This is a genomic window from Nocardia sp. NPDC059228 (assembly GCF_042754245.1).
GTDB lineage: Bacteria > Actinomycetota > Actinomycetes > Mycobacteriales > Mycobacteriaceae > Nocardia.
In genome coordinates this window covers 342,187-803,559 of record NZ_JBHZAL010000001.1, presented here as the reverse complement: position 1 = coordinate 803,559, position 461,373 = coordinate 342,187, and the positions used below count along the sequence as shown (strand labels likewise).

Here is a 461,373-nt window from a genome sequence, read left to right as displayed (position 1 = left end):
AGCCGCCCTCCCACTTGAGCGCGGAGGCGACCATGTCGTCGATCAGGCGGTGCTCGTAGGTGAGACCGGCCGCGTCGAACTCGTCCTTGAACTCGGTCTCGTACACCTCCTGGAAGGTGTCCTTGAACATGCCGTCGTAGGCCTTGAGGATGGTGTTCTTGGTCGACATGTACACCGGGTAGTTCTGCTGCAGGCCGTAGTTCAGCGAGGCCCGCGCGAAGTCCCGGATCGAGTCCTTGAAGTTGTACATGCCCATGATCACGCCGCCGTCTTCCGGCATGCGGACGACCTCGTGCTGGATCGGCTCGGAGCCGTCCTCGGGCGTGAAGGTCAGGGTGACGGTGCCCGCCTGGTGCACCTTGAAATCGGTGGCGCGGTACTGGTCACCGAAGGCGTGGCGGCCGATGATGATCGGCTTGGTCCAGCCCGGAACCAGACGCGGCACATTGGAGATGATGATCGGCGCGCGGAAGATGGTGCCGCCGAGGATGTTGCGGATGGTGCCGTTCGGCGACCGCCACATCTTCTTCAGACCGAACTCCGTGACGCGGGCCTCATCGGGGGTGATCGTCGCGCACTTCACACCCACGCCGTGCTTCTTGATGGCGTTGGCGGCGTCGATGGTCACCTGATCATCGGTCTTGTCGCGATACTCGATGCCGAGGTCGTAATACTCGAGGTTCACATCGAGATACGGGTTGATCAGTTTGTCCTTGATGAACTGCCAGATGATCCGGGTCATCTCGTCGCCATCGAGTTCGACGACGGTCCCTTCAACCTTGATCTTGGACATGGATCTTCGTGTCCTCCTAGGAAGGTGGTGCTCCCATTGCACGGCCGGTGAGCACCGCTTGTAGCGGACCCCAGCTGTTCAACAGACAACGTATACGCATGGCGCTCGGCACGGGACCTGTGGTGCCAAGTCCACGTACGCTGTGGCGTCAAGCAAGACAAGCGTACTGCTGCTATCGATCTCACCGCTCGGGTGGCCCCCGCTGTGCGGGATTCAGTGCGGTTACCGATAAGTAGCTTTTCGCGTGACTTTACGCACTTTCCAGGATGCGAAAACCCGCGGCCCGCGGCAACCCCCAAACCCGCGGACCGCGGGATATATGTTGCCGCGACCCGCGGGTGAATAGCCGGTAGTCAGACTCCCACGTGCACGTGCTCGGAACCTTCGAGCAGATTCTCCGGCTTGTCCCGGACCATGAACGCGATGATCGGAATGGTCACCAGGAAGAATCCCGCGCCGATCAGGAACGCGATGTCGTAGGAATGAATCGCGGCCCGGGCCATCACGTGGTCGACGCCCGGATTGTTCTTCGCGAACCGCTCGGCCACCTGCACCGCGATCGTCGACAGCAGCGCGGTGCCGATCGCACCGCCCACCTGCTGCGCGGCATTGAGCAGCGCACTCGCGACACCGGAGTCACGCTCCTCGACCTGATGCAGCGCCGTGGTCTGCATGGCCACGAACAGCCCGCCCATGCCGAGCGCGATAAGAATCACTGCCGGCAGCACGCCCCCGGCGTAGCTGTCCCCGAAGCTCAGCCGCGACAGGTACAGCAGCCCGGCCATGCCCAGCACCGAACCGGTGATCATGAGCGGCCGCGGCCCGATCCGCGGCAGCAGCCCGCTCGCGACGCCCGCGGAGACGACGATGCCGATCGGGAAGGGCAGGAACGCCACCCCCGCCTTCAGCGCCGACCAGCCCAGCGTGATCTGGAAGTAGTAGCTCATGTTGATGAACATGGCGAACATGGCGATCGGCAGCAGCAGCGCCACCAGGAACGAGCCGCCCCGGTTGATCTCCCCCGGAATACGCAGCGGCAGTAGCGGATTCGACGATCGCCGCTCGATGGCGACGAAGGCGGCCAGCAACGCGACGCCCGCGATCAGCAGGGCCAGGGTGGTGCTCGCGGTCCAGCCGTCGGAGGCCGCGCGGCTGAAGCCGTAGACCACCGAGACCAGGCCGAGCGTGGCGGTCACCGCGCCGGGCAGGTCGTAGCCGCCGGTGCGCGGCGCGGGCACGTCCCGGACCACGAAGGCGAGCGCGCCCAGGAAGGCGATCAGCGCGATCGGGGTGTTGACCAGCAGGCACCAGCGCCAGTTGGCGTATTCGGTGAGCGCGCCGCCCACGATCAGGCCGATGGCCGCGCCACCCGCGGACACACCCGCGAAGACGCCGAACGCGCGAGCGCGCTCCTTGGCCTCGGTGAAGGTGACCGACACCAGTGACAGCGCGGCCGGCGCGAGCAGGGCGGCGAACGCGCCCTGCAGCCCGCGCCCGGCGAAGAGTTCCGCGCCGTTCTGCGCGAGCCCGGCCAGCGCCGACGCCCCGGCGAAGCCGACCAGGCCGATCAGGAACATGCGGCGGCGGCCCAGGTAGTCGGCGAGGCGGCCGCCGAGCAGCAGCAGGCCGCCGAAAATCAGCGTGTAGGCGGTGAGCACCCACTGTCGGTCGCCGTCGCTGATGCCCAGGTCACGCTGGGCGAACGGCATGGAGATGGTGACGATGGTGGCGTCCAGCACCACCATCAGCTGGGCCATGGCGAGTACGCCCAGGGCCCACCAGCGCGCGGCTCCGCGCCGGTCCGAGCTTTGTGATCGGTCTTCGAGTGTTGTGGTCGCGGCGGTCATGTCGTCTCCTCACGGACGGTCCGGGACACCCTCGACCATCTTGACCCCTGCGGCCAATTGGCGTCAAGAGAAATTTGTCGCACTGCGACAGTTGGCATAGTGGGACACTAGAAACGATCGAACCCTTACCATGGAGGTATGTCGGAGTTGTCAACTCACCTCGGTGTGATCGCACGTCACCGGCCGGGCCTGCGTGAGCGGAAGAAGGAACAGACCCGGGCGCGGATCATCGACGTCGCCCTGCGGCTGTGCGACGACCAGGGCTTCGACGCCACCACCGTGGAACAGATCGCCGACGAGGCCGACGTCTCGCCGCGCACCGTGAACCGGTATTTCGACAGCAAGGAAGACATCGTCATCGCGCCCATCGCCGACTGGGCGCGGGCACACGCGGACGCGCTGCGCGAGCAGCCGAGCACCGGCAACGAACTGAAAGCGCTGCTGGACAGCTTCCTGTCCATCGTGGACCGTGTCGTCGACCACGACGAACCGCTGCCCTTCCGCTGGTTCCAGCAGATGCAGCGCATCATCCGGTCCACCGCCGCGGTGCGGGCGTGCAGCATGGCTGCCACCGAGAACAAGACCGAGCAGACCGCGCAGGTGCTGGCCGACCGCCTCGGCACCACCGTCGCGGATCTGCGAGTTCGATTGCTGCTCGGCACCTTCCACGCCATCATGCGGGCCGGCACCGAATCGGACTTCGATTCCGGGTTCGCCGACGAGCGTCTGATCGAATCACCGCGCCGCATGGCGGAGGCCGTGGTCGGCGCCTATCACGAATTCGTGCGCACCTGCGCGGGGCCCGCTGTGGCCAGCCCCACTTCCGAAACAGCGGCGTCCGCCCGCTAGAATCGCGCAACAGGTCAAGAGCATCAGCGTTAAGGCCCCGGCTTGCTGATCGGCAACCCTCCAGCTGCGGCGGGGTGCTACGGGTGCAGACCGGGCGTTCGAAGGCCGAACGCAAGCGCAACTAGGAGGTCTACCGAAATGTGTTGTTGTCGAAGCCCATTCGCCTCTCGATAACGTCAAACTTCCGCCATTCGGCGACCTTGTTTTTGGAGCAGAACACATGAGTGACTCGACCGCGCCCGCGGCCGTCTCGGCTGACGGCGCCCTGGATCCGGCCGGCTGGTCCTTCGAGACCAAGCAGATTCACGCCGGACAGGCTCCCGATCCGGCCACCGGAGCCCGCGCCCTGCCCATCTACCAGACCACCTCCTACGCCTTCCGCGACACCGATCACGCCGCCGCGCTGTTCGGGCTCGCCGAGCCGGGCAATATCTACACCCGCATCATGAACCCCACCCAGGACGCGGTGGAGCAGCGCATCGCCGCGCTCGAGGGCGGTGTGGCCGCGCTGCTGCTGGCCTCCGGTCAGGCCGCGGAAACCTACGCGATCCTGAATCTGGCGCAGGCCGGCGACCACATCGTGGCCAGCCCGCACCTGTACGGCGGCACCTACAACCTGCTGCACTATTCGCTGCCCAAGCTGGGCATCGAGGTGAGCTTCGTCGAGGATCCGGACGATCTCGAGCAGTGGCGCGCGGCCGTGCGGCCCAACACCAAGGCGTTCTACGGGGAAACGGTCGCCAATCCGAGCAGCTCGGTGCTCGACATCCCGGGCATCGCCGAGGTCGCGCACGCGGCGGGCGTGCCGCTGATCGTGGACAACACCGTCGCCACGCCGTACCTGATCCAGCCGCTGCGGCTGGGCGCGGACATCGTCGTGCACTCGGCCACCAAGTACCTGGGCGGCCACGGCTCCGCGGTCGCGGGCGTGATCGTGGACGGCGGCAGCTTCGACTGGACCGTGCGGGACGCGGCGGGCGAGTCCCGCTTCCCGGGTTTCACCACCCCGGATCCCAGCTACCACGGCGCCGTGTTCGCCGATCTCGGCGCGCCGGCCTACGCGCTCAAGGCGCGGGTGCAGCTGCTGCGCGATCTGGGCGCGGCGGTGTCGCCGTTCAACGCCTTCCTCATCGCGCAGGGCATCGAGACGCTGAGCCTGCGCGTCGAGCGGCACGTGGCCAACGCCCAGGCGGTGGCCGAGTTCCTGGCCGGGCAGCCCGGCGTCGAGAAGGTCTACTACGCGGGGCTGCCCAGCTCCCCGTGGTTCGAGCGGGGCAAACAGCTGGCGCCCAAGGGCGTCGGCGCCATCGTCTCCTTCGAGCTGGCCGGCGGCGTGGACGCCGGCAAGAAGTTCGTGGAGGCGCTGGTGCTGCACAGCCATGTCGCTAACATCGGGGACGTCCGCTCGCTCGTCATCCACCCGGCCTCCACCACGCATTCCCAGCTGACGCCCGCCGAGCAGCTGGCTTCCGGCGTCACCCCTGGTCTGGTCCGGTTGGCCGTGGGTATCGAGGGGATCGGCGACATCCTGGCGGATCTGCGCGCCGGACTGACGGCGGCGGCAAGTTGACCGTGAATATCGAATCGAGCACGTCCCGGCACGCGGCGGAGCTGCTGCTGCCGCCGCCCGACGGGACGCTCGGCAGCATTGCCATCGGGGATATCGAGCTCGAGACCGGAGCCGTCATTCCCGATGTCACGCTGGCTGTGCAGCGGTGGGGCGAACTATCGGCGAACGCGGACAACGTGGTGCTCGTGGAGCACGCGCTGACCGGTGATTCGCACGTGGTGGGCCCCGCCGACGTGCACCACGGCCAGGCCGGCTGGTGGGACGGCATCGTGGGTCCCGGCGCGCCGGTGGACACCCGCGAGTGGTGCGTCATCGCCACCAATGTGCTCGGCGGCTGCAAGGGCAGCACCGGGCCGTCCTCGCTGGCCGCGGACGGAAAGCCCTGGGGCGCAAGGTTTCCCGAGATCTCCATCCGCGATCAGGTGACCGCCGAGATCACGCTGTTCGACCTGCTCGGCATCGACCGCCTGGCCGCCGTGGTGGGCGGCTCCATGGGCGGCATGCGGGTGCTGGAGTGGATGATCGCCCGTCCCGAGCGGGTCGGGGCGGCCCTGGTACTGGCGGTCGGCCCGCGCGGCACCGCCGACCAGATCGGCACCCAGACCACCCAGATCGCCGCCATCACGGCCGATCCGGACTGGCAGGGCGGCAACTACCACGGCACCGGGCGCGCCCCGATGACCGGCATGGGCATCGCCCGGCGCATCGCGCACCTGACCTACCGCACCGAGTTCGAGCTCGACCACCGCTTCGAGAACCATGCCCAGGGTGATGAGGACCCGTGGGCGGGTGGGCGTTACGCGGTGCAGAGCTATCTCGAGTACCAGGCCGACAAGCTGATCTCGCGGTTCGACCCGGCCACCTATGTGCTGCTCACCGAGGCCATGAATCGCCACGATGTGGGCCGTGGCCGCGGCGGTATCGCGGCGGCGCTGGCGTCCACGCCGGTGCCGTGCGTGGTCGGCGGGGTGGACTCGGATCGGCTGTTCCCGCTGCGGACCCTGCAGGAGCTGGCCGATCTGCTGCCGGGTTCCAAGGGGCTGGAGATCATCCGGTCCCGGGACGGCCACGACGGGTTCCTGACCGAGACCGAGGCGGTCGGCAAACTCATGCTCGAGACGATGGATCTGGCCCGCGCCCAGCGCGAGTCGGACCGCTGAAACAACGCTGCCCGTCCGCTGTATCTCCGCTGCCTCACCGGAGGCGCGTTACCCCGCGTATCGTGTCAGTTTCGCGCGAATTGCCGTGACGCGCTTCCGGTTTCACATACATGACACCTCCGTAACCGACGGCCCGGAATGCGTGTGCGCAAGGCTCGGCACACGTAATGTATTCAGGCATGACCGCCGCATTCGATGACATGGATCTCCGCGATCTCGTCGATCTGCTCTCCGAGGACGAGCAGCGTGAACTTCGCCCGGCCATACTCCGTGTCCTGCACAGACTCCCGGACCAGGAAGTGTTGCGCCGTGAGCTCGGCCGCCGCATAACCTCGGTCTAGCAATCCCCCAGCGCCGCGGGTTCGCGGCCACCCTCCGATCGAACATTCAGTGCCGCGACTCCGGTCGCGGCCCCGACCTCGGCGCGGTCTAGGTGACGCCGAGGCTGCTGATGGTCGCGGCCAGCGTGATGATCGCGCCGCCCAGCACCGTCAGCCAGGCGACGTCGAAACCCTTGCTGCGCACCGCGAGCAGACCGGCCCGGTCGGTCGGCAGAATCAGCCGCAGTGCCGCCGCCAGCAGCGTCCCGCCGCCGAAGAAGAAGGTGCCGCGCCGCCAGCGGTCCCAGGCCAGGAAGACCACGGCCACCACCAGCACCACCGCTACCAGCAGTATGGGCAGATTGCCCCGGACGAACTCCCCCGCGCGACTGCTACGGCTCTCGGGTGCGGCATGGGCTGGAGTCACCGGACGAGCTTATCCGGCCCTCTGCGATGCTGGAGCCCGTGTTCCATCTCGTGTTCTTCGAACCTCGCATCCCCCCGAATACCGGCAATGCCATTCGGCTGGCGGCCGGTACCGGCTGCGAACTGCACCTGATCGAACCGCTCGGCTTCGACCTATCCGAGCCGAAGCTACGCCGGGCCGGGTTGGACTACCACGACCTGGCCGTTGTCACCGTGCACAAGAGTCTCGCCGCCGCGTGGGATGCCATTCGGCCCGAACGGGTCTTCGCCTTCACCGCGACGGCCACCACCCACAGCACCGATGTCGCCTATCGCTCGGGCGATGTGCTGCTCTTCGGGCCCGAGCCGACCGGGTTGCCCGAGGAGGTGCTCGCCGATCCCCGCGTCACCGAGCAGCTGCGCATCCCGATGCTACCGGGCCGGCGCTCGATGAATCTGTCCAATGCCGCGGCCGTCGCCGTGTACGAGGCCTGGCGGCAGCTGGGTTTTCCGGGCGCGGTCTGAGTCTCCGGGATCAGTCGTCGATTTCGAAGCGCTTGAAGCGGGAGGTCGCGCCGCCGGTCAGGCGGACCGCGGATTTGGGGACGCCGTAGTGGGCGGCCAGCAGCTCGATGGCTGCCTTGTTGGCCTTGCCCTCCACCGCCGGGGCGCGCACGTACAGCTGCAGCGCGCCGTCGTCGAGGATCTCGACCAGGGGCCCCTTCTTGCTACCGGGTTTGATGGTCGCCCGGACCACTGTCGACACGCCGCACTCCCTTCCCGCGCCCGACCCCATTGTCGCGGACGGGGTCCGGGTTAACAGGTGGGGCCTGCGATACCACGCACAGGCTCGAGGTCAGCGATCGAGGCGGGGACGTCGTAGTGTCGCAGGCGATGCCGCGGCGGCAGGAAGGTCGCCCGGGAAGGAAAGTTCAGATGGTCAAGCGTTTGCTGTTGCTGCTGTCGGCGGTGGCGGGGGTGATCCTGCTGGCGACGGGTACGGCCGCGGCCGGGCCGGTCACCGTTCACGACGATTCCAAGGTGCTCGATGTCACCAAGGTGACGAATGCCGCGCTGCAGCTGACGGATCCGGTGCAGATCTTCACCACCGAGAAGTACTCCGACGATCGGGCCAAGTTCGACACGGAGACCCAGACCCACGTCAAGAATCCGACCGACGTGGTGCTGGCCATCAATACCAAGACCAAGTGGCTGACCATCCGCACCGGCGCGAATTCCCACATCCGCGACACCACGCCCGCGGGGACCGCCTTCGGAAACGCGCTCGGCAGCGGCGATTACACGGGTGCGACCATCGCGGCGCTGGGCGCTTTGAAGACGGCCGCCGATCAGGCCGCGCCCACCAATGTCAAGGCCGGCAACCCGGCCCCCGCGCACCAGCCCGCCGCCAAGCCCGAGAGCAAGAGCAGCGGCTGGGGCTGGCTGGGCCTGCTGTGCCCGATCCTGGTCATCGGCGGCATCATCGCGGCGGTCGTCGCGTTCGTCCGCCGTCGCCGTGGCACCCCGCAGCCCCCGCCCGCCCCGTTCGGCGGCGGTGGTTTCGGCGGCGGCTACGCCCAGGGTGGCCCGGGCTACGGCGCCCCGCCCACGCCGCCCTACGGCGGTGGCCGTCCCGGCATGAGCCCCGGCGCTGCGGCCGGTCTCGGCGCGGTCGGCGGCGCCCTGGGCGGCGGCCTGCTCGGCTACGAACTCGGCCGGATGGAAGGCGAACACGAGCGCGACCGCGGCCCGGAATACGGCCCGCCCCCGGAGTCCGGCGGCTACGGCGGTTACGACCCCGGCCCCCAGGAGTGGGGCGGAGGCGGCGGCGACTACGACTTCGGCGGCGGTAGCGATTTCGGCGGCGGCGACTCCGGTGGCGGCGGTGACTTCGGTGGCGGCGGCGATTCCGGCGGCGACTTCTAGCCGTTCGCCGATCCAGGCGAAAACCCTTGGCGCGCCCTGCATCTCACCCGAAGTGCGGGGCGAGCCGTTCGATGCGACAACGAAATATGGTGCCGGCGGCCGCGTTCAGCGGAAGTCGCGGGAACGGCCCTCGATGCGCAGGTCCATGCGCTGCAGATGGTCGGCGACGATGGTGACCGCGCCCTCGGCGTTCTGCACCCGCCCGCGGATGAGCAGGGCGGGCGCGGTGGTGGCCAGGCGGCGGTAGCGGGCCCACAGGCCGACCGCGCAGACCACGTTCACCATGCCGGTCTCGTCCTCCAGATTGAGGAAGGTGACCCCGCCAGCGGTGGCCGGACGCTGCCGGTGGGTGACCGCGCCGCCGACGAGAACCCGGGTGCCGTCGCGAATGTCGAGCAGTTGCGCGGCGGGGATGACGCCGAGCGCGTCGAGGCGCTCGCGCAGGAATTCGGTCGGATAGCTGCCGGGCGAGACGCCGGTGGCCCACACGTCGGCGGCGGCCAGCTCCAGTGCGCTCATCCCGGGCAGGGCGGGTGCGGCGGTGGCCGCGCCGGTGCCGGGCAGCCGGTCGGGCCGTTCCCCGGCGGCCGCGCCCGCCGCCCACAGCGCCTCGCGGCGGGTGCCGCCGAGACTGGTCAGCGCGCCCGCGGTGGCCAGCGCTTCGGCCTGTGGCACGCTCAGCTCCACGCGCCCGGTGAGGTCGAGAAACGTGGTGTAGGGCCCGATTTCGCGGGCGGCCACGATCTGTTCGGCCAGCTCGGTGCCGATGTGCCGGACCGCGGCCAGCCCCAGCCGGATCTCCAGGCCCCGCGCCTCCAGGGTCGCCTCGGCCAGGCTGTGGTTGATGTCGGGCCCGTGCACCACCACCCCGTGCCGTCGCGCGTCGGCGACCAGCGACTGCGGCGAGTAGAACCCCATCGGCTGGGCGCGCAGCAGTCCGGCGCAGAAGGCGGCCGGGTGATGGAGCTTGAACCACGCCGAGTAGAACACCAGTGAGGCGAAACTCTGCGAATGGCTTTCCGGGAAACCGAAATTCGCGAAGGCGTACACCTTCTCGTAGATGCGGTCGGCCACCTCGCCGGTGATGCCGTGCAGGTCCTTCATGCCCTGATAGAAGCGGGCCCGCAGCCGTTCCATCTTCTCCGGTGACCGTTTGGATCCCATGGCGCGGCGCAGCTGATCGGCCTCGGCGGCGGTGAATCCGGCGACGTCCACGGCCATCTGCATGAGCTGCTCCTGGAACAGCGGCACGCCGAGGGTGCGTTCCAGCGCGTTCTCCAGTGCCGGATGGTCGTAATCGGGCTTCTCCCTGCCATTGCGGCGCCGGATGTAGGGGTGCACCGACCCGCCCTGGATCGGTCCCGGCCGGATGAGCGCCACCTCCACCACCAGGTCGTAGAAATTCCGCGGCTTCAGGCGCGGCAGGGTCGCCATCTGCGCGCGGGACTCCACCTGGAAGACGCCGACGGAGTCGGCGCGGCACAGCATGTCGTAGACGGCTTCCTCGCCCAGGTCCAGCCGATGCAGTTCGACGGTGTGCCCCTTGTGCTCGGCCACCAGGTCGATCATGTAGTGCAGCGCCGACAGCATGCCCAGCCCGAGCAGGTCGAACTTGACCAGTCCCGCCGACGCGCAGTCGTCTTTATCCCACTGCAGCACACTGCGATCGGCCATGCGCGCCCATTCGGTCGGGCACACATCGGCGATGGGCCGGTCGCAGATCACCATGCCGCCGGAGTGGATGCCCAAATGCCTTGGCAGCCCCTCCAATTCACCGGCCAGCGCGAGCACGTCGCCGGGGATGTCGGTGTGCTGCTCTTCCGCCACGCCCGTCCAGCGGCTCACCTGTTTGCTCCAGGCGTCCTGCTGTCCGGTCGAAAAGCCCAGGGCGCGTGCGGCATCCCGCACCGCGGAGCGCCCGCGATAGGTGATCACATTGGCCACCTGCGCCGCGTACTCGCGCCCGTATTTGGCGTAGACGTGCTGGATGGCCTCCTCGCGCCGATCCGATTCGATGTCCACGTCGATGTCGGGCGGCCCGTCCCGCTCCGGCGACAGGAACCGTTCGAACAGCAGCTTGTTGGCGACCGGGTCCACATTGGTGATGCCGATGGCGTAGCAGACCGCCGAATTGGCCGCGGAACCCCGGCCCTGGCAGAGGATGTCGTTGTCGCGGCAGAAGCTGACGATGTCGTGCACGACCAGGAAGTAGCCCGGGAAGTGCAGGGTGGCGATCACGTCCAGTTCGTGTTCCAGCTGCCGGTAGGCGTCCGGGTTCCCGGCCCGGGGTCCGTAGCGGCGGGCCGCGCCGCGGAGGGTGAGCTCGCGCAGCCACGAGTTCTCGTCGTGGCCGTCGGGCACGTCGAAGGGCGGCAGTTGGGGCGCGATCAGCCGCAGGTCGAACGCGCAGTCCCGGCCCAGCGCAACGGCATTCGCCACCGCCTCGGGGCAGGCGGCGAACAGCCGCGCCATCTCGTCGCCGGAGCGCAGGTGCGCGCCGCCGGTGGGGGCCAGCCAGCCGGCCATGTCATCGAGGCTGGAGCGGGCCCGGATGGCGGCCAGCGCCATGGCTCGGCGCCGGTGCGGCGGGGCCGCGAAATGCGCCCCGGTGGTGGCGAGTACGGGCAGCCCGACCCGGTCGGCGAGGGCGATGAGCCGGGCATTGCGCTCATCGTCCTCGGGGATGCCGTGGTGGGTGAGCTCCACGCTCACGTGCTCGCGCCCGAACCGGTCGATCAGATCGCGCAGCGCCGCCTCGGCTGCCGCGTCGCCCTGCTGAAGCGCCTGTCGCACAGTCCCTTTGCGGCAGCCGGTGAGAATGTGCCAGTGCCCGCCCGCCGCGGCGGTGAGCCGTTCCAGGTCGTAGCGCAGGATGCCCTTCTCCCCCGCCGCCATGTGCGCGGCGGCCATCTCCCGCGACAGCCGCCGGTACCCTTCCTGCCCGCGCGCCAGCACCAGCAGGTGCGGTCCGGCCGGGTCGGGTGTGCCGGTACGCGGTTCGGAATTCAGTGCGTCCGACTCGGATTCGCGGCCGCGCCGCCGCCCGCGGGGCGCCAGGTGCGCACCGGCGCGGGCCGCGGTTCCGATGGACAGCTCGGCGCCGAAGATGGTCGGCATCCGCCATTCCCGCGCCGCCTCCGCGAACCGCACCACGCCGTAGAACCCGTCGTGGTCGGTCAGCGCGAGGGCCTCCAGGCCCAGTCGCACGGCCTCCTCCACGAGTTCTTCGGGCTGGCTGGCGCCGTCGAGGAAGCTGTAGGCCGAGTGCGTGTGCAGCTCGGCGTACGGCACCGCCGATCGCGCGACCCGCCCGAGTTCCCCGGCCTCGTACTTCTCCCGCTTCCGTGACCAGGCCGGGCTGTCGCCGCCGTCGCCGTCGACCGACTTGCGCGCGGGATCGGGCCGTCCGGACAGCACCCGTTCCATCTCCGCCCACGAAGGCGGGCCGTTGTGCCAGCCCATGACGCACCTCCTTCCGCAATCCGACCGGTCTCGAGTATCGAACATACATTCGAAACCGATTGGTCTCTACAGCGGCACGCGCCAAATCCCCGGAGGCCGATTCAGGGGTGGGCAACCACACCGTGGCGCGGTAACTTACTTTGGAGTAAGTTCGAGGCAATTTCACCTGCAAGGGAGCAGAAATGATGGCATCGCGAAGCGATTCGGTCAGGGGTGGCGGCGGGGCGACGGGCAGGCCCGACAGCTCGGCCGACAACGGCACCGGTTACCTGGCCCGGCGGCGCGCCCGCCGCGATCTGGCCGGCAAGCACGTCGTCATCACCGGCGCATCCTCCGGCATCGGCCGCTCGGCCGCGCTCGCCGTCGCCGAGAAGGGCGCGGTCGTCATCCTGCTGGCCCGCCGCGCCGACGAGCTGTCCACCGTGGTGGACGAGATCACCGCCGCGGGCGGCGCCGCGTTCGGCTACCCGTGCGATGTCACCGATCAGGACTCGGTCGACCGGACCCTGCAGGCCGTGCTCGACACCCACGGGCACGTCGACATGCTGGTCAACAATGCCGGCCGCTCCATCCGCCGCGCCGTGCACCGCTCCACCGACCGCATGCACGACTTCGAGCGCACCATGGCCGTCAACTACTTCGGCGCGGTGCGCATGACCCTGGGCCTGCTGCCCGGCATGCGGGAGCGCCACGACGGTCACATCGTGAACATCTCCAGCGCCGGCGTCCAGGTCGCCACCCCGCGCTTCGCCGCCTACCTGGCCAGCAAGGCCGCCCTGGACAAGTTCGCCGAGGTGACCGCGGCCGAAATGCGTTCCAGCAATATCACTTTCACCACCATCCACATGCCGCTGGTCCGCACCCCCATGATCGCCCCGAGCGGCGATCAGGGCGCCGGCACCCAGTCCCCGGAGTGGGCGGCGGCGCTCATCGTGCGGGCCCTCACCGAGCGCCCCCGCCGCATCGACGTGCCGCTCGGCACCCTGGCCGAGTACGGCTCCATGTTCGCGCCCGGCATCAAGGAGCGGGTCCTGCACCGCTACTACCGCGCCATCCCCGACTCCCCCGCCGCCAAGGGCGAGGCGGTGCCCGAACCGGAGACGGCCGACGTGGACATCGTTGTCCCGCAACGCCGCCGCACCGTCCCGCCCGCGGTCCGCGTCACCGGAACCGCCCTGCGCCGCGCGGCCCGGCTGGTCCCGGGCACCTACTGGTGAGCACCCGCTGACCCGGGAACCGCCCTGCGACACCCGGCGCTCCACGCCGCGGCACACCGAAGCCTGTGCGCCCCAAGGGTTGCCGAGAGGATCGGACCTGGCAGGATCTCGGCATGACCGAGGTCTGGCAGCCGGATCCCTGTTCTCGCGACCCGAGCTCTGGGCCGCGAGCTTTCTCGACGAGTACGCCTCCGATGTGCCCGGCGGGGACCGCGCCGACCGCGAGGAGGAGTACGACGACTTCGAGGCGGAGTACGACCTCGGCGACGGGTACGTATTCCGGGTCGCATCCGGCTTCTACGGTTCCTCGCTGACCCTGCGCCATCCCGGCGCCACCGGCCCGGTCGAGCTGGGCTGGGACGATCTCGCGCACTGGCATCCGCACGCCCTGCGCTGGTCCGAGGTCGACCTGATCTGCCGGGCCACCGCACTGTCCGACCCCGACGCGGCCTACCCCGGCCCGCACCTGGCCCTGCTCGGCCGTTTCGCCCCGCTGTGCACCGACGCCGACGCCGCGATCGCCGTCCCGCTGCTGCGTGAGGTATTCGCCGCCCTGCCGGGCCTGGACCCCTATCAGCGGCGCGCCTATGCCGCGCACGGCGATATCCGGGCATTCGGCGTGGATTGGCTGCAGGACGACGAAACCGGTTGGTGGTACCTCGATTACGTCGAGCAGCCGGACAATCCCTATCGCGATGATCCGGACTACCCCGCCGGCGACCTGTACTCGATGCGCGACCCGGACGATCCCGAATTCCCCTTCGCCGCACTGGCAACCGCTGTCGACCGGGCACGCGCCCGCTGCGCGGCCGTCCGCGACCAGCCCTGGTCCAGACACCCCGAGGTGGAGGCGGCCGCCCGGACCTTCGCCGCCGATCCGACAGCGGCGCATCGGACAGCCCTGACCACCGCGCTGCACACCGTGGGTTGCACCGACCGGTCCGTCCTGTCGGCGCTGTCCCCCGGCGCGGGTGAACTCCGCGCCCTGGTCATGACCGAACTCCTCCTCGGCGTCGACCCGCACACCCTGCCGCGAACCCGCTCCGGCCACACAGCCCCACCGCCTCGCCGCTACCACGCCCACGCCTACCTGCCCGTTTCCTCCTCCGAAGCCCCTCGAAACGGCCCGGCATCACAGCTGAAGCCTCTTCTCAACGCCGCCCTCCGGGCCGCCGGACTGGGAACCACCAAGCACGGACCCGCCCGCGTGGGCCGCAGGGACGGCAGCTGGGTCGACGATCTCCCCCTGACAGTGATCGACGATTGGCGCGCGGCGATCGAAGTAATACGCGATGTCCTGCTCACTGCCGAAGCTCCGGCAGGCAGCAGCATCGAAATAACCCGCCACGGCGAAACCGTGGTGATCACCCTCGACTGACTCCCCGCGCTGACGCTCGGGCAGCGTGACGGATACGGCGCTTGATCACACGCCTCTTGACGCGTCCTGGGATTCGAGTTCTACTGTGCATTGATCGAACAAATTTTCGATTATGTTAGGTAGCTGGCTCGGTGCTGGCTTGCGTTGCCGAGGTTGGGTCCCGTCGACTGGGAGGTGGTCACTGGATGGGTGCGGCTGCGGAGGCCAGGCGGGCGCAGTTGGCCGAGTTGCGGCGGCGGATGGCCGCCGTGCCCGCGCGCGGGGCCGAGGTGGCGGCCCATGTGCCCGTGTCCGAGGAGCCGCGGCGGGAGTCCTTGCCGGTGCCGGGCGCGCTCGAAAACCTTTTACCCGATGGCGGATTGGCCAAGGGGTCGGTGGTCGTCTACAACGGCGCGGGGTCGCTGATCTCGGGGCTGCTGGCCGCGGTGACGAGCTCCGGGGGGCATGCCGCGGTGGTCGGGCTGCCGCGGCTGGGCTTGCTGGCCGCCGCGGAGATGGGGGCCCGGCTCGACCGGCTGGCGGTGGTCTCCGATCCCGGACCGGACCCGCTCGAAGTTGCCTCCGTATTGCTGGATGGCCTGGACCTGGTGGTTCTCGGGCTGAACGGTCTCGCCGTCCCCATGTCCCGCGCCCGCATCCTCGCCGCCCGCGCCCGCAGCAAGAACTCCACCCTGATGGTGACCAACGGCTCCTGGTCCGGTTCCGCCCTGCACATCGACACCCGGGTCGCCGGATACAGCGGCCTGGGCCGCGGCTGCGGCCGCCTGCGCACCGTCCGCCTCGACGTCTCCGTCCGCGGCCGCTCCGCCCAACCCCGCTCCGGCCACCTGGCCCTCAGCCCCGCCGACGGTCGCGTCGAATGGGTCGCCACCCCCGACCCCGCCCGGCCCGCCGCCGCTCCCGAACCACTGCGCCCGGCGCGTCATGTCGCGTCCTGACCGATCGCCGACCGCCGCCCCGACCGCCGCCGGCCAGGCGATAGCGCCTGCGGCGCAGCGGGTTTCCCGCGCCTTCCGGGTGCCCCCATGTGTGGGCGGGCGTCGTGTCGCGAGCTGACCGCCGCGATTGTCGTCCGGCTGCCTACCGCTGCGGTAGCGCCGCGAGAGCAGGCCGGTCGTGAAGGCGCGGCGGGTGCTCGTGGTGTGGTGCCCGGACTGGCCCGCGGTGGCTGCGGCCGCCGAGGCGGGCACGGAGGCCACTCGCGCGGTGGCGGTGTTCGCGGCCAATCGGGTGGTGGCCTGTACGGCGGTGGCACGGGCGGAAGGGATCCGCCGGGGTCTGCGAAAGCGGGAGGCTCAGGGCCGCTGCCCGGATCTACTGGTGGCACAGGACGATCCGGATCGCGACGCCCGTCTGTTCGAATCCGTGGTGGCGGCCGTGGACGCGACCGTGCCGGGCGTGGAGGTGCTGCGCCCGGGCATGCTGGCGCTCTCCGCGCGCGGCGCGGCGCGGTTCTTCGGCTCCGAGGAGGCCGCCGCCGAGCGCCTGGTGGACGCTGTGGCGGCGGTCGGCGTGGAATGCCAGATCGGCATTGCCGACGAGCTGTCCACCGCGGTCTTCGCCGCCCGCCGCGCCACCCTGGTCCCGCCCGGCCGGGGCGCGGAATTCCTTGCGCCCATGCCGGTTTCGGAGCTGGCGGTGGAACCGGTGCTGGCCGCGCCGCAGCGCGTCGAACTGGTGGACCTGCTGCACCGGCTGGGCCTGCGCCGCATCGGCGACTTCGCGGCCCTCACCCCCGCCGAGGTGGCGTCGCGGTTCGGCGCGGACGCGATCATCGCGCACCGCTGCGCCCGCGCGGTCCCGGAGCGCCCGCCCGCCGCTCGCCTGCCCGCCGCCGACCTGACCGTGGAGCACCGCTGCGATCCCCCGATCGAACGCGTCGACATGGCCGCCTTCGCGGGCCGCCTGCTCGCCACCGAGCTGCACACCAAGCTCTCCGCCGCCGCAGTGGCCTGCACCCGCCTGGTCATCCACGCCGAAACCGAAGCGGGCGAGGAGTTCTCCCGCATCTGGCGCTGCGCCGAACCGCTCACCCCGGACAGCACCGCCGACCGCATCCGCTGGCAGCTCGACGGCTGGCTCACCCGCCGTGCCCTCGATCACGGCCGGACCCGCGCCGCGGCTCCCGGTTCACCGGAGGCGCACGACGACTGGGATGCCGGCCCGAACGCGGCCGTCACCCTCCTGCGCCTGGAACCCGTCGAGGTGGTGTCGGCCGGCGCCCTGCAGCTCGGCCTGTGGGGTGGGGTCGGCGAGGACGAGGAGCGGGCGCGCCGCGCGCTGATCCGGGTGCAGAGTCTGCTGGGCGGTGACGCGGTGCGCATGGGTGTGCTCAGCGGCGGCCGCGGCCCGGGGGAGCGCATCACCATGGTCACCCTCGGTGACGAGCCGGTGCCCGCGACCGATCCGGCCCAGCCCTGGCCCGGCCGGCTTCCCGAGCCCGCTCCGGCGCTGGTGCTCACCCATCATCCGGAGGTGCGCCTGGAGGCTGCCGACGGTTCCCCGATCTGGGTCACCGAGCGCGGCCTGTTCACCGCTGATCCTGCCCACCTGCACTGGGGCAGCAGCTCCTGGCGGCTGACCGGCTGGGCCGGACCCTGGCCGGTCGACGATCGCTGGTGGACACACCGTTTCGAGCACGGCTTCGCCGCCCGCGCCCAGGTGCAGCTGGACGCCGAGGACGCCACCCGCCTGCGCGCGCTGCTCCTGCTCGGCTACAACAGCGCCTGGCATGTGGAGGGGCTCTACGAGTAGACGCCGCTCAAATGCCCTGCGGCGGTGCTGCTCAAATGCCCAGCGGCGGTGCTGCTCAAATGCGCTGCGGCGGTGCTGCTCAAATGCCCAGCGGCAGGCGCAGATCCATCATGGTGGGCCAGAGTTCGGGCCACGGATGCACGGGTTCACGGCAGACCGCGATGGCGATATCGCTGTTCACGCCGGGGAATCCGTTCGGAATGTTCAGGTGCGCGCGGACTGTCACCTCGCCGAACTGCCGCCGCAGGGTGGGTTCGGCGCTGTCGAGGCCGACGTAGAGGATGGCGTCGGTGTCCGACGGCGGCGGGCCGAAGTAGCCGAAGCCGCGGTTGGGGCTGTAGACGGGCGGCAGGTCGTAGTCGCGCCCGAAGTTCTGGATCGCGGCCGCCTGCCAATAGTTCTGGGCGATGATCGCTTTCGGGCGTTCCGCCTCCGGGAGCTGCCGGTAGGCGTCGGCGACCTTCGCGGTCAGATCGGACCATCCCGAGGAGCCGAAAATGCTGGTCCGCATGGCGAAGTCGGCCTGGTTCCGGATGGCGCCGTGCACGCGGGAGGGCGGCTGCGGCAGGGTGGCCACGAGCGCGGCGATGATGGCCAGCGACAGCACCACGATCGGCGGCGCGACGACCCGCAGCAATCGGCCGCCGCGATCGTTCACCGAGTAGGGCAGCGAGGCCGCGCCGATGCCGAACAGCACGGGCAGGAATCCCGCTGTGTAGTAAGGCCGTCCGTGCCCGACGAGGACGACGAGCACCAGCAGCGCCGAGGCGACGAGCATGAAAAGGTAGGGCCGCAGCCAGCGTTGCCGGGCCAGGCACCAGAAGGCCCAGCCGGCGAGCAGCCCGCCCAGCAAACCGGTCAGTCCGATCATCTGCGGCATGCACGCGAGCGGCCCGCCGCCGGCCGCGTCCTGCTCGGCGCCGATCACCTTGCTCATGGCCAGCGCCGGCCAGCCGTGCGTGTGCTGCCACCACAGACCGGGCACCGCGGAGACCGCGAAGATCGCCGCGCCCTGCCACAGCGCGGGCCGCCACAGCAGCTGCCGCGGTCCCGCGACGAGCACGCCCGCGCCCAGGCACAGCAGGATCGTGGGGATGAACCATTTGACCTGCAGATCGATGGCGGCGACGAGGCCGAGCGCGATGAGCAGACGGTCGTCGCGGGTGCGGATCCAACGGATCAGCAACCAGATGACGGCGGCCTGCAGGGTGGCGTCGAAGGAGAAGGTGCTCAGCTGGACGGCCTGGGTCGCGGCGAGTGGCGAGACCCCGTAGGCGGCGGCCGCGAGCAGTTGCGCGGTGCGCGAGCCGCCCAGTTCGTAGGCGACCGCGGCACTGATCACCACTGCGGCCGCGGTCATCAGGACCGCCGGCAATCGCAACACGGGCGCCGAGCCGGGCGCCACGGCGTCGGCCAGGTGGGCCATCAGCGGTATGAGCACGCCTTGGTCGGCGTAGGTGATGCTGCGGTGCGCGCCCGCGGCGACGAAATACAGTTCGTCGCCGAAGAAGTCGTAGCGCAGCGTGGGGACGGCGAGAAAGGCCCCGCTGAGTGCGGCTAGTAGAAGGACCCACGCCGTAGCGAAGGTGGGCCGCGGCGGGCTCGGTTCCTGGAGATCCTGGAGATCGACCGCGGGGGCGGCAGCATTGAGAACCATATTTCCCCGGCAGAAAAGCTATTGGTGAATCGGGCAATGACGCTACCGTCACGGTTGACCGATTATCGACAATGTGAAAGTGATCTATTTCACACGCTGTAGCAAGCGGATATCACGCCAGGATGTGCAGGGTTTCGCCATCATTCGCCATCGGAATGAATAGGCAACCGAATCGGTAATTCGATATGGCGCTGCGCACAAACTGGGGCGCCACCCGGACCCCGATCCGTACTCTGGACCATCGTGGAGTCAGCGGTCACCCGGGTCGAGTTCGAAGACGTCCGGATCGCCTACCGGGATTCCGGCGCGACGGGCGGGCATCTCTACAGCGACACACCCGTGGTGCTGGTGCACGGCATGGGCGGGGACGGGCACACCTGGGATCGATTCGCCGCCCAGCTGGTACGGCGCGGACGCCGGGTGATCATTCCCGACCTGCGCGGGCACGGACGCAGCGGCCACACCGCCTCCTACCGATTCCCGGAGTTCGGGGCCGACCTGCTGCGGCTGTGCGATCGGCTCGGACTGGAAACGGCGGATCTGGTCGGGCACTCGCTCGGCGGATACGCCATCTCGTGGCTGGCGATGGAACGCCCGGAACTGGTGCGGCGCTTGGTGATCGAGGAACAGCCGCTGCCGCTGCGCTCCGGCGACGAGCAGATCCGGTTCACGCGCAGGCTGCCGTCGATCCCGGAACTGTGGCACGCCACCACCAGCATCATCCGGCATCCGCGCGCGGTGCTGGCCTTCGATCGCTCCATGACCGGGGTGGCGCTCGAACAGTTCCGCAAGCCGTATCCGGAGTGGTGGGAGGGGTTGTCCGACATCACCGCGCCCACGCTGTTCCTGCGCGGCGGGCCCGGCGGCATGGTGGACCCGGACAAGCTCGAGCAGGTGCGCGTGAGCCTGCCCGATTGCACGATTCGCGCCTTCGGGTGCGGGCACAGCATCCACCGCGACCGCTACCACGAGTTCGAGGCCGAAGTGCTCCCCTTTCTGGGGCACTGAGCTGGCGGAATCTACAGTTGAACGGTGTCCGCATCCGAGCGTCCCACGCTGTGGTTTCCCGACGAGCAGTCGTTCCGGGACTGGCTGTCGGCCAATCACGCAGCGGTGGACGGCATTTGGCTGAAGTTCGCGAAGAAGGGCTCCGGGTACGCCTCGCTGGACTATGACGGCGCGCTGCGGCAGGCCCTGTGCTTCGGCTGGATCGACGGGCAGTCCAAGAAGCTCGACGAGGACTTCTTCATCATGGGTTTCACGCCGCGCCGCCCGCGCAGCCAGTGGTCGCAGCGCGATGTCGGCCTGGTGGACGAACTGATCGCGACCGGGCTCATGCATCCGGCCGGGCAGGCCGAAGTGGACCGGGCCAAGGCGGACGGCCGCTGGCACAATGCCGTCGGCGGAGATCTGCCGGAGGACTTCCTGGCCGCGCTGGCCCGGCATCCGGAGGCGGCGGCCTTCTTCGAAACGCTGCCCGCGCAGTCGCGCATCGCGGTCGGCTACCACCTGGGCAGCGCGGCGCGGCCGGAGGCGCGAGCGCGGCGGCTGGCACAGGTGATCCGGAAGCTGATCGACGGGAAGCCATTGTGACGGGGTTCGAGGGATTGTCGTGTTCGGCTGCGGCGCTGGAGGTTCCGCTACCCGGAAGCGCGACCCACATCACCGGCTGGCTGTGCGTCGAGCAGCCCGGGGCGTGGGGCCGCGATGTGATCGGCGACGAGGTGCTCGGGCCCGACATCACGCCCGAACTGGCGGCGCGCACCAAGGCGGCGCACGTCCGGCCGACCCTGATCCGGCGGCCCGGGCGCCAGGAATTCACGGGTGTGCGAACGGTTCTGCTCGCCAGTTCGCGGCCGGAGGGATCCTGGTGCGAGCGCCTCGAGATCAGTGACCTGCGTGAGCTGCTGGATCTGGACCTGCACCTGCTCAACGGCCCGGCCCCGGGAATCGGTGCGGCCGTGACGAATCCGCTGGTCCTGGTCTGCGCGCACGGCAAACGCGATCAGTGCTGCGCGTTGCTGGGCCGCCCCATCGCCGCGAGCCTGTCGGCCGCCCATCCCGACCGGGTGTGGGAGTGCTCGCACACCGGCGGCCACCGCTTCGCCCCCGCCGTCATCGTCCTCCCCACCGGACTCACTTACGGCCGCCTGGACGAGGATTCGGCCCACGCCATGCTCGCCGCCGCCGACAAGGGCGAGGTCTCGCTCACCGGGTTGCGCGGCCGCAGCTGCTACACCCCGGTCGAGCAGGTCGCGGAAGTCGCTGTCCGCCAGCGCATCGCGGACGCCTCCTACACCCTGACCACCCCGCTCCTCGACGACAGCGGGCTGACGACCACCGTCCCCGGGGACGCCGATCCGACCGCGGGCATCGACGACCTCACCGTCGAACCGGCCCCGCACGACATCGAATACGCCACCGACCCGGCCACTTTCGCGGGCGCGGCCCGGGTCACCCATCGCGATGGGCGCAGCTGGCTGGTCACCACCCGCACCCTCGCCTACTCGCCTCGCCAGGCCAGCTGCGGCGCCGCCCCGAAACCCGCCACCGCAGTGGAGGTCGACCATATAAGGCAATCCGCGTGACGGCCGGCACGCGAATTGCAGGTTCGGAATTCGAGTTCACTCGGTAGCGTGCGACGTGTTCACGAATACGGCGAGCCATCGAGTCCGAAGCCACAAAAAGAAACCCCCGAAAAATAGGGGCGGGCCTCTTCACTGCACATTGTGATAAGAGGCGAGTCCGCGCGAACCTCTGCCGCGGCGGCGGTGACTGTCGCCGTTTGGTCAGTTTCGTCCGGTAAGCCAGAAGCCCCGCAAGATTCTCTCCAGGCCGGGCGCGCGGGTGCCGAGAAGCGAAACGCGCTGTGTCCGTATGGGTCTGGAAGAAATACCCAGGTCTGCACCCGGATGCCCAGCAAACCCCGGGTTTCGAAGCAGGCCAGTCAGGATGGTTTTCCGCTACCCTGCACCCGTGACCGAACGCGCCCGTCCCATTGTCGGCCCCGACTATCTGGTGGCCGGCCGCTACCGCCTGCAGTCGAAGCTGGGTGGTGGTGGCATGGGTGCCGTGTGGCTGGCGACCGATCGGCTGCTGCACCGCGATGTCGCTATCAAGCAGGTCCTCACGACGCAGGGGCTCAACGAGGAGGAGGCGCAGGAGGTCCGCAGCCGGATCATGCACGAGGGGCGGGTGGCGGCCAAGCTGTCGCACGAGCATGCCATCGCCGTGTACGACGTGGTGCTGGAGGCCGGTGAGCCCTGGCTGGTAATGGAGTATCTGCCCTCGCGCAGTGTGGCCAAAGCCCTTGCGCTGGTGGATCAGCTGTCCCCGATCGAGGTGGCGCAGATCGGCGCGCAGGTGGCGGACGCGCTGGCGACCGCGCACGCCGCCGGCATCGTGCACCGCGACATCAAGCCGGGCAATATCCTGGTCGCCGATCGCGGCGACGAGGTCGGCAAGGTCAAGCTCAGCGACTTCGGCATCTCCAGCGGCGCCAACGACGCCGCCGAGGAGATCGGTGACGTCATCACCGGCACCCCGGCCTACCTGCCGCCGGAGGTCGCGCGCGGCGCCCGCCCCACCACCGCCAGCGACGTATTCTCGCTCGGCGCAACGCTGTACACCGCCATCGAGGGGCGGCCGCCCTACGGCTTCGACGAGGACAGCGATGTCATCGTGGAACGCGCCGCCATGGCCCAGATCACTCCGCCCGCCCGCAGCGGCCCGCTCACCGAGGTGCTGCTGCACATGATGGAGCCGGCCCCGCAGCGCCGCCCCACCATGACCGAGGCGCGCAACGAAATCCTCACCGCCGCCTTCGGTCCCGGCACCGCGCCCTACATCCTGGGCGCGCCGGTCCGCACCGAGGACGGAACGATCCCGGCCTGGGCGGCCCGCAATTCCGCCGCCGGGCTGCGCAGCCCGCACTCCAGCCCGCTCCCCCGCCCGCAGCGGCAGGCGGCCGCGGCGCCGGCCGCCCCGCAACCCAAGTCGAAGGGTTTCGACCTGAGCGCCCTGGGCCCGAACGCGGGCCCGCTCGCCGTGGCGATCGGCCTGCTCATCGGCCTGCTGATCATCGTCGTGGTTCTGGTTGTGCTGTAGCGACTCTCGAAGTCTCGTCAGTCGATGCGGCGCCGGTGCGCCCAGCGGGTGAGGGCGTTCCGGTTCGACTGCTGGGTCTTGCGCAGCACGTTCGACGCGTGCGTCTCGACCGTCTTCACCGAGATGAACAGGGTCTCGGCGATCTCGCGGTAGGTGTAGCCGCGTGCCAGCAGGCGCAGCACCTCGAGTTCGCGCGGGGTCAGTGAGTCCAGTTCCGGGTCCAGCGGGGGCTCGGGCACCGGCGACTTGCCGGTGAACGAGTCCAGCACGAAGCCGGCCAGCCGCGGTGAGAACACCGCGTCGCCACCGGAGACCCGGCGGATCCCGTCGGCCAGTTCCGGCCCCGAGATGGTCTTGGTGACGTACCCGCGCGCGCCCGCCCGGATCACCGCGATCACGTCCTCGGCCGCATCGGAGACGCTGAGCGCCAGGCACACCGGTCCGGGGTCGATGCCCTGCAGCACCGCGACCCCGCCCCCGTCGGGCATGTGCACGTCCAGCAGCACCACGTCCGGCGCGGTCGTCTTGATCCCGGCGATGGCCTCGGCCACCCCGCCCGCCTCGCCGACGACCTCCATATCGGATTCGCGGCTCAGTTCCGCCCGCACCCCGGACCGGAACACCGCATGATCGTCGACCAGAAAGACCCGGACGCTCACCTAAGACTCCTCACCTGACGCCGAACCGAACCCTGAACCCCATCGGTACCACACTCCGCAGCTCACAGCTGGGTGACGTCTTCCGGGGTGTCGGTCTGCACCACCAACCGCTCGTCGCCACCGTCCTTGCGCGGCATGAAGATTCGCACCTCGGTGCCGTTGCCGGGCGCGGACTTGATCTCCACGTGCCCGCCGCGGCGTTCGATGCGGGCGTGGATGGATTTGGCCACGCCCTGCCGGTCCTTCGACACCGCGTCCGGGTCGAAGCCCTTGCCGCGGTCGCGCACGAAGACGCTCACCTGATGCGGCTCCACCTCGGCGTACAGGTCGATGGTCGGCACCCCGGCGTGCTTGGCGGCATTGACCAGCGCCTCCCGGGTGGCCCCCAGCAGCGCGGTGAAATGTTCCTTGGGCAGCCCGATTCCGCTGTCGTCGAGGTCCATGGACACGTCGCCCACGGTGACCGGGGTGACCTTCACTCCGTGCTGGTCCTCCACCTCGCCGGCGATGGTGCGCAGCGCGGCGGCCACGCTGGACTGCGCGGGCCCGGTGTCCTCGAACAGCCACTTGCGCAGCTCGCGTTCCTGACTGCGGGCCAGCCGCACCACTTCCTGCGGATCGCCGGCCTGCCGCTGGATCAGGGCCAGCGTCTGCAGTACGGAATCGTGCAGGTGCGAGGCGATCTCCTCGCGTTCGTCGTTGCGGATCCGCGCCGAGCGCTCGGCATTCAGCGCGCGCATCATGCGCAGCCACAGCGGCACGGTCAGCAGCCCGGCCCCGACCAGGGTCACCGCCACCGCCAGCAGCGCCGACCCCAGCGAACTGAGGTTGATCCGCCCCAGCACCACCACGCCCAGCCCGACCACGATGAGGGTGGCCCCGCCGACAATGCGCGCCCAGGTGACCACCGACGGTTTGGCGGGTAGCCCGATGACGGATCTCGGCCCGTCCGCGTCGAATTCGCGCCACACCAGCGCCGCGCCGACCGCCACCACGATGATCGGCCCCACCACATGCGCGGCCGTCCCGTTGAACACCCACGCGGTGGCGACCGCCAAAGCCATACCGAGCAGCGCCAATCCGATGGCCTGCCGCCGCTCCGACCCGGTCGGCGGAGCCGCGTCACCCCCGGCGGGCGTGAAGATCCACAGCATCCCGTAGGCCACGATCCCGGCCCCGGCCAGCGCGGACAGCAGCACGAAACCGATCCGCACCTTGAACACGTCGATCCCGAGATGATCGGCGAGCCCGCCCGCGACCCCGCCCACAATGCGCCCGCCGGTACGCCGCACCAGCTTGGGCTGGGTCACGGGAGTGACCGCCCCGCGGGCAGGGTCGTACAGAGGCGCGGCCGGATACATGGCTTCGATACTGGCACGGCCCGCTGACACCCGACATCAGGAAACACCCCGATTCGATCCCTGAGTGCGACGACAGGCCGCCGATAGCCCGCAGATCTTCTATGAGGCGTTCCAGCAGACCGACAACACCGTTGGTAAGGGTGTCATCTCGCGGCGGTGCGCCATGCGAAGCACGTAGCCGGCCAGTGTTTCATCAGGCAGGGGACCGTCCCGGCCGCTGGTGGGTTTGCCTGATTGCGGGGAGGATTCGGTACCGAGATGAGTGGCACAGGATCTTTCGGTACGCCCGGCATGGTGAATCGCCGGCGTGAGCGCGAAGTGTTGAAGGGACTGGTGGCGGCGGTTCGGGCCGGTGCGGGCAGAGTGCTGGTCGTCCGTGGCGAGCCCGGAATCGGCAAGACATTGCTGCTCGAACACGTGGCCGAATTGGCCGTGGGGTTCCGTGCGGTGCGAGTGACCGGTATGCAATCGGAAATGGAGCTGCCCTTCGCCGGCCTACATCAGCTCTGCGCACCGATGCTGGGCCGGCTCGATGCGTTGACCGCACCACAGCAGCACGCGCTGAGGGTTGCTTTCGGTCTTGCGGACGGGCCGGCCCCGGATCGTTCGTCGGTTGGCTTGGCCGTACTCGGCCTGCTGGCCGAGGTTTCTGGAGAATCGCCGCTGCTGTGCTTGATCGACGATCACCAGTGGCTCGATCAGGAATCCGCGCAGACGCTGGGTTTCGTAGCTCGTCGGCTCGCTGCCGACCCCGTCGGCATGGTGTTCGCGACCCGGGATCCGGGATCCGACCTGGCCGGACTGACCGAGCTGCCGGTGACCGGTCTGCACGATGAAGACGCCCGAAATCTGTTGGACTCGGTGCTGACCGGGCCGCTTGATCAGCGAGTCCGGGAGCAGATCGTGGCAGAAACCGGTGGCAATCCGCTAGCTCTGGTCGAACTGCCCCGAGGTCTGACTCCGGCTCGACTGGCGGGCGGATTCGGCCTGCCCGGCGTCATGTCGGTTCCGGAGCGGATCGAAGCCGGCTTCCGAGAGCAACTCGAGGCGCTACCCGCGCGAAGCCGTCAGCTGCTGCTGCTGGCTGCCGCAGATCCCTCTGGGGATGTGAGTCTGGTCCGGCGAGCGGCGGAGCGCTCGCGTATCCCTTTCGAAGACGCCGCGACCGCGGCGGCGGGGCTCGCGGAGTTCGAGGGTCGGGTGCGGTTTCGTCATCCGCTGCTGCGCTCGGCGGCGTACCGGTCGATCTCGCCCGAAGAACGGCAGGCCGCCCATCTGGCACTGGCCGAGGTCACCGATCCCGTCGCCGATTCCGACCGGCGGGCCTGGCATCGCGCCCACGGTGCAGCGGGGCCGAACGAGGACATCGCAGCCGATCTCGAGCGATCGGCTGAACGTGCCCGCGCCCGAGGTGGGCAGGCCGCCGCCACAGCCTTCCTTCAGCGAGCGGTGCTCATGAGCGTCGACCCGGTGCGACGCGTGGAACGCATTCTGGCGGCGGCGGATTCGGCCCTGCAGGCAGGCGCCTTCGGAACGGCCACGGATCTGATGGCGATGGCCGACATGACAGTGCACGACGACCAGCAGGCGGCGCGAATCGAGCTGTTGCGCGCGCACATTCGATTCGCCTCCGGCCTCGGCGGCGACGCGCCATCGCTGCTGCTCGCCGCCGCCAGGCGTCTGGAACCTCTCGATCGTGATCTGGCCCGTGACACTTACCTGACCGCGTGGATGGCGGCGATCTTCGCCGGCAGATATGCAACGGGGGCCGGGATTGTGGAAATATCCACCGCCGCACAGGAATTGCCGCCGCAAATGGCCGGGTCCGACCTTCCCGGCTCGATCCTGTCCGCTCTGACCGAGTGGGTTACCGCTGGTCCGGCGGCCGCGGCACCAGCACTGCGGCGGATCGTGGATACCTTCTCCGGCACGGAGATCGACACCGCTGAACGCCTCAGATGGGGCTGGTTCGCGCAGGCCACGGCCAGCGCCCTCTGGGACGTCGGCACGTGGCGTACCCTGCTCACCCGCCAGGTTCGACTCGCCCGGGAAGTGGGTGCTCTGGATCAGCTGCCTGTCACCCTGGGAGCGTTGGGAGTCGCGACCGCGTGGGCCGGGGACTTCCAGGCCGCGACCGCGCTGGTGACCGAATCCGACACCATCAGCGAGGCAACCGGCACCCAGGTCGCGCCCTTCTCCGCGGTGGTTCTGGCCGCCATGCGCGGCAACGAGGACGACGCGTCGCGACTGATCGAAACCACTGCGACCACCGCTCGCGTGCAGCGGCAGGGCGTGGCCGAAGCCTGCGCCAATTGGGCGGGTTCGATTCTGAACAATGGCCTTTGCCGCTATGACAGGGCGCTGACGATGGCCACCGAAGCCGCCCTGGATGCGCCGGGTCTGTACATCTCGCTATGGGCTCTACCGGAACTGATCGAGGCGGCCACTCGCACCGGAGATCCGAAGGCCGCCCGCGATGCCTTCGATCGGCTCACGCAGAGCACCCAGGCAGCTCGGACCGATCTCGGCCTGGGTATCGAGGCGCGGTCGCGCGCTTTGCTCAGCGCCGGTCCCGAAGCCGAGAAGCTCTACCGGGAAGCGATAGACCGCCTCGGCCGCACCGGCATGCGCGCCGACTTCGCCCGTGCCCGACTGCTGTTCGGCGAGTGGCTGCGCCGGGAGAACCGCCGCCAGGACGCGCGCACCGAGCTGCGCGCCGCTCATGACCTGCTGTCCGCAATCGGTATGACAGCTTTCGCTGAACGTGCCGGTCGTGAACTTCTCGCCTGTGGTGAGCGCGCCCGCAAACGTACGGTCGAATCCGGCGGCACGCTCACCGATCAGGAAGCCCTCATTGCTCGCCTGGCGGCTGACGGGCGGACCAACCCCGATATCGCCGAGCACATGTTCATCAGCGCCCGCACTGTCGAATGGCATCTGCGAAAAGTGTTCGCCAAGCTCGGTATCGGCTCGCGACGCGAACTGAAGGCGGCCCTGGCCGCGATCGACCCGGGGCTGGAGTGAGGCCTCCGCCACCCACTCAGGCGTGATCGGGGCAGTGTCCAGGGGAACTGCCAGGGGGAAACACAGGTGCGAGCCCGGCCGGGTGGAGCAGATTCTGGACCGAGGCAGCAATCCGCACGAGAGGAGCAACGGCGATGGGTACTCGATCCAACCGGTCCGAGACCTTCAACCAGCAGCCGGGTCGGCGCGAAGACGAGCAGGGAGTGGGAGCGTGAAGGACTACGACGTCATCATCCTCGGCGGCGGCTCGCCCGGCGAGCACTGCGCGGGCGAACTGGCCGACGGCGGATTGCGGATCGCCGTGGTCGAACGCGATCTGGTCGGCGGCGAGTGCTCGTATTGGGCTTGTATCCCGTCCAAAACGTTGTTGCGTCCCGGCGAAGCTGTCCAGCAGGCGCGGGAAGCCCAGGCGCGCGCGGAGATCGACGTAGCGGCTTCGCTGGCCTGGCGAGATTTCATGGTGTCGAACTACTCCGACACCAGCGCCGAAGGCTGGCTGTCGAGCAAGGGCATCGACCTGATCCGCGGCGCGGGGCGGCTTGCCGGACACGGTGTCGTCGAGGTCGCGGGTATGCGCTACACCGCCGATCACATTGTCATCGCGACCGGTTCGGAACCGAACTTGCCATCCCTTCCCGGGCTGGCCGAATTGCCAGACGTGTGGACCAACCGCGAGGCGACGAGCCTGACCGCCATTCCGCGTCGGCTGCTTGTTCTCGGTGGCGGGCCTGTCGGCGTGGAAATGGCGCAGGCCATCCGCAGACTGGGCGCGGAGGTCGTGCTGGTCGGTGGTAGCACCCACCTGTTGCCGCGCGAACCCGCACCGCTCGGCGAGGGTCTCGCCGAGGTGCTGAACCGCGATGGCATCGAGGTCGTGCTCGGCGTGCGCGCCACCGCGGTGCGTCGCGACGGCGCGGACTTCGTGCTGAGCCTCGGAGACGGCACCGAACGGCGCGGCGATCGGCTACTGGTGGCCACCGGCCGCAAACCCCGCGTCGACGGAATCGGGCTGGAGACAGTCGGTATCACGGCCGAGGCGACCGGCATTCCCGTCGACTGCAGTCTGCGCGCCGCGGACGGCGTGTGGGCCATCGGTGATGTCAACGGCGTGCGTCTGCTCACCCATGTGGGCAAGTACCAGGGCGAGGTCGTTGCGTCCAATATTCTGGGCGAACCCCGCGAAGCCGACTACCGGGCCATTCCGAACGTCGTATACACCGATCCGCAGGCAGCGTCGGTCGGCGTGGTCCAGGACAGGTTCAGTGCGACGGTCCGGCTGGCCGACGTGGCCAAGACCGCCACCTTCACCCGGTCCTACGCCGAGACTTCCTGGTTTCTGACGCTGCTGAGCGACGGCGAACGTCTGACCGGCGCCTACGCACTCGCGCCCGAGGCCGGCGAATGGCTGCAACAGGCCACCCTGGCCATCCGAGCGCAGGTCCCGCTCCGCGTCCTGCGTGATGTGGTGCAGCCCTTCCCGACCTTCTCGGAAGCGTACGTGGCAGGGCTGAAGGAATTGCGTACCAAAATCACCGAAGCCCGGGTGCCGAGCCTGATCAATCGACACCCCCAGCGATAACTCAGGCATCGCTGGGAACCGATTGCCAGGTCATACGGCCGACGACGGCCGGAACCCCGAGCGGTTGTGATCGTTCGCGAGATCGTGCGACCATCGAATCCCTTCCGGCGGAGAATGGTTCGAGGTCGATGGTTGCTCCGGAGCTAGGTCGCTCGACGAGCCTGGTCGGTCGCGCCGCCGAGCTCGAGACGTGCAGTGACCTGCTCGAAGCCGTGAGCACCGGGGAAAGCCGGGCACTGGTGCTCAACGGTGATCCCGGGGTGGGCAAATCGGCATTGCTCGACCAGCTCACGAGCCAGGCGACCGATTGCCAGGTATTTCGCGTCGTCGGTGTGCAGTCGGAAATGGAACTGGTCTTCGCGGGCCTGCATCAGCTCTGCGCGCCCATGCTCGACCGGGTGAACGCGCTGCCCGATCCGCAGCGCGACGCGCTCCGGGCCGCGTTCGGGCTCTGCGAAGGGCCCGCACCGAAGCCGTTCCTGATCGGACTGGCGGTGCTCGGACTGCTGGCGGAGACGTCCGCGGAACGACCGGTGCTGTGTGTGGTGGACGATTTCCAGTGGCTGGACCGGGCATCGGCCCAGACGCTGGGCTTCGTCGCCCGCAGGCTCGCCGCCGAATCGGTCGGGCTGGTCTTCGGCACCCGCGGCCTCACCGCCGAGCTGGCAGGTATTCCGGAGTTGCCGCTGCGCCCGCTGTCGTACGAATTCGCCCGGGCGCTACTGGATTCCGCGCTGACCGGGGCCATGGATGTCCGAGTGCGGGACCAGATCGTGACCGAGACCGGCGGCAACCCGCTCGCGCTGCTGGAGTGGGTGCGCAGCGCCACCCCGCACGGGCTGGCCGGCGGGTTCGGCCTGCTGACGGTGTCGGCGCTGTCGAATCGCATCGAGGACGGGTTCCGCCTGCAGCTGGCGGCGATGCCGGCACACACGCAGCGGTTGCTGCGGCTGGCGGCCGCCGATCCGTCGGGGGATGCCGCGCTGGTGTGGCGGGCCGCCACGACGCTCGGCATCCCATTCCATGCCGCGACACCCGCGGTGGAGTCGGGGCTCGCTGAGTTCGGTGCCCGGGTGTGGTTTCGGCATCCGCTGTTGAGGTCGGCGATCTATCGGTCCGCGTCGATCCCGGAGCGGCACGACATCCATGTGGCTCTGGCCGAAGCGACCGATCCGAAGCGGGATCCCGATCGCCGGGCATGGCATCGCGCTCAGGCCGCGACCGCACCCGATGAGGACGTCGCGGCAGAACTCGAGCGGTCGGCCGCTCGCGCGCAGGCCCGCGGCGGACCCGCCGCGGCCGCAGCGTTCCTGGAACGGGCCGGGCTGCTCTCGGCGGACGCGAGCAGGCGTGGCGAGCGGTTGCTGTCGGCCGGACAGGCCAATCTGCTTGCCGGCAACTACGCCGCAGCGCTGAGACTGCTGGCGAATGTCGAAGCCGGGCCGTTGAATCCGTTGCAGCGGGCCACCGCCGATCTTCTGCACGGCCAGGTGGCGTTCGCGTCGGGGATGGGCAGTGCCGCTCCGTCCCTGCTGCTGCGGGCGGCGACACGGCTGCAGCGATTCGATATCGACCAGGCTCGCGAGATCTACCTGACGGCGTGGATAGCCGCGTTCTTCGCCGGCAACCCGGTGTCCGGGGGTGGTCTGCCCGAGGTGTCGCACGCCGCTCGGGACCTGCTACCTCGCTCCGACCGGCCAGGCAAGCCCGAGCTGGTTCTGGACGCCCTGTCGTCGATGGTGGTGGAGGGTCTCGCGGCTGCCGCGCCGGCCATGCGGGTGGCGGTGGAGCTCTTCGCTCACACCGGCAATTCGGAGGACGAGGTGCTGCGATGGAGTTGGTTCGCCCATCCGGTGGCCATCGCGCTATGGGATCACGACGCGTGGCGGGCGATCCTCGAACGCTACGTCGAAAGTATCCGGGCGGCAGGGGCTCTGGACATGATGCCCATCGTGCTCTCGAGCCTCGCCACGGTCAAGGCTTGGTCGGGTGACTTCGCGGCGACGACGGCTTTGATGGCCGAATCGGACGCGATCTGCCAGGCCACCGGGTCTCCCGCGGCCGCACTCCCTTCGATTCTGCTCGCCTGCTTCCGCGGTGATCGATCCGTCGCCGAACCGCTCGTACAACCGGTGATCGACGATGCCCGAGCCACCGGCAACGGCTGCACGCTGATTTGGGCGCAATGGGTGATTGCGGTGCTGTACAACGGTCTCGGCCAGTACCGGCAAACGATGGACGTGACACAGTCGGCCACGGAGAGCACAGGGCATTACGTCCTGGCGCACTGGCCGTTGCCCGAGGTTGTCGAGGCCGCCTGCCGAACCGGTGACACTGATCGCGCGAACACGGCGCTGGCGCTGCTCGAGGAATCCGTGCGTCCCGGCAGCACGGAAGCCGGGCTGGGCTTGCTGGCGCGGTCCCGGGCGCTGGTGAGCGGTGGCGAGGCCGCGGACGCGCTGTACCGCGAAGCGATCGACCGGCTCGGCCGGACCTGCCTGCGCCCCGAACTCGCTCGCGCGCACCTGCTCTACGGGGAATGGCTGCGCCGGGCCGGTCGCCGCGTTGACGCACGGGCCAAGCTGCGAACCGCCTACGAGATGCTCGCCGCGATGGATATGGGCGCCTTTGCCGAGCGCGCCCGCCGTGAATTGCTGGCCACCGGTGAACGGGTCCGCCGACTCGGCACCGAGCAGACCGACCCGCTCACCGCGCAGGAGACACTGATCGCGCAGCTGGCCCGTGACGGCCGGACCAACCCCGAGATCGGTGCGCAGCTGTTCATCAGCGCGCGCACGGTCGAATGGCATCTGCACAAGGTCTTCGCGAAACTCGGGATCGCCTCCCGCCGTGAGCTGGCCGATGCCCTTCCTGTGGCCGACTGAGGGCGAAATCGACTCCAATGCAACTGCATTCGGATGAGTGCGAAGCTTCGCTCTCCTCAGCGGCGTCGATCGACCCCGGCGAGAAGTTCGGTCACACGGCTGTGTCAGTTCAGCCGTTCGATGATCATGGGGCAACCCGACCGGTCGCATCGCGGATCCTCGGGAGATCGGCAAGGCTGCCGTGTTCCTGTCCAGCGACGCGTCGAGCTTCATCACCGGTGTCGAGTTGTTCGTCGACGGCGGGATGGCCCAGGTGTGATCCACTCCGGCCACAGGGCGGAGCTCTGGGCGCGGAAGCCTCAGGTGGTCGTGAGCAGGCCGCCGTCGATCACGAAGTCCGAGCCGGTGATGTTCGCGGCGCGTGGGCTGGCGAGAAAGACGGCGAGGTCGGCGATTTCGTCAGGGCGGGTGAATCGTCCGGTGACCGATGCAGCCGCAGCGGACTGGGCGACGGCATCAGCCTCGTCGCCGGTGGCGTCGGCGATCGCCTGGGCGACACCGGCGTCGCCCAGCCAGAGGTCCGTGGCGACGGGTCCGGGGCTGATGGTGTTGACCCGGATGCCGTTGGGGCCGAGTTGTTTCGAGAGCGACTTCGCGGTGTTGGTGAGGGCGGCTTTCGCGGCGCTGTAGTCGATCACCGCGGGATCGGCGAGCGTGGAATTGACCGAACTGATCATGACGATGCTGCCTTGGCCCGCGCCGAGCATGGCGGGCAGTACGGCGCGGGTGGTGCGGATCGCGGCGAGCAGATCGAGTGTGAGCGTGTCCAGCCAGTCGTCATCGGTGACGTCGAGGAAGCCGGTCAGCCTCGGAGTGACCCTGCCGACGTTGTTGACCAGAATGCTTGTGTCGCCGAACTTCTCGGCGGCGGCGGCCAAGTCGATGGCGCCCTGGGGTGTGGACAGGTCGACCTCGATGGGGTGCACCCGGCCGCCGTCGGCAATCGCATGCAACTCGTCGCCGGTGTGGCGGGCACCGGCCACCACGATCGCGCCTTCCTCGACGAGGGCCCGGGTGATGGCCAAACCGATACCTCGACTCGCGCCGGTGACTACCGCGAGCGCGTCGGTGAGCCCGAGATCCATGGGGATCCTCCTCAGTCCGGTGGGTTGTTCACAGGCCCTGGTCGGCCAGCCAGGCGAGCACGGCGTCGGCGACATCTTTCCAGCCGCTGTCCACGGTGAGGGAATGGCCGCGGCCCTCGAATTGGCGCAACTCGGTGACCGCGGTGGAGTCGCGGTACTGCTTCAGTGTGGACCGAGTGACCACATCGGGCACCGTGTGGTCCTCGAGACCCGAGATGAGCAGCAGTGGCCCCCGGTCCGCGTTGCCGGTGTTCACCTTTGCCTGCGAATGCAGTACGAAGTTGGCGGCGGCGGCTTGGAACAGCGGGCGGGCCGGTGAGGGAATGGTCCAGCGCTCGAACAATTCGTCGGATTCCTGCTCGGACACCGCATTCCCGAATCCGAACCGGAATTCCTTGCTGGTCAGGGAGACCGCCTTGTGCAGGTTGGCCGGGTTGCCCAATGCCGGCAGGCCCGCGCGCAGCTGCGCGAGGGGCAACGGCAGCACTCCCTTGATCTGGGCTGGATCGATCGCCACTCCGGCGATGCCCCGTCCCTCGCCCAGGAGCTTCTCGGTGATCAGGCCGCCGAAGGAATGGCCGACAATGATCGGCGCGGCGGGCAGGGAGTCGATGATCTCGGCGAAATGCGCTGTGGCATCGTCGATTCCGACGTTGGCGACCGCCTCCGGATGCTCGCGCGCGGAGGCGACCGTATCGGGCTCGCCCGGCCAGCCGGGCGCGATCGGGGCGTATCCGGCAGCGCGGAAGTGTTCGACCCAAGGGCTCCAACTGGTGGCGTGCAGCCACAAGCCGTGAATGAAGACCACCGGGGTAACAGACTGCGGCATCTCGATCCCTCTCTGCGCGAACCTTCGAATCGGCGGTACCGGCGGTTCGGCCGCGCATCGGCCGGCGCTCACGGCCTCTACCGAGTCCAACACCGCGCCGGGGCGGATGTCCAAGTCATATCGGACCCGGATCGATAACCGAAACGGCATACTTGCGGGCGAGCATGCTTGCGAGGCAGTGGGGACCGATGAGTGAGGGCGGATTGTGGACCTGGACCTGCGCCGATTGCGGTACTTCGTCACCGTCGCCGATGAGCTGCACTTCGGACGTGCCGCGGCGAAGCTCTATATCAGCCAACCGGCCCTGTCGAAGCAGATTCGCAAACTCGAGGATCAGCTCGGCGGCCGATTACTGGAACGGGACAGCCGCCATGTGACGCTGACCGCGCACGGACACCGAGTGCTCTCCGACGCTCGGGAGATGATCGCCCTGGCCACACGCATCGGCGAACAGCCCATCGAGCCCGGAACGGTGCGCATCGCCCACATCTTCGAGCTGCAGACCAGCCGAATCGTCGCGGACGCGTTCGCTGCGGCCTACCCCGGCGTCCAGCTCGTCGAGCGCTCCCTGGACAGCCTGCGGCAGTTGGACGCGCTGCTGGACAAACGGCTCGATGTCGCGATACTGCGTGTCACGGCCGCGATGGTCGCGCGGAATCCGACCGGCTGGCAATTTCATCGCTTGCGTCTCGAGCCGATGTTGCTGGTCGGCCGCCCGGGCGATCCGCCGAAGGCCTCGGTATCCCTGTTCGAACGCCCCGTGGAGGTCTTCGCCGACACACCCGCATCCGGGCTGTACAACGCGCACGGCGACTATCTCACGACCTTCGAACGCGCCACCGGGATGTCGATGCGATGGTTGGGCAACCCCGGCACCTTCGGACACTGCTCGGCCGCCGTGCACCGTGCCACCGACGCGGGCTATATTCTCGAATTCGAAAGCTACGCAGCACGATACGCAGAGTCCGGAATACCGATTCACCATCCCGCGGAGCTGCAGCCGTACTACCCCTGGTGCATCGCCTGGCGAGACGAACCACACAGCGCAGCCGTGGCGAACTTCCTGCGAATCGCTGAACACACCGCCCGGCAGCACCACTGGCACCTACCACCCCACCATCCGGCGAAACCCTGGGTGCCTCCCGACGACCCTACGGACTCGTCCCAAGCCGTGGCCGCGACCACCGCGCCGCGGCCGCGGCCGTGAGGGTCAGCTGACCTTCACATTGTCGAGGTCGATCGAGACCAGCACCGGATCTTCGATGCGGTGCCCGGTCACGTCACGGCCGTAGACGACACGCTTGGTGGGCAAGACGATGCCCTCGACCGTCAGAAAGTCGGTCGAGTAATGGGCGGCAGGCGAATTCGCCGAGATCTCGACGGAGTAGTCGCGTCTGCGGATCAGGCCGTCGGCGTCGATGTAGAGCACCTGGTTCGGGCTGTGGGTGGCGATGGTGTCCGGGTACCGCACACCCAGTCGCCGCCAGGTCTCGCCCTGCTCGTGCCAGGCCCCCAGCTGTTCGGTGTACACGCCGGGCAGGGTGAGCGAATAGGGCTCGGACAGGTAGGTCCACATCGCGTAGCCCGAGAAATAGGCCAATTGCAAGGTCGACCAAGGGGTTTCCAATACGTGCCCGGCGAACGAGTTGCGCGGCGTGATCAGTTCCTCGACTGTCCGGGGCGCGGGGTCGTCCGTTTCGATCGCGACGCGGTCAGTGCTGAACGACATTCGAATGTCGGGCGTGGACGCCGGCCGGAGCCAGGTGCGCTGTTCGTGCAGCCTGATCTCGACGGTCGAATCGTTGATGATTCCATCGACGCCCTTCAGCGCCCACAACACCCCACCGACGCGCTGATGCACCGAGATGGCGTCGATCCGCCGCCAGCGCTCGACACCGCCGTACGCGCCGATCACATCGTCGAGTAGATCCATGACCATCGCTCCTTGTCTCGCCCCGCGGGAACGTCCCGCGGCATAAACCACGGTCCGCCAATCCGGTCGTGCTTCGCGCCCGTGATCACCCCTGGCCCGTGACCCGTGCGGTTCGAGCCAGGGATCGTCGATTCACGGCGTACGAGCCCGGTCGGGCCGTATCTGCCGGTGAACCTGCCTCGATAGGCCGCGCCGTCCCCGGCCGGCGTACAGGGATCGTGCTTGCCGTTCAGGCGTTTTCCGCGGCCGGAGACAGGTGTGGGTGGAGCGGCCGTGCGCTCGGCGGTCGTGCGCGACGGCCCGGAATCCGTCCGCCGCAACGAGATTCGCCTGGGTGTCCCGCACGTCACCTTCCGAGCAGGAGGAGTTGGTTCCACATCCTCCGGATACACGAACGCCCCGCACGAGAACTCGGGCGGGGCGAACATGGTGGGGCGGTTATCGACCCGCGGAGTTGGCGGCATCGATGATGAGGTCCGTGACCGCTTTGGCCTGGGAGAACATGGGGACGTGCGAGCTGTCGACTTCCACGGTCGTGCTGTGGGCGCGATCGGCCTCGAAACGCTCGAGGTCGGCACTGAGCGCCAGGTCCTGGCGGGCGATGAGCGACCAGGACGGAATGGTGTGCCACGCGGCGGCGGTCGGAACCGAGGAGAACGCCGCGGCGTCGGTCGGTCGCTGCTGGGCGGCGATCACGCGGGTGAGGTCGGCCGGGACGTCGGCGGCGAACACGTCGCGGAACTTGTCGGGGTTGACCGTCAGCTGGGTGCCCGTGCTGCCGTCGGCGTTGGTGTAGTTCGTCGGCACCAGCGCGGGACCGAGCTGCGACGTCGTGGCCCGCGCCACCAGCGCGCTGATCTGCTCGCCGGTGTCCGGGATCAACGCGGCGATATACACCAGTGCTTTCACCTTGGGATTACCCTCGGCGGCCTGCGAGATGACGGCTCCTCCGTAGGAGTGCCCGACGAGCACGATCGGCCCCTCGATGGGGGCGATGGTGGAGCTCAGCCGCGCGGCGTCCTGCGCCAGGCCCTCGAGCGGATCGGCGGCGGCGATGACCGTGTACCCGGCCCGCTGCAGCGATTCGGTGACCTTCTGCCAGCTCGAGCCGTCGGCGAAAGCACCGTGCACCAGCACGATGGTCGGCTTGACGGGCTTCGGCTTGCCGGGACCGTCAGGGGAGTCGAGGCGTCCGCCGGCGGGCAGGACGACGGACGGACCGGCGGCCTCCGAGACAGGCCCGGAAGCCCAGATCGGTGTCGCCGTGAAGGCGGCGACCAGCACGGCCATGAAGCCGACGGCATAGCGGGGGTTGCTGAACATTGTGGTTCTCCAGTTCGAAGCCGATGTCCCAGCCCGGTGTGGCGGTGACTCGATCAGCGTCACGCCGCCGGGTACCGGCTCGCGCCCGGGAGAATCCCTGGTGCCGACCCCGGCCCAGCACTCGACCAGTGGTGCCAGGGTGCCGGGCAGGACCGTCGCTCGAGGCTGGCGCCGCCATCGGATCCGGCGCCCGGCCCGGTCTATCGGGCGCGCTGAGCAAGGGCGCTCGCGAGTTCGCGGCGGGAACCGATGTCGAGCTTCGTGAATACCTTGCGTAGATGCCACTCCACTGTGCGTGCGCTGAGGAACAATTGGGCGCCGATCTCCGGGTTGGTGCGGCCGTCGCGGGCGAGCCGGGCGATGAGCGCCTCCTGATCGGTGAGCGCGTCCGCCTGATCGACCTGGCGGCGGCGAACGCGTTTGCCGGTGGCCAGCAGTTCGCGACGAGCGCGCTCGGCGAACGCTCCGGTTCCGATGTCGGCGAACATGTCGTGGGCCGTGCGCAGATGCTCACGGGCATCGTCACGCAACCCTTCTCGATGCAGCCATTCGCCGTAGAGCAGATGCGCGCGCGCCAGTTCCGGGCGAAGCTCGGTGCGGGCCAGTCGTTCGATCGCCTCGCGGTAGAACTGCGCGGCCGCCGCACCGGTGGACGTCAACGCCCGGCAACGGGCCACGAGCCCGAGCCCCTCCTCGGTGCCACCCGGCAATGCGACCTGTACCAGCTGGTTCACCGCCGACGTGGCGAGCCCGGTTCGGCCGGTTCGCATCGCCGCCTCCACCAGTTCGGGCAGCGCCCAGTTGGCGACGAAGAGGTCCGGAGAGCTCTCCCGGGCGCGCACGGCCTCGGTGACGGCCTCGTCGTGATTGCCGAGTCCGTTGTGCAGCACCGCCATTGCCCACCCGCAGTAGGTGATGGCCAGGCCTTGCCCCGTAGCCTTCGCCACCTCGAGCATCGAGCGGACCAGGCCTTCGGCGCCGGCCCGGTCGCCACGCAGGCAAGCGAGGATGATCGGGGCGAAGGACCACGCACTGGCCCCGGTCGCCTGGCACACGGCTTCGGACTCGGCGATGATCGCGGCCGTCGCGGCGAAGTCTCCGGTCCACGCGGTGACCGTGCCGAGGGTCGACAATACGACCGGCAGCAGGTCGGCGGCCGCCGCGCAGCGGATGACCTCCGCGTTACGCTCCAGGATCCGCCGCCAGGCAGCGTGATCCCAGAGCGCGACGGCGGCCGCGTGCGCGAGCCAGCTCCACCGCAGCACGTCCTCGGGCGATTCGGTGGTGCCGTCGAAGGCATCGACCACTTCGCGCAGCACGGGCGCCGCGTGGGCCGCACCCGCGGTGATCGCCAGCGACAGCGCATGCAGGATCTGCTCGGGCCTGCCGGGACTGGCCGACCGTGGCAAACGCTGTGCGGCGCGGGATATTTCGGCCAGATTGCCGTCGAAGGCGAGTCCACCCGCGAAGACCGCCGCGATCCAGGCGGACAGAAACGTCTCGCGCGCCTGGCCCAGATCCAAGGCCGACAATCGGATCGCCGCGCGCAACAGTCGCCCCGGCGCGTCGTTGCCCGAGCCCGAGGCAAAGGCGATCTGCCCGCGCAACAGGTCCGCGCGCGCACGCTGGGACGGATCCAGCGGATCTACTTCCATGGTCGCCAGCAATCCGAGAGCCGAATCATATGATCCCGCTTGCAGATTCGCCTGCGCGGCCGCGAGCAGTCGTTCGACGCGATGCCGGGGATCCGCGGACAGCAGCCCGGCCCGTTCCAGGAAGGCCGCTGCGGCAGCGGGGCCGCCGCGCGCCTGGGCACGGGCGGCGGACCTCTCCAGATCCGCAGCGGCGGCGTCGTCTGGGCCCACGGTCGCACGGGCCCGGTGCCAGGCCCTGCGATCGGGATCGAGGGTCGGATCGGTTGCCTCGGACAACGCCCGGTGGATGTCACGACGATCGGAGTCGCTGGCCGACCGGTAGGCGACTGACCGCAGCAGCGGATGCCGGAACCAGACCCTCGTGCTGAATTCCGCGACCCCCGCTTCCACCGCGGGGGTCGCCGCCGACAGCCCGATACCCAGCGCCGACGCCGCCTTCCACACCAGCGCGGCATCGCCCGACGGGTCGGCGGCGGCCAGCTGGAGCAGTCGGCACGTGTCGTCGGGCATCGCGGCGAGTTGCCGGCGAAATCCGTCCTCGATTCGGCTGGACAACGTGACCGCGTCGGGCAGCCCGAAACCGCCGGCGAGGCGATGCCAGGTTGTTCCGCGTGCCCACTCCAGCATGGCCAACGGGTTGCCGCGGGTCTCGGCCACGATCTGGTCCCGTACCCGCGCATCCATCGATCCCGACATCGCGGACTCGAGCAGCGAGTGCGCGTCCCGGTCCGACAACCCGGTCACGGCGAGTTCGGGGATACCGGCCAATTCCTCTGCGGCGACTCGGGTTCCGAAGACCACCCCGACGCGCTCCGCGGCCAGCCGTCTCGCCACGAATCCGAGCACCTGGGCCGAGGCCCGGTCCACCCAGTGATGGTCGTCGACGACGCACAGCAGTGGCTGATCCTCGGCGGCCTCCGACAGCAAACCGAGGACCGCCAGCCCCACCATGAACGGCTTCGGCGCCGGCCCCTCACTCAGCCCGAATGCGGTACGCAGCGCATCTCCCTGGGGCGCGGGCAGTTTGCCCACCCGATCGAGCAGCGGGCCGCACAGCTGATGCAAAGCCGCGAAGACCAGTTCCATCTCCGACTGCATGCCGATCACGCGCAACACCCGCAGACCGGTTGCCCGGCTGGTGAGATTGTCCAGCAGTGCCGACTTACCTATGCCCGCGTCACCCCTGAGTACAAGGACCTGGCTCTCCCCGGCGCGCACGGCGTCGAGCAATCGAGTGAATGCCTCGCGCTCGCCGTCGCGACCGACGAGACCGCCGGCGCGGCCCGGCCGCATGGAACTCATTGCGAGAACTCCCCTTCGAACTGTGCGGTCCCCCTGTTGGACCACGTCACAGCCTGTCCGAGGAGCCCCGGTATTCGCGCCCGTGTTGCCCCCGGTGAACACCCGGGTTCTCGCAATGCCGCGATGATCCCGCGGCGGGCATGTGCGTCGGGATCAGGTGGCGCGCGCGACCTCGCGGTCCGGGAGCGCGTCACGCAACTCGCGCCGAGAGCTGATCCCGAGCTTGCCGAAGACCTTGCGCAAGTGCCATTCCACGGTGCGGGCACTGATGTACAGCTCGCTGCCGATTTCCTGGTTGGTGCGGCCGTCGCGCGCCATGCGGGCGATCTGGCCTTCCTGCGGAGTCAGGTCGTTGAGTGTGTCGGAGGTACGTTTGCGGACCTTCTCCCCGGTGGCGAGCAGTTCGTGCCGGGTGCGTTCGGCGAATCCGTCGGCCCCCATCGCGGCGAATTCCTCGAAGGCCGCCTTCAGGTGGATGCGTGCGTGGCTACGCCGGCGTTCCCGGCGCAACCACTCGCCGAACAGCAGTCGCGACCGTGCGAGCTCGAACCGCAGGCGCGTGCGGCCGAGATGCTCGACCGCCTCGGTGTAGGAACGTTCAGCCGCGTCGCCGACACTGATCAGGGCTCGCGAGCGCGCCAGAAGCCCTGCCGCCCAGTCTGATTCGGGAACCGCCGCATAGGCGGTCAACCTGTCCAGCGCACTCATGGCGGCTTCGGTGGCCCCGCTACGAACGGCAGCCTCCACCAGATCCGGCAGCGCCTGCGCTGTGAAGGGGCCGAGGTTACCTTCGGCCGCCCGGACCGCGGCGTCGAACGCCAGGTCGTAGTGGCCGAGGCCGAGGTGGAGCAGGGCGGTCGCGCGATCGGCGATCTGCAGACCGAGCCCTTCGCCGCGAGCCGTCGCCTCCGCTGCGACGGTCGCGATCAGCGGTGCAGCCTGGGCGGCGTTTCCCTGGTAGGCCAGCAGGAACAGGTCGCCGTACGACGCTCTCTGCGTTCCGGTCACCTCTTTGACCCGTTGCTCCTCGAGACCGAGGTCGCGCGCGTGCTCGACGTCTCCGCGCCACAGCACGACCACGCGATGGGCGTTGAGCGCGTTGGCCAGCGGCGCCAGCGCTCCGGCTTCGCGCGCCAGCGCCACGTGCCGGGTGCTGGCCGCATCCCATGCCTCGAAGTCCCACAGTGACAGCGCCGCGTTCGCCACCAGCACGCCGCGACGCAGGAAGACGTCCAGGGGGACGTTGGTGTCGAGGAAGGACGTCACCGCCTGCCGGAGCGCGGGTGCCGCGGCGGCCGTTCCGTCCGTGACCAGGGTGGCCAGTCCCGAGCCCAGCGAGTCGATCGGGCTCGCAGAACTCGACGACGGCGCCGAGCAGGCGGCTCGCGAGACCAGCATCAGGTCACCGTCCGGATGCGCCAGGCTCCCTGCGACGAGTGCGGCGCCCCAGGCGTCCAGGTACGTGTCGCGGGCCAAGCTCGGGTCGAGGGACTCGAGCCGGCGAGCCGCCCGTACCAGCGCGACCGGAGCGTCGCTGCCCGATCTCGCCGCGCGTCCGGTGAGCCCGCGCACGAGGTCCGCGCGGGCGCGTTGCAGGTCGTCGACCGCATGTGCCTCGGCTTCGGCGACAAGTCCGAGGGCCGTGTCGTAGCGGCCCGCGTCGAGGTGTGCCTGGGCGGCCTCCAGCGTGCGTTCGGTGCGTTGTCGCGCATCGGCTGTGAGCGCCGCGGCCCGCTGCAGGAACGAGGCAGCCGCGGCGACTCCGCCTCGCGCCCTGGCACATTCGGCGGCGTCGTACAGCGCGGCCGCGACGTCCTCGTCGGGTCCGGTGGTCGCGGCGGCGAGGTGCCAGACCCGGCGTTCGGGCTCGGCCTCGGCATCTAGCGCATCTGCCAGCGCGGCGTTAACCGCGCGACGTTGCTCCGGCGTGCCGGCGCTGTAGGCGGCGCTGCGTATCAGCGGGTGGCTGAACCGCACTTGTTCCCCGACCTCGAAAAGCTGCGCCTCCTCCGCGGGCGCTGCGGCAGCCGGCCCCAGGCCCAGCGACTGGGCGGCTCGCCACAGCACGGTGGCGTCTCCGGTGGGTTCCGCGGCAGCGAGCAGCAGCAGCCAGCGGGTCGGGTCGGGCAGCTCCCGAATGCGCCGCACGTAGTGGTCGTGGAGGTTGCCGGCCCAGATCGCAGGGAATGCGAATCCGCCCATCAGCTCGGCCTTCCCGCGCTGTGCCAGTTCCAGCAGTGCTAGCGGGTTCCCGTGTGTCTCGGCGACGATCCGGTCGCGGACCCTGCGGTCGAGCTGTCCAGGGAGGATCGCCGTCAGAAGTGCGACCGCCTCGTCATGGTCGAGGCCGGACACGGCGAGTGCTGGGATGCCCGCAAGCAGTTGCTCGCCTGCGGGCTCGCGGACCGCGAACACCATGAGCACCGACTCCGCTGCCAGCCGCCTGGCCACGAAGCCGAGGACCTGGACCGATGCGTCGTCGAGCCATTGGGCGTCGTCGAGCAGACACACGACCGGCTGGTTGGTCGCCGCTTCCGAGAGCAGTCCGAGGACCGCCAGTCCGACGACGAACTTGTCGGGCGCATCTCCCGCCACATATCCGAAAACCACTCGGAGAGCGTGGGACTGGGGATCGGGCAGTGCGGGAATCAGGTCGAGCATCGGCAAGCAGAGTTGGTGCAGGGCCGCGAACGGCAGCTCGAGCTCCGACTCGACGCCGGTCACCTGGACGACGCGGCAACCGGTCGCCTGATCGGAGAGGTACTCGAGCAGTGTCGTCTTGCCGATTCCGGCTTCGCCTCGCAGCACCAGCGCCCCGCTCTCACCGGCGCGAGCACGGCGCAGAGCGTCGTCGAGGCGGTGGCGTTCCTCCATGCGACCGCGAAAGGCGGTGGTCCGTGGGGCCATTCCGCCACATTAGCCACCACCGCCGCGTTCGACCGCGCGCTTCTATTCGGCCGGTCCGGCGAGGAACTCGTCGACCAGCGTCGCGAACTGGCGGGGGTACTGGAAGAGGAACCCGTGGGCCGCGTCGCTGAAGATGCGCAACCGCGCGTTCGGCAGGTGGTCGACGAGCAGCTGCGAGTTCACGGTGCGGATCATCAGATCGTTGTCGCCGGTGGCCACGAGCGTCGGCTGGGTGATTCCGGCGAGGCGGGCCAGGCGGCTCGGGTCCGGGATTCCCCACTCGACGATCGCGTCGTACTGGGCTCGCGCGACTTCGGGTCCGGTCTGCCGGTCGGCGTTCTCGGTGCGGCTGAAAATGCGCTGCACATAATCGATTCCGAGTGCGCGGCTGGTCTCGGTGACCCCGAAGAAGATGTGCAGCAGATCCTCGAGGCCGTTGTCCGCCTGGTTCGCGGTGCGCTCGATGTCGAAGGTCCAGCCGTGCATCTGGCGACCGCCCCGGGGCCCGGTGCCGGCCAGTACGAGCCGGCGTACGACACGCGGGCGCAGGAGTGCGATCTCCTGGGCGACCATGCCGCCGAGCGAGAACCCGAGCAGGTCGACTTCGCCGAGGTCGAGTGCGTCCAGGAACGCGATCGCGTCGCGCGCCATCTCGGTCACCGTCACCGGGACCGTGCCGGTGGACAGGCCGACCCCGGTGTTGTCGAGCAGGACGACCTCGCGGTGCTCGGCGAGGCCGTCCACCAGGATCGGGTCCCAGTTGTCGAGGTTGCCCCGGAAGTGCTGCAGGAACACCAGCGGCGGCCGGTCGGCCGCGGCGGTGCCGAAACGGCGGTAGGCGTAGGTGACGCCGTTCGCGGCGTCGATGGTCTGGATCCGGGCGGTCATCTGCGACTGCCCGGCGATCTGGGTGGTGGTCATCTGCCTCTTCCTCTGCTTCAGGCCCGGGCTGCGGGGACGATGAGGACCTTGCCGTTGCGCTCGGTCTGCTGGGCGTGCTGGATTGCCTTGGCGAACTCGTCGAGCGGGTAGGTCGCGGTGACCTCCGCGCCGATCACTCCTTCGGCCACCAAGCCGGCGAGCTCGGCGTACATCCGCTGGACCTTCTCGCGCGGCGCATTCTGCAGCCAGCCGACGATGTAGACCGACCGCAACGCGATTCCCCGGTAGATCAGATCCCCGAGCGGGATCGCGGGTGTCCGGCCCGTCGCCGACGCGAACGCCACGACAGTTCCCCCGTCCGCCACCGCCGTCACCAATCGCGCCACCTGGTCCGGGTCACCGGTGCCCTCGAAGAGCACCCGAAGGCGTGCTCCCGCGAGCGCCTCGTCCATCCGGACGGCGAGATCCTCGCCGTCGACCAGAACGATGTCGGCCCCCAGCGCCTTCACCTCGTCGACGACCGCGTCACGGCGGACGACTGCCAGGGTGTTGAGACCGGCCCGCTTCGCCAGCGGGATGAGGTAGTGGGCGACGGCCGAGTTGGCCAAGTCCAGACCAACCCAGTCGCCGGGCCGCAGATCGACGTACTCGTGCAGCAGCACGTGGGCCGTGGCCGGGTTGACGGCGAGCATCGCGAGTTGCTGCGGGTCCACGTCTTCGGGGACCGGCACCACGTTTGTTGCCGGCACGACCGTCTTGGTGGCCCACGTGCCGAACCGGAATGTCGGGATCATGATCACGCGCCGCCCGATCAGGGCCGGGTCCACGCCCGGCCCGGCCTCGACGACACGGCCCACGCCTTCCGCGCCCATCGCCGCGGGCACGTCGGGGTAGACCCCGAACCAGCCCATGGCGAACAGCGCGTCGGCTCCGTTGACGGGCGCGGCTTCGACCTCGACCACGACCTCGCCGGCACCTGCCGTGACGTTCTCCTCCGACACGAGGGCGATGTTGTTCTCGAGATCCGTGCCCACCGCGGTCACGATCACCTTGTCGACGTCGGTCATGACCGCACTTCCTTGCGAGCCTCGATCGCGGACACCGAGTTGCGGAACGCCTTGGTCAGCACGCTCCTGCCGACGGTGGCGAGCACCGCTGCGAGGAACCACCCGCGAAGGTTCTTGCCCTCGCGCACCACGACGTAGTCGATATCGGTGGTGCCGTTGGCACGCTGAGTCAGGTCGTAAGTGTGTCCGGAGGCGCGGCCCCACGCGTTGGACGCGGTGGTGGTCAGCACCACGTGCTGCGGATTGCTCCAGTCGTACCAGAGCCGCTCCCAGACTCCGCCGGATCCTTCGGTGACGTCCGCGTGATGATCGTCCCGGGCGTGTACCTCGAGGTACGCGCCATCGCTGTTGCCGAACAGCTTCGAACGATCCGGACCGAAGTCGGTGAGGGCCGCCACGAATTCCTCGGGCGTCACGCGCGTGTTCGCGTGCATGCGGATGGTGGTCATCGCTTTCTTCTCCTCGCTGGATATCTCGGGTGATGGTTTGTGGTCTGCTACTCGGGCAGCTGCTCGCCGTGGTGCTCGGCGACCATGTAGGCCGCGTACCACTCGGGCCAGGCGGTGTCGTACTCGCCGCCGTTGCGGGCCTCGTGCTCGCCGTGGGCGGCAGCCGCGCGCTTCAGTGCCTCGACCAGGTCGCTGGTGGTGGCGTACGACGTCTCGGTGGCCTCGACGCGGCCCCGGATGCGGGTGGTGACCTCTTGAAGCAGGAAGGCATTGCCGTCCGGGTCCGTAAAGGTCGCGAACGACCCGTAACTCGCCCGTTCGTCCGCCGCTCCCGCCACGCGGCCGTCCCCCGACATGGGCTGGAACTGCGCTCCAGGCGCACCGGGGTGGAAGACCTCGCTGATCTCCGCGCCCTGGGCCGCCAGCGCGTCGCGTGCCTGTTGAACGTCGGAGACCACCAGGTACAGGCCTTGCGCCGTGCCGGGCTCCGCAGTCGTGATGTTGGTGCCGAACTGGATCGACGTCGGCGAGCCCGGTGGGGTGAACTGCACGACCCGGAAGCCATTGTCGAATTCGAAGTCGGCGTCCAGGCGCCAGCCCAGACCGTCGTAGAACTTCTTCGACCGGTCCACGTCGACGACCGGGATGACTACCGCCTCGAGCTTCAGTGCGGGAACCCCTGTGGTGTTCATTGCCCTGCACTCCTTGTTCTGTTGCCAGCGGTTGCTTACAAGTCCAAGAGTGCGATCGGACCGGCTTCGTCGAACCAGTGCCGAACCCTGGTCGACACCCGGGCACAGCCCCTTGGTTCCGGACTAGAGCCGGTCGCGTAGGTACAGGGTCTGCACCATGGCGCCCAGCAGTCGAAGAGGTTTCATCTTCGACTGCTGGGGGCTGGGAGTTGCCGATCGAGGGGTATGGCGTCGGCGGCGTCCGGGACGGTGGCGATGGGAGAGCCGCTCACCACGGCCCCGGCCGGTGGTAGGCAAGGCGATCGAGTCCCGAAGTCCCGCAGGGGTTCTGAACCTCTGTACCGTCGCAGACTCTGGTTTGTCCGCTTGTCCGCCCCTGCCCCGCCCACTGACGCAGCGGAATTTCTCCCCGGCCCGCTCGGTTGGCAGCAGCAGATCTGGAACAGGACAGGGGTTATGAACGCATTCAACGAATCCGTGATCGAGGAGTTTCGGGCCAACGGCGGGAAGGTCGGCGGGACGTTCGAGGGGCGCACCAACATGGTGCTGATCACCACGACCGGGGCGAAATCCGGCCGGGCGATCACCAATCCGCTCGTCTACGTCCCCGACGGTGAGCGCATCGTTCTCATCGCGTCGAACGGCGGCGGGGACAAGCATCCCGCCTGGTACCACAACCTGCGTGCCAATCCCCTGCTCACGGTCGAGGTCGGCGACGAAACGTACACGGGCAAGGCGGAATTCGTCACCGGGCCGGAGGCGGACGAGCTCTATGACCGCATGGTCGAGCTCATGCCGGTGTTCGCGGAATACCGGGTCAAGACGACCCGCAAGATTCCCGTGATCGCCGTGTACCGCGAAACCGCGTGAAATCCCAGACCGCCGTTCCCACCCGAATTCCGCCGGTGTGATCCATGCCACTGCCTGTCACATACTGCCGACGCGGCCGGTCGAGAGAGTGAACCCGAACAACGGCAGGAAAGAGAAGGCAATGGCTCTGCAGGTCACCACCATCATGCTGGCAGTGGACGACATGGAACGTTCCAAGAAGTTCTACGTCGCGCTCGGCGCGAAGCTCGGCCAGGATTTCCCGAACTTCGCCTCGTTCGAACTCGACGGCGGCTCCGCCCTCGGCGTCTACCCGGTGGCCCACGCCGCCGGCGACGCCGGAGTCTCCCCGGAGGGCACCGGCTTCCGCGGCGTCTCCTTCCACCACATCGTCGACACCACCGAAGAAGTCGACGCCGTGATCGACAGCGCCATCTCCTCCGGCGGCGCAATCGTCAAGCCCGCCAGTGCCGCCCAATGGGGTGGCTACTTCGGCTACATCGCCGACCCCGACGGCCACCTCTGGAAGATCGCCACCTCCGCATGACCGCGAACTCGACGGTCAACGGCCCGAAGTTGAACGGGCCGTTGACCTTTCGAATGCCGGTCAGCTCCTCGGACAGCCGAACCCGCCGCCGCGCAAGCCGCGAGTGAACACATCCCATTCGCCAGGCGCGAATACCAGCGCCGGGCCATCGGCGTTCTTCGAATCACGAACGCGGACCTTCCCCCCATCCAGGAACGCGACCTCGACACACTCCCCGCCGGCCTGGCGGTAGCTGCGACTCACCTGAATGCAGCCGCAGTACTCAGACGGTGCCGCCGTTGACGCGGATGTTCTGGGCGGTTACCCAGCCGCCCGCGTCGGAGGCGAGAAACGCGACCACGGCGGCGATTTCGTCGGGCCGGCCGAGCCTGCCGAAGGCGCTCAACGCTTCCAGGCCGGCGAGGAACTGTTCGCTCTTGCCGATCCGGTAGGTCTCGGTCTCCGTGGCGCCGGGGCTGACGGTATTGATGCTGATGCCGCGTTTGCCGAAATCCTTCGACAGGATGTGGGTGAACTGTTCGACCGCGCCCTTGGTGGCGTCGTAGACCGCGTAGCCGGGCAACATCAATCCGGTCGTCGAACTCGAGATCGTGATGATGCGTCCGCCGTCGGCCAGGTGATCCCAGGCCAGCTGCAGACCGTGGAACACGCCCTTGACGTTCACCGCGAAACTGCGATCGAACTCTTCGGAGGTGACCTGGTCGAACGGCTTGGTGATGGCCACCGCCGCATTGTTCACCAGGATGTCCCAGCGACCGAACGCGGAGAGCAACTGCTCCACCATCGCCCGGTACTCGTCCGGATTCGTCACATCCGCCGCGATCTCGATCGCGCTGCCGCCGGCCGATTCGATCCCGGCGACAGCGGCTTTGGCGAGATCGGGGGTGTGCGGGTGATTGATCACCACCTGCGCGCCCGCGGCCGCCAGGGCGCGGGCGATGGCCGTGCCGATACCGGTGGCCGCCCCGGTCACCAGGGCCGTTCTGCCGGCCAGTGATTCAGACATGCGGTGTCCCTTGCCTTCTATTCGAACCAGTAGTCGAGCCAGATCTCGGCGTTCTCACCGAGGTTGGCCTTGAAGCCGCCGGTGCCCCGCAAGCCGGCCAGCTTGCCGGTGCCCGACTCGGGTACCACGAACCACTCGCCGCTGACGACGTTGTCGGCGACGCTGCCCTGGTCCTGCAGCAGGAAGGTGCCTGCCCGGCCGGCGATGGTGCCGGTGACCCGTTCGATGCCGACGAAGCTGGCGGTGCCGTCCGCATTGGCGGACTGCAGGAACTCCACCACGCCCTCACCGGAGATGTCGCCGCTGAAGCTCTCCTCGACGTGGATCCTGGTCAGCACCGGGCCCTCGGCCGGCTCCTCGTAGGCCGCCGGCTCGTACTTGTGGACGGTGATCCGGCCGGTGGCGTGGGTGGTTTCGGGATTGCTCATCAATTTCTCCTTCATTTCTCGGAATACGGATCAGCGGTATCCGTACTTCTGCCAGTTCGACAGCACGCGCTGCTGAATCTCTGCGGGCCAACCGTTTTCGAAGCTGCCCTTCACCGGGCGCTTGCCCTCCGGGTAGAGGTCGGCGAGCAGGCAGTTGTAGACCACCTTGCCCGCCATGAAGGTGTGCTTCTCCTCGTCGTCGAGGTACACCGGCAGGTCGTCGCTGAGCTTGTGCGGGAAATGGAATTCACCGCGCTCCACGTCGGGGTGCGACCGGGTCGCGAACGCCCACACCACCTCGTCGAGGCTGGTGATGTCGACATCGTCCTCGACCAGCAGGATCTTGGGCGCGTTGACCGATGCCTTACCGGTGAACGCCACATCGGCGACCCGCTGTACCAATTCGGCCGAGGAGATCCCGAGAGTCCGGTGCCAGTCCCGGCGCACCGACAGGGTCAGCCAGTGCATGGCGGCCTCGGGGGTGTGCCAGGCCGAGGAGATCGGCAACAGGGCCTGACGCAGTTGGTAGAGCAGTTCCGCGCCGTGCATGGTGGCGGTGCAGGTGTGGTCTTCCTCGACCGGCGGGCCCGCGGCGACCACCGGCAGGATGGCACCGTCGCGATAGGTGATCGCGGTGACATCGAAACGCGCCTTCGGAGAGGCGACAGTGGCGTTGTAGCCCGGGAATTCGTTGAACGGGCCCTCCATGACGGTTTCGTCGATCGACACGAAGCCTTCGATCACGATCTCCGCGGTCGCGGGCACCAGCAGGTCGACCGTCTCGGCCGGCACCACCTCGATGCCCTCACCGAAATAGCCGCCGATGAAGTCGCACTCGGATACGCCCTCCGGCAACGGCATTCCGCCGACGAACGGCAGTCCCGGCTCCACGCCCAGCGCCAGCACGATCGGCATCGGCTTGCCGATCTCGGCCCACTTCGAGCGGACGATGCCCAGATGCTGCACCGGAGCGATCAGACAGGCCAGGCTCTTGCGGTCGTGGATCATCATGCGGTTGACCGACCAGTTCGTCCACGACCCGTCCGGGGTGCGGGCGATATTGATGCCCCAGGTCTCGATGTAGCGACCGCCGTCGTTGCCGTGAATGCGCGGCGTCGGGAAGATCGTCAGGTCGACATCGTCACCGAGCAGGATGTTCTGCTTGCACGCAGCGCCCTCCCTGGGCACCTCCACCGGCGGAATACCCGGCTTGCTACGGGCCTCGACCAGCGCCTCCATCAGCTCCTGGCCCTTCGCCTCGGCGGGTAGCCCGAGCGCCATCGTGATGCGCGCCAACTGATGTTCGGCGCTGCTGAACGCACCGGGGGCGCCCAGCACCCGGAACCCGGTATCGCCGTACCCGGTGACGTTGGTGAAAAGCGGTGCGGGAGCGCGCAGATCGTAGGAGCGCCGGGTGACCGCACCGATTTCCAGATCCCAGTCGACCTCGTGATCGATGGTCTGCAGCTCGCCGATCCGCTCCAGCTCGGAGAGAAATTCGCGCAGGCTCTTCAGATGTTTCACGATGATCCCTTCGAGGAGGTGTCACTCGCCCCAGCGGGGCATATCCGGTAGATCGATGCCGAACAGATCCAGCGCCCGGCCGACGGTGTGGTCGACCAGTTCGTCGATGCTGTCCGGGCGCAGATAGAACGCGGGCACCGGCGGCATCACGATGCCGCCGGATTCGGTGACCGCGGTCATCGCGCGCAGATGGCCCAGTGTCAGTGGGGTTTCGCGCACCATCAGCACCAGTCGGCGCCGTTCCTTGAGTGTCACGTCCGCAGCGCGGGTGAGCAGGTTGTCACCGTTGCTGTAGGCGATGGCCGACAGCGTGCGAATCGAGCACGGCGCCACCAGCATCCCCGCTGTCCGGAACGAGCCCGATGCGATGGCCGCCCCGATGTCGGCGGGACGGTAGACCACGTCGGCCATGGCCGCGAGATCCTTTGCGCTGAACTCGGTTTCGTAGGCCCGGGTCTGCTGCCCGGCGGGTGTCACCACCAGATGGGTCTGCACCCCGGCCTTGCGCGCAAGTTCCAAGGCCCGGATGCCGTAGGCGATTCCGGTCGCTCCGCTGATTCCCACCACCAGCCGACGCGGTGTCCCGGTCGTTGTCTCTGACACCGCCTCAGCGTTGCCGACCAGGGGCGACTCGCAGAAGGACCGTTCATGTCAGGCAGGGAACCGAATGCGTCATCCTCGACCGGCCGCCGCGGGGAAGGCGATCCACCACCGATTTCGCCGAGAGCGTGACCCGGGCGTCGGATTCCGGTCAGCGCTTACGATGACCATGTGTTCGATTCGGTGCCCGCCTATAGCGCAGTATTGGCCCGATGCGTACTGAACACGGCGGGCGAAGGAGTCGACACACGCGTGCTGCTGCGTGACGCCGGCCTGCCGCAGTCGGTGCTGACCGCCGAGCACGGCATGGTGTCCAGCGGCGCCTACCTGCGGCTGTGGGAGAACGCCGAATTCCGCCAGGATGCACCGGAAGTCGGATTGCGGATCGCCACGACGTACCGGATCGGCCGATTCGGCATCTTCGACTACCTGTTCAGCACGGCCGCCACCGTCGCCGAAGGGCTCGCCGCGGTGCGGCGCAGCAGCGCGCTGATGGCCACCACCAATCACCACTACCGGTCGGCTCCGGACTCGAGCGACAGCGAGCACACCATGGTGCTGGAGATGATCGACGGCGAGGGGCGCGGCGCCGATCTGACCATCCAGGCCGCCTACGCCAGCACGCTGGCTCGCATCCGGCACGCCAGCGGGGTGTCGATCACGCCGGCCCGAATCACCTTGCGACAGAAGCCACCTCGGTCCATGGGACCTTTCGTCGACGCCTTCGGTACTGCGGCCATCGACTTCGGCGCCCCCTTCGACAGCGTGACGCTGCGGACCTGCGACCTGGCGTTGCCGCTGCGCACCGCCGATCCGGTACTCGCGGAAATCGTGCGTGGGCACGCGGAGTCGCTGTCGGCCCCCCTGCTCGACGAGCTCTCCTGGCCGGAGCAGGTGCAGCGGGCGCTGCGGGAGATGCTCGGCGGGGACGACGTCTCACTGAACGCCGTCGCGCGATGCCTGACCGTGAGCCCGCGAACCCTGCAACGCCATCTGGCCGAATCCGGCACAACCTGGCGACGCGAACTGGACCTCGCCCGGCAGACGGTGGCCCGGCAGGCCGCCGAGACCACCACCAAGTCGGCGCTGGCCCACCGTCTCGGGTATTCCGATGCGCGCGCACTGCGCCGCGCGGCTCGCCGCTGGGACTCGGGCGCGGAGGAGCAGCAGGCGAGCTGACAACCGGACTTCCCATCGCCGATCCCCACAGCCGACTCCCAGGAAACCCGCAGTGATCATGGAGATTCGCCGCTGATCATCGACAACGGCCCGCGCAGCGTGCCGCAGATTTGGGCAGGATCGCGGGGAGAACAATGCAGGGCGCACGGGTATTGACGGCTGTCGCGGCAGCCGCCGGATACGCAATGATCACAGCACACGCGAGCGCGGCCTACGCGCCGCACGAGAAAACCTATTCGACGACAAGCGGATTCGCGTTCACCGTCGGACAGCGGGGCCTGGACGCCAGGCCGATCGCACCCTTGAACGGCATGCCGACCAATCGAGAAGTGTTCCTGGACAGTACTTCCTACGGGACCGTGCCCGCCGGAGCCACCGGACATCTGAAGACCGGGTACTACGTCGCCTGCCAGGCGGACATCGACGCCAAGCTGCACATCGACCCGGAACTCGACCTCAACCCCGCTGTCACCGCCACTGCCGGGCTCGACACCTCGCTCGGCCCGCACGCCGGCGTTGACCTCAGCGTCGGACCCACGGTCACCGGCGGCGTCGGCGTCGACATCTCCATCGCCCCGGGCAAGATCGCCGACGTGGTCGCCGGGGAGAAGGACCTGCCGGGCAACGGCGGCACCGGGACACTGCTGATCCAGGACTTCCACCTCATGGTCGGCGACTGCGGCGGACCACTCACCATCCGGCCCTACACGCTCATCAGCGCCGACTCCGGACCCGACGGCGGCAGCGGCGCGGTGTACGGCGACCCCATCACCCTGTAGGGCCCGGGACCGCGCCCATCGCCGCCGGTAGGGCACGGCTCCGGGCCGAAGTTCAGGTACCCATTCAGGGTGATCCCCGATGCGCCCGAACAACGCCGAACAGCACGATGGAAGCCATGACGAGAACGAGCGACTGGTCCAAGAGCGCCGGGCGTACCGGCTTCTCCGATCAGCTTCACGATCTGTGGCAGACCCGGCCGATGCGCTTCCCGAAGGACGGACCGCTCGCGGGCGTGGCCGTCGGCTTCGGCCGCCGCTACCACGTGGACCCCGTCCTGGTGCGGGTGGCGTTCGTGGTGTCGGCGCTGTTCGGCGGCGCGGGCATCGTGCTCTACCTGCTCGGCTGGCTGCTGCTCCCGCAGGCGGGCGACCAGTCCTCGCCGGCGGAATCGCTGTTCGGCCGCGGCCAGTCCTCGCAGAACTCGTCCCGGACCATCGTGCTCATGGTGGCGTTGGGGATCGCCGTGAGCACGATGGGACCCGTCGGCGTCGGGCTCGGCGGGTCCGGCGTCATCAGCTTCGCGCTCATGCTGGCCGGCTGGTGGCTGCTCTACCAGCGCCAAACCCAGCCGCCCGCCACCTATTTCGACCAGACGGCCGCCGACAGCCTTCTCAATACCGGCTACCCCGGCACCACCAACCCGTACTGGACCGGCTACCCGGGCGCCAACGCCGTCACCTTCCAGACCTACGGCCCGTACACCACCCTGCCGGACCACTACGAGCCCGACCCGAACCAGCCACCCGTACCGGAATCCGCTGCCGCCCAGCCCATGTCGCAACCCGGCACGGAGCAGCAGCCCGCCCCGGGCGGCGATGCCGGCACAGCGGTGCTCCGCGCCAACCCGCCCGAGGCCGACACCGCCGTCCTGCACCCGGAATCGCCTGCCCCGCAAACTTTTCCGGACGTCGAGGTAACCGAGGTGCTCGATACGCGCTACGCCCCGGCATCCTCCGTGGCCGACACCGTGGTGATGCAGAAGTCCGGATCTCCCTCGGGCCCGGGCACTTCCGGAGAGCCGACCGACGCCGCCCGGACCGGGACCCCGGATCAGGGTGCGGCCGCCGGGAGCCGGGCGGCGGATTCCGGGCAGCCCGGCAGCGCAGCTCCGGCGGCACCGGTCGACATGAGCAAGCCCGGAGCCCCTGCCCCGTCTGCCCCGAACAGCCCCGCCGCACCGGCCGACGACGGGAATACCGGCGGAAGCGAGACGCCCGCCCGCCCCGAGATCGGCGAACCCCGTGTGCTGCACCAGATTCCGTCGGCCACCGATCGCCCCCGGGCCGGATTCGGGCCCGCGCCGATCTCCCCCGACTTCGGGCCCACCCCGCCCGGCTGGGATCCACTCGGCGTGGCCCCGCTGGCCTGGGAGCTCCCCGAGCCGGGCATGCCGCTGCAGCAGACCGCCGTGCAGGCACCGCCGCGCCGCCCGCGCTCCCGGCTGACCGCGGTCACCATCGGCCTCGCGATCCTGGCCGCCGCCGCAGCGGGTTCCGTGGCCGCCTCGGGCGTGGACTGGATGACTCCGGCCCGGATCGGGTCCGCGGCCCTCGCGGTGATCGCGCTCGGTCTGATCATCGGCGCGTTCCTGCGCCGCGGCCACGGCCTCATGGTGCTCCTCGCCCCGCTGGCCGGATTCGTCATCCTGGCCTCGCTGGTGGGTCCCATCGAATTCGATCAGGGCGCGATGGGCGACCACCGGTGGGCCGCCGCAACGGCTTCCGAGCTCCTGCCCGAGTACCACGTCAGCATGGGTTCGGGCACCCTCGACCTGAGCAGGCTGCAGCTGACCGAGGACCGCGACGTCGCGGTGAAGGTACGCATGGGCGATGCCCGCGTGGTGCTGCCACCCAACCTGCGCGTCAATACGACATGCACCGTCCGCATGGGCGATTCGAATTGCCTGAGCGGAATGTCCGGCCCGGCGACGGGTCCCGTCCTGAACCTGACCGTCGATGTGCAGATGGGAAATGCGGAGGTGAACCGTGGCTGAGAACCAGAACAAGAACCGTCGTCCCTCGTTCGGACTCCTGCTGGCCGGCCTGCTGGGCCTGGGCGTGAGCGTGTGGGCCTTCGTCGGCCCCCACTTCTGGCCCGTCTCCGGCGGACTGTCCCTGGGCTGGATCGTGGTGATCGCGGCCATTGTCGTCGGCATCGTCCTGGTTCTCACCCCGAGGAAGAACCGGGACTAGCGAGCCGGCCGCGCTGCCCCTTCCCCTCGCCGGGGTAGCGCACGTTCCTTCGAGGAACTGCCCTTCCGAGAAGGCCGAAGGCCCCGCACCCTTCCGGGTGCGGGGCCTTCGCGTGTCAGTGGGAGACACTCACTCCCATTCGATGGTCCCCGGCGGCTTGCTCGTCACGTCGAGCACCACGCGGTTGACCTCCGCCACCTCATTGGTGATGCGGGTGGAGATGCGCTCCAGCACCTCGTAGGGCAGGCGGGTCCAGTCGGCCGTCATGGCATCCTCGCTGGAGACCGGGCGCAGCACGATCGGGTGGCCGTAGGTGCGGCCGTCGCCCTGGACGCCGACGCTGCGGACATCGGCCAGCAATACCACCGGGCACTGCCAGATCGACTTGTCCAGACCGGCGGCCGTCAGCTCCTCGCGCGCAATGGCATCCGCCTGACGCAGCAGCTCCAGCCGGTCGTGGGTCACCTCGCCGATGATGCGGATGGCCAGACCCGGACCCGGGAACGGCTGGCGCGCAACGATTTCCTCCGGCAGGCCCAGCTCGCGGCCGACCGCGCGCACCTCGTCCTTGAACAGCAGCCGCAGTGGCTCGACGAGCGCGAACTCCAGATCGTCCGGCAGACCGCCGACATTGTGGTGGCTCTTGATGTTCGCGGTGCCCGCACCGCCGCCGGACTCCACGACGTCCGGGTACAGCGTGCCCTGCACCAGGAACTCGACCTTGGTCTCGCCCTGCTCGCCGACCACCTCGGAGACCGCGTCCTCGAACGACCGGATGAACTCCCGGCCGATGATCTTGCGCTTCTCCTCCGGATCGGTGATGCCCTTCAGCTCACCCAGGAACTTCTCCACCGCGTCGACAGTGACCAGCTTGGCCCCGGTCGCGGCGACGAAATCACGCTGCACCTGTTCACGCTCACCCGCGCGCAGCAGACCGTGATCGACGAACACACAGGTGAGGCGATCACCGATGGCCCGCTGCACCAGCGCCGCCGCCACCGCGGAGTCCACGCCGCCGGACAGCCCGCAGATGGCGTGCCCGTCCCCGACCTGCTCGCGCACCTGGGCGATCAGCGCGTCGGCGATATTGGCGGGCGTCCACGCGCCCGGAATCTCGGCGATCTCGTGCAGGAACCGGCTCAGCACCTGCTGACCGTGCGGCGAGTGCAGCACCTCCGGGTGGTACTGCACACCCGCCAGCTTGCGCGCCCGATCCTCGAACGCGGCGACCGGTGCGCCCGCGGAGGTCGCGGTCACCTCGAACCCGGCGGGGGCATCGGTGACGGCATCGCCGTGGCTCATCCACACCGGCTGCCGAGTCGGCAGGCCGCCGTGCAGGATGCCGCCGTCCACGCTCAGCTCGGTGCGGCCGTACTCGCGAGTCCCGGTGTGCGCCACCGTCCCGCCGAGCGCCTGCGCCATGGCCTGGAATCCGTAGCAGATACCGAAGACCGGCAACTCCAGATCGAACAGCCGCGCGTCCAGCTGCGGCGCGCCCTCGGCGTACACGCTGCTCGGCCCGCCGGAGAGAATCACCGCGAGAGGGTTCTTCTCCGCGATCTCCTCCACGGTGATCGTGTGCGGAACCACCTCGGAATACACACTCGCTTCGCGCACCCGGCGCGCGATCAACTGCGCGTACTGCGCGCCGAAGTCGACGACAAGGACTGGTCGCTGGGTTTCTGCCACGGCCACAGTCTAGTGAGCGACACACACCACATTGACCACGCCTCCCCGGCCTTCGCTCTCGGCTGGGTATACCTGCGGATAGGTAGGTGACAACTGATCTTGTGGGATGCGGGTAGCTCAGCGGGTACGTCCAAATTCGGTTCGGCACCCAACCGCCGGCACGGGTGCGTGGCAGTCAACGGCACCGAGCCGCCCGCCGCGCGGGGAGGCGGAGCGGCAGTCCCGGGGAGGCGGGATGGACCTCCACCCCGGGCCGAGGTGCGCCGCGGCAGCGGCGGCCCGCCCGGCCCGGAAGTGGTGGCATCGGGACGGTATTCGCGTCGGGTGGGTCACCGATAGGGACTTCCGGCCCATTCCTGACGAATCTCGGCCAGTCGCGCCGGGACACGGCCGACCCGTGCTCACCGAGCGTCGCGGTGAGCAGGAAAGCTCGCCGGATTGTCACCGGTGCTGGCTATCCTCTACCTCGTGCCATTCGCCCGTGCGATCGATGCCGAGATCCACTACGAAGACAGCGGGGGCGGAGGCCCGGTGGTGCTGTTGGGGCACGAATTCCTCATGGACCGAACGATGTTCGCGTCGCAACAGGCGGCGCTGACACCCGAGTTCCGGATCGTGACCTGGGATGCGCGCGGGCACGGCCGCACTCGCGATGAGGGGCTGCCGTTCACGTACTGGACCTCCGCCCGGGACGCGCTGACCGTACTGGACCAACTCGGCGCGGAACGCGCGGTGGTGGGCGGGATCTCGCAGGGCGGCTTCATCGCCCTGCGCACCGCACTGCTGGCCCCCGGCCGCGTCGCCGCCCTCGTCCTGCTCTCCAGCGAGGCGCACGAACCCACCCCGGCCGAACTCATCAACGCCCGTAGGTTCCTCGACAAATGGTATGAGGACGGGCCCCGCCCGGCCCTCGCCGAATACCTCGCCCGCTGGCTCATCGGCGACGACGACTGGTACCGCGCCGTCTGGGTGAAACGCTGGCTCGCCCGCGACCCCACCGCCACCGAGGTGGCCGCCGGCGCCCTGCTGGGCAGGGACTCGGTCCTGGACCGACTATCCGAAATCACCTGCCCCACTTTGGTCATCCACCCCACCCGCTCCGGCGTCCCCCGCTCCCACGCCCGCGAACTCGCCGACCGCCTCCCCAATGCCCACTACCTCGAAATCGAAGGCGCCCGGCAGACGGTGAACATGACCCACCCCGTGGCCGTCAACACCGCGGTCCGCGAATTCCTCCGCGGCATACCCGCCGCTCCGCGCCTTCAGCGTGCGGCTTGGGAGTCGTAGAGACGATTGTGGACGTACCCGACGAGAGACCCGGATCGGTACGAAATCAGTTGTCACCTTTGCGAACGAAACGGCCGATCCAGGACTTCGACAGCGGCCGAAGTCAACCGGCGGCACGGACGTCGGATACAGTTCGCGCCCTTGCACATTCGGGTGAATACACAAGGGCGCGAGGCTGTGCTCCGTGGTCAGGCGCGGACGTTCAAACCGACCTTTTGGAATTCCTTGAGGTCGCTGTAGCCGGTCTTCGCCATCGAACGACGCAGGCCGCCAACCAGATTCAGCGAACCGAACGGGTCGTTGGAGGGGCCGTAGAGGACCTGGTCCAGCGGGACGCGCTCCTCGTCGACGGCGTACGGCAGCACCGCGCCGCGCGGCACCGACGGGTGCGCGGCGGCCGACGGCCAGTACCAGCCGTTGCCGGGGGTCTCCCGGGCCATGGCCAGCGGCACGCCCAGCATGACCGCGTCCGCACCGCAGGCGATCGCCTTGGCGATGTGGCCCGAGGTCAGCGTCTCGCCGTCGGCGATGACGTGCACGTAGCGCCCGCCGGTCTCGTCCAGGTAGTCGCGACGCGCGGCCGCGGCGTCGGCGATGGCGGTGGCCATCGGCACCCCGATGCCGAGCACCTCACCCGTGGTGGTGGCGCCCTGCATGGAGCCGTAACCGACGATGACGCCCGCCGCACCGGTGCGCATCAGGTGCAGCGCGGTGCGGTGATCGGACACACCGCCCGCCACCACCGGCACATCCAGCTCGGCGATGAAGGTCTTCATGTTCAACGGCTCACCGTCGCCCACGTGCTCGGCCGAGATGATGGTGCCGTGCACCACCAGCAGGTCGATGCCCGCCTGCACCAGCGACGGGGTCAGCGCCCGCGCGTTCTGCGGGCTCACCCGCACCGCGGTGGTGACACCGGCCGCGCGCACCTGCGCGACCGCGGCCGCCAGCAGATCGGGCTGCATCGGGGCGGCGTGCAGCTCCTGCAGCAGCGCCACCGCGGCCTCGGTGCCCTCCTTCTCGCCGACCTCGGTGAGCTGCTGGATCTTGGCGGCCACATCGGCGTGCCGGGCCCACAGGCCCTCACCATTGATAACGCCCAGACCGCCGGCCTTACCCAGCTCGATGGCGAACTCCGGCGACACCAGCGCGTCGGTGGGATGCGCCAGGAACGGGATCTCGAAGCGGTAGGCGTCCAGCTGCCAGGACAGCGATACCTGCTTGGACGAGCGGGTCCGACGGGACGGAACGATGTCGATATCGTCCAGTTCGTAGGTGCGCCGGGCGGTCCGGCCCATGCCGATCTCGACCATATCGCGCATCGTCAGTCCTCCTGTGTCTAATTTGCCCTCCGCTTCGCTCCGGGCGGGTTCGCGGCGCTGGAGGTCTCGTTCTTCCCTCCCTCCGCTCCTCCGCTGCGCTCGCCCGCTCCGCTCAGTCCAGAACGAGACGCGCCGCGAACCTTGTGGGCGTTGGTATTTGCCGGTTCGGTCCGGCTACGAACGGGTGGTGTAGTTGGGAGCCTCGACGGTCATGGTGATGTCGTGCGGGTGCGACTCCTTCAGGCCCGCCGCCGTGATCTGCACGAACTGCGCCGCCTGCAGATCGGTGATGCTCTGCGAACCGGTGTAGCCCATGGCCGCGCGCAGACCACCCACCAGCTGGTGGATGACCTGATCCAGCGGGCCGCGGAACGGAACCCGGCCCTCGATGCCCTCGGGCACCAGCTTCTTCTCCGAGAGCACGTCGTCCTGGAAGTAGCGGTCCTTGGAGTACGACTTGGCCTCGCCGCGACCCTGCATGGCGCCCAGCGAACCCATACCGCGATAGCTCTTGAACTGCTTGCCGCCCACCAGGATCAGATCACCGGGCGACTCGGCCGTACCGGCCAGCAGCGAACCGAGCATGACGGTCGAGGCGCCGGCCGCGATGGCCTTGGCGATGTCGCCGGAGTACTGCACACCACCGTCGGCGATGACCGGCACACCGTGCGGCTTGCACGCCGCCACGGCCTCCAGGATCGCGGTGATCTGCGGCGCGCCGACACCGGCGACCACGCGGGTGGTGCAGATGGAGCCGGGGCCCACACCCACCTTCACGGCGTCCACGCCCGCCTCGACCAGCGCCAGGGCGCCCGCGCGGGTGGCGACATTGCCGCCGACGATCTGTACTCGGTCGCCGACCTCGGCCTTGACCTTGGAGACCATCTGCAGCACGCCCGACTGGTGACCGTGCGCGGTGTCCACCACCAGCACGTCCACGCCGACCTCGGCCAGCGTCATGGCCCGGACCCAGGCGTCCTCGCCGACGCCGACCGCGGCGCCGACCAGCAGGCGGCCGTCACGGTCCTTGGTGGCGTTCGGGTACTGCTCGGTCTTGACGAAGTCCTTCACGGTGATCAGGCCGCGCAGCTTGCCGCTGCCGTCCACGATCGGCAGCTTCTCGATCTTGTGGCGGCGCAGCAGGCCCAGCGCGGCCTCGGCGGTGACGCCCTCCTGGGCGGTGATCAGCGGCGCCTTGGTCATCACCTCGGCGACCTTGCGGTCCTGATCGACCTCGAACCGCATATCGCGGTTGGTGATGATGCCGACCAGCATGCCGCGCTCGTCCACCACCGGCAGACCGGAGATGCGGAAGCGGGCGCACATGGCGTCGACCTCGGCCAGCGTGTCATCGGGGCGACAGGTCACCGGATCGGTCACCATGCCCGCCTCGGACCGCTTCACCGTCTCGGCCTGCGCGGCCTGCGCCTCCACCGACAGATTGCGGTGCAGCACGCCCATACCGCCCGCGCGCGCCATGGCGATGGCCATGCGCGCCTCGGTGACGGTGTCCATGGCCGAACTCACCAGCGGGGTGCGCAGCGAGATCTCACGCGTCAGCTTGCTCGAGGTGTCGACCGAGCTCGGAATAAGATCCGAGGCCGCGGGCAACAACAGCACGTCATCGAAGGTGAGACCGAGCATGGCGATCTTGTTGGGATCGTCGCCGCCCGTATGGGGGCGGCCAGTGTTTCGTTCGCCCGTCACGGGACTGCTCATTCGGATCGACCCCTCCTGGACCTCGGCATCATCCACCGGACCGGGCACCGGTGGACGCATGGATGAATGGCAATGCCGGCGTTTGCTACCCGGCCTTTGGTCAACCATGGTATCGGCTCGACAATTCCACGCCGCACCCCGCCCGACCCCGCGTCAGTGGGCCTGACAGCGCCGTATCGACGGCCACAACCGCTGCGGTTTGTCGGCCGTGCCATTACTGTGTCGGCAGCCACGACATCACTACACCTGCCCAGGACAACCACTGTGCCTGCCCAGGACAACACCGCGCGCCACACCGAGAGCGCACTGTGCGCCGCACCACCAGCGAAGTGAGGGCAAATCCCCTTCAGCGCTGGCGCACATGGGGTGGTTCTGCGTACCGTGGGACTGTGCGTGACCATCTACCACCTGGCTTGCCGCCGGATCCGTTCGCCGGAGACCCCTCCGACCCGTCGGCCGCGCTCGATGCCATCGAGCCGGGGGAGCCGCTGGATCCTCACGAGCGCCTAGCGGTCGAAGAGGATCTCGCCGACCTCGCGGTCTACGAGGCGCTGCTGGCCCACCGCGGCATCCGCGGTCTCGTGGTCAGCTGTGAGGACTGCCGGCAGGATCACTACCACGACTGGGACATGTTGCGCGCCAACCTCCTCCAGCTACTGGTGGACGGCACGGTGCGACCGCACGAGCCCGCCTACGACCCGACGCCCGAGGCCTACGTCACCTGGGACTACTGCCGCGGTTACGCGGACGCTTCCATGAACGAGGCACTGCACGGCGACGGATTCGACGGGTTCGACGTCTGATTCATCGAAAAGGGCCTGCATCCCAAGGATGCAGGCCCTTTTCGCATGTCCTGCGAAGGCCGTTCCGCCCCGCTGACGTGAAAACCCGATCGGCGCACGACGATCGGGTGAAGCGGGTGTCCTAGTGCGTCCCCGGCAACGGAGCCGGCGGCAGCAGGCCGCCGCCGGTCGGCAGGACGATCGTGGACGGGACGGGCGCGACGGGCGAGGGCTTTTCGACCGGCGGCGGCTGCAGGCCGCCACCCGTCGTACCGCCACCCGTCGTACCGCCACCGGTATTGCCTCCGCTCGGAACCACGGCCGACGTCGGGTTCCCGCCACCACCGGTCGGCGGCACCACCGGCGATTCGGATTCCTGCGGCAGGGACGGCAGGGTGGTCACCGGCGGAACGGTCGGCACCGTCGAAACTCCGCCTCCGGTGCCCGGATTCGGGCTCGGCGCGGTTTCGATCGGCCGCGAATCGACGGTCGACGACGGGCCGCCATCGGTCTTGGTCGGCGGATTCACCGGCGGCACCGGCTGATTCGGCGTGGTCGTCACGACCGGGGCCTTGGTGGTGCTGCCGGTCGGGGCGATCGACGCCAGCGAGCTGGCCACCTCGGGCGCCTTCTGCTGCAGCACCGCGTACAGCTGCTGCCAGCGGTCGGTCAGGTTGTCCTTCTTGCCGGAGTCGTTGACCTGGGAGGCATTGTCGGCGGCACGCTCCATCAGCGGCTTGGCCTCGTCGGCCTTGCCCTGCGCGATGAGCTGCTGCGCCTGTACCAGATCACTGTCCGCCCGCGAGACAACCGTCGATTGGGCCTGTTCGCTGAACACGACCTCCTTGACCCGCCAGAGCGGATCGCCAGGACTCGCGTTGTAGGAGAACGCCGTCAGGCCTCCGATGACGAGTGCCACGGCCGCCGCCGTACCCAGGATGGGCCGGACGAGCCTCAGTCGCCCGCGATTCGACGCGCCGATTCTGGCCTGCCGTGCGCCGATCTCCTGGTTGACCGCGGCGACAATGGCATCCAGGTCCGGTCCGGCCGGCAACGGCTCGGCCACGATCTCCGCGCGCCAGTCCGCCAGCAAAGCGGCGAGCTGATACTCCTCCGAAGTACCCGTCTGCACGGGGCCGTCGCCGGAGATGGCGTCGATCAGTGCATCGTCGCGTCGCACCGCGGCAATGTCCACCGGCCCGGTATCACCGGACGCCTCGGCGTAGGGACCGCTGTTCTGCGATCCAGGTCGCGCCTTCCAGTCGCCCCGACCGCGCTCGCCATCCCTAGCCATACATTTCACCTGCCCTCGCCACTTGAGACTTGAGTTTCGCGAGTGCCCGGTGCTGGGCGACTCGTATAGCACCCGCCGTACTGCCCACGGCGACTGCAGTTTCTTCAGCCGACAGACCCATGACCAGGCGAAGGATCAGGATTTCTCGATGCTTTTCCGGCAAGGTCGCCAGCAGAGCGTTCATCTGCCGGCTCGTTTCGGATTCGAGAGCTCGCTGCTCCGGTCCCTGGTCGGTGGATATGACATCCGGTACTTCGGCCATGGCGTCCGCCTTGTTACGGGCGGAATTTCTGTGGGCGTCTGCGACCTTGTGCGAGGCGATGCCGTAGACGAAAGCCATGAACGGCCGACCCTGATCCTGGTACCTGGGGAGGGCGGTCATGACGGCCAGACAAACCTCCTGCGCGACGTCGTCAGCGGAGAGCTGGCCACGTTCGGCCGATCCGATGCGCGCACGGCAATACCGCACCACGAGGGGGCGGATGCTCACCAGTACCTGGGAAAGGGCCGCCCGGTCGCCCTGCGCTGCGGCAGCGACGACTGCGGGATCCAACTCCTCACCCGTGTTGTTCATCGTCAGAGCTGTTCCTGGCGTTTTCGAGAGTGGCACGGCGGCGGGAGAGCCGGTGCTTCCGCCGATGGGGGCGGAACGGTCCAACAATAGCGGCTGGCGCATTCATGCCAGCCGTTACGGGGTCCTTCTCCGGGACGACTCAGGGAAGTCCCGGGGGCTACTCAGGGATGACCGAGAAGACCGCTGGCCGAACGCAATCGCCCGCCGCGAGCGTCCAGCAACCGCGCGCACTCGGCGGCCACGATCGCGCCGTCACCTCCGGGTTCGACGCCGGAGCGCAGCATGGCGCAGGCCCAGCGCAACGGCAGCAGCTCATGTTCGGCGCAGTCCCGATCGACTTCGGTTGCGAGAGCCCGGGATCGGTCGAGGTCGCCCGCGGCGGCGCTGGCGGCGGCCAGAAGTAGCCGGGATTTCACTCGATGCCGCAGCGAGGGCGAGTTTTCCGCGAGGGCGAGGGCGGCCTCGGCGTGGGCCAGGGCGGGATCGGCCGGAGCCGGGCGACCGCCCGCCGCGAGCTCGGCCGCGGGGGCGGAGATCAAACCGGAGCCGGGGGCCGACAGCGCTGTCTCGGCAGCCACCCAGTGCAGTCGGACACGCGGGCGCCACACACTCGCGGCATCGGCCAGATGAACGTCGAGGTATTTGCGGCAACGATCCAGCAGCCGGGCGGCAAGCGCCGGGCGGAGGGTGCCGAGAGCATCGGCGGCGAGTCCGGTCAACGCATCGCAAACCGCTTCGGCGCGCCTGATTTCCGCCGGGGTCGCGGCCAGCGCGGCCACGGGAGCAAGATCGCCGGCGACGGCGGGCAGGGCGAGGGCGGCCGCGCGGCCGTCGGCGACGGCGGCGTCGCCGTGCCAGCCGAGCTGGCGCAGCAAAGAGGCCTCGGTGCTGTGGGTGAGCGACAGCAGTGCGAGGTCGGTGCTGGCGCGGCGGGCGCGGCCGAGCTCGGCGCGCGCGGCGGCGTAGTGTCCGATTCCACTGAGCGAGACTGCTCGCAACCAGGATTCGGCGGCATCGGCGGCCGCGGGCAACCCGGTGGCAGCACGTTCCGGCGTGGCGCCGAAAGCGGCGTCGGCGAGTTCGGAGTTCACTTCGAGCACAGGCACAGCCGCACTGTAACCAGTGCCGGGGCAAGTGAGGGCAGCCGACATACCACAAGCCCCCAGCTATCGATCAGCATTCACGAGCGCCTTTGTGTTTCCACTCCGTAAATCTGTTCTCGCTATCGCCCAGCACGCCCGTAAGGAATTCGTATAGCGTTTCGCGCTATTAACCTGACGGCCGCGAATCGGCCATCTCTACCCTACTCAGCGCGAGATGTCCAATGGCTGAGATCACTCTGATCGAGACTCTTGCATAGATCGAGTGACAGGTACCGACCCCCGAAAAGCTGCTGCTACCAGGCATTTCGACCAGTCGGATGGGCTATCACAGCTTGGTCACGGTACTGGGCAACCGATCAGTATCACCACAGGCAGCCGGTTTTGTAAATAGCGAGGATGTTAATTCTCTAATGTGCACGTATTCGGCTCGAGTCGAATGAAGCTATTGACTCGAATTCGTTGTCCGACCTAACGTACGTCATCGCCGTCGTTGGCGTCGTGTCGAATTCGGAGCCGACGAAGTGCGATCGCCGGGCCACGGCGATGCGGCCACCTGTTTGCCACCAGCACCGCTCGACAATGCCGACGAGCTCGCACCATGAGGAGTTCACCATGCCTATGCCGACCCACCTCCCAGGTCCGAACGCCGATGTCTGGGATTGGCAGATGCGCGGATCCTGCCGCGGCCAGGACTCCGCGGTGTTCTTCCACCCGGACGGCGAACGCGGCCGCGCCCGGGCCCAGCGCGAGCTACGCGCCAAGGAGATCTGCAAGTCCTGCCCGGTGCTGCTGCAGTGCCGGTCGCACGCGCTGAAGGTCAGCGAGCCCTACGGCATCTGGGGCGGCATGTCCGAGACCGAGCGTGAGCTACACGCCCGCCGCAACCGCCGGCGCATCGTCGCCTGACCTACCCGTTCTGCGCTCCAGGCAAACTCGCGTGACTGGTGTTCACCAGCGGTATCGCTGAGGACGGCGACCGGGTGGGCTCGAGATTCCTCCCATCCGACAGCGATGGCGTGCCGAATGTCTAGCAAACACCCGGCACCGCTCGAGAGGGTCGGCGACGACCGGCGTCACGTCATGTCTCGAATGTCATGTATGCGACGTTTCGGTGCAATGGAAAGCCACTCTGCCACAGTCTCTTTGCCGATACCCCCACGCGAGAGGAGGTTATAGCGGCACGCTACCCTCGTGGCCGATGACACAGAACGGAGCGTTGTGACAGCGCGGCCGCCTGCCGCAGAGGGCAACTCGTTCCAGAGCTCGAGGGACGGAGGGGCGGAAACGCCCAGCGTGGACTCTGCGGTGACGGCGCGCGCAGCCGAAAGTCTGGAACTAGCCGCACTCCTCGAGCGTTGCGGGCAGTCGGATCAGCAGGCGTTCGCCGAGCTGTACGACCGCACCAGCGCGAGAGTGTTCGGCCTGGTTCTACGCGTGCTACATGATCCGGGCTATGCGGAGGAGACCACGCAGGAGGTCTATCTCCAGATCTGGCGCACGGCAGCCAACTTCGACCCGTCCAAGGGTTCCGCCGTCACCTGGTTGATGACGCTGGCCCATCGGCGCGCGGTCGACCGGGTTCGGGCCGAGCAGGCGCACGCCCTGCGCGAGGTCGCGTACGGCACCAGCACCCTCGGCAACGAATTCGACGAAGTCACCGAGGAGGTCGGGCGCCGGCTGGAACAGCAGGCGGTGCTCGCCGGCCTGGCGACGTTGACGGAGACGCAGCGGGAAGCCATCTCCCTCGCGTACTTCGGCGGACGCACGTACGCCGAGGTCGCAGCCCATCTGGGCGTGGGGTTACCGACCGTTAAGTCCCGTATACGGGATGGATTGACACGACTCAAGAAAAGTTTGGGAGTGACGTGAGATGAAAGAAAGCCAGATCGATCTCGCGCACACTGTCGCGCTCGGATCGATCGGCGACGAAGATCAGCGCGCAGTGGCGGACCTTTTGGATACCGACGACGCTGTACTGCGCGCCGCCTTCACCCAGGAAGTGCAGCAGACCCGAGAAGCCATCATGCTGGCCGCGTCCGCGGTGGCCGTACCGCCACCGCCCGCGCTCCGCGACCGCCTTCTCGCCGCGATAGCCACAGACCAGGCACCGCCGAACACGATCCACCGTTCCCACCCCGGTCTCCACCACGGAAACGGCCGCTCCCCCAGTCCGATCCACGACTGAGAGCTCATTTCCCGAAGTAAGAGGTCCAGAACCCGTCACGCCCGCGAGGCCCCTGTGCATGCCGCCGATTCAGGTCGCCTGACCGGTTTCGGCTGCATGCTTTGCCGGTAAAGACCGATTCGTATGCGACTCCTCAGCATCTCCATTCGCTCCTACCGCCGTGGCCTCGCGGGACTGGCCGCTCTCACTCTCGTCGTCGGGGGTCTCTACGCCTTCACCGACTCCCATTCGGGCGATCTCCGGGACCCATCTCCCGCCATACCGCTCCCGCCCGTCTCCGGGCCACTGGGCCCGAATTGGCTGACGCCGTCACCGACCGACTCCTACCCCGGGCCTACGCTGACGAACTCCCCGGCGCGCTGACTCCCGCGCGGATCCGAAAACCGGTGCGGGCCCGCATACCCGGACCGATACCTCGCGTCGGTCGGATTCCGTTCGCGCATTGGAACTTTCATGGAACGAGGCCGGCAGTGCCTCGGCGGACAGGGCGTGGCGGCCCGAAAATGACAGTGGCGCAAAGCAGTCCGGGCCTCACGGCAACCCGGCCATCACCATGGCAGTGGGCGCGGCCATGGCGAGTGCGGGCGTCACCATGGCGATGCGGGGCGTGGCGCAGTCGCGCCGACGGCCGGATCGCGCCGGAGGAAGTCGGATGGCGCGGTTGGGGTTCGGAGACGGCGAGGCCCCCGGACAGCGGGCTGTCCGGGGGCCTGAGCTGACGTCAGCGGGGCTGGGTCAGTGGGCGTGACCGTGGTGCGCGTCGGCAGGCTCGTCGACCGGCTTGTCGACGATCGCGGACTCCGTGGTGAGCACCATGCGGGCCACCGAGGTGGCGTTCTCCACCGCGGAACGGGTCACCTTCACCGGGTCGATGACGCCCTCGGCGACCAGGTCGCCGTAGGTGAGGGTGGCGGCGTTGAAGCCGTGCTTGCCGTCGGACACCTTGGACACGACGACCGCGCCGTCGACGCCGGCATTGCTGGCGATCCAGAACAGCGGCGACAGCAGGGCCTGACGCACGACCTCGACGCCGACCGCCTCGTCGCCGGAGAGCGAGTCGCGCAGGGCGTTCAGCGTGGACGCGGCCTGCACCAGGGCGGTGCCACCGCCGGGAACGATGCCCTCGGCGACCGCGGCCTTGGCGGACGCGACGGCGTCCTCGACGCGGTACTTGCGCTCCTTGAGCTCGGTCTCGGTGGCCGCGCCGACCTTGATGACGGCGACGCCGCCGGCCAGCTTGGCCAGGCGCTCTTCCAGCTTCTCGCGGTCCCAGTCGGAGTCGGTGTTCTCGATCTCCTTGCGCAGCTGGGCAACTCGCCCGTCGATGTCGGACTGCGCGCCGGCGCCCTCGACGATGGTGGTCTCGTCCTTGGTGACCACGACGCGGCGGGCCTTGCCCAGCACGTCCAGGCCGGCCTCACGCAGGGTGATGCCCAGGTCCGGGTTGACCACGGTGCCGCCGGTGACGATGGCCAGGTCGTCCAGGAACGCCTTGCGGCGGTCACCGAAGAACGGGGCCTTCACGGCGACGACCTTGAGGGTCTTGCGAATCGCGTTGACCACCAGGGTGGACAGCGCCTCGCCGTCGACGTCCTCGGCGATGATGACGACCGGCTTGCCCGACTCCGCGATCTTCTCCAGCAGCGGAAGCAGGTCCGGCAGGGAGCTGATCTTCTCGCGGTTCAGCAGGATCCAGACGTCCTCGTAGACCGCCTGCATGGTCTCCGGGTCGGTGACGAAGTACGGGGACAGGTAGCCCTTGTCGAACTGCACGCCCTCGGTGATGGCGACCTCGGTCTGCAGACCCGAGGACTCCTCGATGGTGACGACGCCGTCCTTGCCGACCTTGGTCAGCGCCTCGGCGACCAGCGCGCCGATCTCCTCGTCCCGCGAGGACACGGTGGCGACCTGCGCGATGGACTTCTCGCCGTTGACCGGGGTCGCGGCGGCGTGCAGGGCCGCGGCGACCGCCTCGGCGGCCTTGTTCATGCCCTTGCCCAGGGTCATCGGGTTGGCGCCGGCGGCAATGTTCTTCAGGCCGCCCTTGATGAGGGCCTGCGCCAGCACGGTGGCGGTGGTGGTGCCGTCGCCGGCGACATCGTTGGTCTTGGTGGCGACGCTCTTGACCAGCTGCGCGCCCAGGTTCTCGAACGGGTCCTCGAGGTCGATGTCGCGAGCGATGGTCACGCCGTCGTTGGTGACGGTCGGGCCGCCGAACGCCTTGGCCAGCACCACGTGCCGGCCGCGCGGGCCCAGGGTGACCTTGACGGCGTCGGCGAGCTTGTCGACGCCGCGCTCCATCGCCCGACGAGCCTTCTCGTCGAACTCGATCTGCTTTGCCATGTACCTACTCCTGAAATGAGTTGGGTCGGAACGCACTCCGCCCCGGGCCGGTTGCTGTATTGGCAGCTGCGACTCCGGGGCGGTGTCTCTCCATGGGGTTTCAGGGGAAGCCCCTGAGAGCCCCGAGAGTTGGAGCGTTCTTACTTGGTGACGACGGCCAGCAGGTCGCGAGCCGACAGGATCAGGTACTCCGCACCGTTGTACTTGATCTCGGTGCCGCCGTACTTGCTGTAGATGACGACGTCGCCTTCCTTGACGTCCAGCGGAATCCGCTTCTCGCCGTCCTCGTCCCAGCGACCCGGGCCCACGGCGATGACGGTGCCCTCCTGGGGCTTCTCCTTCGCCGTGTCGGGGATGACCAGGCCGGAGGCGGTCGTCGTCTCGGCCTCGTTGGCCTGGACGAGGATCTTGTCCTCGAGCGGCTTGATGTTCACGCTCGCCACGTTGAGCCCTCCACTTTCAGGGGATTCGTCGCGTCCGGGGCTGTTCCCCGGACTCACGGTTTCGGTCATGTGTGTGACCCTGCGCAATCAGCCCCGTCGTCGCGGGTGCCGGGACCTCTGCTCAGTAGTCATCAGCTGGCACCTCAGCACTAACCCAGTGCCAACTAGCACTCTATACACGGGAGTGCCAGCGCTCAAGGCCGGGCACTGCTACTCGACACCCGGTGTTATCTGTAACGCCGCTGGACAGCATGGCAACACCGCTGGACAACGCGACTCGCCGACACGACGGCCCGGGAATCTGAGGGCTTCCAAAGAAATCCGAAAATCTGTAACGTTCGGATAACGGATTGTGACACCATTGACGTCGGCCACGCGACGAGACCGACTCGGTCCCGCCACGTGCACCGTCGAGAGTTTCACAACTGCTTCACCCCGCTAACCGCGCGGCGACCCTGCGCGCGGGCTCGAGAAGAGAGCAAGACCGCAAGTGATCAGTGGCAGGTCCGGATGCCCTATCGGACAAGGGCCCGCCGCGATCCGAAGCTCGGAGACGTCCGCTACCCGTAGGACGCGTCCGGAGTCCGTTCGAGATGGTCGTCTCCACCCGGACCATCCGCTCGAAGGGAGGTGAACATGCGAACATCCCTCGGCATCTCCGCCGGAAGCGAGGTGGTGTGCTCGGCGACGGTCGCCACCGCGCCCAACGGCGCCCAGAACTTCGACTACCGCGTCGTGACAGCCGATACCGCCCACTCCGACGTCGGTGATCTGGTGGCCTCCTCGATCGAGTTGATGACCATCCAGATCCCGCGCGACAGCGTGCATCCGGTCGGTGCCCATCCGATCGCCCGCGGCAACGGCCACCGCGAGCCCTACTCGGCCCCGCCCAGTGACATCGCGGTCGCCTACCGGGACCGGGAGCAGGCCCAGATCATCCGCTCGGCGATCGGCCGGCAGCGGCACAGCGTACAGCTCATCCCGGAGAGCACCGCGGCCCTGGCCTATCTGCGGCACACCGGCCTGCTGGACCGCTGGAACACGGTGGCAATCATCGACATCGGGGCCACCGGCACCACGGTCACCGTGGCCGACCACGCCGACGACAGCGTGCTGCGCACCGAGCGCACCACCGCCATCAGCGGCAACGCCATCGACGAGCTGATCCTGCAGCATCTGCTGGACTGTCACCTGTCCCGCCGCGGCATCCGCCCCAACCGGGGCATCCTGCTCAACCGCAGCCGCGCCGCCAAGGAGCACCTATCGGTGGTTCCGGCGGTCACCATCGACCATGTGGCCGGGCAGCCGCTCAAACTGACCCGGGTGGACTTCGAGGAGATCGTCGCCGACCTGCTACGCGAGCTGGCGGTGTTCTCCCGTGCCGTCTTCGCGCGCGCCCCGAAGTTCCCGGAGGCGGTCGCCGTGATCGGCGGCGGCGCCAATGTGCCGATCATGGTGGTGGGGCTGGAGCGCGAGCTCGACGTGCCGGTCGTCACCGTGCCGGAGCCGGAGGCCGCGATCGCGAAAGGCGCGGCGCTGGTGGCGGATTCGACCACACCGAGCAGCACCTTCCCGGTGATCGGCCTGGGCTCGGACGCGCCGATCGGCACCTTCACCAAGCTCGCGGGCACGCTGGCGGGCGCGATCGTGGTGGTCGGACTGATCGTCGGGTACGGGGTCAAGGAATTCGTGGTGCCCGAGCCGCAGAACACCCACTACTCGCCGTCCACAACCGGCCCGCAGCAGCCGGTCCCGCAGACCACGCCGACGGGTCCTTCGGGCGGCTCCACCAGCACCACGACCACCCAGCGCCGCACCACGGCCGCGGCTCCGACGCCCCTCACCGGTTCGGCCGGCGGCGCGCCCGTCGCGCCCAGTAGCACCGCCCAGCCGCCGCTGCGCCCGGATCCCGACCTACCCCAGATCCCGTTCCCCGCGGATCTCCCCCGCCTGTTCGGGCCGCTGCTCGGCACCTCGCTGCCGCCGACCGAGTCCCCCCGCCTCGCCGAGACTTCAGCGGCCGGCTGAGAGCCGTCGACGGTCGCGTACCCGTGCCGGCGGTTGGGTGCCGAACCGAGTTCGGACGTACCCGATGAGTTACCCCGAACGTCACGAAATCGGTTGTCGCCTCGGCATTCGCCGAACCGCCCACGAGCCTTTACAGGCAGCGTTCACAGGTGGCTGGTGGAGACCGGAAGGCCGGGGTCGGTGGCGACACTGAGTTCGGAAGGCTCTGCGCCGCCGGCGATCACGTGGGCGCCGAGGGTGGCGATCATGACGCCGTTGTCGGTGCACAGGCGCGGCTTGGGGACGCGCAGGGTGATACCCGCTGCGGTGCAGCGCTCTTCGGCCATCGAGCGGATGCGGGAGTTGGCGGTCGCGCCGCCGCCCAGCACCAGGGTGTCGACGCCGGTGTCCTGGACCGCGCGCACCGCCTTCATGGTGAGCACATCCGCCACGGCCTCCTGGAAGGACGCCGCGATATCCGGGATGGGCAGCTCGCGGCCCTCCCGTTGCGCCGCTTCGACATAGCGCGCGACGGCGGTCTTCAATCCGGAGAAGGAGAAGTCGTAACGCGGGTCGCGAGGGCCGGTCATGCCGCGCGGGAAGGCGATGGCGCTCGGATCGCCCTCGGTGGCAATGGAATCCAGCACCGGCCCGCCCGGGTAGCCGAGACCGAGCAGGCGGGCCACCTTGTCGAAGGCCTCGCCCGCGGCGTCGTCGACCGTGCTGCCCAATTCGGTGATGGGGTGGGCGAGATCGGCGACCTGCAGCAGGTGGGTGTGCCCGCCGGACACCAGCAGCGCGACCGCCGGGGGCATGGGACCGTGTTCGAGGGTGTCCACGGCCACGTGCCCGCCCAGGTGGTTGAGCGCGTAGAACGGGATATCCCAGGCCGCCGCATAGGCTTTCGCCGCCGCCACGCCCACCAGCAGCGCGCCCGCGAGACCGGGGCCGATGGTGACGGCGAGGGCGTCGGGCTTGCTGATGCCTGCCGTGGCCAGCGCGCGGCGCATGGCGGGCACGATGGCCTCGAGGTGTGCGCGGGAGGCGATCTCGGGCACCACGCCGCCGAAGCGGGCGTGCTGGTCCACACTGGAGGCGACCTCGTCGGCGAGCAGTTCGCAGCTGCCGCCGGGCAGTCGGCGCACAATGCCGACTCCCGTTTCGTCGCAGGAGCTTTCGATACCCATGACGATCATGACGAGACCTCGGCGTCGGTGGTGAATCCGTCCTGCGGGAAGCCGGCCATGGCGGGTCGCCGCATGGTGTACGCGTCGGCCCCGCTGGGCTGGTAGTAGTTCTTGCGCAATCCGATGATGTGAAAGCCGTGCTTCTCGTAGAGCGTGATGGCGGGCGCGTTGTCGGTGCGGACCTCGAGGAACACCGGCCCGCCGCGGCGCCCGGCCTCCAGCAGCAGCGCCTCCAGCAGCAGGGTGCCGATGCCGCGCCGGTGCTCGGCGGGATCGACGCCGATGGTGTGGACCTCGGCCTCGGGATGTTCGGCGGTGCCGAGCAGTGCGATACCCGCGTAGCCGATCATGCGGCCGTCGGTGTCACGCGCGGTGATGTAGCGGTTGTGCGGTCCGGCCAGCTCGGACAGGAACGAAACCTCGTGCCAGGGATCGTCCTCCGGGAACAGCACCTGCTCGAGTTCGGCACAGCGGGTGACGTCGGCAGGCCGCATCGGTTCGATGCGGATGGTCATCGGCCCACCTGCGCGTAACTCTTCTCGACGGCATCGGGGCGGCGCAGGTACAGCGGCACCAGCGGCGCGGGCACGACGCCGGCCAGGATCTCGGCGGCGGCGCAGCGCACCAGGCCCGCCGGGGACGGCGTCTCGACCGGCAGCACCGGCAGATCGAAATAGTCGACGTGCGAAGCGGATCCGGCGATCACGGTGGCGGCGGCCTGATCCAGATCGGCGGGCTTGCTCACCTCGGGTCCCTCGGACCGCGTCAGGATGCGGCCCCCGGCCGCGGTGCGATAGCGCGCCCAGTACACCTCGCGGCGGCGGGCGTCGGTGACGACCAGCAGCTCGATCGGGTCGGCGCTCTCACGCAGATAGCTCTCGGTGTCGGCGGCGATGGCGTCCAGGCTGCACACCCCGTACACCGGCACGCCCAGTGCGTCACCGAAGGCGGCCGCGGTGGCCATGCCGACGCGCAGTCCGGTGAACGGCCCGGGCCCGACACCGGCCACGACAGCGGCGATATCGGCACGGGAGCGGCCGGATTCGGCGAGGCAGGCCAGGATCTGCGGGGTCAGCACCTCGTTGTGCGCGCGAGCGTCCACGGTCACCTTGGCGGTGATCGTGGTGATCTGCGGTGCGTTCGACCCGGGTTGCGCCGGTTCCAGTTCCACCAGTCCCGCTGTGACGGCGGGGGTCGCGGTGTCGACAGCCAATATCAGCATGATTGTCTTTACGATACCGGGTGGTACAGCCCACTCGGCGTGGTGTCTGCCTGCGGGAACTTACCGGCGCATCCGGGACTTTTCCGGTCCGGTTTCAATTCGCGGCGACCCACTCCCATTCCGCGGTGCGAACATCGGACTCGGGTTCGCGGCGCAGCTGCACGCGCAGATGCCGATCGGACAGGTGTTCGGCGACGCCCAGCCCCCATTCGACCACCACCACGGCGTGGTCGAGATCGGTGTCCAGGTCGAGGGCGTCGAGTTCGTCGAGGTCGCCGCCGAGCCGGTAGGCGTCCACGTGCACGAGCGCCACCGCACCCGGGTGGGTTCCGGCGCGGTGCTGGCGGGCGATGATGAAAGTCGGTGAGCTGACCCGTCCTTCGACACCCAGTCCGGCGGCGATGCCGCGGGTGAGCGCGGTCTTGCCCGCGCCCAGCGGGCCATCGAGGATCACCAGATCCCCGGCATGCAATTGTTCGGCTAGCTCGCGGCCCAGCGCCTCGGTGTCCTCGACGGTGGCGAGCATGCGGCGATCGGTCACCGGTCACCGCCGACGTGGCTACGGACCACGCGGCCGCGGGGATAGCAGACGATCTCGTAGTTGATGGTGCCGAGCGTGTCGGCCCACTCCTGGGCGTGCGGGTGACCAGGCTCACCACCGAACAGCACCGCGGTGTCACCCGCCCGGACCCCGGCTTCGTTCTCACCCAGGTCCACCACGATCTGATCCATGCAGACCCGGCCGATCTGCGGGTAGCGGACGCCGCCCAGCGCCACCGAGAATCGGCCGCCCAGCAGGCGCGGCACGCCGTCGGCGTAGCCGGCCGGAACGAGGGCGACCGTGGTGTCGCGGTCGGCGGTCCACTCGTGGCCGTAGGACACGCCCTCCCCCGCCGAAACCCGCTTCACCCGGAGCACCCGGGCGCGGAAGGTCATGGCCGGACGCAGGTCGAAATCGGACAGCTCCGGGATCGGTGACAGGCCGTACACGGCGATGCCGGGGCGCACCATGTCGAACGCGAGGTCCGGACGGGTCAGTGCGGCAGCGGAATTCGCCAGGTGCACCAGTTCCGGCTGCAGGCCGTGCTCCTTGGCGGTGGCGATGAACTCCAGGAACCGTTCGCGCTGCCTGTCATTGACCGGATGCTGCGGTTCGTCGGCGAGTGCGAGGTGGGAGAAGACGGCGCGGAAGCGCACCGTCCCCTCGGCCACCAGCCGCCCGAGCAGGTCGAGCACCTCGGGGAATTCGGCGGTGGGGATGCCGTTGCGGTTGAGCCCGGTGTCCACCTTGAGACTCACGGTGGCGGTCCGGCCGAGCTGCCGCGCCGCCTGCCCCACGCCCTCGAGCTGCGTGAACGAGGAGACGCCGATTTCGATATCGGCGGCGATGGCGCTCGCGTAGTCGGTGTCGGAGGTGTTGAGCCAGCACAGGATCGGCGCGGTGATCCCCGCGGCTCGCAGCTCCACCGCCTCGCCGACCGTGGTGGTGCCGAGTTCCCGTGCGCCCGCCGCCAGGGCCGCCCGCGCCACCTCGGCCGCACCGTGGTTGTACCCGTCCGCCTTGACCACGACCATGACCGCGGCGTCACCGGCGTGCTCGGCCAGGATTCGCACATTGTGGGCAATGGCATCCAGGTCGACGACGATCTCCACCTGTGGGTCTGGCTTCTTCACGCCCTCGATACTGCCACGCTCCGCTCCCCCGCCTCCCCGAGCCTTCAGCGGGCGGCTGAGAGCCGTTGACTGTCGTGCACCCGTGCCGGCGGTTTGGTGCCGAACCGATTTTGGACGTACCCGGCGAGTTACCCCGCCCTCACGAAACCAGTTGTCACCTGCGCGGCGGCGATCGCCGCTGACGCGGCGGACAACGACCCCTCGCTTGCCGGGAGCAGCGGCAGCCGGACGGCCGGGGCGGGGATGCGGCCCTGGGCGGCCAGAACCGCCTTCACGACAACGGGATTGGGTTCGGTGAACAGGGCGGCGGCCAGCGGAGCCAGGCGGTTGCCCAGTTCGCGGCCGGATTCCAGTTCGCCCCGGCGCCAGGCGGCGATCAGGTCGGCGTAGGCGGCGGGGGCGACATTGGCGCAGGCGAGAATCGCGCCCGACGCGCCCAGGGCCAGGAGCGGGGCGGCATACAGATCGTCGCCCGCGAGCACCGAGGTGTGGCCGGGCACCCGGGACATGAAGGCGATCGTGGTGTCGTCGATGCCGCCGGCGGCGTATTTGAAACCCGCGACATTCGGCAGTTCGGCCAGGCGGAGCAGGGTGTCGGCGCTGAGGGGCACGGCCGTGCGGTACGGGATGTGGTAGATCAGCAGCGGCACGGGGCTGGCGGCGGCGAGGGCCCGGAAATGTTCCACCACACCGGCTTCCGACGGACGCAGGTAGTAGGGGACGACCGCGAGGGCGGCGGTGGCGCGCGGGTCGAGGGCGGTGAGGGCGCGGGCTGAGTCGAGGGTCGTGTTGGAGCCCGCGCCGACGATGAGGGCGGCGGCGCGCTCGCGGCAGACGCTCGCGCAGATATCGATGACCCGGACCTGCTCGGCCGCGGTCAGGGTGGCGGGTTCGCCGGTGGTGCCGAGCGCGACCAGGCCCGCCGCGCCCGCGTCGAGGACCTCGTGGGCAAGCGCTTCCAGGGCGTTGGCGGCCAGGTCGCCGTCGGCGGTGAAGGGCGTGACCAGGGGCACATACAGGCCGGTGAATGTCATGCGACCAGCGTGATCGATGCCGGGCTTCAGGTCCATTTCACGATTCTTCACCCGAGCATAAGATCAGCTGATGCTGGATGTCCGTCGTCTGCGCCTGCTCCGCGAGCTCGCGCACCGCAAGACCATCGCCGCGGTCGCCGAGGCCCTGACCTACACGCCGTCGGCGGTGTCCCAGCAGCTCACCGCGCTGGAACGGGAGGCCGGGGTGCCGCTGCTGGAACGCACCGGACGCAGCGTCACCCTCACGCCGGCCGCGCTGCGGCTGGTCGAGCACGCCGAGACCATCCTGTCCGTGCTGGAAGAGGCCACCGCCGAACTCGCCTCCGCCCGGAACGAACTCACGGGCACCCTGCGCATCGGCGCGTTCCCGACCGCTGTGCACGCCATCCTCTCCCCAGCGCTGGTATCGCTGAGCCGCGACCATCCGCGGCTGGAACTGCTTGTCACCGAACTGGATCCGGCGGCCGCCCCCGCTGCTCTGCGGGCCGAGACCCTGGATATCGCGCTGCTGCAGGAGTACGACTACGTTCCCCTCGCACCCGAACCCGGCCTCGACACCGAGCCGTTGTTCGAGGAAACCATCCACCTGGCCGCCCGCGGACCCGGACCGCTTGCCGCACAGTCCGATTCGCCGTGGATCGCGGGCACACCAGGCACCCTCTGCCACGAGATGACGGTCCGCGCCTGTCTCGCCGCGGGATTCACCCCGCGCATCCGCCACCACGCCGACGACTTCGGCACCGTGCTGGCGCTCGTCGCCGCGGGGCAGGGCGTAGCACTCGTCCCCGACCTGGGCGCCCGCTCCACACCCCGGGGCGTCACCCTCACCGCGCTACCGGCCCGCCGCCGCACCCACCTCGCCTACCGCCGCGGCACCGGCGCCCATCCGATCGTCACGGCCGCGCGGACCGCCCTGCGCGCCGCCGCTACCGGTACCGCTGCGTGAAGTCGCCGGGATGGAACAGCGCGTAGCCGACGAAGGTCTCGCGCCAAGACACCGAATTCCGGGAATCACCGGAGCCGGAGGATCAGGCGGCGAGCTCCCGGAGGGTGCCGATGGCCTCGCGGACGTGGGAGAGCAACGGGGAGGCGGAGATCGGGGCTCCCGCGGATGTGGTGGCGTGGGCGGCGAGATTCGCGGCCAGGGAGTGGGCGCGGGCCGCGGCCGCGGCGGCCCAGGACGGGTGGAGGCCGCGGGCCAGGAGCGCGCCGACGATGCCGGACAGGACGTCACCGGAACCGGCGGTGGCGGCCCACGAGCCGCCCGCCTCATTGACGAAGACCGGGAAGCGCGGGCCCGCGATCAGGGTGGCGCGGCCCTTCAAAAGCACTGTCACCTGCCAGGATTCGGCGAGTTTGCGCACTGCGGCGACACGGTCGGGGCCGGGTTCGGCACCGGTCAGGCGGGCGAATTCGCCAGCGTGCGGCGTGAGGACGGTCGGGGCGGTGCGGCCGGTGACCAGACCGGGTTCGGCGGCGAGCAGGGTGAGGCCGTCTGCGTCCACCACCACGGGCAGGTCGGTGGCCAGGATCTCGGCCAGCCGGTCGCGGGCGGCGGCGTCGGTGCCCGCGCCCGGGCCGAAGACCCAGGACTGGACCCGGCCGGTCGCGGAAATGGTCTCGGCGGCAATCACTTCCGGAAAATGAGCGAGGACCTGTTCCGCGCCGGTGCCCGCGTAGCGCACCATGCCCGAGGTGGCGGCGACCGCGCCACCCGTGCACAGCACGGCTGCGCCCGGATAGGTGCCGCTGCCCGCGCAGACGCCGGTGACGCCCTGGCTGTACTTGTCGTCCGAGGGGCCCGGAACCGGCCAGCCCGCGCCGACCGCCCGCGGTTCCAGCGCGATGAGATTCGCCTCGGGCAGTCGTAATCCGATGGGCACCAGCTCGATTCGGCCGCAGTGCGGTGCGGCGAGCGCGTGCACCGGCTTGCGGGCGCCGAAGGTGACGGTGACGTCCGCGCGGACGGCCGGACCGGTCACGGCTCCGGTATCGGGATCGACGCCGGAGGGGAGGTCGGCGGCGATGATCGGACAGCGCACGCCCGCAACCAGTTCGGCCGCCACCGGGCGCAGCGGGCCACGACCGGAGATGCCGACGATGCCGTCCACCACCAGATCCGGTGCACCCAGCAGCTGCCCGACCCGATAGGGCACGGAGGTGTCGGGGTAGACGTGTTGCAGCAGCCCGTGCCGGGGCGGATCCGTTTCCCGCAGTTCCTCGGCGATGGCGGTGACGGCGAGAATCCGACCGCCCGCCCGGCGCAAGGCAGTCAGGCCCGCCGCGTGGGCACGCTCCGGTACCAGCAGGACCGCCCGTACCGCGACCCCGCGCCGCCGCAGGAACGAGCCCGCCCACAGCGCGTCGCCGCCATTGTCGCCCGACCCGACCAGCAGGGTCACGGCGCGACCGGCGACGCCCCCGGTGCGTTCGCGCAGTTCCCGCGCCACCACGTCGGCGAGGCCGAAGGCGGCCCGCCGCATGGGCATTCCCTCGGGCACCCTGGTGAACAGCTCGGCCTCCGCGGCCCGGACCTCGTCGGCCGTGTAGTACCCGCGCACCGCCGGTGCGGTCATGCTCGCCTCCCGGATGTGATTGCCTGCGCTTCAGGAGACTACGCCTGGCGGATCGCGGCGCAGGTCAGCGCGGTGCCCGCGAATGGCGCGCTAACGCCGGGTACTAACCTGGCTGGCATGTCGATCCGTCGCCAGTCGTCTTCGCGTGTCCTGCTTCTCGTCGCCGTCGTGGCCGGAGCGCTGGTGGCCGGGGGCTGCTCGTCGGAAGGCTCGAAGACCGCGGCCACCTCGACCACGGCCGCTCCGGCCGCCTCCGCGACGGCCACCACCACCGGTCCGGCGGTGGCCGCCGCGGTGACCGTCGAGGTGAAGGACATGAAGTTCTCCCCGGCCGACATCACCGTCAAGGCCGGGGACACCGTGACCTGGAAGTTCGACGACCGCGCCCCGCACGCCGTGCAGGGCATCGGCGACGTCGCGCTGGGCATCAACAGCCCGATCATCCACAAGGGCGAGTGGAGCCACACCTTCACCACGCCCGGCACCTACCGCTACCTGTGCCCGCTGCACCCGGACATGAAGGGCACGGTCACCGTCCAGTAGCCGCGCGGCTATTCGACGGTGACGGACTTGGCCAGGTTGCGCGGCTTGTCGACGTCGTAGCCGCGGGCCTGCGCCACCTCGGCGGCGAAGATCTGCAGCGGAACCGTGGACAGCAGCGGCTGGTACAGCGTTGGGGCCGACGGGATTTCGATCAGGTGGTCGGCGAACGGGCGCACCGTGTCGTCGCCCTCCTCGGCGATGACGATGGTGCGCGCACCGCGCGCCTGGATCTCCCGGATATTGCTGAGCAGCTTGGAGTGCAGCACCGCGCGGCCCTTCGGGGAGGGCATGACCACGAAGACCGGCAGCCCGTCCTCGATGAGGGCGATCGGACCGTGCTTCAGCTCGCCCGCCGCGAAACCCTCGGCGTGCATGTAGGCCAGTTCCTTGAGCTTCAGCGCGCCCTCCAGGGCGACCGGGTAGCCGACATGGCGGCCCAGGAACAGCACGGTCGGGACGTGCGCGAACTGGCGGGCGATCTCCCGCACCCGGTCGGCCGACTCCAGCACCTGGGCAACGAGTTTCGGCATGGACTCCAGTTCGGCGAACTCGCGCGCCACCTCGTCCGGATACTTGGTGCCCCGCGCCTGCGCCAACGCCAGGCCGACCAGATAATTGGCGGTGATCTGGGCCAGGAACGCCTTGGTCGAGGCCACGCCGATCTCCGGGCCGGTGCGGGTGTAGAGCACGGCATCGGACTCGCGCGGGATCTGCGCGCCATTGGTATTGCAGATGGCCAGGACTCGCGCCTTCTGCTCCTTGGCGTGACGCACGGCCTCCAGCGTGTCGGCGGTCTCGCCGGACTGCGAGATGGCGACCACCAGGGTGGAGCGGTCCAGAACCGGGTCGCGGTAACGGAATTCGCTGGCCAGCTCGACCTCCACGGGCAGCCGGGTCCAGTGCTCGATGGCGTACTTGGCCAGCAGGCCCGCGTGATACGAACTGCCGCAGGCGACCACGAAGACCTTGTCGAACTCGCGCAGCTCCTGATCGGCCAGCCGCTGCTCGTCCAGAATGATCCGCCCGCCCGCGTAGTGGCCGATCAGGGTGTCGGCGACGCCGGCGGGCTGCTCCTGGATCTCCTTGAGCATGAAGTAGTCGTGGCCGCCCTTCTCGGCGGCGGCCAGATCCCAGTCGATGGTGAACGGACGGAACCGGACACCGTCGGTCGCACCGGTGAAGTCGGTGACCCGGTAGCCGTCGGCGGTGATGACCACGGCCTGGTCCTGGCCGAGTTCGACTGCCTCCCGGGTGTGTTCGATGAAGGCGGTCACATCCGACGCGATGAACATCTCGCCCTGGCCGACACCCACCACCAGCGGGGTCGAGCGGCGGGCGGCCACAATGGTGCCCGGGTGGTCGGCGTGCGAGAAGACCAGGGTGAACGCGCCCTCCAGGCGGCGCACCACCGCGAGCGCGGAGGCGACGAAATCACCGGCGGTGTCCCCGGCCGCGTAGGCGCGGGCCACCAGGTGCACCGCCACCTCGGTGTCGGTGTCGCTGCCCAGCTCGATGCCCGCCGTCTCCAGCTCGCGGCGCAGCGGGGCGAAGTTCTCGATGATCCCGTTGTGCACCACCGCGACCCGGCCCGTGCCATCGCGATGCGGGTGGGCATTGCGATCGGTCGGCGCGCCGTGCGTGGCCCAGCGGGTGTGACCCATGCCGGTCGATCCGGCGAATCGGTCCCGGCCGGTCTCGGCGAGCTCCGCCTCCAGATTGGCCAGGCGCCCGGCCTTGCGCTCCACCGCGAGGCCGCCCGCGCCGTTCAGGATCGCCACTCCCGCGGAGTCGTAACCTCGATATTCCATGCGGCGCAACGCATCGACCACCACGCCGAGCGCATCCCGGTACCCCACATACCCCACGATTCCGCACATGGCCCCCTAGCCTAGCTGTATCCGATTTGTCCTCCGCTTCGCTCCGGGCGGGTTCGCTTGAAGCATCTCGGGCCATTACCGACTAAGTTCATCTCCGTGTCGGCGTCTGTGAAATCGCTTCTGAGCACTCTGACCCTGCGTGGCCCGCACGAGGTGCTGCGCGGGAATCTCGGCATCGCCGGGCTGCCCGGCGTGGTGTACACGCCCGGGAAGGGACTCAACCTGCCCGCGGTGGCGTTCGGGCACGGGTGGCTGACCGGGGTCGGCAACTACCGCCGGCTGCTGGAGCACCTGGCCTCCTGGGGGTATGTCGCCGCGGCGCCCGACACCGAGCGCGGACCCATCCCCTCGCACCTGAACCTCGCGACGGATCTGCTGACCACTCTCGACATCTGCGCCGGGGTGCGGCTGGGCGCGGGCAATGTCAGCGTGGATCCGAAGCGGCTGACTCTGGCCGGGCACGGCATGGGTGCGGGCGCGGCCGTCATCGCCGCCTCCCAGCGCGACGTCGCCGCCGTCGCGGCCCTGTACCCGTCCCCCACCGCGCCCTCCGCCGAGGCCCTCGCCCCCAAGATCGACGCTCCGGCCCTGATCCTGGCCGGCGCCACCGATATCGACTCGGTCAGCTCCGACGCCATCCCGCTGGCCGCCGCCTGGGGCGAGGGCGCGATCCTGCGCTCGCTCGACAAGGCCGGCCACAACGGCATGATCGAGGGCCGCCGCGCCCTGGCCGCCCTCGGCGCCGGCAAACACGAACCCAGAACCGAACGCCTCACCCGAGCCCTCCTGGTCGGCTACCTCAACTACACCGTCCTCGGCGACAAGAAGTACAAGCCCTTCGCCGACCCCGAGGCCACCCTCCCCCACACGCAGCTCGTGGACCCCAACGCCATCGAGGAAGAGCCCGAGCAGCCCCAGAAACTCCCGGTCCTCCAACTCATCCAGGCCCTCCGCAAGTAACCAGGGGCGGCCGACGCACGCTCGGCTCGGGCGATTCTGCGCGCGGCACAGCCGGTTCCCTCACCGAGGCGCTCGACGCCTGCCTCGGCACTCTCCGCCGGTCCGTCCGGACTCCCAGCGCGGGAACCGGATTCACGAGCGACGATCGACCGGCTCCCCGCTTACGGCAGCGCAGGATGCGGGACTGGTGCTTGCGCGGAGCCCCGGACAGTACCGGCAGAACGACGATTACGGCGCGAGAGGTTCGGTGGTCTCGGGTATTTCGAGACCTCCCTCCGGGATCTCCAGCGGCGTGTGCGGCGCCGTTGACCAGGGCGTGGCGTCGGCGAATGGCGTGTCGGATCCGGGTTGACCCGCAACTGTCGGCGACGCGGGGTTTTCGAGCGGGTGCGCGGGCACGGTTGGCTGGTCGATCGGCGCGGGCGGGGTCGGCGGCACGCAACCGCCTGCAGTCTGGTCCGGAGTGGGATCGGGGGTGGGCGGCTGGGTGCAGGCCGCCGGCGCACCGTCCCCGGCGGCGGGTGGGGGCGGAACCTCTGGCGGCGCAGACTGGTTCGGGGTGGGGTCCGGGCAGGGATTCGGTGGAGCGGTCGGCGCGTCGGGAACTGTGCAGGTGCGGGGTACGCAGTCCGGGCCGGGCGTTGCGCCGCCATCTGTGGTGGGTGATGCGTCCGCCGGGGTGGGTGGGGTCGGGTCCGGGTGGGCATCACTGGCGGGTGCGGTGGGGGTGTGGGCCGGGTCGTCGGTCGTGAGGACGGGACTGCCGTTCTGATCGAAAGACAGTGTGTAGGTGTCGGTTTGGCCAGACCCGTCGGTTACGGCGAGGGTCAGGTCGCCTGCGGGGGTACGTTCGAGGACGAAATGCTTTCCGGACAGGTCGAATTCGAGTCGGCCAGACGGGAGAGCCGGAGTATCCGAGTGATCCGGTTCGGGCTCGGGATCGGTTGCGGCCTCGGGTTCACCGGGCGATGGCGACGTCTGGCCCGTGAGCGAGTCGAGCTTCTCGATGGCGGCGGAAATGCCCTGCTGGAGGCCCTTTTCGAGTTGTATGAGAGTGTCTTTCAGAGTCCGGCCGAACTGGTCGGACCGCTGCTCGGCCAGGTCAGGGGCTGCTGCGGTTCCAGTGTCCGCCGAGCCCGCGGAACCCTCGGGCTCCACACCACTGAGGTCCGCAGCGCCGGCCGGTTGCGTCTCGGCGGCCGGTGCGGTGGAACCCGCTCGGCCTGTCAGGGATTCCGGCGGGACGGCAGACGGCTGGGCTCGATCAGGAGACTGCGGCTGGGCCGGGTCGGGCGCCGTTGCCCCACCCGATGACGGCGGGCATCCAGGCGGGACGACCGGCTGTGACGGCTGGGCGTGCGATGTTGGCGGCGTTGTCGCCGGGTAGGACTGCGGCGCTGGAAGAGGCCGGGTCGTGGGAATACTCGGGGCCGGGTTCTCCTCGGGCTGGGGCAGCAGGGCTTGGGCCGGTTGCGGGTAGGGATGGTCGATGACCTGGGCCAGGGCCGTGACGATGGTGCGGTAGTGGGATTCGAAGGTCTCGTTGGTGGCGGCGCAGGCGGCGGTGAAGGCCGCGAGTTTGTGATCGACGTCGGCACGGAACGTGCCGATGAGCCAGGGGTCGGTGGTGTCGAGGGCTTCGATGTCGTCCGGAGTTTTGCCGTCGATGGCGAGGCGGCCTTCGCCGTCCGGAGTGGGTTCGAGCAGGGTGAGGGTGTGTTCGGCCTTGGTGAGGACCGAGTCACGGAGGGCGACCAGGGCGGCGGCGATGGCGGTGGAGGCGGTGCGGATGGTGTCGAGATCGTCGCGGGCCTGGCGCAGTTGGGAGTTCACGATGGTGAGCGCCTCGGTGCCGGTGGCGCCGGTCCAAGCGGTGGGCAAGGCTTGCGCGATCGCCTGGTGCGACGACCAGCGCGACTCGGCATCCGTGAGCGCTCTGTCCAGTTCCGTTCGGGCGGCGTCGAGTTCGATGAGATCGGCACCTCGCTGCTCGTCGTAGCGGGCATAGAGGTCGGCGAGGCCGAGCCCTACCGGCGCACCGAATGCCTTGGTGTACAAGGGCAGAAAGTGTTCCCAGTACTGAAGGCCGGGCGCACCGTAGTCGAGAATCTGGTCGACGCTCTTGCCGGTCGGGTCGAAGCTCATCGGCCCACCCGCGTGAGTGCGGTGGCGTGTTCACGGTCCAGGCGCGCGTATTCGGTTGCGGCGCGGTCGAATACCTCGGCGGTCGCGGAGGCGGCCGCACCCCAGTAGCGCAGGCAGGCGGCCGCGCGCTCGAAGCCCTGGTGCACGGCAGTGCCCTGCGCGGAATAGTTCCGCCCGGCTTCGTCCCTGCCGATGCCGAAGGCATGTTCGCCGACCGTACGGGCATGCCGCCCCAGGGCCGCCGCATTGTCGCGCAAGGTGGTGGCCCCGTCGCGCAGGGCCGCAATGCGCACGCCGAAATCGCCGGATTCACTCATTGCTCCCCCTCGAATCCCGATGCCGTGAAAACCCCCGCCGCCCCGGCTATGTGCCGCCGAGGTGTCCTACGTCCATGCGCACCCACTCGGTGGTGCCGTCCGGATTGTGGTGGAACTCCCAGGCCGAGTAATCCCCGCCGCTGTCCACCACGGTCACATGATCGGCGTAGCCGTCGTGATCCAGATCCGTCCACACCTGCATGGCGTGATCGGTGCTGGTGGTCACGGTATCCAGCAGGCCGTCACCGTCGAGATCCTGCGTGGGGTGCGATAACTCGACCGCGCCGAGCCCGCCGAGCTCCGTGTGCGCGTCGAGATCCGGCAGCTCCAATCCGGGCAGATCACCCGATGTGACCATGATGTGCACTCCTCCGCTGTGACGTGGCTCTCATCCTGTCACTTTGCCGAGGCACCCGCATCACCCTCGATCACGGATGTGGACAACTCGCGGCCTGTGCACAACTCACTGCTTCGGGATCACGATCCACAGCGCGATGTAGATGAGGAACTGCGGCCCGGGCAGCAGGCAGGACGCCACGAACAGGGCGCGAACGAGGTTGGCGTTCCAGCCGAAGTACTGGGCGAGGCCGCCGCACACGCCGCCGATCCATTTGTCGTTGGCGGAGCGGGTCAGTCGCTTGGGGGCCGGAGTCGGAAACTGTGTCGTCATGTCTCCCACTGTGCCCAGTTCGATCTCGGCGCACATCGGTCGCACGCCCCAATACGACCCTGAACTTTCCGAGGGCCGGAGTCAGGGTGCCACCCCGAACACGGCAGAATCGCGCTGGTGAGCACCACTCTGCATGCGCGCGGCCTGGCCGCCGGACACGGTGAGCGGATTCTGTTCTCCGACCTGGACCTGATCCTCGCCCCGGGCGACGTGATCGGGCTGGTCGGCGTGAACGGCGCCGGGAAGTCCACCCTGCTGCGCATGCTCGCCGACGGTCGCGCCCACGAGGGCGAGATCGTGCTGAGCCCGCCCGACGCCACCGTCGGCTACCTGGCCCAGGAACCCGAGCGCCTGGCCGGCGAGACCGTGCTCGAATTCCTGCGCCGCCGTACCGGTGTGGACGCCGCCCAGCAGCTCATGGACGCCGCCGCCGAACGCCTCGCCGACGGCGGCGACGACGAGTATTCCCCCGCCCTGGAGCGCTGGCTCGCCCTCGGCGGCGCGGACCTGGAACAGCGCGCCGAGGAAGTGGCCGCCGATCTCGGCCTGGCCGAGAGCCTCCCGCACGGCCTCGACACCCCCATGACCGTGCTCTCCGGCGGTCAGGCCGCGCGCGCCGGGCTGGCCTCGGTCCTGTTGTCGCGCTTCGACATCCTGCTGCTCGACGAGCCGACCAATGATCTGGATCTCGACGGCCTGGCCCGGCTCGAGCAGTTCGTGACCGGCGTCCGCGAGCCCCTCATGGTGATCAGCCACGACCGGGAGTTCCTGGCGCGCACCGTGAATCGCATCGTGGAACTGGATCTGGCGCAGCAGCAGGTCGGCGTCTACGACGGCAGTTACGAGTCCTACCTGGAGGAGCGGGCGATCGCGCGCCGGCACGCGCGCGAGGCCTACGACGAGTACGCCGACACCAGGTCCGGTCTGGAAGCGCGCGCCAACATGCAGCGCAACTGGATGGAACACGGCGTCCGCAATGCCCGCCGCAAGTCGAAGGCGGACTCCGACAAGATGGGTCGCAAGGCCCGTGCGGAATCCACCGAGAAGCAGGCCGCCAAGGTCAAGCAAACCCTCAAACGCATCGAACGCCTGGACACGGTGGAGGAACCGCGCAAGGAGTGGGAGCTGCGCATGTCCATCGCCGCCGCCCCGCGCAGCGGCTCGGTGGTGGCGACCGTGTCGGGCGCCACCGTGAGCCGCGGCGACTTCACCCTCGGACCGGTGACGGTGCAGGTGGATTGGGGCGACCGCATCGTGCTGACGGGCGCCAACGGTTCCGGCAAGTCCACGCTGCTGTCCCTGCTGCTCGGAAAGACGAAGCCGGACAGCGGATCCGCCGCCCTCGGCTCGGGCGTCGCGATCGGCGAGGTCGATCAGGCGCGCGGCCTGTTCCGCGGAACCGCCACCCTGGCCGACACTTTCAGCGCCCAGGTGCCCGACTGGAACGAGTCCGACGTCCGCACCCTGCTCGCCAAGTTCGGCCTGCGCGGCCCACATGTGCTGCGCTCCAACGACACTCTCTCCCCCGGCGAGCGCACTCGCGCCGCACTGGCCCTGCTGCAGGCCCGCGGCGTGAACCTGCTCGTCCTGGACGAGCCCACCAACCATCTGGACCTGCCCGCCATCGAGCAGCTGGAGCAGGCCGTCGAATCCTTCGAGGGCACAGTGCTCCTGGTCACCCACGACCGTCGCATGCTCGACAATGTCCGGGCCACCCGCCGCTGGCACATGGACGGCGGGCAGCTCACCGAAACGCACTGACCCGTGCTCCCGGCATGCGATTCGGCATGCCGGGGGCGACAGGGGCTACTCAGACGGCCGCGACCAGCTTGGCGAGATTGTCGGCCAGGTCATGGGCCCGGGTGGGGTCGGTCGCCTCCACCATGACGCGGACCAGCTGTTCGGTTCCACTGGGGCGCAACAGGATTCGGCCGGTATCGCCCAGCAGGCGCTCGGCTTCGGCGACGGCTTCCAGCACCGACGGCGCGGCCGCGACCGCCGCCTTGTCGGTGACCGGGACGTTCACCAGCACCTGCGGGACGGTCTGCACGATGCTCGCCAATTCCGCCAGGCCGCAGCCGGTTTCGGCCATACGGGCCATCAGCTTCAGGCCCGTCAGGACGCCGTCGCCGGTGGTGCCGAACCGAGGGAAGACCACGTGGCCGGACTGCTCGCCGCCCAGCGTGTAGCCGCCCGCGCGCAGATCCTCGAGGACGTAGCGGTCGCCGACGGCGGTGGTGCGCATGGTGATTCCGGCCTCGCGCATGGCGATGTGCAGGCCGAGATTGCTCATGACGGTGGCGACCAGGGTGTTCTGCACCAGGTCACCGGAGTCCCGCATGGCCAGGGCGAGGATGGCCATGATGGCGTCGCCGTCGACGACCGCGCCGGTCGCGTCCACGGCCAGGCAGCGGTCGGCGTCGCCGTCGTGCGCGAGGCCGAGGTCCGCGCCGTGCTCGCGCACGGCGCGCTGGACCTGCTCCAGATGCGTGGAGCCACATCCGTCATTGATGTTCAGGCCGTCGGGTTCGGCATTGATGGCGATGACCGTGGCGCCCGCCTCGCGGTAGGCGGTGGGCCCGACCTCGGAGGCCGCGCCGTTCGCGCAGTCCACCACGACGGTGAGCCCGCGCAGATCGCGGCCGGTGGCCTGGACCAGGTGCTCGACGTAGCGCTCGTGGGTACCTTCCAGGCTGAAGCGGTCGTGTACGTCGTAGACGTGCCCACCGAGTCCGGGACGGCCGAGCACCCGTCCGATCGCCGCCCCGGTGGGACGAGTGAAGGCGCCCTCGGCGACGAGCGCCTCGATGCGGTCCTCGATGGCGTCGTCCAGCTTGTGGCCACCCGCGGCGAAGATCTTGATGCCGTTGTCCGGCATGGGGTTGTGCGAGGCGGAGATCATGACGCCCAGGCAGGCGTCGTACAGGCCGGTCAGGTAGGCGACGGCGGGTGTCGGGAGCACGCCCACCGACAGCACGTCCACACCGGCGGCGGTGAGGCCCGCGGTGACGGCGGCCTCCAGCATTTCGCCGCTGGCGCGCGGGTCGCGGCCGACGACGGCCAGCGCGCGCTTCTTCCCCCGACTCAGAACCTGGGCGGCGGCGGCCGAAACCTGCAGCGCCAGTTCCGGACTCAAAGACTCATTGGCGAGCCCGCGCACGCCATCGGTGCCGAACAAACGTCCCATTACCTCAACACCCCTGCTGGTTCGGTCGATACAGCACGAGAGCAGGCTTCCGGCCCTCTCCCGGACTCTCGCATTCCGCCGCGTTCCGCGGCGGAGTGCGTCCAGGAAATAAGGGGCAACAGTTGTGAAAACCGTTGCGGGGAGCCTGCTCTCGTACAGGTTGCCGTGTAGACCGTACCGTGCCCGGCCCCGGAAGGACCGGGCACGGTAGAGCCCGACGGCGCAATATCAGCGCTTCGAGTACTGAGGCGCCTTGCGGGCCTTCTTGAGGCCGTACTTCTTGCGCTCGGTGGCACGCGGGTCACGGGTCAGGAAGCCGGCCCGCTTGAGGGCGGGACGGTCCTCCGGGGTGACCTCGATGAGGGCACGCGCGATGGCGAGGCGCAGGGCGCCGGCCTGACCGGACGGGCCGCCGCCGACCAGGCGGGCGTGCACGTCGAAGGTCTCGGTGCGCTCGACGGTGACCAGCGGGGACTTCACCAGCTGCTGGTGCACCTTGTTCGGGAAGTAATCCTCGATGGTGCGGCCGTTCAGCACGAAGTTGCCGGAACCCGGCACCAGGCGCACGCGGACCACGGCCTCCTTGCGGCGGCCGACGGTCTGCACCGGGCGATCGATGACAACCGGGGCGGAGAAGGTCTCGGCGTACTCGGCCTCGGCCTCGTAACCGTCACCCTCCTCGACGACCTCCACGGCGGTGTCCTCGACGACGTAGTCGTCGTTGAATTCCTCAGGAGCGGTCACTGGGCCACCTGCTTGATCTCGAAGGGGATGGGCTGCTGGGCGGCGTGCGGGTGGTTCGGGCCCGCGTAGACCTTCAGCTTGCGAATGATCTGGTTGCCCAGCTTGTTCTTCGGGATCATGCCCTTGACGGCGCGCTCGACCAGACGGTCGGGGCGGGTGTCCAGGATCTGGCCCACGGTACGACCCTTCAGACCACCGGGGTGGCCGGAGTGGGTGTAGAGGACCTTGTCCTCACGCTTGTTGCCGGAGACGGCGACCTTGTCCGCGTTGATGATGATGACGAAGTCGCCACCATCCACGTTCGGGGCGTAGGTCGGCTTGGTCTTGCCGCGCAGCAGGTTGGCAGCCTGCACGGAAAGACGGCCGAGCACTACGTCAGTGGCGTCGATGACGTACCACTTGCGGGTCACGTCACCGCCCTTGGGGCTGTACGTAGGCACAGTGCATCCCTGTCTGTCGTAGGTTTTGCCAGCCAAGCGTGAGGTCGAGCTGATTCCCGGCGGCCGGTGGAGACCCGGGGCTCGTCGGACAACCGGTTACCCGGCCGTACCGCACGCCAACGAGCCACCTTACCAGCGGGGGTGGCCGTCTCCCGAATCGGTCCTGGCGGGCAGGGAACACCCGATCGAAGAGTGATTCATCTCACAGTCTAAGCGGAATGAGCTCCTCCGGTACGGGCATTGTATGGAGAACGGGAACCATCGCGACGGTTGGTCCAGCCGTCCTGCCAATGGAGGCCGCCATGGCGATCAGCACCCAGCCGACCTATTCGCGCGCAGCAGCGACGCCCCACCCGCATGCGGCCGCCATGCGCCGGATCCTGCTGACCGTCGTGACCGGCAGTCTGGTCTTCCTGATCCCCTGGATCGCGTACCTCTCGGTCAGCCTGCCCGCCGAACGGCAGGTGAGCCAGTGGGACATCGCGTGGGTGGGCTTCGATTTCGCGCTGGTCGGCGCGATCGGCATGACCGCCTGGCACGCCTGGCGGCGCCGGCAGGTCTTCATTCCGTGGGCGATGATCACCGGGACCCTGCTGATCTGCGACGCCTGGTTCGACATCGTGCTCGACTGGAACAGCCCGGATCTGTGGTTCGCCCTGCTCTCCGCCGGCATCGGCGAGCTGCCGCTGGCCGCGCTGCTGTTCTACGCGGCCCGGCGGCTGCTGCGACTCACCATCGAACGCGCCTGGGCGCTGACCGGTCACACCGGACCCGCGCCCCGGGTGTCCAGGGTCGAGCTGCTGACCGCCACCAACTGGCTGCGGCTCGACGATCTCGCGGCGAACGGATCAGATGTGCAGGGGCGGGCCCGGATCGGCGCCGCGCGCGGGTCCGGGAATGGTGTAGCGCAGCGTGTCGATGCCGAAGCGTAGACAGTCCTGATCCCTGGGATCACCGACGGTGGCGATGCCCGCATGCGGGAGGCCGGACACGAACGGGGTCACAGCGCAGGATTCGTTGACCGGGCTCACGGTCCCGCCACCGACCCGAATCACGGTGTCGGCGGGCGTGGTTGACGCGACCGGGTCGGACCGCTGGTCGGAGTGTGCGCCCAGCAGCGACAGCGCCGCCGCGCCGACAATGATCGGAGCGCCGAAGGGCTTGCGCATCTTGTTCCACAGCTTGCCCTTGCGCTGCTTGCGGTCGCTCTCGGAGCCGGATTCCGAATCCGGCTGCCCAGCCGCATCTTCCGGCGTTTGCGGATTCGCCCCAGGCGCCCCCGTCGACATCGACCCACCGTACATCCCGCCGGACTGACCAGGAGCATTTCCACCGGATCCAGCAAAACCCCCGCGACCCGAACCGGACGTATCCCCCTCGGGCACATAGGGACCGACCGGGTAGCCGCCGGTGTTGTACCCACCCTGCTGCCCATAGCCGCCCGAGCCGTATCCGCCCTGACCGTACTGCCCGGCGGCGCCCTGCTGCGGGGCGTACTGGCCACCCGCATTCGGCTGCGCGCCGCCCGGACCGTAGCCGCCCCGGGCGGCCGCATCGGAGCTCGGAGCATTCGCCGAACCGTAGCCCGCAGCAGCCGGATAGCCGGAAGTCCCGGCGCCCGGTCCGGATTGACCGGAACCGTAGGAACCACCGGGTCCGTACTGGCCGGCGGGCTGGCCGTAGCCCGGCTGCCCGGCCGCCTGGCCGTAGCCGCCTGCCGGCCCGTAACCGCCGGAGCCGTACGGTCCGGCGGGCGCACCGCCCGAACCCTGTTGCGCGCCTCCGGCACCCGTGCCCTGTGGCGCACCTGCACCCGAGCCCGGCCCGGCATCGGCGGCGGGTGTGCCCGGCTGACCGAATCCCTGCTGGCCCGCCCCGGCGCCGCCCTGGCCCATGACCGTGGTCAGCTGATCATCGGCCGGCGACCCGGGCGGCCGCATGAACCGGCCACCCACGCCCTCCAGCCCGGGCGGCAGCGTGCCGCGGCCGCCGGCCACCGGCTGCGGCCCGGTGCTCGGATTCTCGGTGCCACGGGGAACCCCTTGGCCCGCATCGCCACTCGGCGACTGCCCCGCCGCCTGCGCGGTGAGCCGCGCGACCTCCTCGGCCGTCATTCGCTGGGTCAGGCCGCCCGGTCCGGTCGGCGTGCCCGCGCCACCGCTCTGAGATGCGGCCTCCTGCGCGGTGATTCGCCTGGTGAGACCTGCTGCCGCGGGATCGGCGACGGCCTGTGGGCCGGTCCCGGCTGCCTGCTTCGCCTGGGCGGCGGCGGTGATGGCCGTGGCCTCCTCGGCGGTGAGGCGGACGGTCGCACCCGCCGGGTCGGCACCCGGGTGATCCGGCGCGGCGGCGGGATCGACCGTGGGCTGCGGGCCGGTGCCGCGCGCGGAATCCGGTCGCTGCGCACCGGATTCGGGTGTGGGCGGTGAATCCATGTGCCGGGGAATCAATTCCGGCTGGTGAGCCAGCGGCTCGGGCTGACGCTGCAGTGGCTGCCCGGCGGCCGGGCCGCCGGTGACATGACGCGGACCCTGCTCGATCGGGCGCGCATCGGCGCCGGCCGGCTGCGGCGCGGCGGCCGCGGGCCGCTCGTAGGCCGGGTCGCCCTCGCTGTCGGCGACCAGCAGATGGGTCGCGCCCAGGACCAGGGCGTGCATCGGGTGGTCGGCGACCTGGAAGCGGTGGCCGAGATGGTTCTGAAAGGCCAGGCGCAGTGCGTCGTTGAAGCACACATTGCCGGTGAGCAGCACGGTCGAGGTGTCGGCATTGATGGCGCGGGCCGCGGCCATCACCTCGATGACCACATTGTCGGCGGCGTGGGCCTCGTGCAGCGCCTCGGCGGTGATGGCGACGCTGACCGACTCGGTGGGCTGATCGTCATTGCCGTGGACGGCGACGACCAGGCATTCACGACCGTCGGAGTAGACGCCGACCGCGCCGACCGCCGGACCGCGACCGGGCGCGCGCACCAGACCGAGGGCGCGGACATAGCCGGAGAGCGCGACCGATTCGGGCAGCGGCTCGGCGGGCACGCCGAGTTGCTCTACGAGGCGCACGAATTCGTCGACCTTGGGGTCGGGCCATTCATCGGGGAAGGGCAGCGCGAGCACATCCGGCGCACCGCCCAGGTGCTCGACGATGGACGCGAGCGGATTGTGCAGGCGGGCCCGGAAGACCAGCTCGGCCGGCCAGGTCGCCCCGGCCACCACGATCTGCGGGTGCCCGATGATGTCGCGCACATCGGAGATGGCGATGCCGACATCGGGACGCCGGTCCACGCCGGCGGTGTGCAGCCGGCCGGACGAATCCGCCAGCAGGTATGCGGGTGGTGTGTATGTGCTTTCGACCTGGACCGGGCGAATGGGCGAACCGCCGCCACCGGCGGCCACCGACACCACGTCCCAGCCGAGATGCACTGCACCAACTCGAGCCGTCACAGTCATCAGTCTGCCTGCTCGCTTCGCAGTGCGCGCGACCGAATCCACACTTCGCACCCCCGCCTGCGCGAATGGCCGATCACGCAGCCGACTTCTTCAAGCGCAGGCGCGACCAGGTGAACAGGGCGAGCAGCACGGCGATCACGGCGAGCACGGAGACATCCAGTGCCCACGCGCCGACGGTGTGCTTCCAGAAGTGGTCCTGCTGCGCCGCCGCCGAGGCCGACAGATTGGGCAGATCGACCGTGGACGCTCCCGCGGAGTAGCCCCAGCGCGAGGGGAACAGCCAGGAAAGCTGGTCCAGCACAACGCGGCCCGTCACCGGGATCATGCCGCCCGCCATCACCAGCTGCGCCATGATGATCACCACCAGCAGCGGCATCACCTGCTCGTTGGACTTGGCCAGCGCGGACAGCGCCAGACCCAGCACCACACAGGTCACCGCGGTGAGGGCTACATCGAGATACAGCTCGGCCGGGCCGTAGGGAATCACCGCGCCCTTGCTCGGCGGCTTCTTCACCGCCAGCACGATGCCGATCATCACAGCCGACTGCAGCAGTGCCGCAAGGCTGAAGACCACGACCTTCGACATCAGGTATGCGCCGGAACGCAATCCGACCGCACGCTCCCGGTAGTAGATGGCCCGCTCGCCGACCAGGTCACGCACCGTGAGCGTGGCGCCCATGAAGCAGGCGCCGAGGATGAGCACCACCAGCAGCTGCTGGGCCTCGCCATTGTTGGCGCGCACGAAACTGCCGTCGGGCGCCTGCACGAAGCCGACGGACTCGAATCCGCTCTTGCCCTGCACGACCAGCGACAGGCCGCCCAGCACGAACGGCAGGATCGCGAGGAACGCCAGATAGCCGCGGTCGGCGAAGATGAGCCGCAGCTGCCGCCGCGACAGCGTGGAGAACTGTTTGAGCGGACTGGATTTCGGCGCCTTCGCCCGTTCCACCGGTTTGACCGGCGCGGGCGGCTCCGCGAACGCTTGGCGGGAGCGGAAATTCGCGAAGGCCCCGTCCGGATCGGTGGCGACGCGGCCGAAGATCTCGGCCCAGTCGCTGGTGCCCATGACGTGGCCGACGCTGCCCGGGTGCCCGCAGAAGGCGGTCTTGCCGCCCGGTGCGAGCAGCAGCACCTGATCGCACATGTCCAGGCAGGCCACCGAGTGGGTGACCACGATGACGGTGCGCCCGGCATCGGCCAGTTCCCGCAGCATGGTCATGACCTGGCGGTCCAGCGCGGGGTCCAGGCCCGAGGTGGGCTCGTCCAGGATCAGCAGCGAGGGACCGGTGAGCAGCTCCATGGCCACCGAGGCGCGTTTGCGCTGACCGCCGGAGAGCCGGTCCACGCGGGTGTCGGCGTGCTGGGTGAGCGAAAGTTCCTTCAGCACATCGGCGATCACCTGCTGGCGGTCGGCCTTGCTGGTGTCCGGGGGCAGGCGCAGCTGGGCGGCGAAGTTGAGCGCCTGCTTGACCGTCAGCTGCCGGTGCAGCACGTCGTCCTGCGGCACCATGCCGATACGAGAGCGCAGCGCCTCGTACTCGGCGTGCAGGTTGCGGCCCTCGAAGGTGACCACGCCCGCGGACGGATGCGTCGTTCCCGCAATGAGTTTCGACAGGGTCGACTTGCCCGCGCCGGAGGGGCCGATCAGCGCGGTCAGGGAGCCGCGCCCGGCCTGCATGTTCACGTCGATGAGCAGCTGCTTGTTGCCCTCGACGGTGAACGAGACGCCGTGCACGTGCAGGCCCTGCTCGGCGACCGGCCGCTGGCGATGGACCAGCGTGCCCTCCTGCACGACGAAGTCGACGTTACCGATGGTGACGATGTCGCGTTCACGCAGCAGCGCCCGCTGCTCGCGGCGGCCGTTGACGAAGGTGCCGTTGGCCGAGCCCAGGTCCTCGATGGCCAGGCCCTGCCGGTCCGGCACCAGGCGGGCGTGCCGGCGCGAGGCCATCGGGTCGTTGACCACGATCTGGTTGTCGCTGGTGCGGCCGATGTTGAGGCCGTCGCGCGGAATCCGGTCGGCGCGCGCGATGGCCGCGGTGGAGGCGCGGGCGCGGATCGGCGGCAGCAAGGAGGTGTCCGCCTTGGTGGTCATATTGATGTTGTCAGCGGCGGCCGGGGGCGGCGTATTCACCGGCGGGCGCGGCACATTCGGCGTCGCCGAGGTGCCGGGAGGCGGAGTCTGCCGCTGCTGCAGGGGATTCGGCTGCTGGTGCGGTACCGGGTGCGGCAGTTGATGCTGCGGCCCGGACGCGGGCCGGTTCACCGGCGGCCGCTGCGCGAGATTCGGGTTGGCCTGGGCCGGGTTGGGCCAGGCCTGCTGCGGATTGGGCCGCTGCTGCACCGGCGGGCGCTGTGCGAAGGGCTGTACCGGCGGCTGCTGGGCCTGCTGCGGCTGACCCGCCTGCGGCATCGGCCGCGACGGCGGCCGGTTCGGCGGCGGCATCATGCCCGGACGCTGCTGTTGCGGCGGCGTACCACCGCCGCGGCTGGTCTGCGGCAGCAGGTGCAGCAGCGGCCCGGTGATGGCATCGCCGAGCCGCACCTGGGTGGGCCGGTTGATGACCAGTGGCGTGGTCAGGCGGCGGGCGTCCACGAAGACGCCGTTGGTGCTGCCATTGTCGCTGAGCATCCACGACCCGGCCTCGTAGCTGAGGGTCGCGTGCACCCGGGACACCAGCGGGCTGTCGACGAACAGCATCACCTCCGGCGCCCTGCCCATGGTGATCTGCTGGGTCGCGTCGAAGACCCGTTCGGTTCCTTCATGACGCACGGTGATCTGCTGCGCCCCCGGTGAAGACATGGCTGGATAATAAGCGAAGCCCCCGGAGTCCGGCGTTGCGCTCATCGGCCGCAGGCCCGATAACGGGACAGAGATCGAATCAGCCTGCGAGGGAGTGCACGTGGCGAGACGCCAGGGGGAGGCGGTGCGCACGCGCCGGTCCGGGGGGATTCGCCGCGTGGTCGTGGTGGCGGGGGTACTGGTGCTGGCGGTCGCGCTCTTGTCCGGATGTACACGAACTGTTCACGGTCGCGCGGTTTCCATCTACGACGACCCGTTCAAGGTGGCCGGTCTGCCCACCACCAGCGGCCCCAGCGGTCCGCGCGCGGGCGCCCCGGATTCGACGCTGACCGCGCAGGATTCCGACGGCGGCCAGGTCGACCACCTGGTTCTCAACGCGCTCGACGATATCCAGACCTATTGGCAGGGCGAGTTCCCGCTGGAGTTCGGCGGCGTCTTCAGCCCGATCGGCAAGTTCATCTCGTGGAGCGCCAAGACGCCGCGCTCGCAGGCCGGGCAGTTCTGCGGGGAGTCCAGCTACCGGCTCGTCAATGCCGCCTACTGCCGCCTGGACGGATCCGTCGGCTGGGATCGCGGGGTGCTGCTGCCCGCGGTGGCCGACGAGTTCGGGAAGATGTCGGTGGTGATGGTGCTGGCCCACGAGTACGGGCACGCCATCCAGGAGATGGCCAAGCTCGTCGGCCGCCGCACCCCGACCATCGTCAAGGAGCAGCAGGCGGACTGCTTCGCGGGGGCGTTCATCCGGAATGTGGCCGAGGGGAAGGCCAAGCACTTCACCATCAACACCTCCGACGGGTTGAACGCGGTGCTGGCCGCCACCGTCGCCTTCCGCGACGCGGACCCGGACGATCCGCAGAACGTGCACGGTTCGGCGTTCGAGCGGGTGACCGCGGTGCAGATCGGTTTCACCGACGGGCCCAAGGGCTGCAAGGCCATCGACCAGAACGAGATCGACCGCCGCCGCGGCGATCTGCCGCAGACCCTCGGCAACGACTCCGGCCACGGCCAGTCCGATGTGAACAAGGCCAACCTCCAGGAGCTGGCCAAGGCCATGGCCGCCATCATGCCGATCCGGGACGAGCCCGGGTACAGCTACGACTCGGCCAAACTGAACTGCCGCAACGGCGCCGACACCGTCCCGGTCACCTACTGCCCCGCCACGAACCTGATCGGCACCGACGTGCCCGCGCTGCACGATCGCGGCGTCTCCAACGCCGACGATCAGGACGCCCTGCCCGCCGATGTGACCGGCGATTTCACCGCCTACATCGTCTTCATCTCGCGCTACACCCTGGCCGTGCAGCATGCCGCGGGACTGCCGCTGAAGGGGGCGAAGACCGGCCTGCGCGCGGCCTGCCTGTCGGGCGTGATCTCCGGAAAGCTGGCCGGCCCCAACCGAAGCAAGTCCCAGGGCGACATCTCGCTGTCGGCGGGCGATCTCGACGAGGCGGTCTCCGGCCTGCTCTCCGACGGCCTGGCCGCCAGCGACACCGACGGCAGGACCGTCCCCAGCGGCTTCTCCCGAGTCGACGCCTTCCGCGCCGGTGTCCTCGGCACCCAGGACACCTGCTACTCGCGCTACACATAGCCGCCTCGCAGTTCCGCCTCTCCGCGCCTTCAGCGGACGGCCGGGTGCCGTGAACAGTCGTGCACCCGTGCCGGCGGTTGAGAGCCGAACCGATTCTGGGCGTACCCGGTGAGTTACCCGGACGATGCGAAATCAGTTGTCCGCTGGGATACGAAGAAGCAAGAACGATTACCCGAAGGGCGGGGGCGCAACCGGCTCGAGGCGGAGGACCCGGTTGCCGAGCATGATTTCGGTGCCGGCGGCCAGGGTGAAGGGCTGATTCGGTTGCAGCCGAATCCAATCCCGGTAGCCCTGCGGGCGGACCCGGGTGCCGTTGGTGGAGCCGTGGTCGACGATGGTGATGTCCCAGTTCACCAGGCGGATCTCGGCGTGGACGCGGGACATGCCGCCGGAGTTGTCGTCGATGCGCAAGGGCAGCAGGCCCGCTCGCACCGGATCGGAGTGCTCGGGGTCGCGCCCGACGACGGCGTCGGCGGCCACCATGTAGGTCATGCCGTCGTCGAGTACCAGCATGCCCAGCGGCGGCCGGATCACCTCGGCGGGCTGCTGGGTCTGATCCACGGGCATGCCGCACACGGTGCAGAAAGCCGCCCGCGGATCGCTGGGATGCGCACGTGCGCACTTGAATCCGAGCACCTTCACGGTGAGCGCGGTGGCCTTGGCGGTGGCCTCCAGGCGGCGCTGCAGGTCCGGGTCGGGTTTGGGCGCGGGGTTGGTGCCGTTCGCCTCCCGGGCACCGCCCATCTCGGTCGGCGCGCGGTGCAGGTCGATGCCCTCGGTATCCGGATCATCCTGGGCGGGTCCGGGCTCCGGGTCCAGGCTCGCCGGAATGCGATTGGAGGTGCGGGTCGGAATCAGGTTGGGGTCCAGGGGAATCGCTTCCGGCTGCGGATCCCGCTCCGCGTCGAACGCCGCGGTCGGCGGCGGCGGTTCCACGGCCCGCTGCCGCGCCCCGGCCGGGCGCCCGGGCCGTCGCGACACCACCGGCTCGCCCTCGAACCACACCACCGCGCCCGCCGCCGGCGCGAGTCCCTCGATGAGCGAACCGATTCCGCGCCCGGGTAGCTCCGGCGGCCGGTTCCCGTCGATGAACAGGGCGGCGGCCCGCGCGGGCCGTTCGGCCACCCGGTCCACGGTGAAGGCGGCATCACTACCGCGGTAGTACTCGACCGCGGACCCGGCCAGCAGCGCCGTCACCGATCCGTGCAGGAAGATCGCGAGGCCACCGGTGTCGGCGGCGGTCAGGATGCCGAATTCGATGGGCGCGCCGGGCGAAATGCGCTCGGCCTCCTTCATCAGCCAGCGGGTGGCCTGCCGCGCGACCAACCGGCCCGGCCCGTCCGGGGCCTGATCCGTCGCGTCCGCGACCAACTCGCCCAGCGCCCGCGCCGCCACCACGGCCCGCGATCCGGGCGTGAGGGCCCCCGGCTCCCGATGCGCCACCAGGATGACCGCACCCGCCACCCGGCTCACCACATGGCTGCCCGCGACCACCTCGACCTGCCGATCCATCAAGGGAACCGACCCCCGAGGAGCACACGGCAGGGATTGTTCAACACAGCACCCAGGTTACGTCCCGACCCCGGACCACAGAGCCGCCCCATCCCTCGGTCCATTCGACTGAGGAGTTTTCGTATGCCAAAGTGGCCACTGATCTCGTACCGATTGGGGTAACTCCCCGGGTACGTCCAAAATCGGTTCGGCACCGGGCCGCCGGCACGGGTGCAGTACGGCCCACGGCTCTCAGCCGCCCGCTGAAGTCTCGGGGAGGCGGCGTTGTGATGAGTCCAGGCACCATCGTCGGCGGGTATCGGATCGTCCGCGTGCTCGGGTCCGGCGGCATGGGCACGGTTTACCTGGCCAAACATCCAGAACTACCGCGCATGGACGCGCTCAAGGTGCTCTCCTCCGATCTGACCACCAACGAGGAGTTCCGCGGCCGCTTCGAACGCGAGGCGAATGTGGTTGCGGGCATGGACCACCCGAATATCGTCTCGGTCCACAACCGCGGCGAGGAGAACGGCCGGCTGTGGATCGCCATGCAGTATGTCGAGGGCACCGACGCCTCGGCCGAGCTCAAGCGTGATCCGGCCGCGGTGCCACCGCTGCGCGCGCTGTCCATCGTCACCCAGATCGGCCGCGGCCTGGACTACGCGCACCGCCGCGGCCTGCTGCACCGGGATGTGAAGCCCGCCAACTTCCTGCTCTCCAGCGTCGACGGCGAGGACGAGCGCGCCCTGCTCGCCGACTTCGGCGTCGCCAAGTCCACCGAGGACACCACCGAGCTCACCCAGACCGGCAGCTTCGTGGCCACCATCGCCTACGCGCCGCCGGAACAGCTGTCGGGCCGGCCGCTCGACCACCGCGCCGACATCTACAGCCTCGGCTGCTCCTTCTTCAAGCTGCTGACCGGCCGAAACCCTTATCCCGCAACGCAACCGGCGCTGGTCATGATGGGCCACCTGCACGAGCCGCCGCCGCGCGCGACCGACGTCGACCCGCACTTGCCCGCGACGCTGGACGAGATCTTCGCGCGGGTCATGGCGAAGAACCCGGCCGAGCGTTTCAACTCCTGCCGCGAGTTCACCGACGCCGCCGCGGCCGCACTGGTACCCGGCTACAACCCGGCGTCGACCACCACCTCGCCGACCTATCCGATCCAGGTCGCACCGCCGAGCATGCTGCGATCCGGCGGCGAAACCACAGGCGGCATACCGCTTTCCGCGTCCGAGCCGACCGAGACGGGGCCGGCGCCGCGCAACCGCAGCCGGCTCTACATCGGGATCGGCGCGGCGGTGGTGGCGGTCGCGCTGGCCGTGGGCATCGCGATCGTGGCCTCCGGCGGCGAGACCAACTCCGCCACCACGGCTTCCAGCGCCGGACCCGCCGCAACCACCACGGTGGATCCCAATCTGAGCCCGGTGGACAAGGCGCGCAAGGACAATCCCGCCTTCGCGGGCAAGACCGTCACCATGGTCGACGTGACCGGTGCGCAGTTCAACACCAAATACAGCATCTACCTGGCCGGCACCCCGCAGGCGAAGTTCCTGGAGAGCCTCGGCTTCGTCTACAACAACGAGTACCAGCCCAAGGGCGACGAATCCTCTCCCCGCCCCTCCGATGGCTACGGGTCGCTGACCGTGCCCGACGATTCCTACATCATCGCGGTGCGCAGCGACGAAAAGGCCGGTGGCGGTGGGCTACTCGGCCTGCCGAGCGAGATCACCAGCTCGCGTGCCATCGTCGTCCCGCTCGACGATCCGGCCGCGGTGGCCGCGCTGCGCGGCTGGACCCCGGATTCCACGCAGACCCTGGTCAGCAAGCTGGTTCCGGTGCTGCACAACAGAATCAAGTAACGGTCACGACCGATAACTCGTACCGATTGTTGCTGATGGAGGGGGAAACATGCGCACGGTGAGACGGGCGGCCGTGGCCGTCGCCCTGGTGGTATCAGCGGTGATGACAGCCGCCTGCGGCTCGGATACCGAAGCCGCCCCGGCGGCGCCCGCCGAACCGGTGATCGACCTGAGCAAGCTCGACACCGGCAATCTGCCCACCCAGCCCAAGCACTACGACAAGGCGACCAACCCCGACCTGGCGCGCGTCGTACAGGCCGAGCGGCTGGCCAACTACATTCCCCTGCCGTCCGAGGTGAATCCACAGGTCAAGTTCCCGGCAGCCGCAGTGAACGGCGCCATCCGCCCGTTCATCGATTTCGGTTCGGGCGCTATGGCACTGCGCACCAACGCCAAAGCCGATGCGCTGAGGGCGGCGGCCCCCGGGTTCGTTTCGGGCTTCGTCACCACCGGCAACTCCGATGGACAGAGTGCCCTGGCCTACGAGTACTCGAACGTCGTGCTGCTGTTCACCGATGACGCCGCGGCGAGCGCCGCCGCTCGAGCCCTCGGCCAGGCCGACTTCGATGCCGTCCCGGGCAGCCAGCGCTTGCGAATCGATAAGTATCCGGACGCGTTCGTCTATCTCGACACCCGGTACAACTTCAATGCCACCGTCCGATCCTGGTATGCCACAGGCAGATTCGTCCTCTTCACCTATGTCTGGGACGACGTGATGGCCGAGACCGGGGTGAGCGATCCGGCCAAGCTCACCGCCCGGGCGCAGCTCGGCCTCGACGCCATCCCGCCCGCCCTCGCCAAGTTCCCGGTCATTCCCCAGGACCAGCTGACCGAACAGCCCGTCGATATGGACGGAGTCCTCGGGCGCACGCTGCCGACCGTGCACGACGATCAATCCGAGCGCGGCATTCCCGGCGTCTACGACCGGCACGGCGGACTGCAACTGTTCCCCGGCGACGACAACGCGGCACTGTTCGACAAGGCGGGTGTCGACCGGGTGGCGTTCAACGGCGGCACCGTCTTCCGCGCCCGCGACGCCGCGGGCGCCGACGCGATCGTCGCCGCGCGCAGCGAGACCTCGCGCACCTTCCGGCCGGCCGAATCTCCGGCGAACCTGCCGAACGCCCAGTGCCGCAAGTACGCCGGTCCCGAGAAGTTCGCGATCTCCCACTACTGCTACGTCAGGCACGGTCGCTTCGCCGCCGAGGTTTCGGCGAACCAGCTCCTCGATGCCCAGCAGCGCATCTCGGCGCAGTACGCCCTGCTGGTCAACGCGGAACACTGAGGGGGAACGGAAAACCATGCTCTCACACAAACTTCGAGTGACCGCCCTGCTCACGCTGACCGTCGCCGCGGTGGCGGGGTGCGGCCCGACCATTCAGGGCAGCGCCCGCCCCGGGGAAATCGACGTCCGCACACTGGATGTCGGCACGTACTCCACCGATCCACTGGAGTTGCGCTACCAGTACTCCCCCGACATGGCCAAGGGTTTCGAACTGGCCGAGCAGCGACTGGCCGACCACATGGTCGATGCCGCGGATGTCGATCCGGAATTCAAGTACAGCACCGGCGTTCAGCCCTTCAAGGATTCGGACGGCGCCACCGTCGTACTGGCCAAGGTCACCGCGCCCATCCTCGACGCCGCCAAGTTGATGTTCGGTGTCGCGGTGGGGCACAGCGTGAAACAGCCGGACAAGTACGGCAAGACCCCCGACGACAGCGCGTTCACCACGGTGACGGTGATGCAATTCCCCGATGCCGCGGCGGCATCGAAGGCCGCCGCGGATTTGGAGAATGCCGATTTCGGGGTGGCGGCCGAGGTGAATCAGCAGGTGTCGCTCTCGAAATACCCTGATGCCCACAGCCATTGGCGTCCCGGCGTGGCCAGCATCGGGTCGACCCTGGCGCACGGCAGCTATGTCGTGGACACCTATCTCGGGGTGCAGGACCCGGACCTGTCGAAACTGACGGCCCTCGCCGAAAAGGTCTACGACGCGCAACTGCCACTGCTGGATTCGCTGCCGCCCCTGGACCGCGAGGGCGTCCTGCGGCTGCCCTTCGACGCCGATGGAATGCTGCGACGGACCCTCGCCACACAGGTCTATTTCGCGCCCGACTTCGCCAACCAGGCGGTCGCCGAACCGCGTGGATTCCTGAATCGGGTGAGCGACCAGGACTTCTGGGGGCGGCTGGTCGCCGACAGCGGCATGGATCGATTCACCACCTCCGGTGCGTCCTACGACGGCGTCAGCATGCTCTTCCGCGCGCGGGACGCGCAGGCCGCCGAGCGTCTGTCCGGGGCCATTCTCGCGCACGGCTATTCCACCGTCACGGACGCGCCCGCCGGGGTGCCGAACGCGAAGTGCGGAGAGACCAGCGACCAGAACCGGAACAGCGGCGCCAAGCGCTTTCGGTGCATGGTCAGCTACCGCCGCTACACGGGTGCGGTCGAGTCGAATCAGCTCGCCGACGCCCACCAGCGGGCGGCCGCCCAGTACGCCTTGCTGGCGAACAGCACCTGGTAGTCGGTTCGGTGGCGAGCTGAGGCCGGGTGGAACCGGCGGGTCATGACCTACGTCCAATAGCACTGAGAGGTCGTCCGCCCGCGAATCGAGAGGAGACACCGTGGCCGGTGCATTCGAAGCCAGCAATGAGCTCATCCAGGCCAAGGCCCAGGAGTTCCAGCAGACCCACGACATGCTGATGCATGCCATCGCCGATCTGAAACGCGATGAGGACGGCATGGTCGCCGGTGCGAACTGGAGGGGCGGCGCGGCCAACGCCTTCAATGCGTTCATGCAGCGGTACTACTTCCAGGCCGACAAGCTCAACGACAAGCTGGCACACACCGCCGAGACCCTGATCAAGGTCGGCTCCAACTACGAAGAGCACGACAAGGATTACGAATCCAGGGTCAACGCGCAGATCTCGAGCCTGGACCTCCCGGCTGTCTAGCCGATTCGATCTCCCCCCCGCTATTCGGACCAGTGGCAAAGGAATTCACCATGGCAGCAGTAGACGGCCGGATCATCTCCGCCCATTTCGAGGGCGTCGCCGACGGCGCGAACTCGATCATCCGCCGCGCGGAGGTCATCCGCGACCAACTCGAGGCCTTCCACCGCAGCGTGGAGGAGTTCGTCCAGAACAACTGGAAGGGTGACGCCAACGACGCGTTCGCCGACCTCCAGCGCACGTGGAACCAGCACGTCCTCCAGCTCAACACCACCCTCAACGGCGCGGCCACCCTGGTCCGCACCGGCAACGCCGAACTCCAGGCCAAGGACACCGCCCTGGCCGGCCTGTTCTGACCCGCCTTTGGTTTCCGGGTTGTGGGCGGGGCAGTCGGCCCGCGCGGCGGGCTGACTGCCGGGTTCCACCGTGTGCCATCCGAACGCATTGCCACTCTCCGCGAGAATGCGTGTGGATCCGGCGGCGAACCCCGCTCCCTCCAAGCGGAAGCGAATCGGTCGATGACCCCCGCTATCAACAGTGCGGCGTTTTCCGGACTGTCGCAGCCGACGTTTATCACGTTGTGCGGACCATAGCGATGGAACCACCTCGTGTTCAACGAGTAATCAATTCAAGTTATCGAACGACGACGTCCGCGGTCGAGGGGCCACCGGTGGTGTCCCGGGCAGCTCGCTGTCACAAATCGGCCGCGGGCAGCCAGGCGGTTTGGATCAGGTCCTCGCTTGCGCGGGTGCCGTAGGTGCCGCGGCCCGGGGGCATGAGGGCTGGCCGGGTGTTGCCGAAGAGGGTGCCCTCGTCGCGGCTGCAGCTCATGGTCAGGGATGCGGAGTTGAGTTCCTTGAGGCGGTTGAGGGTGGCCTCGTACATGGCACGGCCGGCGCCGCCGGAGCGGCGGGCCAGGATCAGGTGGAAGCCGAGGTCGCGGGCGTGGGCCAGGTGGTCGACCAGGGCGTGCAGCGGGTTGCCGCCGGCAGTGGCGACCAGGTCGTAGTCGTCGACGACGACGTAGAGTTCCGGGCCGCGCCACCAGGACCGGTCCTTGAGCTGCTGCGGAGTCACCTCGGGGCCGGGCATGCGCTGGGTGACGTACGCGGCCAGGTCGGCCATGTTGCGGGTGAACTGCGGGGCGGTGGTGCCGTAGCCGGCGAGATAGCCCTGTGGCACGGTGCCGAGCATGGTCCGGCGGTAGTCGCCCATGATGATGCGCGCCTGATCGGTGGTATTGGACGCGCAGATGGACTGCACCAGCGCCCGGAGCAGGGTGGTCTTGCCGCACTCGGAGTCGCCGATGACGACGAAATGCTGACTCGTCGCCAGATCCAGATACACCGGGGCCAGCCCGGATTCATTGATGCCGAGCGGAAAGCGCAGGCACGGCTGGTTGTTGTCCACCTCGGCGGGCCAATCCCCCGCCAGCCGCAGCAGTTCCGCGCGCGGCAGCCGGTCGGGCAGCATGCGCACCGCCGGTGCCCGGCGTCCCGGGGTGAACCGGACGATGCCCGAAACAGCGTGCGCTACACCGGTTCCCAGCGTCGCCGGATCCGGGTCGTTGTCCACGCGCGGCAGCGCGGTCAGCATGTGCAGCCCGTCGGCGGTCATGCCGCGGCCCGGGCGGCCCATGGGCACCAGCGCCGCGAACTTGCGCCCCAGGTCGGAGTCCATGGGGTCGCCGAGCCGCAGTTCGACGCGGGTGCCGACCTGATCCTTGAGCGCGGGCCGCGCCTCGGCCCAGCGGTTCAGCGACATCACCACGTGCACGCCGTACGAAAGTCCCTGCACCGCAAGGTTCATGACGGTCTGATCCAGCAGTTCGAACTCCTGCCGGAACGCGCCGTACCCGTCGATCACCAGGAACACGTCGCCGAACGGATCCTCGTGCACGCCCGCGGCGGTGGGACCGGCTCCCTGGTCGGCTGCGCGATCATCAGTCCCCGGGTCGGCGCGCAACCGCCGGAACTCGGCCATGGACTCCACGCCGAGCCGCCGGAAGGTGGCCTCGCGGCGGCGCACGATGCCCACCATCTCGGCCACCGTGCGCCGCACTCGGTCCTCCTCCATGCGGCTGGCGACCGCACCCACGTGCGGCAGCCCCTCCAGGCCGATCATGGTGCCGCCACCGAAGTCCAGCAGGTAGAACTGCACCTGTTCGGCGGTGTGTGTCAAGGACATCGCCATGACCAGTGCGCGCAGCGCGGTCGACTTCCCCGATTGCGGGCCGCCGACGATCGCCGCATTGCCACGCGAGCCGGACAGGTCCACCACCATGGGGTCGCGGCGCTGATCGTAGGGCCGGTCGACGATGCCGATCGGAGCGCGCAGGGCCGCAATGGGATTCCAGTCCCCGGTGAGGATCGAGCGCGGCAGCAGCTGATCCAGCGTGGATGCCGCGCCGAGCGGCGGCAGCCAGATCTGGTGGGCCGGACGACCGTGCCCGCGTACCCGCGACACCAGCATCTGCAGGTTGGAGATCTGATCCGCGTCGGCGGGGGCGGTCATCGGTTCCGGCAGGTCGGGCAGCGGAATCCGGTCGGCGGCACGGAAGTCCACGCGGCCCGCGGTGAACGGGCGTGCGGTCACATCGACGTCGCCGGACCGGGTGGCCACCGCGGCATCGCGTCGTGATCCGCCGCCGGCACAGGGTCCGGAGACATAGGCGGACCGGAACCGCTGAATCTCCCCGGAATCGGATTTCAGGTAGCCGCCGCCGGGATTATTGGGCAGGTTGTAGGCATCCGGCACGCCCAGCACCTGCCGGGATTCATTGGCGGAGAACGTCTTCAGACCGATGCGGTAGGACAGATGACTTTCCAGCCCCTTGAGCCGCCCTTCCTCCAGCCGCTGTGAAGCCAGCAGCAGATGCACATGCAGCGAGCGGCCCAGCCGGCCGATCATGGTGAACAGTTCCGCGAAATCCGGATGCTGCGAGAGCAATTCGGAGAACTCGTCGAGCACCACGAACAGCGCGGGCAGGGGATCCAGATCCGCGCCCGCCGCCCGCGCCTTCTCGTACTCGGAGACATTGGCGAAATTGCCCGCCGCGCGCAGCAGTTCCTGGCGGCGGTTCATCTCGCCGGCCAGCGCGTCGCGCATCCGGTCGACCAGATCGGCCTCCTCCTCCAGATTGGTGATGATGGCCGCGACATGCGCCACCCCCTCCAGCCCGAGGAAGGTCGCGCCGCCCTTGAAGTCCACCAGCACGAAGTTCAGCTGATCCGGCGAGTGCGTGGCGATGAGCGAAAGTACCAGCGTCCGCAGGAATTCCGACTTACCCGACCCGGTCGCGCCGATACACAGCCCGTGCGGCCCCATGCCGCCCTCGGCCGCCTCCTTGATATCGAGCACCACCGGCAGCCCATCGGCCCCGACACCGAAGGGCACCCGCAGCCGCTCCCGGCCGTAGCGCGGCTTCCACGCCGTCTCGGGGGTGAAGGCGCCGATATCGCCCAGGCCGAGCAGCTGCGACCAGCTCGAGATGACCTCGCCCTCCTCAGCGGTGGCCCCGGCGGTGCGCGCGACGGCGGCCCGATACGGCGCGAGCCGGCGCGCGGCCTGCTCGGCCTCGCGGGCGGTTATGCGGTCGACGACGGCGAAGCGCTCCATCGTTCCGGAGACCCCGCGTCCGGCGCACTCGCCGTTCTCGACCACCATTTGAATGCCCCGGGAGCCGGCCAGCCGCGGCGCGTACCCGCACAGGTCGATGACCGTCACGCCCTCGAAACCGTGCTCCCGCAGGGGATCTTCCTCGGCTTCGAGTAGTCCGCCGTCCACCACCAGCACGATCTGGGTCAGGTTCGGATCGGGCGGCTGATTGCGGGAGTACCGAACCCGGTTGTGCAGCAGGGGATTCAGATCGGCGTGCGCCTCACGGATGGAGCCGTATACCATGCGCCCGCTGCCGACGCCGTCCTCGGATTCGGGGTGCTGGGTGTGGGGCAGCCACTTCGTCCATTCCCATTCGCGGACGGCGTCCGGTCCGCAGACCACGGCGATCAGTACCTGGTCGGGGCCCTGGAACATGGCCAGCTGCAACAGCATGGCTCGCGACATGTCGCGAGCCTGGGCAGGGTCGCCGGTGAGCTGGACGGCGGCGAAGCCCTTGACGGCGAGAGCGGTGGGCAGATCGGGCACGGTGGAGTGGGTGCGCACGAAGCGCCGCAGCGCGACCGCGGCGATGGGTTCGAGCTCCTCGACGGGCCCAGTTTCCGGGGCGACCAGTCTCGTAGCAAGCCTTTGGCTACCGATGCCGATGCGGGCGTGACAGAAATCCCTGTCCCCCGGCCGCCGCTCCCACATCCGCGTGGTCCCCGCCAGCATCCAGATCAGCCCGGGCTCCGGATGACTCCACTCCACGGCCGCTCGCTGCTGCGCGGCCGTCTCCTCCACATCCCGGCGGACCTGGTCCAGATAGCGCAGATAGTCCTTGCGATCCTCGTCGGCCTCGGCCGCCTTCTGTCCCTTGCCGCCCTGCCCCGCATACATCCCGACCATGGAGAACACCATCATCATCGGGAACATCAGGCTCATCGGATTGGTGGCCAGACCACTCCCGGAGGTGATCATGAGCGCGACCATTCCGAGCATGCCCACGCCCATCACCACCGGCATGAGCTTGGTGAAGAGATTGGCCGGAACCGTCCGCGGAATCTCCGGCGGCGGTTGCAGGGTCACCTCGCCGCCGGGTGAGCGGGGCATCACCCGGCGCGGCCGGCGCTGGAACCGTACGGTGCTCATCGCGGAAAGTCCCCCACGAATTCGAATTGAATTGCGGCTCAGTGTACGAACGGCAACCATCATGCCGTACAGTGCGGGCGTGGCGCAGTCGCGGACCGATCACCTCGAGGCACTTCGCGGCACGGTCCGCGCGCCCGATCTGGCGCGAGTCACCATTCTGGCCAAGCACACTCAGGCCGACATGGCCATTCCCGTCGATGTGCCGGTGGCACTGGTCATCCCGAGCGTGGTCGACATGGTCGATCAGCACAATCGCGTCAATGACTTCGACCACGACGGCGAACCGTTCGAAGCGCACGAGTGGGTGCTGGCCCGTGTCGGGCAGCCGCCCTTCTCCAACTCCCTGAGCCTGGCCGAGCAGGGCGTGCGCGACGGGGAACTGCTCATGCTGGAGAGCGCCGAACACATCGCGCCCACACCGCTTTTCGACGACATCATGGACAACGTCGCCATCGCCGACGCCGACCACGTCCGCGGCTGGACGCCGCGCACGGCCCGGCTGACCGGTTCGGCGCTGGCGGTGGCCATCATGCTGACCGGCTGTCTGGCCCTGCTGACCGCGCCCGCCGCCTTTCCCGGCTGGGTGAGCGCGATCGTGGCCACCGTCGTCACTCTGCTGCTGGTCACCGCGAGCACGGTGCTCAGCCACATGTACCGCGACCGCGCGAGCGCACTGGTGCTGGGCGGCTGCGCACTGCCCACCGCCTTCAGCGCGGGCCTGCTGTTCGTGCCCAGCCACTACGGCTGGGCCAACATGTTATTGGGCGCGGTCCTGGCCGGGGCCACCGCGATGCTGGCCTGGCGGGTGAGCGGCGTGGGGCCGGGTCTGTTCATCGGTGCGACCACGTTGGCGTTCTTCGCCATCCCCGCGACGCTGGTGGGCCTGCTGACGAATCTGCCGGTGCATGCCATCGGCGCCGGAGCGGCGGCGCTGGGCCTGGCCGGATTATCCCTGGCCCCAAGGCTTTCCATGCTGCTGGCCAGATTGCCGCTGCCACCCGTCCCCGCACCCGGCACACCGATCGACCCCACCGAGGACGACCCCGACGACCATCGCGCCATGCCCACGATGGAGGTCTTGCGCGCGAAATCCGAACGGGCGCGCGACTATCTGGCCGGATTGGTCGCGGCGACCACCGCGGTGGTGGTGGCCGGGGCGGTCGCCGCCGTGAATCCGAGCGCCGGCACCCCGTACTGGCCGGGCCTGGCCCTCGCGCTGGTGTGCGCCGTGGTGCTGATGTTCCGCAGCCGCACCTATGCGGGCGCGGAACAAGCCGTGGTCCTGATCGCGGGCGGCGCCACCATCGTCCTGCTGGTGCTCCTCGGCGCGGCCCTCACCCAGCGACAGCCACTCACGATTTTCGGTGTGGCACTGGTGCTTTTCACGGCGGCGCTGGTCCTGGGCATCATCGTGCCCCACCTGCAGGCGCCCCCGCCCGCGCGGCGGGCGGTGGAACTGCTCGAGTACGGCTTCGTGGCAGCCGTGGTTCCGCTGGCGTTCTGGGTGACCGATCTCTACGCCCTCGTACGCGGACTGTGATCGTCGACGGCCATGCCGGATAAAACACTGAGCGCCAATGGTTCCCGCGATCACGCGGCGTCTCCCGGCCTGCGGGGATTGCGGGTCGCGGCAGCCGCAGCGGTCCTGGCGCTCGGTACGGCAGCCGGAACGGGTGCCGCGTTCGCGGACCGGCCGCCGCCCATCGACGGGGGCCTGCTGCCTCCCGCCGGTCCGGCCGGGCCGCCGACCGAGACCGAACACCCTGCGAACTCGCCGTGCTCCAGCACCCAGGCGGGCGGTGGCGGGTCGACCATTCCGCCCACCCAGCGCACCCTCGAACTCCCCGAAGCGTGGCAATTCTCGCGGGGCGCAGGGCAATTGGTGGCAGTCATCGATACCGGGGTGTCCCCGCACCCGCGGCTGCCCGGCCTGATTCCCGGCGGCGACTATGTGGCCGCGGGTGGCGACGGCACCGAGGACTGCGACGCTCACGGCACCATCGTCGCGGGCCTGATCGCCGCTTCCGAGGTCGGCGGCCAGGGCTTCGCCGGGGTCGCGCCCGAGGCGCGGATCATGACCATCCGCCAGACCAGCGCGCTGTACCAAACCAAGGGCGCGGGCCGGGAGAAGGGCCCCGACGATATGCCCGACGGCTACGGCAAGATCTACGCGCTCGCCGCGGCGGTGCGCCGGGCCGCCGACGCGGGCGCGCGGGTCATCAATATCTCCCTGGTCGCCTGCCCGACCACCGAGCCCGCCAGCGCGGAAATGGGCGCGCTTGGCGCGGCGGTGCAGTACGCGGCCGTCGAGAAGGACGTGGTCATCGTGGCTTCGGCGGGCAATACCGATACCTGCAAAGCGAGCAATCCGGGCCTGGATCCCCTGCACCCTGCCGACGATCCGTGGGATCACGTCACGTCGTATGTGGTGCCGGCCTGGTGGGACGCCTATGTGCTGTCGGTCGGCTCGGTGGACGCCTTCGGTCAGCCGTCGAAGTTCACCGTCCCCGGGCCGTGGGTGGGGGTGGCCGCGCCGGGCGAGAACATCGTCTCGCTGGATCCCCGCGACACCGGGCTCACCACGGCCAAGGTGACCAATCAGGGCCAGGTCGTCCCCTACAGCGGAACGAGTTTCGCCGCACCGCAGGTCTCGGGCGTGGCCGCGCTGGTGCGGGCCCGCTACCCGGATATGCGCGCCGCCGAGGTCATCGAGCGCATCGAGGCCACCGCACACGCGCCGGGCGAGGGCTGGAATCCGGCCATCGGTTACGGCACGGTCGATCCCGTGGCCGCGCTCACCGCCCAGGTGCGAAACATCGTGCCGCCCAAGCGTCCCGCCGGTCCGCGGAATCGGCAGCTCGCCCTGCCCACGCCGCCGCCCGCGCCCGACCGCACACCGCGCAATGTCGCCCTGATCGGCACCGGCGTCGTCGCGCTGCTGCTGGTGCTCGGCTTTCTGGCCTCGTTCCCGCTGCGCCGCCGGTTCGGCGTGCGCGATACCGACGCCTGACTCGGTGAGACCGCTGCCTGAGCTCAGTTCCCGTTCGGCGCTGGCGTTTTCACCGGTTCCCTGGCGGGATTCGGATCGGCCGCGACCCCGTCGTGGGCGACCATGGCCGCTTCCCGGCTGAGAGTCGGTCCGGGCGCGAGCAAGCCGAGAATCTGCCACGGCACCGGTTCCGGCCGCACCCGCTCCGGGTCCATGCCCAGTGCCGCGGCGGAATCCAGATTCTGGATCCCGAACCGTACTCCATAGTCGGACACGAAGAACTGGCTGTCGTGGCGCTGGCTGTCCGGCTCGATGCCGGTGGACTGCACGTACGCCCCCGAGCCGGGATTCATATAGAAGCTGTCCACATTCGGGCCGCTGCCGTCGGCCTGCGCCAGCGGAACCAGCCTGGCGCGGTCGGGAATCGGTACCGCGTGCCCGGTGAGCACCGCCAGCTCGGCATGCTTGCCGCCATCGGACGTATCGGCAGAACCAACCGGTTTCCACGAGAGGCAGTCGACGGGCTGGTCCTTGCCGTCCACCAGGACCGGGGCCCGGTCCGGATACTTCGACACCTGCAGCGCAGAGGAGACCGGCGCGCCGGTGCGGTCGGCCTGCGCGATGTAGTCGTCGGCGGCGCTGGCGCGGTGGGCATTCCGGATGATGTCGGCGGTCAGCACCGAGACCGGCTGCAGGCCGTCGGGCAGCACCACGTAGTACTTGCCGTCGGTCCGCACCTGCACCACATCGCCGATCCGATGGTCACCGAGCGGGTAATCCGGTACGGCGCCGGCATTCTCGATGCGCGGCGGAATCAGCGGCGGCACTTCGGGAATCGCATTCAGCAGGCCGTCGCTGATCGGGCGCGGGGTCCGGCCCCGCAGATCGAGGGCATCGACCACGGCCCGATCGTGCAGATCGATCCGGGCCCGCCGATCGTCGTAGATCAGGTAGGTGTGGTCCCGGCCCTGCACCAGCAGCGCCGTGCCGGACGCCATGGGAGATGCCTTGTCCGCCCGGCCCGTATCGCCGGCCAGCACCGAGGTGGTGAGAGAGCGGCTGCCGTCATTGGACAGCATGTCGCACACCATCCAGCTGCGACCGTCGCCGCCGGTGAAGTTCAAGGAGGTCGGCGCTCCCGGTATGCCGATCAGCTGCCCGCGCGGCTTCTCGTCCAGCTCGGACTCCCGCACGGTCGCGGGCTTGACCGCGTCGCCGGCGGCCAGCCGCGCCGAGGCCAGGTTCAGCGCCGGATGCACCACATTGCCGAGCACCACGTAGACCGCGCCGGAGTCCTTGCCGATGAGGATCTTGTTGGACCCGATCCGGTCCTGCGGCCGCAGCAGAGCCAACACTCCGCAACCTGCCAGCGCGACACACGCGAGGACGAGTCCGGCAGCGTACGCCCGCGACTGTGAACGCATGGGATCGTGCAGCATTCGCACATCCCGGCGAACCAGGGCGTGCTCCATGCGACGGACCAGGAAGCGATAGCCGCTCACCTGCCATCGGGTCGTGGGTTTCGAAGGCATTCCAGTCCCCCGCAAGTCGTTGCGTTCGCCGAACACAGTACCTTGACAAGGACATTCATTCGCACTCGGCCGCCGCGCGAGCGCACTCGGGCAGCGCGCGCGGCCGATATCGGGGAGCCGGGGACCGACGATGACGATCGAATCCGGGGAGACGGCGACGCGGCCTTTGCTCGGCCGGATCTCCCTCGCGAACCTGATCTGGGCCCAGGTTGCCGGACTGGTCGTTCTGGTCCTCGGCATACCGTGCGGGCTGGCATGGTGGGGCGCACTCACTCTCGGCATAGTGGTCGGTCTGGTTCTTCTGTTACCCCTTGGCAAACGAACCGTTTCCGACTGGATAGCCACCGGCGGCCGCTTCCGCACCCGGCGCGACCACCCGCCCGCCGACCTCATCGATTTCCGCGCCCCCGACGGGCGCTCGCTCGGGATCTACCGGGACGGCAGCCGCGTGGTGGCGGTCGTCGAGGTGCTCGCACCCAAGGGCGGACTGACCCGGCTCGGGCGCCGCACCGTGCAGTCCACCCACCTGCTGCCACTGCCGGAACTCGCGAAAAGCCTGAGCCGGCACGACATTCTGCTGTCCGGCATCGACATCGTCTCGCACGGCTTCCGCAGCCGCTCCGGCACACCCGCGGGCGCGATCTACGACACCCTGCTCGGCCCGCTGCCCGCCACCGCGCACCGCACGGTATGGCTGGCCATCGCCTTCGACCCGATCACCTGCCCCGACGCCGCAACCCGGCGCGGCGGCGGGCTGACCGGCGCGTGCCGGGCGGTCACCATCGCCACCCAGCGCATCATGCGCACCCTCGAGGACGCCGCCTGCTCGGCCCGGCTGCTCACCGCACCCGAGATCCGGCAGGCCGCCCTGCAGGTCACCGCGGGCGTCGACCCGGGCGCGCTGACCCAGCGCTGGCGCTACGCCGAACTCGGCAACGGCGTGAACATCGGTGCGGCCGTGGATCCCCGGCAGTTGGCCTCCGATCTGCTCGCCCAGCTGTGGGTGCCCGCCTCACGCGGCACCACGGTGGCCGTGCGGCTGCGGCCGGGCCGCAGCGCCGACACGGTGCGCATCGGCGCGGCCTGGCGGCTCACCGCCCGGGAGCTGCCCGCGGAACCGGTGCAGCAGCACATGATCTCCATGAACGGCCGCCACCGGGAAGGGCTGCTCGCGCATCTCCCCTTCGCCGTACCGGGCCTGGACGACACCGTGCCGACCGAGATCCGCGATATCGCCGGCATCGGGGCCCTGCAGCTGCCCTCCGCCGGATGCGGCCAGCTGCTCGGCTCCGACGACGACGGCAATGGCGTCGCCATTCGACTTGTCGGGCAGGGTATTTCGAGCGTCCATCTGGCCGGGGAGCTCTATCTCGCCCAGCAGATCGTCTTCCGCGCCCTGGCCGTCGGCGAACGCATCCTCATCCGCACCGACCGGCCCGAGGCCTGGCAGCAGCTGGTCACCACCATCGGCAATCCCGAACGCCTCACCGTCGCCGTCGAAACCCACCAATCCGACGCCGATTTCACCGCGACCCTGGTGGACGGCGTCCTGGCCCCCGCGCCCCACGCCGGCGTCACCACCATCTACCTGACCGGAGACCCGCTCGGCTGGCCCGGCACCAGACCCGACCTGTCCATCCGCCAGCCCGCCGCCGCAGGCAACCGGATCGTCCTGCGCACCGGAACCACCGAGGTGCCCCTGACCCTCGTCTCCATCCCCCGCGAGTCCACCTACATCGGACAGCCCCGCGCCGCCGTCGCGCTCGCGCGCTAGCTGCCCGGATACGGATCCGCGGCGCGGGCGGTGCGCAACGCCGCCGCCCACCAGGCGAGCTGGCGCAGCATGCGATCGGCGGCGTCGATGGCCGCGCCGTCCCGAGTCTCGCCCTCGGCATCGAACTTGCGTTTGGCCTCATGGAAACTCACGGTCTCGCGGATGGAGACCATATGGATCTCGGCGACCACCTGCCGCAGCTGCTCGACCGCGCGCAACCCGCCCGACAGGCCGCCATAGCTGACGAACCCGATGGGCTTGCCGCGCCATTCGCGCTTGACGCTGTCGAAGGCGGTCTTCAGCGAGGCCGGGTAGCCGTGGTTGTACTCGGAGGTGACGGCCACGAACGCGTCCGCGGCCCCGATCCGTTGCCGGAACGCCTGCACCTCCGGGGAATCCGTGAGGTTCAGCGGCAGCGGGGTGCCGAGGAGGTCGATGACGCCCACCTCGAAATCCGTGTCGGCGCGGGCGCGGCGCAGGAACCAGTCCGCGACCACCGGCGCGAACCGCTGGGGACGCACACTGGCGATGATGACCTCGAGCCGCAGCGGGGTGTCCATGCCGGGAGCCTATCGGCTGGGCGGTCAGCGCCGTCCGATCCCGCGCGCGGCATAGTCGGCCAGCCCCTTGGCGGGCTGGGTACGCGCGGTGAAATCCAGCGCGAGCCGGGCTCTTTCGGGATGCGCGACGATATGGCGGATATCGGTGACGCGGCACTGCCCCGTCACCACCGGGGTCGGCCCGTCCACCGCCTTGGCCATGGCCGAGGCCACCTCCCACAGCGTGAGCGGCCGCCCCGAGGCGATATTCAACGGCACGAAACCGGGCAGCCGGCGTTCCACGGCCGCGACGGTGGCCACCGCCGCGTCCCGCACGTGCACGAAATCCCGCACCTGACCGCCGTCTTCGAACACCTGCGGCGGGCGGCCCGCCATCAGTTCGGCCCGAAAACGCGCCACCACACCGGATTCCGCCGAGCGCACCCTGCGGCCGTCCGCCACCGGCTCGCCGTAGAGCTGGTGATACCGCAGCACCGCGGCATCCCCGCCGGTATTGGCGACCCACGCCAGCGCATAGTGCTCCTGTGCGACTTTGCTTGCCGCATAGGCGCTCCGGGGCCGCAGTGGTGCGTCCTCCCCCATCGGCTCCCAGGTCAGCACCTCCCCCGACCGCGGCGCGCGATGATCGAACAATCCCCGATCCAGGTCACCGCGCCGCCGCAGCCCCGGATAGAACGGTCCGCTGCGCACGCCCCGATACCGGCCCTCGCCGTACACGGCCACCGAGGACCCGAGCACCAGCCGCGGCACCCCCGCCCGCTCCATGGCGGCCAGCAGGACGGCCGTGCCGACGTCATTGTGCGCGCCGTAGAGCGCGGCCCAGCGCATGCCCTCCGCGCCCGGCCGCGCCGCGCCGGCCCGGTCCGCGCCGAGCGGGGCGCGCACGCACGGACCGGCGCCGTGGGCGGCATCGTCGCGACCACGCTGTCCGGCCACCGAGCCGCGGTGCAGATGCGGAACGTCCTGCGGGGCAGAGAGATTCGAGGAGTCGGCGGGCACCAGCTCGATCGCGCCCCGCTGCTGCGGCAGCGGCACGGCCGCCGCCAGGTGGCAGACCACGTCGATATCGGCGAGCAGGGGCTCGAGCGCGTCCTGATCACGCACATCGAGGCGGGAAACATCCTCGGGGCCAGCAGCATTCGCACCGTGCACGCTCTCGAGCAACGCATCGATCGCGACAACCTCGTGACCGGCCGCCAGCAGTGCGCGGTGCACATGGGAGCCCAAGTAACCGGCCGCGCCGGTCAGCAACACGCGCACGGGGTCGGGACTGCCCGCATTCATGGTTCCAGCCTATTCGACCGGCCTCCGACGCTCAGGTCCGCTGGACAACGTCGCGACCACATTCTCATTCAGGTCTCTTCGAATCAGACGCAACAACTGATTTCGCGCCGATCAGGGTAACTCGCCGGGGACGCCCAGAATCGGTTTCGCATCCAACCGACGGCACGGGTTGCCAACGGCGGACGGCTCTCAGCCGTCCGCCGAAGGCGCGGGGAGGCGGGGGAGCTCAGGGCAGTTCGAAGGGGAGCTGGACGCCAGTGCCTGTGAGCACGCGGCACTTGTCGCAGGTGTCGTCGCCCTGGACGGCGGCGACGGCTCGGCGCACCAGCGCCTTGAAGGGGACCAGGTTGCGCTCGAACTCGGCGAAGACGGCCGCGGCGCTGACGCCCTCACCGGTCTCCAGGCCGGCGTCCAGGTCGGTCACGAGAGCGATTGCGGCGTAGCACATTTCGAGCTCGCGGGCGAGCACGGCCTCCGGGTGCCCGGTCATATTGACCAGCGCCCAGCCCTGTCCGGCGTACCAGCGGCTCTCGGCGCGGGTGGAGAAGCGCGGGCCCTCCACCACGACCATGGTGCCGTGATCGTGCGCGGGCAGCTCGTCGCCCAGGGCGCCGATCGCCGACGAACGCAGCTCTTCGCAGTACGGATCCGCGAAGGCCACGTGCACCCCGCCGGTGTCGTAGAAGGTCTGGGCGCGACCGGAGGTGCGGTCCACCAGCTGGTCCGGCACGGACACGGTGCCCGGGCCCCAGTCGGCACGCAGGCTGCCGACCGCGCACGGACCGAAGATGCGGCGCACGCCCAGCGAACGCAGGGCCCACATATTGGCCCGGTAGGGCACGGTGTGCGGCGAGAACTCGTGTTTGCGGCCGTGCCGCGGCAGGAACGCCACCGCCCGCCCCTCCACCTGACCGATGGTGATGGGCGCGCTGGGCGCGCCGTAGGGGGTCTCGACCTCGACCGTGGTCGCATCATCGCCGAAGAAGTCGTAGAACCCGCTGCCTCCGATGATGGCGAGCGTTGCCCGTGGATCCTCACTCATGCCCACGATTCTCGCGCATGCGCGCACGAGTGGTGGGACCAGGGCGAACCATGTACCCTAGGGGGGTATTAATGCCCGGGAGTGAGGACAGCGCAGGTGACCAACGACAAGACCGCGACCACAGACCCGGCTGCACCCGCCGAAGCCGCCGAGTCCTGCCACGACCACGCCACCCACGGCTACATCACCGCCAAGGACGACTACCTCAAGCGCCTGCGCCGCATCGAGGGTCAGGCCCGCGGCCTGCAGCGCATGGTCGACGAGGAGAAGTACTGCATCGACATCCTCACCCAGGTCTCGGCCATGACCAAGGCCCTGCAGGCCGTCGCCATGGGCCTGCTCGAGGATCACATCAGCCACTGCGTGGTCGACGCGGCCATCGCCGGCGGCCCCGAGGCCGAGGCCAAGATCAAGGAGGCCACCGACGCCATCGCCCGCCTGGTACGGAGCTAGCCCTCAGCAGGCGGCGATGCCGCCGGGATACGTACCCAACGACACGGGCAGCGCCCAGCGGTCCGGGCCGGACTGCCAGCCGGAGGCGACCCGACGGGACCCGCGGCGGACCGGGACGGAGTCGCGCTGCTGGGTGTCGCCGCTGCCGGCGTCCAGGTCCAGATCGGCGTAGAGAATGCCCTCCTCGCCGTCCCTCAGCGGGGTCACCACTTCGCTGCCGTCCGCGGCGTAGATGCGAGCGCGGCCGGTGGGGCCGCTGATCCGAGGGGCGCCGCCCATACCGTCGAACACCGGCTCCCCCACCACCGCGGTGGGCGCGAGCACGAAGGCGCCGACCTCCAGCGCGTACATCCGGCTGACCGTGATGCTCGAATCAGGTCCTGCCGGATCGGCGTACGGACTGCCGGGCCAGGCGGCCACATGGATCTGTTCCTCGTCGGCGCGTAGCGCACGGGTGAGCAGCGGCCGCTGGTTCTCCTGCCCGGACAGCGCGCCGTACTTGCCGATCGGAGTGTGGTGCACCGCAGGCAGATTCGGAGTTCCGGAGGCGAATATCTTGCGCTCCACGCTGTTCAACCCGGCCTTGCGGCGTACGGACAGCAACTTGCCGGAATCGTCGATCACGGCCTGCGACATATAGATTCGCCGATCCTGCCGTTCACCGAATCCGAGGACGACGTGAATGCCGTGCGCGGCGGCGGCCCCGGTGATCGCGCGCATTTCCACGCCGTCCCGAGTCATCGAATTCTCGCGGCACCGAGTCGAGTACTCGACATTCCACTGATTGGTATCGATCCAGCGCCACCAGGGATATCCCGGGAGAAACGCCTCCGGGAATGCGATCAGCCGGGCGCCCCGCGTCGCTGCTGCTCGGATCAGCTCGACGACCTGCTCCACGCCGTCGGACAGCCGTAGCCAGCTGGGTTCGGCCTGGACGGCGGCGACTCGCACCGTAATCCTCATCGCTGTTCCCTCATGGAACGTGATGCTTGCCAAGAGTTTCCGGTCAGACAATGGCGACGAGTGCCGAATCACCGACTGATCATGCCAGGGTACGAAAAGCCCCCGGAGTCGTTCCCATTTCCAAACGGAAGCTTCGATAGAAACTACGCTCGGTGAGGAATCCCGACGCTTTCGCAACGGCCGAAAGCGGCAACTGTGGCGCATTTCGTAGTAGGTCGCAAGCACGTTCGATTCGCATGCGGCGCAGCACCGTTCCCGGTCCACCCTCGAACTCGCCGAACACCCGGTAGAGAGTACGGCGCGACATGCGGCAGCCCTCGGCGATTCGATCGACTCCGAGATCCGGATCCGCACAGTTGCTGCGCATGAAGGCCAGCACCCGCTGCCGATTCAGGGCGTCCGCGGACTGGTCGTGCGGGGTGCGCCCGGCCGCCGCGAGCACCGCCGCCGCCAGCAGATCCATCCCCGGTTCGGCCAGCAGTGCCGCCCCGGCCGGATCGGTGCGCTGCAATCCCGCGACACCCCGGAAGAATTGCGCCACGATTCCCGGCGCGGTTCCACTGGAAAACACGGTGGCCGTGGGGACTTCGGGATCGGTAACGCCGTAGTGATCGCGCAGCCGGCTCAGCGGGACCTGCACCACGACCTGTTCCCACTCCTGCTGCAGGTCCCACCGATAGGGGCGAGTGGTGTCGTAGAACACGATCGAACCGGGACGGACATCGGCTACACGGCCGTCCTGTTGCAAGCGCGCGTGACCCGAAAGCGGAATACTCGCGATCAGATACTCGTCATTCGCCTGCGCTATCAGCCGATCGGTGCGGCGGATGAACTGAGCGGAGGATCCAGCGACGGTCAGATCGAGGTCGCCATATCGAGCGTGTTCGATATAGCCAACAAAACGATCGGTCGGTTTTGGTGAAACCGCCAAGGGCACATAGGCATCGCTCACGTGCGCTTCCCAGCGCTCGAATGCCTCCGCCGCCGACTGCTCCGGTCCGGACCGCACCTCGATCCGATCGACCGCTTCTGACCGTTCCACTCCCCATCCCTCGATGACAATGGTCGGCCGATGTACGGCCGAATACTCGGGAGAGTGTGTCAGATCAGGGGAATTCGAGCCAATACCCCGGAGCGGTACGCAGTGATACCACTAGGCCGCGGACTCGAAACTCAGGTCCAGTTCCAGATCGGCGTACAGCAAACCCTCTTCGTGCCCGGCCAGCGGCGCCGCCAGTTCCTCACCGCCCGGCGCGAAGATGCGCGCATGCCCGCCCGGCCCGGGTACCAGCTGCTTGGCCGGCTCCGATCCCCGGCGGCTCTCGCCGCCCGCCACATCCATCACCGCACACGCCGCGATCACGTTCAACTGCCCGACCACCGCGTACCAGAGCGTGGCCGCATTGTTCACGCGCACACCCCAATCCACGTCTCGCGCCACGATGAACCCCGGCCAGGACACCACGTGGATCTGCGCGCCGGTGCGCTCCAGCTCCCGCCGCGCCGGCAGATGCAACTGCTCGGAGCCGCCCTGCACCGCGATGCGGCCGATGCCGGTGCGGAAGACCTGCGACTCGCCCGGCTCGCCACTGCGGAAGATCTTGTGCTCCAGCGGCGTCAGCGCGGGCTTGCGACGGATTCCGAGCAGTACCCCGCGATCATCGATGAGGCACTGCGACATGTAGAGCGCACTGGCACTGCGCTCGCTGAAGCCGAGCAGCACGTGAATGCGATGCCGCCGCGCGGCGTCGGCGATACGCCGGAACTCGGTGCGGCCCACCGTCATCGAATGCGTGCGATATCGCGCGAAGAACCCCTGTCCCCAGCTCACCGATTCCAGCCACAACCACCACGGATATCCGGGCAGGAAGGTCTCCGGGAAGGCCACCAGCTGCGCGCCGCCCGCGGCCGCGTCCTCGATCAACTCGATGGTCTGCTGGACACCGGCGCGCAGATCCAGCCATCGTGGCTCGGCTTGGACGGCTGCGACTCGCACCTTGGTCGGCACGTCGGCTCCTTCGACGGGTATCGGATGATGTGCAATCACCCTTCGCCGAACGTGAACCGGTCACAGCGACATCCTGTGCCGGGCTACCGACCGCGCGTGCCTGCGTCCAGTTGTGACCGAAATTGACCGGGCGTCACCCCGGTTTCCTGGCGAAATGCGCGGTAGAAATGGCGATCGGTGGAGAATCCGGAAGCCGCGGCAATCGCCGAGAGCGGCCGGGTCGGGTCGGCCCGCAGCAGCCGCCGGGCATGCTCGACCCGCATGCGGCGCACCAGTGCGGCGGGGCCGCCGATGTCCTCGCACACCCGGTAGAGCGTGCGGCGTGATACCAGGCAGGCGTGCGCGACCTCATCGACGGTCAGATCCGGATCGGTGTAGCGCTGGCGCAGCACCGACAGCACCTGCTGGCGCGTGTAGAGCGAATCGGCCGGCGCCGGCGAGTTCTGCCCGTTGGCCAGCAGCACCGCCGAGGAGAGCATGGCCGTGATCTGCGATTCGAGGGCATGCGCGGCCCGGTCGGTTTCCTTGACCGTCAGGGCCGCCATGCCGCGGAAGAAGTCGACCACCACGCCCATCGCGCCGGTGGCGGGTAGCGCCTTGGCGATCGGTAGCTCGTCGCGCACCAGCCCGGCATGATCGAGCACCGCGCTCATGGGCGCGCGCACGATCGTGGACACCGCGTTCTCGGTGGTGCGGCTCTCGATCGGACGGGCGCTGTCGTAGAAGGCGATGGTCCCCGCGCCGCCCTCGGTGATCCGGCCGTTCTGCTCGGTCCAGTTCGCGCCCTCCACAACAATGTTCACCAGCAGGAAGTCCCCGGCGGCCTGATCGAGCTGGCGCTTGTTACGCACCACCCGCTGCGCGCTGGAGGTCATCATGGTGAGACTGGAGTGATCGAACTGGGTGAAGCGCAGCTTGCCGTGCCACTGACCCTTGCCGAGCGGCTCGCAGATCGACGGCAGCACCGCGTCGGCCACGATGGCCTCCCACTGCTCGAATGCCTGCCGCGCGGAAACCTCTGAGGTCGTACGGACTTCGGCGCTGGCAGTGGACGCAATACCCACACCGTGCATCATTCCACTACCGGACGCCGGGAAACTGCGAATGAAGCCGACCGATGCGACAAAACGGACAAGTCGTCCGGATTATCCTGGTAATCAAGCCGATCCGGATAGGCCGCCTGCCCGGTCGCCGGCGGCTCGAAGGCGGCGACCGGGCGGCGCCTCACCAGTATTCCCATCCGCCGCGCCGCTGTGACTGCCCGGGCGTGCCAGATCACTGCCAATTGACGTCAGCCCCGACACACCTCCTGATCAGGCATGACTCGACCGGAATTCGCCAGGGGTCATCCCCATCTCGCGTTTGAAGGCCCGATAGAACTGCCGCTCGGACACGAAGCCCGATGCCCGGCCCACGGACAGCAACGGCCGAGTCGGATCGGTGCGGATCAGGGCCAGGGCCCGCTCGATCCGCATGCGCCGGAGCATGGCCGCCACACCGTCCTCGCCGTGCTCGAACAACCGGTAGAGGGTGCGGCGTGACACCGCGCAGGCGCCGGCCACCTGATCGATGGTGAGTTCCGGGTCGGCGTAATGGCCTTGGATGAACGCCAGCGCCCGCTGTTTGGCCAGCGTCTGCGCGGGTTCGTCGCGCGGCAGCTCGCCCGCCGCCAGCTGCACCACCGAAGCGAGCAGTCCCGTACCGTGTTTGGCCAGCACCGCCGCCTGGTCCGGTGCGGTGTACTGCAATTGCGCCAGGCCGCAGAAGAATCGGCCCACGATGCCGGCCGCCCCCTCGGGCGGGAAGCGCACCGCGGTCGGCAACCGGTCCGCCGGCACCCCCGACGCCCCCACCACCTCCGCCAGCGGCACCTGCACCGCCACCACGCCCCAGGACTGCTCGAAATGCGCGCTGAAGGGCCGGGAACTGACGTGCAGGGTGAGCCCGCCGTCGGCGAGTTCCCCGACCCGCCCGTCCTGTTCCAGCCAGCCGTGCCCGTGTGTGGTCACGCTGGCGAACAGAATGGGTTCCTGGGGCTCGTGGAGGAGACGCGGTATCCGGCTGAGGTGCTGACCGCTGGCCGTCACCATGGACACATCGATGCCGTCGAATCGCGATTGCACGATGCGCGCCCGGAACTCCCCCGACCGCACCGGTGTCACCACCAGCGGAACGTAGGCCGCTGCGACAACGGCCTCCCATTCCTCGAAAGTCTCCTGCTGCGAAACCTCCGGTGTGGACCGAACCTCCATCACCGCGGGCTCGACGCCGCCCCTCATCGCCCGATTCTCGCACCCCACGACCGCCCCGATCCGCGAATTCCCTTAACAACATCCAACTTTCATCACATCGCCCGGATTTCCCCATTCCCCGCAACTCGCACCACGAATCTTCATCCCGGACTTGCACTTTCACCCATACCCCCTTCCACAATCACATGGCCGTCATTTCCACCCGACATCGAATTCGCCGCCCTGTCCGCCGTGCAGGCCGGACCACATCGAACGGTCGAGTCGATCGTCCGCAGCTGCGCGCGCAGTACCGTCGCGGCGAGCGCATACGGCGGCAGATCGGCTTCCGGGCCGTCGTCGTCCGGGTCGTCGAACACGTCGAGATCCGCCATCAGCGCCGCACGCTCCCGACGCGCCCGCCGATCCAGCGCCGCCTCCACCTGCCGGCGAAACTCCCACGGCGACAGCCGCTCCGTGACGCCGGGCAGGTCCGCGCCGGCCAACTGCCGCTCCACGGCCGTCCGATAGCCCGGGAGCAGGTCGATGACCTCCGCGATCTCGCCACCGTCATGGAGCATCCAGACCAGGAAGGTATGGATGCGGTCCGCGCGTTCGAAACTGCCCACGAGCACCGAAGCGCCCATGGCAGTCGAGCGGGTGCACGCGACCGCTCGCAGCGGGGCGGCCGAGCGGACCGACCAGCCCGGCACGCTCACTCCCTGCGCCTCGAGCCGATCCGCCGCGGCTCGCGCCGCACGCGACAGCTCGGCGGTCGAGAGCCGGGCCAGGGCGCGCAGCGTGCCCAAGGCATCCGAGGTCGCCCGCTCCTCGAGCACGAGCACCGCCCACGCGCCGAACAGCTTGGCGAACCCTAGATCCTCGTCGCCCCCGGCGAGCAGATCGGCGACCAGGAATTCGACCTCCAGAGGATCGGTGTCATTCCCCAGCTCGGCAGCATCCGCCAGCACACGGTCGATCGGCTCCCGCAGATCGAACCCCTGTCCGTCGAACCGGGCGAACTCATCCTCGTGCGATGCGAGCGCCCGCTCCGGCCGTCGCCCGCCGCCACGTCCGCCCTTGTGCTTTCGACCCCCGCGGCCCCGCTTCGATTTCCCCATACCGAGGACTATCCGCCCGCACCTCGGCCACCACATCGCAAAGCGAAACTTCGCACCCCCGAACCAAAAAGAAGTTCACCCTTTGCTTTTCGTGCTCATTCACGCCGCGGCCGAGCGCGCCGCCGGCGACCGGCCGGTGGCTGAACCGGTGCAGCCGACGCATGTGGTCCGGCCCGGGTGCGCGGGGTGCTTCCGAAAGCCCGAAACGGCCCAGACCTCACGACAGTTGGTGGAACGCTGCGTCAGCGCGGTCGCTTGTCAGCGCTCGGTCGGCCAATTGCCGTGTGCCACACGGGTTCAGGACGAGTCAGTCGCCGCAGCAACCTTCGGGGTCAGGAACGGTGCGGACCTCGCGGGTCTGGGCATTGCGGGCGGCCAGGTCGGCGTCGTCCGGGTAGTCGACCGCGATCAGCGACAGGCCGTGGGCCGGGGCCACGGTGACAGAGCTCGAGCGCTCACGCTCGTTCAGCAAACCGGCGATCCAGGCGGGCGTGCGGCGGCCTTCCCCCACGGCCAGGACACCGCCGACCAGGCTCCGGACCATGGACCAGCAGAAGGCGTCGGCGCTGACATAGGCGGTCAGCAGGTCGCCGTCCTGGACCCAGTCGAAGCGCTGCAGTTCGCGGATGGTGGTCGCGCCCTCACGGCGGCGGCAGAAGGCGGCGAAATCGTGCAGGCCCAACAGTTTTCGGGACGCCTCACGCATGGCCTCGACATCGGGGCCCGGGCGGCAGGGGACGACACTGCGCGCCCGAAGCGGTTCCGCGCCAAAGGGAGCCGTGGTCAGGCGGTAGGCGTAGTGGCGGCGGATCGCGGAGAAGCGGGCGTCGAACTCGGGCGGCGCGAGGCGGGCCGCCTTGACGCGCACATCCTTCGGCAGGAAGCGCGCCAGCCGGTGCACCAGCTTGGGGCCGTCCACCTCGGTGTGCGTATCGAAGTGCGCGACTTGACCTTCCGCGTGCACGCCCGCGTCGGTGCGCCCGGCCACGGTGAGCTGGATGGGCTCGCGCTGCACCTTGCTCAGCGCGTCCTCCAGCACGCCCTGCACGGTGCGCAGGCCGGGCTGGCGCGCCCAGCCGGTGAAATCGGTGCCGTCGTAACTGATGTCCAGCCGTACCCGAATCGAAACCGGTTCGGGCGTCGGATCCTCCACGGTCACAGCGATCTCCTGGTTAACATGGAGAAAGCCCGCCGACCCGGAGGGGACGGCGGGCTCACTCATGGAATCTCACCCTCGGGGTTTCCGGGGATGCCCCTGAAACCCCTTGTCGAGTCCGAAGGACCGGATTTACTCCGCGGCCTTGTCCTCGGCGGCAGCCTCTTCGGCCGGAGCCTCGGCGACAGCCTCTTCGGCCTTGGCCTCGGCCGGAGCCTCGGCAGCCTTCTGCGAAGCGGCGACACGACGGGCACGGTCGGCCTCGTTGGTCACGGTCTTCTCGCGGACCAGCTCGATGATCGCCATCGGAGCATTGTCACCCTTGCGGGGGATGGTCTTGATGATGCGGGTGTAGCCACCCTCACGGCCCTCGAACGAGGGACCGATCTCCGCGAACAGGGCGTGCACGACGTCCTTGGAGCGGATCACCTTCATGACCTCGCGACGGTCGGCCAGGCTGCCGCCCTTCGCCTTGGTGACAAGCTTCTCGGCGTAGGGGCGCAGCGCCTTGGCCTTGGCCTCGGTGGTCGTGATGCGACCGTGCTCGAAGAGCGCCGTCGCCAGGTTGGCGAAGATCGCCTTCTGGTGCGACGCCGTCCCGCCGAAGCGGGCACCCTTCTTGGGCTTGGGCATTGTTTGAATCTCCTGTGTTGAAGGCCGATTCGGGGCGCTACACCCCGAATGACCTAAAGCTGTTCGGTCTCGGCGTAGTCCTGCTCGCCGTTGTCGGTGTCGCTGAACGAACCGCTGTCGCTCCAGGTGCCGCTGGCCGCGTCGTAGCCGACGACGGAGGACGGATCGAAGGAAGCCGGAGAATCCTTGAGGGACAGGCCGAGCGAGTGCAGCTTGACCTTGACCTCGTCGATGGACTTCTGACCGAAGTTGCGGATGTCCAGCAGGTCCGACTCGGTGCGGGCGACCAGCTCGCCGACGGTGTGCACGCCTTCACGCTTGAGGCAGTTGTACGACCGCACGGTGAGATCCAGGTCCTCGATCGGCAGGCCGAACGAAGCGATGTGGTCCGCTTCGGCCGGCGAGGGGCCGATCTCGATGCCCTCGGCCTCGACGTTCAGCTCGCGCGCGAGACCGAACAGCTCGACCAGGGTCTTGCCCGCCGACGCCAGCGCATCCCGCGCGGAGATCGAGTTCTTGGTCTCGACATCCAGGATGAGCCGGTCGAAGTCGGTGCGCTGCTCGACACGGGTGGCCTCGACCTTGTACGTCACCTTGAGAACCGGCGAGTAGATCGAGTCAACCGGAATCCGGCCGATTTCCGCACCCGACGCCTTGTTCTGGACGGCCGGGACGTAGCCGCGACCGCGCTCGACCACGAGCTCGATCTCCAGCTTGCCCTTGTCGTTCAGGGTGGCGATGTGCATGTCCGGGTTGTGCACGGTCACGCCCGCCGGGGGGACGATGTCACCGGCGGTGACAGTGCCCGGACCCTGCTTGCGCACGTACATGGTGACCGGCTCGTCCTCTTCGGACGACACGACCAGGCCCTTGAGGTTCAGGATGATGTCGGTGACATCCTCCTTCACGCCCGGGACGGTGGTGAACTCGTGCAGCACGCCGTCGATGCGAATGCTGGTGACAGCGGCACCAGGAATCGACGACAGCAGCGTGCGGCGCAGCGAGTTGCCGAGGGTGTAGCCGAAGCCCGGCTCCAGCGGTTCGATGGTGAACCGCGACCGGTTCTCGGACACAACCTCTTCGGTCAGCGTCGGTCGCTGTGAAATCAGCATTTCTTCCTCCTTCGAGCGCCCACCATTTGACGCTCACGATTGGGAACTGTTGCGGCCCTGGCGGTTACACCGGGGCCGCAACCAGCGGCGCGCGTACGCGCACCTATTACTTCGAGTAGAACTCGACGATCAGCTGTTCCTGCAGCGGAACATCGATCTGCGCACGCTCGGGAAGCTGGTGCACCAGGATCCGCAGACGGCCGGGAACGACCTGCAGCCAGCCCGGGATCGGGCGGTCGCCGACGGTCTCACGCGCCACCTGGAAGGGGTACATGGCCAGCGACTTCGGCTTGACATCGATGATGTCGTACTGCGAGACCTGGAAGCTGGGCACGTCCACCTTCACACCGTTGACGGTGAAGTGGCCGTGCGAGACCAGCTGACGGGCGCCACGACGGGTCCGGGCCAGGCCGGCGCGGTACACGACGTTGTCCAGCCGCGACTCGAGCAGACGCAGCAGGTTGTCGCCGGTCTTGCCCTTCTGGCGGTTGGCCTCTTCGTAGTAGCGGCGGAACTGCTTCTCCATGACGCCGTACGAGAAGCGAGCCTTCTGCTTCTCCTGCAGCTGCATGAGGTACTCGGACTCCTTGATCCGCGCGCGGCCGTGCTGGCCGGGCGGGTAAGGACGACGCTCGAACGCCTGGTCGCCTCCGACGAGGTCGACACGCAGACGACGCGACTTGCGGGTGATAGGGCCGGTATAACGAGCCATTGTTTTCTACTCTTCCTTCCCGCTAGACGCGACGCCGCTTGGGCGGACGGCAGCCGTTGTGGGGCTGCGGGGTGACATCGGAGATCGTGCCGACCTCGAGGCCGGCGGCCTGGAGGGAACGGATCGCGGTCTCGCGGCCCGAACCCGGGCCCTTCACGAAGACGTCGACCTTCTTGACGCCGTTCTCCTGCGCCTTGCGGGCAGCGTTCTCGGCGGCCAGCTGCGCGGCGAACGGAGTCGACTTACGCGAGCCCTTGAAACCGACGTGGCCGGAGGACGCCCAGGAGATGACGTTGCCTTCGGGGTCGGTGATGGACACGATCGTGTTGTTGAACGTGCTCTTGATGTGCGCGTGGCCGTGCGGGATGTTCTTCTTATCCCGGCGACGCGACTTCTGAGTCTTCTTCGGGCCCGAGGCCCGGCTCTTCGGAGGCATGCGCTATCCCTACTTCTTCTTGCCGGCGACGGTCTTCTTCGGACCCTTGCGCGTGCGGGCGTTGGTCTTGGTCCGCTGGCCACGCACAGGCAGGCCACGACGGTGGCGGATGCCCTGGTAGCAGCCGATCTCGATCTTGCGACGGATGTCGGCCTGCACCTCGCGGCGCAGGTCACCCTCGACCTTGAAGTCCTGCGTCTCGATGTAGTCGCGGAGCTTGGTCAGGTCGTCATCGCTGAGGTCCTTGGAACGCAGGTCCGGGCTGACGCCGGTAACGTCCAGGATCTCCTTGGCGCGGGTACGGCCGATGCCGAAGATGTAGGTCAGCGCGATCTCCATGCGCTTTTCGCGCGGGAGGTCGACGCCCATCAGACGTGCCATGGTTGGCGATTCCTTACTTTCGCGGAGGTCTGCTCCCTGTCCGTCCCCTCGTGAGTGGGGCCCCGGCCTCCGTACCGGGGGTGGGCCGCCATCCGTCCCCTACGGGACTCGGCGACGGCGACTGGCGCTGGGAGTTTCTTCTTTGTTGCCAATCCGAACTGCGTTCGGTGCTTGGCGGTGAGCGACCGGGGGCGTGAAGAATCCACTGTCCCGGCGATCACGGCACGAGGCCGCAATCAGCCCTGACGCTGCTTGTGGCGCAGGTTCTCGCAGATCACCATGACCCGACCGTGACGGCGGATCACCTTGCACTTCTCGCAGATCGGCTTGACGGACGGCTGAACCTTCACGTCAGATCCAATCTGGGTTGGTGTTCACTGGCCGTGAACACAGCTTTTCCCCGGCCGGTTTGACCGGGGAAAACCCGGGACTCGCGCCCCGGAAGTCTTTGGCACCCGCGGGGGTGACTCACTTGTAGCGGTAGACGATGCGGCCGCGGGTCAGGTCGTAGGGCGACAGCTCCACGACGACGCGGTCCTCGGGCAGGATGCGGATGTAGTGCTGCCGCATCTTGCCGCTGATGTGGGCCAGCACCTTGTGACCGTTTTCCAGCTCGATCCGGAACATCGCGTTGGGCAACGGCTCGATAACCCGGCCCTCGACCTCGATGGCCCCTTCCTTCTTCGCCATATCCTCCGCGATCCCGGTTAGGCTGAACCTGGTTGGTTCAAGCTCATTACGGCAGGTCGGCCCCGAAGTTGGTGGTGCATTGCGGCCAACCCGGTGACATACTCACTGGAGGCGGCACTAGGACATGCCACAACCACTATGTAAGTCACCAGCGACCTAGCTTACCCGTTTCCCCAGACCCGGCCAAATACGGGTGCCGTGACGTGCCCCGCTGTGCACAGCCGATGCCACCGGTTGGGCGCAGCACGCCACCGGGCGGACGAGATACGCCGGGCGCGCACCCGTCGGAGATCGTTAAACTACGCGCTGTCCTGCACGCTCAATCGAACACCGGGGGTAGATGTGAGTCGCGAGAACGACGGACTCCCAATGCTCCCGCCCTGGCTCTCCGAGAGCGAAGTCGCCGCAACCGGTTACGAGGCTCCCGTCGAGAACCTCCCCCAGGACGAGGTCATCCCCGAGCAGAAGGGCGGCCGCGGCCTCTTCGGCCGGCGCAAGCCACGCAAGGACGCGCCACGCGAGCCCACCGCCCCGCCCGCCGCGAATCCCGCCTCCACCTCCGGTGGCGCCGAGCCGAATCCGTGGGCCTCGCAGCCGGCCACCCCGATGCCGACCCGCGACCCCGGCACCCACTTCAACCTCCCGCACCGCGGCGATCAGTCGGGCAGCGCGAATCAGCAGTCCAACGGACACGACACGCGACCGCCACAGCCCAGTGGCCACGGCCCGGCGCAGCCGCCGAATGGCCAAACCCCGACCCAGCTCCCGCAGAACGGCCAGCGTCCTGGGCCCGGGCCGCACAATGGGCAAGGCCCCAACGGTCAAGGCTTCGGCGGTACACCGCATCCCGGCCAGGCGCCCAACCTTCCGCAGGGGCCTCGCTTCGACATCCCTCCGGCCAATGGCGGACAACCCGGACACCCGGCCGCCCCGGAACCGGCTCGCCCGGGCCCTCATTCGGGCCCGATCGGACCCACGCCCGGTCCGCAGTTCTCGCCCCCGCCGACGCCCCCGGTTGATCCGACGCAGCGCATCCCCAGTGCCGAACCGGCTCGGCCGGCCCCGCATCCGGGTCCGCTGGGACCGGTGCAGAGTCCGCAATTCTCGACGCCGCCCACGCCGCCCGCCGAGCCCATGGATCCGGCCGCGCTGTCCGCTCCGGCGCAACCGCAGCGGGCCAAACCCGACTTCACCCCGCCGCCACTGCCGTCTTCGCCGAACTCACCACAGGACCCGAGTGCCGCTGAGTCGCATCCGAGGGGCGCCTCCCTCGCCGGTGCATCGGCCGCGGGTACTCCCGGCCCGGCCAACCCCGCGCGTCCCCCTGCGGATCCGGCCACCCGGGCGCCGCTCCCGCCCTCCCCCGGTGAAGTCGACCCGGCCGCAAACGATCCGGCGTTCCGCGCCGCACGTCCGCCGCTGCCCCCGTCCCCCGGCGAAGCCGGCACCGCAGCCGATCCGGCCGACGCCACCACCAAGATGGCGCACCCGCCCCTGCCCCCGGCCCCGGGCGACCTGGACGCGACCGGCTCCGGCATCATCGCCCCGGCCGCCCCGACCACGCGCACACCGATCCCCCCGGCCCCCGAAACCGGCCCCGCCGCAGGTCAATCGGATTCCCGTCAGCCAGATGACGCCAACCGGGCGGACTCCGACCAGGCCGCCATCCCGGGTCGACGCGACACGGACAATGGCCTCGGGGACCCTCAGGAAGCTGGCGGTCAGCGTCCGCCCGCCGACCTCACCACACGCATTCCCAACCCGTCTGCCGCGAATGACGCTGCGCCCGTACCGAACACGACGGCCGCCACCCACGAACTGCTCGAGGCTCAGCCGGCCGGCCTGACCGGCGCACCCGCCGAGGGCGAACAGGCCGACCCGAAAGCCGATTTCGACCAGTCGATGGTGCCGGGCCGCCACCGCGCCATCGAAGGCCCCCTCCCGCTGCCCTCGGACCCCCAGCTCGGCGGCCCGATACCTCCTGAACAGCAGGGCAGTTCCGCGGCGTCCGCGCACGGCCAACGCGACGGCCGCCCGCCACTGCCGCCGAGGCACGGCACCACACCGCCGCCCTCCGCGGCGGGCCCACAGGGCCCCAGCCCGATTGGCGAGATCCCCGGCATCGCACCGCAGAGCACGGGACCGATACCCCAGGTCCCCGCACCCGGTCCACAGGGAGCGGGCCCGCTGGCGCAGGGCGCTGGAGCCGGCCCGCTGCCTCACACTCCTGCGCCTGGGGCACAGATGTCCGGCAATGACGGCCAGTGGATGCCGCCCGCGCCACCGGTTCCGGGACCGATGCCGGGAATGCAAGGAATGCCGCCCGCAGCCGACTCCGGAGTTCCGGTGATGCAGCCGCATCCCGGCTTCCCAGCGGGTCCCGTTCCGCCGCAGCCGAATCCGTGGGCGCAGGCACAGGGTCCGAATTCCACCAATGCGGATGTCCAGTACGGCAACCCCGATGGGGGTGCGAACCCCTGGGCGAACGCACCCATGTCCGAGGCAGCCGCTGCCGGTTTCAGCGGACCTCAGGCAGGTGGCCCGGGCCGGACCGACTCGGGAGTGCCGCCGATGCGGCAGAGCTCGGGCTTCCCGGCAGGTGCTGTTCCGCCGCAGCTGAATCCCTGGGCGCAAGGACCGGACGGTCCGATGTCGGGTGGCGCGGATGCCAACCCGGACGCGAATCCGTGGGCGAACGCCCCCATGTCCGAGGCGGCCGCTGCCGGTCTGACCGGTCCGCAGGCCGGTGGCCACGGGCCGCATGGGATGGGCGCGCCCGGCGAACACGCGCAGGGACAGCCGGTTTGGGGCACGCCAGGACAACCTGGTGCGGACGGGTCTCAGGGCCCGGGTCCCGGCGGGCAAATGCCTTCGGCCGCACCGGGACAGGAACAGGGTGCCGTTCAGCCGAACGGTTCCGCGCCTGACGCGGGCGCGATGCCCGGCGGCCCGGGACAGCCGGCTGACATGGCAGCAGCCGGGCACTCGGGTGTCCCCGGGCAGTACGGAGTGGCTCCTGGCCGGTACGGCACCGGCGCTCCGGGGCCGGGTGGCGCAGGGCAGCCCGGGCCCAGCGGTTTCGGGCAATACGGCATGGCTTCCGCGCAGCCAGGGGTTCGTGGGCCGGGCACCTGGGGTGCGAGCGGGCCGAGCGGTTTTGCCGGCGGGTCTGTGCCGTCGCTGGATGATGTGCCGATGCGGCGGGCCAAGAAGGCTCCGGAGTCGGGGTGGCGGCGGGCCGTGCACCATATGTCCGGTGGCGCCATCAATCCCGGGATGTCGGCGGAGGAGCGGCGGCTGCAGGAGTTGGTCGCGCGGATCCGGCAGCCGGTGCGCGGGGATTACCGGATCGCGGTGCTGTCGCTGAAGGGCGGCGTCGGGAAGACGACGACCACCATGGGGTTGGGCTCGATCTTCTCCTCGATTCGCGGGGACCGGGTGATCGCGGTCGACGCGAATCCGGACTTCGGGACGTTGTCGCAGCGGGTGCCGCTGCAGACGCGGTCGACAGTGCGGGATCTGTTGCTGGACGAACAGATTCAGCGGTATTCGGATGTACGCCGTCATACTTCGCAGGGCAGCAGCCGCCTGGAGGTGCTGGCCAGTGAGCGGGATCCGGCGGCGTCGGAGGCGTTCAGCGAGGAGGAGTACCGCGCGGTCGCGCGCATCCTGCAGCGCTTCTACAACATCATCCTCACCGACTGCGGTACCGGCCTGATGCATTCGGCCATGGCGGGTGTGCTGGATCTGGCGCACTCCCTGGTGCTCATCTCGTCCTCGGCCATCGACGGCGCGCGCAGTGCCGCCGCCACCCTGGACTGGCTGTCGCTGCACGGCCACGATCATCTGGTCCGCAATGCCGTGGTGGTGATCAACCTGCCGCGCCCGGGCGCCCCGAATGTCGGCATCAATCAGCTGCGCGACTATTTCCTGTCGCGTTGCCGCGCAGTGCACATCATTCCCTACGACGCGCATCTGGGTGAGGGCGCTGAGATCGATCTGCACCGCCTGAGCAAGCCCGCCAAACGCGCGTATGTCGAGCTGGCGGCCACCGTCGCCGATGATTTCGGGGCCGACCACCGGCACTATCGGGGCTGAGCCGGGGCCGGTTCCCGCACCGGTTCCGAATCCGTTCGCGGGCAGTGGCTTCGGCCGGGAAGGCTGCGCATGACATGGCACCGGCCGGGTGCTAGTTTGTGGCTCGATCGCGCCGCTCGCCTCGGCGCGATGCGGGTTTTGCACGTACGGCCGGCCCGCCACTGACCGGTGGGTGAGGGGAACGGATGCGTCTGAGGTCCGGGCGATGGTGCACCGCCGGAATGGGTGCCGCCGTGCTGGTCCTGGCCGCCGCGTGCGGGAACGACGGCGGTGCACCGGATTACGGGCCGTACGCGATTCACGGCGTCGATGACTTCGATCGGCGGCCGAGCCGGATCCGCGGGATCTTCGCCGAGTCGGTGCGGCTGGCCGATTACATCATTTTCGCGACCGATATCGATCCCGACCTGACGACGGTGCGCGGCGGCGGGATCTCGGCCGACGATCGCGGCTTCCACGAGACCACGCTCTCGCCGCAGCAGCGGGCGGCGGCGCGCCCCTTCGGGGTGGCCGGTTCCTTCGGTATCGCGGCCGCGAACCGGCCTGCCGGTGACGGTCCGCCGCAGAAGTATCTGGCGGTGTCGCTCACGGCATTTCGCGATGAGCGGTCGGCGACGGCGGCCGCGGCGGAGATGGCCCGGGTCGATTTCGAGGCGAGTCCCGACAACGCGCCGGTCGGGGTCGATGCCTTCCCGGCTGCGCTCAGTCATTGGCGGCCGGGCGTCCCGTCGCTGGGCAGTCTCATGGCGTGGAAGAACGTGGTGATCCGGGTGTACGCCGAACTGCCGGATCCCGATCTGAACCGGCTGGTCGACATGGTCACCACCACCTATCGCAAGCAGGTGGCCGGGCTGGCCGGTTTCGACGCCTCCCCCGTTCCGGATCCGGCCACGGTGCCGCTCGATCCGGACGGCTTGCTGACCCGGCTGGTGCGCACCGGTGATCCGCTGGCCGACCCGAAGACGTTCGCCGCCTTCGGGGTCCGCGCCTTCTCGGCGCTCTCACCGGAGCCACCGCACACTTTCGGCAAATATTCCGGCAGCGGCGTCACGGCGCTGGCGGTGTCCCACAACAAGTACCTGTATCGGATGCGGGATTCGAAGGCCGCCGCACAGTACGGCCGAGACCTCGCCGCCGACCCTGAGAACTCGGAGTACACCTGGATGCGTAATGTCCGCGGCCTGACCGCCGCAACCTGTTCGCAGGCGACCCGCCCGGACCCGAAATCCGTGCCGGCCCGCCGCTATCGCTGTGTGGTGGTGCGCGACGGGTATGTGGCGGTGGTCTACAGCAATACCGAGACCGATGTCCGGCAGCTGGCGGCGGCGCAGTACGCGATCATGGGAGGTCCGCGATGAAGGCACTGCTGCCCGACGATCCGCGCTGGATCGGCCCGCACCATATGATCGCCGTCATCGGCACCGGCGATATGGGCCGGGTGCTGCTGGGCCGCACCCCCACCGGAAAGCTGGTGGCGGTCAAGCAGATTCACCGCTCGCAGAGCGTGGATATGGAGTTCCGGGCGCGCTTCCAGCGGGAGCTGGAGACCACCAAGCAGCTGACCGGACCCTATACGGCGGCCGTGGTGGACAGCGACGCGGATGCCGAACGCCCCTGGCTTGCCACCGAATACCTGCCGGCGCCGGATCTCGCGACGGTCGTCGCGGCCTGCGGTCCGCTGCCGCTGCCGGCGCTGCGCCTGCTGGCGACCGGCCTGGCCACCGCCCTGACCGAGGTGCACCGGGCGGTGCTGATGCACCGGAATCTCAAGCCCGGCAATGTCCTGCTGATGCCCGAGGGCCCGCGCATCATCGATTTCGGCATCACCCGGGCACGCGACGGCGAGGGCGCTTCGGCCGCCGTCGCCGACGCCGCGCCCTACGTGGCCCCCGAGCAGGCCGGGGGCGAGCCGGTGACCTCCGCCGTCGACATCTACGCGGTCGGCATGCTGCTGGTCCTGGCCGCCACCGGATCCATGTCCGCCACACCGGATCTGCAGGCGGTTCCGCATGCGCTGCGCAAACTGGTGGAGTCCTGCCTGGCGCCCGATCACGCGCATCGCCCGTCCGCGCGTCAGCTGCTGGAGCAGGCGGAGCGGATTCCCGCGGAATCGGCGTGGCCGCAGCCGGTGCTGGAGTTCATCGAGACGCATCGAGCAGATGCCGAATGGTGGGCGTCCAGCGGTGAGCAGGAGACCCGCTACCGGGATCAGCTGGCGCGCTTGGCCGGTCGGCGGCGGCGCACGATCGGCTGGGCGGCGGCGGCCGTCACCGGACTGGTGGTGGTGAGCGGCACGCTGGCGGGGCTGAGCCGGTCGTCGCAGACCGACGGCCATGCGCAGCCGCGCACGGACCCGTCACTGGACTTGACGGCCATGGAATTGCGGCTGCTGGACTTCTGCGCGGTCATCGACAAGGCGGTGCCCGGCAAGCTCGGCACCCGCACCGGTGATCCGCAAGCCTCGCCCGAGGGCGGCTGCGGCACCACCGTGGTCGATTCGACGCAGCGAAAGGTCCACTACAACCTGGACATTCCCGACCACGCCATCGGTGTGGACCAGTTGACGCCGACGGGCCGGACCGCCGGCTGGGGCCCGATCCTCAGCGCCGGAGCCGCGGACAACAAATGCGACACCGTGCTGGTGACCCAGTCCGGCGGGAATGTGCCGCTGCGGATGTCGGCCGAGGAGCTGGACCCCGCGGCCCAGCCGGGAACCGCCTGCACCGCGGCGGAGGACGCGCTGACCGCCGTCGCGCAGCAGCTCACCTCGTACGTGCCGCAGCGGACGGTCCCGTCGAGTTCGATTCTGCGCGTGGACCCGTGTTCGCTGGTGCAGGACAGCACGATTCGGGAGATCGTCGGCGATATCGCCGACCATCAGCGCTCCCCGCACGCCTGCGCCACCATCGGCCGGGACGGCTGGGTCCGCGTCGACCTGGTCGACCAGAGCCGCCCCGATCAGGGCGAGTGGACCTACGAGACCCTGCAGGCCGGCGAATTCACCGCGTATGTCACCGGCGCACGTTCCAGCAACGACTGCTACCTCAGTTATCCGGTGCGGCCCACGGATAAAGGCAACGCCGAGCAACTGAAGCTCACGGTGTCCGATCTGTCGAATTCACCAGATGCGTGCGGCAAGGCCGTGAAACTGCTCGACGAGGCCATCCGGCAACTGCCGAAGTAGCCAACTCCGCGCACTGCAATTGCAAATGATCTTTCGCGCGGAACATGGCGGTCCGGGCCGCCCTCGGGCCCGGACCGCACAGTTGTTGCGTTATTTACCAGGCGGGGAGCCGCCGCCGACCGGCGAGCACATCACGAACGAGATCGTCGTAAGCGTCCGACAATTCGGCTAAATGGTGCCAAGCGCCGTGTAGCATTTCATCATTCGCGTCAAGGGTCATCAACGCGTGATGAGCCCGAACCGAAGCCTCTGCGAGGCGATCGATGACCGAACCGACCGTTTCGGTGTGCAGGGTCGCACCCAGCCGATGCTGGGGAACCGAGCGCACGATCCAGTCGTCGATGGCCATGACCAATTCGATTCGGCGGCGCTTTGTTTCGACGATCGAGGTGGGATCGGTTTCCGGACCGATACCGCCGCGCCCGACCAGCCGCCGCTCGTGCAGCACCGCGAGATCGTGGGCGAACCACAGCAGGGGTCCGCCGATCACCCGGTGACCGCGACAAGCGCGCAGTAGTAGGTCGGAGGTCGGCAATAGGCCGGCAGCCAAGGGCTGCGCCTCCATATCCGCATACGAAGCGGACACGTCGGGCAATGCCACAACGACCGTGTTTGTTGTCTCCGAACCTGCCACGTTGCCTCGCGTTCTTCGACGTATAACAACACCGCATTCAGGACGTTCATTACAATAAACCTCAGAATGCTGGTGTCAAGCCTTACACGGCAGTAGTACTACCGGAGTAGACTTCTGAGCCTTGAAGCAACAACCGAGGAGCGAGATGGCGGACGGTCCGAGATATCAACGGATCGCAGACCTCCTCCGCGAGGAGATCCGCGCCGGCAAGTGGGAACCGGGCGATCGACTGCCGAGTCACAATGAGCTGGCCGACCAGATGCAGGTTTCGATTACGACAGCTCGCAACGCAATTCAGCTCCTGGTTGCCGAAAACCTGGTTTACACAGCCACTTCCCGGGGCACGATCGTGCGCAGTCAGGAAGTGCTGGAATCCGTTGTCACCAACCATATTCGGCCGGACCGGCCGAAGGCCGCGCACGACATCTTCTCCGAGATCGCGCGCGCCGCGGGGCGGGAGCCGTCCAAACAGTTCAGCGCCAGAATGGAACCGGCCAGTCCGGAAGTGGCGCACTGGCTGGGTGTGGCGCGCGACGAGTGGGTCGTGTCACGCACGATCATGCAGTATCTGGACAACGAGCCGTGGTCGTGGGAGGTCAGCTTCTATCCGCGAGATCTGGCCGAGGCCACCGGAATCGACGCACCATACGATATCCCGGAGGGCACCACGCGGCGGCTCGCCGAACGCGGATTCGCCGAGACCGCCCATCGCGACACCATCGTCGCCCGACCCGCCACGGCCGAGGAGGCGGCGCTGCTGGGCGTGGGCCCGGGTACGCTACTGCTCGACCATCTCCGCATCGGAGCGAATCACGATCACGTCACTCGAGTGACGCGCCATCGTTCCACAGCGGCCCGCAACCGATTGGCATACGAATTGGGCGATGACGAAGGAACGGACATAATTCGTAAAACTCTGGGCGCTCCATTTCCGTCCGGAAATTCCCATTCCTTCGGTAATTCCCGGCTACCCGGTTCACCATGAAACCGCACCTGCGCCGCGCCCGTATTGCCGATCTTGGGACCATCACCCGGTTCCGGCTGCAACGTACGAGCTGGCTGGCGGCGCGCGGCAGTGACCAGTGGACGCGGGCCGGGCGAGGACTCCCCATCGAGACCTTCGTCCGGTCCGTGGCCCACGCGGTCCGCCAGGACGAGACCTGGATCGCCGAGTTGGACGGTGAAGCGGCCGGCACCATCACCGTCAACGACCGCGCCGACGAAAACCTCTGGTCTCCCGGCGAACTCGCCGACGCCGTGATCATCCACTACATGATCGTCGACCTGCGCTTCGCCGGAATCCGTGTCGGCGAAACCCTCCTGGCCCACGCCGCCCACCTGGCCCGCGAACAACACCGCACCTGGGTCCGCCTCGACGCCTGGACCACCAACACCGACCTCCACGCCTACTACCTCCGCGCCGGCTTCCACCTCGCCCGCATAGCCGGCCCCGAAGCCACCGGCCCCTCCCGAGCCCTCTTCGAACGCCCCACCGCAGCCTGGCCCCACCCCGTCGCGACGCGCCCAACCCTCACCCTGGCAGCAGGCGAGACCACCCGCTTCACCCTGAACCCGGACCCCACCACCATCTGGTCCCTCACCCACAACCCACTCCTGCGCACCCTCCCCGGCGCGATCACCGAGCCGGGCCCGGCAACCACGTGATCCCTGTGGCTACTGCATCTCAGCGGCGCAGTTTCGGATCGTCACTGGCATAGACGCTTTCGGCAGGTCGCGCGTCCGCAGACGGCGTGCGGTGGACGGCGACGATGTTCGCAGGGTCGGGGGGCACGGCGAGATTCGCTTCGCGGTCCAACCGGGCACGGAATTCGAGATCTTCGGCGAGGGGGCCAGAGGACGTCGCGGCGGGGCAGGGCGGGGTGGGCGGCCAGGTAGACCGTGCCCATTCCGCCGCTGCCGAGCGCGCGCGTTCGATGCGGTGGCCGCCGGATATCGAGCCGGGGCCGATGTGTTCATGCGACTTCCTTGTGCGCCACCCGGTTACAGCGCGGGGAGGTCGGCGATTTGGATCATTTCGTCGCCGCGGGAGCGCGACCAGAGGATGCCCCGGCCGGGTGGGAGGCGCATGGGGCGGATGTCGCCGATGAGTTTGCCTTCGTCGCGGGAACCGCTCATGAGGAGGGCGGGGACCGACAGGTTCTTCATCGAGCCCAGGACCTGGTCGTAGAGGGCTCGGGAGATGCCACCCATGTTGCGGGAGATGATGACGTGCAGGCCGATGTCGCGGGCCTGCGGCAGGAGTTCCACCAAGGCGCCCAGGGGGTTTCCGCCCGCGACGACCATGTCGTAGTCGTCGACGACGACGTAGATCTCCGGACCGGTCCACCAGTCGCGATCGCGCAGCTGCTGGGGGGTGATGTCGGAGCCGGGGATGCGCTTGGAGAGGTAGTTGACTACCTCCTTGATCATGCCGCCGCAGGTCTGCGAGGAGGTCGAGTACCCGGCCAGCTGGTCGCCTTCCAGCACCCCCAGCAGAGTGCGGCGGTAGTCGATGAGGATGACGCGGGCCGTGTCGGCATTGGAGCTCTCCGCCAGGCCGCGAATGATGTTGCGCAGCACCGTGGTCTTACCCGATTCGACTTCGGAGAAGACCATGAAGTGCGGGTCGGAGCTGAAATCCAGGACGATCGGCTGCAGCTCGGATTCGCCGATGCCGATGACGACCTTGGTGGGACTCTGCTGAATTCCGTGGCGGCGGGCCAGTTCCAGCGCCTGTTCGCGGGGCACGCTACCGGGCAGCGTGCGAACGGCGGGTGCGCGGCGTTCGCCCCAGATGGCCTGCATCTCGGTGCGTGCGGCGGCCACACCCTCGGCCAGATTCTGGACGTTGGTGTCGGAGTCCAGGCGCGGCATGGCGATGAGCATGTGCAGCTGGTCCGGGGTGAGACCGCGGCCGGGCCGGTTGAGCGGGACGTTGACCGCGACGCGGCGGCCCATCTCGGAGTCGGAGGGGTCACCCAGGCGCAGCTCGATGCGGGTACCGATCATGTCCTTCACGGAGGCGCGGATCTCGCCCCAGCGGTTCGCGCCCAGGATCACGTGGATGCCATACGAAAGACCTTGGGCGGCAAGCTGTCCGACCACCGGCTCCAGGCTGTCGAATTCCTCGCGGACGACCTGCCAGTTGTCGATCACCAGGAACACGTCACCGAATCGGTCGGCCAGTACCGGGTCGTCGGCGCGGTCCGAGGCCAGCGCGGCGTGCTTGCGCCGCCGGAATTCGGCCATGGATTCGATACCCTGGGCGGCAAAGCGCTCTTCGCGTTCGCGCAGCAGGGTGGCGAGTTCGGCGATGGTGCGCCGCACTTTGTCGGAGTCGAGCTTGCCGGCGACCGAACCCACGTGTGGCAGGCCGACCAGACCCGCCATGGAGCCACCACCGAAGTCGAGGCAGTAGAACTGCGCCTGTTCGGGCGTGTGCGTGGCCGCCGCGGACATGATGATGGTGCGCAACGTGGTGGACTTGCCGGACTGCGGGCCGCCGACCACGGCGACATTGCCCTGCGCCCCGGCGAGATTGATGGTGAGCACGTCGCGGCGCTGCTCATAGGGCTTGTCGATGATGCCGATCGGCATCCACAGCTGCCCGTGCCGGTTGACCGGCGACCGCCAGTCCGGATCCGGCAGCAGCATGTCCACGGTCGGCGACTCGTCCAGCGGCGGCAGCCAGACCTCGTGGGCCGGGCGACCATGACCGGTCAGTCGTTTCACGACGGTCTGGAGCAGGCTGTCGGGCAGGCCTTCGTCGCCCGTCGGCGGCGGGGGCGGCAGCAGGTCGAGCGGATCGAGCGGGTTCTCCGGTTCGGGCTGCTCGAGGATTTCGACCATCGCGGCGGTGAATTCGCGCGGCGGCGCTTCGACGACGGTGGTGCCGTCCGCGGCCTGCCGGGCGGCCCGGGGCGCGACGTAGGGACCCGATACATAGGTCGCGTTGAACCGCAACGGATCCGAGGCGTCGCTCTTGAGGTAGCCGGAACCCGGGACACCGGGCAGGTGATAGGCGTCGGTGATGCCGAGCACCGCGCGGGATTCGTTGGCCGAGAACGTACGCAGACCGATGCGATAGGACAGATGCGAGTCGAGGCCGCGCATCTTGTTCTCCTCCAGCCGCTGCGAGGCCAGCAGCAGGTGGACGTGGAGCGAGCGGCCCAGTCGGCCGATCATGACGAACAGATCCGCGAAATCCGGCTTCTGCGAGAGCAATTCGGAGAACTCGTCGATGACCACGAACAGCGCGGGCAGCGGGTCGAGCGGCACGCCCGCCGCGCGGGCCTTCTCGTACTCGTTGACATTGGCGAAGTTGCCCGCGGAGCGCAGCAGTTCCTGCCGCCGGTTCATCTCACCGGCGAGCGCGTCGCGCATACGGTCGACGAGCGAGAGCTCTTCTTCGAGGTTGGTGATGACCGCCGCCACGTGCGGCAGCGGGTCCATACCGAGGAACGTCGCACCACCCTTGAAGTCGACCAGGATCAGGTTGAGCTGATCCGGCGAGTGCGTGGTGACCATCGAAAGAATCAGTGTGCGAAGGAATTCCGACTTACCCGAGCCGGTGGCGCCGATGCAGAGGCCGTGCGGCCCCATACCGTTCTCGGCGGATTCCTTGATGTCGATCTCGACGGGCGTCCCGTCCGGGGTGATGCCGATGGGCACACGTAGTCGCTCGCGTCCGGCGCGCGGCCGCCACACCTTGGCCGGGTCGATCTGGGACGCGTCCGGGATCTTGAGCAGGTTCATCAGACCGGGGTCGGCGGCGGAGGTGTTGTCGCCGAGGCTGACGATCTGCGCCGCGGTGGCGATGCGGAAGCGAGCCAGGCTGCGCGAGAACGCCTCCGCCTCGGCGAGGGTCACGCTGTCGGCATTGGCGAACTTCTCGGTGCCCGCCGCGCTCTTGGCGAACACCTCTCCCCCGGCCGCGACGAGCTGCAGCCCGCGCCGCGCGGCCAGGCTGTTCTCGGCGGCGCTCAGATCGATGACGGTGACCGCGTCCAGACCGGACTCGCTGATCAAACGCTCACTGCCGCTGACATATCCGTCGTCGATGATGACGACCAGGTGCATGCGCCCCTGCGTCGGTTGCGGATTGCGCATGAACCGCCCGCGTTCGAGCAGATCGTCGGCCAGCGCCGTCTCCAGCTCACCGAGCGAGCCGTAGATCATGCGGGCCGCGCCCATGCCGTCGCGCTGGCTCGAATGCTGCACGTGCGGCAGCCATTTCGCCCACGCCCAGGCCTCGCAGTCGGGTTCGGCGGTGACGATGGCGACGGCGACGTGGTCGGGGCCGTGGAACGCGGTGAGCTCCATGAGCATCGACCACACCAGCCCGCGCGTATCCTCGGCCGGCCCCTCCACATTGATGGCGGGGAAGGCGCGCAGCGACACCGCGGTCGGCAGGTGGTGCACCACGGAATGCGTTCGCACGAAACGACGCAACGCCACGGTGGAGACCGGTTCCAGATCCTCCAGCGGACCGGTTTCCGGCCGCGCCAGCTTGGCCGCGAGCCGATGCGTGCCGATGCCGACGCGCACATGCCCGAAGTCGGGATCGTTGGGCCGCCGCTCCCACATGCGCCGGGTGCCCACGATGGACGGCAGGTCCGCCGGTTCCGGATGACTCCAGACCAGCGTCTCCAACTGCTTCTGCCCGGTGCGCCGGACCTCGCGGCGGGTCTGGTCGAGGTACCGGAAGTAGTCCTTGCGTTCCTCGTTCAGCTCCGAGGAGCTCTTGCTGCTGCCGCGCTGACCCATGAGCATGCCGGCCATCGACATGATCATCATCATCGGCATCATCATCATGTACGGGTTGGACAGCATCGACCGGCCCATCAAGCTCATCATGGCGAGCATGCCGATCATGGCGACGACCATGATGACCGGCATGAGCTTGCTCATGAGCGGCGCGGGCACCGGACGCGGAATCTCCGGCGGCGCGGTCAGCGCCATCTCACCGCCCGGGGCGCGGGGTGGGGCGATGCGGGGCCGGCGCACGAAACCTTCGGTAGCCATGGGTATTTCTCCGGTCGTTAGGAATCGAGGTCGGGTAGCTCGTCGTCGCGGCGGCGTCGCCGGAACGGAATCGACACGGCGAGACCGATTCCCAGCGCGGACAGACAGACGATGGTTCCGACGGTGGCGACCAGCCGCGGCAATCGCGCTGGGCCGACAGGCTTTTGCGGTGTGGGGAAGGCCTGGGATTTCGCGGCCCCGACATGGATCGGCAGCTCGGGCGTGTCCGCCGTGAGCGTGCTCGCCGGGAACTGCGCGGTGAGGGCGGCGACCGGATCGATCAGGCCCGCGCCGACGCGGTCATCGCGGCCGGTGCCGGGCTGATGCGCGGTGAGCATGATCTGGTTCATCACCTGCCGCGCGGTCCAGTCCGGGTACTTCGCCCGCACCAGCGCCGCCAGGCCCGCCACGTACGGCGCCGCGAAACTGGTTCCGTTGATGGCCTTCTGGCCCGAGTCGAGACCGGTGGCGTTGACCAGCCCGGTTCCGCCGGGCTTGTTGTCGAGCGAGACGATGTTGGTCCCGATCGCCGCGACACCGACCCACGGGCCGTAGAGCGAGAAGCTGGAGGGTCCGCCGCTGGGGTCGACCGAGGCGACCGCCAGCACGTACTTGTTGAACCAGGCCGGGCTGGAGATGGTCTTCACCTTGTCCCAGCTGGTCTTGGTATTGCTGTACTGGTCGTTCTGCGTTCCGCAGCCATTGGCCTGGTCCACATTGCCGGCGGCGACGACCACGACCACGTTCTGTTCGTAGGCGAACCGCACGGCGTCGCCGAGCGCGCTGTCCGCGGTGTCGCCACCGGCGGCCGTGCAGGCGTCCTCAGAGATATTGATAACGGTCGCACCCATATTCACCGCGCGCACCACGGCCGCGGCGAGGGTCTGCATATTGCCGTACCCCGACTTGCTCATGCTGCCCGGCGTGTCCCCGCCATTGGAGTCCTTGGCCTTGTAGGCGTCGCTGAGCTGACGGATCGACAGGATCTCCGCGTCCGGCGCGACTCCCACGAACGCGTCGTCCGCGCTGGGCTGAGCGGCGATGATGCCCGCGACCAGGGTGCCGTGGCCGTCGCAATCCTCGGTGGTGCCGTCTCCGTCGGAGACGTAATCCCCGCCGCCCTGCAGGTTCGCCAGCCGCGGATGCCGATTCACACCCGTGTCGATCACCGCGACCTTCTGCCCCGCGCCCCTGTGGTTCGGCCCCGGATTGGCCTGCCAGGCCCCGGGCAGGTCGAGCACCTTCTGCGCGACGGGTTCATCGCGCGGGGTGTCACCCTTCAGCGACTGTTCGACACAGACCGCGTTCTTCTGGGTCGGCACCGGTGGCGCGGGCTTGCCGGCCAGCGCCTGCGCATCCCCGATATGGGAGAGGTCGGGATCGGGCTGGGTGACGGTGGCCGCCGCGGTGCCCTGCGGCCCCAGCAGCGCACCGCCGAGAATCGCCCCCGCACACAGTGTTCGCGCCCAGTTTCCGGGACGCCGAATCATATGTTCCGAGCCGTCGAGTAGACGTCCATGATCCACAGCACCAACGGGACGATCGACACGATCAGGCCGTATTCGAACAGCTCGTTGAAGCGCCGGGTGACCGGGGTGACCTCGACGTGCGGGCCGATGACGCCGAATCCGACGGCTCCCACCGCGAATACCAGCAGCAGTCCGGCGGAGACGAGCAGCATCCCGTCATCGGACAGTGCCAGCAGCACCGCCAGACCGATGAAAGTGACACAGCCGCTGGCGATCAGCGTGGCGGCCTGGGTGAGATCGGCGAACGAGCGTCCGCGCAGGCAGAGAATGATCGAGATGACGACGGTCAGGGCGATACCCTGCCAGCGGTCGGAGTGCAGTGGGTCGGCCGTGCCGAGCGCACCGGCGACGGCACCCAGCGCACTGCCGATGACGATGCCGGTCTGGAACTGATTGGCGGTGCGGGCACGCTGCCCGAGTCCGTGCGCGGAGGGCAGCACGGTCGCGCCGATGGCGCCGATGCCCTCGATGGTGGGGCGGGGTTCGTGGTCGGCCGGATCGATGGCGGCGCCGGCGGTGGGCACCGGCGGCACGGGTAGTCGCGCCAGCATGGCGGCCAGCCGCGGCACCATCGACAGCACGATGATCGACGCGACCAGTACGCCCGCAGCCACTTTCGGCACTCCGGCATCCCAGATCATCCGCACGGCCGCGCCGATTCCGGAGAGGATCACCACGGTCACGACAGCGGACACCACCGCGGCGCCGGCCCCGATGATGCGGTAGCCGACCACGGCGAGCAGCAGGGTCGCGGCCGCGCCGAGCATGAGGTGCGGACTGCCCACCGAGCCGGGCACGGCCAGCGCCGCGCCGCCGAAGGTGAGCAGCAGCATGCACAGCGTGAGCACGGTCGCGGTCAGCTCGTCGGCGTACTTGCGCATGGCGATGGCGGCGGCGACCAGCGCGGCGACGGCGCCACCCAGCAGCAGCGGCGGCGCCACGAACTTGTCGCCCCCGGATCGCGAGATCAGCCCCAGCACAACCGCGAACGCGACCGCGGCCACCCCGGCCACCAGTCCGGTCCACCGTGCGGCGGTCACGGACCAGCTGCGGAACTCCTCGGCCGTGAGCCTCGACACAGCGTCGATGACGTCGTCGAACAGCGCGGGCGCTTCCTTGGCGGAAACCGCCCGCAGCACCAGCAATTCGCCGTCGTAGATCTCGGCGTCATTGAGCGTCTGACTGGGCGCGATCATATCGCGTCCCAATTTGGCCAGCGTCCAATGCTGCGACTGGAGTGGTGTTCCCCCCTCCTCGCCGCCGATCGGGTCCGGATTGCGGGATTCGATGAGGCGCACCAGATCACCGATGAAGGCGGCGATCGGAACGTTGGCCGGCAGACCGACGTCGAGCTGGGTATTCCCCCCGATGACGGACACACGGCACAATTCGGGTTCAGCCGCCCGCGGGCCACTGATCGACTGTGCTGTCACTAGCTGAACTGCTCCCCTGTAGCTCTCAACAGTTGCCCGCCCAGGGCGGTTAACCATAATGTATCCGACTGTCCGCAGCCGTGCGATTCGCATGGTGTGGGTGGGGATTGTGAACGAAAGACCAACCAGGCTCGACGAATTCGGGGTTCGACTAGGATGATCGACACTCGCCAGGCCCAACGCGCCTTCGATGCGGGAGTGCTGTCACTGGGGTTGAGCATCGAGGGCCAGGAGTCGAACCGGGACCTCGACTACGCCAAACTCGCCTTCCAGCGCGCGACCGAATGGGACCCCACCATGGCCGACGCGTGGCTGGGCCGGGCCGCCGCCGGCGAGGTCACCAAGGATGTTCTGAGCAATCTGTACAAGTGCAGCACCGTCTCGCTCGGGCGGGAACAGCGCCGGTTGGGGCTGGCGCCGCGACAGCTTGCCGGACGTTTCCTGCCGGGCCTCTACATCGATTACCCGCTGGCCGGTTTCACCGAGATCCATCTGGCGTGGGCCGCGCATCTGATCGCCGAGAAGCAGTACGACGAGGCCGAGCAGGTGCTCGGCGAACTCGAAAAGCACCGGCGGGCACGGGCTTCCGAGCCGGATTTCGAAATCGACGGCCGCATCGCCAAGTACGTGCGCGGCATCCTGCACTACAACACTCAGCGCTGGCCGGATGTGATGACCGTGCTGGCCGGTTCCGAGGGTTGGGAAGACCCGTATCTGGCGGCCGGCGCGCATGTGATGGTCGGCACAGCGTGTGCGCAGCTGGGTCTGTTCGGTGAGGCGATTCGCCGGATGGAAGCCGCAGAGGCGGGCCCGATTCCGGCCGCGCGCACCGCGGCCATGTTCTGCCGCGGCCTGTGCCTGCGCGAACAGGGTCAGGCCGATGAGGCGCAGTCGCTGTTCGAGAAGGTGTATTCGCAGGCACCGGATTTCGACGCCAACACCGCGGCCATGCGTGACCGCACCTACCGGATCACCCTCACCACCAAGGAGGTGATCGAGGCCCGCACCGACAGGTGGGATCCGGCCTCGGCGCCCTCGCTGGAGGAGAAGCAGGCCGCCGAGCACGAGGACCGGGCCAAGGAGATCCTGGCGCAGGCGCGCGCCGAGCTGGACAAGCAGATCGGCCTGGCCGCGGTGAAGACGCAGGTGGCCAAGCTGCAGTCGAGCGCGCAGCTCGCGAAGATCCGTGCGGAGAAGGGACTTTCGAGTTCGGCGCGCGGTCAGCATCTCGCGTTCACCGGCCCGCCCGGAACCGGTAAGACCACCATCGCGCGCGTGGTCGCCAAGATCTATTGCGGCCTGGGCATTCTCAAGACCGACAAGGTCGTCGAGACCAAGCGCTCCGACTTCGTCGGCCAGCACCTGGGTTCCACCGCCATCAAGACCGACGCGCTGATCGACACCGCCATGGACGGCGTGCTGTTCATCGACGAGGCGTACACCCTTATCCAGCAGGGTCTTTCGGGTGGTGACGCGTTCGGCCGCGAGGCCGTCGACACGCTGCTGGCCCGCATGGAGAACGACCGCGACCGCCTGGTGGTGATCATCGCCGGATACGACGGCGAGATCGACCGCTTCCTGGCCGCCAACGACGGTCTGGCCTCCCGCTTCGCCAAGCGGCTCCAGTTCCCGTCCTACACGGCGGAAGAGCTCGGCCGGATCGGCGAGGTCGTCGCGTCCAAGCGGGATTCGGAACTGTCCGAGGACGCACTGCGCGCCTTGGTCACGACCTGCGAGAAGCTCTACACCATGGAGAGCACCGACCAGAGCGGGCAACCGCGCCGCGGTGTCGACGTGGCCGGCAACGGCCGTTTCATCCGCAACCTGATCGAGGCCGCCGAGGAGGAACGCGAATTCCGGCTGGCCAATGACGAATCCATCGATCTGAGCGCCGTCGACGAGTCGGTGCTCATGCGGATCGAGGGCCCCGACATGAAGGCCGCGCTGAGCACCCTGCTCGCGTCACTCAACCTATCGTCGGCCGCCGACTGAGGGGCAACTGAACTGTGAACGACTTTCCGCGGGGAGCGGGCGGCTATCAGCCGGGCGGAAATGGTGGGAACCCACAGGGCGGGGACGGGGTCTACCCCGAACGAGAGCGGCACGCCCGCCCGCCGAGCGGGTATCCACAGGGCGGTTCGGACGGCATGAGCCCCGGGGGCGGCCCCGGCAACTTCGCGCCGAGCGCACCGGGCTTCGGGCCGGGCGGTCCGAGCAACTATCCGCAGGGTGAGTGGGGCAATTACGGGCGGGGTGAGCCGGATGGCTCCGGCCCCGGCGGACCCCACAACGTCCCGCCCGCGCGATCGGGCAGCCATCCACGCGGCGAGAGTGGCGATGTCGGGCACGGCGGGTTCGACCCGTTCTCGCAGGGCGGCAATGGCCCGGATAGGCCCGGCGAATACGGGCAGAGTAGACCGGCAGCCTTCGACCGGCGCGGCTCGAGTGTCGCGGCGCCGCCGCGTCCTGCTCCGCCGACGCGGGAGCGGGAGTCCGCTCCGGAACCGCCGAGGCCTCGACCGCCCAGTGCTCCCGAGTCCGCCGCTCGGCCCACGGGCTCGGATCCCACCGCTGTCGCCGATGCGGTCGCGGCCGAGTTGCGGTCCGACAATCTGTGGCTGCTGCGGAATCTTCCTCTGCGGCTGGTGATTCCAGTCATGTTGATCGGAGTCGCGGTCTCGTTGGTCGTGGTTGCGCTGCGCGCACCCTGGTGGGCGGCCTTGGTGGCCGGGCTGGTGCCCGCGCTCATCGGACTGGTGCCGGTGGCCGGCACGCCGATCGGGCTGCGGCTGGGACGATGGGTCGGGTATCGCTGGAAGCAGGCACGCCGCGCGAGTCTCGACGAGAACGCCCTGGTCGACGTCCCGCTGCCCGATGGCGGCAGCTGCGGATTGCGCTGGGACGGCACGCTGTTGACCACCATGCTGCGCATCGATCCGCCGCCGGACACGCTGACGTTGCTGCGGCGCGGTTCACTGAGTACCGATCAGCTGTTGCCGCTCAACGAGATCGCGGCCTGCCTGCGGCAATACGATGTCGAGCTGCATTCGGTCGATGTCATCAGCACCGGCACCCGCACCGCCAGCACCGAGGCGGTGATCTCCGGCTACGCGGCCAGCATCGCACCGCTGGGCCGCCTCTACGACGAGATCCTGGGCCCGCTGCCCGCCATCGCACACCGCACCATGTGGCTGGTGCTGCGCCTGAATCCGCTCGACAACGCCAAGGCCGTCGACAATCGCGGCGGTGGTCCCGAGGGCGCCCTGCGCTCGGCCCTGGTCGCCACCCGACGGGTCGCGAATCGCCTTGCTGGGCACGGTATTACGGCGTCGGTACTGACCACGTCCGAGATGACGACCGCAGTGCGTGAGCTCACCCGCGGTATTTCTGTCGGCGAATTCACCGAGCACCCGGACAACCTGGAGCACAACGGGGTCCACCTGACGAGCTACCAGATCGATCCCCAGCTGTTCAATTCCGATGGCCTGGCCAAGATCTGGGCCGTGCGCAGCCTCGCCACCACGGTGACCGTCCGCCTGCAACCGGTCCCCGAGCCGGGCGCGAAGCCCGGCCAGCCCGCGAGCATCATCGAGGTGGACGCCCGAGTCCGCTACGACACCCCTTACGAGCACGGTGAACCCCCGGTCGCGGGCCTGAAGGAACTACCCCGCCGCCAAATGTGGGCGCTCATGGACATCCTCGCGTACGGCACCCAGGAGATTCGACCCAGCGGCTACCGCGGCCCCGTGGACGTCCTCACCGACATCACCATGCCGACAGCGGGCTGCGGCCAGCTGATCGGCGCCGACGCCACCGGCAGCGGCATCGCGGTCCCCCTCATCGGCGACGGCTCCCGCCGCATCGACATCATCGCCAGCCTCCAACTGGCCCAACAGGTCATCCTCCGCGCCATCGCCCTCGGCGCCGGCGCGGTGGTCCATACTTCCCGCCCGGGAGCCTGGCAGGGCATGGTGACCAATGTCGCCGCCCCCCACGCCCTCTCCCTGGCCTCCTCGGTAACCCACAGCTCCCGCGGCACCGCCATCACCGGCCGCCTCCCCAGCCCGGCCGCCACGGTCATCGTCTTCGACGGTGTCCCGGCCAGCGCTCCCCCGGGCTCGGCCACGGTGGTCACGATCCACGAATCCATCTCCGCCGATTACCAACCCGACGCCGACGTGACGATCGTCCAGCACCCGGATGCCCCACACACCATCTCGGTGCACACCCCCGCCACCATGACCACCGCGCAAATGGTCACCACGCCGGCCGAACAGCACTACCTGAGCGGGGCTGCGACCCGGCGGTGATGACGACCCGGAAGGGTCGTCATCTTTAATTGGGCGGCTCAGAACAACGCTGCGGATTCTGTTCCATCCCAGCCCATGCTGGTAGTCTTCTCGGTAGTCTTGCACTATGGCGATCGAGTGGTACTGGGCGCTGGCACAGATGTTGGCGAAAACCGGCGTGGACATCAACGAGGTATTCGACATGGTGAACGCATGGCAGACCGGCAAACGACGCGTCCGACTCGAGCTCGCCACCGACACCGCGACCGGGCTGCGAACCTTCGTAATATCCGGCCGCGCCGACAACGGCCGGGCCCTCGCCGTCTATGCCCGCCACACCGGCCGCGACATCTATATCTTCGACGCGACCTATCTCACCACTGAGCAGATCGCCGACTTCGCACTCTGGGAGGCGACTCAAAATGACTGACCCGTTCTACGACATGAGCCCAGCCGAGGTGGCAGCGATCAAAGAGCGCCTCGAGTTCACTGGCGAGACGGTGACCGAGAAGGATCTGGGGATCACGGTCGGCCCTGACGCCGAACCTGTCTTCGTTCCCCGGTCGATCAAAATGCCCTACGACCTCGACCAGGCGTGCAAGGCCCGGGCCGCGGCGCTGGGGTTGTCACAGTCGGCGTATATCCGCTCGCTGATCGAACACGACATCGCGACCGCCGGAATCGGCAAGCAGCGGCCGGCGTGGGTACGCGAGCTGCTCGCGGTGATCGCTCACCACGAGAACGATGACAACCGTAGGGCATCCTGAAGCCGCCCATCGAGGAACCGGGGCTGGTCGCCGACTTCGAAGCGTGGGAGCCCGCCATGACTGATCCGGCAAACGATTTCGAGAACATGACCCCCGATCAAATCCTGGAGATGATGCAGCGCTTGCGCATTCAGACCGATCAAGCGCAACTGTTGCCACCCCCGGCCGATGCCGAAACCGAGCTGGCCAATATTCCACGGTCAGTGAAGCTGACCCCCACCCAGGACCGCCGGCTGAAGGCCCGCGCCAAGGAACGGGGCATGAGTCAGTCGGAATACCTGCGGTGGCTCGTCGAGCATGATCTGAACCAGCCGGTGGATCGCCCCCTGACGCTGGCGGATCTACCGCTGATCGTCAAACTGGTTCGCGCCCAAGCGGCGTAACCCGCCCCGCGCGTGAGCAGGGTGAGGCGCGGGGCGCGATGGCTCGTGTCGCGCGTGACCTCGGGGCTGCCCTGCGGCGTTCTCGTGTGGCCCTGGCTGACCTACGCTGTCGGCACCCACGCCGATCCAGACCGTCCTGCGGCACCTGCCCTCGCCCGCCACACGCTGGCAGACCCTGATGGCCGTGCCGATGGGACCGCACCAGCTCGCCGAATACACCGCATGGGAGGCCGACAAATGAACAACACGCCAGACCATGGCTACCCGCGCACCGTTGAGGAAGCCAACGCCTTCCTCAACGGGTCACCTTCGACGACACCACTGCCGTGCCGCCCCTGCCGCCCACTTATGACGAGATCGAAACCGGCATGGCCACCACCTCGCTGAAACTGCCCGCAGAGCTGCGTCAGCAGATCCGTGAGACAGCCGCCGAACACTGCGTCACCGCATCGATGCTGATCCGCCAATATATCGAAATGGGCTTGGCCACCGAGGACAGCCCGAACGGATGATCCCGCTGTCCGACGCCATCCGGGTCTTGACCGCCCTGCGTAAATCGGCGTGACCGTGATGACCGACGACCATCGCGAGGCGTCCTGAACCGGGGCCAGGCGAAGGGGGTTGCGTCCCGTCCTACACACTGGTCACCGAGGTTGTGGGACTGAATGATTCGGCGAGTGCCGGGGAGCTGCCGACTGGATGGTCCCACGTTCGCGGATCGGTGATCCCAGCGGCGCCGGGCGCCTGATCCGAGTTCCGCCGATCGTCTGCGCAAATGGTGACCACCCCGGCCGAACAGCACTACCTGACCGGCACCCCGGCCCTGCGCTGATCGCCGACCTTCCGGTCAGGCGGGCTGATCCTTTTCGGCGGGGAGCCAGGCTTGGAGGTTCTGGGGGTTGATCGGGATCGAGACGTGTTCGTGGGTGATCAGCCAACCGGCCTGTGAGTATCGCAGACATACGGTTTCGCGCACCCAGATCGAGGCCTGGAGGCCATTCGTGCGAGTTCCGGTGTCCAGATGCAGCATGTTCGTTGCGCGCCAAGCCTTACTACGGCTCGGATGACGGCAAGGCGTTCGCGCTGGCACGGCTGGCCGACAATGTCGTCACCGGGACAGACGTCGACGCAAAGTTCGGCCACAATGTCCTTGCGCTGCCACTGCTTACAACCAGGACGACGAGGTATTCGATGGTGCTCGCCGGTGCCGTCCAACCCGTGCTGGAAAGCAACGGCATGATGTTCGGCTTCTCGGCCGCGGCCAGTACGCATGAGCTGACGAAGTCCACCAGCTGGGATCTCTCGGGCAACTTCAGCCCCTTCGCCGGTGCCGCGGGCAATCCCGACGCCACCTCGTTCAATGTGACGGTCCTGCAATTCCCCGACCAGAATATCTATGTGGCCCGACCCAAACCGGACCTAGATGGCCTGTGCACCCTCGCCGACCAGATCTTCGCGGCGCAACTCCCGCTCCTCGACCATGCACCCGCGCTATCACCGCGCGAGATCTTCCGCATGAAATACGACCCGGACGCCATGCTCCGGCGCACCCTGCACCCCGGCGATTTTCCCGACCCAGACCCCATCGTGGAAGTAACCCACAACCCCCGCGGCTACCTCCACTACGTCAGCGACCAGGCCACCTGGAAACCCCTCCTCACCGACAACGGTGTCGACCGCATCTCCACGGCCCGCAAGGGCGGCCTGCTCTTCCGCGCCCGAGACCCCAAGTCCGCCACCGCGCTCTGGTCCGGCATCAACCGCATCATCCCCGGTTCCGCGGCACCGCCCGCCGGTGCGCCGAACGCGGCCTGCGTCGAAAACCCCGAACCCAAGTCCGGCAACTCCTTCGACGCCTGGAACGCCTCGGACAAATACCTCTGCACCCTCCACTACGACCGCTACGTGGCCCGCGTGGCGAGCTCCCAACTCGACGACGCCCAGCAAAAGGCGGCGGCCCAGCACGCGGTCCTGGCGAACAGCCAGTACCTGTGACAAGTCACCGATCTGATTGGCACGATGCGCCCCACACCCCAACCGCCCAGTACACTCTGCACACCAGAAGCAAGATCGCACAGAAAACTTGGTATCGGCGGGGGGATGCTCGACATGCGTCACGGCTTTGGCCGACTACGGTCGGCTCGCATCGGAGTGCGCGTGGCGGCAGCCGCTGCGGTTGCGGTGTCGGTACTGGTGAGCGCTGGATGTGGGTCGGAATCGCATGCGGCTGAGGAACAGTCGGTCGATCTGAGCAAGCTCGATACCGGAAATTACGGGACGAAGCCCCGGAATGTCCAGGCCAAGAATCCGGCGCAGATCGGCAAATACCTCGAAGCACTCCGGATCGGCAACATAATGCCGCTGGCACAGGACATCGATCCAGCCCTGACACATAATGTCCCCGACGTGAACCCGTTCACCAGTGGCGACAGCTTCCTCGCTGATCAATTGGCGGGGAATGCGGCCGCCTTCGGCTGGCTCAATATGACCGAGTTCGATGCAAATACACCTGGATTCATCGCCGGCTTCCAGACCGGCGCACGCTCCAACGAAGACTCCGCGATCTCTTTTGAGCTCAAGGATGCCGTCATGGTCTTCGAGAGCGATGACGCGGCGACCACGGCCGCAAGCGCCCTGGCACGCAGCGGCTTCGGCAAGGACGAGGGGACCGAGCCTGCGCACTCGACCACCTACCCCAGTGCTCAGATCGCGTGGACAGCCAAGGACCAGGCGCTCGCATCGTGGTATGCCACCGGGAAGTTCGTCGTGCTCGCCCTCGCTATCAACCACGAGAACGCAATGCTTCACGAGTCGGATCAGCCCGGCTTGCTTTCCCTGTCCGACAAGGCGATATCTGTCACGGTCGACCGCCTCAAGGCATTCCAACCAACGCCGAAGGACAAACTCGCCGATCTCCCATTGGATCCGCAGGGGATCATTCGGATGACCCTGATACGACCGGCAGGAGACTCGACCGCCTTCGCCTTCGACGGCACACTCGACGCGCACGGTGCGCTACACCCGGCCGATGACCCGAACACAACTCGGGCCCTCTTCGATAAAACCGGCGTGGATTTGGTGAGCTACGGCGCAGGCCAGGTGGTCAGGACCCGGGACTCCGCGGCGGCCGCAACGTACGTCACCGATAAGGGCTCCGCCAAGTTCCAGCGCCCGGTCGACCCACCATCAGGCTTGCCTGGTGCACGGTGCGTCGAGTACCACGGGCCGAGCAAGAACGAATTCCCGTTCCGTTGCCTTGCCGCGTATGGGCGGTACGCAGCCGAGGTCTGGTCCACACAGAAACAGGATGTGTACCAACGAATCTCGGCTCAGTACGCCATGCTCGCCAATAGCAGATAGGAACCGTTGTGAAGATTCTCGGCGGCCGCCATCGCGGTGGCAGAACCGTGCTCGGCGTGCTCACCTTTTTCGTGACCACAGCCGTACTCGCAGCCTGCGGAACGGTCGCAGGAAAGCCCGAAGCGGGCGAGTTCGATATTCGAAAGCTCTCGGTCGGCAAGTACCCAACCGATCCACTCGACGTCCGCGCGTCTTTCACTCACTCGCCGTTCAACGGTCGGGAACTCGCAACCGCCCGACTGGCCGACGCGGTGGTCACAGGCCCCGACGTCGACCCGAGCTTCACCCACGGCGTTCTTTCCATCAGCCTGCAAATTTCTGTTGGTCTCCAATCAGTGCTCTCGCTCAGCGCCAAGCCGGTCGTGGAGCGCAACGACATGATGTTCGGCTATGCCGCATCTGCCAGCACCAAGGAGATCTCCGAGGCCTCGGACGCCGTCGGCCCCCTCGTGTTCAGTCCGTTCGGCGGCAAGAAGCCCGATCCCGATGCCACTTCCTTCAACGCCACCGTCTTCCAGTTCTCGGATCAGCAGCGAGCGGCAGCGGCAGCCGAACAGATGGAGGCTGCCGATTTCGACGTGGCAGCCGATCAGAACCAACGAGTCGCGGTCGACAAATATCCTGATGCCAAATCTCATTGGCGACCGGGTATCCCGTCGATGGGAACGACCATGGCGCACGGGCAGTATGTGATCAGCGTCTTCGTTCAGCAACCACAACCCGAAATCGCTGGATTGAAGAACCTGACCCAAAAGGTCCTCGACGCGCAACTGCGATTGCTCGACCAGACGCCGCCATTGTCCGCTCGCGATGTCCTGCGCCTGGACTACGACCCGCAGGGGATGTTGCGCCGAACCCTGCACCCTGGAAACACCCCCCGCCCTGCAGCGGACACCGAAGTCACCCGCACACCCCGCGGATTCCTTCACAATGTCGACGATCAAGCCAAGTGGAAATCGCTTCTCGGCGACAACGGCGTGGACAGCACGGCCACCGCCCGCGACGGTGCACTGCTTTTGAGGGCACGCGACGCCACGGCGGCCACCGCCCTCTGGTCCGGTATCACCAGTGCTGCAACCACTCCGGCGGACAAGCCGACGGATGTCCCCGGCACGGCCTGCACTGAAACCAACAAACCCGCGAAGCCCCACCGCATCGAGCAAGAAGAGGCGTGGGACAACTCGGACCGTTTCGTCTGCACCCTCCACTACGGCCGCTACGTCGCACAGGTCGCTGGGACACAGCTTTCTGACGTCACCCAACGCGCCGCCGCACAGTACGCCCTGCTGGTCAACAGCCAGTACATGTAAGGAATCAGGATGAACATCGGACCGGGCACCATCATCCGTGGCTACCGTGTCGAGCGCATACTCGGCGCGGGCGGTATGGGCACCGTGTACCTGGCCAGGCATCCGGAGCTACCGCGCTGGGATGCGCTGAAGGTACTCAGTCCGCAGTTCAGCCGCGATGCAGAGTACCGGGCACGGTTCGAGCGCGAAGCGAATCTTGCTGCGGCTCTGGATCATCCGAATATCGTCGCGATTTACAACCGCGGTGAGGACAATGGTCAACTGTGGATCGCGATGCAGTACGTGAATGGCATCGACGCCGCAGCGGCCGCTGAGCAGGACCCACGTTCGATCACGCCTTGGCGGGCATTACACATCGTCACCGAGGTCGGGCGAGGCCTCGACCATGCACACCGAAGGGGTTTGCTGCACCGGGACGTCAAACCCGCCAACTTTCTGCTCTCCACGGGTGATGGTGGCGAAGAACGTGTGCTGCTCACCGATTTCGGCGTCGCGAAGTCTACAGAAGATGCTAATGAGTTGACCCAGGCCGGTGGCTTCGTTGCCACCATCGCCTATGCCTCCCCGGAACAGCTGAGCGGGCAGCGGCTTGATCATCGCGCAGACATCTACAGCCTCGCTTGCTCCTTCTACCGTCTGCTCACCGGCCAAAACCCCTATCCGGGAACCCAACCGGCAGTAGTGATGATGGGCCACCTCAACGAACCGCCACCGCGCGTCACCGCGGTCGATCCCACCCTTCCCCCGGCCGTGGACGAGGTCATCGCAGTCGCCATGGCAAAGAACCCGGCAGATCGATTCGAGACCTGCCACGAGTTCACGACGGCCCTCAAATCGGCTCTGGAATACGGGGTCTCAGGGCTTTCTATGCAGACCGTGCCACACGACCGTCCACTTTCTGCGGTGGCGCCGTCGAGAACCGCAGCGCCCGCGTCTGCGAAATCTGCTAGAAGCAAGCGCGGTTGGCTCATTGGCGGGGTGGCCGCAACGGTTGTTGCGTTGGCGGCAGGCGTGGGCGTGTGGGTTACCCACGATTCGTCCGCGTCGACCACACGGAGCGCGATCGCCGATGCCCGTGCACAGAACCCCGCTTTCATCGGGAAATCCATTATTGTAGTCGATATCTCGGGCAAGAGCGGGGGATACTCCGCGAACATGGATATCCAGCTGAAGCCGGGTCCTCAATCGAAGTTCCTCGAGGACTTGGGCTTCACTTACAACCCCAACTTCCTTCGCGAGGGAGACGAGCCGAACCCTCGCCCGATCGCGTCTGATTCCACTACCCAGTACAAGGCGCTGACGGGAGCTACTACCGGATATTTGCTCGCTGTTCGTAGCGACAGCAGCGCTGGCGGTGGTGGCCTGGTGAATCTCCCTGACGCGATTACGTCAAACAAGGCAGCCGTCCTCGTCCTTGACGATCCGACCGCCGTGGCCGCTATCCGCCAATGGTCGGACAACTCCGAACAGGTACTGCTCGACAAGCTGCTGCCGATCCTGCGAAAGAGCGTCAAGTAGTCAATCGATCATCGGCCACTTGACCTCGGCTACTGAGTGGGCAGCGTATCCCAGTTCTTCAGTGCGTCTGTCTTGGACAGAGTCTGGCCTGGAACCAACTGGCCGATGATCTCCCACGGGGCCAGGTGCGGCGTAGCACCCAGACCGAGAATCTGCGCGGTCGCGAGATCTGGAATGCCATAGCGAATTCCGTTGTCTGCGATGTAGAACAGATTTTCACGACGCTGGCTACCCGGCTCGATGCCGGTGGTGCGCACGAATTCACCGGTGGTCGGCGGCACGTAGACGGCATCGACTCGATCGCCCGAGGCTCCGTCCTTGGTTGCGAGATCGACCGGCTTCTGTGAATCCGGCAACGGCAGACGTGTGCCCAACAGCAACTGGACCGTAGCCCGGTCGGAGGGGCCTTCCGTGGCGTCGGGCTGTTCCTTGCCGAGACCGCTCTTCTTCGCCCAAGTAATGCAAGCGACAGGATTATCTTCTGCGGTAATGATCTTCGGTGTGGCCTTGGGGAAGTCGTCGACCGGCAATGAATGCACTTCCGGGATGCCGTTGAGCACATCGGGTGTCATGGACTTGAAGCCATTCATACCCTGCGAGTTGTCGGACCCGATGACCTGCGCGGTGAACGCCGAGATTCGCTGCACACCGTCGGCCAACACAACATAGAGGTCGGAACGGTCCGAACCGTCCAGTGCCGCAACCTTGATGATGCCGCCGACCGGCACTGTGTTCAGCTTGCCCACGCCGTTTTCACCAACGCGCGGGATGGTAGGCGGAACCAAGGGAGGAACCTTGACACCTGCACCGATCAGATCACTGGTGGCGGGGCGGGGCCGCTTACCGCTCAGGCCCAGGGCCTGGGCGATCGAGTCTTTGGTCTTGTCGAACTCGGCGACCTTGCCGTCGTAGATCAGATAATCCTTGCCGCCCTTGCTGGCCCAGATGGCCGAGTCCCTGTCGGCTACCTTGGCGCGGTCGCTGAGCTCCAAACTCCCAGAGATGACCGTCGTTTCCGCACCCGTCGATGAGGCCGACCCACCTGAGGCCGAGAGCGGCACGCGGTCGCACAGAGTCCACTGGGATCGCTCGCCCTGTCCCGTGCCAGGCAAAGCCGCGGGCACGCCGGGAATTCCGAGGATTGGTCCGCGCGGAGTGGAATTGAGCTTGGCGTCCTTGACAGACGTCGGCGTCTCGCTTGTGCCCGAGATCAACCGCGCCGATGCGAGATTCAGCGTCGGGTATAGCGTCATCTTGTTCTTGTCGTCTTTATCCCGAACAACGACGTAGAGAGCTCCGCTGTCCTTGCCCATGACGATATTCGCGTTGCCGATGGAACCTTGCGGCCGGATGAACGCCATGATCGCCGCGCCCGCAACCACGAGCATCGCGAGAACCGCGCCGACCATCAGCGATCGGAACTGCGATCGCATCGGATCGTGCAGCATCCGAACATCGCGGCGCACCAAGGCGTGATCGAGTCGACGCAGCAGGAAGCGGTACCCGTTGACCTGGGCACGGGTGGTCAATTGGGCGGGCACTAACCAAATCCTCCGTCGAACCGGAAACTACGGGCACGTACGTTACCGGGTGCCAGCCGACGACAGCGCACCCTCCAACGTGGAGGCGTGCGCTGTCGCTGGTGGCACCGAAGTCCTTACTAGGAGAAGGACTGACCGACCTTGGCGTCCGCGGCGAGGGCGTTCTGCAGCGCGTTTTCGACCGCGGTCGCGACCGCGTCCAGAGTCGTCAAGCACTTGCCCGCGTACCGGGAATCCCAGTGGGACTTCGCAGTCATGACGGCCTCCAGCGCGCCGTTCTCCGCGCCGCTGTTCGGGTCCGACCACGCCTGCTTCAGCTTCTCGACCGCCTGGCCGAGGTCGCTGGAGGTGTCCACCACGGACTGCCCGTCACCGGCGACGGCAACCAGGTCGCGGTGGTACTGCCGAAGGGTATCCACGAGGTGGGTCATCTGAGTCTTGTCGTAAAGCATCTGCGTTCCTTTGCAAGTGTCGGAAGATTGGAGCAGGACTTGCCTCGATTAGCCGAGGTTCGTGAGGGCCTTCGAGAACTCGTCCTGGTTGGAGATGTCCACGTTCGAGAACACGTCGGTTCCCGCGCCGACCTTGTCCTGGAACTCGTCGAGGGCCTGGTTCAGGGACGCGGACTCGTCGTCCCACGCCTTCGCGGCAGCCTGGAAGGAGTTCGCCGCGTCACCCGCGAAACCGCTCTTGGAGTTGTCCACCGTGTCGGTAATCTTCTTCAGGATGTCCTTGATGGACGCGACTACGTCCGCCATGTGGCTCTGCGCAGCCTTCGCAACTTCCGCTTCATTTGCAACCATCGTCTGTACCTTGCCTTTTCTTGGGAATGGATAGGCGATGCATTGCGCACCACCGGTTTCGGGGAACACAGCTGCGGGTCACGGGTGACTCACGGCAGCCACCTCCCCCCGGGCAGCGAGTCGATCAGAGCCGAGATCGACTGCGCGATACGGTGATCACTGCCCGGTGTCAGCGTGGACCAGAGTTGCTGGTCCGGGGCGACCCCCGGTGCGGCCACGATGCGGCCCCGTGCGGTGTCGTAGACAGCGACGGCTCCGGGCGATCGGTCTGTGAGGCCGTCGGCGTAGGCGTAGGCCACGATTTCGGCGTAGGCGTGGGTGGCGGACAGGGCGAGGCCGTAGGTGGTGGCGTCGGTGTCGGGGACGCCGAGGTTGTAGACGGTGCTCGCGTAGTCTGCGGAAGTTGTTGCGGTGTCGAGGCGTTCGGCCAGATCGGTGGACTCTGCGCTGAAGGCGGCGAGGTCGGCGGACGGGCAGGGGCCGAGGGCGTCGAGGAGGGGGCGGGCGAGGGAGGCGCCGGAGCCGTCGGACCACAGGGGGTGGATGTCGAGGGTGTCGCCGCGGCGGATGGCGACGGCGTGGTCTTCGGCGCGGCGGGTGACGCAGACGCGGATGGGGCCGTTGGCGGTGTGGACACGCATGGCCAGTTCACGATCAGGCTGAGCTAGTACGAAAAGTGCTGTGGCGGTGTCGGTGTCGACATCACCGTGGGCGTCGACTATGCGGCGGGCGCGTAGGTCGGCGCGGGCTAGCTCCTGCGCCTGTTCCCATTCCTGGTACGAATCCTGCTGCGGGCCGATCGATAGCACCAGAGGTAGGGTCTGCACACCTAGGTGTCCAGCGAGCGCGATCACGCCGTCATTGGTGAGGGTCGTCATGAGGCGGCCTCTTGACCGGATTCCTTCGCGCCAGAGGCACTTTCAGATCCAGTGCTACCCGCGTTGAACGCGATGTCGACCGGCGCGCGCTGTGCGGCCGGGTCGATTCCGCCGAGCACGGCGGGCGCGACCTGCATACCGGAGGTGAGGCCCAGCTCGGCGTCGCTGGTGGGTGCACCCACGAGTCCGGCGCGCGGGATGTGCTCTTCGTCGTTGTCCTGCCCTGTACTGCCCATGGCGGTGGGTGCCATCGATGTGCCGGTCTGCTGAACCGTAACCGGCTGCGTCACCACGCGTTGCGTCGTCGTCTCCTTGGCCTCGACCGTTGTCGCGCGTACCTGGGTCAGTGGAATCGGCGGCAGGTTGAGCGAGTCGAGGGACAAGGTCGGCAGCGAGGTCGGCGCGATCGACGGCGATTCCGGGTTCTCCACAGGTTCGGCCGGTTGCTCTGTAGGCGTCAGCCCTGCGGTCACCTGTGGCGGCGCCTGATGTTCCCAGGGTTTGGCCAGCGATTCGGTGGCAGCCTCGTATGTCCGCATCACCCGGGCTGCCTCGGCTTTCGCCTTCTCGGCGTCGCTGTCGGTCGTCGCCAGCCCGCCCAGCAGCGGCAGGCCGGCGGCCAGACCGAGCTGCTGCATCAGCTGCTGGAGGTCTTTGAGCTTCTCGACCTCGTCGACGTCCGGCATGGTCAGCTTCGCGAGTTCATATGCCGCAGCGTGTGATTCGGCCTGTGTGGCGTTACCGGCGGCGGCAGCCGCGGACGCACCGAGCCAGTCCCGCAACGACTTGATGCGTTCGATGAACGGCCCGCTGTTCTTGGATTCCCAAGCGCTGTCCAGGATTACAAGAATCCGCTCGTATTCGACGGCGGCAGCCGCGAAACCCGCGCTCAATCGCGTCCACGCGAGACCGGCCTCGGCGGCGGGTACCGCACCGGCACCCGTCACCAGGTCGCGCGCCAGCTGTTCGGGCGGCCGGGATTCCCAAACCGTCTCGGTGAAGCCGGGTTTCGTCGGTTCGAGCATCGGGAAAGGTCTCTCCGCTCAGCCAGCGAAGCCGAGGACGGACTGCTCCTCGACCTGTCCGAAGGCGTCGAACTGGCTGCGCAGCGTCGAGGCGAGGTTGCGCAGTTCGGTGACGCCGTCGGTGCCGGAGGCCACGAAGGACGCGGCCACCGCGCCGAGGGTCTGCGCGGCGCGCTGGGACACCTCGTCGGCACCGGCAGGCGCGAAGTCGAGCTTGACCTGCTCGACGCCCAGCCCGTTCGCGAGGCGGTCGGCCAGCGCGTCCAGCTGGGCCGCGGCGTCGCGGGCGGTCGAGGCGTCGAACCGTAGACCGTCGAATGCGTTGGTGCTCATGCCAATCCTCCTGTTACCCCTGGCTTTTCGGTACTAAAGCGTCAGCGCCTTGTCCGGTGGTTCTTCGATGGCTTCGATCGCGCCGACCACCGGGAGCACCACGCCCTCGATGACGCCGACCACCTCGTCGCCGTGCGCACCGGTGACCAGACCCGAGCGGTCCGAGGTCGACTCCTCGTCCGCGGCCCCGGCCCGGCCCGCGGCACCCGTCGCGCCCATGCTCGGCGAGGTGGTGGCGGTGGTGCGGCCGTTCGCCTCGGTCGTGGTCTTCGGGATTCCCGCACCCGTATTGCTGACCTCGCCGGCCGGAATTCGGCTGGTGCCCACCGTGCTCGCCGGTGACGTGGTGGTGGGCGTGCCGCCGAAAATGGTGCTGAGCGGGCTGCCGCCGCCATCGTCGGTCTTGGTTGTGTCCGGGCTGTCGGTCTTCTTGTCGTCGGTCTTGACGTCGGTGACCGTCGGCTGGTTGGTCTTGGTGTTCGTGTTGGTATTGGTGTTGGTATTGCTGTTGTTGCTGTTACTCAGCGCCGAACTGATATCGCTGACACCGGTGGAGACCACCGACGCGCCCTTCTCGACCACCTTCTCCGCGACCGTCGGCGCGACGCTGGCAATGGGCTGCAGCGCGGTGCCGACCATGTTCACCAGGGTCTCGATATTCGAGGCAATCGGCGCGCCCGCGATCATGATCTTCGTTCCGGCCTCGACGATCTGGGCGGTGCTGCCCGCCAGCTGGGCGCTGGTCTTGGCCGCGATGGCCATACCCGCGTTGATCGTCGTGGTGGCGGTCTCGATCAACCACGGGATTCCGGCCGGGGTCGCCAGCAGTGCCACGGCACCCGTCACCTGAGCGACGAATTGCGCGATGAGAGTGGTCATTTCGGCATAGCCCTCGGCGACGATGGCCTCGGCGGCGAGCAGGATGCCGTGCTGGGCCACCCCCTGCTGGGCGACTTCCAGACTCTGGCCCTCGACCGTCGTGCTCTTGTCCTTCGCGGCCAGCGCGGCGTCACCGGTCCAGGTGTTCATAACCGTATTGGTCGCGGACTTGCTTTGCGACACAGCGGAAGTAAGCGCGCTGATCAGCGAGGTCAGGATGGTCGCCGGATTGAAGCTGCTATTGCTCAGGCTCCCCGTCCCGAACGACTGCAGCAGGCTGGTGACCGGTGAGATCAGCGAGGTCAGATCGATGGTCGGCAGCGTGGGCAGCTGCAACCCCGACAGGTCCGGCAGGCTGATCGACGGAAGTTGTGGCAGCTGCGGCAGTCCCAGGTTGCTCGAGACATCCGTGACCGGCGTGTCGAGGTAGGGACCGATGGGACTGCTACGCAGCTCGTCCAGAACGGTCGGATTGGGGTTGGTCACAGCACCGTCGAGAGGAAGCTGGCAGCGGAGGTGACCTCATTGGTGCCGTACGCGCCGACGGCCGCGTACGCGGTGGTCGCCGTGTTCGCGTGCACCGCGGCGATCTCGGCCGAGGACATGAGGAAATTCCCCTGCGCGACAGCGAAAGCCGCGAGGAACTCCTGCCCGATCAGCCCGAACACCGGCACCGCCTGCGCGAGCGCGGTCCCCACATCGGCCGCGGCCGTCCCCGCGACCTGCGCGGCAATGCCCGCCTTCTCGGTGCCGTACGCCAGAATCGGCGCGAATTCCGCCGCTACATGATCGGCCATGGTGTGTCCCTCCCACTACCTATGATCTTGCTCAGACTACAAGTGCGAATTCCCTTGTGCCAGACCGCAAGGTGCAAACTCTGGCTCAAAGTTCTGTTAACAGCCCGGGCGCTACCCGGCCATCTCCTCGTTGAACGCGTCCACGATCTCGGCCCGCCGCTCGAATGCCCGCCGTGCCGCCAGCGCCGCCGTGTGCACCACGGCCTGCTCGAACTCGGCTGGCGTCATCCGCGAAACAGCGCTACTGAATTGCAGATCCGTGAGCGCCCCGTTCCCGTCGACCTCGGCCATCACGGCCCCGTCCTCAGAAGTCTCCCGCCCCCTGACGGCCTTCATCTGATCCGCCAAATCCTGAAACCGATACAGCTGCCGCCGAACCTGCTCCTGCAACTCATCCATCGACGAAACCACGAGCGCCCCCTCTCACACCGTCCTGAGCCAACTCTGCGGCTCAGTATCGTAGTCCTGCTCTTCGACGATTTCCTGCCGAGCGACCTCGGCTTCGGTGGGAAGGTTCGCCCGGGCGATGCTCGCCGCATCCAACCCGGCCTCCTCGAGCTGCTTCCGCAGAGCAAGGCCAGCCCGGTTGGCCGCCTTCTGGCACAGCCGCAGGACCTCGTTCGCGAGCTGACTCGGATCCCGATGCAGCTCAGCAGATTCAACCTTCACGGCAAGCGGTAGCCCCTGATTGGTGGCTCGCACCCGAATCGACCCAGACGTATTCGCCACCACCAGCGAGGCCCACTCCCCCTCACCGTTGCCAGAACCGACTGCCCCCAACTCAGTCACAGCGAACTCCCTCCCAGTTAGCGTTGCGTATGAGTACCATACGACAGCCGTCGAATGCCATCGATATTTTCCCGGCCGGTACCACGATCACCGACGCTCGTCCTTGATCGCCTGCACCACCGAAGCAACGTATCTGTTGAGTACCGATACGAACCGGGTCTGGTCAACGGCGAGTGCTTGCGCCGGATTCTCGGTAATCACGTACCGGCCTTCGTCCTCGAGGTCCCGAAACAGCACCTTGTGACGAGCAATCCCACGCGGGCCGAACGCCGAACTACCTTGCACGATGGCGATCTCACCCGTAGTGGTCATCGGGGCCTTCAAGAATGCCTGCCCAGCAGAAACCGTAGTCTCGGAGCGAGCAGCGATAGCCGAACGCCCGAAATCGTGATCCAGATCCTGGTCGGGCGAGATCAGTGGAATATCACCACGGCTCCCGGGCTCCGCGGACGGCATTGCGGCGACAATCGCATCGGAAAGCCGCAATGGATCGCACTCCTCCACGACGTACCCACCGCGGATCCAGTAAGTTTCGCCTGGCAATTGGGTTATCAGGTACCCTTTCGGGCCCTTACGAGTCGCCCGCAGACGCTTCATCGAACTCGTCGCCCAGCGATCCTGTTCGTCCCAGCCGTACGCCGTCAAATACAGATCAGGGTTCGCGATCGCATCGAAAGCGGTCTGAAAGTCGCCACCGAGCTTGCCGGACAATCCCTTTCGAGCCTCCCGCAGATCGTCCTCGAACTCGTCCGCAGTCTTTGCGGTGGAGGTGAACATGAACGGCTCGGGCAATTCCTCTCCCGTCCGGTCCGTCCACAGTGCGTAGAACTCGGCCTCTGTGAACCGCCAGCTCGCCGTCATTTCTCGGCCACCGGGGTGACCGCAGCCGGTGCCTCACCGAGCACTTCCTCGAAGTTCTCGAGATTGGTGAGGAACTGCGGACGCTTGTGCTCCTTGCCCTGCCCCTGCGAGCCCGCCGCCATCGGTGAACCGCCCATACCGCCGGTTGTCCCGCTGGACGACGAGGACGCCGTGGACGTAGACGCCAGTCCCGCACGCGATGTCGTGGATGTTTCCGCTTCCGTCTCGGTCGTCGATGCCGGAGTGGCGGAACGTGGAGACAGCTGGGTCTTCGGCGTCTGGGGCGAGCCAGGGCTGGTCGGCGACGCCGGACTACCGCCGGTGGGGGTTCCGGAAGGACTGCCTGAGGGATTGTCGGTCTTCGGAATCAAGCCCAGATTCTGCAACTGCTGGGTGAGTTCATTCGTCGGATCGGTGGTCTTGCTTGTTGTCTGCGTTTGCGTCAGAGCCGTCTCGACCGCCGACGCGAGCTTCTCGACACCTTGCTCCGCCGCGGTGATACCAGCCTGAATCACAGTACCGGCCTGCGTGATCAGCGTTTGCAGAGTCGTGTCGGTCGTTGTCGTCGGCGTGTTGGTGTTCTTGGGATCAGTACTCTTTGGGTCAGTGTTCGTCGGCTGCTTGTCGTCGACCGGCTTCAGGTTGTCGAGGTTGGGCGTCTGGGTGTTCGGAGTCTGTGTGGTGGGAGTGTAGGTCGGCTGCTGCGAATTCGGGTTCGGCTGATTGTTGGGGATCTGCACATCCGGCGGTTTGATCTCCATTGACGACTTCGGGCTGGGCATGATGGGGATAGCACCGCTGGAATCCTGCACTCCCACGACGTACCAAGCGTCCCAGGCTCGCTTCACGTCCTTCACGAATGCATCAACGTTCGACTGGTAAACCCAGGTACCAGGTGGATACTCTTCCTCAAAACTCTTGGACGGCAGAAAGTTCTGCAGCCTCTTGACCCACCCCTGAGTGTCAGCAAGGTTTGTTGCAATCACATCCATGGACGTGACCAAAGTGTCCGTACTTGCAAGGTATTTGACGATGGCATCCTTGGCCTGCTTGGCCGCAGGCGAGGCCCAGATCTTATCTATGGCGGAAGTGTTTCCTTGGAATGCCTGCAGATACTTGTTAGTTGCCGCTTCGAATGTCTGCGCCTGGACCTTCAGATACGTTTGAGCCTTGTGCCAGGCCTGCGCGAAGTTCTCCAGCTGTCCGGGAACATCATTGTCCTTGATGTACTTCCAGTGATTGTGGAAGTCGTTCCATTCGTACACCGCAGACGTCTCGGGCGTAATCGGATACGGATCGATCACGACCCCGTTCTGCTTCACCAATTCGTCCATCAGACGCTTCATCTGACTGGTATCGGCAAGCTTGTTATCGTAATCCTTCTTTGCAGTACCCGAGTAGCTGTACCCGTCAGTAGAATCCGAAAATGGATTCCAACCTTGATCGTAATCAGACTGCTTCCAACCTGGCATATCCAGGGATTCAACAGGAATATTCGGTACAGCCAGACCAGGCTTCCCGCCACCTGCGCGAAAATCCTTAAATGCATCAGAAAGCTGCTGATCAGTGAACTTTCCGTTTTGAATCGCGTCCTTCGACGCCTCATCAGTTCCGATGTATAGCTTCCCGGCAGCCACGAAGGCTTCACCCATGTTAGTCAATACATTCTGATGATCTCTCAGCACGGTGTCGACGAGATTCTTTGCGGCCGCGTTGAACTTGTCCGCCAACTGATGTCCCGAGTCGTTCGCCGCCTTCTGGCTCAGCGGTTTCAGGTCTGTCGCCGACTGAACAGCTTGGATTGCCGCGTCCACGATCGACAGCATGCTGGCGCATTGCTGAGCCATAGTGGTCGCCACTTCGGGATCGAAATGCACACCCTGACGACCATCATCCTTGAGACCGGCCATCGCGTCGTCCGCCATGAACGCGCTCCCTCCCACGTCTAACAGCGTTGCAATCCAACATCATTACGACTTCACCGCGTTGCGCTGCCCGGCCCCCGGTGACGACTCGGGCCGACCGTACCATGAGGTATTGCACCGAGCCGATGCTGTTTGCCCGGATGTCAGAGCAACAGCATGCAGTGGCTCGGCATCTCCCACAGCGCGATCCGGCCGTCTGGTGAGGCGCGTCCGGTGGTCGCTATCAGCAGCGACGAGACCCACGATCAACGCGGCGACCGATACCGCAGTCATAGCGTCGATTAGCGACCCAACCGAGCGATGGCTAGGCTTCGGCAGGTCGAGACGGAGGGGAGCCATGGCAGCCGGCATTGTCATCGGGGTGATCATCCTCGTGGTCTTGGTGTCGCTGGGATGGTCCGGCAACAACAAGGGACGTGAGCAGCACCGGCGTGAACGCGCACAGAGCAGCATCTCGGATGTGGCGATACGAGCGGGGCTGGGCGGACACAACAAGACCTTTGGACCGGTTCCGGCGGACTGGCATGGGATCGGGCGCCTCGCACAGATTTTCGTCGGTTTGGTCGGGGTGACGGTGCTCGGCTTCGGCGTCCATGTCGTGTTTCTCCAATTCGCAATGTATTTGGCGTTGATCGCCGGTCTGGGCCTCGTCTTCTCGATCGTTTCGGCGGTGTTCTATGGGCAACGGAACGCAGGTGGGCGGCTGGACCTTTTTGAGCATGGACTGGTGTTCACGCTCAAATCGCGCCAGCAGGTGGTGCGATACGACTCGACGACCCTCATTCAGGACTTGGTCGAACACAGGCGGAATGGGGTCACGATTCGTGTCACTCAGGCGTACGAGCTAACTGATGTGGATGGCCGCCCGCTGCGGCTACGCGAGGGAATCGCTAATCCTGAGGAGTGGGGGCCACGCCTTCAGCAAGGGGTCAGCATCCACCAAATGCCCACTGCGCTCGCCACACTCGGGGCCGGATATCCCGTGGAGTTCGGCAAGATCGCCCTTCAGCCGGCGGGAGTCGCTGCCTTTGGCACCGTGGTGCCGTGGGCGGAGATCACCGATGTCGAGATCGCGGAGGGACAGCTCCGCATCAAAACCACCGCCAGCCGTCCGGCGATCGCTGCCAATATCAGCTCGCTGACCAACTTCAACTTGCTCTACGCGCTGATCAGGCGCGGACGGGGAATCCAGGACTAACCAGGCGTCGGCTGGAAGCTCTTCTGCAGAGGGTCTTCCCGCAGAGCGGGATCAGGGTTTGCCTGCTGGGAGCGCTATTCGAGGTCGAACTGACCGTCCGCAACACCCTTCGCGAATGCGTCCCACTCAGGGGCCGTGAACAGTAGTTCAATGCCCTGCCGATCAACGACGGCGGTGTCGCCGCCCCGGCGGCGCTCGAGCACCAACGCTTCGCCCAGTTCACCAACGCCTCCCGACAAGGCGAGTTCGAGCAGCGTTGGCCATGCATCGTTCGGAACCGCGATGATGGGGCGACTCTCCGCAGGGCGGGCGTACTTGCTGTCACGGACGAGAACCTGGCCCGCTGCGGGACAGACCTCGACGCATTGGCCCCCGTTGCTTCCGCTGTAGCTTGATTTCCGCAACCAAAATGTGCGACCGGGGCCATAGGCCGATTCCCTCACTTCCAATCGGCCGCCCGGCCCCGAATCAGTTCGGCGGATTCACTTTTCGATAGAGCCGCCGTGCGGAGGTGGTCGGCCAGCATCTCGTACACTGCCACCCCATCGTAATCCTGCAGGTAGAGAGCGCCCGTCGGGTATTCGATGTAGCCGACCGTCTGCGCTTCGTCGAAGCGCAGCAGCGTGAACTCACCGACATTACCGGCGTGTGCGTAGGTCCTGGTCGGGAGAATGCGAATCTCGATGTGGTCGTGGTCGGTCAGGGTGAGCAGATGGTCGAGTTGTTCCCGCATGACACCTGGGTCGCCGACCTCGCGGTGCAGGACCGCCTCCTCGATCACCGTGTCCAAACCCATCGGGCTGACCTCGTCGGCGATTCGCTGCCTAGCCACGCGGGCCCTGACGATTTGCGGGACGTCGACAGAAGCGACCAGCGGGCTACCCGAGTGCAGCGCAGTTGCGTAGGCCTCGGTCTGCAGCTGACCGGTGAAAGTCACTGCCTGATAGATGAACTGGCTTCGAGCCAGACCCTCGAGACCGACGAAGGTCTTGAACCAGTTGGGCAGCACTTCGGAAAACGGCGCCCACCAGGTCTTCTGGTCTGCGCGTCCAGCCAACGAAGCCAGCCGGTCGATTTGGGCCACATTCGTCCGATACAACTTCAACAGAGCAGCCACATCGTCGGGCTGTTGGAGATACTTCCAGCTTCCATCGCAACGATCTTCGGCTGACTGCACCCGATCGCCGCCGCGGCCTCGCTCTGCTTGACCCTCGCGCGCTCCCGGGCAACCCGAAGCTCATGCCCGATCAGGAACCGCAACGCCGATGGATCCGAACGCTCACTCACTGGGCCTCCAACCTATCGTCCGGCGAATCCCCTGTGCCGACCAACATCATCAGCAGCTAGCTATTGAATCCGCTGATATATCAGCCCATGCCCTAGCTGTGGCTTGCGCCACAGTTCTCTTCCTTCTTGTATCCCAGATTGCTTGCGCTACAGCCCAAACCGTCGAAGGGACGGCCATGTTCGAGCAGTTGAAGGTCGGCACCTGGGCCTGCGTCGACGACCAGTGTCCCATCCGCCCCGTACTCCACACCGAGGACAACGCGATCACCCTCGTCTTCGGCGAACCCGAAGGCTTCGAACTGTTCGTCAGCGCCGCAGCACTACAGACGCTCATCCGAGTGCGTGGCACCGCGCTCGAACAGCTCGCCATGCATCCGAATTCCCTCCTGCTCGACGACGCGGATCACGAAGAGGGAAGCCATGATTGCTGAATTGACCTTCCTCCTCCTCGGCACCGGCCTGGGAATCATCCTCGGCTGGATCTCCTTACCTGCTCGCGCTCGTCGGCACCCCGCCCCAGGCACAACCGTCGCCGAAATCCGCGCCCGCCTGGACCGCGAGACCGCCTCCCATCGCTTCCTCCCCACCTGACCTGGAATTCATCTCAGGCCAACGTCGGTGGAGTGCTCGGAGTTAGTTCGAGTCAATCATCTCCGGCAACCGAGGGATTCCCACCGAGTGGCACACCAGTGAGGGGATTTGTCCGAGTCCGCCTCCATCCTGTGCCACTCGATGGTTCGGATTCAGTCGTTGCGGGATGGCGGGGGTGGAGGTAGGGGCAGCTTCTCATGTGCGCGCATTTCGCCGGGTGCGATGGTGTTGTCATCGGTCACCGGGCCGAAGCCCTTGTTGAACTTGGGGCTGCTGTCCACGATCGGTTCGTTGGCCGGGATCGCGTCGCGGGCACGGGTGTCCTCGACCATCTGTCGATCGATCTCGTGCAACCACTCGACCGTGATACCTATTCTGGCCGCGAGCTTTTCGTCGATCGCACGCTGATCATCGTCATTCCGGCGGTGTGATCCAGGGCGGAAGTGTCATCGAGCGCTCCCTACACGTCAGAAATAGGCCGCGATCGCGGCATCGAATTTCGCATCGGACACATCGACATCGGTTGCGGGGCGGTAGTTCCGAGCGCGTACATGATCCAAAAAGGTGGGCGGAATCGTCCAGCAATGTTCGCGATCCCCCATGATAGCGACTATGCGGTCGTGATCACATGTACCGCAAGCCTTTTCGCTTCTGGGCTGACCTCGCCAAGTAGGAAGTCACGGGCAACGATGTGGCGCAACAACTCCGGGTCCGGCGGAAAGGCATGTTTGCGCAGGTAATGGGACACCGCACCCGACCAGATCCATTCACCGTCGGTGCGGAAGATGAGCGGTACGTCTCGGACCGACGGGATAAACTCATCGACCTCGAAACTGCGAGCGGCCAGGACGATCGGGGCGGAGTCGAGGTAGGCGAGGAGCCGGTCGCGCAAGTGCGTGGGCAGCGATGCCCGGACTGCGACCGGGCGGCCGTTGGCATCGCGATGGTCGTAAACGCGTGCGAGCCTTGGTAGTTCGGCGAACTCGGCAGTCATCGTCGGAATCCTTCCGCCTTCGGCTTTCGAAGTTGTCAGCTTTGGTCTGCGACCCGTCGGAGCTCAGAGAGGGAGGGGGTCTGCTGCTCCGGAATGGGTTGAATCTCACCGAACGTTCCAGCGGCGTTGGCCGGAAGCGAGCGGCAACGGCGGACCGCATCAAGCGCCGATAGACCAGTCCTGTGTGCGTCGATGAGCCGTGCGCGCCACAGTCCACCTGCGACCACGCCGACATCGCCGACCGCGGCGCGAGGGATGTATCCGGCGGCGTCATCGCTGACCGATGCCCACACGTACCCGACGATCGTCCCCTTCAGGATGACGCTCAAATAGATGACAGCTGAGCCAGTTTCGTCGGGGTAGATAGATGTCGGCACAGGTGCGATCGCGCTGAAGCCCTCGGATCGATCCTCGGGACTACCGCTGGGGAACGTGCCGTCCTGCACCCACGGACCTTCACCGATCGGATGATCAGGGTTCAAACGCAGCGCCAACTCCTGAATGGTCCGAGCCTCCCCCATCTCGGCATCACCGGCGATCCCACCGAACCGCGGATCCTCCGGCTTCCCAACCCAATACCTGATCGCCTCAGCCGGCGTAAGACCCATCCGATAGCACTCCTCGAGCCGATCATTCCAGTAGACAGCAGATTTCACCCGATCGGCCCCAAAGGCCATGTTCGTGAAGAACCCCGCAGAATTCCCATTCTGCGACCCCCACAGGTAGCCCACAAGTACGTCGCCGAGCGTGACCGGAAGGTAGAACACCGGAAGACGCGTCCAGGCATCATAATTCGGTGTTATCGCATCATTTTTCACAGTTAGCTTTTCAACGATTGCGCTCTCCCAATCCAGACTACAGCCGACTCAGCTCTGCGGCGACTGTCCTGCAATACCGAGCCGATACCACTCCGGCATGTTCTCGTCGGAACGCGGGAAACGTTCGCTCTCCACGGCGAAATCCGAACTTGTGGGCCACTTCTCAAATCGCGGTGTCTGATCACGGTTGTACTGGATGTTGAAGCGTCCAGGTGGATCCAGCAGAAACTTGAACTCTACCCAGGTGCCAAGGTTCGGCACATACATGGCCTCCCGCAGCTCCATGAACTTCCGCCACACCTCAGGATCGAAGGTCCAGCCCTGCACAGAGCCGTCCGGCAGCTTCACGCCCGTTTCGCGCTCCGCGTGTCGCCCGATAGACCGTGCCCGAATCACAAGACGTGTCCATCCCATCGGCAGCGTTGGCAAAATATCATTCGCGATCTCTGCGAGCCGTTCCTGCTGCTCCATCGGGCTCAGCGGCGATGGGTTCGACATTACGTAAGGCCTCCTCGGTCAAGCTGGCTATCGGCTAATCCTACTGCTCATCCTGGGCGGCTTCATGCTGACCTTCCAGCTCGTGGCCCCGATCGACCAACTCGCGAAGCCATGGCGGAATATATCCGTCTGCACGGGGATACGCCTCGAGATCACGTACGAACATCACAGGATGCAACGCCGGTGTCCAGTTCGGATCTTCGTTATAGTTGAACGATATCTCGGGATCTCCGGTTCGGTGCAGAACAAATCGTGCCGACAGCCACGCACCCTTGTCCGGCTCATACATCTGGTCGCGCAATTCTTGCAGCTGATCAGTAAGCCCCAGCTGCCGCATCTCACCGACGAAGCGACCATCGGCGCCTTGTGCAGAAACCGCAACCTCGTACGCTATCACGTTCGCCCATACCTCCAGGGTGATCGACTCCCAGCCGAGTGGAGCCCCCGCCCTCGCCACTGCACATATCTCAGCGATTCTTGTATCGATCCTGCGGTCCAAAGTTTGCCTCCCTATTGGGGAACACTCGTTCTTTCGTAACGACTGATTGCACAACGGGTTTACCATCGACATCGAGATGCACACGACCGTCTCCATTACGGACGTAAGTAACCTCCTGCCATCGCATGATGACGTCGCTGGGCACGCCGTCCGCTTCACGGGTCATCTTGACCTGGTAGTTGCGGATATCTTGGTATTCCTCATTCGCGAACGCGACCAACTGGTTTTCCTTGGCACGCCACGAAGCCTCGTGCATCCAACCGTCCTTTCGGTTTCCCGAGTTCGATGCCGCCATCTGCGGATGCATGTTCAGGTACTCACCCAGGCCTCCAAGCTCGTTCGCCAGGAGATGCCCTCCAGCCCATTTGATTCGGGATTTTTCGAGCTCGGCGGCGGTCAGCTCATACCCCGGATTGCTCGGGTAGGCCGCCTCGCCTTCTTGGTATGCGCGCTGCTGCGCACCCTTCCCGCCGTCGTCGTCCCGGTACGCCCTATTTTGACCGCCAGCTTCAATATCACCGGTCAATGCATCGGTTTGGCCATGCGAGTCGGTATGGAACGACAGGAGCTTGTCGTTGTTGTGAACATTTGGAACCTGATATTGGACGTCGGGTAACAGTGGAAAACTCAAGTCCGGGTTGAAGCCAGACCATGGCCCCTTCTTATCGAGTGCCAACGCCCGCGAACCCGGAGTTGCCTCAACCCATTTAACCGTTCCGTCTCCGTTGGTGAAGAACGTTGTCCTTGTGCCGTTCTCATTGACCACAGGGTACGCAGACCACGGCTTCAGAGGCTCGTCGCCGAAATGCGCGCGCAGTGGCTCGGGCACGGTTTCAGGGTGCTCAACGGGTTTCAGCTTGCCGGGCTCCGTGTTTCCGTCGGGCACAGTTTCACGGTCACGATGCGGAGCCACGATCTCATGTTGAACATCAATCGGCTGCCTCGGCAGGTGAGGATTCAGCGGATCCGGTGGCTTGTGGGTTGGACGATTCCATTCGACAAATAATTCATCGAAGTCAGAGTCATCCGTATGGATCACCCTGTCCTCTCCAGGAAGTTCATATGGCGTTTCAGGCGTACCGTCCTCGCCTCGATCTCGGGCATCGGCAGCATCAATGCCGTGCTTGTCTTCCTCCCGGGTGCCGGGGACGAAACCATCCTCGGAGACTTTGGTTTTGGTGCCGTTGGGGTGGATTAGATCCCAGTCGCCGTCGGGTGGAATGCGGGGGCGGCGGGTGCCCTGGGAGGTGGTGTCGGCGGTGGAGGAGTAGACGTGGCCTTCGGGGTCTGTCCAGGCTGGTTTGGTGGGGGCTAGGACGTAGTTGTTGGTGGCTTCGGCCAGGCGGGCGGCGGCGTCGGTGGAGGCGGCGTCGCAGCCGATCAGGCGGATGGGGCGGCCGTCGTAGCCGAGGTCGGGGAGGCGGGCGGCCAGTTCTTCCATTGTGTATTCGCGGCCATCGAGGAGGACGGTGCCGCGCTCGGTTAGGTGGGCGTCGATCGTGAAGAAGCGGGGGTCTTCGGGGACCTGGTGCGCGAGGGCGTGCAATTCCGGGTCGTTGTGGAGGGAGAGGCCGGCAGGGGTGCGGTCGGCGTAGTGGCTCAGTGGGTCGGCCGGTGGGTTGTGCTCGTCGATCGGGTGAGATGAATTCGGTTGGGGGTCATCCGCGTTCGTACGATGTTCCGGATCGTTCGGGCGATGTTCGGGGTCGGTCGGGCGATGTTCGCTCGGCTCCGGTGAGTGGTCGGTCGTGTGTGGAACGGGTTCGTGTGGCGGTGTCGCGGTGTCCGAGGGGTGGGGTCGGAACGTGTCGTAGTTCTCCGACAGGTACTTGGCCAGATCGGGGCGGTACTCCTCGAATAGCCGCATGGCGGTCGGCGATGTCTCGTGGTCGAGCATGCCGAGCTTGTCCATCAGGTCGTTCAGTCCGAGACGCAGGCCGGGTAGCTCGGGGGCGCGGGTCGGATCGTGGTGTGCCGAGGCGACGTCGTATAGGCGCTCGTGCAGCTCTTTGAAGCGGTCGATCAGATGCGGGGTGAGTGTTGAAGGGCGATCGGGTGATTCGACGGGGCGTTGCGGCTCATTATCGAGCCGGAGCGGAGTGTCTTTGTCGGGCACATCGATCGGATGGACCGGATCGGCTGCCCGCCTGTCCGGCGTCGTATTCCGATCGGGGGCTTGCGGGACCTCGGCATTGGGCTCGTGGACGTAATCCGCCGACACGAGCTTGCCCTTGACCAAGTAGTCGACGTACCCGTCGTCGTAGCGAGCGCCCTTGGGGTCCTCGATGACGTCGGTGATCAGGAATTTCGATTCACGCTGAAGGATGAGTTCGTTCTCGGGTCCGGCCAAGCCCTTGTCGCCGACCCATGCGCCCTTCGAGTCCGCCGGAACCTCCAGTTCCACACGCACTTTGAGCCTGAACTCCTGAGGTGGAGTCGGTCCCAGACTGGTCGACATGTAGCCGTGCTCAGTCTGAACGGTGCCCTTCAACAACATTGGGTTGCGGCCGTTCAACGGCTGGCCGTCCGGGCCGATGAAGCGGTCCAGGCTCCGCATGCTGATTCCGCGGGAAACCTCCACGCCCTCGGGAATCGGGCGGTTCATCGCTTGGTCGAGATGTTCGACCTGGGATCGGAGGACGTCCATGGTCGGTTCGCCGCCGAAGTATTCGCGCATCATAGGCAGCTTGTCGGCGTTGCGCGACAGCTCCTGGAGCCGACCGTGCGGGTTGGGATCGTTGACTACATGCTCGATCGTGGCGCGAAGGCGTGGATCGAGGTAGGGATCGCGGCGGTCTGGGTGCTCGGCCAGAATCCGGTCGAGCACTTCCACTCTCGGCATGATCGGACTGCCGTTGGTGACTCGCCTGAGTTGCTGGTAGTGGCCTTCGTCCTCGGCGAGCTTGGCGAGCATCTTCACCGGGTTCTCCGCACGCAGGAATTCGTTGATCCACGACTTCTTCGTGTAGCGCTGCAGCTCACGTAGTTCCGGTTCGGACATAGTGTCCCGGATCGGAGCGAGCATTTCGTCGCCGTAGTGGCGCGCGGCTTCGGGCGTGTCGAAGCGCTGAATTGGATCGTGCGCGGGCGCCACAGCTTCCGGCTCTGCCAGGTGAATCAGTTCCTGTGCGGTGAGTTCGTGCTCGGCATTCGGATGCGCACCGTCGTTCGTGGGCTCGCTGTGGGGGGATCGCTCCCGCGAATCGGGGTGTAGCTTTTCGGGCTCCTGACGTGGTGCGGCCTGTTCCGGGTGGCTAGGTTCGGTGGGATGCGGATGCACCGAGTCCGGTCGCGGCTGCCCGGAATCCGCGAGGAACGGGACGTAGTGTTCGTCCGGCCCATTGATATGGCTCGGCAGTTCCCGATGCGGTTCCTCGGGATGCGGAACCTCGTTCGGGTGGGTGAGAGATGGCTCCTCGTGGGTTAGTCCGTCTCGCCCCGCTCGCGGTTGATCCGGGTGATCTCCGACTCGCCCCACGCCTGCCAGATCTTGATCTGGTCCTCGGTGGCCGACGGGCGTCCCTTCGCCTCCTTCTCGCGCAGGACCGCCATCTCGCGTGCCACTCGGGCTTGGATCTCCGGGTCGTCCGTTCCACGGCTCATGGTGGGACCGAGCACTGTCCGCGCGATCCGGTCCATTTCCTCTCGGCTGATCGACATCGGATGTCCTTCCTAGATCGGTCAGGTGGATGTAGTGCTTGCCGTCTTCGTAGTGGTGACTCTCGACCCGGAACTTGGTGCCCGGTGGGAAAACGACCTCGGCCTGCGACGGGCTCGACCACGAGATGTCCTTGCCGGAATGGGAGTCGATGATGAGCTCGACATTGCCGCCCGGCATCGAGCTGTCCCGATCCGACGAAGCGAAGCCCCGATCGACCGGTTCTTTCCCCGGGGCGTACTCGTCGAGGAATTTCACCAGCTTCGCCTCGTCGTCGAAACGCAACGAGCGGTATACCGTTCCCTCGTGGTCGGGCAGCTTGTTGTAGGCCGACATCAGGGTGCGGATCTCGACATCCTGGTCGTGCAGGGCCCGTGGATTGCCGTTGCGGGTCGCGTCGTTGACCGGCTCGTTGAGGTTGAAGAACTGGTTGCGGCGGATCGCGTCCATCTCGGCGTCGGATAGCCGGGAGATCTCGGGGTAGTTCGCCGTTTCGATCTCGCGGGTCGTTTGGATTTCGCGGTGGTTGACGTTGTTCTTCGCCGCGTATTCGTGCGAGACCCTGGGGTCTTGGTAGTGCGGATTGGCGTAGTACGGCTTGTCCTCGACCGGCAGCCGCGGGTGCGAATCCGGTTGTCCGATACGGGCTTCCGGACCGAACGCGGCAGGTACCTCGTGCGTGCTGGATTCGAGGGGATGGACCGGGTTGCCATGGGAGTCGTAGACGATGGCGTGGGTGGATTTGACGTTGGTGTGGTCCGGTGGGAAGGGATGCGGTCCGCCGGGGACGGCATTGTCGTGGACTACGAGGCGGCCACCGTCGTTGGTGATGGTGTAGGCATGCGCACCGATGTTGTTGGCGTCCATGGGCCCGCGGAATTCGTCCACGACGAGAGCGGTTGCGCCGTCGCCTAGTCGGTGGAGCTGGTCGGCGATGGAGCCCAGGGTCTCGTGGCGGTCGAGGTGGGCGCCAGCGGCGTTCTCGAGTTCGGCCGCGGTCATGCCGTGTTCGGCGATGTGGGGATCGTCGGGGACGTGAATCTCAGGGTTGCCGGTCAGTTCGTGGACTTGGCGGAGCGCCTGAGGGCCGCAGTCATTGACCGGTTCGTGGGTGCGCTCGGGTGCCGTGGGGGCCGGTTCGGTGGCGCGATTGTGCTCGACCAGATCGCCATAGCCGTAGGGGTTTTTCCCTTGGTGCACTTCGGGTTCGGGCCCGCGGAAGCGGGCCGGATCGTGAGGTAGGGAGCCGACATTGCGCTGCCACGCGTTGAGATCCTCGCGACCGGGACGAGAGTATTCGGGCAGGATGTGGGGTGTTTCGCCATTGGCAATACGGGCGAAATTGTGCAGGGACTCGGTGGGGACCGTGGCGCCCTTGTCGAGATAGTTGTAGTAGCCGGTGTGGGTCGAGATATCGCTGAGTGTGTGTATGCCGCCTGGGAATTGGGCGGCGATACGGTTCGCCCCGAAGGCGGCGATGGCGGGGTCCATCCCGAGGCCATTGCCGAGTCCCGGTGCCATACGGCTGATTTCGCCGTGCGTGTTGGCTCCGATCCAAGTCACCGGGTCACGGGAGGAGCTGGCGACGTAGACATTGTGCGCGCCGATACCGAAGTCGGCGGCATGGCCGACAGGCCCGGTACCCGGCGAGCCGAGCAATGTGATGGTGGAGACGTCCCCGGATAGTCGCCCTCCGGCACCGGCGAAGCTGGTGGTGGTCGAGCCGTAACTATGGCCGAACAGGTGCACGTCGGGTGTCGGCGAGCCGCCCGGTAGACCGGCCTCGAGGCGACGAGTTTGACTGAAGGCGGCCATGTCCCGGGCCAGCAGCTGCCCGCCGCGCGCCGCCATTCGCGCGTCTGTCATTTCGCGCAGGATCTTCGGGAAGCCGCTGGGCGCGTCGTATCCGATCCACACAATCGATGCGACCTCGGCGGGATCTCTACGTTCCGAGGTGGCCTTGAAATGGTTGCAGGCGTTGTCCAGATTACTACCGAGGCTCCGAACCGTAGTCGTGATACCCGGGACGTGGACCGACACCGTGGACGCGTGCTGCGTGTCGCCGAACGCAACGACCGCACGACCCTCGCCACCGAAGGCCGTGGAATCGTAGGAGAGAACCTGCACCGGCGGCTCGTGTCCGGCGTTGTCTCTGGCGAAGTTCCGAGCTAGCTCGTCTGCGTGTTGCAGCGCCTCGACCGTGGATTGCAGGTTCTTCCACTGCCGGAAGCTCTCCGGGTCGGTGAACCGGGTCATGAACTTGTCGATGCGGGGATTCTGTTCGCGCATCTCGTTGATATCGCGCGCGATCGACAAGCGGTTGGCTTCGTCGCGAATGTGCGGTGGGATGCCATCGGCATTGCCGAGCTCGTGCGGATGGACCCGCAGCATTGCGTCCTGCTGTTCCGGTGTGAGCGATTTCCACCACTCGTGGTTCTCACTGGCCCGGTTGTGTGCTTCGGCAACGGACGTATCCAGCTCGTGCGCAAGGTGTTCGGGTGTCGCTTCGGGTCCTAGTCGGTCCAGCGCCTCACGCGCATGCGCGTGCTCTGCCTCGGTGAGCGGCGAATCCTTCGGCAGCACAGGGTTTTCGGGGTCACGACCAGCCGGATGGAATGCGGCCGGATCGTGAGTCTGCGGGCCGTGCGCGCCAACGGGATCGGCCGGAATACCGGCTCCGTGATTCGGACTGCGCTGCTCGGCAGGAGCTTTCGGATGTTCCGGAGATCCGGACTGGTGATTCGAAGGCCCCTCGGGGCGCGCGCCGATTCTGGCCGCCGGTCCGCTACCCGCACCGACCAGATCCCTGGCGTCGGGGCGACCGGTCACCGGTTCCGCCGTCCGTCCGCTCTGCGCGAGGTCGGTGTGCTCGATCACCCGCGGCTGAGCTTCCAGGCCGGTCGCCCTAGTGCTCATCGGATTGAGCTGAACGCCGTCACGCACCGCAGCGGCCGTTGCCCGCGGATCGGCTGCGGGCGTGGTGGATCCCGGTGCGTCCGCGCGTGCCTGAGTCGCAGCCGGCGCGTCGGCCTTCGGAACGGAGGGAGTGTCGGCACGCGGTGCCACCGGTGTCTCGGCACGTGCCACCGCCGGGGTTTGGCGTTGATCGGCCGATGTGGGTGTATGCCCCGAGTTGGTGGCCTGGGCATCGATCGGTCGCGCCTCCGCCACCGGGCCGCCGTGCGCCGGGGCTTGCGCATTCGGAACCACCTGCGCTCCGGTCGGCGGCGGTGCGTGCGAGACCCCGGAGTCGATCGGCCGCACCTGGGTGTCCGTCGCTTGCAGATGCGCCGGAGTTGCTCCACCCGTGAGCTTTTCGCTCGTCGGAGCGCCCTCACGCGGTGCATTCTCGGTGAGCGAGGCATCTCTGGCGGGCCCCGGCTGCACATGCTCGCCCTGCGACAGCTGGCCGTTTCCAATCTCATTGGACTTGTGCTGCTCGCTCAGTGCCGAAGGAGCGCCGTCGGTCTTCGGGCCCGCGTTGTCGAGTTTCGGCTCACCGCCCTTCCATCGAGAGGGAGCCTCGTGGGCGACACCGGGCAGCGTGCCACCCGCGATACCGGCCGTGACGACACGGGGGTCGAAGTGCCAGTTGTGCGTGATGCCGCCGCTGACCGCCCAACCGCCGAGACCGGCCACCCCACCGGCGATCCCGCCGCTGAGCAGGTTCGCGGCCTTCTGCGTCACCATCTTCTCGGCAACGTCTTTTCCCCACTGCTTCGTCACCGCGTTCAGCATCGCCTTGGGGGCGAGCCGTCCAATGGGAGCGGCCAGCAGACCACCGGCGGCACCACCCGCCGCCGACAACCCTAACTGCTTCATGTCGATGCCGTCACGGCGGCCGAATTGACTCTGATACGCCTGAATGGCACCGTCCTGCAGCGCACCCAGGGCACCACCGATCAGCACCTGATTCCGGATGAACTTCATCATCGCGATCTCGGTGGCCTTCTCGGCTTCCTTGCCGAGGAAGTCGATTGCCCGCCGCGTCAGGATCCGAACAGTGATCCGGCCGACCCCGATGATCGCGCCCTCCGCCATTGGCGCGGTCGGCGGGAACAGCCATGCCGCAGCGATATCCGCCGCCAAGGTGAGCAGCGTGGTGTAGAACATCAGCTTCGTGTATTCGAGCTGCGTTCCGGTGTTGTTCGCGGTCCCGGAAATCGTCTCGAACCACTCGGCGAGCTTGTCGATCGACTGATCGCCGGTACGCATGCCCTGCAACTGGGCGATGATCTTGTCGCCGCCGTCACCCGTCGGATAGGCACGGCGCACGGCGGCGATCGCCTCGTCGATATCGGCGTCGATGCCGCGAAGCTTTCCCGCAGAAGACTTCCAGTCGTCGGCAATCGCCCACATGAGGTCTTCATTGCCTTCGGGCCACTGCATGCCGACGAGCCAGCCCAGACCGCTCGCACCCGGCGGCCGCCAGATCATCGTGGACTGCCTGCGATGAGAATCACTCGCGCGGCAATGGTTTCAACCGAACACCCCCGTGACGCCACCATCGCCCCCGAATACGCGCTGACCTGCTCTGCTGATTCGCTGTCCGGCACCGCGTTTCGCGTACCGACAGTTCACGATCTCGCGACACGCTGCCACAGAACGCGCCGAGGATCAACTGGGAAGGCGATCGCCGTTACCGATCGGCTATGGTCGGCGGCAGGACCGGGACAGCCGCCGAGGAAGGGACGTCACCGTGCGATCACTGTGGTTCATTCCGCACGGCATCGCCGTCGTCGGGCCCGAGGAGAGCACCGGATATCGCGGCGGATTCTCCTCGACTCTGAATCCCATTGGTAAGCACCAGGCCGCGGCCGTTATCGCGCACGGGCGCAGGCGCGCGGCCGAATTGACCTCGCTGCTGGAGGGCGCCGGATTCGTCGCCGAGGACGAAGGCACCGAAACGTGGAGCACGACCGCCTTCGTGGGCGAGGGCTTCAACAGGGTTCACAAGGGGTCCAATGGCCGACTTCACGAGATTTCGGCCAACTTCTCGGGCCCCCCAGCGGAATTCGGCGAACTGGCGAGCCGCTTCGCCGATATGCCATTCGATGTCGTCACCGGTATCGAGAACCGTTCAGCAGCCCACCGGCAGAGTTGCCTGGTGCGATTGACCGAAGGGGCTGGGCACAGCGGTGTCATCACACTCGTCCAGCCGAGGGATTCCAGGCAGATCACCGCGACCTTGCAAGTGACCGGGGGGCCTTACTTCTACGGCTGGGACAAGCGCCCGGCTCTCTGGCGGATTCCGTTCACCAATACTTCCGACTATTACCGGCACAGCGAGAAAAACCAACGCCGCGAGGCCGAGCGGCTCGGATTCTTCGATCGCCGACCGTGGCCGGTGCACGCAGCTCCCCCGGGCGGCCTGTCCGAATCCGAGGCTTCGAGTCGAGTTCGGATGTACCTCATCGGCGCTGGCGTGGATACCGCGCCGATGACGTTCACATCACAGCGCGTCGATGATGCATGGGATGTGGTCCTCGCGGGCAGTCCGACGGCCGCCCTGGACGCCTTGCGCATCACCGACGACGGCTACATCGGTCCCCGCGAACACTGAGCGAACCTCGCCCCGAGCCGACACGCGTCCCTTGAATGTGTAAGGTCGCACAGGTATCCGACCGGGTGGAAGGTGCGAACCGGTCGAGGAGGGGAGTCGGGACGTGAGCACACCTCGGGCCGGGGATCCGGACGACGAATTCATGAAGTCGTTCATGGCCGGGTTCGCGGAGGCGAACAGTGAGCCTGATATCGGCTTCAGTCTGGTGTCGCATCCCGGTCCGGAGACTGTCGTCGACGAACAGCAGATCATCGAGCAGGCCCGGGAATTGACGCACCGGGTCGCCCGGGAGCTGGCCGCGGCCGCGCCCGAAGGGTGGGAGCGAGTCGACGCGACGTTCGCATGGACGGTCGCCGCCAAAGCCTGGAACGTGGTGTATTCCGCCGGGGAGCAGGCGGTTCGGGTCGAACCCGCGGAGTCGGTGCTGCAGCTCGTGCAGGAGCAGCGCGAGATCGCAGCCCGAATGAGCGAGGGTCCGTGGTGGCGGATGCGGATCAGTCTCAACAATGCGGGACAGGTGCAGACCGATTACGACTACGGCGACGAGCCCTTCCCTGATGATCAACTGTTCCCGGCGGAGGCGTACCTGGCCGACCTGCGGGAGTACCCGCGCAAGCGACTACCCGCCTGGCTCGCCGCCTATGTGAGTCACGAAGGTCGACTGATGCGACCGCCGCGGGTGGCCGCGGAACAGGCTCGGACGGACCGGGCCAAGGAGATTCGCGGTCGGGCGACCACCGAGGTGTTTCCGCCGTTGCCGCTGATGTGGTCGCACTGGACGGCGCTTGCCGCGGTGTTCGTGGCGCTGGACGCGCCCAATGGACCGCGAATGCTGCCGTCGCTCGGATGGTTCGAGGGACCGAATCGCAGTGGCAGCACGCTCTATGTATTGCCTGGCGACCGTGCCGTTATCTCCGGTGGCGTGCTGAACGCGCCGGAACTGAATGCCGTGTACAACGACGGCGCTCCGCTGCCACGACTGTATGCGGGAGCGCCGGATTGGGTGACCGACGCGGTACTGAATCCGCGCGCCGCGACCGGACAGCTGACCTTCTGTTATTGGTGGGAGGAGGGTCAGTGGATCCGCGGCGAGTCGCCGGACGGCCCGGGAATAGCCGCCGCCGTCCCTGGAATCTGGACGACCGGCTCGACCGTCGACGTGATCCTCCAGGTGATGGCTTCTGCAGGGAAGACCATCACAGACGCGACCAAATCTGCTGTATCGGTTCTGGTTTCGGCGGCACAGGCCGGGTTGGTGACCTACGAGACGCTCGCTGCGGTATTCGATCCGGCCGAGCATGATGCCGATGCCGCACTAAACCAATTCACGTTGGCGGGGCTGCGGACCTTCGTCACCGCGCCCCCACTGAGCCGGATCGATGCGATCGAGCAGGTGCGGCGGTTCATCCTCGCGCGCGGTGTCGATACGAGCGGATATCCGCTCGATCAGCTGACCGCCGAGCGAATCGACAACGGCTGGATGGTTTTCGTGCCCACGCGGCCCGGCGAGATCATGATCGGCCGCGCGATTTATTACATGGCCGATGACGGAGTCATTGAGGCATCGTCATCCTCGGTGCCACCGACGGTGTACATAGCGGGGTTCACCCAGCGATTCCACGAGCGGAGGAGTAATTCCTGATGGTGGATAAGGTCGAAGTCGATCCGGAGCTATTGCGGCAGGCCGCAGTCAAGACCGACTATGTCAACAGTCGTCTGCGGTCGGTGGTGGACGGACTCATGGGCAGTCTGTCCGCCAAGGGCGAGCCGTGGGGAAACGACAGCTACGGTGAGGAATTCGCCGGATCGGAGGATGGATCCGGATACAAGGCGGCTCGTAAGACGCTGAAAGATCTCTCCGACACTCTGGCCAAGAACGCCGAGACCAACTCCGACGGACAGAACCAGTCCGGCAAGAAGCTCGACGGCACTGATCAGAACAGCGCCAGCCAATTCGGTAAGTAGTCATGGCGAACGAGAGCGCGAAGGCCGAACTGGCCTCGATGATCGACGAATTCCAACAGCAGATGCGGGTGCTCGGCGAGATCCAGCAGAAGCGGGCGCAGTTGATGGCGACCGGATACGCCCTGCAGAAGCGGGTCACCGTGGTCGTGAACGCCGACGGCACCGTCATCGAAACCAAGTTCGATGACGAACTCGAAGGCCTGGCGCTCTACGAACTGAGCAAGGCCGTCACCGAGGCCGCCCAGGCCGCGGCCACCGAATTGGCCGGCAAGAGCGCCGAACTCACGAATCCGATCCAAGAACGCCGCGGTCGCATGCCGAAAATGTCAGACCTCATCGAAGGCCTACCCGACCTCACCGACCGAATCCCCGAACCTATCCCAGCCTCCACCGCTCCCCCGAATTCGCCCGAGCGACAGCAACACAACGATCCCGTCATGACCTTCACCGACGTCGAGGACCTCGACGACATCACACCCGGGCGAATTCGCGCGGACGACTGGTGAAACGACTAGCTCATGGTGAAGACCCAGGAGCCGTTGCAGTCGGAGACTAGGGCTCAGTCGGATTCGTAGCGCCAGGAGCCTTGGGCGTAGCCGGGTGAGTAGCTGATGTTCCAGCCGCCGGTAACTGTTGAGATGGGGTTGCCGTCGTAGGTCAGGTAGCTCACGGGATACCCAACGGCTGGAAATGGGTATAGGTGTAGCTGCCGCCGTGGGAGGTAGATGCTGTCTTCCAAGCGAACTCCTCCGTTCGAGGTAGTCGCGGTGCTGGCGGTATTGGGTGGCGTACTGCTGCTTGCCGGGGTCGGGCGACGGCCCGGATGTCGGTGGTTCGGCGCCTTCGTCGCCGGAGTGGCGGCCGCGTTCACGGTTTCGATGGCGTCCAGCCTCATGTCCACGGGCGAGGATTGCAGCTATGGGCTGGGATTCTGGCTCTTGGTCGTGGCCATTATCGGCTCGATCACCGCACTGGTGAACATGATTCGCGAGAAGGCGATCGCGCCGCCGGATGGCGCGGGCGGCGCTGCGGATCGGACCGCCGGGTTGTTCCTGATACTCGCATCGGCGGTGACGGTCGGTTCGGGAGTGCTGATAATCTCCGGGATTACGTACGAGAGAACCTACAACGGGGTACGCATAATCGGTCACGGCTGGCACATCGGCGATGCGATACCCGTGGTGATCGCGGTGGCGGCGAGTGTCGTGGCCGTGCTTCTTTTCGCCGCACGTGGGGTACGCAGCAGGGCAATGCGGATCACCAGTGGGTTTGCAGCCGGAGTCGTCTTGGGGTCAGCGCTAATGCGAGTATTTTTCAACCAGATCGCTCTGGGCTTCCCATCCGGATTTGGTGCGCTCACGATCGGCTACGGGCTGGGGATTGTGGCGGTCTTGCTGTCGGTACCAGCGGCGATCGCCAGCTTGGTGGCACAGTTGGCCAAGCCGCGCATGCCGACACCCCCAATCCGATACGCGCCAGGATTTCATGCCGCCTCCGGGCGCGATGCCGGTTGGCGCGCCGAATCCGTTCATACCGGCCGCGTCTGCGCCGAATCCTTTTGCGGCGGCCTCACCGGCACCCAATCCGTTCGCGTCCCCATCCAATGTTGGAGCGACCGTGAAGCTTCCGCCGCAGCCGCCTCGGATGGCGAAGGTGTATGACGGGAAGGATGGTGAGGGGCGGCCTGTGGTGGAGCGGCCTGTGTTGGAGGGGAATGTGCGGACTGCGGTGCTTGCTTATCTGGAGTCGGCGCCGGTTGTGTTGGCGGCTCGGAGTTTTGAGCAGGATGAGTTTGTGCCGGCGGATCGGGATGTGCCGTTGAATTTCCGGACCGATGGGACTTGGGTTTGAGCGGGGCCCGTGTCGCATTACCTGCATAAGCATGGGTTGCCGCCGGAGGCGGAGCTGGTGCGGCACATTGCGAACCGGGGGTATCGGGTGGGGGAGGTGGATGAGGCTGCGAAAGATGCGGCGGTGCGGGTTATTACCGGGGGGTGAGGGCGGCGGTGTAGGTGTCGCGGAGGGCTTCTAGGCGGGGGCGGGTGAAGCGGCCGGGTTCGGTGTTGTAGGTGGCTCGGCCTTTGTCGGAGACGAAGGCGGAGGCGGGGATTCGGTCGGCGGTGGGTGGGAGGAATTTGAGGGCTTCCTCCACTGCGGCCAGGGCCGTGGCGAGGGTGTGGCGGGCGGCTCGCGCGGCGCGGTCGTCCAGGCCCTCGAAAGTCGCCGGGACCTGGCGGATGCAGACGTCGGAGTACCAGAGCCAGACGCCGGGGTCGAGGAGTTCGGAGGGGTTGTCCAGGCCGAAGCGGACCGAATCGGCGGGGGGCGGGAGGATGTCGGCGGGGAGGCGGAATTCGTAGGTGCGGGTGGTGCCGCAGCGAGGGCAGTCGCCGGTGTAGCGGCTGGCCAGGTCGCCGTCGTCGGTGGTGATGACCGCGCTGCGGTATTGGCAGCGGGTTTCGCCGCAGGTGGGGCAGGGTTGGAGGGTGAGGTAGAGGCGGGCCTCGGCGTTGGTCCGGGCCAGCGGGAGGGTGTCGGGCATGGGGGCTCCTTCGGCCGGGGTGGGCGGTTCGGGATTGATCTTGCCAGGCGCGGGGCGACGCGTCTCGTTCATGTTGTGTTCACTGATCGGTTGTGGGACAGTCGATCTTATGGCCGGGAGAGTGCAGGTAAATCCGGAATCGGTGCGCGACGCCGCGGGGTTCGCCGCGGATATTCAGGCCCGCTTGCAGTCGATGGCAGACAATGCGCGGGCGGCCGTCTCGCCGGGGGCCGCCGGGTGGGGCGATGACGATTTCGGGGGCAAGTTCGCCGACGGCGCGAAGGGGTTCTCCACCAGTAGCGAGAACATGGCCAGCGGGACCGAGAAGCTGGCCGAGTCGTTCAAGAATCTGCACAGCGGGCTGACCGATTCCGCCGACAAGCTCGACCAGATGGAACACGGCAACCGCAGCACTTTCGCGTAGGCGGGCGAAATGGTCAGGGAGAACGGTGAACTCGCGAAGGCCGACATCCTCGAGGGGTTCACGGCGCAGATGCGGGAGATCGCGGAGGCCTCGCGCCAGCGGACCAAGTTGATCGCCAGCGCCTCGGCGGCGGGCGGGCGCGTACAGGTCACGGTGAACGCCGACGGGGTCGTGATCGCCACGCGGTTCTCCTCCGACATTGACGAACTGAGCTATGAGGAGATCGCCAAGGCGGTGACGACGGCCGCGCAGAACGCCGCGACCGATGTCGCGCGGCAGGGGCGAGAACTGTTGCAGCCGTTGCGGGACAAGCGGGCGCGGATGCCCAAGCTGTCGGAACTGATCGAGGGCATGCCGGATATCGAATCCCAAGCGCCGACCGTCGAACCCGCCTCACTCGCTCCCCCGCGCTCGCGGGAACGGCTGTCCCAGCTTCACGAGCCCGGACCCGACTTCAGCAATGCGGTGGGCTACGAAGCGTGGACCGAGGACCAAGACAAGCGGGGAGCCACCGACTCCGGCTGGTGAATTACTCCGAGGGCCCGCGCAATTCGGGGTAGTAGGTGCGCTGGAAGGGTGACAGTTCGGAGGGGGCCAATTGGCCCGCGCCTCGGCAGATAGGGCAGTAGCGGGAGCCGTTGCATTCGGGGCAGAGGCGGCCGCTGGACAGTCGGCCCCGGCCGTCGCATTCGGGGCAGGCACCCAGGCCGTCGCACTCGTAGCAGAGGACGTAGCCGGGGGTCAGGGTTTCGGGTGTACGCGCCGGCTCGGGGCGGGGGTAGTCGCCCGCGGCGCGCAGGGCCAGGGCGGGGGTTCGGCCGCTGAACATCACCGATGAACTCTGGTCGCTCACACGGACTTCGATGGTGCTGCCGTCGCGGTGACCGGTGACCAGCACAGCGCGGTTCTCCACCTCCTGCGCGCTGACCTCCCAGCCCGCGGCAGCGAGCAGGGCGCCGGCGCGCTGGACGATATCGGCGGGTGGGACCTGTGCCGGTCGCTGCCCGCGGATCAGCCCCGAATAGTGGTAGCGCGGCGGTTCGGCCCAGTCGACGACGGTGGGATCGTCGAGAAACAGCAGGCTCAGGTCGGTGCCGGGGGTCAGGTCGGTAATGAGTTCGACCAGTTGCGCCCGCAGGGCCGCGCCCAGCCGGTCCAGTTCCTCGCGTGCACTCGAGATGTCGCCCATGCGGCCTCCTTCCAGCCGGACCCTATCACCGCAGGAAGTATGCGGGCCGGTCACCGGTGACTCATTCGGCGTTCGTGTTGAGTTCACCTGCTTGGCTGTGGCACAGTCGGTCTGGCCAAGATCAGATCCCGACCGGCGTGAGGTGGCCTGTGGCGCTGGAGTTTCCATCGTGGCTCGAGTGGCTGAGCTGGTTGGTGGGCTCCGAATGGCCGCATGGCAACGAAGACACCATGTGGCACATGGCCCGTGACCTGGAATCGGTTGGCGGACAGGCCGATAAACTTCTGGATGACCTCGATCATCTGATCGGCGCGATCGGCAAGGCCTACCCGGACGGCACCGGCGGCGAAGAGATCCTGAAATGGCTGAAGCCGCTACGCGACGGGGACGGCTCCGGGCACGGCTCGATCAAGGAGTTCGGCGACAACTATCGTCAGCTGTCCACGGCCGCCGACGGATTCGGCGATCAGCTCCAAGGCGCGAAGCTCAACTTCTATATCGCGGGCGGATGGCTGATCGGGGAGCTGGCCTGGGCCGCGGCCACCGGGCCCTTCGCGCCGGAGTCGGAGGCGGCGGTCTTCGCGTCGGCGCGCATCGCCTTCCGCAAGCTGGGCCAGCTGTTCGCGGACCGGATCGCGGAACTGGTCGAGAGCCGGATCACCAATGCGCTGCTGCGGGAGGTGTTGACCAAGGCCATCTACGAGATCGGCAAGGGCGCGGTCATCTCCACCATCCAGGCCACCACCCAGGAATTGCTGGTCCAGTCCATTCAGAACATGGACGGGCACGGGCACGGTTTCGACCTCGGCGCGATCGGGAAGAATGCGCTGGTCGCGGGGCTGTCCGGCGGTGCGGGCGGCGCGATCGGCCTTGGCGCGCACCACATCCTGCCCAGCGAGGCCGGAGGCGGTTTCAAGGGCGCGTTCAGCGGCATGCTCACCGGCGCGGCCGCCGGAGCGGGCGGAGCGGGCGCGGGCTGGCTGGCCAATGGATTGGTCAACGGCGACTGGTCATTCGACCCGCGCTCCCTCACCGGTGGCGCGTTCGCGGGTGCGGGTCCCAGTGGACTGCACGGCTACAACGGCGAATCCCCCCACGCCGGAGCACCCATGGGCAGTGAACGCGGCGATGGCAGTGTGCGCGCTCCCAGCGAAACCAGCACCAAGGTCGACGTACCCGAGCAGCCGGGCACCACCTCGGACGGCCGGACGGCCAACGTCGATGCGCCCGGCAACGGACAGACCACACCCGGAGACTCGGGCGCTGGACAACACGGCAGCCCCGGCGAGACGAACGCCAACGGCCAGCACGGCACCACCGGCGACACGAGCGCCAATGGGCAGCACGCCACCACCGGGGATCCGAACGGGAACGGACAACACGGAGCCCCCGGGGATACGAGCCCCAACGGGCAGCACACCACCGGGGATCCGAGTGCGAACGGGCAGCACGCCACCGGTGGCGACCCGAATGGCAATGGGCAGCACGGGAATACCGGTGACTCGTCCGGTGGCGGCGACAACCCGCACGGGCAGCAGTCCGGCGGGCCCAGTCTGCACGCGGCCAGCGCGCCGGAGGCCACCGCTACCGACACCGCGCCACCCGCCCACGATCAGTCCTCCGACCACAGTGACGACTCCCAGCGGTCCGACAACAACGGCTTGTTCACCTCGGACAGCCGCCGCGCGCCCGCGGACCCGAATGTGCAGGACACGGGCGGCGCAACCGATTCCGGGGCGCATCGCGCCTCCGACACCCACTCGGTCGGCGACTCGTCAGCCGGTGACACCACACGCGCGGATGCGAGCGGAACTCCGGAACATCGCGCCGGAGACGCAACGTCCGCCATCGACCCGACCGGTCGCGCGCACGACACCGGAATGGACGCGCGCACAACAGAATCCACTGCGGACCACACTTCGGAAGCATCCAGGGACGCGAATTCCACGACGGCGACGAACTTCTCGAACGAGAACAGCACCCGTCCCATCGGCGAGCCCGGCAAGTCGGCGGATACCAGCACCTCGAACAGCGAAACGCGGTCCCCGGCAGCGGATCCGGCCAAGGTCGCCGCACCGCGCGACCTACCCCGCGGTACGACGGACGGCAGCATTCCCAAACCCGCCGACGGCAGTGCCCCCAGAGCCACGGACGGCACCGCCCCCAAGCCCACGGATGGCGGTTCGCCCCGGACCCCCGACAGCCGCGCCGGAGTCGGACTCGACCGCGCCACCCGGCCCGACGCCCCGGTGCAGGCGCACCGCACCGGCGTCGAACCGACTGTGCGGCAGGCCGACTCGAATACCGGCAATCACGAGCAGCCGGTGACCGCAGACGCGCCCAACGACTTCCTGAACCTCTCCGGCGACACGACGCGAGAGCCGGTCGAACCGACCGCCACCACGCACGACCGAGCCGACCAATCCGGCGATCGGGTCGGCCGGCCCGGCGATCACACCGACCGACCTGGCGACCGCACCGTCCGTCCCGGGGAGCAGGCCGACCGCCCCGGGGACCATGCCGCCAGGTCCCGCGACAACGACGGTCCGGCAGACGACCGCGGCGGGCTGCCCGGCGATCACCGCGTATCCCCCGATGACCGCGCAGGTTCCCCGGGTGAGCATCCGGATGGCGTGGCCATCTTCCCGCTTCCCGTCGACACGCCACCACACGCCCGTCCGGACGCCCGCGAGTACGCGCCCGCCGCGGCCGGTCCGGTCGGCGACTTCCACGGAAACAACCGCGGCTCCGGCGAACTCACACTCACGGACGTGCACGGCCAGATTCAGGAAGGCCTGCGGATCATGACACCCGAAGGGATGTCGTGGAATCCGGAGAAGGGCCATTTCGTCCTGTCCGACGGGCGTGTCGTCCGGATCGAGGTCGGCGAGACGTCGAACCGGAATGTGGCCGAATTCCGGCCCAGCGCCGACGGTTACGACGTGCGGCTGTCGAAGCACGCCCGCAACGAGGATGTCGTGCGCGCGCTCGCCCACGAACTGGCCGAGATCCGTCTGTCGCAGGACCCGGACATCCTGATCGATCCGCACGATGATCGACCCACCCGGATGTCCACCCAGCTCGGCGGACGCTTCGCCGAGCTACGGACGCTCACCACGCAGATCGATCACGCCACCATGAACCCGGCCCGGGCGGAACAGCTCCCCAGGTTGCGGCACGACCTGCACGACCTGATGGATCATCTCGGGTTCAACGATTCCGAGCACGCGCCGACCGTGGAACGGCTACTGGCCGAGCATGCTCCGGACCTCGCGCACCGGCTGCAGCTGGAGGCCGAGGGTGTGCTCGCCGAGCGGCCGACCTTCGACCAACACCTCACCGAGGACGAGTTCCAGCACGCGGCCGAGCAACATCTCGACCGACTGCACGAGCTGATGACCGGCGACCACGCCGAAGATCTCCTGCGCGCCGAACAGCAGGGCCTCAACGGCCGGATGCGCGAGGAGCTTTCCCGTCGAGTCTTCGAGCCGATCTTCGAAGAAGAGGCCAGGGCCCCCCGCAAGCAGGTACCCGGGCTGCTCCCGGCACTCGACCCGGTCAACGCGGCCATCAACCATCCGACGCTGCGCGGGCACGAGCAGGCCGCCGCCATTCACCGGGCGATCGACGCCTTCCACGACGGCATGCCGCAGTCGGCGCGCGACGCCCTCGGCCCCGAGCGCTTCGCGCGCATGCACGCCGCCGCGGACGCCTTCGCCACCGCGCCCGACCGCGTCACCGGCGTCATCGACCACGCGACCGGGCGCATGACCATCGGCGGCGAGCAGACCACCCTCGCCGATTTCCTGCACGGCATCGACCGCGCCAACCGGGGCGCGACCGACAACAACCTCACCGTCGAGTACACGGTCATCCTGCACGACGCGGTGGACGGGCTGTCCACGGTCGAGGTACTCCCCCGCCCGCAGCCGCAGCATCGACTTCCCCTGGAGCAGTATCGGTTCGGCGACGACAACCATCCCATCGACCACCAACCCCGGCCATCCGCCCCGGCGGCCGCGGCGGGCGGGCACACCATCGATGTCGGTGTCGGCCGCGGCGCATTCGCCGTCGAGATGACCCCGGCATCCGACAAGGCCGGTGGCGGGCTGATCATCAAGACCGAACTCACCGACGCCGCGATCGGCGGGCAGCGCCGCCGCGATCTCGGCATCCTCGACGCGGGACCGCTCATGGAACCCGGCTCGGTCATGGTGTACGGCGATCTGCTGGGCAATGGGCACCTGCTCGGCGGGGACATCGCGCGCGTGTTCATCAACAATGTCAGCGCCAAGCTCCCCGACGAGGCGTATCACCCTATCGCCGAACACCTTTCGAAGATCATGGCTCCCGGCGGCCAAATCGAGATCCAGTGGGACATGAAGCCCGAGAAGCCCGGCGGCGAGGAGGGCGATCGGAAGCACATTCTGGGCACCAAGCTGTGGGAGGCGATGGAAGCGCCGTACCCCGACGGCGGGAGTCCGTTCAAGCTGGTGGAGCGCAAGGAGTTCCCGCACCCCGGCAATCCGGACTACTACTACACCATCGACGCGGGCTCCAGTAACGAGCTGCCGCACGAGCGGATGGCCGGGTTTTCGCCTCCGCAGCCCGAGCATCGGTGGATCATGGTCTACGACCCGGATTCCACTGCCACACACGGCGTCTCGGAGCACGAAGGGGCGTCGCTCCCGCACGACCAGGACACCGACCACGGAAATGCCAGCCCGATCGGCGACTTCCACGGCGACGCTCGTGAGGGCGCGGAGAATCTGCAGCCGGAGTTCGTGCTCGACCAGATCCGGGACAATCTGGGGCTCATCACCCCGGAGGGCGTCGCCTGGAACCGCGACGAGCACCACTTCCTGCTCCCCGGCGACGGTGGCACCGTGAAGGTCACCGTGGGCACCACCAGTGACGGCAATGTGGCCGAATTCCACGCTCGGGCAGACGGTTCCGGGTATGACGTGGTGCTCTCGGAGCGGGCTCGCAACGAGGACGTGGTGCGGGCGCTCGCGCACGAACTGGCCGAGATCCGCCTGTCGCAGGACCCGAACATCCTGATCGATCCGCACGACGATCGGCCCTCGACCATGACCCCCCACCTGGGTGGCCGGTTCGCCGAAATGCGGGTGCTCGAAGCGCATATCGACCGCGCCAGCGCCGATCCGGCTCGCGCGCACGAACTTCCACGACTGCGTCAGGACCTGCGCGACCTCGCCGAACACCTCGGGATGAACGATAGCGACCACGCGGCCACCGTGCGCGACCTACTGACCAGGCACGATCCGGAGGTCGCGCAGCGATTCAAGCTCGAAGAGCTGGGCCTGCACAAACATCGGCCGATCTTCGACACCCACCTGACCGAAGACACCTTCGAACACTCCAGCGCAGAGCATCTGAATCAGTTGGAGCACTCGCTGTCCGGCGATCGTGTGGCCGATGTGGTGCGGGCCGAGCAGCTGGCACTCGACGGGCGCATGCGCGAGGAAATGGCGCGCCGCGTCTTCGACCCGCTCTTCGATAACAGCACCAGGGCCGCCCGCAAGACCGTCGATATCGAATACCTGCTCAACGCGCTCGACCCGCTCAACGCGGCGATCAATGACCCGACGCTGAGCCCCGGCGACCGCGCCGAGGCGATGAAGATGGCCATCGCGCGCTTCCGCGACGATATGCCCGAGAAATTCCACGAGGCCATCGGCACACAGGTCTTCCACGACATGTACGACGCCGCCGATAGGGTCGCGTCCGGCATGGACCGGATCAATGCCGTAATGGACCACGCCACCGGCGTGCTCGTCATCGACGGCGAGGCCACCAACCTCGGCGACTTCCTGCGCCAGGTGGACAGCGCCAATCGCGGCACGGGCGAGAACGGGCTCAATGTCGAGTACACGGTGGTCGTGCACGACGCCGTGGACGGCAAGTCCGCCGTCGAGGTGCTGTCGCGACCACGGCCGCAGCATCGACTGCCGTTGGACCAGAATATCTTCGGCGAGAACAACACTCGCATCCAGCACGAGCGACTGCCCGCCACGGGCGTCGAGGGCCACACCATCGATATCGGCGTCGGCCGCAGCGCCTTCGCCGTCGAGATGACCCCGGCCGCCGACCGTGCCGGCCGCGGCCTGATCATCAAGACCGAGCTGGCCTCCGAATTCCCCATCAAGGGCCAGCGTCGACGCGATCTCGGCATCCTCGATCCCGGACCGCTGACCGAGCCGGGCACCGTCATGGTCTTCGGCGACCTGCTCACCCAGGGCAATATCCTGAGCGCCGCGCCCACCGGCGAGGTGGCGCGGATCTTCATCAACAATGTCAGCGCTGACCTGCCCGAGCATGTCTACCGCGACATCGCCGCGCGACTGCCCGAAACCCTCGCTCCCGGTGGGCGAGTCGAGGTGCAGTGGGACATGAAGCCCGAGAAGCTCGGCGGCGAGGAGGGCGATCGCCACCACATTCTGGGCACCAAGCTGTGGGAGGCCATCGAATGGCACTACCGGGACGCGGAGAACCCGTTCCGTCAGACCGGGGAGACATTCCCGCCTCCCGGCAATGAGAATTACGACTACACCATCGACGCCGGTGCCAGCAACAAGCTGAACACCAAGGTGATGGCGACCTACAACCCGCCGTTGCCCGAACACCGGATGGTGATCACCTACGACCCGCATTCCACCGGCGAGCAAGGATATTCGACTCCGGAAGCACCCCACACCGAGACACCCCACCCCGAAACGACGCGCACCGAGACACCGTCGACAGAGCACGGCACGGCGAGCCCGGTCGGCGAATTCCGGGGTGACGCGCGACCCGAGGGCGCGGAACCGCTGACGCGGGAGAACGTGGTCGACAAGGTCGAGGGCAATCTGCGGCTGATCCAGCCCGAGGACGTCGTCTGGAATCCCGAGGCGAGCCGCTTCGAAATGCACCACGACGGCCGGACCCTCGACATCACCGTGGACGTCGGGCCGACCCGAGACAACGCCGTCGCCGAATTCACCTGGCGCACCGACGAATCCGGTCGGGTCACCGGTTACGACATCCAGGTCTCACCGCACGCCCGCGACGAGGACGTGGTCCGCGCGGTGGCACACGAACTGGCCGAAATCCGACTCGAACAGGACGACCACGTACTCACCGACCGCACCGACGACCGCCCCACCCGGCTGACCTCACACCTGGGCGGCCGCTTCGCCGAGCTGCGGGTCCTGGTCGACCAGATCGGCGAGGGCGTCGCGGCGCGCGTCAAACCGCATCTCCTGGCGCCCCTGCGCCGCGACCTGATCGACCTGATGCACCACCTGGGTCTGCACGATCCCGAGCACGCGCCCACCGTGGAACGGCTACTGGCCCAGCACGATCCGGACCTGGCGCGTCTGATCGATCAGACGCGCCTACCGGACCCCGGTGTGCTGCGCCCCGGCCCGGTGGACCACGACGCCACCCCGACCGAGCATGATCTCGGCCGCATTCGACAGTTGCGTGAACTGGCCGAGGGGGCACAGGCGGGGCACGATCCCGCCACCCGCCGGGAAGCGCTGTCCCTGGTCGAACGGCTCGGATTGCGGGAAGGCACCCCGGGCGCGGCCGACCGGCGTGCGCTCGTCGCCGAATACCTGACCGAGCACGCCCGCGGGCACGTCGAGGACCTGCTCGCCGACGTCGGCCGTCGCGAGACCGAATTGCCCACCGCCGATAGGGAATACGTCGAGACGGTCCGCCTCGAACGCCGGGCCGCGGACGCGCTCGACTACCTGTCCATCCCGACCCACGGCGCGATCATGCGGACCCACATGGTCTATCGGGCCGAGATGGCCGAGCATCTCGCGCACCCCCAGCGGGCGGAGTCGGGACCGCTGCGGCTCACGGACGACCCGCACGTGGTCCAGGATCCCCGAACCGGTGAGCGCTGGTTCCGGTGGCCGCCGAGCACACACGAGTACCCCGACCACACGCCGGTGCCGGACATCGGGCTCCCCACCGATCCCGACCACCGACTGCCGATCGATCCGCACCAGCTGCACGACGAATGGCAGCACCTCTCCCCCGAGGAACGCGACGCGTGGCATCGCGCGGATCCGTTCATCGGAAACCGCGACGGCATACCGCACGCCGACCGCGATCATTACAACCGGCAAACCTTCGACATGCTGCGGCACCAGGCCGAGCAGGACATGCTGCGGGCTCAGGCCGAACCCGAGACGCCGGAGGTGCTGGCCGAGCGCAAGCGGATCCAGGAGCGCCTCGACATCCTCCGGGACATGTGGGACAACTACCTGAGCCTGCCGACCGAGGAGGGCATGCCCGCCGTCCACCTGGCGTATATCGACGAGAAACTCCAGTACATCTACGCGCTGGGCGATCCGGATACCGCCCAGAACGTGGCCGTCGAAGTGGCCGGTGCGTTCAGGCGACGCAGCGGTGTCGGGTACGCGCTCGAGACGCTGGCCCAGGTGCGGCAGGCCGCCCTGGCGATCGACCCGACCGCGGAGACGTCGGTCATCCTGTTCGGCGCCTACAACAATCCGAATTCGCTGGTCCAGGGCATGCACTCCGAGCACGGCGAGGGCGGTGCGGCGAAGCTGCGGGAGTTCCACGACGGGCTGCGGGCCACCCATCAGGGGCCGCCCGCGAACACCACCACCATCGCGCACTCGTACGGCGGTGTCACCGCGGGGCACGCGGCCGGGCACGGGCACGAATTGAACACCGACACGGTGGTTTTCATCGGTGCCATCGGCAGTGGTGTCACGCATGTCGGGGATCTCCGACTGACCGGTGTCGATCCGACCGAGATCGGCGACCACGTGTTCGCGACCATGGCCGAGTACGACTCGCTGGTGCTGATGCCGCCCACCCACGGTCCCCTGCCCAGTGATCCGGGGTACGGCGCTAGGGTTTTCGAGTCGGGCAGCCAGCCCACGCAGACCCGGCTGGGCTGGAATCCGGACGATCACGGCGGCAAGAACTACTTCAGCGCCGCCCACGATTCCTACCGGATCCTGGGCATGATCCTGACCGGCAACGCGCACCGGCTGCGGTGACAACACACACCACGGGGCCGAGCGCGCGCCCTTCGAAGCGAGGAGACGAGGACCGGATGCCCACGGCGACAACGCAGAGTGCCGCCCGCGCACAACTACTGCGGCACCTCGGCGAGACCCTGCGCACGTTGCCCGCGGAGCTGTCGCTGACGGTCCGGCATCCGGACCTGCCCAAGGCGGTGTTCCACCGTGGCGTCACCCTGCCCTGGGACGACGGCGATCCCGACAGCCCGCTGCGCTTCCTGGACATCAGGTACTGGGTGCTGGGCACCACGCCCGAAACATCGGAACGGTATTTCGAGTCGGTGCTGCGCGCGTGGACCGAGCAGGGCTGGGCCACCAGCTCCGACCCGAACCAGCTCCCGCGCGCGGCGTACGCGCGCACCCCCGATGGATTCGGTTTCGCCCTCACCCAGAGCGTGAACGGCTACCTCAGCCTCGCCGGCTCCACCCCGCCCTTCGAGCCCGAATCGGAAGCCGCGGAACCGCTTCCCACCACGATCGAGCACCCGTAGGGACCCGCCTCCGAGCGCTCTCAGGCGCAAGCCGGAGCGCAGCGCCGAGCTCCACTCCCGGTACCTCGCGAGAGTCCGTCATCCGCAGACGCGCCCCGAGCCCGACGAGGGCTCCCCAGACCAGGCGGGCTCCCCGATTCGCGCATCCGGTCGGATCACCGCGAAACCGGCTGGAGTTCCCGGGGCTTCGCGGCCGAGCTGGATCAGAGGTTGGTGAAGTCCACCGCGTTGGCGGTTTCGACCTGGCCGAAGGTGTGGGCCTGGTCGCGGACGACCGCGGCTAGTTTGCGCAGTTCGTCCACGCCGGAAGCACTCTGGCTGACGAAGGATGCGCCGACCGCGGTCAGGGTGTCGGCGGCGGCCAGGGATACCTTGTCGGATCCGGCGGCGGGGACGGACAGGGCCTCGCCGTCCGCGCCGAGTGCTGCCTCCAGGCGATCGGCCATGGCCTCCAGGTCCGCGGCCGCGGCCAGGACCTCATCGGCGTCGAAACGTACGCCGCGCAAGTTGAATTCGCTCATCGTCCCTCCCTTTTCAGCGCATCTTATCGCGTCGCACCGACCGATACCGACTGGGTTTCACGACTGTGCGGGACGCGGGCCGTTGGTGCCGACCGCGCCGACCACCGGCACACCGGTGTAGCCCAGCTCGCCCACGACCTCGTCGCCGTGCTCGGCGGTGACCATATTCGTGCGGACTTCCTCGTCGGCGTCACCGGCCTGCGCGGACGCACCCGCGGCGGCACCCATGGGCGGCACCATGCCGCCGCCCATGCCCACGCCTCCGGTGGCCGACACCGGCACGGGAGCCGGAACGGGCGGCGTGGTGGTCGTGCTCATGGTGCGGGGGCTGGCCTGGCCCAGCGGGGTCGAGGGCGTGCCCACTCCGCCGAGACCGCCGATCGGGGCGAGACCGCCGCCGAGACCGCCCGAATCCGTCTTGGCGGCAATCGGTTCGGCTTCCGGGGTCGGATCCACCTGGGAGGTCTGGCTGATCGACTGCAACTGCTGCAATTGCTGCACGCCCGTGCTGGCCGCACTGCTCACCGGCGAGATCAGGCTCAGCAGCTGCGTCACCTGCGACAGCGAGTCCACGCCCTTCGGGGCGTCGGTGACCTTCACCTTGTGTCCGGCGGTGGTCATATTCGCGCTGTGCACCGTCATTTCCGCGCGGGTCTTGGCCACGGTGGCGGTCGCCTCCGCACCCGTCTCGGTGGCCAACGACAGCAGGAACGCCTGCCCGGGCGGGGTGGCGATGAACGGGGCGGCCATGGTGACGCCGGTGACGAACTTGGCGATGATGGCCGACATGGTCGCCGCGCCGGTGGCCACCGAGGTCGCCGCGCCCGCCATCACCGTCTTCTGCTGTCCGTTCTGGGCTTCCAGCTCGAGCGCGTTCGTCTGTGCCGCCGTGCCCTTCTCGGCCGCGCCGGTCGCGCCGGAGCCCTGCCAGGAATTCGAGTTGGCCAGCGACATGACCGACTGGGCGATCGACATCACCTGCTGCAGCGCGCTCGACACACCCGAGAGCATCTGCGTGGCGTCCAGGCCCTGACCCAGTTGCCCGGTGCCGAACGCGGAGGCCAGATCGGTGAGCGGCTTGGTGAGCGCGGTCAGATCCAGGGTGGGCAGCGGCGGCATATCCGGCAGCGGCGGGATCGACGGCAGCTGCGGCAGCGCGGGCAGGCCGAGCGTCTGCAGGACATCGCCCACCGGGCTGTCCAGCAGCGGCGCGAAGTTGGTGTCGCGCAAGGCATCCGCCACCGACTGGCCGGTGGCGACGGTCGGCGTGGCCTGGGCGGCTCCCGTCGAGCCCGGGTCGAACGGCGCGCTCACAGGTCCAGCGACAACGAGAGGAAATCGACGCCCGCGGCCTCGTCGGTGGCCTGGTAGCCCGCCGCCGCCTCGTGGGCGGTGACCGCGGTGCCGGCGTGCACGGCGGCCAGTTCGGCCACCGAGGCCAGGTGATTGGCTTGCGCGCCCGCGTAACTCAGGAGAAAGTCCTGTCCGATCAGACCGAAGACCGGGACCAATCCGGCGACCGTGGCGACCTGATCGACCGCGGCGGCACCGGCGACGGCGCTCGCCATGGTGGCCGAGGCGTCTCCGTAGGCGCGGATCGCTTCCGGTGTGGCAACGAGATGGCTGCTCATGAGACCCCCATCGGGAAGATCATTTCAAATCGAACTATACAGAGCGGACATTCGCCCGGCATAGGGAAGAGTTCACGAACTGACGAACAGACCGGTGAACGCCGGGTATACAACTCCGCCTCCCCGGAACTTCAGCGGACGGCTCGGGGAGCGTCCAACGCCATACACCCGCGCCAACATACAGTGCCACAACAATTTTGGGCGTGCCCGGCGAGTTACCCGCGCCTTCCGAAACCAGTTGTCACGTCCGATATCCAACCATGCTGGCGCACTGGATATCTCACTCGGTTCAGATCGGTCGCAGCCAGCTGTCGGGCTCGGTCTCGTACTCCTGTTCCTCGACATATTCCTGGCGAGTCACCTCTGCCATGGTCGGTAAACCGGTCAGCGCCAACAGTTCGGGCGCGAGACCGGCGGCTTGCAGCTGGGCACGCCGCTCGACCCCGGCGCGGGCCGCGGACTGGCGGCACAGGCGCAGAATCTCCGCGGCCAGCAGCTGCGGGTCCTCGCGCAGGCGATCCCGTTCCACCGAAATCGCCCGGGGCAGGCCAGCTTCCGTGGTGGTCACCACGATCGCGCCGGTGCGCGAGGACAGGGTGAACTCGGTCGGGAAGTCGGGGGCTGCCGGGGTGTCCGTGGATGCGGCGGGGAGGTCCTGGGATTCCATGGGGTCGTTCCCTTCACTCATCGGCCATCACCTGCACCACCTCGGCGATGTGGTCTTCCAGCACCTGAACCAGGCGGCGGCGGTCGGCCGCGGCGGCCACCGGGGGATGCTCGCCGATGATCACGTAGCGTCCGTCGTCCTCGAGGTCGCGCCACTGCAGTCGATAGCGGGCGATGCCGCGCGGGCCGAAACGCGAACGGCCCTGGACCACCTCGATGGTGCCCTGGCTCGGCGTGGGCGCGGCCAGGAAATCGGCGGCGCGGGTGACGACGGTGCCCTCCAGGGTTTCGTGTGCGGGCGACATGCCGAAGTCGTAGTCGGTCTCATCGGTGTCCTCGGTCTCGGCGAGCACCAGATCGCCGCCCTGCGCACCCGGGAAGTCGCGGCCCGCCGGGGTGTCCGGCAGCGCCGCCACCACGCGCTCGGCCAGTTCCTCGGCATAGAACTCCGACAGCGTGAAACCGCTGCTGTGCCGGTAGGTTTCACCCGGATGCTGCACCAGCAGGTACCCGGCCTCACCCGAGCGGATGCCGAGCAGGCGAATGGTGCCCGACGCCGAGAGGCGATCGCGGCCGTCCCAGCCGTGCACCTCGACCCGCACCTCCGGCCGGAGCAGGGCGTGCAGCACCTCGGTGTAATCGGCCTCGTCCTCGGCCTCCCGAGCGCGCAGGCTCTCGCGGGCGCGGGCCATGTTCGCCAGGTGGTCGTTCCACCACTGGGTGCGGCTGGCGAAGGTCAGCGGGTGCGGCAGGAACTCCTCACCCAGGCCCTGCCACAGCGACAGCAGCTCGAGATCGGTGAATTTCCAGGTCCGGAGCACGAATTCAGCCCTCCACCACGGGCTTCGCCACGATCGGCGCGGTGCCCATGGCCTCGTCGAGGTACTCGTTGGAATCCAGGAAGTCGGGGCGCTTGTGCTCCTTGCCCTGGGCTCCGTGCGCGCCACTGCCGCCGTGGCCCATGCCGCCCATGCCGCCGCCCATGCCGCCGGTGCTGGTACCGGAGGCGACGCCCGCGCGGGCGGCACCGGCGATATTGCCCTCCAACGCCTCTTCGGCCACGGCCGCGCGCGGGAACAGGCGCGCATTGGCCACGTCGGCGAACGGCTTGAGCGGGGCACCACCGCCGGGACCGCCGCCGCCGGGGGAACCGCCGGCCGGCGTCTTCAGGTTGTCGAGCAGGTTGGTCAGCGGCGAATCCTTGAGCTGATCCTTGAGCTCCTGCGCCTTTTTCTGATCGGTGCTCTGCGAACCCGTGGAGGTCAGTGATTGCAGCGCGCTCTGCAGGCCCGACAGCGCGGACGTGCCCGAATTCGACGAGGAGCTCGGATTCGACGAATTCGAGTTGGTGCCATCCGGATTCGAGCCGTTTGGCGAGGTGCCGGTCGGGTTCTTGCCGTCTGGGTTCTTACCCGTCGGATCCTTGCCGTTGGGGTCCTTACCGTTCGGATCCTTGCCGTTGGGGTCCTTGTGGTCCTTGCCGTTCGGATCCTTGTGATCCTTGTTCGGGTCGTCCTTGCTCGGATGCGCGCCCTTGGGGTCGGTCTTCCCGCCCGGCCTCTTCGCGCCCGGGTCGCCGCCGCCCGGGCCGGTCGGCGAGACCCGTCCGGTCGGGCCGCCCGAGCGTGGATCCGGCCGGGAGCCACCGTAATCCGAGCGCGGATTGTCCGAGGGATTCTGCGTGGGCGGTTTGGTGGGATCCACCAGGATCGGAATCGTGGTGCTGGAGTTGCCGATTCCCGGGATGTACCAGGCGGTGAAGGCGGCGGTGCCGGTATTGATGATGTAGGTCTCGGTGGAGGTGCCCTTGAAGCTGTCCTCCCAGTGGCGCGGCATGCCGGCCTTGGTCTGGTTCAGCCAGGTGGCGGTGTAGAGCAGGTTCTCGGCGACGGCCCACAGGTCGGTGGCGAAGGCCGTGCCCTGTGCCTCGAATGCCTGACACGCCGCGACCGCGGCGTCGGCGCCCTTGCCGGTCCAATGACCATCGGACTCCAGCCTTTTGACCGCGCCGGTCAGGGTCTCGAACGAGGAGCCGACCACCTGCGCGATCCACTTCCACAGGGCGCTGCGATTGGCGATCGGCGTCGGGTCGATGCCCTGGCCCACGTCGAAGAACCACTTGCCGCCGTGGTGGGTCGGGTCCTCGGAGCCGATCGGATCGGTGTAGCGACCCGATTTCTCCTTGGCCACCTTGGCCATATCGCCCATGCCGTTGCTGTCGGAGGGCGTCGGGGACGAGGCGTCCGACCAGCTCGACAGGTGCGTGGTGCCGTCCAGCGGGATGCCGTCGAAGTGCATGTCGACGACGGCCTGGGTCTTGAGCTTGTCGAAGTCCGACTTCGATTGATCGTCGGTCTCGCGGTAGGACTTGCCCGCCGCCACGAAGGTGTCGCCCATGGCGTTCAACAGGGCGACGTAGTCGTCGATGATCCCGGCGACCCGGCCGCCCTCCTTGGCGAACCGATCCTGGAGGTTCAGGGCCGACTGCAGGACACCGTTATTGCTGAAACCGGAGTACTGATCGAGCAGATAGGCGTAGCCCCGGGCCGCGTTGAGCGCGTTGATGGCCTCGGCGGCGTACTTGGCGCCCGCCTCGGCCGAGCCCGGGTCCAACTGCAGCCGGTCGTGTCTCGAGTGCGCGTCCCGCGACAGCCCGAGCCAAGGGTTGTAGGTGTCACCCATGTACCGCTCCTAACTCGACCAACGCCTGAAAGATTACGGGTCGTCGCCGCAGATGCCACAGTCGTTCGACCCGTCTCACTGCGAATGTCGTTGGCGGAACCGCTGTTCCATGCCCGGCAGGTAGACCGAGGCGGGCATGCTGGAGGTGGTCTGCTCCACCACACCGTCGTCGGCGACGTAGTAGAGGGCCCGATCGATCACCAGCTCGTCCGGCTCGGTGGGCACGTACACCATCCAGCCGACCGGAAGCCGTTCGGCGCGAAGGCGATCCAGCGGATAGGCGGAGGTGTCCGTGCCCGCGGTGCGCACCTGGTGACGGACCGCGTCCAGGGCCTCGGACTCCGGCAGGGGGTCCGGACCCAGCCTGGCCACCCCGGCCAGGGTCAGCTGGTAGTGGGCGCCGTCGAGGTCCGCGGTGGGTCCGAAGGCGGATGCGAGGACGGCGCGGGTGACATCGGAGCGTTCTGCGGCGGCCACGAATTCCGCTACAGCCGAGCGCTGTTCGTCGGTGGGTGCCTCGGCGATGAGTCCGCTGATCACGTCGGCGACGGTGGCGGTCGTCCAGATGCCCGGGACCGCGGCGGCCACGTCGGCGGCGGCCGGGGATTCGCCGCGATACCAGCGGCCACGCTCCCACCAGTAGCAGAAGGTGAGCAGACCACCGGCCGCGCGGGTGTTCAGCACCGGGTTGGCGACCCACTCCGGTGCGCCCGCGAACGGGCGCGGCAGGGCGGCGCGACCGTTGTAGGCGGCCACCAATTCCGGTGCGTTCCAGACACCTCCGGACAGGACCGCGCGGCCACCGGGCAGCAGGTACAGCGACGAACCGGATCGGCGCGAACCCTCGAACCAGCCGAAGGACGGCAGCACCCGGGGGCCCCACTCGGAGCCCACCGCCACGAAGGCGGCGGAGATGGCGGCCCAACGCGACCACAGCAGTGGGAAATTCGGGAAGCCGTCCTCGGAAACGACGGGGAGATAACCGGATTCGCGGTCCGCGCGCGCGGCGATGGCGGCCTGGCGCGGATCGCGGGACTGGCGGTCGTCGTGGCGCAGGTACGCGGCCAGCCACATGGGTAGCTCGTCGCGCGGGTGGGCCGCCAGGTCGGCGAGGTAGTCCTGCGGGGCGAACATCTGGTCGGCCGGGAACGGCTCGTCGCCGTAATCGTGGTCGACGGTGAGTTCGCCCGCGGCGGTGACCTCCAATTCGAGCCGCCACCAGGGATCGCCGAGTTCGGCGGAGAGCTTGCGATGCTCGGCCACCAGGGCGAGGATCTCCGTGGGCGGCAGGATCTGGGCACTGCGCTGTTGATCGTCGGAGAACACGACCCGCGTCCGCTGACCGTTGACCGTGAGGGCGAAGGCGGCGCTCAGGTGCACCCAGCCCTGCGGGCCCAACTCGCGCAACTCCCCCGCGATGCGGTGGGCCAGGTTGCGGGCGCGCTGCGGGATGTCGATCACCGGGGCGGTCATGCTGAAGCCGATGTCGGGATCCGAATCGGCGGGGGCCTCGAAGGCTTCGATGAGCTCCTCGGCCTCGGCCGCCGGGGGGACGAGTCCGGCGGATGTGGCTGCGCCGGTGTGGTTTTCGCTGTGGTCAGGGGGAATCGTCACACGCAATCTTCTCCTCGGCCCGCGACGGTGCCGCCGCCGGGGCGAGCCTGGTCGGTCCGTCAGCTGCCCTCGGCCGAGCCCGGCTGTCGTTCGCGGGCGGCCTTGCGCTCCTCGCGTCCTTCAAACCAGTTGTCCATTTCCTCTTGCCAGCGTTCGGCATTGCTGCCGTCCAGCTGACCGGCGAAGGCTTGCCGGGCGGCGTCGATCAGGTCGGGGGTGGCGTTGGGGTACGCCTCGGCGATCGCCCAGAGCGCGTCCTGGGTGTCGTCGTCGAGACCGGTGGCGGTGTGCACGCCACGACCCGCCAGGACATGCGCGAGCACCTCGTCGAAATTCTTTCGCAACTCATCGTCGCTGGGGTGGCCGTGCCGCATGTCCCTCTCCTCCCGGTGCCGAGCCGGATCTCAGCATCACATATTCCGATCGACCGCGCGGTTGCGGTAACCGTAAGAATCGGCGAACTCGCCCGTGGATCACCCGAAAATGCCCGCCCTGCGATCCGGATCGGAGAGCACATCGCGAATCAGCAGGCCCAGATCGGCGTCCTGCGGGACGGTTCGATAGCGCACCTCGCACTGCGGAGTGCCGCCGACACCGACCAGCAGGCGGTTGAAGCCCTGCTGGGTGCGCTCCCAATACACCTCCGCGCCCATGCGGTCCACCTCGATGGCCTGATCACCGACGCGAAGGACCAGGCCCGATTGGGGATCGCGGTAGAAGATCACGCGCAGGCCGTCCATGTCGTCGTAGACACCGGCCAGTGAGCCCGCGCCGACCGGAGCCGAGTTCAGTTCACCGGTCAGGGGGTTCAGCGTGGCGAACTCACCGAAGCCGGAATGCGAGCGCAGGTAGACACCCGAGCCCGAGGACGCCGGACCCGACGCGCGCGGGAAACGGTTGCCGCCGCCGCGACCGCCATTGGACGCACCAGGCTGCTGGCCGCCCAGCGCGCCACCCATCGGACCACCCGGGAAACCGCCCGGGGTGCCGGACGCGCCGTTCGCGCCATTGCCATTCGTGCCGTTCTGGCCGTTGCCGCCGGATGGAGTGTTGTCCGGCAGGGCATTCCAGCCGGGAGCACCGTTCGGAGCATGCGGCGCAGAGCCATTCGGCCCACCGGGACCGCGCGGCCCGGAGGCCGAAGGCGAACCCGGGTAACCGGGACTACGCCCGTCGGGCGAGCCGGGATAGCCGGGATTCCGTCCATCGGGCAAGCCTGGGTACCCCGGGTTTTGTCCGTCGGGCGAGCCCGGGTAGCCCGGGTTCTGCCCATCGGGCGAGACCGGCCACTGCGGCGAACCGTTGGGCCACTGGGAGGATCCGCCGGGCTGCTGCGAGCCTGGCCACGAACCCCACGGCAGCTGTTGACCGTTGGTCGGCAGCTGCCCGCTCGGCCAGCCCGGATCCGGCGGCGTCGGCACACCCGGATAGGAACCGCCCGGCGGCGTCTGCCCGTACGGCGGAGTCTCCGGCGGCTGCGGCAGCTGCGGCGGCTCTGGCATCTGCGGCACCTGAGGCATCTGAGGGATGTGCGGCGGCTGCGGCATAGCCCCGCCGGGCATCCCGGGCCCACCGGGATACGGCTGCCCGCCCGGCCCACCCGGCGGCAGCGGATACGGCGGCTGCGGCGGATTCGGCGGTGCCGGAGGATTGGGCGGAGCCGGTGGCTGCGGCGGATTCGCCTCCGGCGGCAGCGACCACGGCGCGGCCTCCTGCGACGGCTGCGGCGTGTACTGCGGAAACTCCGGATCGAAGAACCGCGGCGGATGTGGAATATGCGACCGCCAATTCGGATCCCAATTGAACCCACCGCTCTCACCGGTGCTGCGCGGCTCACTATCGAGCGGCGGAACTGCACCCTCACCGGGTTCGCCGGAGGTCTTCGGCGGCAGGGCCTTTCCAAGCTCCACCGGCCGCTTCGAATCGGGTTCCTCTCCGCCTCCGGTCGGCTCCGGCTCACCGCCCGCCGACTTCTGCATGCCGACAGTCGCCGAATCTGACTCCTCAACCGGGACCGATCCAGCCGCGAAACCGTCGGAGGTCCTGGGCGGCAACAGCTTCTCGGACTCGACGCCGTGCTTCGCCGCGTCAGCGTCGTTGTCGGCCGGATTCTCCGATTCCGCCCGCACCGCAGGCGGAGTCTCGACTACCGCCGACTTCTGAGGCTCGGCTTGAACCGGACCCGACATCGGTGCAGCAGAATTCGTCTCCCGAACCTCAGGGGGCGTCGGAGACGGGGTGTGTGCAGGCCCGCCCGGGGCATCAGAGGTCTCGCCGGGAGTGAGTACCTGGGTGACCGCGAAGTCGGGGTCGGGTTGTGCGGGGCTGTTCGGCTCGGGGTGCGCGGCGCCGCCGTCGAAGTCGCTGGGTGGCTTCGGGCCGTTGCCCGCAGGGCCGGAGGCGGGATCGGGGCCGTCGGGGCCAGAATTCGGTGTGGCCGTGCCGGGTTGGGGGTTGTCGGGGTGGGGGATGTTTTCGTTGACCCATTGGGCCAGGGCGTCGGCTTGGTGGGAGTGGGTGGCAGCGCGGTGGAGGTCTTCGAAGGCGGTGGCGCTGCCGGGGCCGATCAGGATGGTTTTGCCCTGGAGGTATTCGATTGTGGGGTCTAGGGATTCGGGGGTTAGGTCGGACTCGGCTACGCGGAGGCCGGTTGCGGTGTGGAAGTCGGTGATGGCCTGGCGGAGGGCTGCACGGGCTTCGTTGCGGGCTGTGGCGGCTGCCTCGTGGGGGGTGATTTCGGCTCGGGTGTAGGCGGACCAGAGGCGTTTCAGTTCGGTGGACCAGCGGTTGGCGGCGGCTTGGGCCTGGTCGACTCGGTCGGTGGCGGCGCGGAGGGCGTCGGTGTGGGCGGCGAATTCCTCCGGGTTGGTGGGCTTCGGGGCGGTCATGAGCAGGTCGCGGGTGGTTTGGGCGGCGCGCAGTTCCTGTTGTGCGGCACGGGATTCGCGGCGGGCGGTGTCCAGGGGTGTCTCCGCGGCGCGGGACTGTGCCTCGGCGGCGGCCTCGTGTTGGGCGATGAGTTCCTGGATCTGGTGCACACGGAGGGTCGCGTCCTCGAGGCGCTGGATGCGCGGGGTGGCCGCGGCCTGTTCCTCGAGGGTACGGGCGTGCTGGGCCGCCTCGGTCAGGGCCTCGCGGTAGCGCTGCGGGGTCAGGTCGGCAGGGTCGACTCGCACGCCGTGCGTCGCCTGCCGCTGCTCGTGTAGCGCCTGGTCGAGGGCGCGGCGCAGGGTGTCCACCGGAGCCTCGTCCGGGCGGGCATCGGCCATCAGGGATCGGTCGAGCTCGTGCTCCGCCGCACGCAGCTGGACTTCGGCGTCGTTGTGATGGTCGGCGGCCGTGCGCAGTGCGGCGATCCTGGCCTCGTGGCCCGGCCGCATGGCCTCGGGTACGGGCAAGTTTTCGAGGTGCTCGATCGTGGACGCCAACCGCTGCGGGGTCAGATCCGCGGCGTCGATGCGGCGGCCCGGAGCGCCCTCGAGATGCGGCTGATGCTCATCGGGTTGCGTGATCCGCGACAGCGCGTAATCGCGGGCATTGCTGGCGTGCTCGAACTCCACACGCGCACTCTGGAGTTCGCGTGCGGCCCGCACCGGTCGCAGCGGCTGCGTGGGGGTCTGCGCCGGCGTGTCCGCCTCGTTGTATTCGTGCGCGAGCTGTCGCAGCTCCTCGATGGCGGCGGCCCGCTCGCGGACCTCGCTGCGCAATTCCTCGACGGTGGCGCGGGTTTGGGCATCGTCCGGACGCTCGAACTTCTCGATCTTGCCGTCGCGATACGCCTCGTAAGCCTTGGCCAGGCGCGCGGGATCGTCGCCGAGTTCGAGGCCCTGGAGCCTGGCCCACGCCGAATCCACCCAGGAGGGATCGTCCAAACGCGGTGGCTCGCCCATCAATTCGGGGTCGAAGTCGCGTAGCAGGGCGGGTGCGGCCGGATCGTGAATGGGCAGCTCGCCCTCCGCCACCCGGGGATCGGTGCTCGGATCGAAGCGCAGATCGTTGTGGTAGGGGTCGATGCCGCTGAGCGTGCGCGCGTATTCGGCCAGCGCGTCGACCAGCCGCGGCTGTTCCAGCGAGCGGTGCTGCATGTCGTTGATCGCGCGCAGCAGGGCCTTGGGCGCGATGCTCTTCGCATCGGGTTCGAACCGGTCGGCGGACTTGTTGTACTTGCTGGCGAGCAACTCCTCGCGGGGCACACCGAGGCGCTCCGCCAGGCGATCGCGCGCGGCCAGCGCTGCCCGTTCATCCACTCCGCGTACCGATTTCGCGTAGCGGACCAGATCCTCGACCGCCTGCAAACGTCGCACATTGCGCAGTCCGGGGTCGGTCAGTGCCCGCGCCAGGCTCTCCGGCGTCAGCGCGGACGGCTCGAGATCCAGCCGATGCGCCAACTGCTGCAGTGCCGCGTTCAGATCGTTGAACGACTCGATATCGTCACTGCTGCGCATGAAGTCGCGGATGCCCTCGATCTGCGCGGCGTGTAGTGCGTTGTCGTGCTGCAGGGCCTTGATGGTGTCGGCCAGCTTGTCGGGTGTGAGATTGTCCAGATCGACGCCCAGCTTGGCGGCCAGTTCATCACGCGCCGTGTGCAATTCGTCCGGCGTGCGCGTCGGCCGCGCGGGGGTTTCGTGCGGGGTCGGGTCGGCAGGCGGGTGTTCGACGACCCGCCACGGGCCCGCGGGATGGTCGCGCACGGTGGTGGTGGGAATCGTCTCGCCACCGACCTCGGGCTCGTGGAAACGCACCTCGGGTGTGTGTTCGGCGACGACCCGCACCCAGCCCTGCTCGTCCATGGTGACCGTGCGGAAGTCGGGTCGCAGGTGCTCGTCGTTGAGCTGACGGCCGATCTCGGGATGGTCGGCGAGGTACTCGGCCAACGCGCGCTCGTGGGCGCCGTCGGCGCGAATCACGGTGAGGCGCGGCGGTTCACCGGGCAGGACGGCGATACCGCGATCGAGCGGTACGCCGCCATGCTCGCCGGACCAGGTGCGGGCCGCGTCGTCGGCGATATCGTGCGCGGTGGCGCGCAGGTTAGCGTCGGCGCGCACGTATTCGTCGACGGCGTGGCCGAGATCGGCGATCTGGTCGGCGTGCTCGCGCACCGCCATGCGCAGTTCGGCGACGGTGTGCGGCAGGCGTTCCGGGGTCAGGTCGTCGAGGCCGACACCGAGCAGCTGCGCCCAGTTGCCGCGCTCCTCACGCACCTGATCGCGGTCCAAGCCCTGGGTGAAGAGCACGCCCTCCTTGCGGGTCAGCAGCTCCTCGGGCGAGAGGTCGTCGAAGTGGAGGGCGGGCTCGCCGCCATTGGGGGTGCCGTCCCATTCGAGGGTGGTGAACAGCGGGTCGTCCCTGCCGAACAGCCCGAGCTTGCGGGCCAGCCGCGAGACCGCCCAGTCGTGACGGGTCGGGTCGCTGTGCACCAGCTCGCGCAGGAAGCGGCCCAGTGGATCCTTTTCGAAGTAGTTGACGTTGCGGCTGTAGGGAATTCGGGCGTCTTCCGCGTTGTAGCGCTCGGCGGCGTCGAACAGCGCCTCCACGGCTCCGGCGCGGCGCAGCATCACGTAGGTCGTCTCGTCGACCAGGTGGCGCAGCGTCTCCGGATCGGCCGTACGCACATCGATGCCCTGGCGGGCCGCCTGTTTCAGGACTTCGTTCAGGGCCGCATCCCGGACGTCGAGGCCGTCGGCGAGTACCTTGGGCAGCGCGTCGCGCGACACCGGCGGGTCGGGTTGGTACGCGGTCGTCGGATCCGATTGTGTCCCAGCATGTTCGGGATCATCGCCGGAGGGCAGTTCCGGCAGCGGCTCACGCTGAGTGACCTGCGCGGGGTCCGTGGCGGGATCGTGCGGCGGGTGCGGTCCGACGGGCTCCGGGTCGCCCGGATCGATACCGGCGAACTCCAGTTCCGCGGCCATGCGCGCCCGGGTGGCGGGATCGACCTCGCTGTACCAGGGCTCATACTCGCCGCCGTCTCGGGTGCGCATGGGCACCAGTTCGGAGGCCACATCCGCGACCCGGGCGGTGAGGTGGTTGACGAACGGTAGATCCTCACGCGCCTTCCACAGGGTGGCGAACTCCTTGCCCAGGCGCGAGGGGTTGATCTCGACGTGCTCGAGGAAGTTGTTGTGCAGCCAGCCGCCGACCTCGTGAATGATCTGCTTCTGACCGGTGCCGTCGATGCCCGAACCCGAGGCGTATTTCGGGTACTGGCCCTGGAATCCGCTGCGCACCATGTCCCACAGGCGGCGCAGGAACGGCGGACGGGCTGCGGGCCGCTCGGCGGGGAGACGGTCGCCGGGCAGGGGCGGGCGGGTGGCGGGTTCCAGGTGGCGCACGCCATCCGCGTCGGTGCGGACCGTGGCGTGGATGCGCTGGCCGTCGACCTCGAGGACCAGCCGCTGGGGGGCGGACGGGTCTGGATCATGGAAGGTCGCGGCCATCAGGTCGGCGACATCGTTGGCGCGGCGGAGGGTTTCGGCGCGCAGGTCGGCCAAGGTCGCGGCGCGGTGCTCCGGGGCGAGACGGTCGGGCTCGACGCCGAGCAGGCGCGCCCACTCGTCGCGGACCTCGGCGAGCCGTGCGCGCTCGCGCGGATCGGTAGCGGCATCGTGGCGGGCTGCCGCCTCATCGAGCGCCTCGATCGCGCCGGCGCGCAACATGTTTCGGAATTGCAGCTCGCCCGCGACCTCTGGCAGTCGCTGCCGGGTGAGGTCGGCGTCGGACAGGCCCAGGCGGGTGGCGATGTCCTGACGCAGCTCTTCTAGTGTCAGGGCGCGCGGCGGGGTTCCCGCCGGGTGGGTGGTATCCGACCACGGCTCGAGTGGGAGATCCCGGACCGGACCGGTGGGGCGAGACGCGTTCTGCTCCAGGGCTTGTCGAGCGGTGGCGGCCTCCTCCAACTCCGCCTGGTGCAGGCGGTCGGCGATGCCCAGATCCCGGAACTCGGCCTCGATGGCGCGCAGTTCGCGAGGGTCGACCTCGGAGCGCCAGTACTCCTCGCCGCCGTAACGCTCGTCGGTGGTGAGCGGGCGGAAGTCGTCGCCGTGCATCGAGGCGGGGCCGACACCGGTCTCCGGATCACCGAACAGACCACGCGCCCTGGCCATTTCGGCCAGCTCCTGCAATGAGGCCAACGCGTCCGCACGCTGCGACAACGGCTCGACCAAACCCAGGCCCTCGGCCAGCCGGGCCAAGTAGGCGAGCTCCTCGGGAGTCCGCTGATGCGCATTGTGCTCGAGCGGAGCATCGGCCAGGAAATCCGCGACCGCCTTCAAGGTGGGCGAGACCACCGCCGGATTCACCGACAGCGGATCCTCCCCCGGCGTCGGCGAAACTTCCACCGTCGCAACCTCGGACGACGGCGGGGGCAACTCCACCGTCGGATCCCCGGCACCCGGCGGCGGCAACTCGACCGTCGGATCTCCGGAGCCTGGCGGCGGCAACTCTACGGTCGGATCCCCCGATGAGTGCGGCGGCACTTCCACGGTTGGGTCGCCGGACGAATGCGGCGGTACCTCCACCGTCGAAGCCTCGGAGGCCTGCGGCAATTCGACGGTCGGACGCTCCGATATCGGCGGCAACTCGACCGTGGGGCGCTCCGACAGTGGGGGCAGCTCAACGGTCGGGCGCTCGGACGAAGGCGGGAGCTCGACCGTCTCCGCGTTCGGGTCGACGGTGCCGGTGGGCGAGGTGCCGGGGGCCTCGGCCTTGTGCTCGGTCGTCGGACCGCTGATGTCGCCGGAGTCATTGGCCCCGGGTCCCTTGCCGTTGGAACTCGAGTTGCCCTCGGGCTCTTCGGGGTCCGGGGTGCCGGTGGCTGGGTCCGTGCCGCCGTCCTTGCCGCCGGAGCCAGAGGGATCTGGGTCGCCGGGGCCGGAAGTCGGTGTGCCGGAGCCATTGTCGCCGGGGCTGCGGCCGCCGGCGCCGCCAGGCTTGCCGGGGCCGGAGTCGTCGCCGGAGCCGCCTGGGTCGGAGCCCGGATCGTGGTGGGAGGCGGTGGGGTTCGAGGGAGGACGGATTTCCTGGACGGTGATGGTGCCGTCCGGGCTTACCTCGACTCGGTGGAAGCTGATGTCGATGCATTGCGCAGCCAGGGAGGCGCGCAGGTCGGGGCCGACGATGATGTCGTGGTTGTCGAGGTGGCTCACCACGACCAGGCGCGGGGGCTGGCCGGTGACGCCGACGCCGGGGTTCACGACGCGGTCGGTGGAGGAGGTCAGGACGTCGTCGACGGCTGCCTGGTAGGCGGAGGTGATCGAGGCGACCGCGTCGTTCTGGCCCTGGTGATAGCGGCCCAGATCCGCGGACATTCGGGCGCGGGCGGCACTCACCTCGGCCGAGCGCAGCGTTGCCGCATCGCGTTCGGCGAAGTACTCGACCATCTTCTCTTTGGGGATGTTCTCGCGGCCCTGCACCTCTTCGCAGCGCGCGACCTCGGCGTCGAGCGCCTGGGTCAGGGCGTGCTCGAGCTCGCGCGCGGACAATCCGGTGGGATCCACGCCGAATTCGCGGGCCAGTTCGCCGACCCTGGCCAGATCGTTCTCCGCATCGGTCCGGGACTGATTCCCGGCCCGCATATCCTCCGCGATCCGGGCCGCGACCGCGGGATCGGCGGGCACGTGAACCCGGCTCGGCCCGACCGGCTCCCATGCCCCGGTCGAAGTCGGAACAGGCTGAACTCCAGTGGGATCCACACCCGAATTCGGGTCATTGCCCGCGTTCGGGTCCCGGCCGGGGTTGGGGTCCGCTCCCTCGTTCGAGTTGGTCGAGTTGTCGCCGGACTTGCCACGCCCCGGGTCACCCGACCCATCGGGATCGCCGGGACCGGTCGGAGGCTTGGACGAGCCATTGCCGTCGTCGCCGGGGCCGCTGCCGGAATCGTGGCCGGAATTGCCGTCGGGATCGTCGCCGGGGGTGTGGTCGGTGAGGTGGCGGTCGACCCAGTCGGCGAAATCTTCTGCGTTGTGGAGGTTTTCGGCGGCGGAGCGGAGGTGTTCGGCCGCGGCCATCGCCACGAGTGGGTCTTCACCCGGGACGGTGATGATGGTGCGGTTCGACAGGCCCTCGATGGTTTCGGCGAGAGTGGTTCGGGTGAGCTCGGTTTCGTCGATGTGGATGCCCAGTTGGCGGCGGACGTTCTCGATCGCGGCGGCCCGTTCGGCGCGGGCGGTGTCGACGGCGCGGGCCGCGGCGGCACGGGGCGTGTCGGCGGCGTGGCGAGCCTCGGCGTCGAGGTGGTCGAGTTGGGCCTGCCAGCGGGCGGCCCGGTCGAGGACGTCGAGATGGTGTTCGGCGACGTCGGCGAGGCGGAGCAGGCTGCGCTGGTCGGGGGTAAGGCGGTCGGGTGGGGTGCCGCCGAATTCGGTTCGGGTGCGGTCGATCCAGTCGCGGGTAAGGTCGGCCTCGGTGACCGGCAGACCCGCCCGCGCCGACTCCACGGCCAGCTTGGCGATGTCGGCGTCTTGGTGGGCGTAGTTCAGTTCACGCTCGGCCTGCTGTCGCGGCGACTCCCCCGCGCGCACCGATTCGATGGGCTCGGGCCGCACCGCGCCCTGGAAGTCCAGAGCGGTCTGGTAGCGCTGTACGGCCTCGCGGAGCGGATCGAGTTCGTGGGTGAGCTCCGCACCGCTCTCGGGGAGTCCGCGGGAGATTCGGTCGAGCTGTCCGACGATCTGATCGCGATCCTCGGGCCAGTGGCCCGGTGTGGCGGCGGCCTTGGCGACCACATCGGCTCCGGCACTGTCGACTTCGCGACGCCACACATCGGCCGGTGTCTCGCCGGGGCCCGCGGCGGCCTCGACGGACGCGCGCACTCGCGCTTCCTGATCATCGACGCGGGCCTGCGCTTCATTGAATTCGGTGGCCGTGCGGGCCAACTCGTCGATGCGCTGTTGGGAATTGAGCGGGTGACCATCCTCGGTGGTCCGGGTGGCCAGGTAATCGAGGGTGCCGCGCAGTCGCTCGGGGGTCAGATCGCTGGCGCGCACTCCGCGGTCCGAGCCGGTCTCCAGGTGGCTCAGCGCGGCCTCGCGCTGTTCGAGGGCCAGGTCGCGGGCATTCCTGGCCTCGACCAGATCACCCGCCTCCGCAAGCGGACTCCGGTGTGGTGCTTGCGGTTCCGGCGTCGAGGTGAGGGCGTGGTGTTCGGCGGCCAGCCGCTGCAGCTCGTCGATTTCGGCCTCGCGGGCGCGAACCTCGGCGCGCAGTTCGTCGAGCATCTGCCGGAACTTCTCCGGCTTGGGTCGCTCGTGCTCCTCGATCTTGCCGTCGCGATAGACCTCGTAGACCTCGGCGAAACGCGCGTCCCGGACGCCCTGAACCAGTTCGACGTACTCGCCGATCGACAGCGGACGCTGCTCGGACGCCAGCCCCGACATGTACTCGTCGTAGGACGCTCGGAGCGCGTCCGTCTCCTCCGGCGAGAGCTTGCGCTCCCGGAGCCGCTCGAGCGTGGCGTGCTCGGGCAGCGAGCCCAGGGCCTGCCGCATCTGCTCGGGCGACATCCGCTCGTGCAGGCCCGGCAGCTCCTTGGAATACGACGCGACCATGCGGTCGACATCGTGCAGATCGGTGCCGAGCAGATGCGCCCAGACGCCGCTGGCATGGGACGGGTTGCCGGAAAGCGGTCGCTCGCCGACGGTTTCGCTGAGCAGGCTGTGCAGGAGCGCGGTCGCGGACTCCGGATGGATGGGCAGGACTCCGTCGGCCGCGCGCGGATCGGTGCGCGGGTCGAATCGCAGGTCCGGGTGGTAGGGGTCGACGGCTCCGAGCGCGCGGGTGTACTCCTCGAGCGCGGCGGCCACGTGCGGGCGCTCGCCGTCACGGCCCAGCGCATTGTTGATGGCGCGCACCGTCGCGCGCTTGCTGGTGGCGTCGGCCTCCGGCCCATAGCCGGTGATCCGCCGCTTGTCCTCGCTCTTCTGGTACTTCGATCCGTGCAGGTCTTCCGGGTCGACGCCGAGCCGTCGCGCCAGCCGGTCGCGGGCGGCGATGACCTCCGGGCCCTTGGTCTTGCCCAGCTGTTTCGCGTAATCCAGCAGATCGCCGATGGCCTGGGCGCGACGCGCGCGCGGCGTCTTCGGATCGGTGATCGCCTCGGCCACGCGCTGGGGCGACATGTGCTCCGGATCGATGCCGAGCACGTGGCCCAGATCGCCGAGCTTGTCGCTCAGTTCGTGGAAGTGTTCGATGGCATCGCTGCTGCGGATGTAGTCGGCCATGCCCTCGATCTGCGCGGCCCGCAGCATATTGTCCTGGCGCAGGGCGGCGATGGTCTCGTCGAGGTGCTCGCCGAGGTCCATGTGGGAAGCGCCCTCGAGGCGGGCGGCGACGGCATTGCGCTCGGCGCGGACCACATCTGGATCCCTTGGCGCACTCGGTGTTTCATTCCGGGTGGAGGTCTCGGGCTCCGGTGTCGCGGGCCGGGCTTCGGGCTGGACCACTTCCCAGGGGCCGTGGCCGTCGCGCAGCATGAGCACCGGGGTGCGGTCGCCGCCGGGCTCCAGATCGGCGAAGCGGACCTGCGGTGTGGCCTCGTCGACGACGTGCAGCACGCCATCGTCGTTCATGCCGACGGTGCGGTAATCCAGGTGCAGCTCACCGCGATTGAGCAGGTCGGCCAGCCGCGGATACTCGGCGAGGGCCTCGGCGAGGCGGGCGTGGTGGTCTTCGTCGCCGCTGATCACGACCAGGCGGTTCGGGTCCCCGACGTGCTCGCCCGGGCGCACGCCGATGCCGGGCTCGAGCATGGCGCCGCCATTGGCGTCCATCCACTCGTGTGCCGCGCTGTCGATCAGCTCTCGGGCCTGTTGCTTCGAGGCCTCGTCCAGTGCGAGGAAATGGTCTACGGCGGTGGACAATTCGTTCAGATGGTCGCGGGCGTCACGGATCGCCATCCGGTGCTCGGCAATGGTGCGATCGAGTTCGCCCGGGCCGAGTTCGTCCAAACCGATGCCGAGCAGCTGCGCCCAGTTCGACTGTTCCTCGGCGAGCTGGTCGCGCTCGAGGGCGTCGCGGAACAGATCACCGCGCTCGCTCTGGCGGAAGCCCTCGTCGGCATCCTCGAAGTGGTTCGCCCACTCGCCATTGTTGTTGGTGCCGACGGCGTCGAGGAAGGTGCTGCGGGGCTTCTTGGGCTGGAACCGCTCCGACGGATCATCCGGCGCGGCACCGTGTTTCTCGCGCTTGCGGTCGGCCTGGGCCTGTCGGCGCTCCAGTTCCTGGACCGCGTGGACCTCACGCACGAAGCGGCCCAGCGGATTCTTGTCATTGTGGGCGACCGGACGCCGGGGGACGCGAGCCTCGACCTCGTTGAACTCGTGGGCGGCGTGGTTGAGGGCCTCGAGCGCGGCGGCCCGGCGAAGCAGCTTGTACGCCTCGTCGGTGACCACGCGACGCAGCTGCTCCGGATTCGCCTCGGAGAGTTCGTATCCGTGTTCGCGGGCCACCCGCGCCAGTTCCCGCAGGGCGGCGTCGCGGGCCTCGATCGCGTGCGCCACGGGTTCGGGCAGATTCGACGCCCAATGGTGTTCCGGCGGAGGGGGCAGTTCCGGGGTGTGTGAACCGGCCGGAAGCTCCTGGGTGTCGCCTTCCTGACGTTCGCGGAGGTAATCCGCCTCGGTCTTCATCTCGCCCAAGCGCAGGCTGTGCTCGATCTGGGCGCGGAGATGGGGATCGGCCTCGGAAAACCAGGGTTCGTACTCGCCGCCACGGCGGCCGCGCATGGGGACCACATCGGCGGAGATGTCCGCGACGCGGCTGGTCCAGCGCTTCAGGAACGGCATGCGCTCCCGGGCCTTCCAGATGGTGGCGCCCTCCTTGATGGCGCGGGCGATAGGAGCCTCCGCCAGCACCTCGATGGTGTGAGGTTTGTGGCCGGGGGCGACATGCTCGTGCGGGTTCGCCTCCTCCTCGAGGGGGAAGTCGTGGCCGAACATGTGGGCGACGCCGCGAATGATCTTGGCCTGGCCTTCGCCGTCGCCGTGCTCGTAGCCGGACATGTACTTGGGGTACTGGCCCTCGTAGCCCTGGAACGAGCGCCAGGCGCGGCGGAGTAGGCCGATCTTCTGTTCCGGGGCATCGGGTTTCGGCTCGGACTCCACCGCCGGGCGATCGACGGTGCGGAGGCCGTGCGTGCCATCCGGACCCGCGGTGATCTCGACGTGCACGCGGTGGCCATCGGCCTCGAGCACCAGGCGCGCGCCGGCGGCGGGGTCGGGGTGGTGGAAGGTGGCGGCCATGAGGTCCGCGACATCGTTGGCGCGGCGCAGGGTTTCGTCGCGCAGGTCGGTGAGGACGCGCTCCGGATCGCGGGCCAGGTGTTCGGGATCGACGCCCAGCAAGCGGGCCCACTCGTCGCGGATCTTTCCGAAGACCTCACGGCCCTCGGGTGTGGCAGCACGATCGTGCAGGTTCATCACATCGGCGAGGGCTTCGATCGCACCCGCGCGCAATAGATTCCGGTACTGGAGTTCACCGGCCACCTCGGACAAGTGCTCCGGAGTGACATCCTCGGGCCGCAGACCCAGGCGGTCGGCCAGCTCCTGACGCAACTCCGACAGCGTGTATGTGCGCGGTTCCCCCTCGACGGGACCGTGATTCGCCTCCGACCACGGCTCGAGCGGCAGCTCACGGGGCGTCTCCCCCGCAGGCCGTTCCACCGGCTTCGGAAGGAAGCGATCCTCGTCCGAGAGTCGACCGAATTCCTCGGGACGCAGGGCACGCGGCGGACGATCGCCTCGTGGATCTCCGAAAGCGCCACGCGCACGCGCATTCTCGGCCACATCCCGCATGGCGGCCAGCGGATCTCGCTGCTGCCCAATGGAGCCGTCCATACCGAGCGCGTCCATCAAATGCGCCGCGTACTCCAAATCGGCCGCGCTGTGCTCCCGAAGACTCGGCGGAGCCTCGGACCGCCCCAGGTAATCGGCCACCGCATGCAAGGCCGGAGAGGCGTCCACCGGATCAACGGCACGCGTCACCTCTCCTGCCGGGATAAGCAATTCCTGAGTGTGAGCCTCCGGGAACGTCGGATCGACCAGGATATCGGTATGCAGGCGCGTATCCGGCAACGTCGCCGCAGCAGTCGATCCCGGCCCTTCTCCCGGCTCCTCGCGCTGCCCCTGGCTCGACTCCGTTTGCTGCCCTTGGGCCGATTCCGCGCGCTGGCCCTGACCCGGCTCCCCGCCCTGGCCCTGGCTCTCTTCCGTTCGCTGCTCCTGGCCTTCTCCCTCGCGCTGCGACTCGCCTGGCTCCTGTTGCGGCTCCGGCGGATTCGGGTCTGGGTCGCTGAAGGTGACCGGCTCGTCGGGGCGGCCACCGGCGCTTTCCCACGCCTGATCCGCGGTGGTCTTGGCGGTGCGGGCCTCGGCTTCCGCATTGGTCGCGCGAGCCTCGTACAGGGCGCGATCGGGGCTGCCCTGCGGGAGTGAATCGGCTATGCCGCGCAGCCACTTCGCGCGCTGGTCCGCCATTTCGGCATTCCAGTCGGCTTGGACCGCTTCCTCGCGCCGCAGCCAGGGGCTTCGCGTGTCCGGCTCGGATCCCCCCGCTGCACTGGGAGTTTCGGGCCGGCCACCGGTGGGCTCGGAAGCCTCGTTGTTGGCGCTGTTCGGCTCGGGCTCGGGACCGGGGGCGGCCTTGTTGCCGGGTGTCGGCGGTTGTTCGCCTCCGGCACCACCGGCCGCCGGCTCAGCGGGGGGCTCGGCCTCGGGGTCATTGCGGCCCGTGCCTTCGGTCTCGTTCTGACCACCGGCCTTGAGATCGCGAGCGCGAGGGTTGCCCTCGTCATCTCCCTGGGACTTGCCGGGATCGACCGGCTCGGCCGGGGGTTCCGCTTCACTGCTTCGGGGCTGGGGCTCGATCGAGGCCGACTCGTCGTGTGCACCACGGGTATTCGAACCGTCTGCCGGATTCGGCGAGTCCGGACGCGCACCGCTGGCGGGCGCATCGTCGACCTTCGGAGTGACGGCGGGACGGCGGGTGGCGGGGGCGCTCTCCTCCCCCGGGGTCGGCGGGGTCGGCCTCGAAATCGATTCGGGGGGCATGTGGTGGGGGGCGTCGACGCGGGCGTGTTCGGCCATGCTGTCCATCAGGTGCCAGTAGAGGACCTTGGCGGGTTCGGAGGCTCGTTCGCCGTTGTATTCGACCTCTTGGAGGGCTTCGGCCATGGCCTCGCCGCCGTCGAATTTGTACTTGGGGCCCAGGCCCACGCGCTCGGTGCCGCCTCGGCTGTAGCCGCTGAGTTGATCGAGCCAGTCTTGGAAGGCGGTGCGGAACTCCTTGCGGCCCAGGTCGGGGCGGGTGGCTTCGAAGTAGTCGCGCAGGACGCGCAGTGCGCTTCGGGATGGGCGGTTGCGGATGGCTCCGGCGGGGGTGGCCTCGACATCCATGGCGTGTGCGAGTTCGTGCACGATCACCGCGTGCACGGGGCGCAGGGAGGCGCCACGCGGGGTGACGCCCGCTTTCACCTCGATGGAGATCGCCTTGCGCAGTAGGGCGTAATCGTGCGCGTAGTGCGCGTTCAGCACGATCGCGTCGGCTTCCAGTCTGCGCGGACCGCCCTCGAAGCGGCCCGGGATCGTGCGCTCGCAGTAGGCGTAGACGTTGTTGTCCGCCATCTCCTCGATCGAGATGCGCTTCAGGTTCCGGACGGCCGGGTAGCGGCGCATCATGTCGTCGACCGCGCGTGCGAATTCCCTCGCGACATGGGGGTCTACGGTCGCATTGTCGAATCCGGTGACCTCCAGGCCCCAGCGTTCGCCGAGCTCGTGAGCGACCTCCGACGGAGACATCGCCGACCATTCGTCGAGCGGGAGGTTGATGGTGTGGCGCTCTTGGGGAGATGCCGCGAGGTATTCCTCCTTGGGCACGCGAGGGCCCCGCTCCGATTCCGGTGGGGGGATGGGCCTTCCGTCGTCGTAGCCGGTGGGGCGGCGCTCGCGGCCGGAGGGGTCGCTGTCGTGGGACTGCGACGGGTGCTCACCATCGGGGTCGTCGGATCGTCTGCCGAAGCGAGAGTCCTTGGGCTGCTCACCTTCCGGGCGATGCGTTGATGCCGGATGCGCTTGCGCCGGGCGCGCCTCGGCGGGGCGGTGCTCGGCTGCAGGGTCGATCCGGGTTCGGGGGCCGCCCTCGGAGGGGTGTTGGGCTGCGTGTTCGGCCAGGGCGTCGACGAGGACCCGGTGGATGACCTTCGCGGCTGGGCTGGCGTTGTCGCCGTTGAGTTCGACGTCCTGGAAGGCCTCGGCCAGGGCTTCGGCCTTGTCCAGGTGCTTGGTCATGCCGTCGCGGCCGTCGAAGCTGTAGCCGGAGAGGTTGCGCTCCAACCAGTGTCGGAATCCGGCGATATTGCCGTTCTCGGCCACGTAGTGCTCGGCGAGGGCATCCAGCATGCGATTTCGGGCCTTGCCCTGACCTGTCCAGTCCATCGCGTGCGCGAACTCGTGCATGATCGTCGCGTAGATCGGGCGCTCGCTCGAGCCCGGCACATCATGGCCCGACGCCTCGTCCCGCCGGGCCAACCGCAGGGCTTCCTCGGGATCATGCGCGTAACGCTCATTCAGAACGATCTTCTCGGCGTACCAGCCAACCTTGGGGCTCTTCTCCGGCGTCGACCGCGCGTAGACGGACTCCGGCAGATCCCCGATCCCAACCGACCGCACATTGGTGGCGGGATACTTTTCGAACATCGCGTCGACGGCGCGCGCAAACTCGCGCAGCACCTCGGGATGGATATCGGCGTCGAACCCGAAAACATCGACATCCCACCGCTGTTCGAGCTTCTCCGCAATCTCCTCGGCACTCAGCCCCGACCACTCGTCGTCAACCTGCAGCGCCCATTCCGGCTTTTCCGCCGACTCATAGGCCGGATGCTCGTCCCCACGCTCATGCGCATCCGGCTGCTCACGCCGCTCACCATCGTGCGCCGACGGCTCATCCCCGACGCGCGCATCAGCAGCCCGATGTTCCGAGGTGGGTTCCTCGGTGCGGCCGGGCCCGCGCTCCGAATCATGGACGGGCACAGACTCATTCGAAGCGACCGACTGCGTGCGCTCCTCACCCGGTCCCCGTTCGGTCGCCTGCTCCCGGTCCCGAGGCTCCCTCGGCTCAGGCTGGTCGTCCGGACGCGATAGCTCCTCCGGGTGCGGCTGACCTTCTTCGGGCGGGGTGCCCTCGGGACTCGACTCGTTGCCTTCGCGCGGAGCTTCTTCCGAGCGCGGCTCGCTGCCATCGTGCGACTGCTCGTCGGGATGGGACCGGCCCTCTTCACGTGGTGGCTCCTCCGGCCGGGGTCGATCTCCGGCACGTGGGGTGTCCGCCGCGCGGGAGGGGTCTTCGGGCCGCGATGGGACATCCTGGCGCGGACGGCCTTCCGAGCGCGAGTGGTCTTCGGACCCTGTTGGGGATTCGGGGTCCGAGGGCGAGGGGCGGCGGGCCTCGGGCGAGAGGGCGTCGGCAGGGTCCTCGGAGTCGGTGGGATGTTGGTCGGGGGTGGGGTGGTGGGTGAAGTGGGTTGGGTCGAGGCCTGCACGGGTTCGGGCGTTGAGGGGGTCTACGGCTGCGCCGCCCTTTTCGGCGGGTTCGAAGAGGATGGCGTGGGTGGCCTTGGTTTCGCGGGGTATGTCGGGTGGGAAGCCTTGGTCGCGACCGGCTCCGGGGTCGAGGACCTTCACCTCGCCGCCGTCGTTGAACAGGATGTAGCCGTGGGCGCCGACGCCGTGTTCGTCGGCAGGACCGGCGTAGCGGTCGATGACCAGGGCTGAGGAGCCCGGGCCCAGTTCGAGGAGCCGGGCGGCGATGGCGTCGTGGTCGTCGTAGGTGCGCAGCTTGCCGCCAGCGGCCGCCACGACCTCCGAGACGGACATGCCCTCCGGACCGACCGCGCGCTCCGGTACCCGGATCGAGTCGTTGCCGGTCAGCATCCGCAGCAGGCGCAGGGAGAGTTCGGCGCAGCGTCCGCGATTCGGGTTCTCCGGGCCACGGCTCGGTTCCGAATCCGGCTCCTGGTGTGAGGCGGAAACTTCCGGCTCGTCGAGCTTGCCCGGATGCGCCGTGGCCCCATCCCCGCGCTTGGTTAAACCATCGCGCCGATCGGTCGGACGTTCGGCGGTGGCGGACCGTTCCGGCGCGCGATCGCCGCCGGGGGTCTCGTGCGGCCGATCACCCCCGGCAGACCGAGGCTCCAGCGGACGTCCGACCGGGTGATCGCCGAGAGGAATCGGCGCGACCAGCAGTCCCGCGTCCGGGTTGGCCGAGTCGTGCTCATCCTCCGACCGGGTGCCACCATCGCGCACCTCACCATTCCGCTGTGCCGCACCGGGTTCCGGCCGCTCCCCGGCAGAATGCCGACGCTCGAACCCGGGGTGGTCTGCGCCCTCCGGGGATGCCGGACGATCTGCGGAACCATCACGCGGCTGCGAATCGTCCACGCGCGCCTGTGGATCATTCTGGCGCATTGGGGAATCTTCCTGGCGCGCACGGGGATCTTCCTGGGACGCATAGGAATCATCTTGGTACGCCTGGGAATCATCCTGGCGCGCACGGGGATCAGCCTCACTCAGCGACGGATCATGCGTGCTCGGCGCGGATTCCTGACGCTGCGGCGTCGAGTCGTCGATCCGCGGCGTCGGATCGTCATGTTCCCGCATCGAATCGTCGCGCCGAGCCGCCGAATCGTCACGCGAGAGGGGCGAATCATCGTGCGGCAGTTTTGCATCGTCGCGGTGCGCACCGGATTCGTCACGCCGCGCGGTGGGCTCGGTGGCATCGCGTCCGCCACGGGATTCCGTCGCAGCGGGATCGCGGGCCTCGTCGCGGTGTTCGGTGGGCGAGCCCTCGTGCTCGTCCGCATTGGGCAGGGCACCGTCGCGGTCCGGGGTGGTCTCGGCGCGCGGTTCCGTCTCGCGGGGCGACTCGAGGGGTCCTTCGGCGGGCGTGCGGGAATCCGGCTGTTCCGCACGATCATCCGATACGGGGTGCTCGTCGGAGCCGCTCGCGTCCGGGCGAGGGTCGGACGCGACCGGATCGGTGGACTCGGACGCGACAGGTTCGGTGGACTCGGGCGCGACCGGGTCTGTGGACTCAGGCGCACCCGAGTCGGTGGACTCGTGCGCGATCGGGTCGGTCGACTCGGGTGGGAGTGGGTGTTCCGGCTCGATGGTACGGGATTCCGGTTGTGCGACAGGATCTTCCAGGCCCGGGCGTGCGGTCACGCCGTCAGCTGAGGCGGCATGCTCGGGAGTGCGACCGGCCTCGGGGGCGGTGGGGCGGGCGTGGGCTCCCGTGGCCGGGCGGGTGTCCGCGCCCTGGTGGCGGGGCGCGTTCGGACGAGATCCGTCGGCGCGTGGGGCATCGGCGCGCGCTCCGGTGGCGTCGCCCGCACGGGCACCCGTTGGACGCGTCTCACCGGCCGTACGCGCCTCGGCGGTCGGACGGACCTCGGCGGTCGAGCGAGGTGTCTCGGAGACGGACCGCGGTTCGGGAGCCGCCGTACCGTGCTGGGGAGCGGCCGTCGTGCCGGACGTGGAGGTGGCCGGGGCGGCGCTGACGGGGGCCTGAGTTCCGTTGGAGGAGGCCGCGATCGGCGTATCGGAGCGGTCGCCGACCGGCGCAGACCCGACGGCCGCGCCCGCCTCGTGTGAGGTGGCCGGGCCGGCTGGGGCGCTCTGCGGGGACAGGCCGGGAGAGTCACCGGCAACGGCGGCGCGCGAGTCCGTGGCCGGGGCTGCCGCGGTCGAATCCGCGGGGGCCGCCGAAGTGGTAGCCGGGTCCCCGGCCGAGTTCGAGGTGACACCGGATGTGCTGTCGCCGGAAGTGCGCGCCCCGGACTCGCCGCCGGTGGGTGCCGTCGAATTCCCGGCGGACGTGGAAGTCGAGGGGGCGCGCGAGTCGCCGCTGGTCGTCGCCGTCGGTGCGTTCGAGGACATCGGAGCATACGCGGACGATGGAGCGTTCGAGGAGGTCGGGGCGGCCGAGGTCGGCGCGAGGGTATCGCGGGTGCCCGCTTGAACACCGGATTCTGGGTTGCCGCTGTGACTTTCGTGGGTCTGCGCCTGTGGCTGGGTGGCGGAATCGGCGGGTGGGTGCGCCACCGAGCCGGTGTCCGACGGGGTGTGGGACTGGGCGGAGTGGTCGCCGCCGGTCGCCGCGCTCGGATCCTCGGTCGTACCGCGATCCGCGGGTGCGCGGGAATCAGAGCCGCTGTAGCCGCCATTGCCGCTGGGATCGCCGCCCTCGGGCCGCGCCGTGCTGCCGTCGCCGGTGGGGCGCGGGTCGGAATCGTGTGTGTCACCGGCGAATCCGGCGGCGTGGGTTTGGGGGCCGCCGGTGTCACCGCCGCCGCCATGGCCATTGCCGCCCAGGTCGCCGCCATTGCCGGTCGAGCCCGGATCGCCGACATGGCCGTTGCCGTGGGAGTTTCCGCCGAGGTCGCCGGTGCCGCCCGCATCGGGTCGGAAGCCGACATTGAAGTTGTCGGGGACGCCCGCACGCATGCGCGACACCCGGGGCTCCCAGAACTGGTGGGATGCCGTGTGATTGAGGCCGGAGAGGCCACCGTTGGCGACGCCCGCGGTCAGCATGCGCGGGTCGAAATTGGTGAAGGCGTTGCCCATGTTCTTGAAGGCGTCGCCCCACCCGTGCTGGTACACGTCGAGCCCGAACTGCGCACCGGTACCGGCGAGGAATCCCGCTCCCGCACCGGCCAATCCGGCACTCGTGCCGGTGATGGCCGCGCTCAGGTAGTGATTCATGGCCGAGCCCTCGAAGTGCTCGCCCAGCGCCTTGCCGACCTTGCCACCGGCGATACCGCCCGCGGCCGAACTGACGGCGGTGACGCCGATCTTGCCCCAGTCCAGTCCACTGCGGTGCCCGGCCGCGATCTGATAGCCCTCGATGCCCACTTCCTGGAGCACGCCCAGCCCGGCATCCAGGACGAAGTGCCGCAGCATGAATTTCGCCAGCGACGAGCCCACCAGCTTGCCGACGTATTCGGCGATGCGCTCGACCGCCTCCCGGCCGATGATGCGCACCGCGATGCGGGTGGCCGCCTGCGCCGCCGCCTCCGCGGCCGGTGCGGTGGGCGGGAAGGCCCAGGCCGCCGCCATCTCGACCGCCAGCATGGCCAGCGACGAGTAGAACATCAGCTTGGTCGACTCGATCTCGGTTCCGGTGTCGTGCACCGATTCACCCAGCTGGTCGAAGAAGCCCGCCAGATCCAGGATGGAGGTATTGCCGTCCTGTTTCCCGCCGACGCCGGCCATCAGATCGAATTGCTTGGCCATCTTGTCGCGGCCGTCACCGTCGACATACGCGGCCAGCGTGGCGGATTTGGCCGCGTCCATACCCGAGACCTGGTCACGCAGGCCATCGGCCGCGTTCTTCCAGTAGGTGGCCAGGTCCCACATCTGGTCTTCGTTGCCCTCGGGCCATTCGACCCCGACGATCCAGCCCAGCCATTCGAGTTCCGAGGGCAGTTCGAGAGCCACGGTCGGCTACCTCGCCCAGCGCGGTCGTATCACCATCCGGAATCGGTGGCCCCGCCCCGCCGCGGCTGCGCCGCATCGGTATTCGCGTCCAGATCCCGGTAACCATCCAGGCGCTCCGGCGATTTCGGCGGCGCGGTGGAGACCACCGGCGGCTCCGGAATGGCGAGTTCCTTGCTCAGGTCGGGCATGCCGGGCACCAGGTCGGCGAGGGTGGGCAGCCGCTTGCGGTTCTGGGATACCGGGGCCATGATGTCGCGGCCGCGGCGGGCCACCTCGGCGGCGGCCTGCTGCGCGGCCTCGGTGACCGCCCGGGCGATCTCCGAATAGTCGAGATCCTCTATGCCGGAGGAGAATTTGGTATCGATCACGGTGCCGTCGGCGTTCACGGTGACCGTCACTCGCTTGCGCACCGTCACCGACGCGGTCAACGCCGCCCGCTCGCGCTGCAGTCGGGTGATGAGGCGCATCTGCTCGCCGAAGCCGTCCAGGATCTCCGCCAGCTCCGCCTTCCGACGCTCGTTGCTCATTGCGCGGCCTGCTGGAAGCCCTCGCGGTTGGCCTCTTCGGTGCGCTCCAGCTCGTCGGCCGAATCCTTCTGCGACTTGGAGAAATTCGCGAACGTACCGGCCATGTTGGACGCACCCTCGAGTATGTTCTTCTTGCTGGCCAGATAGCCCTGATCGCCATTCGCGAACTGACTGCCGAGCGAGTCGTTGCCCCACGGCGTGCCGAGCGCGTCGGCCTGAGCGGTGAAGGTGTTCACCACACCATTGATGCCATCGCGGACCTCACCGGTCTTCTCCGACGCCCTCATCAACAAGTCCCGGTATGACTCCAACCGACCACTCATGACAAGGACCCTTTCAGCTCCTGGCAACCGCTCAGTTGCCGGAAGTTGAACGGAGAGTGGTGATCCGGGGGACACGGCGACGCCAGCGCCGTGTCCCCCGGCCTCGATCAGACGAATTCCTGCTGTTCCCCACGGGCTTCCATGTGCATCAGAATCTGTGCGATGACACCGTCGAGGTGCTCGATGAACCGGCGATTGTCCACGCCGACAGCGGACTTCACCTCCGGATCGAGATCGATCAGGTAGCGGCCGTCGCCGGGTAGATCCCGCCACACCAGGGTGGAGACCGCGACGCCTCGGGGACCGTATTTGGAACGGCCCTGCAGAATCTGCATGGCCCCGGTCTGATCGGCCGGGGTCGAGAAGAAACGCAGACTGCGGGTGTCGACCGACTCCTCGAAGGTGTCGAAGGCCGAAGCACGCGGCGCCTCATAGGGATCCGGCGGCGCGGGCTCGGTGGCGATCGGGATCGCGGTCGACTGGCCGGGCTCGGCCTCGGGGAGCTGCGCGACCAGCAGGGCCGACAGTTCCTCCGGTTCGCACTCGAGCATCGTGACGCCGCCGCTGTGCATCGTCGTCTCACCGGGCTTCTGGATCAGCACGCAGGCGCGGCGGCCGCGCCGCGCCCCGTGCACCACCAGATGCTTTGCCGGATTGTCGATATCCGCGTCGTGCCAGCCGTGCACACCCACGAAAACCTCCGGGTTGCAGACGGCTTCGAACACCGCGCGGAAGTACGAATCGAGTCGCAGGTCGAGATCCTCCTGGGCCGCCAACAGCTCGCGGTCGTAGACGTCGGGATCCATGGTCCGGCTCGTGTACACCAGCGGCGACGGAATCGCGCCCTGCCGGTACAGATTGCACAGGACCTTGAACTCGAGGTCGGTGAATTCCCAGGTCATGCCTCGACCACCGGGTTCCCTTCGACGACACCCTCGATGGTCTGCCCGAGACCCCGGATGAAGTCGACGTGCTCGGCCTCGGGTTCGGCCGCGGCGCTCGGGATCCCGGTCGCGATCGGTGCGGCCGCGTCCGACGGCGCGGCCACGACACCCACCAGCGGCTCCGGACCGGGGGTCGAGGCTCCGCCGAACAGGTTGGTCAGACCGGCCAAGGGCGGATTGGTCACGGCGGCCGCGGGAATCGCGTTCGCCAGGCCCGAGTTCGGCGTCGCCAACGCGCCCAGCGGTGTGGTGTCCCCTGGCAGTCCGGCCGTCGGCGTCTGCGGTGCGTTCGACAGGCCCAGCAGTTGCGACAGCTGCGTCACCTTCGACGGGTCCTGCTCGATGGCGCTGAAGGCGGTCGTCAGCTTGTCCTCGGGCACGCCCAGCGCGGTGGCCAAGGTCGACAGATCCGTGGAGTGCATCGAATCCAGCGCCTGCAGGATGGTCGGCAGCTGCTGGGCCAGCGTCGAGATGCCGGTGCTGGCACCGCTGACCAGCGTGCTCAACAGGCTGGTCAGCTGCGACATGTCCGAGCCGCCGGAGCCGGTGCCGTTCGAGGTGTTCTGCGGCTGAGTCTGATTCGGGAAGCTCGGGTTGGAACCGTTGGGGTTCGTGCCGTTGGGGTTGGAACCGTTGGGGTTGGAACCGTTGGGATTCGAGCCGTTCGGGTTCGCACCGTTCGGATTGGTTCCGTTCGGGTTGGAGCCCTTGGGGTTCGGATCCTTGGCGTCCTTCAGCGGAGGCACCTTGGGGTTGGGGGCCGGTGTACCACCACCGGCGTTCGGAGTGCCGCCACCCGCGTTCGGAGTCCCACCACCGGAATTCGGGGTGCCGCCACCGGCATTCGGGTTGGGATTGGCGTTCGGGTTCGGATTCGGATTGGGGTTCGGATTCGGATTGGGGTTCGGATTCGGATTGGGGTTCGGATTCGGATTGGGGTTCGGGTTCGGATCGGGGTTCGGCTTGGGCTTCTCGACCGGCGCCGGAACGGGAACCGAAGGCGTCGACTGCACGGTGTGGTTCATGCCATCGACGTAATGGTCCTGGTAATAGCCGCGGTAACGGTCCAGCTCACCCTGCTTGTCACAGCTCCACGGCTGATGCGGACCCTCGTACGGCATGGACGCCGCGGTCTGGATCATCCAGCGGTTGGTGTAGCGCATGAGCTGGGACGCGTTGTCCATGGTGTCGAGCAGCGGCTGAATGCTGTTGCAGTAGCTCGTCACCGCGGCCTGCGCGGCGCTCGCGCCATCGCTGCGCCACTTGCTCTGCAGCGCCTGGACCTTGTTGTCGAAGTCGGTGAGGCTGCTGTCGACCTTGGTCTTCAGCAGCTTGTAGAGCTCGTAGGCGTTGTTGTACGGATCGGGCTTCATATCCTGCCCGAGGTTGTACAGCTGCTCCCAGCTCCTGGTGTCCTTGGGCTCCGGACGTACGGAGTAGGACTCCTTGCCGCCCTTGTAGTTCTTCAGGCTGTCCGGATAGCCGTCGTCGGCCGAATCGTCGTAACTATTGGGCGACTTCTTGTTCGGGATGTCGATTTTCAGGTCGGTGGCTTTGTCCGGCGCCGAGGTGTGCAGGTAGCGCAGGTTGTCCGCCGACATGTGGTCGGTGTCGACGTAGTTGCGCCCGGCCTGATTGAACGTGTCGATCATGTCCCGCAGGATGGCGATATGCGTGGTGAGCGCATCCGACATGTGCGTGCCGATCGCACCGAGATAGGTGGCCAGCGTCCGGCCCGACTCCTGATCGCCGATCGGGCCGATATCGGTGAGATGACCGTCGATGATCTGTTGGTAGTACAGCAGATCGCCGACCAGGGTCGCCGCGGCCTGCGCGCCCTGCTCGGCCGCGCCCGGCTCGAATTCCAGATGACCGGAATTCGCCTGGTCTTTCAGCGTCGGCCAGGCCGTCTGGTCCTTGTCCTTGTACTTGTCTTTGTTATCAGGTGCCATCGCTAACTACTGTCGCTCCGCCCGTTGCCAGCTGAAGATGCCAGCACAGCCTACTGCTGTGAACTCCCGGTGGCGCACAAGGAAATTCGGGGCATGCACGGCCGCCCCAGGGTAGCCAAGCGAGCGCGGCTCGGCCATCTGGGAAGATCGACTGTCATGCGAGTACTGGTGCAGCGTGTGACATCGGCTCAGGTGACCGTCGACGGCGAGGTGGTCGGACGGATCGATCCGGCCGCGCACGGCGCGCCGCACGGGCTGGTGGCCTTGGTCGGTGTCACCCACACCGACACCGAGGGCACCGCGAAAGCGCTGGCCGACAAGCTGTTTCGATTGCGGATTCTGGACGGCGAGCGCTCCGCCGCCGACCTGTCGGCACCCATTCTGGTGATCAGCCAGTTCACTCTCTACGCGGATACCGCCAAGGGCCGTCGCCCCTCGTGGAACGCCGCCGCTCCCGGGCCGGTCGCGGAACCGCTGGTGGACACGTTCGCCGCCACCCTGCGCGCACTCGGGGCGACGGTCGCCACCGGACGGTTCGGGGCGCATATGCATGTGGAGCTCGTCAACGACGGCCCCGTCACCATCCTGCTCGAAAGCTGACCAGGGACAACAACGCCCGCGGCTAAGGTGGCGGGCATGCTGCTGTGGATCAATGGCCCCTTCGGCGGAGGGAAGACGCACACCGCGTTCGAGTTGCATCGGCGGTTGCCCGGGAGCCTGGTCTGCGATCCCGAGGAGGTCGGGTTCGGGCTGCATCGGGTTATCCCCAAGGAGTTCCGACCCGACTTCCAGGATCTACCGGCCTGGCGGCAGGGCGTCTTCGAGACACTCGATCTGGTGTTGAGCAAACACGGCGGGCCGGTGATCGCGCCGATGACCGTGGTCGAGCCGGTCTATTTCGCGGAAACAGTCGGGCGGCTGCGCGAAAAGGGTCACGACGTCAGGCATTTCGCGCTCATGGCGCGTCCGGAGACGGTGGTGCGGCGACTGCGGGAACGGGCGCTGGGCGGGCTGCGGCACGAGAGCTTCGCCATCGACCGGGTGGATCATTGCCTGAATGCCCTGGCTCGACCGGAATTCGCCGAACACATCCACACCGACGAACTCTCGCTGCGTGCGGTCGCCGACCACATCGCCGCCGCCTGCGGCCTTACCCTGATCCCGAACACCGACGGCAGACTCCGCACCGAGCTACGGCGGATACTGGTGGGGGTCAGGCATATTCGACTGTTCTGAACCCCGCTGTCAGCGGACCCACTTCGAGGTCAGGCCCGCGACGATGGAACCGTCGAGGTCCGAGAGGCTGTCGGCGACGAAGGCTCGGGCGAAGTCCGAAGTCTGCCAGCGGAAGACGATCGGGTAGGCGGTGAGCGCGGACAGGACCACCTCGGCGACCTGGTCGGCGGTTTGGGCAGTGCGGTAGGCGCCGCGGGTACGGTTGATGTAGGCCTCGAGCGCGGGGGCGTAGGGACCGGCGGCGTCGATGGCGGCGGGGATGTCGATTCGCGCGTTGTTGACGAATTCCGTTGTCACCGCGCCGGGTTCGATGACACTCACCCCGACGCCGACCGTGGCGGCCACCGGCTCCAGGCTCTGCATGAACCCCTCGACCGCGAATTTCGCCGCGCAGTATGCCTCGTTGAAGGGCTGCCCGACCGCGCCGCCGACGCTGGTCACCGTCACCACGCGACCCTTCGACGCGCGCAGGTGCGGCATGGCGGCCTTGGTCGCCTCGACCACTCCGAAGTAGTTGACCTCCATGGCCCGGCGGATATCCGCCATCGGCAGGTGCTCCAGGGTGCCCAGCACCGAGACGCCCGCATTGTTGACCAGAGCGTCCAGCCGGCCGTAGTCGGCGACCACGCCCGCCAGGCACTCGGCGATGGAGGCGGGATCGGTGACATCCAGGCGACGCACGTCGGCCCCGGTGCCCCGGACCCGCGCGGCCTTGTCCAGATTGCGCAGTGTCGCCACGGTCCGGTACCCCGCCCGCACCGCCGCGGCGGCGACCGCCAGCCCGATCCCGCTGGAGGTCCCGGTGATGAGAACAACCCTGTCGGCCATCACTCCATCGAACCAGAATCCGCCCCGGGCCCCCACCGCCACGCCCGACGCATCAGGACGTGGGCGTGAGCAGCTTCAGGACCCGCTCCACCAGGGCCGTGTCGCAGTGCTCCACCACCTCGGTGATCAGGCCGTCCGACATGGTGAACAGCAGGCAGTAGGTCTGGTGGTAGGGCTCGCCGGCGAGGGTGGTGGCGTAGCCGCGGGTGGACCACCACTCGGTCGCCGTCGGCCAGGATCAGATCCGCCTCCATGCGGTAGGCGGCGGCGAACTGGCCCATGAGGGGACGCAGAAGACCGTGCACCACAGCGGTTTTCGGACCCCAGGTGCCCGACCACGACCACGATCCGGGAAAGGTCCAGCGGCAATCGTCGGCCATCGCGTCGGTCAGGGCACGACCGTTGCCCAGCGCCAGCTGCTCGAAGACGGCCCGGAGGAGTTCTCGGTTGTCGGTGTTGCTCATACGGTCGACGCTACGAGCGGTGCGGGTATGCGAACAGCGAGAATCCCGCATACCCGGTATCACCAACTCGCATGGGCCGGAACGACCGCGCCCGCCTCAGCCTGGGGCTGAAGCGGGCGCGGAAAGTGTTGTGCGGAGCCTACTCCGGGCGCAGGGTCAGGATGCGCGGGCCGTTTTCGGTGACCGCGACCGTGTGCTCCCAGTGGGCGGCTCGGGTGCCGTCGTCGGTGACGACGGTCCAGTTGTCGTCCAGCTCATGGGTTTCCGTGGTGCCGAGGGTGAGCATGGGCTCGATGGCGAGGACGGAGCCGACACGGAGTTCGGGGCCCTTGCCGGGTGCGCCCTCGTTGGGCAGGAACGGGTCCATGTGCATTTCACGGCCGATGGCGTGGCCGCCGTAACCGGAGACGATGCCGTACTTGCGGTCGTGCAGCTTCTCGGCGGCGTAGGTGCCCTGCTCGATAGCGTGCGAGACGTCCGAGAGCCGGTTGCCCGGGAGCATGGCGGCGATGCCGGCCTCCATGGACAGCCGGGTCGCCTCGCTGAGCAGACGGTCCGCCTCGATGATGGTGCCGACGCCGAACGTCCACGCCGAATCACCGTGCCAGCCCTCGAGGATGGCGCCGCAGTCGATGGATACCAGGTCGCCCTCGGCGAGGACCTCATCCTTGGACGGGATGCCGTGCACCACCCGGTCGTTCACCGACGAGCAGATGGAACCCGGGAAACCGTGATAGCCCTTGAAGGACGGGATCGCACCGGCCTCACGGATGACCTGCTCGGCCACCTCGTCCAGCTCCCAGGTGGAGACGCCGGGCGCGGCGGCGGCGCGCACCGCCACCAGCGCGCGGCCAACGATAGCGCCGGCCGCCGCCATGGCGTCCAGTTCACCGGCGGTGCGGAAGGGCACCACCCGCTTGCTCTTGCGTCCGAAGACCATTCAGCGGCCCAGGGCCTTCAGCGCCCGATCGTTGACCTCGGCGACGTCGCCGACACCCTCGACCGAGACGACCTGGCCGTCGTAGTGCTCCAGCAGCGGCTCGGTCTCCTCGCGGTACACGCGCATGCGGTTGCGGATGACCTCTTCGGTGTCGTCGCCGCGGCCGCGGGCCAGCATGCGCTCGACCACCACGTCCTCGTCGACCACGAAGGAGATGACGGCGTCGAGCTCCTTGCCGGCCTCCTTGAGCATCTTCTCCAGCGCCTCGGCCTGGTCCACCGTGCGCGGGTAGCCGTCCAGGATGAAGCCGTTGACAGCGTCCGGCTCGGCGATGCGCGCCTCGACCATGCGGTTGGTCACGTCCGACGGGACCAGGTTGCCGGCGTCCAGGTACTGCTGCGCCTCGCGGCCCAGCGGAGTCTGCTCCGCGATATTCGTGCGGAAGAGGTTCCCGGTGGAGATGTGCGGAACACCGAGCTTTTCCGACAACAGTTCGGCCTGGGTGCCTTTACCGGCACCGGGCGGTCCGAGCAGTACGAGTCTCACTTCAGGAACCCTTCGTAGTTTCGGTTCATCAACTGGCTCTCGATCTGTTTCACGGTATCGAGGCCGACGCTCACAATGATCAGCACGGAGGTACCACCGAACGGCAGGCTGGACACGCCGCCGCCTCCGGAGCCGATGCCCAGCAGCAGGTTCGGTAGCACCGCGACAGCGCCGAGGTAGAGCGAGCCGGGCAGGGTGATCCGGCTCAGGACGAAGTTCAGGTAATCGGCGGTCGGCCTGCCCGGGCGGTAGCCGGGAATGAAGCCGCCGAACTTCTTCATCTCGTCCGCGCGCTCCTCCGGATTGAAGGTGATCGCGACATAGAAGTAGGTGAAGAACACGATCAGGGCGAAGTAGATCGCCACATAGACCGGGTTACTCGGGTTGACCAGGTACTTCTGGATCAGCTCCTGCCACTTGGCAGGGTTACCGGAACTCTTCTGGGTCAACTGCGCCAACAGGTTCGGCAGATACAGCAGCGAGGAAGCGAAGATGACCGGGATGACACCGGCCTGGTTCACCTTCAAAGGCAGATAGGTCGAGGACCCGCCGTACATCTTCCGGCCGACCACGCGCTTGGCGTACTGCACCGGAATCCGGCGCTGGCCCTGCTCGACGAAGATGACGCCCACGATGACCACGAATGCGGCGAAACCGACCAGGATCGTGGTGAGCAGGCCACGGCTGTCGTAGATCTGCTTGCCCTGCGACGGAACTCGCGCCGCGATACCCGCAAAGATCAACAGCGACATGCCGTTACCGATGCCGCGCTCGGTGATCTGCTCGCCGAACCACATGACCAGGGCCGCACCCGCGGTCATGACCAGCACGATGATGATCATGCCGAAGATCGAGGTGTCGTCCAGAATGTCCTTCTGGCAGCCACGCAGCAGCTGACCGCGGGAGGCGAGCGCGACCAGACCGGTCGACTGCAGCACGGCCAGCGCGATCGACAGATACCGCGTGTACTGGGTCATCTTGTTCTGACCCGACTGGCCTTCTTTGCGCAGTTCCTCGAACCGCGGGATGACGACCGTCAGCAGCTGGATGATGATGCTCGCCGTGATGTACGGCATGATGCCGATCGCGAACACGGACAGCTGCAGCAACGCGCCGCCGGAGAAGAGGTTGATCAGCTGGTAGATACCGGCGTCATTGCCGCCGTTGACCAGGTTGATGCATTCTTGAACGTTCTTGTAACTGACGCCCGGCGAGGGCAGCGACGCACCGAGCCGGTAGAGCGCGATCAGTCCCAGCGTGAAGAGAATCTTCCGCCGTAAGTCCGGGGTCCGGAAAGCCGACACGAAGGCGGAAAGCACAGATCCTCCTGGCTAACGACATGGGTCAGGCCACGGATTCAGCGATGGGCTGGTTTAGCCGAAAAACGCCGAGAACCATGACGGTGTTGGCAGACAACACTTGAACTCTAACAGCGGCACCGGGCGAGCTCGCGACTCGCCCGGTGCCATTGCTATTTCAGGTTACCGTCAGGCCAGCTCGGTGGCAGTGCCACCCGCCGCAGTGATCTTCTCCTTGGCGGAGCCGGAGAACTTGTCGGCCGAGACCTGAACGGCCACAGCGATTTCGCCCTCGCCGAGCACCTTCACGAGCTCGTTCTTGCGAACGAGGCCGTTGGCGACCAGCTCGGCCTTGCCGATGGTGCCGCCCTCGGGGAACACGCGGGCGATGTCACCGACGTTCACGACCTGGTACTCGGTGCGGAACGGGTTGGTGAAGCCCTTGAGCTTGGGCAGACGCATGTGAATCGGCATCTGACCGCCCTCGAAGCGGACCGGGACATTCTTGCGAGCCTTCGTACCCTTGGTACCGCGGCCCGCGGTCTTGCCCTTCGAGCCTTCACCGCGACCCACACGGGTCTTCTCGGTCTTGGCACCGGGGGCAGGACGCAGGTGGTGCAACTTGATGGTCATGCTTAGACCTCCTCAACCTGAACGAGGTGGCGCACGACGTTGATCAGGCCGCGGTTCTGCGCGTTGTCCTCACGCACCACGACCTTGCGGATGCCGCGCAGCCCGAGGGTGCGCAGCGAGTCCCGCTGATTCGCCTTGGCGCCGATGCTGGACTTGACCTGGGTCACTTTCAGCTGTGCCATATCAGACTCCCTGTCCCGCGCGCGCACGCAGCATGCCGGCCGGGGCCACGTCCTCGATCGGCAGACCGCGGCGAGCGGCGACCTCTTCGGGACGCTGCAGCATCTTGAGAGCCGCAACGGTGGCGTGCACGACGTTGATGGCGTTGTCGCTACCGAGCGACTTGGCCAGAACATCATGGATGCCCGCGCATTCCAGCACGGCACGGCACGCGCCACCGGCGATCACACCGGTACCGGGCGAAGCCGGACGCAGCATGACGACACCGGCGGCCGCCTCACCCTGAACCGGGTGGGTGACGGTGGAGCCGATCATCGGAACGCGGAAGAAGTTCTTGCGAGCCTCTTCGACACCCTTCTGGATGGCCGCGGGAACTTCCTTGGCCTTGCCGTAGCCGACGCCGACGAGACCATTGCCGTCACCGACGATCACGAGGGCGGTGAAGCTGAAGCGACGACCACCCTTCACGACCTTGGAGACGCGGTTGATCGCGACGACGCGCTCGAGCTGGTTCTTCTCGGCGGCATTGTCGCGACGGTCGCTACCGCCGCGGCGGTCGCGACCGCCACCGCGCTGATCGCGGTTGTCGCTGCCACCATTCTGTCCGGCGGGACCGTTTCCGCCGTCGCGCCGCTGACGTCCCGGCATCAGACGTTCCTTCCGTTCGCAGTGTTGATCATCAGAACTTCAGCCCACCTTCACGGGCGGCGTCAGCGAGAGCCGCGATACGGCCGTGGTAGTCGTGACCACCACGGTCGAACACGACCGCCTCGACACCGGCAGCCTTGGCGCGGGCGGCGATCAGCTCGCCGACCTTGGCGCCCTTGGCGGACTTGTCACCCTCGAGAGCACGCACATCGGCCTCGATGGTCGACGCGGCGGCAATGGTCTTGCCGGCGGAGTCGTCGATCAGCTGGGCGTGGATGTGGCGCGCGGAGCGGTTGACCACCAGGCGCGGACGCGCGGTGGTGCCGACGACCTTCTTGCGCAGACGGAAGTGACGGCGCGTCTTGGACAGGCGGCGCGCGGTCGAGGCGTCCTTGCCGATCGGCTTGCGAGCGGCCTTCTGCTTTTCGGTTTGTGCCATGGCTTACTTACCCGTCTTTCCGACCTTGCGGCGAACGACCTCGCCGGCGTAGCGGATGCCCTTGCCCTTGTACGGATCGGGCTTACGCAGGCCGTGGATCACCGCGGCGATCTGGCCGACCTTCTGCTTGTCGATGCCGGACACCGAGAACTTGGTCGGGGACTCCACCGCGAAGGTGATGCCCTCGGGCGCGTCGACCGGAACCGGGTGGCTGTAGCCCAGGGCGAACTCGAGGTTCGAGCCCTTGGCCTGCACGCGGTAACCGACGCCGAAGATTTCCATCTTCTTCTCGTAGCCCTGCGTCACACCCACGATCATGTTGCTGATCAGGGTGCGGGTCAGACCATGCAGGGAGCGGTTCTGGCGCTCGTCGTTGGGACGAACCACCTCCAGCTCACCGGACTCGGCCTTGGCAACGGTGATCGGCTCGGCGATCACGTGCGAGAGGGTGCCCTTGGAACCCTTCACCGTGATGTTCTGGCCGTCGATGGTCACCTCGACGCCGGCGGGAACCGGGATCGGCTTCTTACCGATACGCGACATTGTTCCTACCTCCCTTACCAGACGTAGGCGAGGACTTCGCCGCCCACGCCCTGCTGCTTGGCCTGACGGTCAGTGAGCAGACCCGAGGACGTGGAGATGATCGCCACGCCCAGGCCGCCGAGCACCTTGGGCAGGTTGGTGGACTTCGCGTAGACCCGGAGGCCCGGCTTCGACACGCGGCGCACACCCTGCAGGGAACGCTCACGGCTCGGGCCGTACTTCAGGTCGACGATCAGGTTCTTGCCGACGGGCGCATCTTCGACGCGGAAGTCGGCGATGTAGCCCTCGCGCTTGAGGATCTCGGCGATGTTCACCTTGAGCTTCGAGTGCGGCGCCTTCACCTGATCGTGGTACGCCGAGTTGGCGTTGCGCAGACGGGTCAAGAAGTCTGCGATGGGATCAGTCATGGTCATGTTGTTTGACCGGTACCTTCCTGCCGCGGTTCCCATTCAGCACCGTCTGAGATCGGCGGTCGTGGGCCTACGACAATTCGGGGCGGTCCAGCCGGGAACGCCCGACCGGATGATTCGCTTGCGCCCGGAACACGCCGCAGACAGACGCCTGCGGACACACAGGTGCCAAGCAACCGGACCAGTGTAGGCAATCGTCCTGGTCCACCCCAAATCGGGGTGCCCGGATCCGAAGCCGGTGACCTGCACCACGTGGCGTCTTTCGACCGAGTCACCGAGCTTTACACCGAGTGGTCTGTCCGACGCCGGCCGACACACGGCCACAGACCCATCGACCGGCGAGTCGCACTTGAAACCAGTCGTCCGAATTGGTCTGATACGAGCTACGTTTCCTCACGATGGGCACGTGAGCGGCGGCTCAGGAGATCCATCTGCCAGTGCCGGTGACCACGTAGACGGTTTGTACCGACGACGACTGCGAAAACGATCTTACGTTTGACGGAAGGTTGCATTCCGACCGGCTGGTAAATGCCTATGCAATGCATCGCAGATGATCACCCGCAGTGGCCCCCAGTCCGAGAGTGGGAGGGCTGAACGTGCAGATCGCCCTCCAGCGGTTCTCGCACTTGATCTCCGGAATCTATGACGCGGGCGCCAATCCGGACCGATGGGCCGGGGTAATCGGTGAGATCGCGGCCGCTTTCGGTGCCGTTCACGGCTTTCTGATCATCGCCGATCCGGCAACCCGACGGCTCACCGTTCAGGCGTTCGGTGCCGATGCCACCGCAGACGACGTCGGCGAACAGCTGACCCGTGTCGCCAAACGCGTCCATAAACTTCCGGTCGGCACCATTGCGACCAGCGACGAAGTCCTCGCGGTCCAGCATCGGCGAAACGGCCCCGGTGCCGACGAGACCAGTCCGGACGGCCTGGCGAACAGCCTCATCGCTCGCATCAGCGGCGAGATCCCGGCATCGTGGATCTGCGTTGTCTTACCCGAAAGCATCGATGTATCTCGTCACTCCGAGGGCAGAGCACTCATGCGCGCCCTGGTGCCGCACCTGGAGCAGGCCCTTCACACGCAGTCGAAGCTGGTCGAATTGGCCCGTGAGCGCGCATTCGCGTTCGCGACACTGGAAAAGGCGCAGTACGGAATCCTGATCGTCGCCGAGGATGCCACGCTGATGTTCGCCAACTCCATGGCCGAAGAGATCACACTCGATATCGACGGGCTGGCGGTGGACTCCTTCGGGAGATTGCGCGCCACGCCACCCGCGAAGCATATGCAGCTGTGCCGGCTCATCCGCGAGGCCGCCGCCCCGGCGGGTGCGGGCGGCACTATCGCAGTCGCTCGACGATCGGGAAAGCGTGCTCTCACGGTGCATGTCACACCTCTGGACGGTATGGCCGGAGGCTTGCCGTGGCATCGAGCCGCGCTACTGCTGGTCGTCGATCCGGATCACGATCCGGGACCGCAATCGGAAGTGCTACAGGAACTGTATGAGCTGACCGAAGCCGAGACCATGGTCGCCAAGGGAGTGCTGCACGGTGAAGGCTTACCGGCTGTCGCCGACCAGCTCTCGGTCTCCTTGGCCACGGCCCGCACGCACCTGCAACACATCTTCATCAAGACGGGGACCCACCGGCAGGCCGAGCTGGTGCGGCTCTTGCTGACTGTCGCGAATGCCGCGCAATAACTCTCGGAGATCACGACCATTGCGGCGGCGCACTCGCCCGCACGCCTGGGCCGGGCGGAACCCCGAACCCACACCGCCACGCGCATTCAATGGCCCGCAGTCAATCCGACCGTCCGGCCTTATGCGTCCCAGCCAATCGCTGTGTGGGTGCACAGTGAGCCGTCGTCGAGAACTATCCCCGATCCACCGCCCAGTTCCGCCGGGGGCGCCGCGTGCACGCCCCCCATGGTTGCGAGTGTCAGGCCGATGACACCTGCGGCCCCTGGTGGACATCTGCCGAATATTGCTCTCCCGAAGTGTCGCGCTGTAACCGAGGGGCGCTCTCGCACCGAAGTGCGAGAGCGCGCTGCGGATTTCTCCAGGTCAGACGCCCACCAGGCAGGCAACCCCGATCGCGGTGAACGGGGGGACGAGGGCGGCAATGCAGCCCGGAACGAGAAGTAGGCTGAGCCCCAATGAAGGCACCAGCGTTAAAACGGCAGGCTCGACCTGTACCGGTACCGCAGGGGTGGGGGCAGGGTCGGGAGCGGGCGACGCCGCGGCGACTCCGGTGCCAATCACGATCAACGGCGCACACGCGAACGCTGCCACGGTCGCGCGAATCTTATTCATCCTCATGACCTTTCCTAACTGCATGCAATCCTGGTGTACGAAGGTCAACCCATCCGGAGTTTTCCTCGCTCATCAGCACAGCACCGGCCGCCCGGAAAATCCTCATGTGAACAGATGAGATTCCACGCCCCGTGTAGAGAGAAAGCGCCGGAGCAACGTTCTGCGCCGTCGCGCGGCCAACTCGAGCAGCCGTTCGGTATCGACCTCGGACATTGCGGGGTCGGTGGCTCGGATGATCGCGGGCGGCCACCACCTTCCCCGCGTCCCTCTGCACAGTACGACGCCTCCAGCTGGCGGAACCGTCCGCTAGGGCGGCCATCCAGCACGCGAGTTCGATTATTCGACAAGGGAGTTGGGCCGGTGCCCTACGTGACCACCGATGACGGAACCCGTGTCCCAGCAGCAGAGCGGGCCCGTCGGTCTCGGTGTACTGCATGCGTGAACCCTTTGCGCCGGTGAGAGATTCGACTCCCCCGCGATAGGGGTAGACGGCCCGACGTCTACCACCGGTCTGGGACACCCCTGGGTCTTGCCGGACCCAACGCGGCATTGACAGGATTGGATGCGGCGATACCCTGGCCGCGACTTGGCGGGACGGTCAGGCTTTCGCTCTCCTTGCACCAGCGGTGCGATACCGGCGACGCGCGGGGCCAGGTGGCGTGAACGGTGACGCGTCCGGGTCGAGTCTCACGGAGTAGCCTGCGCCCCTGTCATTGGACAAGCTCGTCGTCGAGGATCTGAGCCTCGAAGAGTATTTCGACGAAACCACGTTCTGGCGGGGACTGAACTATGCCGAGCAGGGGCGGGTGCTGTCCGCCGAATGGGCGCCCGAGGCCCGGCAACTGGAAGGCGCGATCCGCGGCGGTATGCGACGACAGTCTGGTTCACGGCCGGCAGGTCGGCGCTCTAGATCGTTGGCCCTGATCTGTCACGCCCGAGAGCACCAGCCGGATGGTGCGCCGTGGCTGATCGTCGCGCCCGCCAGCGTGGTCGCGAACTGGGCGGAAGCAGCACGCTTCACCCCGAAGCTGCGCACCGTGACGGTGACCGACACCTTCGCCCGCAGCGGGCGGACGCTGGACGAGCTGACGGCGGACATCGATATCCTGGTCACCTCGTATACATTGCTGCGCTTGGATATCGAGCAGTACGCCGGTCATCGCTGGGCCGGCGTGATCCTCGACGAGGCGCAATTCGTCAAGAACCATCAGACGAAGGTGCATCAGGGTGTGCGCCGCCTGGACCGCGAATTCACCCTCGCGATCACCGGCACACCGATGGAGAACCATCTGATATCGATCTCATCGAGGATTCCAGACTGCCCGTGCGACCGCGGATCAGCACGGTGACGCTGGCCCAGCTCGGTTTGGGGATAGCTCTAGCGGCAACGCCCCAGGCACTCGCCCTTCGTACGGAGCGTCTACTAGCGATCGAACACGGCTTCGACGCGCTGCCATTCTGCACCGCATCCGCTCGACGGTTCACGTCGATGGCGAAACTCGTTGTCGCATCAGGCCGTAGCCCGAAACCCCGCAAAATGGCCTTGATGATCGCTGCCATCGCCTCGGCAAACGACCTGCCTCTGTTCACCCGCAACGCGGACGACTTCAAGGGTTTGGAACCGCTGCTGACCGTCGTACCGGTGTGAGTCACCACGTACGTGACATGACACCGCGGTAGCCGACCGCCAATTCGGCCAGCCGGCCCCAGACATCAACCAGGGTGGGGGCCAGATGCGCGGCGGCGCACGACGCGAGGTGCGCCAGCCGGTCTGCGATCGACCTCAGCGATTCGGCGTGCAGGGCCGCACAGCCGTGCTCGGGCGGTAGCGCCGAAGGCACCCAATCATCGATGAAATCGATGAGTTCGACTCTGCGCCACTCACTTTCACGAAATCGGCGGTCTTGCGCAGCCCATTCCGCGTGCGGCTCGGTGAGCTGGCGCAGTGCGTCCAACAGCGGATGCCGAACACATCCGATGCCCTGACAGGCTTGCAGAACTTGCCGTTTCGTCGGCAGCAGCGGCTCGAGCATCCCGACACCCACCCTCCGGAGTCCGCCGCTCGCGACCGCGTTCGCCCTGCGCTCCATGCTGGCCGCCCAGGCGGCCGAACTGAATACGGCCACCGACCACATCCGCCGCTGGACCGGCACCGTCCACTTCGGCACGTTTCCCGTGCTCGAAAACCCGGTGGGCCATCGGGATTTCACCACACCCGACGGCGATGGGCGGCGAACCCGTCGACAGCGCTCCCCCGGTGCCCCCGGCCATGATGCTGCGGGCCGCGGCCCTGGCCGCCAGCGGGTTCACGCGGTCGAGCGCGATGCCACCGCATCGGAACTGAGTGGGGACGAGGCCGTCCAGCCCTCAACCGGAGCCCCAAGATTGATCGGTTCCGGACGTGAGCGCAATCGATGGAACGGGCGGCCGCTCGCACATAGGGTAGGGCGGGTGAACCGGAAGCGAGAGTCACGCGGCAGTCTTCGAGTGGTGGGTTCGGCGGAGGCTCCGACCGGGTGTGAATGCGGCGAGTGCGGCGGCTTCGACCCCGAGACCGCGAGGCAGGACATCCTGCACGCACTCGAGCACTTCATCGATCCGGTAGAGGCCGAACTCTTCGGCGGAATGCTGCTGGCGACCACCCGCCTGGCCGGTGACGACCTGGAGGAAACAGGAATCACCCCAATGCTTCCGGCGATCCTCGCACTGGGTGAGAACGCGTCCGCGGTGCTGGCTGTGCTGGCGTCCCTCGGTGCGGGCCGCCTCGGGCAGGAGGCGGCCGCCGAACTCGACCGGTTGCCGGCGCGCGGATCCGCGCCGTGGATCGAGGAGCTGGCCCAACCGGTGACCGCCCGAGACTTCCTGGCCATGACCGATCCCGACGGCGAAGCCTTCGTACTGTCAGCGTGTTTCGACCGAGCGGACCGGTCACACGCGATCATCCTGCTCGTCGAACCAGACCACTGCGGCGCGGCGGCCAGCATCAATCTGATCGACTCGCACCATTTGCCGACCGCACTCGACGACGTCCGACAACACGCGTGCGAGGCCGGACTCACCTTCCACGAAGTACCGCTCAGCCCAGCCGAATTCCGCTGGCGCGCCGAGGTGGCGCTGGATCGCCGCGCAACGCACGACCGCGAGGATCTCGACACCGCCGACCTCGCCGACATCATCGACCTGGGCGACGAGGACGGCCCCGGCTACCACATCGTGCTCCCGCTGTTGCAGGCCCGGCTGCGCGCGCTGCCGAGGTCACCGAAACCGATTCCGGCCCACCCGCAGTCGTCACCCGACGACCTGCTGGACATGCTGCGCCAGTTCACGACTGCGGCCGGCCGCCCCCTCGGCTCGCCCAGACCCCGCAAGCTGCCGACCAAGCGCAAGACCCGCGACGGCCGGGCGCCGATCTACCGGCTGCGGGTCGATCTACGCGGTGCCAAGCCGCCGATCTGGCGGCGACTCGAGGTACCGGGCGACATCCCGCTGAACGAACTGCACGATGTGTTGCAAGCCGCGTTCGAATGGGACGACGACCATTTGCACGTGTTCGAAACCGATTTCGGCGATTTCGGCGAGCCGGACCCCGAGTTGGGTCGTCGCGCCGACACCAAGGCGACGCTGGAACAGGTCGCCAGCGGCGGCGCGAAGCTGGTCTACACCTATGACTTCGGCGATGACTGGGAGCACACCATTCTCGTCGAGCACATCGGCCCCGCCGAAGCCACGGCCGAGTACCCTCGCTGCACCGGCGGAAGGCGCGCCGCTCCGCCGGAAGACTGCGGCGGAATCTGGGGATACGAGAACATCCTGGCGACCCTCGCCGACCCGAACGGCCACGATCACGAAGACGTGCTGGAATGGCTCGGCCTCGACACCGCCGACGATTTCGATCCCGCGCAATTCGACAAGAACGCTGTCAACTCGGCATTGGAGCGAATGCGTGGCGCGCGAACGACACGCAAGCGTCGGTAGCTTCGATGCTGAAGTCGCAGACCTTCGCAGCGGGCGGAGTCCAGCAACCCCGCTCGCGCCCTGTGGTGCTTGCTGGTCAGCCCATCGGCGTAGATATCGTCCGCCCGCACCGGTGGCCGGTCGCCGAAGGCGAACCTGCCGACGACCGGTGTAACCCCGCAATATCCGCCATCGAATGGTGTTCTCGCGCCAATTTCTCAGTTGTAGTGCGAGTTTGGAACGGTTGGACTTGCCGCCCGTCTGCGCATGGCAGCGCACTCCAACCGCTGCTCGCTCTCCGACTGTGGATCAATTCTCCTTGAACGGGAAGCCGAGGTGCTCGAGCAGGGCGCGGCCTTCTGATCTGGTGGGCCTCCGAGGCGGCGTCGAGATCGGATTCGGCGGGTGCCGAGGTCGCGAAGCGGGCCTAGAGAGCCAGAGCGGAGTCACGGAATCGAGCCGGGCGGTGAAATCCACTGTGTCGGTTGGCCGGTCACGCCGGCAACCGTCTCGAAATCATGGTCGTAGTGGAGAATTGTGAGATTATGGGTGGCAGCTGTGATCGCTACCAACAGATCCGTGACGCCTGCGCTGCGATGTCGTCCGGATTCGGTGAGGGATTGTTGTACGCGATGAGCCCGTTGCCATCCATCGTCGGGCATGACAACCCATCCGAAGAGCTCGGACATGAGATCCTTCTTGCGCAGTCGGTCCGCCAGGGAAGTCGCGCTGAAGAGGAACTCGAGTTCGACAACGTCGCAGACGGCGATCACCCCCGCGGTCAGTGGCTCTTCCCAAGCCTTGCGCAGAGATGGATTCGAGAACAACCGTCCCGCGGCCGAAGTGTCGATCAAGTAGTGGATCATGGGCGGTAGTTGCCCTTCTCGAGCAGGATGTCGAAATCACCCCGCTCCCCCATCTCCGCTAGCTCCGCGAGAGCCTTGGCTCGTTTGATCCGCTTCGCGACCTCGATGAGTGCGGCATTCACCGTGTCCTTCTTGGTGGATGTGCCCAGAATGCGCTGGGCCTCCGCGAGTGCCTCATCATCGACTTCGATCAGAAGTTTGGACATGGACGAACTCCTCACCGACTCGCCTATATATGTGATATCAGATCCAAATATACTCGATATCGAGCAACGGTGCGCGCAGCCGGCAAGTAGTTGCGCCAATGCCGATCGAATCGGCTGGGCAATCGGTCGGTCACGAGGAAGCCGGTGTCGGTCGCCCGCCCGTATTGCTAGGCTCCCCGCTCTGACGATGGGGGAAGGACCGGTTTTTATGCCAGGGAAGATCGGGACAGCCACCGATAGACCGCGCAAGCGCTCACTTCGGGTGTCATATCTGCTACCGGCGACGGTGGCGGCCGCGCTGGTATCGAGTGGGTGCGTCGCCGCCCCCTCGGAGCGTGCGGCCCCGAGCACTACCCTGCCGCCGATCGCCCTCACCACTGTGCGACCGACAACCACCACACGAGTCCCGACCACTACGGTCCCGACAACCACCACACAGGCCCCGACCACCACCTACGCGGACACCGAACCGACCGATGTGGCGATCTGCATGGACCCGGAAACCAACGTACGGGTCGACGATGACCTTTGCGACACCGACGAGGACACGTATTCCCGCTTCTGGCTGCATCATTCCTCGTCGCTGATCTACCCCGCCGTCGGCGCGGTCGTAGGCCTGACGCTGGGCAGCTTCATCCGCCCCGCCACCGGCCGCGTCCTCGACCGCGGCGTCCCCGCGGCCGGCGGCCGGGTGTTGCGCGGCGGATTCGGCGGCCATCTCCCCAGCGGCGGCAGCTGAAGCCTCATCGCGTCGAAGGCCCCCGCCGAGACGGATCTCGGTGGGGGCCTTCGGGTTTGGTATTACGCGGTCACCAGGACCGGCAAGTCACCAGGACGACTTGTGGACGCCCGGGAGTTCGCCGCGGTGGGCCATCTCGCGCAGGCAAACACGGCACAGGCCGAACTTGCGGTAGACGGCGTGCGGGCGGCCGCAGCGCTGGCAGCGGGTGTAGGCGCGCACCGCGAACTTCGGCTTGGCGTTGGCCTTGTTGATCAGAGCCTTCTTAGCCATGGATCAGTTCTCCTTGAACGGGAAGCCGAGGTGCTTGAGCAGGGCCCGGCCTTCTTCGTTGTTGGTGGCGGTGGTCACCACGGTGATGTCCATACCACGCGGACGGTCGATCTTGTCGACGTCGATCTCGTGGAACATGGACTGCTCGGAGAGACCGAAGGTGTAGTTGCCGTTGCCGTCGAACTGCTTCGGCGACAGACCGCGGAAGTCGCGGATACGCGGCAGCGCGATCGAGATCAGACGGTCCAGGAACTCCCACATCCGGTCGCCGCGCAGGGTGACCTTCGCGCCGATCGGCATGCCCTCACGCAGCTTGAACTGCGCGATGGACTTGGTCGCCTTGCGGATCTCGGGCTTCTGGCCGGTGATCAGGGTGAGGTCGGCGACCGCACCGTTGATCAGCTTGGCGTCACGGGCGGCGTCGCCGACACCCATGTTGACGACGACCTTCACCACGCCCGGGATCTGCATCACGTTGGCGTAGTTGAACTCGTTGTTCAGGGCCGGCTTGATTTCCTCGCGGTAGCGGGTCTTCAGGCGCGGCTGCACCTTGTTCTCAGTAGAAGTCATCTCAGATGTCCTTCCCGTTGCGACGGGAGATGCGGACCCGCTTGCCGTTCTCATCGGTGCGGTAGCCCACGCGGGTCGGCTTGCCGTCGGAGTCGACGACCATCACGTTGGAGGCCTGGATCGGCGCTTCCTGGGTGACGATGCCGCCCGAGCTGGCGCCACGCTGGTTCGCGGAGTTCGCGACGTGCTTCTTGATGCGGTTCACGCCCTCGACGAGGACCTTGCCGGTCGCCGGGTAGGCCTGGATGACCTTGCCCTTGGCGCCCTTGTCCTTGCCCGAGATCACGATGACCGTGTCGCCCTTGTGCACCTTCATGGTTACAGCACCTCCGGGGCCAGCGAGACGATCTTCATGAAGCGCTTCTCACGCAGCTCACGGCCGACCGGGCCGAAGATACGGGTGCCACGCGGATCGTTGTCCGCCTTGATCAGCACCGCAGCGTTCTCGTCGAACTTGATGTACGAGCCATCCGGGCGACGACGCTCCTTGACGGTGCGCACGACGACGGCCTTGACGACCTCGCCCTTCTTGACGTTGCCGCCGGGGATGGCGTCCTTGACAGTGGCGACGATGATGTCGCCGATGCCGGCATAGCGGCGCGACGAACCACCGAGAACGCGGATGCAGAGGATCTCCTTGGCACCCGTGTTGTCGGCGACGCGCAGCCGCGACTCCTGCTGAATCACTTCAGCTCCTCCTAGACCTGGACGATATGCACGCCGGATTGCCGACCCGACGGGCATGGTCAGTTGCCCTTCAGCTGAGCCAATGGCCCGCTCCGCAGGTACGCGGGGCAGCGCCTGCCAGCGGTTTTTCACCGAACAGGAGAACAACCACTGTGGGTTCGCGGCCGAAGTGCGGGCATAGCTCCCGCAGGCAACCGGAACAGTTTAGCGAAGACCCTGTTCAGGGTGAAATCGGGGCGGAGCAGATGGCTCGGCGCGGATTCAGATTTTCCTCAGTCGGGTCAACTAGCGTCGGCGCGAGCAACGTCCGAGCTGTTCCGATCATCCGGTAGAGGAGATTCGCGTTGTCCGAGCGCCCCATCGCTCTCGACCGCCGTACGTTCCTGATCGCCCTGGGCCTGGCGCCCGCCGTGGCCGTATTGCCAGCTTGCTCCCCGGACTCCCAGTCCTCGAAACCGCCGACCGGGCCGGACATGTCCGGGTCGGATCCGACAGTGCGGCCGCAGGACGATCTGTACCGGTTCGTCAACGGGAAGTGGCTGCAGGAGTATCAGCTGCCACCGGACAAGTCGTCGTTCGGGACCTTCGACGACGTGCAGGAGCGGGTCCAGGGGCAGCTGAGGGAGATCATCGAGGGGATCCGCGATCCCAAGGCCGGGTCGGACGAGCAGAAGATCCGCGACCTCTACGACGCGCGGATGAACCGGGACGAGATCGAGACGCTCGGCATGACGCCGCTGCAGGATCTGTTCGATCAGATCGACAAGGCCGCGACCAAGCCGGATCTCGCGCATGTGATGGGCGGATTCACCACTGTGGGTCTCATCGGCCTGAGCGTGGGCCCGGACCCGAAGAACTCCAATGCCTATCTCCCCTCGATCGAGCAGTCCGGGCTCGGCATGGGCGAGCAGTACTACCGCAAGCCCGAATACGCCGCCCGGCTCGCCGCGTACCGGACGTTCATGCAGCGCCTCGCCGCCGGAGCCGGGTTCCCGGACCCGACCGCGCTGGCCGACCGGGTGGTGGACCTGGAGACCCGCATCGCCGGATTCCATTGGGACAATGTCAGAACCCGCGATACCGACGCGACCTACAACCTGATGACCTGGACCGAGCTGACCGCGCTGGGACCGCAATTCGACTGGGACCCTTGGCTTTCGGGGAACACCGACCGGCCCAAGAACATGTTCGGCAAGGTCGATGTGGCCGAGCCGTCGTTCGTGACCGGCGCGGGGCAGCTGTGGGCCGACGTCGACCTCGCCGCCTGGCGCGAGTACCTGAAGCTGAGCCTGGTGCGCGCGTACGCGCCCTATCTGCCCAAGGCGATCGCCGACGCCAATTTCGATTTCACGGGCAAGGTGGTCCAGGGGCTGCGGGAACAGCCGGAGCAGTGGCGGCGGGCCGTGGAAACGGTCAACGACGCCGTGGGCGAAGCGCTCGGAAAGCAGTACGTGGCCAAGCATTTCCCGGCCGAGGCCAAGAAGCGGGCACTCGAGATGGTCGACGATCTGCGCGCGGCGTATCGGGAGAACTTCCAGAATTCGACGTGGATGTCGCCACCCACCCGGGACGCGGCCATCGCGAAACTCGGGAAGATCAACGCCAAGATCGGCTACCCGGACAAGTGGCAGGACTACTCCAAACTCACGGTCACCAGGGGCAGGCTGGTCGAATCCCTGCGCGCCACGGACGCTTTCGAGGCGAAGCGAATGTTCGATCGGCTGGGGACGCCGGTGGACAAGTCGGAATGGGTCATGCCGCCGCAGACGGTGAACGCCTACTACAACCCCAGCGGCAATGAAATCGTGTTCCCGGCGGCCTTTCTGCAGCCGCCGTTCTTCGATCCGGATGCCCAGCCCGCGGTGAACTACGGTGCGGGCGGTGCGGTGATAGGGCACGAGATCGGCCACGGGTTCGACGATCAGGGCTCCAAGTACGACGGGGACGGCAATCTGAAGGATTGGTGGACACCGGAGGACAAGGCGGCCTTCGCGGCCAAGACCAACCAGCTGATCGCGCAGTACAACGCGCTGGTGCCGGCGGGCCTGCCGCCCGATCAGCACGTCAACGGCGAGCTCACGGTCGGTGAGAATCTGGCGGATCTGCGCGGGCTCGAGATTTCCCTGGCGGCCTATCGGATGGCCGAGAAGCGCAAGGGGACGGATACTCCCGACTATCGGCCGATGTTCGAATCCTGGGGCCGGACCTGGCGCACCAAGATGACCACCGAGGCGCTGCAGAGTCAGATCGCGTCCGATCCGCACTCTCCGGCCGAATTCCGGTGCAATCAGGTGGTACGGAATCTGGGCGAGTTCTACAGCACCTATCACCTGAAGGACGGCGACAAGGCATACCTGCCGCCGGACCAGCGCGTCACCCTCTGAGGACGTGACAACCCGCGCGAGGCCGCCGTCCCCGGTAGCCTCGCGTCGGTATCGCAGCTTCGGGGAGAGGTAGTGCCTGTGAGTTCGTCGGATCGTCCGGCCGGTATGGACCGTCGTCGTTTTCTGATCGCGCTCGGTCTCGCGCCGGCCGTCGCCACGCTGGCGGCGTGTAGCAGCGATACGAAGAACACGGTCACCTCGACCCAGCTCACCGGCCCCGACATGTCCGGGTCGGACGCGACGGTGCGGCCGCAGGACGACCTGTACCGGTTCGTCAACGGCAAGTGGCTGCAGGAGTATCAGCTGCCGCCGGACAAGGTGTCGTTCGGGACCTTCGACGATGTCGCGGATCGGGTCCAGGGCCAGCTGCGCGAGATCATCGAGGACATCAAGGATCCCAAGCCGGACACACCCGAGCAGCAGATCCGCGATCTGTACGACGCCCGGATGGATGTCGACACCATCGAGCAGCTGGGCCTCACGCCGCTCGCCGACATGTTCGCCGACATCGACAAGGCCGCGGGCAAGCCGGAGCTGGCCAAGGTGATGGGCGCGCTGCCGATCGGCGGGCTGATCGGGCTGGGCGTCTCGGTGGACCGGAAGAACTCCCGCGCGTACATCGCCTCGGTCGGTCAGTCCGGAATCGGCTTGAGCGAGCAGTACTATCGCAAGCCCGAATACGCCGACAAGCTGGCCGGATACAAGGCATACCTGGAGAAGATCGCGACCGGGGCCGGATTCCCGGACCCGGTGGCCATGGCGGGCCGGGTACTGGATCTGGAGAAGCGGATCGCGGCCGGGTTCTGGGACAACATCAAACTGCATGACACCGAGGCCAGCTACAACAGGATGTCGTGGGCCGACATGGTGGCGCTGGCGCCGCAATTCGATTGGGAGCCCTGGCTTTCCGGGAATACCGATCGGCCCAAGAGCCTGTTCGCGACGGTGATCGTCGGCGAGCCGTCGTTCGTCACCGCGGCGGGGCAGCTGTGGCACGACGTGGATATCGCGGTGTGGCGGGACTACTTGAAACTGTCGCTGGTGCGGGAGTTCGCCCGGTTCCTGCCGAAGACGCTCTCCGACGCCAACTTCGAATTCTTCGGCACCGTGATGAGCGGGCAGCAGCAGCGGCCGGAGCGGTGGAAGTCGGCGGTCGGCACCGTCGACAGCACGGTGGGCGAGCAGCTCGGAAAGCTGTACGTGGCCAAGCACTTCCCGCCCGAGGCCAAGAATCGGGCGATGGACATGGTGGCCGACCTGGTCGCGGCCTACAAGGACAACTTCACCAATTCGACGTGGATGTCGCAGCCCACCCGGGACGCCGCGCTGGTCAAGCTGGGCAAGATGGGCGTGAAGATCGGCTATCCGGACAAGTGGGAGGACTACACCGGGCTGAAGATCACCCGCGGCCAGCTCATCCAATCCCTGCGCGCCGCCAATGTTTTCGGCGCCAAGAAGATGTTCGACAAGCTGGACAAGCCGGTGGACAAGACCGAGTGGGGTATGACGCCGCAGACGGTGAACGCCTACTACCAGCCGGTCAACAATGAAATCGTGTTCCCCGCAGCCTTTTTGCAGCCGCCGTTCTTCGACCCGAAGGCCGAGGCGGCGGTCAACTACGGCGCGGGCGGCGCGGTCATCGGTCACGAGATCGGCCACGGCTTCGACGATCAGGGCTCCAAGTACGACGCGGACGGCAACCTGAAGGACTGGTGGACCGCCGAGGACCGGGCGAAGTTCGACGCCCGTACCAAGAAGCTCGTCGACCAGTACAACGGCCTGGTCCCCGCTGGTCTCGACCCCGCGCACCACGTCGACGGCACCCTCACCCTCAGCGAGAACGTGGCCGACAACCGCGGCCTGCAGATGGCCTTCGCCGCCTATCGCATCAACCAGAAGCGGGCCGGCGTCGAGAACCCCGACTATCAGCCCATGCTCGAGTCCTGGGGACGCAACTGGCGGTCCAAGCAGACCTCGCAGTACACCGAGAATCTGCTCGCCAACGACTCCCATTCGCCCGACGAGTTCCGTGCCAACCAGGTGGTCCGCAACCAGGCCGAGTACCACGCGGCCTTCACCACCAAGGACGGCGACAAACTCTTCCTGGCCGAGGACCAGCGCGTCACCTTCTGACCCACCCCGATCGCGGCGGGATCCGGCCGTTCAGACCGGATCCACCAGTTCCCGGGGTGCGGCGAGCCGCCAGGAGTCGGTGACGATGGCCGTCAGTTCATCGTGGTCGTCCAGGGCGGCGAGTCGCACCCGCACCCACGCGTTCCCGGCCTCGTGCGGGGCGATCCAGAACTTCTCCGGCTCGGCCTGCACCAGCTCGTCCCGATCCACGATGGGGCACCGGACCGCCATGGAGGTCTCGTTCTCGGGCAGGGTCAGGAACAGTTTCCCGGCCACCCGGAAGGTGGGCATCTGCCATTCGAACTGCTCGGTGGTGCGCGCCAGCGCGAGCGCCACCGCCCGCACCTGATCCCCGGTCGCCGTCATGATCTCGATGCTCCCAGCCGGGTATGACACCCAAACTAGCGGTCCCCCGCGGGCGTGCCGAGGATCATGCTGCCCACATTGCATTCCTCCAGTTCGTCGGCACCGGTGGCGGCGGTGAAGGCGGCGGTGTCGGAGAAGCCCTGGGCCACCGCACCGAGGTTCATGGCGGTGGCGGTGAGGTAGAGGGTCTGCATGAGGACCCCGACGTGTTTGAGGATATTCGCGTAGGCGACCGACTCGTAGGACCACATGACGCGACCTGCCCGAGCCGAGATCAGCAGCAGCAGTTGGGGTTCGGTGGCGTTGGCGAGGGTGGCCGTGGTGGTGCGCACGAGTCGCTGGACCGCGGCGGAATCGGCGGGGGCGACGGGGCGCAGGGCGTGCTCGAAGGAGTCGTAGTGGTACATGCCGGGGGTCAGGCCCTCGACATTGCGGACCACCGGATACAGCTCCAGTTCGTGCACGCTGCCACCGGAAGGGTAAGGGCGGGAAGGGAGTTCGCCGCCGTCCGGGGTGGACTCCACCGAGCGGGTGCGGGCACTGCGGTACAGCAGTTCGGCCAGCTGGGCAAGGGTGATCGGCCGGGCGTCGTCGAAGGACCGGCAGGAGCGACGGTCCTCGAGGACGGCGGTCAGGGCCGGGTCGGTGGCGCGGAGAGTGGCGAGGTCCGGCGCCGGGAGCGCGATCGGGGCGCCCGGGTAGGGCGCGCGCCGCGCCGGGCGTTGCGGGAACTCGTCTTTCGCCCATGCCGTGGGGCCGAAGTTGTCCCAGGTGACGGTGCGGGAGCCGAGGGTGCTGCGCCGGTGGAACCAGAGGTCGGGGGCGCTCCAGCTGCGGGTGGTGAAGTCGCGGTCCTCGGCGGCGGGGTCGGCGGTGAAGCCGCCCCAGCGCAGGTCGGCGGCGATGCGGGCCGAAAGGGCCTCGGGCAGGCCGAGTTCGGTGGGATCGGCGCCGGCGGCGAGGGCCAGCAGGCGGGGGTCGTGGACGCGGAGATCGCACCAGGAGGTGGGGTGCTCCAGGACCAGGCCGCCCGGATCACGGTGGATGACAGTGAATTTCGACAGGACCGGGCGCGGTCCGCCTGCGCTCGGACGCGCGGGCGGGGTGGTGAAGGGGCGCAGGGTGTAGAGGTCCCGGTCGCCGTCGCGGACGGTGACCTCCAGCCAGCCCGCCCCGGCCAGCCGGTCGAGAAGGGTTGCCACCGACTCGGATTCGGCCGCGAGTTCGCCCGCAGTCACCCGACCCCGATTGAGGGCCTTCAGCGCCTGGCTCTGGGCCGGGGTGAGCCCGGTCAGCTTCTCGTTGTGCGGCGGGTTCAACAGGACCGCGCCGCCGGGGACGGTCAGGCAGGTGACGCCGGGACGGAGGGCGTAGCGGAAGTCGTGGGTGCGGATCATTTGGCGGCGTTGGCGAGAGCCGGTTCGAGCTTGTCGAGCAGGTAGGGCAGGGCCAGCGGGGTGGGCTGGTTGATGGCGCTGATCTCCTGGACGGTGAGGAAGACCGCGGAGTTCTTCTTGACCGCGGGCAGCGCGCCGAATCCCGGTAGGCCGCGGTACTTCTCGTCCATGCCGGGCGAGTAGCCGGCCAACAGCAGGTCGGAGTCGAGTTCGTCGAGGCGTTCGGGCGAGAGGGCCAGGCGGCCGCCGGAGCCGCCCTGGTCCACCAGATGCTGCGGGATGGTCATGCCGAGCTGGGTGAACAGGCGGCTGGACCCGTCCTTGGGGTCGGTGAGCACCATGAGCTGCGACGGCCCGGCCAGCCAGGAGCTGATGAAGGTCTTGTTCTTCAGGCCCGGATTGCGTTGCGCGATACCGTCGATGCGGCCGTTCAGGTCGGCGATCAGCTTGTCGGCGGCGTCGGTCTTGTGCAGCACCTGGCCGAGCGCGCGCACCTGGTCGGCCCAGGGCGTGACGGCCTCCTTGGTGAGCCCGGGCAGGGTGGGCGCGACCTTGGACAGGTCGCCGTAGGTCTTGGCGTCGGCGATGAACGGGTCGGCCAGGATCAGGTCCGGGTTCAGCGCGGCCACCTGTTCGGCGAGGTTGCCGGTGGTCTGCAGCGCGGTGGACTGTGCCAGCGCGGCCGGTTCCCACGGCGGTGCGCCCTTGCTGAGCACCGCGATGTTGTCGATGTAGCCGACCGGGGTGACGCCGAGCGCCTGCGCGGTATCGAGCCACTGATTGCCCAGCGCCACGATGCGGGCCGGGGTCCCGTTCACGGTGGTCTGCCCGAGGGCGTGGGTGATGGTGACCGGTTCGCCACCGCCGGCGGCCGAGTCGTCGGACTTCGATCCGCAGGCCGCGAGCCCGAGGGCGAGCAGGCTCACTACGGCCGCAATGGCGGCTCGCGCGGTGATCGATCGCCCGCTGCGCGCGGTGAACGCCGACTTCATCGTGACTCTCCTGTCTGCCGATGCCCGCCCGTTCGAGGGCGAACGGTAGGTGAGCCTAGCCTAATTTTCCCGAGGGGTGGGGACCGTTGTCGCCGATTCGATCCCCTAAGGGGTGGTTGATCGTGCCCTCGATCGATTAGGTTAGGGTTGCATAAGTTAGAAGCGGGGGTTTGGAACGATGGAGCGAGCGGTGCCGGAAATCTTGTCCGCCGTCGAGCGTCATCGGCTCGTGGACGAATGGGCCAATGGCGTCGAACTGTACGACGTGCCGTCGGTCTCCATGCTCATCGAGTGCGGGCGCCGCGTGCCCTCCCTGCGGACCGCCGTGCGCTGCGGCGATCACATCCTCACCTATGCCGAACTCTTCGAACGCCTCGACGGCGGCGTCACCGGGACCGCCGGGCCCACGCTCGACGATCTGGCTCGCGTGCTGTGCGATATCGCCGCGGCCGCCGAATTCGGCTCGGTGCTGGCCGAACTCGGGCCGCACGGCACCGGCATGAAGCCGGTCGCGGTGGCCGCGGCCGCCGACGATCGCCGCGCGGTCGCCGCTGATCAACGCTCCTGCCCCATCGACCGGGCATACGGCTCGCCGGATGTGCGGCTGCTGGCCATCCGCTGGGACACCACCGACGCCGCGGTGGAACTGCTGGCCACGCTGGCCGACGGCGCGACCCTGGTACTGGCCACCGCCGCTCAGCGCGCGGACGCGGCCGCCCTGGCCGAGCTGATCGCCCTGAGCGCCTCGACCCATGTGGTGGCCGACGCCGGGACCCTCGCGAACCTGGCCTTCCTGCCCTCCCCAGCGCTGCCGACCGTGCGGCGCTGGGATGTGTTCGGAAACGACTGCCCGGCCGCGCTTTCCGCCCTGCTGCGCGAACTGGCCCCCGGGTCGTGCACCGGATTCGCCTACACCACACCGGAATACGCGGGCGTCGCGGCGCGCGGACCGCTGGACGGCTCCGGCCGGGTGCGGCCGATTCCGGGCGCGCGGCTGCTGGTGCTGGACGAGTCGCTGCGGCTGGTGCCGCCGGGCCGCTCCGGGCAGGTGTACCTGGGTGGTTCCGCGCTGGCGCTGGAATTGGACGGTGCCGCCGAGGGTTTCGTGGACGACCCCTTCGTGCCGGGCGGGCGGCTGGTACGCACCGACACGCACGGCGGCTGGACCGCCGATGGCTGGCTGCTGCTGGACATGATCGAATCCGTGTCTCCCGCAGCGCCTTCGGCCACCGAGCCGATCCCCGCGCCGGGCCGGGGCGACACCACCGGCTACGCCGCGGCCTGACCGCGCCCCGCCCGTATCTTCGGCCGGCCGCGCAGCCTCTCCTGCGGCGGCCCGACCGCCGAACTTCGTCCGCGATACCGGCCGCCCGCCCACTCTCGCGCGGCGGACGGCCCTTACCGCCTGGGTGATCAGGACACGGCGACTGCCACGGCAACCAGGCTGCGCTGCCAGAGTTCGGTCAGCCGGTTGGCTTCCGCTGCGGTGAACAGGGTTTCGCTCCAGCGCCAATTGGTGGTGAGCTGCGGGCCCTCCGGGGTCGAGCCGATGCCGGCGATGACATCCAGTGCGTAGCGCAGGGGGAGGTCGGGTTCCGGGTCCAGCGGCAGTGCCTCGTTGAGCGGGCCGGTGAGCAGGGACCAGGATCGGGAGTCCTGGCCACTGAGGTCGACTCGGCCGAGGTAGTTGAACTCGATCTGGGGGTGCCGTGCGGTGGCCAGTTCGGGGACGCGGGCAGTGTAGCGGAGCAGGCCGTAGTCCACGCCCTGGTTGGGGATGGCGGCCAGGTGCGCGGTCACCGATTCCAGAAGAGCGCGGGCCGCGGCCGGATCCTGTTCCGCCCGTCCGGCATCCACCGTCTCGCCCGCGCCGAGTCGGATCGGGAACACGGTGGTGAACCAGCCGAGGGTGTTGCTGGTGTCGGTGCCGAGCAGGTCGTCGGCGCGGCCATGGCCCTCCAGGGCGAGGAGAGCGCCGTGGGAAGGATCCTGGGCACGTTCGCGCCGCCAGCTCGCCAGCGTGATGGTGAGGGCGGTGAGCAGCAGTTCGCGCACACCCTCGTCGCGGGTGAGCGCGGCGAGCAGGCGGGCGGTGACCTCGACCGGGGTCACGGCGGTGGCGACCCGGAGGGAGGACCAGGTGTCGGTGTGCGGGTAGGGGATGCGGCGGCCGATGGCGGGGTCGGGAGCGGCGAGCAGGTCGCGCCAATAGTCCTGCTGTGCACGGACTTCCACGGACTCGGCCCGCTCCGCCATGCGGCGGGAGAACTCGCGGTACGAGGTGGATTCGGGGATGGCGGCGCCCTCGTTCAGGGCGGCGATGAGCAGGTGCCAGGAGACCACGTCCACTGCCAGGTGGTGGATGGTGAGCAGCAGGACATCGCCGTGTTCGGTGCCGGAGAACCGGACGGCGCGCACCATATCGCCGGTGCGCGGGTCGATCTGGTCCATGACCGTCCGGGCCGCGGCGTGCACGGCCGCGGCGGTGTCGGCGGGATCGGCTGTGTGCGTGAGGATGTCGGCCGCGCGGACCGTGCCCGGCGCGGCGGTGACCAGGCGCGGGCCGTCGTCGGTGTCGACGAGGCGTGAGCGCAGGGTGTCGTAGCCGTCGAGGACGGCCTGCAGCGAAGCCTCGAGGGTGCCGCGGTCGATGCCGTCGGGCAGCCGGAGCAGGGCGCTCTGGGTGAAGCGGCGGTAGTTGCCGTACTCGTACATCCACGACACGACCGGAAGCGGCTGCACCGCACCGTAATCCGCCACCCGCTCCGCGGTGGCCGAGTCCGCGGCGTCGAGGGCCGCGGCGAGTTCGCGCAGGGTCGGGGTGGCCAGCACCATGCGCGGGGTGAGGGTGAGGCCGCGGCGGCGGGCCTTGTTGACCAGGGAGATGGCGACGATGCTGTCCACGCCGAGGGCGAAGAAGTCGTCGTCGAGACCGGGGGTGCGGCCGTCGAAGAGTTCGGCGAGGACCTCGGCGAGCTCCTTCTCGGTGGCGGTGCTGGGCGCGGCGCCCGACCCGGCGTCGGCGAGGGCGGCTTCGGCGAGCCGCGTCAGCTCGGGGCCGTCGAGTTTGCCGTTGGCGTTCACCGGCAGCCGCGGCAGGGCGAGCACGCGGGCCGGAATCATATAGGCGGGCAGGCGTTCCGCGAGCGCGGCGCGGGTGCCCGCGGGATCGACGGACTCGCCCCGCTCCCCCACGACGAATCCGACCAGGCTCGCCCCGCCCGCGCGGCGCACCACGGTGACGGCGGCGGTGTCCACGCCGGGCAGTCGCCGCAGGGCGGTCTCGATCTCACCGATCTCGATGCGGTAGCCGCGCACCTTCACCTGCGCGTCGGCGCGGCCCAGGTAGCCGAAGCCGCCGTGGGGCAGCCGGCGGACCAGATCGCCGGTCCGGTACATGCGGCGGCCGGGCCGGAAGGGGTCGGCGACGAAGCGGTCGGATGTGGTTGCGGCGCGGCCGATATAGCCGCGGGCCAGCTGCGGCCCGGACAGGTACAGCTCGCCGACGACGCCGCCGGGTACCGGGCGCAGCCCGGAATCCAGGACGTAGCCGGACATTCCGGCGTTCGCGGTGCCGATGGTCGGGGTGTCGAAGTCCGCGACCGGGGCCACCACGGCCTCGACGGTGGTCTCGGTGGGTCCGTAGCAGTTGTAGACCGCGGTGCCGGACCGGCCTTCGGACGGGGCCAGCGCGCGCAGCCGCGACCACAGCGCGGCGTCGATGGCCTCACCGCCCAGCGCCAGCACGGGCAGCTCGCGGTCCACCAGCCCAGCGGCGTTGAGCTGGGCGAACATCGACGGGGTGGTGTCGATCATGTCGATGTCGTGGGCGATCATGCCCGCGCACAAGCGCTGCGCGTCACGCATTTCCGTGGCGTCGAACAGGTGGATGGTCTGTCCGGCGATCAGGCCCACCATGGGCTGCCAGGAGGCGTCGAAGCTCAGCGACCAGGCGTGCGCGATGCGCAGTGGCCGGCCCAGGCGGGCCATGGCGGGCCGGTAGACCCGGTCGCGATGGTCGGCGAAGTAGGCCATGAGGGCGGCATTGGTCCCGGCGACGCCCTTGGGTTCGCCCGTCGAGCCGGAGGTGAAGATGAGGTACGCGAGCTGGTCCGGGTGGCGGACGACGCGCGGGAGTTCGACAGGGGCGGCGGAGGGTCGTTCGGCGGCAAGGGGATCGCCGAGGAGCAGCATCGGCACCCGCTGCTCGCCGACAGCTGCGACACCTGCACCGGACCGCGGGGATTCGGCGGTTTCGAGCAGATCGCGGGTGGTGTCGTCGGTGACCACCAACGTCGGCCGCGCCTGCCGGAGGATCGATTCGATGCGTGCGGCGGGCAGCGTGATATCCACCGGCACATAGGCTCCGCCCGCGGCGAAGGCCGCGAGCACCGCGACGATCGATCGCACGGTGCGTGGAAGCGCCAGCGCTACAACTGTTTCCGGGCCGAGACCCTGCGCGGCGAACTCGGCGCCGAGCCGGACGGCCGCGTCATGCAGGGCGCGGTAGGTGTACCGGGAGCCGGAGCTGTCCTGGAGTGCAACGGCTTCCGGCGTGGCGGCCACCTGCCGCTCGAACAGCTCCCAGACCGAGGCAGCGTCGGCGCCTGCGGTCGTGGAATGCGGCGCTGCGGGCAGCTCCTGCTCCGACGCGGTGAGCACGCTGAGCGAATCGGGTGTGGCCGTGCCGGTTTCCGGTAGTTGCCGCAGCAGCGCGAGCAGCCGCTCGCCCAGGTCCGCGGCCGGGAAGTAGGGCAGCGCGGCGGCCATCACCTCGAGCTGGACCAGCAGCTCGTCGCCGCTCATGTGCGCGACCACCGTGAGCGGGTAGTGCGCGAGGCTCTCCATCTCGATCGGACGGAAGCAGGCGCCATCGGGGGCGGTGACGGTGCGGATGGCGTCGTCGATGGGGGCGTTCTCGAAGACGAACAGCGTGTCGAAGAGGGTGCCGTGTCCCGCGGCGCGCTGCACGGCCGACAGGCTCAGGAAGCCGATGTCGCGCATGGCGGCGCACTCGCGCTGCAGGCGTGCGCACTGGTCGGCGATGGAGGTGGCGGAGTCCAGATGGTGGGCGACGGGCACGGTGTTGATGAACAACCCGACCATGCCCTCCACGCCCGGAAGCTGGTCGGGCCGACCGGAGATGGTGGTGCCGTACACGATGTCGCGGCGATCGGTGAGCCGCCCGAGCAGCACCGTCCAGGCGAATTGCACGGCGGTGTTGAGGGTCAGCCCGTGCGCACCGGCCCAGGTACGGACCCGGGCGGTGTCGGCAGCGGACAGCAGCAGGCGGGTCTTCTCCGGCACGGCGTTCGGGCCGGCCGGCGCGCCGTCCGCCAGCATGAGCGGACCGCTCACTCCCGCGAGGTAGTCGACCCAGCGTTGGGTGACCGCGGTGGTGTCCTGTGCGCTCAGCCACGCGATGTAGTCGCGGTAGGGGCGCGGTTTCGGCAGTGCCGCAAAGGATCCGCCGGATCGGTAGACGGCGAGCAGTTCGGTGAAGAACACCGCCACCGCCCAGCCGTCCATCAGGATGTGGTGGGCGGTGAGGATCATGCGCCGGGTGCCGGTGTCGGGCACGGTGAGCAGCAGGATACGCAGGGCCGGACCGCGGCTCAGGTCGAACGGCGCGTGTCGTTCGGCCGCCGCGACGGCGTCGAATTCCGCTGGCCGCGCCGACTTTTCGGTCCAGGGCAGTTCGGCCCGTGCGGGCACGATCTGCACCGGCCGCGGCACGTTCTCGTCCCAGAAGGCGGCGCGCAGGTTGGGATGCCGGTCCAGCATGGCCTGCGCGCTGCGCCGCAGCAGCGAGGTGTCCAGCGGTCCGTCGATGTCGACCACGAACTGCATGGTGTACAGGTCGAGGTCGTCGCCGCTGAGACGTGACAGCGAGAACAGCCCCTCCTGCAGCGGGCTCAGCGCCAGCACGTCCTCGATCTGCGGTGGCGGGGTGCGGTTTTCGGTGGTGGTCATCGGGCCTGCCAGGAGGAGGTGAGGGCGGCGAGGGCGTCGGCGTCGAGGCCGGAGGCGCTCATGGGGGCGGATTCCTCCTGCGGGATCGACTCCGCTTGCACGGCAACGGGTTCGGCGACGTCGACCGCGGCGGCGAGTTCGGCGATGGTGAGATGCTCGAACACCAGCTGCGGGCTGAGCGGCAGGCCGAGCGCGGTGGCGCGGGCCGACCACTGGATGGAGATGACGCTGTCGCCGCCGAGGGCGAAGAAGTTGTCGTCGGGCTCGACCTCGCTGATGTCCAGCAGCTCTTCGAGCAGGTCGATGAGCGCGCGCTCGGTGCGGGCGTGGTCGCCGGTGGCGGCGGCGCGGGTCGCCGCGGCGGGCTCGGGCGGGGCGAGCAGCCGCTCCAGCCGGTCGGCGGGCAGCACCTCGAGCTCGGCCACGGTGCGGTCGGGCGCGGTGGCGTACGCCGCCAGGGTGGTGGCCAGCGCGGTCGCGATGTGCTGCACGGTCTCCGGGTCGTACAGGTCGGCATTGGCGACCACGCGCACGGCCAGGCCGCCATCACCGGTGACGTTCACGGAGACATTGAGGTCCAGGAAGGAGACGTCGAAGTCGACCGGCAGCACGGTGGCGGTGGTCGTGCCCGCCACGGCCAGGGTGGCGGGCGCCCAGTCCGCGCCGCGGAAGTGCAGCATGCTCTGGAACAGTGGGTTGCGGGAGCGCGAGCGCGGCGGGTTGAGCGCCTCCACCAGGCGTTCGATCGGAAGTTCTTGGTGCGCCTGGGCATCCAGGACCACGTCGCGGCCGCGCAGCACGGTGTCGCGCAGGGTCGGGGTGCCCGACAGATCGTTGCGCAGCACCGCCATATTGGCGAACAGACCGACGAGCGGTGCGGTCGCGTCGTCGACGCGGCAGGCCACCGGGGTGCCCAGGGTGATGTCCGTGCCGCCGCCCAGCTTGTGCAGCAGGGTCGCGACGGCGGCCTCGTACACCATGAATTCCGTTGCGCCGCAGGCTTCGGCGAGCGCGGCCAGCCCGGAGCGCAGGGCGGCGGGCGCCGCGAAGGTGGCGACCTCGCCGCGCTTGCCGAGGACCGCGGGCCGCGGCCGATCAGGGGCGACATCGATCTGGTCCGGCACACCGGCGAGGGCGGCGCGCCAGAAGTCCAGCTGCGCCCGGCCGTAGTCGCCGGGCAGGCCATCCGCACCGGAGGCGAACGCATCGTGCTGCCACAGCACGTAATCCGGGTACTGCACGGCAAGCGGGGTCCACTGCGGCGCCCGCCCGCCCTCGACCCGCGCACGGTAGGCGGCGACCAGGTCCTCGAGCAGGATGCCCAGCGACGCGTGGTCGGCCACGATGTGGTGGACCAGCAGCGACAGCACGTGCGTGCCCGGGTCGAGGACCAGCAGGCGGGCCCGCAGCAGCGGTTCGGATTCGACCGTGAAGGGGTAGCGGCCGATCTCGGCGAGCTCGTCCGTCAACCGGTCGGCGTCGATGCCGGTGATCTCGAGCTCGACCGCCCCGGCGGCTCGCACCACCTGGTACGGAACGCCGTCCTGCTCACCGAAACCGGTGCGCAGCGCCTCGTGCCGCGCCACCACATCGGCGAGCGCGGCGCGCAACGCGGCGATATCGATGCCGCCGTCGAAGCGGACGGCGAAGGGCAGATTGCCGACCGCGCTCGGGCCCTCCATGCGGTACTGGAACCACATGGCCAGCTGCGAGTAGGACAGCGGCAGCCGGTCCGGACGCGGGCGCGAGGTGACGGCCGGACGCACGGAAGCCGGTGCGGCACAGGCTGTCTCGACCGTCTCGATGTCGTCATCCATGGCATCCAGGTCGATGCCGAACTCGTCGCGGAACCGCGCGACCAGACCGGCGGCCAGCCCGGCCGGGGTCGGGGTGTCGAATACGATCCGCACATCCAGCTCCACACCGAATTCGGCGCGGATCTGCGCGACCAGGCGCGCGGCCAGCAGCGAATGCCCACCCAGTTCGAAGAACGAATCATCCGCGCCCGCCGTCGGAATCCCGAACAGCTGGGTGTAGATGGCACACAGGCGGCGCTCGGTGGCGGTGGCGGGCGCGCGGTGCACCCGCCCCACCGCGGGCGCCGGCGCGGGCAGCGCCCGCTTGTCCAGCTTGCCGTTGACGGTCAGCGGGATCTCGTCGATGACGGCGAAAGCGCTGGGCACCATGTACTCCGGCAGCGCGGCGGCGGCGTGGGCGCGCACCTGGTCCACCTCGACCGTCGCACCGGCCGCGGGCACCAGGTAGGCGGCGAGCTGTGCGCCGACGGCCGGATCCTCGGTCACGATCACCACGCAGTGCCCCACGCTCGGGTGTGCGGTCAGCGCCGACTCCACCTCGCCGAGCTCGATCCGGAAGCCGCGTACTTTGACCTGCTCGTCGGCGCGGCCGACGAAGTCCAGTTCCCCGAACTCGTTGCGGCGGGCCAGATCTCCGGTGCGGTAGAGCCGCGCGCCGGCGGTGAACGGGTCGGCGACGAAGCGGGTCGCGGTGAGCGCGGGCCGGCCCAGGTAGCCGCGCGCCAATTGCGCACCACCCAGGTAGATCTCGCCGACCACCCCGGCGGGCACCAGCTGCAGGGCCTCGTCGAGCACGTAGGCGTGCACGTTCTGATTGGGTACGCCGATGGGCACGATCCCGGTGCCCTGCGGGCCCGCCACCGGCTGATGGGTCGCGCACACCACGGCCTCGGTCGGCCCGTAGTGATTGCGCAGCTCGGCGTCGAAGACGGCGGCGAACCGGTCGGCCACCTCGCCCGGCAGCGCCTCGCCGCCCACCGGGACATGGCGCAGCGCACGCCATTCGCTCACCTCGGGCAGCAGCAGGAAGGTGCCGAGCATGGACGGCACCATGTGCAGCACGGTCACGCCGCGGCGGGTGATCAGGTCGGCGACATAGCGGATGTCGCGGAAGGCATCGGGTTTCGGCACGATCAGCCGCGCGCCCAGCGCGAGGGTGACGAAGATGTCCAGCAGGGAGGCGTCGAAGCTCACCGAGGACGATTGCAGCAGCCGATCGTCGGCGGTCATGCCCCATTCGGCGGTGAAGCCCACCACGTGCTCGGCGATGGCGGCGTGCGAGACCGGGACGCCCTTGGGCTTGCCGGTCGAACCCGAGGTGTAGATGACGTAGGCCAGGTTCGCCGGGAGCAGCGGGCGGACGCGGTCGGTGTCGGCGGGATCGGTGTCCGGCAGCGCGGTGGCGGCGTCCTCGGCGGCGTCGAGTTCGACGCGGCCCAGCACCAGGCGCGGGCCCGCATCGGCGATCAGGTAGTCGATGCGGTCGTCCGGGTAGGCCGGGTCGATGGGCAGGTAGGCCGCGCCCGCCTTGAGCACGCCGTAGACGGCCACGATGAACTCGACCGAGTTGCTCATGCGCAGGGCGACGATGTCCTCGCTGCCGATGCCCTCGCGAATCAGCCAGTGCGCCAGGCGGTTCGCGCGGCGGTTCAGGTCGGCATAGGTGAGTTCGAGGTCGTCGGAGACCAGGGCCAGGGTGCCGGGTCCGGCGGCGACACTGGCCTCGAACAGGTCGACCATGGTGGCCGGGCCGGCCGGCACGTCCACGCCGCGCGACTGTTCCAGGATGGCGAGGCGATCGTCGCCGCCCAGCATGTCGAGGTCGGCGAGCCGGCCGCCCGGGGTGCTCAGCGCCCGATCCAGCAGCCGCACATAGTGTTCCAGCATGCGCTGCACCAGCGGCCGGGGCAGCACGTCCACCTGGTATTCGGCCTCGAGCACCGCGCCGCGCGCGCTCTCGGTCACGACCGCGACGGCCAGCGGGACCTGCGCGGTGGGGGCGCCCAGTTCGTCCAGCTGGGTCGAGGTGACGCCGTCCAGCGCGAAACCGTCGGCGCTCTTGCGGACGCTGAAGCCCAGGCGCACCAGCTGATCCATGCCGTCCCGTCCGGCGACGCGCTCCAGGTTCACCTCGCGCACCACGCGGTCGATGCCGACGGCCTGATGGGCGAAGGCGTCCAGGCAGGTGCGCTTGGTGGCCGCGACCAGGCCGGTGAACGTCTCGGCGCGGTCGAAGGTTTCGCGCAGCAGCAGGGTGTTGCCGAAGTAGCCGATGAGCTGTTCGGCGGCCGCCGACCGGCGATTGGTGACCGGGATGGAGACCAGGAAATCGTCGGCGGCGGTGTAGCGCTGGATCAGGGCGGCATAGCCGGCGAGCAGCACCATGAACGGGCTGGCCGCCTGCTCGCGGGCGAAGACGTCCACCCGGTTCAGGAGATCGGCCGGCAGCGCGACGGTGCAGCGGTCGGCGCGCTTCGACGGCGCGACCACGGCCGAGCCGGGAAGTTCCAGGGGTTCCGGCAAGGGGCGCAGGGTGTTCCGCCAGTAGGCGATGTCCGCCTCGTCCTCGGCGGGGGCGTCCAGGACCTCGAGATCGACGAACTGCGCGGCCGGGGCGGCGGTCCGGGCTCCGTTGTAGGCGGCGTTGAGGTCGGCGAAGAACACGCCCCAGGCGTCGTCGTCCCAGCAGCTGTGGTGTGCGGCCAGCAGCAGCACCCACTCCGCTGTTCCGGTGCGCACCAGCGTGATCCGCAGGGGCAGCTCGGTGGCGAGGTCGAAGGGGCGGCCGAATTCCCGGCGGGCCAGCACCTCCACCCGCACCGGGCGGGCGGACTCGGCCAGGTCGGTCAGATCGTGCGACTGCCACGGCACGGTGATGTCGTCGGCGAACACCTGGAACGGCTCGCCGTCCGCATCCGTACCGAAGGTGGTGCGCAGCACGTCGTGCCGGGCGAACACCGCCGCCACCGCGGTCCGCAGGCGCTGCTCGTCGAGTGCGCCGGTGAGCCGGTACGCCACACAGATATTCAGTGTGGTGTCCTCGGGGTCGCGCGTCTGCAGGAACCACATGCGGCGCTGCCCGGCCGACAGCGGACGCCGCTCCCCGGCCCGGGTGCGGCGCACCGGCGCGGTGGTGGCGGCGGCCAGGCCCTGCTCGGCGAGCCTGCGCCGCAGCAGTTCCCGGCGGCGGTCGGCGACGGAGGTTCCGGCCACGGTCACGGTGGCATCGGTGTCTGACATGAAATCTGGCCCCTAGCCCTAGTTGGTGTTCTCTGCCATCAGCAGCACGACATCGTCCAGCGACGCGCCGCCCAGGATCGCCGCGACCGGCAGCTCCCGATCCAGCGACGCCTGGACGCGCTTGCGGAAGTCCAAGGCCTGCAAGGAATCCAGGCCCAGTGCGACCAGCGGCGTGGAGCGGTCGATGGTGTCCCCGGCATCGATGCCCATCACCCGCTCGAGCTCGGCGAGCACCTGGTCCGCCAGCGGGCGGTCCGGTGCCGACGCCACCGGCTGATCAGCAGCGGGTGATGACGGATTCGTCTCTGTGACAGTCTGATTCGCGCACTCATCCGCTGCCGCATCCGCGATGCGCGGCGGCATGATCGTCTCGGGCTCCGGCACCTCCGACAGCACAGCAGCCTGGCCGAAGGCTCCCATGACATCACGCAGGAACGGCCAGTCGGCGGAGATCACCACCGCGTCGGTCGGCTGCCCGGCGAATCCCGCGGCGATGGCGTCGGCCGGATTCATGGGGTACACCCCCGCACCCTCGACCCGCGCCATACCCGCCGCATCCAGCGGACCCGCGACACTCCACAGGCCCCACTCCAGTGCGGAGCAATCGATCCCGCGCTCGCGCAGGCGGCGGGCGAGAATATCCAGCATCCGGTTGGTGACGGCATACAGAATCTGCCCGCGCCCACCGAGTGTCGCGGCCATGGACGAGCACAGCAGCACCCGGCCATTCGGACGCAACGGCACCGCGTCGAGCACCGCCTCCAGGCCCAGCACCTTCGACGCCGCGGCGGTGCCGACCATCTCGGCGGTGATCTCCTCGATACCGGCGTCCACATAGTTGACCGCCGCATGGACGAGCAGACTCACCGGCCGCTCCCCCAGCCCTGCCGCGAGGCGCACGACAGCATCCGCATCGTTGACATCACAGGCCGAGACCACGATCTCGGTGGCACCGAGCGTGCGCAGTCGCGCCACTTCCGCGGCAGCCGAACCGGATTCGCCGGACCGGCTCACCAGCGTGACCCGCCCGGCGCCCTGCCGCACGAAGTGCTCGGCGAACAACAGTCCGAGCTTGCCGGTGCCACCCACGATCAGCACATGATCGAGTTCAGCGGCCTCCCCCGGCACAGACTCGTCCGCGACCAACCGCTTGACGAACACCTTTCCGCCACGCAGCGCCACCTCCGGCTCACCCGCCGTATGCAGCGCCGCCACAATCCGATTCGCTTCTCTGACCCCCGCATCGGCCGCAAGATCCAGATGCCGGAACAGCACCCCGGGTTTCTCCACACCGACACACCGGAACCCGGACGCCACGGCCCCGTGGAACAACTGCGGCACCGTATCTTCCGGCACCACAACCTCACCCCCGACCGTCACCAGCCAGACCTCACCGCCCGCACGCACATCCGACACCGCGGACAGCCAGGTGCGCGCGGCGAAGAACTCCGTCAGCTCGGCCACCGCGTCCACGGCGGCCGACTCGGGCAGCGCGGGCCACAGAATCACCACGCTGTCGAAGTCCGCCTGCTGCCACGACTCCTGACCGGCGCCGAGGCCCGAGCCGGACAGCGTCGAGGCGGCTTCGGCGGCCAGCGCCTCGCTGAGCGCGCCCGGACCGGCGTTCTCCGCGGCGACCGCCGCCATCTCGGCCAGATCCAGCACCGCACCGACATCGAAGCGGCCGAATGCCTTGTGGCCCGAGGTCTCCCGTGCGAGGCCGCTCGAGGGTGATTGTGCCGTCGTGCCTCCGATCGTGGAGGGTTCACTCTGGTGCAAGGCCTCGCGTGCGCCGGCGGCCTGAGTTGTGCCCGCGACCGCCGTCGGCTCGAGGGCGATGGCGTTGGTGCCGTAGCGATCTGCCGCGGCGAGGAGGGCGGACAATTGGTCGGCGCAGCGGCCGGTGGGGTCGAGGAAGGCCAGGCGGCGGGGCGCGGTCAGGGTGCGGCGCTCCCAGGGGGTCCACTTCTCCACCAGGCGTTGGGGTTTGGGGACGGACGGGGTCGGCGGGTGCACTGTCTCGGGGGCATAGCCCGGGTCGGCCCACAAGCGCTTGGGATTCATGACCGTGTGGGGGAAGTCGCGCAGTGGGAGGGCCGGGGGCGCGTCGGTGCGCAGGGCGGTCCAGTCGTAGGCGAGGTCGTGGACGGCGATGGCGGCCAGGTTGCGGGTGAATTCGCGCAGGGAGGTGGCGGTGCGCAGGGAGGTGCCGAGGACCTTGAAGTCGCGGGGGCCGCGGGACGGGTCGCGCGGGACCAGGGAGAGGTTCTCCTGGAGGGCCAGTTGCAGGACGGGGTGTTCGACGACCTCGATGAGGGTGTCGATGCCGTCGGTGGCGGCGGCGACCACGGCGCGGTCGAAGCGGACCCGGTTGCGCAGGTTCCAGTACCAGTACTGTTCCTGGACCAGGTCTGCCGTGATGGGGGCGCCGAGAGTCGCCCCGTAGCAAGGGATGTCGGTGTCGGTGAAGGTCGGGTCACTCAGCTCGCCGCCGAGGAACCCTTCGAATTCTGCGCGCAGCTCCGCCACGATCGAGGTGTGCGCGGGGTAGGCGACGCCGATCTCGCGGGCGAAATGACCGCGCTCGGTGGCGGTGGCGACCATGTCGGCGATGGTGTCGCGGTCGCCGGAGATGGCCATGATGTGCGGGGCGTTCACCACCGACAGCTCGGCCCAGCCCGAGTGGCGGGCCAGGAGCGCCTCGCAGTCCTCGCGGTTCATGGCCAGCACGGCCATGGCGTAGCCGCGCGGCGAGAGACGCTCCACCAGGCGCGCGCGGTGGGTCACCACCAGCACGGCGTCACGCACCGACATGACCCGCGAGACCGCACCCGCGGCCAGCTCGCCCTGGCTGTGACCGATGGTGGCGGCCGGGCGCACGCCGGCGGCCTGCCACATGGCGGCCAGACCGGCCATATGGAACATCAAGGCGGGCTGCACCTCCCACACGGTGTCCTGGTACGCGCCCGTGGTGCCGAGCAGATAGTGCAGCGGCTGATCGTGGCCGAAGCGCTCGGCATGCACGGCCGCGCACTCGTCGACGGCGGCCCGGTAGTGCGGGGACAGGTCGTAGTACAGCGCGCCCATGCCGGGACGCTGACTGCCCTGACCGGGGAACACGAAGCCGATCCGGCGCACGGTCGCGGGACCGTCACCCAGCACCACTGCAGGATGCGAGGTCCCGTCGGCGATGGCGCGCAGGGCATCGAGCAGCTCCGCACGCCCGGTGACCATGGCCAGCGCCCGGTAGCGGCGGGCCGTGCGGGTGCGGAACAGCATGTCCGCCACCCGATCCGGGGCGACGGCGGGCCGCTGCTCCAGGTAGGCCAGGATGCCCGCGGCCTCGGCGCGCACGCCGTCGGCGGTGTCGGACGAGAGCAGGACGGGGATGCTGCCATCGGGCAGCCGGTGGCTACACATCGCTTTCCTCCAGCTCGGGCAGGCTCACGAGGGCGTGGGCATTGGTGCCCGCGACACCGAATGAGGACACCGCCGCGTATCGCAGGCCGTCCACGGCCGGCCAGGGTTCGAGTTCGGTGGCGAGCCGCAGAGTGGTCTCGGCCCAATCGATGTCGGCGGTCGGCCGGTCGGCGTGCAGGGTGGGCGGGATCTGCCCGTGCGCTCCTGCCAACAGCACCTTGATCAGGCCCAGGATTCCGGAGGCGGCCTGCGCGTGACCGGCATTGGACTTCACCGATCCCAGCCGCGCCCCCGCGGCGGACGGGAGACCGTAAGTGGCTGCGAGCGCGGCCAATTCGAGCGGATCACCCACCGGAGTACCGGTGCCGTGACCCTCGATGAGCCCGACCTGTCCGGCGGAAATCCCGGACACGGCCAGGGTGTCGCGGATGAGCCGCTCCTGCGCCGCGGCGCTCGGCACCGCGATCGGCGCGCCCTTGCCATTGTGGTTCACGCGCGAACCCAGCAGCCGCCCGTACACCCGATGCCCGAGCGCCCGAGCGCGCGATTCCCGTTCCAGCACAACGACTCCCGCGCCCTCACCCCACAGCGTGCCGGTGGCGTCGGCGGAGTAGGACCGGCAGTGGCCGTCGGCGGCCAGCGCATTGTTCTTGGAGAACTCGTAGAACGCGCCCGGCGAACCCATGACGCACACCCCGCCCGCCAGCGCCCACTCGCACTCCCCCGCCCGGATGGCGGCGGCCGCCTGATGCACGGCGGTGAGCGCGGACGCGCACGCGGTATCGACGGTGACCGACGGCCCGATCAGGCCCAGCCCGTGCGAGATCCGCCCGGCCACCGCACCCAGCGCGGTGCCGGTGGCCCGGTACCCGCTGTACTCGTTGACCGAGGCCACCCGCGGCCCGTACTCCATCACCGAGGCGCCCATCCAGCATCCGGCCGAATCACCGTCCACCGCACCGGGATTGATCCCGGCCTGCTCGAGCGCCCGCCAGGCCACCCGCAGGCCGGCCCGCTGTTGCGGATCCATGGCCACGGCCTCGCGCGGCGTGATGCCGAAGAACAGCGCATCGAAGTCGGTGGCGCCGGTGAGGAACCCGCCGGCGTCCGGCACCGCGCCCCAGCCCTCGCGCCGGTCCAGGGACAGCAATTCCGCCAGCGGCCATTCCCGATCACGAGGAAACGGGCCGAGCAATTCCCGCCCGGACGCCAGGGCCGCCCAGAATTCCGGCAGGGTGTCGATGCCACCGGGCGCCTCGATACCCATGCCGACGATCACAATGGGATCGCCGGAATCCAGCGCGCTCACGCGACGACACTCTTCTCGGCTACCAGCAGTTCGGCGATGCCGTCGACATGGTCGTTGAGATAGAAATGCCCGCCCGCGAACAGGGTGACCCGAATTCCGCCGCGGCTGTGGCTTTCCCACGCGTACAGATCACGCGGCGCGACGAATTCGTCCTCGTCCCCGCCCAGCACCAGGATCGGCGCGTCCACGGCAATATCCTGCGCGCACGAATACGCGTCGAAGGCACGGTAATCGGCCTTCATGACCGGCAGCGCCATACGTAGTACCTCGCGGCTCCCCAGCACCTCCGCACCGGTGCCATTGAGCGCCGACATGTGGTCGAGCAGGGCCTCGTCCTCGGTGGGATGCCCCGGCAGCGCGGCGACCCGGGCGGGTGCGGCGGCCGAGGAGGCGACCAGCAGTCGCACGCTCAGCCCCGCGGCCTCGGCCAGGCGGGCGAATTCGAACGCGATCACCGCGCCCATGCTGTGCCCGAAAATCGTGAGGGGAACACCGGTTTCATGCGCGGATTCCCGGAATTCGGCGAAAGCCCCGGCCGCGATGTCGGGCAGCGTTTCCAGAGCCGCCTCGCGGGCCCGGTCCTGACGGCCCGGGTACTGGAACACCACGACATCGAATTCGGCAGCCAGCGTCCGGGCGAAGACCCGATAGGCGGAGGCGCCCGCACCGGCGTGCGGGAAGATCAGCAGCGGTGGCGCGGATTCCGCACTCGGGGCCTGAAATTGCCTGATCCAGCCGAGTTCCCGTGGCATTTCCCGCATCTCTCCTACGCAACTGCCCGACCGCATTCGGCGTCGGTTCCGCTTGTCCCCCTTGCAATGTCCGGGCAACCGTAACATCGCCTACTTAGTATAGGCTAGCCTTACCAAGCAGGGTGATCAAGCTAACCGACGAACGGAGCGCCACAGCGATGAACCGGACGACCTACGTCCTCGCGCGCGAACTCACGGACCTTCCCGAGCACATCCGCCGCGCGCCCGCACCGGTGCTGCCCGAGTTCGCCGCACCGTTCACGCTGCGGCCGGTGGACGTCGGCTCCCGCGATCCGGAGACCATCACCGAGTGGATGCACCGGCCACACCTGCTCGAGACCTGGGAACAGGCCTGGGACGCCGATCGCCGCCGCGCCGACTGCACGGCCCAGCTGGCCGGAACCTTCTCCCGCCCGTGCATTCTCGAATACGACTTCGCCGCCCTGGACCGCCCCGACCTGGGCAACCGAGAGGTGGCGTATGTGGAGTTGTACCGCCCCGCCAAGGACGAGATCGCGCGCCTCTACGACGCCGACGCCCGCGACATGGGCTTCCACATCGCCACCGCGGACACGACGCTGCTGGGCCGCGGCGTCATGTCGGGCTGGATGCGCCTACTGGGGCAGGCGATCCTGGCCGCCGAACCCGAATGCCGCCGGCTGCTGTGCGAACCCGATCATCGCAACACCCCCATGCGGAAAGCGTTGGAGAAGATCGGGTGGCAGCACCTGGGCGACTTCGACATCCGGCCGGATCGGCGCATCGCGCTCTACGCGCTGCCACGCAGCGCCGCCGACCTGCCCGAGATCCGATAGCGCGGCGCGGGATTCACCGCCGGTTGCAGGATCCGGTCCGAAAGCTCGCCCAGACAGCTGAGATTCGGGAAGCCCGGACCCTGCGCCATGGCGGCCAGGTTCGGCAAGTACAGCTTGGCGTCCAGCCCGGACACCGCCAGGTCGAAGCCGATGGCCGCCTCGATGCGCGCGGTCTCCAACGGTCCGCCCACCGCCAGTTCGAGCAGATCGGTCGCGGCCGAATCGAACAGATCCAGGAACCACAGCGGCTGACCGCCAGTGGCGTCCACCACCAGATCGAAGGTGTGCACCTGATCGGCGCGCAGGTCGTTGCGCAGGGTGAGGGCGACCCGGTCGTCCTGGTCGGCGAGGTTCACCACCCGGCCCTGCAGATGGTGAACCCGGTTGTCCCCCAACAGGCTTTCCTGCACCCGCACCGAGAACACCCCGCGATCGGTGCGCCGGATGACATCGCGGCGCTCGGCCATGCCCAGGCCCGCCCACTTGGTCGGATCGCTGTAGAGCGAGTTCTCGAAATAGCTTTCACCACGCGTGTACAACGTCGCCTTGGGCGAGATCACCGAGACGGTGAGCATCTCGTGGCGAACCAGCTCGTCCAGCGCCGAACCCGCGGTCTCGCCGCCGCCGATCACCGCCACCCGCGAGGACGGGGGCAGTTCACGGCGGCCCGCCAGCTCCCAGAATTCGGAGATGCTGAGCACCTTCGGATGCTCGGCCAGTGCCCGGTCGCTGCGGCCGGGCCCGGTGATCATGACCGCGTCGCAATCGATCTCGTCCACGTGACCGGCGGTGACGTCAGTGCGGCCGGCAGTGTCGGCGACCGACACCAGCCAGCCGTCGGCCGCGGCGGCGATGCCGGTCACCGTGCCCTGGACCAGATCCAGGTCGATGCGCCGGGCCACCCACTGCAGGTATTTGGCCCACACGTGATGCTGGGGGCTGGGCCGGCCGCGGTCGATCCACTCGGCGTAGGTGCCGTGCTCGACCAGGAAGGCGGTCCAGCTGAAAGCCCGCATGGCCGCGTCGATCTCGCGGTTGTGGCCGCGCGCCCAGGTCGAGTGGTACGGGAAGCCGACGTCTTTCTCGGGGCTGGTGCCCAGGCGGTGCCGGCCGTCGGTCCAGCCGCCGGTGGGTAGCCAGTTGCCGCCGACCGTCTGCGCCTCGACCACGGTCACCCGCGGTGCGGGCAGGCCGAGTTCCCGCAGCACATGCGACTTGGCCGCTACCGCCAGGGCTTTCGGCCCCGCACCGACCACCAGAAGTGTCTCCACCGCTTCTCCGTCCCAGTTGCTCACTGTTGTCTGCCTCGCACAACCCACCAACCGCTTTAGGTTTGCATAGCCTTACCTTATATTGCTTGGCAGCGCTTGCGAAGCGCTCGTGACGAAAACGATTGGACTGGAAACCATGCCCCGTACCTCGCGCCTCCTCGGTGCCGCCCTCGCCACCGCCGCCCTGCTCGCCGGAACCGGCATCAGTGCCGTCACCGCAACGGCCGCACCGGCTTTCGCCCCCGTGCGCACCGCCGCCCCGAGCACCGGCGACCTGAAGGCCAAGCTGCAGACCGCCCTCAACACCGGTGCCCCGGCCGCCACCCGGGCCGCCGAGCTCGAGGCCGGCGAGGCCGGACTGCCGCTGCTGGACCAGATCGGCACCGCCATGAACGCCGCCCCGCCGAGCTTCCGCTGGACCATCCTGGGCCCGGTCACCGAGAACGGCGACACCCTCTCGGCCACCCTGCAGACGGCCGTGGACGGCTTCGATCCGTTCACCTTCCCGCTGACCTGGAAGCTCGTCGACGGCGACTGGAAGCTGTCCCGTGAGGGCGAGTGCACCGTCGCGAGCGTCGCGATGCTGCCCTGCAGCCTCTGACCCGTCGGCAATGACCCGCTGACCCGTCGGCAACGACTCTGACAATTCGAGAGTGACCCACCCGAACGGCCCCGGACTCGCGCGGAATCCGGGGCCGTCCGGCTACGCGGGCACCGGCGCCAGACGCCAGCCGGAGGCACGGGTGCGCTCGGTCCAGAAGGCGGCGTAGCGGCCGCCGAGCGAGAGCAACTCGGCGTGCGTACCGCGCTCGACGATGCGACCGCAGTCCATGAACAGGATCTGATCGGCGTGCGCGATGGTCGCGAGACGATGCGCCACCACGAGAACGGTTCTGCCACGGGTGAGTTCGTGCACACCGCGCACCACCGCCGCCTCGTTGTGCGGATCGAGGGCGCTCGTGGCCTCGTCCAGCAGCACGATCGGAGCAGCCTTGACCAGGGCGCGGGCAATCGAAACACGCTGGCGCTCACCACCGGACAGCGCGGAGCCGCCCTCGCCGACCGCGGTCTGCCACCCTTCGGGCAGCCGGTCGGCGATCTCGTCCACCCGCGCGACCTGGGCGGCCGCGAGGACCTCGGCCTCGGTCGCGTCTGGACGGCCCGCCCGGATGTTCTCCAGCACAGACCGATCGAAGAGGTAGACGTTCTGGAAGACCAGCGCGAGCCGGTTCAGCAGGGTCGCCGCCGGCTGCTCGCGCACATCGTGGCCGCCGACCAGGACACGACCGGAATCGGTGTCGTGGAAACGGGCGGCCAGGCGCAGCAGCGTGGATTTGCCCGCGCCGCTCGGACCCACGATGGCCGTCGTGGTTCCGGGTGCGGCGGTGAACGAGATGTCCTGCAGCACCGTCTTGTCCGGGCCGTAGCCGAAGCTGACCCGGTCGAACTCCACCTGCGGCGCACCTGGCGTCACCGGTGAATCCGGCTGCGGCAGTGCCGGTTCCGCCAGCAGCGCACTCACCCGGTCGGCCGCCGCGGCGGCGGAGCGCAGGGCGCCACCCAGCTGCGCGGCCTGGGTCAGCGGCTCGATGAAACGGGAACTCACCGCGATCAGGGCGATCGCCGCGGCGGCGGAGAGCGCGCCGTCGGTGGCCCGGCCCACCACCAGGTAGACCAGCACCAGGAAGACGGCCTGCACTACCAGCGAGAACACGATCAGGCCGGGCACCGCGGCGATCAGCAGGCCATTGGCGGCCCGGCGCTGGCGGGCCAATGCCGTGTCCAGCGCGCGATTACCAGCGCCGACCGCGCCCAGCGAACGCAGCACCGGTTGCGCCTGCGCGAATTCCAGCACCCGGGCGTTCGCCTCGGCGGCGGCCTCGTGCATGCGCTCATCGGCGGCGACATACGAGCGGTTGGCCCACAGATTCACCAGGAACAGCACCGGGGCCGTCACCAGCATGGCCAGCGAAATACGCCAGTCGACGACCAGCATGCCCACCGCCACACCGAGCGGAACCAGCACGCCGGTCAGCATTTTCGCCAGCAGATAGGCGATCAGGCCCTGCACCTCGCGGACATTCTCGACCATCACCCGCGACAGCTCCCCCGCGTGCCGGTCGTCGAACCAGCCCAGCGGCAGGGCATTCAGGTGATCACCGAGCCGGGTCTGCAAACCGTGCTGCATGCCCACGCCGACGCGCAGGCCCAGCACCGACTGAAGGTAACCGAACACCACGACCCCGGCGACGGCCAGCGCCAGCCACAGCGTCCACCACCAGGCCCGGCTCAGATCCTTGTCGAACAAGGCCTGCAAGACCGGCACCAGCAGCACATAGGCGGCGGCCTGCGACAGCGCCTGGACCACGATGGCCAGTAGCAGTCGCGGTGTCAGCCGCGCGAATTCGCCCGGCACCAGGCCGAGCACCTTGCGGATCATCGATTGCCCTCCTCAGCGGCGGCGGTGCGGCCGGCCTTCATCCCGGCTCGGCCGTCCCCGAGATCGCCTGCCACCGGGTCGGTTCCGTCCGGCCATGCGCCCGAAGGCCGATCGGCGCTCCCGGCGGCGCGGTCGGCGCCGGCGACGGCCTCCAGGGCCGCCTCATTGATTTCCCAGAGCCGCTGGTAGAGGCCGCCCGCGGTGTGCAGACCGGCGTGATCACCCTGTTCGACCAGGGTTCCGTTGTCCAGCACCAGGATTCGGTCCACGCCGGTGATGGTGTGCAGCCGGTGCGCGATGACCAGCACGGTGCGACCGGCCACCAGTTCGGCCAGCGCGTCCTGCACCGCCGCCTCGGATTCGGGATCGGCGAAGGCGGTGGCCTCGTCCAGCACCAGGATCGGGGTGTCGGCCAGCAGGGTGCGGGCGATCGAAAGCCGTTGCGCCTCACCACCGGACAGCACGGCGTCCACTCCGATCTCGGAGTCGTAGCCGCGCGGCAACGCCAGGATGCGGTCGTGGATGCGGGCCGCGCGGGCCGCGCGCTCCAGGGCCGCGGCATCGGCGTCGGGGCGGGCCAGGCGCAGATTGTCGGCGATGGTGCCGCGGATCAGCCGGACGTCCTGGAAGACGAATCCGACCGTGCGATAGAGCTCTTCGCTCGGGAAGTCGCGAATATCGCTGCCGCCGAGGGTGATCCGGCCCGCATCCACGTCGTAGAAGCGCGGCAGCAGCTTGGCCAGCGTCGACTTGCCGGAACCGCTCGGGCCCACCAGGGCGGTCATGGTGCCGGGCGCCAGCTCGAGGTCGAGATCGCGCAGCACCTGATGGTCGGCGCGGTAGCCGAAACTCACGCCCTCGAAACGGATCAGCCCGGCGGGAGCCTGCTGCGGTGCGGAATCGCCCGTGCCGGACGCCAATTCGGCGGTCTGCAGCAGATCGTGCAGCCGCAGCGCCGCGTCACCGGCCGTGCGCAGCGCCTGGGTGCCGTAGCCCAGACCCAGCAGCGAGCTGCCCAGCCCGAGCCCGACCAGCAGGAACGGCAGCACATCCAGCGGCTCGATCCACCCGAGGCCCACGCCCGCGAGCCCGGCCACCACGACCAGCAGCATGACGAACACCGGCGAGACCACCGTGTCCGAGATCGACTGCACCGTCATCACCGGCATTTTCAGCCGCCGCAGCCGCTCGGTCTGCTCCTCGACGGCGGCCCGGAACTCGCTGTGCGCCCGGCCGGCTCGCCCGAAAGCCCGCACCACCTGGATGCCATCCACGAATTCGACGGTCGCGGCGCGGGTGCGCTGCTCGGCGGCGTTGTAGGCCAGCAGGCGTTCGCGGCCGGGCTCGTCCAGCATCGCGCGCATGCACAGCGCGTAGACGACCAGCGGCAGCAGCAGAATGAGCGTCAGCCGCCAGTCCACGGTCGCCAGGTAGACCAGGGTGACCAGCGGGATCGTCACCGAACCGATGAAGTCCAGCCGCGCATGCGCCACCAGATAGTGCAGCGCCTCGACATCGTCCTGGAGGTACTTCTTCACCTCGGTGGAGGTGCGGGCGCCGAACCAGCCCAGCGGCACCCGGGTCAGCTTGTCGGCCAGCAGCCGGCGCAGGGTCAGCTGGTAGCGGGCATCCACGGCGTGCGACCAGGTCAGCGCGACCGCCTGCAGCACCGCCCGGACCACCAGCACCAGCACCGCGATCAGCAGCAGCCGCCACACCCGGTCGGTGTCGGGCGTATCCCGCAGCAGCTCACGGCAGGCCGAGACGATCAGCAGGAACGGCAACACCGAGCACACCGCGGCCACCGCCACGATCAGCCCGGCCACCGTGAGCGGCCCGCGCACCGGGGCGAGAATCTCCTTGCGCGCGGCGGCCTCTCGCCGCCGGCGCGCCTTCACCTCCGCTTTCACGCCGGGCCCGTCCGTGTCGGCTGCCGCCGGGCCCGGATCGATGGCGTGCGCCTCGACCGCGGGCGGTGACTCGACCGTCATCAGTCCGCCTCCCACCTTCCTCGGTCCGGCGCTCCCACGAACACCGGCGAAAAGATAGGTTAGGCTAACTTTTGCTGAACGACCATACCGTCGGTCAGCGCGGCACCTTTCCGGTCAACTTCTTGCCGTTCGCGTCGTGGACCATGCACGTCGCGCGGCCATTGAGCTTGTTCCACTGGGTCTCGTTGGCCGGGTAGAGAATGAAGGTCTCCAGCTGGTCGTACATCGAGCTCTTGCTCAGCTGCTTGTCGATCTCGTCCAGGCAGGCGTCATTGGCCTGCTGGAACGAGGCATCCAGCGAACCCGGCCAGGAACCGGTCAGATGCACCTGGGCGATCACCTCGGCATCGTGCGCGGAATCGCAGGGCAGCACGGTCACCTTGCGAATGTGGTTGTTCTCCTCGACGGTCTGCAGGCAGTCGCCGACCTTCACCTCGTCGACCGAGATGGAGGTGGGCGAATCCGGCAGGGCCGAGGTGCGGGTCGTATTGTCCTGTGACGCCGAGGTATCCGAGCCGTTCACCGCGCCCACGGCGAACAGGATCACGACGATCAGGGCCCACACGCCGGAGGCGACCAGGCCGCCGATGGCCAGCCCCTTGCCGTTCTGATTGCGCTGCTTGATCTGGGTCAGCGCGATGATGCCGAACGGGACGGCGAGCAGACACCCGCCGAGCAGACCGAGGAACAGCGCGGCGATGGCCAGGCCATTGGTGCCCTGCGGAGGCGGAGCCATCGGATAGCCCGGTGGCATCGGCTGATACCCGGGCGGGTAGCCGGGCTGACCGCCTTGGCTGTAATCCCACTGACCCGGCTGGCCGTAGGCGGGCTGGGCGTATCCCGGCTGCGGCTGGCCGTAGTCCGGTTGCGGGGGTTGTGGAATCTGACCGTAGTCCGGCTGACCGGGCTGACCCGGGTACCCTTGCGGCTGTTGGTCGTTCGGGTACACGAGACCCCCGATCACTCGTTCAGACCCGGACATTCCGGGCATCGGCCAACCGTACCCCCTGGTCCGGACAAACTCGGGGACTAGGGTTTGGCGAGTGAGACGCAGGCAGCAACCACCGCTACCCAAGCGGCACGGGCTGGACCCGGCCCGGTTGCGGCTACCCGAGGACGGCCACTGGGCGACCATTCGCGACCACCTCGTGGAGCGATTGCCGCGGGTGCGCCCCGAACGCATCGACGAACTGCTGTCCACCGGCGGCATCGTGGATCTGGACGGCCCGATCACCCTCGACACGCCCTACGCGCCGGGCGGAGCGGTGTGGTTCCACCGCGATCTGCCGGACGAGACCGAGGTTCCGTTCCCGATCGGCATCGTCTACCGCGACGACGACATCCTCGTCGCGGACAAGCCGCACTTCCTCTCGACCATCCCGCGCGGGCAGCACATTCTGCAGACCGCCCTGGTGAAACTGCGCCGCGACCTGGACCTGCCCGATCTGGTGCCCGCGCACCGGCTCGACCGGGTCACCGCCGGGCTGGTGCTGTTCATCGTGAATCCGGCGGTGCGCGGGGCGTATCAGACCATGTTCCACAAGCGGCTGGTGCACAAGGAGTACGAGGCCGTCGCGCGCTTCGATCCGGAGCTCGGACTGCCGCGCACGATCATCAGCCGGATCGTCAAGGAGCGGCAGGTGCTGCGCGCCTATGAGACCGCGGGCGAACCGAATGCGGAGACCCTCGTCGAATTGACCGAGCAGCGAGACGGATTGGGGCGCTACCGGCTCCGGCCGCGGACCGGGCGGACGCATCAGATCCGGCTGCATATGAACAGCCTCGGGGTCCCGATCCTCGGTGACGACTTCTATCCCGAACTCACCGACAAACCGGTCGACGACTACACCCGGCCACTGCAACTGCTGGCCTCGGCGCTGGAGTTCATCGATCCGATCACCCGGGAACCGCGCCGCTTCGACACCGCGCGCACGCTGCAGGCCTGGGACGATCCCGAGGGCTGGGCGAGCGGACGAGCGCCGGCCGCCGGGTATTCCGCACAGCGGGATTAACCACAATCGAAGGCCGTTCCAAGAATCCGCTCGTAGACTGGCCGGGATGTCGCGAAACGATAACCATGCGGTCGCGGTGCTCCCCGACTCGCCCTCGCCGCCCGGCCACAAGCTGCACGCCTACGTGGATGTGGCCGTCGTCGTTGCGGTCCTGATCTGCACGAATCTCATCGCGCACTTCACCAATCGGTGGGCGAGCATCGTCGCGGTGCCGATTGCCGCACTGATGCTGGTCGCCCTGGTGCGCCGCCGCGGGCTGGGCTGGGAGGACCTCGGCCTGTCGCCGCGACAGTGGCGGCGCGGGTCGCTGTGGGCCCTGGCGGCGGTCGGCGTGGTGCTCGCGGCCGTCGTCATCGGCGCGGCACTGCCGATCACCCGGCCCTTCTTCCTCAACGACCGCTATGCCGCGGTCTCGGGCGCGCTCATCGCGTCCATGATCGTGATCCCACTGCAGACCGCGATCCCGGAGGAGCTCGCCTTCCGCGGCGTGCTGCACGGCACCCTGGACCGGGTGGCCGGGGCACGCGGGGTGTTCGCGGCGGGATCAATGCTGTTCGGGCTCTGGCACATTGCCTCGTCGCTGGGATTGACCAGCGGGAACAAGGGACTGACCGGATTCCTCGGCGGTGGCCCGGCCGGACAGCTGCTCGGCATCGGGCTCGCGGTCCTCGCGACCGCCGGGGCGGGGGTGGTCTTCACCTGGCTGCGGCGACGCAGCGGCAGCCTGCTCGCACCCATCGCACTGCACTGGGCGGTGAACGGCGCGGGCGCGCTGGCCGCGGCCGTGGTCTGGCACGTGACCGTGCACTGACCGCGGCCGGGCGCGCGAACGCAGAGGGGGCCGACTGACCTGGGAACAGAGGATTATGGTCAGTCGGCCCGGGAACGGTTCGGCGGGTCGGACCCACACCGAACCGAGTCTTGTACGAGCCGGGAGGGAAGCTCTGCTACGAACCGAGGAAACCCAGCGGGCCCGCGCCGCAGGTGGCGCTGCCGGTGAGGGTGGGCTCGAGGACGTTCACCTTCAGCTCCCAGGCCGAACCCTGCAGGGTCGACAGGGTGTGGGTGCCCGCGCTGTGCGGGGTCCACTGAATGGTGGCCTGCCCGTTGCTCGGGGTGATCGGGCTGCCCGAGATGATCGCGCCATTGTCGTAGAACCAGGCCTGGATCCAGCTGTCATAGGTCGCGGTGATCTGGTACACGCAGCCCATGTAGATATTGCGGGCGTTCACCGACAGGCCGGTGGGGACGGCCGAGGCGGTGGAGGCGGTCAGGCCCACGGAACAGGCCATCGCGGCGACGGCGGTGAGGCCGACGCCGGCCCGCCGGGCGATGCGCTTGCTCAGGGACACTGTCATGTCTTCAACTCCTTGGTGCCAACCCGCTTCGATGCGGTCCGGCGAACTGTATCGGTTGTCCAGTTCATTCCGTGGCACTTTTGCGAAAATACTGAAACACGTTTCTGTCAGACGCGGTCCCATGCAGGTCAGCGGCATGATCGCAGCAACGAGATCGGCCCGCCTCCCCGGAGGGGAAGCGGGCCGGCCCGTTCGGAGCAAACTCGGATCGTCAGCGGCGAGCGTCACTCACCACATCGGACGGCGTCCATTCCGTGTCCCACTGCGGCTGCTGCTGTTCCGCATCACCGCCGTGGCCCGGCCACCAGGCGCGGCGGCCGATCAGCGCGGTCACCGCGGGGGTGAAGAACATCGCCATGACGAACGCGGCGATGGCGATGCCGACCGAGATGGCGAAGCCCATCTGCGACAGGGTGTCGTTGCCCGCCAGCATCATCGAGGCGAAGGTGCCCGCCAGGATGACACCGGCCGCCGCCACCGTCGGGCCGGTGTGGCGCAGGGCCAGGGCGGCCGCGCGGTGCGGGTCGTGGCCCTCTCGCGCCTCCTCACGCAACCGGGCGACCATGAGGATGTTGTAGTCCGTCCCGAGGGCGACCACGAACAGGTACATGATCAGCGGCAGCGTGAAGATCAGACCCGAATCGCCCTGCAGATGCTGGAAGACCAGCACCGCCGAACCTAGCGTCGCGGCGAAGCCGAGGAACACCGAGGCCATCAGGTACCAGGGCGCCACCACGCTGCGCAGCAGCAGGGCCAGCACGATCATGATCAGGATGGCCGCCACCGGGAACACCACCGTGTAGTCCCGGTTCATGGCGTGCTGGAAGTCGACGAACACCGAGGTCATGCCGCCCACCACCGCCGAGGTGCCGACCGGGGCCGCCGCATGCGCGGCATCCCGGAGCGGACCCTTCACGGTCTTCAGGGCCGCATCGGATTCCGGCTTGTCGGACAGCGTCACCTGATATTCGGCGACCGTCTTGTCCGCCGACAGTGCCGGCTGCGGACCCACCTCGCCCACACCGTGGACGTGCAGCGCCGCGCCGAAGGCGTTCAGCTCGTCGGCGCTCAGCGCGCCGTGCTCGCTGCGCAGATACACCTGCGAGGGCTGGGTGCTGCCCGCGGGCATGCCCTTGAGCAGTTCCTTGCCGTAGACCACGGATTCGGAGCTGCCCGAGGTCGAACCCGAACTCAGGTCGAAGGTCGGATTGAAGCCGAAGGCGAAGACGCCCAGGGCGATCAGGACACCACCGGACGCCACGGCGAACAGGCCCGGCCGCTTGCCCAGCGCGCCGCCCACGGCCGCGAACCGCGCACCCGTCGGCTCCACCTGCCAGGCCTTCGAAGGCCAGAAAACCTTGGTGCCCAACAGGGAAACGATCGCGGGGATGAGCGTGAGCCCGGCCAGCAGCGCCACCGCGACCGCGATGGCCAGGGCGATACCCATGGACCGGAACATGCCCAGGGTGGACAGCGTCAGCGCGCCGAAGGCGATGATCACCGCGGCGGCCGCCGAGGTGATGGCCTCACCGACCCGGGTGACCGCGCTGACCACGGCCGTCTTGGCGTCCTCACCGGCGCGCAGGCGCTCCCGGAAGCGGAACATCAGGAAGAGGATGTAGTCGGTACCGACGCCGAAGAGCACCACGACCAGCAGTGACTGCACCGAGCTGTCGATCTTGAGGTCGAAGGTGTTGCTGGCGATCGCGATCAGACCGCTGGCCAGCGGGGACACCGCGATGAAGATGACCAGGATGGGCAGCAGCGCGATGATCGGGCTGCGGAAGATGAGCAGCAGCAACACCAGGATCAGCACCACGGTCGCCACACCGATGATGATCAGGCCCTTGGTACTGGAATCCTGCTGATCCAGGGTCTGCGCGGCGGTGCCGGTGATGCCGGCCTTCAGGTCGGTGCCGTTCACCTGTTCCTTCAGCGCGTCCCGGAGGGACTTCACCGCGTCGGACTGATGGGTGTCATTGGCGCTGGTGACCTTGGTCATCTGGACCGCGACCACCTCGACCGCCCGATTCTCCGCCGGGGGCACCGCCTGGATTCCGGTGACATCCTTGATGTTCCGCTCCGACAGCTTGGTCGCGGCGGCGGTCACCGCGGTCGAGTCGGCATCGGTCATCGGGGCTCCGTCGGAGCGTTCGAAGACGATGAGCGCAGCGGGGGTATTGCTGTTGGGAAATGCCTGCTGCTGCAACTTCGCTGCCTGGATGGATTCGTAATGCGAAGGCAGGAAGTCGGATTGGTCGGTGGTGGCGGTGAGCTTCGGCGCGGTGGCGACGACCGCGACAATGGCGATCGCCCACGCGGCGATCACCAGCCACGGGAATCGGACGACGAAGCGTCCCAAGCGGGAGAACATGCGGGAGAAGTCCTTTCCGGGTTCGGCCGCGTTATTCAGATGTCGAGGACCTGCGAGGAGGGGTTCTCCACCACGTCGGCGACGATGCGATAGACCTTCGCCGGAATGCGGTCACGCAGTTCCGCGAGCGAGTCCACGATCTCCAATGTGAAGTCGCCGTAGCCATCCTCACCCAGGCCGAGGAATTCGCGCCAGTTCTTAAATCCCTTGGCCCAGTTCGTGAACACCGCAAGGTCCGACTGGTCGGAACTGTTTCGGGCGGTGAGGAACTCCTCCTTCCGCTCGCGCGCGGCGTTCTTGGAGGCCTGGGCGAAATCCGACCACTCGACATAGTGCCGGTGGACGACCAGCTTGCCCTTGCGGCTCAGGAAGACCTGCACGGACTCGCTGCCCTCCTTGGTCACGTGCTGGGCCTCGGCCAGCAACCGGCCGACGAAGCGCTGGGTGCGGCCACCGCCGGGGCCGACGCGCAGCGTGATCTCGCGCATGCCCTCGGGCAGCGGGTCGGGCACCAGGTCGGTGCCGGTCGCGGCCGGGGCCTCCGGCGCCGGGGCGTCCTGCGGGTCGTCGTTGGACTTGTCCATATCGAGGGCCATGGGGTGCTCCAAATCATCAGTGAATGCGCATATGGGCATGCGTGTACAGCACGGCGCTGTGGGTCGATACCCGCTGTGCCGCTGCACTTCTCAGGGTTCCGGACGGTCATTCCCCGCCTTCAGTCACTATAAGTAGACGTATACGTATAGCGCAACCCTGACTCGACCCTGAACTTTCTCCAGATGCTTCCCTGAGCATCCGGACACGAAAAGGCCCGCCTCCCGAACGGGAGGCGGGCCCTCGTGGGTCGTCCGCGCGCTAGCGCCCGCGCCGCTTGCCCGGCTTCTTCGCACCGCCCTGCTTCGACTTCGCGGCGGTCTGCGGCTTCTTCCCCCCGGCCTGACCGCGCGTACCACCCGCCTTGGCGGCACCCGTCCGCCTGGGCGAATTCTGTTGCCGCGCAGGCTTGTCCGGCTGCTGACCGGACGGCGAACGGGAACTGCGCCGGGAGCGGCCGCGCACCACGCCCACGAACTCCTCCACCAGCTCGGTGGTGCGGTCGGCGGGCCAGGCCAGCGCGATCTCGGTCTCGGGCACATCGGTGACGGTCCGGTAGACCAGGTCCTTGCGGTGGTGCAGGCGGGCGATCGAGTGCGGCACGATGGCCGCCCCGCTCACCGCGGCCACCAGCTCCATGGTCATGGCGGCGTCGTCCAGGTCGGCGGCGTCCTGCATGCGCTCATCGGCCAGATCGGCCGTGGCGACCTGATCGAACAGGGCGATCGGATGATCCTTGGGGACGACCACGACCGGGACCTCGCGGTAGAGCGGAATCGCGCTCACCCCATCGCGTTCGATGGGCAGCCGCACGAAACACATGTCGACCGCGTCCGTGCGCAGGGCCTGCTCCTGCTCCTTCATCGGGATCGGCATCAGCTCCAGCGCGACCTCGGGGAACCGCTCGCGCCAGATACGCTCCCATTTGGTGACGGTCACGCCCGGGACGAAGCCGACGCGCAGGCGGTCCGCCGCGGCCGGTGCCGGCTCCGGCTCCGCGGCCGCGGCGGCCGCGATGAGGGCGCGGGCCTCGTCCAGCAGCACCCGCCCGTCCTCGCTCAGCCGGGTGGGCTGCGCGCCCGGCACGAACAGTCTGGTTTCGAGCTCTTCCTCCAGCTCGATGACCGTCCCGCTCAAGCGCTGCCGCGAAATACCGAGGCCACGCGCCGCCCGGGCGAAATGCAATTCCTCGGCAACCGCGACGAACCAGCGCAGGCGCGTCAGATCGATGGACTCCAACCGGCTCATGGCGTCCACGGTATTGCACCGGCCAGCAGGTTCACCTCACCCGCCCGATACCCTTGATCGGTGAGCCCGGACAAGAACCCCCAGACCATGAAGCCGCTCACCGCGGCGAACAAACTCGGCATCTACCTCCCGGCAACCCCCGCGGAGTTCCGGAACTCACCCGTCACCCGCGCCCAGCTCGAGGAACTGCGCACCGATCCCCCGCAGTGGCTGCTCGAGCTGCGGGCCAACGGCCCCTTCCCGCGCGATGTGGTGGCCCGCAAGCTGGGCATCTCCAACTCCGGTCTGGCCCGCGCCGGCGTCGCCGACGCACTCACCGCGGACGAGATCGCGGCCCTGCTCGCCGACCCGCCCGAATGGCTGCTCCGCGAACGGGAGAATCTGGTCGCGGTCCGCAAGGAAGCCGAGCGCGTCAAGGAGAAGGAGGCCGCCCGCCGCGCCGCCTCCAACCGCCCGCCCAAGAACCGCTTCGGCAACTGAACGCGACGCCCCGGCCCGGTCATCTGCGCTGAACTCCCTTCCGCCACCGCCGAATCGGATCAGATCCGGCGCAGCACCCGGTCGACCAGGTCGGGGGCCGCGCCGAGATAGTTCTCGGGGCGGAGGAGTTCGGCCAGTTCGGGTTTGGTCAGGTGCAGGGCGATATCGGGGCATTCGGCGAGGATGTCGGCCAGCGGCCGGGTAGTGGTCCGCGCCTCGAAAGAGGCTGCCTGCAGAGCCTTCTTGGCGATCGGCTTGCCGAGCAAGGGGGCCAGGCGGATCGAGAGGCGTTCGGCGACGATCTGCCCCTCGGTGAGCGCGAGGTTCTCGGTCATGCGGTCGGCATCGGCCATCAGGCCCGCGGCGAGTTCGACCGCGGTATGGGCGGCGCCGCCGACCAGGAGCAGGCATTCGCGCAGCGGCTGCCATTCGGCGTGCCAGGCGCCGGCGGGACGCTCGTCCTCGGCCAGCAGCGCGCCGAACAGCGTCGAGGCCAGCGCGGGGACCTGCAGCGCCGCCGCGCGAATCATGGTGCTCAGCACCGGGTTTCGCTTCTGCGGCATGGCCGAGGATTCGCCACGGCCGGGGGCGGCGGGCTCGAACAGTTCGGCGGTCTCGGTGCGGGACTGGGAGATCACGTCCACGGCCAGCTTGCCCAGGGTGCCGGAGGTGAGGGCCAGCGCCGCGGCCAGATCGGCGATCGGGGTGCGCACGGTGTGCCAGGGGGTGGCGCTCACGGCGAGGGAGAGTTCCGCGGCGAACTCGCCGGTGAGGCGCTCCATGATCTCGCCGGCGGGCGCCTGCGACAGTTCCGAATCCGCGCAGCGCGCGCATTCGATGTAGGACGCCAAAGTGCCCGCCGCGCCGCCCAATTGGACCGGCAGCGTGCCGCGCACGCGGTCCAGGCGTTCGCGGGCGTCGAGCAGGCCCTGCATCCACACCGCCACCTTCGCGCCGAAGGTCGTCGGCACCGCGTGCATGGCGAGGGTGCGGCCGGCGATCGGGGTGGTGCGGTGGCGGCGCGCCAGCTCGGCCAGGGAGGCGACAATGGTGTCCAGGTCCGCGATCAGCACGGCCAGCGCCCGGGCGGCGATCATCATGGTCGCGGTATCGAGAATGTCCTGGCTGGTGGAGCCGTAGTGCACGTAGTTCGCGCTCACCGGATCCACGTCCGCCACCGCGTCGTGCAGGCGCTCCACGAAGGTCACCACCGGATTCGCGGCGCCGCGCGAGGCCCGGGCGATCTCGCGGGCGTCGAACGCGTGCTCGCGGACCGCCACCGCCAGATGATCGGTGACGGTGTCGGGCACCATGCCCAGGCGGGCCTCGGCCCGCGCCAGCGCCAGCTCCACCTCCAGCATGGCCTCGATCCAGGCGTCGTCGCTCAGCAGGGACTCCACCGGCGCGCCCACCCCGACGGGTGCCAGCAGACCGCATTCCAACGCCATGTCATCGTGCCTTTCACTGTCGTGCCGGAGTTCGGAATGCCGCTGCACCCCATACTGATCCGGCGAGATCGCCGGGCCCTCGTACCGGTGGGCGGTGAGGATCTCGCGGGCGATGGCATCGCCGTCGGCCAGCGTCACCGAATTGACCCCGGGGCGCGCGCCCGCCGCCGTCACCCAGCGCACCGCCTCGGTCGGCACTCCGAAGGCGTAGCGGCGCGGGTGGATTCGCCCGATCGTGTCCACCGGATGGAACGAACCCGGCGCGAGCGCCAGGCCACCGGTGCGATAGCGGCTGCCGTCCGGGGAGGCGATGACGTAGCCGCGCACCTCCTCGCGGTGCAACAGGTTGCGCAGCAACGGATCCGCGGTGCGATGCAGGTCCGGTGCGGGCATCCAGGCATCGATGAGAGTCTGTGCCGCCGCCACCGAATCACCCACCAGGGGTGAATCGACGACGAAGCACTCGTGCCTGGCGTCCGCCCGGACCCGCATGCCGGGACCGGCGACTCGCACCACACCCGCGCGAATCAGTGCCGCCAGTTCCGAAATCCGTTGCGCCGGTGGCCCGATGGACAGGAAGGCGTTCATCGGTGTGTACCAGCGATCCAGGTCGTCGCGGTAGGAGGAGCCCGCGATGCCACCGTGGTCGACCACCAGCCGGACCTCATTGCGCAGGTCGCGCAGGACATCCAGGGCCGCCTTCACCGGGCCGTGCACATTGCCCAGGCGCGCCTGCTGCACATCGGCGTCGAGGTAGGCCAGCAGCCAGGCGTGGAAATCGGCGGGATCGGTGAAGCAGCGGCCGCCGGTGGGGTCGGCGAGTGTGCTCCAGTTCCAGCGGTCCTGCGGGGGCACGCCGAAGCGGTTCAGCAGTTCCTCGGCGTCCTCGGCGGTCGGGGCGATCAGGTAGCGGTCGCGGAAGGAGGCCAGGCGGTGCGGGCTCACCCGGTCCGCGATCAGGCGGGTGTAGTAGACCGATTCGACCTCGCGCGCGATATGCGGCCAGACGTCGCGGCGGAAGGAGACGTCGCCGAATTTCCGTGCGCGGTGGCGTAATCGGGCGATGCGGTCGGCATTGAGCAGCAACGGCTCGTAGCGGCCGGCCACCCCCTTCTGATGCTCGCCGCGCGCGTGATGCGGGACGCCGCGGCGGCAGCCGGTGACGATGAGCGGCTCCCGGGCCGAGGCGACGTATTCCAGCCCGGCCTCGGACTCCTTGAACCGGCCGCCGCGGCCCACCGTCAGCAGAGCGAGGTAGTCGAAGAAGGTCAGACCCAGGCCGCGGATGATGACCGGGTCCCCCTCGGGAATACGGTCCAGGTCCACATCGGCGGCATTGCCGGGCGGAATGTAGGTGAGGCCCAGGCGATCCGCGGTGCCGGCGAGCAAACCGGACGTGCCGGGCGGCGCTTCGGCCAGGTGGCCCTGGGTGAGCACCACCGCGTGCAATCCGCGCACGCGTTCGCCGGTATCGAGTTCCAGCTCCTGGAACCCGCCGGGGCCCTCGCGCATATCCACCACGGTTGCCACGATTTCGCGTACTCGCACCCAATCGGCGTATCTGTCGCGGGTGCGCTCGAAGGCCCAGCGCAGGTAATGGCCATAGAAGGCGCGTGGTGGATAGCTCTCCGGGGAAATCCGCAGGGCCGCACCGAAAGCATCGCCGGGCAGGCCCGCGAAATTGCCGATCTTCGCCAGAAAGTTCGACCATTCGTAGAGGCTGGGGCCGCGTTCCACCGGGCCGGCCATCTCGACGGTGTCGTCGGTGAATATGGTGACCTGCTCGGCGACCGTGTTCATGAGCAGGTGCGCGGGCTGGTCGGTGCGCCAGACCGCGCCGGTACCGACCCGCGTCGAATCGATGAGCACCAGTTCGACGCCGGCCGAGATGCCTAACTGCCGAGCGTTGGCGCAAATGCGTTCGAAAACATTCAGACCCCGCGGTCCCACTCCAACTATGGCGATCCGTAAAACATTGTCGAGCATGCAAACTCACCGATCGCGCTCGATTAGCCGTGACCGAATCCGGGCACGTCGGCGAGGTTAGCGCGGCGCGGACAAGCGCTCAAGAATGGACGGTACGGTACGCCTGGTTCGTCTGGAATGTCGAAAACTGCTGTGCGGCACGGCGCTCCAGCGCCTCCGACAGGCAGGCCAGCAGCAGCGCCGAAACCGCCAGCGCGGCACCGACCCAGTTCGGGGCCGTGTAACCGAATCCGGCCGCGATCACCAGCCCGCCCAGCCACGCCGAGATGGCATTGCCCAGGTTGAACGCGCCGATGTTCATGGCGGAGGCCAGCGTCGGCGCCGCGTGCGCCTGATCGAGCACCCGTTTCTGCAACGACGGCACCGTCGCGAAGCCGAGCACGCCGATCACGAAGATCGTCACGGCGGCCCCGATCCGGTCGTGCGCGGTCACCGTGAACAGACCCAGCGCCACCGCGAGCCCCGCCAGCGGCGCGACCAGCATGAGCATCGGCGCCCGGTCGGCGAACCTGCCGCCCACCAGGTTTCCGGCGAACATGCCGAGGCCGAACAGCACCAGGAGCCAGGTCACCGACCCGTCGGCGAAACCGGTCACCTCGGTCATCATCGGGGCGATATAGGTGATGGCCGCGAACACGCCGCCGAAACCCAGCACCGTCATGGCCATGGCCAGCAGCACCTGAATGTTCTTGAAGGCGGCCAGTTCGTGCCGTAGGTGCACGCCCTCCGGCCTGGGCAGGTCCGGCACCAGCTTGGCCACGCCCACCAGACCGGCCACGCCCAGCGCGGCGACCACCGCGAACGTGCTGCGCCAGCCGACGGTCTGGCCCACCAGGGTGCCCAGCGGCACGCCCACCACATTGGCGACGGTGAGGCCGGTGAACATCAGGGCGATGGCCCCGGCCTTCCTGTCCGGCGCCACCAGATCGGCGGCCACCACCGAGCCGATGCCGAAGAACGCGCCGTGCGCCAGCGAGGCGACCACCCGGCCCAGCAGCATGACCCCGAAGACCGGAGCGATGGCGGACAACAGGTTTCCGACGATGAACAATCCCATCAGCAGCATGAGCATGCGCTTGCGGGAGATCTTGGTGCCGAGCGCGGTCATCACCGGCGCACCGAGCATGACGCCCAGCGCATAGCCGGTGACCAGCCAGCCGGCGGTCGGGATGGAGACGCCGAAGTCCCCGGCGACCTCGGGCAGCAGGCCCATGATCACGAATTCCGTAGTGCCGATCCCGAAGGCCCCGATGGCGAGGGCGAGCAGCGCGAGTGGCATGGATACACCTTCCGAGCAAAGAGTTGCAGAAGCGCTTTACGTGCGTCAACAATAGTTGCACACGCATATTACTTGCAAGCGCTGGCTATTGCGGAGTTGGTCTATCCTGGTGGGAGTCCCTCCGACCCGAGGAAACGCGATGACAGCCACCGATCCCGCCATGACCACCCTGGCCCAGGGCTGGTGCGCCCTCTCGCTGCTGCACGGCACGATCGAGGCCCACATCGAACGCGCCCTCCAGTCGGCCCACGACCTCAGCGTCCGCGAATACTCCCTGCTCGACGTCCTCTCCCGCCAACACGACGGCGACGGCGGCATGCTCCAGATGAAACAGGTGGCCGACGCGGTCGTGCTCTCCCAATCCGCCACCACCCGCTTGGTCACCCGGCTCGAGGACCGCGGCCTTCTCGCGCGCTACCTCTGCCCCCACGACCGCCGCGGCATCTACACCAAGGTCACCGACGCCGGCCACGAACTCCTCGAGGCGGCCCGCCCCACCAATGCCACCGCCCTCCGGGAGGCGCTCACCGCGGCCTCCCGCAATCCCGAACTGGCACCGCTCGTCCACACCCTCGAATCCCTCCGCACCCCAGCCTGATTCCCAGGACCGGCCCGCGTCGCGGAGCCCTGCGATAGCCGTCCGCAAGTAGTCGGCTACCTACATCACGCAGCGAAGGGTCGGCTCGTAGGTTGTCGATCTTGTTGTGCCACAACGGACTCGGTGCGCCGCGCGGGCGATGGCCAGCAGCATCCCGCTGCGGGTGATGACATTGCGCGAGCCGCATTGCCCGTTTTGCCAGGTTCGGGTAGTCGCGTACCCGTGAGACGCCGGATACGAGCGATGAGAATCGGTCTTGTCGATTCACATCCTGGTCGGCGTCGGCCGCCCAGGCGGGAAAGAGGTTTCCGATGGGTATCGCGCAGAACGACCACCGCGGCGTGACAGTTCGAGTATCGATGGCCGCCACGGAGATCGACGACGAGCGCTTGGACGGGCAGACCCGGATGCTGCGAGCGGAGCTGGCCGCGATGGACGGCGTCGAATCGGCGGCGCTGGCGCGGGACAGCGCCGGAACGGCCCCGGGTACCAAGGTGGCCGACCCCGTCACGATCGGCGCGATCGTGCTGGCGCTGAGTGCTTCCGGCGGAGTGTTCACCACCCTGATCGAGACGGTGCGGGACTGGCTGGGCCGCCACCCGGGCACCCACCGGGTGACGGTCACGATCGACGGCGAGAGCATCGAGCTCGAGGCCGCGAGCAACGACCAGCAGCGCGCACTGGTCGACGCCTATATTCGCCGCCACGGCGGCGTCGTGGCGGGGTGACGGCAATGACCGGCCGATTCGCCCTGGTAGTGGCGACCTACACGTTCCACGATCCCGGATTGCGGCAGTTGACCGCACCCGCGCACGACGCCGAGGCACTCGCCGAGGTGCTGGCCGACCCCACGATCGGCGGGTTCGAGGTCACCACCCTGATCAACCAGCCGCACCACGTGGTCGGTGCCGCGATCGGCGATTTCTTCTCGGACCGGCGGCGCGATGATCTGACGCTGCTGTACTTCAGCGGGCACGGACTCAAGGACGACGCCGGCAAGCTCTACCTCGCGATGACCGACACCCGCCCGCTCAACCCCCTGTTCACCTCGGTCCCCGCCGATCAGATCGACTACGCCATGACCGGATGCGACTCCAACCGTCAGGTGCTGATCCTGGACTGCTGCTACAGCGGCGCCTTCCCCGTCGGCACCATCGCCAAGGCCGACGACCAGGTCCACGCCCTGGAAACCTTCAGCGGACGCGGCCGGACCGTGCTCACCGCCTCCGACGCCACCCAGTTCGCCTTCGAGGGCAACACTCCCCACGGGCAGGCGACGCAGTCGGTGTTCACCCGGCACCTCGTCGCCGGTCTGCGCGACGGCGGCGCCGACCTCGACCAGGACGGCGACATCACCGTCGACGAGCTCTACAGCTACGTACACGACCATGTCGTCGCCGAACGCCCCCGCCAGCGGCCCAAGAAACAAGACAATATCGAAGGCCGCACCCTCCTGGCCCGCAACCGCAATTGGCAAGTACCGCAACATATTCGAACCGCACTCGAGAGTCCGGCCGTCCGTGATCGGCGCAACGCGCTCGATGACCTGGACCAGCTGCACCGCACCGGCGGCGCCATTGTCCGGTCCCGCGTCCGCGACGCCATCACCCGACTCCTGGACGACGACAGCCGCGCCATCGCCGTCGCGGCCGCCCACTGGCTCGACGTCAACCCCACCGGCACGGCAACGCCGCCGGCCGGTGACGGCGCCGAACCAGCCACCGATCCCGGCTCCCCCACGGTCGGCGCGACCGTACCGGCAACGACGCCGGCGCGCGGCAACGAGGCCGCGCGGACGGACAGCGAGGTATCACCGCATGCCGACAGGACGACAGCACCGGCAGCGCTGTTCGGCAAACCCGAGCCGCCGCTCCCGCCGAAAACCCGGACACCCGAACGCCGTTTCGGCTGGGCGCGGCGCAGATTCCGCGATCGGAGATGGGCGATACCGGCGACAGCCGCCGCAGTGGCTATCGCCTGCACGGTAGCGGTAGGCGGGTGGCACTTCGTCACCGGAGGTGTGCCCGGACACGCTATCGCCGACGCGCAAGCACTCCGCGGGCCCGACATCGAATTGCTCGGGCTGATCGCCACGAACGGCAGACACCGCAGCACTTGCGGCCATGCCGACCCGGACCCGGGCCAGATCGCCCATATCGCCTGCGATACCAACAAGGCGGCGGGCGCGCCCTTCGCGCGGTTCTTCCGATTCGCCAACGGCGACAAACTGGCCGACTTCTACCAAAGGACGAGTCGGCTTCTGCACGCAGGCAACTGCCCGGGCGACCCGCCAGGACCCGACGCGCCCGCCCTCGACGATCTGCGCAAGCCGGTGGGCCGCAAAGCGTGTGGCTTCAATCGTTCGGTCAGCCCGGCCACCTCGGTGCTGATCGTGACCGACGAACCCGACCTCGCGGTCAGCATTTTCTTCTACGCGCCCGCCGAGTGGACTTCACCTCTCGCCGAACAATTGCGCGACTACGACGCGGCGCGGGGTTATCGGCCGTTCCGGACTCCAGACGAGGCGAACGACCCTGACGTATTCACCTCCGGCGACAAAGAACTGCTGTCGATGCTCGGGCGAGACTTCACCCGCGCGAACTGCCGGCACGCGGATCCGGCGAAACCGGCGCAGGCGGAAATCCTCTGTGACACACCGGTGAACTACCCCAGCGCAGCGTTCCTGAGTTATCCCACCGCCGACGACGCCCAGTCGATATACCAGGACACGATCAATCAGCACGGGGGCCATGCGTGCAACGGCCGACCGGGGCAGGACAGCGTCTGGACCCAGCAGAATCAGCCGGTCGGACGGTTCGCCTGCTACCCGTCCCCCGGCGATTCGTCCCACCCCGACGACCATCCGCCCTGTTTGCTCGCGATCCTCGAGAGCCGGGCCATGATGCGCGAGTACTGCGCCACGCCCGCAGGAGCTCCCCCGACCTCGATCACCACCGAGTCAGACCTGCTCGCCTGGTTCCAGAAAGAGGCCGGCTAGTACCGCAACGCCACTCGGGACTGACATGTGTCGGTATCCGCAGCGGCAATTGTGCGACCAATTCCGGACACCGCAACAAGTTCCGGACGTAGGTTCGGGGCATGCCTCTCGGACATCTCGGGATCAATGTCAGCGATCTGGCGGGTGCGCGGAAGTACTACGACGAACTGATGCCGCTGCTGGACTACGAACCGCTGCTGGCCGACGACACCCAGTTCGCCTACTGGCCCGCGGCCCGGAAGATCGGTACCTACGTGTTCTTCTACCCGGCGGCGTCGGGTGAGTATTCGCGGGCGCTGCCGGGACTTCAGCACCTGGCGTTCATGGTGCCCACGCGCGCGGCGGTACGGCGGGTGCACGAGTGGGCGGCCGGGCGCGGGGACGAAATACTGCACGCGCCACAGGAATTCCCGCAGTACCCGCCGCCCTATTACGCGACCTTCTGGACCGGCTTCGACGGGATCATGCTGGAGGCGGTCTGCCACAAGGACGCGTGACGACTCTGGAGACGCGAAGGCCCGCTCCGGGGGAAGCGGGCCTTCGAGTTCCGGCTCGACCGCGTCAGCAGTAGTAGCAGACGCCGTTGGCGGGGAGTTCGGTGAAGCAGGAGTTGCAGACCGCCTTGCGAGCCTCGGGTTCCGGCTTCGGGGTAGAGGCCGGGCCGGCCGGAGTGACCCGGCGGGGCGCGCCGCCATTGCGCGGGATCAGGGGCGGGATGCCGCCGTCGGAGGGGATGTCCGCGCCGTAGGCCGCGTAGCACTGCCAGCGGGCGTAGGCGGCATGCACCTCGAGGTCGGCCGGGACGGGCAGGTGGGCCAGCTCCAGCACGTACTTGTAGCTGTCGCTGACCTTGTGGTTCTGCTTGACGCACAATGCCGTCAGTGGCGGCTCGCCGGCATTGTGGCAGCGGCGGGCGACCTTGCGCAGGATGGCGTCCATCCAGGTGCGGGTGGGGGCGTCGGTACGGATGCCCGACATCTCCTGCACCCGCTCGGCGAGCTCATTGATGGTCACGAAATGGCCGTAGCCGGAGGCGCATTCGGCCAGCACCTCGTGGGCGGCCAGAGCCCAGCCCACCGCCGCATCGCGGAATGTCACCGCGGTCCGGTCGTCGATCCGCCAAGCCCCGGAAGTTGTTGCAGCATCCCTCATAGCCAGACAAAACTAGCGCCTCACCGGGGCGACACGCCAATTCCGTTCGGATATACCGGGTTTCGGTTTGATCACACTCGAGCGGGGGCGCGCATAGAACCTATCGACCCACAGAAAAACAACCACACATATGCGACGTATCCCCCGAACCACGGTGGCCCAAAGGGGAGCGGAGTCCGGCGACACCCACGAAACACTCCGCCCACACCCGCAAAACACAGTGGCCCGCTTCCCTTTCGGGACGCGCGCCACTGTTCTATGACTTGTTCGAAGTCATGGAGCAGGCTTACTTGGCCTTCTCCAGGACCTCGACCAGACGCCACCGCTTGGTGGCGGACAGCGGACGGGTCTCCATCAGCTGCACGCGGTCGCCGACACCGGCGATCTCGTTCTCGTCGTGGGCCTTCACCTTCGAGGTGGTGCGGATGATCTTGCCGTAAAGCTTGTGCTTCACGCGATCTTCCAGCTCGACCACGATGGTCTTGGTCATCTTGTCGGAGACGACGTAGCCGATGCGCACCTTGCGCTGGCCCCGCTCCTCCTGCTTGGCCGGCGTCTTGGCCGGGCCCTTGGCGTCACTCATGCCGCGTCTCCCTTGCCTTCAGGACCGGAGGCCAGGCCGAGCTCGCGCTCACGCATGACCGTGTAGATGCGCGCGATCTCGTGGCGGACCACACGCAGGCGCCGGTTGTTCTGCAACTGGCCGGTCGCCATCTGGAAGCGCAGGTTGAACAGCTCTTCCTTGGATTCGCGCAGTTTCGCGACGAGCGCGTCATTGTCGAGCTCGCGGAGCTCTGCGGCCGGATTGGCAGTAGCCATCAGAACTGCTCCTCTCGGGTCACGATCCTGCACTTCATCGGGAGCTTGTGCATCGCGCGGCGCAGGGCCTCACGAGCGGTCTCCTCGTTCGGGTAAGAAAGCTCGAACATGACCCGACCGGGCTTCACGTTCGCGATCCACCACTCCGGCGAACCCTTACCGGAACCCATTCGGGTTTCGGCCGGCTTCTTGGTGAGCGGGCGGTCCGGGTAGATGTTGATCCAGACCTTGCCGCCACGCTTGATGTGGCGGGTCATCGCGATACGAGCGGACTCGATCTGACGGTTGGTCACGTAGGCGGGCTCCAGAGCCTGGATGCCGAACTCGCCGAACGAAACCGCGGTGCCGCCCTTGGCCATACCGGAGCGCTTCGGGTGGTGCTGCTTACGGTGCTTGACCTTGCGGGGCATCAACATAGGTCAGCCCTCCTGGTTCTCTGCCGGAGCCTCCGCGACAGCAGTCGCGGCACGCCCGGCCTCAGTGCTGGTCGCGGTGGTGCCCTGGGCACCGCTGCGACGGGGACGGCTCGGACGCTCGCGACGCGGGCGGTCGTCACGCTCGCGGCCGGACGGGGCCACCGCGGTGACCTCACGCTTGCCGCCGACGATGTCGCCCTTGTAGATCCAGACCTTCACGCCGATGCGGCCGAAGGTGGTCTTCGCCTCGTACAGGCCGTAGTCGATGTCGGCGCGCAGCGTGTGCAGCGGCACCCGACCCTCACGGTAGAACTCCGAGCGCGACATTTCCGCGCCGCCGAGACGGCCGGAGCACTGCACACGGATGCCCTTGACGTTCGGCGAACGCATGGCCGACTGGATGGCCTTGCGCATCGCGCGACGGAACGCCACACGGTTCGAGAGCTGCTCGGCCACACCCTGAGCAACCAGCTGCGCATCCGACTCGGGGTTCTTGACCTCGAGGATGTTCAGCTGAACCTGCTTCTTGGTGAGCTTCTCCAGCTCGGCGCGAATGCGGTCGGCCTCGGCGCCACGACGGCCGATCACGATGCCCGGGCGCGCGGTGTGGATGTCCACACGCACGCGGTCACGGGTGCGCTCGATCTCGACCTTCGAGATGCCGGCCCGCTCCATGCCGGTGGCGAGGAGCTTGCGGATCGCGACGTCTTCCTTCACGTAGTCCGCGTACTGCTTGTCCGCGTACCAACGCGACTTCCAGTCGGTGGTGATACCGAGGCGGAAGCCATGGGGATTGATCTTCTGTCCCATTTACTTTGCCCCTCCCTTCCGGCGGCTACGAGTGGCAGCGCCGGCGGTGGGCACGCTCTCGACCTCGATGGTGATGTGGCTGGTGCGCTTGCGGATCCGGAACGCGCGGCCCTGGGCACGCGGCTGGAAACGCTTCATGGTCGCGCCCTCGTCGACGTACGCGGTCGAGATGACCAGCGTGGCCGGGTTCAGGCCGAGGTTGTTCTCCGCATTGGCGGCGGCCGAGGCCACCACCTTGGCGACCGGCTCGCTCGCGGCCTGCGGCGCGAACTTCAGGATGTTCAGCGCATCCTCGACACGGCGGCCACGGACCAGGTCCACGACTCGGCGGGCCTTCATCGGCGTCACGCGAACGTGCTTGGCGGTCGCGCGCGCGGTCGGGTTCTGAGTTTCAGTGCTCATCGCCGCTTGCTCTTCCGATCTTCCTTGACGTGGCTCTTGAACGTGCGAGTCGGCGCGAATTCACCGAGCTTGTGTCCAACCATGTTCTCGGACACGAACACCGGCACGTGCTTGCGGCCGTCGTGGACCGAGAACGTGTGGCCGATGAAATCCGGGATGATGGTGGAACGACGCGACCAGGTCTTGATGACCTGCTTCGTGCCCTTCTCGTTCTGGACGTCCACCTTCTTGAGGAGGTGTTCGTCGACGAACGGGCCCTTCTTCAGGCTGCGTGGCATGTCTAACCTCCTCCTTAACGCTTCTTGCCGCGGCGGCGGACGATGAGCTTGTCGCTGGGACGGTTGGGCTTACGGGTGCGGCCCTCGGGCTTGCCCCACGGGGAGACCGGGTGGCGACCACCGGAGGTCTTACCCTCACCACCACCGTGCGGGTGGTCGACCGGGTTCATGACCACACCACGGACGGTCGGGCGAACGCCCTTCCACCGCATACGGCCGGCCTTACCCCAGTTGATGTTCGACTGCTCGGCGTTGCCGACCTCGCCGATGGTGGCGCGGCAGCGCACGTCGACGCGACGGATCTCACCGGAGGGCATACGCAGGACGGCGTAGGCGCCTTCCTTACCCAGCAGCTGGATGGACATGCCCGCGGCACGAGCCAGCTTGGCGCCGCCGCCCGGACGCAGCTCCACCGCGTGAACGGTGGTACCGGTCGGGATGGAGCGCAGCGGCAGGTTGTTGCCCGGCTTGATGTCCGCGCCGGCACCCGACTCGATCTTCGTGCCCTGGGCGATGCCCTTGGGCGCGATGATGTAGCGCTTCTCGCCGTCGGCGAAGTGCAGCAGCGCGATGTTGGCGGTGCGGTTGGGGTCGTACTCGATGTGCGCGACCTTGGCCGGGATGCCGTCCTTGTCCAGTCGACGGAAGTCGATCAGACGGTAGGCGCGCTTGTGGCCGCCACCCTTGTGACGAGTGGTGATGCGGCCCTGCGCGTTACGGCCACCGGTCTTGGTGAGCGGACGCAGCAGCGACTTCTCGGGGGTCGAGCGGGTGATCTCGGCGAAGTCCGAGACCGAGGCACCGCGGCGGCCCGGGGTTGTCGGCTTGTACTTACGGATTGCCATGAGTTCTTCTCTACTTTCTGGAGCTCCAGCCGCTTACGCGACCGGGCCTCCGAAGATCTCGATGGGCTTGCTGTCGGCCGAGATGGTCACGAGCGCGCGCTTGGTGTCCTTGCGCTTGCCGTAACCGAAGCGGGTCCGCTTGCGCTTGCCCTGACGGTTGGCGGTGTTGACGCTCGTGACCTTCACACCGAAAACCTTCTCAACGGCGATCTTGATCTGCGTCTTGTTCGAGTCCGGGTGCACCAGGAAGGTGTAGGTGCCTTCTTCGATCAGTCCGTAGGACTTCTCGGAGATCACCGGCGCGAGCAGGATGTCGCGGGGATCGGCGATGGTGGTCACTTGCTCTCCTCCTGTGCAGCTTCGGCGGGGCCGTGCACGAAGGCGTTGAGCGCCTCGACCGAGAACACGATTTCGTCGCTCTTGAGAACGTCGTAGGTGTTCAGCTGGTCCGGGGCGATCGGGTGCACGCCCTGCAGGTTCGCCACGCTCTTCCACGCGGTGACATCTTCACGGCCGACGACGACCAGGATGTTCTTCCGGTCCGACAGCTCGGCGAGGAAGGACTTGGCCGACTTGGTCGACGGGGTCTGTCCCGCAACCAGTTCGGTGATCACGTGGATGCGCTCGTTGCGAGCCCGGTCCGACAGAGCGCCACGCAGCGCGGCGACCTTCATCTTCTTGGGCAGGCGCTGGGTGTAGTCACGCGGCTGCGGGCCGTGGACGGTGCCACCGCCGGCGAACTGCGGCGCACGGGTCGAACCCTGGCGCGCACGGCCGGTGCCCTTCTGGCGGTACGGCTTCTTGCCACCACCGCGGACCATGCCGCGGGTCTTGGTGGCGTGCGTGCCCTGGCGAGCCGCGGCCTGCTGGGCCACGACGACCTGGTGCATCAGCGCGATGTTCGCGGTCACGTCGAAGATCTCCGCGGGGAGCTCGACGGTGCCCTCGGTCTTGCCGCCAGCGGCCTTGACCGTGAGCGTCAGGTTGGTCTTGGTCTCGGTGCTCATGCCCGGGCACCACCCTTCACTGCACTCTTGACGATCACGACGCCGCCGGTGCGGCCCGGGATCGCGCCCTTGATCAGCAGCAGACCGTTCTCGGCATCCACCTTGTGGACCGAGAGGTTCTGCGTGGTGACGCGGTCGTTACCCATCCGGCCGGACATGCGCATGCCCTTGAACACGCGGCCCGGGGTGGAGCAACCACCGATGGAACCCGGACGACGGTGCACGGCCTGCGCACCGTGCGAGGCACCCTGGCCACGGAAGCCGTGGCGCTTCATGGTGCCCGCGAAGCCCTTGCCCTTGGAGGTGCCGGTCACGTCGACGTAGGAGCCCGCCTCGAAGACATCGGCGTTGATCTCCTGGCCGACCTCGAAGGCCGACGCGTCGGCGACGCGCAGCTCGGCGATGTGGCGGCGGGGGGTGACACCGGCCTTGGAGAACTGGCCGGAGACCGGCTTGTTCACCTTGCGCGGGTCGATCGCGCCGTAGGCGACCTGGACGGCGGAGTAGCCGTCGCGCTCCACGGTGCGGATCTGGGTAACGACGTTCGGGCCCGCCTTGACGACGGTCACGGGAACGACGCGGTTCTTCTCGTCGAAGACCTGGGTCATGCCGAGCTTGGTGCCCAGGATGCCCGCGGCCGGACGGCTCTTGTTGTCAGTCATATTCGAAGTCCCCGTCACTGAATGTTGACGTCGACGCTGGCCGGCAGGTCGATACGCATCAGGGCGTCAACCGTCTTCGGCGTCGGGTCGAGGATGTCGATCAGCCGCTTGTGCGTACGCATCTCGAAGTGCTCGCGCGAGTCCTTGTACTTGTGCGGCGAACGGATGACGCAGTACACGTTCTTCTCGGTGGGCAACGGCACCGGGCCGACGACGCGGGCACCGGTACGGGTCACCGTCTCGACGATCTTGCGCGCAGACGCGTCGATCGCCTCATGGTCGTAGGCCTTGAGCCTGATGCGGATCTTCTGTCCCGCCACGCTGAGTGTCCTTTTCTCCGCTTACGTTGTGGTCCAAGAGCTTTCACTCTCACACCACCCTCATTTGCACAGCCCGAACACACGAAGACGCATCAGCCACCACACGACCGGCCACCTGGGCCCGATCCATCGCCGCTGTTCATCTGTCATGGTTCATCCGGTCCACGCGGTCGGGCGTGTCGCTCCGCCGCCCATTCCTCAGCCCGGACCAAAATCCTGTAAGCCTCGGAACATTGTTCCGGACGCACCCACGCCGCAATCCAGCGGGGTGCAAAATTGGGTCTTGCTCACCCACGACCAGCGCCGATCCAACGGAAAAGACGCAACCCGGTGTGGGCAACCCGAACAGTATGCCTCGAGTCCCCAGCCCACTTCAAATCGCCCCCTCCCCCACCCGGACTCGATGGCCCTGGTCACACCGGGTCGAGCCGCCCGGCCCGGAGAGCGCGATGGCCGGTGCGGAACTCAGCTCCCGCACCGGCTATTTTCACACCTCAGCGGTCGCGGAGGTCCTGGAGGTAGTAGTCCCAGCCGCCGAGGTCCTCGACCAAGACGAAGTTGCCGCCATGATGCACGGCGGGGTCGACCAGGGCCATGCTGATCTGCCCGCCGGGAGTGTCCGCGGCCTCGCCGACGATCTGGGTCAGATTGCCGTACACCTTCCCGTCGATGAACGGGATATCCGAGAAGTACGGGTCGACGGCGACCCGGTTGTGGGCCATGTTGATCTGGTCGATCGCCGCCGGGATCCAGGTGTTGGACAGGGCCACGGTCTCGTCGTGGTTGAGGTCCACGGCCACGTAGATGCCGTTACCCGGATTGATGTACGGCGTGAAGGCCGCGGCCGAGCCGGCGGATGCGGTGGTGGCGAGGGCCGCCCCCCCGAGTGCGATGCCAACGGTGGCCATCGCGGTGCGAATACGCATGATTTCTAGAACTCCCGATTTCCCCGATAGCCGACCCGTGTGGCGTCGGCTCCCAGCCGCACCTCCGGCGCGGCCAATCCAGATAACAAGCAACCAGTTGGTTTCGCGCGGCGAGGCAACCCACCTACCGATTCGATGACCTATTCGCGAGAGTCCGAGAGCTGGACCGGAGGGACGCCGCCACAGAACTTACTTTCGAGTAAGATATCGGCATGGCCAAAGAAACCGCTACGTATCGCGGGTGGAAGAAGCTTCCCGACAATCGGATCGGGCACACGTTGTTCTCGCTCGGGATGGTGGCGCGGGTGCCGTATTTCGGGACCGTGCTGCCGAGCGTGGTGCGGCTGGAACCAGGGCTGTGCGAGGTGACCGCACCCAAGTGGTTCGGGATTCACAATCATCTGGGGACGTTCCACGCGATCGCGGCGTGCAACCTGGCCGAGGTGGCGATGGGCATGCTGTCGGAGGCGACGGTGCCGGAGACGCATCGGTGGATCCCCAAGGCGATGAACGTGCAGTATCTGGCGAAGGCGAACTCGGGACTGCGGGCGGTCGCGAAGTTGCCGGAGGTTCCGGATTTCTCGCAGATCACCGAGGGGCGGGATCTGGTGGTGCCGGTGTCGATCTTCGACCGGGCGGGCCTGGAAGTCGTGCACGCCGACATCACCACCTGGGTGACGCCGAAGTAGTCACACCCGACTGGAAGTGACTCACCAGCCGACGCCGAGGAACCTCACAGCCACCATCAATAGCGTTGCGGCCATGACAGATTCAATTCCCGCCGCAGACAGTTCCCACTCGCTTCCGGGACGACGCCGGCACGGTCGTGTCACCCTCTCCGTGGCCGGTGCGGCGCTGGCCCTGGCGGCCACGCTGGGTCTGGCCGCCTGCGGGTCCAGCGATCACAACTCCGCGGGCGACGGCAATCAGCAGCAGGAACCCGGCGGACGCCACGGCGACGGCCAGGGCGGTCAGGGCGGCAGGGGCGTCGGCGGCAAGATCACCAGCGAGGGGTCCGGATCCTGGGTGATCACCAAGCAGGACGGCAGCACCGAGACCGTGAACATCTCCTCCACCACGGAATTCGGCACCAGGGCGAAGAGCGAGACCGCCGCGCAGTTCGCGGTCGGCGATCAGATCATGGTGCAGGGGCAGGAATCCGACGGCGCCATTGCCGCGACCCGCATCGCTCACGCCCGCGAGCAGGCCAATATGAATGGGACGCCGCCGAATTCGCCCGGCGCCACCCCGCCGGCCGCACCCGGCGGTACCCCGCCCGCGGCGCCGTCGTCGACGCCGGCCAAGTGAGCCGTTCCGTCACACCGAGCCTTCGATGGTAGGCAAGTCCGTTGTGCCGCAATGGACTTGCCGCCCCTCCCCAGTTCTTTCATTGACCGACCGGGGTACTCATCAGCATGACCAGGGCCGCGAAACCCAGCCCGATCGGCACCATCGCCAGCACGATCCGCACCGCCCACGGCGCCCAGTAGGCGACGACCCATTGCGCGGTCACCGCGAGCAGCCCGAACAGCAGCAGCTGCTGCGCGTCGTCGAGGTGGCCGAAGGTTTTCGGGCAGGAGTCGCGGCCGTTGCACGAGTCGGTGGCGAACCCGCTGAGCACGAAGAGCGCGAAGTAGACGGGCAGGCCGAACCCGAACAGCACCGAGGACGCGGTCGGCGGCACCCACCAGTACCGCTTGCCGGTGTTCATTCCGCCGCTCCCCCACCACGTCGCATCCGCCGGTCGCCCACGGCCCGCACGATAGCAAGCGGCAATGACCGCCGAAGGGTGGCGCGCGGCGAGGATTCGGCCGTACAGCGCGCGGGGGTGCGAAGTCGGAGTCGACCTGGCGGGGCCTGGACGCGACTGTTTGAATGCGGGTATGAGTGGCCGTGAGGTCGGCGGGGCGGCCGACGTGTGCGTGGTGGGGCTCGGTCCCACAGGGCGGGCGCTGGCGCATCGCGCCATGGTGGCGGGGATGCGGGTGGTCGCGGTGGATCCGCGGCCGGCACGGCTGTGGGCGCCGACGTTCTCGTGCTGGGTGGACGAGCTGCCGGAGTGGCTGGGGCACGGCGCGATTGCCAGCCGCATCGAGGCGCCCGCGGTGTGGACCACCACCGAGCATCGGATTCCCCGGCCCTACTGCGTGCTGTCCAAGCAGGGCCTGTTCGACGCGCTGCCGCTGGACGACGCGACGGTCATCGCGGGCCGCGCGCGCACGGTGGAGGCGCACCGGGTGGAGCTGGCCGACGGTACCGAGGTGCGCGCCGCCACCGTGTTCGACACCCGCGGCCAGGCCGCGCCGGGGGCCCGGCGCACCGCCAGCGCGCACGGCATCTTCGTGGACGAGGACACCGCGGCCCCGATGGTGACCGCCGGCGAGGGCCTGCTGCTGGACTGGCGCGACGAGAACGGCGCGGGCCCGGACGAGCCGCCGTCGTTCCTGTACTCGGTGCCGCTCGGCGACGGCACGGTGATCTTCGAGGAGACCAGCCTGGGCCTGCGCGGCGGCATGCCGCAGCACGAGCTGCGGCGGCGCACCCTGAATCGGCTGGCGGCGCACGGGATTCGGCTGCGCGGCGACGAGCCGACCGAGGCCGCCCACTATCCGCTCGACGAGCTGCCCCCGAAAGCCGGTCGCGGCCGGGTGATTCCGTTCGGCTCGCGCGGCGGCATGATGCATCCGATCACCGGTTACTGCGTGGCGGATTCGCTGGCGCTGGTGGACACCGCCCTGGCCGCGGTGCGCCGCGGCGACGATCCGGTCGAGGCGCTGTGGCCGTGGCAGGCGCGCCTGGTCTATTGGATGCGCATGCGGGGCGTGTACGGCCTGGGCCGGCTGACGACCGCGCAGTCCATCGCCATGTTCGACGCGTTCTTCACCCGCCCGCCCCGGCAGCAGCGCGCGTTGCTGTCGGCACACGCCGACTACTCGGCGCTGGGCACGGCGCTGTTCATGACGGTCGGCACCACCCGGCCGTTCCGCTGGCGCTACGACCTGGTCGGCTGGCGGAACCGGAACCGCTGGGTGGGTTGGGATTACGGCCGCCCACGCCCCCTGGACGACCTGCTGCTGCCCCGGGAGGAGCTGCGACCCGGGGAAACCGCGCAGAAGCACACCGGTCCGCGGTAGGGCTCAGACCCAGTTCTCGATCCAGTACTTCCAGACGATCGCGGCGTAGGCGGCCAGTGGCGGCACCTTGATATCGGTGCCGGCGAGCGCGGCCGCGGTGCGGCGGGAGTCGAAGCGGCAGGACAGTTCGGTGTCCTCGATGACGTCCATGGGGATGCCGACCTGGCGCAACACCCAGCCCATGCCGGGCACGCGCAGGGTGAGGTCGAGGGTCTGCTTGGGCATCACCTGGATGAGATGCGGCGCCCCGGCCTCGTCGGCGAAGAGGTTGAACACGTCGGCGACGCTCTGCTCGCGCGGATCCACCAGGTGGTAGGTGGCGGGTGTGTCGCCGGGCCGGTGCGCGATGTGGTCGAGGGCGCGGGCCACGAAATCGACCGGCACCAGATTGGTTTCGCCGAGTTCGGGCGCGACCACGGGCAGGATGCGGGGCAGCTGCGCGGCCATGCGCAGCAGCCGGAAGAAGTAGTAGGGGCCGTCGATGCGGTCGATCTCGCCGGTGCGTGAATGGCCGATCACGATGGCGGGCCGGTAGATCCGCCACGGCACCGCGGTCTGCTCACGCACGTCCTGTTCGGCCCGCAGCATGGCCCGCTGGGAGGGGGTGGGGAGCAGCTGCCCGACGTCGGTCATGTCCTCGGTGAACAGGCCCTCCCAGGCTCCCGCGACACGCACCGTCGAAACATGGTGCAGCCGTCCGGCTTCCAGCGCCGCCGCGAGTTCGGCGACCCGCCGGGTGCCGCCGCCCGCGCCGCGGGTGTCGAAGCCGGCGGCCAGGTGGAAGACGTGGTCGATCGAACCACGGTGCGCCGCAATCCAGCCCGTGTCGATGCCGAGCCCGGGCGCGCCGAGGTCGCCGCGCACCGGGCGCACCCGGTCGGCGGCGCCCCAGTCGCGCAGGCAGCGGTTGAAACGCAGCACGGAGTCTTCGCCCGGGCGCACCAGGACGTGGACGTCCGCGCCGCGTTTCAGGAGTTCGGGAAGCAGAAATCGACCGATGAACCCAGTTGCCCCGGTAACCAGGTAAGTCATGGCGCCCACCTTAACGTGACGCGCGCCACTCCAACTCCGGTGCGGCCCCGGGGAAACGGGTCGGGCGTGTCTAGGCTCCGGTCTCCGCCGCCCGCCGGTACCCACGGATCGCGGGGTAGGCGCACACCACGATCATGCCGACCGACCACGCCACGGTTTTCCACAGCGGGGTCGCGATCGGCCCGTCGTAGGACAGTCCGCGCATGGCGTCGATGGCGGTGCTCATGGGCTGGTTCTCGACCGTCTTCTGCAGCCAGACCGGGTAGGCGAACACCGGCACGAAGCCGGAGTTGAAGAACATCAGCAGGGTGTTGACGATGCCGATCAGCGAGACCAGCAGCACCCCCTCGGTGAGCGTGGCCAGCGCCGTCACCAGCACCGCGAACCCGATGGCGAACAGGATCGGAATGCCCAGCATGGCAATCGAAGCCGCGGGCCCGTACCAGAACCGGAAGCCGATGCACACGCCCACGGCGAGCACGAACAGCGAGGTGATGAGCACCCGCAGCGCCTCGGCCAGCAGCCGCCCGGTGAGCCCGGCCGCGCGATGGACGGGCATGGTGTAGAACCGCCCGAGCAGTCCGGTGGCCTTCTCGGTCTTGAAGCCGAGCGCGCTCACCACCGAACCGGACATGGCGGCGACCAGCATGACCATCGGCACGGTGCCGTAGATGCTGGGCATGCCGGTGGCCTGGGTGATGGAGTCGCCCAGCACGATCCGGAACATGATCAGCGTGGCCGCCGGGTAGACGAGGGTCTGAATGGTGGTCGCGGGATCGCGCATCCAGCCGATGAGCAGGCGCTTGCACTGAATCAGGCTCTGTTCCAGCCAGATCGAGAGCGCGCGCTCCGACCGCGGTTTCACCACGGGCAGCGGCTGATGTCCCGCCCACGATTCCACGTCGACCGCCGAATCCTTTTCGACCACCGAATCCTGTTCGTCCACTTGGGCCGTCATCGCACTGCTCATGATCGCCTCACACTCGCCCAGATCGCCATCGGCGTGAAGACGACCGCGAGGCCGCCCAGCCACACCAGCGGCACCCACAACACCTGCCAGGTCACCCCGTGCTCGGCCATGTCGCGCAGCGCGAAGGAGAACTGCGAGATGGGCTGATTGCGCACGAACGGCCGTACCCAGGCGGGGAAGCCGGACTCGGGCACGAAGCCGCAGGACAGCATGCCGAAGATGAGGGTCGGCAGGGTCAGGGCCTGGCTCAGTGATTCCGGGCTCTTGGTCAGTGACCCGAGCCCGTCGGCGCCGATGGCCAGGATGGTGCCGACGGCGAGGGAGAACACGCAGAACAGTACGGCCTGTCCCCAGCCGGCGACGAATCGGAAGCCGATCAGGTGGCCCCAGCCGAGTGCCGCGATGAGCGAGACCACCGAGCGCACCAGGCCCGCGGACAGCCGGGACAGCAGCGGCACCAGCTTGCCGATGGGCATGGTCTGCATGCGGGTGTTGAGCCCGGTCATGGCCTCGAACGCGGCCAGCTGCGCGTTCGACATCATGGTGAAGGACATGGTCTGCAGCACGATGATCGGCATGACGAACTGCGCGTAGTGGATGCCGCGGACCTGCATGACGTACTTCAGCGGCAGGTAGAAGCCGAGGGTGAACACCAGCGGCACGATCACCGCGACGGCGAGTTCGCCCTTGGTGGCCATCACCCAGACGACGCGTCCGGTGAGCGCGCGCCACTGGGCGAAACTGCTGGGCCGGGCGGGTGGCACGCCGGCGAACAGGTCGGCGGCGTCGGCCGCGGGGGCACTCATGCCACGCCCGCGGTGTCGGCCGTGTCGGCGGCGGCCTCGTGGCTGCCGGAGTGCCCGGTGAGCGAGAGGAAGACGTCGTCGAGGGAGGGCCGCCGCAGTCCGATGTCGGCGAGCTTGACGCCGACGGCGTCGAGCCGGCGCAGGGCCTCCGACAGGGTGGCCGCACCGTTCGGGGCGGGAATCGAAAGCCGGTCGCCGCCATCCATATCCGCGCGGACCGCGTCGGGCACCAGATCGCCGAGCGCGTCGGCGACGGTGGTCAGCTGGGTCGGGTCCAGCGGCACGACCTCGCAGTAGCTGCCGCCGGTCTTCTCCTTGAGAGCGTCGGCCGTGCCCTCGGCGATGACCGTGCCTTTGTCGATCACGATGATGTTGTCGCTGAGCACGTCGGCCTCTTCGAGGTACTGCGTGGTCAGCAGGACGGTGATGCCCTGGTTCTTGAGGGCGGTGACGAGATCCCAGACGCCCTGGCGGCTGCGCGGATCCAGGCCGGTGGTGGGTTCGTCGAGGAACACCACCTCGGGCCGGACCACCAGGCCGCAGGCGATGTCGACGCGGCGGCGCATGCCGCCGGAGTAGTGGCGCACCGCGCGGCGGCCCGCGCCGGTGAGGTCGAATTCCTCGAGCAGGTTGTCGGCGCGCTGCCGGGCGGCCTTGCGCGGCAGGCCCATCAGGCGGCCGAAGAGCTCGAGGTTCTCGCGGCCGGAGAGGTTCTCGTCGAGGGCCGCGTACTGGCCGGTCATCATGATCGATCGGCGCACCGCGGCGGGGTCCGAGCGCACGTCGTGCCCGGCGATGCGGGCGATGCCGGAGTCGGGGCGCAGCAGGGTGGACAGGATCTTGACCGTGGTGGTCTTGCCCGCCCCGTTGGGGCCGAGAATGCCGAGGACCTGTCCGCGGGCGGCGGTGAAGCTGATCCCCTGCAGCGCGTGCACCTCGCCGAAGGACTTACGGACGTCTTCGACGAAAACGGCCGGATCATCGGGTGCTCCGGGTTGCGGTCTGTCCAAGCTGGGCATCAACTCTCCACTATCGACTGGTCGGGCTGAACGATGTCGCCCCGTGCGGCGGGTCCCCACATCCCGCGGGGACGAGTCGTTACCGCCCGCCGGGATGATCCACACCGCCGGGCGTGATGTTACCGGCGCATCCCAAACAAGGCCGTTTCTTTGCCGAAGCAGCCTTCTCCAAACTGTGTGCTTGGTCACAAACTGGAGGGCTCCGGCATAGCTGCTGATCCAGGCGCAGACCGGCCGGTATGCGGCAATTTCGCTACCTTGTCGCATCTGCGACTCGAACCATAGTCTGGCGTTGGCGGGGAGAGACATTCACAGGCCACGAGAGGTTGACCATGGCCGAGTCGGCGCAGCCGGCAACAGGGCGCGCCGGTGCGCGCCGATCCAAGGTGCTGACGTCCTTCGACCCACGGACCGGGGAGGTGGTCGGCGAATACGCCAGCATGGGCGCGGGCGAGCTCACCCGGACCGTCCGCTCGGCACGCAGTGCCGAACAATGGTGGGCGGCACTGGGATTCGCCGCGCGCAAACGCTGGCTGCTGGACTGGAAACGCAGCCTGGCCCGCGGCACCCGCGATCTGGTCGAGCTGATCAGCAGCGAGACCGGCAAGCCGCGCATCGACGCGGCCATCGAGGTGACGCTGGCCGTGGAACATCTGGATTGGGTTGCGCGGCATGCGGAGAAGACGCTGGGCCGCACCACCCGGCTGGGCGCCGCACTGCGCCGCGAGGCGGCCGGCACCGTCGGCTACCTGCCGCTGGGCGTGGTCGGCGTACTCGGCCCCTGGCAGAATCCCGTTCTGACACCGATGAATTCGATCGCCGGCGCGATGGCGTCGGGCAATGCGGTCGTGTTCAAACCCAGTGAGCTGACCCCCGGCGTGGGCGCCTGGCTGGCCGACACCTGGAACCATCTGGCCCCGAATCAGCCTGTGCTGCAGGTGGTCACCGGTGACAGCGGCACCGCCGCCGCCCTGTGCCGCGCCCGCGTGGACAAGCTGGCCTACGCCGGATCCGGCGCGGGGGCCCGGGAGGTGGCCATGCTGGCCGCGCAGGCGTCCACTCCCCTGCTCGTCGAGCAGGGCGGACGCGGGTCGATGGTGGTCCAGGTCGACGCCAAGCTCGATACCGCCGCGGCGGCCGCGGTGTACGGCGCCATGGCCAATTCCGGTCAGCAGCCCGCGGGCGTGCAGTGCGTGTACGTGGCCGACTCGGTGTACGAACCGTTCCTGGAACTGGTGGCCGATCAGGCCCGGCGGCTGCGCCCCGGCGCGGATCGCCGCGCCTCCTACGGGCCGATGATCCTGGACGCCCAGATCGATGTGGTGCGCCGCCAGGTGCGCGACGCCGTCACCCGGGGCGCGCGGCTGGTGGTCGGGAGCCTGGAGTCGATCCGCGAACCGTATATCGAGCCGATCGTGCTCACCGAGGTGCCCGAGGTGAGCACCGCGGTCACCGGGGACGCGGTCGGGCCGGTGCTGGTGGTGAATCGGGTGGCCACCATGGACGAGGCCGCCGATCGGGTGAATGCCGCCGAAAGGCCGCGCGCCGTCTCGGTTTTCACGCGTGACACCCGCAGCGTCCCGGAGTTCGCGGCCCGGCTGCGCAGCGAGCTCATCACGGTCAACGCGGCCCCGGTCTACGGGGTCAACGGGCCGGGCCGCATTCGCGATCCGCGCACGCTGCGGGAATTCGCACGGCCGCAGACGATCACCGAGAAGCATCCGCCGGACCAGATCACCTCGGGCACCTTCGAGAAGCATCCGCGCCGTCTGCGGGTGGCCCGCGCGCTGTTCCGGATGCGGCACCGGGTCTGACGGTGGAAGTGGCTGCCGCCGGAGACTATTCGGCGGTGCGCCGAAGGCTATTCGGCGGCGGGCACGCCCAGCAGCACGGCGCGCATGAGCGCGCTCACCCGGGCCAGGTTCTCGGGTCGCCCGTCGAAGCGGATGCGCCGGCCCACATCGATGACCTGGGCGATGGCCGCGTGTACCCGGAAGCGCGCCTCGACCTGGTCGCCCTCGAGCAGGTTGGCCCATTCGAGCACGTTCTGCCGCTGCACCGAGCGCAGCCGATGCTGTTCGGAGGCGGGCAGATTCGAGAATTCGGAGAAGTAGACCGGCAGGATCTCGGGCATGGCGAAGGTCATGCGGGAGAACCGGTCGGCGATCCGCACGGCCGCGTCGGCGCGGCTGGTGGCCTCGGCCAGCGCCTCGTTGTTGCCGATGGCGACCCGTTCGCCGGTGCGGTGGAAGGCGGCGGCCAGCAGGTCGGCTTTGCTGGCGAAGTAGCGGTAGACGCTGGAGGCGTTGATGCCGGCGGCGGCGCCGATCTCCTCGATGCTGGCCTCGTGGTAGCCCTGCCGTCCGAAGATGCGGATGGCCTCGGTGAGCAGCTGCTCGCGCTTGGAGATGACGGGCAGGCCGCGCACCAGCGGGTCGCCGGTGGCCGGGGCGGGCGCGGGCGGCAGGTCGCAGCGCAGCAGGTCCCAGCAGATCTCGGTGATCAGGTTGACCAGGCGGGTGGTGGACAGCGCGGTGCGGTGCGCGGTGATGGAGCCGATGGCGCTCAGTACCGCGGCCGCGCGCAGCTCGATGTCGGCGGTGTCCGCGTCGGGGTACAGCTCGGCGATCGCGGCGGCCAGGGTGGCGCGCAGTTCGTTGTAGATGACGCGGATGCGGTCGCGGTCGGCGCGTTCCAGGTAACGGCGCTCCCACCGGTACAGCCCGCCCTCGCGGCGCACGTCGATGGTGTACTCGGCGATGCCGCGGATCAGCGCGGTGAGTCGCGGTTCCGCTTCCAGCTCGGGATGGTCGGCGGCCTTGGCGGCGTCCAGCAATTGCTGTGCGCCCATTTCCGCGGCGGCCACCAGCAGCGCGTATTTATTCGTGAAGTGGCGGTACAGCGCCGGACCGGAGATGCCGACCTCGGCCGCGATCTCGTCCACGCCGACCGGGTGGTAGCCGCGTTCGGCGAACGCCCGGGCCGCTACCCGCACGATTTGGGCCTTGCGGTTCTTGGGGCGGCGGCGGGGACCGGATTCGCTGTCGGATGGCCCGGAGTTACTGTCCGGTCGCGCGGAAGCGAGGGTGGCCTCGCTGCGATCGGCGACCATACAGTTTCTCCTTCTCGACGAACACCGGCTGTTGACAGTGCCGGACGAACCCCCCTAAGTTAACCACAATTCGCAAAGCCGAACACAGTCTGCGGCATTGCCGCCGCATATATATCTGGGGAGTGCCCGATGACGGACATCGCGACCACGCCGGGGTACACAGCGGTTCAGGACGGGCGGGTACTGCGCATCACCATCACCAATCCCAAGCGTAAGAACGCGCTCAGCTACGACACCATGGCCGGTTTGGGCGACACCGTGCTCGCGGCTGCGCAGGATCCCGCCGTGCGGGTCATCGTACTGACCGGAGCGGGCGGCGACTTCTGCACCGGCGCGGATCTGGCCGCCGCACCGGGCGAGAAGGAACGCGGCATCACGCCCGAGATGACGATGGACGTGGCCAACCGGATGATCAGAGCGATCGTCGACTCCCCCGTTCCGGTCGTCGCCCGGGTCAAGGGCGCGGCGGCCGGGGTGGGCGTGGCCTTCGCGCTGGCCGCCGATCTGGCCTACGCGTCCGAGGACGCCTACCTGTTGCTGGCCTTCATCAATATCGGCCTGATGCCCGACGGCGGTGCGGCGGCCCTGGTGGCGGCCGCGGCCGGTCGCCCGCTCGCCGCGGAGATGGCACTGCTCGGCGAGCGGCTCCCGGCGCGAAAGGCCGTGGAGCACAGCGTGATCGCGGGCGTGTACGGCGACGAGGAGCTCGACGCCAAGGTGGAGGCCGCCGTCGCCAAGCTCGCGCACGGCCCGCGCCGCGCCCTGGAGCTCACCAAGCGCGCCCTCAACGCGGCGGCGCTGACCTCGCTCGACGCCGCCCTGGCCGCCGAGAAGGCCGGCCAGTGCGAACTGCTCGGCTCGGCCGATTTCGCCGAGGGCGCGGCCGCCATGCTGCAGAAGCGCCGGGCGGTCTTCGCCGAATAGCGCGGCGCGTCAGCCCTTTCCGGCGACGGTCAGGTAGATCAGCACCACGTTCAGGGCGGTGATGACCGCGGCCACCAGCCAGGCCAGACCGGTGGTGACGCGGTGGTTGACGTTCGCGCCCATGAGCGCGACATCGCTGGTGAGGCGCACCAGCGGGATGAGCGCGAACGGAATGCCGAACGACAGCACCACCTGCGAAATGATCAGGGCGCGAGTGGGATCGACGCCCAGCGCGAGCACCACCAGGGCGGGAATCAGCGTGATCACGCGGCGCACGGCCAGGGGAATGTGCCGGTCCAGCAGGCCCTGCATGATCATGGCCCCCGCATAGGCCCCTACCGACGTGGACGCCAGGCCCGAGGCGAGCAGGCCGACCGCGAGCAACAGCCCGGCCGCCGGTCCGAGCACCTGCTGAACCGCGGCGTGTGCGCCCTCGATGGTGTCCACCCCGTCGCGGCCGCGCAGCGTGCCGGCCGCCATCAGCAGCATGGCCAGGTTCACCGTGCCCGCCAGCAGCATGGCCAGGCCGACGTCGTACCGGGTGACGCGCAGCAACCGGTTTCGTGAGGCGCCCACCTCCGGATGCCCGTGCCGGTCACGGGCCATGCCGGAGTGCAGGTAGACCACGTGCGGCATGACGGTCGCACCGATCATGGCCGCGGCCAGCAGCACGCTGCCGGAGCCGTCGAAGCGGGGCACCAGGCCGCCCACCGTTTCCGAGGCCGATGGCGGCGAGAACACCAGGGAGGCAAGGAATCCGATCGCGATGATGCCGAGCAGGCCGATGATGACGCGCTCGAAGGGCTGCTGCCCGCGGAGATTCTGGATCAGCAGCAGGATCATCGACACGATGCCGGTGATGATGCCGCCGATCATGAGCGGCAGTCCGAACAGCAGGTTCAGTGCGATCGCCCCGCCCACCACCTCGGCGAGATCGGTGGCCACCGCCACGGTCTCGGCCTGCGCCCAGTACGCGAGCCGCACCGGACGGCCGGACTTCTCCCGCACCACTTCCGGCAGCGACTTGCCCGTCACCAGACCGAGTTTCGCCGACAGGAACTGGACCAGCCCGGCCATCACATTGGCCATGACCACCACCCACACCAGCAGGTAGCCGTATTGCGCGCCGGCGCTGATATTGGAGGCGACATTGCCCGGATCGACGTACGCGATGGCGGCGACGAAGGCCGGGCCGAGTAGCACCGCGGCCGACCGCGCTCGCTGGAACGGGCTGCGCTGATAGGCCAGGCTGGTACTCACACACCGAGTTTACGGGTACCCGAACTTTTTGTTTAGCCCTTCCTACCAAGCTGTGACCACAGCCATAACGCGCAACAGCCCGGCACCTTGCCGGTGCCGGGCTGTCTTGCGTTGTCCGCGTGGACTTTCGGTCAGATACCGAGGCCCTGGGCCAGGACCGGCCACGAGTTGATGAACTCGTCGTTCCAGTAGCCCCACGAGTGGGTGCCGGTGGCCCGGAAGTTGTAGGTGGCCGGGATGCCCAGCGAGTTCAGCTTGTTCGCCAGGTTGTGGCTGCAGAAGTTGGTGCCGGCCTCGATCACGCCACCGATGATGATCTGGTTGGCCAGGCCGTAGGCGCCGGGCAGCGCGTACGGGCCGTTGAGGGTGTCGTATACGCCGGGCAGACCGCTACCGGAGGAGATGTAGAGGTTGATGCCGCGCAGCTTGTCGGCATTGATGACCGGATCGTGCTGGGCCCACTCGGGCGAATCCGCCGGGCCGTACATGTTCTCGAGCTTGCCGCCGCCCCACGTCTCGACGGTCAGGCGCATGAACTCCTGGCCCTGCGGGTCGGCCATCTGCGCGCATCCGGAGTAGGCGGCGACGGACTTGTACAGGTCCGGCTTGGCCTCGGCCAGGGTGAGCACGGTGGTGCCGGAGGTGGAGATGCCGGCGATGGCGTTGACGCCGTTGGTGCCGAGGGCGGCGTCGATCAGCGGAGGCAGTTCCTCGCTGAAGAAGGTGGTCCACTTGTTGCGGCCCAGCACCGGATCGTCGTTGTCCCAGTCCTGGTAGTAGGACCACTTACCGCCGATGGGCTGGATGACGTTGACGTTCTTGTCGCCCAGGAAGCCGTTGACGATATTGGTCTTCTTGACCCAGGAGGCGTCGTCCTGACCGCCGCCCGCGCCGTTGAGCAGGTACAGGGTCGGCCGCGGCACCGAGGCGTCCGCGGGCCGCTGCACGTCGACCGGGTAGGTGGCGCCCATGGCCGCCGAATAGACGTAGAGCCGGATGTTCCGGTCGTCCTTCATCTCGGCCTTGGTGATCTTCGAACCATCCGCCGAGACCGGATCGGCCAGCAGCTTCTTGCCGTCGATGATCGGGTCAGCGGAGGCGGTGCCGCCACCGACGCCGGTCATCAGACCGGTGAGAACCGCTGTGGCAGCAAGGAAGGCCGCGGCTCGCAGCCCGCGCCGCCCGTTCCGGACATGTCGACGAATCAATGTTTCGCACCTTCATCTCGTGTCGAATTCAGCTGATACTACGGGTCGGTCACACCGCGGGCGTCAGCGCCCGTGTTCGGCGAGTCCACCCAGCGCCTGCACCCAGCCCTCCACCAGTTGCTTGACCTGGTCCAGGCCGAGCACCGTGCCCACGAAATCGAAGCGGGCGATCAGGCCGTCCTGGCTGGTGTCCACGGTGACGTCCAGGTACAGGTCGTCGGCGACCGGTTCCGGGTAGACCCGGGCCGGGCGCAGGTCACGGTAGCGGAAGCCGATGCGGCCCACCGGGAGTACGGCGATCTCCGCCACCGTCTCCGGGTTCAGGTGCCGCAGCAGCCCGAAACCGACTCCCTGCGAGGGTACTTCGCGGGCCCGGTCGCGGATCTGCTCGATCACCGCGCCCGCGGTCGGGCCGCCGGCCCGCACCTCGGCGAGGTCGACGCCGTCCAGGCGCAGCGGGAACGGGTAGGTGGTGCTGAACGCGCCGACCGTCCGCAGCCCGGCCGGATCGCCGGGGGTGCGGCCGTCGGCGATCAGCCGCACCACCGAACCCAGTGTGTCGCGCAGGGTTTCGGCGCCCGGGTCGAGCAGGGTGGCGGCCAGGGCGGCCAGCAGCACGTCGTCGATGCTGGCGCCGTAGCGGCGCGCCACGCTGTCGACGGCCGCCGCGCCCTCGCCGGTGATGGACACCGAGACCCGGCCGCGGGCACCGGAATCGGCGTCGCCGAGCACCAGCTCCGGCGACACGCCCTCCGCGACGTCGGCGAGCTGGTCACGCCACCAGTCCAATTCGTCGATGGTGTCGGCGTCCACGGCGCGTTCGGCCAGCGCGCGGGCGATGCCGAGCGGGTGGGCGTCCGCGCTGTGCGGGGTGGCGTGGCCGCCCGACCAGGAGGCGGTGAGGTCCTCGATGACGGTGCGCCAGGAGGCGTCGTCCACGACCAGGCCGTTGGCGACCACGACGAGCACGGCGGCAGGCCGGTCCTGCGGGTCCTCCGCCGAGTCGGTCGCCACGTTCTCCACCAGCACGAAGCGCATGTTATACCCCTTCTCGGGGTCCAATTCGGCGGCGGCGGCGTGGATCACGGCCTCGATGGGGTCACCGACAGCCTCCAGGTTGGGGTCGATCTGCCAGACCACCGCGGCGCCGCGCGGCTGGGCGGCCGGAATGTCGAGCGCCACCGCGTCGCCATTGCGGCGCAGTCGCGCCCACAGGCCCGGATGCCGGTCCAGCAGTCCGGCGACCGAGCGGCGTACCCGGGTGCCGGAGATGCCGGCGGCGATATCGAGGGTGATGGCCCGGACCCAGACTCCGGACGGTTCCACCTCGAGCAGGCCCATGGCGCCCGCGGGCAGCGGCGAAACCTCGCCCACCGCACTGAGTCTCGGCCCCATGACCGGGTTCTTGACGGCCACGCGCGGCGGCGCGGCCGGTGCGGTCTCCTCCGGTGCGGCCGTCGCGTCGTTCTCCGGTGTGACGGCGGCGGCCGGGCTCACCCGCTCGGGCTCGGCAACCGGCCGGAACGCGATATCGGGATCCGGCTCGGACTCCCGGAGCGATTCGGGTTCGGCGGCCTGTTCCGGATCGCGCAGCTTCACCGACCGCTCGAGATCCTCGGGCCTGATCACCGGCAGCACCGCGGTGGTGGCCCAGTCGACCTCGAGCTCCTCGGACTGCCCTGCGGCGGACGCGGATTCGTCCGTGGCGGACGCCGGCTCGCCGGTAGCGGGCACGGCGGCGTCGCGGGTGCCGGCCACGGGCCGGGCGCGCAGGTCCTCGGCGGCGATGACCCGCACGTCCGCGGGGACCGCCGGGGACAGGGCGTCCCGCACCGGTTCGGCGAGGACCAGGTGGGTCACCGCCTCGCGGGTGAGCAGCTCGGTGAGTTCGGCCGGCTCGTAGGCGCGGTGCTGCGCGACCACCAGTGCGGCGGCGGCGCCGAGCGGCAGCAGCGGTTCCAGCGGCGACAGGCTCGAACCGGCCGCCGCGAGATAGATCGCCCGCGCCTCGCCGTGCAGGCCGAAGGACAGCGTCCGGGTGGCGATCGCGTACAGGTCCGCCTGGGCGAGCACCACCTCGCCGGAGCCGTCGGCCGCGCGATCGACCCAGGCCGCGTCGCCCGGCGCGACCGGTGCGCGGCGGTCCGAGTCGGCGACCGGTGCGGGCGAACGGGATTCGACGTCGGCGCCCACACGCGGATCGTCGACCACGAGCCACTCCCCACCGGCGGCCAGCGGGGGCAGCGCGGCCGTGGCGGCGCTGAGGGTCAGGCCGTGCGTGGTCCGGTCGTCGATCGCACCCATGTCACCGGTGGCAGGATCCACCGGCAGCACGGTCGCACCGGTTTTGGCGACCGACCACACCGCGAGGATGAGCGCCACCGAGCGGGGCAGCGCCACGGCCACCCGGGTGCCCGGGCGCGCGCCCTGATCGATGAGAACCCGTGCCAGACGCGAGGACTCGGCGTCGAGCTGGGCGTAGGTGAAGGCCCGGCCGCGGATGATCACCGCCGCGCCGTCCGGATTCGCCTCGACGGCGGCGGCCATGAGCTCGGGCAGGGTGCCCACCGGCTCGGCGGCAGCGGCGGTATCGCCGGCCGGTTCGGTGTCGGCGCGCTCGATGAGGCCGGCCAGCACCGGTCCGATCACGGCGAGGGATTCCGCGGTGGTCATCATCTGGTGGGTGCCGGGCACCGGGTGCTCGCCCACGGTCCCGCTGACGTAGGGCCGCCAGTCGGCGGACGACTTCGCCTGCGGGACACCGGCGCTCAGGAACTCGGCCCGGAACAGCTCGACGCGGCCGTCGAAATGCCGCGGCCGGTACTGCGATTCGAGCTCGAGGCTGCGCACCGCGCCGCGGTAGATGCGGCGCAGGCGGTCCAGGGTGAGGACGCCGAGGTCCGGCGGCACCGCCCCGTGCAGCGCGATGAGCGCCTCCTCGCTCAGGTTCAGCAGGTCGCCGTCGGGGAAGGCCTCGGGGCCAATGCCGATGGTGGCGAACTCGTCCAGGATCGAGGTCCGGAAGTCGGACTTCGACTCCGGGTAGGAGTCCAGGATGGCGACCAGGTCGACCTGCTGTCCGGCGGCCTGCAGCTCGGTGGCGATGGCGTAGGCCAGAATGCCGCCGAGCGAGTAGCCGAGCACCCGGTAGGGGCCCTCCGGCTGGATGGCGCGCATTTCGGCGGCGTAGCGGCGGGCCACGTCGGCCAGATCGGCGGGGTCGTAGTCGGCCTCGGTGAGGGCGGGCGACTGTAGGCCGAGCAGCGGCTGGTCCTCGGGGAGGAAGCGCGCCAGACCGGCGTAGCACCACGACATTCCGGACATGGGCGGGGCACAGAAGATCGGCGTCCGGGTGCCCGTGGCGCGAATCGGCAGCACGACCTGCAGTCCGGCTTCGGAATTCGAGTCGAAGTCGTGTTCACCCTCGAGCGCGGCCAGGATCTGCGCGGCGAGTCCGGCCACGGTCGGCGCGGTGAAGAACCACGCCACGCGGACCTCGGCGCCGGTCAGCGTGCGCAGGCGGCTCGCCACCTGGGTGGCCAGCAGCGAATTGCCTCCGAGGGTGAAGAAGTCGTCGTCCGCGCCGACCCGCTCCAGGCCGAGCACGTCGGCGAAGACCTCCGCCACGGTCTGTTCCAGGGCGGTGGCCGGGGCACGGAAGACGGCCGCCTCGAATTCGGGGTCGGGCAGCGCGGCGCGGTCCAGCTTGCCGTTCACGTTCAACGGCAGGGCGTCGAGGACCACGAAGGCGGCCGGGACCATGTACGACGGCAGCGCCGCCGACAGGGCCGACTTCACCTGCGGCACCTCGATATCCGAGCCGGACGGGACCAGGTAGGCGACCAGCCGGTCGCCGGTCTTGGCGTCGGTCTTGGCGAGCACCGCGGTCTGGGCGATCTCCGGCAGCGCCAGCAGCGCCGCCTCGATCTCGCCGAGCTCGATACGGAAACCACGGATCTTCACCTGGAAGTCGGTGCGGCCCCGGTACTCCAGCTCGCCGGTCGAGTTCCACGCGACCAGGTCACCGGTGCGGTACATGCGCTCGCCGGTCGCGAACGGGTCGGCCACGAAGCGATCCGCGGTCAGATCCGGTCGCCCGAAGTAGCCGCGCGCCAATTGCGCACCGGCGAGATACAACTCGCCGGGCACTCCGGCGGGCACCGGCCGCAGCCGGGCGTCGAGCACGTAGACGCGGCTGTTCCATTCCGGCGCGCCGATCGGCACCGAGACGCGGTCCGCGGCGGTGACCTCGTGGTTGGTGATGGACACCGCGGCCTCGGTCGGGCCGTACAGATTGTACAGCCCCACCGCCGGGAAGGCGGTGCGGAACCGCTGTGCGAGCGTCGCGGGCAGCGCCTCACCGATGGCCAGCACGCGCCGCAGCGCGCCCAGTCCGACGGCCGAATTCGGTTCGGCCAGTAGCGCGTCCAGCATGGACGGCACCGTGTGCAGCACGGTCACGGCCGTGCGGGCCATGAGCGCGTTGAGGTACACCGGGTCGCGGTGGCCGTCGGCCTCGGCGATGACCAGGCGGCCGCCCGAGACGGCGGCGGACCAGAATTCCCACACCGACAGGTCGAAGGTGGACGCCGTCTTCAGCAGTACCGCGTCGTCGACGCCGAGATCGAATTCCGCTGTCTTCCACAGCAACTGGTTGACGATCGCTGCGTGCGGCACGGCCACGCCCTTGGGGCGGCCGGTCGATCCCGAGGTGAAGATGACGTAGGCGGTGTTCGCCGGCCGCAGTGGCGCGACCCGCTCGGCGTCGGTGATCGGCCCGGCCGGAACCGAATCCGTCGCCAGCTCGTCCAGGCGGACCATCGGTGCGAGACCGGTCACGAAGCCGGTCGCGCTCGTGGTGAGCACGCACACCGGCGCGGCCGATTCCAGGATGTGGCCGGTGCGCTCGGCGGGCTGATCCGGATCGACGGGCACGTACGCGCCACCCGCCGCGGTGACCGCGTACATGGCCACCACGAGGTCGGTCGAGCGCCGCAGGGCCAGCGCCACCCGGGACTCGGGGCCGACGCCCAGCGAGATCAGGTGGCGCGCCAGGCGGTTGACCCGCTGCGCGAGTTCGGCGTAGGTCAGCTCGCCTTCGCCGTCGGCGACCAGGGCGGTCCGCCCGGCGTGGGCGCTCGCGGTCCGGTCGAGCAGGGACGCCAGCGTGGCACGGGTGTCGACCTCGTGCCGGGTGTCGTTCCAGCCCTGCAGGATTCGGGCCCGTTCCGCAGACGCGAGCAGCTCCACCTCGCCCACCGGGGCGGCCGGTTCGGCCACCACGCTGGTGAGCAGCCGCACGAAGCGCTCGGCGAACCCGGCGACAGTGGCCTGGTCGAACAGGGCCGTCGCGTAGGTGAAGTGGCCGAGAATGCCTGCGGGCTCACCGGTTTCGCTGTAGCGGTCCGCGGCGATCAGGTGCAGGTCGAACTGCGACAGCTCGGTGTCGATGTCGAGGCCCGCGACGGTCAGCTCCGGCAGTTCCAGACCGGCCTGGCTGTGGTTCTGGAAGGACAGGCCCACCTGGAACAGTGGGTGCCGGGCGGTGGAGCGCACCGGGTTGAGCACCTCCACCAGGCGCTCGAACGGGACGTCGGCGTGCGCGAAGGCGGCGAGGTCGGTTTCGCGCTGCCGCGCCAGCAGTTCGGTGAAGCTCGCGCCCGCGTCCACCCGGGTGCGGAAGACCAGGGTGTTGACGAACATGCCGATCAGGTCGTCGAGCGCCTCCTCACCGCGGCCCGCGATCGGGGTGCCGATGGCGATGTCGTCGGTGCCCGAGAGCCGGGCCAGCAGCACGGCCAGCGCGGTGTGCACGACCATGAACAGCGTCGCGCCCTCGGCGCGCGCCAGCTCCACCAGCGCGCGGTGGGCGGCGGCGTCGATGCTGAGCTCGACCTTGCCGCCGTGGAAGGACTGCACGGCCGGACGCGGCCGGTCCGAGGGCAGGTCGAGCTGGTCGGGCAGTCCGGCCAGGGCCTGCTGCCAGTAGCCGATCTGGGCGGCGGCCACCGACTGCGGATCGTGCTCGTCGCCCAGCAGTTCGCGCTGCCAGATGGCGTAGTCGGCGTACTGCACCGGCAGCGGCTGCCAGGCCGGTTCCAGATCCATGGACCGGGCGGCGTAGGCCACCATGAGGTCCCGGGTCAGCGGGGTCACCGACGAGCCGTCGCCGGAGATGTGGTGGATCACCAGGGCCAGCACGTATTCGCCCGGGGCGTCGGTGATCTCGAACAGCGCGATGCGCAGCGGCACCTCGGTGGTGACGTCGAACAGGTGCGAGGCCACCGCGAGCACCGCGCCCGGAACCTCGCCGGAGGCGACGGCGCGAACCTCGAGAACGGGCGTCGCCTGCGCGACCGGAAGCACCACCTGCACGGGACCGTTGCCGGTCTCGGGGTAGATGGTGCGCAGGATCTCGTGGCGCGCAACCACATCCGCGACGGCCGCGCGCAGCGCAGCCACATCCAGGGCGCCGGTGAGCCGGACCGCGGCGGGGATGTTGTAGGCGGCGGACTCGGTGTCGAAGCGGTTGAGGAACCACATGCGCTGCTGCGCCGGGGACAGCGGAATGTGCTCCGGGCGCGGACCCGCCACCAGGGCGCGGCGGCCGGTGCCGGTGGCCGATTCGAGGGCGGCGGCCAGCGCCGCCACCGACGGCGCGTCGAAGAGGATGCGGACCGGGACGCGGGTGTCGAGGGCCGCGCCGAGGCGGGCCACCACCTGGGTGGCGACCAGGGAGTTGCCGCCGAGGGCGAAGAAGTCGTCGTCGCGGCCGACCGGCTGCCCGAGGCCGAGGGTCTCGGCGAAGACGGTGGCGACGGTCTGCTCGACCGGGGAGACCGGGGCGCGGAACTCGCGGGCCTCGAATTCCGGTGCGGGCAACGCCTTCCGGTCCAGCTTGCCGTTGGCGTTGACCGGCATGGCGTCCAGCACCACCAGGGCGGCGGGCACCATGTAGGACGGCAGCCGGGCGGCCAGGTGCGCCTTCAGCGCGGCTGTGTCGAATTTGCCCTCCGCTTCGCTCCGGGCGGGGTTCGACCTCTCGGGAACCAGGTAGGCCACGAGCTGGTCGCCGCGGTCCGCGTCTGAACGCATGACCACGACCGCCTGGTCCACGGAGGCGTGCGAGGTGAGGGCGGCCTCGATCTCGCCGAGCTCGATGCGCAGGCCGCGCAGCTTCACCTGGAAGTCGGTGCGGCCCAGGTAGACCAGCTCGCCGTCGGCGTTCCACCGGACCAGGTCGCCGGTGCGGTACAGGCGCTCGCCGCGGCGGAAGGGGCTGGCCACGAAGCGATCCGCGGTCAGGTCGGGGCGGCCGACGTAACCGCGGGCCAGTTGCGCGCCCGCCAGGTAGAGCTCACCCACCAGGCCGGGGGCGACCGGGTGCAGGCGCGAGTCCAGCACGTAGGCGCGGGCGTTCCAGACCGGGCCGCCGATCGGCACAGCGCCGGAGACGTCGTCGGCGACCGGCGCGGAGGTGGCGTGCACGGTGAATTCGGTGGGGCCGTACAGGTTGTGCAGCTCCGCCGGGCTGATCGCGCGGAAGGCGTCGACCGCGTCGGAGGTGAACGCCTCACCGGCCACCAGCAGCGCCCGCAGCGACGTCAGCAGCGCGGGATCGGCGGCCGCCGAGAAGGCGCGCAGCATGGACGGCACGAACGAGGTGAGGGTGACCCGTTCGGCGGCGATGACATCGGCCAGGTACAGCGGGTCGCGGTGTCCGTCGGGCGTGGCGACGACCATGCGGCCGCCGGTGGCCAAGGGGCCGAACAGTTCCCACACCGACACGTCGAAGGTGGCCGGGGTCTTGAACAGCACGATGTCGTCGCCGTCGAGCGCGTATTCGGCGGTGATCCAGCGGATCTGGTTCACGGCGGCGGCGTGCGGCACGGCCACGCCCTTGGGGCGGCCGGTGGAGCCGGAGGTGAAGATGACGTACGCGGTGTTCTCCGCGCGCAGCGGCGCGCGGCGTTCCACGTCGATGACCGGATGGTCGGCGTAGCCCGCGAGGATGGCGGTGTCGATCTCGAGCACCGGGTGCGCGCCCGCGTCGAAGGTGTCGCGGGAGGTGGTGAGCACGCACACCGGTTCGGCGGTGTCGAGCACGTGCGCGATGCGCTCGGCGGGCTGGTCCGGGTCCAGCGGCACGTACGCGCCACCCGCGGCCAGCACGGCGTAGACGGCGGTCACGAAGTCCAGCGAGCGCCGGATGTGCAGGGCCACGAGCGATTCCGGTCCGACACCCGTGGCGATGAGGCGACGGGCCAGGCGGTGGACGCGGGCCGAGAACTCGGCGTAGGTGAGCTGCTCGCCGTCGTGGACCAGGGCGATGGCGTCGGGGGTGCGCAGCGCCTGGGTCTCGAACAGCGACACCAGCGTCGTGGTGGCCGCGCGGGGCAGCCCGGCCGCCACGTCGACGGCGGTGGCGTTCCAGTCCGACAGCACCCGCTGCCGTTCGTCCACGGCCAGCAGGTCGAAGTCGCCGACGGCCCGCTCCGGATGGGTGGCCGCCGCGACCAGGGTGCGGCGCAGCCGCTCGGCCAGCCGATCCAGGGATTCCGGATCGAACAGGTCGGTGGCGTAGGTGAACGCGGCCGAAATGCCCTGTGCCACACCGTCGGCAGTGGTCCGCTCGACCAGCGTCAGGTCCAGATCGAACTTGGCGACCGGCACGGTCAGGTCGACGTCGGAGACGGTGACGCCGGGTAGTTCGAACACGGCCGGGGTCATGTTCTGCACGGTCAGCGACACCTGGAACAGCGGGTGCCGGGCCTGCGAGCGCGGCGGATCCAGCAGCTCCACAATGCGTTCGAACGGCGCGTCGGCGTGCTCGAAGGCGGCCAGGTCGGTCTGCCGCACGGCGGCGAGCAGTTCGGCGAAGCTGGCGTTGGGGTCGACCTCGGTGCGCAGCACCAGGGTGTTGACGAACATGCCGATCAGGTTGTCCAGCTCGGCCTCGCCGCGGCCCGCGATGGGCGCGCCGATGGCGATGTCGCCGGTGCCGGACACCCGCGCCAGCAGCACCGCGAAGGCGGCGTGCAGCACCATGAACAGCGTCGTGTTGTGCTGCTGCGCAACCCGGTTCAGGGCGCCGTGCACGTGCGGGTCGATATCGAAGGCGTGCACCGCGCCGCGCCCGGAGGCCACCACCGGCCGGGGCCGGTCGGTGGGCAGCTCCAGCTGATCGGGCAGTCCGGTCAGGGCGGAGCGCCAGTAGTCGAACTGGCGGGCCAGCAGCGAGCCGGAATCGTGTTCGTCGCCGAGGCTTTCGCGCTGCCACAGCGCGTAGTCGGCGTACTGCACCGGCAGCGGGGTCCAGGACGGTTCCTGCCCCTGCATGCGGCCGAAGTAGGCGGTCATCAGGTCGCGGGTGAGCGGGCCGCCGGAGAAGCCGTCGCCGGCGATGTGGTGGACCACGCAGACCAGCACGTGATCCTCGGCGTCCAGCCGCAGCAGCCGCAGCCGCAGCGGCGGGGCGGCGGTCACGTCGAAGGGCGCGAAGGCGACCTCCGAGACCACCTGCGCCACCTCGGCTTCGGTGACCGGAACCACCGGCAGCGAGGGCATGGCGTCGGGCTCGTGGACGTCCAGGATCACCTGGTGGCCGACGCCCTCGTGCTCGGGATAGTAGGTGCGCAGCACCTCGTGCCGGGCGACCAGGTCGGCCACGGCGTCGCGCAGCGCGGGCACGTCGAGCGGTCCGGCGACGCGCAGCGCGATGGGCAGGTTGTAGGTGGCGGCATCGGTGTCGAGGCGGTTGAGGAACCACATGCGCTGCTGCGCGTAGGACAGCGGCACCAGCTCCGGCCGCGGCATCGGCCGCAGCGGCGCGACGGCCGAATCGTCCAGTGCGCCCAGCGAATTCGCGAGTTCGGCGACGGTGGGCGCCTCGAACAGGGCGCGCACCGGCACCCGGGTGCCGACCGCGGCGCCCAGCCGCGCCACCACGCGGGTGGCGTTCAGCGAGTTGCCGCCCAGCTCGAAGAAGTCGTCGTCCGCGCCCACCCGGTCCAGGTGCAGCACGGTCGCGAACACCTCGGCCACCGTGCGCTCGGCGGCGGTGGCGGGCTCGCGGTATTCGCGGGCCTGGAACTGCGGCACCGGCAGCGCCTTGCGGTCCAGCTTGCCGGAGGCGTTGAGCGGCATGGCGTCCAGCCGCACCACGGCGGAGGGCACCATGTAGGACGGCACGGATTCGCGGGTGTGCGAGAGCAGTTCGGCGTCGGTGACCTGCGCGCCGTCCGCGAGCACCACGTAGGCGACGAGGCGGTCGCCGCTCGCGCCGCGCACCAGCGAGACCGCGGCCCGGTGCACGGCCGGGTGGCCGAGCAGCACGGTCTCGATCTCACCCAGCTCGATGCGCTGGCCGCGCAGCTTGACCTGGAAGTCGCTGCGGCCCAAGTACTCCAGCGCATACGAGGCGACGGGTTCGGCCCCGCCGACGTGGATCCAGCGGACCACGTCACCGGTGCGGTAGAGCCGCTGCCCGTCCTCGTGGGCGACGAAGCGCTCCGCGGTGAGCGCGGGCGCGCCGAGGTAACCGCGCGCCAATTGCACGCCCGCGACATAGAGTTCACCGGCCGCGCCGAAGGGCACCGGCCGCAGCTGCCGATCCAGCACCAGCACCCGGGTATTGGCGACAGGGCTGCCGATCGGCACGGCGACGCCGTGGGTGCGCTCGGCCGGATGCGCGGTGACCACGGTGGCCTCGGCCGGGCCGTACCAGTTCACCAGCTCGGTATCCGGCAGCGCGGCAGCGAATTTCGTGGCGCTCTCCGCCGTGAGGGCCTCACCGGCGGCGAACACCCAGCGCAGCGAGGGGTGCCGCCGGGCCGCGCCGTCGAGGTAGGCGTCGAGCATGGACGGCACGAAATGCACGGAGGTGACGGCGTATTCGTCGATCGTGCGCGCGATGTAGGCCGGGTCGCGGTGCCCGTCCGGTTCGGCCACCACCACGGCCGCGCCGGTCTGCAACGGCCAGAACAGCTCCCAGGTGGAGATGTCGAAGGTGATGGGCGTCTTGTGCAGCACCACGTCGCCCGCGCGGTGCGGGTAGGTGCGCTGGGCCCAGCGGAACTGGTTGGCCATCTGCCGGTGCGTGATGACCACGCCCTTGGGGCGGCCGGTGGAGCCGGAGGTGTAGATGACGTAGGCGGCGTTGTCCGCGCGCACGCCCGCGGGTGCGACCTCCACGAACGGATCCGCGCCCGCGAGCGCGTCCACGAAGAACAGCGGTACGCCGGAGGCGGTTTCGAAGTCGTCGGCCGCGCGCGTGAGCACGCACACCGGCGCGGAACCCGCGAGGACGTACTCGTTGCGCTCTGCCGGGTGATCGGGATCCACCGGCACGTACGCGCCACCGGAGCGCAGCACCGCGTAGACGGCGACCACCAGATCGATGCCGCGCCGCATGGCGACGGCCACCCGGGATTCCGCGCCGACACCGCGCAGGGTGAGCTCCTGCGCGAGCCGCCGGGAGCGGGCGTCCAGCTCGGCGTAGGTCAGGGTGGTGCGGCCGAAGATCACGGCCGGGGCGTCCGGGGTCCGCGCCACCTGGGCGTCGAACAGGGTGAGCAGCGTCGAATCGTCCAGCAGCTCGGGCACTTCGGTGGCATTGACGGCCGCCAGCTCGCGGCGCTCGCCGTCGAGCAGCGCGTCCACCGCGGCCACCCGCGCCCGCGGGTCGGCGGCGATGCGGGACAGCAGCGCCGAAAGCCGGTGCGCGATGGCCTGGGCCGCGTCCTCCTCGAAGAGGTCGCGCAGGTACTTCACGCCGAAGCCGAGGCCCTTGCCGCGCGGCTGCACCATGACGGTGAGCGGGTAATGGGTGCCGTTCACGGCGGACGCGCCGAGAATGCCCGCCCCGTCGATGGGCGCGGCGGCGTCGTCGAGGGACTCCTCGTCCACCGGGAAGGAGGCGAACACCACGATGGAGTCGAAAAGCCCGTCGACTCCGGCGATCTCCTGGATCTCGCCCAGCCCGACGTAGTGGTGGTCGAGCAGCGCGGCCTGCTCGTCCTGCAGCGCCCGCAGCACCTCGGTGAGCGTGCTGCCCGGGGTCAGCCGCACCCGCACCGGGATGGCGTTGAGGAACAGGCCGATCATGGTCTCGATGCCCGCCAGCTGCGGCGGACGGCCGGACACGGTGGCGCCGAAGACGACATCGTCGCGGTCGGTGCTGCGGCCGATGAGCAGACCCCACGCGGCCTGCACGACGGTATTGAGGGTGACGCCCGCCTCGTGCGCCACCCTGGTGAGCGCGGTGGTGTCGTCCTCGGACAGCTGGAAGGCGACTTCGCCGATGCCTGAGGTGATCTCGCGCGAGGGATCGACGGCCGCGAGCGGCGTCGGCTCGGTGAACCCGTCGAGGGTCTCGCGCCACGCCTCCCGCGCCGCGGCGTGATCGCGCGCGGCCAGCCAGGCCAGGTAGTCACGGTAGGACCGCACCGCCGGGATCTGCGCCGCGTCGCCGCCGGCCGCGTACAGCAGCAGCATGTCCTGGATGAGCAGCGGCATGGACCAGCCGTCGATGAGGATGTGGTGGCTGGTGACGCACACCCGGTAGCGGTCGGCGGCCGTGCGGTACAGCGCCACGCGCAGCAGCGGCCCGGTGCTCATGTCGAAGTGGCGGGCCACGTCGAAGGCCATCAGCCGGTCGGTCTCGGCCAGCGCCTCGGCGGGCACCCGGTCACTGAGATCCAGGTACTGCCAGGGCAGTTCGACCTCGTCGAGGACGACCTGCAGCGGATTGCCCGCGCTGTCCTCGGCGAAGACCACCCGCAGGTTCACGTGCCTGTCCAGCATGGCGCGGGCGGCGGCGTGCACGCGCGGCACGTCGATCTCACCGGCCAGGTCGAGGGCGAACTGGACCATGTAGGCGTCGACGGAGGATTCGGCCAGCCGCGCGTGGAACAGCATGCCGGTCTGCAGCGGAGTGAGCGGCCACACCTCCGACAGGTTCGGGTAGCGCTCGCGCAGCCGCGCCTCGTCGTCGGCGCTCAGCTCGACCAGCGGCCCGGTGGCGAGTTCCTCGGTGGCGGCGGCGGTGTCGACCGGCACCGCGAGCTCGGCCAGCGCGGCCACGGTGCGGGCGGCGAACATCTCCTTGGGCTTGAAGCCCAGACCCCGGGCGCGGGCCCGGGACACGATCTGGATGGCGGTGATGGAATCCACGCCGAGGCTGAAGAAGTCGTCGTCGAGACCGACCCGGTCCAGGCGCAGCACCTCGGCGATGACCTCGGCCACCGCCTGCTGCGCCGCCGTCTCCGGGGCCCGGTACTCGGTGACCTCGAGCTGCGGCTCGGGCAGCGCGCGGCGGTCGAGCTTGCCCGCGGGCGTCAGCGGGATGGTGTCGAGGACGATGATGGCGGCCGGCACCATGTGCGCGGGCAGCGTCCGCTCGGCCAGCTCCGACAGCACCGCGGTGTCCACCGGGAAGCCCGGGGCCGCATGCACATACGAGACCAGCGCGGTGGCGCGGCCGTTCACCTCATGACCGACGGTGACCGCGAAGTCGACCGACTCGTGCCCGGCGAGCACCGCGTCGATCTCGCCCAGCTCGATGCGCAGGCCGCGGATCTTCACCTGGAAGTCGTTGCGGCCCACATACTCCAGCTCACCGGCGGCATTGGCGCGCACCAGGTCACCGGTGCGGTAGAGCCGGGCGCCCGCGCCCCCGTCGAACGGGTTCGCGACGAAGCGGGCCGCGGTCAGTTCCGGCCGGGCGTGATATCCGCGCGCCAGCAGCGCACCGGCGATGTACAGCTCGCCCGGGGTGCCGACCGGCACCGGACGCAGCCATTCGTCCAGCACGTACGCGCCGGCGCCGCGAATGGGGGCGCCGATGGTCACCGGCCGGTCCGGGGACAGCGGATCGGAGATATTGGTCGCGATGGTCGCCTCGGTCGGGCCGTAGGCATTGTGGAAGCGGCGGCGACCGGACGGGTCGCCGGACCAGCGGCGCACCAGCTCGGCCGAAATGGCCTCGCCGCCACCGACGATGGCCTCCATGGTGGTGAGCTGATCCGGGTCCAGCGAGGCCAGTACCGACGGCGTGATCAGGCCGTGGGTGACCCGCTCCCGGGCGATCAGGCGGCCCAGTTCGTCACCGCCGTACACCTCGGGCACCGCGACCACCATGGTCGCGGCCGCGCCGATGGCCATCAGCAGTTCCATGATCGAGGCGTCGAAGGACGGGGTGGCGACCTGCAGCACCCGCGACTCCGGCCCGATGCCGAAGCGTTCGCGCATCTCCGCGGTCAGCGCGGCCAGGCCGGTGTGGGTGACCACCACGCCCTTGGGCAGGCCCGTCGACCCCGAGGTGTAGATGGCGTAGGCCGGATGCTCGGCCCGCAGCGGGCGCGCGCGGTCGGCATTGGTGACCGGTTCGGCCGGATAGCCCTGGGCGGCGGCCGCGATCTCCTCGGTGTCCAGTTCCAGCCAGGGCAGCGTGGTCGGCAGGCCCGAGCGGGTGTCGGCCACGGTCAGGCCCAGTACCGCCCGCGAGTCCGAGATCATGTGCCGCACGCGGTCGGCCGGATAGTTGGGGTCCACGGGGACGAAGCCCGCGCCGGTCTTGGCGACCGCCCACACCGCCACCACCGACTCCAGCGAGCGGCGAATGCCGACCGCGACCAGATCCTCCGGGCCGATGCCGCGGGTGATGAGCAGGCGCGCCAACCGGTTCGATCGCTCGTCGAGTTCGGCGTAGCTCAGCGCGGCCAGGCTGCGCTCGGCGTCGGCGACCGTGATGGCGAGGCCGCCCGGATTGGCCTCGACCGCGGTCGCCAGCAGCTGCGGCAATGTCGGAATATGGGGTCCACGGCGGGTCCGGGTGGGACGTACGCGAACCGTGCGGGTCATGCCGCCACCGCCACGAGCTCGATCTTCCGGTCCCCGACCACCCGAATCATGCAGCCTGTCCTCATCCTGTCCGTCATTGCCCATACCGCCGCGTGCACCGACATTGTTCATCGGGTTCACGCAGGCCGCGTTACTCGACCCTGCTGGTGGCAGGGCTGTCGGCCCCCGCGGAGGGACCGGTCACGCGCGCTTCCCCAAAGGAGTATTCAGTCCTGCGGGCGGGAGGGCCACTCCGGGCCGCTCACCAGGTGCTCATCGGGCGGTGGCGGCCCCCGGGACGGCGACGACGGTCAGACCCGACCACCGGGCGGGGACGGGCAGCCCGTCCACCACGAGGGCGGTGAGATCGTCCAGTTCCGCGGGGTCCGGCCCGTCGAGCCGGGCCCGGTCGGCGAACAGGTGGGTGACCCATTCGTCGGCGAGGGTCTCGGCGAGATCGGCTCCGGCCCCCGCCAGGACCATTGACGCCCCGACGCCGCCGGCGGCGACCGGTTCGATGAGCGCGAGGGGGTGATCCGCCAAACCGGACCAGTAGGTGCGTGATTCGAAGGTGAGCTCGGACTCGGCCCGCACCCGATCCACCATGGCCGCGACCTCGTCGTAGTTCAGCGACGCCCGGCCCGGCGCCGCGAAGGCGGTGTCATCGCCGCGCAGTGCGCGAATGCGGTGCGCGTAGGTGACCGGCCGCGCCGATTCGGTGGCGACCTCGGCGATCACCGCGGGATCGTCCAGGGCGAGCCAGTCGATGCCGGGCACGGCGACCGGTTTCCCGGCGGTCAGGCCCACCTTCACATCCAGTCCACTGGGCGGCAGCCGGTCCAGACCGGCCAGCGGCACCACCGCCGCACCGGTCTTGAGCACGGCCCAGGTGGCCACGGCCAGGTCGGCTCCCCGGTCCAGCCGCACGGCGACGCCGGTACCGGGGCCGCAGCCGCGCCCGATCAGGAAGCGGGCCAGTCGCGAGGAGCGGGCGTCCAGGTCCTGGTAGGACACCGTCTCCTCACCCCGGACCAGGGCCGGACCGTCGGGGTCGTCCTCGACCGCGGCGGACAGCGACTGCGGCAGCGCCGTGCCGTGCGCGGTGGCGGTCACCGCCGGGGCGGGCGCGGGCAGTGCCCGGGCGCGGGCGCGCTCGGCCGGGCTCAGCAGGTCGATGTCGCCCACCGGCATGTGCGGATCGGCGGCCACCGCGGCCAGGATGCGCACCAGGCGCGCACCCAGGGCCTCGATGGTGGACTCGTCGAAAAGCTCTGTGGCATAGGAGAAGACGACGGCGAGGTCGCCGGGGGTGCCGTCCGCGGCGAGCGGCCCGGCCTCGACGCCGATCTGCAGGTCGAACTTGGCGGCCTCCAGCGCCGCGTCCACCCCGGAGACCGATAGGCCGGGCAGCTCGAGCTCGGCCACCTCGTTGTGCTGCAGCGCCAGCACCACCTGCAGCAGCGGATCGGCCTGGCCACGGCCGGGCGCGACCGCCTCCACCACACGCTCGAACGGCACGTCCGCGTGCGCGAAGGCCGCCAGATCGGTTTCGCGGGCGGCGGCCACCAGATCGTCGAAGGAGGCGGCGGGATCGACCGTGCTGCGCAGGGTGAGGGTATTGACGAACATGCCGACCAGGCCGTCGAGCACCTGCTCGCCGCGCCCCGCGATCGGGGTGCCGACGACGATGTCCGGGCTGCCCGACTGCCGCGCCAGCAGGACCGCGACGGCCGCGTGCATCACCATGAACAGTGACGCATTGTGGCGGCGCGCAATGCGATTCAGCTCGGCGTGGATCTCGGCGGGCACCACGTAGTCGACCAGCGCGCCCGCCATGGACGGCGCCGGCGGGCGGGGCCGATCCAGCGGCAGCAGCGGCCGCGCGGGCAGACCGGCGAGCTGTCCGCGCCAGTAGTCCACCTGCGCCGCGGCGACGGAATCCTCGTCGGTGTCCGAGCCGATCACCGCGTGCTGCCACAGTGCGAAGTCGGCGTACTGCACGGGCAGCGGCGCCCAGCCGGGCGTCTCGCCCGCGGCGCGCGCGGTGTAGGCGATCATGAGATCGCGGGCCAGCGGCGCGAAGGAGGCGCCGTCGGCGGCGATGTGATGGGCGACCAGGATCAGCAGGTAGTCGTCGGGCGCGTCCCCGGTGAGCAGTCGCATGCGCACCGGAACCTGGTGCGCGACATCGAATCCGGCGTAGATGAGCTCCTGAACCCGCGCGCCGATGTCGCGGGCGCGCTCCGTCTCGAGACCACCCGCCAGCGCCTCCGCGACCGAGAGCACCTCCTGATAGGGAGCGCCGCCGGGGCCCGACTCCGGGTAGCGGGTGCGCAGCACCTCGTGGCGGGTCAGGACGTCCTCCGCGGCCCGTGCCAGGGCGGGCACGTCGAGAGCGCCGGTGAGGCGGATGACCATCGGGATGTTGTAGGCCGGGGACTCCGGGTCCAGCTGATTGAGCACCCACATGCGCTGCTGTGCAAGGGAAAGCGGGACGCGCGCCGGCCGCTCCCCCGCCACCAGCGGCGGACGCGCACCGGTCGCGGTGCCCGGCACGATCCGGGCGGCCAGACCGGAAACCGTTGCGGTCTCGAAGAGTTCGCGCACCGAGACGGTGGCTTCCAGCGCTTCGTTGATCCGCGAGACCGCCCGGGTGGCGATCAGCGAGTTGCCGCCCAGCTCGAAGAAGTCGTCGTCCGCGCCGACCCGGTCCGCGCCGAGCAGATCCATGAAGACGCCCGCCACGATCTCTTCGATCGGGGTCGACGGCGCGCGGAAACGCCGGGGCTCGAACACCGGGGCGGGCAGTGCCCGGCGGTCCAGCTTGCCGGAGGCGTTGAGTGGGAAGGCGTCCATGACCGCGATCGAGGAGGGCACCATGTAGGCCGGAAGCAGCTGCGTCAGAGCGGCTTTCACCAAGGTAGGATCGACCTCCGCGGCGGGCTCGCGGGCCACGTAGCCGACCAGCTGCTCACCGCCCTGCGCGTCGGCGCGCACCACCACGACCGACTGGGCCACCCCGGGCTGGGCCAGCAGGGCCGCCTCGATCTCGCCCAGTTCGATGCGCAGGCCGCGCAGCTTCACCTGGAAGTCGGTGCGGCCCAGGTATTCCAGTTCGCCGTCGGCACGCCACTTCACGAGGTCGCCGGTGCGGTACATGCGCGCCCCGTGACCGAAGGGGTCGGCGACGAACCGGTCGGCGGTCAGGTCCGGGCGGGCCACATAGCCGACGGCCAGCTGGTCACCGGCCAGATACAGCTCACCCGGGACGCCGGGGGCGACCGGTCGCAGCCGCGAATCCAGCACGTAGAGAGCGGTATTGAAGACCGGCCGGCCGATCGGCACCGACACGGTGTCGGCATCGGTCACCTCGTGGTAGGTGACGTCCACCGCGGCCTCGGTCGGACCGTAGAGGTTGTGCAGTCGGGCGGTGGTCAGCTCCCGTAGTCGCTGCGCCGTCGGCGCGGGTAGCGCCTCGCCGGAGGCGAACACCTGACGGAGTTCGATTGCCCTCCGCTCCGCTCCGGGCGGGTTGCTCTCACCCAGTGCCGCAAGGAAGACGGCGAGCATGGACGGCACGAAATGCACTGTGGTGACGGCATGTTCGGCGATCGCCTGGGCCAGGTACACCGGATCGCGGTGGCCGTCCGGGGTGGCGAGCACCAGGCGCGCACCGGTCTGCAAGGGCCAGAAGAACTCCCACACCGAGACGTCGAAGGTGGCCGGAGTCTTCTGCAGCACCACATCCGCGTAGGTCAGCCGGTACTGCGCCTGCATCCAGACCAGCCGATTGACAATGGCGGCGTGACTGACGGCCACGCCCTTGGGCCGGCCGGTCGAGCCCGAGGTGAACAGGACATAGGCCGGGTGCCCCGGCCGCAGCGGACGGGTCCGTTCGGCGTCCGAGATCGGTGTGCTCGTCCACCGGGTCCGTGCCCGCTCCTCGGCCTCCTCGACGAAGCGGGCGGGAGTGCCGCTCCCGCTGTCGAAGCCGTCCCGCCGGGTGGTCAGCACCAGGCGCGGCGCGGCGGTACCGAGAATGTGCTCGTTGCGGTCGAGCGGCTGGTCGGGGTCCAGCGGCAGGTAGGCGGCGCCGGTCATGAGGACCGCGTACATGGCCACCACCAGCTCGGTGGAGCGCCGGATGGCCAGGGCCACCGAGGTTTCCGGCCCGACCCCGTAGCCGTCGATGAGTTCGCGGGCCAGCCGGCGGGCGCGGTCGGCCAGTTCCCGATAGGTGAGGCGCTCGTCCGCGCAGACCAGTGCCACGGTATCCGGAGTGTCGGCGACCTGCGCCTCGAACATCGAGATCAGGGTCGGCGCGACATCGTTCGGCAGGCCGGCGGCGGCGGTGACGTCGAAGCCGGTGGCGTTCCAGTCGGTCAGGACGCGGCGGCGTTCCGCGGGCGCGAGCAGGTCGAGATCCCCGACGGGCGCACCCGGGTCGGCCGCGACCAGTTCCAGCACGCGGGCGAAGCGGCGGGCGAACGACGCGATGGTCGGCTCGTCGAAAAGGTCCAGCGCATAGGAGAATTCGGCCGCCATCCCGGTGCCGTCGCCGCGCTCGTCCACCGTCTCCTGCAGGGTCAGCTGCAGGTCGAACTTGGCGAAGGGCACCTCGAGGTCGGTGCCGGAGACAGTGAGCCCGGGTAGCCGGAATTCGGCGGGCGCCAGGTTCTGGAACGAGAGCATCACCTGGAACAGCGGATTGCGTGCCTGCGAGCGGGCCGGGTCGAGCAGGTCCACCAGTCGTTCGAAGGGCACGTCGGCGTGGCCGAAGGCGCGGACGTCGGTGTCGCGCACCAGGTCCAGCAGGTCGGCGAACCCGGCGGCGGGATCGACGTCGGTGCGCAGCACGAGGGTATTGACGAACATGCCGATGAGGTCGTCCAATTCGGCCTCACCGCGCCCGGCCACGGGCGTGCCCACGGCGATGTCCCGGGTGCCGGACAGCCGAGCCAGCAGGACCGCGAGTGCCGTGTGCACGACCATGAAGGTGGTGCCGTTGTGGCCGCGAGCCAGCCGGCGCACGGCGGCGTACACGTCGTCGGCGAGTTCGAAGCGGTAGGTGCCGCCACGATACGAGGCGACCGGCGGGCGCGGGCGATCCGACGGCAGCACCAGTTCGTCGGGTAGCTCGGCCAGTGTCTCGCGCCAGAAGGCGATCTGCCGTGCCAGCGTGGAGTTCTCGTCGTCCTCGGCGCCGAGTGCCGTGCGCTGCCACAGGGTGTAGTCGGCGTACTGCACCGGCAGCGGAGCCCAGTGCGCCGCGGCCCCGGAACTGCGGGATACGTACGCGGTCACCAGGTCCCGGGTGAGCGGGCCCATGGAGAAGCCGTCGGCGGCGATGTGGTGCACCACGCCGACCAGCACCTGCTCGCCGGGTCCGAGGCGCAGCACCCGCAACCGGATGGGCGGGGTGGCGGTGACGTCGAAGCCCGTCCCGCCGAGTGCCAGCACCCGGGTGGCCAGCTCCGCGGCATCGATGTCCTCGACCGGCAGGTCGGGTATCGCACGGGGATCGGTCAGCGGCAGCACCTGCTGATAGCCCTCGCCGTCCACCTCCGGGTAGACGGTGCGCAGCACCTCGTGCCGCTCGACCAGGTCCCGGACGGCGGCGCGCATGGCCTCGAGGTCGAGTTCGCCCGAGAGCCGCACCGCGAGCGGCACATTGTCGACCGCGCTGTCGGGTGCGAACCGATTGAGGAACCACATGCGCTGCTGCGCGTAGGACAGCGGCACGCGATCGGGCCGCGGCCCGGATACCAGTGCGGGGGCGGTGTTCCCGGTCGCCTCCCCGGCCAGCAGCGCGGCCAGGTCGGCGACGGTGGACGCCTCGAACAGCACGCGCACCGGAACCCGCAGGCCCAGCGCGGTACCGATGCGGGCCACGGCCTGGGTGGCCAGCAGCGAGTTGCCGCCCAGCTCGAAGAAGTCGTCGTCGGAGCCGACGCGCAGCGGCTCGGCGCCGGGCGGGGTGAGCAGGCCGGAGAAGACCTCCGCGACAGCGGCTTCGGCGGCGGTGGCGGGGGCGCGGAAGGCCCGGGTGGTGAAGACCGGTTCCGGCAGCCGCTCGCGGTCGACCTTGCCGACCGGGGTCAGCGGGATCTCGTCGAGCACCATGATGGCGGCGGGAACCATGTACGCGGGCAGGGATTCTCCCGCGAAGTCCGCCAATTCCACGGTGTCCAGGTCGGTTCCGGGGCTGGGCAGCACATAGCTGACCAGGGCGGCGGCGCCGGTGGGCAGGGTGGTGCCCAGGGTGACCGCGAAGTCCACGCCGGGGTGCGCGGTGAGGGCGCTGTCGATCTCGCCGAGTTCGATGCGCAGACCACGGATCTTGACCTGGAAGTCGGTGCGGCCGTGGTGTTCGAAGTTCCCGTTCTCCAGGCGTTTGACCAGGTCGCCGGTCCGGTACAGCCGCTGCCCGGGTTCGCCGTAGGGTCCGGCGACGAAGCGTTCCGCGGTCAGCACGGGCCGGTTCAGATAGCCCGCGGCCAGTGCCGGTCCGGCCAGATAGAGTTCGCCGACCACGCCGGGCGGCACCGGCCGCAGGCCCGCGTCCAGCACGTACGCGCCGATGCCGGGCAGCAGGGTGCCGATGTGCGTGCCGCCGCCGGGCGGCAGCGCCGCGGTACCGGTGGACAACGCGGTGACCTCGGTCGGGCCGTATTCGATATGGAAGTCGCGGTCGGGGGTGATCCAGCGGTCCACCAGGGCGGGCGGCACCCGCTCGCCGCCGCACATGATGGCGCGCAGGTCCTGCGGGACAGCCGGATCCAGCGATTCCAGCACCGCCGGGGTGATGCAGATGTGGGTGATCCGTTCGCGGCGGAGCAGCTCGGACAGCTCGTGGCCGCCGAACACGTCCGGCGGCACCACGACCAGGGTGGCGCCCGCGGTGAAGGCGTACAGCATCTCGACGATGGAGAAGTCGAAGCTCGGGGTGGTGAGCTGGGTGATGCGGGAATCCTCGGTCACCGCACGGCTTTCCCGGCGGGCGGCCAGTCCGGCCAGCCCGGAGTGGGTGATGGCCACCCCCTTGGGCTTGCCGGTCGAGCCCGAGGTGTAGATGACGTAGGCCAGGTGCTGCTCGGTCAGCGGCCGGGTGCGGTCGGCGTAGGAGATCGGGTGCGCGGGCCGGGCCGCGATGCGCTCGGCCCGGGTGGGATCGTCGAGTTCGATCCAGTAGGCCGCGGTCCCCAGCCCGGCCCGGTGGGTCGCCAGGGTGACACCGAATTTGGCACCGGAGTCGGTGAGCATGTGCTCGATCCGGTCGCCCGGATAGGTCGGGTCCACCGGCAGATAGGTGGCGCCGGTCTTCACGATGGCCCACATGGCCAGCACCGATTCCACCGAGCGCGCGATGCCCATGGCCACCACGTCACCTGGGCCGATGCCCAGGGCGATGAGTTCGCGCGCCACCCGCGAGGACTGCTCGTCGAGCTCCCGATAGGTGAGTTCGCGCTGGTCGGAAGGGTTTCCGGTGGGATTGAAGCTGATGGCGACGGCATCGCCGGCGGATTCGACTGCCGCGGTGAGCAGTTGACCGAAGAAGGGGCTGCCGGACCGGCGGCGTCTGCTCCCACGGACTGATCTACGGGTTGTATCCATCCGTGTTGTCCACCTCACACGTCCAGCAATCCACACACGTCGAATTTCTTCGACAGCCCGGGCCGACGAACCGACTCGCCCGGGCGAACCGGCACAGCATAGCCGCGCACAGCAGCTACGGCGGCTCGAACTGGAGGGACTATCGGCGGCCCGGCCCCGGCGTTGCACCATGTGACCTGCGCCATAGCGATTGCTGTTCGCTACTACTCGCGCCGCCGGGAGGTGGATCCGGCGGCGCGAGTACGACCCGCTAGCGCCCGGCTATTCGGGCAGGACGAGCACGGCGGCGTCCGTCCAAAGCTCGGCGGCCGTCGTCGGCGCGTCGAGCACCACGGCCCGAAGATCCTCGAGCGGAGCGGGATTCAGCTCGCCGAGGCGATCGTGGTCGGCGAAGACGTGGGTGACCCACTCGTCGGCCAGCGCCTCCGAGAGATCCGGTCCGGCCGAATCCACCAGGACCACGGAGGCTCCGACCGCGCCCGCCGCGACCACTTCGATCAGGGTCAGCGCCGAATCGGCCGCACCGTGGTGGAAGGTGCGCGACTCGAAGGTCAGGTCGAGGGCGCGTGCCCGGTCCACCGCGGCGGCCAGGCCGTCGTAGGTGAGGGTCCGGTCCGCGGCCGCGTAGGCGACGTCGGTGCCACTCAGTGCGCGAATCCGGTTGGCGTAGGTGACCGGTCGCGCCGATTCGGCGGCGATCTCGGCCGCCGTCTCGGAGTCGTCGAGCGACAGCCACTCGATGCCGCGCACGCTGTCGGGCGCGGTGCCGACGGTGATGCCGACTTTCACATCCCGGCCCGGGACTTCCGCGGCGGAGAAGGGCACCACCATGGTGCCCGCCTTCAGCACCGCCCACACCGCGACCACCTGGTCGACGCCGCGGTCCAGGCGCAGCACCACGCCGGTGCCCGGACCGCTGCCGCGGGCGATGAGCACCCGGGCCAGCCGGGAGGAGCGGGCGTCGAGTTCCTGATAGGTGAGCGCCTCGTCGCCCCACACCAGCGCCGGGCCGTCCGGGTCGTCCTCGGCGGCGGTGGTGAGCACCTGGGCCAGGGCGGCACCACGCACGCCGAGCCCGGCGGGTTCCGGGGCGGGCCGCGACAGTGCCTGCACCGCAGCGGATTCCGCGGCGTCCGCCAGCACGATGTCGCCGACCGGCAGCTGTGGATCCGCGGCGACCGAGGTGAGCACCCGCTCGAGGGCCCGGCCGAAGGACTCCATGGAGGATGCCTCGAACAGCTCGGTGTCGTAGTTGAGGATCACGGCCAGCTCACCCGCAGCGCCCGCCGCGCCGGGGCGCGGTTCCACGCTGATCTGCAGATCGAACTTGGCCGTCGCCAGCTGGGTATCGACCGCCGCCACCGTGAGGCCCGGCAGCTCCAGCACCGGGGTCTCGGTGTTCTGCAGCGAAAGCACCACCTGCAGTAGCGGATTCGCCGCGGTCCGGCCGGGCGCGACGAGTTCGGCGACCCGTTCGAACGGCACGTCCGCGTGGGCGAAGGCCGACAGGTCGGTCTCGCGGGCCCGCTCGACCAGCTCGTCGAACGGCGCGGCCGCGTCGACCCGGGTGCGCAGGGTGAGGGTATTGACGAACATGCCGACCAGATCGTCGAGCGCGCGCTCGCCGCGCCCGGCGACCGCCGTGCCCAGGACGATGTCGGCGCTGCCCGACAGCCGCGACAGCCAGGCCGCCACCGCCGCGTGCACCACCATGAACAGCGACGCATTGTGATTGCGCGCCAGGCGATTCAGCCCCGCGTGCACCTCGGCGGGCAGGGTGAAGTCGAGCAGCGCGCCGCGCATGGCGGCCGCCGCCGGACGCGGCCGGTCCAGCGGCAGGATCGGGCGGTCCGCCAGTCCGGCCAGCTGCTCACGCCAGAACGCGACCTGCGCGGCGGCGGGCGAGTCCGCGTCGTCCTCGACGCCGATGGCAGCCCGCTGCCACACCGCGTAGTCGGCGTACTGCACCGGCAGCGGCGCCCACGCCGGGGCCTCGCCGGCGGCGTGCGCGAGGTAGGCGGTCATCAGGTCACGGGCCAGCGGGGCCATGGAGGCGCCGTCGGCGGCGATGTGGTGGGCCACCAGGACCAGCAGGTAGTCGTCCGGGTCGTCGCCGGTGATCAGGCGCACCCGCACCGGAACCCGCTGGGCCACATCGAATCCGGTGCCGACCAGCTCGGCGACCCGGGCGCCGATATCGCCGGACCGCTCCACCTCGAGGCCGTGCGGCAGCACATCGGCGACCGAGAGGATCTCCTGGTAGGCCGGTGCGCCCGGAGCCGATTCGGGGTAGCGCGTACGCAGCACCTCGTGGCGGGTCAGCACATCCTCGACGGCGTGCCGCAGGGCGGGCACATCCAGTGCGCCGGTGAGGCGGATGACCATCGGGATGTTGTAGGCCGGGGACTCCGGGTCCAGCTGATTGAGCACCCACATGCGCTGCTGTGCAAGGGAAAGCGGGACGCGAGCCGGCCGCTCCCCCGCCACCAGCGGCGGACGCAGCCCCGTCGCCGCCCCCGGCACGATACGCGCCGCCAGGCCGGAAACCGTTGCGGTCTCGAAGAGTTCGCGCACGGCCACATTGGCGTCGAGGGCGGCGTTGATGCGGGCCACCGCGCGGGTGGCGATGAGCGAGTTGCCGCCCAGCTCGAAGAAATCGTCGTCCGCGCCCACCCGGTCCGCGCCGAGCAGTTCGGCGAAGACATCGGCCACGCTCTCCTCGATCGGGGTCGAGGGCGCGCGGAAGGTCTTGGCCTCGAACACCGGGGCCGGGAGCGCCTTGCGGTCCAGCTTGCCGGAGGCATTGAGCGGGAACGAGTCGAGCACCACGATGGCACTGGGCACCATGTAGGCCGGAAGCGCCCGGGCCAGACCGACTTTCAGCTCCTCGGCGGTGGCCTCGGTGCTCACCACGTAGCCGACCAGCTGGTCACCGGTGTGCGCGTCCGCGCGCACCACCACGACCGACTGCGCGACGCCCGGCCGCGCCAGCAGCGCCGCCTCGATCTCACCGAGTTCGATGCGCAGACCGCGCAGCTTCACCTGGAAGTCGGTGCGGCCCAGGTACTCCAGCTCACCCGCAGCATCCCACTTCACGAGATCGCCGGTGCGGTACAGCCGTTCACCCGTGCCGAATGGATCGGCCACGAAGCGATCGGCGGTCAGGTCGGGCCGTTCGACATAGCCGCGCGCCAGCTGCACACCGGCGAGATACAGCTCGCCCGCGACACCGACGGGCACCGGATTCAGGCGCGAATCCAGCACGTAGACACGGGTGTTGAAGACTGGGCGGCCGATCGGCACCGACACCGTGTCGGCCTCGGTCACCTCGTGATAGGTGACGTCGACCGCGGCCTCGGTCGGACCGTAGAGGTTGTGCAGCCGCGCACCGGTCAGCTCCCGCAGCTGTCGCGCGGTGGGCGCGGGCAGCGCCTCACCGGAGGCGAACACCTGCCGCAGCGCGCGGCCCGCACTCGCGAGCTCGCTGTCGTTGTCCAGGGTGGCGACGAAGGCCGACAGCATGGAGGGCACGAAATGCGCTGTGGTGATGCGCTGTCCGGCGATGATCTGCGCCAGGTACACCGGATCGCGATGCCCGTCCGGCTTGGCGACCACCAGGCGCGCACCGGTCTGCAAGGGCCAGAAGAACTCCCACACCGACACGTCGAAGGTGGCCGGAGTCTTCTGCAGCACGGCGTCTTCCGCGGTCAGCGCGTACTCGTGCTGCATCCACGCCAGGCGGTTGACGATGGCCCGGTGCTCGACGGCGACGCCCTTGGGGCGGCCGGTCGAGCCGGAGGTGAAGATGACGTAGGCGGTGTGCTCCGGCCGCAGCGGCCGGACGCGCTCGGCATCGTTGATCGGCGCGCCGCTGTGCGACCGCGCCGCGGCCTCTGCCCGCTCCACCGTGACCGTCGCGACATCGCGTGCGCCGGAGTCGAATTCGTCCCGCTCGGCGGTGAGCAGCAGACGCGGGTGCGCGGTGTCGAGAATGTGGCCGATGCGGTCGAGCGGCTGGTCCGGGTCCAGCGGCACGTACGCGGCGCCGGCGTGCAGCACCGCGTACATGGCCACGACCAGTTCCGTCGAGCGCCGCAGGGCCAGCGCCACCAGCGATTCCGGCCCCACGCCCTCGGCGATGAGCAGCCGCGCCAGGCGATTGGCCCGTTCGGACAGCTCGCGATAGGTGAGGGTCTCGTCCGCGAAGCTCAGCGCGACGGCGTCCGGGGTGGCCGCCGCCTGCGACTCGAACCGCGAAACCAGGGTCGCCGCAGCGCCTTCCGGCAGCGTCGCCGCCACGTCGAAGGCGGTGGCGTTCCAGTCGCCCAGCACCCGCTGCCGTTCCCCCGCGGAGAACAGCGCGAGATCGCCGACCGGAGCGGCCGGGGCGGCGGTCACCGCGGCGAGCACCCGCTGGAAGCGAGCGGCCAGCTCGGCGACCGTGGCGGCGTCGAACAGGTCCAGGGCGTAGGAGAATTCGGCGGCCAGGCCGGTGGCGTCGCCGTGCTCGTCGTGCGACTCCTGCATGGTGAGCTGCAGGTCGAACTTGGCGAACGGGATCTCGAGGTCCGCGCCGGCCACCGTGAGCCCCGGCAGTTCCAGGCGGGTGGGCGCCATGTTCTGGAAGGTCAGCATGACCTGGAACAGCGGATTGCGGGCCTGCGAGCGGGCCGGGTCCAGCAGTTCCACCAGGCGCTCGAACGGCACGTCGGCGTGGCCGAAGGCGCGCACGTCGGTCTCGCGCACCCGTGCCACCAGGTCCGCGAAGGAGACGGCCGGGTCGATGTCGGTGCGCAGCACCAGGGTGTTGACGAACATGCCGATGAGGTCGTCGAGTTCGGCCTCACCGCGTCCGGCCACCGGCGTGCCGATGGCGATGTCGCGGGTGCCGGAGAGCCGGGCCAGCAGCACGGCCAGCGCCGAGTGCACGACCATGAACAGGGTGGCGTTGTGCGTCTCGGCGAAATGCCGGGCGGCCGCGTAGATCTCGTCGTCGATGCGGAAGGAGTGGGTGCCGCCGCGGTAGGAGGCGACAGCGGGCCGCGGCCGATCCCAGGGCAGTACCAGTTCATCGGGCAGGTCCGCGAGGGCCTCGCGCCAGTAGGCGATCTGGCGGGACAGCGCCGATTCCGGATCGTCCTCGCTGCCCAGCGATTCCCGTTGCCACACCGCGTAATCGGCGTACTGCACCGCCAGCGGGGCCCACTGCGGCGCGGCGCCGCGCATGCGCTCGGCGTAGGCGGAGACCAGATCGCGAGCCAGCACGCCGATCGAAACACCATCGGCGGCAATGTGATAGATCGCGGCCACCAGCACGTGCTCGTCCGGCGCGAGCCGCAGCAGGCGCAGCCGCAGCGGCGGCGCGGCGGTGACGTCGAAGCCGGCGCCGACCACCTCGGCCACCCGGGCCGGGATCTCGGCGGCGTCGATGTCGGCGACCGGCAGTTCGGGTAGCGCGCGCGGATCGCCGGCGGGCAGCACCAGCTGGTAGCCCTCGCCGTCGACCTCCGGGTAGATGGTGCGCAGGACCTCGTGGCGCGCAACCAGATCCGCGGCCGCGGCGCGCATGGCGTCCACGTCGAGGGCGCCGGACAGCCGTACCGCGAGCGGCATATTGTCGACCGCGCTGTTCGGGTCGAAGCGGTTGAGGAACCACATGCGCTGCTGCGCGAACGACAGCGGCACGCGGTTCGGGCGGGGCAGCGAGCCGAGCGCCGGTCCGGCGGCGGCCGGTGCCGATTCGCCGTCGAGCCGCCGGGCCAGCTCGGCCACGGTCGAGCCCTCGAACAGCACGTGGACCGGAACCCGCACACCGAGTGCGGTGCCGATGCGCGCGGCGGCCTGTGCGGCCAGCAGCGAGTTGCCGCCGAGTTCGAAGAAATCGTCGTCCGCACCCACTCGCGCGTCCGGGTTGTCCGGAATCAGCAAGGCGGCGAACACTTCCGCGACGATCTCCTCGGCGCGGGTGGCGGGGGCCCGGAACTCGCGGGCCGCGAAAACCGGTTCCGGCAGGGCATTCCGGTCCAGCTTGCCGACCGGGGTCAGCGGAATCTCGTCCAGCACCAGCAGGGCGGCGGGCACCATGTAGGCGGGCAGCGATTCGCCGACGTGCGCCGCCAGCGCCGCGGTGTCCAGGGTCGCGCCCGGCCGCGGCAGCACGTACGACACCAGCGCGGTCGCGCCGGAGGGCAGCGTCTTGCCCAGTGTCGCAGCGAAATCCACGTCTGGGTGCGCGCTCAGCGCATTGTCGATCTCGCCGAGTTCGATGCGCAGGCCGCGGATCTTGACCTGGAAGTCGGAGCGGCCCAGGTACTCGATGACGCCCGGGTTTTCCGATTCGGCGGGGGTGCGGCGCACCAGGTCGCCGGTGCGGTACAGACGTGCGCCCGGCGTGCCCGCGGCCTCGCCGAAGGGACTCGCCACGAAGCGTTCCGAGGTCAGCCCCGGCCGCCCCTTGTAGCCCTGCGCCAGCGCCGGACCCGACAGGTACAGCTCGCCGACCACGCCGTCCGGCACCGGCCGCAGGCGCGAATCCAGCACGTACGCACCGACACCCGGGATGGCCGAGCCGATGGTGATCGGCTCGCCGGGCAGCAGCGGGGCGCTCGAGGTGGCGAGAATGGTCGCCTCGGTGGGGCCGTAGCCGTTGTAGAAGGAACGGTCGGCGGTCGCCCAGCGCGACACCAGTTCCGGGCCGAACTTGTCACCGGCCACCACCACGGTGGTCAGCTCGGTCAGCCCGGCCGGATCCACCGATTCCAGTGCGCCCGGGGTGATCAGCACATGGGTGACGGCCTCGCGGCCCAGCAGCTCGGCCAGTTCCACGCCGCCGAAAACCCCGGCCGGTGCGATGACGAGGGTCGCACCGGCGGTGAAGGTCAGCAGCAGTTCCAGCACCGAGACGTCGAAGCTCGGCGAGCAGACGTGCAGCACACGCGAATCCGCGGTGACCGCGTAGTGCTCCCGCTCGGCGGCCACCAGCCCGGCCAGGCCGGTGTGGGTGACCACCACGCCCTTGGGCTTTCCGGTCGACCCGGAGGTGTAGATGACATAGGCCGGATGCTGCTCGGTGAGCGTGCCCGGCCGGTCGGCGTAGGAGATGGGGTGATCCGGGTGCGCGGCGATGCGCTGCGCGTGCGCCGGATCGTCCAGTTCGATCCACTCGGCGGCGGTGCCCAGCGCGGCGCGGTACTCCCGCGTCGTCAGGCCCAGCACCGCGCCGGAGTCGGTGAGCAGGTGTTCGATGCGATCGGGCGGATAGGCCGGATCGACCGGCACGTAGGCGGCGCCCGTCTTGGCGATGGCCCAGACCGACAGCACCGATTCGATGGAGCGGGTGATGCCGATCGCGACCATGTCGCCGGGGCCGACGCCGCGGCCGATCAATTCCCGGGCGAGCTGCGAGGACCCGGCATCGAGTTCGCGGTAGCTGATTTCGCGCTGGTCGGCCGGGTTTCCAGTGGGATTGAACCGGATGGCGACGTCGTCGGCGGCGGACTCGACCGCGGCGGTGAGCAACTGCCCGAAGAGTGGGCTGCCGGACCGACGCCGACGATTACCGCGAGCTGTACGGCGGGCAGTATCCATTCGCGTGCATTCACCTCTCGGGTTCATCTTTTCCGCAGGCCGAAGACACTCGGCCCGACCCACGAAAAATGGCGTCTTGTTCCCTATGGATCGCCAACGGGTGAGCGGATCAAACAATCATATCGATGCTCGGGAGCGGCCTCGAGCGGCCCGAGCACAGTGACTATCGCTGAGCAGCAATGATTGTTGCTATGAAGTGACTTGCGCCACAGCGGTTCAGAGCCAGCCGCGGCGTGTCGCCTGCACGCCGGCCTGGAACCGCGTGCTGGCGCCCAGGCGCTCGAGCAGACTCGCGGTGCGGCGCACCACCGTTCGGCGCGAGAGGCCGAGCCGGCGGGCGATGGTGTCGTCGGTGGCGCCCATGCTCATCAGCGTCAGGATGGCCTTGTCGCGCTCGTCGAGGGCTTCGGCCGGGTTCACCGAGATCGGCGTGGCCATCAGCCACAGCGAGTCGAAGGTCTTGACCAGCAGGTCCAGCGTGGGCGACGGACCGACGCGCACGCCCATGGGGTCGCCGCGGCGCTCGTCGGTGTGCAGCACCAGCACCGCGCGCCGATCGTCGGCGACGATCAGCTTCATGGGCGGATCGGGCAGCGTACGCGCTTGCGCCCCAATCGCATTGGTGGACAGGACATGGCGCAGCCGCTCCGGGTCCTGGTAGATGGTCTCCTGGTACAGGGTGCGGTAGGCGATGCCCGCCGTGATACGCGAGGACTTCAGCTCGAACATCCGCTCCTCGGTCTCCACGTCGGAGAGGAACGGGCCGCGCTCCACCACCTTCACGCAGGCGTGCGCGGTGTGCTGCAGGTCCTCGAAATCGGCCAGCAGCTGGCGGCGTTCATAGACCGCCACCACCGCGCCGTCGGCATCGGTGGTGCGGCGCACCGAGCGGAAGGTCTCGCCCAGGCGTGCGGCGGCCGACTGCATGCGCAGCATGTCCTGATTGCGCCGACGAGTCTCGGCCTCCGACAAGGCTTCCGGCGCATGCGCGTCGAACCGCACCACGCCCTTGCCGTCGGTGAGGCGCACCGCGGCCTCGAGCTGGCACAGCGCCTCCAGCGCGGCCTCGGCCACGCGCGGCGGGATGGCCAGCCGCTCGGCCACCTCGAGCACGGTCGAGCGCGGGTGCTGCACGAGCACCGCGTAGGAGCGGCCGGGCACGGAGGCCGGGTCGAAGAGTTCGTCCAGTGTCGTCACCGCACCCACTGGCGGGCGCCGGTCCGGAAAGCGTCCGGCCGAGGGCAGCGGTGAACGGTCTACTGGTCCGGTCCCCACTGCTGCTGCATGAGAACGCCCTTGCTGGCTAGCCATGGCAGCGGATCCATCTTGTTGTCGGCGGCGTCCCAGATCTCGAGGTGCAGATGGGGACCTGTGGAGTTTCCGCGGTTTCCCACGGAGGCGATGACATCGCCGGCGCTCACCCGCTGGCCGACGGTCACGTACATGTCGTTGACGTGGCCGTAGACCGCGGTGGTGCCGTCGTCCTGCTTGACGCGCACCCAGAGGCCGAAGCCCGCGGCGGGGCCGGCGGAGATGACCTCGCCGCCCATGACCGAGCGGATCGGCGTGCCGATCGGGTCGGCGAAGTCGATGCCGTAATGCATTGCGCCCCAGCGCATGCCGAAGCCGGAGGTGAGCTGGCCGTCGACCGGCTTGACCACGTTCGGGCCCGGGTTCAGCTGCTGCTGGAGGTTCTTGAGGGTCTGCTCGGCCTGCTGCAGCGGCGCGGAGATCTCCGGCGGCAGGTTCTGCAGGCCGAACGGGGCCGGGTCGGGCGTGGTGGCCGCGATCGGCTGAGCCTGCGGGGTCTGCGCCGCGGGGGCGGAGTCCCTGGCCTGCTTCAGATCGAGGTCGGCCTGTTCGACCGGGGCGACGTCCTCGCCGATGGTGGCGGGCTTCTCGTCGTGCGTGGGTAGCAGCGGCGCGGCGTGCGCCAGGGCCGGGACCAGCTGGGTTCCGGTGCCGATCAGGGCGCCGGCGGCGACGGCCACACCCGCGGCGGTCTTCACGCGCTCGGCGGTGGAGGGTTCGGCCCGGTGGCGTCGGCGCGACAGGGTGACAGTGCTGCCCACACCGGAATCACCGAGTAGTTCCATGACTGTGACAGAGTTCGCGGTCGTTCGATGGTGCGGCACTGCAAGTCCTAGCGTTCGGTGGGTCCGGTAACGATTCGGCATCGCTGTGACGGAAACAGTACTCGCTCGTGACCAATTCGCAACCTTTTGTGCGATAACGCCAGGTCGAGTACTCGAACCCTCGGTCACAAACCGTAACCGAAGGCGCACACTGGCGAGATGGTTCTCGACGAGTTGGATACGCCGATCGTTCTTGCCCCCATGGCGGGCGGACCGTCCACCCCCGAACTGGCCGCCGCCGTGACCGAGGCCGGCGGGCTGGGCTTCGTGGCCGCCGGATACCTGCCCGCGAGCGAATTGGCCGCCCGGATCAAGGCCACGCGGGCGCTGACCTCCGGAGCGTTCGGGGTCAATCTGTTCTATCCCTCCGAACCGAGTCCGACCGATCGGTTCGATACATATATAAGGACGCTGGCGGCCGAGTTCCCGCTCGGCGAGGCCCGCCACGACAGCGACGACTGGGCCGCCAAGCTGGACCTGCTGATCGCCGATCCCGTGCCGGTGGTGTCCAGCACCTTCGGCTGCCCGACCGCCGGGGAGATCGCGCGCCTGCACGCGGCCGGGTCCGAGGTGTGGGTGACGGTCACGACCGTGGCCGAGGCCCGGCAAGCGGTCGCCGCGGGCGCGGACGTGCTGATCGCACAGGGCGCGGAGGCGGGCGGGCACCGCGGCGTCTTCGTCGACGATCCGGCCGACGACCTCGCCGACCCGCTGGGGCTGCTGGCCCTGCTGCAACTGCTGCGCGCCGCGGTGGACACACCGATCGTGGCGGCGGGCGGCATCGCGACCGGGGCGGCGGTCGCGGGGGTGCTGTGCGCGGGCGCGGCGGCGGCGCAGCTCGGCACCGCGTTCCTGCGCTGCCCCGAGGCCGGGACCGCGCCGGTTGTCCGGGACGCCATCGCCGAGCCGACACCGACCATGCTGACCCGCGCCTTCACCGGGCGGCGGGCGCGCGGGCTGCGCAACCGGTTCATGGTGGAACACCCCGACGCTCCGGTCGCCTACCCCGAGATCCATTACGCCACCGGGCCTTTGCGGGCGGCCGCGCGGGCGGCCGGCAATGCCGACGAGGTGAATCTCTGGGCCGGTCAGGCACATTCGCTGACGCCCGAGCTACCGGCGGGCGAGCTGGTGCGCACACTGTCGGCGGATGCGAAGAATGCTCTGGAACGGGTACTTTCGCTGCGAATTCAGAGTTATTGACAACGTTTTTCATCTACAATCGGCTGACACCTTCCGCCATCCCATGAGGAGAGCGATATGTCACTCGACGTACCTACCGCACTACTCGAGCGCGCCGAACGCGGTGAAGTCAGCGACGCAGAGTTCGTCGAATGCGTCCGTAATTCGCTGCCCTACGCCTACGAGGTCGTCAGCCGGGTAGCCGCCGATCTGCGTTCCGGCACGGCGGAATACGCCGACAACACCATTCCCCCGCCGGACGAGACCGCCCGCGGCCAGCTGTTGCGCGCCATGGCCTCCGACGCCATCCGCGGCGGCCTGGAACGCCACTTCGGCATCAAGCTCGCCTTCCAGAACTGTCACCGGGTGGCGGCCTTCCCACTCACCTCGGTCGGCGGCGACACCTACACCACCTTCATCTCCACCCGCGCCCAGCTGCTCAACCAGAGCCCGGAACTCCGCAACTGCTGAGCGCACCACCCTGATTCGGCGCGACCGGCCAACCCGGCCGCGCCGATCCGCGTGCGCACCCGGCACACCCGCGATCCGGTTTCAGCGGCGGCGCGAACGAAACCTCTTGACCTCACGCCACCCCAGCCACACGAACACGGCCAGCGGTGCGACGAATACCACCAGCGCGACGATGGTCGCGACGAAATCCGTCACACCGCCCTTGGTCTCGGTGACCAGCACGTCGATACCGGCCGCCGTGAAGAGCCCGAAGAACGCGATGAGCAGCACCAGCAGGATCCACCACAACACCCGGCCGGCGCTGATCCGTACAGGCCTTACCGAATTCCCCGCGCCTACGGCGTGACTCCCCATTGCCGCGCCGTAGGCCGGCATGCCGTCACCGGGCAATCGCGCGACGACTCCCGGATGAGCCGTTGCGCCCCAGGACATTCCGGCGGAGACGACCGGCGGCTGTCCAGAATGGGGTCGAGGCACACGTTCGGAGACCGGCCCGGCCATCGATCCCGGCGTACCGCCGGGCGGCGGCGTCGCGCCCCGGACCAGGTCACCGGAACCGCCCGGAGTCGGTGCGCGGTCTCGGGGTTGCGACGGATAGCCGGCTCCGGCCGTTCCGCTCCCCGACCGGCCGGGCGGTGGCGGCATCGCACCGCCTGGGATTCCGCCGTACGGGGTCGCGCCCGCGGCCAACCCACCCGGTGGAGGTGTGAGCACGGTCGGGATGCGGTTGCGGGGCGAGGATGTGGAAGCCCCGGGCGGCGTCGGATACTGCCGCCCGCCCGCCGCGCCATAGCTCGGAAACGGTTCCGGGCTATCCCATTTGGCAGTCGGCGGGGCCGGGCCGGTGCGCGGGGCGGGCCGGGAATCCAGAGCGGCGCGGGCGGCCGCCGCCAGGGCTCCGGCGCTCTGGAAGCGGTGGTCCGGGTCCTTGGCCAGGCCGCGCGCGATGACGGCGTCGAGGGCGGCGGGGATCAGCGAGTTGTGGTCGCTGGCGCGGGGCGGGTCGGTGGTGAGGTGGGCGGCCATCTGCTGGACGGGATCTGCCTGGGTGAAAGGCTTGGCGCCGACCAGGGTTTCGTAGAGCAGGCAGGCCAGCGAGTACACGTCGGAGCGGAGGTCCTCGGCGCCGGAGTAGCGCTCGGGAGCCATGTAGGCCCAGGTACCCACTGCCACACCGGTACTGGTGATGGTGGCCTGGCCGACACCGCGGGCGATGCCGAAGTCGATGAGGTAGGCGAAGCCGCTGGGGAGGGTGAGGACGTTGGAGGGCTTCACATCCCGGTGCACCAGGCCCGCCCGGTGCGCGATGTCGAGGGCTTCCGCGATCTGGGTGATGAGGTCGACCGCGCGGTCGGGTGGGAGCGAGCCCACCTCGCGCAGGGTCTTGCTCAGATCGGAGCCTTCGATCAGCTCCATGTCGATGTACAGGCGGCCGTCGAGTTCGCCGAAGGCGTGGATGGGCACCACATGCGGTCCGCGCAGTCGTGCGGCCAGCCGGGCCTCGCGTTCGAACCGCCGCCGGTAGTCCTGGTCGCTGGCGAGCTCGACGGGGAGCAGCTTCAGCGCGACTTCCCGTTCGAGGTGGGTGTCCTCGGCCAGCCACACCTGGCCCATACCGCCCCGCCCGATCAGTTCGACGAGTCGATAGTGGCCGAGATTGCCTGCCCCCGGCACCTGTCCTCCCCCATGCTCTGCCGCGTACTGCGAGGTGCCCAGCATACGACCCCGGGCGGGGAATCACACGGTTCCGAATCCCCCGAATCGCTGTCGGCTCAGGCCTCCTGGAGCTTGCGCTTGAGCACCTTGCCGGTGGGGTTGCGGGGTAGTTCGGCCAGGAAGACCACCTCGCGGGGGACCTTGTAGCGGGCCAGATTGGCCTTCACGAAGTCCTTGATCTCGAGCTCGCTGAGCTGGTGGCCGTCGTGGACGACCACGAAAGCCTCGAGGCGCGCACCGAATTGCTCGTCGGGGACGCCGAGGACGGCCGCCTCCCGCACCGACGGGTGGGTGTAGAGCAGTTCCTCGACCTCCACCGGGAAGACGTTCTCACCACCGGAGACGATCATGTCGTCATCGCGGCCGTCGATGAAAAGCCGGCCCGCGCTGTCGAAGTGGCCGACATCGCCGGAGGACATCAGACCGCGGATGACCTCCTTGTGGCCGCCGCCGGTGTATCCCTCGAACTGAATGGTGTTCCCGACGAAGATGCGGCCGGTGGCCCCGGCCGGCACCCGGCGGCCCCGATCGTCGAGGATCTCCACCCGCGCCCCCAGCACCGGCCGGCCCACACAACCGGGCTCCGCGGCCAGGTCCTCGGGCGTGGCGATGGTGGCGTAGGCGACCTCCGTCGAGCCGTACAGGTTGTAGACGACCGGCCCGAAGACCGCCGTCACCTCCCGGCACAGGTGCGCGCCCAGTTGGGAGCCCGCGACGAAAATAATGCGCAGCGCGGACAGATCGTGCCCGGTGAGCGCGCGGCCGCCCAGGTCGATCATGCGGGCCAGCATGACCGGGACGACGATCGCCGTGGTGGCCCGGTGCCGCGCCATGGAGTCGATGGCGGCCTGCGGGTCGAACCGGCGGCGGATCACCAGGGTGGACCCGAAGCCGAGAGTCAGCATGGCGCAGGCGAATCCGAGCGTGTGGAACATGGGGGCGCAGCACTCGGTCACCTCGTTCACCCGGAACGGGACCTTGGACAGCAGACCGCCCAGCGACAGCAGGGATTTCGGCTCGGTGCGCGGCGCGCCCTTGGGGGTGCCGGTGGTGCCGCTGGTCAGCAGGATGATCTTGGGTTCCGCGCCGGGCGCGGGCGGCGCGTCGGGCGAGCCGGTTTCGATGAGGAATCCGAGGCTGTCCTCGCGTGGCCGCTCGGTCCAGGCCCGATAGCTGCCGCGCCGCGGGCTCACCTCGTCGAGCATGGGCGCGTACTCGTCGTCGTAGACGAGCAGGTCGGTGCCCTCGCGGGTGGCGACATCACGAATCTGCGGGCCCGCGAAATCGGTATTGAGCAGGATGATCCGGGCCCCGCACTTGGCGGCGGCGAAGACCGCGTCCAGCAGGCCGCGGTGATTGCGGGCCAGGATCGCCACGCCCTCATGGGGTTTCAGGCCGCGCTCGCGCCAGGCGTTGGCCAGCCGATTCGACCGGTCCTCCAGCTCGGCGAAGGTCAGCTCGCCCAGCTCGTCGATGACCGCGACCCGCCCGCCGTACCGGGCCGCCGACAGCCGCAGCCCGGCCGCCAGCGTGCCGTAGCGCAGCATGGCCGTGGCCGCCGACAGCAGCACCGCCGGTGATTCCAGCCGGGCCAGCCCGGCCTCCAGCACCAGCCGCGCCGATTCCGCCTCCAGGTAGGCCCGCTCGCCCACCGACCTGATCAGCCCGAGCGTCATGCGCGGCCACCCCCGGCCCGCGTGATCGGCGGTACCTTCCTCGCCGTGACCGGCCGTGCGGCCTGCGCGCGTGTCGATTCCACCCGGACCTCCTCGTCCACCCCTGCAGATTGCGGGCATCTGCCCTCAAACTAACGGTACGGACCCGGAGCCGCGACCGGAACCTCTCCGCCGCAGGCTCCGTCCGGGTCGTGCCTATAGTGGCGACCGTGACAGATCCGTTGTCGGCGAACCGGCGGAACTGGGATGCCCGGGCGGGCATTCACGCCGCCAGCAGCTTCTACCGCGACCGAGATTCCAGCTACTGGTTCGCGCCGTTCGAATGGGATGCCCTAGGCGACGTGCGCGACCTCGACGTGGTGCACCTGCAATGCCATCTCGGCACGGAGACAATCGAATTCGCGCGGCGCGGGGCCCGCGCGGTGGGTCTGGACTTCTCGGCCGAATCGGTGCGCCACGCCCGCGAACTGGCCGGGGACGCGGTCGACTACGTCTGCGCGGACGTCTACCGCGCGCGGGAAGCATTGGGCGAGCGCATCTTCGACATCGCCTACACCGGCAAGGGCGCGCTCTGCTATCTCCCCGACCTGCCCCGCTGGGCGCGCGAAGTCGCCGGCCTGCTGCGCCCGGGCGGCCTGCTCTACCTGGTGGAATTCCATCCGCTGCTGCATGCCCTCGGCCCCACCCCGCCACCGGGTGTCGACCCGGGACAGCTTGTGCTGCACGACGATTACCTCGCCGGCCGCGGCGCCCAGCGCCGCGACAGCGCCCACACCTATACCGACGGCCCCGACCTCAGCACCGACACCACCGCCTACGAATGGCGCCACAGCCTCGGCGAAGTCATCAACGCCCTGCTGGCGGCGGGCCTGCGCATCACCGGCCTCACCGAGACCCACACCCTCCCGTGGCCCCGCTGGCCCCAGATGATCCGGACCGAAACCGGCTGGTGGCGACTCCCTCCCACCGACCCCATCATCCCGGTGCTCTACGGCCTGTCCGCGGTAAAGGACGCCTAGCCCGCAACGACATTGGCCGCTCACGAGATCCGGAAGGCCCGGCGGTACGCGCCCGGAGTCGTCCCCACCTGCGCGCGGAAACGACGGCGCAGGTTCACCGCCGAGACGAGACCGACGCGAGTCGCGATGGCGTCCACCGGCAGGTCCGTGTCCTCCAGCAGCGTGCGGGCCGCCGCCACCCGGCGCGCGAGCAACCACGCACCCGGGCTCGTGCCGAGCCGATCGTCGAAGCTGCGGGCCAGCGTGCGGGGCGAGACATTGAGGTGAGCGGCCATGTCGCGCACCGAGAGTGGGGAACCGAGCCGGTCCTCCACCCAGTCGAGCAGGCCGTCCAGCATGTCGGAGGGCGGGGGCGTCGGCGCGTATTGGGTCTGGCCGCCTTCCCGGTGCGGCGGCATCACCATGTGCCGGGCGAGCAGTGCGGCGTGGGCGGCACCGTGATCGCGGCGGACCAGGTGCAGGCACAGATCGATGCCCGCGCCCGCACCGGCGCTGGTGGCGACGTCGCCATGGTCGACGTAGAGGACGTCCGGCTGCACCCGAATCCGGGGAAACTCCGCCTGCAGCCGGTCGGCGCGCGCCCAGTGCGTGGTGGCAGCCCTACCGTCCAGTAATCCGGTGCGCGCCAGGGCGAATACCCCCTGGCAGATCGTGACGATTCGAGCACCGCGGCCGTGCGCCCGCAGCAGCGCGCGACGCACGCGGTCGGAGAGCGGCGCCTCCACCGGCGTCCAGCCCGGAATTATCACCGTGTCGGCGGAGGCCAGCGCCTCGAGCCCGTCCGCCACATCCAGCGAGTACCCGGCCGTCGTGGGCACCAGTCCCGGTGTCTCGGTGCACACCCCGAATTCGTAGTGGTTCGGCACACCTTCCCGTTTCGTGCCGAATACCTCTGCGGCACAGCCGAGCTCGAAGGTCGACTGGACCGGCCGCACCAGAGCCGTCACGCGATGCATGGCAGAAAAGTACCCCACAATGTCTTTTCTGACACTGTGCCGTCCATGCCGCGCACGGCACCGTGGTCGGCATGACTTCCGAAATCCTCACCCAGCCCGGCTACACCTCGGCCTCCGTCGCGGAATCCCCTGTGCGCGAGATTTTCCCGGGCATCCGGGTGCGTCCCCTCTGGACGGGACCGAACGGCGCGAGCGCCAATGTCGTCGAGCTGGACCCGAACGCCTCCTGGCACGGTCGCGACTTCCATGAGCCCGGTCCCGAAGAGGTGTACGTGGTTTCGGGCGTCTTCAACGACGGCGCGCGCGACTACCCCGCCGGAACCTTCCTGCACGCTCCTGCCGGTTCCTGGCACGTCCCCTCGACGGTCACCGGCTGCACCCTGTTCGTCTTCTACCCGGAGGGCTAGCCGAACCGGGATTGTCCACTTTCGACAATGACGCGTCCCCTTTCGACCTCGCCCGGGCCACCGCCGCAGACCAGCATGGAAAGCGTCGATCCGACCACGAAAGGACCAGGTCATGGCCACCCAGATCACCGACCCCGCCCAGCTGCCAAGGGTTTTCGAGGAGCGCCTGAACGCGGGCGACGTGGCGGGGGTGCTCTCGCTCTTCGCCCCGGGCGCGACCATGCGCACCACCACCGGAGCCGTCATTTCCGGCTCGGATGCCCTGCGTCAGGAGATCAGCGGCACGGTCGCCGCCCGCGGACAGCTCACCAACAACAGCAAGCATCTGCTGATCGGCGGTGACGCGGCCCTGCTGGTCACCAACTGGACCCTGGAGATCGACGCGCCCGACGGCACGCGGGTCTCCCCCACCGGCACCACCGCGAATATCGCCCGGCGGCTCGAGAACGGGGAATGGCGATTCGCCGTCCTGAACCCGCTCGGGACGGCGTGAAGCGCTGCGACACAGCGCATTCGACTGACCGGCGGGTGCGCCCTCCTGCCGAGGGCGCACCCGGGTGGGTCAGGACAGCGTGACGACGGTCAGCGAGCCGTCGGCGTGCTGGGCACGCAGGCGCTTCTTGTCGAACTTGCCGACACTGGTCTTGGGGACCTCGGCGATGAAGCACCAGTGCTCGGGCAGCTGCCACTTGGCGAACTTGGGGGCCAGGAAGTCGCGCAGCTCTTCGGGTTTGGCCTCGGTGCCCTCGACCAGGACGATGGCGACCAGGGGGCGCTCGTCCCACTTCGCGTCCGGGATACCGATGACGGCGGCCTCGGCCACGGCCGGGTGCCCCATGACGGCGTTCTCCAGGTCCACCGACGAAATCCATTCGCCGCCGGACTTGATGACGTCCTTGGAGCGGTCGACCAGGGTGAGGTAGCCATTGGGGCTGATCTTGCCGACGTCGCCGGTGCGCAGCCAGCCGTCGTGGAACTTGTCGGGATCGACCTCGCCGCCCGACGGCGCGTAGTAGGCACCGGTGATCCACGGGCCGCGAACTTCCAACTCGCCCAGGGCTTCTCCGTCGTTCGGCAGCACCGAACCGTCATCGCCGACCAGGCGCGCCTGCACGCCGGCTGGGAAGCGGCCCTGGGTGTAGCGGTAGCTCCAGGCCTCCTCGCCCTCGGCGCCGGCGGGCGGGTGCGCCACCGAACCCAGCGGCGAGGTTTCGGTCATGCCCCAGGCGTGCAGCAGCTTCACGCCGTGCCGCTCCTCGAAGGCCCGCATCATCGACGGCGGGACCGCCGCGCCGCCGACCACACAGGTACGCAGGTGCGAGATGTCCTGCGGCTGGGCCTGCAGCCCGGCCAGCACGCCGCCCCAGATGGTCGGGACCGCGGCGGCGAAGGTCGGCTTCGCCTCGGCCATCATCTCCAGCAGCGGTGCGGGCTGCAGGAAACGGTCCGGCATCAGCACATTCGCGCCCGACATGAGCGCGGCGTACGGAATGCCCCAGGCATTGGCGTGGAACAGCGGCACGATGGCCAGCACGGTGTCGGCGGCGGTGAAACCCATGCCGTTGGGCGAGATCACCTGCATGGCGTGCAGCCAGTTCGAGCGGTGCGAGTAGACGACGCCCTTGGGGTCGCCGGTGGTGCCGGAGGTGTAGCACATGCCGGCGGCGGAACGCTCGTCGACGACCGGGTAGTCGTAGGTGTCGGGCTGGGCGTCGAGCAGCTCCCGGTAGGAGTGCACGGTGACGCCCTCGGGGGCCTGCAGCGCGGCGGCATCGCCATTGGCGACGATGACATGGCGCACCGTCTTCAGGTTCGGCAGGTACTGCGCGAACATCGGCAGCAGCGAGCCGTCCACGATGACGACCTGATCCTCGGCGTGGTTGGCCACGTACACCAGCTGCTCGGGGAAGAGCCGGATGTTCAGTGCGTGCAGCACGGCGCCCATGGCGGGCACCGCGATGTAGGCGACCATGTGCTCGTTGTTGTTCCACATGAACGTGCCGACCCGGTCACCGACGCCGATACCCAGGTCACGCAGGGCATTGGCGAGCCGGGCCGCATCATGGCCGATCTCGCGATAGGTCTGGGTGCGTAAGCCGTCACCGGTCCAGGTGGAGACGTGGCTGTCGCCCTGGAAGGTGGAGGCGTAGCGCAGCAGTGTCGCGAGTGACAGCTGCTCGTCCTGCATGGTGCTCAACATTTCCCAACCGCTCCTTGCATGTACCTACTGGAGAGTGAACTGAGTCACTTGCGGCGAGCCTAGCCGATTCGGACATACACGGGTCGGGGCCCGAACTGACGGCATGGTGACTTCAGTCCGGGGCCGGTGAGCTGGCGAAATATTCGAGCTGCGGGCGGCGAACCCCACCCTCGCCGCCCGCAGCCCGTAGCCGACCCGCCGCCGCCCAACACGACGACCAGCCGGCTCCGCAATCCTGATCAGCGTCACGACTTGCTGACGACGCCCCCTGCGGCGGCGCAGAATAGCCAATCACTAACCAGGACAAGTAAATTGGAGCAAGAACTTCCGTGAATATATTGAGTGTGACACCGGGCTGTCCAGTCGAGGACAGCGTCGCAGGTCAGACGGCGCTCACTGACCCGGACAGCGGGGCGTGAGGGCGGCCTTCCCATGATTGCCAGGGGTGAATCCGGACTCACCCGCCCGGCGTGACCGAAAATACGGATTCACTGTCCGGCGATGTCTGCAGGACCAGCGGGAATACGCCCTACCGTTGCTGGTATGCAGCGAGAGCCCTCCATTCTGATCATCGGTGCCGGATTCGCCGGGCTGGGCATGGCGCTGGAACTGCAACGCCACGGCCTGACCAGCTTCACCATCCTGGAGAAGGCCGCCGACCTCGGCGGCGTCTGGCGCGAGAACACCTACCCGGGCGCCGCCTGCGACGTGCCCTCGCCGCTGTACTCGTGGTCGTTCGAGCCGAAATCCGATTGGCCACGCCGGTTCTCGCAGCAGGCCGACATCCACGCGTACATGCGCACCGTCGCCGAGAAGCACGACCTGCCCGCCAAGATCGAGTTCGGCGCCGAGGTGGTGGACGCCGAATTCGACGAGCAGGGCGGCCGGTGGCGGGTCCGCACCGCCGACGGCGTCACCCGCCTCGCCGACGTCCTCATCCCCGCCGTCGGGCAGCTCTCCCGCCCCGCGATGCCGAACCTCCCCGGCATCGACACCTTCACCGGCGCGGCCTTCCACTCCGCCGAGTGGGATCACTCGGTCGATCTGACCGGCAAGCGGGTGGCGTGCATCGGCACGGGAGCCAGTGCCATCCAATACATTCCGGCCATCCAGCCGAAGGTCGAACACCTCACGCTGTTCCAGCGCTCGGCCGCCTGGGTATTGCCGAAGTTCGACACCGAGTACACCCCACTGCACCACGCGCTGTTCAAGAAAGTGCCCGGGACGCGGCTGGCCGAGCGATTCGCCATCTGGACCTTCTTCGAGGTGATGGCGTTGGCGCTCACCGACATTCCCGCCATCAAGCATCCGGTGATCGCCATCGCGGACCGGCATCGCAAGCAGCAGGTGCCCGATGAGGCGCTGCGCGCCAAGCTGACTCCGGACTACGCCGCCGGCTGCAAGCGCGGCCTGTTCTCCAACGAGTACTTCCCCGCACTGACCCAGGACAATGTCACCGTCGAGACCACCGCCATCGAAGCCGTGACGCCCAACGGAATTCGCACCGCCGACGGCGTCGAGCATCCCGTCGACGTCATCGTCTACGGCACCGGCTTCAAGGGCACCGAGTTCCTCGCCCCCATGAACATCTATGGCCTGCAAGGCCGCAAGCTCGCCGACGAATGGTCCCCCGAGGGCGCCCGCGCCTTCCTCGGCATGTCGGTCCCCGGCTTCCCCAACCTGTTCATGATGTACGGCCCGAACACCAACGTCGGCTCCGGCTCCATCATCTACATGCTGGAGTCCCAGGCCCGCTACATCCGCCAGGTCATCGACTACCTCTCCGCCCGCCCCGGCCACGTCCTCTCGCCCCGCCCCGACGCCGAGAAGTCCTGGGACGACTGGCTGCAGCGCCGCCTGAAGGACACCCCCTGGAACTTCTGCTCCAGCTGGTACCGCAACGCCTCCGGCCGCATCACCAACAACTGGCCCGGCGCCACCCTCCTCTTCCGCTGGAAGACAAGCAGATTCGCACCGTCGGACTACGACGAGAGCCGACCCGCCGGCCGCTAGCGACTCCGGCCGGGCTCGCCGCGCCCACCACCCGCCGATCAGCCGACTCCACCACCCCGACCACGAATGCGGCCCCCGGCCCCCCGACCAGGTAGACTCCCCGACGTCCCGGCCGGGCTCCCGCCCGGCACGTCCAGCCCTCGTAGCTCAGGGGATAGAGCACCGCTCTCCTAAAGCGGGTGTCGCAGGTTCGAATCCTGCCGAGGGCACATTTATCCAGGTCAGGGCGTCGAGCTCGGCCGGCCGCCGCGCCGGGCGGGAAGCCGGAGCCGCCCGATACGGTCAGCTCGGTCCGGTCCGGGCGACCTGCCAGGCCGCCCGGACCGGGTAGAAGCGCCGGCCGTGAAGTCACGGCAACCCCGTCAACAGTTGCTGGGCGCCGGCTCGCCGCGAACCCGGCCGTTGAGCCACGCCAGTACCTCGGGGGCGCCCAGCACCGCTCCCGACAGATGCTCGGGTGCGGGAACGCGCAGCGTCTGCACCGGAACGCCGGCCGCGCACCAGCGGTGGTCGGTGTTGTCGATCGCCTGGACCGGAATCAGCGGGTCCTCGGGTGAATGCCATTCGAACACCGGTGTTTCCGGCACTTCGCCGAAGAGTTCCAGGCTGTTCTCCGCCAGCACCGACTGGCCTTCACGGACGTCGAAGCCCGCGGGATCGGACATGTATGCCCGCGCGCTGCCGCCGACGCCCTCGGCGAGGATCTGATTGGTGCAGTCATTGGCCATGGCATTGCGGAGGGCCAAGCCATTCTGGTTGAGGTACGAGCTGATCGGCAGCTCGTTCGGATATTCGCGCTCGAGGCCGATCGCCGCCGCCATGGCCAGCCCGAAGGCCGGGTGCGGGTCGTAGCCCAGCGCCTGCACCATCGTCAGCAGGTTCATCGGGGCACCGCCGATGGCCGCACCCGCGAGTTTCAGCTCCGGCGCGTACGACGGCTGGAGCGCAGCCGCCGCCCCGGTGGCCATGCCGCCGCCGGAGTAGCCGGCCAGCACGACCGGACTGTTCTGGGCGGCGAGTGCCGGCAGCTGTTTCACCGCTCGGACGCCGTCCAGAACGATCCGGCCACCCAGACGTGCCGCCCCGAACGCGACGTACGGACCGAGATGATCCGGCAGCGCTATGCTCCAGCCCTGCGCCAGCGCCATATTCAGAATCGACGCCGTCGTCAGGAGATTCGGATCGTTGGAGTACAGCAGATGTGACACCGCGCAGCTGGTGCCGAGCGCGTTGATGAAGTGCTGATACGACATCAACGGAGCGTCGGGCTGGTGACCGGCCGGGGTAAGGATCGTGGTGGTCGCCGCGATCGGCTCACCGTGGGAGTTGGTGGACCGGAATTGCACCAATGTAACGGTGACGCCGGGAAATATGGCCACCGGCGGCATTGTCTGCGTGCGGAGCACATCACCGGGCTGGTGTGCCGCCAGATCCGCAGGGGCAGCGTAGAACGGATCCGGATCGGGTACCGGATATATCGGATCCGCCGCAGCCGTAGTCGTCATCGACAACCCGAGAACCACACCACCGAGCGCAGCCACAACTTTCACCGACCCGCTGCGGAGGAAAACAGGAAACCGACCAAGCACGTGTCTGACCTCCATGAATAGTTCACGTTGTTAGACAAGCCAGTCCGAATTCTGAGGCGACTCTATCGGCAAACTTCCAGCTACACATCAAAACGCACGAATCACCCAACAGTCATCCCCGAGACCGGGACTCACCTGTTGGTCCACCCGACGCCGGCCACCCGATCAACGAGCCCTCGCGCCTGCGCGACCCGAGGATTCCCAATCTCGCGGGGGCGCACAGGTCATTCATAGACATCTCCGAATTGGCAATACCGACACGGCGGGCAATCCCATAACGACACGCGGTGGGCCAACGTGAGTTCGGCGTTTCTTCCACTGATTCACAAAAAACCGATAGCCCTGCGTATAGCCTCAACACCCGATTCGAGATGCCCTGGGTCCCTCACTCGCAGGAAGGATCGATAAAGTGCGGAGGCGACTGCTTGGATTGGCCGCAGCTTTGACAGGAACCCTCATGATGGTTGGCGGAGGCGCCACGAACTCGGCGCTGCTCGCCAGAGCGGAACCTGTCGCGGCGGCGGGCGACGATTTCTACCTGCCGCCGCCGCTACCACCCACACCGGGAGCCATCGTGCGCGCCGAACCGGCACAGGTGGCCTTCTCCGCACCCGGAATGCCCGGCGTCGTTCCGGCGGCCGCGACGCGAATGATGTACGTCAGCAGTGACACCCACGATGCGCCGACGGCGGTCGTCGGCACGCTCCTGCAGCCGAGCGTGCCGTGGACCGGCCCCGGCGAGCGCCCGCTGATCGCGTACGCGGGCGGCACCAAGGGCCAGGGTGATCAGTGCGCGCCATCGAAATTGATGACGCAGGTGGTGGGATACCAGCCCCCCGCGGACATCACGTTCGAATACGACCTGCTGGCACTGTATTCGCTGCTCGCCCGGGGAATGACGGTGGTGGTGACCGACTACCACGGCCTCGGCACCCCCGACGTGCACGACTACCTCAACCGCAAGTCACAGGCCTACGCGCTGCTGGATGCGGCGCGCGCCGCACTGCAATTGCCCGGCACCGGCCTCAATCCCGGCACGCCCGTCGCTCTCTACGGATACTCGCAGGGCGGTATGGCCTCCGCGGGCGCGGCCGAACTGCAGCCGAGCTACGCTCCGGAGCTGAATGTACGCGGCGCCTATGTGGGCGGTCCGGTGGTCGACGACGAATACTTCATCGGATACAACGACGGACGGCCTTCCATCGCACCGGCTTTCGCCTGGATTCTCAATGGCATCGCCGCCGACTACCCGGAAACTCGCCCGATACTCGACGCCGAGCTCAATGACACCGGTAAGGCGATCCTGAGCGACGCGCTGGGCAAATGCGCCGTCCCGGTCAGCCTGGCACAGCTCCATCCGCGTACCTCCGAATGGACCACCAGCGGCGAACCACTCACCGCGGTCATCGATCGGAACCCCGAGCTGAAATCGGCCTTCGACGAACAGCGCATCGGCACCCTCACTCCGTCGGTGCCCGTGCTCACCGCCTCGGCCATGAACGACGAGGGTGCGCCCTACGTGCCGGTGCGGGAGATGGCGGCCGGTTGGTGCGGTAGCGGCGTGCCGGTCGAATTGGATCCGAACGCGCAGATTCCGACCGTTTCGGGTCTGGTGGGAACCCATGTGCTGGCGTTCTTTCCGTCGCTGGCGGACTCGCAGCAGTGGCTGACCGATCGGCTCGCCGGCTGGCCTGCTCCCAACAACTGCGGGGCCCTGCCCTGACCCGCTGACGTTCGGTCGATGATGCCCGGCAGCCGGGATCGGTCCTCGCACCGATCCCGGCTGCCGGGCATCCTGCATGGAGCTCGATGTGAGTCACGGGGGTATGAGGTCGAATTGCCCGGTCAGTCACCATTTTTGGCAATTAATCTAGCGCAGCGGCGAAAAGCGACTAGTCTAAATCGACGGGTTTGAGCCAAAAGATTTCGGCCGTCGGCACTCGCGATCGAGTGCCGCTGTTGGATCAAAGAGGCACCTATGTCGATTTTCCAGGACTCGAAGGCACGCGACCCCAAGCGATACCTCTGGATTCTGGGGTTGATCGCTCCTTCGTGCGCTGTACTTCCCTCACAATTGGTAGCCCGTACCGGGCTCACAATATTCTGGTGGATCGGTCCGGTGTTCGTGCTGGTACTGATCCCACTGCTGGATCTTTCCGTGGGGGATGACGGGAGCAACCCACGCGAGGAAGACTACGAGGCATTATCCGAAGACCGGTTCTATCGGTGGTGTACGTACCTCTTTCTGCCGCTACAGCTCATCGGGCTGCTCATCGCTGGCTATCTGTGGGCAAGTCGCGAGCTGAGCGTATCCGACAAGCTCGGTCTGGCCGTCACGCTCGGATTCGTGTCGGGTATCGGAATCAATGCCGCCCACGAACTCGGGCACCGGGCCGAACACCTGGAACGCTGGCTGGCGAAGGTCGCTCTGGCACAGTCGGGTTACGGGCATTTCTTCGTCGAACACAATCGGGGTCATCATGTGCGGGTGGCGACGCCCGAGGATCCGGCCAGCGCCCGATTCGGCGAGTCACTGTGGGAGTTCCTGCCGCGCAGTGCCGTCGGCGGCTTCCGCTCGGCGCTGGCCCTGGAGCGAGAACGCCTGTCTCGCAAGGAAAAGCGCTGGTTCAGCTGGCACAACCAGCTGTTGCAGGCCTGGTCGATGAGTGTCGCGTTGTGGGGCACCATGATCCTGGCCTTCGGCCTCGGGGTGATTCCGTTTCTGATGGTGCAGGCGGTGCTGGGTGCGGGGCTGCTGGAAACGGTGAATTACATCGAGCACTACGGACTGCTGCGCCAGCGCCGCGCCAACGGCAACTACGAGCGTTGCTCCCCGCGCGACAGCTGGAACAGCGACCGTCTGGTCACGAACGTATTCCTGTTCCACCTGCAGCGCCACAGTGACCACCACGCCAATCCCGGTCGCCGCTACCAGACCTTGCGCAGCTCGCAAACGGCACCGCAGCTCCCGGCCGGTTACGCCACCCTGATCCTGCTAGCCGCCATTCCCCCGCTGTGGCGTGCCGTCATGGACCGCCGCGTCCTGGCCCATTACGGCGGCGACCTCTCGCTCGTGAACACCAAACCAGCAACCAAGCGCCGCTTCGTGGGACCCGTACGCCTGCATCGAATATCGACGACCGACAGGAGCTGATCGCGAGGAGACATCGTGGCCGGATGGCTCAGGGCCATCCGGCTGTTGTCCCGCACCGGTTTTCGCGCCGGCAGGTCACATCGGGTATAGCGGGTGCTTGCGGGGGTTGAACTCCGGCTTGACCGGCTTCTTGTCGCGGAGCAGGCGGAGGGCCTGGCGGATTTCCAGGCGGGTGCGGGACGGTTCGATGACGGCGTCGATGTAGCCGCGTTCGGCGGCGACCCAGGGGGTGGCGACCGTCTCGTTGTACTGGTTGATCATGAATTCGCGGGCCGCGGCGCGATGTTCCTCCGGCATCGCGGCCAACTGGCGCTTGCCGAGGAGGTCGACCGCGCTTTCGGCGCCGATCACCGCGATACGGGCTGTGGGCCAGGCGAAACTGACGTCCGCGCCGACCTGCCGGGCGGCCATCATGCCGTATGCGCCACCGTAGGACTTGCGTACCACCAGGTTGATGATCGGCACCGTCGCCTCGATGATGGCGCGCGGGACACGGCCGCCGCGGATGATGACGCCGTTGGCCTCCTCCGCCAGGCCCGGCAGCACGCCGGGGGTGTCGGCGACGAACACGAGCGGGATGTTGAAGGCGTCGCAGAGCCGGATGAAGTAGGTCGACTTGTCCGAGCAGGCGGCGTCGATGGAACCGCCCAGCACCAGTGGCTGATTGGCGATCACGCCGACCGGGTAGCCGTCGACGCGGGCGAAGCCGGTGATCAGGTTCGGCGCGAACGCGGCTCGGATCTCGTGGAACTCGCCGTCGTCGAAGATGCGCAGCAGGATCTCGTGCATGTCGTAACCGGCACGATCGGAATCCGGAATGATCGTGTCGAGTTCCCGGTCACTGGCCGTGATCTCCGGCTCCAGGCCGGGATTCACGATCGGCGGCTGCTCGACGCAACTCGTCGGCATGAAGCTCAGGTAGTTGCGGGCCCACTCGTAGGCCTCCTGCTCGGTCTCGGCCACGTGATGCAGGGTGCCGCGTTCGGCCTGCACCTTCGCGCCGCCGAGCTCCTCGGCGGTGACGTCCTCGCCGTTGACCGCCTTGATCACCTCCGGCCCGGTGACGAACATGTAGGAATCCTTGGTGCCGATGAGCACGTCGGTATTGATCGGCCCGTACACCGAGCCCGCGGCGCACTTGCCGAGAATGATCGACACCTGCGGCACGTAGCCGGACAGCTTCTCCAGCACCCGGGAGATATCACCGAACGAGGCGATGGAACCCACCGCGTCCTGGATCCGCGCACCGCCCGAATCGTTGATCGTCACCACCGGGCACGCGTTGTCGAACGCGAATTTCAGTGCGCGCATGAACTTCTGGGCGGACGTGACCCCGACCGACCCGCCGTACACGGTCTGATCGTGGGAGATCACCACAACCGGACGCCCCCCGATCAGCCCGCGACCGGTGACCAGCCCGTCGCCGTAGAGCGCGTCCGGTTGGCCGGGCTGGCGAGCCAGGGCGCCGGTCTCGATGAACGTGCCGCGGTCGAGCAGCATCTCCACCCGCTGCCGAACGCTCGGAATGCCTTTCGACGCCCGCTTGGCGATACCGGCCTCACCCGCCGGTTCCGCGGCCATCTCCAGGATCTTGGCCAGTTCATCGAGCTTCGCCCGCGTACCGATCACGCTTGTTGCCACCTTCCCAAACAAACTGTTGTGCCCCGCGCACGGTAAGCGGTGCCGGGACAGTACGGGTCACTGAAGCAGATAAACGTGATGAATCACAGTCCCGGCCAGCGTCCGTCAGCAGAACGGGATGCCCACGGAGCCGTTGAGGCTGGTGTGGAAGAGGATGCAGACCAGGTGGTTGGCGGCGGAGTAGGACCCGCTGGAGGAGCCGGTGGCGGTGGTGTCCACGGGCTGGGCCTGCGCCGGCGCATCGGCCTGGGCAGGGGCCGCCAGCGCGCCGGCGGGGGTGAGGAGCGCCGCGGTGACGGCGAACGCGGCGAGGGTCTTCTTCGAATTCATCTGCGGCTCCATCGTTCTCGATCTTGGCGGGAGCAAGTATCGAATCCGGGCCGCAGCCACCGACAGCCCCTACAGTTGGGGTCGCCGACGCCGAGGGCAAAGCAAGTGAAGAATGAATAGCCACGATTGAGGATCAGGCCTGGACCCGCCCGAGGATTGCACACCGATTATGCACTCATTACGCTATCGCCTTGCAGACACGCGCACCCACTGCTCTACTAAGTGAATTCTTGATAGTGCAATCTCTGAGAGGTGAGACATGGGAAGTCGCGTGTTGGTGGCGGGCGTCGGGATGATCCCGTTCACCACGCCCAGCCGGACGCAGACCTACGACGTCATGGGCGAGCAGGCGGTGCGGGCCGCGTTGACCGACGCGGGCATCGAGTACGCGACGGTGCAGCAGGCGTATGCGGGGTGGGTGTACGGAGATTCGACGTCGGGGCAGGCGGCGCTCTACCGCGTGGGCGCCACCGGCATTCCCGTGACCAATGTCAACAACAACTGCTCGACCGGGTCGTCGGCGCTGTTCCTGGCGAGGCAGGCGATCGAGCACGGCATCGCGGATGTGGTGCTGGCCCTGGGATTCGAGCAGATGCAGCGCGGCGCGCTCGCCGCTGCCTACACCGATCGGCCCAGCCCGTTCGACAGCTTCGACACCGTGGTCCACCGCCTCCAGGGCGAGGGCGACGCGCCCTTCGCGGCCCGGTACTTCGGCGGCGCGGGCCGCGAATACGCCGACCGCTACGGCATGGACCCGGCGGTGTTCGCGCGGATCGCGGTCAAGGCGCGCCGGCACGCGGCCGGCAATCCCAATGCGGTGTTCCGCGATCCGGTGACCGTCGAGGAGGTGCTGGCCTCCCCGCAGATCTACGGACCGCTCACCCGGCTGCAGTGCTGCCCGCCCACCTGCGGCGCGGCGGCCGCCGTCCTGGTCAGCGAAAACTACGCGCGCACACACGGTTTGCGCACCGACGTGGCGATCACCGCGCAGGCCATGGTCACCGACACCGCCTCGACCTTCGACGGCGACTCGATGTTGTCGATCGTCGGCTACGACATGTCCCGGGCCGCCGCCCAGCAGGTCTATCAGCAGGCCGGCGTGGATCCCCTCGACATTCCGGTCGTGGAACTGCACGACTGCTTCACCACCAACGAGTTGCTCAGCTACGAGGCGCTCGGCCTGACTCCGGAGGGCACCGCCGAGAAGTTCATCGCCGACGGCGACAACACCTACGGCGGGCGGGTGGTCATCAACCCGTCCGGCGGGCTGCTGTCCAAGGGACACCCGCTCGGCGCGACCGGCCTGGCGCAGTGCGCCGAACTGGTCTGGCAGCTGCGCGGCCGGGCCGCCGCCCGGCAGGTCGAGGGTGCGCGAATCGCCCTGCAGCACAACATCGGCCTGGGCGGGGCGGCCGTCGTGACCCTCTACCAGAAGGTGGACTGAGCATGGCCCTGGATCCCGGTGTGATCGGCACCGAGCTGCCACCGATCACCATGACCCTGGACGCGGGGCGACTCCGGTTCTTCGCCAAGGCCATCGGCGAGACCAACCCGGTCTTCACCGACGAGCGCGCCGCCGCCGCTGCCGGGCACCGCGCCCTGCCCGCGCCGCCGACGTTCCTGTTCGCGATCGAGCTCGAGCAGCCGGACCCATTCGGCTGGCTGGCCGGCCTGGGTGTCGATCTGCGCCGAATCCTGCACGGCGAGCAGCACTTCATCTACCACGCCACCGCCTATGCCGGGGACACGCTGACCGCGTCACCCCGCATCACCGACGTCTACAGCAAGAAGGGCGGCGCGCTCGACTTCCTCGTCCGGCAGACCGCGGTCACCAGGATCGACGGCAGCCTGCTCGCCGACCTGCGCTCGGTCCTCGTCGTCCGCAATCCGGGAGCCTCCCAATGACCACCGGCACCGCCGATATCCCCGTGGGCAGTGAACTGCCGCCGCTGGCCGCCGGGCCCATCACCCGCACCACCCTGGCCCTCTTCGCGGGCGCTTCGGGCGATCACAACCCGATGCACATCGACACCGACGTGGCCCGCTCCGCCGGGCTCGGCGACGTCTTCGCCCACGGCATGCTGTCCATGGCCTACCTGGGGCGGCTGCTGACCGATTGGGTTGCGCCGGAAGCGATTCGCACCTACGGGGTGCGCTTCGGCGCGATCACGCCGGTGCTGGCCGAACCGACCGCGACGGGGAAGGTCGTGGCCATCGAGGACGTCCGCGGCGAACGGCACGCCACCCTCGACATCGCCGTCACCCTGCCCGACGGCACCGTCACGCTCACCGGGACCGCCGTCGTCGCGCTCACCGGGTCCACCGTCACAACGCTCTGACTTCGCTCCTGCTCCGAAAGGTATTGCCCCATGCGAACTCTGGACGACAAGGTCGCCATCGTCTCCGGATCCGGGCGCGGCATCGGGCGCGAGATCGCCCTCAAGCTCGCCCGCGAGGGCGCGTCGGTCGTGGTGAACGACCTCGACGCCGAACCGGCCAAGGAGACCGTGGCCGCCATCGAGGCGGCCGGCGGCCGGGCGGTCGCCTGCATCGGCTCGGTCACCGACGAGGACTTCGCCGAACGCTTCGTGACCACCGCCACCGGCAGCTTCGGCGGACTGGACATCATCGTCAACAACGCCGGATACACCTGGGATTCGGTGATCCAGAAGATGACCGACGAGCAGTGGGACGCCATCCTCGACGTCCACCTCAAGGCCCCCTTCCGGATTCTGCGCGCCGCCCAGCCGGTGATCGCCGGACTCGCCCGGCAGGCCGCCGCGGCCGGCACGCCGGTCCCGTGCCGCAAGGTCGTGAACATCTCCTCGCTGGCCGGCACGGGAGGCAATGCGGGACAGGCGAATTACGCCGCCGCCAAGGCCGGCATCAACGGACTCACCAGGACCCTGGCCAAGGAGTGGGGGCGCTACAACGTCACCGTGAACTCGGTCGCCTTCGGGCTCATCAAGACCCGGCTCACCGAGACGCCGGCCGGCGGCGACAGCACCATCGACGTGCTGGGCCGGCAGCTGAAGGTGGGCGTCAACCCGGAGGTGCTGTCGACCATGGAACGGATGATCCCGCTGGGCCGGGCCGGAACACCCGCCGAGGCGGCCGGTGCGGTGTACCTGCTGTGCAGCCCGGACTCCGACTATGTCAGCGGCCAGACCCTGGTCTGCGGCGGCGGATACATCTTCTAGTCGCGGGCGTCCGCGGCCGATCGGGCCGGGTCGCCCGCTCCCTATAGTGAGGGCGGGCGACCCACCACCGGCGAGCGAGAAGGAGCGGCGACCATGAGCGACACCGCCGAGCACGCTGCCGCCCGCCCGGCCCGCGGCACGCGCCCCGCCAATCGCCGCGACCTCATCGTCGCCGCCGCGACCGAACTGTTCTATCGGCGCGGCTACGCCGATGTCGGCACCGGCGACATCGCCGACGCGGTCGCGGTCGGGCCGTCCGCGCTGTACCGGCACTTCCGCAACAAGAACGATCTGCTGCGCGCCGTGGTGGGCCAGCCCATCGCGATCGTCACCGAACTGCTCGACGCGGCGCGCGCCGAGCCGGATACCGATCTCGCCCGGACACTGGCCACCGCCATGCTGGATCAGCGCGCCATCGGCGTGCTGTGGCACCGGGAAGCGCGGCACCTCGACCCCGACGCGAGAACCGAACTCCGGCAGCGGGCGCGCGGCATCGGCGCACGGTTCGCCGATCTGCTGCGCACTCGGACACCGCGGCTCACGCCCGCTCAGGCCGAAATAATCGGCTGGGCAGCGCTTTCCACGGCATCCAGCATCTCGTTCCACAACCTCGAACTGCCGCGTCAGCGTTTCGTGCAGGTACTCACCGACATGGTCGACGCGATCCTCACCGCCGACCTTCCCGTCCCGCGTCCCGCGGCCGCACCACCCGCCGGACCGTCGGCGGGATGGTCCCCCTCGCGTCGGATCGCCATTCTCACAGCGGCGACGAAACTCTTTGCCGAGCAAGGCTTTTCCGGTGTGGCGGTCGAGGACATCGGCGCGGCCGTCGGCATTGCCGGACCCAGCGTCTACAACCACTTCGACAGCAAGGCCGACATCCTGATCGCCGTTCTCGACCAGGGCAATCACGTCCTGCGGGCCGACATGTACCGCGATCTGACCCGCGCGACCGACGCCGCCGACGCACTCGACCGATTGCTTACCAGCTACACCGAATTCGCCTTCGAGCAAACCGGTCTCATCCGGCTGCTCACCTCCGACATCGATCAGCTCCCCGCCGCCGATCGGCACCGTATGCGTGGCGTGCAGCACGAGTACATCGCCGAATGGGTGCAGCTGGTGCGCCAGGTCCACCCCGGCCAGGACGAACTGGAAGCGCGGCTGCGAGTCCAGGCCGCCCTGAGCGTCATCAACGATCTCGCCGCCACCCCCCGCCTCCGAGCCGCCCCTGACACGCCCCGCCTGACCCGTCATCTGGCCGCCGCGCTGCTGGCTCCACCCAACGGCCGATAACCCTCGCCACCCCTCGTGAACAGGTATAACACCGTGTCAGAGGGCGTATCAGGTCGGTGTCAGGCCGGTATCAGGCCGGGTCGCGACAGTAGTCCACATGAACAGCACAGCAATCGCGGCCTCGGGGCTGCGGAAAGCTTACGGGGACAAGACGATCCTCGACGGCATTGATCTGAATATCGGTGCGGGAACGATCTTCTCGCTGCTCGGGCCGAACGGCGCGGGCAAGACCACGACGGTGAACGTGCTGACCACGCTGCTGACGGCGGACGGCGGGACGGCCCGCGTCGCCGGGCACGACATCGCCACCGAGACCAAGGCGGTGCGAGCGGCCATCGGGGTGACCGGTCAGTTCGCGGCGGTGGACGACCTGCTGACCGGCGAAGAGAACCTGCAGCTGATGGCCGATCTGCACCGGCTGCGGGGCTCGGCGCGCAAGCAGGTGGTCGACACGCTGCTGGAGCGCTTCGACCTCACCGACTCCGCGCGCAAGCAGGCGGCCACCTACTCCGGCGGCATGCGCCGCAAGCTGGACCTGGCGATGACGCTGGTCACCAAGCCGGACATCGTCTTCCTCGACGAGCCGACCACCGGGCTCGACCCGCGCAGCCGGCGCACCATGTGGGAGATCGTGCGGGAGTTGACCTCCGACGGCGTGACCATCTTCCTCACCACCCAGTACCTCGAGGAGGCCGACCAGCTGGCCGACCGGATCGCGGTCCTCGACGGCGGCCGCATCGTCGCCGAAGGCACCCCGGACGAGCTCAAGCGCCGCGTCCCCGGCAGCTACCTCCAGCTGCGGTTCACCCACCTCACCGAACTGGAAGCAGCCGCGCGGATCCTGCCCGCCGCGACCATGGACAGCGAGGCGCTGACCCTGCAGGTGCCCGGCAACGGCGGCACCAAAACCCTGCGGGCCCTGCTGGATCGGCTCGCCGATCACGCGGTCGAGGCCGCGGAGGTCTCCATCCACACCCCTGATCTCGATGACGTTTTCCTTGCCCTGACCGGGCACGCCACCACGGAGGCCGACGCACAATGAGCACCATCGTTTCCACCGGCAGCACCCCGAACCGCACCGTCGCGACCGGCGCCCTGGCGGCGTCGCTGGGCGACTCGGCGATCATGTTGCGCCGCAACTTCAAACACATCGCCCGCAACCCGGTCGCGATCTTCAACGCCGCGCTGATGCCGGTGGTGATGCTGCTGATCTTCGTCTACGTGTTCGGCAGCGCCTTCAATGTCGGCGAGCACTACATCGACTACGCGACACCGGGCATGATCCTGCTGGCCATCAGCTACGGGCTCTCCGGCACCGCGGTCGCGGTGAGCTCGGACATGGCCAAGGGCGTCATCAACCGGTTCAAGGTCATGGACGTGTCCCGCGGCGCCGTGCTGACCGGGCACGTGGTGGCCACCATGCTCACCAATGTGGTCGCCATCGCGGCCGTGCTGGGAGTGGCATTCGCCCTGGGCTTCCGGCCGCCGGCCACCGCGCTGGACTGGCTGGGCGCGCTCGGCATCGTCCTGGCCACCTCGTTCGGGGCGTCCTGGCTGACCGTCGCCCTGGGCATGGCCGCCAAGACCCCGGAGTCGGCGGGCATGTCCGTGGTGCCGCTGATCATGCTGCCCTTCGTGAGCAGCGCGATCGTCCCGGCCGACCAGATGGGCCAGGGCGTCCGGCAGTTCGCGCAGTACCAGCCCTTCACCCCGATCATCGAGTCCCTGCGCGGGTTCCTCACCGGGCACCCGTCGGGCGGCTACACCGCCGCGGCGCTGGCCTGGTGCGCCGGGTTCGCGATCGTCGGATACCTGTGGTCCCGTGCCACTTTCACGAAGCGAGCGTGATCTCGGCCAGTTCATGCCAGACCGCCCGCGCCCCCTCCCCCGTCGCCTCGGTGAACTTCACGTCACCGAGGCGACTTCGCGCTGTCCGCTCGATCCGGGCCGCATCCGGGTGGGAATGATCCGACACGCCACGCACCGCGGTACTGGCCGCGAGCAGCCGCGCCGCCTGCTCGTCCTGCTCCGCCCGCAGCGCCAGATCCGCGAGACCGACCAGCACCTTGGCCAGCAGGGGCGCGTGCCCCGCCGCCGACGCCACCCGGAAGGCCGCGGCCCGATGGTCGCGGGCCTCGTCGAGACCGTCCGCCAGATAGCCGAGCAGATCGTGGATCACCGCACTCATGAACGGCTGCTCCGATTCTCCCGCCAGCAGGGTCTTCGCGACGCCGATCTGCCGGTGCGCCTCTTCGGGATCCGCGTTCCAGCGCGCCAATTCCGCTCGGGCCAGGGCCATTTCGGCCAGCGCGATCGGCCAGCCGGTCTGATCCGCGTATCGCTGGGCCTCGGCCATGGCGGCCGTGCTCGCCGCCGCGTCGCCCAGCAGCCAGTACAGCTGCGCCTGCCGTGACCGCATCCGGACCAGGTCCTCGATCGCGCCGACCTCGGCGACCACCGCGATCGCCTGCTCGAGATACTCACACGCACTGGCGAATTCGCCGCGCAGGGCGAGGCTGTCGGCCAGCTCGGTCAGCGCGAACGAGATCCCCCAGCGCTCACCGACGGCCCGGAACTCCGCCAGCGCCAGCTCCAGCTGTTCGTCGGCCTCCGGCCCGCCCTGGCCGAGCACGGTCCGCAACTTGCCCAGTTGCAGCCGGGCCAGCGCCCGCACCCACGGATCGTCGTCGCCGAGCAGCGCCTCGAAGGCGGGCAGGAACTGATCCGGCCCCTGCAGCATGCGTTCCAGCGCGACCACGAACGCCAGCGTCGGATGACCGGTCCGGCCGCCGCCGGTCCGATCGCCGCCGGCCCGGTAGGCCTGGTGGATCCATTCCTCCACGTGGTGTTCGTCATTCGGGCCGGAGGTCATGAAATGCACGACGAGCCCGTAGACCGTGGCCCGGGTCTCGTCGTCGGCTTCGCCGGGCGTCCGGGCGGCCGCGGTGACCAGTTCCATGCCCTCGGCCTTGTGCCCGCTCAGCCACCAGTACCAGCCGGCGGCCGCGGCCAGCCCCATGGCCGCGGTCGCGTCCTCCGCGGCGAGCGCACCGCGCATGGCGGCCGCGATATTGTCGTGCTCGGGCTCGAGGACGGCGAGCCATTCCAGCTGTTCGGCCCGGCGCAGATGCGGTTCCGCGGTCGCGGCCAGTCCGGTGAAATACGCCAGATGCGCGCGCCGCGCCGCGCCCGCCTCCCCCGCCTCCGCGAGCCGGTCGCGGGCGTACTGCTTGATCGTCTCGAGCATCCGGTAGCGCGGCCCGTCGTCGCCCGCGGTGAGCAGCAGCGATTTCTCGGTCAGCGCGGTCAGCAGCTCGAGCACCTCCCACTGTTCGACCGTCGCGGGCTGCCCCTCGGATTCGCTGCTCGCACAGACCTGTTCGGCCGCCTCGAGGCTCGCACCGCCGGCGAACACCGAAAGCCGGCGCAGCACAGCCTGTTCGGCCTCGCTGAGCAGTTCCCAGCTCCAGTCCACGACCGCCCGCAGGGTCCGGTGCTGCGGTTGCGCGGTCCGGCTGCCTCCGGTCAGCAGCCGGAACCGATCGTCGAGACGGGTGGCGAGCTGCTCGAGGGACATGGTGCGCAGGCGGGCCGCGGCCAGTTCGATCGCCAGCGGGATCCCGTCGAGCGCACGGCACACGCGGGCCATGGTCGCCAGGGTGCGGGCATCGGCGCCGAGGTCCTGCCGCACCGCTCCGGCCCGGTCGCGCAAGAGCTGGACGGCCGGGGAGGATTCGATCGCGCCCGGGTCCGCGTCCGCGGCGGGCAGCGCCAAAGGCTCGACCTGCCAGAGCGCTTCACCGGTGATGCCGAGCGGTTCGCGGCTGGTGGCCAGAATGCGCAACCGCTGGCACTCCCCGAGCAGGCGGTGGGCGAACGCGGCCGAGGACTCGATCACGTGCTCGCAGTTGTCCAGGATCAGCAGCATGTCGCGCTCGCGGATGGCCGCGATGAGGCGGTCCATGGGTTCCGCGTTCGCCCCGCCGCCCAGCAGCGCGTCCCGCAGCCCGAGCGCGGCCAGCGCCGCCTGCGCGAGGTCACCGCCCGCGCTCGCCGAGGACAGCTCCACCAGCCACGCGCCATCCGGCAGCCCGTCGAGCAGGGCGCGCCCGGTCTCCGTGGCCAGCCTGGTCTTTCCCGAACCGCCCGGTCCGGTCACCGTGGTGAGCCGATGGCGGGCGACGAGGGCGCGCACCGCGGCGACGTCGGCCTGCTTGCCGACGTATCGGGTCAATTCGGCGCGCAGGTTGGTCCGGCGGTCGTCCTCCCGCCCGCCCACCTCCCCACGTAGCAGGGCGACGTGCAGGGCGGACAGCTCCGGCGAGGGATCCACACCCAGCTCGTCGGCGAGGGCCTCCCGGACCCGCTGGTACACGACCAGCGCCTCCGCGCCCCGGCCCGCGGCGGCGAGCGCCCGCATCAGCGACGCGGCGAGTCGTTCCCGCACGGGGTGCTGGGCCACCAGATCATTCAGCTCGGTGACCAGTTCCGCGCCCCGGCCGAGCCGGAGTTCCGCGTCGTACCGATCCTCGAGCGCACCGATGTGCAGTCCCTCGAGCCGGGCGATCACCGCCTCGAGGGCCGCGCCGTCCTGCGCACCGATGTCCCGCATGGGCGCGCCGCGCCACAGTGCGAGGGCCTCGCGCAGCAGCTCGGCCTGGTGGACGTCGTCGCCGCTGCGGGCCTGGTCGAGGAGCTGTTCGAACCGCACGGCGTCGATGTCGCCGGGCGCCACCGTCAGCCGGTAGCCGCCCGGCTGCACGTCGATCGACCCGTCCGGCAGTACCCGCCGCAATCGGGAAACCAAGGCCTGCAAGGCATTCGCCGCATCTGACGGCGGCTCCTCGCCCCAAATCCAGTCGACCAGCCGCGCTTTCGAGACCGCCCGGCCGGGTTCCAGCGCGAGCGCGATCAGCAACGACCGCAACCGGGCGCCCGGTACCTCCAGCAATCCGCCGTCGTCTGCCCGGATTTCGAGCGGCCCAAGCATTCCGATCTGCACCCGGACCATTCTGCCGTGCGCTGTCCAGCCGGGCCGAACACGTGTCAGCGGACGTGTCAGTGCGGCGTCAGGCCGCTGTCAGCCGGGCTCGCGAAAGTAGTCACATCAGCAGCACAGCCCCTCGAAGGAGAAACACCATGACCACGTTCCAGACCCCCGAAGCCATCACCGTCGCCGTCGACGTGGCCGCCGGAAACGTCACCGTCATCGCCTCGAACCGCACCGACACCGTCGTCGAGATCCGCCCGGCCGACGCGTCCAAGAAGGAGGACGTGCGCGCCGCCGAGCAGATCCGCGCCGAGTTCGCCGCGGGCACCCTGACCGTGCAGGCCCCCAAGGGCTGGCGGAAGTTCTCCCCGCTCGCGGGCCGCGGGTCGGTCGAGGTCACCGTCGAGGTGCCCGCAGGCTCCCGCCTGACCGGTTCGCTCGGCATGGGCAACCTGCTGGGCGCGGGCCCGCTCGGCGAGTGCGAGCTGGAGGTCTCCGCCGGTGACATCACCGTCGAGCGCCCGCTCGGCTCGGTCACGGCGAAGGTCGCGAAGGGCGACATCCGCATCGTCGAGGCCACCCGCGGCGTGATCGACGTGGAGACCTCCACCGGCGACCTGTCGATCGGCATCCACCCGGGCAGCGCCGCCCGGATGGAAACCAATGCGCAGAAGGGCACCATCCAGAACCAGCTGTACCCCGTCAGCCGGCCGCAGGACATCGTCGAGGTCCACGCCCGGAACTCCTACGGCAACATCACCATCGGGCACACCACCGCCGCCTGACCCGCATGGTTGTCCGCATTCCGGCTCGGGACCGCCCACCCAGCGGCACCGAGCCGGACGGAACGCCCGGAGGGCGGCGGTATCGTGGCGATCGTGGATCGTGGTGTCGCCGAGGTTGGCTTGTCCGATGCGGGGCGGGTGCGGGAGTGGCTCGCGGAAGCGGAGCGGAATCCGGCGGGCCTGCCGGACGCGGGATACATCGCGCTGCTGCACGCGGACGGCTCCGAGCTGGAGCGGTTGTGCGAGCTGGCCGATGCGCTCCGGCGGCGAACGGTCGGCGACGCCCTCACCTATGTCGTGAACCGGAATCTGGACACCGCCGTGGTGTCCGGCTCCGCGGCGCGGGAGCGACTGGCCGCGCTGGTGTCCGAGGCGCACGCCCTGGGCGCCACCGAGATCTGCATGCAGGGCCCGCTACCCGCCGACAGCGATGACGACTATCTGGCGCTGATCGCCGCCATCACCGAGACCGCTCCCCTGCACCTGCACGCCTTCCGCCCGGAGGAACTGCTCGACGGCGCCGCGCGCCGCGCGCTGCCCCTGGACGAGTTCCTGGCGCGGGCAAAGGATTCCGGCCTCGGATCGGTTCCCGGCACCGGTGCGCGCATCCTCGACGACGATGTGCGCGCCCGGTTGAAGGGCAGCCCGGATCTGCCCGTGAGCCGCTGGGTGGAGGTGATCGAGACCGCCCACCGCGCGGGCCTGACCTCCACCTCGACCATGGTCTACGGGCACGTGGAAACCCCCGCGCAGCAGGTGGCCCACCTGCGACTGCTCGCCGATATCCAGGACCGCACCGGCGGCTTCACCGAATTCATCGCCATGCCCATGGTTCCCGTGACCGCGGCGTCCGGCTTCCTCGATCCCGTTGTGCCCGAAGCACTCCGGCGGCAGACGCGGGCGGTGCACGCCGTCGCGCGGCTGCTCCTGCACGGGCGCATCGACAATATTCAGGCCGCGTGGCCCCGGCTGGGGCTGGCGGTGGCGGTCGAGTTGCTGCGCGGCGGCGCGAACGATCTCGGCGGCCTGCTGCTCGACGGCCGGCTCGCGCCGGAGTCCGGTCCGGAGGCCGGGCTGAGCCTCACCGTCACCGACGTCGATCGGATCGCCGCGGAGCTGGGCCGCTCGCTGCGCCGCCGCACCACCCGGTACGGCCATGCCTGACAGCACGGATCCGGCCACCGCCGAAGGACATTCGAGCCCCGAACGGGTCGACGTGCTGATCGTCGGCGCGGGTTTCGCCGGTATCGGCATGGGCATCCAGCTCGCCCGCCGGGGCCGGGACTCCTTCGTCATCATCGAACAGGCCGACGATGTGGGCGGCACCTGGCGCGACAACCGCTATCCGGGCGTGGCCTGCGATATCCCCGCCCACCTGTATTCCTTCTCGTTCCGGCCGAATCCGCGATGGTCGCGGGTGTTCGCCGAGGGCGCGGAGATCCACGCCTACCTGCGGTCGTGCGTCCAGCAGGAGGAGCTGGAACCGTATCTGCGGCTGAATTGCGCGCTGGAACAGGCGGAGTGGGTCGAAGCCGAGGCGCGCTGGTTCGTCCGGACCTCCCGCGGCGACTTCTCGGCCGCCACCCTGATCATCGCCACCGGACGGCTGACCGAACCCCGGATCCCGCCGGTCGCCAAGCTGGAGAATTTCGGTGGCCGGCACTGGCATTCGGCGCGGTGGAATCCGAAGGTGTCGCTGGTCGGCAAGCGGGTCGGCCTGGTGGGCACCGGCGCGTCCGCGGTCCAGATCCTGCCGCGGCTCGCGGGTGAGGCCAGCGAGGTCGTGGTCTTCCAGCGCTCGGCGCCCTATGTGCTGCCGCGCGGGGACCGCTTCTACACCCCCGACGAGCTGTCGAGCTTCGCCGCCGATCCGCGGACCATCACCGAACTGCGCGACGAGCTGTTCGCCGAGGCCGAGCTCAGCATCGCCGCCCGGCGCCGCCGCCACCCGGAGATCGATCTGCTGCACCAGCGCGCCACGGACCATCTGGCGGCCCAGGTCCGCGATCCACGCCTGCGGCAGCAGCTCACCCCCGACTACGAAATCGGCTGCAAGCGAATCCTTTTCTCCGACGACTACTACGCGGCCCTGCAGCTGGACACCGTCCAGCTGGAACCGACCGAGCTGACCCGCATCGACGACGGCCTGGCCATCGCCGGGAGCGGGCACACCTACGATCTCGAGATCCTGGTCTTCGCCACCGGTTTCAACGCCACCCGGCCGTCGATCGCCAAGCACATCCGGGGCCGCACCTCCCTGTTGTCCGAGCGCTGGAGCAACGGCATGGTCGCGCACGCGTCGACCACCGTGGACGGCTTCCCCAATATGTATGTGCTGGACGGCCCGAACGCGGCGCTGGGCCACAACTCCGCGATCTATGTGATCGAGACCCAGATCGATTACGCGCTCAGCGCGCTGGATCATCTCGCCTCCAGCGCGGACACCGTCCTGGAGGTCACGCCCGAGGCGGTCCGCTCCTCCATGCTCGATATCGAGGAGCGCGCCCGCGACACGGTGTGGACCCAGGGCCGCTGCACGAGCTGGTACCGCGACGAACAGACCGGTCGCGTCACGCTGCTCTGGCCGGACTCAGCGGTCTCGTTCCGTCAGAGCAACGGCGCCTTCGACATTTCCGCCTACCGGTGACCCCGCCCGCTCACGCGGCGGAATGCCGCACCGGTCAGGGGATCGCCTTCGCTGCGGCGGGCGCGGCGGTGGCCGACGCGTTCAGCGGGGTCCGATCCTGACGGCAGATCCCCAGCGTTTCGGCCGAGACCGGACCGGTCCGGCGGCCTAGGCTGAGGGCATGACGCCGCTGCAGCGCTATATCGCAGAGGAAATCGCCACCGATCACGCCGAGGGTCTGCTCAGCCGCCGGGAAGCGCTACGCCGGCTGGGGCTGCTCGGCATGGGGACACCGGCGGCCGTGGCGCTGCTGGCGGCCTGCGCCGACTCGGGCAAGCAGTCCTCTCCCACGACCACCGCCGCGAGCGGGTCTGCGTCCCCGGCGGCCGCACCGCCCGGCACCGCGACGGCCCTGCAGCCCACCGCGATCACCTTCGCCGGACCCGAGGGCCGCACCCTGCAGGCCGCGTGGGCCGAGGCGTCCCAGCCGATGGGCGGCGTGCTCGTCATCCACGAGAACCGCGGCCTGACCGACCACATCCGTTCGGTGACAGGACGTTTCGCGGGCGTCGGCTACTCGGCGCTCGCGGTGGATCTGCTCTCCGAAGAGGGCGGCACCGCCACCTTCACCGATCAGGCGGCCGCCACCGCCGCACTCGGCAAGATCCCTCAGGACCGATTCGTCGCCGATCTGCGCGCGGGCCTGACCGAGCTGCAGCGCCGCGTGCCCGGAAAGAAGCTGGGCGCCACCGGTTTCTGCTTCGGCGGCGGTCTGACCTGGCTGCTGCTCACCTCGGGCACTCCCGAACTCGCGGCCGCCACCCCCTTCTACGGCCCGTTCCCCGACGGCGGCCAGGTCACCGGATCCAAGGCCGCGGTGCTGGCCGTCTACGGCGCGCTGGACAGCCGGGTCGACGCCTCCCGTCCGGCCGCCGAGGCGGCCCTGGACAAGGCGGGGCTCCCGCACGAAAGTTTCGTGGCCGACAATGCCGACCACGCCTTCTTCAACGACACCGGCCCCCGCTACCAGCCCACCGCCGCCGCCGAGGCCTGGCGCCGGGTACTCGACTGGTACGGCCGCTACCTGGGCTGACCCGGCCGATCACGCCGACCCCGCCGCCTCGCCACGGCCCCGGGCGGGCGCTGATGGTTCCATGGGCTCGTGGAATTGCGTCAGTTGCGGTATTTCGTGACCGTCGCCGAGGAGTTGCACTTCGGGCGAGCGGCCGAGCGCTTGCACATCGCGCAGCCCGCGGTGAGCCAGCAGGTGCGGCGGCTGGAACGGGATCTGGGCGTGCAATTGCTGGACCGGTCGCCGCGGCGGGTGCGGCTGACCGAGGCCGGGTTGCGCTTCCTGCCCGCGGCGCGGGGTGTGCTGGCCGCGGCCGATCAGGCCCGGGCCAGCGTGGCCGGCCTGGCGGGTGGCCGCGCGGAGGTGTTCCGGCTGGGCACGGTGACCGGACTGGGCGAGCGCCTGGACGCGGTCCTGGATGCCTTCGCCGAGCAGGCGCCGCAGGTGCAGGTCGAGCTGGTGGCGCTGCCGGTGCGGGATCGGCTGGCCCGGGTGGCGGACGGCGGTCTGGACGCCGCCTTCGTGCGCTCGCCGGAACCCGGTGAGAGCCCGGAACTGGACTTCCTGCCCGCCTGGGACGATCCGCTGGTGGTGGCCCTGCCCGCCAAACACGCACTGGCGACCCAGGATTCGGTCCGGCTGGCGGACCTGGCCACGGTGCCGCTGCGGCTGACCGAACGGCGCAACCATCCGGCGCTGGTGGATCTGGTGCTGAACGCATGTGTGCGCGCCGGATTCGAGCCGGTGCCCGCGCCCACCTCCACCACCCTGCAGGACACGCTGGCCGCCATCGGCGCGGGCTCGCCCATGTGGACGGTGGTCTACGCATCGAACGCACGGCAGGTCCACAACACGCGGGTCGCCTTCCGCCCCTTCGCCGATGCGGGCCTGACCCTGCCCATCGCACTGGCGGTGCGGGCGGATGCGGCGTCGCCGAATCTGCGCCTGCTGGGCGCTCTGCTAGCGGGCGCGTAGAGATCTCGCGGGCGCACAGGATCTCGCGGGCGCACAGGCGATAAGGATCGCTTATCACTGCGCGAACGACCTGCTCATTGGTCGGGGTGCCGTTTTCCGGTGAACTGTTCCCAGGCCGCCGAGCGGATCGGAGATCGGAACCCCGGGTTCCGAGATGGCCGGTATCCCAGCAGTTTTCGCGAAGGAGAACAATCATGCCCATCGTCACCGTGCAGCAGGGCCCGCGCACCGTCGAGCTGAAGCGGGACCTGGTCCGCCGCATCACCGACGCCTTCGTGGACGCCTATCAGATTCCGGCCGAGGCCGTGCAGGTATGGATCCACGAGACGCCCGCCGACAGCTGGGGCACGGCCGGTCGTCTGACGGCCGACGGCAAGTAGCCGGTACACCGGCGGGTCGCCAGGGCGGAGCCGAAACCAGCTGTGGCGCACCCGAACCGACCCGCCGGTACCGTTAGATGTCGGACCCGTGACAACCCGGCATCGACTGCGCATGCTCCCAGGTAGGCCCCCGTTTTAGTGATACAACGGCAGCATGACGGAGGATGTCGGCAGCGCGGCCGTACCGACAGCGGCGGGGCGCTCGGTGGAATTCTGGGGCTATTGCATGTGGGGCCTCGCGGGACTGGCGATCGCCACGTCGGAGCTGGCGTCGGTCTTCGGACTGGCGAGCTGGCCGACCATCTCGAACACCATCGGGCATCTGGAGACTCAGCACTCGTTCGTCCGGCTCATCGTCGTGTCGGTGATCGTGCTGCTGGCGTATTACGCTGTCCCGCAACTGGCCACCCCGCCCGAGCCCACCCCACAGATGGTCGCCGGGCGCACCCTCACCGTGAACGGCCGTGTCACCAACCCGTATTCGCCGATCACCTTACTGGGCGCCGGGTATCTCCTGGCCGCGGTGGCCACCTTCGTCTTCGGCGTCCTGTTCGCCGCCACCGACCGTGGCATGCACCCACAGTCCTACCTGGGCGCGTACGTCCTCTACGGACTGATCGCCCTGATGTGGGTCATCGTGCCCAGCATTCTGGCCATGTTCTTCAGCCGAGATGTGCCCTTCCCCACCCTGTTTCGCACCATCGGCTACCTGGAGCGCCGCGCCCACCCGATCGCCGCCATCCTGCTGGCCGCACTGGTGGTGCTGCTCATCCACCTGGCCTTCTACCCCTGGCCCCGAGTCCAGAGCTGAGCGCCCGGCAACGCCGAACCCGTTGCCCCCGAACTATTTACGACCGCGTAGCAACAGAAACGCGGCATAGGCCGCGCCGGAGATACCGATAACCACGACCACACCGATGGTTGTCAGAATTGCGTCCACCCTTGTGATTCTAGGCTTTTCGGCCCTCGGCCGGGGCACTGTCGGCCTGGAACCGTGCGGCGGCGGGCGAATCATCAGCGCGTCGGCCACCGACACCGTCAGTGTCGCGATCTCGGGAGTATGCGCCCACCAGCGCTGCGAGACACCCACGGCGCAGTAATAGGCGAACCGATCCCGCGCGGGCCCGGCGTGCCGCGAGTGCCCGATCCCCGGAACAGGCGTATGCAGGAACTATGGGTCGCCATCCGCAGCGGACGCCGTTCTATGGGGCGCTGATGCTGGTCGGGGTCATGCTCACCGGGCTGTGGGTCCGGGACTGGCCCTGGCTGTGGCTGCGGGCAGCCGGGTTCGTCGCATTGTTCGTGATCGCGTTCGCCGGGTTCCTCATGACGTTCCGCGACCTCTCATGAGGAGGCCGAGCTTTCTCCTGGCAAACCACCCGAATCGGACGTGTCACAAATATTGCATACATAGCGATTCATGCATATGGTGTTCGTCGGGCACTACCGAAGGAGGGTTATGGGCGGGCACGAGCATTCACACGGGCACGACCACGCCGGGCATTCGCACGGCGCGACCGCCGACAGCGACAAGCGCTGGCTGGCCGGCGCGCTCGCGGTCATCGTGGCGTTCCTGCTCGGTGAGGTCGTGGTCGGCCTGGTCGCCAGGTCGCTGGCACTGCTCTCCGATGCCGCCCACATGCTCACCGACGCGGCCTCGATCGTGCTGGCGCTGTGGGCCATCCGGCTGGCGGCCCGGCCCGCCGCGGGCCGCATGACCTACGGCTGGAAGCGCGCCGAGATCCTCTCCGCCCAGGCCAATGGCCTGACCCTGCTGGGCCTGGCGGCCTGGCTCACCTACGAGGCCATCCGCCGCCTGATCAACCCGCCCGAGGTGACCGGTGGCCTGGTGCTGGCCACCGCGCTGGTCGGCATCGTGGTGAACGTACTGGCCGGCTGGATGATCAGCCGCGCCAATCGGACAAGTCTCAATGTCGAGGGCGCGTATCAGCACATCCTCAACGACCTGTTCGCCTTCATCGCCACCGCGGTCGCCGGTCTGATCATCATGCTCACCGGCTTCGCCCGCGCCGACGGCATCGCCACCCTGATCGTGGTGGTGCTCATGGTGAAGGCCGGCGTCAGCCTGGTCCGCGCCTCGGGCCGCATCTTCCTCGAGGCCGCGCCCGCCCACCTCGACCCGATCGAGATCGGCCGGGAGATGGCCGAGGTGGACTGCGTCATCGAGGTGCACGACCTGCACATCTGGGAGATCACCTCCGGTACCCCGTCGCTGTCGGCGCACATCCTGGTCGGGCCCGGCACCGACAGCCAGGCGGTGCGCGCCGGGGTCGCCGCCATGCTCTCCGACAAGCACCACATCGATCACAGCGTGCTCCAGGTCGACTACACCGACCACGCGGAATGCCCGGACACCGAGCACGACCACGTCCCGCACTGCCAGGACGCGCACGGCCCGGTGCACCGCAAATCCATTGCCACGAACTGAGAGCCGACCGCCGGTTCAGGCGTGCACGGAGTGCAGCCCGGCGAGCCGGGCCAGCGCCGCCGCGGCCGGTGACTCCGGCGCGGCGGTGTACACGACCAGCAGCTGATCGGGATCGCCCGGCAGCGCGAAGGTTTCGTAGCCCAGCTCCAGCCGCCCTGCCTCGGCATGCTGAATCAGCTTGGCGCCGCGCGTCTTCTCCTTGATCGGATGCGCGGCCCACAGCCGCCGGAAGACCGCGCTGCGGGCGGAGAGTTCCCCGACCAGCGCCGCCACCCGCGGATCGTCGGGATGCAGTCCCGCATCGCGCCGCAGGAACGCGACCGTCTCGCCGGCCACCGCCTCCCAGTCGGGATAGAAGGTGGACGCGGCGGGATCCAGGAACAGGTAGCGCGCCTGGTTGCGTTCCCCGGCGGGTATGCGCGCGAAGCCGGATACCAAGTCGCCCAAGGTATTCCAGGCCAGCACATCCATGCGCCGCCCCAGCACGAAGGCGGGCGCGGTGAGGGCGTCGAGCACCAGCCGGACACCGGGGTGGACGGTGTCGCTGTAGACGCTGGACACGGTGGTCGGATGCGCGTCGACGGTGCCGCCCGGCCGGGCCAGCGCGTACAGGTGCAGCCGCTCCTGATCACTCAGCCGCAAGGCACGGGCGACCGCGTCGAGCACGGCATCCGAAACATGTTTGCCGCGGCCCTGTTCCAGGCGGATGTAGTAGTCGACGCTCACCCCGGCCAGCTGCGCCACCTCCTCACGGCGCAGGCCCGGGACCCGGCGGCGGCCGTATTCACGCAGCCCCGCGTCCGCGGGCTGGATGCGGGAGCGGCGCGAGCGAAGGAAGTCGCCGAGATCGTTCTGCATGGGGCCCAGCGTACGAACCCATCCCGGTACCTATCCGGGGGTACGGTCGGAGCATGTCCGGGCAGCGCGGCGGCTCGTTCGGGACCTATCGTCTCGAACGCTTGCTGGGAAGTGGCGGCATGGGCGAGGTATGGCTGGCACGCGACCGTACCGGCAGCACCGTAGCCGTGAAGGTGTTGTCTGCCGCGAACTCGGCAGATCAGGGCTATCGGCGTCGCTTCGAGCGAGAGGCCCGGTTGGGGGCTCAGCTGCACCACCCGCATATCGTGCCCGTTCACGCCTTCGGTGAAATCGACGGGCACCTGTTCCTGGAGATGGCCTACATCGAAGGCATCGACCTGGCCGCGCGCCTGCGGTCGGGCACCATGGCTCCGGCTCGGGCTGTGGAGGTCATCGCCCAGGCGGCCGAGGCGCTGGATGCCGCACACGCGGCGGGACTCATCCATCGGGATGTCAAGCCGGGCAATATCCTCGAGCACACCACCGGTTTCGTGTACCTGATCGACTTCGGTATCGCCCGCGCCGCCGACAGCACCGCACTCACAGCCACCGGCCTGGTCGTGGGCACGTTGGAATATATGGCACCGGAGCGGTTCACCGGCACGCTCGACGCGCGCTCCGATATCTATTCGCTGGCCTGTGTACTCTACGAAGCCCTCACTCGGCATCCGCCCTTCAGCGGCAACCCGGCACAGCAGATGCACGCGCATTTGATGTCCGAACCACCGCACGCCTCGCAGGCTGCCCCTGCTGTCCCGACCGCGCTCGACGATGTCATCGCCCGCGGCATGGCCAAGAACCCGGACAATCGCTACGCAAGCGCGGGAGAATTCGCCGCTGCCGCGCGAGCCGCCCTGAACCTGCCGGCACCGGCGCGACCGCCCCCACCGATCCTGGACTCGGCAGCCCCCGGCCCCAGCCCGCCGACCCGCGGCATAACTGCCACCGGTCCGGCGGCGACTCACCCGGTGACGCACGAGTCCCGCGCATCCTCGCCTGCCCCTGCCGCACATTCCGATCCACGACGAAATCCTTTGGGACCCAAATGGATATTGGCGGCGGCCGGGATTGCACTCATCGCTGCGGTGATGGTGTGGCTGTTTACCAGCGGCCTCGATACCGGGTCGGGCCCAGGTACGAGCATCCCGGCGCAGCCCTCTTCCTCGGCGACAACAGCGTCCGGTCCGCCGCCGTTCACGATCGGCGGTCAGCCCGCAGACCCGGCGCACACGGTGTACGACGGCAGTTTCGCCTTCACCGTGAGCGATGTGGTTTCCGGAGTGCGTATCACCGCCCCGGCGAACGCAGACCGCGTCTACACCATCGTGACACTGACGGTCACGAACATCTCCGAACGTCAGCAACTGTTCACCACCGCCGCTCAGCGCCTGGTCACCGTCGACGGCCGCTCGGTAGCCCCCGATGCAACCGCCACAGCGAGGCTTCACCCGTACAACGGCGAGCTCCACCAGCTCGCTCCCGGCGCCACTACCACGATTCCTCTGGCCTTCGAACTCCCCGGTAAAGAAGGCAACAAGAATGACGATATGGGCAAAAAGAAAGACGTCGCTCCGAGCCATCTGATCCTGCACGGGGAGCCCACATCACCCGGCGTGACAGTGCCGATCCGCTAGCCGACGCGGATCGTGAGCACGGTCCTGTCCGGCGTGTCCGACTGCTGCGAACTGATCCAATTCTGCTGGGGTGAGGTCGTTATGGGGTCCAGCGCACGAACCCATCCTGGTACCGGCAGACCCAGGAAAACCGCAACCCTCGTTGCCGATCGCGCGCGCTCGCAGGATGAATGCACACGCAGAAAGCGAAGGAGCATTCGACATGAGCTACGAGAACCTGTCCGGCCGCACCGCCGTCATCGCCGGAGCCGCCAGCGGCATGGGCGAGGCCACCGCACTGCTGCTGGCCCGCAACGGGGCCCGGGTGGCACTGCTGGCGCGGCGCGCGGACCGGCTCGACACCCTGGCCGCCAAGATCGAAGCCGAGGGCGGGACCACGCTGGCGGTGCCGGTGGACGTCACCGACACGGCCGGCGTGACCGCCGCGGCGGACGCGGTGCACGCCGCGTTCGGCCCGGTCGACCTGGTGGTGAACTCGGCGGGCGTCATGCTGCCCAACCCGATCACCGACGGCCGCGAGGACGAGTGGACCCGCATGCTGGAGACCAATGTGGCCGGGCGGCTGCGCATGATCCGCGCCTTCCTGCCGGACCTGCTGGCCGCCGCGGACGCGGGCCGCACCGCCGACCTGGTCAACATCTCCTCGATCGGCGCGCACGTGGCGTTCCCCGGCTACGCGGTGTACGGGGCCACCCAGGCCGCCATCACCCAGCTGTCGGCGACGCTGCGCACCGAGCTCGGCGCGCGCAAGGTGCGCGTCACCAATATCGAGCCCGGCCTCACCGACACCGAACTCGGCAGCCACATCGACAATGCCGAGCTCAGCGGCGAGCTGGACGGCATGTTCGGGTTCATGGAGTCGCTGCGCGCGGACGATATCGCCGATCTGATCGCCTACACCGCCAGCCGTCCGGCGCACGTGAACCTGCGCCAGGTGGTGGTGCTGCCGACCCGGCAGGCGTGAGCGGATCGGGTAGCCGCCCGGCGAAATCGGCCGGGCGGCAGCCACTTCCGACAGATCAGCGCGCCCGCCGTATTCAGCACGGTGGCGGTGCCGTAGCCGGCGAGCTGTCCGATGGGCAGCGACCCGAGCCGGCCGTGGTGGTCCAGCTCGCCGTCACCGCGCCAGCAGCCCAGCTCCCCGGTCCGGCGACCACTCTTCCCGCTGTGATAGACAGATTCCGCAGCTCGCGACGAAAGGACGGCATGGGACAGCCCGCGGATTCGTCCGGACATCCGGTCTCGTCCGAAAAGCCCACGGCCCGAGTGGAATTCGAGACCATGCTGCTCGGCCGCTACTCCATTGCCGCCCGCTACCGCCGCTCCGGCACCCGCCTCGATCGCAGCGCCTACGTCCTGCTCAGCCGCCTCAGCGTCGAGGGACCCATGTCCATCGGCCAGCTCACCGAGGCCTTCGGTCTCGACACCTCGACCGTCAACCGGCAGACCGCCGCGCTGCTGCGCGCCGGACTGGTCGAGCGCATCCCCGACCCCATCGGCGGCATCGCCCGCAAATTCCGCATCACCGACACCGGCGAACAGGCCCTGGAGGCCGAGCGTCAGGCCAATACCGAGGGCCTCGACCGCGTCATGGTGAACTGGTCCGCCGACGACGTGACCGCCTTCGCGAGCTATCTCGAACGCTTCAATACCGATATCGAGCGCCTCGACGGGCGGCCCTGGCCTCGCCCCTGACGGATCGCCGGGGCGCGCACCCGAATCCGAGGGTGCGCCCCCGACTTCAGGCGATGCGCACCGCCACCCGGCCGCGATTGCCGCGAGTCTCGATGAGACCGAGTGCGGCATCCATCTCGTCGAGCGGAAGAATGATGTGGCGAGGGCGAATTCGCCCGCACGCCAGCAGGTTCCACAGTTCGGCCCGCCAGCCTTCCAGCAGATCGGCCCGAGTCCGGCTGAGCAGGCCCATCGAGAAGCCGCCGACGGTCTTCAGCTCCCCGAGCAGGCTGCCCGCGTCGATGGTTCCGCCGAAAGCGCTGAAGGCGATCAGGCGACCGTGCGGGGCGAGGATGTCCACGCAGCGTTGAGCCACGTCGCCGCCGACGCCGTCGAGGACGACGTCCACCCGCTCGGTCCAGGCGTCCGCGTAGGTGACAACCTCGTCCGCGCCACAGTCGCGCAGGAACTCGGCCTTGTCCAGGCTGCCGACGGCCGCGATCACCCGCGCCGCCCCCAGCGCCCGAGCCAGTTGGACGGCCAGATGCCCGACCCCGCTGGCCGCGCCGGTGACCAGCACCGACTCCCCGGCGGCGAACCGTGCCGTCCGGAGCAGGCCCAGGGCGATGACGCCGCCCCGTACCAGCGTGAGTGCGTCGGCGGCATCCACCCCGGCGGGGATCTCGGACATCAATTGCGGTGCGGCGAGGGCATATTCGGCGTAGGCGCCCTCGAAGACGACGCCGCCCACCCGCTTCCCCACCCAGTCGGCGAGGTCCGGTCCGGCCGCCACCACCGTGCCGACGATCTCACCGCCGTCGGGTCCGCCGTCCCGCTGCAGCATGCGCACCAGCCCGAGGTGGACGCCCGCCAGCTCGGTGCGCACCAGCAACTGGCCCGGGCCGGGCACGAGCTCGGCGGCGGTGAGGACGACAGGACTGCGGCCGGAGAACTGAATCTTGCGCACTGGCAGTGCCTTTCGGTGAGACCCGGCGCTTCCGCCGATCTTTCTATGTTGAACCTAAATATAGTTTCACTTTCTTTTCTATGTCAAACCTAAATTTATTTCGGCGAGATGCGCCTGTTCAGCACGCAAAAAGCGCGACGGCCGTCCGGAGACGGCCGCCGCGCCCGACGTGCGGAACGAGCTACCTGGGAGCCTTCTCGAACTCCTCCACCGTGTGCCGCCCCGAGCCCCACCCCACATGCGCCTCCGCGCGCATGCGCTCGATCATGTGCGGGTAGTGCAGCTCGAAGGCCGGACGCTCGGAGCGGATGCGCGGCAGCTCGTAGAAGTTGTGCCGCGGCGGCGGGCAGGAGGTCGCCCATTCGAGGGAGTTGCCGTAGCCCCACGGGTCGTCGACGGTCACGACCTCGCCGTAGCGGTAGGACCTGAAGACGTTCCACACGAACGGCAGCACCGACGCGCCCAGAATGAACGACCCGATGGTGGAAACGGTGTTCAGCGTGGTGAATCCGTCGCTGGGCAGGTAGTCGGCGTACCGGCGCGGCATGCCCTGCGCACCCAGCCAGTGCTGCACCAGGAAGGTGGCGTGGAAGCCGAGGAAGGTGGTCCAGAAGTGCCACTTGCCCAGGCGCTCGTCGAGCATGCGGCCGGTCATCTTCGGGAACCAGAAGTAGATGCCCGCATAGGTGGCGAAGGCGATGGTGCCGAAGAGCACGTAGTGGAAGTGCGCGACCACGAAGTAGGTGTCGGAGACGTGGAAGTCCAGCGGCGGCGAGGCCAGGATGACACCCGACAGCCCACCGAACAGGAAGGTGACGATGAAGCCGATCGCGAACAGCATGGGCGTCTCGAAGGTGAGCTGACCGCGCCACATGGTGCCGATCCAGTTGAAGAACTTCACACCGGTCGGAACCGCGATGAGGAAGGTCATGAACGAGAAGTAGGGCAGCAGCACGGCACCGGTGGCGTACATGTGGTGCGCCCACACCGCGATCGACAGCGCCGCGATGGCGAAGGTCGCGTAGACCAGGGTGGTGTAACCGAAGATCGGCTTGCGCGAGAACACCGGGATGACTTCGGAGATGATGCCGAAGAACGGCAGCGCGATGATGTACACCTCGGGATGCCCGAAGTACCAGAACAAATGCTGGAAGAGGATGCTGCCGCCGTTCGACGGATCGTAGATGTGCCCGCCCAGGTGGCGGTCGAAGGCCAGCGCGAACAGGGCGGCGGTCAGGATCGGGAAGGCTACCAGGATAAGCAAACTCGTCGTCAGGATGGTCCAGACGAACACCGGCATCCGGAACAGCGTCATGCCCGGGCAGCGCAGGCAGACGACGGTGGTGATCATGTTGACGCCACCGAGGATGGTGCCCAGACCGGAAACGGCCAGACCCAGGATCCACAGGTCGCCGCCCACGCCCGGCGCGTGCACGATGTCCGACAGCGGCGTGTAGGCGGTCCAGCCGAAATCGGCCGCGCCGCCCGGGGTCAGGAAGCCGGCGGTCGCCATGGACGCCCCGAACAGGTACAGCCAGTAGCTGAGCGCGTTCAGCCGCGGGAAGGCCACGTCGGGCGCACCGATCTGCAGCGGCAGCACCACATTCGCGAAGCCGAACACGATCGCGGTGGCGTAGAAGAGCAGCATGATCGTGCCGTGCATGGTGAACAGCTGGTTGAACTGCTCCGGCGAGAGGAACTGCATGCCCGGCCGCGCCAGCTCCGCGCGCATGAGCAGCGCCATCAGACCACCGATCAGGAAGAAGCTGATGGCGGTGGTGATGTACATCATCCCGAGCATCTTGGGATCGGTTGTGGTGATCACCTTGAGGACGAACGAGCCCTTGGGACCGTGTCGCGGCGGATACGGGCGGATCGCCTCGAGATTCTGTTCGGGCTTTGGAGCAACTGCAGTCACCACATCCTCCTCGGGAGGGTTCCGTCCAGCTTCTACCAATCAGGGCACATAGAACGGCGCACAGCGTACCGACAGCAAATCGATCCTCGCCGAAAACACTCCGGTCGGGGTGAACAGCGATTGGAATGCAAGATACTGCAGGGCAACCCTGCGCGTCGATGGCGGTCTCGAACAGGTTTGGTGCGTTGTTCACTGGCAGTTCATCCCGCGCCATCACGAAATACTCACGAGGCAGGGTCCAATATCGGTGCTATGTCTCGATCACTGCGCGCCCGCGTTCTCACCGTCGCCGTGGTCGGCAGCCTCGGCACCGTGCTCGCCGTGGGTGCCGCCACCGATGCCCGTGGCGAACCCAAGGCCGTGATCCAGGGCCGCACCGAGGTGACCGCCCTGGTCACCGGCGAGAAGCCGGACAACAAGTGCCAGATCGCGGCGTCCGATATCAGCGGTCCGTGGGGCATCGTCGGCCCCGACGGCACCGTCACCCTCACCCTCGGCGCGGTGCACAGCAATGCCAGGAAGCTGCGCGTCATCTGCGAGGACCCCAAGCGCGGCGACGCCAGCCTGCACACCGTCCGCTCGGATCGGGTGACCTTCGACGGACTGCTCTCCCCCATCCGCCAGATCATGCACAACCGATTCTTCGGGGCCAGATAGCTGTCTTCGGGGCTAGACAACCGGGTGACCGGCGCGGGCCGAGGCGACCGCGGACCGGACCGCGGGCACGGTCTCGGTGGCGAAATGGTGGGTGGCGCGGTCGCCGCCGGGGTCGACGGGGAGCAGGAATTCGCTGATGCCGTGGGCCAGGGCCACTTCCGTGAGCTGGCCGGGCGTCATGGTGGGGTCGATGACGTAGGCGCGGCGGATCAGGGCCGGGACGCGACCGGCCCCGCGGGCCGCGGCGTCGATGGCGGTCATCATGGCGGTCAGCGTGGCGGGCGGGGCGTAGCCGACGCTGCCGAGCCAGCCGTCGGCCAGTTCACCGGTCAGGCGCAGGGCGCGGGGACCGTAGACGCCGAGCCAGATGCCGATCGGATGGGCCGGGCGCGGACCGGGTTTCGCGCCGCGCAACGGATAGAACTGGCCGGCCAGCTGCGCGCGTTCACCCTCACCCCACAGCGCGCGAACGACCGCGATGGCCTCGCGCAATGCGGCGAGGGCCTGGCCGGGACTGCGGCGGGTGCCGCCCATGGTCTCGATGGCGTCCCAGAACGCGCCGGCGCCCAGGCCCAGTTCGACCCGGCCGCCGCTGAGCAGGTCCAGGCTGGCGGCGCTGCGGGCCAGCACCGCGGGCGGGCGCAGCGGGAGGTTCGCGACCGCGGGCATGAGGGTGAGGTTGCGGGTGACGCCGGCCAGATAGGACAGCAGGGTCCAGGTGTCCAGGAAGGCGGGCTGATACGGATGATCCTGCACCGCCAGCACTTCCAGCCCGGACTCGTCGGCGTGACGCACCAGGCGCAGCAGCAGACGCCCGCGCGCCGCCTCGGGCGGCACGAAGATCCCGAACCGGAGCTCATGCCCGTAATCCGCCATAGCGAATATCAAGCTACCGCGCTGCCGGGGGCGGCCGGGCGAAATCGGGCGGATTCGGCGCGTCCGGGCGGCGGCAGCCGCTTCAGATCGTGATCAACTGGCAACCCGATTCCATAATCGTTGCCGGGCAACGGAATACAATTGAGGCCGGGTCGCCCGGGTCACGACCCGGTCTTTTCGGCAGTGGGCCGTTCGCGACGGCCGGGTGAAGGGACGTGCGCGATGCCGGCTCACAGCACGGTGGACATCGCCCTACGACACCTGAGGGGAGTGGATCCCTCGGCGCTGCAGCACGCGCGGAACCGGTTGGCGGAGACCGGAATCGCACGGCTGGGATTTCTGCTCCCGCACCGGGTAAAACGGGTCCTCGCCGCCGAGGCGCTGACCCTGCTCGATCATCACAAACAGTGGGGCGACCTGCTGCCCGAGGGCGAGGGCCTGGCCCGGCAACAGGTCGACCTGACCGAGCAGGAGGTGGCCGCCCACGCCTCCTGCATCCCGCAGCTCTACGACTGTGAACCCTTGCGGCACAGCCTTTCCGTGGTCGCCGCCGAACCGGTCCTGGCCTGCCCCGAGGCCGAACGCTACCGCGTGAGCCGCCTGCACCACGACGACTCGGTCGACCAATGGCATTGGGACGACTACGCTTTCGCCCTCGTCCTGGTGGTGGAGTGCCCGCCGCTGGCGGACGGCGGCTTCGTGCAGACGGTGGCGCACACCCGCCGCGACTGGGACCACGCCGACATCTACCGGACCCTGACCCGCAATCCGATCCACTCCTGGGAGATACAGCCCGGCGACCTCTACCTGATGCGCGCCGACACCACCCTGCACCGTGTGCACCCCTTCGCGCACGGACGCCGCACCATCGTCGCCATGACCTTCGCGTCGCGGACCGACACCGAGCGGGAAGTCCCGTGGCGGGCTGCCGAACTCGCGCCCCGATAGCGGACACGCCGTGCAGAGCTGGGAGTTTGCGCCAACAGGTCGACGTGGGCTGAATCATATAGAGTGATAGCCTGATTAACCGTTAACGCAGCGGGGGGCAGCGTCGCCGCACCGTATCCGCTCCGGGCAGTTGTGCCCCACCCGGCTAAGGCGGCTCCCATGGACCTGCTCAACCCTCTCGACGCGATCTTCCTGGCCATCGAATCCCGCGAGCATCCCATGCACGTGGGCGGTCTGCAGCTGTTCGAACCGCCCGCCGACGCAGGCCCCGAGTTCACCCATGAGCTCTTCGAGGCGATGGCCGCGAAAACCGATGTCCGCACCCGATTCCGGCGCAGACCGAGCCGGCTGCTGGGCGGCTTCTCCAGCCTCGCCTGGTCCCACGCCGAGACCGTGGATCTGGGCTACCACCTGCGGCGTTCCGCACTGCCGGCACCCGGCGGCCTGGGTGATCTGCTGGACCTCACCGAGCGCCTGCACGGCATCCTGCTGGACCGGCACCGCCCGCTGTGGGAGGCCCGGCTCATCGAGGGCCTGTCCGACGGCCGCTTCGCGGTCTACGTGAAGATGCACCACGCCCTCATCGACGGCGTCTCGGCCATGCGGCTGCTGCAGCGCACCCTCACCGACGACCCGTTCGACAGCCGGCTCACCGTCCCGTGGGGCACGGCGCCGGTGCCGCGCGACGACAGCCCCGAACCCGAAAGCCCCTGGACGCACTTGCGCCGGGCGGTACCGCGGATCCTGCGCGCTACCGGATCGATCGCCGCGCCGTTGCGGGGCGCCATCGACGGGCGGCTCACCCTGCCCATGACCGCCCCGCGCACCCTGCTCAACACCTCCATCGGCGGGGCCCGGCGCATCGCGGTGCGGTCCTGGCCGCTGGAGCGGATCAATGCCGTCCGGCTGGCCACCGGGGCCACCGTCAACGACATCGTGCTGGCCATGAGCGCTGCCGCGCTGCGCGCCTATCTGCTCGAGCGTGACGCACTGCCGGACGAGCCGCTGATCGCCATGGTGCCGGTCAACATTCGCAGCGCCGCCGAATCCGATACCTCCGAGGGCAACCTGGTGGCGGCCTGCCTGGCCAACCTCGGCACCCACATCGAGGATCCGGCGGTCCGGCTGGAAACCATCAGCACCTCCATGCGCGACGCCAAACGGGTGTTCACGCAATTACCGAAGCTGGAGGCCATGCTGCTGTCGGCCGCGCTGATGACGCCGCTCGGGGTGTCGCTACTACCGGGCTTCGAAGCACTGCCGCGGATGCCGTTCAACCTGGTGATCTCGAATGTGCCCGGGCCGCGCAAGCCGGTCTACATGCAGGGTGCGCGTCTGGACGCCAACTACCCGCTGTCGATTCCGTTCGAATCGCAGGCCATGAACATCACGCTGACCACCAATGGCGACAATCTCGATTTCGGCCTGGTCGGCTGCCGGCGCACCGTGCCGGACCTCGATCGCATGACCGACCATCTGGAGAACGGCCTGGCCGAGCTGGAGCGAGCCGTCGCCTGACGCCTGGTGACACCGGGCCGCGCCGGGCCTCATTACGCTGGTCCGCGTGGAAACATCGTGGCCCGAACTGCGCACCGAGTGCCTGATCCTCGAGGACGAGGCGGTCCTGGCCCTGAACAAGCCGGCCGGGATCTCGGTGACGGGCGAACGCCACGACACCGACATCGTGGAAATGGCCGCGGCGCAGGGCGAGACGCTGTATCCGGTGCACCGGATCGACAAGGTCACCTCGGGTCTCGTCCTGCTGGCCAAGGAGCTGCCCGCGCACGGGCAGCTCACCCGGCAGTTCAACAAGCGCACCGCGGAGAAGACGTACCTGGCCGTCACCGCCTCCACGGGCCTGCCCGACCGCGGCGTCATCGATCTGCCGCTGAGCGTGGGCCGCAAGAACCGGGTGCGAATCGCCGCGCCGCGCGAGAGCATTCACCGCGCGGGCGACACCTGGCTGGTCGACGAGCAGGACGTGGCGACGGGCAAGAGCTATCCCTCGGTCACCGAATTCACCACCCTGGCCCGCACCGATTCCCATACGGTGCTGGCACTGCGCCCGATCACCGGGCGGCGGCATCAAATTCGCGTGCACCTGGCCTGGATCGGTCACCCCATCGTCGGCGATCCGCTGTTCGACCGGACCGGCGCATTTCCCCGCACCCATCTGCATTCGTGGCGTCTGACCCTGGACGCGTCCTGGCGTCCCACCGGCACACTCGAACTGGAGGCCGAGCCGGGCGCCGACTTCTGGCGGATCGGCCACACCACGGTCACCACCGATCCGCGGCAACTGCTGAGCAGCGCAGGCGAACTCATGACGCGCGCCACATCGACCGGTTACTGATGTGACTTCGCTATATTGGGTGGCGGGTCTCACCGAGACCGCATCAGGGCAGGTCAATTAGCCTGAATGGGGTGACCGCGGTGCGGCGGCACAGCCGGGCGCAATGATGCTGCCCTTCACAGAAAGCGAACGCCGATGGTTCTGCTGGCTCAGCTCAGTGACACCCATTTCAATATGGGCGCCCGCAATGTCGAACGCGCCGAACGGGTGATGGCCTTTCTCGCCGAGCTGCCGCAGCGACCCGACGTCATCATCGTCACCGGCGACATCGCCGACGAAGGCGATGTGGAGGAGTACCAGCAGGCGCGCGCGGCCCTGAGCGCCGATCTGCCCGTGCTGATCCTGCCCGGCAATCACGACGACCGCGCCAATATGCGCAGCGTGCTCTTCCCCGCCACCTCGGGCACCGGACCCATCAACCAGTCCTACCGGATCGACGGCGTGACCCTGGCCCTGCTGGACTCCAGCATTCCCGGCAAACCGGAGGGCCTGCTCGAGGACGAGACCTACGACTTCCTCACCGAGGTCCTGGCAGCGGCCCCCGACGATGAAGTGGTGCTGGTGGCCATGCATCATCCGCCGGTGCCGGTGCAGTCCACCGTCGTGGATCCCATCCGGCTCACCAATCCGGAGCGCCTGGCCGAGATCGTGGCGGGCGACGACCGCATCGCCGCCGTCCTCACCGGTCACGTGCACGCCGGGCTCATGACCCAGTTCGCGGGCAAGCCGCTGATCGTGGCGCCGAGCGTCTCCTCCACCATCGGCTGCGAATGGGAAACGGCCGCACCGGGACACGTGCCGATCGACTTCGCGCCCGACCCGTCGATGATCTTCCACTCCATTACCGACGGCCGGCTGCTGTCGATGTTCCGGCCCATCGCCATGGGCGGCTGGCTCAGCGAACCGACGGAGTGACCGCGCCGCGCCGGTAGGCCGAGGGCGTGGTGCCGGTCCAGCGTTTGAAGGCGTGAATGAAGGTGGACGCCTCCGCGTAGCCGAGCCGGATCGCCACATCGCTCACCGACAGCGGTGTGGCCGTGAGCATTTCCTCGGCCAACGCGCGCCGCACCTCGTCCAGCAGCTGCCGGTAACTGGTGCCCGCCGCGTCCAGGTGGCGGCGCAGGGTGCGGGTGCTCATATTGAGATCCCTTGCCACCGAATCGATTCCGGGCGGCACCGCGAAACCGTCCAGGCCGCCGCGCGGCACCAGCAGCTCCCGCACCTCGGCGGCGATGCCGGTGCGGGCGCGGCGGCGGGAGACCAGTTCGGTGCACTGCGCCAGGCACATGGCCCAGGTGTGCTCGTTCGCCTGCGGCAGCGGCTGCTCCAGGATCGCCGGATCCATGGTGAACACGTTGTGCTCGGCCTCGAAATTCGGTGTCAGCCCGTAGATTTCGGTGTAGAGGCGGAGGTCGGGCGGCGGCTCGAAATCGAAGTCGGCGCGCAGCAGTTCGACGCGGTGGCCCATCAGGTCCGACAGCATCTGGAACATGGCGGTGACGTCGCGTTCCACCAGGAAGCGACGGACGTCGGCGGGCACCCGCTCGTCGTGGATGCGGGCCATGAATTCACCCGGCCGCCAGCGCGCCGCCGGAATGCAGAAGGTGAAGCTGAGCTCCAGATAGCGCAGGGCGAGGGAGATGGCCTCGCCGAGGGTGGGACTGCTGACGCAGGCGAAGCCGAAGATGCCGAAGGTGGTGATGCGGTACCGCCGGCCCACCTCCAGCCCGAGGTCGGGGCGGGCGCCCAGTTCGCGCACCAGGTTCCGGATCACCGCCAGTTCGGTGTGCGCGTCGATCTGCTCGTCCGGATTGGCCAGCTGCTTCTCGTTCAGCCCGCTGCCCTGCAGCATGCGGGCGGCCGGGACCCCGTGCTCGCGCGCGAATCCGACCATGAGGGCGACACTCGCCACGCCGCGCGGGAAATTCCAGTCGCGAATCCCCGCCTCCTGCACCGTGCCCATAGCCTGATTATGGCCGAAATTCTCGATCCGGTCGCCCACCAAATCGAACGCTCGCTCCTACAGTGAGAAGAGTCTTCGATGTGAGGAGCACCACAATGCCGTCCGTCATCATCATCGGCGCCGGATTCGGCGGGCTCGGCATGGCGATCGAGTTGCAGCGCAATGGCTTCCGCGAGTTCACCATCCTGGAGAAGGCGGCCGACCTGGGCGGGGTGTGGCGGGAGAACACCTACCCCGGGGCGGCCTGCGATGTGCCCTCGCCGCTGTACTCGTTCGCGCACGAGCCCAGACCGAAGTGGCGGCAGCGATATTCGACACGCGAGGACATCTGGGCGTACATGCGCGGGATCGCCGAGCGGCATCGGCTGCTGGACCGCATCGTGTTCGGGACCGAGGTCACCGAGGCGGAGTTCGACGAGACGACCGGGCAGTGGACGGTGCGCACCGCCGACGGCGTGACGCGCACCGCGGATGTGCTGGTCCCGGCCGTCGGGCAGTTGTCGCGCCCGGCCATGCCGCCGATTCCGGGCATCGAGGTGTTCGGCGGGGCATCCTTCCATTCGGCGCGGTGGGATCACGGGGTCGAACTGGCCGGCAAGCGGGTGGCCTGCATCGGGACCGGGGCCAGCGCGATCCAGTACATTCCCGAGATCCAGCCGCGGGCCGCTCATCTGACCGTCTTCCAGCGCACCGCCGCCTGGGTGCTGCCCAAGTTCGACACCGACTACAAGCCGGTGCATCAGCGGATCCTCATCTCGATTCCGGGAATGCCGAAGGCCGAACGCCTTTCGTGGTGGCTGCTCGCCGAGTTCATATCGCTGGGGCTGGTCGAGTTCCCCGGCATCGTGCGCGGGGTCGCGCGGATCGCGGAGAAGCATCTGGAGGTGAAGGTCGCCGATCCGGAGCTGCGCGCCAAGCTGACCCCCGACTACCCCATCGGCTGCAAGCGCGGACTGTTCTCCAACGACTACTTCCCGGCCCTCACCCAGCCCAATGTGCACGTGGAGACCACCGCCATCAGCGAGATCGCCCCCATGGGCGTCCGCACCGCCGACGGCGTGCTGCACGAGGCCGACGTCATCATCTACGGCACCGGCTTCAAGGGCACGGAATTCCTGTGGCCCATGAAGATCCGGGGCCGCGCGGGCCGAAATCTGAGCGATGTGTGGGATGGCGGCGCCCACGCCTACCTGGGCATCACGGTCCCCGAATTCCCCAACATGTTCATGGTCTACGGCCCCAACACCAACCTCGGAGTCGGATCCATCATCTACATGATCGAATCCCAGGCGCGCTACATCCGCCACGCCCTGCAACTCCTCGCCGAACGACCGCGCACCTGTCTGGAAGTCAGACCCGAAGTCGAACTGGCCTTCAACGATGCCCTTCAGCAGCGCCTGGCCCGCACCCCGTGGAACTTCTGCACCAGCTGGTATCGGACGCCATCCGGCCGCATCGTCAATAACTGGCCCGGCACCACGCGTAGCTACCGGCGCCGCACCCGCGCCCTGCGCCTTTCCGACTACACCTTCACCCCGATCCGAGGCTGATCAGTATCCGGTAACGCGAAATTCCTTGCCCACCAAGTCATCTCAACCTCGGCGGGGAAAACGGTGCTGGCAGCGGACACCAAGCGATCTGCTTCGGCCGTCTCCCACCAGCACCGAACCTTCCCGATTCCTCGGCTTCACCGCTCAATGAGAATCAGAAGGGCAACCCGTTGGTCAGTACCGGTGGCAAATGTCGGTGACCTGGCGCAGGTGCGGACCGAAGTCCGAGTTGATATCGGTGGGCGCGCCCATCTGCTGCTGTTCGACGAGCAGGGCCTGGAAGGCGATGCGCCGCTGCCACATCGGCTGGTCATAGGCCATCCGGAACGCGGCCTTGCGCCCGGGTGCGGCATCGAGCTGCGCCGCGATCTCAGGTTCCACCTGGTGGAAGGCGGCGTCGATCTGGTCGAATGAGCAACTCGAGCTCAGCAGCGGTTCGAGATCGCTCATCGGATCGGCGCCCGCCACTCCCGCACCGGACAGCGCCGCACCGGCGGCGAATCCGGCAATCGTCACTGCAATCACGCCTGCGTACCGCGCACTGATCAACCTCATGTGAGACCAACCTTTCGTAGTAGCTGGATCTGCGGATGACAACCGGCCCTCGTCCGGGCCGGACCGAAGGGTAGCCGAGGGCATCGGGGGCCGGAGCGCTGGACTCCGCACAACACCTTTGTCTCCACGCGCGAGTCATCGTTGACCGCACGTACCAGGCCACATAGTTTGTTCTCCCGTGCGCCGGAATTCTTGGCGGCGCAAGCAGTGGTCCGTGGTATCTGGAGCGTCGGCCGATACACACTGGAGGCGTTTTGAAGCTCGATGCCGCACGGTTCGGGAAACGCACGAATAGATCGACCAAATTATCGCGAACAATCCGATACTGGTGGCGCGCCGGACTCATCGGCGCAGTCACACTACTGACGACGGCAATCGCGGTGCCCAGCGCCCGCGCCGATATCCCCTTCCCCGACAACGATCCGTTCTACGCGGCGCCCGCCAACCTCGGACAATTCGCGAACGGGTCGATTCTCAACTCCCGGCCGATCTCGGTGTTCGGGCAGTCGCTGCCGGTAGCGGCCTGGCAGGTCCAATACCGAACCACCGGCTCCAACGGCGAGGCCGCCGCCGATATGGCCACGGTCTTGAAGCCCGATACCCCGTGGAACGGTCCGGGTGATCGCCCGCTGCTGGCGTTCCAGGTCGCCGAGGACAGTCTCGGAACGCGGTGCGCGCCATCGTTCGCGCTGCGTGGCGGGCGCGGCTTCTCCATCATCACCACGCTGCTGGATGTCCCGTTCCTGGCGCAGGCGCTGTGGCGCGGCTGGGCGGTGGTGGTATCCGACTACCAGGGCCCGCAGTCCCGTTTCTTCGACGGCATCAACTCCGGCCGGGCCGTGCTGGACGGCGTGCGCGCCGCCAAATCCTTTGCTCCGCTGGGCATTACCACCAACAGTGCACTCGGCGCGTGGGGCTACTCGGGCGGCGCCTTCGCCACCCTGTGGGCCATGCAGCTGCGGTCGAGCTACGCACCCGAGCTCCGGTTCGCGGGCGTGACCTCCGGCGGCGTGCCCGTGGACATCCCCTCCATGATGCGCGGAGTGGACGGCGGCTTCCAGGCCGGGCTCGCCGTGCTCATCCTGATCGCCCTGGCGCGCAACGATTCCGGCACCGGACTGGCCAAGATCCTCAATGACAACGGCCGCACGCTGATGGCCCGAGAGGCCAGTTCATGCGCCGGCGACCTGGTGGTCCACCACGCTATGCGGCACCTCGACGAATACTCGACCGCACCGAATCTCGTCGGCAGCCAAGCGTTCAAGGCCGCCGCCATCCGTCAGGAACTGGGCGCCCAGGCCCCCGACACCCCGCTGTACCTCTACCACAGCAATGCCGACGACGTGATCCCGGCGGGAGGCTTCAGCGCCCTCGTCGACCGCTACTGCTCCCTCGGCGCAAACCTGACCGCCATCCACTCACAGATCCCCGGCCACAACCCCGCAGCAGTCGTGGAATCCCTGGGAGCCATGAACTTCCTGTCCGACCGCTTCGCCGGCAAACCGATGCCCCCCGGCTGCGACGTGCGCTGAGGCACGCATCGCGGGATAGGCCGCTACTCGCCGAAGGCGGCGAGGCCGGATTGCCAGGCGGCCGTCAGGTCGGCGTTGCTGGGGAAGCGGCCGTCGATTTCGAGGCTCACCATGCCATGGGCGAAGGCCCAGAGCGCGCGGGCTCGGGCCGGGTCGCCGCCGACGGCCGTGACGAGTGGTCGTGCCGTGCGCTCTTCCAGGTCGGGCGGGAGTAGGTCGCGGCGGAGTGGGCGGTAGTTCATGAGGCGGTATACGTGCGGGTGGGCCAGGGCGTAGTCGCGGTAGGCCTGGGCCACGCCCGGGAGGCCCTGGGCGGAGGCGGTTTCCAAGGCCTGCGCCACCTCGGTGAAAGCCTGGGCCACTACCAGGGTTTCGAGGGCGGTCTTGTCGGGGACGTGTTTGTACAGGGAGGGGGCTTTGATACCCAAGGCCTCGGCTACGTTTCGCATGGTCAGGGCCTCGGGGCCCTGGGTGTCCAAGAGGGTGCGAGCGGCGGCGGCGATCTGCCGCTGCCGCTCGGTGAGTGGTCCGGTCGGGTCAGGCACGGAGGAATCCGTCCGCGGTGCGGAGGCCGTAGCCCGCGATGCGGTCGATGCCGATGTGCAGCATCCAGGCCAGCAGGAAGGTGAACAGGGCCGGGATCTGGAGGGGGGCGAAGGTGTACGCGACGGCCAGGGCCAGGGGGATCCAGGTGCGGTGGGCGGTGTTGTAGAAGGGGACGGCCCGGCGGGGCAATTGGCCCTGCTGCACAGGGTCGTTCGCGCCGATGGCGGCGAAGAAGGTGAGGTCGGGGGCGATGAGGCCGGCCATCAGGGCCAGCCAGGAGCCGGTGCCGTGGTTGACGCCCTCGACGATGGCGAAGGCGGCGAGGAAGACGGTCCAGGTGATCCATCCGGCCTTGCGGACGAGGGCCGGGAGCCGGTGATCGGTGGTGGCCGACAGGTTGGCGGCGATGGTGGTCATCGGACCCTCCGAGGCTTCTCACTGAGGCTAACGTTGTTAGCCATCACGTTAAGCTAACGCCGTTAGCCAGTCAACCCGAACGGTCAGGCGGCCATCGGCTCGGCCTCCGCGGCGGGCGAACCAGCCGGTTCCGCGGGATGGAAGCCCGGCAGGAACCGATCCACGAACGGGATCATCAGCTGGATCAGCGGTCCGATGGCGAACGCGTACACGACCGTGCCCACTCCGACGCTGCCGCCGAGGATCCAACCGACGGACAACACCGTCGCCTCCAGCCCTGTCCGGATGACCCACACCGGCTTGCCCGTACGCCGAACCAGGCCAGTCATCAGGCCATCACGCGGACCCGGCCCCATGCCCGCGCCGATATAGAGCACTGTCGCAATCGCATTGAGCACCACCGCCGCACCCATGGCCGCGATCCGGATCGGCAACGCGTGCAACTCCGGCAGCAACCACAGCCCCGCGTCCACCGAGACGCCGATCACCACGACATTGCTGACCGTGCCCAGACCCGGCCACTGCCGCAGGGGAATCCAGGCCAGCAGTACCGCCGCGCCCGTAATCGCCACGACCGTACCGAAACTCAACGGCACCTGATCGGCCACGCCCTGGTGGAACACATCCCACGGATCCAGGCCGAGCGCGGCGCGGATCATCACGGCCATGGAGAAGCCGTACAACCAGAGTCCGACGTACAGGGCGATGAGGCGGCGCAACAACATTGACCGAGCATGACGGCAACTGGCATGCAATCGGTAGAGCCAGTCGCAAAGATCTGGATACCAATCTGGATATATCTTTTCGTACAAGAAACCGCGCAACGCCGTAGTTACGACGCGCGGAGACGCGTTGACCGCGAGGACCGGCCCGACGTAATTTTGTTTCTCCGATGCGCCGGAATTCTTGTCGGCGCGAACAGCGGGTCCGTGAGATGTCTGGAGCGTCGGATGATTCGACGCTGGAGGCGTTATGCGGCGGGACGGCGCATGGTTCGGGGTACGCACGCGCGGATTCACGGTGCGCTCACACACGGTTCGGCACTGGTGGCGCGCCGGGCTGATCGGCGCGGTGACCCTGCTGTCGGCGGCGGTCGCGGTGCCCGGCACTCGCGCCGACATCCCCTATCCCGACAATGATCCGTTCTACGCGGTGCCGATCAACCTGGGAGAGTTCGCAAACGGGGCAATCCTCAACTCCCGGCCCATCGCCGTCTTCGGGCTGCCGCTCCCGGTGGCGGGCTGGCAGGTGCAGTACCGCACCACCGATTCCGCCGGGGAAGCCGCCGCGGACGTGGCCACCGTCATGACGCCGCTCACGCCCTGGACCGGTCCCGGCGATCGCCCGCTGCTGTCGTATCAGATCGCCGAGGACAGCCTCGGAACCCGTTGCGCCCCATCCTTCGCGCTGCGCGGCGGGCGCGACTTCTCCATTGCCACCACCCTGCTGGACGTACCCTTCCTGGCCGAGGCGTTCCGCCGCGGCTGGGCCGTGGCGGTGTCGGACTACGAGGGCCCGCAGTCCCGATTCTTCGACGGCGTGAACTCCGGACGGGCGGTACTGGACGGCGTGCGCGCCGCCAAATCCTTCGCCCCACTGGGTATCACGGATGCCAGTCCGCTCGGAGCCTGGGGCTACTCGGGCGGCGCCTTCGCCACCCTGTGGGCCATGCAGCTGCGGGCGAGCTACGCGCCCGAGATCTGGTTCGCGGGTGTGACCTCCGGTGGCGTGCCCGCCGACATCCCCGCCATCGCGCGCGGCGTGGACGGCGGCTATCAGGCCGGGCTCGCGGTGCTGATCCTGCTCGCCCTGGCCCGCAACGATTCCGGCTCCGGACTGGCGGACACGCTCAATGACAGCGGCCGGGCGCTGCTGGCGCAGGAGGCGACCTCCTGCGGCGGCGATCTGGTGGCCCGCCACTTCTTCGGGCGTGTCGACGACTACTCGAGCGTCCCGGACATCCTTGACAGCCAGGCCTTCCGGGCCGCCACCAACCATCAGGAGCTGGGCGGCTGGGCGCCCGACGTGCCGCTGTACCTGTACCACAGCAACAACGACGACGTGATTCCGCCGGCGGGCTTCAGCGCCCTGGTGGACCGCTATTGCGCGCTGGGCGCGAACCTGACCGCCGTGCACTCGGCGATACCGGGCCACAATCCGGCCGCTGCCGGAGAAGCCCTGGGGGCCATGAACTTTCTGTCGGATCGCTTCGCTGGCGACCCGGTGGACGCAGGGTGCACCGTGCGCTGACGATCGTCCGCAGCGGCCGGTGCACCCGCGCCGGAGTGTTACTGGTCGCCAGGCTGGGCCCATTTGGTGGTGCCGGGCGCCGCGTTCAGCGTGTTGATCAGGTCGATGCCGGCGATCAGCAGGGCGGGCCCGCCGACCACCAGGGTGCCGATGACCGCGCCGACCGCCGCGGCGACCGGGACGGTCGCCAAACCGAAAGCGCCACCGAGGAATCCGATCGCGCCGACCGCCGCGCCCACCGCCAGGCCCAGGAAACTGCCGATGGCCGTGCCGATGCCGAACTGGGTGCTGAACGCCTCCATGGCGTGCTGGTTCTCGTTCGTCGAGGCCACCGGGTGCAGTGCCGGCGTGGCCGCGGCGACATCCTTGACCGCGGTCAGGGAGAGGGTGGCGCCGCCATCGCTGACGGTGCCCGGCACCGGGTAGCTCAGACCGTCCTGTTCGAAGGCCAGCGGCAGGCTGAGGACGGTCGCGCCCGCGGAGTCCTTGATGTTCACCGCTCGCCCGGCCAGCTCGAAGCTGCCGTTGGTGAGGGTGGTGACAACGGTATTGCCGACCAGCTGGGTCTGGTAACCGATGTCGGGCACCGCCGGATCCGCGTGTGCCACACCGGCTCCGGTGATGGCGACTGCCGTGACAACCGGCGCGGCGACAGCGGTGATCTTGCGCAGCATCATGGGTCTTCCAATCTCGATCAGGTGTTTGTGGCAACACACGGCTCAGTTGAAAGAATTCCCCCTTTGCGACTGTGAGCCCGTGTTGCATCGGCAACGCGCTCTACTGGCAGACACGGTAGCGCGCGGCACCGACACCCCGAATTATTTTCCGCTCGAGTGTTGCTAAAAAAGCAGTTCGACACCGATTCCCAAGGCGCACACCAAAGCCACCACCAGTAGCGCCACCATGTCCGCGCGCCCCGGCGATCCCGGGCGGGCGGTCAGCTCGCCGGTGCCGCCGCGGGTGGTGATGGCCTCGCCGAGTTCGCCCGCCCGCCGGCTGGAGACCGCCATGCTCGCGGTCAGAATGTCGACCAGCGGGTTCTCCGACGCGCGATGCAGCAGCGAATCCTTGGGCCGCAGTTTGCGAGCCGCGCGCAGGATACGCATCTCCTCCAGCAGCAGCGGCAGTCCGCGCAGGGTCAGCGCGACCACCACCGCCCACTCGTCCACCGGAATCGCGTGCCGGACCCCATGGCGTGTCCAGCCGATGCGCTTCAGCGGCGCACCCAATCTGGCCAGCGCGGGCGCGACCTCACCCATCGGCGTGGTCCACGCGACCAGGAACGACGCGCCCAGCAGCAGAAAACCGAACAGGACCACCTGCGCGTACCGCAGCAGCGCCGACGCGCCGACGGGCGCGTTGATGGCCGCCCCGATCAGCACGCCCGCCCAGAACCACCACGGGAGGCGGGGCAGCGTGCCCAGCGGCAGCTTCGCCAGTAGGAACACCGCCACCAGGAACAGCGTCGCGACACCCAGCAGCGCCCAGGACGGGATGAACATGAGCAGCACGCTGACGGCGAAGACGCCGATCATCTTGGTACCGGCCCAGAGTCGATGCACGGGGCTGTCGACGGGGACCTCGCGCAGGACGACGCTGCTCATCGGACACCTCCGGTGAAATCCTGAATCCGGTTGTCGTGCACTGCGGCGGCACCGTTCTCGACGAGGTGGCCGTCGCGCAGGTGGACGGTGCGGTCGCACACCGCGGCCATGTCGGACACGTCGTGCGAGATGACGATGAGGGTCAGGCCCGAATCCCGGAGCCGGGCAAGCAGTTCCACCACTCCGGCGCGGCCCTCCGGATCGAGTCCGGCCAGCGGCTCGTCGAGCACCACCACCTGGGGGTGGCTCGCCACGATCGCCGCCAGCACCACCCGCTTGGCCTGCCCGCCGCTGAGCTCCTCGACCGAGCGCGAGGCCAGCGCCCGATCCAGCCCCACGGCGTCGAGGGCACGCGCGACCGCGTAGCTGCCGCGGCCACCCCAGTCCTCGATCTCGGTGCCGACGTTCTGGCGCTGCAATTGCAGGCGGGAATGCTGGAAGGCCAGCTGCACGGCCCCGATCCGCTTGTGCACCGGACGGGTGGTGCCCATGGGTTCGCGCAGCACACAGGTGCCGGCGGTGGGCATGGTCAGCCCGGCCATGATCCAGGCCAGCGTGGACTTGCCGGAACCGTTGCCGCCCACGATGAGCAGGGCTTCGCCGCGGCGGACGCTCAGGTCGATGCCGTGCAGGGCGGGCGCTTCCCAGGGGGTGCCGCGGTTGTAGGTGTGGCCGACGCCCTGCAATTCGAGGACGACATCGCCCATGGGCCGGCGGCGTGGATCGCGAACGGGACGCGGCCAGGCGGGCAGATGTCCGACCGAGCGGCCCTGTTCCAGATGGACCACCCGGTCCGCGGCAGCCGCGTCCGCCTCGTGATGGGTCACCAGAACCACGGCCATCGGATGCCGGCGCGGCAGGTCGGCCAGCAGTGCGACCAGGTCACGACGCCCCTCGGGGTCGATCATCGAGGTCGCCTCGTCGGCGATGAGCAGCGTGGGCTGCCGGGCCAGGGCGGCGGCCACCGCGAGCCGCTGCTGCTGCCCACCTGACAGGGTCGAGGTTTCGCGCCCGCCCATACCGGCCAGACCGACCTCGGACAGCAATCCGTCGATATCGACGGCCGCGGCATCCGCGGTGGGCAGGCCCCACACCACGTCATCCGCGACGAGCACGCCCAGCGTCTGGCTCTCCGGTCGCTGCAGCACCATCGCGGTACCGCCACGCACGCCCAGGCCCGCCGCGCCCAGCCGGGTGACCGTGCCCGCGGTCGGCGGGCGACCCGCGAGAATCCTGGTGAGCGTGGACTTTCCGGACCCGTTGTGGCCGACCACCGCCACGAATTCGCCGACGTCGACAGTCAGATCGATATTGTGCAGGGCATCGGTGCGCGCCCCCTCGTATCGGAACGCGACCTCCCGCAAGGTGACCGGCAGCGGCGCGACCGGACGCGGATCCGCGGGCGCGTCCAGCAGGCTGTCGCGGCCCGGCAGCCAGGACAGGCGATCCAGCACCCGCCCGAGCACGAACCAGGAGAACACTCCGCTGACCACCATGGCCGCGATGATGCCGCCGCCCACGAAGGCCCACCACCAGTGCAGGACGGTGTCGGTGTAGTCGGACACGGCACGGCCCAGCGGCTCCAGCGAAGGCTGGCGCGCCGCCAGGTTTTCGATGCCCTCCGCGGAGTTGCGGATGCTGTCGAACAGCAGGTGCCGCGACTGAGCGAAAACCAGCAGCATGCCGACCGTCAGGGCGGCCATCACGGATCCGGCCACCGCCGAGAGCGCCACCACCGCGGGCAGACCGCCTCGCCTGCGCTTGACCGTGCCGATGATCCCACCGATCACCGCGACGCCGACCAGGTTCTCGGCGGGCAGCAGCCCCGCCGCGACGAACGTCACCAGCGCCCCCGCGATGGTGGTCGCCAGCTGCGCCCGGAACCGGTGCCGATGCGCCAGCAGCCCCATGGGCACCGCCGCCACCAGTTGCAGTGCCGCCGCGAACGGCACCAGCGACCCGAGCGTCACCAGCCCCACCGTCGCCCCGCCCAGCACGGCCGACGCGGCCAGCTCGATGGGCCGCAACGCCCCCGTGGGAAGCGTCGCCCCAGCGCTGCTCCCGGCGCGGGACACGCCAACCTGCTCGGCCAGCCCACCGCGAATCCGGTACGAATCGGTCACGCCTACCAGTCTGCCGTGTCCGCACCCCAACCCACCGCGACCTCTCAACATCTCCACAGACTGCAGGCAGTGCCGCCACAAATATCCGCGGTCGATCAGCGGAAACACCAGCCCCTATGGCATGGCCCACCCAGCCGTCCCGCCGATCGGCCCGCATTCCCGGCCGCTAGGCCGGACGCTGGTCGATGAGGTTGGCGAAGATGTGGGTGATGCGGGTTGTGAGGGCTTCGGGGGTGGTGCCGGATTGGGTTGCGCGGAGGCCGAATTTGCCGTCGACGGTGAGGGCGGCCATGCCGTGGGCCAGCGACCACCAGGCCAGGGCCATGGTTTCGGCGTCGGTGGCGGGGAGGAAGCCGGACTGGACGGCGTCGGCGACGGCGGATTCGAGGATGGCGTAGGCGGCGTCGCCCGCGGCCTCGGTGTCGGGGTGCTTCTCGGGCTGGGACAGCTCGGGACGGAACATGATCCGGAAGTAGGCGGCGTGGTCGCGGGCGAAGCCGACGTACCCCTCGGCCATGGCGAGCAGGGCGGCGCGTGGATCAGGGGCAGCGGCGCGGGCGGATGCCATTGCGGCGCCGAGGATTTCGAAGCCGCGGGCGGCGAGTGCGGACATCAGGGCGGCACGGTCGGCGAAGTGGTGGTAGGGCGCGCCGGGGCTGACGCCGGCTTCGCGGGCGACCTTGCGCAGGCTCACCGCGGCCAGGCCCTCGGACTCGATCAGCTGCAGGGAGGCGCGCAGTAGTTCCTCGCGGAGGTCTCCGTGGTGATAGCGGTCCTTGGTCGGCGGCATGGGATGAGCGTAAGGGGTTGACGGCTCCCGGCCTCGGAATCTATACATTGTTCAGATTCTAAACACTGCTCAGATTGGAGTCAGGCAATGTCCGATCTCGTTCTCGTCACCGGCGCTTCCGGCTATGTCGCGGGCCATGTCATCCAGGAGCTGCTCGGCCAGGGCTATCGGGTGCGCGGCACCGTGCGCTCGGCCGCCCGCGCCACCGCGGTAGCCGGACCACTGCCCGGCGTCGAGCTGGTCGAGGCCGATCTGGGCTCGGACGCGGGCTGGGCCGCGGCCGTCGCGGGCTGCCGCTACGTGCTGCACACCGCCTCACCCTTCCCCTCCGGAGTCCCCGAGCACGAGGACGAACTCGTCCGCCCCGCCGTGGACGGCACCCTGCGGGTGCTGCGCGCGGCCGCCGGAAGCGGTGTCGAACGGGTCGTCGTAACCTCCTCGATCGCGGCGGTCGAGGTCGGCAACGAAGGGCATCTGCTCACCGAGGCGGACTGGTCCGACACCGCGCAGTGCGACGCCTACCAGAAGAGCAAGACCCTGGCCGAGCGCGCCGCCTGGGATTTCGCCGCCGAACACCCGAATCTCGAACTGGCCGTGATCAATCCGGGCATGATCATCGGCCCCATCCTGCGCGCCGAGGCCGGCACCTCGGTGGACGGCATTCGCGCCCTGCTGGCCGGGGGCATGCCCGGCGTCCCGCGGCTGAATTTCGCGACCGTGGATGTCCGTGACCTCGCGGTGGCGCATCGGCTCGCCATGGAAACCCCGCAGGCCGCGGGCAATCGCTACATCTGCGCGGGCGAGGAAGTCTCCTTCCCGGAGATGGCGCAGATTCTCGCCCAGCGCTACCGGGTCGCGACCCGCGTGCTCCCCGACTGGCTCGTCCGCCTGAGCGCCCGGTTCAACCCCGACGCCCGCACCGCCGTCCGCTTCCTCGGCCGCGCAGCGCACCTGAGCGCCGCCAAGGCCGAGCACGACCTGAACTGGACCATGCGCCCCGTGGCGGATTCCCTGCTCGACACCGCGGAGAGCCTCATCCACTTCGGCCTGGTGCCCGCGCCCCGCCCAGCCCGCTCCGCCGCCTGAGTCAGGGAGCTTCCACCGAGGGATTTCGCCCGATTCCCCGCACCGCGAGGTCCCTGATCATGGTTCGCCGGCGGGGTAGGGTGACGAAAGAGGGTGGGGCAGTGGGAGATTGCGGAGGGCTTATGCGGCGCGGGAACGGTCTGGAGATTCCGGAGACGCTCGAGGACGTGTGTTCGCCGGAGAAGATGGCGGTCGTCGTGTACGACATGCAGGCCGGGGTGCTCGGGCAGCTCGACGACGGCCCGGCGATCACCGAACGGGTCGCGCGGGTCGTCGAGGCCGCGCGGCGCGGCGGCTACCCCGTGATCTTCCTGCGGCACTTCTTCCTGCCGAAGCGCCTCATGGGAACCTTCGCGCTGCGCATGGCCATGAGCTGGCAGGGCGTGGACTCCGCGGACGACGTGGTGCCGATCCTGCAGCGGGACACCCCGGGATTCGAGCTGGTGCCGGAACTTCGGCCGCAGGCGGGCGAGACCGTCTTCGACAAGACCTCGATGTCGGCGTTCGAGGGCACCCCGCTGGCCTCCACCCTGCGGGACCTCGGGATCGGCGCGTACGCCATCGTCGGCGTCGCGCTCGAGATCGGCATCGCGCCGACCGTGTGCCACTCCACCGATCTGGGTTTCATCCCGGTCGTGATCCGGGACGGCGTCGGCGGGCGGGACGAGCCCGGACAGCAGCGCGCCTGGGACGATTTCGCCTTCCAGGGCCACGCCATCGTCACCGATATCGACACCATCGTGCCGCTGCTCGAGAAGTCGAGCTAGCCGAAACGGTCAGTCGGAGCTGGGAATCCAGGCCGGATGCCAGAGTCGTCCGGTCTCGGTCCAGTTCATGAAGCGCACGGTGCCGGTGAGTTTCGGCGTCACCCACACCGCGTCGTTACGCTCGTCGGCGGTGAGTTCATTGCCGAACGGGCTGGTCTTGCGGGTCAGGCGGCGCAGCCGATCGGCGAGCTCGCTCATCTCCTGCTCGCTGAACCCGGTGCCGACCCGGCCGAGGTAGTACAGCTCCCCCTCGTGCGGGACACCGACCAGCAGCGAGGCGAACTGCCGCACCTCCGATCTCCGGTAGCCGCCGATCACCACCGACAGCGTCCGCCAGTTCCGGGTCTTTATCCACGACTGCCCGCGCCGCCCGGGCAGATACACCGAGTCCCGCCGCTTGGCGACCACGCCCTCCATGCCGTGATCCTGGCTGTACCGCAGGGCTTCCGCACCCGGTCCGCCCAGCTGTTTCGGCACGATCAGCGAACGCGCCTGCCCGGCAAGGGCTTCCAGCACCCGTCGCCGGTCGTCGTAGCGTTTGCGGACCAGCGAGGTGCCGTCCAGATACAGCAGGTCGAAGGCCAGGAATACCGCCCGCGTCGAATCCTCCCGCAGCAGGCCGAGATTCGCGCCACCGTGATCGTCGAAGACCACCGCCTCGCCGTCGAGCACCGCGCTGTGCCCGGACAGTTCCGAACCCAGCACCGCCAGGCCCGGATACTTCCCGGTGACCACATGCCCGGCCCGGCTGCGCAGCGTGACCGCGCCGTCCTCGATCTCGGCGATCAGCCGGAACCCGTCCCACTTGGTCTCGAAGGCCCAGTGCTCGGCGTCGAGGGTCCCCACATCACCCGCCGTGGCCAGCATGGGTTTCAGCCCCCGCGGCATGGGCGCGGGGGTGCGCGGTGGCGCGGCCGGAACCGGCTGCGCCCCATCGCCTTCCACCCCCGGCGGCGTCTGATCCTTCATCAGGTGCATGAGCCACTGGTTGCCGTTGGTCTGGATCAGTGCGTACCGCCCTGTCAGCCGCTGCCCGCGCAGCCAGACGATGACCTCGTCGTCACGCCACTTCTCGGTCTCGTAGGTGCCGATATCCCAGATGGTCATCTCGCCGCCGCCGTATTCGCCTCTGGGGATGGTCCCGTGAAAGGTGAGGTACTCCATCGGATGGTCCTCGGTGTGCACGGCCAGGCGGTTCTCGCCGGTATCGGTGGGCGGGCCCTTGGGCACCGCCCAGGACACCAGCACGCCCTCGCGCTCCAGCCGGACATCCCAGTGCAGCCGCCGGGCGTGATGCTCCTGCACCACGAACCGATTCCCCGGACCGGCGGCGGGCGGGCCCGGCGGGACCGGTTCGGGTGTGCGCCGCGGGTCGCGCATGGAGCGGTAGGCGCCGAGCCGGTCCGGAACCGGTTCCGGCAGTGGCTCGTCCAATCCTTCGAGCAGTTCCCCCTGCTCCCGCCAGCGCCGCAGCACCTCGTCGAAGCGCAAGTGCCGCAGCCGTTCCGGTTTCTCGATCTCCGTCCAGGCGCGGGGCGCGGCCACCCACGGCTCGGTGCGCCCGCGCAGCGAATACGGCGCGATGGTGGTCTTGGCCGGATTGTTCTGGCTCCAGTCCAGGAACACCTTCCCGCCGCGCGCCGATTTCGCCATGGTGGCCGTCACCAGCTCCGGCCGCAGCTGCTGCAGGTTGGTGGCGACCTGCTTGGCCACCGCCGACGCCCCGTTCGGCCCGAGTCTGCGGTCCAGCGGCACGTAGATGTGAATTCCCTTGGAGCCGCTGGTGACCGGGTAGGCCTCCAGCCCCACCTCGCGTACCACGTCCCGCAGAATGAGCGCCACTTCGGCGCACTGCGCCAGCCCGGCCCCCGGCCCGGGATCCAGGTCGAACACCAGGCGGGTGATGTCCCCGACCTCGGCCCCGTCGAAACGCCATTGCGGCACATGCAGTTCCAGCGCCGCCTGCTGCCCGAGCCAGGCCATGCCCGCGAGATTGTCGATGAGCGGGTACGTGACCGGCCGGTCGGAATGTCGAACCGTCCTCCGCGCCAACCACTTCGGCGCGTGCTCGGCCAGGTTCTTCTCGAAGAACGACTGCTCGTCCACCCCGTTCGGCCACCGCTTGCGGGTCACCGGCCGCTGCGCGATATGCGGCAGCAGGGCCGGGGCGATGGCCGTGAAATAGTCGATCACCTCCCCCTTGGTGGTCCCGGTGGCCGGGTACAGCACCTTGTCGAGGTTGGTCAGCCCAACCTCGATACCCCCGAAATCCCTGCGGGACCCCATGACAGCAGTTTAGGTCCGGGTCCCGGCAAAAACCGGCAACCCGGAGCGACCCGGAGCAACTCGCGCCATCCGTGAAATGCCAACGGGCCGTTCAGGTCAGCGACGGGGATCCCGCCACTCCCGAACAGCCCGTGGAACGACCGGTGCGGCCACTGCGAGACGCCGCGACGACTACGGCTTGGGCTGTTCGCCTTCCGCGGCCTCCGGAGCGGGTTCCGGGGCCGGTTCGGCCGGCTCCGCGGCCGGTGCCGGCTCCGCGGCCGGCTCGGCTGCGGGCGCCTCCGTGGGGGCCGCGGCCGGCGCCTCGGCGACCGCCTCGGGCTTGATGACCGACTTGACCGCCTCCGTGCCCTTGTCGATCTGGGCGGAGAACTTCCCCCCGGTCTTCTCGTCGATCACATGTCCGGCCTTATCGACCGCCTGCTCGATCTTCTCGGCGTTCTGGGCCGCCACCTCTCTGCCCTTGCCGACCAAGCCCTTGAGCGTGTCCATGAGACTCACAGCGCTGCTCCTTCACTCTCGGTCCGTTATTCGCGAACATCTTCCCACCACGAATCCCGTGGTGGGAGGCCAATCGGGTCGATCCGCTCGCCCGGCTTCGGCACGGCGATGCGTGTCCCCGCCGCCTCCGCGGCCTCGACCAACCGGCGGACCGGCTCCGACCAGCCGTGGAAGGCCAGATTGAAGGTGGCCCAGTGGATCGGCACCAGCAGCCCGTAGCCCGCATCGCCGACACACAGGTCGGCGTGGGCGCGCACCGCCTCCTCGGGATTCATGTGCACATCCGGCCAGTGCCGGTCGTAGGCGCCGATGGGCAGCAGGGTCAGGTCGAACGGGCCCAGCCGGGCACCCGCCTCCGCGAACGCCTTGGTGTAGCCGGTGTCGCCGCCGAAGTAGACCCGGCGGGTGGGACCGGCGATCGACCAGGACGCCCACAGCGTGGTGTTGCGCACCAGCCCGCGGCCGGAGAAGTGCCGTGCCTCCGCGCAGGTGATCACCAGATCGGTGCCGTCACCATGGCCCCGCTGCAGCTCCGACAGCGAAACCGAAGCGGCCCAGTCCAATTCGACAATGCGATGTTCGGGCACCGCCCAGTGCCGCAGATGCGCGCCGATGCCGATCGGCACGATGAACACGCAATCCTGACTGTCCGCCAGCTCGATCACGGTGTCGCGATCCAGATGGTCGTAGTGGTCGTGGGAGATGAGCACCGCGTCCAGCGCCGGCAGCTCCGACAGCGGTGACGGCACCGGATGCAGCCGGGCCGGACCCACCAGCGGCGACGGCGAGACCCGCTCGCCCCACACCGGATCGGCCAGCACCCGGTAGCCGTCCACCTCGATCAGGCAGGTGGCGTGGCCGTACCAGGTGACGGCCAGGTCCCCCGCCTGCTCCGGCAGCGCGGGCGTCACCAGCGGGATCGTCCCGGCCGGGCGGCCCCGGTCGCGCTGGGTGGCCAGCTGATACAGCAGCTCCAACGGGGAACCGGTGATCTGGCTGCTCGGTTCGGTGTTGTGGAACTGCCGATTGCGATAGGTGGTCGCCCCGTGCGCCGTCGGCGCGATGGCGGACATGGAGGCGCCCATCGCGGAGGGAATCCCCCACGCCGCCCGCACCAACCAGGAAAGACCGAATGCACCCGCAGACATACCCACCAGTTTCCGCGCATTCGCGGCCGCGCGCTGCCCGTTCATTTGCCCTCGAACTTCGCGGGCCGCTTCTCCTGACGTGCCGTGCGCGCCTCCTGCGCGTCGGCACTCTGCCACGCCGCGTCCAGCGCCGCGGTCTGCTCCAGGGAGTCGGGGCCTCGGGTGTCGTCGTCGTTGAAGACCAGTTTCAGATGCCGCAGCGAGAGCGGCGCGAGTTCGGCGATCTGCTTGGCCCAGGCCTGCGCGTCGGCCAGCGTGCCGATCCGGTTGGCGAAGCCGAAGTGGTACGCGTCCGCGGCCTGCACCCGCTCGGCGCCCATCAGGATGGTGCGCGCCGGGCCGGGCCCGATCAGGTTGGACAACCGGCGCACGGTCCAACGGTCCACGGAGATACCGAGTTTCGCCGCCGGCACGGCGATGAAGGAGTCCGGTGTCATGACCCGTAGGTCCGACGCCAGGGCCAGTTGCACGCCCGCGCCCAGCGCTCCGCCGTTGATGGCCGCGATCACCGGCACCGGGATCGTCTCGATGGTGCGCAGCATGCCGAGCAGCCCGGTCAGGAACGTGTCCGAATACACGCCGTCCAGATCCGCGCCCGCGCTGAAGATCGGCCCCTGGCCGGTCAGCACGATCACGCGGGCCGAGGTCGCGGCCTCCTCGAGCGCCGCGCGCAGCAGCCCGATCAGCTCCTCGTTCAGGGCGTTCCGTCTATCCGGACGCTGCAGTTCGATGGTCACTACCTCGCCATCGCGGCTGACTCCGAGCATCTGTCCCTTCCCCACTGTCCAACTCACCTGCGCTTTCGACCCATGATCGGCTTTCACTCTAGGTGCGCGTACCGTCGGGCCGGTGACCGCAACACCCGATGTCGACATCCTCGTAATCGGCGCCGGACAGGCCGGTTTGTCGGTCGGATATCACCTGCGACGGCTCGGTTTAACGCCGGAGCAGGACTTTCTCATTGTCGACCACGCTCCCGCGCCCGGCGGGGCGTGGCAGTTCCGGTGGCCGTCACTGACATTGAGCAACGTCAATCGGGTGCACGATCTTCCGGGCATGCCGTTCGCGGAGACGCTGCCCGAGGGCTCGGAGAACGCACAGGCGGCCACGGCCGTGCCGCACTACTTCGAGCTCTACGAGAAGCGCTTCGATCTGCGGGTGCGCCGGCCGGTGTCGGTCAGCCTGGTGTGCGACCGGGCCACCCCGGCCACCTGCCCGGATCAGGAGGTCGATGGGCTGCTGCACGCGGAGCTGACACCGGACGCGACGCTGCGGGTGCGCGGGCTGGTGAATGCGACCGGCACCTGGGACAAGCCGTTCATTCCCTACTACCGGGGCGCGGACACCTTCGCGGGGCGTCAGCTGCACGCCCACGATTACCGCACCGCAACGGAATTCGCGGGCAAGCACGTGGTCGTGGTGGGCGGCGGGATCACCGCCATCCAACTGCTGGACGAGATCTCGCAGGTCACCGGCACCACGTGGGTGACCCGGCGCGAACCCGTGTTCCGCTCAGGGCAATTCGCACCCGAGGACGGGCGGGCGGCGGTGGCCATGGTGGAAGACCGTGTGCGGCGTGGACTCCCGCCCGGCTCGGTGGTCTCGGTCACCGGCCTGCCCGAGGACGCGCGGGTGCGGGCCATGCGCGACCGCGGCGTGCTGGATCGGCGGCCCATGTTCGACCACCTCGAAGCCGACGGAATCCGCTGGGCCGACGGCACTTTCCAGCACGCCGACGTGATCCTGTGGGCCACCGGATTCCGCAGCGCCCTCGATCATCTGGCCCCGCTGCGGCTGCGCGGTCCCGGCGGCGGCATCACCATGGGCGGTCGGCTCGCCACCCGGGTCGAGGCCGATCCGCGCATCCACCTGATCGGCTACGGCCCGTCCGCCAGCACCATCGGCGCGAATCGCGCGGGCCGGGCCGCCGCCGTCGAATTGACCTCGTACCTGGGCATTCCCACCCAGCACGAGCCGTGAGTTCAGGCGGGGGCGTCCATATCGAAAATGTTCGGATCCGCGCCCTGCCGTGCGCCCTTGTCGATGCCGGCGATCTGCGTCATCTCCCGGCCGGACAGCTCGAAATCGAAGACCGCCAGGTTCTCCGCCATCCGGGACGGCATCGTGGACTTCGGAATGGCCACGTTCCCCAGCTGCATGTGCCAGCGCAGGATGATCTGTGCGGGCGTCCGGCCGAGCTTGTCCGCCAGCGCGATGATGACCGAGTCGTTGAACTCGGCCCCGCGCCCCAGCGGGCTCCACGCCTCGGTCACGATGCCGTGCGCGGCGTGGAAGGCCCGCAATTCCGACTGCGCGTAATACGGATGCAGCTCAACCTGATTGATGGCCGGCGCCTCCCCGGTCTCAGCCATCACCCGTTCCAGGTGCGCCCTGGTGAAGTTGGAGACGCCGATCGAGACCACCCGGCCCTGCCGCTTGAGCGTCTGCAGCGCGCGGAAGGTGTCGAGATACAGACCGGCCGCGGGCAGCGGCCAGTGGATCAGGAACAGGTCGATGGTGTCCAGGCCCAGTCGCTTGACGCTGGCGTCGAAGGCACGCATGGCGGCGTCGTAGCCGTGGTCGGCGTTCCACAGCTTGGTGGTGACGAACACCTCGTCCCGCGGTAGGCCCGATTCCCGGACCGCGCGGCCGACCTCCTCCTCATTGCCGTAGAAGGCGGCGGTGTCGATGCTCCGGTAGCCGAGCTCGAGGGCCGTCGTCATGGTGCCGACCGCCTCGGCGCCGACGACGTTGTACACACCGAACCCTAGCTTCGGCATGACCTGGCCATCATTGAGCACTATCGCTGGGATGTCGCTGGCCTCGAACCGATAAGTCACCGTTCCGAAGGTAGAAGCGCCGTTCCACCCCGTCAACCGAACACACGATAGGGAAGAAGTCGAATCGAATCCGCACGGTGGCAACTTCCCAGCGTCACTGTGGTGGGATGTGAGGAGAACTACGACCCGAGACCCAGGCGCCGGTATCGCAACTGCCGTGCGGCCGGCAGATCCGCGGCGGACCGACTGGTGAGACCGGCCAGTTCGTCGGCAATGGCCGCCACCATGCGCAGCGCGAAATCCACCGGCTCCTCTGCGGCATCGGGATACTCGGGCACGATGCGGTCCACGATCCCGTCGGCCCGCAGATCCTGCGCGCGAATCCGCTGAGCGGCAGCCAGTTCCGGGGCGTGCCCGATGTCGCGGTAGACGATCTCGCTCGCACCCTCCGGCGGGAGCGGAGCCAGCCAGCCGTTCGCGGCCGCCAGCACCCGGTCCGCCGGCAGCAGGGCCAGCGCGCCACCGCCGGTGCCCTGGCCGAGCAGCACCGACACCGTCGGCGTATCGAGGGTGACGAGATCTGCTATGCAGCGGGCGATTTCGGGCGCCAGGCCACGCTCCTCCGCCTCACGGGACAACGCGGCGCCCGCGGTATCGATGACCAGGACCAGGGGGACGTGGAGTTCGGCGGCCAGATGCATGCTGCGCCGGGCCTCGCGCAATGCCGCCGGACCCATGGTGTTCTCGGGCGACTGCCCCGCGCGATCATGGCCGAAGACGATGCAGGGCTGCCCGCGGAAACGGGCGAGCGCGTGCACGACGGTGCGATCCAGCTCACCTTGTCCGGTGCCGGACAACGGAACTCGATCGGTGGCGTGGCGCAGCAACTCCCGGATTCCCGGCCGATCGGCCCGCCGCGAGATGAGCACCGACTGCCAGCCGTCGACGTCGCCGGTATCGAGCAGCGCCGGGCCGCGCCGTTCCTCCGCACCCGCCGGGAAGGAATCGACGCCCTCCTCGGAACGGTGTGGGCCGCCGCCCTTTCCGGGCAGCGGCAGCGGTCCGTCGCACAGGACGTTCAGAGCCCGATGTGCGATCCGGCGGAAGACCGGCACCGGTACGACTCCGTCGATAACGCCATTGTGGTAAAGGTTTTCGGCCGTCTGCACGCCCTCGGGGAACTGTTTCCCATACAGCGCCTTGTAAACTCGCGGCCCGAGAAAACCGACCAGCGCGCCCGGCTCGGCAAATGTCATGTGCCCCAACGATCCCCACGAGGCGAACACCCCGCCCATGGTCGGGTCGCGCAGATACACCAGATACGGATGCCCCGCCGCCTTGTGTGCGGCCAGGGCCCCGGCGACCTTCACCATCTGCACGAAAGCGACTGTGCCCTCCTGCATTCGGGTACCGCCGGAGGTCGGCGAGGCGAGCAGCGGCAGTCCCAGCTCGGTGGCACGCTCCACCGCCGACACGATGCGCTCGGCCGCGGCCACCCCGATGGACCCCGCGAGAAACCCGAACTCACACGCGAGCACGGCGACCCGCCGTCCGCGCAGCAACCCCTCCCCGGTGAGCACCGCCTCATCGGTGCCCGCCGTTGCCGCAGCAGCCAGCAAATCCTCGCGATACCCGGCCGATGCCGCCACCGCAACGGGTGGCCGATCCCAGCTCACGAAGGAACCGGGATCGAGCAATGCGCCGAGCAGCTCCCGCGCCGAGATCTTCACGGCGCGAGCTTATCGCCTGAACGGCTCAGTACCCCTGCACGACCTTGCGCAGTGCGTACTCGGTGACCGCGACCAGAGCCTGCTTCACCGGCTCCCGGCGACGGGCATCGATCGAGAGGATCGGCACGTCCGCGGGCACCGCCAGGGCCTGGCGAATGTCCTCGACCGGATACCGTGGCGCATCATCGAATTCGTTGATGGCCACCAGGAAGGGTAGGTTCCGCGCCTCGAAGTAGTCGACGGCGGCGAAACTGTCCTCCAGCCGGCGGGTGTCGACCAGTACCACCGCGCCGATGGCGCCCTTGATCAGGTCGTCCCACATGAACCAGAAGCGGTACTGGCCGGGCGTGCCGAACAGGTACAGCACCAGGTCATCGGCCAGGCTGATGCGGCCGAAGTCCATGGCCACCGTGGTGGTGGCCTTGGACGGGATCCCGGTCAGGGAGTCCACGCCCACACTGGCATTGGTCACCAAAGCCTCGGTGCGCAGCGGAACGATCTCCGACACGGCACCGACCAGAGTGGTCTTGCCGACACCGAAACCACCGGCCACGACGATCTTGGCCGACGTGGGCTTGCTGGTGCGCGTGTCGACCTGTGTCGTCGAATCAAATACGCCGGAGTCCACTGAGAACCCTTTCGATCAGCTCGCGACGTTCATCGTCGCTGGAATCGTCTTTCAATGTCGCCGATACCCGCACATGGCCGGCATCGATGAGGTCGGCGACCAGCACCCGCGCGACCCCGAGCGGGATGCCCAGACGCGCGGCTACCTCGGCAACCGACGGCGATTCTCTGCACAACTCCACGATTGACGTCTCGATATTGGTGAGTTCGAACTGCCGCTCGAGGGCGACCGGATGCGATGCGACGAGCGCCTCCAGGGCGAGCTCCACCTTCGGCCGGGTGCGACCGGCCGTCAGTGAATAAGGGCGAACCAGGCTCGGTTCGGCGCTCCCAACGCGTTCGTTGTCTATGTCCATCCCGCCATCAGGAACCCATCGTGACGCGAGGTGTGGCCTGAACCGTCTGGCCCACTCGCTCGACCAACAAGGCCATCTCGTATCCCACCTGGCCGATGTCGCAGGACGTATTCGTCAGCACCGCCAGGTACGAGCCGTCGCCGACCGCCATGAGCAGCAGGTAGCCGTGTTCCATCTCGACCACCGACTGCAATACGGTGCCGCCCTCGAACAAGTTCGACACACCAACCGAGAGGCTCGCGAGCCCCGCGGTCACCGCTGACAGCTGTTCGGCACGGTCCACGGGCAGCTGCGCACTCGCGGCCATCAGCAGGCCGTCAGCCGACACCAGGACCGCGTGCGCAACGCCGGGAACCTCATTGGCGAAATTCGAAACCAGCCAATCCAGCTGACGCTTCGTACCACCTAGATCGGGGTTCATCGGTCTCCTTTATCTCCGGTTAGGTTCATAGCTTTCATCGCGCGGCCATCCCGGACGCCCTGCTGGTGACGACTCAGACTTGACCTGATGGATTCTGGGTCCCGATGGGCCGCCTTGTCAGCGTTTCCGGTGACACCGCCGGGCACAAGTCGGTTACCGGGATCACGCTGCGGCAGACCCGCGGCGGTCCGTTTGTCCGCCGAGGACTCGTTGACGCGGCGAGCCGCCTGCCAGCCCTCGTCACCCGGTGATTCGAAGGACGACGCCACCTGGGACCGGTCGGCATTCGGATCCGACAGCCACGCCGACATCATCTCCGCGAAAATCGGCGTGCCACCCATGATCGCATCGCCACCGGAATCGGCCGGCTGCAAACGGGTCTGGAAGAACGACGCCGCCTTCTGCGGATTCGAGCGGAAGCTGTGCCGTCCGGGCTCCTTGACAGCGTCGGAGCCGTTCTGCGGCAGGCCCACACCCGGAATCGGGCTCGGGCGCTGCGGCAGCACCGCACCCGGATCACGCTGCGGCAGACCGGTCGCGCCCCGCTGCGGCAGGCCCGCACTCGGATCACGCTGCGGCAGTGGATCGCTCAGCGGATCACGCTGAGTCAGACCACCGGACAGCGGATCAGCGCCCGGGGCACCACGCTGCGGCAGACCACCGGCGGATTCCCGCTGCGGCAGACCGCTACCGGCGTCGCGCTGCGGCAGACCATTGCCACCGTCACGCTGCGGCAGGCCGTTGCCACCGCGCTGAGGCAGACCACCGGCAGCGGAATCACGTTGTGCCGCTCCACCTCCCAGCGCTCGAGACCCACCCAGCGGATCACGCTGAGTCAGACCGCCCGACAACGGATCAGCACCGGTGGCACCACGCTGCGGCAGGCCGTTGCCCGCGTCGCGCTGGGGAAGACCATTGCCCGCGTCACGCTGGGGCAGGCCACCGGCCGCCGCACCACGCTGCGGCAAGCCGCCCGCGGCCGGATCACGCGGTGGCAGGCCGCCATCGCGCGGCGCGAGGCCATCACGCTTGGGCAGACCCGGCACGTTCGAATCCTGAGCGGCGGCGAGGCCATTGCCCCCGTCCCGCTGCGGCGCGGCACCCCGCTGCGGCAGCCCCTGGCCCGGAGCACCCGGACCACGCTGCGCCGGAGCGCCATTGGCGCCCGGCTCCCGACGCGGCAGACCACCGGCAGCGGAATCACGCTGCGGCAGACCACCGGCCGAAGGATCACGCGGCGGCAGACCACCGGCGGCCGAGTCACGCGGCGGCAGACCACCGGCGGCGGGCTCGCGACGGGTCGGACCCGAATCCGCTCCGCGCGCTTGCTGCGGCGCACCATTGCTACCCGGTTCGCGCTGGGGCAGGCCGCCGGGCGCGGGGCGCTGCGGCTGGCCGAGACCGGCCTCGCGGCCCGGCGCACCGTTGGTGCCCGGCTGACGCTGCGGCAGACCACCGGGTCCCGACGGAGCTCCACCCGGCGCGGCATCGCGCTGCGGCAGGCCGACGGAGGGAGTGCGCTGCGGCATCGCACCGGACTGACCCGGCTGCAGCAAGCCTCCCTGGCCCGGACCGCTCGGTGCGGCCCCCGGCTCGCCCGGTCGCGGCGGCATGTTGCCCGGGGCACCTTGGCGCTTGAGCATGTTGGCGGCGAGACCGCCCCGCGGCTGCGAGGGGCCGTCGGGGCTCTGACCGCGCTGCGGCAGATTGGCGCCCGGCTGGGCCGAGGGCGCGGACGGACCGTGCGCGCCCGGATCACGCTGGGGTAGGCCGGCGGGCTTCGACCCGCCCGGAGCCGTCAGCGTGTGCTTGACGGTGGGCCCGTTCACACCGGGCTGCCGGGTCGGCAGACCGCCCGGCACCTGGGCGCCCGGCTGCCGCGTGGGCAGTCCGGTCGAGGCGCTGGCCGCGGCGGGGGCCGGGGCAGCGCCCGGCGTCTGTCCCGCCGGAGCCGGAATCGGCCCGCTCACACCCGGATCCACGGTGACCATCACATTGCCGGTCGCCGTGCGGGTGACCGCGCGCATCTGCATGGAGGACGGCGCACCGGCCTGGTTGCCCGCACCCTGCGGCGCGGACGGCGTGGGAGCCGACGGCGGGGTCTGACCCTGCTGCGGCGGCACCGAGATCGGCCCGCCCGCCGAGACGATCAGCGGCTTGGGCACGTGCACGGTGACCGTCACGCCCGGGTCCCGGGCGATGTCGAAGGTCGGGCGCAGCCGCACGGTCAGGCCGTGGCGCTCGGCCAGGCGGCCGACCACGAACAGACCCATGTGGCGGGCGGTGTCCGGACCGACCTCGGCCACGGCCTCCAGTCGCCGGTTGATCTCGGCCATTTCGGCCGGGGGCATACCGATACCGCGGTCGGCGACCTCGATCAGCAGACCCTGATCGTGTGCCTGCGCGAAGGTGAACTTGACGTCCGTCTCCGGGGGCGAGGCGCGCAGCGCGTTGTCCAGGAGTTCGGCGAACAGGTGCGCGAGGTCGGAGGCGGCGGGCTCGACGAGCGCACCCCGCGGGGTGGCGCCCAGCTTGACGCGTTCGTAGTCCTCCACCTCGGAGATGGCGGCGCGCAGCACGTCGGCGATCTCGACGGGCGCGGACTTGGTCCGGCGCTGCTTGGTACCGGCCAGAATCAGCAGGTTGTCGCCGTTTCGCCGCATACGGGCGGCGAGGTGGTCGAGGCGGAAGAGGTTTTCGAGCAGGCGCGGGTCCTTCTCGTCGTACTCCATCGCCTCGATGAGCGAGAGCTGGTGATCGACAAGGGACTTGGAGCGGCGGGCCAGGGTCTCGAACATGTCGTTGACCTGGGTACGCATGGCGGCCTGGTCGGCGGCCAGGCGCAGCGCCTGACCGTGGATGTCGTCGACGGCGCGGGCCAGCTGGCCGATCTCCTCGTCGGTGTGCACCGGCATCGGTTCCAGCGGAACGTCTTCGGGATCCGCACCGTCACGCAGCGAGGAAACTTCCTGGCCGAGGTCGTATTCGGCGACGCGCAGGGCGGCCAGGCGCAGACGGCGCAGCGGGACGATCATCGCGCGCGCGATCAGCACGGCCAGCGCCAGCGCGCCCAGGATGGTGGCGATGACGATGATCGAGTAGCGGATGGCGCCCGAGCGGGCCGCCGCGGCCAGATCGTCCACCCGGGACACGATGTCCTTGGTGGAGGCGGTCGCGATGGACTGGTAGCCGTTGATGCTGGCGACCAGCGAATCCTTCAGCTCGGCGACGGGCAGCTGCCCGGCCAGCGCCTGCGGGCCGTTGACCAGCTGCACGCGGGTGTCGGCCTGCCGATCCAGCTCCGCGATGGTGGCGTCGCCGTCCGGGAAGCGGTGCGCGAGCACGGCCAGCATCTGCCGCTCGGTATTGACGCCGATCTGGATGTCCTTGAGGCCATCCTTGGGGTTGTTGCGTAGCGCCTCGGCCATACCGGCGACCTCGTTGAACAGCATCCAACGGCTGTTCAGCGAGTCGACCAGGCGCAGCTTGGACTGGTCCACGTTCTTGTCGGCGACGCTGGACACGATGTTCTCCACCGTGCGCACGCTGTCGCCGCGGATCCGTTCGACCGCGGTGACGGTGTCCGGAATCGACTTCGACGGCGCCAGGCCCTGGGCCCGGATCGCCTTGGCGCCCACGATCATCTCGTCCAGCGCCGAGCGGGCGCTGGGCATATCGCTCAATCGCGCAGCCGCCTTCTCGGCGAAGGCGATGGCCGTATCCAACTGGGCAAGCTCCGGATCCGAAGTCAGCGACTGGGTCGGGCCCAGCATGACCATCTGACCACTGGCGACCTGCGCCGCATCAGCACTGAGACCGGTGATCGCCGGGATGACCCCGACATGATCGGTCGCCGTCGAGAGCCGGCTGGAGTCGGCGAACTCCGCCGAGATCCTGGACGCTCCCAGCACAACAGCAACCAACAGCGGCACGGCGAGCACCGCCGTGACCTTCCATCGCAGGTCCCAGTTGCTCAGCGCCCAGCGCTTATTGCTGCCGGACCTAGCGGCGTCACGCATCTCCCACTCACTTTCCAAACTGGCCCCAGCCACGCGCCATCAGCGAGCCTCCGCGATCGCACGCTGGGCTCGACTGGCACAGCTGGCCGAGAACTGCGGCTGGCCGAGAAATTGCGTCCATGACGGCCGAAATATGTGACATGCGATTCTAACGGATCAATAACTTCTTGTGTGACCTCTTGGCAACCACCGCTCCCTGACCTGCCATTTGCAGGCAAAATCAAAGGTCGCGGCGTCCGCCCGGACGTCGCGTGAAGTCTGCCACAATCAGCTGGATCTATCGAGGCGGGCATCTCAGCGCATCTCAAGGACACATGGCGGAGCTAGGGAGTCACCGGGTTGAACGCGAAGCAGGAGTACCGATCGGCTTATCAGCTGAGCCTGGTCGATCCCTCGGAGTTCTGGTGCGACGCGGCCGAAGCCATCAGCTGGGATGTGCCCCCCACTCAGATTCTCGATACCGCGGCCCGTCCGACTGCGCGCTGGTTTCCCGACGCTCGCCTCAACACCTCCTACAACGCCCTGGACCGGCATGTGCGCGATATCACATCCCCGGAAGGCCCGACCGGCGGTCAGGAGGGGGGTCGCGCTGAACAACCGGCCCTAATATACGACTCCGCTATGACCGGGTCCAGAAGGATCTACACATATCGGGAGCTGCTGGACGAAGTCGCCCGATTTGCCGGATCCATGCTCCGACTGGGCGTCAAGACCGGTGATCGTGTCGTCATCTATATGCCGATGATCCCGGAAGCCGTGGTGGCCATGCTCGCCTGCGCCCGCATCGGCGCGGTGCACTCGGTGGTCTTCGGCGGATTCGCCGCCCACGAACTCGCCGCCCGCATCGACGACGCCGAACCTGTGCTGATTGTCACTGCCTCCGGCGGGCTGGAACCCGGCCGCCGCATCGAGTACCCGCCGATCGTGCTGGCCGCCCTCGATCTCGCGGAGACCACCGCGCCCCGCACGGTGCTGGTCAAGCAACGGGACGGCTTCCCCACCATTCGTTTTCCCGCCGAGCAGGCCGCCACCGAACATCTGCCCGCCTCCTCCGACACCGTCGCCGCCCGCTGGCTGGACTGGGACGAGGCGCAGATCGGCGCGGAACCGGCCGATCCGGTCTCGGTGGCCGCAACCGATCCCCTCTATATCCTCTACACCTCCGGGACCACCGGGAAGCCCAAGGGCGTGGTGCGCGACAACGGCGGGCACGCGGTCGCGCTGGCCTGGTCCATGCGCAATATCTACGAGGTCGGCCCCGGTCAGACCATGCTCACCACCTCCGATATCGGCTGGGTGGTCGGGCACTCCTACATCGTGTACGCACCGCTGCTGGTCGGGGCGACCACCATCCTCTACGAGGGCAAGCCGATCGGGACCCCGGACGCCGGGACCTTCTGGCGGCTGGTGGACGAATACAAAGTGGACGTGATGTTCACCGCACCGACGGCGCTGCGGGCCATTCGGCGCGCCGATCCGGACGCCGCACTCGCGCATAGCCACGATCTGACCCGGCTGCGGGCACTGTTCTGCGCCGGCGAGCGGCTGGACCCCGCCACCTACGAGTGGGCGGTGGAGACCCTGCTCGCGGAGCGGCCCGACTGCCCGGTCGTGGACCACTGGTGGCAGACCGAGACCGGCTGGCCCATCTGCGCCAATCCGCTCGGGCTGCAGCAGCTTCCGATCAAGCCCGGTTCGGCCTCGGTGCCGGTGCCCGGGTACCGGCTGCGGGTGCTGGATTCCGAAGGCAATGCGGTCCCACCCAATACAGAAGGAAACATCGTCATCGGGCTGCCGCTGCCGCCCGGCACGCTGACCACGCTGTGGCGCGACGACGCCCGCTACGAGCGCTCCTATCTCTCCGCCTACCCCGGCCACTATCTGACCGGCGACTCCGGCTTCTTCGACGAGGACGGTTACCTGTACGTCCTGGGCCGCAGTGACGACGTCATCAATATGGCCGGGCACCGGCTCTCGGCGGGCGGCATCGAGGCGGCCATTTCCGGGCATCCGGCCGTGGCCGAGACCGCGGTGGTCGGTATCCCGGACGAGCTGAAGGGGCAGCGGCCGATCGGGTACGTGGTGCTCAAGACCGGCATCGACATCGAGTCCGAGCGACTGCGCGCCGAGGTCATCGAGCGGGTTCGCGAGCGGGTCGGCGCCATCGCCACCCTCTACGACGTGGTCGCGGTGACCGCGCTGCCGAAGACCCGCTCCGGAAAGATCCTGCGCCGCACCATGCGTCAGATCGCGGCGGGCGAAACCTTCGAGGTGCCGCCCACCATCGACGACGCCGCCATGCTGCCCACCCTGGAGAAGCAGATCCGCGACGCGGTCACCCTGATGGAGGACAAGGAGCGCATCGCCGCCGCCGATGCCGCGATCGCCACCTCCGCGCTCCACCGGGTCGATCCGGCCACCCTCGATACGGGCGCGTCCGGGGTGGATCCGGCCGCTCAGGCCGGGGATTCGGCCGTCTCGGGCTAGCCTCAGAAAGTTTTCATACTTCGCTCATCGGCCTCCCATGCGGGTGGTTTAGCGTCGGGCGGGCGCGAATCGCGGGATTCGCGCGCCACCCTTTCGCTCTGCTTGTCGAACAAGAAAGGTCGATGCATGAGCTTCGTCCGTAATCGCCGCGTCGGTGCGCTCTTCGGAGCCGGCGCGGTCGCCGCCGTGGCCCTCGCCCTCGCGCCCGCCACCGCCTCGGCGTCCCCCGCGGATCTGGTTGCGCCGCTACTGAACTCGACCTGCACCTTCACCCAGGTGGACGCGGCCCTGCACGACAAGGCCCCGGCCCTGGCCTCGTTCCTGGACCAGAACCCGGGCTACAAGTCCGAGTTGCAGGCCAAGTTCGCGCTGTCGCCCGAGCAGCGTCAGGCCGAACTCGACCAGTACCTGAAGGACAACCCGGACGCCGCCGACCAGGCCGCGGCCGACCCGCGTGCCGGTGGAATCGCCGCCGCGATCCAGCAGGTCGCCGACTCCTGCCACAACTACTGACCCTCGTCGGACGATACTGATGTGGTGTGCCGCCCCGGTGGCACACCACATCAGGTTCGCGGCCCGTCTCGTTCTGGACCGAGCGGAGCGGGGGAGCGAAGCGGAGGGAAGAACGAGACCTCCAGGGCCGCGAACCGTCCGGAGCGAAGCGGAGGGCAAATTGGATACAGCGGTACCCACTGTCCTGGTCGTCGACGACGACGAGGATGTGCTCGCATCGGTCGAGCGCGGGCTCCGGCTGTCGGGGTTCCGGGTGGTCATCGCCCGGGACGGCGCCGCGGCGCTGCGCAGTGTCAACGAATCCGCCCCCGATGCCGTCGTGCTCGATATGAACATGCCGGTGCTGGACGGCGCGGGCGTGGTCACCGCGCTGCGCGCCATGGGCAACGAGGTGCCGATCTGCGTGCTGTCGGCGCGCAGTTCGGTCGACGATCGGATCGCCGGGCTGGAGTCCGGGGCCGACGACTATCTGGTGAAGCCGTTCGTGCTCGCCGAACTGGTCGCCCGCATCAAGGCGCTGCTGCGGCGGCGCAGCGACGTACCCGCCTCCGCCATCCCGGGCGCGATCACCGTGGGCCCCTTGGAAGTCGACGTCGCCGGCTACCGGGCGCTGCTGCACGGCACCGAGATCGAGCTCACCAAAAGGGAATTCGAGCTGCTGTCCACGCTGGCCCGCAGCGCCGGCGTGGTGCTGAGCCGGGAGCGGCTGCTGGAACTGGTGTGGGGCTACGACTTCGCCGCCGACACCAATGTGGTGGACGTCTTCGTCGGCTACCTGCGCCGCAAACTCGAGGTCGACGGCACCCCGCGCCTGCTGCACACCATTCGCGGGGTGGGATTCGTCTTACGCGCACCCAAATGAACCGGCCCGCACTCGATTCCGCACCACCGCGCCGGCGCCGCCACTCCTATTCGCTGCGCTTCCGGGTCGCGGCGGCCGCGGCGCTGGGCGCCACCATCATCGTGGCGGTGCTCAGCTGGGTGACCGTCACCGCCATCGAGCGCAACAATCTCGGTCAGGCCGATCAGCAGCTGGCGCTGTCCTCGCGGATCGTGCTCATCGAGCCACAACTCGCGGTGACCGTCCTCGACGTGCTCGGCCCCACCAACCAGCTGGCGCTCACCGTGCGCAATGCCGACGGCTCCATGACCAGCACCTCCGTGCAGCTGCCCACCCTGTCGGTGGGTAATCACACCGTCACGGTGGACGGCAATTCCTACCGGGTGCTCACCACCACCGAGAACCAGCCCGCGGGACGCGTTGTCTCCCTGGGCATTCCGACCACGGAGACCGAGCACGCCACCGCGGAGCAGCGGCGGTTCGTGTTCTTCGCGGCGCTGGCCGCGGTGGCGGCGTCGGCCGGGCTGGGCTGGCTGTTCGGCGGCCGCGCGGTGCGGCCCATCGTCCGGCTCACCGAGGCGGTCGATCAGCGCGGGCCCACCGGCGGCCCGAATGCGCAGCTGCCCGTGGACGGTTCGGGGGTCAGGGAGGCCGACAAGCTGGGCGAGGCCGTCAACACCATGCTGGAGCGGCTGGACCGGGCGCAGGCCGAGATCGCCGCGGCGCTGGAGACCGCGCGCGACTTCGCCGCGGTGTCCGCGCACGAACTACGCACCCCGCTCACCGCCATGCGCACCGATCTGGAGGTGCTGCGCACCCTCGACCTCAGCGAGGACCAGCGCCGGGAAATCCTCGGCGACCTGCAGCGCGGCCAGAACCGAGTGGAGACCACCCTCGCGGCACTGGAACGGCTGGCCGCCGGTGACCTCACCAATGAACGCGACCACGTGGTCACCGATGTGGCCGAGCTCTGCGACGCCGCCGCGCACGACGCCATGCGGCACTTCCCGCAACTGAAGGTGCGCATCGACACCGACGCCGAACTCGTCACCCGGGGCCTGCCCACCGGTCTGCGGCTGGCCGTGGACAACGCGCTGACCAATTCGGCGCGGCACGGCGGGGCCACCGAGGCGCTGGTGTCGGCGCACCGGGCGGCGAACGGGCGCATCATCATCTCCATCGACGACAACGGGCGCGGACTGCCGCCCGCGGAGCGCGAGGCGGTGTTCGAACGGTTCTTCCGGGGTAGCCACGCCGCCAAGGGCGGGTCCGGGCTGGGGCTGGCGCTGGTCGCGCAGCAGGCCCAATTGCACGGTGGCCGAGCCTATTTCGATGACGGCACGCTGGGCGGGGTGCGCCTGGTACTGGAACTACCGGACCGCGATGCGCCGCCGGGGCCATCGCCCGGCCGCGGGTGAACGTACCGGTCTTTACCGAACTCTCAGACAACCATCAGAGCTCGGGGCACGCCGCCCCGATACGGTCTGAATGGTGTTCGGAAAACGCGCCCGCTGGGTCCTGATCGTCCTGCTGCTCGCCGCCGCGGTCACCGCGGGCACGATCAGCGTCCTCCGGCTGCGCTCCGCGCCCACCGCGGTCGCGCTCATCAACGGCGATACCGGGCCACTGGGCGCGCGCATCGCAAAGGAGCTACAGGGCAGCGGAACCCGGCACTGGGATGTGGTCGACGAGGCGAGCACCAAGGACTACGCCGCGGTGGTCACGCTGCCCACCGACCTCAGCACCGATATCACCTCCCTGCTCACCGACAAGCCGCACCGGGCGCAGGTCACCGTCACCACCCACGATCGCGCCGACCCGAACCTGGTCAACGACGCGGTGACCGAGGTGACCAAGAAGATCAGCGCCGCTGGGCTGGACACCCTGTTCGCGACCATGAACACCGCGCGCCTGCAGGTGTCGCAGATCGCGGGCACCTCGCAGCTGCTCAGCGCGGGCGTGCAGGCGGCCGCCGACGGGGCGCAGCAGTTCTCCGGCGGCGCCGACCAGATGATGGACTTCCTGAATCAGGCGAAATCCGGTGCGGGACAGCTGACCTCCGGCATCGACGCGCTGAACTCCACCCTGAGCGCCGCCACCGCGCAGGCGAATCAGCTTGCCGCGGCGCTGGATTCGACCGGCGTCACCATGGGGCAGGTCTCCCAGGCGGCGAGCACGCTGTCCAACGGTCTCGACTTCGTGGTGCCGCTGCTGCAGGCGCTGCCGTTCGCCGATGATCCGCGGCTGGCGAATGTCATCACCCAACTGCAGGGTCTGCAGAACGTGGCGAATCAGGCCAACACCCAGCTCAGCGGCTTCGCCAATCTGACCGGCACGCAAGTCACTCCGGATACCCAGGTCGGGCAACTACTGCGCGACGCGGCCGGTCGGCTGAACGACGCGAGCACACAGCTGAATCAGGGCGCGTCGCTGGCACAGAGCATTCCGGCCGTCGCCGATCAGGCCGGTACCCAGCTGGTGGCGGCCATGCAGGCGCTGACCGGTGGCGTCAGCCAATTGCAGGCCGTGACCAAGACCTTGGGCAATCAGGCCGGTCAGGCGATGGGCGCGCTCCCGCAGCTCGGGGTGCCACAGCAAACGGCCATCGCGGCTGCCCTCACCGACCCGGTCGACATCGTTCGGAAATAACGTTCGCAAACAATCAGCAACATTCGGCGATTCACCCGGATAGACTCTGCCCGGATTGCTCTAATCGACCCGTTTCGGAAGCTCCACCGCTCTACCGCCCCTGGCTCCACCTAGCGCCCCGGTACCGGAGAGGAACGATCGTGAGCATGCTGATGGCCGCGCATGACATGTACGGCACGGTTCTCGCCCAGTTCGGCAACCCCACCGCGGAAACCCCGCCCATGGCCGACAAGATGATGAAGATGTTCCGCTACTTCACCTGGTTCACCCAGATGTCGGGCGTCGCGGCCATCACCTACGGCGGCGGGCGCTTCGCCTGGGAGAAGTGGGGCGGCGGCTCGGCCTCCCCCAAGATGGTCGCCAACGCCATGATCGGCGGCGCGACCGCCACGAGCGCCGGAACAATCATGAACGCCATCGTCGGCTAGGGATTCGGGAGACAATGCGGGGGCCCAGCCCCCGCATTCCCTCTGGGGAGGAACCGATGACCTACGGCAACGATCCCTACTCGCAGCAGCCGCAACAGCCCGGATTCGGGCAGCAGCCCGGGTTCGGCCAGCAGCCACCACCCGGTTACGGGCAGCAGCCACCACCCGGTTACGGGGGACAGCCACAGCCCGGGTACGGGCAGCCGGTGGGCGGCTACCCGGGTCAGCCCGGAGGCTATCCGCCAGGACCCGGCTACGCCGCGTATCCCCAAGCGCCCTATGCCAGTTGGGGCGCACGGGTCGGGGCGTTCCTCATCGACCGGCTGATCATCGGCGTGCCCGCGGCCATTTTCTACGGCATCGGCTTCGCGGTCGGGTCCAAGGACATGAACTGCACCACCGACTCGACCGACTCCTCTTACAGCACGTCCTGCTCGGGCGGGCTGTCCGCGGGCGGGATCGTGCTGGTGCTCATCGGCGCGGCCATCGCGATCATCGGCGGCCTGTACCTCATCTATATGGAGGGCACCAGCGGCCAGACCCCCGGTAAGAGGCTGCTGGGCATCAAGCTGATCCGCGAGGCCGACGGGCAGCCCCTGGGCTTCGGCATGGCCTTCGTCCGGCAGATCTGCCACATCGTCGACTCCCTCCCCTGCTACCTGGGCTGGCTCTGGCCGCTCTGGGACGCCAAGAAGCAGACCTTCGCCGACAAGATCATCAGCAGCATCGTCGTGAAGGTGTGAGTTCCGGCAACGCAGACAACCGTGCCCGCCGCGCTGAAAAGCACGGCGGGCACGGCTTTTTCGTCGACCGGGGCGTCGTCAGTTCACGACGTCCAGCAGGTCGATGATGAAGACGAGGGTCTTGCCGGCCAGATGGTGGCCACCGGCCTCGCCGTAGGCCAGCTTCGGCGGGATGGTCAGCTGGCGGCGGCCGCCCACCTTCATGCCCGGGATGCCGTCCTGCCAGCCCTGGATCAGGCCGCGCAGCGGGAAGACGATGGACTCACCACGGTCCCAGGAGGCGTCGAACTGCTCGCCGGAGTCGTACTCGACGCCCACGTAGTGGACATCGACGGTGTCGCCGGGCTTGGCTTCGGCGCCGTCACCCACAACGAGGTCCTTGATCACGAGTTCGGCGGGGGCGGGACCATCCTGGAACTCGATTTCCGGCTTGCTGCTCATGGGCTGTCCTCTTCGATAGATCGGAATCGGGTCTCGATCACCTTATGCCCCGCGCATTCGCCCGCCCGCAGCGGAGGCGAAAATGTCCCGGTGGCCGAAGTGATCGATATCGACGACCCGGACGATCCGCGGGTCGCCGAATTCCGCGACCTCAACAATGCCGATCGACGCCCCGACCTGCCCGGCGGCAAGGGATTGGTGATCGCCGAGGGAGTGGTGGTCGTGCAGCGCATGCTGGCCTCGCGATTCACGCCCTTCGCATTGTTCGGTGTCGCGAAGAGATACGAGCAGCTCGCCGAGGAGCTGACCGGAGTGGAAATTCCGTATTACCGCGCCAGCGCCGAGGTGATGGCGCAGGTCGTCGGATTCCATTTGAATCGTGGCGTCCTCGCGGGCGCCTATCGGCCACGTGAACTCACCGCCGGCGAGCTGCTCGCGGACGCGCGCACGGTGGCGGTGCTCGAGGGCGTGAACGACCACGAGAACATCGGGTCGATCTTCCGCAATGCCGCCGGATTGGGTGCGGACGCCGTGTTGTTCGGCGACCGCTGCTCGGATCCGCTGTACCGGCGCGCCGTGCGGGTCTCCATGGGCCACGTGCTGCGGGTCCCCTTCGCCCAGCTGCCGCCCTTCCCCGCGGGGCTGAACCTGCTGCGCGACAACGGCTTCCAGATCATCGCCCTGACCCCGAACCCGAAGGCCGACACCCTCGCCACCGCCATGACCGGCGAGAAGGTGGCCCTGCTGCTCGGCGCGGAGGGCCCCGGCCTCACCGAGGAGACCATGCGGGCCAGCGACATTCGTGCCCGCATCCCCATGACGGCGGGCACCGATTCGCTTAATGTGGCGACCGCAGCCGCCATGGCCTTCTACGAGAGAGTGCGTGCCCAGTGAGCCATCCGCCCGACGGACCGTATGGATACGGCTATTCCGAACCCACCCCGTGGGCCAGCGGCATCGCCGTGGTCGTCATGGTGGGCGCGCTGACCGCCGTCGGCGTCTACTCCTTCGGCGCGGCGCTGGCCCAGATCCATCCGGTGCTGTCGGTGGCAGTCAACCTGATCGCGGTGGGCGGGGCCGCGCCGACCGCCTGGCGCTGGCGCTACGCCCCGGTGACCCGCTGGGTGATCGCGGGCCTGGGCGCGGGCGTGCTGCTGGCCTGGCTGGGCCTGCTGCTGTTCTGAGTCAGGAGACCCGGTCGCGGCCGCGCAGCCAGCCCAGCAGTCCGCGTTTGCTGCCGTTGTGCTCGACGGGCGCCTCCGGCACGACCTCCACCAGCATCGGCGCCTCGCCTCGGGGAAACAGCGAGAAGCCGCAGACCTCGATCCGGTCGGCGGTCAGCGCCTGCTCGGGATCCCGGCCTCGATACCGGAAGCCGAGCCACTCCTGATTGGCGGCGTCGGCGAAGTCCGGCGGGTCGAAGGGCAGCAGCTGCGGGTCCGGCAGTTCGCCGGGCGCGAGGTGGATGGGATGTTCACCCGCCCAGTAGGGCCGCTCCCACACCCGCGGCATGCCCTCGTCCTCGAGGATATTGACCCGGGTCGCGCTGAAGGAGCGGCGGAATTCGCCGCGTTCCCAATGCGCGAACGCGCCCCAGCCCAGGGACAGGTCGTAGGAGATCAGGTAGGTCTGCTCGGAGGCGAGCGGACGTACCAGCAGCTCCGGCAGTCTGGTCGGGCGCGCCAACGCGGCCTGGGTGGAGCAGACGACCGTGACGCCGGGATAGCAACCGATATAGATGGATTCGCGATCCGGCCCCGCCCACACCTTCATGGTGCCCGAGGCGGCGGGCACCACATCACGGTCCGGGTTGAGCTGTTTGGCGAGTGCGAAGGCGGCGTCCGGGTCGGGTCCCGGGTGCGCACGCAGCACGGCCACCGGATCGGGGGCGTCGACGTACCACAGGGACGAGACCGTTGATGGCACCGACGTCACCTCCCCTCAGTCACTGCACACAGGATGGCTACTTTTGAGCAAACATCCGGCTGCCGATCGCTGGCATCGACGTGGGTCGACCCGGCACTGACCGCCGACTTACTGAATCTACCCCCGCGAGGGCCGAAATATCGCCGTTGCCAACCTTGTTTCGCGGCGCGGCGCAGAGCGGATGGCCGACGGATTCAGCAACCCATTAGCATCCGAAAAGAATTCGAGCGGCCTACCCGGCAGGACTCAGTGACCGGAGGACCGCACGCCTAGGAGTACATCCTCCCAGGACGGCATCGGCGCCTTGCCGCCCCGCTTAGCCCGATTCGGCTTCTGCGCGTTGGCCTTCGCGGCCGGCTGCGCCGGGGCGGGAGCCGGTTCCGCGGGCTCGGCGGCAGCCGCCGGGGCCGGAGCGGGTGCGGGGGCAGCGGGGAGCGCCGGAGCGGGCTGCTCCTTCGCCGCCGGAGCGGGCGCGGGGGCGGCGGCGGTGGTCACCGGCACGGTGCCGTCGCCGACCGCGGCGCGCTGCTCGAAGTAGTCGTCCACGTTCTGCTGCTTGGCGACTCGCGCCGGCGCGGACTCGTAGTCGGGGGTCCGCTCCTCGCGCGGGGCGGGCGCGGGCGCCGGCACCTCGTCCACCACCGGGTCGGTCTGGTCCGGCAGGATGGTCGCCAGGCCGCGCAGCGCCCGGCCGAAGTCGGGATCGATCAGGTCCGAGGCCGGATCATCGAGCGGCACCACCGAGCCGCCGTGCGCGTCCGGCTGGTAGCGCCAGTGCGCGGCGATCACGGAACGGCCCGCCTGCCACTGCAATTGGGCTACCCAGTAGCCCTTCTCGTCCTTCCAGGCGTCCCATTCGGCGACCTCGATATTGTGGCCGCGCTCGGCGAAGGCGGCCGACACGATCTCGATGAGGGTCTCCACGGCGGGACCGTCGTTGCGGACCGGGTGCGCCTTCTGCGCCAGCTCGGCGGCCCGGGCGCGTTCCAGCAGAACGGGATACGCGAAACGCTCCACCCGCGACAACGGCATACCCGACTCTTCGGTGACCTGCTCCACCGACGCACCGGCACGGATACGGGCCTGGATATCGCGAGGACGCATCGTGGCTTCCGTTTCGATCTCGATTTGGCCGAATCGGGCAAGATCTCCGCGGGCAGCGGCGCGCAGTTTATCGTCGGCGGCGAGCCGGTACTTCTGGCCGCTCTCGGTATCGATGCACACGATGTGCGTGGAATCGGGCGTCAATCCGATTACTCGAAGTTCACGCACCGTTACCTCCTGTTCGCTGCGCAACTCACAGCTATAGCTAGGCTCGCGACACCGCCCACGTTCTGGAACAGTAGTGCACTTCTGAGAATCATGGGGCAAGACACGCGGCGCGGAAATCTGTTCCCAGACTTCCGCGCCGCATTAGTGTGATCGATTCGCCTCAGCGGCGAAACCGGTTTCACGATCTCCCGAAGATCGTGGGAGACCCGTGAACCGATGTCGTTTTTACTGCTCAGGCCAGCTTCTCGACGACCCAGTCGACGCAGCGGGTCAGCTGCGACACATCGTCGGGGTCGATGGCCGGGAACATGCCGATGCGCAGCTGGTTACGGCCCAGCTTCCGGTACGGCTCGGTGTCCACGATTCCATTGGCGCGCAGCACCTTCGCCACCTGCGCGGCGTCCACGGTGTCGGCGAAGTCGATGGTGCCGACGACCTGCGAGCGCAGCGCCGGGTTCTGCACGAACGGCGTTGCGTACGCGCTGGTCTCGGCCCACGAGTACAGACGCGAGGACGAGTCGGCGGTGCGCTTCACGGCCCAGTCCAGGCCGCCGTTGCCGTTCAGCCACTCGATCTGGTTGGCGAACAGCAACAGGGTGGCAAGCGCCGGGGTGTTGTAGGTCTGGTCCTTGGTGGAGTTGTCGATCGCGATCGGCAGCGAGAGGAATTCGGGGGTCCAGCGACCCGAGTTCTTGATTTCCTCCACCCGCTCGAGCGCCTTGGGGCTCATGAGCGCGATCCACAGGCCGCCGTCGGAGGCGAAGCACTTCTGCGGGGCGAAGTAGTAGACGTCGGTGTCGGCGATGTTCACCGGCAGACCGCCCGCGCCGGAGGTGGCGTCGATGGCGACCAGCGCGTGCTCGGAACCGGCCGGGCGCGACACCGGAATGGCGACACCGGTGGAGGTCTCGTTGTGGGCCCAGCCGATCAGGTCGGCCGACGGGTCGGAGGTCGGCTCGGGGGCGTCGCCCGGCTCCGACTTCACCACGATCGGGTCACCGATGAACGGGTTGCCCTTGGCGACCGAGGCGAACTTCGAGGAGAACTCGCCATTGCTCAGGTGCAGCGACTTCTCGCGAATGAGGCCGAAGGCGGCGGCGTCCCAGAACGCGGTGGTGCCACCGTTGCCCAGCACGACCTCGTAACCGTCGGGCAGCGAGAACAGGTCGCGCAGGCCGGAGCGCACCCGCGCCACCACGTCCTTGACCGGCTTCTGCCGATGCGAGGTACCGAACACCGAGGCGCCGGTATCCACCAGGGACTGCAGCTGCTCGGGGCGGACCTTGGAGGGGCCGCAACCGAACCGTCCGTCGGCGGGCTTGAGATCGTCGGGGATGGTCGGGAACGCAGAGGTCATGGCGACAAGGGTAGAGGTGCTATCACCCGCGCTCACGCCCGGGTCCGGTCGGAAAAACATTCCCACGAGCGGGTTCGGCAAACCGCGGGTATCGCTGTGTCGGGCACCACACAGCGATTACGGTGTACCGCCATGGACATGGCCGCACACGAGCGACCGCGCAGCGCTTCCGACCAACCGCCCGATTCCGGGCCCGGCGCGCCCCCGACCTCCGGTCGGCAGCGCCGCGGTCCGCAGGTCGCGCCAGCCCCGCGCATCGGCCTGCTGGCCCGGCTGTCCTCGCAATTCGGTTCCCGTGGCCTCGCCCGCCGCGGGCCCGCGCTCGACGACGCCGCCCGGCGCGAACTGCTGCTGCACGGCGTCGAGGGCGTCGCGACCGTGCTCGGTGTACACGGCACCGCCGAGGCCGAGCCGGGGCCGGAGTTCTGGGTGCGGGTCCAGCTCGAGGGCCGGCATGCCTACGAGACGCGGGTCCGGCAGCGGGTGAACGCGGCCGAGCGGCAGTGGATGCAGCCCGGCGATGTGGTCTGCTGCCGGGTCGATCCGGGCGATGACGACCGGGTGGTGCTGCATCTGCCCGCGTCCGAGGAGACCTCGCGCACCAATATCGCCAAGATCCTGGCCGACGGCCGCCGCGCCCGCGCCACCGTGCTGACCGCGACACCGGTCGCGGCCGACTACACCGGCAGAGACGATCCGGTGCTGCGGCTGGATCTGGAACTGCACGCCTGGGACGAGCCGGGGCCGTGGCGGGTGCGGGTGGTGCAGCCGGTCCCCCTGTCCGCCCTGGAATTGGTGGATCTGGGCCGGCATCTGGAGGTCGCCTTCTTCACTGTCGACCGCGGCGAATCCGTCGCGGTGGACTGGGCGGCCTCGCTACCCGGCTGACCGCCGGGCCCGAAACGCTGCGACTCGTACTCGAAACGCGGTGGCACCTGCCCGAAAGGCTGTGGCACCTGCCCGAAAAGCTATGGCAGGTGCACGAATTGGAAGCCGTTGGACTTCAGGGCGGGCAGCGCGGCGAGCATGCCCGCGCCGGTGCCCGACTTGGGGCGGTGCATGTGCGCCAGGGAGATGCCGCCGGTCTTGGCGGCCGTCATGTTGTTCTGGACCTGGGCGGCGGTCGCGGTGGCACCGAAATCGGCGTTGACCGAGAAACCGACCGCGGTCTCGCCCAGGTCCTTCACGATCGCCACGGCCACGTCGTCGTAGTGCGCGGTGCCCGCGCGGAAGAAGCGGGGCGCGCGCCCGGTCAGGGCGGTGATGCGCTGGTGGTTGCCCCACACCTCGTCCACGGCCGCCTGCGGGGAGGCGGTGCCCTTGATCTCGTAGGCGGCGCGGCCGTTCACCGACAGCGGGCAGTGCGCGGTGCCGTGATTGCCGATCTCGAAGAGCGGGTTGGCGGCCAACTGCCCGGCGCGACCGGGATTCGCGTCGATCCAGCGCTTGTTCAGGAACAGGGTGGCCGGAATCTGCTGAGCCTGCAGGAAGGCCAGCAGGTTCTCGTCGATGTCGTTGTTGCCGGGGCCGCCGCAGGCGTCGAAGGTGACCGCGAACTGCTTGCCCGTGGCATTGAACCCCGTCACGACGCCGTCGAGGTCCATGCCCCAGCCCTGCGGCTGCCGACCGGCATACTTCGCGGCCACGGCGTCGGGCGACACCGTGGCGGCGGGTAGCCGCGCCGGCGCGGTGGCCGGATCGGCCGCCGCGTGCGGATCGAGGATGCGGTCGGACGAATTGCCGTTCGCCACACCGCATCCGGCGGTGACGAGGCCTGCGGCGAGCGCCGCGCCCGCGGCGAAGAAGCCGCGCCTGGACAGTCCTGCGTCGAGCACCGGTGCAGGTTATGTGAATCCGGTCGCAGTAGCCAGGACCACGATCATGATTGTTCCAACCGTTGCGGTCCGGCAACCAATTCGCCACCGCCGTTGGTGCAGATGTAATCCATTGTTCCACTGCAGGATTCGCCGCACCAGCTCGAATACGAGCACCTCGGGACGCCGCCGCTGGTGAGCGGATCAGCAATCGCGCAGCGCTCACGGCGTGTCGGATTTCCAGTTCATCCCGAAGGCCGGATTGCTCCAGACTGTAGCCTGCCCGACCGAAACAATCCCTTTTGCAAGGAAACGCATTGACATACCCGAACAACCCGTACCCGCAGCAGCAGCCCGGATACGGCTACCCGCCCGCCGATCAGCCCGCCCCGGGCTACGGTGCGCCCCAGCCCGGCTACGGCGCTCCGCAGCAACCCGGCTACGGCACTCCGCAGCAGCCCGCCTACGGCGCGCCCCAACCCGGTTACGGTGCGCCCCAGCCCACGTACGGGGCTCCGCAACCCGGCTATGACGCCCAGTCTCCCTACGGGACTCCGCAGCAGCCCGCGTACGGCGCGCCCCAACCCGCCTACGGCGCAGCACAACCCACGTACGGGGCGCCGCAGCCCAGCTATGCGCCGTTCGGAGGGTACGGGGCACAGTATGCGAGCTGGGGCGCACGAGTGGGCGCGACCCTGATCGACGGCCTGATCTTCGGCGTGCCCTCGGGGATCCTGCAACTCATCGCGAACACCGCGGGCACCTCGAAGGTGCATTGCACCGTCAGCCCCGGCAGCTACTACACCAGCTGCACCGGCGGCGGCTACAACGCCTTCGGGTGGATCCTGTGGCTGCTGGGCCTCGTGATCAGCCTCGGCGGCTTCCTGTACCTGCGGTACCTGGAGGGCACCACCGGGCAGACCATCGGCAAGAAGGTCGTCGGCATTCGACTGATCCGCGAAAGCACCGGGCAGCCGGTCGGTTTCGGCCTGGCGATCGGCCGCAGCCTCCTGCACTTCATCGACGCCCTGCCCTGCTACATCGGCTTCCTGTGGCCGCTGTGGGACGACAAGAAGCAGACCTTCGCCGACAAGATCGTCAGCACCACCGTCGTGAAGGGCTGAGAGCAACCCGGGACTGGGGGGTGGCCCGGGGACGGATGTGAAAAACGGTGGCCCGCAGCGATTCTCGCTGCGGGCCACCGTCGTGTTCGAACCGGATTACTTGTGCGACACCAGATCCCAGCCCGGGACGGCGTCGGGCTTGCGCGGGGCCGGGCCGGTGTAGATGGCGGCCGGGCGGACCAGCTTGCCCAGCTTCTTCTGCTCCAGGATGTGGGCACACCAGCCGGCGGTGCGGCCACAGGTGAACATGGCGGGCATCATGTGCGCCGGGACCTCGGCGAAGTCCAGGATCACGGCGGCCCAGAACTCGACATTGGTCTCGATGGCGCGGTCAGGGCGGCGCTCGCGCAGCTCGGCCAGGGCGGCCTGCTCCAGGGCGGCGGCGACCTCGTAGCGCGGGGCGTCGAGGCGCTTGGCGGTGGCGCGCAGCACGCGGGCGCGCGGGTCCTCGGCCCGGTAGACCCGGTGGCCGAAGCCCATCAGCTTCTCCTTGCGGTCCAGGATGCCTTTGACCAGAGCCCGTGCGTCGCCGGTCTTCTCGACGGCTTCGATCATGGGCAGCACACGGGCCGGGGCGCCGCCGTGCAGCGGGCCGGACATGGCGCCGATGGCGCCGGACAGCGAGGCCGCCACGTCGGCGCCGGTGGAGGCGATGACGCGGGCGGTGAAGGTGGAGGCGTTCATGCCGTGCTCGGCGGCCGACACCCAGTAGGCGTCGATGGCCTCGATGTGGCGCGGGTCCGGGTCACCCTTCCAGCGGGTCATGAACCGCTCGGTAATGGTGGCCGACTCGTCGATCTTCGCCTGCGGCACGGCCGGCTGGTAGATGCCGCGCGCCGACTGGGCGACGTAGGACAGCGCCATGACCGAGGCCCGGGCGAGGTTCTCGCGGGCGGTGTCGTCGTCGATGTCGAGCAGCGGCTCGTAGCCCCAGATCGGGGCCAGCATGGCCAGGCCGGCCTGCACGTCGACGCGCACGTCGCCGGTGTGGATGGGGAGCGGGAACGGCTCGGCGGGCGGTAGGCCACGGCCGAATTCGCCGTCGACCAGCAGGGCCCACACGTCACCGAAGGTGACCGAGTTGCCGACGAGGTCCTCGATGTCGACGCCGCGGTACCGCAGTGCACCGCCGTCCTTGTCGGGTTCGGCGATATCGGTGGTGAAGGCCACCACACCCTCGAGACCGCTCACGAAGCCGTCGGGGACGACCGAGCTTGGTACCGCAGCGCTGGCAGTCATGTTGTGACTCTCCTTGCAAAGTCGGGCCGCCCGATCTTTGGGCAGCCACGCCGATCAACTGGAGCTTAACCCCCGCATTACTCCGGAGTAACGTCTGCCCCATGGTTGACCAGGAGAAATTCGCCACGCCCGACATCGACATGGCTGCCCTGCGGGTCGAGTACGGAGTCGATCAGGGCGACAACCATCCGGGCCCGGAAACCGACCTCGACGAGACCTGGCTGTCCGACGGCTGGGAGCCGTTGCTGCGCAACTGGATCGAGGACGCGACCAGCGCGGGCATGACCGATCCGAACTCGATGGTGCTGAGCACCGTCGAGGTCACCGAAACCGGTCCGCGGCCCGCGTCGCGAACTGTCCTGTGCAAGGGGCTTTCTCCCGAAGGTGTGACTTTCTACACGAATTACGAATCGTTCAAGGGCCGCCAGCTGACCCGAACCCCGTATGCCTCGGCCACTTTCGTGTGGCCCGCCATGGGCCGGCAGGTCACCGTGCGCGGGCCGGTGCGGCGGGTCCCGGCCGAGGCCACCGAGTTGTACTGGCAGTCCCGTCCGCGCGGTTCCCGGCTGGGCGCGTGGGCCTCGGAGCAGTCGCGGCCTATCGCCTCCCGTGCCGAATTGGACCGGCAGATGGATGCGACGGCCGCCCGGTTCGCCGAGGTCGGCGACATCCCGGTGCCGCCGTTCTGGGGCGGCTTCCAGATTCAGCCGGAGACCGTGGAGTTCTGGCAGGGCCGCCGCAGCCGCATGCACAACCGCATCCGGGTCACCGTCGAACCGGGCAATACCGACGTGTCGGTCATGAAAGTCGAACGCCTGCAACCCTGACCGACTCGCGCCGGCCCGAAAGAGTTGGATATCTCACGTTCAAATGGTGGGATGATCGGCCCAAAATGCCTTCCCAAGCGATCGTCGGCGTCGCTACGTTGGGCCGGTGAAGCTGCTCGCCGACATAACTCCATTACGGAATCCTGACTACCGGAGGCTCTGGACCACCGGCGTCGTCACCGTGATCGGCGCACAGCTGTCCGTCGTAGCCGTCCCCAAACAGCTCTACGACATCACCCACAGCTCTTCGTATGTCGGCCTGGCCGGGCTGTTCGGCCTCATCCCGCTCATCGTGTTCGGCCTGTGGGGCGGCGCGCTCGCCGACGCCATGGACCGCCGCAGAATGCTGCTCGTCACCAGTGCGGGCACCGGCCTGACCTCGCTGGCCTTCTGGGCGCAGGCCGCCGCCGGGCTGAACAATGCCTGGCTGGTGCTGATCCTGTTCTCGGTGCAGCAGGCGTTCTTCGCCATGAACCAGCCCGCGCGTAGTGCCATCTACCCCCGGCTGCTGCCGCCCGAGCAGCTGCCCGCGGCCAATTCGCTGAGCATGACGGTCATGCAGTTCGGCGCCATCGCCGGACCCGTGCTGGCGGGCATGCTGATTCCGTTCGCGGGCCTGGCCACGCTGTACCTGGTCGACTCCATCGCGCTGCTGGCCACGCTGTGGGCCACCTGGAAACTGCCGCCCATCCCGCCGCACGGCGAGACCCGGCGCGCGGGCCTGCGCGAGGTGTTCGACGGTTTCGCCTATCTGGCCACCCAGCGCATCCTGCTGGCCTCGTTCGCGGTCGACGTGGTGGCCATGGTGTTCGGCATGCCGCGCGCCCTGTTCCCGCAGATCGCCCAGGACAGCTTCGGCGACACCGCTTCCGGCGGAACGGCTCTGGGCCTGCTGTTCGCGGCCATGTCGGTGGGCGCGGTGCTGGGCGGGGTGTTCTCCGGCTGGCTGTCGCGGGTGCGGCGGCAGGGTCTGGCCGTGGTGGTCTGCATCGTGCTGTGGGGGCTGGGCATGGTCGGGTTCGGCCTGGCCGTGGGCCTGGTCGGGCACGGGCTGAGCATGACGCTCGCGCTCTGGATCGCGCTGGCCTGCCTGGCTTTCGGCGGCGCGGTGGACATGTTCTCCGCGGCCCTGCGCACTACCATGCTGCAGTCGGTGGCGACCGACGAGATGCGCGGACGACTGCAAGGGGTCTTCATCGTCGTCGTGGCGGGTGGACCGCGCATCGGTGATGTTGCGCACGGTTTCGCGGCGGCGGCGGTGGGTACCGCGACAGCTGCGGCCGGCGGTGGCGTCCTGGTCGTGATCGGCATGATGATCGCGGCCGTGGCGTTTCCGGCGTTCGTTCGATACCGGGTGGCACGTGCGTATTCGGAGGTGCAGCTCGCGTGATGTCGCGGGGTTCATGCCCATAGCACATGACCGCCGCTCTCCTCACCTGCGAACGATGTGACTGTGAGGTAGCAAAGAGCCACCCTCATTCGTGGGGCGTAGTGGACAGCGGCTAGCGTTGACTCGAGCGCATCGCACGCCGACCGTGTCCGATGCCTACGGTTACAAGCCTGAGAGGGATCCTTCCGTGCCCGCTGAGAACATCATCAACGTCGACGACGACGCCAAGCCGGTACTGCAATACCCGGGCGGCGAGTACCCGATGACCGTCGCCAAGGCTGTCGAGGGCAATGACGGAATCGACCTGGGCAAGCTGCTCGCCAGCACCGGGTACGTCACCTATGACCCCGGTTTCATGAACACCGCCTCGACCAAGTCGGCCATCACCTATATCGACGGCGAGGCGGGCATCCTGCGCTACCGCGGGTACCCGATCGAGCAGCTGGCCGGCAAGTCGACCTTCATCGAGGTCAGCTACCTGCTGATCTACGGCGAGCTGCCGACCCAGGCCCAGCTCGACGACTTCACCAACCGGATCCGCCGGCACACCCTGCTGCACGAGGACCTGAAGCGGTTCTTCGACGGCTTCCCGCGCAACGCGCACCCGATGCCGGTGCTGTCCTCCGCGGTCAACGCGCTGTCGGCCTACTACCAGGACTCGCTGGACCCGCGCGACCCCGAGCAGGTCGAGCTGTCCACCATCCGACTGCTCGCCAAGCTGCCGACCATCGCGGCCTACGCGTACAAGAAGTCGGTCGGCCAGCCGTTCCTGTACCCGGACAACTCGCTGTCGCTGGTGGAGAACTTCCTGCGGATGACCTTCGGCTTCCCGGCCGAGCCCTACGAGGTCGACCCGGAGATCGCCGCGGCACTGGACATGCTGCTCATCCTGCACGCCGACCACGAGCAGAACTGCTCGACTTCGACTGTGCGCCTGGTGGGTTCGTCCGACGCCAACCTGTTCACCTCCGTCTCCGGCGGCATCAACGCGCTGTGGGGCCCGCTGCACGGCGGCGCCAACCAGGCCGTGCTGGAGATGCTGGACGACATCAAGGCCAGCGGCGGCGACGTCAAGGAGTTCGTCCGCAAGGTCAAGAACAAGGAAGACGGCGTGAAGCTCATGGGCTTCGGGCACCGCGTCTACCGCAACTACGACCCGCGCGCCACGCTGGTCAAGCAGGTCGCGGACAACATCCTGGCCAAGATCGGTGGCGACGACCAGCTGCTCGACATCGCCAAGTCCCTCGAAGAGGCCGCCCTCACCGATGAGTACTTCATCGAGCGTCGCCTGTACCCGAACGTCGACTTCTACACCGGCGTCATCTACCGGGCCATGGGCTTCCCGACCCGCATGTTCACCGTGCTCTTCGCCATGGGCCGCCTGCCGGGCTGGATCGCCCACTGGCGCGAGATGCACCGGGAGCCGCTGAAGATCGGCCGTCCGCGCCAGATCTACACCGGCTACGGCGAGCGCGACTACGTGCAGATCAACGGTCGCTGACCCCGACGGGCCTTGTGCCCGAATGGCTTCCGACGAACCCCGCCGCAACGCATCGTTGCGGCGGGGTTTTTCGTTCACAAGCTCTTGTTAAGAATCTCGCTGGGGTGCGACGGCAATCTTGTTCCCGTGAGATGGAAACGATCTCAGTTCCGGTGCCACCTGCCGCGGCGGGGGCGGCAGGTGGCACCGGAGAAAATCGGGTGCGAGGACCGGTAATACGTGGGATGTTCGGGGTATGGCATCGACGAATGGCATTACCGTGCGTTCGGCGCGGGCGGACGAGCGGGCGGAAATCCTCCGGCTCTCGGAGATCTGCTTCGGGATGCGGGTCGGCCCGGCCGATCTGGAATTCGGCGGCGACGTCTTTCCGACCGAGCGGGCCCTGGTGGCCGTGGACGGCGATCGCATCGTCGGGCACACCAACGACCGCACCATGACCGTCACCGTGCCCGGCGCGCGCACCGTGCAGGCCTGCGGCGTCAGCAGCGTCGTGGTCGCGCCCACCCATCGGCGGCGCGGCATACTGCGGGCGCTCTACACCGAGCAGCATCGGCGCACCGAGGCCGAGGGCATACCGCTCACCATCTTCACCGCCAGCGAGGGCACCATCTACGGCCGCTTCGGCTACGGCCCGTCCATTGTCGAGAACGAGATCTCCGTGCGCGGGCGCACCGCCGAATTCCGTTCCACCACACCGGATCCCGGAGGGGTGCAGGTCGCCGACCTGGAAGAGGCGAAGGTCCGGTTGCCCGAGATCTACGACCGCTGGCGGCGGCTGGTCCCCGGCGCGCAGGTACGGCCCGCAGCCCGCTGGCAGCAGCGGTTCTTCGCCGACGCGGTACAGAACGAGGAGAGCTCACCGCAGTTCTTCCTGATCCATCCGGACGGCTACGCCATCCTGCGGCGCGCCTGGCACGCGGACAAGAACACCGCCACGGTCCGCGAATTGCGGGCTGTCACACCGGAAGCCCATGTCGCGCTGTGGCGGGTGCTGCTGAGCCTGGATCTGGTGGACACGGTCGAGGCCACGCTGAGCGATAACGATCCGCTCCCCTACCTGGTCACGAATCCGCGTCTGGTGCGCGTCACCGGCCGCCACGACGCGCTGTGGACCCGCGTCATGGACGTCCCCGCCGCTCTCACCGCCCGCACCTACCAGCGGGATCTGGATGTCGTGCTGTCCGTGGACGATCCGTTCCGCGACGCGGGCGGCAGCTTCGCGCTGCGAGTGCACGACGGCATCGCCGAGTGCGCGCCCACCGGCCGCACCCCGGATCTGGAACTCGGTATCGATGTACTCGGCAGCCTCTACTTCGGCGCGTACCGGGCCCGGGTCTTCGCCGCCGCCGGCCGGATCCAGGCCAAGGACGCGGCCGTGCTGCGCGCATTCGACGAGGCGTTCGCCGCCGAACGCGACGCCGAACTCGGCTGGTTCTTCTGAGTCGACTGACGAAAACGGCTGCCGGGTCCGGCGCGGCGTTGGAACCGGAATATTCCTTTGCTCTAAATGCGCTCCAGATTCTTTCCTTGCCAAAAAGATGGATAGAGCTGCATAAGTTTAGATAGCACAGTATTAACTATGGTCAATTCTTCAACCCGCCTTTCGGGGCATTTCACCCGATTCGGGCGGGGCCACCCCGGGCGAGAGTTCAGGGTTTTCCCGGTGGTGGGTGAGCACCGGACGCTGGCATGCTGGGATACGTGAAACCCATCCAGTTGATACTCAACGTCCTGTGGCTCGTGCTGGTCGGATTCTGGATGGCCGTCGGCTATGTCATCGCCGGGCTGATCTGCTGCGTGCTGATCGTGACCATCCCGTGGGGCGTCGCGTCCTTCCGCATCGCCAACTTCGTGCTCTGGCCCTTCGGCCGGGAAGCGGTGGAGAAGCCGAGCGCGGGCGTGGGCTCGATGCTCGGCAACATCATCTGGATCGTCGTGGCGGGCTGGTGGCTGGCGCTGGGTCACCTGATGACCAGCGTCGCCCTCGCCGTCACCATCATCGGGATCCCGTTCGCCTGGGCCAATCTCAAGCTGATCCCGATCTCCCTGTTCCCCCTGGGCCGCGAAATCGTGGACAGCGACCGGCGTTTCGGCTACTGAGTCACTCGGATTCGTCGACGATCTGCTTCATGATCCCGACCGCCTCGGCGAGCACCCCGACCTGGGCGGGGGACAGCCGGGACAGCTGATCGGTCATCCAGGCCTCGCGGGCCTGGTTCTCGTCGGCGATCAGGGCCCGCCCGGCGTCGGACAGCGACACGATGATCTGCCGCCCGTCGGTGGGGTGCGGATTGCGTTCCACCAGATCCATTTCCGACAGCGAGGCGATGACCCGGGTCATCGACGGCGGCTGCACCCGCTCCTTGGCGGCCAGCGTGCCCGGCGTCATGGCGCCCTCCCGATTCAGCGTGGCGAGCGCGGACAGCTGGGTCAGCGAAATCTGGGCATCGGCCCGCCGGCCCCGCAGATGCCGAGTCAAGCGCACCACCGCCAGCGAAAGTTCACCGGCGAGCGCTCGAATGTCGGAAGGCGTTGTCACAGAGGCAAACGATACGGGACCGCCCGCGCGGGAGTCGGCTGTTCCGGTGCGTGGGGGCCGGCCGCCCCGGCGCGCCACCCGGACCGGCCCCTGCCCTTAGTCTGGTGGGGTGACCACGCCGCCCGTTCCGGAGATTCCCCCGCGCTTCACCGATCCGCGCCCGGTACTGGCCGTGGGCAGCATCGGTTTCCTGATCGCGACGGTGGCGGTGTGGGCGAACGACGCGTGGGCGACCGCGCGTCCGGTTTGCCTGATGGGCCTGGCGGTGGGTCTGCTCGGCTACACGATCTTCGCGATTCAGCGCCGGAGCGCGCGGCGCGGGGACAAAGGCGCACAGCTCGGTCTGGATTAGCGGGCCCGGGCCCGGATTACCGCTCAAAGCGACTGGTCGGCCGTCCAGAGTGGTCTGGCAAAACGAACTTGCGGACCGTGCGAATTGACTGCACGCGCCTCGGAGGCTTAACTCCCTGGAGTGTCCTCCCGATTGAGCGTCGAAGAACGACGGGCCCACCTTATCGAGGCAGCCATCGGCCTTGCCGAAAAAAAGGGCGTGGCAGGAGTTACCACGCGCGATGTTGCCCAGGCAGCCGGTGTTTCCCTCGGTGTGGTGCATTACTGTTTCGAAAACAAAGATCAGCTGATGACCGAGCTGGTCAAGGCACTCTCGATGGAATTGCGCGATTCCGTCGATGCCAACGAAACGGTATGGCAGGACGTCGGAACCGGAAAAGAAGCGCTGCAACAATTGGTGCGCGCCGGTCTGGAACTCATGTGGCTCAACATCGAAGCCACTCCGGAGCGCCAACTACTCACCTACGAAACCACCACCTACGCCCTACGCGAAGGCGAGCAGACCCCCGCGAAACTCGCCATCGCACGCGAGCAGTACACCTTCAACGACTCCACGGTCGCCGATGTCATCGAACACGCGCGCGAAGCCACCGGCACCTCCTGGACCGTTTCCGTCGACACGCTGTCCCGTTTCATCCTGGCGGCGATCGACGGCATCGTGCTGCGCTGGCTGGTCGACAACGACAGCGCCGCTGTCCGTCAGCAATTGGACGTCCTCGCCACCACCGTGGCAGCCCACGCGGCCTGACCCGGGCCTCCCCCGCTCCGGCGCGGGCACTGTGCAGCATCGCCCGCGCCGGACCCGAATTCGCCTGCCCGCCTGTGTATCTCATCCAGGCCGGGCCCGCGCACGGCCATTCGGGCCGGCGCGCATTCTCAGCGGCGCGAGAAGTTCTGCGGCTGCGCCTGCACGTGGGTGATGTCGCCCTCCCGCCACCACGCGACCGTCACCGTGGCCTCGAACGCACCCGTCAGCCGCACCCGGAGTTCGTCGTGCACCACGAGATCGCCCGCGGGCAGCGGCAAGTCGAACTGCAGGCGCAGCAGCACGCCCAGCGGCTCGGCGGTCCAGCTGGTCTCCCGGCCGGTGCTCACCACCTCCGCCGTCACCGCCTCGGAGGCCAGCGGCAGATCCAGCAGCGTGGCCAGCGGGCGCGCCGACACCAGGTCACCCACGACCAGCCGGTCGGCGGGCAGCGCCGGGCCCAGCCAGGGGCGATCCAGCACCAGGGCGTCCGCGGCCGGGATCACCTCGCCGGTGAGGGCGCGCACCTGACCCGGCAGCACCAGATCCTCGGTGTCCAGGCGGCCCGCGTCGAGCGCCTCGGCCAGATACCGGTACGTCTGTGAAATCGATTCCGGGGTGGGCATTCTCGCCGGATCGGCGAGGGCGTCGAGGAGTTCCTCGGCCAGCGCGGGGGTGAGCACCTCCGGGTCGGCGAGCACGCCGCGCAGCACCGCCAGATCGTTCGCGTCGAAGCCCGGCAGCTGCGGGAGCAGACCCGCGAACAGGGTGTCGTCCGGGTGGCGCAGCAGGCCCAGCGGAATGCCGTCGATGTGCGCGTGATGGCGCAGCCACCAGGCGGTGTAGCCGTCGCGGTCCGCGAGCAGCCGGCGGGTCGTCTCATCGGACAGCAACAGCCGCAGCGCCTCCGGCCATTCGGCGTCGTCCACCAGGTCCAGGTCGCGGACCGCCACCAGTTCGGCCGGATCCTCGACCAGACCCTCCCACCAGGTCTCCTCGTCGTCGAGATGGTGGTCCGGGCCGGTCGGATCCGACTCGGCGACCAGGGTGAAGCTCCAGCCGACACCGATGGCGCGCAGGGCCTCCGGACCGTAGCGTTCGAGCACGCCGGCATCCACGGTGGTGAACGGCGAATCTTCGACGAGCACGCGGGCCAGCGGCGCATCGGGCAGCAGCAGTTCGTCGGCCGGCGTCGATTCGCCGTCGATATCGGGCAATTCGACCAGGCCCAGCCAGGACGGGAGGACACCCGGCGCGGCCAGGGTGGTGGCCGCCAGCTTCAGCACCGCGTCGACGGTGTCCGGATCGCTCGGATCGTCCTCCAGCACCGCCTGCAGCCCCGCGTCATTGAGCAGATCCTCCGGCGTGGCCGGGCGCGCGCCCAGCCGGCCCAGCAGCTCGTGCGCCGCCTCCGGGTGCACCAGACGCGCCCAGTGCACCGGAATCGCCTGTTCCAGACGGTCATCCAGCACCACCGTGCGCGGGCCGGTCACCAGGCGGCCGTCGGTCAGCGGCACCGCCAGCGCGCCCAGTTCCTCCACCGCCAGCGGATCCACCGCGAACGGCTCCAGGGCGTCGTAGAGCGAATACCACCACTGCGGTTCACGTTCCAGGCTGCTCGACAGCTCGGCGATCCGCGCCAGGCCGATCCGGTGCACATCCAGCACGGCGAGAGCATCGGCGTACATGCGGCCGGACAGCTCCGGAATCACCAGCGGGCCGACCATGTCCGCCAGCAGATCGGCCAATTCCACGGTCGCACCGGTGAATACGGTGGCCCGGCGCGGCGAGGCGACATTCGCCCGCGAATCCGCGCCCGGGGTTTCGGTGATCGCCGATTCATTCACAACCATCCCCAGGTCCACTGGGGATGGTTCCTCGAACTCGGCCGAGTCGAAGGTCGCGACCACATCGTGCGGTCCGATGGCGTCGTGGGGTTCGACCGTGTCGCCGGGCGCCTCGTCCTGGGCTGGAAGATCCCACAGCGGCAGGGTTTCCTGCTCCCATGCCGCGCTCGCCTTGGCGGTCGGCGCGGCGGCCGAGTCGACGTCCGGCGCGGCGGCCAGTTCGAGCGCGGCCGCGGTATCGGGATCCCGCGATGCCCGCACCTGATCGGCCTCGGTACCACTGCCGGCTGCCGTCACGCCGAACGCGGCGTCGAATTCTTCTGGCGCCGGGGCATATTCGGCAGCGCGTTGCGGACGGCCGGCGAGAACCGGCAGCCACTCGTTGTCGCGGAGCTCGGCGATCAGGGCCTCGCGGAGCAGGCCGTCCGCCTCGCTGCGGGCGAAGCCGGGAGTGGGGACCAGGACCAGGCGGTCGCGCGGCGGCAGGGCGCGCGCGAACGCGGCGTAACCGGCGGCCAGCGCGGTCAGGTGCGCGCCGGGGAGCAGGCGGCGGCGGTCCGGCTGCATGGGGATGTCGGCGATGAGCAGCGCCGGAATGGACAGCTCCTCATCGGAGCGGGTGGGTGCGCGCAGCACATCGGGGCGGGTGGCGATCGGGCGGCCGTCGCGCACGGGCAGCAGCCAGCGGGCGCGCTCGGTGCGGTACTGCCACCACACGCGCTCATCGGAATTCGAGCCGGTGATCCGCAGTTCCGTGAGGCCCTCACCGAGTTCCCGCTCGGCACTGGCGATCTCGTCGTCACCGATCCGGATGGCGTGCAGCGCGGGCAGTTCCAGCAGCAGATCGGCCGCCTCCGACCGCATCTCCGTGAGCAGGGCGACGGTGTCCACGTGCTCGCGCAACCGCAGCACGATCTCACTGTCGAAGCCGGTCACGGGCTGCTCCGCGGTGGCCCAGGCCAGTCGCAGCGCCGGCGGCTCGAAATCGTCCGGCGTCTGCGGGATCTCGATGCCCTGCGCGCCGAGCAGCGCCCAGGTCTCGGCCCGTGAGAACCGCACCGAGCCGCCGGTCGAACGGAACTCCACCTCGTCCGACACCGTCAGCACGGCGGTGAATCCCACCCCGAACTGCCCGACGGCCGCGGCGTCCGTCTTCCCCGAGGCGCGCAACGCGGTGAGCGCGTGCACGCCCGAAACATCCAGCGGCGCACCGGTATTGGCCACATGCAGGGTGCGGCCGTCCAGCCACACCGCGATCCGCCCGTCGACGCCCGCCTTGGCGGCGGCGTCGGCGGCGTTCTGCGCCAGCTCGGTCAGCAACCGGTCCCGGTATCCAGCCCGGACCAGGTCCGCCTCCGTGGCGGCGTCCTCCCGCAACCGGGTGGGCGACCCGCGCCAGGCGGCCACCACCCCGGCCCGCAGTTCCGCCGTCCCGAACGGATCCCCCGCATCGGTCGCGACCACGCCCTACACCCCTTCCGCACAACCGTTGATGGCACGCCAGAGCCAAGCATCCGGGTATCTCACAGAACTACGGCGCGATCCATCGAAAACCGCACCCGCCGCCGGGAATCCGGCGGCGCTACAACCTATCCGGGCGAGCGCCTCAGCGCGACTCGGCCGAACCGGTCTCGGGCTCCACCCGCACCGCATTCACGGCCCACGCATCGTCGTACACCGCATCCGGATCGCCCGCCTCGAACAACCCAGCCGTGCCGGAATCGTCCGCGGCCACCGACTTCTCGGACGCTCCCGCAGCCTCGCCGTTCTCGGACGGTCCTGCGGCCTCGCCACTCTCGGGCACCACCGGCACAGCGCCGACCTCGGCGTCCGGATCGACCACACCCGCCTGCACATCCGCTTCATCAGCCAGGCCCGTGGCCGAATCGGCATCAGCCGCAACGTTCGTGTCCGCAGCGACCGTGTCGGTCTCCGCGGTCCGAGCCGCGCCAGATTCGTCCGCCTCGCCCGATTCCACCTCGGCCACAGCGCCAAGTTCGGCTTCCACGGCCTCGGTCGTCGCGGCAGCGTCAGCAGTCGCGGGCTCAGCGGCGGCGTCACCGGTCACAGCGGCATCAGCAGTCGCGGCGGGCTCAGCGGCGGCGTCAGCGGTTACGGCGGCGTCAGCGGTCACGGCCGCATCAGCAGTCGCGGCGGGCTCAGCGGCGGCGTCACCGGTCACAGCGGCATCAGCGGTCACGGCGGCGTCAGCGTCGGACGTCGCGGCGGCGGCCGCGTCAGCGTCGGACGTCGTGGCAGCAGTGGTGGCGGCATCAGCGGTCGCGTCGGCGTCCGTCACGATCGGCGTCGAATCGGTGTCGCTCGCAGGCGCTTCCGCACCCGCTACCGCGCCGGATCCGTCTACTTCGCGGTTCCTGACGGATTCCGCTTCCAGCGCGCCGGTTTCGATGCGGAGATCGGCGGTGGGGAACAGGTCCACGGCGGCGTCGTCGTAGGCCTCGTAGAGGGGAGAGCCGCCGCCGGTGGGGAGTTCGACGTCGGAGTGGGCGCCGCAGCCGTAGGCGACGTGGACCACATGGCCGTCGGCGCCCATGGCATTGGCGCAGACGCCGAAGGCAGCGCCCAGGGCGCCGGCCATGCGAACGAAGAAGGCGCAGCGGCCGCAGGTGGACGGGGCGGCGCGGGCCATGTCGGTGTCGGGGCCGTATTCGGAGAACCAGCGGTAGGCGGCCTCCTCGCGGCCCTCGCGGGAGAGCGCCTGGGTGCGGCCGAGCCCGATCTCGAGGGCGACCTCGTCGACGGCCGGGTCACCGGTGGCGACATAGCCGGGCACCAGGCGCGGGTCGCCGGGCGGCGGGGCCAGCAGATCGCCGGGCGCGAGATCGCCGGGGCGGATGCGCTGATCCCACGGGATGAAGTCGGGCGCCACCAGTGCGTCCGGCCCGGGCAGCAGTGCCGACTCGCTCACCGTGGCGGTGGTCGCCTCCGGCGGCGCGGCCACCACGACCGCCCACTGCCAGCCGCGATAGCCGGGCAGCGTCGCCTCGAAGTGATGGGTGGCCGAGGATTCGTCCTCGCCGGTCACGCCCAGATGCGCGCCCACCCCGACCGGTTCCAGGTCCAGGAGCGCACGGCGGGCCAGCTCGACCGCCTCCGCCAGGATCGGCCGCATACCGGACTCCGAAACTCCAACCGCGCTCACGCCCTACATTTTGCCGTATGGAGCGCAAACGCCGTGCACCGGTAGCGGCCGTCACGATCACGCTGTCCACGGCCCTGACCCTGGCCGCGACCGCGACCGGCTGCACCAGCAGCGACAACACGCCGAAGCTGCGGGTCGAGGTGGTCGCCACCCGGCCGCACGACCCGGGCGCGTTCACCGAGGGGTTGGAGGTCGACGGGTCGGTTCTCTACGAGGGCACCGGACTCGCCGGCAATTCCTCGATCCGGGCCACGGACCTGAACACCGGCGCCGAACTCGCCCGCGCCGACCTGCCCGCACCCCTGTTCGGCGAGGGCATCACCCGGGCCGGCGACGTACTGTGGCAGCTCACCTACAAGAACGGCGTGGCCATCGCCCGCGACCCGGGCACTCTCGCCGAACTGCGCACCGCGCATTTCGACGGCGAGGGCTGGGGCCTGTGCACCCGGGACGATCGCGTGCTCATGAGCAATGGCAGCTCGACCCTCACCTTCCGCGATCCACAGAGCTTCGCGATCACCGGGAGCGTGGCGCTGACCAGCCGCAAGGATGCCGAGCTCAACGAACTGGATTGCGCCCCCGACGGTTCCGTCTACGCCAACACCTTTCCGACGAACACGATCCTGCGCATCGATCCGGGCACCGGGGAGGTCCTCGCGGCGATCGACGCCTCCGGCCTGCTCCCCCGCAGCGCCCGCACCCCCGACACCGATGTCCTCAACGGCATCGCCCACCTCCCCGGCACCGACCACTTCCTCCTCACCGGCAAGAAGTGGCCGACGTCCTACGAAGTGCGTTTCGTCCCCGCCTGATCTGGTCCATCGCGACCGGTCGCTCCGAACTTGTGGCGGCCCACACCGGCCGTAGTGCAGCCACCGGCCGACGGCACTGCAAGAATTGGGTGCGTGACTCCTCCCCGTGACCCCGGTGCCGACCCAGGTCGCTGGGGCGACGAGGACTCTCCCATGATCGAACGGCACCCGGGGTACGACCGCTATCCGCCCGCCAACCGCGCGGGCCGCCGACCCGTCCCGCCGGGCGACGAGGGCGAAGTGCCGGAATTCCTGGCCCGGCGTATGTCCGCGCGTCCCACCGACCCGCCGTCGAGGTCGCGCGGCGAATCTCCGCGCAGCCCAGGCCGCGAACCGGAGGGCCGTACGTCGCGCTGGGCGCGGCGCCGCCACGACAAGGCCGAAACGCACGACGGGGCCAAGGACAACCCGCCAACCCGGCCGTACGAGACCCAGCCGCCCAAGGGAACCGCGAGCGAGCCGGAAACCTGGCAGCAGCCGCACGACTTCGGCACCACGCGGCGGGTGCGCTACGACCCGGAATCCGCGGCCCTATCCCGATCGCATGAGCCGGAATCCGCGCCGCCCGCACACCGCGATCAGGGTCAGCCGACGCGCCCCGGCAACACGCGGCACCCGCACCCCGAACCGCCGCACCCGGAAACGGCTCGCACGCAATCGTTTTCGCACGAAGCCGATCCGGATGCCCAGGACAGCGGCGGGCTGCACAAGCCGCCCCGCAAACTGACCGTCACCCGGGTCGCGGCACGCCGCAGCATCGAGCTGACGCAGAGCGGTTTCGCGACCTTCCAGCGCGCCGCCAAGGCCGACGGGGCGGAGGAGTCGGGTCTCACCGCGCTCATCTACGCCACCATGGCCAACTTCGCCACCGACGCCGCGATCGCGGTGGCCCTGGCCAACACACTGTTCTTCGCGAGCGCCACGGCGGAGTCCAAAACCAAGGTGGCGCTGTACCTCTTGATCACGATCGCCCCGTTCGCGGTGATCGCGCCGGTCATCGGCCCCATGCTGGACCGCCTGCAACGCGGTCGCCGGGTCGCGCTGGCGGGCTCGTTCGCGCTGCGTGTGTTCATCGCCGGGCTGCTCATCTTCAATATCGACAACTGGGCGCTGTACCCGCTCGCCCTGTGCATGATGATCCTCAGCAAGTCGTTCTCGGTGCTGAAGTCCGCGGTTACCCCGCGCGTGCTGCCACCGGGAATCGACCTGGTGCGCACCAACTCCCGGCTCACCGTGTTCGGTCTCGTCGGCGGCACCATGGGCGCCGGCGCGGTGGCCGCCCTGTGCGCCAAGATCGCGGGCTCCACGGGCGCGCTGCTGTTCGCCGCGGCGCTGGCGGCGGCGGGAATGATCCTGAGTCTGCGCATCCCCTCCTGGGTGGAGGTCACCGAGGGCGAGGTCCCGGCCACCCTCGGCTACCACGGCAACGACGCCCGCACCGAGGTGCTGGACCCGAGCCGGGCCGACACCGTGCAGGCGAGCAAACGCCGTCAGCCCCTGGGCCGTTCGGTGGTGACCGGGCTGTGGGGCAACAGCACCGTACGAATCCTGACCGGCTTCCTCACCTTCTACGGCGCCTTCGTCGCCAAGTCCACCGAGCATCGGGCCGTGCAACAGGTGGCGATGCTGGGCGTCATCGTCGTGGCCGCGGGTGTCGGCAATTTCGCGGGCAATGCCTCCGGCGCGCGCATGAAACTCGGTCGCCCGCAGTTGATCGTGCTCAGTTGCACCGCCGCGTGCGTCGGCGTCGCGGTCGTGGCTGCGCTGATGGGCAACCTGATGGGCGCCGGGATCGCCACCCTGATCGCCTCGGGCGCGAGTGCCCTGGCCAAGGTCTCGCTCGACGCCTCCATCCAGGACGATCTGCCGCCGGAATCGATCGCCTCCGGTTTCGGCCGTTCCGAGACCGTGCTGCAGCTGTCCTGGGTGATCGGCGGTGCGCTGGGCGTGATGCTGCCGCCGACCTGGTGGATCGGTTTCACCGTGGTCGCGTCGGTGATGGCGCTGGGCTTGATCCAAACCGTGGTCAGCTACCGTGGTCATTCGCTGCTGCCCGGTTTGGGCGGTAACCGACCTCAGCACGCCAAGCAGGAGATCCCCGCCGCGCACGGCGCGGGGGAACCCACCCAGTGACGGACAGGAAGCCCCGGTGAACCAACCCAAAGCCCGCACGATCATCGCTCTGCTGGCGGTTCTAGTCGTGGTGGCAGTGGCCTATTTCGCCGCGATCGTCGTCATCGCCCGCCACACCACCAAGCCGGATCCGCAGATCACCGCGTACGCGCACGGGAAGTCGGTGTCGGTGAATCCGTTCCTGTACTGCGACCTCGAGGTATCGAAGGACCGGCTGGCGATCGGCAAGTGCAATTCCACCCAGTCCGTCTCCGATCTCGATGTGCCCCCGGGTTCGACGGTGCAGATCTCGCTGCCCAAGGAGGTCGCCGACGCGCCGTGGGAGATGCTGATCGGCTACCGCCTGCCGAACAACAAGGCCGACGCGGAGGTCCTGACCTACAAGCAGCCCTGGCGGCTGTCGGGCAAGCCGGAGCGGGATAAGGATCCCAAATACGACAAGCCGCTCACCCTGACCATCAAGACCCCGCCGACCGAGCACGTGCGCCTGGCCATCATGGAACTGCACCTGCCGATACCCGCCCGTGACGAGAACGGTAACGAGGGTGTCATCTCCCGCGGGATCTGGGCGCTGCACACCCCCGCGTTCGATCCCGTGCTCTTCAGCTGAGATCCCGCCTGCCTCAACAACGGAACGGGCCCCGGTGATGGAATCACCGGGGCCCGTTGACTTCTCGTCGCGACCTAGTGGTCGAGCTCCCGCGCCACGCCGCGCACCACTTCGGCGATGCGCTGGGCGGTCTTGCGGTCGGGGTACTTGCCGCGGCGCAGATCCGGCTGCACCTTGGTCTCCAACAGCGTGATCATGTCCTCGATGAGGCCGTGCAGCTCGTCGACGCTCTTGCGATTGATGGGGGCGTCATTGCGTCCGCCGCCGCGACGGTCGCCGCGCTCGCCACGGCCGCCGCGCTCCTCGCGCAGCGACGGGGTCTCCAGCAGCTTCAGCGAAAGCGCCTGCGGGCCACGGCGACCCGCCGCCATTCCGAATTCGACGCGCTGGCCCGGTTTGAGGACCTCCACGCCATCGGGCAGCGCCGACGATCGAACATAGACGTCCTCGCCCTCATCCTGGGAAAGGAAGCCGAAGCCCTTTTCGACGTCGTACCACTTCACCTTGCCGGTCGGCACTGCGCTCACCCGTTCGTCATTCAAGCCCGGGCAGCCGGGCACATTCGTGGTCGCCGGACGCATGCGCCGGCGACCTTTCCGTTTGCGAAAAGAACGCGCCCCACACAGCTATGCAGGACGCGACTGACACCGAGTCTACCCCGGTGCGAATAGCCCAAGCACATCAGTTTTACGGTTCAGAGGTGTCCGACACTTCTTCCAAGCAGGCCCCTCGCGGTTCCGCGAGCTGGCTGCTGTATATCGCCTTGGGCCTGTTCGCGATTGGATTACTGGCGGTGTTCGCGATCTTCGGCGTGCATCTGCTGACCGATGCGAAGCCGGGTCTGTGGCTGTATCTGCTCGCCATGTGCGCGCCGCTGGGTTTCCTGCTCTCGGTG

Annotated in this window: 367 protein-coding genes, 1 tRNA gene, 2 pseudogenes and 1 riboswitch (2 of these 371 cut by a window edge); of the genes and pseudogenes, 159 read left to right on the top strand and 211 right to left on the bottom strand. The window is 68.6% G+C overall.

Features of this window, described 5'->3' with window-relative positions; translation table 11 throughout:
- Positions 1-793: the 5' portion of an NADP-dependent isocitrate dehydrogenase gene (locus tag ACFXKA_RS03425; protein WP_354830238.1), read on the bottom strand. It extends 425 nt beyond the left edge of the window; only the first 793 of its 1,218 coding nucleotides appear in the window; the start codon lies at positions 791-793; its stop codon lies off the left edge, out of view.
- A gap of 353 nt (positions 794-1,146) precedes the next feature.
- Positions 1,147-2,640: an MFS transporter gene (locus ACFXKA_RS03420; protein ID WP_354830240.1), complete on the bottom strand. Its 1,494-nt coding sequence runs from the start codon at positions 2,638-2,640 to the stop codon at positions 1,147-1,149.
- Positions 2,641-2,778: 138 nt separating this feature from the next.
- Between ACFXKA_RS03420 and ACFXKA_RS03415 the strand changes: the two genes are divergently transcribed.
- From ACFXKA_RS03415 to ACFXKA_RS03400, 4 genes are all read left to right on the top strand, one after another.
- Complete coding sequence (locus ACFXKA_RS03415) at positions 2,779-3,489, top strand: TetR family transcriptional regulator (protein ID WP_354830241.1); 711 nt, start codon at positions 2,779-2,781, stop codon at positions 3,487-3,489.
- A gap of 12 nt (positions 3,490-3,501) precedes the next feature.
- Positions 3,502-3,613: riboswitch (SAM riboswitch) on the top strand.
- Between the two features lie 96 nt (positions 3,614-3,709).
- A complete protein-coding gene (locus ACFXKA_RS03410) occupies positions 3,710-5,059 on the top strand; it encodes a bifunctional o-acetylhomoserine/o-acetylserine sulfhydrylase (protein ID WP_379425751.1) in 1,350 nt (449 codons plus the stop codon).
- A 41-nt stretch (positions 5,060-5,100) separates the two neighbouring features.
- Positions 5,101-6,219 (top strand): homoserine O-acetyltransferase, encoded by a 1,119-nt coding sequence (locus ACFXKA_RS03405; protein WP_379425889.1) that lies wholly within the window; start codon positions 5,101-5,103, stop codon positions 6,217-6,219.
- 179 nt (positions 6,220-6,398) lie between these two features.
- Positions 6,399-6,560 (top strand): hypothetical protein, encoded by a 162-nt coding sequence (locus ACFXKA_RS03400; protein ID WP_167659831.1) that lies wholly within the window; start codon positions 6,399-6,401, stop codon positions 6,558-6,560.
- A gap of 88 nt (positions 6,561-6,648) precedes the next feature.
- Here the strand turns inward: ACFXKA_RS03400 and ACFXKA_RS03395 are convergent, their stop codons facing one another.
- Positions 6,649-6,966 (bottom strand): DUF3017 domain-containing protein, encoded by a 318-nt coding sequence (locus tag ACFXKA_RS03395; protein WP_354830246.1) that lies wholly within the window; start codon positions 6,964-6,966, stop codon positions 6,649-6,651.
- 38 nt (positions 6,967-7,004) lie between these two features.
- On the opposite strand from ACFXKA_RS03395, the gene ACFXKA_RS03390 reads away from it, so the two are divergent.
- Positions 7,005-7,469, top strand: a complete 465-nt coding sequence (locus ACFXKA_RS03390) for a tRNA (cytidine(34)-2'-O)-methyltransferase (RefSeq protein ID WP_379381857.1) — start codon at positions 7,005-7,007, stop codon at positions 7,467-7,469.
- 10 nt (positions 7,470-7,479) lie between these two features.
- On the opposite strand, the gene ACFXKA_RS03385 is transcribed toward ACFXKA_RS03390, so the two are convergent.
- Positions 7,480-7,740 carry a DUF167 domain-containing protein gene (locus tag ACFXKA_RS03385; protein WP_379381855.1) on the bottom strand — a complete coding sequence of 87 codons (261 nt, stop codon included), beginning with the start codon at positions 7,738-7,740 and terminating at the stop codon, positions 7,480-7,482.
- A 140-nt stretch (positions 7,741-7,880) separates the two neighbouring features.
- Here ACFXKA_RS03385 and ACFXKA_RS03380 point away from each other — a divergent pair, with 140 nt between their 5' ends.
- The gene (locus tag ACFXKA_RS03380; protein WP_379425749.1) at positions 7,881-8,870 is read left to right on the top strand and encodes a hypothetical protein; all 990 of its coding nucleotides are present in this window, start codon (positions 7,881-7,883) and stop codon (positions 8,868-8,870) included.
- Positions 8,871-8,975: 105 nt separating this feature from the next.
- Here the strand turns inward: ACFXKA_RS03380 and ACFXKA_RS03375 are convergent, their stop codons facing one another.
- A complete protein-coding gene (locus tag ACFXKA_RS03375; protein ID WP_379425747.1) occupies positions 8,976-12,332 on the bottom strand; it encodes an error-prone DNA polymerase in 3,357 nt (1,118 codons plus the stop codon).
- Between the two features lie 182 nt (positions 12,333-12,514).
- Between ACFXKA_RS03375 and ACFXKA_RS03370 the strand changes: the two genes are divergently transcribed.
- The 4 genes from ACFXKA_RS03370 (at position 12,515) to ACFXKA_RS03355 (ending at position 17,681) form a co-directional block, all read left to right on the top strand.
- The gene (locus ACFXKA_RS03370; RefSeq protein ID WP_379425746.1) at positions 12,515-13,549 is read left to right on the top strand and encodes an SDR family NAD(P)-dependent oxidoreductase; all 1,035 of its coding nucleotides are present in this window, start codon (positions 12,515-12,517) and stop codon (positions 13,547-13,549) included.
- A 196-nt stretch (positions 13,550-13,745) separates the two neighbouring features.
- On the top strand, positions 13,746-14,927 hold the full coding sequence (locus tag ACFXKA_RS03365; protein ID WP_379425744.1) for a hypothetical protein: 1,182 nt from the start codon (positions 13,746-13,748) through the stop codon (positions 14,925-14,927).
- A gap of 185 nt (positions 14,928-15,112) precedes the next feature.
- The gene (locus ACFXKA_RS03360; protein ID WP_379425743.1) at positions 15,113-15,865 is read left to right on the top strand and encodes a hypothetical protein; all 753 of its coding nucleotides are present in this window, start codon (positions 15,113-15,115) and stop codon (positions 15,863-15,865) included.
- Positions 15,866-16,043: 178 nt separating this feature from the next.
- Positions 16,044-17,681, top strand: coding sequence for a DNA polymerase Y family protein (locus tag ACFXKA_RS03355; protein ID WP_379425742.1), 1,638 nt, complete (start codon positions 16,044-16,046; stop codon positions 17,679-17,681).
- 79 nt (positions 17,682-17,760) lie between these two features.
- Here the strand turns inward: ACFXKA_RS03355 and ACFXKA_RS03350 are convergent, their stop codons facing one another.
- On the bottom strand, positions 17,761-19,338 hold the full coding sequence (locus tag ACFXKA_RS03350) for an ArnT family glycosyltransferase (RefSeq protein WP_379425740.1): 1,578 nt from the start codon (positions 19,336-19,338) through the stop codon (positions 17,761-17,763).
- Between the two features lie 243 nt (positions 19,339-19,581).
- Here ACFXKA_RS03350 and ACFXKA_RS03345 point away from each other — a divergent pair, with 243 nt between their 5' ends.
- The 4 genes from ACFXKA_RS03345 to ACFXKA_RS03330 all read left to right on the top strand — a co-directional run bounded on the left by ACFXKA_RS03345 (position 19,582) and on the right by ACFXKA_RS03330 (position 23,445).
- Positions 19,582-20,346, top strand: a complete 765-nt coding sequence (locus ACFXKA_RS03345; RefSeq protein WP_379425738.1) for an alpha/beta fold hydrolase — start codon at positions 19,582-19,584, stop codon at positions 20,344-20,346.
- 24 nt (positions 20,347-20,370) lie between these two features.
- Positions 20,371-20,931 (top strand): YdeI family protein, encoded by a 561-nt coding sequence (locus ACFXKA_RS03340; RefSeq protein ID WP_379425736.1) that lies wholly within the window; start codon positions 20,371-20,373, stop codon positions 20,929-20,931.
- Positions 20,928-21,926 carry a sucrase ferredoxin gene (locus ACFXKA_RS03335; protein WP_379425734.1) on the top strand — a complete coding sequence of 333 codons (999 nt, stop codon included), beginning with the start codon at positions 20,928-20,930 and terminating at the stop codon, positions 21,924-21,926. Before ACFXKA_RS03340 ends, ACFXKA_RS03335 begins: the two co-directional genes overlap by 4 nt.
- A 364-nt stretch (positions 21,927-22,290) precedes the next feature.
- A complete protein-coding gene (locus ACFXKA_RS03330; protein WP_379425733.1) occupies positions 22,291-23,445 on the top strand; it encodes a serine/threonine-protein kinase in 1,155 nt (384 codons plus the stop codon).
- Positions 23,446-23,462: 17 nt separating this feature from the next.
- Here ACFXKA_RS03330 and ACFXKA_RS03325 read toward each other — a convergent pair whose 3' ends face one another.
- Positions 23,463-24,104: a response regulator transcription factor gene (locus ACFXKA_RS03325; protein WP_040855660.1), complete on the bottom strand. Its 642-nt coding sequence runs from the start codon at positions 24,102-24,104 to the stop codon at positions 23,463-23,465.
- A gap of 62 nt (positions 24,105-24,166) precedes the next feature.
- Positions 24,167-25,465 (bottom strand): PspC domain-containing protein, encoded by a 1,299-nt coding sequence (locus tag ACFXKA_RS03320; protein WP_379425732.1) that lies wholly within the window; start codon positions 25,463-25,465, stop codon positions 24,167-24,169.
- Between the two features lie 258 nt (positions 25,466-25,723).
- Between ACFXKA_RS03320 and ACFXKA_RS03315 the strand changes: the two genes are divergently transcribed.
- From ACFXKA_RS03315 to ACFXKA_RS03300, 4 genes and pseudogenes are all read left to right on the top strand, one after another.
- Complete coding sequence (locus tag ACFXKA_RS03315; RefSeq protein ID WP_379425731.1) at positions 25,724-28,489, top strand: AAA family ATPase; 2,766 nt, start codon at positions 25,724-25,726, stop codon at positions 28,487-28,489.
- A 211-nt stretch (positions 28,490-28,700) separates the two neighbouring features.
- On the top strand, positions 28,701-30,068 hold the full coding sequence (locus ACFXKA_RS03310) for a dihydrolipoyl dehydrogenase family protein (protein ID WP_379425729.1): 1,368 nt from the start codon (positions 28,701-28,703) through the stop codon (positions 30,066-30,068).
- A 128-nt stretch (positions 30,069-30,196) separates the two neighbouring features.
- On the top strand, positions 30,197-32,953 hold the full coding sequence (locus ACFXKA_RS03305; RefSeq protein WP_379425727.1) for an ATP-binding protein: 2,757 nt from the start codon (positions 30,197-30,199) through the stop codon (positions 32,951-32,953).
- A gap of 145 nt (positions 32,954-33,098) precedes the next feature.
- Positions 33,099-33,212, top strand: a pseudogene (locus tag ACFXKA_RS03300) (SDR family oxidoreductase); the annotation flags it as partial.
- 40 nt (positions 33,213-33,252) lie between these two features.
- On the opposite strand, the gene ACFXKA_RS03295 reads toward ACFXKA_RS03300, so the two are convergent.
- Positions 33,253-34,038, bottom strand: coding sequence for an SDR family NAD(P)-dependent oxidoreductase (locus tag ACFXKA_RS03295; RefSeq protein ID WP_379425725.1), 786 nt, complete (start codon positions 34,036-34,038; stop codon positions 33,253-33,255).
- A 28-nt stretch (positions 34,039-34,066) separates the two neighbouring features.
- Positions 34,067-34,867 (bottom strand): alpha/beta hydrolase, encoded by an 801-nt coding sequence (locus tag ACFXKA_RS03290; protein WP_379425723.1) that lies wholly within the window; start codon positions 34,865-34,867, stop codon positions 34,067-34,069.
- Between the two features lie 205 nt (positions 34,868-35,072).
- On the opposite strand from ACFXKA_RS03290, the gene ACFXKA_RS03285 reads away from it, so the two are divergent.
- Positions 35,073-36,074 carry a LysR family transcriptional regulator gene (locus ACFXKA_RS03285; RefSeq protein ID WP_379425721.1) on the top strand — a complete coding sequence of 334 codons (1,002 nt, stop codon included), beginning with the start codon at positions 35,073-35,075 and terminating at the stop codon, positions 36,072-36,074.
- A gap of 3 nt (positions 36,075-36,077) precedes the next feature.
- Here ACFXKA_RS03285 and ACFXKA_RS03280 read toward each other — a convergent pair whose 3' ends face one another.
- The 8 genes from ACFXKA_RS03280 to ACFXKA_RS03245 all read right to left on the bottom strand — a co-directional run bounded on the left by ACFXKA_RS03280 (position 36,078) and on the right by ACFXKA_RS03245 (position 47,077).
- On the bottom strand, positions 36,078-36,800 hold the full coding sequence (locus ACFXKA_RS03280; RefSeq protein WP_379425720.1) for a hypothetical protein: 723 nt from the start codon (positions 36,798-36,800) through the stop codon (positions 36,078-36,080).
- A 438-nt stretch (positions 36,801-37,238) separates the two neighbouring features.
- Entirely contained in the window at positions 37,239-38,123 is an 885-nt protein-coding gene (locus tag ACFXKA_RS03275) for an alpha/beta fold hydrolase (protein WP_379425719.1), read from the bottom strand.
- Between the two features lie 200 nt (positions 38,124-38,323).
- Positions 38,324-41,080, bottom strand: coding sequence for an ATP-binding protein (locus tag ACFXKA_RS03270; protein ID WP_379425717.1), 2,757 nt, complete (start codon positions 41,078-41,080; stop codon positions 38,324-38,326).
- Between the two features lie 153 nt (positions 41,081-41,233).
- Positions 41,234-43,987: an AAA family ATPase gene (locus ACFXKA_RS03265; protein WP_379425715.1), complete on the bottom strand. Its 2,754-nt coding sequence runs from the start codon at positions 43,985-43,987 to the stop codon at positions 41,234-41,236.
- 42 nt (positions 43,988-44,029) lie between these two features.
- Positions 44,030-44,908 carry an alpha/beta fold hydrolase gene (locus tag ACFXKA_RS03260; protein ID WP_379425713.1) on the bottom strand — a complete coding sequence of 293 codons (879 nt, stop codon included), beginning with the start codon at positions 44,906-44,908 and terminating at the stop codon, positions 44,030-44,032.
- A 17-nt stretch (positions 44,909-44,925) separates the two neighbouring features.
- On the bottom strand, positions 44,926-45,936 hold the full coding sequence (locus ACFXKA_RS03255; RefSeq protein WP_379425711.1) for a zinc-dependent alcohol dehydrogenase family protein: 1,011 nt from the start codon (positions 45,934-45,936) through the stop codon (positions 44,926-44,928).
- Complete coding sequence (locus ACFXKA_RS03250) at positions 45,933-46,385, bottom strand: hypothetical protein (protein ID WP_379425709.1); 453 nt, start codon at positions 46,383-46,385, stop codon at positions 45,933-45,935. The genes ACFXKA_RS03255 and ACFXKA_RS03250 overlap by 4 nt, the downstream gene beginning before the upstream one ends.
- 47 nt (positions 46,386-46,432) lie before the next feature.
- Positions 46,433-47,077: a VOC family protein gene (locus ACFXKA_RS03245; RefSeq protein WP_379425708.1), complete on the bottom strand. Its 645-nt coding sequence runs from the start codon at positions 47,075-47,077 to the stop codon at positions 46,433-46,435.
- 456 nt (positions 47,078-47,533) lie between these two features.
- Between ACFXKA_RS03245 and ACFXKA_RS03240 the strand changes: the two genes are divergently transcribed.
- Together ACFXKA_RS03240 and ACFXKA_RS03235 are read left to right on the top strand one after the other, a co-directional pair.
- Positions 47,534-47,947 carry a nitroreductase family deazaflavin-dependent oxidoreductase gene (locus tag ACFXKA_RS03240; protein WP_354830291.1) on the top strand — a complete coding sequence of 138 codons (414 nt, stop codon included), beginning with the start codon at positions 47,534-47,536 and terminating at the stop codon, positions 47,945-47,947.
- A 121-nt stretch (positions 47,948-48,068) separates the two neighbouring features.
- Positions 48,069-48,452 (top strand): VOC family protein, encoded by a 384-nt coding sequence (locus tag ACFXKA_RS03235; protein WP_379425706.1) that lies wholly within the window; start codon positions 48,069-48,071, stop codon positions 48,450-48,452.
- A gap of 60 nt (positions 48,453-48,512) precedes the next feature.
- Here ACFXKA_RS03235 and ACFXKA_RS03230 read toward each other — a convergent pair whose 3' ends face one another.
- The 5 genes from ACFXKA_RS03230 to ACFXKA_RS03210 are packed head-to-tail and all read right to left on the bottom strand — an operon-like array spanning position 48,513 to position 52,013.
- Positions 48,513-48,695 (bottom strand): DUF397 domain-containing protein, encoded by a 183-nt coding sequence (locus tag ACFXKA_RS03230; RefSeq protein WP_379425705.1) that lies wholly within the window; start codon positions 48,693-48,695, stop codon positions 48,513-48,515.
- Positions 48,696-48,714: 19 nt separating this feature from the next.
- The gene (locus tag ACFXKA_RS03225) at positions 48,715-49,458 is read right to left on the bottom strand and encodes an SDR family oxidoreductase (protein ID WP_379425703.1); all 744 of its coding nucleotides are present in this window, start codon (positions 49,456-49,458) and stop codon (positions 48,715-48,717) included.
- 17 nt (positions 49,459-49,475) lie between these two features.
- Complete coding sequence (locus ACFXKA_RS03220; protein WP_354830296.1) at positions 49,476-49,886, bottom strand: DUF3224 domain-containing protein; 411 nt, start codon at positions 49,884-49,886, stop codon at positions 49,476-49,478.
- Between the two features lie 30 nt (positions 49,887-49,916).
- Positions 49,917-51,410, bottom strand: a complete 1,494-nt coding sequence (locus tag ACFXKA_RS03215) for a UbiD family decarboxylase (protein WP_379425701.1) — start codon at positions 51,408-51,410, stop codon at positions 49,917-49,919.
- A gap of 21 nt (positions 51,411-51,431) precedes the next feature.
- Entirely contained in the window at positions 51,432-52,013 is a 582-nt protein-coding gene (locus ACFXKA_RS03210) for a UbiX family flavin prenyltransferase (protein WP_379425699.1), read from the bottom strand.
- Positions 52,014-52,181: 168 nt separating this feature from the next.
- On the opposite strand from ACFXKA_RS03210, the gene ACFXKA_RS03205 reads away from it, so the two are divergent.
- The 4 genes from ACFXKA_RS03205 to ACFXKA_RS03190 all read left to right on the top strand — a co-directional run bounded on the left by ACFXKA_RS03205 (position 52,182) and on the right by ACFXKA_RS03190 (position 56,161).
- Positions 52,182-53,189, top strand: a complete 1,008-nt coding sequence (locus tag ACFXKA_RS03205; protein ID WP_379425698.1) for an AraC family transcriptional regulator ligand-binding domain-containing protein — start codon at positions 52,182-52,184, stop codon at positions 53,187-53,189.
- Between the two features lie 185 nt (positions 53,190-53,374).
- Entirely contained in the window at positions 53,375-53,968 is a 594-nt protein-coding gene (locus tag ACFXKA_RS03200) for an MspA family porin (protein ID WP_379425696.1), read from the top strand.
- Between the two features lie 116 nt (positions 53,969-54,084).
- Positions 54,085-55,962 (top strand): PspC domain-containing protein, encoded by a 1,878-nt coding sequence (locus tag ACFXKA_RS03195; protein ID WP_379425694.1) that lies wholly within the window; start codon positions 54,085-54,087, stop codon positions 55,960-55,962.
- A complete protein-coding gene (locus ACFXKA_RS03190) occupies positions 55,955-56,161 on the top strand; it encodes a hypothetical protein (RefSeq protein WP_354830305.1) in 207 nt (68 codons plus the stop codon). The genes ACFXKA_RS03195 and ACFXKA_RS03190 overlap by 8 nt, the downstream gene beginning before the upstream one ends.
- Before the next feature lie 129 nt (positions 56,162-56,290).
- Here ACFXKA_RS03190 and guaA read toward each other — a convergent pair whose 3' ends face one another.
- Positions 56,291-57,856 carry a glutamine-hydrolyzing GMP synthase gene (guaA, locus tag ACFXKA_RS03185; protein ID WP_354830306.1) on the bottom strand — a complete coding sequence of 522 codons (1,566 nt, stop codon included), beginning with the start codon at positions 57,854-57,856 and terminating at the stop codon, positions 56,291-56,293.
- Positions 57,857-58,318: 462 nt separating this feature from the next.
- On the opposite strand from guaA, the gene ACFXKA_RS03180 reads away from it, so the two are divergent.
- Positions 58,319-59,137 (top strand): alpha/beta fold hydrolase, encoded by an 819-nt coding sequence (locus tag ACFXKA_RS03180; protein ID WP_379425692.1) that lies wholly within the window; start codon positions 58,319-58,321, stop codon positions 59,135-59,137.
- 188 nt (positions 59,138-59,325) lie between these two features.
- Here the strand turns inward: ACFXKA_RS03180 and ACFXKA_RS03175 are convergent, their stop codons facing one another.
- Together ACFXKA_RS03175 and guaB are read right to left on the bottom strand one after the other, a co-directional pair.
- Positions 59,326-60,459, bottom strand: coding sequence for a GuaB3 family IMP dehydrogenase-related protein (locus ACFXKA_RS03175; RefSeq protein ID WP_354830309.1), 1,134 nt, complete (start codon positions 60,457-60,459; stop codon positions 59,326-59,328).
- A gap of 174 nt (positions 60,460-60,633) precedes the next feature.
- Positions 60,634-62,178 (bottom strand): IMP dehydrogenase, encoded by a 1,545-nt coding sequence (guaB, locus tag ACFXKA_RS03170; RefSeq protein ID WP_379425690.1) that lies wholly within the window; start codon positions 62,176-62,178, stop codon positions 60,634-60,636.
- Between the two features lie 389 nt (positions 62,179-62,567).
- On the opposite strand from guaB, the gene ACFXKA_RS03165 reads away from it, so the two are divergent.
- On the top strand, positions 62,568-62,981 hold the full coding sequence (locus ACFXKA_RS03165) for a DUF5319 domain-containing protein (protein ID WP_029923780.1): 414 nt from the start codon (positions 62,568-62,570) through the stop codon (positions 62,979-62,981).
- Positions 62,982-63,102: 121 nt separating this feature from the next.
- On the opposite strand, the gene ACFXKA_RS03160 is transcribed toward ACFXKA_RS03165, so the two are convergent.
- The 3 genes from ACFXKA_RS03160 to ACFXKA_RS03150 form a co-directional block, all read right to left on the bottom strand.
- Positions 63,103-64,254 carry an anti-sigma-D factor RsdA gene (locus ACFXKA_RS03160; RefSeq protein WP_379425689.1) on the bottom strand — a complete coding sequence of 384 codons (1,152 nt, stop codon included), beginning with the start codon at positions 64,252-64,254 and terminating at the stop codon, positions 63,103-63,105.
- A complete protein-coding gene (locus ACFXKA_RS03155; protein ID WP_213557917.1) occupies positions 64,247-64,828 on the bottom strand; it encodes a sigma-70 family RNA polymerase sigma factor in 582 nt (193 codons plus the stop codon). Before ACFXKA_RS03155 ends, ACFXKA_RS03160 begins: the two co-directional genes overlap by 8 nt.
- Before the next feature lie 161 nt (positions 64,829-64,989).
- Positions 64,990-65,934 carry a hypothetical protein gene (locus ACFXKA_RS03150; protein ID WP_379425688.1) on the bottom strand — a complete coding sequence of 315 codons (945 nt, stop codon included), beginning with the start codon at positions 65,932-65,934 and terminating at the stop codon, positions 64,990-64,992.
- Between the two features lie 609 nt (positions 65,935-66,543).
- Here ACFXKA_RS03150 and ACFXKA_RS03145 point away from each other — a divergent pair.
- From ACFXKA_RS03145 to ACFXKA_RS03135, 3 genes are all read left to right on the top strand, one after another.
- Positions 66,544-66,837, top strand: coding sequence for a WhiB family transcriptional regulator (locus tag ACFXKA_RS03145; protein WP_040855647.1), 294 nt, complete (start codon positions 66,544-66,546; stop codon positions 66,835-66,837).
- A 387-nt stretch (positions 66,838-67,224) separates the two neighbouring features.
- Positions 67,225-67,800, top strand: a complete 576-nt coding sequence (locus ACFXKA_RS03140; protein ID WP_364605372.1) for a sigma-70 family RNA polymerase sigma factor — start codon at positions 67,225-67,227, stop codon at positions 67,798-67,800.
- Between the two features lies 1 nt (position 67,801).
- On the top strand, positions 67,802-68,116 hold the full coding sequence (locus ACFXKA_RS03135) for a hypothetical protein (protein WP_379425686.1): 315 nt from the start codon (positions 67,802-67,804) through the stop codon (positions 68,114-68,116).
- 735 nt (positions 68,117-68,851) lie between these two features.
- Here ACFXKA_RS03135 and groL read toward each other — a convergent pair.
- Positions 68,852-70,459: a chaperonin GroEL gene (groL, locus tag ACFXKA_RS03130; protein WP_354830320.1), complete on the bottom strand. Its 1,608-nt coding sequence runs from the start codon at positions 70,457-70,459 to the stop codon at positions 68,852-68,854.
- A 140-nt stretch (positions 70,460-70,599) separates the two neighbouring features.
- Positions 70,600-70,902, bottom strand: a complete 303-nt coding sequence (groES, locus tag ACFXKA_RS03125) for a co-chaperone GroES (protein ID WP_040855536.1) — start codon at positions 70,900-70,902, stop codon at positions 70,600-70,602.
- A 636-nt stretch (positions 70,903-71,538) separates the two neighbouring features.
- Between groES and ACFXKA_RS03120 the strand changes: the two genes are divergently transcribed.
- On the top strand, positions 71,539-72,930 hold the full coding sequence (locus tag ACFXKA_RS03120) for an Hsp70 family protein (protein WP_379425685.1): 1,392 nt from the start codon (positions 71,539-71,541) through the stop codon (positions 72,928-72,930).
- A gap of 143 nt (positions 72,931-73,073) precedes the next feature.
- On the opposite strand, the gene tsaD is transcribed toward ACFXKA_RS03120, so the two are convergent.
- The 6 genes from tsaD to dapA form a co-directional block, all read right to left on the bottom strand.
- On the bottom strand, positions 73,074-74,105 hold the full coding sequence (tsaD, locus tag ACFXKA_RS03115; protein ID WP_379425684.1) for a tRNA (adenosine(37)-N6)-threonylcarbamoyltransferase complex transferase subunit TsaD: 1,032 nt from the start codon (positions 74,103-74,105) through the stop codon (positions 73,074-73,076).
- Positions 74,102-74,611, bottom strand: a complete 510-nt coding sequence (rimI, locus tag ACFXKA_RS03110; RefSeq protein WP_354830326.1) for a ribosomal protein S18-alanine N-acetyltransferase — start codon at positions 74,609-74,611, stop codon at positions 74,102-74,104. The genes tsaD and rimI overlap by 4 nt, the downstream gene beginning before the upstream one ends.
- Positions 74,608-75,318 carry a tRNA (adenosine(37)-N6)-threonylcarbamoyltransferase complex dimerization subunit type 1 TsaB gene (gene tsaB / locus ACFXKA_RS03105; RefSeq protein WP_379425682.1) on the bottom strand — a complete coding sequence of 237 codons (711 nt, stop codon included), beginning with the start codon at positions 75,316-75,318 and terminating at the stop codon, positions 74,608-74,610. Before tsaB ends, rimI begins: the two co-directional genes overlap by 4 nt.
- Before the next feature lie 94 nt (positions 75,319-75,412).
- Positions 75,413-75,844 (bottom strand): tRNA (adenosine(37)-N6)-threonylcarbamoyltransferase complex ATPase subunit type 1 TsaE, encoded by a 432-nt coding sequence (gene tsaE, locus ACFXKA_RS03100; RefSeq protein WP_354831590.1) that lies wholly within the window; start codon positions 75,842-75,844, stop codon positions 75,413-75,415.
- 11 nt (positions 75,845-75,855) lie between these two features.
- A complete protein-coding gene (gene alr / locus ACFXKA_RS03095; protein ID WP_379425680.1) occupies positions 75,856-76,992 on the bottom strand; it encodes an alanine racemase in 1,137 nt (378 codons plus the stop codon).
- Between the two features lie 128 nt (positions 76,993-77,120).
- Positions 77,121-78,062, bottom strand: a complete 942-nt coding sequence (dapA, locus tag ACFXKA_RS03090) for a 4-hydroxy-tetrahydrodipicolinate synthase (RefSeq protein WP_379425679.1) — start codon at positions 78,060-78,062, stop codon at positions 77,121-77,123.
- A 34-nt stretch (positions 78,063-78,096) separates the two neighbouring features.
- Here dapA and ACFXKA_RS03085 point away from each other — a divergent pair, with 34 nt between their 5' ends.
- A complete protein-coding gene (locus ACFXKA_RS03085; protein ID WP_379425677.1) occupies positions 78,097-78,972 on the top strand; it encodes a LysR substrate-binding domain-containing protein in 876 nt (291 codons plus the stop codon).
- Between the two features lie 82 nt (positions 78,973-79,054).
- Here the strand turns inward: ACFXKA_RS03085 and ACFXKA_RS03080 are convergent, their stop codons facing one another.
- Complete coding sequence (locus ACFXKA_RS03080; protein ID WP_379425887.1) at positions 79,055-80,587, bottom strand: NAD(P)H-hydrate dehydratase; 1,533 nt, start codon at positions 80,585-80,587, stop codon at positions 79,055-79,057.
- A 132-nt stretch (positions 80,588-80,719) separates the two neighbouring features.
- On the opposite strand from ACFXKA_RS03080, the gene ACFXKA_RS03075 reads away from it, so the two are divergent.
- Entirely contained in the window at positions 80,720-81,145 is a 426-nt protein-coding gene (locus ACFXKA_RS03075; RefSeq protein ID WP_354830333.1) for a plastocyanin/azurin family copper-binding protein, read from the top strand.
- 8 nt (positions 81,146-81,153) lie between these two features.
- Here ACFXKA_RS03075 and glmS read toward each other — a convergent pair whose 3' ends face one another.
- Positions 81,154-83,022, bottom strand: a complete 1,869-nt coding sequence (gene glmS / locus ACFXKA_RS03070; RefSeq protein ID WP_379425676.1) for a glutamine--fructose-6-phosphate transaminase (isomerizing) — start codon at positions 83,020-83,022, stop codon at positions 81,154-81,156.
- 96 nt (positions 83,023-83,118) lie between these two features.
- Here glmS and ACFXKA_RS03065 point away from each other — a divergent pair, with 96 nt between their 5' ends.
- Positions 83,119-83,982: a dienelactone hydrolase family protein gene (locus ACFXKA_RS03065; protein WP_379425675.1), complete on the top strand. Its 864-nt coding sequence runs from the start codon at positions 83,119-83,121 to the stop codon at positions 83,980-83,982.
- Between the two features lie 228 nt (positions 83,983-84,210).
- Here the strand turns inward: ACFXKA_RS03065 and ACFXKA_RS03060 are convergent, their stop codons facing one another.
- From ACFXKA_RS03060 to ACFXKA_RS03045, 4 genes are all read right to left on the bottom strand, one after another.
- Positions 84,211-86,127 (bottom strand): hypothetical protein, encoded by a 1,917-nt coding sequence (locus ACFXKA_RS03060; protein WP_379425673.1) that lies wholly within the window; start codon positions 86,125-86,127, stop codon positions 84,211-84,213.
- A complete protein-coding gene (locus tag ACFXKA_RS03055) occupies positions 86,124-86,444 on the bottom strand; it encodes a hypothetical protein (protein WP_354830338.1) in 321 nt (106 codons plus the stop codon). The genes ACFXKA_RS03060 and ACFXKA_RS03055 overlap by 4 nt, the downstream gene beginning before the upstream one ends.
- Before the next feature lie 46 nt (positions 86,445-86,490).
- Positions 86,491-86,802, bottom strand: a complete 312-nt coding sequence (locus ACFXKA_RS03050) for a DUF6802 family protein (protein WP_354830339.1) — start codon at positions 86,800-86,802, stop codon at positions 86,491-86,493.
- Positions 86,803-86,907: 105 nt separating this feature from the next.
- Positions 86,908-87,114: a PspC domain-containing protein gene (locus ACFXKA_RS03045; RefSeq protein WP_354830341.1), complete on the bottom strand. Its 207-nt coding sequence runs from the start codon at positions 87,112-87,114 to the stop codon at positions 86,908-86,910.
- 117 nt (positions 87,115-87,231) lie between these two features.
- On the opposite strand from ACFXKA_RS03045, the gene ACFXKA_RS03040 reads away from it, so the two are divergent.
- Complete coding sequence (locus tag ACFXKA_RS03040) at positions 87,232-88,875, top strand: ABC-F family ATP-binding cassette domain-containing protein (RefSeq protein WP_379425672.1); 1,644 nt, start codon at positions 87,232-87,234, stop codon at positions 88,873-88,875.
- Between the two features lie 49 nt (positions 88,876-88,924).
- Here the strand turns inward: ACFXKA_RS03040 and glmM are convergent, their stop codons facing one another.
- The 3 genes from glmM to rplM all read right to left on the bottom strand — a co-directional run bounded on the left by glmM (position 88,925) and on the right by rplM (position 91,485).
- Entirely contained in the window at positions 88,925-90,301 is a 1,377-nt protein-coding gene (gene glmM, locus ACFXKA_RS03035; protein WP_379425670.1) for a phosphoglucosamine mutase, read from the bottom strand.
- A gap of 228 nt (positions 90,302-90,529) precedes the next feature.
- The gene (gene rpsI, locus ACFXKA_RS03030; RefSeq protein ID WP_379394682.1) at positions 90,530-91,045 is read right to left on the bottom strand and encodes a 30S ribosomal protein S9; all 516 of its coding nucleotides are present in this window, start codon (positions 91,043-91,045) and stop codon (positions 90,530-90,532) included.
- A complete protein-coding gene (rplM, locus tag ACFXKA_RS03025) occupies positions 91,042-91,485 on the bottom strand; it encodes a 50S ribosomal protein L13 (RefSeq protein WP_326309446.1) in 444 nt (147 codons plus the stop codon). Before rplM ends, rpsI begins: the two co-directional genes overlap by 4 nt.
- A gap of 302 nt (positions 91,486-91,787) precedes the next feature.
- On the opposite strand from rplM, the gene ACFXKA_RS03020 reads away from it, so the two are divergent.
- Positions 91,788-92,417, top strand: a complete 630-nt coding sequence (locus ACFXKA_RS03020; RefSeq protein WP_379425668.1) for a hypothetical protein — start codon at positions 91,788-91,790, stop codon at positions 92,415-92,417.
- Here the strand turns inward: ACFXKA_RS03020 and ACFXKA_RS03015 are convergent.
- Together ACFXKA_RS03015 and ACFXKA_RS03010 are read right to left on the bottom strand one after the other, a co-directional pair.
- Positions 92,334-94,922 (bottom strand): hypothetical protein, encoded by a 2,589-nt coding sequence (locus tag ACFXKA_RS03015; RefSeq protein ID WP_379425666.1) that lies wholly within the window; start codon positions 94,920-94,922, stop codon positions 92,334-92,336. The genes ACFXKA_RS03020 and ACFXKA_RS03015 overlap by 84 nt on opposite strands.
- A 79-nt stretch (positions 94,923-95,001) precedes the next feature.
- Positions 95,002-97,731, bottom strand: coding sequence for an ATP-binding cassette domain-containing protein (locus ACFXKA_RS03010; protein ID WP_354830351.1), 2,730 nt, complete (start codon positions 97,729-97,731; stop codon positions 95,002-95,004).
- A 148-nt stretch (positions 97,732-97,879) separates the two neighbouring features.
- On the opposite strand from ACFXKA_RS03010, the gene ACFXKA_RS03005 reads away from it, so the two are divergent.
- Positions 97,880-99,319, top strand: coding sequence for a metallopeptidase (locus ACFXKA_RS03005; RefSeq protein WP_354831593.1), 1,440 nt, complete (start codon positions 97,880-97,882; stop codon positions 99,317-99,319).
- Between the two features lie 168 nt (positions 99,320-99,487).
- Here the strand turns inward: ACFXKA_RS03005 and ACFXKA_RS03000 are convergent, their stop codons facing one another.
- On the bottom strand, positions 99,488-100,831 hold the full coding sequence (locus ACFXKA_RS03000) for an FHA domain-containing protein (protein WP_379425665.1): 1,344 nt from the start codon (positions 100,829-100,831) through the stop codon (positions 99,488-99,490).
- A gap of 269 nt (positions 100,832-101,100) precedes the next feature.
- On the opposite strand from ACFXKA_RS03000, the gene ACFXKA_RS02995 reads away from it, so the two are divergent.
- From ACFXKA_RS02995 to ACFXKA_RS02975, 5 genes are all read left to right on the top strand, one after another.
- A complete protein-coding gene (locus tag ACFXKA_RS02995) occupies positions 101,101-102,675 on the top strand; it encodes a serine/threonine-protein kinase (protein WP_379425664.1) in 1,575 nt (524 codons plus the stop codon).
- Positions 102,676-102,724: 49 nt separating this feature from the next.
- Positions 102,725-103,960 carry a hypothetical protein gene (locus ACFXKA_RS02990; RefSeq protein WP_379425663.1) on the top strand — a complete coding sequence of 412 codons (1,236 nt, stop codon included), beginning with the start codon at positions 102,725-102,727 and terminating at the stop codon, positions 103,958-103,960.
- Positions 103,961-103,997: 37 nt separating this feature from the next.
- Positions 103,998-105,200, top strand: coding sequence for a hypothetical protein (locus ACFXKA_RS02985; RefSeq protein WP_379425661.1), 1,203 nt, complete (start codon positions 103,998-104,000; stop codon positions 105,198-105,200).
- A 100-nt stretch (positions 105,201-105,300) separates the two neighbouring features.
- Positions 105,301-105,630 carry a WXG100 family type VII secretion target gene (locus ACFXKA_RS02980; protein ID WP_379425659.1) on the top strand — a complete coding sequence of 110 codons (330 nt, stop codon included), beginning with the start codon at positions 105,301-105,303 and terminating at the stop codon, positions 105,628-105,630.
- Positions 105,631-105,680: 50 nt separating this feature from the next.
- On the top strand, positions 105,681-105,983 hold the full coding sequence (locus ACFXKA_RS02975) for a WXG100 family type VII secretion target (protein ID WP_354830360.1): 303 nt from the start codon (positions 105,681-105,683) through the stop codon (positions 105,981-105,983).
- 337 nt (positions 105,984-106,320) lie between these two features.
- On the opposite strand, the gene eccCa (ACFXKA_RS02970) is transcribed toward ACFXKA_RS02975, so the two are convergent.
- Positions 106,321-110,376: a type VII secretion protein EccCa gene (gene eccCa / locus ACFXKA_RS02970; RefSeq protein WP_379425657.1), complete on the bottom strand. Its 4,056-nt coding sequence runs from the start codon at positions 110,374-110,376 to the stop codon at positions 106,321-106,323.
- A gap of 79 nt (positions 110,377-110,455) precedes the next feature.
- Between eccCa (ACFXKA_RS02970) and eccD (ACFXKA_RS02965) the strand changes: the two genes are divergently transcribed.
- The gene (gene eccD, locus ACFXKA_RS02965; RefSeq protein ID WP_379425656.1) at positions 110,456-111,916 is read left to right on the top strand and encodes a type VII secretion integral membrane protein EccD; all 1,461 of its coding nucleotides are present in this window, start codon (positions 110,456-110,458) and stop codon (positions 111,914-111,916) included.
- 12 nt (positions 111,917-111,928) lie between these two features.
- The gene (mycP, locus tag ACFXKA_RS02960; protein ID WP_379425654.1) at positions 111,929-113,386 is read left to right on the top strand and encodes a type VII secretion-associated serine protease mycosin; all 1,458 of its coding nucleotides are present in this window, start codon (positions 111,929-111,931) and stop codon (positions 113,384-113,386) included.
- Between the two features lie 23 nt (positions 113,387-113,409).
- On the opposite strand, the gene eccB (ACFXKA_RS02955) is transcribed toward mycP (ACFXKA_RS02960), so the two are convergent.
- Positions 113,410-114,897, bottom strand: a complete 1,488-nt coding sequence (gene eccB / locus ACFXKA_RS02955; protein ID WP_379425652.1) for a type VII secretion protein EccB — start codon at positions 114,895-114,897, stop codon at positions 113,410-113,412.
- 130 nt (positions 114,898-115,027) lie between these two features.
- On the opposite strand from eccB (ACFXKA_RS02955), the gene eccE (ACFXKA_RS02950) reads away from it, so the two are divergent.
- Entirely contained in the window at positions 115,028-116,671 is a 1,644-nt protein-coding gene (gene eccE, locus ACFXKA_RS02950) for a type VII secretion protein EccE (RefSeq protein WP_379425651.1), read from the top strand.
- On the opposite strand, the gene ACFXKA_RS02945 is transcribed toward eccE (ACFXKA_RS02950), so the two are convergent.
- The 3 genes from ACFXKA_RS02945 to ACFXKA_RS02935 all read right to left on the bottom strand — a co-directional run bounded on the left by ACFXKA_RS02945 (position 116,668) and on the right by ACFXKA_RS02935 (position 119,557).
- Positions 116,668-117,231 carry an NADPH-dependent FMN reductase gene (locus ACFXKA_RS02945; protein WP_379425650.1) on the bottom strand — a complete coding sequence of 188 codons (564 nt, stop codon included), beginning with the start codon at positions 117,229-117,231 and terminating at the stop codon, positions 116,668-116,670. The genes eccE (ACFXKA_RS02950) and ACFXKA_RS02945 overlap by 4 nt on opposite strands.
- A gap of 24 nt (positions 117,232-117,255) precedes the next feature.
- Positions 117,256-118,515 (bottom strand): NAD-dependent epimerase/dehydratase family protein, encoded by a 1,260-nt coding sequence (locus ACFXKA_RS02940; protein ID WP_379425649.1) that lies wholly within the window; start codon positions 118,513-118,515, stop codon positions 117,256-117,258.
- Between the two features lie 226 nt (positions 118,516-118,741).
- Positions 118,742-119,557: an S-methyl-5'-thioadenosine phosphorylase gene (locus ACFXKA_RS02935; RefSeq protein ID WP_379425647.1), complete on the bottom strand. Its 816-nt coding sequence runs from the start codon at positions 119,555-119,557 to the stop codon at positions 118,742-118,744.
- Between the two features lie 183 nt (positions 119,558-119,740).
- Here ACFXKA_RS02935 and ACFXKA_RS02930 point away from each other — a divergent pair, with 183 nt between their 5' ends.
- On the top strand, positions 119,741-120,010 hold the full coding sequence (locus ACFXKA_RS02930) for a metal-sensitive transcriptional regulator (protein ID WP_354831600.1): 270 nt from the start codon (positions 119,741-119,743) through the stop codon (positions 120,008-120,010).
- Positions 120,011-120,013: 3 nt separating this feature from the next.
- On the opposite strand, the gene ACFXKA_RS02925 is transcribed toward ACFXKA_RS02930, so the two are convergent.
- The 14 genes from ACFXKA_RS02925 to infA all read right to left on the bottom strand — a co-directional run bounded on the left by ACFXKA_RS02925 (position 120,014) and on the right by infA (position 131,450).
- Entirely contained in the window at positions 120,014-120,973 is a 960-nt protein-coding gene (locus ACFXKA_RS02925) for a nitrilase-related carbon-nitrogen hydrolase (protein ID WP_379425645.1), read from the bottom strand.
- A 79-nt stretch (positions 120,974-121,052) separates the two neighbouring features.
- Entirely contained in the window at positions 121,053-122,015 is a 963-nt protein-coding gene (locus tag ACFXKA_RS02920) for a helix-turn-helix domain-containing protein (protein ID WP_379425643.1), read from the bottom strand.
- Positions 122,016-122,126: 111 nt separating this feature from the next.
- A complete protein-coding gene (locus ACFXKA_RS02915) occupies positions 122,127-122,981 on the bottom strand; it encodes a nitrilase-related carbon-nitrogen hydrolase (protein ID WP_379425641.1) in 855 nt (284 codons plus the stop codon).
- Between the two features lie 83 nt (positions 122,982-123,064).
- Positions 123,065-124,045, bottom strand: a complete 981-nt coding sequence (locus ACFXKA_RS02910) for an AraC family transcriptional regulator (RefSeq protein ID WP_379425639.1) — start codon at positions 124,043-124,045, stop codon at positions 123,065-123,067.
- Positions 124,046-124,294: 249 nt separating this feature from the next.
- A complete protein-coding gene (locus ACFXKA_RS02905) occupies positions 124,295-125,260 on the bottom strand; it encodes a helix-turn-helix domain-containing protein (RefSeq protein ID WP_379425638.1) in 966 nt (321 codons plus the stop codon).
- Positions 125,261-125,373: 113 nt separating this feature from the next.
- Positions 125,374-126,330, bottom strand: coding sequence for a hypothetical protein (locus ACFXKA_RS02900; RefSeq protein WP_379425636.1), 957 nt, complete (start codon positions 126,328-126,330; stop codon positions 125,374-125,376).
- Between the two features lie 307 nt (positions 126,331-126,637).
- Positions 126,638-127,552, bottom strand: a complete 915-nt coding sequence (gene truA, locus ACFXKA_RS02895; protein WP_379425634.1) for a tRNA pseudouridine(38-40) synthase TruA — start codon at positions 127,550-127,552, stop codon at positions 126,638-126,640.
- A gap of 66 nt (positions 127,553-127,618) precedes the next feature.
- Positions 127,619-128,119 carry a 50S ribosomal protein L17 gene (gene rplQ, locus ACFXKA_RS02890; protein ID WP_354830387.1) on the bottom strand — a complete coding sequence of 167 codons (501 nt, stop codon included), beginning with the start codon at positions 128,117-128,119 and terminating at the stop codon, positions 127,619-127,621.
- 53 nt (positions 128,120-128,172) lie between these two features.
- Positions 128,173-129,231, bottom strand: a complete 1,059-nt coding sequence (locus ACFXKA_RS02885; protein WP_040855475.1) for a DNA-directed RNA polymerase subunit alpha — start codon at positions 129,229-129,231, stop codon at positions 128,173-128,175.
- A gap of 106 nt (positions 129,232-129,337) precedes the next feature.
- A complete protein-coding gene (gene rpsD, locus ACFXKA_RS02880) occupies positions 129,338-129,943 on the bottom strand; it encodes a 30S ribosomal protein S4 (RefSeq protein ID WP_040855473.1) in 606 nt (201 codons plus the stop codon).
- 22 nt (positions 129,944-129,965) lie between these two features.
- Positions 129,966-130,379 carry a 30S ribosomal protein S11 gene (gene rpsK, locus ACFXKA_RS02875; protein WP_040855472.1) on the bottom strand — a complete coding sequence of 138 codons (414 nt, stop codon included), beginning with the start codon at positions 130,377-130,379 and terminating at the stop codon, positions 129,966-129,968.
- Between the two features lie 9 nt (positions 130,380-130,388).
- Entirely contained in the window at positions 130,389-130,760 is a 372-nt protein-coding gene (gene rpsM, locus ACFXKA_RS02870) for a 30S ribosomal protein S13 (RefSeq protein ID WP_354830389.1), read from the bottom strand.
- Positions 130,761-130,996: 236 nt separating this feature from the next.
- Complete coding sequence (gene rpmJ / locus ACFXKA_RS02865) at positions 130,997-131,110, bottom strand: 50S ribosomal protein L36 (protein ID WP_033085975.1); 114 nt, start codon at positions 131,108-131,110, stop codon at positions 130,997-130,999.
- A gap of 118 nt (positions 131,111-131,228) precedes the next feature.
- Positions 131,229-131,450: a translation initiation factor IF-1 gene (gene infA, locus ACFXKA_RS02860; protein ID WP_040804562.1), complete on the bottom strand. Its 222-nt coding sequence runs from the start codon at positions 131,448-131,450 to the stop codon at positions 131,229-131,231.
- Positions 131,451-131,819: 369 nt separating this feature from the next.
- On the opposite strand from infA, the gene ACFXKA_RS02855 reads away from it, so the two are divergent.
- The 3 genes from ACFXKA_RS02855 to ACFXKA_RS02845 all read left to right on the top strand — a co-directional run bounded on the left by ACFXKA_RS02855 (position 131,820) and on the right by ACFXKA_RS02845 (position 138,732).
- Positions 131,820-135,548, top strand: a complete 3,729-nt coding sequence (locus tag ACFXKA_RS02855; RefSeq protein WP_379425631.1) for an AAA family ATPase — start codon at positions 131,820-131,822, stop codon at positions 135,546-135,548.
- Between the two features lie 221 nt (positions 135,549-135,769).
- A complete protein-coding gene (locus ACFXKA_RS02850; RefSeq protein WP_379425630.1) occupies positions 135,770-136,906 on the top strand; it encodes a hypothetical protein in 1,137 nt (378 codons plus the stop codon).
- Entirely contained in the window at positions 136,903-138,732 is a 1,830-nt protein-coding gene (locus ACFXKA_RS02845) for a protein kinase (protein ID WP_379425628.1), read from the top strand. The genes ACFXKA_RS02850 and ACFXKA_RS02845 overlap by 4 nt, the downstream gene beginning before the upstream one ends.
- 94 nt (positions 138,733-138,826) lie before the next feature.
- On the opposite strand, the gene ACFXKA_RS02840 is transcribed toward ACFXKA_RS02845, so the two are convergent.
- On the bottom strand, positions 138,827-139,180 hold the full coding sequence (locus ACFXKA_RS02840; protein WP_354830395.1) for a DUF4254 domain-containing protein: 354 nt from the start codon (positions 139,178-139,180) through the stop codon (positions 138,827-138,829).
- 331 nt (positions 139,181-139,511) lie between these two features.
- Between ACFXKA_RS02840 and ACFXKA_RS02835 the strand changes: the two genes are divergently transcribed.
- A complete protein-coding gene (locus ACFXKA_RS02835) occupies positions 139,512-140,351 on the top strand; it encodes a GntR family transcriptional regulator (protein WP_379425626.1) in 840 nt (279 codons plus the stop codon).
- The gene (locus ACFXKA_RS02830; protein WP_379425624.1) at positions 140,348-141,031 is read left to right on the top strand and encodes a GNAT family N-acetyltransferase; all 684 of its coding nucleotides are present in this window, start codon (positions 140,348-140,350) and stop codon (positions 141,029-141,031) included. Before ACFXKA_RS02835 ends, ACFXKA_RS02830 begins: the two co-directional genes overlap by 4 nt.
- A 336-nt stretch (positions 141,032-141,367) precedes the next feature.
- Here ACFXKA_RS02830 and eccCa (ACFXKA_RS02825) read toward each other — a convergent pair whose 3' ends face one another.
- From eccCa (ACFXKA_RS02825) to eccD (ACFXKA_RS02815), 3 genes are read right to left on the bottom strand one after another with little or no spacing between them, the layout of a single operon-like run.
- Positions 141,368-145,390, bottom strand: coding sequence for a type VII secretion protein EccCa (gene eccCa / locus ACFXKA_RS02825; protein ID WP_379425622.1), 4,023 nt, complete (start codon positions 145,388-145,390; stop codon positions 141,368-141,370).
- Between the two features lie 17 nt (positions 145,391-145,407).
- Positions 145,408-146,880 (bottom strand): type VII secretion-associated serine protease mycosin, encoded by a 1,473-nt coding sequence (gene mycP, locus ACFXKA_RS02820; protein ID WP_379425620.1) that lies wholly within the window; start codon positions 146,878-146,880, stop codon positions 145,408-145,410.
- A complete protein-coding gene (gene eccD, locus ACFXKA_RS02815) occupies positions 146,877-148,298 on the bottom strand; it encodes a type VII secretion integral membrane protein EccD (protein ID WP_379425618.1) in 1,422 nt (473 codons plus the stop codon). Before eccD (ACFXKA_RS02815) ends, mycP (ACFXKA_RS02820) begins: the two co-directional genes overlap by 4 nt.
- A gap of 210 nt (positions 148,299-148,508) precedes the next feature.
- Between eccD (ACFXKA_RS02815) and eccA the strand changes: the two genes are divergently transcribed.
- The 10 genes from eccA to ACFXKA_RS02765 all read left to right on the top strand — a co-directional run bounded on the left by eccA (position 148,509) and on the right by ACFXKA_RS02765 (position 159,979).
- A complete protein-coding gene (gene eccA / locus ACFXKA_RS02810) occupies positions 148,509-150,344 on the top strand; it encodes a type VII secretion AAA-ATPase EccA (protein ID WP_379425616.1) in 1,836 nt (611 codons plus the stop codon).
- 155 nt (positions 150,345-150,499) lie between these two features.
- A complete protein-coding gene (eccE, locus tag ACFXKA_RS02805) occupies positions 150,500-152,662 on the top strand; it encodes a type VII secretion protein EccE (RefSeq protein WP_379425615.1) in 2,163 nt (720 codons plus the stop codon).
- 106 nt (positions 152,663-152,768) lie between these two features.
- Complete coding sequence (locus tag ACFXKA_RS02800; RefSeq protein ID WP_379425614.1) at positions 152,769-153,071, top strand: hypothetical protein; 303 nt, start codon at positions 152,769-152,771, stop codon at positions 153,069-153,071.
- 13 nt (positions 153,072-153,084) lie between these two features.
- On the top strand, positions 153,085-153,408 hold the full coding sequence (locus ACFXKA_RS02795; protein WP_379425612.1) for a hypothetical protein: 324 nt from the start codon (positions 153,085-153,087) through the stop codon (positions 153,406-153,408).
- 56 nt (positions 153,409-153,464) lie between these two features.
- Positions 153,465-153,791, top strand: coding sequence for a plasmid mobilization protein (locus tag ACFXKA_RS02790; protein ID WP_354830412.1), 327 nt, complete (start codon positions 153,465-153,467; stop codon positions 153,789-153,791).
- A gap of 326 nt (positions 153,792-154,117) precedes the next feature.
- A complete protein-coding gene (locus ACFXKA_RS02785; protein WP_379425611.1) occupies positions 154,118-154,303 on the top strand; it encodes a CopG family transcriptional regulator in 186 nt (61 codons plus the stop codon).
- A 523-nt stretch (positions 154,304-154,826) separates the two neighbouring features.
- On the top strand, positions 154,827-155,786 hold the full coding sequence (locus ACFXKA_RS02780; RefSeq protein WP_379425609.1) for a hypothetical protein: 960 nt from the start codon (positions 154,827-154,829) through the stop codon (positions 155,784-155,786).
- Between the two features lie 162 nt (positions 155,787-155,948).
- Positions 155,949-157,151, top strand: a complete 1,203-nt coding sequence (locus ACFXKA_RS02775; protein WP_379425608.1) for a hypothetical protein — start codon at positions 155,949-155,951, stop codon at positions 157,149-157,151.
- An 8-nt stretch (positions 157,152-157,159) separates the two neighbouring features.
- Positions 157,160-158,461, top strand: coding sequence for a hypothetical protein (locus ACFXKA_RS02770; protein WP_379425606.1), 1,302 nt, complete (start codon positions 157,160-157,162; stop codon positions 158,459-158,461).
- A 9-nt stretch (positions 158,462-158,470) separates the two neighbouring features.
- Positions 158,471-159,979 (top strand): serine/threonine-protein kinase, encoded by a 1,509-nt coding sequence (locus tag ACFXKA_RS02765; RefSeq protein WP_379425605.1) that lies wholly within the window; start codon positions 158,471-158,473, stop codon positions 159,977-159,979.
- Positions 159,980-160,008: 29 nt separating this feature from the next.
- Here ACFXKA_RS02765 and eccB (ACFXKA_RS02760) read toward each other — a convergent pair whose 3' ends face one another.
- The 12 genes from eccB (ACFXKA_RS02760) to ACFXKA_RS02705 all read right to left on the bottom strand — a co-directional run bounded on the left by eccB (ACFXKA_RS02760) (position 160,009) and on the right by ACFXKA_RS02705 (position 169,810).
- Positions 160,009-161,520: a type VII secretion protein EccB gene (gene eccB / locus ACFXKA_RS02760; RefSeq protein ID WP_379425603.1), complete on the bottom strand. Its 1,512-nt coding sequence runs from the start codon at positions 161,518-161,520 to the stop codon at positions 160,009-160,011.
- Between the two features lie 119 nt (positions 161,521-161,639).
- Positions 161,640-161,972, bottom strand: a complete 333-nt coding sequence (locus tag ACFXKA_RS02755) for a hypothetical protein (protein ID WP_379425601.1) — start codon at positions 161,970-161,972, stop codon at positions 161,640-161,642.
- A 48-nt stretch (positions 161,973-162,020) separates the two neighbouring features.
- Positions 162,021-162,323 carry a WXG100 family type VII secretion target gene (locus ACFXKA_RS02750; protein WP_379425599.1) on the bottom strand — a complete coding sequence of 101 codons (303 nt, stop codon included), beginning with the start codon at positions 162,321-162,323 and terminating at the stop codon, positions 162,021-162,023.
- A gap of 89 nt (positions 162,324-162,412) precedes the next feature.
- Complete coding sequence (locus ACFXKA_RS02745) at positions 162,413-163,201, bottom strand: ESX secretion-associated protein EspG (RefSeq protein WP_379425597.1); 789 nt, start codon at positions 163,199-163,201, stop codon at positions 162,413-162,415.
- Positions 163,198-164,226, bottom strand: coding sequence for a PPE domain-containing protein (locus ACFXKA_RS02740; RefSeq protein WP_379425595.1), 1,029 nt, complete (start codon positions 164,224-164,226; stop codon positions 163,198-163,200). Before ACFXKA_RS02740 ends, ACFXKA_RS02745 begins: the two co-directional genes overlap by 4 nt.
- A gap of 18 nt (positions 164,227-164,244) precedes the next feature.
- Positions 164,245-164,559: a PE family protein gene (locus tag ACFXKA_RS02735; protein ID WP_379425593.1), complete on the bottom strand. Its 315-nt coding sequence runs from the start codon at positions 164,557-164,559 to the stop codon at positions 164,245-164,247.
- A 33-nt stretch (positions 164,560-164,592) separates the two neighbouring features.
- Positions 164,593-165,924, bottom strand: coding sequence for a hypothetical protein (locus tag ACFXKA_RS02730; protein ID WP_379425591.1), 1,332 nt, complete (start codon positions 165,922-165,924; stop codon positions 164,593-164,595).
- Positions 165,921-166,235, bottom strand: a complete 315-nt coding sequence (locus tag ACFXKA_RS02725; RefSeq protein ID WP_326309501.1) for a hypothetical protein — start codon at positions 166,233-166,235, stop codon at positions 165,921-165,923. Before ACFXKA_RS02725 ends, ACFXKA_RS02730 begins: the two co-directional genes overlap by 4 nt.
- Before the next feature lie 111 nt (positions 166,236-166,346).
- Positions 166,347-166,634, bottom strand: a complete 288-nt coding sequence (locus tag ACFXKA_RS02720) for a YbaB/EbfC family nucleoid-associated protein (RefSeq protein WP_379425589.1) — start codon at positions 166,632-166,634, stop codon at positions 166,347-166,349.
- A 24-nt stretch (positions 166,635-166,658) separates the two neighbouring features.
- Positions 166,659-167,024 (bottom strand): hypothetical protein, encoded by a 366-nt coding sequence (locus tag ACFXKA_RS02715; RefSeq protein ID WP_379425587.1) that lies wholly within the window; start codon positions 167,022-167,024, stop codon positions 166,659-166,661.
- An 87-nt stretch (positions 167,025-167,111) separates the two neighbouring features.
- Positions 167,112-167,885 (bottom strand): ESX secretion-associated protein EspG, encoded by a 774-nt coding sequence (locus ACFXKA_RS02710; RefSeq protein WP_379425585.1) that lies wholly within the window; start codon positions 167,883-167,885, stop codon positions 167,112-167,114.
- A complete protein-coding gene (locus tag ACFXKA_RS02705) occupies positions 167,882-169,810 on the bottom strand; it encodes a hypothetical protein (RefSeq protein WP_379425583.1) in 1,929 nt (642 codons plus the stop codon). The genes ACFXKA_RS02710 and ACFXKA_RS02705 overlap by 4 nt, the downstream gene beginning before the upstream one ends.
- A gap of 337 nt (positions 169,811-170,147) precedes the next feature.
- Between ACFXKA_RS02705 and ACFXKA_RS02700 the strand changes: the two genes are divergently transcribed.
- Positions 170,148-171,008 carry a DUF6585 family protein gene (locus ACFXKA_RS02700; protein ID WP_379425581.1) on the top strand — a complete coding sequence of 287 codons (861 nt, stop codon included), beginning with the start codon at positions 170,148-170,150 and terminating at the stop codon, positions 171,006-171,008.
- 74 nt (positions 171,009-171,082) lie between these two features.
- Here the strand turns inward: ACFXKA_RS02700 and ACFXKA_RS02695 are convergent, their stop codons facing one another.
- From ACFXKA_RS02695 to ACFXKA_RS02685, 3 genes are read right to left on the bottom strand one after another with little or no spacing between them, the layout of a single operon-like run.
- A complete protein-coding gene (locus ACFXKA_RS02695; protein ID WP_379425886.1) occupies positions 171,083-171,451 on the bottom strand; it encodes a DUF397 domain-containing protein in 369 nt (122 codons plus the stop codon).
- On the bottom strand, positions 171,448-172,092 hold the full coding sequence (locus tag ACFXKA_RS02690; RefSeq protein ID WP_379425579.1) for a DUF5753 domain-containing protein: 645 nt from the start codon (positions 172,090-172,092) through the stop codon (positions 171,448-171,450). Before ACFXKA_RS02690 ends, ACFXKA_RS02695 begins: the two co-directional genes overlap by 4 nt.
- A 17-nt stretch (positions 172,093-172,109) precedes the next feature.
- The gene (locus tag ACFXKA_RS02685; RefSeq protein WP_379425577.1) at positions 172,110-172,295 is read right to left on the bottom strand and encodes a helix-turn-helix domain-containing protein; all 186 of its coding nucleotides are present in this window, start codon (positions 172,293-172,295) and stop codon (positions 172,110-172,112) included.
- Between the two features lie 176 nt (positions 172,296-172,471).
- On the opposite strand from ACFXKA_RS02685, the gene ACFXKA_RS02680 reads away from it, so the two are divergent.
- The 3 genes from ACFXKA_RS02680 to ACFXKA_RS02670 all read left to right on the top strand — a co-directional run bounded on the left by ACFXKA_RS02680 (position 172,472) and on the right by ACFXKA_RS02670 (position 173,317).
- Complete coding sequence (locus tag ACFXKA_RS02680) at positions 172,472-172,726, top strand: hypothetical protein (protein ID WP_379425575.1); 255 nt, start codon at positions 172,472-172,474, stop codon at positions 172,724-172,726.
- A complete protein-coding gene (locus ACFXKA_RS02675) occupies positions 172,716-172,886 on the top strand; it encodes a hypothetical protein (protein ID WP_379425573.1) in 171 nt (56 codons plus the stop codon). Before ACFXKA_RS02680 ends, ACFXKA_RS02675 begins: the two co-directional genes overlap by 11 nt.
- Positions 172,887-173,083: 197 nt before the next feature.
- The gene (locus ACFXKA_RS02670; protein ID WP_379425571.1) at positions 173,084-173,317 is read left to right on the top strand and encodes a hypothetical protein; all 234 of its coding nucleotides are present in this window, start codon (positions 173,084-173,086) and stop codon (positions 173,315-173,317) included.
- Positions 173,318-173,353: 36 nt separating this feature from the next.
- Here ACFXKA_RS02670 and ACFXKA_RS02665 read toward each other — a convergent pair whose 3' ends face one another.
- From ACFXKA_RS02665 to ACFXKA_RS02640, 6 genes are all read right to left on the bottom strand, one after another.
- Complete coding sequence (locus tag ACFXKA_RS02665; protein ID WP_379425569.1) at positions 173,354-173,488, bottom strand: hypothetical protein; 135 nt, start codon at positions 173,486-173,488, stop codon at positions 173,354-173,356.
- A gap of 8 nt (positions 173,489-173,496) precedes the next feature.
- Positions 173,497-173,880, bottom strand: a complete 384-nt coding sequence (locus tag ACFXKA_RS02660; RefSeq protein ID WP_379425568.1) for a hypothetical protein — start codon at positions 173,878-173,880, stop codon at positions 173,497-173,499.
- Positions 173,881-173,915: 35 nt separating this feature from the next.
- Positions 173,916-174,698, bottom strand: coding sequence for a hypothetical protein (locus tag ACFXKA_RS02655; protein ID WP_379425566.1), 783 nt, complete (start codon positions 174,696-174,698; stop codon positions 173,916-173,918).
- 48 nt (positions 174,699-174,746) lie between these two features.
- Positions 174,747-175,196, bottom strand: a complete 450-nt coding sequence (locus ACFXKA_RS02650) for a hypothetical protein (RefSeq protein ID WP_379425564.1) — start codon at positions 175,194-175,196, stop codon at positions 174,747-174,749.
- A gap of 40 nt (positions 175,197-175,236) precedes the next feature.
- Positions 175,237-175,593: a hypothetical protein gene (locus ACFXKA_RS02645; RefSeq protein ID WP_379425562.1), complete on the bottom strand. Its 357-nt coding sequence runs from the start codon at positions 175,591-175,593 to the stop codon at positions 175,237-175,239.
- A gap of 70 nt (positions 175,594-175,663) precedes the next feature.
- Positions 175,664-183,790: an alpha/beta hydrolase gene (locus ACFXKA_RS02640; protein WP_379425560.1), complete on the bottom strand. Its 8,127-nt coding sequence runs from the start codon at positions 183,788-183,790 to the stop codon at positions 175,664-175,666.
- A gap of 415 nt (positions 183,791-184,205) precedes the next feature.
- Here ACFXKA_RS02640 and ACFXKA_RS02635 point away from each other — a divergent pair, with 415 nt between their 5' ends.
- The 5 genes from ACFXKA_RS02635 (at position 184,206) to ACFXKA_RS02615 (ending at position 188,542) form a co-directional block, all read left to right on the top strand.
- Positions 184,206-184,916 (top strand): hypothetical protein, encoded by a 711-nt coding sequence (locus tag ACFXKA_RS02635; protein ID WP_379425559.1) that lies wholly within the window; start codon positions 184,206-184,208, stop codon positions 184,914-184,916.
- A 103-nt stretch (positions 184,917-185,019) separates the two neighbouring features.
- Positions 185,020-186,558 carry a hypothetical protein gene (locus tag ACFXKA_RS02630; protein ID WP_379425557.1) on the top strand — a complete coding sequence of 513 codons (1,539 nt, stop codon included), beginning with the start codon at positions 185,020-185,022 and terminating at the stop codon, positions 186,556-186,558.
- On the top strand, positions 186,558-186,881 hold the full coding sequence (locus ACFXKA_RS02625; RefSeq protein ID WP_379425555.1) for a WXG100 family type VII secretion target: 324 nt from the start codon (positions 186,558-186,560) through the stop codon (positions 186,879-186,881). The genes ACFXKA_RS02630 and ACFXKA_RS02625 overlap by 1 nt, the downstream gene beginning before the upstream one ends.
- Before the next feature lie 2 nt (positions 186,882-186,883).
- Positions 186,884-187,387: a YbaB/EbfC family nucleoid-associated protein gene (locus ACFXKA_RS02620; protein ID WP_379425554.1), complete on the top strand. Its 504-nt coding sequence runs from the start codon at positions 186,884-186,886 to the stop codon at positions 187,385-187,387.
- A gap of 219 nt (positions 187,388-187,606) precedes the next feature.
- Positions 187,607-188,542 (top strand): hypothetical protein, encoded by a 936-nt coding sequence (locus ACFXKA_RS02615; protein ID WP_379425552.1) that lies wholly within the window; start codon positions 187,607-187,609, stop codon positions 188,540-188,542.
- Positions 188,543-188,865: 323 nt separating this feature from the next.
- On the opposite strand, the gene ACFXKA_RS02610 is transcribed toward ACFXKA_RS02615, so the two are convergent.
- Positions 188,866-189,423, bottom strand: a complete 558-nt coding sequence (locus tag ACFXKA_RS02610) for a hypothetical protein (RefSeq protein WP_379425551.1) — start codon at positions 189,421-189,423, stop codon at positions 188,866-188,868.
- Between the two features lie 109 nt (positions 189,424-189,532).
- Here ACFXKA_RS02610 and ACFXKA_RS02605 point away from each other — a divergent pair, with 109 nt between their 5' ends.
- Positions 189,533-189,847, top strand: coding sequence for a hypothetical protein (locus tag ACFXKA_RS02605; RefSeq protein ID WP_354830468.1), 315 nt, complete (start codon positions 189,533-189,535; stop codon positions 189,845-189,847).
- A gap of 9 nt (positions 189,848-189,856) precedes the next feature.
- Entirely contained in the window at positions 189,857-190,375 is a 519-nt protein-coding gene (locus ACFXKA_RS02600) for a YbaB/EbfC family nucleoid-associated protein (protein WP_354830469.1), read from the top strand.
- Between the two features lies 1 nt (position 190,376).
- Here ACFXKA_RS02600 and ACFXKA_RS02595 read toward each other — a convergent pair whose 3' ends face one another.
- Positions 190,377-191,036, bottom strand: a complete 660-nt coding sequence (locus ACFXKA_RS02595; protein WP_354830471.1) for a hypothetical protein — start codon at positions 191,034-191,036, stop codon at positions 190,377-190,379.
- 239 nt (positions 191,037-191,275) lie between these two features.
- On the opposite strand from ACFXKA_RS02595, the gene ACFXKA_RS02590 reads away from it, so the two are divergent.
- Positions 191,276-200,083 (top strand): alpha/beta hydrolase, encoded by an 8,808-nt coding sequence (locus tag ACFXKA_RS02590; protein ID WP_379425548.1) that lies wholly within the window; start codon positions 191,276-191,278, stop codon positions 200,081-200,083.
- Positions 200,084-200,139: 56 nt separating this feature from the next.
- Positions 200,140-200,598 (top strand): hypothetical protein, encoded by a 459-nt coding sequence (locus ACFXKA_RS02585; RefSeq protein WP_379425546.1) that lies wholly within the window; start codon positions 200,140-200,142, stop codon positions 200,596-200,598.
- A gap of 203 nt (positions 200,599-200,801) precedes the next feature.
- On the opposite strand, the gene ACFXKA_RS02580 is transcribed toward ACFXKA_RS02585, so the two are convergent.
- The 13 genes from ACFXKA_RS02580 to ACFXKA_RS02520 form a co-directional block, all read right to left on the bottom strand.
- Positions 200,802-201,119 carry a PE family protein gene (locus tag ACFXKA_RS02580; protein ID WP_379425544.1) on the bottom strand — a complete coding sequence of 106 codons (318 nt, stop codon included), beginning with the start codon at positions 201,117-201,119 and terminating at the stop codon, positions 200,802-200,804.
- Positions 201,120-201,176: 57 nt separating this feature from the next.
- A complete protein-coding gene (locus tag ACFXKA_RS02575) occupies positions 201,177-202,433 on the bottom strand; it encodes a hypothetical protein (RefSeq protein WP_379425542.1) in 1,257 nt (418 codons plus the stop codon).
- Positions 202,430-202,750: a type VII secretion target gene (locus ACFXKA_RS02570; protein ID WP_379425541.1), complete on the bottom strand. Its 321-nt coding sequence runs from the start codon at positions 202,748-202,750 to the stop codon at positions 202,430-202,432. Before ACFXKA_RS02570 ends, ACFXKA_RS02575 begins: the two co-directional genes overlap by 4 nt.
- A gap of 289 nt (positions 202,751-203,039) precedes the next feature.
- Positions 203,040-203,438, bottom strand: coding sequence for a hypothetical protein (locus ACFXKA_RS02565; RefSeq protein ID WP_354830482.1), 399 nt, complete (start codon positions 203,436-203,438; stop codon positions 203,040-203,042).
- Positions 203,431-204,237: an ESX secretion-associated protein EspG gene (locus ACFXKA_RS02560; RefSeq protein ID WP_379425540.1), complete on the bottom strand. Its 807-nt coding sequence runs from the start codon at positions 204,235-204,237 to the stop codon at positions 203,431-203,433. The genes ACFXKA_RS02565 and ACFXKA_RS02560 overlap by 8 nt, the downstream gene beginning before the upstream one ends.
- Positions 204,238-204,241: 4 nt before the next feature.
- On the bottom strand, positions 204,242-206,098 hold the full coding sequence (locus ACFXKA_RS02555; RefSeq protein ID WP_379425539.1) for a hypothetical protein: 1,857 nt from the start codon (positions 206,096-206,098) through the stop codon (positions 204,242-204,244).
- Positions 206,099-206,173: 75 nt separating this feature from the next.
- On the bottom strand, positions 206,174-207,712 hold the full coding sequence (locus ACFXKA_RS02550; protein ID WP_379425537.1) for a hypothetical protein: 1,539 nt from the start codon (positions 207,710-207,712) through the stop codon (positions 206,174-206,176).
- 59 nt (positions 207,713-207,771) lie between these two features.
- Positions 207,772-208,086, bottom strand: coding sequence for a hypothetical protein (locus tag ACFXKA_RS02545; RefSeq protein ID WP_354830488.1), 315 nt, complete (start codon positions 208,084-208,086; stop codon positions 207,772-207,774).
- 99 nt (positions 208,087-208,185) lie between these two features.
- Positions 208,186-229,194, bottom strand: a complete 21,009-nt coding sequence (locus ACFXKA_RS02540) for a hypothetical protein (RefSeq protein ID WP_379425536.1) — start codon at positions 229,192-229,194, stop codon at positions 208,186-208,188.
- Between the two features lie 29 nt (positions 229,195-229,223).
- Positions 229,224-229,721, bottom strand: coding sequence for a YbaB/EbfC family nucleoid-associated protein (locus ACFXKA_RS02535; protein ID WP_354830490.1), 498 nt, complete (start codon positions 229,719-229,721; stop codon positions 229,224-229,226).
- Positions 229,718-230,008, bottom strand: coding sequence for a hypothetical protein (locus tag ACFXKA_RS02530; RefSeq protein WP_379425535.1), 291 nt, complete (start codon positions 230,006-230,008; stop codon positions 229,718-229,720). Before ACFXKA_RS02530 ends, ACFXKA_RS02535 begins: the two co-directional genes overlap by 4 nt.
- Before the next feature lie 143 nt (positions 230,009-230,151).
- Entirely contained in the window at positions 230,152-230,946 is a 795-nt protein-coding gene (locus tag ACFXKA_RS02525) for an ESX secretion-associated protein EspG (protein ID WP_379425534.1), read from the bottom strand.
- Positions 230,943-232,940, bottom strand: coding sequence for a hypothetical protein (locus ACFXKA_RS02520; protein WP_379425532.1), 1,998 nt, complete (start codon positions 232,938-232,940; stop codon positions 230,943-230,945). Before ACFXKA_RS02520 ends, ACFXKA_RS02525 begins: the two co-directional genes overlap by 4 nt.
- Positions 232,941-233,096: 156 nt before the next feature.
- Here ACFXKA_RS02520 and dtd point away from each other — a divergent pair, with 156 nt between their 5' ends.
- A complete protein-coding gene (gene dtd / locus ACFXKA_RS02515; RefSeq protein ID WP_379425530.1) occupies positions 233,097-233,540 on the top strand; it encodes a D-aminoacyl-tRNA deacylase in 444 nt (147 codons plus the stop codon).
- 36 nt (positions 233,541-233,576) lie between these two features.
- On the top strand, positions 233,577-234,176 hold the full coding sequence (locus ACFXKA_RS02510; RefSeq protein WP_379425528.1) for an AAA family ATPase: 600 nt from the start codon (positions 233,577-233,579) through the stop codon (positions 234,174-234,176).
- Positions 234,177-234,185: 9 nt separating this feature from the next.
- On the opposite strand, the gene ACFXKA_RS02505 is transcribed toward ACFXKA_RS02510, so the two are convergent.
- From ACFXKA_RS02505 to ACFXKA_RS02455, 11 genes are all read right to left on the bottom strand, one after another.
- The gene (locus ACFXKA_RS02505) at positions 234,186-235,004 is read right to left on the bottom strand and encodes an SDR family NAD(P)-dependent oxidoreductase (RefSeq protein ID WP_379425526.1); all 819 of its coding nucleotides are present in this window, start codon (positions 235,002-235,004) and stop codon (positions 234,186-234,188) included.
- Between the two features lie 603 nt (positions 235,005-235,607).
- Positions 235,608-236,408, bottom strand: a complete 801-nt coding sequence (map, locus tag ACFXKA_RS02500) for a type I methionyl aminopeptidase (protein ID WP_354830504.1) — start codon at positions 236,406-236,408, stop codon at positions 235,608-235,610.
- The gene (locus ACFXKA_RS02495; RefSeq protein ID WP_354830506.1) at positions 236,409-236,954 is read right to left on the bottom strand and encodes an adenylate kinase; all 546 of its coding nucleotides are present in this window, start codon (positions 236,952-236,954) and stop codon (positions 236,409-236,411) included.
- Positions 236,951-238,273, bottom strand: a complete 1,323-nt coding sequence (gene secY / locus ACFXKA_RS02490; protein WP_354830507.1) for a preprotein translocase subunit SecY — start codon at positions 238,271-238,273, stop codon at positions 236,951-236,953. The genes ACFXKA_RS02495 and secY overlap by 4 nt, the downstream gene beginning before the upstream one ends.
- Before the next feature lie 168 nt (positions 238,274-238,441).
- On the bottom strand, positions 238,442-238,885 hold the full coding sequence (gene rplO / locus ACFXKA_RS02485; protein WP_354830509.1) for a 50S ribosomal protein L15: 444 nt from the start codon (positions 238,883-238,885) through the stop codon (positions 238,442-238,444).
- A 2-nt stretch (positions 238,886-238,887) separates the two neighbouring features.
- Positions 238,888-239,067 (bottom strand): 50S ribosomal protein L30, encoded by a 180-nt coding sequence (gene rpmD / locus ACFXKA_RS02480; protein ID WP_040855284.1) that lies wholly within the window; start codon positions 239,065-239,067, stop codon positions 238,888-238,890.
- Between the two features lies 1 nt (position 239,068).
- Positions 239,069-239,713, bottom strand: coding sequence for a 30S ribosomal protein S5 (gene rpsE, locus ACFXKA_RS02475; RefSeq protein WP_354830511.1), 645 nt, complete (start codon positions 239,711-239,713; stop codon positions 239,069-239,071).
- A 31-nt stretch (positions 239,714-239,744) separates the two neighbouring features.
- Entirely contained in the window at positions 239,745-240,152 is a 408-nt protein-coding gene (gene rplR / locus ACFXKA_RS02470) for a 50S ribosomal protein L18 (RefSeq protein ID WP_354830513.1), read from the bottom strand.
- Between the two features lie 3 nt (positions 240,153-240,155).
- Complete coding sequence (rplF, locus tag ACFXKA_RS02465) at positions 240,156-240,695, bottom strand: 50S ribosomal protein L6 (protein ID WP_354830514.1); 540 nt, start codon at positions 240,693-240,695, stop codon at positions 240,156-240,158.
- 14 nt (positions 240,696-240,709) lie between these two features.
- Positions 240,710-241,108 carry a 30S ribosomal protein S8 gene (gene rpsH / locus ACFXKA_RS02460; RefSeq protein WP_213558035.1) on the bottom strand — a complete coding sequence of 133 codons (399 nt, stop codon included), beginning with the start codon at positions 241,106-241,108 and terminating at the stop codon, positions 240,710-240,712.
- A gap of 551 nt (positions 241,109-241,659) precedes the next feature.
- Entirely contained in the window at positions 241,660-241,992 is a 333-nt protein-coding gene (locus tag ACFXKA_RS02455; RefSeq protein WP_379425524.1) for a hypothetical protein, read from the bottom strand.
- A 153-nt stretch (positions 241,993-242,145) separates the two neighbouring features.
- On the opposite strand from ACFXKA_RS02455, the gene ACFXKA_RS02450 reads away from it, so the two are divergent.
- From ACFXKA_RS02450 to ACFXKA_RS02440, 3 genes are all read left to right on the top strand, one after another.
- On the top strand, positions 242,146-242,802 hold the full coding sequence (locus tag ACFXKA_RS02450) for a helix-turn-helix transcriptional regulator (RefSeq protein ID WP_379425523.1): 657 nt from the start codon (positions 242,146-242,148) through the stop codon (positions 242,800-242,802).
- A gap of 1,325 nt (positions 242,803-244,127) precedes the next feature.
- Entirely contained in the window at positions 244,128-244,763 is a 636-nt protein-coding gene (locus ACFXKA_RS02445) for an SNF2-related protein (RefSeq protein ID WP_379425522.1), read from the top strand.
- Positions 244,760-245,062, top strand: coding sequence for a type II toxin-antitoxin system VapC family toxin (locus tag ACFXKA_RS02440; protein ID WP_379425521.1), 303 nt, complete (start codon positions 244,760-244,762; stop codon positions 245,060-245,062). Before ACFXKA_RS02445 ends, ACFXKA_RS02440 begins: the two co-directional genes overlap by 4 nt.
- Before the next feature lies 1 nt (position 245,063).
- Here the strand turns inward: ACFXKA_RS02440 and ACFXKA_RS02435 are convergent, their stop codons facing one another.
- A complete protein-coding gene (locus tag ACFXKA_RS02435) occupies positions 245,064-245,549 on the bottom strand; it encodes a hypothetical protein (RefSeq protein WP_379425520.1) in 486 nt (161 codons plus the stop codon).
- Between the two features lie 355 nt (positions 245,550-245,904).
- Between ACFXKA_RS02435 and ACFXKA_RS02430 the strand changes: the two genes are divergently transcribed.
- On the top strand, positions 245,905-247,389 hold the full coding sequence (locus ACFXKA_RS02430; RefSeq protein WP_379425518.1) for a plasmid pRiA4b ORF-3 family protein: 1,485 nt from the start codon (positions 245,905-245,907) through the stop codon (positions 247,387-247,389).
- 425 nt (positions 247,390-247,814) lie between these two features.
- Here ACFXKA_RS02430 and ACFXKA_RS02425 read toward each other — a convergent pair whose 3' ends face one another.
- The gene (locus ACFXKA_RS02425; RefSeq protein ID WP_379425516.1) at positions 247,815-248,222 is read right to left on the bottom strand and encodes a PIN domain nuclease; all 408 of its coding nucleotides are present in this window, start codon (positions 248,220-248,222) and stop codon (positions 247,815-247,817) included.
- An 8-nt stretch (positions 248,223-248,230) separates the two neighbouring features.
- Positions 248,231-248,440 carry a type II toxin-antitoxin system VapB family antitoxin gene (locus ACFXKA_RS02420; RefSeq protein WP_354830522.1) on the bottom strand — a complete coding sequence of 70 codons (210 nt, stop codon included), beginning with the start codon at positions 248,438-248,440 and terminating at the stop codon, positions 248,231-248,233.
- 379 nt (positions 248,441-248,819) lie between these two features.
- Between ACFXKA_RS02420 and ACFXKA_RS02415 the strand changes: the two genes are divergently transcribed.
- Positions 248,820-249,179, top strand: coding sequence for a hypothetical protein (locus tag ACFXKA_RS02415; protein ID WP_364605610.1), 360 nt, complete (start codon positions 248,820-248,822; stop codon positions 249,177-249,179).
- A gap of 87 nt (positions 249,180-249,266) precedes the next feature.
- Here ACFXKA_RS02415 and ACFXKA_RS02410 read toward each other — a convergent pair whose 3' ends face one another.
- Genes ACFXKA_RS02410 through rplN form a run of 4 tightly spaced genes read right to left on the bottom strand, consistent with a single transcriptional unit; the run spans position 249,267 to position 250,709 of the window.
- The gene (locus ACFXKA_RS02410) at positions 249,267-249,452 is read right to left on the bottom strand and encodes a type Z 30S ribosomal protein S14 (protein ID WP_029923637.1); all 186 of its coding nucleotides are present in this window, start codon (positions 249,450-249,452) and stop codon (positions 249,267-249,269) included.
- 3 nt (positions 249,453-249,455) lie between these two features.
- On the bottom strand, positions 249,456-250,022 hold the full coding sequence (rplE, locus tag ACFXKA_RS02405; protein WP_354830525.1) for a 50S ribosomal protein L5: 567 nt from the start codon (positions 250,020-250,022) through the stop codon (positions 249,456-249,458).
- A 1-nt stretch (position 250,023) separates the two neighbouring features.
- Positions 250,024-250,338, bottom strand: coding sequence for a 50S ribosomal protein L24 (gene rplX / locus ACFXKA_RS02400; protein ID WP_040804283.1), 315 nt, complete (start codon positions 250,336-250,338; stop codon positions 250,024-250,026).
- Between the two features lie 2 nt (positions 250,339-250,340).
- Positions 250,341-250,709 (bottom strand): 50S ribosomal protein L14, encoded by a 369-nt coding sequence (gene rplN, locus ACFXKA_RS02395; RefSeq protein ID WP_033090674.1) that lies wholly within the window; start codon positions 250,707-250,709, stop codon positions 250,341-250,343.
- Positions 250,710-251,053: 344 nt separating this feature from the next.
- On the opposite strand from rplN, the gene ACFXKA_RS02390 reads away from it, so the two are divergent.
- Both ACFXKA_RS02390 and ACFXKA_RS02385 read left to right on the top strand, forming a co-directional pair.
- Positions 251,054-253,093: a M13 family metallopeptidase gene (locus tag ACFXKA_RS02390; RefSeq protein WP_379425514.1), complete on the top strand. Its 2,040-nt coding sequence runs from the start codon at positions 251,054-251,056 to the stop codon at positions 253,091-253,093.
- Between the two features lie 78 nt (positions 253,094-253,171).
- On the top strand, positions 253,172-255,226 hold the full coding sequence (locus ACFXKA_RS02385) for a M13 family metallopeptidase (protein WP_379425512.1): 2,055 nt from the start codon (positions 253,172-253,174) through the stop codon (positions 255,224-255,226).
- Positions 255,227-255,256: 30 nt separating this feature from the next.
- Here ACFXKA_RS02385 and ACFXKA_RS02380 read toward each other — a convergent pair whose 3' ends face one another.
- From ACFXKA_RS02380 to ACFXKA_RS02370, 3 genes are read right to left on the bottom strand one after another with little or no spacing between them, the layout of a single operon-like run.
- Positions 255,257-255,592: an MmcQ/YjbR family DNA-binding protein gene (locus ACFXKA_RS02380; protein WP_354830530.1), complete on the bottom strand. Its 336-nt coding sequence runs from the start codon at positions 255,590-255,592 to the stop codon at positions 255,257-255,259.
- Between the two features lie 35 nt (positions 255,593-255,627).
- Positions 255,628-256,989 carry a SagB family peptide dehydrogenase gene (locus tag ACFXKA_RS02375; protein WP_379425510.1) on the bottom strand — a complete coding sequence of 454 codons (1,362 nt, stop codon included), beginning with the start codon at positions 256,987-256,989 and terminating at the stop codon, positions 255,628-255,630.
- The gene (locus ACFXKA_RS02370) at positions 256,986-257,981 is read right to left on the bottom strand and encodes an ABC transporter substrate-binding protein (protein ID WP_379425509.1); all 996 of its coding nucleotides are present in this window, start codon (positions 257,979-257,981) and stop codon (positions 256,986-256,988) included. Before ACFXKA_RS02370 ends, ACFXKA_RS02375 begins: the two co-directional genes overlap by 4 nt.
- A gap of 190 nt (positions 257,982-258,171) precedes the next feature.
- On the opposite strand from ACFXKA_RS02370, the gene ACFXKA_RS02365 reads away from it, so the two are divergent.
- On the top strand, positions 258,172-259,266 hold the full coding sequence (locus ACFXKA_RS02365; protein WP_379425507.1) for an AMP-binding protein: 1,095 nt from the start codon (positions 258,172-258,174) through the stop codon (positions 259,264-259,266).
- A 128-nt stretch (positions 259,267-259,394) separates the two neighbouring features.
- Here ACFXKA_RS02365 and ACFXKA_RS02360 read toward each other — a convergent pair whose 3' ends face one another.
- The 5 genes from ACFXKA_RS02360 to ACFXKA_RS02340 are packed head-to-tail and all read right to left on the bottom strand — an operon-like array spanning position 259,395 to position 274,492.
- Complete coding sequence (locus tag ACFXKA_RS02360) at positions 259,395-263,954, bottom strand: amino acid adenylation domain-containing protein (protein ID WP_379425506.1); 4,560 nt, start codon at positions 263,952-263,954, stop codon at positions 259,395-259,397.
- Positions 263,951-269,011 carry an amino acid adenylation domain-containing protein gene (locus ACFXKA_RS02355; protein ID WP_379425504.1) on the bottom strand — a complete coding sequence of 1,687 codons (5,061 nt, stop codon included), beginning with the start codon at positions 269,009-269,011 and terminating at the stop codon, positions 263,951-263,953. Before ACFXKA_RS02355 ends, ACFXKA_RS02360 begins: the two co-directional genes overlap by 4 nt.
- Positions 269,012-269,029: 18 nt before the next feature.
- On the bottom strand, positions 269,030-272,431 hold the full coding sequence (locus tag ACFXKA_RS02350) for an SDR family NAD(P)-dependent oxidoreductase (protein ID WP_379425503.1): 3,402 nt from the start codon (positions 272,429-272,431) through the stop codon (positions 269,030-269,032).
- Positions 272,424-273,731: a polyketide synthase gene (locus ACFXKA_RS02345; protein WP_379425884.1), complete on the bottom strand. Its 1,308-nt coding sequence runs from the start codon at positions 273,729-273,731 to the stop codon at positions 272,424-272,426. Before ACFXKA_RS02345 ends, ACFXKA_RS02350 begins: the two co-directional genes overlap by 8 nt.
- 5 nt (positions 273,732-273,736) lie before the next feature.
- A complete protein-coding gene (locus tag ACFXKA_RS02340; protein WP_379425502.1) occupies positions 273,737-274,492 on the bottom strand; it encodes a thioesterase II family protein in 756 nt (251 codons plus the stop codon).
- 158 nt (positions 274,493-274,650) lie between these two features.
- Here ACFXKA_RS02340 and ACFXKA_RS02335 point away from each other — a divergent pair, with 158 nt between their 5' ends.
- Entirely contained in the window at positions 274,651-275,307 is a 657-nt protein-coding gene (locus tag ACFXKA_RS02335; RefSeq protein WP_379425500.1) for a GNAT family N-acetyltransferase, read from the top strand.
- Here the strand turns inward: ACFXKA_RS02335 and ACFXKA_RS02330 are convergent.
- Positions 275,262-276,578: a SidA/IucD/PvdA family monooxygenase gene (locus tag ACFXKA_RS02330; RefSeq protein WP_379425498.1), complete on the bottom strand. Its 1,317-nt coding sequence runs from the start codon at positions 276,576-276,578 to the stop codon at positions 275,262-275,264. The two genes, ACFXKA_RS02335 and ACFXKA_RS02330, sit on opposite strands and share 46 nt — an antisense overlap.
- A 136-nt stretch (positions 276,579-276,714) precedes the next feature.
- Here ACFXKA_RS02330 and ACFXKA_RS02325 point away from each other — a divergent pair, with 136 nt between their 5' ends.
- Positions 276,715-277,179: a hypothetical protein gene (locus ACFXKA_RS02325; RefSeq protein WP_379425497.1), complete on the top strand. Its 465-nt coding sequence runs from the start codon at positions 276,715-276,717 to the stop codon at positions 277,177-277,179.
- A 102-nt stretch (positions 277,180-277,281) separates the two neighbouring features.
- On the opposite strand, the gene ACFXKA_RS02320 is transcribed toward ACFXKA_RS02325, so the two are convergent.
- The 3 genes from ACFXKA_RS02320 to ACFXKA_RS02310 form a co-directional block, all read right to left on the bottom strand.
- Entirely contained in the window at positions 277,282-279,018 is a 1,737-nt protein-coding gene (locus tag ACFXKA_RS02320) for an ABC transporter ATP-binding protein (RefSeq protein ID WP_379425495.1), read from the bottom strand.
- Positions 279,015-281,009: an ABC transporter ATP-binding protein gene (locus tag ACFXKA_RS02315; protein WP_379425493.1), complete on the bottom strand. Its 1,995-nt coding sequence runs from the start codon at positions 281,007-281,009 to the stop codon at positions 279,015-279,017. The genes ACFXKA_RS02320 and ACFXKA_RS02315 overlap by 4 nt, the downstream gene beginning before the upstream one ends.
- A gap of 94 nt (positions 281,010-281,103) precedes the next feature.
- Complete coding sequence (locus ACFXKA_RS02310; protein WP_379425491.1) at positions 281,104-281,973, bottom strand: DUF4190 domain-containing protein; 870 nt, start codon at positions 281,971-281,973, stop codon at positions 281,104-281,106.
- Positions 281,974-282,052: 79 nt separating this feature from the next.
- Here ACFXKA_RS02310 and ACFXKA_RS02305 point away from each other — a divergent pair, with 79 nt between their 5' ends.
- The gene (locus ACFXKA_RS02305; RefSeq protein WP_379381539.1) at positions 282,053-283,021 is read left to right on the top strand and encodes an RluA family pseudouridine synthase; all 969 of its coding nucleotides are present in this window, start codon (positions 282,053-282,055) and stop codon (positions 283,019-283,021) included.
- 46 nt (positions 283,022-283,067) lie between these two features.
- On the top strand, positions 283,068-283,832 hold the full coding sequence (locus tag ACFXKA_RS02300) for a CPBP family intramembrane glutamic endopeptidase (RefSeq protein ID WP_379425490.1): 765 nt from the start codon (positions 283,068-283,070) through the stop codon (positions 283,830-283,832).
- Positions 283,833-283,968: 136 nt separating this feature from the next.
- Here ACFXKA_RS02300 and ACFXKA_RS02295 read toward each other — a convergent pair whose 3' ends face one another.
- The 4 genes from ACFXKA_RS02295 to ACFXKA_RS02280 all read right to left on the bottom strand — a co-directional run bounded on the left by ACFXKA_RS02295 (position 283,969) and on the right by ACFXKA_RS02280 (position 288,595).
- On the bottom strand, positions 283,969-284,379 hold the full coding sequence (locus tag ACFXKA_RS02295) for a hypothetical protein (RefSeq protein WP_354830556.1): 411 nt from the start codon (positions 284,377-284,379) through the stop codon (positions 283,969-283,971).
- A gap of 211 nt (positions 284,380-284,590) precedes the next feature.
- Positions 284,591-286,753, bottom strand: a complete 2,163-nt coding sequence (locus tag ACFXKA_RS02290) for an MMPL family transporter (RefSeq protein WP_379425488.1) — start codon at positions 286,751-286,753, stop codon at positions 284,591-284,593.
- Between the two features lie 35 nt (positions 286,754-286,788).
- Positions 286,789-287,349: an EXLDI protein gene (locus tag ACFXKA_RS02285; RefSeq protein ID WP_379425486.1), complete on the bottom strand. Its 561-nt coding sequence runs from the start codon at positions 287,347-287,349 to the stop codon at positions 286,789-286,791.
- A gap of 259 nt (positions 287,350-287,608) precedes the next feature.
- Positions 287,609-288,595: a LysR family transcriptional regulator gene (locus tag ACFXKA_RS02280; RefSeq protein WP_379425485.1), complete on the bottom strand. Its 987-nt coding sequence runs from the start codon at positions 288,593-288,595 to the stop codon at positions 287,609-287,611.
- A gap of 60 nt (positions 288,596-288,655) precedes the next feature.
- Between ACFXKA_RS02280 and ACFXKA_RS02275 the strand changes: the two genes are divergently transcribed.
- A complete protein-coding gene (locus ACFXKA_RS02275) occupies positions 288,656-289,075 on the top strand; it encodes a DUF5997 family protein (protein WP_354830563.1) in 420 nt (139 codons plus the stop codon).
- A 59-nt stretch (positions 289,076-289,134) separates the two neighbouring features.
- On the opposite strand, the gene ACFXKA_RS02270 is transcribed toward ACFXKA_RS02275, so the two are convergent.
- Positions 289,135-292,509 (bottom strand): FAD/NAD(P)-binding protein, encoded by a 3,375-nt coding sequence (locus ACFXKA_RS02270; protein WP_379425483.1) that lies wholly within the window; start codon positions 292,507-292,509, stop codon positions 289,135-289,137.
- A gap of 79 nt (positions 292,510-292,588) precedes the next feature.
- The gene (locus ACFXKA_RS02265) at positions 292,589-293,788 is read right to left on the bottom strand and encodes an MFS transporter (RefSeq protein WP_379425481.1); all 1,200 of its coding nucleotides are present in this window, start codon (positions 293,786-293,788) and stop codon (positions 292,589-292,591) included.
- Positions 293,789-293,927: 139 nt separating this feature from the next.
- On the opposite strand from ACFXKA_RS02265, the gene ACFXKA_RS02260 reads away from it, so the two are divergent.
- From ACFXKA_RS02260 to ACFXKA_RS02245, 4 genes are all read left to right on the top strand, one after another.
- Positions 293,928-294,386, top strand: coding sequence for a MarR family transcriptional regulator (locus ACFXKA_RS02260; protein WP_354830568.1), 459 nt, complete (start codon positions 293,928-293,930; stop codon positions 294,384-294,386).
- Between the two features lie 311 nt (positions 294,387-294,697).
- Positions 294,698-295,114, top strand: coding sequence for a hypothetical protein (locus tag ACFXKA_RS02255; RefSeq protein WP_379425479.1), 417 nt, complete (start codon positions 294,698-294,700; stop codon positions 295,112-295,114).
- Between the two features lie 5 nt (positions 295,115-295,119).
- Positions 295,120-297,384, top strand: coding sequence for a caspase family protein (locus tag ACFXKA_RS02250; protein WP_379425477.1), 2,265 nt, complete (start codon positions 295,120-295,122; stop codon positions 297,382-297,384).
- Positions 297,385-297,485: 101 nt separating this feature from the next.
- A complete protein-coding gene (locus ACFXKA_RS02245) occupies positions 297,486-297,881 on the top strand; it encodes a VOC family protein (RefSeq protein WP_379425475.1) in 396 nt (131 codons plus the stop codon).
- A 64-nt stretch (positions 297,882-297,945) separates the two neighbouring features.
- Here the strand turns inward: ACFXKA_RS02245 and ACFXKA_RS02240 are convergent, their stop codons facing one another.
- The 13 genes from ACFXKA_RS02240 to ACFXKA_RS02180 all read right to left on the bottom strand — a co-directional run bounded on the left by ACFXKA_RS02240 (position 297,946) and on the right by ACFXKA_RS02180 (position 305,021).
- Complete coding sequence (locus tag ACFXKA_RS02240; RefSeq protein WP_379425473.1) at positions 297,946-298,536, bottom strand: hypothetical protein; 591 nt, start codon at positions 298,534-298,536, stop codon at positions 297,946-297,948.
- 286 nt (positions 298,537-298,822) lie between these two features.
- The gene (rpsQ, locus tag ACFXKA_RS02235; protein WP_354830578.1) at positions 298,823-299,119 is read right to left on the bottom strand and encodes a 30S ribosomal protein S17; all 297 of its coding nucleotides are present in this window, start codon (positions 299,117-299,119) and stop codon (positions 298,823-298,825) included.
- Complete coding sequence (rpmC, locus tag ACFXKA_RS02230) at positions 299,116-299,355, bottom strand: 50S ribosomal protein L29 (protein ID WP_040855205.1); 240 nt, start codon at positions 299,353-299,355, stop codon at positions 299,116-299,118. The genes rpsQ and rpmC overlap by 4 nt, the downstream gene beginning before the upstream one ends.
- Positions 299,355-299,771, bottom strand: coding sequence for a 50S ribosomal protein L16 (gene rplP / locus ACFXKA_RS02225; protein WP_040804212.1), 417 nt, complete (start codon positions 299,769-299,771; stop codon positions 299,355-299,357). Before rplP ends, rpmC begins: the two co-directional genes overlap by 1 nt.
- Before the next feature lie 3 nt (positions 299,772-299,774).
- Entirely contained in the window at positions 299,775-300,581 is an 807-nt protein-coding gene (gene rpsC / locus ACFXKA_RS02220) for a 30S ribosomal protein S3 (RefSeq protein WP_354830580.1), read from the bottom strand.
- Entirely contained in the window at positions 300,582-300,983 is a 402-nt protein-coding gene (gene rplV / locus ACFXKA_RS02215; RefSeq protein WP_040855202.1) for a 50S ribosomal protein L22, read from the bottom strand. It abuts the gene before it with no gap.
- On the bottom strand, positions 300,980-301,261 hold the full coding sequence (gene rpsS / locus ACFXKA_RS02210) for a 30S ribosomal protein S19 (RefSeq protein WP_019931198.1): 282 nt from the start codon (positions 301,259-301,261) through the stop codon (positions 300,980-300,982). The genes rplV and rpsS overlap by 4 nt, the downstream gene beginning before the upstream one ends.
- A gap of 14 nt (positions 301,262-301,275) precedes the next feature.
- Positions 301,276-302,106 (bottom strand): 50S ribosomal protein L2, encoded by an 831-nt coding sequence (gene rplB, locus ACFXKA_RS02205; RefSeq protein WP_354830583.1) that lies wholly within the window; start codon positions 302,104-302,106, stop codon positions 301,276-301,278.
- 33 nt (positions 302,107-302,139) lie between these two features.
- Positions 302,140-302,445, bottom strand: coding sequence for a 50S ribosomal protein L23 (gene rplW / locus ACFXKA_RS02200; RefSeq protein WP_014981657.1), 306 nt, complete (start codon positions 302,443-302,445; stop codon positions 302,140-302,142).
- Positions 302,442-303,113 carry a 50S ribosomal protein L4 gene (gene rplD / locus ACFXKA_RS02195; RefSeq protein WP_354830586.1) on the bottom strand — a complete coding sequence of 224 codons (672 nt, stop codon included), beginning with the start codon at positions 303,111-303,113 and terminating at the stop codon, positions 302,442-302,444. Before rplD ends, rplW begins: the two co-directional genes overlap by 4 nt.
- Positions 303,110-303,775, bottom strand: coding sequence for a 50S ribosomal protein L3 (gene rplC / locus ACFXKA_RS02190; RefSeq protein WP_354830589.1), 666 nt, complete (start codon positions 303,773-303,775; stop codon positions 303,110-303,112). The genes rplD and rplC overlap by 4 nt, the downstream gene beginning before the upstream one ends.
- 14 nt (positions 303,776-303,789) lie before the next feature.
- The gene (gene rpsJ / locus ACFXKA_RS02185; RefSeq protein ID WP_003938093.1) at positions 303,790-304,095 is read right to left on the bottom strand and encodes a 30S ribosomal protein S10; all 306 of its coding nucleotides are present in this window, start codon (positions 304,093-304,095) and stop codon (positions 303,790-303,792) included.
- Between the two features lie 494 nt (positions 304,096-304,589).
- On the bottom strand, positions 304,590-305,021 hold the full coding sequence (locus ACFXKA_RS02180) for a hypothetical protein (RefSeq protein ID WP_379425470.1): 432 nt from the start codon (positions 305,019-305,021) through the stop codon (positions 304,590-304,592).
- 212 nt (positions 305,022-305,233) lie between these two features.
- Between ACFXKA_RS02180 and ACFXKA_RS02175 the strand changes: the two genes are divergently transcribed.
- Positions 305,234-305,710: a hotdog fold domain-containing protein gene (locus tag ACFXKA_RS02175; protein ID WP_354830622.1), complete on the top strand. Its 477-nt coding sequence runs from the start codon at positions 305,234-305,236 to the stop codon at positions 305,708-305,710.
- Between the two features lie 73 nt (positions 305,711-305,783).
- Positions 305,784-306,329, top strand: a complete 546-nt coding sequence (locus ACFXKA_RS02170; protein ID WP_379425468.1) for a hypothetical protein — start codon at positions 305,784-305,786, stop codon at positions 306,327-306,329.
- Positions 306,330-306,408: 79 nt separating this feature from the next.
- Here the strand turns inward: ACFXKA_RS02170 and ACFXKA_RS02165 are convergent, their stop codons facing one another.
- Positions 306,409-306,732 (bottom strand): hypothetical protein, encoded by a 324-nt coding sequence (locus tag ACFXKA_RS02165; RefSeq protein ID WP_379425467.1) that lies wholly within the window; start codon positions 306,730-306,732, stop codon positions 306,409-306,411.
- 172 nt (positions 306,733-306,904) lie between these two features.
- Between ACFXKA_RS02165 and ACFXKA_RS02160 the strand changes: the two genes are divergently transcribed.
- Positions 306,905-308,155 carry a lycopene cyclase family protein gene (locus ACFXKA_RS02160; protein WP_379425466.1) on the top strand — a complete coding sequence of 417 codons (1,251 nt, stop codon included), beginning with the start codon at positions 306,905-306,907 and terminating at the stop codon, positions 308,153-308,155.
- A gap of 3 nt (positions 308,156-308,158) precedes the next feature.
- Here ACFXKA_RS02160 and ACFXKA_RS02155 read toward each other — a convergent pair whose 3' ends face one another.
- The 4 genes from ACFXKA_RS02155 to ACFXKA_RS02140 all read right to left on the bottom strand — a co-directional run bounded on the left by ACFXKA_RS02155 (position 308,159) and on the right by ACFXKA_RS02140 (position 311,982).
- On the bottom strand, positions 308,159-309,187 hold the full coding sequence (locus ACFXKA_RS02155; RefSeq protein WP_379425465.1) for an SDR family oxidoreductase: 1,029 nt from the start codon (positions 309,185-309,187) through the stop codon (positions 308,159-308,161).
- A 70-nt stretch (positions 309,188-309,257) separates the two neighbouring features.
- On the bottom strand, positions 309,258-310,145 hold the full coding sequence (locus ACFXKA_RS02150; protein WP_354830634.1) for an ABC transporter permease: 888 nt from the start codon (positions 310,143-310,145) through the stop codon (positions 309,258-309,260).
- 8 nt (positions 310,146-310,153) lie between these two features.
- Complete coding sequence (locus ACFXKA_RS02145) at positions 310,154-310,963, bottom strand: ABC transporter permease (RefSeq protein ID WP_354830636.1); 810 nt, start codon at positions 310,961-310,963, stop codon at positions 310,154-310,156.
- Positions 310,960-311,982 (bottom strand): ATP-binding cassette domain-containing protein, encoded by a 1,023-nt coding sequence (locus ACFXKA_RS02140; RefSeq protein WP_354830637.1) that lies wholly within the window; start codon positions 311,980-311,982, stop codon positions 310,960-310,962. Before ACFXKA_RS02140 ends, ACFXKA_RS02145 begins: the two co-directional genes overlap by 4 nt.
- 332 nt (positions 311,983-312,314) lie before the next feature.
- Between ACFXKA_RS02140 and ACFXKA_RS02135 the strand changes: the two genes are divergently transcribed.
- Positions 312,315-313,796 (top strand): aldehyde dehydrogenase family protein, encoded by a 1,482-nt coding sequence (locus ACFXKA_RS02135; RefSeq protein WP_354830638.1) that lies wholly within the window; start codon positions 312,315-312,317, stop codon positions 313,794-313,796.
- Positions 313,797-313,843: 47 nt separating this feature from the next.
- On the opposite strand, the gene ACFXKA_RS02130 is transcribed toward ACFXKA_RS02135, so the two are convergent.
- On the bottom strand, positions 313,844-315,094 hold the full coding sequence (locus ACFXKA_RS02130; RefSeq protein WP_354830639.1) for a TetR/AcrR family transcriptional regulator: 1,251 nt from the start codon (positions 315,092-315,094) through the stop codon (positions 313,844-313,846).
- A gap of 129 nt (positions 315,095-315,223) precedes the next feature.
- Here ACFXKA_RS02130 and ACFXKA_RS02125 point away from each other — a divergent pair, with 129 nt between their 5' ends.
- Positions 315,224-316,018, top strand: coding sequence for an enoyl-CoA hydratase-related protein (locus tag ACFXKA_RS02125; RefSeq protein ID WP_379425462.1), 795 nt, complete (start codon positions 315,224-315,226; stop codon positions 316,016-316,018).
- Positions 316,019-316,027: 9 nt separating this feature from the next.
- Here the strand turns inward: ACFXKA_RS02125 and ACFXKA_RS02120 are convergent, their stop codons facing one another.
- The 7 genes and pseudogenes from ACFXKA_RS02120 to ACFXKA_RS02090 all read right to left on the bottom strand — a co-directional run bounded on the left by ACFXKA_RS02120 (position 316,028) and on the right by ACFXKA_RS02090 (position 350,624).
- Positions 316,028-317,278, bottom strand: a complete 1,251-nt coding sequence (locus ACFXKA_RS02120; RefSeq protein ID WP_379425461.1) for an Nramp family divalent metal transporter — start codon at positions 317,276-317,278, stop codon at positions 316,028-316,030.
- A 131-nt stretch (positions 317,279-317,409) separates the two neighbouring features.
- On the bottom strand, positions 317,410-318,402 hold the full coding sequence (locus ACFXKA_RS02115; RefSeq protein WP_379425883.1) for an alpha/beta hydrolase: 993 nt from the start codon (positions 318,400-318,402) through the stop codon (positions 317,410-317,412).
- Positions 318,403-318,549: 147 nt separating this feature from the next.
- Positions 318,550-333,348: pseudogene (locus tag ACFXKA_RS02110) on the bottom strand (amino acid adenylation domain-containing protein); the annotation flags it as partial.
- A 252-nt stretch (positions 333,349-333,600) separates the two neighbouring features.
- The gene (locus ACFXKA_RS02105) at positions 333,601-340,941 is read right to left on the bottom strand and encodes an amino acid adenylation domain-containing protein (protein WP_379425460.1); all 7,341 of its coding nucleotides are present in this window, start codon (positions 340,939-340,941) and stop codon (positions 333,601-333,603) included.
- Between the two features lie 261 nt (positions 340,942-341,202).
- The gene (locus tag ACFXKA_RS02100; protein WP_379425459.1) at positions 341,203-348,528 is read right to left on the bottom strand and encodes an amino acid adenylation domain-containing protein; all 7,326 of its coding nucleotides are present in this window, start codon (positions 348,526-348,528) and stop codon (positions 341,203-341,205) included.
- Between the two features lie 216 nt (positions 348,529-348,744).
- The gene (locus tag ACFXKA_RS02095; protein WP_354830651.1) at positions 348,745-349,725 is read right to left on the bottom strand and encodes a helix-turn-helix transcriptional regulator; all 981 of its coding nucleotides are present in this window, start codon (positions 349,723-349,725) and stop codon (positions 348,745-348,747) included.
- 59 nt (positions 349,726-349,784) lie between these two features.
- Positions 349,785-350,624, bottom strand: coding sequence for a M23 family metallopeptidase (locus ACFXKA_RS02090; protein ID WP_379425457.1), 840 nt, complete (start codon positions 350,622-350,624; stop codon positions 349,785-349,787).
- 198 nt (positions 350,625-350,822) lie between these two features.
- Here ACFXKA_RS02090 and ACFXKA_RS02085 point away from each other — a divergent pair, with 198 nt between their 5' ends.
- Both ACFXKA_RS02085 and ACFXKA_RS02080 read left to right on the top strand, forming a co-directional pair.
- Complete coding sequence (locus ACFXKA_RS02085) at positions 350,823-351,866, top strand: nitronate monooxygenase (protein ID WP_379425455.1); 1,044 nt, start codon at positions 350,823-350,825, stop codon at positions 351,864-351,866.
- Between the two features lie 57 nt (positions 351,867-351,923).
- Positions 351,924-352,316 (top strand): SCO5389 family protein, encoded by a 393-nt coding sequence (locus ACFXKA_RS02080; RefSeq protein ID WP_354830660.1) that lies wholly within the window; start codon positions 351,924-351,926, stop codon positions 352,314-352,316.
- A gap of 81 nt (positions 352,317-352,397) precedes the next feature.
- On the opposite strand, the gene ACFXKA_RS02075 is transcribed toward ACFXKA_RS02080, so the two are convergent.
- Positions 352,398-353,990: a protein kinase gene (locus ACFXKA_RS02075; protein WP_379425454.1), complete on the bottom strand. Its 1,593-nt coding sequence runs from the start codon at positions 353,988-353,990 to the stop codon at positions 352,398-352,400.
- Positions 353,991-354,088: 98 nt separating this feature from the next.
- Positions 354,089-355,708, bottom strand: coding sequence for an acyl-CoA synthetase (locus ACFXKA_RS02070; RefSeq protein WP_379425452.1), 1,620 nt, complete (start codon positions 355,706-355,708; stop codon positions 354,089-354,091).
- 209 nt (positions 355,709-355,917) lie between these two features.
- On the opposite strand from ACFXKA_RS02070, the gene ACFXKA_RS02065 reads away from it, so the two are divergent.
- A complete protein-coding gene (locus ACFXKA_RS02065) occupies positions 355,918-356,727 on the top strand; it encodes a class I SAM-dependent methyltransferase (RefSeq protein WP_379425450.1) in 810 nt (269 codons plus the stop codon).
- 20 nt (positions 356,728-356,747) lie between these two features.
- On the opposite strand, the gene ACFXKA_RS02060 is transcribed toward ACFXKA_RS02065, so the two are convergent.
- A complete protein-coding gene (locus ACFXKA_RS02060) occupies positions 356,748-357,683 on the bottom strand; it encodes a helix-turn-helix domain-containing protein (RefSeq protein WP_354830671.1) in 936 nt (311 codons plus the stop codon).
- A 71-nt stretch (positions 357,684-357,754) separates the two neighbouring features.
- On the opposite strand from ACFXKA_RS02060, the gene ACFXKA_RS02055 reads away from it, so the two are divergent.
- Together ACFXKA_RS02055 and ACFXKA_RS02050 are read left to right on the top strand one after the other, a co-directional pair.
- On the top strand, positions 357,755-358,090 hold the full coding sequence (locus tag ACFXKA_RS02055) for a cupin domain-containing protein (RefSeq protein WP_379425448.1): 336 nt from the start codon (positions 357,755-357,757) through the stop codon (positions 358,088-358,090).
- 112 nt (positions 358,091-358,202) lie between these two features.
- Positions 358,203-358,583 (top strand): nuclear transport factor 2 family protein, encoded by a 381-nt coding sequence (locus tag ACFXKA_RS02050; protein WP_354830674.1) that lies wholly within the window; start codon positions 358,203-358,205, stop codon positions 358,581-358,583.
- 69 nt (positions 358,584-358,652) lie between these two features.
- Here the strand turns inward: ACFXKA_RS02050 and ACFXKA_RS02045 are convergent, their stop codons facing one another.
- The gene (locus ACFXKA_RS02045) at positions 358,653-360,290 is read right to left on the bottom strand and encodes a long-chain fatty acid--CoA ligase (protein ID WP_379425446.1); all 1,638 of its coding nucleotides are present in this window, start codon (positions 360,288-360,290) and stop codon (positions 358,653-358,655) included.
- A gap of 543 nt (positions 360,291-360,833) precedes the next feature.
- On the opposite strand from ACFXKA_RS02045, the gene ACFXKA_RS02040 reads away from it, so the two are divergent.
- Both ACFXKA_RS02040 and ACFXKA_RS02035 read left to right on the top strand, forming a co-directional pair.
- Positions 360,834-362,303 (top strand): flavin-containing monooxygenase, encoded by a 1,470-nt coding sequence (locus tag ACFXKA_RS02040; protein ID WP_379425444.1) that lies wholly within the window; start codon positions 360,834-360,836, stop codon positions 362,301-362,303.
- Between the two features lie 136 nt (positions 362,304-362,439).
- Positions 362,440-362,512, top strand: a tRNA-Arg gene (locus ACFXKA_RS02035).
- A gap of 153 nt (positions 362,513-362,665) precedes the next feature.
- Here ACFXKA_RS02035 and ACFXKA_RS02030 read toward each other — a convergent pair.
- Complete coding sequence (locus ACFXKA_RS02030; protein WP_379425882.1) at positions 362,666-363,691, bottom strand: lipase family protein; 1,026 nt, start codon at positions 363,689-363,691, stop codon at positions 362,666-362,668.
- A gap of 658 nt (positions 363,692-364,349) precedes the next feature.
- Between ACFXKA_RS02030 and ACFXKA_RS02025 the strand changes: the two genes are divergently transcribed.
- On the top strand, positions 364,350-365,615 hold the full coding sequence (locus ACFXKA_RS02025; protein ID WP_379425442.1) for a lipase family protein: 1,266 nt from the start codon (positions 364,350-364,352) through the stop codon (positions 365,613-365,615).
- Between the two features lie 255 nt (positions 365,616-365,870).
- Complete coding sequence (locus ACFXKA_RS02020) at positions 365,871-367,046, top strand: alkane 1-monooxygenase (protein WP_379425440.1); 1,176 nt, start codon at positions 365,871-365,873, stop codon at positions 367,044-367,046.
- A 75-nt stretch (positions 367,047-367,121) separates the two neighbouring features.
- Here ACFXKA_RS02020 and ACFXKA_RS02015 read toward each other — a convergent pair whose 3' ends face one another.
- Together ACFXKA_RS02015 and ACFXKA_RS02010 are read right to left on the bottom strand one after the other, a co-directional pair.
- Positions 367,122-368,675 (bottom strand): acyl-CoA carboxylase subunit beta, encoded by a 1,554-nt coding sequence (locus ACFXKA_RS02015; protein WP_379425438.1) that lies wholly within the window; start codon positions 368,673-368,675, stop codon positions 367,122-367,124.
- A 117-nt stretch (positions 368,676-368,792) separates the two neighbouring features.
- On the bottom strand, positions 368,793-369,017 hold the full coding sequence (locus ACFXKA_RS02010) for a hypothetical protein (RefSeq protein ID WP_379425437.1): 225 nt from the start codon (positions 369,015-369,017) through the stop codon (positions 368,793-368,795).
- A 259-nt stretch (positions 369,018-369,276) separates the two neighbouring features.
- Between ACFXKA_RS02010 and ACFXKA_RS02005 the strand changes: the two genes are divergently transcribed.
- The 7 genes from ACFXKA_RS02005 (at position 369,277) to ACFXKA_RS01975 (ending at position 375,361) form a co-directional block, all read left to right on the top strand.
- Positions 369,277-370,461 carry a lipid-transfer protein gene (locus ACFXKA_RS02005; RefSeq protein WP_379425436.1) on the top strand — a complete coding sequence of 395 codons (1,185 nt, stop codon included), beginning with the start codon at positions 369,277-369,279 and terminating at the stop codon, positions 370,459-370,461.
- 2 nt (positions 370,462-370,463) lie between these two features.
- Positions 370,464-370,922, top strand: coding sequence for a MaoC family dehydratase N-terminal domain-containing protein (locus tag ACFXKA_RS02000; RefSeq protein ID WP_379425434.1), 459 nt, complete (start codon positions 370,464-370,466; stop codon positions 370,920-370,922).
- On the top strand, positions 370,919-371,356 hold the full coding sequence (locus ACFXKA_RS01995; protein ID WP_379425433.1) for a MaoC/PaaZ C-terminal domain-containing protein: 438 nt from the start codon (positions 370,919-370,921) through the stop codon (positions 371,354-371,356). Before ACFXKA_RS02000 ends, ACFXKA_RS01995 begins: the two co-directional genes overlap by 4 nt.
- Before the next feature lie 30 nt (positions 371,357-371,386).
- Entirely contained in the window at positions 371,387-372,217 is an 831-nt protein-coding gene (locus ACFXKA_RS01990) for an SDR family NAD(P)-dependent oxidoreductase (protein ID WP_379425432.1), read from the top strand.
- A gap of 93 nt (positions 372,218-372,310) precedes the next feature.
- Entirely contained in the window at positions 372,311-373,513 is a 1,203-nt protein-coding gene (locus tag ACFXKA_RS01985) for a TetR/AcrR family transcriptional regulator (protein WP_379425431.1), read from the top strand.
- A 97-nt stretch (positions 373,514-373,610) separates the two neighbouring features.
- On the top strand, positions 373,611-374,555 hold the full coding sequence (locus ACFXKA_RS01980; protein ID WP_354830704.1) for an ATP-binding cassette domain-containing protein: 945 nt from the start codon (positions 373,611-373,613) through the stop codon (positions 374,553-374,555).
- Positions 374,552-375,361 carry an ABC transporter permease gene (locus ACFXKA_RS01975; protein WP_354830707.1) on the top strand — a complete coding sequence of 270 codons (810 nt, stop codon included), beginning with the start codon at positions 374,552-374,554 and terminating at the stop codon, positions 375,359-375,361. The genes ACFXKA_RS01980 and ACFXKA_RS01975 overlap by 4 nt, the downstream gene beginning before the upstream one ends.
- Here ACFXKA_RS01975 and ACFXKA_RS01970 read toward each other — a convergent pair.
- On the bottom strand, positions 375,345-378,524 hold the full coding sequence (locus tag ACFXKA_RS01970) for a BTAD domain-containing putative transcriptional regulator (RefSeq protein ID WP_379425430.1): 3,180 nt from the start codon (positions 378,522-378,524) through the stop codon (positions 375,345-375,347). The genes ACFXKA_RS01975 and ACFXKA_RS01970 overlap by 17 nt on opposite strands.
- Before the next feature lie 128 nt (positions 378,525-378,652).
- Between ACFXKA_RS01970 and ACFXKA_RS01965 the strand changes: the two genes are divergently transcribed.
- The 9 genes from ACFXKA_RS01965 (at position 378,653) to ACFXKA_RS01925 (ending at position 386,790) form a co-directional block, all read left to right on the top strand.
- Positions 378,653-379,288 carry a DUF4097 family beta strand repeat-containing protein gene (locus ACFXKA_RS01965; protein ID WP_379425428.1) on the top strand — a complete coding sequence of 212 codons (636 nt, stop codon included), beginning with the start codon at positions 378,653-378,655 and terminating at the stop codon, positions 379,286-379,288.
- A 93-nt stretch (positions 379,289-379,381) separates the two neighbouring features.
- On the top strand, positions 379,382-380,452 hold the full coding sequence (locus tag ACFXKA_RS01960; RefSeq protein WP_379425426.1) for an FO synthase: 1,071 nt from the start codon (positions 379,382-379,384) through the stop codon (positions 380,450-380,452).
- On the top strand, positions 380,445-381,935 hold the full coding sequence (locus ACFXKA_RS01955) for a flavin-containing monooxygenase (protein ID WP_379425424.1): 1,491 nt from the start codon (positions 380,445-380,447) through the stop codon (positions 381,933-381,935). The genes ACFXKA_RS01960 and ACFXKA_RS01955 overlap by 8 nt, the downstream gene beginning before the upstream one ends.
- A gap of 160 nt (positions 381,936-382,095) precedes the next feature.
- Positions 382,096-383,007 (top strand): dienelactone hydrolase family protein, encoded by a 912-nt coding sequence (locus ACFXKA_RS01950; protein ID WP_379425423.1) that lies wholly within the window; start codon positions 382,096-382,098, stop codon positions 383,005-383,007.
- 69 nt (positions 383,008-383,076) lie between these two features.
- The gene (locus ACFXKA_RS01945; RefSeq protein WP_354830719.1) at positions 383,077-383,961 is read left to right on the top strand and encodes a LysR substrate-binding domain-containing protein; all 885 of its coding nucleotides are present in this window, start codon (positions 383,077-383,079) and stop codon (positions 383,959-383,961) included.
- A gap of 86 nt (positions 383,962-384,047) precedes the next feature.
- A complete protein-coding gene (dmpI, locus tag ACFXKA_RS01940) occupies positions 384,048-384,341 on the top strand; it encodes a 4-oxalocrotonate tautomerase DmpI (protein WP_379425421.1) in 294 nt (97 codons plus the stop codon).
- A gap of 154 nt (positions 384,342-384,495) precedes the next feature.
- Positions 384,496-385,152, top strand: coding sequence for a hypothetical protein (locus ACFXKA_RS01935; protein ID WP_354830722.1), 657 nt, complete (start codon positions 384,496-384,498; stop codon positions 385,150-385,152).
- Positions 385,153-385,514: 362 nt separating this feature from the next.
- A complete protein-coding gene (locus ACFXKA_RS01930; protein ID WP_354830724.1) occupies positions 385,515-385,691 on the top strand; it encodes a hypothetical protein in 177 nt (58 codons plus the stop codon).
- 109 nt (positions 385,692-385,800) lie between these two features.
- The gene (locus ACFXKA_RS01925; protein WP_379425419.1) at positions 385,801-386,790 is read left to right on the top strand and encodes a cation diffusion facilitator family transporter; all 990 of its coding nucleotides are present in this window, start codon (positions 385,801-385,803) and stop codon (positions 386,788-386,790) included.
- 15 nt (positions 386,791-386,805) lie between these two features.
- Here the strand turns inward: ACFXKA_RS01925 and ACFXKA_RS01920 are convergent, their stop codons facing one another.
- On the bottom strand, positions 386,806-387,648 hold the full coding sequence (locus ACFXKA_RS01920; protein WP_379425418.1) for a helix-turn-helix transcriptional regulator: 843 nt from the start codon (positions 387,646-387,648) through the stop codon (positions 386,806-386,808).
- Between the two features lie 53 nt (positions 387,649-387,701).
- Here ACFXKA_RS01920 and ACFXKA_RS01915 point away from each other — a divergent pair, with 53 nt between their 5' ends.
- The 3 genes from ACFXKA_RS01915 (at position 387,702) to ACFXKA_RS01905 (ending at position 390,977) form a co-directional block, all read left to right on the top strand.
- Positions 387,702-389,282, top strand: coding sequence for a serine/threonine-protein kinase (locus ACFXKA_RS01915; protein WP_379425416.1), 1,581 nt, complete (start codon positions 387,702-387,704; stop codon positions 389,280-389,282).
- A 202-nt stretch (positions 389,283-389,484) separates the two neighbouring features.
- A complete protein-coding gene (locus ACFXKA_RS01910) occupies positions 389,485-390,246 on the top strand; it encodes an SDR family oxidoreductase (RefSeq protein ID WP_379425415.1) in 762 nt (253 codons plus the stop codon).
- Positions 390,247-390,488: 242 nt separating this feature from the next.
- The gene (locus ACFXKA_RS01905) at positions 390,489-390,977 is read left to right on the top strand and encodes a MarR family transcriptional regulator (protein ID WP_354830737.1); all 489 of its coding nucleotides are present in this window, start codon (positions 390,489-390,491) and stop codon (positions 390,975-390,977) included.
- 46 nt (positions 390,978-391,023) lie between these two features.
- Here the strand turns inward: ACFXKA_RS01905 and ACFXKA_RS01900 are convergent, their stop codons facing one another.
- Together ACFXKA_RS01900 and ctaD are read right to left on the bottom strand one after the other, a co-directional pair.
- Positions 391,024-391,923, bottom strand: a complete 900-nt coding sequence (locus ACFXKA_RS01900; RefSeq protein ID WP_379425413.1) for a zinc-binding alcohol dehydrogenase family protein — start codon at positions 391,921-391,923, stop codon at positions 391,024-391,026.
- Positions 391,924-392,104: 181 nt separating this feature from the next.
- The gene (gene ctaD / locus ACFXKA_RS01895; protein ID WP_379425411.1) at positions 392,105-393,841 is read right to left on the bottom strand and encodes a cytochrome c oxidase subunit I; all 1,737 of its coding nucleotides are present in this window, start codon (positions 393,839-393,841) and stop codon (positions 392,105-392,107) included.
- A gap of 252 nt (positions 393,842-394,093) precedes the next feature.
- On the opposite strand from ctaD, the gene ACFXKA_RS01890 reads away from it, so the two are divergent.
- A complete protein-coding gene (locus tag ACFXKA_RS01890) occupies positions 394,094-394,498 on the top strand; it encodes a hypothetical protein (protein WP_379425409.1) in 405 nt (134 codons plus the stop codon).
- A 12-nt stretch (positions 394,499-394,510) separates the two neighbouring features.
- Here the strand turns inward: ACFXKA_RS01890 and ACFXKA_RS01885 are convergent, their stop codons facing one another.
- A complete protein-coding gene (locus ACFXKA_RS01885; protein ID WP_379425407.1) occupies positions 394,511-395,374 on the bottom strand; it encodes an LLM class flavin-dependent oxidoreductase in 864 nt (287 codons plus the stop codon).
- A gap of 222 nt (positions 395,375-395,596) precedes the next feature.
- Here ACFXKA_RS01885 and ACFXKA_RS01880 point away from each other — a divergent pair, with 222 nt between their 5' ends.
- The 4 genes from ACFXKA_RS01880 to ACFXKA_RS01865 all read left to right on the top strand — a co-directional run bounded on the left by ACFXKA_RS01880 (position 395,597) and on the right by ACFXKA_RS01865 (position 399,590).
- Positions 395,597-396,322 (top strand): hypothetical protein, encoded by a 726-nt coding sequence (locus ACFXKA_RS01880; protein WP_379425406.1) that lies wholly within the window; start codon positions 395,597-395,599, stop codon positions 396,320-396,322.
- Between the two features lie 159 nt (positions 396,323-396,481).
- Positions 396,482-397,840 carry a wax ester/triacylglycerol synthase family O-acyltransferase gene (locus ACFXKA_RS01875; RefSeq protein WP_379425404.1) on the top strand — a complete coding sequence of 453 codons (1,359 nt, stop codon included), beginning with the start codon at positions 396,482-396,484 and terminating at the stop codon, positions 397,838-397,840.
- A 46-nt stretch (positions 397,841-397,886) separates the two neighbouring features.
- Positions 397,887-398,675 (top strand): RluA family pseudouridine synthase, encoded by a 789-nt coding sequence (locus ACFXKA_RS01870; protein ID WP_379425403.1) that lies wholly within the window; start codon positions 397,887-397,889, stop codon positions 398,673-398,675.
- Between the two features lie 135 nt (positions 398,676-398,810).
- A complete protein-coding gene (locus ACFXKA_RS01865; protein WP_354830751.1) occupies positions 398,811-399,590 on the top strand; it encodes a metallophosphoesterase in 780 nt (259 codons plus the stop codon).
- Here ACFXKA_RS01865 and ACFXKA_RS01860 read toward each other — a convergent pair.
- Positions 399,571-400,638: an AraC family transcriptional regulator gene (locus ACFXKA_RS01860; RefSeq protein WP_354830753.1), complete on the bottom strand. Its 1,068-nt coding sequence runs from the start codon at positions 400,636-400,638 to the stop codon at positions 399,571-399,573. The genes ACFXKA_RS01865 and ACFXKA_RS01860 overlap by 20 nt on opposite strands.
- Positions 400,639-400,733: 95 nt before the next feature.
- Here ACFXKA_RS01860 and ACFXKA_RS01855 point away from each other — a divergent pair, with 95 nt between their 5' ends.
- Complete coding sequence (locus ACFXKA_RS01855) at positions 400,734-402,188, top strand: flavin-containing monooxygenase (protein WP_379425402.1); 1,455 nt, start codon at positions 400,734-400,736, stop codon at positions 402,186-402,188.
- A 174-nt stretch (positions 402,189-402,362) separates the two neighbouring features.
- Here ACFXKA_RS01855 and ACFXKA_RS01850 read toward each other — a convergent pair whose 3' ends face one another.
- Positions 402,363-402,743, bottom strand: a complete 381-nt coding sequence (locus tag ACFXKA_RS01850; RefSeq protein ID WP_379425401.1) for a hemophore-related protein — start codon at positions 402,741-402,743, stop codon at positions 402,363-402,365.
- Positions 402,744-403,123: 380 nt separating this feature from the next.
- Here ACFXKA_RS01850 and ACFXKA_RS01845 point away from each other — a divergent pair, with 380 nt between their 5' ends.
- The gene (locus ACFXKA_RS01845; protein WP_354830758.1) at positions 403,124-404,275 is read left to right on the top strand and encodes a lipase family protein; all 1,152 of its coding nucleotides are present in this window, start codon (positions 403,124-403,126) and stop codon (positions 404,273-404,275) included.
- A gap of 23 nt (positions 404,276-404,298) precedes the next feature.
- On the opposite strand, the gene ACFXKA_RS01840 is transcribed toward ACFXKA_RS01845, so the two are convergent.
- From ACFXKA_RS01840 to ACFXKA_RS01830, 3 genes are all read right to left on the bottom strand, one after another.
- Complete coding sequence (locus ACFXKA_RS01840; RefSeq protein ID WP_354830759.1) at positions 404,299-404,820, bottom strand: TetR/AcrR family transcriptional regulator; 522 nt, start codon at positions 404,818-404,820, stop codon at positions 404,299-404,301.
- The gene (locus ACFXKA_RS01835; protein ID WP_379425399.1) at positions 404,813-405,238 is read right to left on the bottom strand and encodes a DUF4260 family protein; all 426 of its coding nucleotides are present in this window, start codon (positions 405,236-405,238) and stop codon (positions 404,813-404,815) included. The genes ACFXKA_RS01840 and ACFXKA_RS01835 overlap by 8 nt, the downstream gene beginning before the upstream one ends.
- A gap of 83 nt (positions 405,239-405,321) precedes the next feature.
- Positions 405,322-405,963: a hypothetical protein gene (locus ACFXKA_RS01830; protein ID WP_354830764.1), complete on the bottom strand. Its 642-nt coding sequence runs from the start codon at positions 405,961-405,963 to the stop codon at positions 405,322-405,324.
- Between the two features lie 295 nt (positions 405,964-406,258).
- Here ACFXKA_RS01830 and ACFXKA_RS01825 point away from each other — a divergent pair, with 295 nt between their 5' ends.
- Entirely contained in the window at positions 406,259-407,488 is a 1,230-nt protein-coding gene (locus ACFXKA_RS01825) for a lipase family protein (protein WP_379425398.1), read from the top strand.
- 38 nt (positions 407,489-407,526) lie between these two features.
- Here ACFXKA_RS01825 and ACFXKA_RS01820 read toward each other — a convergent pair whose 3' ends face one another.
- The 4 genes from ACFXKA_RS01820 to ACFXKA_RS01805 all read right to left on the bottom strand — a co-directional run bounded on the left by ACFXKA_RS01820 (position 407,527) and on the right by ACFXKA_RS01805 (position 412,005).
- Positions 407,527-408,165 (bottom strand): ammonium transporter, encoded by a 639-nt coding sequence (locus tag ACFXKA_RS01820; RefSeq protein ID WP_354830770.1) that lies wholly within the window; start codon positions 408,163-408,165, stop codon positions 407,527-407,529.
- Positions 408,166-408,327: 162 nt separating this feature from the next.
- The gene (locus tag ACFXKA_RS01815; RefSeq protein ID WP_354830773.1) at positions 408,328-409,092 is read right to left on the bottom strand and encodes an energy-coupling factor transporter transmembrane protein EcfT; all 765 of its coding nucleotides are present in this window, start codon (positions 409,090-409,092) and stop codon (positions 408,328-408,330) included.
- Positions 409,089-411,167 carry an ABC transporter ATP-binding protein gene (locus ACFXKA_RS01810; RefSeq protein ID WP_379425880.1) on the bottom strand — a complete coding sequence of 693 codons (2,079 nt, stop codon included), beginning with the start codon at positions 411,165-411,167 and terminating at the stop codon, positions 409,089-409,091. The genes ACFXKA_RS01815 and ACFXKA_RS01810 overlap by 4 nt, the downstream gene beginning before the upstream one ends.
- A gap of 214 nt (positions 411,168-411,381) precedes the next feature.
- Positions 411,382-412,005: a TetR/AcrR family transcriptional regulator gene (locus tag ACFXKA_RS01805; protein WP_354830775.1), complete on the bottom strand. Its 624-nt coding sequence runs from the start codon at positions 412,003-412,005 to the stop codon at positions 411,382-411,384.
- A gap of 87 nt (positions 412,006-412,092) precedes the next feature.
- Between ACFXKA_RS01805 and ACFXKA_RS01800 the strand changes: the two genes are divergently transcribed.
- Together ACFXKA_RS01800 and ACFXKA_RS01795 are read left to right on the top strand one after the other, a co-directional pair.
- Positions 412,093-413,091, top strand: coding sequence for an aldehyde reductase (locus tag ACFXKA_RS01800; RefSeq protein WP_354830778.1), 999 nt, complete (start codon positions 412,093-412,095; stop codon positions 413,089-413,091).
- 122 nt (positions 413,092-413,213) lie between these two features.
- Positions 413,214-413,858, top strand: coding sequence for a cysteine hydrolase family protein (locus ACFXKA_RS01795; RefSeq protein ID WP_379397831.1), 645 nt, complete (start codon positions 413,214-413,216; stop codon positions 413,856-413,858).
- A gap of 9 nt (positions 413,859-413,867) precedes the next feature.
- Here the strand turns inward: ACFXKA_RS01795 and ACFXKA_RS01790 are convergent, their stop codons facing one another.
- From ACFXKA_RS01790 to ACFXKA_RS01775, 4 genes are all read right to left on the bottom strand, one after another.
- A complete protein-coding gene (locus ACFXKA_RS01790) occupies positions 413,868-416,144 on the bottom strand; it encodes an ATP-dependent DNA ligase (RefSeq protein WP_379425395.1) in 2,277 nt (758 codons plus the stop codon).
- Positions 416,145-416,315: 171 nt separating this feature from the next.
- Positions 416,316-416,636, bottom strand: a complete 321-nt coding sequence (locus tag ACFXKA_RS01785) for an antitoxin (RefSeq protein WP_379425878.1) — start codon at positions 416,634-416,636, stop codon at positions 416,316-416,318.
- A gap of 35 nt (positions 416,637-416,671) precedes the next feature.
- The gene (locus tag ACFXKA_RS01780) at positions 416,672-417,793 is read right to left on the bottom strand and encodes an MBL fold metallo-hydrolase (protein WP_379425394.1); all 1,122 of its coding nucleotides are present in this window, start codon (positions 417,791-417,793) and stop codon (positions 416,672-416,674) included.
- Between the two features lie 41 nt (positions 417,794-417,834).
- Positions 417,835-418,560, bottom strand: a complete 726-nt coding sequence (locus ACFXKA_RS01775; RefSeq protein ID WP_379425392.1) for an enoyl-CoA hydratase — start codon at positions 418,558-418,560, stop codon at positions 417,835-417,837.
- 82 nt (positions 418,561-418,642) lie between these two features.
- On the opposite strand from ACFXKA_RS01775, the gene ACFXKA_RS01770 reads away from it, so the two are divergent.
- Positions 418,643-419,773, top strand: a complete 1,131-nt coding sequence (locus tag ACFXKA_RS01770; RefSeq protein ID WP_379425391.1) for an NAD(P)-binding domain-containing protein — start codon at positions 418,643-418,645, stop codon at positions 419,771-419,773.
- A gap of 2 nt (positions 419,774-419,775) precedes the next feature.
- Here ACFXKA_RS01770 and ACFXKA_RS01765 read toward each other — a convergent pair whose 3' ends face one another.
- The 6 genes from ACFXKA_RS01765 to ACFXKA_RS01740 form a co-directional block, all read right to left on the bottom strand.
- Entirely contained in the window at positions 419,776-420,573 is a 798-nt protein-coding gene (locus ACFXKA_RS01765; RefSeq protein ID WP_354830795.1) for an aldo/keto reductase, read from the bottom strand.
- A 179-nt stretch (positions 420,574-420,752) separates the two neighbouring features.
- The gene (locus tag ACFXKA_RS01760) at positions 420,753-422,303 is read right to left on the bottom strand and encodes a carboxyl transferase domain-containing protein (RefSeq protein WP_379425389.1); all 1,551 of its coding nucleotides are present in this window, start codon (positions 422,301-422,303) and stop codon (positions 420,753-420,755) included.
- Between the two features lie 25 nt (positions 422,304-422,328).
- Positions 422,329-422,931 (bottom strand): ATP/GTP-binding protein, encoded by a 603-nt coding sequence (locus ACFXKA_RS01755; RefSeq protein WP_354830800.1) that lies wholly within the window; start codon positions 422,929-422,931, stop codon positions 422,329-422,331.
- Complete coding sequence (locus tag ACFXKA_RS01750; protein WP_033085504.1) at positions 422,912-423,286, bottom strand: DUF742 domain-containing protein; 375 nt, start codon at positions 423,284-423,286, stop codon at positions 422,912-422,914. The genes ACFXKA_RS01755 and ACFXKA_RS01750 overlap by 20 nt, the downstream gene beginning before the upstream one ends.
- Before the next feature lie 7 nt (positions 423,287-423,293).
- A complete protein-coding gene (locus ACFXKA_RS01745) occupies positions 423,294-423,707 on the bottom strand; it encodes a roadblock/LC7 domain-containing protein (RefSeq protein ID WP_029930951.1) in 414 nt (137 codons plus the stop codon).
- Positions 423,704-427,726: an ATP-binding protein gene (locus ACFXKA_RS01740; RefSeq protein ID WP_379425388.1), complete on the bottom strand. Its 4,023-nt coding sequence runs from the start codon at positions 427,724-427,726 to the stop codon at positions 423,704-423,706. Before ACFXKA_RS01740 ends, ACFXKA_RS01745 begins: the two co-directional genes overlap by 4 nt.
- A 339-nt stretch (positions 427,727-428,065) precedes the next feature.
- On the opposite strand from ACFXKA_RS01740, the gene ACFXKA_RS01735 reads away from it, so the two are divergent.
- The 7 genes from ACFXKA_RS01735 to ACFXKA_RS01705 all read left to right on the top strand — a co-directional run bounded on the left by ACFXKA_RS01735 (position 428,066) and on the right by ACFXKA_RS01705 (position 435,387).
- On the top strand, positions 428,066-430,213 hold the full coding sequence (locus tag ACFXKA_RS01735; RefSeq protein WP_379425386.1) for an AMP-binding protein: 2,148 nt from the start codon (positions 428,066-428,068) through the stop codon (positions 430,211-430,213).
- A gap of 126 nt (positions 430,214-430,339) precedes the next feature.
- Positions 430,340-430,726 (top strand): hemophore-related protein, encoded by a 387-nt coding sequence (locus ACFXKA_RS01730; protein ID WP_354830809.1) that lies wholly within the window; start codon positions 430,340-430,342, stop codon positions 430,724-430,726.
- Between the two features lie 160 nt (positions 430,727-430,886).
- The gene (locus ACFXKA_RS01725; protein ID WP_354830812.1) at positions 430,887-431,588 is read left to right on the top strand and encodes a response regulator transcription factor; all 702 of its coding nucleotides are present in this window, start codon (positions 430,887-430,889) and stop codon (positions 431,586-431,588) included.
- On the top strand, positions 431,585-432,985 hold the full coding sequence (locus ACFXKA_RS01720) for a sensor histidine kinase (protein ID WP_379425385.1): 1,401 nt from the start codon (positions 431,585-431,587) through the stop codon (positions 432,983-432,985). Before ACFXKA_RS01725 ends, ACFXKA_RS01720 begins: the two co-directional genes overlap by 4 nt.
- Before the next feature lie 70 nt (positions 432,986-433,055).
- Positions 433,056-434,216 carry a YhgE/Pip domain-containing protein gene (locus tag ACFXKA_RS01715; RefSeq protein WP_379425383.1) on the top strand — a complete coding sequence of 387 codons (1,161 nt, stop codon included), beginning with the start codon at positions 433,056-433,058 and terminating at the stop codon, positions 434,214-434,216.
- 146 nt (positions 434,217-434,362) lie between these two features.
- Positions 434,363-434,644 (top strand): hypothetical protein, encoded by a 282-nt coding sequence (locus ACFXKA_RS01710; RefSeq protein ID WP_354831618.1) that lies wholly within the window; start codon positions 434,363-434,365, stop codon positions 434,642-434,644.
- Positions 434,645-434,700: 56 nt separating this feature from the next.
- Entirely contained in the window at positions 434,701-435,387 is a 687-nt protein-coding gene (locus ACFXKA_RS01705) for an RDD family protein (protein WP_354830821.1), read from the top strand.
- Positions 435,388-435,465: 78 nt separating this feature from the next.
- Here ACFXKA_RS01705 and ACFXKA_RS01700 read toward each other — a convergent pair whose 3' ends face one another.
- Entirely contained in the window at positions 435,466-435,828 is a 363-nt protein-coding gene (locus tag ACFXKA_RS01700; protein WP_354830823.1) for an FKBP-type peptidyl-prolyl cis-trans isomerase, read from the bottom strand.
- A 90-nt stretch (positions 435,829-435,918) separates the two neighbouring features.
- Here ACFXKA_RS01700 and ACFXKA_RS01695 point away from each other — a divergent pair, with 90 nt between their 5' ends.
- Positions 435,919-436,722 (top strand): TrmH family RNA methyltransferase, encoded by an 804-nt coding sequence (locus tag ACFXKA_RS01695; protein WP_379425382.1) that lies wholly within the window; start codon positions 435,919-435,921, stop codon positions 436,720-436,722.
- Positions 436,719-437,012 (top strand): DUF2537 domain-containing protein, encoded by a 294-nt coding sequence (locus ACFXKA_RS01690; protein ID WP_354830828.1) that lies wholly within the window; start codon positions 436,719-436,721, stop codon positions 437,010-437,012. The genes ACFXKA_RS01695 and ACFXKA_RS01690 overlap by 4 nt, the downstream gene beginning before the upstream one ends.
- 1 nt (position 437,013) lies before the next feature.
- Here ACFXKA_RS01690 and ACFXKA_RS01685 read toward each other — a convergent pair whose 3' ends face one another.
- The 3 genes from ACFXKA_RS01685 to serC form a co-directional block, all read right to left on the bottom strand.
- On the bottom strand, positions 437,014-437,754 hold the full coding sequence (locus ACFXKA_RS01685) for a DUF6928 family protein (protein WP_354830831.1): 741 nt from the start codon (positions 437,752-437,754) through the stop codon (positions 437,014-437,016).
- 246 nt (positions 437,755-438,000) lie between these two features.
- Complete coding sequence (sepH, locus tag ACFXKA_RS01680) at positions 438,001-439,026, bottom strand: septation protein SepH (protein ID WP_379425380.1); 1,026 nt, start codon at positions 439,024-439,026, stop codon at positions 438,001-438,003.
- 232 nt (positions 439,027-439,258) lie between these two features.
- Positions 439,259-440,383: a phosphoserine transaminase gene (gene serC / locus ACFXKA_RS01675; protein WP_354830837.1), complete on the bottom strand. Its 1,125-nt coding sequence runs from the start codon at positions 440,381-440,383 to the stop codon at positions 439,259-439,261.
- A gap of 132 nt (positions 440,384-440,515) precedes the next feature.
- Between serC and ACFXKA_RS01670 the strand changes: the two genes are divergently transcribed.
- Positions 440,516-441,271, top strand: a complete 756-nt coding sequence (locus ACFXKA_RS01670) for a hypothetical protein (RefSeq protein ID WP_379425379.1) — start codon at positions 440,516-440,518, stop codon at positions 441,269-441,271.
- Between the two features lie 80 nt (positions 441,272-441,351).
- Here ACFXKA_RS01670 and ACFXKA_RS01665 read toward each other — a convergent pair whose 3' ends face one another.
- Positions 441,352-442,218 carry a polysaccharide deacetylase family protein gene (locus ACFXKA_RS01665; protein ID WP_379425377.1) on the bottom strand — a complete coding sequence of 289 codons (867 nt, stop codon included), beginning with the start codon at positions 442,216-442,218 and terminating at the stop codon, positions 441,352-441,354.
- Between the two features lie 296 nt (positions 442,219-442,514).
- Here ACFXKA_RS01665 and ACFXKA_RS01660 point away from each other — a divergent pair, with 296 nt between their 5' ends.
- Positions 442,515-443,321, top strand: coding sequence for an RDD family protein (locus tag ACFXKA_RS01660; RefSeq protein ID WP_379425376.1), 807 nt, complete (start codon positions 442,515-442,517; stop codon positions 443,319-443,321).
- A 96-nt stretch (positions 443,322-443,417) separates the two neighbouring features.
- Here the strand turns inward: ACFXKA_RS01660 and ACFXKA_RS01655 are convergent, their stop codons facing one another.
- Complete coding sequence (locus ACFXKA_RS01655; protein ID WP_354830844.1) at positions 443,418-444,560, bottom strand: citrate synthase 2; 1,143 nt, start codon at positions 444,558-444,560, stop codon at positions 443,418-443,420.
- A gap of 101 nt (positions 444,561-444,661) precedes the next feature.
- On the opposite strand from ACFXKA_RS01655, the gene pdxH reads away from it, so the two are divergent.
- The 5 genes from pdxH to ACFXKA_RS01630 all read left to right on the top strand — a co-directional run bounded on the left by pdxH (position 444,662) and on the right by ACFXKA_RS01630 (position 450,378).
- The gene (gene pdxH, locus ACFXKA_RS01650; RefSeq protein ID WP_379425375.1) at positions 444,662-445,387 is read left to right on the top strand and encodes a pyridoxamine 5'-phosphate oxidase; all 726 of its coding nucleotides are present in this window, start codon (positions 444,662-444,664) and stop codon (positions 445,385-445,387) included.
- A 106-nt stretch (positions 445,388-445,493) separates the two neighbouring features.
- The gene (locus ACFXKA_RS01645; RefSeq protein WP_379425374.1) at positions 445,494-446,777 is read left to right on the top strand and encodes an MFS transporter; all 1,284 of its coding nucleotides are present in this window, start codon (positions 445,494-445,496) and stop codon (positions 446,775-446,777) included.
- Between the two features lie 187 nt (positions 446,778-446,964).
- A complete protein-coding gene (locus tag ACFXKA_RS01640) occupies positions 446,965-448,278 on the top strand; it encodes a citrate synthase (protein WP_354830853.1) in 1,314 nt (437 codons plus the stop codon).
- Positions 448,279-448,513: 235 nt separating this feature from the next.
- Entirely contained in the window at positions 448,514-449,719 is a 1,206-nt protein-coding gene (locus ACFXKA_RS01635) for a GNAT family N-acetyltransferase (protein ID WP_379425373.1), read from the top strand.
- A 269-nt stretch (positions 449,720-449,988) separates the two neighbouring features.
- Positions 449,989-450,378 (top strand): YccF domain-containing protein, encoded by a 390-nt coding sequence (locus ACFXKA_RS01630; RefSeq protein WP_379425877.1) that lies wholly within the window; start codon positions 449,989-449,991, stop codon positions 450,376-450,378.
- Between the two features lies 1 nt (position 450,379).
- Here the strand turns inward: ACFXKA_RS01630 and ACFXKA_RS01625 are convergent, their stop codons facing one another.
- Positions 450,380-450,817 carry a MarR family transcriptional regulator gene (locus ACFXKA_RS01625; protein ID WP_354830859.1) on the bottom strand — a complete coding sequence of 146 codons (438 nt, stop codon included), beginning with the start codon at positions 450,815-450,817 and terminating at the stop codon, positions 450,380-450,382.
- A 109-nt stretch (positions 450,818-450,926) separates the two neighbouring features.
- Here ACFXKA_RS01625 and ACFXKA_RS01620 point away from each other — a divergent pair, with 109 nt between their 5' ends.
- Positions 450,927-451,169, top strand: coding sequence for a DUF2530 domain-containing protein (locus ACFXKA_RS01620; protein WP_354830862.1), 243 nt, complete (start codon positions 450,927-450,929; stop codon positions 451,167-451,169).
- A gap of 132 nt (positions 451,170-451,301) precedes the next feature.
- The gene (locus ACFXKA_RS01615) at positions 451,302-451,916 is read left to right on the top strand and encodes a TetR family transcriptional regulator (RefSeq protein WP_354830864.1); all 615 of its coding nucleotides are present in this window, start codon (positions 451,302-451,304) and stop codon (positions 451,914-451,916) included.
- Positions 451,917-452,044: 128 nt separating this feature from the next.
- On the opposite strand, the gene ACFXKA_RS01610 is transcribed toward ACFXKA_RS01615, so the two are convergent.
- Together ACFXKA_RS01610 and ACFXKA_RS01605 are read right to left on the bottom strand one after the other, a co-directional pair.
- Positions 452,045-455,224: a sacsin N-terminal ATP-binding-like domain-containing protein gene (locus ACFXKA_RS01610; protein ID WP_379425372.1), complete on the bottom strand. Its 3,180-nt coding sequence runs from the start codon at positions 455,222-455,224 to the stop codon at positions 452,045-452,047.
- Positions 455,225-455,366: 142 nt separating this feature from the next.
- The gene (locus ACFXKA_RS01605; RefSeq protein WP_379425371.1) at positions 455,367-456,923 is read right to left on the bottom strand and encodes a DUF3027 domain-containing protein; all 1,557 of its coding nucleotides are present in this window, start codon (positions 456,921-456,923) and stop codon (positions 455,367-455,369) included.
- A gap of 17 nt (positions 456,924-456,940) precedes the next feature.
- Between ACFXKA_RS01605 and ACFXKA_RS01600 the strand changes: the two genes are divergently transcribed.
- From ACFXKA_RS01600 to ACFXKA_RS01590, 3 genes are all read left to right on the top strand, one after another.
- Positions 456,941-457,735 carry a glutaminyl-peptide cyclotransferase gene (locus tag ACFXKA_RS01600; RefSeq protein WP_379425370.1) on the top strand — a complete coding sequence of 265 codons (795 nt, stop codon included), beginning with the start codon at positions 456,941-456,943 and terminating at the stop codon, positions 457,733-457,735.
- A 153-nt stretch (positions 457,736-457,888) separates the two neighbouring features.
- Positions 457,889-459,868, top strand: a complete 1,980-nt coding sequence (locus ACFXKA_RS01595; protein ID WP_379425369.1) for an MFS transporter — start codon at positions 457,889-457,891, stop codon at positions 459,866-459,868.
- Between the two features lie 16 nt (positions 459,869-459,884).
- Positions 459,885-460,478, top strand: a complete 594-nt coding sequence (locus ACFXKA_RS01590; RefSeq protein WP_354830877.1) for a DUF2771 family protein — start codon at positions 459,885-459,887, stop codon at positions 460,476-460,478.
- A gap of 74 nt (positions 460,479-460,552) precedes the next feature.
- Here ACFXKA_RS01590 and ACFXKA_RS01585 read toward each other — a convergent pair whose 3' ends face one another.
- Positions 460,553-460,996 carry a cold-shock protein gene (locus ACFXKA_RS01585; RefSeq protein ID WP_379425875.1) on the bottom strand — a complete coding sequence of 148 codons (444 nt, stop codon included), beginning with the start codon at positions 460,994-460,996 and terminating at the stop codon, positions 460,553-460,555.
- Positions 460,997-461,178: 182 nt separating this feature from the next.
- Between ACFXKA_RS01585 and ACFXKA_RS01580 the strand changes: the two genes are divergently transcribed.
- On the top strand, positions 461,179-461,373 hold the 5' portion of the coding sequence (locus ACFXKA_RS01580) for a hypothetical protein (protein ID WP_354830880.1). 36 nt of this gene lie beyond the right edge of the window; only the first 195 of its 231 coding nucleotides appear in the window; its start codon is at positions 461,179-461,181; its stop codon lies off the right edge, out of view.

Bases quoted from the DNA above. Each gene is read 5' to 3' on its own strand.
- ACFXKA_RS03420 (WP_354830240.1), bottom strand. From the start codon at position 2,640: ATGACCGCCGCGACCACAACACTCGAAGACCGATCACAAAGCTCGGAC.
- ACFXKA_RS03415 (WP_354830241.1), top strand. From the start codon at position 2,779: ATGTCGGAGTTGTCAACTCACCTCGGTGTGATCGCACGTCACCGGCCG.
- ACFXKA_RS03410 (WP_379425751.1), top strand. From the start codon at position 3,710: ATGAGTGACTCGACCGCGCCCGCGGCCGTCTCGGCTGACGGCGCCCTG.
- ACFXKA_RS03400 (WP_167659831.1), top strand. From the start codon at position 6,399: ATGACCGCCGCATTCGATGACATGGATCTCCGCGATCTCGTCGATCTG.
- ACFXKA_RS03385 (WP_379381855.1), bottom strand. From the start codon at position 7,740: ATGGGGTCGGGCGCGGGAAGGGAGTGCGGCGTGTCGACAGTGGTCCGG.
- ACFXKA_RS03380 (WP_379425749.1), top strand. From the start codon at position 7,881: ATGGTCAAGCGTTTGCTGTTGCTGCTGTCGGCGGTGGCGGGGGTGATC.
- ACFXKA_RS03375 (WP_379425747.1), bottom strand. From the start codon at position 12,332: ATGGGCTGGCACAACGGCCCGCCTTCGTGGGCGGAGATGGAACGGGTG.
- ACFXKA_RS03370 (WP_379425746.1), top strand. From the start codon at position 12,515: ATGATGGCATCGCGAAGCGATTCGGTCAGGGGTGGCGGCGGGGCGACG.
- ACFXKA_RS03360 (WP_379425743.1), top strand. From the start codon at position 15,113: ATGGGTGCGGCTGCGGAGGCCAGGCGGGCGCAGTTGGCCGAGTTGCGG.
- ACFXKA_RS03350 (WP_379425740.1), bottom strand. From the start codon at position 19,338: ATGGTTCTCAATGCTGCCGCCCCCGCGGTCGATCTCCAGGATCTCCAG.
- ACFXKA_RS03330 (WP_379425733.1), top strand. From the start codon at position 22,291: ATGGTTTTCCGCTACCCTGCACCCGTGACCGAACGCGCCCGTCCCATT.
- ACFXKA_RS03320 (WP_379425732.1), bottom strand. From the start codon at position 25,465: ATGTATCCGGCCGCGCCTCTGTACGACCCTGCCCGCGGGGCGGTCACT.
- ACFXKA_RS03315 (WP_379425731.1), top strand. From the start codon at position 25,724: ATGAGTGGCACAGGATCTTTCGGTACGCCCGGCATGGTGAATCGCCGG.
- ACFXKA_RS03305 (WP_379425727.1), top strand. From the start codon at position 30,197: ATGGTTGCTCCGGAGCTAGGTCGCTCGACGAGCCTGGTCGGTCGCGCC.
- ACFXKA_RS03295 (WP_379425725.1), bottom strand. From the start codon at position 34,038: ATGGATCTCGGGCTCACCGACGCGCTCGCGGTAGTCACCGGCGCGAGT.
- ACFXKA_RS03290 (WP_379425723.1), bottom strand. From the start codon at position 34,867: ATGCCGCAGTCTGTTACCCCGGTGGTCTTCATTCACGGCTTGTGGCTG.
- ACFXKA_RS03280 (WP_379425720.1), bottom strand. From the start codon at position 36,800: ATGGATCTACTCGACGATGTGATCGGCGCGTACGGCGGTGTCGAGCGC.
- ACFXKA_RS03275 (WP_379425719.1), bottom strand. From the start codon at position 38,123: ATGTTCAGCAACCCCCGCTATGCCGTCGGCTTCATGGCCGTGCTGGTC.
- ACFXKA_RS03270 (WP_379425717.1), bottom strand. From the start codon at position 41,080: ATGAGTTCCATGCGGCCGGGCCGCGCCGGCGGTCTCGTCGGTCGCGAC.
- ACFXKA_RS03265 (WP_379425715.1), bottom strand. From the start codon at position 43,987: ATGGCCCCACGGACCACCGCCTTTCGCGGTCGCATGGAGGAACGCCAC.
- ACFXKA_RS03260 (WP_379425713.1), bottom strand. From the start codon at position 44,908: ATGACCACCACCCAGATCGCCGGGCAGTCGCAGATGACCGCCCGGATC.
- ACFXKA_RS03255 (WP_379425711.1), bottom strand. From the start codon at position 45,936: ATGACCGACGTCGACAAGGTGATCGTGACCGCGGTGGGCACGGATCTC.
- ACFXKA_RS03250 (WP_379425709.1), bottom strand. From the start codon at position 46,385: ATGACCACCATCCGCATGCACGCGAACACGCGCGTGACGCCCGAGGAA.
- ACFXKA_RS03245 (WP_379425708.1), bottom strand. From the start codon at position 47,077: ATGAACACCACAGGGGTTCCCGCACTGAAGCTCGAGGCGGTAGTCATC.
- ACFXKA_RS03240 (WP_354830291.1), top strand. From the start codon at position 47,534: ATGAACGCATTCAACGAATCCGTGATCGAGGAGTTTCGGGCCAACGGC.
- ACFXKA_RS03235 (WP_379425706.1), top strand. From the start codon at position 48,069: ATGGCTCTGCAGGTCACCACCATCATGCTGGCAGTGGACGACATGGAA.
- ACFXKA_RS03225 (WP_379425703.1), bottom strand. From the start codon at position 49,458: ATGTCTGAATCACTGGCCGGCAGAACGGCCCTGGTGACCGGGGCGGCC.
- ACFXKA_RS03220 (WP_354830296.1), bottom strand. From the start codon at position 49,886: ATGAGCAATCCCGAAACCACCCACGCCACCGGCCGGATCACCGTCCAC.
- ACFXKA_RS03200 (WP_379425696.1), top strand. From the start codon at position 53,375: ATGATCACAGCACACGCGAGCGCGGCCTACGCGCCGCACGAGAAAACC.
- ACFXKA_RS03195 (WP_379425694.1), top strand. From the start codon at position 54,085: ATGACGAGAACGAGCGACTGGTCCAAGAGCGCCGGGCGTACCGGCTTC.
- ACFXKA_RS03175 (WP_354830309.1), bottom strand. From the start codon at position 60,459: ATGCGCGATATGGTCGAGATCGGCATGGGCCGGACCGCCCGGCGCACC.
- guaB (WP_379425690.1), bottom strand. From the start codon at position 62,178: ATGAGCAGTCCCGTGACGGGCGAACGAAACACTGGCCGCCCCCATACG.
- ACFXKA_RS03160 (WP_379425689.1), bottom strand. From the start codon at position 64,254: ATGGCTAGGGATGGCGAGCGCGGTCGGGGCGACTGGAAGGCGCGACCT.
- ACFXKA_RS03155 (WP_213557917.1), bottom strand. From the start codon at position 64,828: ATGAACAACACGGGTGAGGAGTTGGATCCCGCAGTCGTCGCTGCCGCA.
- ACFXKA_RS03145 (WP_040855647.1), top strand. From the start codon at position 66,544: ATGCCTATGCCGACCCACCTCCCAGGTCCGAACGCCGATGTCTGGGAT.
- ACFXKA_RS03135 (WP_379425686.1), top strand. From the start codon at position 67,802: ATGAAAGAAAGCCAGATCGATCTCGCGCACACTGTCGCGCTCGGATCG.
- groL (WP_354830320.1), bottom strand. From the start codon at position 70,459: ATGGCAAAGCAGATCGAGTTCGACGAGAAGGCTCGTCGGGCGATGGAG.
- ACFXKA_RS03120 (WP_379425685.1), top strand. From the start codon at position 71,539: ATGCGAACATCCCTCGGCATCTCCGCCGGAAGCGAGGTGGTGTGCTCG.
- tsaD (WP_379425684.1), bottom strand. From the start codon at position 74,105: ATGATCGTCATGGGTATCGAAAGCTCCTGCGACGAAACGGGAGTCGGC.
- rimI (WP_354830326.1), bottom strand. From the start codon at position 74,611: ATGACCATCCGCATCGAACCGATGCGGCCTGCCGACGTCACCCGCTGT.
- tsaB (WP_379425682.1), bottom strand. From the start codon at position 75,318: ATGCTGATATTGGCTGTCGACACCGCGACCCCCGCCGTCACAGCGGGA.
- tsaE (WP_354831590.1), bottom strand. From the start codon at position 75,844: ATGCTCGCCACCGTCGAGGACACCGAGGCGCTGGGCCGCGAGCTAGCC.
- dapA (WP_379425679.1), bottom strand. From the start codon at position 78,062: ATGGACCTGAAGCCCGGCATCGATCACGCTGGTCGCATGACATTCACC.
- ACFXKA_RS03085 (WP_379425677.1), top strand. From the start codon at position 78,097: ATGCTGGATGTCCGTCGTCTGCGCCTGCTCCGCGAGCTCGCGCACCGC.
- ACFXKA_RS03075 (WP_354830333.1), top strand. From the start codon at position 80,720: ATGTCGATCCGTCGCCAGTCGTCTTCGCGTGTCCTGCTTCTCGTCGCC.
- glmS (WP_379425676.1), bottom strand. From the start codon at position 83,022: ATGTGCGGAATCGTGGGGTATGTGGGGTACCGGGATGCGCTCGGCGTG.
- ACFXKA_RS03060 (WP_379425673.1), bottom strand. From the start codon at position 86,127: ATGAGCTTCGACCCGACCGGCAAGAGCGTCGACCAGATTCTCGACTAC.
- ACFXKA_RS03055 (WP_354830338.1), bottom strand. From the start codon at position 86,444: ATGAGTGAATCCGGCGATTTCGGCGTGCGCATTGCGGCCCTGCGCGAC.
- ACFXKA_RS03050 (WP_354830339.1), bottom strand. From the start codon at position 86,802: ATGGTCACATCGGGTGATCTGCCCGGATTGGAGCTGCCGGATCTCGAC.
- ACFXKA_RS03045 (WP_354830341.1), bottom strand. From the start codon at position 87,114: ATGACGACACAGTTTCCGACTCCGGCCCCCAAGCGACTGACCCGCTCC.
- glmM (WP_379425670.1), bottom strand. From the start codon at position 90,301: ATGGGACGTTTGTTCGGCACCGATGGCGTGCGCGGGCTCGCCAATGAG.
- ACFXKA_RS03020 (WP_379425668.1), top strand. From the start codon at position 91,788: ATGGCGATCAGCACCCAGCCGACCTATTCGCGCGCAGCAGCGACGCCC.
- ACFXKA_RS03010 (WP_354830351.1), bottom strand. From the start codon at position 97,731: ATGTCTTCACCGGGGGCGCAGCAGATCACCGTGCGTCATGAAGGAACC.
- ACFXKA_RS03000 (WP_379425665.1), bottom strand. From the start codon at position 100,831: ATGGATCGGCAGGTCGAGGTGGTCGCGGGCAGCCATGTGGTGAGCCGG.
- ACFXKA_RS02995 (WP_379425664.1), top strand. From the start codon at position 101,101: ATGAGTCCAGGCACCATCGTCGGCGGGTATCGGATCGTCCGCGTGCTC.
- ACFXKA_RS02990 (WP_379425663.1), top strand. From the start codon at position 102,725: ATGCGCACGGTGAGACGGGCGGCCGTGGCCGTCGCCCTGGTGGTATCA.
- ACFXKA_RS02975 (WP_354830360.1), top strand. From the start codon at position 105,681: ATGGCAGCAGTAGACGGCCGGATCATCTCCGCCCATTTCGAGGGCGTC.
- eccCa (WP_379425657.1), bottom strand. From the start codon at position 110,376: ATGAGCACCGTACGGTTCCAGCGCCGGCCGCGCCGGGTGATGCCCCGC.
- mycP (WP_379425654.1), top strand. From the start codon at position 111,929: ATGCCGGATAAAACACTGAGCGCCAATGGTTCCCGCGATCACGCGGCG.
- eccB (WP_379425652.1), bottom strand. From the start codon at position 114,897: ATGCCTTCGAAACCCACGACCCGATGGCAGGTGAGCGGCTATCGCTTC.
- eccE (WP_379425651.1), top strand. From the start codon at position 115,028: ATGACGATCGAATCCGGGGAGACGGCGACGCGGCCTTTGCTCGGCCGG.
- ACFXKA_RS02945 (WP_379425650.1), bottom strand. From the start codon at position 117,231: ATGGACACCCCGCTGCGGCTCGAGGTCATCATCGCCAGTGTGCGTCCC.
- ACFXKA_RS02940 (WP_379425649.1), bottom strand. From the start codon at position 118,515: ATGAATGCGGGCAGTCCCGACCCCGTGCGCGTGTTGCTGACCGGCGCG.
- ACFXKA_RS02935 (WP_379425647.1), bottom strand. From the start codon at position 119,557: ATGAGTGAGGATCCACGGGCAACGCTCGCCATCATCGGAGGCAGCGGG.
- ACFXKA_RS02925 (WP_379425645.1), bottom strand. From the start codon at position 120,973: ATGAGGATTACGGTGCGAGTCGCCGCCGTCCAGGCCGAACCCAGCTGG.
- ACFXKA_RS02905 (WP_379425638.1), bottom strand. From the start codon at position 125,260: ATGAGGGGCGGCGTCGAGCCCGCGGTGATGGAGGTTCGGTCCACACCG.
- ACFXKA_RS02900 (WP_379425636.1), bottom strand. From the start codon at position 126,330: ATGGGGAAATCGAAGCGGGGCCGCGGGGGTCGAAAGCACAAGGGCGGA.
- truA (WP_379425634.1), bottom strand. From the start codon at position 127,552: ATGAGTGAGCCCGCCGTCCCCTCCGGGTCGGCGGGCTTTCTCCATGTT.
- rplQ (WP_354830387.1), bottom strand. From the start codon at position 128,119: ATGCCCAAGCCCAAGAAGGGTGCCCGCTTCGGCGGGACGGCGTCGCAC.
- ACFXKA_RS02885 (WP_040855475.1), bottom strand. From the start codon at position 129,231: ATGCTGATTTCACAGCGACCGACGCTGACCGAAGAGGTTGTGTCCGAG.
- rpsD (WP_040855473.1), bottom strand. From the start codon at position 129,943: ATGGCTCGTTATACCGGCCCTATCACCCGCAAGTCGCGTCGTCTGCGT.
- rpsK (WP_040855472.1), bottom strand. From the start codon at position 130,379: ATGCCTCCGAAGAGCCGGGCCTCGGGCCCGAAGAAGACTCAGAAGTCG.
- rpsM (WP_354830389.1), bottom strand. From the start codon at position 130,760: ATGGCACGTCTGATGGGCGTCGACCTCCCGCGCGAAAAGCGCATGGAG.
- infA (WP_040804562.1), bottom strand. From the start codon at position 131,450: ATGGCGAAGAAGGAAGGGGCCATCGAGGTCGAGGGCCGGGTTATCGAG.
- ACFXKA_RS02855 (WP_379425631.1), top strand. From the start codon at position 131,820: ATGCTCCCGCCCTGGCTCTCCGAGAGCGAAGTCGCCGCAACCGGTTAC.
- ACFXKA_RS02850 (WP_379425630.1), top strand. From the start codon at position 135,770: ATGGGTGCCGCCGTGCTGGTCCTGGCCGCCGCGTGCGGGAACGACGGC.
- ACFXKA_RS02845 (WP_379425628.1), top strand. From the start codon at position 136,903: ATGAAGGCACTGCTGCCCGACGATCCGCGCTGGATCGGCCCGCACCAT.
- ACFXKA_RS02835 (WP_379425626.1), top strand. From the start codon at position 139,512: ATGGCGGACGGTCCGAGATATCAACGGATCGCAGACCTCCTCCGCGAG.
- ACFXKA_RS02830 (WP_379425624.1), top strand. From the start codon at position 140,348: ATGAAACCGCACCTGCGCCGCGCCCGTATTGCCGATCTTGGGACCATC.
- eccCa (WP_379425622.1), bottom strand. From the start codon at position 145,390: ATGGCTACCGAAGGTTTCGTGCGCCGGCCCCGCATCGCCCCACCCCGC.
- mycP (WP_379425620.1), bottom strand. From the start codon at position 146,880: ATGATTCGGCGTCCCGGAAACTGGGCGCGAACACTGTGTGCGGGGGCG.
- eccA (WP_379425616.1), top strand. From the start codon at position 148,509: ATGATCGACACTCGCCAGGCCCAACGCGCCTTCGATGCGGGAGTGCTG.
- eccE (WP_379425615.1), top strand. From the start codon at position 150,500: ATGAGCCCCGGGGGCGGCCCCGGCAACTTCGCGCCGAGCGCACCGGGC.
- ACFXKA_RS02800 (WP_379425614.1), top strand. From the start codon at position 152,769: ATGGCGATCGAGTGGTACTGGGCGCTGGCACAGATGTTGGCGAAAACC.
- ACFXKA_RS02795 (WP_379425612.1), top strand. From the start codon at position 153,085: ATGAGCCCAGCCGAGGTGGCAGCGATCAAAGAGCGCCTCGAGTTCACT.
- ACFXKA_RS02790 (WP_354830412.1), top strand. From the start codon at position 153,465: ATGACTGATCCGGCAAACGATTTCGAGAACATGACCCCCGATCAAATC.
- ACFXKA_RS02765 (WP_379425605.1), top strand. From the start codon at position 158,471: ATGAACATCGGACCGGGCACCATCATCCGTGGCTACCGTGTCGAGCGC.
- ACFXKA_RS02755 (WP_379425601.1), bottom strand. From the start codon at position 161,972: ATGCTTTACGACAAGACTCAGATGACCCACCTCGTGGATACCCTTCGG.
- ACFXKA_RS02750 (WP_379425599.1), bottom strand. From the start codon at position 162,323: ATGGTTGCAAATGAAGCGGAAGTTGCGAAGGCTGCGCAGAGCCACATG.
- ACFXKA_RS02745 (WP_379425597.1), bottom strand. From the start codon at position 163,201: ATGACGACCCTCACCAATGACGGCGTGATCGCGCTCGCTGGACACCTA.
- ACFXKA_RS02740 (WP_379425595.1), bottom strand. From the start codon at position 164,226: ATGCTCGAACCGACGAAACCCGGCTTCACCGAGACGGTTTGGGAATCC.
- ACFXKA_RS02735 (WP_379425593.1), bottom strand. From the start codon at position 164,559: ATGAGCACCAACGCATTCGACGGTCTACGGTTCGACGCCTCGACCGCC.
- ACFXKA_RS02725 (WP_326309501.1), bottom strand. From the start codon at position 166,235: ATGGCCGATCATGTAGCGGCGGAATTCGCGCCGATTCTGGCGTACGGC.
- ACFXKA_RS02720 (WP_379425589.1), bottom strand. From the start codon at position 166,634: ATGGATGAGTTGCAGGAGCAGGTTCGGCGGCAGCTGTATCGGTTTCAG.
- ACFXKA_RS02710 (WP_379425585.1), bottom strand. From the start codon at position 167,885: ATGACGGCGAGCTGGCGGTTCACAGAGGCCGAGTTCTACGCACTGTGG.
- ACFXKA_RS02705 (WP_379425583.1), bottom strand. From the start codon at position 169,810: ATGGCGGACGACGCGATGGCCGGTCTCAAGGATGATGGTCGTCAGGGT.
- ACFXKA_RS02700 (WP_379425581.1), top strand. From the start codon at position 170,148: ATGGCAGCCGGCATTGTCATCGGGGTGATCATCCTCGTGGTCTTGGTG.
- ACFXKA_RS02680 (WP_379425575.1), top strand. From the start codon at position 172,472: ATGTTCGAGCAGTTGAAGGTCGGCACCTGGGCCTGCGTCGACGACCAG.
- ACFXKA_RS02675 (WP_379425573.1), top strand. From the start codon at position 172,716: ATGATTGCTGAATTGACCTTCCTCCTCCTCGGCACCGGCCTGGGAATC.
- ACFXKA_RS02670 (WP_379425571.1), top strand. From the start codon at position 173,084: ATGTGCGCGCATTTCGCCGGGTGCGATGGTGTTGTCATCGGTCACCGG.
- ACFXKA_RS02665 (WP_379425569.1), bottom strand. From the start codon at position 173,488: ATGGGGGATCGCGAACATTGCTGGACGATTCCGCCCACCTTTTTGGAT.
- ACFXKA_RS02660 (WP_379425568.1), bottom strand. From the start codon at position 173,880: ATGACTGCCGAGTTCGCCGAACTACCAAGGCTCGCACGCGTTTACGAC.
- ACFXKA_RS02650 (WP_379425564.1), bottom strand. From the start codon at position 175,196: ATGTCGAACCCATCGCCGCTGAGCCCGATGGAGCAGCAGGAACGGCTC.
- ACFXKA_RS02640 (WP_379425560.1), bottom strand. From the start codon at position 183,790: ATGATCTGGCGGCCGCCGGGTGCGAGCGGTCTGGGCTGGCTCGTCGGC.
- ACFXKA_RS02625 (WP_379425555.1), top strand. From the start codon at position 186,558: ATGGTGGATAAGGTCGAAGTCGATCCGGAGCTATTGCGGCAGGCCGCA.
- ACFXKA_RS02620 (WP_379425554.1), top strand. From the start codon at position 186,884: ATGGCGAACGAGAGCGCGAAGGCCGAACTGGCCTCGATGATCGACGAA.
- ACFXKA_RS02615 (WP_379425552.1), top strand. From the start codon at position 187,607: ATGCTGTCTTCCAAGCGAACTCCTCCGTTCGAGGTAGTCGCGGTGCTG.
- ACFXKA_RS02610 (WP_379425551.1), bottom strand. From the start codon at position 189,423: ATGCCCGACACCCTCCCGCTGGCCCGGACCAACGCCGAGGCCCGCCTC.
- ACFXKA_RS02605 (WP_354830468.1), top strand. From the start codon at position 189,533: ATGGCCGGGAGAGTGCAGGTAAATCCGGAATCGGTGCGCGACGCCGCG.
- ACFXKA_RS02600 (WP_354830469.1), top strand. From the start codon at position 189,857: ATGGTCAGGGAGAACGGTGAACTCGCGAAGGCCGACATCCTCGAGGGG.
- ACFXKA_RS02595 (WP_354830471.1), bottom strand. From the start codon at position 191,036: ATGGGCGACATCTCGAGTGCACGCGAGGAACTGGACCGGCTGGGCGCG.
- ACFXKA_RS02590 (WP_379425548.1), top strand. From the start codon at position 191,276: ATGGCCCGTGACCTGGAATCGGTTGGCGGACAGGCCGATAAACTTCTG.
- ACFXKA_RS02585 (WP_379425546.1), top strand. From the start codon at position 200,140: ATGCCCACGGCGACAACGCAGAGTGCCGCCCGCGCACAACTACTGCGG.
- ACFXKA_RS02580 (WP_379425544.1), bottom strand. From the start codon at position 201,119: ATGAGCGAATTCAACTTGCGCGGCGTACGTTTCGACGCCGATGAGGTC.
- ACFXKA_RS02570 (WP_379425541.1), bottom strand. From the start codon at position 202,750: ATGAGCAGCCATCTCGTTGCCACACCGGAAGCGATCCGCGCCTACGGA.
- ACFXKA_RS02565 (WP_354830482.1), bottom strand. From the start codon at position 203,438: ATGAGTGAAGGGAACGACCCCATGGAATCCCAGGACCTCCCCGCCGCA.
- ACFXKA_RS02555 (WP_379425539.1), bottom strand. From the start codon at position 206,098: ATGGGTGACACCTACAACCCTTGGCTCGGGCTGTCGCGGGACGCGCAC.
- ACFXKA_RS02545 (WP_354830488.1), bottom strand. From the start codon at position 208,086: ATGCGGCACGGCCACCCCAGCGACGATGAGTTGCGAAAGAATTTCGAC.
- ACFXKA_RS02535 (WP_354830490.1), bottom strand. From the start codon at position 229,721: ATGAGCAACGAGCGTCGGAAGGCGGAGCTGGCGGAGATCCTGGACGGC.
- ACFXKA_RS02530 (WP_379425535.1), bottom strand. From the start codon at position 230,008: ATGAGGGCGTCGGAGAAGACCGGTGAGGTCCGCGATGGCATCAATGGT.
- ACFXKA_RS02525 (WP_379425534.1), bottom strand. From the start codon at position 230,946: ATGACCTGGGAATTCACCGACCTCGAGTTCAAGGTCCTGTGCAATCTG.
- ACFXKA_RS02520 (WP_379425532.1), bottom strand. From the start codon at position 232,940: ATGGCACCTGATAACAAAGACAAGTACAAGGACAAGGACCAGACGGCC.
- dtd (WP_379425530.1), top strand. From the start codon at position 233,097: ATGCGAGTACTGGTGCAGCGTGTGACATCGGCTCAGGTGACCGTCGAC.
- ACFXKA_RS02510 (WP_379425528.1), top strand. From the start codon at position 233,577: ATGCTGCTGTGGATCAATGGCCCCTTCGGCGGAGGGAAGACGCACACC.
- ACFXKA_RS02505 (WP_379425526.1), bottom strand. From the start codon at position 235,004: ATGGCCGACAGGGTTGTTCTCATCACCGGGACCTCCAGCGGGATCGGG.
- map (WP_354830504.1), bottom strand. From the start codon at position 236,408: ATGGTCTTCGGACGCAAGAGCAAGCGGGTGGTGCCCTTCCGCACCGCC.
- rplO (WP_354830509.1), bottom strand. From the start codon at position 238,885: ATGACCATCAAGTTGCACCACCTGCGTCCTGCCCCCGGTGCCAAGACC.
- rpmD (WP_040855284.1), bottom strand. From the start codon at position 239,067: ATGGCACAGCTGAAAGTGACCCAGGTCAAGTCCAGCATCGGCGCCAAG.
- rpsE (WP_354830511.1), bottom strand. From the start codon at position 239,713: ATGCCGGGACGTCAGCGGCGCGACGGCGGAAACGGTCCCGCCGGACAG.
- rplR (WP_354830513.1), bottom strand. From the start codon at position 240,152: ATGGCACAAACCGAAAAGCAGAAGGCCGCTCGCAAGCCGATCGGCAAG.
- rplF (WP_354830514.1), bottom strand. From the start codon at position 240,695: ATGTCGCGTATCGGTAAGAAGCCGATCCCGGTTCCCGCCGGCGTCGAG.
- rpsH (WP_213558035.1), bottom strand. From the start codon at position 241,108: ATGACCATGACTGATCCCATCGCAGACTTCTTGACCCGTCTGCGCAAC.
- ACFXKA_RS02455 (WP_379425524.1), bottom strand. From the start codon at position 241,992: ATGCTGGACCGCGAGGACTTCGTCGCTGGTCGCAATGGTGCCGACCGG.
- ACFXKA_RS02450 (WP_379425523.1), top strand. From the start codon at position 242,146: ATGCGCGCCCTGGTGCCGCACCTGGAGCAGGCCCTTCACACGCAGTCG.
- ACFXKA_RS02435 (WP_379425520.1), bottom strand. From the start codon at position 245,549: ATGTGGTCGGTGGCCGTATTCAGTTCGGCCGCCTGGGCGGCCAGCATG.
- ACFXKA_RS02420 (WP_354830522.1), bottom strand. From the start codon at position 248,440: ATGTCCAAACTTCTGATCGAAGTCGATGATGAGGCACTCGCGGAGGCC.
- ACFXKA_RS02410 (WP_029923637.1), bottom strand. From the start codon at position 249,452: ATGGCTAAGAAGGCTCTGATCAACAAGGCCAACGCCAAGCCGAAGTTC.
- rplE (WP_354830525.1), bottom strand. From the start codon at position 250,022: ATGACTTCTACTGAGAACAAGGTGCAGCCGCGCCTGAAGACCCGCTAC.
- rplX (WP_040804283.1), bottom strand. From the start codon at position 250,338: ATGAAGGTGCACAAGGGCGACACGGTCATCGTGATCTCGGGCAAGGAC.
- ACFXKA_RS02380 (WP_354830530.1), bottom strand. From the start codon at position 255,592: ATGACGGCGACCGGGGATCAGGTGCGGGCGGTGGCGCTCGCGCTGGCG.
- ACFXKA_RS02375 (WP_379425510.1), bottom strand. From the start codon at position 256,989: ATGATCCGCACCCACGACTTCCGCTACGCCCTCCGTCCCGGCGTCACC.
- ACFXKA_RS02370 (WP_379425509.1), bottom strand. From the start codon at position 257,981: ATGAAGTCGGCGTTCACCGCGCGCAGCGGGCGATCGATCACCGCGCGA.
- ACFXKA_RS02360 (WP_379425506.1), bottom strand. From the start codon at position 263,954: ATGACCACCACCGAAAACCGCACCCCGCCACCGCAGATCGAGGACGTG.
- ACFXKA_RS02355 (WP_379425504.1), bottom strand. From the start codon at position 269,011: ATGTCAGACACCGATGCCACCGTGACCGTGGCCGGAACCTCCGTCGCC.
- ACFXKA_RS02350 (WP_379425503.1), bottom strand. From the start codon at position 272,431: ATGTGTAGCCACCGGCTGCCCGATGGCAGCATCCCCGTCCTGCTCTCG.
- ACFXKA_RS02340 (WP_379425502.1), bottom strand. From the start codon at position 274,492: ATGCCACGGGAACTCGGCTGGATCAGGCAATTTCAGGCCCCGAGTGCG.
- ACFXKA_RS02335 (WP_379425500.1), top strand. From the start codon at position 274,651: ATGAACCGGACGACCTACGTCCTCGCGCGCGAACTCACGGACCTTCCC.
- ACFXKA_RS02325 (WP_379425497.1), top strand. From the start codon at position 276,715: ATGCCCCGTACCTCGCGCCTCCTCGGTGCCGCCCTCGCCACCGCCGCC.
- ACFXKA_RS02320 (WP_379425495.1), bottom strand. From the start codon at position 279,018: ATGATCCGCAAGGTGCTCGGCCTGGTGCCGGGCGAATTCGCGCGGCTG.
- ACFXKA_RS02315 (WP_379425493.1), bottom strand. From the start codon at position 281,009: ATGACGGTCGAGTCACCGCCCGCGGTCGAGGCGCACGCCATCGATCCG.
- ACFXKA_RS02300 (WP_379425490.1), top strand. From the start codon at position 283,068: ATGTCGCGAAACGATAACCATGCGGTCGCGGTGCTCCCCGACTCGCCC.
- ACFXKA_RS02295 (WP_354830556.1), bottom strand. From the start codon at position 284,379: ATGACAGTGTCCCTGAGCAAGCGCATCGCCCGGCGGGCCGGCGTCGGC.
- ACFXKA_RS02290 (WP_379425488.1), bottom strand. From the start codon at position 286,753: ATGTTCTCCCGCTTGGGACGCTTCGTCGTCCGATTCCCGTGGCTGGTG.
- ACFXKA_RS02285 (WP_379425486.1), bottom strand. From the start codon at position 287,349: ATGGCCCTCGATATGGACAAGTCCAACGACGACCCGCAGGACGCCCCG.
- ACFXKA_RS02280 (WP_379425485.1), bottom strand. From the start codon at position 288,595: ATGAGCCGGTTGGAGTCCATCGATCTGACGCGCCTGCGCTGGTTCGTC.
- ACFXKA_RS02270 (WP_379425483.1), bottom strand. From the start codon at position 292,509: ATGCTCGACAATGTTTTACGGATCGCCATAGTTGGAGTGGGACCGCGG.
- ACFXKA_RS02265 (WP_379425481.1), bottom strand. From the start codon at position 293,788: ATGCCACTCGCGCTGCTCGCCCTCGCCATCGGGGCCTTCGGGATCGGC.
- ACFXKA_RS02260 (WP_354830568.1), top strand. From the start codon at position 293,928: ATGACAGCCACCGATCCCGCCATGACCACCCTGGCCCAGGGCTGGTGC.
- ACFXKA_RS02255 (WP_379425479.1), top strand. From the start codon at position 294,698: ATGGGTATCGCGCAGAACGACCACCGCGGCGTGACAGTTCGAGTATCG.
- ACFXKA_RS02250 (WP_379425477.1), top strand. From the start codon at position 295,120: ATGACCGGCCGATTCGCCCTGGTAGTGGCGACCTACACGTTCCACGAT.
- ACFXKA_RS02245 (WP_379425475.1), top strand. From the start codon at position 297,486: ATGCCTCTCGGACATCTCGGGATCAATGTCAGCGATCTGGCGGGTGCG.
- ACFXKA_RS02240 (WP_379425473.1), bottom strand. From the start codon at position 298,536: ATGAGGGATGCTGCAACAACTTCCGGGGCTTGGCGGATCGACGACCGG.
- rpsQ (WP_354830578.1), bottom strand. From the start codon at position 299,119: ATGAGTGACGCCAAGGGCCCGGCCAAGACGCCGGCCAAGCAGGAGGAG.
- rpmC (WP_040855205.1), bottom strand. From the start codon at position 299,355: ATGGCTACTGCCAATCCGGCCGCAGAGCTCCGCGAGCTCGACAATGAC.
- rplP (WP_040804212.1), bottom strand. From the start codon at position 299,771: ATGTTGATGCCCCGCAAGGTCAAGCACCGTAAGCAGCACCACCCGAAG.
- rpsC (WP_354830580.1), bottom strand. From the start codon at position 300,581: ATGGGACAGAAGATCAATCCCCATGGCTTCCGCCTCGGTATCACCACC.
- rplV (WP_040855202.1), bottom strand. From the start codon at position 300,983: ATGAGCACTGAAACTCAGAACCCGACCGCGCGCGCGACCGCCAAGCAC.
- rpsS (WP_019931198.1), bottom strand. From the start codon at position 301,261: ATGCCACGCAGCCTGAAGAAGGGCCCGTTCGTCGACGAACACCTCCTC.
- rplB (WP_354830583.1), bottom strand. From the start codon at position 302,106: ATGGCAATCCGTAAGTACAAGCCGACAACCCCGGGCCGCCGCGGTGCC.
- rplD (WP_354830586.1), bottom strand. From the start codon at position 303,113: ATGAGCACCGAGACCAAGACCAACCTGACGCTCACGGTCAAGGCCGCT.
- rplC (WP_354830589.1), bottom strand. From the start codon at position 303,775: ATGACTGACAACAAGAGCCGTCCGGCCGCGGGCATCCTGGGCACCAAG.
- ACFXKA_RS02180 (WP_379425470.1), bottom strand. From the start codon at position 305,021: ATGCGTATTCGCACCGCGATGGCCACCGTTGGCATCGCACTCGGGGGG.
- ACFXKA_RS02175 (WP_354830622.1), top strand. From the start codon at position 305,234: ATGGCCAAAGAAACCGCTACGTATCGCGGGTGGAAGAAGCTTCCCGAC.
- ACFXKA_RS02170 (WP_379425468.1), top strand. From the start codon at position 305,784: ATGACAGATTCAATTCCCGCCGCAGACAGTTCCCACTCGCTTCCGGGA.
- ACFXKA_RS02165 (WP_379425467.1), bottom strand. From the start codon at position 306,732: ATGAACACCGGCAAGCGGTACTGGTGGGTGCCGCCGACCGCGTCCTCG.
- ACFXKA_RS02160 (WP_379425466.1), top strand. From the start codon at position 306,905: ATGAGTGGCCGTGAGGTCGGCGGGGCGGCCGACGTGTGCGTGGTGGGG.
- ACFXKA_RS02155 (WP_379425465.1), bottom strand. From the start codon at position 309,187: ATGACTTACCTGGTTACCGGGGCAACTGGGTTCATCGGTCGATTTCTG.
- ACFXKA_RS02150 (WP_354830634.1), bottom strand. From the start codon at position 310,145: ATGACGGCCCAAGTGGACGAACAGGATTCGGTGGTCGAAAAGGATTCG.
- ACFXKA_RS02145 (WP_354830636.1), bottom strand. From the start codon at position 310,963: ATGAGTGCCCCCGCGGCCGACGCCGCCGACCTGTTCGCCGGCGTGCCA.
- ACFXKA_RS02140 (WP_354830637.1), bottom strand. From the start codon at position 311,982: ATGCCCAGCTTGGACAGACCGCAACCCGGAGCACCCGATGATCCGGCC.
- ACFXKA_RS02135 (WP_354830638.1), top strand. From the start codon at position 312,315: ATGGCCGAGTCGGCGCAGCCGGCAACAGGGCGCGCCGGTGCGCGCCGA.
- ACFXKA_RS02130 (WP_354830639.1), bottom strand. From the start codon at position 315,094: ATGGTCGCCGATCGCAGCGAGGCCACCCTCGCTTCCGCGCGACCGGAC.
- ACFXKA_RS02125 (WP_379425462.1), top strand. From the start codon at position 315,224: ATGACGGACATCGCGACCACGCCGGGGTACACAGCGGTTCAGGACGGG.
- ACFXKA_RS02115 (WP_379425883.1), bottom strand. From the start codon at position 318,402: ATGACCGGCGTCGGTGGCGGCACCGCCTCCGCTGACCCGATCATCGAC.
- ACFXKA_RS02105 (WP_379425460.1), bottom strand. From the start codon at position 340,941: ATGGATACAACCCGTAGATCAGTCCGTGGGAGCAGACGCCGCCGGTCC.
- ACFXKA_RS02100 (WP_379425459.1), bottom strand. From the start codon at position 348,528: ATGGATACTGCCCGCCGTACAGCTCGCGGTAATCGTCGGCGTCGGTCC.
- ACFXKA_RS02090 (WP_379425457.1), bottom strand. From the start codon at position 350,624: ATGGAACTACTCGGTGATTCCGGTGTGGGCAGCACTGTCACCCTGTCG.
- ACFXKA_RS02085 (WP_379425455.1), top strand. From the start codon at position 350,823: ATGGTTCTCGACGAGTTGGATACGCCGATCGTTCTTGCCCCCATGGCG.
- ACFXKA_RS02080 (WP_354830660.1), top strand. From the start codon at position 351,924: ATGTCACTCGACGTACCTACCGCACTACTCGAGCGCGCCGAACGCGGT.
- ACFXKA_RS02070 (WP_379425452.1), bottom strand. From the start codon at position 355,708: ATGACGCTCGGGCTGATCAGGTCGGTGGGCGAGCGGGCCTACCTGGAG.
- ACFXKA_RS02060 (WP_354830671.1), bottom strand. From the start codon at position 357,683: ATGCATCGCGTGACGGCTCTGGTGCGGCCGGTCCAGTCGACCTTCGAG.
- ACFXKA_RS02055 (WP_379425448.1), top strand. From the start codon at position 357,755: ATGACTTCCGAAATCCTCACCCAGCCCGGCTACACCTCGGCCTCCGTC.
- ACFXKA_RS02050 (WP_354830674.1), top strand. From the start codon at position 358,203: ATGGCCACCCAGATCACCGACCCCGCCCAGCTGCCAAGGGTTTTCGAG.
- ACFXKA_RS02045 (WP_379425446.1), bottom strand. From the start codon at position 360,290: ATGTTGAGCACCATGCAGGACGAGCAGCTGTCACTCGCGACACTGCTG.
- ACFXKA_RS02040 (WP_379425444.1), top strand. From the start codon at position 360,834: ATGCAGCGAGAGCCCTCCATTCTGATCATCGGTGCCGGATTCGCCGGG.
- ACFXKA_RS02030 (WP_379425882.1), bottom strand. From the start codon at position 363,691: ATGCCGCCGGTGGCCATATTTCCCGGCGTCACCGTTACATTGGTGCAA.
- ACFXKA_RS02025 (WP_379425442.1), top strand. From the start codon at position 364,350: ATGATGGTTGGCGGAGGCGCCACGAACTCGGCGCTGCTCGCCAGAGCG.
- ACFXKA_RS02020 (WP_379425440.1), top strand. From the start codon at position 365,871: ATGTCGATTTTCCAGGACTCGAAGGCACGCGACCCCAAGCGATACCTC.
- ACFXKA_RS02010 (WP_379425437.1), bottom strand. From the start codon at position 369,017: ATGAATTCGAAGAAGACCCTCGCCGCGTTCGCCGTCACCGCGGCGCTC.
- ACFXKA_RS02005 (WP_379425436.1), top strand. From the start codon at position 369,277: ATGGGAAGTCGCGTGTTGGTGGCGGGCGTCGGGATGATCCCGTTCACC.
- ACFXKA_RS02000 (WP_379425434.1), top strand. From the start codon at position 370,464: ATGGCCCTGGATCCCGGTGTGATCGGCACCGAGCTGCCACCGATCACC.
- ACFXKA_RS01995 (WP_379425433.1), top strand. From the start codon at position 370,919: ATGACCACCGGCACCGCCGATATCCCCGTGGGCAGTGAACTGCCGCCG.
- ACFXKA_RS01990 (WP_379425432.1), top strand. From the start codon at position 371,387: ATGCGAACTCTGGACGACAAGGTCGCCATCGTCTCCGGATCCGGGCGC.
- ACFXKA_RS01985 (WP_379425431.1), top strand. From the start codon at position 372,311: ATGAGCGACACCGCCGAGCACGCTGCCGCCCGCCCGGCCCGCGGCACG.
- ACFXKA_RS01980 (WP_354830704.1), top strand. From the start codon at position 373,611: ATGAACAGCACAGCAATCGCGGCCTCGGGGCTGCGGAAAGCTTACGGG.
- ACFXKA_RS01975 (WP_354830707.1), top strand. From the start codon at position 374,552: ATGAGCACCATCGTTTCCACCGGCAGCACCCCGAACCGCACCGTCGCG.
- ACFXKA_RS01970 (WP_379425430.1), bottom strand. From the start codon at position 378,524: ATGGTCCGGGTGCAGATCGGAATGCTTGGGCCGCTCGAAATCCGGGCA.
- ACFXKA_RS01965 (WP_379425428.1), top strand. From the start codon at position 378,653: ATGACCACGTTCCAGACCCCCGAAGCCATCACCGTCGCCGTCGACGTG.
- ACFXKA_RS01955 (WP_379425424.1), top strand. From the start codon at position 380,445: ATGCCTGACAGCACGGATCCGGCCACCGCCGAAGGACATTCGAGCCCC.
- ACFXKA_RS01950 (WP_379425423.1), top strand. From the start codon at position 382,096: ATGACGCCGCTGCAGCGCTATATCGCAGAGGAAATCGCCACCGATCAC.
- ACFXKA_RS01935 (WP_354830722.1), top strand. From the start codon at position 384,496: ATGACGGAGGATGTCGGCAGCGCGGCCGTACCGACAGCGGCGGGGCGC.
- ACFXKA_RS01930 (WP_354830724.1), top strand. From the start codon at position 385,515: ATGGGTCGCCATCCGCAGCGGACGCCGTTCTATGGGGCGCTGATGCTG.
- ACFXKA_RS01925 (WP_379425419.1), top strand. From the start codon at position 385,801: ATGGGCGGGCACGAGCATTCACACGGGCACGACCACGCCGGGCATTCG.
- ACFXKA_RS01920 (WP_379425418.1), bottom strand. From the start codon at position 387,648: ATGCAGAACGATCTCGGCGACTTCCTTCGCTCGCGCCGCTCCCGCATC.
- ACFXKA_RS01915 (WP_379425416.1), top strand. From the start codon at position 387,702: ATGTCCGGGCAGCGCGGCGGCTCGTTCGGGACCTATCGTCTCGAACGC.
- ACFXKA_RS01910 (WP_379425415.1), top strand. From the start codon at position 389,485: ATGAGCTACGAGAACCTGTCCGGCCGCACCGCCGTCATCGCCGGAGCC.
- ACFXKA_RS01905 (WP_354830737.1), top strand. From the start codon at position 390,489: ATGGGACAGCCCGCGGATTCGTCCGGACATCCGGTCTCGTCCGAAAAG.
- ACFXKA_RS01890 (WP_379425409.1), top strand. From the start codon at position 394,094: ATGTCTCGATCACTGCGCGCCCGCGTTCTCACCGTCGCCGTGGTCGGC.
- ACFXKA_RS01885 (WP_379425407.1), bottom strand. From the start codon at position 395,374: ATGGCGGATTACGGGCATGAGCTCCGGTTCGGGATCTTCGTGCCGCCC.
- ACFXKA_RS01880 (WP_379425406.1), top strand. From the start codon at position 395,597: ATGCCGGCTCACAGCACGGTGGACATCGCCCTACGACACCTGAGGGGA.
- ACFXKA_RS01875 (WP_379425404.1), top strand. From the start codon at position 396,482: ATGGACCTGCTCAACCCTCTCGACGCGATCTTCCTGGCCATCGAATCC.
- ACFXKA_RS01865 (WP_354830751.1), top strand. From the start codon at position 398,811: ATGGTTCTGCTGGCTCAGCTCAGTGACACCCATTTCAATATGGGCGCC.
- ACFXKA_RS01860 (WP_354830753.1), bottom strand. From the start codon at position 400,638: ATGGGCACGGTGCAGGAGGCGGGGATTCGCGACTGGAATTTCCCGCGC.
- ACFXKA_RS01855 (WP_379425402.1), top strand. From the start codon at position 400,734: ATGCCGTCCGTCATCATCATCGGCGCCGGATTCGGCGGGCTCGGCATG.
- ACFXKA_RS01850 (WP_379425401.1), bottom strand. From the start codon at position 402,743: ATGAGGTTGATCAGTGCGCGGTACGCAGGCGTGATTGCAGTGACGATT.
- ACFXKA_RS01835 (WP_379425399.1), bottom strand. From the start codon at position 405,238: ATGACCACCATCGCCGCCAACCTGTCGGCCACCACCGATCACCGGCTC.
- ACFXKA_RS01830 (WP_354830764.1), bottom strand. From the start codon at position 405,963: ATGTTGTTGCGCCGCCTCATCGCCCTGTACGTCGGACTCTGGTTGTAC.
- ACFXKA_RS01820 (WP_354830770.1), bottom strand. From the start codon at position 408,165: ATGATGCTGCGCAAGATCACCGCTGTCGCCGCGCCGGTTGTCACGGCA.
- ACFXKA_RS01815 (WP_354830773.1), bottom strand. From the start codon at position 409,092: ATGAGCAGCGTCGTCCTGCGCGAGGTCCCCGTCGACAGCCCCGTGCAT.
- ACFXKA_RS01805 (WP_354830775.1), bottom strand. From the start codon at position 412,005: ATGCCGCCGACCAAGGACCGCTATCACCACGGAGACCTCCGCGAGGAA.
- ACFXKA_RS01800 (WP_354830778.1), top strand. From the start codon at position 412,093: ATGTCCGATCTCGTTCTCGTCACCGGCGCTTCCGGCTATGTCGCGGGC.
- ACFXKA_RS01795 (WP_379397831.1), top strand. From the start codon at position 413,214: ATGCGGCGCGGGAACGGTCTGGAGATTCCGGAGACGCTCGAGGACGTG.
- ACFXKA_RS01790 (WP_379425395.1), bottom strand. From the start codon at position 416,144: ATGGGGTCCCGCAGGGATTTCGGGGGTATCGAGGTTGGGCTGACCAAC.
- ACFXKA_RS01785 (WP_379425878.1), bottom strand. From the start codon at position 416,636: ATGGACACGCTCAAGGGCTTGGTCGGCAAGGGCAGAGAGGTGGCGGCC.
- ACFXKA_RS01780 (WP_379425394.1), bottom strand. From the start codon at position 417,793: ATGTCTGCGGGTGCATTCGGTCTTTCCTGGTTGGTGCGGGCGGCGTGG.
- ACFXKA_RS01775 (WP_379425392.1), bottom strand. From the start codon at position 418,560: ATGCTCGGAGTCAGCCGCGATGGCGAGGTAGTGACCATCGAACTGCAG.
- ACFXKA_RS01765 (WP_354830795.1), bottom strand. From the start codon at position 420,573: ATGCCGAAGCTAGGGTTCGGTGTGTACAACGTCGTCGGCGCCGAGGCG.
- ACFXKA_RS01750 (WP_033085504.1), bottom strand. From the start codon at position 423,286: ATGGACATAGACAACGAACGCGTTGGGAGCGCCGAACCGAGCCTGGTT.
- ACFXKA_RS01745 (WP_029930951.1), bottom strand. From the start codon at position 423,707: ATGAACCCCGATCTAGGTGGTACGAAGCGTCAGCTGGATTGGCTGGTT.
- ACFXKA_RS01740 (WP_379425388.1), bottom strand. From the start codon at position 427,726: ATGCGTGACGCCGCTAGGTCCGGCAGCAATAAGCGCTGGGCGCTGAGC.
- ACFXKA_RS01730 (WP_354830809.1), top strand. From the start codon at position 430,340: ATGAGCTTCGTCCGTAATCGCCGCGTCGGTGCGCTCTTCGGAGCCGGC.
- ACFXKA_RS01720 (WP_379425385.1), top strand. From the start codon at position 431,585: ATGAACCGGCCCGCACTCGATTCCGCACCACCGCGCCGGCGCCGCCAC.
- ACFXKA_RS01715 (WP_379425383.1), top strand. From the start codon at position 433,056: ATGGTGTTCGGAAAACGCGCCCGCTGGGTCCTGATCGTCCTGCTGCTC.
- ACFXKA_RS01710 (WP_354831618.1), top strand. From the start codon at position 434,363: ATGCTGATGGCCGCGCATGACATGTACGGCACGGTTCTCGCCCAGTTC.
- ACFXKA_RS01705 (WP_354830821.1), top strand. From the start codon at position 434,701: ATGACCTACGGCAACGATCCCTACTCGCAGCAGCCGCAACAGCCCGGA.
- ACFXKA_RS01700 (WP_354830823.1), bottom strand. From the start codon at position 435,828: ATGAGCAGCAAGCCGGAAATCGAGTTCCAGGATGGTCCCGCCCCCGCC.
- serC (WP_354830837.1), bottom strand. From the start codon at position 440,383: ATGACCTCTGCGTTCCCGACCATCCCCGACGATCTCAAGCCCGCCGAC.
- ACFXKA_RS01670 (WP_379425379.1), top strand. From the start codon at position 440,516: ATGGACATGGCCGCACACGAGCGACCGCGCAGCGCTTCCGACCAACCG.
- ACFXKA_RS01655 (WP_354830844.1), bottom strand. From the start codon at position 444,560: ATGACTGCCAGCGCTGCGGTACCAAGCTCGGTCGTCCCCGACGGCTTC.
- pdxH (WP_379425375.1), top strand. From the start codon at position 444,662: ATGGTTGACCAGGAGAAATTCGCCACGCCCGACATCGACATGGCTGCC.
- ACFXKA_RS01635 (WP_379425373.1), top strand. From the start codon at position 448,514: ATGGCATCGACGAATGGCATTACCGTGCGTTCGGCGCGGGCGGACGAG.
- ACFXKA_RS01600 (WP_379425370.1), top strand. From the start codon at position 456,941: ATGGAGCGCAAACGCCGTGCACCGGTAGCGGCCGTCACGATCACGCTG.
- ACFXKA_RS01595 (WP_379425369.1), top strand. From the start codon at position 457,889: ATGATCGAACGGCACCCGGGGTACGACCGCTATCCGCCCGCCAACCGC.